Origin of the sequence: Novosphingobium rhizovicinum (assembly GCF_040813635.1) — a bacterium.
GTDB classification, from domain to species: Bacteria; Pseudomonadota; Alphaproteobacteria; order Sphingomonadales; family Sphingomonadaceae; genus Novosphingobium; species Novosphingobium rhizovicinum.
On sequence record NZ_JBFNXR010000021.1, the window covers coordinates 279948 to 625027 of the forward strand.

The following is a 345080-nucleotide window of genomic DNA, read 5'->3' on the forward strand; positions in this document are numbered from 1 at the left end:
GCTGCAACATAGAGGATGACCGCGAGGCCGAACCAGGCAATCCAGCGGTAACGCTCAATGTAACGCGCGATGACATTCGCCGCCAAGCCCATCAGAAGCACAGCGAATACGAGTCCGACAATGAGAATGCCCGGATGATCACGTGCGGCACCCGCGACGCCGAGCACGTTGTCGAGGCTCATCGAGACGTCGGCCAGCGCAACGGAGAACGCCGCCCCGGCAAAGGTCTTTGCAGGATTAACGCCGGAGTCCTCGTCACCAACGATCTCGGGTGAGCCGGGCGAATGGCCGCCAGCATGCAATTCGCGGTACATTTTCCACGCCACCCAGAGCAACAGCAGTCCGCCTGCGAAAACCAGCCCGACGATACCGAGTAACCACGTCACGATAAGTGCGAAGGCGACTCGCATCACGAGCGCGGCGAGCACCCCGATCAGGATCACCTTCTTGCGTTGTTCCGCAGGGAGGCCGGCCGCCAGCGCCCCTACGACAATGGCGTTGTCACCCGCCAGCACAAGGTCAATCATCAAGACCTGAATGAACGCCGACATCGCCGCAGGCGTGCCGATATTCGAGAAGTCATTGACGATGTGCTGCCAGATCTCGCCGGGGCCCTGAAGGGAGGGCGCCGCAGCGGCTAGCGTCATCAGCAGATCCAAGATGTTGCCCCTCTTACTGGTTCATGTTCGCGAAGAAGTCTTCGTTGGTCTTCGAATCCTTCATCTTGTCCAGCAAGAACTCCATCGCGTCGACGGTTCCCATCTGCATGAGAATGCGGCGCAGGACCCACATCTTCGAGAGCTGATCCTTCGGCACGAGAAGCTCTTCCTTGCGCGTACCCGACTTGCCCACATCGAGCGCGGGGAAGATGCGCTTGTCGGAAACCTTGCGATCCAGCACGATCTCGGAGTTGCCGGTACCCTTGAACTCTTCGAAGATGACCTCATCCATACGGCTGCCCGTGTCGATAAGAGCCGTAGCGATGATCGAGAGCGAACCGCCCTCCTCGATGTTGCGCGCAGCACCGAAGAAGCGCTTGGGACGCTGCAGGGCGTTTGCATCGACACCACCGGTCAGAACTTTGCCCGAACTCGGCACCACGGTGTTGTAGGCGCGGCCCAGACGCGTGATCGAGTCGAGCAGAATAACGACGTCGCGCTTGTGCTCGACCAGTCGCTTGGCCTTCTCAATCACCATCTCGGCCACCTGAACGTGGCGCTGAGCCGGTTCGTCGAAGGTGGAGGAGATCACTTCCCCCTTCACCGAACGCTGCATGTCGGTGACCTCCTCCGGACGCTCGTCCACCAGAAGGACGAGGAGGAAAACCTCAGGATGATTATCGGTGATGGCCTTGGCGATGTTCTGCAACAGCACGGTCTTGCCGGTCCGCGGCGGTGCAACGATCAGGGCGCGCTGGCCCTTGCCCTGGGGGCTGATGAGATCAATGACCCGAGCCGACTTGTCCTTGACCGTTGGATCCAGGCTATCGAGGTTCAGGCGCTCATCAGGATAGAGCGGCGTCAGGTTGTCGAAGTTGACGCGGTGGCGCACAACGTCCGGATCGTCGAAATTGACCTTGGTCAGCTTGGTGATGGCGAAGTACCGCTCGCCGTCGCGCGGAGCGCGGATCTCACCCTCGACAGTGTCACCGGTACGCAAACCCCATTTGCGAACCTGGTTCGGCGAGACATAGATATCGTCCGGCCCCGCGAGGTAGTTCGCCTCCGGGCTACGAAGGAATCCAAAACCATCGGTCAGCACTTCGATCGTGCCCAGACCCATGATCTCTTCACCGTCCTCGGCAACTTCCTTGAGGATGCCGAACATCAGATCCTGGCGACGCATGGTCGATGCGCCTTCGACGCCGAGTTCCTCGGCCATTTCCACCAGCTGAGCGGGAGTTTTCTGCTTGAGTTCTTTGAGGTGCATATAGGCTACTTTGCGATTTTCCGGAGAGGAATTGCGGAACGGCCGGCGGATCGATGGGCTTGGAGAAAGCAGATCCAGGTAGAGGCGCGTGATGCGGCCCTGCGCCGGGACGCGCTGTCAGATAAGCCTAGAGCCGTTCAGCGTCAACGCAATCCAACGCGCTACGCGGCAGAGCGAGGCACCGTCGAGGCTGACCTTGTTTTGTGGTGTTTTGCCCAGACCCGTTGGGAGGCGATAGCTCAGAACGGCTTTACGATTGCAAGCACCACGATAACCGCCGCGGCAAGACCGGGTACTTCGTTCAAGAGGCGCAGCGCCTTGCCGGACAGCCGCCGAGTGCCGCTTGCCAGCTTCTTGGAGTAGCTCACCATCCAGCCGTGATAGCCGGTCAGCAGGATGACGAAGAGCAGCTTCGCGTGCAGCCATCCGCCACTCCACCATTGCCCCGTCGTCGCAATGGCGATTCCGAACAGCCAGACGGCGATCAGCGATGGCGTCAGGATGATCTTGCGCAGGCGGGCTTCACGCTCGATCCAGCGCACTTCTTCTGCCGAGCCCGTTTCGCTTTCCTGATGGTAGACGAAGAAGCGAGGGAGCATGAAAAGCCCCGCCATCCAGAAGATCACGAAGATCACGTGGCCGGCTTTGAGCCACAGATAAATCATCGAGAGTTGCTCCATGCCTGCATCTTAGCCTCAGGTAGCGCCTCTTGTCAGCCCGTCCAGCCGCGAACAGTGGACAACAATTGCTCTACATGCGCGATCGGTGTGTGCTGACCAATGCCATGGCCGAGGTTGAAGACGTGCGGGCGATCGGCGAACGCATCGAGAATGCGGAGCGCCTGATGTTCCAACTGGGCGCCTCCGGCAAGCAACAGAAGCGGATCCAGGTTGCCCTGAACAGGCATTCCGGCAGGAAGTTCGCGTGCGGCCCAGAGCGGATCTATGGTCTCGTCGAGACCTACGGCATCGACTCCCGTCTCGCGGGCATAGGCGGGGAGTTTCTCGCCAGAGCCCTTTGGAAAGCCGATGACGGGGACCTCCGGATAGCGTGCTTTCAGGGCCGCCACGATGGCAGCGTTGGGCGCAACAACCCAGCGCTCGAATTCTGAAGGCGCGAGACTCCCGGCCCATGAGTCGAAAAGCTGTACTGCCTCTGCGCCAGCGGCGATCTGTCCGCAAAGGTACTCGATTGTTACAGTCACAATGGCATCGATGATGGCCTGGAAGCCTTGCGGATCGGCATAGGCCATCGCTCGCGCTTCGTGCTGATCGCGACTTCCCTCACCCGCAACCATGTACGTGGCAACAGTCCAGGGACTGCCGGCAAAGCCCAGCAGCGTCCTGTCCTCAGAAAGCCCTGCCCGTACCTTGGCGACCGTCTCGTAGATCGGCGAGAGGCGTTGAGACACAGCTTCGAGGCTGGCCAGGGTTGTCTCTGCAAGCCGCGGCGTCAGCTTCGGACCCTCTCCTGCCAGGAAGGTAAGATCTTGTCCCATGGCGTAGGGGACGATCAGGATGTCCGAGAAGAGGATCGCCCCGTCAAAGCCAAACCGCCGGATCGGTTGCAGCGTGATCTCTGCAGCCGCGTCGGTATCGTACACAAGTGCAAGGAATCCGCCCTTCTCGGCTCTGAGCTCGCGATATTCGGGCAAGTAGCGGCCGGCTTGACGCATGAGCCAGATAGGCCGTGGTCTGGCGTTCTCGCCTTTGAGTACGTTTAGGAGAAGTCCGGGCATCGCGTCGAGGGTCCCATAAGAATCATTATTATTAGAATAGAGTTGATGAAGGTTGTTGGCCCTGTGGATAGCGGGGAAGGCGGCGTCTTGCCTGAATTGTCCGGATATGAACAGCCCTGAGCCCCGATGCGACTCCGGTTCGCCATGCGGTCAAGGAAAGGTTCTTCGCCTTATCCCCAGGCTGTGCAGGACTGCTTCGACCTGTCCACAAGATGACGATCCAAGAGCAGTTAGCGGGGGCTGAATCGCTCAAGCGAGTTGTCACCGGTTCTGTCCCGTGGTTTATGCGCGCGCTATCCACAGACCTCTCCAGTAGGGATCCGTCAGACGCTCCATGGCGCGCTTTCACCTTCATTTGCTGTCGGACTCCACCGGCGAGACGTTGGAGATGATCGCCAAAGCCGCGTTGGCTCAATTCGACGATACTGACGTGGTCCGGCACTTCTGGCCCATGGTTCGTTCGCAGCAGCACCTGGACCGGATCATGGGAGAGATCGCCGCCAACCCCGGGCTCGTCTTCTTCACGTTGGTCAACGACGAGACCCGTGGGAAGCTGGAGGCCCGGTGCCAGGCGCTGGGGCTGCCTGCGATTGCAGTGTTGGACGGCGTCACCGACGCGCTCGAGGGGTTACTAGGCCAGGAGGCGAAAGGCCGGCCGGGACGTCAGCACCGGCTGGACGAGGCCTACTTTGCGCGTGTGGACGCAATCCAGTTCACGATTGCGCATGATGATGGCGTCGGTTGGGAAGACTGGGAGGACGCCGAATTGGTGCTGGCGGGGGTGTCACGCTCCTCCAAGACTCCGACCAGCATCTATCTCGCCAATCGCGGTTACAAGGTCGCCAATATCCCCATCGTGATCGAGAGCCCTCCGCCCTCCGCGCTATTCGGCCTCAAACGGCCTCTGGTCGTGGGACTGACAACTGCGCCGGAGCGCTTAATCCAGATCCGGCGTAACCGGCTCCTCTCGCTCAGCCAGTCGCCGGACACGGACTACGTGGACCAGGAAAAGGTCGAACGAGAGCTGAAGTTCGCCCGGCGCATGTTTGCGGATAACAACTGGCCGGTCATCGACGTGACCCGTCGCTCGATCGAGGAAACCGCCGCTGCCGTGATAAACCTCTACAATGAAAGAATGGCTGCCGGTGCACAGGCCACTGCCGGCCCGAAGCCGATCTGATGGCCAGTCAGAGTGAGACAGGAGGCCTGGTTCTTGCCTCCAAGAGTGCGTCACGGCGGGCGATGCTCGATGCTGCAGGTGTGGCGTACCGTAGTATTCCGGCTGATCTGGACGAGAGAGCGCTTGAAGCGCAGCTAGGGCCTGCCGCAAGGCCACAGACTGTCGCTCTCGAACTGGCTCGCGCCAAGGCGTTGTCGGTATGCTTACAAGCTCCCGAGGAGCTGGTCTTGGGTAGCGACTCTCTTGTCGAGTGCGGAGGTAGACGGTTCGACAAACCGGCCTGCCGTTCCGACGCTGTGGAGCATCTTCGGTTCTTTTCCGGAAAAGTCATGCATCTGCACAGCGCCGCCGTCATCGCTCGTGGCGGCGAGGTTTTGCGCTCGCAGGTAAGCGTCGCTTCGCTCCAAGTCGCGCAGTTGTCCGACCGCTTCATCGAAGACTATCTCGATCATGAGTGGCCTGCGGTCTCCGGATGTGTCGGCGTGTTCCGGATAGAGGGGAGAGGCGTGCAACTCTTCCGGGCCATCGAAGGCGATCATTTCACCGTACTCGGCATGCCGCTGCTAGCGGTGTTGCAGTTCCTGCGCGAACTCGGAGCGTTGTCCCCGTGACAAGCCCCTACGCCGAGGTGATCGGGGATCCCATCGCCCAGTCCAAGTCACCCGCGATCCACTCCTTCTGGCTTGAGCGATTGGGACTGAGTGGCCGCTATGGCCGGTGTCACGTCACCCAAGGCGACCTCTCACGCTATCTTCACGAGCGTCGTTCAGATGCTGCTTGGCGCGGATGCAATGTGACAATGCCGCACAAGCAGGAGGTCATGCCGCTGCTCGACAGTGTCGATTCCGTTGCGAAGCGAATTGGCGCGGTGAACACTGTCGTACGCACGAGCGACGGTGCTCTCACGGGGTACAATACGGATGCGCCTGGCTTCCTCGAGCCTCTTGGAGGGCGACGGTTTGAAACCGTCACTCTCATCGGTGCAGGTGGTGCCGCGCGAGCTGTTCTTGCCGCACTTGCGGACGCAGGGACTGCATGGGTATCGATCCAGAACCGCAGCTTGGACAAAGCCGAAGCGCTCCTTTCCGAATTCGGGTTAAAGGGGAGCGCGGTTCCCCTTGGTGCAAGTGTCCCTCAGGCAGATCTGCTCGTGAATACGTCTGCCTTGGGGATGACCGGTCAGCCTGCGCTGCCTCCCCTCCTCAATCATGTCGCGGCAGACGGCGTGGTGTACGACATCGTTACAAGCCCATTGCACACCGTTCTGCTGCAGGACGCCGCTGAACGCGGCCTCACGGTAGTGGATGGCCTGGCAATGCTGATAGGTCAGGCGGATCACGCTTTCGCTCGGTTTTTCGGCATGCGGCCGCCTCGCCATGAAGATGCGGAATTGAGACGCCGCATTCTGGGAGGATCTGGCGTGTGACTGATCGCAGTGCAGATTCAAGACCCAAGACTTCGGCACGACCTCAGATTCTGGGCCTGACCGGATCGATTGGCATGGGCAAGTCAACCGTCGCCGCGATGTTCCAGGACCTTGGCGTCCCGGTCTTCGACGCGGATGCTGCGGTTCACGTCTTGCAGGGGCCTGGCGGCACTCTGCTGCCGGCGATCGAAGTTGCTTTTCCGGGTACAACGACTCCGGCCGGCGTGGATCGCACCAAGTTGGGAGCCCAGGTGTTCGGGAATCGTGAGGAGCTCAGACGTCTCGAAGCGATCGTTCATCCCGCCGTGGCCGAGATGCGGCGTACGTTCCTCAAGGAAAACGCAGACAAGGCGCTGGTCGTGTTCGATATACCCCTCCTGTACGAGAAGGGAGGAGCGCAGGACCTGGACGCTGTGGCGGTCGTATCGGCGCCCCCAGGCGTGCAGCGCGCTCGCGTTCTTGCCAGACCGGGTATGACCGAAGAGAAGTTCGAACAGATCCTGGCTCTTCAGGTTCCGGATGCCAGGAAACGCGAACTGGCCGACTTCATCATCGACACCGGCGTGGACCTTGCGAGTACCCGCAAAGCGGTGGAACGTCTCGTCCATCAGCTTTCTTCAACGGCCTAAAGCCGCTGGAGGCCTTGCGTCCCGACGATTGCGGGCAGATATGGAGCATGATGCGCGAGATTATCTTCGACACCGAAACCACCGGTCTGGATCCCCGAACCGGAGACAGAATGGTAGAGATCGGTTGCGTCGAGATGATCAACCGCATCGCTACGGGGCGTACGTTTCACGCCTACTTCAATCCGGGCCGGTCCATGCCTGCCGAGGCTGAGGCTGTTCATGGGTTGTCCGAAGCATTCCTCGCTGACAAGCCGCCCTTCGCCGAGCGTGTTGCAGAGCTGCTCGAGTTCCTCGCGGACAGCCCTTTGGTGGCGCACAACGCCAGCTTCGACTTTGGCTTTCTGGACGCGGAGCTTGGCATATGCGGCCACCCGCCTGTCTGTCGCTCACGCATGATCGACACGGTGGCGCTTGCCAGAGTCCGGCACCCCGGTTCGAAGCTCTCTCTGGACGCACTTTGTTCGCGCTATGGCATCGATCGCAGCCATCGTACCCTGCACGGCGCCCTTCTCGATGCGGAGCTTCTGGCGCAGGTTTATGTAGAGCTGTGCGGTGGGCGCCAGATCGGTCTGGAACTCGTTTCCGAGACAGTCGCCGTCTTCGAAGGGCCTCGAGAGCTGCTCCCACGTGAGCGGCCCTTCAGGGCACCTCGCCCACATTCCGCAAGCGCTGAGGAACTGGCTGCTCACCTGGCGTTTCTGAATAGCGTGGACACGCCGATCTGGTCCAACTGATTACCACAAGAGGAGAAGTCGCTCATGGATATTCGCGTTTCCGGTCATCAGGTAGATACGGGCGAAGCGCTGCAGACCCATGCCAGCGATCGCCTCAACGCGATGGCGGAGAAGTACTTCAGTCGCGCGCTCTCCAGCCACGTCACGTTCGGGCGAGGCCCGGCTAACGGCTTCCGGTGCGACATCATCATGCACGTGATGCAGAACCTGGTGCTGAAGGGCAGCGGAATGGCACAGGATGCGCACGTCGCGTTCGACCAGGCCGCAGAGAAGATCGACAAGCAGCTGCGCCGTTACAAGCGCCGGTTGAACGATCGCAGCGAGCAGAGCGCCCACGCGATGGCCGCAGAGGAAGCTGGCTATACGATCTTCGAGGAACAGGGTGAGGGAGATGAAGTCGAGGCCGACGCACCGGTCGTGATTGCCGAAACAAGGGTCGACGTACCGGAAGCAACGGTCTCCGATGCCGTGATGATGCTCGACTTGCGCAATACGGTGGCTTTGCTTTTCAAAAACGCTGGCACCGGCCGTCACAATATGGTTTACCGCCGCGGCGACGGCTCAATCGGGTGGGTTGAGCCTTCCTGACGCCCTAAACGCGACGCGTTTCACATCGCAGGATTGAGGTCGGCGCCCGGTTTCCGGGCCCGGCCTCGTTTGATGATGATACTGGAGCCGATCGGATACGAAGCTGAAAGTCGGATGAGCGCCCTTTTCAATCTTTTGCCAGAGGCCGTGATCGTTGCGGATGGCGACGATAAGCACTCGGTCCTGACACGGCTCGCGGACTTGTTCGCCCACGTCTACGATCTGGATCGGGATCTCGTGCTGAGTCGCATCGCGGAGCGCGAGCAGCTCGGAAGCACGGGTTTCGGTCGAAACGTCGCAATTCCACACGCTCGGATAAAAGGGCTGGCGCGCCCTGTCGCTGCCGTGATCCGCCTGGGCAAGCCGATTGACTTCGATGCGGCCGATGGAATGCCCGTGGATCTTGTGTTCGGCCTGCTCTCTCCCGATGGCGCGGGTGCTACGCACCTGCATGCGCTGGCGGCGATCTCACGAATGATGCGAGACGAGCGGATGCATGCAGCGCTCATCTCCGCACCCGGTCCGGAAGCGCTTTACAGCCTGCTCTCCAATGTCATCGAGCGCGACGCTGCCTGACTCCTCCCCGTCGCAGGGCGCCGAGTTACATTGGCGAGCGCTGGAGGGTCTCTATGCCTCTGCGCCCATCAATCAGCTGTTTCGTTCCGCTCTGACGATCCCCGCCGAGGGTCGGTCGCGAATCGTCTTCTCGGTTGAGCAGGACGTTTTCCATGCGGCCGGTGCCGCTCATGGCACCATTTATTTCAAGATGCTGGATGATGCAGCGTTCTATGCCGCTAACACCCTGGTCACCGACCGCTTTCTCCTGACCACAGCGTTCAACCTGCACCTGACAAAGCCTATCCGCGGCGGCAGCATCGTTGCGGAAGGCCATTGGGTGAGCGGGCGTCGGCGGGTTCTGGTGGCAGAGTCTCGTCTGATCGACGAAGAAGGCGAAGAGGTTGGGCGCGGCACCGGCACCTTCATGCGCTCGCGCATCCCGCTCTCCAGCCTTCCCGGGTACTCCGGCGTGCGCGTGAGGGGCTGACAAGAAGCACGATGCGACTCCCCACTCGCCTAGAAGCGACCGCTCTCATACGCCGAGTCGAATCGGAGGGGGGCTTCGCCACCGTACTTGCCAAAGGCGAGCCCGACGCCGGCTCCTTGCTCATCGTTGTCGCCGAAAGAGGTGCGCAGGCCAGAGCATATGAGCGGATGCCTCAGCTCGACGGCACTCGTAAATGGGTCCTTTCGAAGACCGAAGATTCGCAGGATCCACAAGCCTTTGCTGCTTACTTGAATCGGCGCAGTGAGCAGGACGGTGATTTGTGGATCATCGAACTGGACGTCCACCAGGGCGAACGCTTCATCGACGATCTCACATATTGAAGATTGACTTAACCTTGTTCAGGACTATTTGCCGCATCGCTCAAACGCGAAAGCGGCTCGGGAGGCAGTTCGGCATCCCAGCTAGCACGCAGACGGGGGGCCATCGGCAGGCGCGCACGGAATACCAACGTGCATCAGGGACAATTGGTTCCCCGCTTGTGACGGATGCTCACCGCTAGTTGATCGTTTTAAATGCGAAGCAAGTATCGTTTGGCGAGCGCAGCTGCGTTTGCCGGAACGTTGATGGCCGCGGTCTTCGGTGCTCAGGGCGCAGGAGCGGCGGCAGAGGTGATGGTCCCGAGGCAGGCTCTCCCGGACGCATCGACCAGCTTCATTTCCCAGCCGGTTGTCCAGGCGCTACCGAAGGTCGGCACTGGAACGACACAGACGGCTGAGCAGGAATCCACCTCCTTCGCAGAAGCGCGCACAGCGCCGACGCTGGGGGCGCTTGTTGCGGCACAGGCTGACGTGGACAATTTGAGCCCTGAGATGCGCTGCCTGGCAGGCGCCATCTACTTCGAGGCGCGTGGCGAAACTCTGGAAGGGCAGCTCGCTGTCGGTCAGGTTGTCGTAAATCGCGCCGAATCCGCGCGCTTCCCCCAGAGCTATTGCGGTGTGGTGTACCAGCCTTCGCAGTTCTCCTTCGTACGCGGCAAGAGCATGCCCAAGGTGCGCGCTGGATCGCGCGCCTGGCGCGAGGCGGTAGCCGTAGCGCAGATCGCGCATGAGGGGAGCTGGGATAGCGAGGTCAAGGACGCCCTCTATTTCCACGCGACGCGCGTCTCTCCGAGCTGGCGGCTTACCCGCCTCGCCCGCGTCGACAATCACATCTTCTATCGCTGAGGAGCGGAGCGCTCGAAGGAGCGCTCTGTTCGCCTGTGTAGCGTCTTCCTTGCGGGATCAGTCCCGCAGGGTGACCCACACGGGCGCGTGATCGCTGGCCTTCTCACGGCCTCTGTGAGCCTTGTCGACGCCACAGGCGACCAGACGGTCGGCAAGTTCGGGCGACAGCAGAGCATGATCGATCCGGAAACCGTGGTCGCGCTGCCATGCGCCAGCCTGGTAATCCCAGAAAGTCCACACGCCGCCTTGGGGATTGTGTGTGCCGAGCGCATCAGTCCAGCCATCATGCAGAAGCCGAGTGTATGCGTCGCGTGACGCAGGCTGCATGAGCGCGTCCGATGCCATGGCGGGCGGTGACCACACGTCACAATCGTTCGGAATGACATTGTAGTCGCCGATCACGATCGCCGGGACTTCCTCGCGGGCGATCTCGCGCATGCGACCGCGCAATCGTTCCATCCAGCGCAGTTTATAGTCGAACTTTGGTCCCGGCTGCGGATTGCCATTCGGCAGGTAGATGCAGGCGACGCGAACACCGAAAACATCGGCCTCGATGTATCGTGAGTGCTCGTCCTCCGGTTCCCCAGCCAGTCCGCGTTGGACCTCCACCGGCTCAGCGCCGTCAGCGAGAATGGCAACACCGTTGAAGCCTTTCTGGCCGTGCCAGATGGCCTTGTACCCAATCTTCTCGAACTCGGCGGCAGGAAACCCTTCGTCCTGAGTCTTGATTTCCTGCAGGCAGGCGACGGACGGGCGGGTCTCCTCCAGCCACTCCAGCAGGCGGGGGAGACGAGCCTTGATTCCGTTGATATTGAAAGAGGCGATCCGGATCACACCGCGAAGCTCGATCCGCAGCCGCATCCGGCGCTCGCGTTAGGGTTCTCTACGCGGAAAGCCGCACCGCCAAGCGACTCAACGTAGTCGACGACGCAGCCGTCCACGAGGCCGAGGCTCACGTCGTCGACCACAAGCTTCACGCCATCGGTCTCCACCACCAGATCGGTCGGATCGGCGGCATCGGCCAGGCCGAACTTGTACTGGAAACCGGAACAGCCTCCGCCCTCGACGGAGAGCCGCAGGATTGCCGGCTTGTCCTGCTTGCTGGCAATCGCCGCTACGCGTGCAGCGGCGGACGGGCTGAGAGTAAGCGAGGCTGTTTCCATGGGTCCGATGTAGGCGGCGCACGCCCGCGCGGCAAGCGGCGCCGCTACGGGCTCAAGCGGTCTGGATGTATGTTCGCATCGCTTCCGCTTCGGCTTCGATCTGGTCGATCCGGTGTTTCACGAGATCGCCAATCGAAACGAAGCCGATCATCGTACCATTTTCTACCACCGGAAGATGGCGGATGCGCCGCCTTGTCATCAGCGAAAGTGCGGCAAGGACGGATGTTTGCGGTTCGACTGTGACGGCAGGAGCCGTCATGACCTCAGCCACCCGCATGGAGAGCGCCGCGGCCCCCGTTTCACGCAGCTCGTAGATGACGTCCCGTTCGGAGAATATTCCGGCAATGGAGTCGCCGTCCATGACAGGCATGGCGCCGATGCGACGCTCGGCGAGAAGAGCGGCCGCTTGGCTCACGAGCGTGTCGGTTCTGCAGGTCACGATCGCCGCATTGCGGCCTTCGATAAGATGCCCGATCGTCATCGTCGTGCTCTCCCGCTTTTATCCTGTCTCGGAAGGATACCACAGCTCTTGCGCGGAGGCCAATTGGGCGGGCTGGTGACTTTAAAAAGGACCGCAGTTGCCGCACTGCCCTTGCAGTGCGCGCGCTATGAACGCACATAGCACGGCATGTTTCCGCGTTCTCCCTTGGACGATCCTGAGAAGGCCGCCTACGCATGGGCACGATACCGACGCATCATGCGTTGGATGATGCTGCTCACGGTTACGCTCGTGGCCGGTTCGCTGTGGGTACTCTATCGCAGCAACGGTCTGGTCTCGATCCATATGTACATCGCGGCCGCGTTGGGCATCGGGTTCACGATGCTGCTGACGTCAGCTTTGATGGGCCTGCTTTTCCTGTCCAGCGGCACTGGACATGACGAGTCGATCGTCGACAAGCTGGAGGAAGAGCGAAACCGCTGAACGCTGCGCTCAGTCTTCCGGTGCGGGGCCAGCGATGATGTCGTCCTGCGTCGGTCGCAAGCGAAACTCCTCCACTGGCTGACCACCGATCAGGTGCTGCTGAATGATGCGCTCGAGCGTATCCTCGGTGCAGGAGTGATACCAGACACCGTCGGGCCAGACGACTGCAACTGGCCCTGCCGCGCAGATCCGCAGGCAGTCCGCTTTAGTTCTCGCCACGCCGCCACGCCCGTCGAGCCCCAACTGCTTCAAGCGCCTTTTCAGGTATTTCCACGAGGCCGCTCCCACCTCGGGCCGGCAGCACTCGCCCTTTTGCGGCTCGGCGCAGAGAAAAATCTGGCGATGAATTCCGTGGCCACCGGCCTTGGCCAAAGCTTCGCGGGCTTTGCGCAGTTCTTTGTCGCTCGCCGTCACGTGCGGATCTTCCATGGCTCGAATGCGATACGCACCTCGTCCGGCAGCGGGACTGGACCTTCCGGGCCGACCGTCACCATCACGGTCCTTGCAAAAGCTAGCACGCGGCCCGCTTGGGTCGCCAGCTTCACGACTCGGTGACTGCTGCGGCCGGTTCCTTCCAGACCCACATGAACATCCACGGGATCGGGGTAGGCGCCTTCGCCGAGGTACTCGATCCCCACACTCGCCACCATCGGCGAAAGTCCTGAGGCTGCCTTGCGATAGCCCACCGCACGATGAAATCGCGCGCGTGCCTCTTCGAACAGGTTCGCCATCGAGACGTTATTGATGTGCATGTTGAAATCGAGGTCGCTGAAACGCGACTCAATTCGGCAGGTAAAGGGGTAGCATTCAGGAGCGAGCAGAACTGGATCGGGCTTTGGCATGCCCGACGAGTTAGGATCTGCGCGAAGCTACGTCCAGAGCGGACCCGATCCGCCTGCTAACCCTTCTTACCGACGATGCGGGCGATCTCGGCTGCGACGAGCCGCTCGACGAGTGCCGGCAGGTGTTTGTCGAGCCATTCGGTCAACGCTGGTCGCAACATGTCGCGCACCAGTCCTTCAAGCGAGGTCTCGCCCGAGCGGACGATCTGCGGTGCGGCGCCGGGGCCGGAGAGGGCCGCCAGCGCCGCCAGCGAATCCCGCATCGCGGCTCTCGCGTCCTCGGTGAGAAGCGGCGAGTCGGCAGCGACTTCGCACGCGTCCAGCCGAATGGTCTCCGACAAGTCGAGAACGTCCTCTTCGGCGCTCATTTTCGTCTCGGCGGACTGTTGAGAATCACCCTCCGGCGGTTGACCTCGCGCGGTTTCAGTTGACGCTATGCCCGCGCGGCTGTCGCGTGCGATGACCTGCTTGATCGAAGCGAGGATCTCTTCGACGCTGGGTTCGCCGTTCTGCCTCATGGCGCCATTTCCCCTGGTAGTAGCTTTGAGCGATCTATCAGCGACGGCGGTGCGTCAGCGGGTGAGATATCGCCGCTCTGCACCGGTGTTTCCACTGTCCGGGTGGAGGTTGCAACGGGCTCTGGATCATCGTCAAAGTCGAAGAACTTGCCCCGCACCCGTCGGTAATTGACCTCTGGATCGTAAAGTACGCCGCCGTCGAGATTGAGATCCCGTGCTTCTGCCCGGCCCATGGCGGCGAGCAGCGTAAAGCCTGCCACATAGGCGTTGCGACGGGCGATCACGAGTTGCACCTGCGCTTGCAGGAACTCCTGCTCGGCATCCAGAATATCGAGGATGGTGCGGTTGCCGACCGTGTTCTCCGCACGGACGCCTTCCAGGCTGAGGGCGGCCGCATCGACTGCCGTCTGGTTGAGGGCGATCAGTTCATTCGCGGCGATATACGATGTGTAGGCCGAGCGGACCTGCGCGATGACGTTGCGCTCGATTGCGATCTCGGTCTCAAGTGCAGCGGCGGCCTGTGCTTGTGCTTGCCTGCGCTGGGCTGCGGGACGGCCGCCCTGGAATATTGGCAGGGAAAGCTGTGCCCCGACTTGTGCGGACCGATCTGTCTGAGCCAGAGTATTGGAGATCGGGCCACCCAGAGTGTCGAGATAATTGTTGTAGCTTCCAGAGCCAAACAGACTGACCGTTGGGAGGCGCTCGGCCCCCGCAACGTCAATGTCGCGCTCAGCGGCCTTGGCCCGCTCATGTGCGGCGATGATGTCCGGATTATTCTCGATCGCCAGCGCTACGGCTTCCTGCGGAGTTGCCGGCAGATTGGGGAGCGGTGGGGGCGGCTGTAAATCCTCCGGTGCCGTGCCCACAAGCTCGATGTAACGTTCCCGCGCGGCGGCGAGATTTGCCTCTGCAGTTCGCAAGTCGCCCCGGGCCAGCGCCAGACGCGATTCGCTCTGTGCGACATCCGTGCGCGTCAGGTCGCCAAACTGGAACCGGTCGCTGGTCGCCTCCAGGTTGGTACCCAGTGCGCTGACGTTGCTACGGTTGAGGCCCACGATCGCCTGGTTCTGGATCACGTCCATGTAGGCAGCGACGATCTGACTGAATAGCTCCGACTCGGTGCTACGCAACTCCGCCTGCCCTGCCTCGACGCGCAACTTCGCGGCCTTGATCTGATTTTTGACCGCGCCGCCCGAATAGATCGGCACACCCAGGTTGGCGCGCGCGGCGATCGCTCGACGTGGTGCCGTGAACTGGTTGACGCTGCGCTCGACGAACTCGGTGTAGCTCGCTTCCGAAGTGACGCTCGGCAGGCCGGCGGCGCGCGCAATCGGCACATTCTCGTCAAGTGCACGCTGCTGCGCGCGCGCTGATTCCAGCGTTGGGTTGGTGCGATAGGCGCGCATGAGCGCTTCCGCGAGAGTGTCTGCATGACTCGCGCTGGCCAACGCCGTCAACGAAAGCCCCAAGGCGATCCGGAGCCCGGTGGACCCCGCCAACCGGGTCACCCTCAGAAGCTCCAGCGCTTGGGAGCGGCAAATTCGGGAAGAACGGGAATGCCCATTTCGGCCAGCGGCAGAAGCGCCACCGTTCCGGCTGCCTTGCGGCCCACCGCGAGACGCGTGACTCCCCGCAACACCTGGCCCGTCGCAATACGCCCATCTTCGCGCAGGCGATCTGTCAGTGCCTCGGGAAGAACCTCCACCGCGCCATCGATCACGATCAGGCTGTACCCGCCTTCTCCCGGCGCGTTGGCCTGCGATGGCTCCACGGCTTCGAGCGAACCCACAAGCGGGCGCAATAGCGCCGCCAGATAGCCCGAACCGTCACCGACGAGCAGTGCTTTGTCGTCACGCGTGGGACGCGCTTCGCCGAGAAGCCGGCCCTGAACCAGCGGTGCGGCCAACATCCGGCCATTACCCAGCGGGATGGCGCGATCAATGTAAGCCGCAGAGCGCATCTCCGCCGGCACGTAATCCTCACGCGGGGTCGAAAGCATCGCCTCCAGCACCCACGGTTCGCTTACGCCGCTGGGCCGAAGCTGGCTATCGATCATGGCCCGGCGCGCCGCCAGCGAGGTGTCCTGGCGTTCCTCGGTAACCGTCATCTGCTTACAAATTCCCTCAATGCCCGTGGCCTCGCGGGCAGTATCCTGGTTGCGCCTTCTAAGTCATGCCGATCCAGAGGCCAAGCGCTTTGACGGAAAGGGGGGCTCGCGACTATGGAACCGCGCAAGACCGTATCAGGAGTGCAACGCCCGTGCCCGAATCCGTGCCTGCGTCCATGGCTAACATGGTGACCATCCGCGAAGAAGACCTAATCGAGAGCGTCGCCGATGCTCTGCAGTACATCAGCTACTTCCATCCCATGGACTACATCCGTGCGCTGGGCGCCGCCTATGAGCGTGAGGAGAATCCCGCCGCGAAGGACGCGATGGCGCAGGTTCTCGCCAACTCAAAGATGTGCGCGCAGGGTCATCGGCCGATCTGTCAGGACACGGGAATCGTGAACGTTTTCCTGAAGTGGGGCCAGAACTGCCGGTTGGAGTCGGACAAGTCGCTTCAGGAGGTCGTCGATGAAGGCGTCCGGCGCGCATACAACCACTCCGAGAACAAGTTGCGTGCCTCGATCGTCGCCGATCCCGCCTTTACCCGCCGTAACACCAAGGACAACACGCCTTGCACGATGGCGGTCGAGATGGTGCCGGGCAGCACGGTGCATGTGGACGTCGCAGCCAAGGGGGGCGGCAGCGAGAACAAGACCAAGTTCAAGATGATGAACCCCAGCGACTCGATCGTTGACTGGGTTCTCGAGATGATCCCGCAGATGGGCGCGGGCTGGTGTCCGCCCGGTCAGATCGGCATCGGCATCGGCGGCACGGCGGAGAAGGCGGTGCTGCTCGCCAAGCAGTCGCTGATGGAAGAGATCGACATCCACGACGTGAAGGCTCGTGGGCCGCAGAACGATATCGAGGCTCTGAGAGTCGAACTCTACGACAAGGTCAACGCGCTCGGCATCGGCGCTCAGGGCCTGGGCGGCCTCACCACTGTTCTTGACGTCAAGATCAAGGACTGGCCCTGCCATGCGGCAGGCAAGCCGGTGGCGATGATCCCGAACTGCTCGGCAACGCGCCACGCGCACTTTGTGCTCGACGGTTCCGGTCCGAGCTTCCTTGAGACGCCCAACCTTGACGAATGGCCCGACGTCTCGTGGGCGCCGGATGCGCAGGCAAAGCGGGTGAATCTCGACACCCTGACGCATGAAGAGGTGCAGAGCTGGAAGCATGGCGATCGCCTGCTGCTGAACGGCAAGATGCTCACCGGTCGCGACGCCGCGCACAAGCGCATTCAGGACATGCTCTCACGCGGTGAAGAGCTGCCGGTCGAATTCCGAGGACGCGCGATCTATTACGTCGGTCCTGTCGATCCGGTTGTCGGTGAAGTTGTCGGACCGGCAGGCCCGACGACAGCGACTCGCATGGACAAGTTCACCGACATGATGCTCGACCTCGGTCTTCTCGCCATGATTGGCAAGGCGGAGCGGGGGCAGGGCGCCACGCAGGTGATCGCCAAGCACAAGGTCGCTTACCTCATGGCCGTGGGGGGCGCGGCCTACCTCGTGGCGCGTGCCATCCGCGAGGCGAAGGTACTCGCGTTCGAGGATCTGGGAATGGAGGCTATCTACGAGTTCAGCGTGCAGGACATGCCGGTGACGGTGGCCGTCGATTCGGAGGGCAATAACGTGCACCAGCTGGCGCCGCTTGTCTGGAAAGAGCGGATCGCGCGCGAGAGCGAGACTGTCTAAACCCAGTCAGGAGGGGTGAGGCCATGAACGGCTCGACGAAGAGCAGAGTCGAGCCGACCGGCGCATTGGCGTTGGATACCGATGACGGGCTAATCCGGTCGGTTATGACAGACCTCACCCAGCCGCGGGTTCCGGCACGTCTGGTGCTGGCCTCGCTTGGCGCTCTTTGGGCTTGCTACTTCCTGGTGGCGACCCTGCGCGGCATCTTTCTCGGCCTCGATTTCGTCTGGCCTATCGTATCCAGGCGTCTCACGATCTGCATCATTTCGATGCTGGTCATGGCCTCCTTGTGGCCTCTCCTGCAGGTGTTCGACCGCAAGCCGTTCATGACGCGGCTGGCGGTAGTCGTCGTCGGAGCCTTGCCGGTCAGCCTTGCGCTTAGTCTCATCAATGAGGCAATCTTTGCCGACATTCAGGTCCTGATTGACCAACAGGAGAGCGGCGCAAGCGTTCGCATTTCAGGGGATGGCGCGGGCGGCCTCCTGCTGGACTTGCCACCGCCGGCACCGCCTCCCCCTCCGCCGCCCGGGGCAGAAGACGGATCGGAAGCGCCGCCCACACCTGCTCCGCCTCCGGTCATAACGCATGATCCTGAGCGGAGGACCATTGCCATCAGTGCAGGCAAAGTGCGGAGCGCCAAGGAGCGCTGGGGGATGATCGCCGATACGGCGTTCGGCCGTTACTTCCTCGTACTTGCCTGGGGCGCTTTCTATTTTGCGCTGGCGAAGGCTGAAGAGGCCAGGGCGGCAGAAAGAAGGGAAGGGGAGTATCGCCGCGCTGCCGAAGCGGCGGAGCTGCGATCTCTGCGCTATCAGATCAATCCGCACTTCCTGTTCAACACACTCAACTCGCTTTCTGCGCTGGTGATGACCGGGCGGCATGATGATGCCGAAATGATGATCCAGACGCTCTCTACCTTCTATCGCCATACGCTGTCCGGCGATCCGACGAGCGACCTCTCGCTTGTCGATGAAATAGAGTTGCAGAAGCTTTATCTCGCAATTGAGGCAGTGCGTTTTCCCGAGCGGCTGAATACGCGAATCCTGGTTGACGATGACGTTGCGAACGCCATGGTGCCGGGCATGATCCTGCAGCCTCTCGTGGAGAACTCGGTGAAATACGCCGTCGCCGCCACGCAGGCGAAAGTCACGATTACAATCGCCGCCGGTCGTGAGGGGGACGACCTGGTGCTTTCGGTTAGCGATGATGGTCCGGGGACGCGGAAAGCAGGCACGCCCGGCTGTGGTATCGGTCTCAACAACGTGCGTCACCGGCTAAGCGCGCGCTTTGGTCGCGGCGCTCGGCTGGAGTTCGGAGCGCAACCCGGCGGAGGCTTCCGCACGGTGGTTCGCATGCCTCTGGAGCAGGGGAATGGCTGAACCCCTTCGCACGCTGATCGTTGATGATGAACCGTTGGCAGTGGAGCGGTTGCAGGTCATTTGCGCCCGGCTGGATGGAGTGTCGGTGGTGGGCACGGCAGGCGATGGGCAGGCCGGCTTGCGTCTGATCGATGCTTTGGCGCCGGACCTGGTACTGCTCGACATGACCATGCCGGAGACCGACGGCCTCTCCGTCGCACGTCAGTTGGTGAAGCAGGACAACTCGCCAGCGGTGATATTTGTCACGGCGCATGATGAATTTGCCGTCGAGGCCTTCGATCTTGAGGCAGTCGACTACGTTCTCAAGCCGGTGTCGCCGGACCGGCTGCAGCGGGCTATAGACCGCGTAGGCACCCGGCGAGGTTCAGGTGAACGTGCCGCATCATCGGACAATCATTGGCTCAGCGAGTTCTGGGTGCCGCATCGGTCCGAACTCGTGCGTATCGCCGCGACCGATGTCGAGCGGATCGACGCTGAACGCGACTATGTCCGCCTGCATGTGGGGGAGCAGAGTTTTCTGCTGCTGCAGACGATCACCAGTCTGGAGGAGCGCCTTGATCCAGAGCAGTTCATCCGCATCCACCGCAGCTGCATTCTGCGCAGGGACTGGATCGCGGGCCTGCGTCACGAAGGTCTGGGCGTGTGGTCGGCTGAAACGCAGGACGGTGCTGCACTCCGGATCGGACGCACTTACCTGGCCAACGTCAAAAAAATGGCGGGCCGCTGAGGGCCCGCCAGGCTGTTTTCCGGGTTTTTCTTTTAGGGACATCGTTAGCTGGCTTGAGCGGAGGCGGATCGCATCGGATCCGCCTTGTCGTTGAACTCAGCCGCCCAGACGGGCATCGTCGATTACCGAAGCCATCTGAGTACGGCCGGCGGTGTGCGCTTCTTGATAGCAGTTCATCACGTCAGCGCTGGGCAGGCGGCCATACTGTACATCGCAGGCCTTGCGCGCGGCGCGGTCGATGCGGCGGGCGAGAGTCTTCTGATCCTTGGCGCTGGTGAGGTCGAGGTCGCCGTGGCGGACCGGGACATCCTTTGCCATCGCGGGAGCGGCGGTGGCGACAGTTGCGAGAGCGGCAGCAGCAGCGAAAAGAGCGGTCTTCATCATCGTTCTTACTCCTATGAGTGAGCCCGCTGAGAAGAGTTTCGAGCGGCTCGATGACCCTCTTTTGCCGTGCCGATGCGAGTCCCGCATCCCGAGGTCGACTGCCGCGCTGTCTGCGTCGACGAGCAACGAGTTCACCCGACAAGCGGCGCTCTCGCACCGACGAACTGCATGGAGCAAGACCGGCCCTCGGCAGGCGCCCGCTATAACTCGCCGAGATGGGTCTCCAGGATCGTTTTCCTCAGCAGTGCTGGCTTCGCTTGGCCGAGCGTACTATCGTGACCTCAATGGCGCTCGTGATCGTCTTTCTGCTGGGTATCGGCAACTTTGCGGCACATCGCGCTGTCCTGGAGAGCGGGCACCCCCTCGTGGAGGCCATGCCTCGTGCGTTCAGAGCGCTGGGAGGACGCGGCAGCCTGGTCGTCGAGTTCGCAATGCTCCTGGGAGCGTTGTGGATGGTCTCGGCAGGTTCGACCGGATGGGCATTTGCATATCTGTGCTATAGCGCTCTCAACGGGCTCGCCGCCTGGCTCATTCTGTCCGGGCGCGCATGACGGGAACTTATGCCAGCCCCACCCTGTTTGCAGCGGCATGAACAAGGCGCGCAGGGTCTGGCTCGTTTTCAATGAGGCGAGCGGCAGTAATAACGACGTTGCTCTGACGGAGCTTCGCGAAGCACTGGAAGTGGCGGGACTCGAGGTTGTGAGGGAGACCTGCTTTCCCACCACAACCTCACCGACGCGCAGCGAGCTTGAGGGCGCGCAGACCGATACGCTTGCCGTGTTCGCCGGAGACGGAACGATCAGTTCGGTCGTGAGCAAAGTGGCAGGCTGGGGCGGAGCCGTGCTCCCGCTGCCGGGCGGAACCATGAATATGCTCTCTCGCCGCTTACATGGCGATGCATCGGGGCCGGAGATCATTGCGCGCTTCAGTTATGGTATCGTCGATCGTGTCAGGCCGACGGTGCTGATCTCACGGCATGCCGTCGGTCTCACCGGTGCGCTTGCGGGACCTGGCACAGTCTGGAACGACGTTCGCGAGGCCATGCGCGAGCTGAACCTGAAGGAGCTCGTCACGTCCGCGACCGAGGCGATTGCCTGGTCTGCCAACGGACCAAGGGTCATATGCCCGGGCGTCGAGAGCGGCCGGGAAGAAGGTTATGCTGCCATTACGCTGACGCCGCAGGATGACGGAATCGAAGGGAGCGGTTACTACGCGGCGACCATCGGCGATTACGCCCGGCATGGAGTCGCGCTTTTGCAACACGATTTTCGCAATGGGCCGCACGATCCTCTGGGCCGTCATGCGCAGATCCGACTCGCTTGTCCCAACGGTGAGCCGATGGGGCTGCTGATTGACGGAGAGCCTTTCGACGGAGGGGCCGTGGAGGACTTCCGGCTCGGCAAGAGTGAGATTGATTTCTGGATGACGGCCGATGCACGGTAGGGTGAGTGATATGCAGCGCGGGCCGATCAAGCTGTTTCATATCAGCGATATCCACTTCGGCCTTGAAGACACGCAGGCTTTGGCTTGGGTGGAGGACTGCATCGCCGCCGAGCGCCCCGATGCCGTTGCAGTGACCGGTGATCTGACCATGCGCGCGCGGCATCGCGAGTTCATAGCGGCTTGCAGCTGGATACGCTCACTGGATGTGCCGGTCACGGTAGAGATCGGCAACCACGACATGCCGTACTTCAATCCGATCGAGCGCTTCTTCACGCCCTACAAGCGCTTCCGCGGCATTGAAGCGGTCCTGGAACGTGAGCTGGATCTCGGGAACGTGGCGATCGTGCCTCTGAAGACGACCGCGCGCGCCCAGTGGCGAACGAATTGGTCACGTGGCTGGATAACAAAGCCGGCGCTCCGCAAGACCCTGGCCATGATCGATGCGCTGCCGAAGGGCACGCGAGTGCTGGTCACGGCGCATCATCCTCTGGTGGAGGTGAATGCACGTGGCAATGTGCTCACACGGCGAGGCTCGGAGGCCCTTCGTGAACTCGCGAAGCGCAAGGTGCTGGGCGTGCTGACCGGCCACGTCCATGATCCGTTCGACCTCATTGAACAGACCTCGGAAGGTCCTGTCCGCATGATCGGTGCCGGTACGTTGTCGAAGCGGGTCCGCTCAACACCTCCCAGCTTCAACCAGATCATCATCGACGGTGACCGCGTGTCGGTAGAGGCGCGAAATCTGCAACACGTCGCCACGCCTGACATGCAGATCGACGACGTTCCCGAAGATGCCCTGCCACCACGCCAGCCGGACGAGCCGGTTTCGCCGGTGGCTACGATCCCTCCAGAAGATCCGCCGGTTCACTGAAGACCAACGAGAAGGGCGCGACCTAAGCCGCGCCCTCTTCCGTCTTCTTCCTATAGTCGCTCGGGGACAGCCATTCCTTTCGGTGTACGGCTCTCCCAGAGAAACTCCTTTTGTCAGCTCGCCCTGCGGACACTGCTCTTGTGAGCGCCCACGGTCTTGGGGCCGCGAGGACGGAACTTGCGCTGCTGCGACTGACCGTCGGCTGCAACACCCTCACGGCGGTCCGAGCGCGCACGCTCACCCTCCGGCCGCTCACCACGCGGGCGGTCCCGCCGTGGCGCATCGTTGCGTGGCCCCTCGCGCCGGCCACCCTGCGGGCGGGCCTGCTGTTCGCCACCAGGCTTACGGGCAGGGGCAGGCAGGCGGGCAGCCTGTCGCTGGAAATCCTCCGGCAGCGGAAGAGGTGTGCATTTGACGCGGGTCAGCTTTTCGATGTCCCGCAGATAGTTCTTCTCGTCGGGCGCGACATAGCTCACCGCGATGCCGTCCGCACCATTGCGAGCGGTACGGCCGATGCGGTGAACATATTGCTCCGGCACGTTGGGAAGCTCGAAGTTGAAGACGTGGCTGACGCCCGAAACGTCAATCCCGCGTGCAGCAATGTCGGTTGCAACCAGAACGCGCACCGTGCCCTGTCGAAAACCACCAAGCGCGGCTGTGCGCTGCGCCTGGCTTTTATTGCCGTGGATGGCAGCGGCGGGAATGCCCGCGGTCGCAAGGTGGCGCACGACGCGGTCTGCGCCGTGTTTGGTCCGGCTGAACACCAGGGCCCGGTCAATCGACTCATCGGCGAGACCCGCACGCAGACTCAACGTGAGCAGCGCCTGCTTTTCAGCTTGATTCACGAAGGTGACGAACTGCTCGACACGCTCAGCCGTCGTAGACTGGGGGGCAACTTCGACTTTCACGGGATTGTTGATGAACTGGCGGCCAAGGTCGGCGATGGCCTGTGGCATGGTCGCCGAAAAGAAGAGGCTCTGCCGCTCCTTGGGCAGCATTGCCGCCACGCGCTTGAGCGCGTGAATGAACCCCAGGTCCATCATCTGGTCGGCTTCGTCGAGCACAAAGACCTCGACGTGGCGCAGCGTCAGTGCCCGCTGGTCGATGAGATCGAGCAGCCGGCCCGGTGTGGCCACAAGGACGTCAGTTCCACGTTCCAACGCGCGCGCCTGCTTACCGACGGGGACGCCGCCGAAAACGCACTGAATGTTGAGCGCAAGATACTTGGCGTACCCGCGCATGTTCTCCGCAATCTGCGCTGCCAGTTCGCGCGTGGGGCTGAGAACCAGCATCCGGCAACCGGCATTGCTGCGCGGCTTCGGGTCGGCTGCCAGCCTGTGAAGCGACGGCAGAGAGAAGGCTGCGGTCTTGCCGGTACCGGTCTGGGCGATCCCCAGTAGGTCGCGGCCCTCCATCAGGGCCGGAATGGCCTGGCGCTGAATGGGGGTGGCATCGGAATAGCCCTTAGTGCCAAGCGCACGAAGGATGGGCTCGGCAAGGCCAAGTTCAGAAAAATAGGCCATGAAAGTCTTTCGGGAATACAGCGGGGCGCGGCCGTTCGCCACGCATCGCAAGGGTTCGTTCAATGCGACCCTGCGTGAGAAGGAAGCTGGTCGGTGACAACCGCACATCCGGGCCGGTCTTCGGCATATTACCGGGACCTCACGCTGCTCGCGGATTGCGCCAAGTCATCCTGTGGCGCCGATTGCTAGCCTTCAGATAATGGACATTGCGGCGAAACGCAAGAATATTACGAACGGTCTCGCCGCGGGGTCGCTGTGGATCTTTAAGCCGGGACCGGATCTGCGGACGAACTGCTCTTGCGTCCTCCGCTCTTTCCTTTCTGCTCCTTGGGTTCCGACTCCTCGACGAGGGCCTGGACTGCCTTGGACGTTGCAACGGTGCCTAGCTCCGTCAGGCCGAAGTGGTTGGCTTCGATTTCCGCCAGATCATAAACGTAGTTCACCATGACTCCATGGGCCTGCCGCTGACCGTTTTCCGACAGATCAGCGTTCGCATGCACCGCTTCCAACCGGGCACCATTACCGAGGTGGAAACGGGCCACCGGGTCGAGAGGCTGTCCACCCTTGCCCTTGGCCGTCACCAGGTATTTGGCGGCGAGAACCCGCAACTCCTTGGCACCGGGCACGGCTGCATCCGCGCCCTGCTCCTTCGTCAGCCACTTGGCGAACCCGGGGACCGGCGACAGAGTCGCAAAAGTGTGCAGCTGCGGCAGCTCTCTCTGCAGAAGCCCCACCACCCGCTTGATAAGATAATTGCCAAAGGGAATGCCCTTGAGGCCCGTGCGGCAGTTGTTGATGGAGTAAAAGATCGCGCATGATGCGTCACGCGGTTCGATCACTTCGCGCTCCTCGGCGATGATTTGGTGGATCCCGCCCGGAAGCTGGTGAGTCAGCGCCACTTCGACGAAGATCAGAGGATCATCCATCATCTGCGGATGAAAGAAGCCGTAGCAGCGGCGATCGATCGGTTCGACGCGCCGGCGCAGATCCTCCCAGCCGTGAATTTCGTGGACCGCCTCGTAGCGGATGATACGCTCCAGCAGAGCGGCCGGCGAGTCCCAGGCAATCCGCCGCAGTTCAAGGAAGCCCGCATTGAACCAGTGGGTAAATGCGTCCTCAAGATCCCTGTCGAACGCAGCGAGGCTGGAGCCTTTGGGCGCGGCAAGGAGATCCTCGCGCATATTGATCAATCGCTCTGTGCCCTGGGGCGCCATGTTGAGCATGCGGATGAGCTTCTGGCTAGGCGACTCGGTTGCCTCGTGCAGTGCTCGAGCGGTCTTTTCGTCCTGCTTTTCCTGCCACTTCATGATCGCTCGTTCGATCGCGGCGGAATCTGCTGGATGGGCGTCATGAATCTTGGCCAGGAACTCTTGGCGAGCCTGTGTATCGCTGCTTTCGTACAGGTCGAAAAACGCCGACGCGAGCGCTGGACCCGAAGCGCGACCGCGAAGAGACAGCAGCGCGTCAGCAAGATCTAGCAGGCTTTCGCTGCTTGCCGGGCGCGGGGCCACTCCGATGCCACGCAACAGCTTGCCTAGTCCCGAATTCATGAGCAGGTCCAGCGCATTGCGCCGCCGCGCCGGAGTGTCGGTCTGTACGCGCGGGCGGGGCGTGTTCATCTCGCTAAGCACCTTCATCTGGCGTTGGTAGGCGGCTGTAGGCCGTCCGAGTCGGAAGAGCTTATCATGCTGGTTCCGACAGGCTCATGACAAGGGGCCCCTCGCCAGCTTCGCCACGGCGAAGCGGCGCAACGCAAAATGGCAGGTTGACGCGCACCGCACGACCGTGGCAATTGCCCCGGACGGCATCGTGCCTCGAGCGCGGGTATAGCTTAGTGGTAAAGCTCCAGCCTTCCAAGCTGGCTATGCGGGTTCGATTCCCGCTACCCGCTCCACTTCCCTCCTGAAACCGCAGAAACCGCCATTTGGATCGACCTGTAGGTGTCCGGATCGGCCGCCCCGGTCGAGATCGGGTGAAGGGAAATGATTCCATCGTCAATTCGCGCCACATGACCGGTAGAGGCGAGCAGGCGGTCCATCGCTTGCGACGGCGTCATTATCCCACTGAGCCTTTGCGTCGAAAGCCCCGGACCTGCTCGCTTTGACGCTCGCCTGCAGGCCCGATTGCCGCAACTCAGTCAGCGCTTTGATGACTGGTTGCGGTGCGATGTCAAATGACCGCCCTTATTCTGAAGCAGCGGACGGCGCCTGCGCCTATGCGACCATCGGAACACCCCGCACGCCGATCGCCGTCGAGGCGAGCAACGCCCTAACCCCCACCGCCGCTTTGTAGATTGCTCGAAGGTCGCGTTGAAGTCCCGTATCCCCCTCCCCGTGCCGAGGTCCGTGGCTCTCCCGTGCTAATAAGAATTAGTTGCATGACTTCAGTGAGCCGGCGACGGCGAATTCTAAGGAGAAATGCATTAGGCTGAAGAAAACTGGTGCGAACTAACCACCTATCTAAAGCATCTGCGGGCACTCAAAGGTGAGAGCGCCAAGTTGGAGCGGCTGCTGGCCTTGAGGCTTCGCTTGCGCGATGGTAACGGCCGCTATGACCAGTTGTGACCTGTGTGTCGTGCGTAATCGTGCGATTTGTTCTGCGCTTGATGGGCGGGAATTGGCGGCTCTCAATGCCATCGGACGCACGCGGAACATTGTCGCCGGGGAATCGCTGATCTGGGAAGGGGAGGAGTCGGTTCTCGTCGCCAACGTGATCGAGGGCGTCCTCAAACTTTCGACCAATACCGAGGATGGGCGCGAGCAGATTGTCGGAGTGGTCTACCCTTCGGACTTTATCGGTCGGCCTTTCGGGGGAACGGCGGGGCAGGGCGTTACGGCGCTGACGGACGCGAAAGTGTGCGTTTTTGCTCGCCGAGACTTCGACGCGTTTGCTCGCGAGCATCCCGGCCTTGAGCACAAGCTGTTGGAGCGCACGCTCGGCGAACTCGATCGAACGCGGCGATGGATGCTATTGCTGGGGCGCAAGTCGGCTTCGGAGAAGGTCGCGAGTTTTCTTGTCGAGATGGCGGAGCGTCTCAGTGGCGCCGGCTGCAGGATCGATGCTGAAGACCCAAACCGTCGCTGGTTGGTACTGCCGTTCTCGCGCCAGCAGATCGCCGACGTGCTGGGGCTGACAATTGAGACGGTCAGCAGGCAGTTTACGCGGCTCAAGACGCAGGGAATCGTCGAGCTTCCCTCCCGCCGGGATGTCGTCGTCCTCGACTTCCAGGGGCTGGTTGCCGAAGCGGGGTAAGATTTCCGCGGGGCCCTGCTTGATCACGATCAAGGCAGCCCATCATGATCTTGAGCAAGAAGGTCGCGTCAGTCGGGGCAGACGCTCATTGCTGTCTTCCTGATTGCCGCTTCTCCCGACTTACGGGCGGCTGCTTCAAGCAGCCGCCCTTTCTTTCCCGCCATCGCCGGATGGAGGCCGTTCAAGCGCGCGAATCAGAATCAGAAAAGGCGGCCCGAGAGCCGCCTTCTCCTCCTCTCCAACCGCTGCAAGCAGGCGCCAGGCCTGACAGGCTGCGCGTTACTTGCCGCTGGAGGCCAGGGCGACGCGATCAGACTGCATGTAAGGAATGGGATTCACTGCCTGACCGTCCACGCGAACTTCGTAGTGGAGGTGAGGGCCTGTGGAACGGCCCGTGCTGCCCACGTAGCCGATAACGTCACCCTTGCGGACCTGCTGTCCTTCAGCGACGTTGAGACGGGACATGTGTCCGTAACGGGTTTCCAAATCGTTGCCGTGCTCGATCTGGACGTAAAGGCCGTAGCCTCCAAACCACGAGGCTTTGCCGACCAGCCCGTCCGCAGTGGCATAGATCGGCGTGCCTACCGGTGCGGCGAGATCGATGCCCTTGTGAGCGCGCATGCCGCCGACAACCGGATGGTTGCGCATGCCGAAGCTGCTGGTGAGCTTCACGCCGTCAAGCGGAGTGCGCGAGGGAATGGACAGCGGGCCCGTGATGCCAGCGGCGGCACGAGCAGCAGCCGAGAGAGGCGACCTGCCCGTCGACGCGGCCAATGCTGCGTGCCCGGTTTCCTCAAAGTTCTGCCACGAGCTGAAAAGCTTGCGGAACTGATCATCCTCACCGCCGCTGGCGCTCTTCTCAGCGCCCTGAGCCGCACGCAGAGGGGCGGCAATGTCAGTGTTAGCGGCGTTCGCCAACGCAGGCTGCGCTGAAACGAACAGGGAAGCGCCAGCCACAATGCCTGCGACCAGGCGAGAACCGGCGAAAAGTTGCGTTACGACCACTCGCAATACCTTGTTATCCGCCGAGACGACCCCGCACGGCGTGCTTCAGGTCCGCTCGGCACGCTGACCGGCGGTTACGTTTTTGGAGATGGTCGGAACCCCCCGCCGTCTCACGAATTAGGTTTTAGGACGCTCGGAGTTGCAGCGACAACCCCGAGGTACCATTCGCGCGATAAACCGGCTGTTCGTCGCGCTGAGTCGTTGAACGGTGGTTTCAGGCTGCCTCTGAAGTGACGCAAAACCAAGATTTTCCAGAGCGCCGACGGCGCCTGCCGAGTCCGTTCGGCGCATGCGATGAAATGCTTTACGCCCGTTCCAACATGCCTGATCTCGTCGTCAAGGATTCGCTGGAGTATGCGCGCGCCCCGATCGTCTCCGGAATCTTGGACGCGTGTAAGCGTCGGCGGCGTCACGTCGAGTCCGCGAGCTTCCAGCACCATGGGGACGATAGCGAGGCGTGCTGCCACGTCGTGCCGCGTCTCGTGCGCGGCATGCCATAGGCCGCTATGGGCAGCCAGAGCGCCGTAGTAGCTACCCATCGACCGCAGGTGACGATCGATCATCGTGAAGTGCAGGGCTTCCTCTGCAGCGATGTGGAGGAAGTCGCCCACAAACTCCTCACCCATGTCCTTGCCGAAGCGGCCGGCCATATCGAGCGCGAGATCGATTGCGACGAACTCAATATGGGCGAGCGCATGCCATAGAGCGACACGGCCCCGCTCCGACTGTGCCTTCCCACGCTTGGGCATGCGGTTGGGTGGCAGCAACTCGGGACGTTCGGGCCGCCCGGGCAGGTCCGGCATCGCGACATCGTTCCGGCACGAGAGGCGCCCAAGCTTCCACTCTCTGGCGACCCGACGCGCACCCATGACCTTTGCGCGTGGCTCGTTAGTGAGCAGAACCTCGCGTATGGCGGTCGATACTGAGGACATGGTCAGAGGCTCTGCACCGCCTCCAGCACGGCTTGGGCGTGGCCTTTCACTCTCACTTTGTCCCACATCTTCACGATCCGACCGTCGGGACCGATCAGATAGGTGGTTCGGACCATGCCCATGTAGGTCCGGCCATAGTTCTTCTTCTCGGTCCAGATCCCAAGCGCATCCGACAAGCCGTTCTCCGCAGCGTCGGTGGCAAGAGGAACGGTCAGTTCGTGTTTCGCGATGAACCGCGCATGTTTGGCGGGCGGATCCTTGCTGACCCCAAGCACCGCGGTGCCGGCTTCGTCGAACCGAGGCTTCAACGCAGTAAAGTCAATATTTTCAGTGGTGCAGCCGGGGGTGTCATCCTTGGGATAGAAGAAGACGACGAGCGGTCGGCCCGCAAAATCGGACGGTTTCACGCTGCCGCCGTCCGGGGTTTCAAGCGCAATGTCCGGGAACATGTCGCCGATGCCGGGCTTATCGCTCATTCCGCAATCTCCAACTCGATACCGAAGGCAGCTTTCCACGCGTCGCTAACGATCGCGCGCGCACGTTTCAGGCCGGCTATGACCTGGCTCCATTCCGTGCAAGTGCATGCTCGTGCAAGAGCCTCTCGCGATGCCTCGGAAGGGACCTGCGAGTCCGGCGCGAGCAGCCGTGCCGCGACGAGAAACCGGGTCAGTGCGATCTGCGCTTCGGCGAGCTCGGACGAGACCAGGCCCGCTTCGGCGAGCGCTGAGACAGCCTGCCCCAGATCGGCATGCAGGCCAACGCCATGGCGCAGCTGCAGATAATGCACGATGAACTCCAGATCGACCAGGCCACCGCGGGCGAGCTTGACGTCCAAAGGGCCCTGCGCCGGCTTGTGCGTCGCCATCGTCGCGCGCATTTCCAGCACGTCTGCGCGCAGCTTCTGAGGATCGCGCGGGCTGCCGAGGATAGCCTGAATGGTCTCCTCAATCCTCGCGCGAGCTGCCTGCGTTCCGTAAACCGCGCGAGAACGAGCAAGCGCCATGTGCTCCCACGTCCATGCACTTTCTCGCTGATAGCGTTCGAAGCTGTCCAGGCTTGCCGCTGGCGGGCCCTGAGTGCCGGAGGGGCGCAGCCGGGTATCCACTTCGAACAAGGCGCCCTCGGCAGTTGGCGCAGAGAGGGCGGCGGTCACTCGCTGGCCGAGACGGTTATAGTAGAGAGTTGCACCAACCGGCCGCCGACCATCCGATTCGGCGGCGAAATCGCCGGTAAACAGGTAAACGACGTCCAGATCGGAAGCGTGCGTGAGAACGCCGCCGCCAAACCGGCCAAGAGCGAGGATCACGAACTCTGAGTCGGGAATCCGGCCGTGGGTCTTCCGGAAATCCGCCAGCGTTGCGTCCGTGAGCACGCAAGTCGCTGCCTCAGCGATGCGCGCCAGGGCCGCTCCGATGGCGATGGGATCACTGGTGCCCTCGATCAGCTGCACACCAAGGGCGAAACGCCATTCGCCCACTTTCCTGCGGACCGTGTCGAGAATGCGTTCGTAGTCGTCGTCGGTCTCGAATCGGGAGAGTTGCCTGACGAGCGTGTTCACGTCGCCCGGTAGTTCGAGAGCACTGGCGTCGATCAACGGATCGAGCAGGTCGGCCCGTCGGGCGAGCACGTCGGCAAGTGGTGCGGCCAGGCTCAGGATTCGGGCCAGACGTACCGTGAGCCCAGGCCGCGCCTCCAGGAGATGAAACAGATTGATCGCACTCGGCAGATTGCCCAGCAGCTGTTCCCAGCGGGACAGCGCACGCTCAGGCTCCGGTGAGTTGGCTACAGCGACCAAGAGGTCCGTGCGGATCGCTTCGAAGGCTGTTTGCGCGGCATCCGAGCGCAGCGCTCGCATTCGTCCGGAGGTCCAGCTCTCGATCCGTTCTACCATCGCTTCGGCATTCGGGAGGCCCAGTCGGGCGATCGTTTCCGACAGCGCCTCCGAGTTTGCCTCCGACTCGGAGGTTGTATCCGTCGGAATCAGCGAATCGTATAGAGCACCTACCCGCGCTGTGATGGCTGCGACCTCTTTCACGAGCGTCGCGCCGTCGGGCAGGCCATCGAGTTGCGCAACATTGTCGAGCGCCTCAACCGTTGGGGGCAGGGCGTGTGTCTGCTGGTCGCTCACCATCTGCAGGCGGTGTTCGATAACGCGCAGCCGATCATAGCTCTCGCCAAGAACGTGGGCTTCCTCAGCCGGGATCAGGCCTGCGTCCGCTAGCGCGTCGAGTGTTGCGCGCGTCCCGCGCAAACGGAGGGCAGGATTGCGCCCCCCATGAATAAGCTGGTGGACTTGCGCGTAGAATTCGATCTCTCGAATGCCTCCACGCCCTTTCTTGAGATCAAATCCAGGCCCCGCTTCGGGTTTGCGACGGGTGCTTGCGCGAATCTGCGCGGTGAGCCGGCCGATCTCGGCAACGGCTCCGAAGTCCAAGCTTCGGCGCCAAACGAACGGGCGGATCGCCGTCAGAAAGTTGCACCCCGCGTCGATGTCGCCGGCGCAAGCCCGTGCGCGAATGAACGCGGCGCGTTCCCATGAGAGAGCGGACGTCTCATAATGGGTGAGTGCCGCATCGATTGAGATCGCAAGTGGGCTGACTTCCGAGGCTGGGCGCAGTCTCAAGTCGACGCGGAACACGTAGCCCTCGGCATTGACGGTTGAGAGCGTCTCCACGACTGCTCGTGCCACGCGTTCCGCAGCTTCTCCGGGCTCGTCCCGTTCACGTCTTGGCAGCAGCATGGGGTCGTAAAGAAGGATCGGATCGATGTCCGAGCTGTAGTTCAGCTCTCGCGCACCGTGCTTGCCAAGCGTGAGGGCAAGAAAGCCGGCTGGCTGGGACGCCGGGTCGAAGTCTGGGGCCCGTCGCCGGATACCTGCTATGATCGCTTCATGAAGTGCCCGATCCGCGAAGTCTGACAATGCGCCGGTCACTTGCAGAAGCGGGAAGGCACCGGCCAGGTCGCCGATCCCGAGTGCGAGTGCGAGAGCCTGCTTTTCTCGCCTTAGGGCTGAGCCCACGTCAGGCGCACCCGTTCCCGCCGCACGCGCCCATGCCAGCGCACCTGCCGCGTCACCGGCAGCAAGAAGCTCCCCAAGCTCGGGAAGGCGGTCGAGCGCGCGCGAGAGATAGGGAGAGTGAGCACGGGCCCGGGACAGCGCGCCCGTCCAGTCCGGGCTCGAAAGTGTCGATGAACGCATCTGTCGTTCATGGCCGCTGACGTTCCTTCGAACAAGACCATGTGCTTGCGCCCTCACGCAGCAGGCTGGCGGGCTTGTGCGTGATGCGCGGGTCTGGCAGGTTTTCGCGATGACCAACATCTTGTTCAAAAAGCCATCTCTTCCCTCATGGGTCTTGATGGCGCTCACCATCCCAGCGCTCGCTGCATGTTCGACGGCACAGCCGATCGGTGGCGTTGGCACGGCGCTGCCACCGCCGAGCGAAAGCCTCGGTGAGCCGGATGAGGGTCAACCGGACATTTCGCTCGATCTGATGAAGCGGATGACGCAACGCCTGGCCGCGGACGACTTCGAGGGCCGGGCTCCGAGTACCGCCACAGAGCCCAAGGTGCTCGATTACATCGTCAGTGAGTTCAAGGCTGCTGGATTGCAGCCAGGCGCCAACGGCAAGTGGCTGCAGCCCGTACCCACGGTGGAGATAACGAACAGCAACCAGAGCGCCCTTCGGGTGACAGGAATCGGTTCGCCGATGAGCTTCTCGTTTGGCGATCAGTGGGTGGGCGCCAGCTACCGCGTCACGCCGAGCACGAAGCTTGAGGACAGCCAGCTGGTCTTCGTCGGGTATGGTATCGTCGCGCCGGAATTGGGCTGGAATGACTATGCCGGCATCGACATGAAGGGAAAGACGGCGATCATCCTGGTCAACGATCCGGACTACGCGATGGAGGGAGAGGACGGTCTCTTCAAAGGTCGCCGAATGACCTATTACGGTCGCTGGACCTACAAGTTCGAGGAGGCGGCACGGCAGGGCGCAGCCGGTGCGCTCATCGTGCATGACACGTTTCCGGCAGCCTATGGCTGGAACGTCGTGAATTCCAGCTGGACCGGCTCTCAGTATTACGTCCAGACGCCAAACAACGCGATGGACCAGACCCGGGTGAACGGCTGGGTTCAGAAGGATGTGGCCGAAAAGATCCTGCGTGCTGCGGGCAAGGACCTGGCGTCTCTGACCAAGGCTGCACAGACAAAGAACTTCACGCCGGTGCCGCTGGACCTCAAGGCAAGCCTTTCGTTCGACAACGCCATTCGCAAGTCGAACTCTCATAACGTCGTCGGCATACTGCCAGGCAAGACCCGGCCCGACGAGTATGTCCTCTACACGGCCCATTGGGACCACCTGGGCCGCTGCACTCCCGACGCTAGTGGGGACGATATCTGCAACGGCGCTGTCGACAACGCGACCGGGGTGGCAGCTCTGGCGGCTCTCGCGAAAGCCAATGTTGAGGCAGGCGCGCCGGCGCGCAGCCAGGTCTTCCTCGCCGTGACTCTGGAGGAGTCCGGCCTGCTCGGTTCGGAGTACTATGCTCAGAACCCGCTCTATCCGCTTGATCAGACGGTGGGCGGCGTCAACATCGACGCACTCGCACCGGGCGGACGTGCTCGCGACTACGCGATGATTGGCGGTGACAAATCCGATCTCAACGACCTGTTCAGCGAGGCGTTGAACACCAGAGGCCTCATTGCAGCGCCCGAGGCCAGCCCCGAGAAAGGCGGTTACTATCGCTCAGACCATTTCAGCCTCGCCAAGCGCGGCGTGCCGATGTTCAACTTCGGCCGCGGCATCGACCTTGCCGCGGGTGGAAAGGCGGCCGGGAAAGCGGCTTCGGCAGACTATACGGCGAACCGCTATCACCAGCCCGGCGATGAGTTCTCAACCAGCTGGGACTGGAGCGGGATCATGCAGGACATGGAGCTGTTCTACGCGCTCGGGCGTGAATTGGCGGATAGCGACGGCTGGCCCAACTGGCGGCAAAGTGACGAATTCCGAGCCATTCGCGACAGGAGTTGCGCCGCGCCAGATGGCTGCTGAGTAGAGGGCACAGAGAAACCGAGCGACCCGCGCAGAGGTGGCACAAAGAGGCTGCAGGCGTGTTGATGCGCCATGACAGCCAAGATCGACACGAACGCAGTTGGCGAAGCCGCGCTCGACCTCGACCATCGGATCCATGAGCTGGCCGAGCCAGCGCGTGAGAAGCCCTTGGTCAAAGTGCTGGGCTTTCTGAGCGAAGTAGGGGATCAGCCCCAATTGCGCCTGCTGTGCGGCGCCACGATCGCGGTCGGCATCTGGCGTGCCGACGTGCGCCTGGTCGGCACCGGCATGCGGATGCTGCTCGCTCACGAATGCGCCACTCTTGTCAAAGACATGGTCAAGCGCCGCGTCAATCGTCGACGGCCGCGCAGCGCTTGGGGCAAAGACCAGGAGAAGCCGCGATCCGGCTCCAGCCTCGACAAGGAGGAGAATAGCTTCCCATCCGGCCACAGTGCCGGAGCATTGGCGGTCGCGTGCGCGTTCTCCGCCGCGTACCCGCCCTACCGGGGCACCGCTTTGCTGGCTGCAGGGAGCGTTGCTGCGGCTCAGGTCCCGCGTTGCGCTCACTACCCATCGGATGTCGGGGCTGGTCTCGCCATAGGTGCGGCGTCTGGCACGATCGTCACAGCGGCTTGGCATCTGGGACGCCGTAGCCTTGCGACAATGCTCCGGCTGTTATCCCGGCAGTGACGGCCAAGCTGCCGTACCATACGAAAGAACCCGGCCGTTACCAGCCGGGTTCTTCAAGCTTCAGATCTGCAGTTCCCCGTCAGAGCTTGTTGGTCAGCTCCGGTACGACGGTGAACAGGTCGCCCACCAGGCCGATGTCGGCCACCTGGAAGATCGGCGCGTCCTCGTCCTTGTTGATGGCGATGATGGTCTTGGAGTCCTTCATGCCGGCAAGGTGCTGGATCGCGCCGGAGATCCCGACCGCGATGTAGATTTCCGGCGCGACGATCTTGCCCGTCTGACCGACCTGGTAGTCGTTGGGCACATATCCGGCGTCGACCGCGGCGCGGCTGGCCCCGACTGCAGCGTGCAGCTTGTCGGCGAGCGGGAAGATCACCTCCTGGAAGGTGTCTGCATCCTTGAGCGCGCGGCCGCCGGAGACGATGATCTTGGCGCTGGTGAGTTCCGGACGCTCGGACTTGGCGAGCTCTGCGCTGACGAAGCTGGAGAGGCCTGCGTCACCGGGGCCGGAGACCGCCTCGACGCTGCCGGAGCCGCCGCTTGTCGCTGCCTTCTCGAACGCGGTGCCGCGAACGGTGATGACGAGCTTGGCGTCGGAGCTTTCGACCGTAGCGATTGCGTTGCCGGCGTAGATGGGACGCGTGAACGTCTTCTCGCCCTCGACCGAGAGGATGTCGGAGATCTGCATCACGTCGAGCAACGCTGCGACGCGCGGTGCGATGTTCTTGCCAGTGGTGGTTGCCGGGGCAACGAATGCATCGTGTTCAGCCATGAGCTGGACGACCAGCGGAGCGACGTTTTCTGCCAGAGGATTGGCATATGCGGCGTCGTCCGCGAGGTAGACCTTGCTTGCGCCGGCGATCTGTGCGGCGGCATCGGCAACGCCCTGCGCGCCCGAACCGGCCACCAGCAGGTTCACCTCACCCAGCTTGGAAGCTGCGGTCACGGCGGCAAGGGTGGCGTCCTTGACGGAAGCGTTGTCGTGTTCGACCCAGACGAGAGTCTTCATGTCAGAATTCCTTTCGCGGACCGGGGCTTAGTTGGCCCCAGTCCTTAATTGGCAACACCCATGTCCTTGAGCTTGTTCACCAGCGTGTCGACGTCGGGCACCTTGATGCCGGCCTGACGCACCGGCGGCTCCTTGACCGTGACGGTCTTGAGGCGCGGAGCAATGTCGACTCCGTAGTCGGCGGGGCTCTTGGTATCGAGCGGCTTCTTCTTTGCCTTCATGATGTTAGGCAGCGAAGCGTAGCGCGGTTCGTTGAGGCGCAGGTCCGTGGTGACGATCGCGGGCATCGACAGCTTCACCGTCTCCAGGCCGCCGTCGACTTCGCGAGTGACACTCACGCTGTCGCCTTCGATCTCGACCTTGCTGGCGAATGTGCCCTGCGGACGGCCAAGCAAGGCTGCGAGCATCTGGCCCGTCTGGTTCGAATCGTCGTCGATCGCCTGCTTGCCCAGAACCACGAGGCCTGGATTTTCCTCAGCAACGATAGCCTTGAGGATCTTGGCCACGGCCAGTGGTTCAACCTCTGCGTCGGTCTCAACCAGGATTGCGCGGTCGGCGCCCATGGCGAGCGCAGTGCGCAGGGTTTCCTGAGCCTTGGCCGGACCGACGGAGACCGCGACGATCTCCTCCGCCTTGCCTGCTTCCTTGAGGCGAATGGCTTCTTCGACGGCGATCTCGTCGAAGGGGTTCATGCTCATCTTGACGTTGGACAAGTCCACGCCAGTGCCGTCGGCTTTTACCCGCGGCTTTACGTTATAGTCGATCACCCGCTTGACGGGCACGAGGATCTTCATGTGGTTCGGTCCTCTCTGCGGCGGCGCGGCACGAGTTTAGCCGCGCGATTAAACAGGTACGCGGCGCATGCCATTGCGTTCCTTGTGCGCCGCGTCAACCCCTGCCAGCGGGAAGGCCGGCAGCTCTACCGGTCACTGCGGATCATAAAGTGCAACAAAAAAGGCCCGCCGTTTCACACGGCGAGCCCTCTTTGATGCAAAAGGTTGTCCGCCGATCAGGCGGCCGACTTGACCTCCGCGACGATCTTGCGGGCTGCGTCGCCCAGATCGTTTGCCGGCACGATCGCAAGGCCGGAATTCGCCAGGATTTCCTTGCCCTTGTCCACATTGGTGCCTTCCAGGCGCACCACGAGAGGAACCGAAAGGTTCACATCCTTGGCGGCGGCGACGATGCCTTCGGCGATCGTGTCGCACTTCATGATGCCGCCGAAGATGTTGACCAGAATGCCCTTCACGTTCGGATCAGCAAGGATGATCTTGAACGCTGCGGTCACCTTTTCCTTGTTGGCGCCGCCGCCCACGTCGAGGAAGTTCGCGGGGAAGCTGCCGTTGAGCTTGATGATGTCCATCGTGGCCATCGCAAGGCCGGCACCGTTGACCATACAGCCAATGTCACCGTCGAGCTTGATGTAGGCGAGGTCGTACTTCGAGGCTTCGAGCTCCGCCGGATCCTCCTCGGTCTCGTCGCGCAGGGCGAGCACGTCGGGATGGCGGAACAGAGCGTTCGAATCGAAGCTCATCTTGGTGTCGAGGACGAGCAGGTTGCCGTCCTTGGTCTCGACCAGCGGGTTGATCTCGAGCATGTCACAGTCGAGGTCCACGAAGGCGGTATAGAGCTGCTTGGCGAGCTTCTGCGCCTGCTTGTTGAGATCGCCCTCAAGCTTCAGGCCATAGGCGACGGCACGGCCGTGGTGCGGCTGGAAGCCCTCGGCCGGGTCGATGGTGATGGTGACGATCTTCTCAGGCGTGGAGTGGGCGACTTCCTCGATGTCCATGCCGCCTTCGGTGGACACGATCATCGCAAGGCGACCGGTCGCGCGGTCGACCAGCATCGAGAGGTAGTATTCCTTCTCGATGTCCACGCCGTCCGTCACGTAAAGGCGGTTCACCTGCTTGCCGGCGTCGCCCGTCTGAATCGTGACGAGAGTATTGCCAAGCATCTCCTTGGCATTCGCCTCGACTTCCTCAATCGACTTGGAGAGGCGCACGCCGCCCTTGGCGTCTTGGCCCAGTTCCTTGAACTTGCCCTTGCCGCGACCACCAGCGTGGATCTGCGCCTTCACCACGTAAAGCGGTCCGGGCAGCTTCTTGGCGCCCTCTACAGCTTCTTCGACGGTCAGTGCTGCGTGGCCGGCGGGAATCCCGACGCCATACTTCGCGAGCAGTTCCTTGGCCTGGTATTCGTGGATGTTCATCGAAGTCGCCTTCTGCTGAATTTTGCGCGTCTGGCAGGCGCGAATCTGCACGCGCAAGGGGGAGGAGCCTTGTGCAATGCCGCATAAGCACATCGGCAGCGCTTGAAAAGGGCTCGTAGCTTACCGATTAGGGATGAGTGCTTCACAGAATTGCATCTGCATGATCGACCGCGTCCGCCTGGAGGCCATCGTACGGGAGGCCGGCCGCATAGCGCTCGACGCCTGGCCGGGCGACGGCAATGCGTGCGAGGTCTGGAACAAGACGGACTCGAGCGGAGCTAACAGTCCGGTCTCTGCCGCCGACCTGGCTGTCGACACGTTCCTGAAGCGCGAACTGGGAGTCTTGCTGCCATCCGCAGCCTGGCTGTCCGAGGAAACGGCAGATGCACCCGCGCGCGTCGGGCACTCGCTGATCTGGCTCGTCGATCCGATCGACGGCACGCGTGACTTCGTGCGCGGGCGGACGGGTTGGGCGGTCTCGGTCGCGCTGGTCAGTGCGGGGCGGCCGCTGCTCGGATGCCTTTTCGCCCCCGTACGCCGTCGCGAGAACGGTGGGGAGCTATGGCATGCCGAGGCGGGGCAGGGCGCCTGGCGCAACGGCACGCGGCTCGCCGCCACGACACGCAGAGAGCTGTCTGGCGCTCGGGTGCCGGCCAAGGCGCTGATGAAGGAGGACGCGGATCTGGTCAGCGTCGAGCAACCCAACTCGATTGCCTTGCGCATCGCCATGGTAGCCGCGGATGAAGCGGATCTCGTGGCGACTTTGCGATGGGGGTACGAATGGGACATCGCTGCGGCCGGGCTCATCGCGCGCGAGGCCGGCGCCGCAGTTACGGATGCCTTCGGGCGGCCGCTTAATTACAACAAGCGCGATCCTCGTGCTTTCGGTGTCCTCGTATCATCTGCAGCCATGCACTCTGCCGCGGTCAACCGTCTGGCTGAGCGGGCACAACGCCTCTCCGCCTAGCCGGTTGTGCATCAGCGGGCCTGACGTGCCGAAAGCATCGCGTTGGCTGCGCTCTTCGCGGCGGACGTGGCGTTGCGCACGCAATCGGCATCCGGGTTGAGCGGGAACATGCGGTCGAGCTGCCTGCAGGCATCCTGTGCCACCCGGTCAATGCGTGTCATCAGCCGCTCCCGGTCGCGTTCCGTGCCAAGATCCAGGTCTTCGTAGAGCACAGGTATCGCCACCGAGGCCGTCGCGATCGGCGCCCCGGTGTAAGGCGAGCGCTCGGCTGGCAAGGGGAGGGCGCGCGGTGCGGTGACGACGATCTCATCTTCCTGCTGGTCTGGTGCAGCCATGGCAGCGCCACCGCAGGCGAGTGAGGCAAAGGCCATCAAGCCAAGTCCCGTGATCGTGCGCAGCATGGTGTCGTATCCCTCTGTTATCGGTGGCGGCATATGTGCAGTCTGCGCGCCCGGTGCGCGTTGACACTACGCAAATCGGGTGCACAGAAAAAGGGGCGGCACACCGGTGCCGCCCCTCGATAGTCCTGCCGCTGCCGCTTAGCGGGCGGCTTGAACGTCCTGAGTGGTCACAGGAGTGATCTTGATCTCGACGCGGCGGTTGAGCGAGCGCCCTTCGGCAGTCGTGTTGTCCGCGACCGGATAGCTCTCACCCATGCCCTGCGTCTGGATCCGCGCCGAGGAAACCCCGCGCGAGATCAGATAGCGCGCAACGGCGTCGGCGCGGCGCTTGGAAAGATCCAGGTTGTAGGCATCCGATCCCGTCGAGTCGGTGTGGCCGTAAACGTCGATGAGGCTGTTGGGGTACTGCACCATGCTCTGGGCAACCCGGTCGAGCGAGGCTTGGAATGATGGGCTGATCTGAGTGGAGTCAACGGCGAACGTCACATCCGGAAGGTTCAAGAGAATGCCGTCGCCCTGCTGGCTAACGTCGATGCCAGAGCCAGCGGTAGATTCGCGCAGTTCCTTGATCTGCTGATCGAGCTGATAGCCCACCGCCGCACCGGCAACGCCTCCGATGCCAGCGCCGACGATTCGCGCCGTCTTGCCTCCGATCACGCTGCCAAGAAGATACCCCAGCCCCGCGCCCCCGGTCCCGCCAATAGCCGTTCGAGAGATTTTCCTTTCGCCGGTGTTCGGGTCGGTGACGCAGCCCGAAACCATGACCAGCGAGAGCGCTGCGGCGGCGGAAGTAAGAAGGCGGGTGGTTTTCATATCGAGCCCTTTCCTCATAATCAGCATCGCGCCTTACGTGCGTTTGTGCACATGAACGGCATCTGGATGACAGGCGGGCAACGGATTGTCAGCCTTTCGGTTCCGATGGCAAGCAGCATGGAGACCCTATCAGCTGCACAAGCGGGCCCCTTCGCGTTGACCATTTTGTCTGCTAGCGCAGGCGCATTGTGACGCCATTCCCTTGGACCGACCTCGTTGTCATCGCCGCGCTGATCCTCCTGAACGGCCTGTTTTCCATGTCCGAGCTGGCGATTGTTTCGGCTCGACCCGCGCGGCTCAGGGTCTCTGCGGAAAAGGGCAGCAAGGCGGCAAGCACCGCCATCGCCCTTGCGGAAGATCCAGGTAAGTTCCTTTCGACGGTTCAGATCGGCATCACTCTGATCGGCATCATTGCGGGTGCCTATTCGGGTGCGAGCTTGGGTGGCCCCGTCGGTGAGCGGCTTGCGGCCCTGGGAGTCCCCGTACGCTTCGCTGGCGAGGCCGGTTTTACACTCGTCATCATCGCGACGACATACGCTAGCGTGGTCGTCGGTGAACTGGTGCCGAAGCAGATTGCTCTGCGTGCGGCTGAGCCCATCGCCCTCATCATGGCTTTGCCCATGGCCCTACTCGCGCGCGCCATGGGGCCCTTTGTCTGGCTTCTCGACCGCTCATCGGCTTTGTTGCTGCGGCTACTGGCGGTGCGGCGCGGCGGCGAGGGGCGCCTCACGGCCGAAGAGCTGCACATGATCTTTGCCGAGGCAACACGCTCGGGTGTGATCGAGGAGGGAGAGCGTGCGATGATGGCTGGCGTGATGCGCCTGGCTGATCGCCCCATTCGGGAGCTGATGACGCCGCGGCCGGAAATCCGCTGGATCGACGCTGAGTCCACGCAGGAGCAGTTGAGTGCGCGCGTGCTCGATTCGCCACATGCGATGCTTCCCGTGGCGGAGGGCTCACCCGACAACGTCGTCGGTGTTCTGCGTGTGCGTGACGCTCTGGCGGTCTTGGTGGAGGGAAAGCCGGTCGACATCGCCTCCCTGATGCGCAGGGTCGAAGTCATTCCCGACCAGGTCGACGCGATGGACGCGCTCAAGGTGCTGCAGCGCGCCGAAGTGCCGATGGTCATGGTGCGGGACGAGTACGGCCACCTGGAAGGGCTTGTTACGCCCAGCGATGTGCTCACCGCTATTGCCGGTAACTTCGCGAGCCACCAGGATGAAGGCGATGAGCCCCTGCTGGTGGAGCGTGAGGACGGATCTCTTCTCGTCTCGGGCGCCATGCCGGCCGATGTGTTGGCCGATCGCCTGAGCATCGAACTGCCCGAAGACCGTGAATTTGCTACGGCTGCGGGCTACGTGCTCGCTGTCCTGAAGCAGCTGCCCCAGGAAGGCCAGTTCTTTGAAACACAGGGGTGGCGTTTCGAAGTGGTCGACATGGACGGGCTGAGGATCGACAAGCTGCTGATCGCGCGCGAGCGCCTGGAGCCCGCCGATAACGTGTCCGGCGACGGCTGAAGAGAGGCACGGCCTCTCCAGCCGTCTTGCAATTACATCAACGAAACCGTGCGTCCCGTCGGGGATGGCGCATAGGCTTGCGAGCTGGCGCCAATCGCGACCTGCGCGTCACGGCCATCACCTTCGGGTGCTGCGAGGATCTGGCGGGTGATCGGCCCCTTGGCGACGTTGTGCGTCGCCAGATCACCGACGGTGGAACGGATCGAAGGGGCTGCGGTGCCAGCGAGGCTGAGTGTGTTGGATTCGATATCGCTGCGGGCGGAAGGGCCGCCGAACAGGGCGTCCAACGTCTGTCCCTGCAGCGTCGCTTCTGCGGGACGAGGTTCGCCTTGCTGCGGCGGCGTCAATGAAAAGTCAGGCGGGACGACCAGCGGCGTCTGACGCTGGACGGCAAACTCATCGGGACGGCCGCGATTGAAGAGGCCGCCGCTGCTGCAACCCGACAGCACAATCGCTGCCGTGCCAGCCACGACACTCATCTTCACGAGCTTGGACATGCGCATCGATTCAACTCTCCGGAGCGGCCTGCGGCGCTGCTTCGGGCTTTTCGCGCGAAAGCAGGGAGCGGGCAAGAATAATCAGGACGCCGATCGTGATCGCCGCGTCCGCGAAATTGAAGATCAGGAAGGGACGGAACTCACCGAAATGCAGGTCCGCATAATCGACCACGAAACCGTGGTTCCAGCGGTCGACGATGTTGCCCAGCGCTCCGCCCAGTACCAGCCCGAGCGGGAGTATGTCTCCCAGTGTGCGCTCACGCAGCATCCAGATCGCGACGAACAGCGCGATCGCAGCCGTCGCGGCGACCAGCAGGAAACGCATCTCGATCGAACCGGCTGTGAGCAGGCCCAACGAAATCCCGTAGTTCTCCGTCCAGCGGAAATCGAAGAAGGGCAGCACCTCAACGACACGCACTTCCTGCAGCTTCAGTGTGCGTGCAACGAAGAGGACCTTGATCGCCTGGTCGATGGCGAAAACCGTCAGGGCCAGCAGTACGCCGAGACCGCGCCGACGCCAGATGGATTTCATACCGGCGTCTCCAGAGCGCTGACGACGTTATCGCAGCGGGCGCAGAGGGCGCCATCATCCTCGACTTCGGGGAGATGGCGCCAGCAACGGCCGCATTTGTGCTTCTCGGTGGGCGCGACCGCCACACCGTCGTCCTGCCCGCGCGATACTGTCGCGGTGATGAACAACTCCGCGAGATCAGCATCGGGAGCAGTCTCCGGCACCGTGACTTCGGCTGCGAGGCTGGATCCGACGATCTTCTCGCGCCGCAAGGGTTCGATCGCTTCGGTGACCTTCTCGCGCAAGGAGCGCAGCTCGGCCCAGCGCGCGAGGTCGGCCTCAGCCGCAGGCACTTGCGGCCATTCGAGCAGGTGGACGCTATCGCTGCCAGGGTAGCGGCTCTGCCACACTTCCTCGGCGGTGAAGACCAGCACTGGCGAAGCGTAGCGGATCAGCGCCTGGAACAGCGTATCGAGAACGGTGCGGTAGGCGCGACGCTTCGGGTCCGTAGGCGCGTCGCAGTAGAGGCTATCCTTGCGGATATCGAAGAAGAATGCCGACAAGTCCTCGTTGCAGAAGTCGATCAGCGCACGGACGTAAGTGTTGAAGTCGAAGTCCGCGACCGCTTGCTTCAGTGTCGCGTCCAGTCGGCCGAGCAGCGCTAGCACATAGCGCTCCAGCTCCGGCATCTGCTCCACCGGCAGAGCTTCCACTTCGTCGTAGTCGGCCAGCGCGCCCAGCATGTAGCGGAAGGTGTTGCGCAGCTTGCGGTACTGGTCTGCGACACCCTTGAGGATCTCGTCGCCGATGCGGTGATCCTCGGTGTAGTCGACCGAGAGCGCCCAAAGGCGGATGATGTCGGCGCCGTTGGTCTCCATGACCTTCAGGGGGCTGACCGTGTTGCCGAGCGACTTCGACATCTTGAGGCCCTTGGCGTCCATGGTGAAGCCGTGGGTCAGGACCGCGTTGTACGGCGCGCAGCCGCGCGTGGCGCAGCTTTCCAGCAGCGAGGACTGGAACCAGCCGCGATGCTGGTCCGAGCCTTCGAGGTAGAGGTCGGCCGGCCACGACAGCTCGGGCCAGCGGCCGCTTTCCAGCACAAAAGCGTGAGTGGAGCCGGAATCGAACCAGACATCCAGAATGTCGGTGACGCGCTCATAGTCTTCGGCGCGATACTGGTCGCCCAGATACTCCTGTGCGCGTTCGTCGGACCACGCGTCGACGCCGCCTTGCGTGACGGCGGCGACGATGCGGGCGTTGACCTCGGGATCGGCGAGGTACTGGCCGGTTTCGCGGTTCACGAACAGCGTGATCGGCACGCCCCAGGCGCGCTGGCGGCTGAGCACCCAATCAGGGCGCCCCTCCACCATGGCGCCGATGCGGTTGCGGCCCTTCTCGGGGACAAAGCGCGTGGCGGCGATGGCCTGTACGGCGGTCTGGCGCAGAGTCTCGCCGGCGCCTTGTTCGTCACGGATCTCTGCCTCGGTGGCGCAGAGAGGCGCCTGGCGATCGATCGGGCGATCCATCGGCACGAACCACTGCGGGGTGCAGCGGTAGATCACCTTGGCCTTCGAGCGCCACGAATGCGGATAGGAGTGCTTGTAATCGGCCGAAGCCGCCAGCAGCCCGCCAGCTTCACGAAGGTCGGAACAGATCGGCCCGTCGGGCGCGTTGAACTTGGGGTTGATGACCGATCCCAGGCCGCCCAGCCAAGGCCAGTCGGCGCGGTACTTGCCGTCACCCTCGACTGCGAACTTGGGGCCGATGCCGTGGGCCTTGCACAGATCGAAGTCGTCCTCACCGTGGTCCGGCGACATGTGGACGAGCCCGGTGCCGCTGTCGGTGGTGACGAAGTCGCCCGGCAACAGCGGACGCGGCTCGGCAAAGAAACCGCCGAGATGGTGCATCGGATGGCGGGCGAGGGTGCCGGCGAGGTCGGAGCCTTTGATCAGTAGAGGTTCGCCCGCTTCGCCGAGATTATTCCAAATGGGGAGGCGACAACGATCCTCGAAACTTTTTACTAGCTGGGAGGCGATAAGTAGACGCATCCCATGTTGCAGCTGTGGGATAGGCTCAGTCGGTCGAACTAGATTGTCTTGGGCGTCAACGACTTCGACAAGTGTGTACTCAACATCAGGCCCATACGCGAGCGCCTGGTTCACCGGGATCGTCCACGGCGTCGTCGTCCAGATCACCGCATGCGCGCCGACCAGTTCCTTGATCGGTGAGTCAGTGATCTCGAATGCCACGTCGATCTGGGTCGAGACGATGTCCTCGTACTCGACCTCGGCCTCGGCCAGCGCGGTCTTCTCGACAGGCGACCACATCACCGGCTTGGCGCCGCGGTAGAGCTGGCCGCTCTCGGCAAACTTCAGCAGTTCGGCGACGATCGTGCCTTCCGCTTGCGGGTCCATCGTCAGGTAGGGCTTGTCCCAGTCGCCGTTGATGCCAAGGCGCTTGAGCTGCTCGCGCTGCACGTCCACCCACTTGGCGGCATAGGCGCGGCACTCGGCGCGGAACTCGACCGGGTCGACCTCGTCCTTGTTCTTCTTTTTCTTGCGGTATTCTTCCTCGACCTTCCACTCGATGGGGAGGCCGTGGCAGTCCCAGCCGGGCACGTACGGCGCGTCCTTGCCCAGAAGTGTCTGGGTGCGCACCACCATGTCCTTGAGGATGTGGTTCAGCGCATGGCCGATGTGCATATCGCCATTGGCATAGGGCGGACCGTCGTGAAGGATGAACTTCTCACGCCCTGCACGCGCTTCGCGCGTTCTGGCGTAGAGGTCCTGTTCCTGCCAGCGCGCGAGGATCGCCGGCTCCTTCTGCGGCAGGCCGGCTTTCATCGGGAAGTCCGTCTTCGGCAGGAAGACGGTGGATCGGAAATCGCGCTCTTCGGTCATGACGCACGCGCCTTAGCGGCGCGCGCGCGCAACTGCAATTTATGCTTGGGCCCGTTGCGCCCGGCGTCGCTCGTTTCGAGGGGCAAAACGCTGTGGCCCACCACCCCCAAGGCCATTACCGGCGAGCCCTCGCCTCAGTTCGCAGCCGGTCCAGCGGTAGATTTGTTCGCGGACAGCCCGCCAAGCTGCGATATTCAGTGCACGAAAACCCGGTGGCGCTCAGGGCGAGACTGCCATGTTGTCGATGAGCCGGGCCTTCCCGATCCGTGCCGCAACAAGCAGCCGCATCGGCCGGTTGGAGCGGGCCTCCAGAAGCCGCAGGTTCTCGGCATCGCGAAGTTCGGCGTAGTCGACGCTCAGAAACCCTTCGGAAAGCAGCGTGCGCGCAAGCTGGGAAAGTGCCTCGCCGGGAGCGATGCCGCTCTCGATGGCGCTGACCGCGGCATGCATTGCCTCAGGCAGGATGGCCGCCCGGCCTCGTTCCGCCTCGGTCAGGTACGCATTGCGGGAACTCATCGCCAGCCCGTCCGCCTCGCGCACAGTGGGCACACCCAGGATCGCGTCGGCACGCGGGCGGACCAGATCGAGGTCGCGCGCCATGCGGCGAATGACTGCGAGCTGCTGCCAGTCCTTCTCACCGAACAACGCCATGTCGGGGCGGACCTGGTTGAACAGCTTGCACACGACCGTCGCCACGCCATCGAAGTGTCCGGGACGACTTGCGCCGCACAGCCCTTCGCTGACGCCGCTGATCGAGATGTTGGTGGCGAACCCCTCAGGATACATGACGTCGACACCGGGCGCCCAGACCAACTCGACGCCTTCCGCCTCCAGCAGCGCGCAGTCACGCTCCAGTTGGCGGGGATAGGCGTCGAGATCCTCGTTTGCTCCAAACTGGAGCGGGTTGACGAAGATCGAGACAGCCACATGCGTTGCTCTGCGCTTCGCCTCGCGTACCAGCGTAAGATGGCCGTCATGCAGCGCGCCCATGGTGGGCACCAGAGCGAGCGAACCGGCGGCACCCAACGAGTCGACAGTGTTTCGTAGTGGATCAAGAGTGTGGATCAATTGCATTGACGTGGCGCGCTCCGGTATGAAGTCCTCGACCGGACTCAATTGCGCGGATTAGCCGCGACGGCCGGGATCGGGCAATGATCTTAGGGAATTATCGTGACAGCGCATCGTATCGTCTTCGCCAATGAGAAGGGCGGCACCGGCAAGTCCACCACGGCGGTCCACGTCGCCATCGCGCTTGCCTATCAGGGAGCGCGGGTTGCGTGCGTCGATCTCGACCACCGGCAGCGCACGCTGTTCCGCTACATGGAAAACCGGCTGGATACCGAAAAGCGACGTGAGATCAGCCTTCCGGGTACCCGTTTCGCGGTTTACGACGGCACCGAGGTCGAGGAACTGGAGGACCTTGCCGGGGCGATCGCGGAGGAACAGGACTTCCTGGTGTTCGACACGCCGGGCCGCGACGATCCTCTCGCCCGGCATGTGGCGACGACCGCCGATACGCTGGTGACGCCGCTGAACGACAGCTTCGTCGACTTTGACCTCATCGGACAGGTCGAGGGTGAGACTTTCAAGGTGAAGAGACTGTCGTTCTACGCCGAACTCATGTGGGAGGCCCGCAAGAAGCGGGCGCACTCGACGATCAACGAGCAGCGGCGGGAGATGGACTGGGTCGTGGTGCGTAACCGTACCCAGCACGTCGAGGCTCGCAACATGCGCAGGCTCGATTCCGCCCTCCAGGAACTGTCGAAGCGCGTGGGTTTTCGCATCGCTGGCGGCCTGTCCGAGCGCGTCATTTTCCGTGAGCTGTTTCCCTCGGGGCTGACCTTGCTGGACAAAGGACACCTGGGTGACCTGGGCACGAGTCATCTCGTCGCGCGGCAGGAACTGCGCAGTCTGGTGGCTGGCCTGAATCTGCCGATGCCGCAACGCTCGGGCGGTCAAAGCGATCAGGACATGGCGATTGCCGCGGAGTGATGAAGTTTATTGTCCTTCTGGCGCTCGCGCTGGTCGCATGGAGGCTGGTCACGGGCCGCTGGCCGTGGCAACCAAAGCTGGCTCCGAGGCGTTCGGCCGTGCGGCAGCGGGCCCGCACTCTTCTGGGCGTGCAGCCCGGGGCGGGACGGCGAGAAATCGTTGAGGCGCATCGCCGTCTTCTCGCGACGGTCCATCCGGACCGGGGCGGCAGCAATGAATTGGTTCACGAGGCGAACGCGGCCAGGGATGTTCTCCTTGCCGAGCTGCCTCCCCATGCGAACGAGTAATTGGCAGGAGTGACGATGAGCTACACTTTCGATCCTACGGTCCTCCGCGAATACGACATCCGCGGCATCATCGGCGAGACGCTGGGAACCGACGATGCGCGGGCCATCGGGCGCGGCTTCGGCACGCTGCTCGCCCGGGAAGGGGGAAAGAAGGTGGCCGTCGGCTACGACGGGCGCGTCAGTTCACCGGTGCTGGAGAAGGCACTGATCGAGGGGCTGAACGCCAGCGGCATCGACGTGGTCAGCGTCGGTATGGGGCCAACCCCGATGCTCTACTACGCCGAAGCCTCAATGAATGATGTGCAGGGCGGCATTCAGATAACTGGCAGCCACAATCCCGCCAATTACAATGGCTTCAAGATGGTATTTATGGGGCGTCCGTTCTTCGGAGCGGACATCCAGAAGATCGGGAGGATGGCCGCCGAGGGAGACTGGGACGACGGGACCGGGACCAGCGAAACCCGCGACATCCTCGACGAGTACGTCGAGCGGTTGTTGAAGGGGCTCGACGGGCTGCCCGCCGACAAGCTCCAGAGCCTGCGAATCGGCTGGGACGCCGGGAACGGCGCTGCCGGTCCCGCACTCGAAATGCTCACCAACCGGATGCCCGGCGAGCATTTCCTTCTCTACACCGAAGTCGACGGAAATTTTCCCAACCATCATCCTGATCCTACCGAAGAGAAGAATCTGGCAGACCTCAAGGCGCTGGTCGCGGAGAAGAAGCTCGACTTCGGAGTCGCTTTCGACGGCGACGCTGACCGTATCGGCGCTGTCGATGGCGAGGGCCGCGTGATCTGGGGCGATCAGTTGCTGATGATTTACGCACAGGATCTGCTCAAGATGGTGCCCGGTGCCACAATCATCGCCGACGTGAAGGCCTCTCGCGCACTGTTCGACACGGTCGCTCAGTACGGCGGTGAACCGCTGATGTGGAAGACCGGTCACTCGCTGATCAAGTCGAAGATGAAGGAGACAGGCTCACCGCTGGCTGGCGAAATGAGCGGGCACGTCTTCTTCAAGCACGAGTACTACGGGTACGACGACGCGCTCTATGCGGGTATCCGGCTGATCGCGGCATCGATGCGCCTGGGCAAGTCGGTTACGCAGATGCGCGGTGACATGCCCCAGATGCTCAACACCCCAGAGATGCGCTTCCAGGTGGACGAGAGCCGCAAGTTCGCCGCCATCGAAGAGGTGAAGGCACGCCTTGCCGCCACGGACGCCGAAGTGAACGGCATCGATGGCGTGCGTGTGAACACGTCCGATGGCTGGTGGCTGTTACGCGCGTCAAACACGCAGGACGTGCTTGTCGCTCGCGCTGAAAGCGACACGGAGGAGGGGCTCGATCGGCTCATGGCCCAGATCGACGAGCAGCTTGCACTCTCCGGGCTGCAGCGCGGCCCTCAAGCCGGACATTGAGCGAGGCCGAAACGCAATGAAAAGGGGAGCTGTGAGGCTCCCCTTTTTTCATTCTCAAGCGGTTCGAATGCGGGCGTCAGGTGGTTCTGCCGCTGCTCCGAGGGCTGCTGGCATTGCTCACGCCGGCACTGGCTGCAGACCCAATGCCCTCGGTCGTATGCGCTCCCGTTGTCTGGTTAGAGGACGAGCTTGAGCTTCCAGTCTGTCCTGAACCCGTCGCACCCGAGCGGTTGTTGTCGCTCCAGTCGCCGGAAAACGCCGAGCCATGGGTGCCCGTATTTCGCTCTTCCACGCGCAGGTTATTCTGCACATGCTTGACGCCTGACACACAGTCGACGCAATCCTCCGCGCGCCGCTTCGCGCTGCGGCTATCGACGGTTCCGTCTAGCGTCACTTCGCCATCCTTGACGCTGACTCGGATGTTGCTGGCGTCTACGCCCCAGTCGTGCGTCAGATGATCGTTCGCATCCTCGCGGATTCGCTCATCCGACCGCGTGTAACCGGAGGGGCCGCGACCGCGGTGGTCAGTGCGCCGGTCATCCGCCCTGTGGTCCATTTCGCGCCGGCGGGAGGCATCTTCATCGCCAAACCAGCTCGCGATCTCGTCTCCGGCGCGCTCCAGGAAGCCACGGTTCTCTCCATAGCGCCGCCAATCGTCGAATTCGCTGCGGCTACGGTTGCCGTTATCATCGTCTCCGCGCCACCAGCTGGAGATACCGTAGCTCGGCCGGTAAGACTCGCTGGAGCGCATTCCGCCCGACACGCCGCCTCGATTGTAGAAGTCGCGACCACCGTAGTCTTCGCTGGTGAAATCAGCGAAGTCGTTGCCGCCGCTCGCATCGAAGTCGCGCGAGTAGTAGGCCTGATCGCGACCACGCCCGTATCCAGCGGATGGGCCGCGTTGCGCCCAGTCACCCTGTCGCTCGCGACCGCCGCGGTAGCCTCTTTCACTCCGGTCCCGGCCGTAGCCATAGCCTCTGCCTTGCGACTCGCTGCGCCAGTCGCCTTGGCCGCCGCGCCAGCTCGAGCGGTTCCCGTAGTCCGGATCGCCTTGCCCCGAAAAACGGTAATCACGGGGATGATCTTCACCACTGCGGCCCGGCGCAGCGGACTGCCAATCACCGCCGGCCTGCGCAGAGCTGTCTGACTGCCACTGATGGGGCTGCCGTGGCGTGTCATACGACTCTCCGCCACGGAAGTTTCCGCCTCCATACTGCTGGCCACGTCCCTGCATGTTTTGACGTTCACGATCGCGATCGTTCATGAATTGCTCCTTTGATCAATGAGGAGCCGTGTTCCGCTGCTAGGCAGCCGCCCGGCACCTCGTTTGCTTTCCTATGTGTTGACAACGCGCGAGCGTGCGAGGTGGTCCACCGGTCAGCGCGACCGCTGCCCAACCGGACGCAGTTCGGCAAAAAGGGCCTTTCGGAAACCCGAGAATGAGGCTCATTTACTCGGCGGCTTGCCGCCAAGCCTCTGCATCGCCACTTGCTGCACGATGTTGCAGGGATCCGTACCAACTGAGATCGAGGCTTGGTTCAGCAACCGTGGCTGGCGTCCGCGCCGCCATCAATTGGAGATGCTCGGGGCTTCCGATGCGGGGCTGCATGCGCTGCTTGTAGCTGATACCGGTGCTGGCAAGACGCTCGCTGGATTCTTGCCCACGTTAGCAGCGTTCTGTCCGTCAAGGATGGGTACGCTGAAGCCTCCTGAGGGGCTGCACACGTTGTACGTCTCGCCCCTCAAAGCGCTCGCTCACGATGTCCAGCGCAACCTGCTGGCTCCGATCAGCGACATGGGTCTGCAAGTGCGAGTGGAAACCCGTAGCGGTGACACCCCCTCGGATCGAAAGGCCCGGCAGCGAGCACGTCCTCCCCATGTGCTTCTCACCACACCGGAATCGCTGTCGCTCTTGCTGAGCTATCCCGAAGCGCAGACACTTTTCGGAAGTCTCAAGCGGATCGTCATCGATGAGGTACACGCGTTTGCCACCGGCAAGCGAGGCGACCTGCTTGCCTTGGCGCTGTCACGGCTTCAGGCGATCGCGCCCGGTATGCAGCGAGTCGGGCTCTCGGCGACTGTGGCTTCATCCGAGGCTTATCGTAGCTGGCTGGCGCCCTGGGGCGATATCGACAGTGTTGCCTTGGTGAAGGGAGAGGAGGGTGCGCCGCCGCAGGTCTCGATCATGCTGCCCGAGGAGGAGCGCATTCCCTGGAGTGGCCACGCTGCCACGTGGGCTATCCCGCAGCTGTACGAGCAGATCCGCGATCACCGGATAACGCTTGTCTTCACCAACACCCGCTTCCTCGCCGAGTACATCTTCCAGTGGCTCTGGGATGCCAACGAGGACAATCTCCCGATCGGGATTCACCATGGATCTCTCTCGAAGGAAGCACGGCGCAAAGTTGAAGGTGCGATGGCGCGCGGTGAGCTGCGGGCCCTGGTATGTACAGCCAGCCTCGACCTGGGCGTGGACTGGGGCGACATCGATCTGGTCGTTCAGATGGGCGCACCAAAAGGTTCTTCCCGTCTGCTTCAGCGCATCGGGCGCGCCAATCACCGCTTGGACCAGCCCAGCAAAGCGATTCTTGTACCCGGCAATCGATTTGAGTTCATCGAGGCGGCAGCGGCGGTGGAGGCCGTTGCCCAAGGCACACGCGACGGAGAGGATTTCAGGCCGGGCGGGCTCGACGTCCTGGCGCAGCACGTAATGGGCTGCGCGTGCGCCGGTCCATTTCGGGAGGAGGATCTGCTCGCCGAGATCCGCAGCTCGCTGGCCTACGCATGGCTTGATGAGGACGTGTTTCGCCGCGTGCTCGATTTTGTCGCGACTGGTGGCTACGCCTTGCGGTCCTATGACCGTTTCAAGCGGATCGTCAGGGAACGCGACGGGACGTGGCGCCTTGCGCATCCGCAGCATGCGGCGCGCCACCGGATCAATGCAGGCATTATCGTCGACAGCGAAATGCTCGATGTGCGGTTTCGCAACGGGCGCTCACTGGGGAAGGTGGAGGAGATGTTCGGTGCAGGCCTGCGCCCGGGAGACACCTTTCGTTTTGCGGGACTCGACCTTGAGGTTGAGGGCTTGAAGGACATGGAAGTGCTGGTCCGGGCGGCGCGCCGGTCTGCTTCGATCCCGAGCTACAGCGGCCTGCGTCTTCCGATCAGCGGGCATCTTGCAAATCGGGTCCGCGAGATGCTGGCCGACCGGGCCGGGTGGGCTCGCTTTCCGGATGACGTGCGAGAGTGGCTTGAAGTTCAGGACTGGCGCTCTCACTTGCCGGCGCCGGGGCGGCTGTTGGTGGAGAGCTTTCCGCATCAGGGGCTGGCCTACACCACCTACTATACCTTTGAGGGGTGGAACGCGAACCAGTCACTCGGGATGCTCCTGACGCGGCGCATGGAGGATCGGGGCCTCGGGCCGCTAGGCTTTGTCGCCACGGACTATACGCTCGCCGTATGGGGGCTGAAGGCGGTCGATAATCCAGTGGAACTGCTCTCACCCGATATCCTGACGCAGGAGTTTGTCGATTGGGTGCAGCAATCACATCTTCTGAGACGCGCGTTTAGGGAAGTGGCGGTGATCTCGGGGTTGGTTGAGCGCCAGCAGCCCGGCAAACGGAAGTCAGGTCGGCAGGTCACGTTCTCGACAGACCTTATTTATGACGTTTTGCGCAAGTACGAGCCTGACCATTTACTGATTGAGGCAGCGTGGGCGGACGCACGTGCGCGCATGACGGACGTGGGACGGGTCGGGGATGTGCTGGATCGAGCCGGGCGTGAAATCGATCACGTGAAACTGGATCGTATCAGCCCTCTCTCAGTGCCTGTGCTCTCGATGATCGGGCGCGAGAACCTCCCATCGGGCCAGGCTGATGATGATCTGTTGCTTGAGGCTGAGAGCCTGGGCGCGCTGGCGATGCGTACCGACCCCGTTGAGGAGGATAGCGAGTTGCCTGACGTCGACTGACGGGTGGGAAATTTCGATAAAAAAAGGGGCGGATTGCTCCGCCCCCCTTCGCCCTTGCGGGTGTGTTCAATTCTGACCTTACTTGTCGAATTCCGAGTACTGCTCGTTACCGACAAAGCCGAACTTCGTGACCTGGGAGCTCTTGATGATGTTGAGCACCTTGGCCGACAGATCGTAGCTGGCCTGTGCTTCCGGCTGGAACTGCAGTTCCGGCTCCACAGCGTAAGTCAGCGACTCCTGAAGATTGCCGAGCAGCATGGCCCCGTCGATCGGGGTGCCGTTCCACAGGATCTTGTCGTCCGGCGTGATCACGACCTTGTTCTTGATCGGGTCGACCGGCGGCGGCGTGTCCGTGGGAGGAGACGCTACCGGCAGGTCGATGTCGATCGAGTGGGTCGCAACCGGGATGGTGATGATGAACATGATGAGCAAAACGAGCATGACGTCGATAAGCGGCGTCGTGTTCATCTCCATCATCGGGGAGCCGTCGTCGCTGCCACCTGACATTGCCATGGGGATGTCCTCCTGATTTCTGTCTTAGGCTGGCGTTACGCGCCGGGATCGACGGGGTTCGAGATGAAGCCCACCGTAGGATAGCCCGAGACCTGCACATTGTAGATCGCGCCGGCTACGCAGCGCCAGGGTGCCGACACGTCGCCGCGGATGTGCACCTGCGGGATTGCGTCGGGATTGTTCTTGAGCGCTTCGGGTCCGCCTTCGCGCTTCACGATGTTATCGAGACGCTCGAACGCACGATCGCGCAACTCCTCGGAGCTGACGGGCGTGATGTTGTTGAAGTACACGCGGCATTCGCCGTTGCGCGAAGCGCCTGCAAAGCCGGGCTCGCCCGCACTGCGTCCTGCTTCGTCAGTCGTCGAAACGGTGAGCAGCAGGTTTTCGACCTTGTCCTTCGATTCGGCCGATTCGATGATGGGGATACGCAGCTTTTCGATCGTCTGGATCGCGACCGGAACCGCGATAAGGAAGATGATCAGCAGCACCAGCATCACGTCGACGAGCGGCGTGGTGTTGATGTCGGACATCGGTGTTTCTGCACCGCCTCCGCCCGTAGAAATCGCCATAGTCTTGTCCTAGTTCCTAGCTTCGCCTCGGGAGGAAGCGGTGACGCGCATGCCCGCCCGCCGCTTCCTGATCCCGTCCGCATGATGGACGGGCAAACCGTCCATCGTCGGCTTAGTCTTACGACTTGACCGGAGCTGCGGCAGGCTTGGCGGGGGCTGCAGCCGGCTTGGAACCAGCCGAAGCGACCTGCGGCCGCACGGCGCCACGCGAGCTGATGTAAGCCAGCACGTCGCTCGAGAAGCCGGTCAGGAGCTCGGCGATGCGCTTGTTGCGGCTCTGGAGATAGTTGTAGGCAAGCACGGCGGGAACGGCGACGAGCAGACCGAGAGCGGTCATGATCAGAGCCTCACCAACCGGGCCGGCAACCTTGTCGATCGATGCCGAACCGGCAAGACCGATGTTGATCAGCGCGCGGTAGATGCCGACGACGGTACCGAACAGACCGATGAACGGAGCGGTTGCGCCGACGGTGGCGAGGAACGGAAGGCCCGAAGCCAGACGAGCGTTGATGGTCGCTTCCGAGCGGGCCAGCGAACCGTGCATCCAGTCGTGGGCTTCCAGCGCGTCGGTCATCTTTGCGTGCTGGTCTTCAGCAGCAATGCCGTCGTCGACGATCTGGCGCCATGCGCTGTTCTTCTCCAGCTTGGTTGCGCCTTCGCGAAGAGTGGGAGCGCGCCAGAACGTGGTGCGGACCGAGTTGTACTGGCGAAGGATCTTCGACTGCTCAAACCACTTGGTGAACAGGATGTAGAACGACCCGAACGACATGATCGCGAGGATCACGACAGTGGCGTAGGCGATGAAGCCGCCCTGTTCCAGCGCTTCGGCGAAACCGAATTTGTTCTGCGGCGCGCCCTGGGCGCCAGCGGCGAGAAGGTCAAGGATAAGCATGCGGATAGATCCTCTTAAAAGCAGTCAAAGCGAAGGGTTCGGTCGCGCAGTTTTGCGCTGACCGGGCAAATCACCGCGGGATTTCCCAGCGAATACGGTTGCTGTAGGTGCCCTGCACGGGCTCGCCATTCTGCAGTGCAGGCTTGAAGCGCGCACGGCGGGTGACGTTCTTGCAGGTGGCCTCGTCCAGATCGGGTGAGCCGCTGGAACTGGTAATCTGGCAGTCAACCACCCGACCGTCGGTTCCAACAGTAACCCGAAAACCGGTCGTACCCGTGCGCTCTTCGCGAAGCGCGCGCTGGGGATAGTCGTCCGGAGTAGCCCAGGTGCCAGGATTACCCCGCGGCTGAGCCGCAGTGGTGGGACCCTTTGGCGCAGGCGGCGGCGGGGGCGGCGCTGGAACAGGAGCCGGGGGCGCCAGAATGATCGCGGGAGGCGCGGGAGGTGCGACGGTAACCGTCTCAATCGCCGGCGGCTTGGTTGCGACGTTAATCTTCACCGGCGGAGCCACCGGAGGCGGCGGAGCCACATCTGGCTGCTTCTCCGGCGGAGGTGGCGGCGGTTCCTCCTTCTTCGGTTCTTCTTCCTTGATGTCCACGGTGGTCACCTTCTGAATGACCTGTTTCGCCGCTTCATAGGCGAGGCCGGTGACGAGCGCGTAACCAATGAAGATATGTACCAGCGCAACAATGACGATCGCGGTAATCTTGTTACCGCTCATCGATTGGTCAGCGTAAGCCATTCAGATACATCACTCCATCTAACAGCCCGGACGAAGCCCGGGGTACCCATGCGCACCGCCGCAACGGCACTCATGAAGAAACTGTTTATATCCACCCTGACGGCTGACGGCCAACCCAATACGAACATGTTCGTTGATTGAGCGAACCGTGGGGCGCTTTTAGGCTCTTAGCCCCGCTTTTGCGCATTTCCTTAGCGGTGAAGCCCCCCCCGTGCAACGACCTTCTGGGCTCCGGCGCGGTTAACCGGCAATTCAGCGCAAAACAGCCGATAACAAGGGGTGAATTGTCGAACTGGGCGCACCATGTCATGCGGTTCAGCCTGCGCATAAACGGAGATCATGTGTACATGTGGACCTTGCGACGCCTCGCACCCGCGCTTCTTGTAGCCACCACTTTGGGCGGATGCGTGACATCAGTGCAGGCGCAGGGCCCCCTGCCCGCAAACGGTCGCGCAGAGGCGGGTTCCCCATATGCACCCACATATGCAGATCTCGCCGACCTCGCCGATTCGGCCCCCTTGGTCGTACACGCCCGAGTCCGCAAGTTCGCGCGGGTAGACGATTCTCGGGCGCCGGGATTGCGGCCGGGGCATTCCCGCTTCTACGTTGAGGCGGACACTCGCTCGCTGATTACCGGGCGCACGCCCATCGGTGAGCGATTTGCTTACCTCGTTGATGTGCCAGTGAATGCACAAGGCAAGCCGCCCTTCAGGAAGAAGGATGGCGTGCTGATCTTCGCGCGGACGGTTCCGGGCCGGCCTGGGGAGTTGCAACTGGTGCGGCCCGGAGCTCAGATCCCCTGGACGCAAGCTTCCGAAAGTCAGGTGAGGGAGATCGTGAGAGCGCTTCTCGAACCGGATGCACCAGGTAAGGTTACCGGCGTGCGGGAGATCATCCATGTTCCCGGGACGCTGGCCGGGGAAGGCGAGACACAGATTTTTCTTACCACTGCCGATTCTTCCGCCGCCTCGGTAACTGTACGGCACACTCCCGGCGCTCCGCCGCAATGGGGCGCGTCTTTCTCGGAACTGGTCGCCGAAGTCGGGCGTCCGCCGAAGCCGCAGAGCCTGGAGTGGTATCGACTGGCCTGTTTTCTTCCCCAGAATCCTCCTCCCGGCGTCAATCTCTCCGAGAGCCTGGAGGCACGCCGCAGGGCTGACGCGGACTATCGTCTGGTGATGAGCGAACTTGGGCCATGCGACCGCTCGATGTGAGCGTCCGGACGGGCAAGGTGCTGGCAATCGCCGCGCTGCTGGCTTAGGGCGCCCTCCCGAAAGGGAGCTCCATGTCTGAACCGCTGAACATCGCCCTGGCCGGGCTCGGTACCGTCGGATCCGGTGTCGTTCGCCTCATTGAGACCAATGCGGATCTCATTGCGCGCCGGGCTCGCAGGCCTATTCGCATCGCCGCCGTGAGCGCGCGAGACCGCACGAAGGACCGTGGCGTCGACCTCTCACGTTATCAGTGGCTCGACGATCCTGCGGAGATGGCGCTTCGGCCCGACATCGACGTGGTGGTTGAGATGGTCGGCGGATCGGATGGTCCGGCACTGGCCTTGGCTCGCAACGCGATCGCTGGCGGCAAAGCCCTGGTCACCGCAAACAAGGCGATGATTGCGCATCACGGTCTCGAACTTGCGGCGGCGGCGGAGAACGCAGGTGTGGCGCTCAAGTTCGAGGCGGCTGTCGCCGGTGGCATCCCCGTCATCAAGGGATTGAGCGAAGGAGCTGCGGCGAACGCGATTGAGCGCGTCTACGGCATCCTGAACGGTACGTGTAATTACATCCTCACCACCATGGAAGCGAGTGGCCGCGACTTTGCAGACGTGCTGGCAGATGCCCAGCGCCTGGGGTACGCCGAGGCAGATCCGACGTTCGATGTCGAGGGCGTGGACGCGGCTCACAAGCTGTCGATTCTGGCGGCCATCGCCTTTGGCGCGCGCCTGCGCTTTGATGCGGTCGAGACGACAGGCATCACCGGAGTGCTTGCTGCAGACATCGCGCAGGCGCGTGCGCTGGGTTACGTAATCCGGCTGATCGGGACGGCGGAGATCGACCACACCGACAATGCAGCGCTATTTCAGCGAGTTCGCCCTCACCTGGTGCCCTGCGACCATCCTCTGGCGAGCGTCGACGGCGCCACCAACGCAGTAGTGGCAGAGGGCAACTTCATGGGGCGCCTGCTTTTCCAGGGTGCAGGCGCGGGTGACGGGCCGACCGCGAGTGCGGTCGTCGCGGACCTCATCGACATTGCGCGCGGCGAGAAGGGGGCAGCGTTTTCCATGCCGTCCCACGAGCTTGAGGCGCTGCCGCCGGCCCAGTCCGGACACCGCACAGGGCGCGCTTACATCCGCTTCATCGTTCCGGACCGCCCCGGCGTTCTGGCCGAAATCACCGCGGCCATGCGCGACGCGGGCGTCTCGATCGAGAGTTTCATCCAGAAGGGTCGGGGCGAAGCTGATGGCGAAGTCATCGTCGCCCTGGTGACGCACGAGGGTCCCGAATCGGCTGTGAGCGAGGCGCTGCGCATTCTGGAAGGTTCCGACAGCCTGGCCTCTCCGCCGCTGGTCATGCAGATCATCGCCTGATCCGCCTCAGCGGGCGCGAACCTCTCCTTTGGATATGCGATCTGCATCCGATCCCGCGGGTGCTTCGGGGATGCTGGAGAGGTCGATCATGTAGGCCGGCGGCGGAGGGCAGGGTGGCACGACGCACAGCCCACCCAGGGACGGTTTGCCCTTGAAGATGCCTCCTCCTGAGACGTCGGGTGCGCTGAGGCGCCCGTCGTTGGTCGCTTGCCTGGACGTAGGATCGATGTCGCTGCTCGACTGTGTGCGGAATTGTTCCTCATTTTGCGCGCAGACCACGATGTCCTCGCCTGTCGCGGTTTCGCAGCGGGGCCTTAGCGGCGGCGCAAGCTGGCCTTGGCTGGACATGAGACTGCGGGCGACCGCCCGATCTTGTTCAGAGACGTCCTGCGCAAGGCAAGGAGCAGCAGTAACCGCCGTTATAAACAAAGCGATCAGACCGGCGCATCGTCTCGACAATCCCGAAGTCCCTGTCTAAGCGCGTCAAGTCTTACAAGCACGCCGCCATCGCTTAATTTGGAGTGAATATGCCGCAAGAATCGACTCCCGCAAGCCAAGTTCTTGATCGTGTATTGGTACTCGAGATGGTCCGTGTGACCGAAGCGGCTGCAATCGCCGCCTCGGAACTGATCGGCCGGGGTGACGAGAAGGCGGCGGACCACGCTGCCGTGGAAGCCATGCGCAAGGCTTTTGACGGCCTGTACATGGATGGCACTGTCGTCATCGGCGAGGGCGAACGCGACGAAGCTCCGATGCTCTACATCGGCGAGAAAGTGGGCGGAGCCCCCGGTGTCGGCCCGAAGATCGACATCGCACTCGATCCGCTCGAAGGAACCACGATCACTGCCAAGGCGGGGCCGAACGCGCTCGCAGTGCTCGCCGCCGCTGAAGAAGGCTGCCTCCTGAACGCGCCCGACGTTTACATGGACAAGCTTGCGGTCGGGCCGGGCTATCCCGAGGACATCATCTCGCTCGACAAGACACCGACCGAGAACGTCAAGGCTGTCGCTGCCGCCAAGGGCGTGCGGCCGGACGAGATCATCGTGTGTGTCCTTGATCGTCCGCGTCACGCAGACCTCATCGCGGAGCTCCGCGGCCTCGGCTGCGGCGTGGTGCTGATCGGCGACGGTGACGTGGCCGGCGTGATCGCGGTCACGGACGAGGATACGACGATCGACATGTACATGGGCTCCGGCGGTGCACCCGAGGGTGTGCTCGCCGCAGCTGCCTTGCGTTGCGTGGGGGGGCAATTCAATGGCCGCCTGCTGTTCCGCAACGACGACGAGCGTGCGCGTGCCCGCAAGTGGGGCATCGAGGACCTCGACCGGATCTACAAGCTGCATGATCTGGCCAAGGGCGACTGCATTTTTGCGGCGACGGGCGTGACCAGTGGTTCGTTGCTCGATGGCGTGAAGCGGCTCAAGGGTGGCAAGATGACCACCGAGAGCGTCGTTATGCGCGCCAGCTCAGGAACGGTGCGTTGGGTACGGGGTGAGCACCGCCGGTGAGCTTATGCGCCGGGGCGCGTGCTCCGGCGCGTATTGCATTCGCGTGACGCATGACTAGAGGCAGGAGCGTTTCGACGCGCTGGTCGCGCGCGCCTGCTCAAGGAATCCTACGATGAAGATCATGTCCGGCAACAGCAACCTGCCACTCGCGCGTGCGGTTGCTGCGTACCTGGAACTGCCGTTGACCGACGCCAGCGTCCGGCGCTTTGCCGATGAAGAGGTCTTCGTCGAGATCCACGAGAACGTGCGCGGCGAGGACGTCTTCGTTGTGCAGCCCACCAGCTTCCCGGCGAACGACAACCTGATGGAGCTGCTGATCTGCATCGATGCGCTCCGCCGCGCTTCGGCCAAGCGCATCACCGCCGTCGTCCCTTATTTCGGCTACGCCCGGCAGGACCGCAAGCCAGGTCCTCGCACGCCAATCTCGGCCAAGCTGGTTGCGAACCTGATCACGCAGGCGGGCGCCGACCGCGTACTCTCGGTCGACCTGCATGCAGGCCAGATTCAAGGCTTCTTCGACATTCCGACCGACAACCTTTTTGCCGCGCCGGTCATGGCTGCCGATATTCAGGCTCGGCTGGGGGGGCGGGAACTGACGGTCGTCTCGCCCGACGTCGGCGGCGTGGTGCGGGCTCGTTCACTGGCCAAGCGGCTCGACAATGCGCCGCTGGCAATCGTGGACAAGCGTCGTGATCGCCCCGGCCAGTCTGAGGTCATGAACATCATCGGTGACGTGAAGGGGCGCAGCTGCATACTCATCGATGACATCATCGATTCGGGCGGAACCTTGTGCAACGCCGCCCAGGCCCTTCTCGACGAGGGCGCCGACAGCGTCACGGCCTACATCACCCACGGCGTGCTGTCCGGCGGCGCGGTGGCGCGTGTGAACAACTCGGCGTTGAAGGAACTGGTAATCACCGATTCGATCCTGGCGACTGACGCAGCCCGGCAGTCCGATCGTATTCGCAGCCTGACGATTGCTCCGCTTCTGGGCGAGGCGATCCGCCGCATTGCGGACGAAAGCTCGGTTTCCAGCCTTTTCGACTGAGCGCTTCGCCGCATTCGTTACTGCCAGGGGCGTTGTGCCCCTGGTTCGATGCGGCCCAGAATTTCGAGCCGGCGTGCCTGTCTTGCTTCAAGTGTGATCGTGAGCAGAGGCTGCTCAAGCGCCTTGAAGCGGCGCGGCGACATGCCGAACAATTCGGTGAATTCGCGGATCAGGTGACTTTCGTCGTAGTAGCGCAGAGCAAAGGCCTGGGCTTCCTCCTCATCGGCGACGCCCTGCAAAGATGCGGCCATGTCGAGTGCGCGAGCGCGTCTGAATACCTGCTTGGGCGGCAGGCCGAAATCACGGTGCACCACTCGCTCAAGCCGTCTTCGATCCACGCCAATCTCCCGCGCGGCTTGTGCTATCGACATTGTCGGGTCGCGAAACGCAATCTCCTCAAAATCAGCGGCGATCGGGTCCGGTTCCGGCTTGCTGAGGCTCGTGATGTGGGCGCGGAAAAGCTGCTCCAGCGCCTGTAGCCGATCCTCCGGATCGCCTTTCGAAGCAAGAGCCGGGACGGCGCAGTCTCGCCAATCGTCCGGAAGGGGAATCACCTTGTCGACAAGGTCCCCGCCACGCATGGTCATCAGCGCCCTGCAGGCACCAGGCCGCAAAGCTACGCTGATGCCGATCAGGGAACCGGTGAGGCAAAGCGGCTGCAGCTTCGACTGCGGGCCGAAGAACAAGGCGCTTGGTGCGGTATAGCGCGCATGATTGTTCGCCGGCACTTCCAGTTCGCCACTGAGCTGCAGGCGAATTGCGGCTGTTTCGCCGAACAGGCCGCAATCGAGTGTCTGATCGGCTGGTTGATCGATCCTGGTTACAGCCAGTCGCGCGATCCAGCTTGAGAGATCGGCGGCAGGCGCCCGATTGTACGAAAGCGGCTGCCCTGTCCTGGTGGTCCTCAACTTTGTTGGGCCGATATCGACCGCGAATCGTGCAGTACGGCTCATGCCCCCTCAAAATGTAGCGTTCCCCGAAGTCAGGAATAGGGGAAATGGTCGATCAAATACAATTGTTTCACCGCTAGTTGTCTCAACTCCGGAGTAGATTTTCTTACATGGCTGGGGAACCCTGTGCCTTGCCGGCCTAGCTGGGGAGTGTCACAGCTTGGAGATGAATCTCGACGCTGAACTCGCCCTCGCCGCTCGCCTTGCTGATGCCGCAGGAGCGGCCATCCGCCCTCATTTCCGCTCGGGCCTGGAATCCGAGAGCAAATCGGATGCCTCCCCGGTCACCGTCGCCGATCGCGCGGCCGAGGAGGCAGTGCGTCGGATACTCAAGGCGGAAGTCCCACGCGATGGCGTAATCGGCGAGGAATTCGGTGCCGAGGAGGGCGCCAGCGGCCGCACCTGGGTGCTGGACCCGATCGACGGAACCGTCTCTTTTCTCGCGGGCCGTCCCATTTTCGGGACACTGATCGCGCTGTTGGTCGATGGCTGGCCGGTGCTTGGCATCATTGATCAGCCGATTCTGCAGGAACGGTGGGTGGGCGCCAGCGGGCGACCGACACGCTTCAACGGGAAAGAGGCGCGGACCCGCACTTGTGCGAAACTGGCTGGCGCGACGCTTGCAACGACTGGCCCGCAGTACTTCGACGACCATCAGGGCGAGCACTTCATGGCCCTTGCGGCACGGACCGATCACAAGCGGATGATGATGGGCGGCGACTGCTACAACTACGGTCTCCTCGCCAGTGGCCATCTCGATCTCGTTTGCGAGGCTGGGCTCAAGCTGCACGACTGGGCGGCGCTGGTCCCGGTGGTTGAAGGGGCGGGCGGTACGATGTGTGACTGGAACGGAGAGCCCCTGCATGCTGGTTCCGATGGTCACGTGCTGGCCATCGGCGACCCCGCGCGGCTTGAGGATGTGATCGAGGCCATGACCTGCCATCACTGAGGCCGCGGTCATGCGTGTGCGCCTGTTCGTTTACGGTACGCTCCAGCCAAACGCCGGTACACGTATGAGCCGCTGGCTCGAGCGCCATCTGAGCAGTTGGCAGAGCGCAAGCGTCCCTGGGAGGCTTTTCGCGGTTCGGGCGCCGCAAGGATGGTATCCGGCCCTGCTACCGGATACTGGCTCCGCGCCTTGCAAAGGAGTGGTCTGTCATGCGGAACTGGGCTTCGGCGACCTTGCGCGTCTCGACCGCTATGAAGGTGCCGAGTACAGGTTGCGTCATACGTGCGCGCACCCAGGCCGGCGTCTGGATACCGGCATTCGCCTATCTTTGGCGGGGTGCTACTCCTGCGGATGGCGCGCGAGTCGTGGACGGTGACTTCCTGAGTTGGATGCGCCGCAGCAGTCGGGCAGCCTATGACTTGCCTGTACCGCGCACGCGACGGCATTGACCATGCGCCCCTCGCCTGCCATCGCGCCGCCGCATGACTGCTAACAAGCCCGGCGATCCCACCACACTCAATCGGCTTTATGGCCGTGCCAAAGGCAAGGCTTTACGGGCCGGGCAGCAGGGGCTGGTCGATGATCTGCTTCCGCGGATAGCGGTGCCGGACGAAGGACCGGTTACGGCCGAGCGCCTGTTTGGCCGCCCTTGCTCATTACACTTCGAAATCGGTTTTGGAGGTGGTGAGCACATGGCCGGGCGTGCGGATATGTTGCCCGACCACGGATTCATCGGCTGCGAACCCTTCGTGAACGGGGTAGCCCAAGCCCTCACGCATGTTGCAGGGGACAACGGCTCCCAAGCGCCGCTGGGGAATGTGCGAATTCATCACGGCGACGCGCTTGAGGTGCTGTCACGCGTCCCGGACGGCGCGCTTTCCTTTCTTTACCTACTCCATCCCGATCCGTGGCCCAAGGCTCGCCATGCCAAGCGGCGGATGATGAACGATGGACCGGTGCGGATGTTTGCCGCGAAGCTTAAACCCGGCGGCGAGTTTCGCTTCGGGACAGATCACCCGGTCTATCTGCGTCATGCGCTCATGGTGATGCAGCGCCACCGGGCCGACTTTGAATGGCTGTGCCAGACACCTTCGGATTTCCTGACGCGCCCCGGCGGCTGGCCCGAGACCCGCTACGAAGCCAAGGCTCGTAAGCAGGGTCACGAGGTCTGGTATTTTCGATATCGTCGTAGGTGAAGCTGGAGTTCGGGCGCGTTAGAAGCCAGCCCGAACTCCCAAAACGACGTTCCGTCCTCGTAGCGGTGACGCATTCTTGATGAAAGATGCGTGATTGAAGGCGAGCTCGTTAGTCAGGTTTGTACCCCTCAGGAATACTTCTGCCCGCTTCTCGGCGCCAAGATCGAGATGATAGGCCATGGTCGCGTTCACCATATTGTAACTGGGCGTCCGCGTCTCGAAGTCCGCGACTTTGTCCTGGTTGAAGACGTGGAAGTACTCGATGTCGGCAGAGAGCGGCCCGAAGTCTCCATCAAGCCTTCCGCCCAGTCGCCCCGCCGGGATGCGCGGGAGGTTGCCTCCGTCATCCTTGATCTTGGCGCGCACATAGTCTCCGAAGACTGCGGCCGCGAAATAAGGAGCGAATTGGTGCCGCACCTCTCCCTCCACGCCTGAGAACGTCGCGTCGACCCCGCTGTAACGGATCAGCCGGAAGTCCTCGAACCGGTCGAGAGTGCTTGCATAGATGTAGTTGTCGAAGTCCTGGTGGTAAGCGCCGATGGTGAAGGTGGTGGCGCCATCGGTCTTGCGAAAGGTCAGATCCACCGAGCGCGATGTTTCCTTGCCGAGCGTTGCTGAGCCCAGCTCAAAAGTGTTGGTCGCCAGGTGAACGCCGCGCGCGTAGAGTTCCTGAGCGTTCGGAGCGCGCTGGGACCGCGCCAGCGAGAGCGCCAGTGAATAGTCGTCCTTGATCGACCACACTGCCGCACCCGAGAAGGAGAAGGGATTGTGTTCCGCACGGCGGTTCAGGGTAGTTTCGATGCTTTGCCACTCCTGGCGGCCCGCAAGCTCGAAGCGGACCGGCCCGGCTTGTAGCGTTTCCATCAGATAGAGCGCAGTGTTCCGGGTTTCACTCCGGGGCAGGAATGCCTCTTCGCCAAGTGCGCTGAAGTCACTTTCGGAGTGCTGGACACCCAGAACGCCACGTAGTCCTGCAACAGGCTTGTGTGTCAGCTCGAAGCGGATGTCGTGCGCCTTGTTCTTGAAGGTGGTGGAGACTTCGCCCTCTTCGATCTCGTCGTGCTCGTAGTCGGTGAAGGACATCCGGAACCGCACCTTCTCGAAACCAGGAAGCGGGTCGCGGTACTCGCTGCGGATATCGAACCTGTTGCTGCGAAGTTTTACGATCGGGACTTCATCGTGTTCGTGGCCATGCTCATGGTCATGACCATCTTCCTCTTCCTCGCCATGTGAGCCGCAGTGCAGGCTGGTGCCGTGCGGATGGCAGCTCTCGTAATCATGCTCGTGTCCGGGCAATCCGTACTCGCTGCGCTGACGTGTGTAGGCTACGCCCAGATAGCCGCCGTCGCCCACCCATGACGCGCCCAGGCTGACGGTGTTCGTGTCATTGAATGAGCCGTCCACACGATCTTCGCCAAAGGCGCTGGGAACGCGGTAGTCACTCGTGTTGCGGTAGACGCCCTCTGCTCTGAGTGCGATGGGGCCGACTGCAACGGTAACGCCTCCCACGGCGGTACGCTCGTCGTCCGCGGTGCCCAGCCGCCCCTCGACAGCTGCGGTGATCCCTCCGTTCGGAAGGCTGGTAGGCACCTTCTCATCCAGGAGGTTGATCGCGCCTCCGATGGCACCACCACCGTAGATCAGCGCTGCCGGTCCTCGCAGGACTTCGATGCCACGCAGCAGTAGAGGTTCGGTTGTGACCGCATGATCCGGCGAGATCGTGGAGGCATCCTGAAGGTTAGAGCTGTCCGCAAGCGTCTGCACGCGCGGTGCCGTCTGGCCGCGTATGACCGGCCGCCCTGCGCCGCCGCCGAAGTTGTCGAAGTTGATGCCGGGCTGACCGGCGAGGGTTTCACCCAAGGTGGCCTGGCGACGGTGCACAAGTTCATCATCGGTGATCGTCAGAACCGGGGTCGCGGTCTCGTCTGCACGCTGCCCAAGAGGCGAGGCCGTTACGATGATATCGCCGGCGCCGGCATTGCCGCCCTGATCGGCCTTTGCGACCTGGGGCAGGAGCGCGGACAACGACACGGCTGAAAACAGGATGCTGCGAATGTTCACTGAGACGACCTTCTACCGATGGGTGCGGCCCCTCTATGTGATGATATATCGTTGTGCAAGTGAGAATGAGACGATGGCTATTCGGGGGTAAGCCGGACCCGACGGCCTATCCCTTCCAGACACGGGGGCGCTGATAGCGGCGGTTGTGGAGGTACAACATAAATGCATTGGAGCTCAGTGCAGATATTCTACTATATAGGTGGACAATTAGAGGGAGCACCTGTGTATGGACTTTGCCAGTCTCGATGCGTCAGCAATTCTGCCGTTCGTTGCGGTCGGATTTGCTGCCCAGGTGGTGGACGGCGCTTTGGGAATGGCTTTCGGCGTCATCTCGAACACGCTGCTTGTGGGTGTGCTTGGCGTGCCGCCTGCTCTGGCCTCGCAGCGCGTACACCTCGTGGAATGCTTCACCACAGGTGTCTCGGGCATCAGTCACCTGTTGCACGGGAACATCGACAAGCGGCTGTTCCTGTGCCTGCTCGTTCCCGGGATCATCGGCGGGGTGCTGGGCGCCTATGTCTTGTCTTCGCTCGACGCCAGTTTGGTAGAGCCCTTCGTGCTGCTCTATCTTACCGGGATCGGCATTTGGCTGCTCATACGGGGGCTGCTCTATCCCCCCAAGCTGAAGGAGGCGAAGCTCATCGCGCCCTTGGGCCTCGTCGGAGGGTTCCTGGATGCCGCTGGCGGCGGAGGCTGGGGGCCAGTCGTCACATCCAACCTGCTGATCCAGGGTGCTGATCCCCGCAAGGTGGTAGGGACCGTTAACTCGGTCGAGTTCTTCCTGACCCTGACGGTATCACTGGCATTTATCCTGCACCTGGGCATCGCCGACGTGGCTGGTGCAACTTTGGGATTGCTGGTGGGTGGCGTGCTGGCGGCTCCGATTGGAGCGTGGGCTGCGAAGCACATTCCTGCCAAGCCGATGCTGATCATGGTGGGCGTTGTGCTCACACTGACCAGCGCATTCGGGATCTACAAGGCCTGGTTCTGAAAGAAGGCCTGGTTCTGAAAGGCCTGGTCCGAGCGGGCTCGCGTCAAGCAGCAGGGCTGGAGCGTCTCCACGTTGAGCGGAGACGCTCCAGATTTCCTCGCCTCATGTATCGAACCGTCGACCGGCAACGGTCATCTTGAAGAAGATGCCCTAGCCGACGACGCCGGCAGCAGCGAGGACGGCGCTGGTCAGCACGTCAGGGGCGATCGCGGTCATCGGCACCACTTGCACCGGTTTTTCCATACCGATCAACATGGGGCCGATCGTTGTCGCCCCGGCGAGTTCCCGCAGCAGCTTTGCCGAGATATTCGCAGACTGCAGGCCGGGCATCACCAGCACGTTCGCTGGGGCCGAGAGGCGCGAGAACGGATAGAGCTTCATGATGTTCGGGTTGAGCGCAGCGTCAGGCGCCACCTCGCCCTCGTACTCAAAGTTCTGCTCTTCCGCATCGAGGATCTGCACGGCACCCCGAATGTTGTCGAGCCATCGTCCCGAGGGATTGCCGAAGGTCGAGTAGGAGAGGAAAGCTACGCGCGGTTCATGGCCCAGACGCTGGGCCACGCTAGCGGTTTCGCGGGCGATAAGCGCCAGATCTTCCGAACTCGGGCGTTCGTTGATCGTCGTGTCGGCAAGAAACACAGTGTAGTTCTTGCCCACGATCATGTGGATGCCGAAGGGCAGCGCGCCGGGCTTCGGGTCGAGTACGCGCCGCACTTCCTTCATGGACTGTGCGAACGGTCGAGTCATGCCCGTGATCATCGCATCGCCCACGCCCAGCTTCAGGAGACCCGATGCAAAGACGTTGCGATCCTGATTGACCATGCGGCGCACGTCGCGTTCCAGATAGCCGCGGCGCTTCAGGCGCTCGTAGAGCATCTCCACCATGGGTTCGACATGTTCGGATCCCAGCGAGTTCTCGATTTGGTAGGTCTCCGGATCGGAGACGCCCAGCTCTGCCATCTTGTCGAGGACGGCCTGTGTGCGGCCGACGAGCACCGGCTCACCATAGCCGAAATCGCGATATTGGATGGCCGCGCGCAGAACGACCTCATGCTCGGCCTCGGCAAAGATCACCCGCTTCGGTTCCTGCTTGACCTGGGCATAGACGTTGGTGAGGACGGACGTGGTGGGATTGAGCCTGCTCTTGAGCGCGTGACGGTAGGCGTCGAAGTCTTCGATCCGCGTCTGCGCTACGCCGCTTTCCATCGCGGCCTTAGCAACGGCGGAGGGCACGCGCTCCATCAGCCGCGGATCGAAGGGGGCGGGGATGATGTAGTCGCGCCCGAACTGGTGATTCTTCCCGTAGGCCGCCGCAACTTCCTCCGGCACCTGTTCGCGGGCAAGCTCCGCAATGGCGCGGGCCGCCGCAATCTTCATCTCTTCATTGATCGCCGTGGCCCGCACGTCGAGCGCCCCACGGAAGATGAAGGGGAATCCGAGTACGTTATTGACCTGGTTCGGATAGTCCGAACGGCCGGTTGCGACGATCGCGTCCGGGCGGACCCCCATGACTTCGGGCGGGGTGATCTCGGGATCGGGATTGGCCATGGCGAAGATGATCGGTTGATCCGCCATCTCCTTGACCATCTCAGGCGTGACCGCGCCCTTGACGGACAGTCCCAGGAAAATGTCCGCGCCCTTCATCGCGTCCGCCAGCGTGCGCGCGTCCGTTTCGATGGCGTGGGCCGATTTGAACTGATCGACGCCGGCGCGGCCCTTATAGATCACGCCCTTGCTGTCGCACATGGTGACGTTTTCCTGCCGCACGCCCATCGACTTGATGAGTGCCGTGCAGGCAAGCGCAGAAGCGCCCGCGCCGTTCACCGCGACCTTCACGTCCTCCAGCTTACGGCCGGTGATGAAGCAGGCATTGAGGACGCCCGCCGCCGCGATGATCGCGGTGCCGTGCTGGTCGTCATGCATGACCGGAATATTCATCCGTTCGCGCAAGGCCTGCTCGATGATGAAGCACTCTGGCGCCTTGATATCCTCAAGGTTGATGCCGCCGAAGCTCGGCTCCATCAGCGCGACCGCTTCGATGAAGGCCTCCGGGTCTTCGGTGGCGAGCTCGATGTCGATCGAGTCGACATCGGCGAAGCGCTTGAACAGCACCGCCTTGCCCTCCATCACCGGCTTCGAGGCAAGTGCGCCCAGGTTGCCCATGCCCAGAATGGCGGTGCCGTTGGAAATGACGGCGACAAGGTTGCCCTTGGCGGTATACTCGTAAGCATCGCCGGGATTATCGGCGATCGCCTGCACGGGAACTGCGACGCCAGGAGAGTAGGCGAGTGACAGGTCGCGCTGGGTCGCCATCGGCTTGGAAGCGATGATCTCAATCTTACCAGGACGGATGGTCCGGTGATAGAAGAGCGCCTCGCGCTCGGTAAACTGGACCCGGTTCTCGTCGGACACGCGCAATCTCCCGCAAACGCGCCTGCCCCTAACCAATGTTAGCCACTCTTGGTAGGGGAAAGCTGGCCTGCCATGCTTTCCGAATCGCCGCAGAGGACGCTAACCGTGCGGGCGATGGCAGATGCTGCAGCTCCGACTCCCATGATGGCTCAATATCTCGCGCTGCGGGAGGAGGCGGGCGACTGCCTGCTCTTCTATCGCATGGGGGACTTTTTCGAGCTGTTCTTCGACGACGCGAAGAAGGCTGCTGCGATCCTCGACATCTCGCTGACCAGCCGCGGCGAACATGCAGGGGCGCCTATTCCGATGTGCGGCGTTCCGGTTCACTCGGCAGAGAGCTACCTTGCCCGGCTGATCCGGGCAGGCTGCCGCGTCGCGATTGCTGAGCAGACGGAGAGTCCTGCCAAAGCCAAGAAGCGGGGCGGCTCCAAGGCGCTTGTCGCCCGTGACATTGTCCGTTTCGTCACTGCGGGCACTCTGACCGAGGAGGCTCTGCTGGAGCCGCGCCGGGCCAACATACTCGCGGCTGCGTGCGAGTTGCGCGGGCAGGTGGGCATCGCGGCGTGCGACATTTCGACAGGCCGGATGGAACTGGAGGAATGCGCGCCGGATCGGCTGGCCGCGGCCCTTGCGCGCCTGGGGGCGAGTGAGCTGGTGGCGCCAGAAGGTTGGGAGCATTTGCCGGATGACGCTATTGAGCGCCCAGCACGAGAGTTCGCCAGCGATGCCGGCGAGGCCCGGCTGAAGGCGATCCACTCTGTTGCCACGCTTGACGGCTTCGGGGTGTTTTCGCGCACCATGCTGGCTGCCGCGGGTGGGCTGATCGCTTATCTTGACCACGTCGGGCGCGGGAAACTGCCGCTGCTGCTTCCGCCCGAAGTGCGGGCAAGCGGCGCTGCCCTGGCAATGGATGAGGCTACCCGAGCCAGTCTGGAGATCCTGCAGTCTGCGCAGGGCGGCCGCAAGGGGAGCCTGATCGATGCCGTCGACCGTTGCGTGACAGGCGCCGGGGCGCGTCAGCTGGCGGAGGATCTGTCAGCGCCGCTGTTGGACCGACAGCAGATCGCGGAACGGCTGGAACTCGTCGGATGGCTTCACGAGGATGCACTGCTGCGTGAGGACTTGCGAGCATCCCTGCGTTCCATGCCCGACATTGGACGTGCTCTTGGCCGGGTGGTCGCAGGTCGGGGTTCCCCGCGTGATCTCGGGCAGCTGCGTGACGGCCTTGGCGGCGCGCGCACGCTGCATGAGCGGCTTGTACGAAAGGATGAGTTGCCCGTCCTCCTGACGCGCCTTTTGCCCGCCCTTGCCGGTCATGGCGCTCTGGTGGACCTGCTCTCGCGCGCACTCGTGCCGGCGCCTCCGACCGAGCGGAATCAAGGTGGATATATAGCGGAAGGCTATGACGGCGCGCTGGACGAACTGCGCAGGACCGCAGGCAACGCGCGCCGGGCGATCGCCGCACTGGAGGCGAAATACCGGGAAGAAACCGGCGTCGCGGCGCTGAAGATCAAGCACAACAACGTTCTTGGCTACTTCGTCGAGGTTCCCCAGCGCCACTCCGACAAGCTGCTCCTGCCGGACAGCGGCTTCACGCATCGTCAGACGATGGCCGGTGCGATGCGCTTCAATGCATTGGCGCTGCACGAGGAAGCGAGCCGGATCACGGAAGCGGGCGCTCACTCGCTCGCCGCCGAGGAAGCGCATTTCGAGGAACTCGTTACGGCGGTCGTCGAGGCGCGCAATGCGATAGCGGCGACGGCAGCCGCTCTTGCTCGGATAGACGTGGCCGCGGGGCAGGCGGAGCGGGCTGCCGAAGGCGGCTGGTCGCGGCCCGAAATTGTGGAGGAACCCTGCCTTTCCATCGAGGGGGGGCGACACCCCGTGGTGGAGGCTGCGCTTGCCGTTCAGAGCGATCGCTTCGTGGCGAACGACTGCCGTCTTTCGCCACAGGACCGGCTATGGCTCATCGGTGGCCCCAACATGGGCGGTAAGTCGACCTTCCTGCGGCAGAACGCCCTTATCGTGCTGCTTGCCCAGGCCGGAAGCTTTGTCCCTGCCCAGTCTGCACGCATCGGCCTGGTCGATCGCCTGTTCAGCCGCGTGGGAGCTTCGGACAATCTGGCGCGGGGGCGTTCGACCTTCATGGTGGAAATGGTGGAGACAGCCGCGATCCTCTCGCAGGCGACCGAGCGCAGCTTCGTTATTCTGGACGAAGTGGGACGTGGCACATCCACATACGATGGCCTCGCTCTGGCATGGGCCGTGGCCGAGGCGGTGCACGAGACAAATCGCTGCCGCTGCCTGTTCGCAACGCACTATCATGAACTGGCGCGTCTGGCGGAGACCTGCGATGCGCTTTCCCTGCACCATGTCCGTGCCCGCGAGTGGAAGGGCGAGCTTGTGCTGCTGCATGAACTGGCCGAGGGTCCGGCGGACCGCAGCTATGGGCTCGCTGTCGCACGGCTGGCGGGGGTACCGGCGAAAGTCGTGTCGCGCGCCAAGTCTGTACTCGACAAGCTGGAGAAAGGCCGCGCCGAAACAGGTGGCCTCGCGGCCGGGTTGGGTGATCTTCCTCTCTTCGCCGCGGCTGAAGCAGCGCGCGAGGAAGTCTGTGACATATTGCGCGAACGCCTGAAGGGTATCGACGTCGACGCGCTCAGTCCGCGCGAGGCACTGGACCTGCTTTACGAGTTGAAGCTGCAGGCAGTGGCCGAGTGACCTCTCTCGCCCGTCGGGGAACGGGCGAGAGGAGCTGTGACCAGCGGATCAGCGTGTGGGAACCGGCTTCTCACCCGAGTAGTCGTAGAAGCCCTTGCCGGTCTTGCGGCCGTACCATCCCGCTTCGACGTACTTCTGCAGCAGCGGCGCCGGGCGATACTTGGGGTCGCCTGTCGTGGCGTGGAAGACCTTCATGATCTCGTAAAGGGTGTCGAGCCCTACGAAGTCGCACAGGGTCAGCGGCCCCATCGGGTGGTTAAGGCCGATCCTGCAGCCAGCATCGATGTCCTCTACGGAGCCCAGCCCCTCTCCCAGCACGAAGATCGCTTCGTTCAGCATCGGGCACAGGATGCGGTTGACGACGAAGCCCGGGGCATCGCCGGCGAGCACGACGGTCTTGCCGAGCTTCTCACCGAAGGCCTTCATCCGATCGATGGTGTCCTGTGAGGTGGCGAGGCCGGGGATGACCTCTACCAGGCCCATGACGGGTACCGGGTTGAAGAAGTGCAGTCCGCAAAAGCGCGTCGGATCAGGCGAGTTGGCCGCCATCCGGGTGATCGGAATGGAACTGGTGTTCGAGGCCATGATCGCATTCGCGCCCAGAACCTTGCCGGCGGCTTCGAAGATCTTGGCCTTGATGTCCTCGCGCTCGGTCGCGGCCTCGATGATGAGGTCGGCCTTTTCCATCGGCGCGTAATCGCCCACGGCGGAGATGCGGCCCAGCAGCGCGTCAGCATCCGCCTGGCTCAGCTTTTCCTTTGCGACCAGCTTTGAAAGGCTTTTGCCGATGCCCGCTTTGCCCTTTTCCGCGAGTTCAACCGAGACATCGGACAAGATCACATTCATGCCCTTGGATGCGACGGTCTGGGCGATGCCCGCTCCCATGATACCCGCACCGATGATCGCGACTGTCTGCACGCCAAGCCTCCCTTGCTGAACTGTTCGCGGGCTGACTAGCGGCAATGCTCCGGCAAGGGAACCGGCAGTCAGATGCGCGCGTACACAAGCAAGGCAGGCTACCTGCTGGTGCTTGAGCGGTGCAGCCTAGCCTAGCCAGCCTAGCGGTTCTGGCCGGGTACCCAGAGCACGTCTCCGCCCGCGCCCGCATTGATGGCGCGCGCCAGGACGAAGAGATAGTCGCTCAGCCGGTTGATGTAGGCCAGGGCGGCAGGGTTCACCGGGTCGCTGGCGGCCAGGGCAGTTGCCGCACGTTCCGCCCTTCGGGCGGACGCGCGGGCGATATGCACGCGCGCAGCGGCCTCGCTTCCGCCCGGGAGGATGAAGCTGCGCAGCGGTTCCAACGTTTCGTTCAGCGCATCAATCGCGCCTTCCAGCCACTCCGCCTGAGAGGCAACGATGCGAAGCGTCATTTCACCGGGTGTGAAATCCTCGCCCGGCGTCGCGAGATCGGCGCCCAGATCGAACAGGTCGTTCTGGATCCGGGTGAGCGTGTCAGCATGGGAGCTGCCCTGCAGCGCACAGACTGCCAGACCGATCGCGCTGTTCGCTTCATCGACGGCGCCAATCGCTTCCATGCGCGCGGCATGCTTGGGCACACGAGAGCCATCGACAAGGCCGGTCGTGCCGTCGTCTCCGGTACGGGTGTAGATGCGGTTGAGGCGGACCAAGGCTTAGCGCGATGCCGCCAGCAGTACCGCGACGACAACCACTGCGGCCGCCTGGTACTTGATGCGCGCGAACATCATCTTGTTCTGCATAAGCTGCATCTCGGTTGCACTCGCGCCCGAGTCGCGTTCAAGATCCATCTTCGTGCTCTTGAGGAAGGCGACGATGCCTCGCACGAGGCTCACCACCACCATGATCACCAGCGCGATGATGATAGGGACAAGGATATAGGTCATGTCTCGTGATGTAAGGCGTTTGACACAGAAATGCCAGCCGGGAGCCGCCCGTCCCTGAGGGCAGCGGCCAGAGCCTTGCCGTCCTCTCCCGCTCGGCGACGATCTGCCACCGAAGCCGTTCCGCGCCGCTTCGCGAGCTTGCGCCCATCGGGCTCGACCAGCAGGTCATGGTGATGCCAGGTGGGGACCGGCAGATCGAGCAGCGCCTGGAGCAGGCGGTGAACGTGGCTTGCGGGAAACAGGTCTAGCCCGCGTGTCACGAGTGTCACGCCATCGGTCGCATCGTCCAGCGTCGCGGCGAGATGGTAGCTCGCCGGCAGATTCTTGCGCAGGAGAACCACGTCCCCGAATATCTGCGGCGTGGCGAGCTGCGGGCCTGCTCTTTCGTCGATCCAGTGCAGAGGGCCCACAAGCGTGATCGCCCGCTCCATATCGATCCGCCAGGCGGCGCCGGCAGGGTCGACGTCGCGCTGCTTACAGGTGCCGGGATAAATCGGACCGTCCGGCCCTCGTCCTGCTGCCGCTTCGGCGATTTCACTGCGCGTGCAGTGACAAGGGTAGAGCAGTCCCATGTCCTTGAGCCGCTCACCCGCGGCGGCGTAGCTGGCAAGGCGTTGCGACTGGAACACCGCCTTCTCGTCCCAGGCCAGGCCCAGCCACGCAAGGTCTTCCATGAACTCCGTGACGGCTTCAGCCCGGCTTCGCTCCCCGTCGATGTCTTCGATCCTGAGCAGGAAGGTGCCGCCGCGTGATCGCGCGATGTCGTGGGCCGTGACAGCTGCGTACGCGTGTCCCAGGTGCAAGGAGCCATTGGGGCTGGGGGCAAAGCGCGTGCGGACCATCTTGAACCGGTCTACCCGTGCAGGCGGGGGCCGCAAGGCGTGTCGTCTTGTGGATTGTGACTGCCGCTGCGAATCCATGGCTTGACGCGAATTCTCTTAGGTGCTGGAAAAGCCATCATGGTTTGCCATCAAACCGCAATGTCGGCCTGCAATAGGAGGCCATGCTCAAGTCGGAGCTGATTGAGCGCGCGGCTCGTTTCCGCAGCGCCGAGGAGGATCCCTCCCGAAGTCTTGCCGACTGTCCTGCTCTCGTTCTGAACGCAGACTACACGCCGCTCTCGTATTATCCGCTTAGTCTCTGGCCGTGGCAGACGGTGATCAAGGCTGTCGTGCTTGAGCGGGTCGATATCGTCAGCTCCTATGAGCGGGTTGTGCACTCGCCAAGCTGGTCGATGCAGATCCCCTCGGTCATCGCCTTGCGGCAATATGTGAAGCCTTCCGAGTTTCCGGCGTTCACGCGCTTCAATGTGTTCCTGCGGGACCGTTTCAGCTGCCAGTACTGCGGCAGCCAGCACCACCTGACGTTCGATCACGTCGTGCCTCGGCGCCTTGGGGGGCGCACGAGTTGGGAGAACATCCTCACGGCGTGCGCCCCGTGCAATATGAAGAAAGGCGGCCGTACGCCGAAGCAGGCCAAGATGCCGCCGATCGTCAATCCGATCCGCCCAACAAGCTGGCAACTCCAGGAGCGCGGCCGCGCCTTTCCGCCCAATTACCTGCACGAGACCTGGCGGGACTGGCTCTACTGGGACGTGGAGCTGGAGGCATAAAACGCAGAGGCTAGTGCACCGTTTCGGCTGCCGGCTCTTCTTCGTGTCTGTCCACAACGGTCGTGATCGCGACGTCCATGGTGACATTGCCGATCGTGCGCATCAGATCCGGGAGCATCTCAACGGCGACCAGCAGGGCGAGCGGCTCCACTGGAACACCCATGGCGATCGCGATCGGGCCTGCCGAAGTCACGAAGCTGATCGCGCCGGGAAGCGAGACGGCGCCGAAAGTCGTTGCAAATGCCGTGAGAGCCCCCACGGCAAGGGCCGTGGGCGTAAGCGTCACACCGGTCAGGTGCGCTGCATAGATCACCACCGCCATGTTCATGGCAGGGCCAGTCGAGCGGAACAGCGCGACCGCCAAGGGTAGTACGAACTCACTCGTGCTCTCCCGCAGTTCCAGCCTGCGGCAGGACACCAGCATCGCAGGGAGGCTGGCGAGCGACGACTGGGTGGAAAAAGCCACGGCCTGAGCCGGCAGCATCGCGCGCGCAAACGCAAGCGGTGAGCGGCCTCCCGCAAACACGGCGAGCGCGTATCCGCCCAGAAAGATGACGCTGCCAACGCAGGTGACGATTACGACGTAGTGCGCCAGCGCTCCGATGGCCGCACCGCCGCTGCTGACCGCGACGGCAAAGGCGAGGCCGAAAACGCCGACCGGAGCAACTGCGAGGACCCAGCCGATCACCACCATCATGGCTCCGGCTATGGCCTCGAACAAGACGGCGAGACTGCGCCGAGGAGCTTCCGCCAGTCGGGTGGAAGCCACGGCCAAGAGCGCAAAGAACACGATCACCGGCAGCATGGCGTTTTCGGCGGCCGCCGCCACGATGTTGCCCGGGATCAGCGATGCCAGGAAGTCGGCGGCGCCGGGCACTGGACCAGGATCGGCATTCTGCGCACCCATGGCGGCCGCTGCATTGGGCGGCACCGGAGAGAAACGGAGCAGCAGCGGCGTCAGGACTGCGCCCAGAGCTGCGCTGGCAACCAGGATCCCGAGAATCAGCCCGAGTGCACGCCTTGCCGTGGTGCCTCCTCTGGCGGCCGCGATCGTCTCCACCACACCGTTGAACAGCAGCGCCGCGACCAAGGGCAGGATGGTCATCGTAAGGGCCTGAAGCCACAGTCTGCCGATCGGTCCGGCCACTGCCTGAATGGGTGCTGCGCTGGGGCTGGTCCTCAAGACCCAGCCGAGAACGAGCCCCAGCCCGAGACCAAGGAAGGTAAGGCCGGCGGGGACGCGTATTTCCGGCATGCGGGTCGCACTGCTCTCAGCGGTCATACTGCTCCTGGAGGTCTCGAAAGAATGCTTCTAGCAGCCGTTCGCGACATAGCAATTTGTGAGCCATCAGTGTTAGGGAGCCGCAGGTAAGGAGCGCACATGGCCAAGCAATTCTTCGGTACCGACGGCATTCGCGGCCGCACCAATGCAGGCGTGATGACGGCAGTCACGGCGATGAAAGTGGGGCAGGCGGCAGGTACGCGGTTCCTGCGCGGGGATCACCGCCACCGCGTCGTCATCGGCAAGGACACGCGCCTGTCCGGCTATATGCTGGAAAACGCCATGGTCGCCGGGTTTACGTCAGTCGGGATGGACGTCGTGCTGCTGGGTCCGATGCCCACGCCTGCCGTCGCGCTGCTGACGCAGGAACTGCGGGCCGACGTGGGCGTCATGATTTCCGCAAGCCACAATCCCTATGAAGATAACGGCATCAAGCTGTTCGGGCCTGACGGGTTCAAGCTTTCCGACGCAGACGAACTGACGATCGAGGCCATGCTGGGTGAGGATCTCGGGCTTGCCCCCTCTGCGGAGATCGGCCGAGCGCGCCGGATCGAGGATGCACGCGGACGCTATATTCACGCTGTGAAGCAATCGCTGGCCAAGGCGATCCGGCTGGATGGTCTCAAGATCGCGCTCGATTGCGCGAACGGCGCTGCGTATCAGGTCGCCCCTTCCGCGTTCTGGGAGCTCGGCGCCGAAGTGGTGGCGCTGGGAGTCGAGCCGAACGGCAGGAACATCAACCTGAACTGCGGGTCGACCCACGTCGCCGCGCTGCAGGAGACTGTGGTCGCGTCTGGGGCGGATATCGGCATCGCGCTGGACGGTGACGCGGACCGCCTGATCGTGGTCGATGAAAAGGGCCAGATCGTCGATGGGGATCAGATCATGGCGCTGATCGGCAGTGAGTGGGCGGCACAAGGGAGGCTCGCAGGCGGTGGTGTCGTCGCCACGGTCATGTCCAACCTGGGGCTTGAGCGCTTCCTCCGCGGGCACGGTCTTGATCTCGTGCGTACTGCGGTGGGGGACCGTCACGTGCTCGAAGCCATGCGCAAGGGCGGATACAACGTGGGCGGCGAACAGTCGGGTCATATGATCCTGCTGGATCACGCAACCACGGGCGACGGCACGGTCGCGGCGCTGCAGGTGCTCGCCGCCTTGGTGCAGTCAGGTAAGCGTGCGAGCGAATTGCTGCACCTGTTCGATCCGGTTCCGCAACTGTTGCGAAACGTGCGTTTCGCCGGCGGAAAGCCGCTTGAGGCGGACAGTGTGAAGGCTGCGATCGCAGATGCGGAAGCCTCGCTGAACGGCAGCGGACGCCTGGTGATCCGCCCCTCGGGCACCGAGCCGGTCATCCGTGTCATGGCAGAAGGCGACGACGCCGATCACGTCGAAGCGGCTGTGGCCTCGATCTGCGCCGCTGTCGAGAAAGTAGCGGCGTGATGTCCTTTGCCAAAGCGCGGAAGGAGCGCTGAAGACGATGTTGGAGATGCGCCCCGATTGCGAACGGTGCGGTGTGGACCTTCCAGCCGAGCACCCCGGCGCGTTCATCTGCAGTTTCGAGTGCACATTCTGTGCCGAATGCGCGGATGCGCTTGACGATCTGTGCCCCAATTGCAGAGGCGAACTGGTGGACAGGCCGACAAGGGCCAAGCGGCACCACGCGGACAATCCACCTTCGTCACAACGCCGGTTCAAATCCGCATGACAGAGGCCCAACGGCCGCCGCGCATCCTCGCCATCGCCGGTTCCGACAGTTCGGGTGGAGCGGGCATCCAGGCGGATATCAAGACGATCACAATGATGGGCGGCTTCGCGATGACCGCAATCACTGCCATCACCGCTCAGAACACGCTGGGAGTCACGGGCGTGGATGTCATCTCGCCCGAAATGGTGGCAGCCCAGATTGACGCCTGCATCTCAGACATCGGCGTCGATGCCGTAAAGATCGGCATGCTCGGCTCGGCCGCCGTGGCACACGCAGTGGCAGATCGGCTGGAGGCGCTTTCCGTTCCGGTCGTCTTCGACCCGGTCATGATCGCCAGCAGCGGCTCGGTGCTCGCGGACAAGGAGACGATCGCCGCATTCGAACGGCTGATGACGCTTGCGGCGCTCACCACTCCTAATGTGCCCGAACTCGCGGCGCTGGGCGGCCCCGAAGCGATGGCCCTCAGAAACGTGACCTATCTTGCGAAAGGGGGCGATGCCCCTGGCGCTGTGGTTTTGGATCGCCTGTTAAACGCCGGTCAGTCGCCGATCGAGTGGCGGGCGCCACGGATCGTTACGCGCCATAGCCACGGCACTGGGTGCACGTTGTCGAGCGCGATTGCCACGAGCCTCGGCAGAGGCGTCGACCTTCGGTCGGCGGTCGAACAAGCGCGTGCATTCGTGCGCGCTGCTCTTGAGGCTGCTCCTGGATTTGGGGCCGGGCACGGGCCTATGGGCCACCAGGCCGTGCGCCTCTGATCAATCGCTTACGCCGTCTCGGGCACAAGGCGCAGCCGGTCCCAAGAGACGTCTGCACCACCCCGGCTACCCTCGATGAATCCGGACTTCGCGAGATAGCCTGGGTCTATCAGTCCGGTGCTCGACCAGTCCCGAACGCAAAGCCTTTCCTTGATCTTCCACCCGCCATCTTCGCGGGCCAGCGTATCAACGTATCGGCCGCCAAGTTGCGTCATACGCTCGCCTTCATCGCTGTCGCTGATGAGGGTCGCGACAAAATAGGTCTCCGCCGCTGCACCAGTGCCGAAGACGCGAATCAGCGACTGTCCCAGTTGATGGCTGACGACCCGCGTGGTTTGGCGCGCCTGCTCGAGAATGACTTTGGCGAACATGCGACCATCGCACTTGTTGGGGCCGTGATCGTCCCACGACTCTTCGCAGTACACGCTCGCCATTTCCGCTATGTCGGCGCGGTCGCAGCCGTGGCAGTACATGGCGAGCGTCTGGCGAATTTGGTGATGATCCCACAACTCCTGCAGCCGTCGGTTGTCGTCGAGGTCCACGCGCGCTCTCCCTTTTGGTTTTGCGTGCAGGCTATGCCTCGAGCGGATGCGTGCCAAGTCCTCGGTTGGGATCAACCGCGACCAAAGAGGCAGTCAATCACGTCCCATCGAGAGGGCTAAATCGCTGAGAGCTTTCGAGAGTCCCCGCGCGAGCTCTGGCGGTTCAGGTGACACGTCGGCAATTGCGCGCTGCATCGCCTCGGCCCACTGACCGGCGACGGCTCGGTTGATGGTGAAAGGTGCGTGCAGGCTCATCATGCAGCGGCCAGGATTGGCTTCGAACCAGTCCCGCGGTCCGCCCGCCCAGCCGGCAAGGAAAAGCGGCAGTCCCTTGCGCATGGGCGCAAGGTCCGCCGCGTGCATGGCTCGCAGTTCCGCATAGGCGGGGTCGCTATCCATAAGATCGTAGAAGCGGTTGCAGATCGCTTCCATGGTCGCATGGCCACCGAGTCGGTCGAAAGGCGTGGCCGGCTTTGTTGTGGTTTCGTTGGTCACGGGCGGGGGAGCTTCGGACTGCACATGCATCTTGTTGGCCGAAGTTGCGCGGCGCAACATTGATCGAGGTCAATCCGCTGGCTCAATCGCGGATAAGCGCCCTCAGGGCTTCAATCCGGTCCGCCTCATGGGCCGGTTTGTCCGCGCGGATGCGATTGATGCGCGGGAAGCGCATCGCAACGCCGGACTTGTGGCGCTTGCTGGCGTGGATCGAATCGAACGCCACCTCCAGAACAAGCGTTCGCTCCGTCTCGCGCACCGGACCGAACCGGTTGACCGTGTGGTTACGAACATACTTGTCGAGCCATTTCAGCTCCTCGTCCGTGATGCCGGAGTAAGCCTTGCCCACCGGGAGAAGTTCAGCGCCTTGGTCGGGGTCTCCGTCCCAGCAGCCGAAGGTATAATCTGAATAGAACGAGCTGCGCCGCCCGTTACCCCGCTGGGCGTACATCATCACGCAGTCGACCAGCAGCGGATCGCGCTTCCACTTGTACCACAGCCCTGTGCGCCGTCCGGCGATGTAGGGCGAATCGCGCCGCTTGAGCATGACACCTTCGATCGCATCGTCACGCGTCCGCCCACGGATCTTCGCAAGATCCTCGAGCGTCCCGGCGTCGATCACCTGGCTCAAGTCGAAATGGTCCGGATCGAGCCGCGGCATCAGGGCTTCGAGCCGCTGACGGCGCTGCCCCCAGGGCAGCTCGCGCAAGTCCTCTCCATCCAGGATCAGCACGTCGTAAAGCCTGACAAACGCGGGGTACTCGGCAAGCATCTTCTTGCTCACAGTCTTGCGGCCAAGCCGCTGCTGAAGCGCATTGAAGCTAGCCGCGCCGCCTTCCTCGCCCCCCTGGTGCGAGCCGCGCACCAGCAGTTCGCCATCCAGCACAGCCGGAAACGGCAGTGAGGCGGCAACTTCGGGAAAGGTCCCTGAGATGTCGTCGCCAGAGCGCGAGTAGACCCGGGTCTCTCCGTTGCCGTCCGCATCTTCCGCGCGCACCAGCTGGACGCGGATGCCGTCCCATTTCCACTCCGCCGCGTAGTCGGCCATATCGACGATCGTTTCGTCGAGCGGATGGGCAAGCATGAAGGGACGGAACAGCGGGATGCCCTCGGAGGAGGGCGCCTCCTCACCATGTGCGGCCCACGCGAACAGCGGCTGATAGGGTGGGGTTTGACCGTGCCAGTGCTCCTCGACCTCTTCGACGGGAACGCCAAATGCTTGGGCGAACGCCGTCTTGGCCAAGCGTGCCGAAATGCCGATCCGCATCGCCCCGGTGGCCATTTTGAGCAGCGCATAACGCCCGTCGGAATCCAGCCGGTCGAGCAGCTCGGGAAGCGCAGTCATGACTGAAGCGCGCGTCATCCGCGAAAGGGCGTCCACCGCTTCGGAGACGGTAGGGGGCGTGGGGGCGGTGCCGGGTTCTGGCCAAAGCAGGCTCGCCGTCTCGGCACTGTCCCCCACGAAATCGCGGCTGAGTGCATAGAGGATCGGATCGACGCGCTCGCTCAGCAGGTTTCGGATCGTGGAGGACTTCACCGCCGGGAAGTCGAGCCCGCCGGTCAGCGCGGCCAAGGCCCAGCCCCTGTCCGGATCGGGCGTCTCTCGCAAGTAATCTGCCAGCAGCTTGAGCTTGGCGTTGCGGCTGCGCGTGTAGACCAGCGCGTCGAGGAGTGCGGCGAACGCCTCCATCAGTCGTCCTCATCTTCGTAGCCCACCAGCGCCAGCGCTTTGGCGCGGCGCTGGTGAAGCTGGCACCAGCGCAGCATGGCCTCCTCGCGCCCATGGGTAATCCATGTTTCGTATGGGTTCACGTCTTCTACGGTCTTGGTCAATTCATCCCAGTCTGCATGATCGGAGATGACAAGCGGCAGCTCCACCATGCGCTGGCGTGCCCGCTGCCGCACACGCATCCAGCCAGATGCCATCGCGGTGATCGGCTCGGGCAAACGGCGGCTCCAACGATCGTTGAGCGCCGAGGGCGGACAGACGACGATGTGGCCGGCGATCTCCTCCTTTTTGGCGTCGCTGACCAGCCGGAGGTCGCCCAAATCGACGCCGAAGCTCTCATAGAGCCTGCACATCCGCTCCATGGCTCCGTGCAGATAAATAGGCGCGCAGTGGCCTACGCGGCGAACCTCCGCGATCAGCCTCTGCGCCTTTCCCAGCGCGTAGGCTCCGACGAGAATGCAGCGGTCAGGATTGTCGGCAAGAGCCTTGAGCAACTTGGCGATTTCGTGCTCGATCGGCGGATGGCGGAACACCGGCAGGCCGAACGTCGCCTCAGTAATCAGCACATCGCAGGCGGTGACTTCGAAAGGCGGGCACGTGGGATCGGGGCGGCGTTTGTAGTCACCGGTGACGACGATTCGTTCACCGGCGTGCTCCAGCAGGATCTGCGCAGAACCCAGAACGTGACCGGCCGGCAGCCAGGTCGCGGTGACGCCACCTCTCAGCGGGACAGGCTCGCCGTAAACTGTGGCACGCGCACCATCCTGCGTTTGGTAGCGCAGCTTCATGATCGCCAGCGTCTCGGGCGTGGCCAGCGTTTCCCCATGGCCGCCGCGTGCATGGTCCGCATGCCCGTGAGTCACCAGTGCGCGGGGGACGGGGCGGGAGGGATCGATCCAGCAATCTGCGGGTACGACGTGGATCCCCCAAGGCTCGGGTCGGATCCAGGAGAAGTCGTGAGTCATGGATAGAAGAATGGGGCGGAACCGCTGCGGTTCCACCCCATCCTTGAGGGCATCAGGAGCAGGACGGGCTTACTCGTCCGAGCTCGCCTCTGACTCAGGGTCCGTCTCCGGCCCGCTGGGTTTCACTGGCGCCTTCTTCTTCTTGGCCTTCGTCAGCTTCGGCGGGGCCGGGGTCAGCTCAAAGGACAGCGTCTTGTCCTTGACCGAGACATGCACTTCACCGCCAGAGGCCAGCTTGCCGAACAGCAGTTCCTCGGCAAGCGGTTGCTTCACCTTTTCCTGGATGAGACGGCCCATCGGGCGTGCACCGTAGAGCTTGTCGTAGCCACGCTCGCCCAGCCATTCGCGCGCATCCGAGTCGAACTGGATGTGGACGTTCTGATCCGCCAGCTGCAGTTCCAGCTGGAGGATGAACTTGTCGACGACCCGGCTGATGGTGTCCTTGCCCAGGTAGGCGAAGGGCACGATCGCATCGAGACGGTTGCGGAACTCAGGGGTGAACATCTGCTTCACCGCCTCTTCGCCCGCGTCGGCCTTCGAAACATCGCCGAAGCCGATGCCCGAACGCGCCATGTCCGAAGCGCCCGCGTTCGTGGTCATGATCAGCACCACATTACGGAAATCGACCGTCTTGCCGTGGTGATCGGTGAGCCGCCCGTTGTCCATCACCTGCAGCAGGATGTTGAACAGGTCCGGGTGCGCCTTCTCGATTTCGTCGAGCAAGAGGACGCAGTGCGGATTCTGGTCGATCGCGTCGGTCAGCAGACCGCCCTGGTCGAACCCGACATAGCCCGGAGGCGCACCGATGAGGCGGCTGACCGAGTGGCGTTCCATGTACTCCGACATGTCAAAGCGCTTCAGCTCGATGCCCATGATGTTGGCGAGCTGGCGGGCGACTTCGGTCTTGCCGACGCCGGTTGGGCCGGAGAACAGGAACGAGCCGATCGGCTTATCCGGATCGCGCAGGCCTGCCCGGCTGAGCTTCATCGCCGTCGAGAGCACGCCGATCGCCTTGTCCTGGCCGAAGACTACACGCTTCAGATCGCGTTCGAGCGACTCGAGCGCCTTCTTGTCGTCCGAACTGACCGACTTGGGAGGGATGCGTGCCATTGTCGCGATCACCGCCTCGATCTCGCGCGCGGTGATGGTCTTCTTGCGGCGGCTGGGGGGCACCAGCATCTGCATCGCGCCAACTTCGTCGATCACGTCGATCGCCTTGTCCGGCAGCTTGCGGTCATTGATGTAACGAGCCGAGAGTTCGACGGCGGTCTTGATCGCGTCGGGCGTGTACTTGACCTTGTGGTGCTCCTCGAACGCGGTGCGCAGACCTCTGAGGATCTTGACGGTGTCCTCAACCGAAGGCTCGTTCACGTCGATCTTCTGGAAGCGCCGCAGCAGCGCGCGGTCCTTCTCGAAGTGATTGCGGAACTCCTTGTAGGTGGTGGAGCCGATGCACCGGATCGTGCCACCCGACAGCGCAGGCTTGAGCAGGTTGGAGGCGTCCATCGCGCCACCACTGGTCGCACCGGCACCGATCACGGTGTGGATCTCGTCGATGAACAGCACCGCGTGCGGCATCTTTTCCAGCTCGGATACGACCTGCTTCAGCCGCTCTTCGAAATCGCCGCGATAGCGCGTGCCCGCCAGCAGCGAGCCCATGTCGAGCGAGTAGATCACCGCTTCCTCGAGCACCTCGGGCACTTCACCCTCGACGATCTTGCGCGCGAGACCTTCGGCAATGGCGGTCTTGCCCACGCCCGGATCGCCCACGTAGAGCGGGTTGTTCTTGGAGCGGCGGCACAGGATCTGGATCGTCCGGTCGACTTCGGGACCGCGACCGATCAGCGGGTCCACCTTGCCCGAAAGCGCCTTCTCGTTGAGATTGACGGTGAACTGGTCGAGCGCGGAATCCTTCTTGTTTCCGCCCTTGGCCTCCGACTTGTCCTCTGCCTGAGGCTGCTGTTCTTCCGATCCCTTCGAATTGCGGTCTTCGATGCGGCGGCCGCCCTTGCCAATGCCATGGCTGATGTAGCTGACAGCATCCAGGCGGCTCATGTCTTGCTGCTGCAGGAAATAAACGGCGTAGCTGTCCCGCTCGGAAAAGAGCGCGACCAGCACGTTGGCACCCGTGACAGTGTCCTTGCCCGAAGACTGGACGTGCAGGATGGCGCGCTGGATGACCCGCTGGAAACCCGCAGTGGGGGCCGGATCGCCCTTCTCCTCGGTCTTCAGTGATTGATATTCCTGATCCAGGTACTGGCGCACGACATCGCCAAGATCGCCGAGGTCCACACCGCAAGCCTGCATGACTTGGGCGGCGTCGCTATCGTCGATCAGCGCCAGCAGGAGATGCTCGAGCGTGGCGTATTCATGGCTGCGGTCCGACGCATGCGACAGCGCAGAGTGCAGTGTCTTCTCAAGGCTTTGCGCGAAACTGGGCATTAGCGTTCTTTCATTGGATAGTATCGCGCTCCGGATCGGGATGTGGCCCGAGGGTCAGCGCTTGTTGCGACCAATATAGGATGCGGCATCACCGTTTCGAGATAACGCGCCCAACTCAAAGCTGTTTCGGCCTGAATAGGGATTCGGCGGCCCGCATGTGCGCGGCTGTCTTTTCCCTATGACTTTTGATCCGGTCGATCTCGGCTTGGAGCAAAGAAATGCGTGCGTCGAGTTCATCCAGCGAATAGCTTTCTAGGCTCTCGCTGGCGAGGAGGCTGGCGGCACCGAAGCTGCCTTCGGTCGACCGTCGCCGCGGTCGCTCGTCGTCGTCCATTGCGTTGCAGCATCGGACGGCTCGCCGCGACTGTCAACGGTTGAAAACACTTACCCAGCGGCACTCCGTTGTGGCAACACATCGCCATGCAGGACACGATTCCAGAGATGATGACCGCGATCGCCATCGAAGCGCCCGGGGGGCCTGACGTGCTGGTCCCCTGCGAGGTTCCGGTGCCTCGCCCCGGTCCCGGTGAGGTGCTGGTGAAAGTGGCATTTGCGGGTGTCAACCGACCGGACGTGCTGCAGCGGCAGGGACAATATCCCGCTCCGCCCGATGCTTCGCCGCTGCCGGGTCTGGAGATTTCGGGAACTGTGGTCAGCGTGGGGGCTGGCGTTGGCACTCTGCAAGACGGCGCTCGTGTTTGTGCCCTCGTGGCGGGAGGCGGTTATGCCGAATACTGCATCGCCGATGCGGGGCAGTGTCTTCCCGTTCCCGATTCGTTGCCTCTCGACCAGGCGGCAGCGCTTCCGGAGACGCTTTTCACCGTCTGGCACAACGTTTTCGATCGCGGCTGGGCCATCGATGGCGAGACGATGCTCGTTCACGGCGGGACCAGCGGGATCGGAACGATGGCGATCATGCTGGGCAAGCTGTTCGGCATGACCGTGATCGTAACCTGCGGCAGCGCCGCCAAGTGCAAGCGGGCGCGTGAGATCGGCGCGGACCATGCTATCAACTACAAGGAAAGTGACTTCGTCGCTGAAGTGGCGCGAATTACCGACGGTAAAGGCGTGAACCTTGTGCTCGACATGATTTCTGGCGACTACGTTCCGCGCAATCTGAAGTGCCTTGCGGAAGATGGCAGGCACGTGACCATCGCAGTTTTGGGCGGAGCCAAGGCGCACGTTAACATGGCCGCCGTGATGAGTCGCCGATACGTGCTCACCGGATCGACTCTGCGGCCGCGCCCGGCATCGTTCAAGCGATTGCTGGCACGTGAAATCGCGACAGAGGTCTGGCCTTCGGTCGAAAACGGCGAACTTCGGCCGGTGATGGATGCGTCTTTCCCTCTGACCCGGGCGGCCGATGCGCACCGCCGCATGGAGGCGGGCGATCACGTCGGCAAGATCGTCCTAGAGGTTTGAATGCGCACGGGCTGTGCTTTTCGCAAGGGACGCTGGATAAATGACTGCCCAATTGGATAGCCTGACCCTCCACGAGGATCCGCGTAGCGGCAATTGCTACAAGATCCGGCTGACGGCCGCTCTGCTGGGGCTGCCATTGCGGCGGCAGCAGTACGACATCATGAAGGGCGATACGCGCAGGCCGGAGTTTCTGCAGAACGTGAACGCCGATGGGCGCATTCCGGTTCTGCAGATCGGCGACCGTTTCCTGCCGGAGAGCAATGCCGCCTGCTGGTATCTTGCGGAAGGGTCGCCTCTGGTGCCGGCTGAGCGGTTCGACCGGGCCGATATGCTGCGATGGATGTTCTTCGAGCAGTATAACCACGAGCCGAACGTGGCCACTTTGCGGTTCTGGCTCCTGTTCGTCGGTGAGGCGAACCTCAGCCGCTTCCAGCGCGATCAGATCATGGCGAAGCGGGCCGGGGGCGAGGCGGCTCTTTCGATGATGAACGATCACCTTTCCAGCCGCGCCTGGTTTGTGGGTAACCAGCCGAGCCTGGCCGACATTGCGCTCTACCCCTACACGCACGTCTGCGAGGCAGGTGGTTTTCGCCTGCGGGACTATCCGGCAGTCTGCGCCTGGCTCAATCGGGTTTCAGGCCTGAAGGGCTATGTGCCGATGGATTGAGCGCGAAACGGGCACGGCGAGCCGCCGTGGACGCGGGGATGAGGCGACAAATGTCGCACTCTTGCTTGCCGAATCCGCAAGATCGGCCTAGATTATCCCGGTTAGGCCGCTCCGTGAGGGGCGGCCCTTATCGTTTTTACGCCTTCGATTACAGTTGATCGATCTCATCGGGACCAAGAGACATGAGCCAGCCCACACCGCTGATGCCGCACGCGACCGCCTCATGGCTGGTCGACAGCACCGGCCTCACCTTCGAGCAGATCGCCGAGTTCTGCGGTCTCCATATCCTTGAGGTCCAGGCCATGGCCGACGATCTTGCTTCGAGCAAGTACACCGGCCGTGATCCGGTGCGCTCGGGTGAGTTGACGATGGAGGAGATCGAGAAGGGCCAGGCTGACCCCTCGTACAAGCTCAAGATGCACAAGGCGCCCGTCACCGTCAGCCGCACGAAGGGTCCGCGTTACACCCCTGTGTCCAAGCGCCAGGACAAGCCCGACGGTATCGCTTGGATCCTGCGCCACCACCCCGAGGTATCGGACGCGCAGATCGGCAAGCTGATCGGCACCACGCGCAACACCATCGCCGCGATCCGCGATCGCAGCCACTGGAACATCGCGAATATCACGCCAAAGGATCCAGTGACACTCGGCCTGTGCTCGCAGCGTGAGCTGGACGCCATCGTTGCCAAGGCGGCGAAGAAGGCCGGGATCGAAGACGATGGGCGCGACGACGAGCGCCTGGGTGACGATCGCGAGGCGTTGATCGAAGAACTGCGCAAGGAGCGCGAAGACGCGGTTCGGGCCGCCGGAGAGGCTGCTCAGGAAGCCGAGGCGGCTGCCTGGCTCGAGGCGAAGCGCGCTGCAGAAGCGGAAGAAAGAAACCGCTAAGGCAAACGTAAAAACGGACGATCCAGCGCCGCGCCGGATCGTCCGTCATAGGGTGGGATGGGAGCCGAGCGGTAAGTTCGGCCCGAGCCTTACTCTGGCGCGGCGAGTATCAGCCTCGCTTCGTTACCGTCACGCCCGCGTGCAACTGCCTGGCTCTGTGCGTTGCGGGGCGTGAGGCGACCATCCAGCTGCGCGCCCTGCTCTATGGTGAGCGCATCATAGGTGATGTCGCCCCGGATGCGGGCCGACTGCAGGATGACGACTTCGCGTGCGCTCACTGAGCCTTCAACACGCCCGGCGATGCGAGCGGTCTCTGCATTGATCGCGCCCACCAGTTCACTGCTTTCCGCTTGAACAAGCGCGGTGCAGGCGATGTCACCCTGCACGCGGCCTTCGATATGAAGATCTGCCGTGGCGGTAATGTTGCCGGAGATGGAGGTGTCGCCTCCCAGAAGGGAGAAGGTGCCGCCGTTGATCGGGCGGTGGGTACCGAGTGGTTTAGGCATGGGGCTGAACTTCTTGAGCATGACGGGCGGCTTCCAGGAAGGGCCGTGGGTTGACGGGCTTGTCGTTGAGGCGGACCTCGAAGTGGAGGTGCGGACCAGTTGAGCGTCCGGTACTTCCCATTGTCGCGATGCGCGCCCCGGTTGCGACTTTCTGGCCTGTGCGCGCGGCGAAACCGGACAAGTGAGCGTAGCGCGTCATCAGACCATTGCCGTGGCTGATCTCGATGCAGTTCCCATAGCCTTGCTTCTCACCCACGAAGGTGATCGTGCCTTGGGCTGCAGCATAGATCGGGGAACCCATCGGGCCTGGGAAGTCGAGCCCGGCATGGAAGGCTGCGCTTCCATTGAACGGATCGGCTCGATAGCCAAAGCTGGAAGACACATAGGCAACGTTGGCAGGACGCGCCTGAGGCACGCTGGCGAGGCTGGATACGAGTGCATCCATGCGAGCCAGGCTGGTGCCGAGACGGCGGAACCGTGGGTCCAGAGAGCCGTCGCGCGCCGTCGCCAGCGGCAGCAGCGGACCGCCCTTTGCGCTATGCGAGCGGGCCGAGGCCAGGACGCTGGTCGGGCTAAGCCCAAGCTTGCGCATGGCGTCTGCCGCACGCGCGGAGCGGCTGTCGGCGTAGCGCGTCAGGCGATCCACAAACGCGAGTTGATCCGCTTCAAGGCGGGCGAGCGCAGCGGCTTCGGGGATCGCGGCGCTGATCTTGACGACCTCGCTCGCCCCTTCTTCGCTCTCTTGTGCTTCGAACCCAGCCGCTTCAGCGGGCAGATCACCCAGATGGGCTTCCACCATCCGCTGAATGAAATCCTGACGTTGAGCGAGATCGGAAGCAACGGATGTCAGCTCCCCGCGGTACGCCTGCACTCGGTCCTGAGCGCTGGAGACTTGAGCCTCCCGCTCGAGCAGGCGGGCCCGCTCACGACTGGCAGACCAGTGCGACGCCGTCAGGCTGAGCATGGTTCCAAACCAGGCGGCCAGCAGGAGGAAAAGCGCCAATGCGCCAAGTGCCTGCACTTTCGTCGAGATTTTGATGAATCGGACCTGCCCTTGAGACCGCATGAAGAGCTCGCGATCAGGGAAAATGGTCCGCAAGCGCGCTATGAGCGCGCTGGCGGTTACAGTATTCAAAGCGACCCCGCGTAATAGCAATTCTTCTGTTGGCCGGCGCCGTACCAATGAGAGCTTACCAAGGCGAATCCGCCTGTCCTGCCTTGATGCGGAATCCCGCTGAGCTGAGCGTATAGCGGGTTAAGTCGCTAAAATCACGGGAACTCTCTGCAATCGTCGGCCGCTGCGGCGCTGAGGAGGGGCGGCTCGTCGCACGTGGCGCGGTGACACGCCGGCCGCGTGGTGTTACTCGATGCGCATGAATATGGAGAGCCCCGTTGCGGAGTCGCCCGAGGTCCTGGTTGAGCGCCTTGCGCAGGCAGGGCGTAGTGCTCAGCGTGCCCTTGCCCTCATGTCCGATGTGCAGAAAGCGAAGGCGCTGAAAGCTGCGGCCGCCGCTCTGCGGGATGACGAGCCATCGATCCTGGCGGCAAATGCGAAGGATCTCGCCGCAGGTGAAGCCAAAGGCCTGTCGGGCGCGATGCTGGATCGGCTGAAGCTGGATTCGCAGCGGATTGCCGCGATTGCTGACGCGATCGACCAGGTTGCAGGGCTCGCCGATCCCGTTGGCGAGGTGATCGACCGGCGTGAGCGACCCAACGGACTCGTGCTTTCGCGCGTGCGGATCCCCATCGGCGTGATCGGGATTATCTATGAAAGCCGCCCGAACGTGACCGCCGACGCTGCCGCTTTGTGCTTGCGGTCCGGCAATGCGGTTCTGCTGAGAGGTGGCAGCGAGGCGCTCCATTCCAACCGCGCGATCCATGCGGCCATGGTGCGTGGCCTGGAGAGCGCGGGCGTGCCCTCTGCGGCAGTGCAGCTTGTGCCGACCCAATCACGCGAAGTCGTGGGCGCCATGCTCACAGCCGCTGGGCTGATCGACATGATCGTGCCGCGCGGCGGGAAGAGTCTGGTCGCGCGTGTTCAGGCAGATGCCCGCGTGCCGGTGCTGGCCCATCTTGACGGCATCTGCCACACTTACGTTCACGGATCCGCCGATCCCGATATGGCTCGCGCGATCGCTCGCAACGCCAAGATGCGGCGCACGGGGATCTGCGGAGCCATGGAGACACTGCTGCTCGACGCCAAGTTTCCTGCCAGCGTTGCTCTTGTGCGCGATCTGCTCGACACTGGCTGTGAGCTGCGCGGCGACGCGCGTTCAAGAGCCTTGGATGCCCGCATTGTCCCGGCAAGCGAAGAGGATTGGGATACCGAATACCTCGACGCGATCCTCTCTGTGGCGGTTGTCGATGGTTTGGATGCCGCGCTGGAGCATATCGCTACCCATTCTTCCCATCACACCGATGCTATCGTCACCAGCGACGACGCCGTTGCTGAGCGCTTCCTTGCTGAAGTCGACAGCGCGATCGTGATGGTGAACGCCTCAAGCCAGTTCGCTGATGGCGGCGAATTCGGCCTTGGTGCGGAGATCGGGATTGCTACTGGTCGACTCCACGCGCGTGGGCCCGTCGCTCTGGAGGGGCTGACAACGTACAAGTGGCTGGTGCGCGGAACGGGACAGACCCGGCCCTGAGTGCCAGTTCTTGGCGGCAGAATCTGATCTCGGGACGCGCGGACCTGTTGCGACGGGGCTTTTGGGCGGCAGTTTCAATCCGGCTCATGGCGGGCACCGTCGAATCTCTCTGATGGTGGCGGAGTCGCTGGGGCTTACGGAAGTCTGGTGGCTGGTCTCGCCGGGAAACCCGCTCAAGCCGCGCGAAGGGATGGCTCCACTGGCGAGACGTTTTGCTTCCGCCGCTCTTCAGGCGCGGCGCGCGCCCATTCGTGTCTCAGCGATCGAGCGCGAGTTTGGCACAAATTACACCAGCCAGACTCTGCTTCGGCTGGTCCGACGCTACCCCAAACGCCGATTCGTGTGGATCATGGGGGCAGACAATCTCGCCCAGTTCCACCGCTGGCGCGACTGGCGGAGGATCGCGCGACTCATGCCGATTGCGGTTGTTGCCCGTCCGGGCTATGATCGGGCTGCCTTCGCGAGCCCCGCGATGGCCTGGCTGAGCCGCTACCGGAAGCGCCCCGCCAGCTTGCAACTCCGGGAAACGTGGAGCGCCCCGGCGCTGGTGACCTTGCGTTTCGATCCTGACCCGCGTTCGGCTACGGCGCTCCGCCTTGCTGATCCGGACTGGCCCGACCGTTTGTCGGACAGGAGCTTGCGTGACCAGATCACGCATCGCCCTATCCCCGGACACCTTGCGTGAGCGGGCAGGTTGCACCGAACGGACGCAACCCCCACTTCAAACCTTATGCGCACTGCAATTCCACACGGGAGCTGTCGAGATTCGCTCGGCTGCTGTTGCGTGACACCAAAGACAGGAGCTGACTGCCCTTAAAATGCCACAGGCACACGTACAGCCGGTCCACACCGGCACCACGAACCCGGTCATCGCCGGGACGGACGATCCGCTTCTAGCCATCGTCCTGCAATCGCTCGACGACGACCAGGCCCAGGATGTCGTTACCATCGACCTCGAGGGCAAATCGAGCATTGCCGATTACATGGTTATCGCTTCCGGCCGTTCCAGCCGGCAAGTTGCCGCAATCGCGCAGAAACTTGCCGAGCGGGTGAAGCATGCCGGTCACGGCAACTCGCGAATCGAGGGACTCCCCGCCGCCGACTGGGTTCTTGTGGACGCAGGCGGAGTGGTCGTTCATCTGTTTCGCCCGGAAGTGCGTACCTTCTACAATCTGGAACGCATGTGGGGCTTTGGCGAGGGTAGCGCCGGCGCGGCCTGACCGGGTTGAGTTGACGCCAGGCGTAGTGGGCGCCTGGCCGTGAAGGGGGATTTGCGCGGTCGCGAAAGCGCCGCGCTGCAGCCATGCTCTTGCACATCATCGCCAGGGGGAAAATCGCTCGCTCGCCCGAGGCAGAACTGCTGGACCGGTACGCCAAGCGGCTGACGTGGCCGTTCCGTCACACCGAGCTGCCTGACAGCGGGGGGCGCATGCCGCCGCCTGTGCAGACGCCTTGCCGGCAGGTTCTGCTGGACGAGCGCGGGCGCACGATGTCCTCAGAAGCGTTTGCAGAGCTGTTGGGCCGTTGGCGCGACGATGGGGTGAGGGAAACGCGTTTTCTCATTGGCGCTGCCGATGGCCACGGCGATGAAGCGCGCGCTGAGGCGGACCTTCTGCTTTGCTTCGGCACCATGACCTGGCCTCACCTGCTCGTCCGCGCGATGTTGGCCGAGCAGCTCTGGCGGGCGACCAGCATTCTTGCCGGCCATCCTTATCACCGCTCTGGATGATGATCCGCCGCATCGTTCCCTTGGTTATCGGCGCGAGTGGCGTGCTGATGGCTGTCTTTGGAGCTGCCGTCGCGCAGGACGCGCCGGTGCTGTTTGAGGCCGACGCGGCAACCACGCAGCGCGAGAGGGCGGTTGCTCTAGCAAACGGCGCGGCGGCGCGTCAGCGCGCCGAGAAGCTGGAGGCGCAAGCTCGCACGATCACGCAGCAGGCTGAGCGGACGGCGCGCGAAGCCGCGGCACTTGCCGCCCGGGTGCAGGAAACTGAAGCGGCGCTTGCTGCGCAAGAGGCGCAGTTGAAGCTGATCGCCTCGGCACGGGACGATCTGCGCGCTCGTATGGCCGAACGCGAAGCGCCTCTCGCGCGGTTAACGGCTTCCCTGCAGCGCCTTTCCCGCCGGCCGCCTGTGCTTGCGCTTCTGCGTCCCGGTTCGGTGCAGGATCTGGTTTACATGCGGGCCATGCTCGAAACACTGTTGCCGGAGGTGGAGCGCCAGACCGCCGATCTGCGGTCCGAGATCGCCAAGGCACAGGCTTTGGAGCAGTCTGCACGCGCTGCGACGTCTCAGCTTCGCACGATGGAACAGCAACTCAGTTACAAGCGGCGGCAGCTTGCCGCGGTTGAGGCACGCCAAAGGCTCGCCAGCCGCGAGGCGAGCGGCATTGCCAGTCGCGAAGCGGAGCGGGCGCTCGCACTGGCGGAACATGCGCGCGATCTGGGGGATCTGGTGCAGGAGATCGGGCGCCAAGGCGAGTTGCGCGATGCACTGGCACGTCTTCCCGGACCCCTCATGCGCCCTGCACGGCCTGAGGATTCACGTGTGGTCGAGGCGGAGAGCTTCACGGCCCCTCCTGAAGGGCTGCCTATCTGGATCATGCCTTTGAACGGGCGGTTGCTGACGGGATTCGGGGAAGTTGCTTCGGGCCAGGCCCGCTCTCGAGGGCTGGTGCTGGCGCCGTCTGCGAACGCGCAGGCGGTCGTGCCGGCGCCCGGCCGGATTGCCTATGCAGGGCGCTATCGCGGGTATGGCCAGATCGTGATCATTGAGCACCCAGGTGGCTGGGCGTCGCTGGTCACGGGACTGGCACGTCTGGATGTCAGCGTGGGCGAGCAGGTCGTTGCCGGCTCTCCTCTTGGTGTGGCAGGGCCTGGGTCACCGCAAATTGGCGTGGAACTTCGGCGGGATGGGGAACCTGTTAATCCCCTGCAATACTTGCGTACGCTATGATCTGTTCCGATCTTAACTCTGCCCGGTGAGCCACTGGCCATCGGGAGCGTTGGGGTTTAGACTTGGAATTGTTCATCGCGAGGGTTCCCCACGCCCTCCGGAAGAAGAGTAGGCTCTATCGCCTTGATGAAATTCGCACCTCTCGTCCGCGCCTCCCTGCTTGTCAGCGCTGTGGCGCTTTTGCCTGCAGCAACAGCGGGGCTTGCCGCTGTCGACGCGCGAAGCGGACCGCAGTTCGGCAAGCTTCTTGCCATCTACCAGCTCGTCAAGGACAACTACGTTGACGAGGTAGACGACAGCAAGCTGCTGAAGGGCGCGATCGACGGCATGCTGGCCAGCCTCGATCCGCACTCCACATATCTGGACGGTGCCTCGCTGCAGCGCATCGAGACGATGATCGACGGCAACTATACGGGGCTTGGCATCTCCGTCGTTCAGGAAGACGGCGCCGTAAAGGTCGTCTCTCCGTTCAAGGGCAGCCCTGCCGAGAAGGCGGGCATCAAGGCGGGCGACTTCATCACCCATCTGGATGGTGTGCTCTACTTCGAGCGTGACCTTGATGAGGCCGTGGCGAAGATGCGCGGACCCGAGGGAAGCTCTATCCGCCTCACTCTGTTCCGCCCCGGCCGCGACGAGCCTTTCGATGTCACTGTCACGCGCGGCGTCATCGAACTGGAACCTGTCACCCATGAACTCCGAGGCGATGTCGGGGTGGTGTCGGTCAACGAGTTCTCACGGAACGTGGGTCGCGACGTGAACAGCGCGATCGTGCAGTTGAAGCAGCAGGTAGCCAAGACTCCTGCGGGCAAGCTGGCCGGTGTCGTTCTGGATCTGCGGTCAAACCCGGGCGGGTCGCTGGATGAAGCGGTGGCACTGTCCGACTTGTTCCTGGAGAAGGGCGATATCGTGTCGCAGCGTGGCCGTGTCGCGGGCGAGAACCAGTTCTACCGTGCGGAATCGGTGTACCGGGGAGACGTGCTCAAGGGCTTGCCGATGATCGTTCTGATTGACGCCGGCAGCGCCTCGGCGTCCGAAATCGTCGCGGGCGCCCTGCAGGATCAACACCGCGCCGTGGTCATGGGTGAGCGCAGCTTCGGCAAGGGCAGCGTTCAGTCGCTGATCGGGCTTGACCGCAACAGCGCGGTGAAGCTCACCACCGCGCGCTACTTCACGCCTGCTGGCCATTCGGTGCAGGAGGGCGGGATCGATCCTGACATTCGCGTGCCGCAGCTTTCTGACCCCGATGCCAAGGCTCGGGCAGAGCGGGCGGTCCGAGAGTCCGATCTGCGCGGCCATCTGATCAACGAAGCGGCTCTCGATGATAAGGAACTGGAGACCGACAAGCAGGATGATCCCCGCTTCTCGCTCACGGCTGAGGAATTGAAGAAGCAAGGCATCAAGGACTTCCAGCTGCACTATGCGATCCAGACGTTGGACCGTGCAGCCGGGCGCCCCGCACTGGCGCGCAAGAACTAAGCGCTGTGCGGAGGACCGGTAGCGAGCCGCTGCGTGCTGCGCGACTGCTTGCACTGCTGGCGCCGGCGGTTCTGCTCGCCGGGGCCTATATCGGCCAGTATGCCTTTGGCCTGTTCCCTTGCGAGATGTGCTGGTGGCAGCGTTATCCGCACTTCGTGGCTCTCGCGCTGGCGGTGCTCTCCTTCGTGCTACCCTCACGAGTGTTGGTGGTGCTCGCGGGAGTCGCCATCGCTGCCTCGGGTGCGATTGGTGCCTTCCACGCCGGGGTTGAGTATGGCTGGTGGGAAGGCGTGACGGCCTGCACCGCAAGCCCGCTCAGCGCCGGGGGCGACCCGCTTGCGGCCATTCTCGCAGCTCCTGTGGTGCGCTGTGATGTTGCGCCCTGGTCGCTGTTCGGGATCTCTTTGGCCGGCTGGAACTTTCTCTTCTCGTGCGCTGCGGCGCTGGCAATCTTCATTCTTCTTGGGCGTGGCAGGAAAATCACATGACCGTAGCGGGCGGCGAGCAGAACAATCGGTCGGAACGCATGCTGCGCGTGGATCAGGCAGGCGAGTACGGCGCGACCCGGATCTACGCGGGTCAGATTGCTGTCATGGGCAACCGTGCGCCTGGCGCTGCCGAGATTGCCGGAATGGCCATGCAGGAGGCGGCGCATCGGGAGGTCTTCGATGCGATGCTGATCGAGCGTGGGGTGCGGCCGACGGCGCTCCAGCCGGTCTGGTCTGCGGCAGGCTTTGCGCTCGGCGCTGCGACGGCGCTGCTCGGTCCAGAGGCTGCCATGGCGTGCACGGCAGCCGTCGAGACAGAGATCGAACGGCATTACACCAAGCAGCTTGAAGAGCTCGGGGACGACGATCCAGAGCTTTCCGAGCACATCCGCACGTTCCGCGATGATGAGCGCGCGCACCACGCCGCCGCCATTGCAAGCGGTGCTGAGCGGGCTCCAGCTTACCCCCTGCTCTCGGGAGCGATACGCATGGGCTGTCGGCTGGCCATTCGCCTCTCCGAGCGCATCTGAGAGCCTGTGACGCCCGGGCTTCAGCTATCATTCAAGCCCCGTGCCCCCTATATGGCGAGCAAGGCACACCGCTCGGCCGACTGGAGCTAGAAACATGTTGCGCATTCTGACCGCCGCCGCTCTTCCAGCCGCCATTGTCGCGGCCGGATTGGCGTTCCCCGCAATCGCCCAGACAGATGCGGCAGCAACTGGCGGCGAACGGGTGAACCAGGTCATCGTCTATGGTGACGATGAGTGTCCCGTCTCGAGCGGTGACGAGATTACGGTTTGCGCGCGCAAGCCCGAGTCAGAGCGGTATCGCATTCCGGAGCCGCTTCGCGGTGTGGATCGTCCGCAGGCCGATGCTTGGACCAACCGGGTCATGGCCTATGAGACGGTTGGCCGCCAAGGCATCATGAGCTGTTCGCCCGTGGGGGCCGGAGGTTTCACCGGTTGTACGCAGCAGCTGATCCGCCAGGCCGCGGCAGAGCGGGCGAACGGCACCGATGTTCGCTTCAGTGAGCTGATCCAGGCCGAGAGGGAGCGGCGCCTGAGCACGATCGACGAAACTGCCGCGGATGAGCAGGTGCGCGTCGAGGCTGAGGAGCGCGCCTACGAAGCTCGCCAGCGAGCCAAGGAAGCGGCCGCTCAGACCAACTCGGCCGGACAGGAAGCGGTGCCGCAGGGAGAGTGACCCACCTGCGGCGCAACCGTCCGATCAGGCGCGACCGATCCTGAGGAAACGCTCCTCCCGTTGGGCGATCAACTGATCGGCCGGGCGTGAAGCCAGAAGGTCGAGTTCCTCGCTAATGGCGGTGCCAAGCGACTGCGCCGTGGTGGCCGCATCGCGATGGGCGCCGCCGAGGGGTTCTGGCACGATGCGATCGATAACCCCGAGTGTCAGCAGGTCCTGCGCCGTCACCTTCATGGCTTCCGCAGCCTCTGGCGCCTTTTCGGACGTCCGCCACAGGATCGAGGAAGCGCCTTCTGGAGAGATGACGGAATAGACGGCGTGTTCCAGCATCAGCACGCGTTCTGCGCTTGCCAGTGCCACCGCGCCGCCGGAACCGCCTTCGCCGACGATCGCTGCCACCATCGGGACGCGCAAGGAAAGGCATGCCTCGGTGCTGCGGGCAATCGCCTCCGACTGTCCGCGTTCCTCGGCTTCCACGCCTGGGAAAGCGCCGGCAGTGTCTACCAGCGTTACCACTGGGAGGCCGAACTTGCTCGCCATCTCCATAAGGCGCACGGCCTTGCGATAGCCTTCGGGCTTGCCCATGCCGAAGTTGTGCTTCAGCCGGCTGGCCGTGTCATGGCCCTTCTCATGCCCGATCAGCATGACCTTGCGCCCCTTCAGCCGGGCGGGTCCGCCAAGGATCGCGTGATCCTCGCCAAAACGCCGATCACCGCCAAGCGGCATGAAGTCGTCAAACATCAGCCGGACATAATCGACGAAGTGGGGGCGCTGCGGATGTCGTGCGACTTGTGTCTTCTGCCAAGGCGAGAGTTTGCCGTACGTGCTCCTGAGCAGCGCGGTGCTTTTCTTCTCGAGCTTGTCGATCTCGGGCGCGAGGTCCAGCTGGCCAGTCTCTGCCGTGGCCCGGAGCTCCGCAATGCGGGCCTCGAGTTCGGCGACAGGCTTCTCAAAGTCGAGGAACGAGATCACGCTGAACGCTCCGCCAGCCACTCTTCGAGCCACTTGATCGTATAGTCGCCCGAAGCGAAGTCCGGCTCCTCCATCAGCGCTTGATGAAGCGGAATCGAGGTTTTCACACCCTCGATCACCATCTCCTCCAGCGCGCGCTTCAGGCGCATGATGCACCCTTCGCGAGTGCGGCCAGACACGATCAGCTTGGCGATCATCGAGTCATAGTAAGGCGGCACGCGGTAGCCAGCGTAGAGGCCCGAATCGACGCGGACGTTCAGACCTCCGGCAGCGTGGTAGTGCTCGACCTTTCCCGGCGAGGGTGCGAAAGTCCACGCATCCTCGGCGTTGATGCGGCATTCGATGGCATGTCCGCGAAACTGCACTTCCTCCTGCCGGAAGGAGAGGGGATGTCCCTCGGCCACGCGGATCTGCTCGCGCACGAGGTCGATGCCGGTGATCGCTTCGGTGACAGGATGCTCGACCTGCAGGCGAGTGTTCATCTCGATGAAGTAGAACTCGCCCGCTTCCCACAGGAACTCGATGGTTCCGGCGCCGCGATAAGCCATGTCGGCCATGGCCTTGGCCACGATGCCGCCCATCCGGTCGCGCTCTTCGGCAGAGATGACCGGTGATGGCGCTTCCTCCAGCACCTTCTGGTGGCGGCGCTGGAGCGAGCAATCGCGCTCTCCCAAGTGGATGGCATGTCCGTTGCCGTCGCCGAAGATCTGGAACTCGATATGCCTCGGATTGCCGAGGTACTTCTCCATGTAGACCGTGGCATCGCCGAACGCGGCCTTCGCCTCGGAGCGAGCCTGCCCCATCTGACTCTCGAGCTCATCAGCGTTCTGCACGACCTTCATGCCGCGCCCCCCACCGCCCGAGGCAGCTTTGATCAGCACCGGATAGCCGATCTGCTCTGCCAGCACTTTGGCTTCAGCCACGTCCTCGATCGCGCCGTCCGAACCGGGCACGAGCGGCAAGCCCAAGGCGCCGGCAGTACGCTTGGCCGCCACCTTGTCGCCCATGGTGCGGATATGCTCGGGCTTGGGGCCGACCCAGGTCAGCCCATGCGCCTCGACGATCTCAGCAAACTGGGCGTTCTCCGAAAGGAAGCCGTAGCCGGGATGGATCGCATCGGCCTGGGTGATCTCGGCGGCAGCGATGATCGCCGCGACGTTGAGGTAGCTGTCCTTCGCGGCCGGCGGGCCGATGCAGACCGCGTGGTCCGCAAGGCGCACGTGCATCGCTTCGGCATCGGCGGTCGAGTGTACCGCAACCGTCTCGATGCCCATCTCGCGTGCGGCACGATGGATGCGCAGGGCGATCTCGCCACGATTGGCGATCAAGAGGCGCTTAATGGGTCCGGTATTCCTAGACATGCCTTACGCGATCACCATGAGAGGCTGGTCGTATTCAACGGGCTGTCCGTTCTCGACCAGCACCGACTGGACTGTGCCGGACTTCGGAGCGGTGATCTGGTTCATCACCTTCATGGCCTCAACGATCAGCAGGACGTCCCCTGCCTTGACCGTCTGCCCCACGCTGACGAAGGGCGCGGCGCTCGGCTCTGCGGCCAGGTAGGCGGTGCCCACCATTGGTGACTTCACGGCATCAATCGCCGCAGCAGCAGGAATCTCGGCGGGAGCGGCGGGAGGAGCAGCCGCCGGTGCCGTGGGGACGGCCTGTGGGGCGACGGTTGCGACCACGGGCGCGGCCTGCCGCACGACGCGGATCTTGCGCTCTCCGTCCTCTACTTCGATCTCGGTAAGGCCAGTCGCAGCCAGCAGTTCGGCCAGTTCGCGTACCAGCGCGCTATCGATTTTCACGCTACGTCCTTTCGGGTGAGATAATCGAGCAGTCGGGCGAGCGTTGCCCGTAGCTCATGACGCGACACGACCTGATCGACCATGCCGTGTTCGCTAAGGTATTCAGCCCGCTGAAAGCCCTCGGGCAGCTTTTCTCTGATGGTGTCGCGGATCACGCGCTGACCGGCGAAACCAATGAGCGCGCCGGGTTCTGCAAGATGCACGTCCCCCAGCATCGCGTAGCTGGCCGTGACGCCGCCCGTGGTGGGATCGGTGAGGACGACGATGTAGGGCAGTCCGGCGCGCGCGAGCCGACGCAGCGCAACGGTGGTCTTGGGCATCTGCATCAGCGAGAGAATGCCCTCCTGCATGCGCGCTCCGCCTGCGGCGGTGCACATGACGAGCCCGCACCCACGCTCAAGCGCACGTTCCGCGGCCTGCACGAATGCCTCGCCCACGGCCATGCCCATTGATCCACCCATGAAGGCGAAGTCCTGCACTCCCAGCACCAACGGTTGCCCAGCGATGGTGCCTTCGGCAGCGGTGAGCGCTTCCGGGTGGCGATTGGCGGTGCGAGCGGCCTTGAGGCGATCGGAGTATTTCTTGCTGTCGCGGAAGTTCAGCGGGTTCTCTGGAACGCTGACGCCTGGCAAGACCGCGAAACCGGGGTCAAGCAGTTGGTTGAAGCGGGCATCCGCGCCGATGCGACCATGATGTCCGCAGCGCGGGCATACGGAAAGATTATCCTCCCACGCGCGGGTGAAGACCATCTCCTGGCAGCCCGGACACTTGGTCCACAAATTGTCTGGCGTGTCGCGCTTACCCAGCGTCGCCAGAGAGTTGCGTACCTTGGTAATCCAGCTCATCAGTCTGCCATCGTAGGACCATGCAGCAGGATTGGCCCGGCTGCTTGCGGGCGGACCCCATAGGCCCATCGCCCCCGCGATGCAAACCCCCTCGGGCGATGGCGTCTCGATGAGTTCGCGCAGTACTGCCCAATCTATCCAGCGGGCGAGCCCGGAGCATTTTCAAGAAGGCCGTTCAGGGCCACGGGCGCGAAAATTCGGCGCCGACAATCTGGAGCATCGCCGCTCGAGGTGACATGCTCTCGACGTTCAGGCGGGCCGAGGTGAACTCACAACAGATGCGCTAGGCCGCTGAAAGGATGCCATCGCGCCCCTGCCGCTTGACCTCGTAAAGAGCTGTGTCAGCGGCATCATACAACTCCTCGCGGGTCATGCCCGGCTTCCGCTCCGCAATGCCGCAGCTGAGGGATGCAAAGATCCTGATGCCGTCTTCGTTAAAGACCGGTGAGCGCTTGAGAGAGGCCATCATCCGTTCGCAGATGATGCGGGCGGCCACGATGTCGCAATTGAAGAATACCGCGAACTCGTCACCGCCCAGGCGACCCACGGCGTCACTGCTCCGCACGTTCTCGTTCAGGCGTGTAGCGATGCCGGCAAGTACGCGGTCTCCAACGGAATGGCCGAACGTGTCGTTGATGGACTTGAAGCGGTCAACGTCGATCAGGGCGAGCGTCAGGTGCCTGGACGGATCGCTGAAGGCCCCGCTGGTATAATTCCTGAGACCTCTGCGATTCAGCAATCCTGTCAGGTCGTCTATTTCCGCTGCCCTCGCAATGGTATCCTCGCGGGTTTTGTGGGCCGAGATGTCTCTCAGTGTGACCACAACACCGCTACGATGGTCGTCGTTCGGGACGATATTGCAAAGGGCTTCGATTGTTCTTTCCGGCGCGTGCACGGCTCTGAACTCCACTCGATGGGGCACATTGCTCTGTTTTGCCGCGTTTTCGATGATGTACTGGAGTTCCGGGCTCGTATGCTCGGCCACCTGCTCGACGGTGAGGCCCACGAACTCACGAGGGCCGATTCCGGTACAGTCCATGAGGCGACCGTCCGCCCATTTGCACAAGCCCGAAGCGTCAAAGCTGAGAATTCCGTCGGGCGAGTGCTTGAGGATCTGCTGCAGCGCCTTCCTGTGCTCGGCAAGCTGGGCAAGCGCTTCCGCGCGGGACGCTACGGTGGCTGCAACGGGCAAGGTCACGCACAGGATCACGCCAAGATAGAGCTGGAAATAGAAGGCATCGACAACCGGGCCATGCCGCATCAGCATCAGCGGCCCCAGCTGGAGGTATCCGGCCGCAGCACCTACTACGGCGATGATGCAGATGCCGGCCATTGTTCCCAAGCGGCCCAGCCTGAAAGCGAGCAGCAGGAGAGAGGCAAGAGGAAGGAACTCGAGCGGCAGCAGCGACTGCCGGAACACCAGCCCCACTACGGCGGTGTGGGCGAGCAGGAGGAGGACGGCCTCCCAGCGATCCGAGCGAGGCTTGGCATGGAACCAGCGTACGTAGCTGCCATCCAGAACCGCCTGAAGCAAAGGAGTGCCAATCAGCAGACCCAACGCGTTGCTGCTGAACCAGAGCAGGAACGATCCGGCAAAAGGCTGACCGTAGTTCACCAAGGATACAGCGGACCCCAACGTCGCCCCCAAAGCAGGCGCAAGGTAGCCAGCAACAAGCAGGAACCGCGTGCTGGTCCCTGTGTCCTCAAGAAGGTTCCGTCCGCGGAGCGTCCGGTCGAGGAGGGCCCCAGCGAGCAGCGTCTGTGCCATGTTGATGGCGCCGTAGAGGACGATTCCCACGATCCAGCCGCGCGTGATGCCGTTTGCCGCCAGATTGCCCAACCATCCGGCCACCAGGATGACTGACCACAGCCGCCGAGGGCTGTTGAGGAGCAATGCCAGGATAAGCGCATCTGCCGGCCATACAGTCGCGTGACTTCTTCCGTCGCTTGTCCAGGCTATGACCGGGGTTGCCAGCAGCAGGTACCCTCCTGCCGCAGTGGCAGCCGTGCGAGTCACCCGCGCACGATCCTCAAACATGGCTTTTGTTAGGCTTCTTATCATAGGAGCCCACTGGTCGAAGATGGTTAACGACTCCTTAGGCTTGCACCAAAGGGCTATGCGCAGTCAGCAGGACGGCTACCACGCGAAAAGGGCCCGCGGTTGCCCGCGAGCCCTTCTGCGATCCAGAGATCGGTAAACGCTTAGCGCTTCGAGAACTGGAAGCTACGGCGAGCCTTGGCGCGGCCGTACTTCTTACGCTCGACGACGCGCGGGTCACGAGTGAGGAAGCCAGCAGCCTTGACCGTGCTGCGCAGTGCAGGCTCAAACTTGCTGAGCGCCTGGGCAATGCCGTGCTTCACGGCGCCAGCCTGACCGGAGAGACCACCACCCTTGACGGTGGCGACGATGTCGTACTGGTCGACACGATCGGTGATCTGGAAGGTCTGCGCGATCACCAGACGAAGCGTCGGACGTGCGAAGTACACTTCCTGATCGCGGCCGTTGACGGTGATCTTGCCGCTGCCAGGCTTGAGCCAAACGCGAGCCACGGCGTCCTTGCGGCGGCCGGTTGCATAGGCGCGGCCCTGAGCGTCGATTTCCTGCTCACGGATCGGCGCGGCAGGGCCGGTGCGGATCACAGGTGCTTCGACTTCGGCGCCCTCTGTGGCAAGCGGCGCGTCGGCGGTGAGGTCCTTGAGGTCGGACAGGCTCTGGACGGTATCGGTGTCGGACATTTACGCGCCCACCTTGTTCTTGCGGTTCATGGAAGCGACGTCGAGCGGCTGAGGCTGAGTGCCCGCGTGCGGGTGCTCGGTGCCGGCATAGACGTGCAGCGCGCGCATCTGGTCACGGCCAAGCGGGCCGCGTGGAACCATGCGCTCAACAGCCTTTTCCAGCACGCGCTCGGGGAAGCGGCCGGCGAGAACCTTGTCTGCGGTCACTTCCTTGATGCCACCGGCATAGCCGGTATGCTTGTAATAGGTCTGCTGCTTCAGCTTGTTGCCGGTGAAGCGAACCTTCTCCGCGTTGATGACGACGACATGGTCGCCGCAATCGACGTGCGGGGTGTAGCTCGGCTTGTGCTTGCCGCGCAGCAGGTCTGCGATGACGACGGCAAGGCGGCCAACCACCAGACCTTCGGCATCGATCAGATGCCAGTTCTTTTCTACCTCGGCCGGCTTGATCGACCGGGTGACCTTCGTGAGCGCCTTCATGGCTGGTCTTCCCTTGTTTCTGTTCGCGCCATGGGCTCGATGCAACGAGTCTCACCACAGCGCGGGAAGGTGGCCCATTCGTTCGAATCCGCCTGAAAGTCAAGCAGCGCGCCGCTTTGCGAAGAGGTAAAATAATACCGCTCGCTCTTTAGCGGCCAAGCTGAGCCAGCCACTCCAGTGTGCCGGGCGCCGCCGCGTCCGCCAGCCACCCGAGTACGGCAGGCTCTTCGTACGGATGCAGCTCTGCCACGCGTGCAACCACGCGCGAAAGGCAGTCGGCATTGGTCTTGAGCAGAACGCCTGCTTCGTTTGCGCTGCTTACCTCACCGTTCCAGATGAAGCGGCTGCGCATTCCCGGCAGCACGTTTCCGCACGCGATCAGGCCCTCCTGCAATAGCGCATCTATGACAGCCAGCGCCGCATCGGGATCGGGGAACGGGCACCAGACGAGCGCCGGGGCCGGCTGACCCGTCATACCCGCCGTCCAAGAGCATGAGCGCCCCAAATGGCGGCGCACAGGGTGAGAGCGCCAACGAGTTGATGCGCAACCGCTATCCAAAGGTTGACGCCCGACCAGACCGTGAAAATGCCAAGGATGATCTGCGTTCCGAAGGCGGCATGGATCGCGACAGAGATCCTGCGTTTACGGCGCCGGACCTTGCGAGCCATGACAACAAGAACGAGCACCACGGTCCAGGCCCACCAGCGGTGAAGGTAATGGACGAGATAGGGATCGCTCAGCAGCGCGTGCCGCACGCCGAGGGACCAGTCCACGCCCTCAGGATAGAAGCTGCCTTGCATCAGCGGCCAGGCATCCCAGTTCCACCAGCCAGCGCCCGCGACGTACCCTGCGCGCAAGCCGGCAAGGAGAGCGCCGTAAAAGAGCTGGATTACCAGCACGAGGAGCGTGCCTATGCCCAGGCCCGTAAACCGTGCGCGCGGGGCGCCGCGCTTCAGGGCCAAAAGGTCGAGCGCTGTCCACACGAGGCCTGCCAAGGTCGCAAACGCTGTCAGCAGGTGAGCCGCAAGACGGAAGTGACTGACCTTGACGTCGTTCACGATACCGGATGTGACCATCCACCAGCCGATCGTTCCCTGCAAACCACCGAGTGCGAGTAGAGCAAGAAGGCGCGGCTTATAGCCGAGGGGTATCGTTCCGCGCAGCCAGAACCAGGCCAGCGGCAATGCAAAGGCGAGGCCGATGACCCGCGCGATCAATCTGTGAATCCATTCCCAGAAGTAGATGAACTTGTACGTGGCCAGCGTCATGCCCGCTGGCCCGTTGATCTGCGTGTACTGGGGGGTTTGTTGGTACGCTGCGAACTCGGCCTGCCACTGCGCCTCGCTGAGCGGCGGGATCGCGCCAGTGACCGGCTTCCATTCGACGATGGAAACGCCGGACTCGGTGAGCCGTGTCACGCCGCCCACAACGATGATCGCCAGCACAAGCAGCGCCACGAAAAGCAGCCAGCGAACCATGGGAAGGATATCGTCGGTGGTGCCGATAATCGGCCGTCCGTCAGGAACTCTCATGGCGCACGTCACTGCTCTTTCGCCTTGCGTTGTGCAAGGGGCGGTGCGGCAATGAGGCACGGCGCGGAACCCTTTTCGCCGGAGTGGGTTGTAGAATGATACAACGTCACATATGTGAGGCTGCATGCGGCAGGCGCTAACATCGATTCGTGACCGGATGGACGGGGTGGGCGTCTTGCTCTCGGGCTTGTGCGCCGTCCATTGCATTCTGGGCCTCATGCTGGTGGGGATTCTCGGAGTAGGCGGCCAGTTTCTGCTGGCACCAGAGATCCATCGCTTTGGTCTGGCCTTGGCAGTAGTCATCGGCTTTGTTTCAATCGGCCTCGGTGTTCTGCGCCACGGCCGTCTGGAGCCACTTGTGCTCGGGGTCGTGGGCCTCTCCTTCATGGCTGCCGGTCTCGTGGTTGAGCACGGACTGCCGGAGGCGATCGTGACCATATTGGGCGTGGCGTTGGTTGCGCTCGCGCACATCCGGAACTTGCACAAGTCGGTCTGAGCGTTATCTCGCGCAGACATGACCGCACAACTTCAGCTCACCGTAAACGGCGAAGCCCGGCGTACCGCACCCGGTGCCAGCATTGCCGATCTTGTCGCCAGCCTGGAACTCGACCCCAAGAAGGTCGCAGTGGAGCGCAACGGCACGATCGTGCCGCGTTCCACGTTGGCCGATGTGCAACTCACCGATGGGGACACGCTGGAGATCGTGCACTTCGTGGGAGGCGGTGATGTTCCGCCGGCTGCCGAGGATACCTGGACAGTAGCGGGACGTACGTTCCGCTCTCGCCTGATTGTCGGCACGGGCAAGTACAAGGACTTTGCTCAGAACGCAGCCGCTGTCGAGGCGAGCGGGGCTGAGATCGTTACCGTGGCGGTGCGCCGGGTCAACGTGTCGGATCCCAAAGCGCCGATGCTGACCGACTTCATCGATCCGAAACGAATCACCTATCTGCCCAACACGGCTGGCTGCTTCAATGCAGAGGAGGCGATCCGCACGCTGCGCCTCGCGCGTGAAGCGGGCGGCTGGGACCTGGTCAAGCTTGAGGTCCTGGGCGAAGCGCGCACGCTCTACCCCGACATGCGTGAGACGCTGAAGGCCACAGAAGTTCTTGCTGCCGAAGGTTTCCTGCCGATGGTCTACTGCGTGGATGATCCCATCGCAGCCAAGCAGCTTGAAGACGCGGGCGCTGTGGCTGTAATGCCCCTTGGCGCCCCGATCGGCTCAGGTCTTGGGATCCAGAACCGTGTCACCATCCGGCTGATTGTCGAGGGTGCCAAGGTTCCGGTTCTGGTTGATGCGGGCGTCGGCACAGCGTCCGATGCCGCCGTGGCAATGGAACTGGGCTGTGATGGCGTGTTGATGAACACCGCGATCGCCGAGGCCCGGGATCCTCTGAGAATGGCGCGGGCGATGCGCTTGGCGGTCGAAGGCGGGCGGGAGGCCTACCGGGCAGGCCGTATGGCTACCCGCAAGTATGCCGATCCCTCCAGTCCGTTAGCGGGACTGATCTGAACCCCAGCGAGCCTCCGGCGTTTTCCGCCGGAAGTCAGCGGACAGGAGGTCAACGGGCCGGAAGTCAGCGCGGCTGACTGGCCCGCTCGTCCTCATGGCGTATGTCCTCACGCACTCTCTTTGCGCTCTCCTGCGAAGCGCGGTCGAGTTCACGCCCGCGATTCCGGTACTGAACCGTCGCGTAAATCAGCGCCAGGCCCAGGATGATGGGGCCGCCTATAATGACGAATGCCCAAAGCCAGTCCATTCTCCGTCTCCGTTTGCCGGGGGTTCACTTAAGAAAACGGCGGCGAGCGTAATCGTTCCGCCAATTCGCAGGCTCGGTTTCGCGGGGGGCGGGCGCATCAACGCGGATGCGCTGCACGCATTATCACGCGCGGGATGGTTAAGCGCTTCGTAAGGTCCTTATGATCAACTCAAGCTCACACGAGGGGGTGCTTGTCGGCCTCCTCGGCCATGAGCACGGGGCACGGGCATGAGCTACGTCGATACTGCAAGCCTGACGATCGGTGAACTGCGTGAGTTCGCCGGCTTCTCGTCCTGCGAGCAGCGCTACATCAAACGCAGCCTGGATGTCGGCCTCGGCCGTCAGGATGCGGTCAAGCTGTGGAGCAGGGATGCCGACGAAGCTGCCTCCATCCGCCGCCAGTATGTAGCCTATCAGGAGGTGAAGGGGCTGCGGACGTCACGCCCGGACATCAATGGTTTCGAAGGGCTGTCCGAGTATTTCGGCGGGCTCGTCGAGTTGACGGCGTTCGATTTGTCAGAAGGGCGGATCGCGTGCTTTTCGGCTTACCGGTTCTTATACGAACGATTGCTTGGCGCCGAAGCGCGACCTTGGCTGCCGCCAGCGTTCTGCGGCGCCGCCGCTTTACCTCAGATCGACCCTGAACGCCGCAAGGTGTTATTGCGCTCGATCAGTGAGGCCGCCGCCATGGCGCCGGGCTGGTCGGCTCGCGAACCGGTCTTCTTCCCGGAATGGGTAGAGAAAGAAGCGGCCTGATCATTCGCTCAGAGGTCGGCATCCGGAACGCGCGAGTCAGAGCATTTTCGAGTTGATCGTTTAGGGCCAATGGCTCGGAAAATGCGGCATCGAAGATCGAGAGCGTCTCCGCTCATAGTGGAAACGCTCTAGCCGCCGTACAGAGCGGCAAGGCGATCGCCATACCGCTCCTTGATCTTGTGGCGCCGTATCTTGAGGCTGGGGGTCATCTCCTCGTTTTCAATGGCAAAAGGTTCGTCAGCGAGAGCAAAGCGGCGAACCTTCTCGATGACGGACAGTTCGGCATTCACGCGGTCCACGGCAGCGCGAATGGCTGCGTGAAAGGCCGGATCGTCTTGCAGGCCTTCCAGCCCCCCCGGCATGCCGCGAGCCTGCGCCCAAGCGTCGGCCCACTCGCTGTCCGGCACGATCAAGCCGACGATGTACGGGCGCCGGTCGCCCGCAACCATCGCCTGCCCAATCTCCGGCTGCAGGGTCAGCATCGATTCGACCTTCTGCGGTGAGACGTTGTCGCCCTTGTCGTTGACGATCATGTCCTTCTTGCGATCCGTGATGCGGATGCGGCCCTTCGCGTCGAACTCTCCGATATCGCCGGTGTGGAGCCACCCTTGCTGGAGCACGGCCTCGCTGGCTGCCGGATTTTCCCAGTAGCCTTGCATCACGAGTTCGCCGCGGACCAGGATCTCGCCATCGTCTGCAATCCGCACCGTGACGCCCGGAAGCGGAGGGCCGACAGTTTCCATCGCAATGCCTGCGCCGGGCCGATTGCAGCTGATGACCGGTCCTGCCTCTGTCTGGCCGTAGCCCTGCAGCAGCGTAATGCCGATAGCCTGGAAGAAGCCGCCGATCTCCGGATTCAGCGGCGCCCCCCCGGAGACGAGCGCCTTCAGTCGACCGCCGAACTTGGCGCGGATCTTCGGGCGTAGTGTCGGTGCCAGGATCAGGTCCAAGGCTGGATCGGTGGCAGAGCGACGACCGGACGCGCGTCTGTTCGCAAGCCCTACCGCCCGGCCCATCAACCAGCTCGCGGCACCGCCCTGCTTCTGCGCCTGCTTGACGATACGCGTACGCAGCACTTCGAAAAGCCGAGGTACCACGACCATGATCGTAGGCCTTGTTTCCTCGATGTTCGCGGCCAGCTTCTCAAGACTCTCGGCGTAGTAGATCTGGCCCCCCAGGCCGATTGGCACATACTGCCCCGCCGTGTGCTCGTAGGCATGGCTGAGGGGGAGGAAAGAGAGAAACGCTTCGTCTTCGTCCCAGCCGAAGTCTTCGGCGATAACGGTGACAGTCCCTGCGATATTCGTCAGGATCATCCCGTGGTGCTGGCGCACGCCTCGCGGAGCGCCGCCCGTGCCACTCGTGTAGATGATGCAGGCCAGATCGGCACGCGTAATTCCCGCTATGCGCGCGTCCACGGCAGAGCGCGCGGCGGATGCATCCCCTTCCAGGAGTGGAGACCAATCGTGCACTTGAAAGCCGCCCTGGCCGGCACGCAGGGATTCCATCGTGATGATGTGTTCGCAACAGTCGCTCTTCACCACGGCTGGCAGCAGGGCGCTGGCAAGCTTCGGGTTAGAGACAATCGCGGCGCGCGCGCCCGAGTTCTGCAGCACGTGAAGGTGATCGCGCGCGGTGTTCGTGGTGTACGCCGGCACCGTTACGCATCCCGCCGCCATGATGGCGAGATCGGCGATGCACCACTCAGGCCGGTTTTCGGAGACGATGGCCACCCGGTCGCCCTGCTTCAAACCGATGGCGCGCAGGTGCTCGGCCAGAATGCAAACACGGCGCGCCGCTTCCTGCCAGCTGATCGCGACCCAATGGCCCTCCGGCTTGGTCCACAAGAAGGGCTTGCTGCCCAGCGCATCGGCGCGCCGTAGGAACAAGGAGACGAGGTTGGGAGCCTCGGCAAAGTCGCTTAGTTGCATCGTGACAACCCCTGCATCCTCTGTTCGCGTCATGCGGTCTTTCCCGCAAATTCGTTACTGCGCTATTGCGCGCCCTTCGCTGCGCGGATCGGCCGCCCCGACGAGGCGACTGCCGACTACCGCGATAGCGTTCGTCTTGAGAGGGAGTTCCGCTGCGCGCACGTCGTGCCCCAGCTTCTCCAGTGCCGGAATCATCCTTTCCAGCTGAGAGCCCTTTTCGACGATCACCGTGTCGCGGGGCGAGAACAGGAGGGGGAGCGCCAGAGCTTGGTCGATCGGAAGCTTCCAGTCGAGAAAACCGATGAGGGTGCGGGCAACCTGTACGGGAATGGTGGCCCCTCCCGCGGCACCAAGTGCGAGCAGGAGCTTGCCATCCGGACCAAACACCAAGGTTGGCGCCATGGAACTGCGGGGACGCTTGCCGCCTTCCACGCGGTTGGCGACGGGACGGCCGGCATCCTCAGGCATGAAGCTGAAGTCCGTCAGCTCGTTGTTGAGATAGAAGCCGCCGACGAACAGTCCCGATCCGAAAGCGCTCTCAATTGTGGAGGTGTAGCTGACGGCCCTGCCCTCCCTATCGATAACGACAAGGTGAGACGTTCCAAGCTCCGGGTAACTTCGGCCTGGTGCAAAGCTCAGCCTCTGCGAACCTTTCGGATCGCCCGGCTTCACGAAAGGCATCGTGCGTTCGGGCGAGATCGCCTTCCCGCGAGCCAGCAGGTAGGCGTGATCTGTCAGGCCCTTGGTTGGCACCGGCACGTAGTCGGGGTCGGCGAGATAGACTTCGCGATCCGCGTAGGCGAGGCGCTGGGCCTCGGCAAACAAGTGCCATGCCACGGGCGAATCCGGCCCAAGTGCAGCAAGGTCGAAGTTCTCCAGCGCGACCATGATGGCCAGCACCGTGGTCTCTCCGGAAGAGGGCGGGCCCATGCCGCAGATCTTGTATATCCGGTAGGTGCCGCAAGCCGCCGGGCGTTTCTTGGCTTCGTAGCCTTCCAGGTCCGCCACCGTCATCTTGCCGTCCTGCGGCGTTTCGCTGGCAACTTGTCGCGCAACAGCCTGTGCCATCGCACCAGTGTAGAAAGCTTGCGGCCCCCGGCTGGCGATCGTCTCCAGCGTCTTTGCCAGAGCGGGATTGCGGATCAGGGTTCCCACGGGGTGAGGCTGGCCATCGGCGCCGAAGTAAAGTGCGCGTGCCGCCGGATCGTGAGCCGCACTGTCCGGCGCGCGCACGAGCATGGCGCGACCGCGTTCGCTGAGCTGATATCCTTCGCTGGCCAGTCGGATCGCGGGCTGAAACAACTCGGCCCAAGGGAGCTTGCCATCCTGTTCGTGTGCTTGGGCGGCCAGCGCAATATTGCCCGGGACACCTACGGAGAGGCCGCTCACCACGGCCTTGCGATGGGGGAGTGGCTTGCCTTCCGCGTCGAGGAAACGCCGCGGTGTTGCGGCGGCCGGCGCTGTTTCCCGGCCATCGATGGTACCGACCTGTCCCTTGGGATCGGATCGAACGTAGAAGCCGCCACCTCCGATTCCGGAGCTCTGCGGCTCGACAACGGTCAGCGCCAGCATCGTCGCGATGGCCGCGTCGGTGGCCGTGCCGCCGTGGCGCAGCATCTCGGCGCCCGCCTCTGCTGCGCGCGGATCGGCGGCACTGACCATGCCGCTTTCATATTTCGGAGCAGTGGGCCTGCTGGTGGTTGGCGGAGCCACCGGCGATGTGGCGCAGGCCGTGAGCAGGAGCGCGCTGGAAACGGCGAGCAGTCGGGCAGGCAGGCAGGTCAGGTTCATGGGTGCGAGACGCTATTCGCTTCCTACCGCCTCCGCAACGCACGTGAAGCCGTCGCGCCGCATTAGCCTCTCCAGGCCCTGGCAAATGGAGCGAGCGATTCCCGGCCCCTCATAGACCATCGCCGAGTAGAGCTGGATGAGGGACGCGCCTGCACGAATGCGTTCCCAAGCGTCTTCTGCGGTTGCGATGCCGCCCACTCCGATCAACGGCAGCGCGCCCCCGGTAGCGCTCCGGAAGTCGCGCAGGCGTTGGAGTGCGGCGTCCTTGAGCGGGGCGCCGGAAAGGCCTCCAGCTTCGCCCGCATGGCGGGAGCGCAGCGGCGGGCGTGCGATGGTCGTGTTGGAAACGATCAGCCCATCAATGCCCCGAGCGATCGTAACTTCGGCGATGTCGTCAATGTCCGCCGGTTCCAGATCGGGAGCCACTTTGAGGAAGACCGGCACGCGCTTCCCAGAGGCATCGCGTTCTGTCAGCACGGCATCCAGCAGTTCGTCGAGCGCGCCCTTGTCCTGAAGCGCCCGCAAGCCGGGCGTGTTGGGCGACGAAATGTTGACCGTCACGTAATCTGCTAGCGGTGCGACCGCGCGCATTCCCGAGCGGTAATCTGCGACTCGGTCACTGCTGTCTTTGTTGGCGCCGATATTGACACCGACGATGCCGGACGCGCGATCCCTTGCGGCAAGGCGGGTCAAAGCATCAGCGACGCCGCCGTTGTTGAAACCCATGCGGTTGATCACTGCCCGGTCCTCGACCAAACGGAATAGCCGCGGCCTGGGGTTTCCCGCCTGCGGGCGCGGCGTGAGCGTCCCTACTTCGACAGAGCCGAAACCGAGGCCCAGCAACCCCTTCAGTGCCACCGCATCCTTGTCGAACCCGGCTGCCATGCCGACCGGGTTGGGGAACGAAAGGCCCGCCACGCGGGTGGCAAGGGCGCCGGAACCAGCCGTCTTCCCCGGACGTGTAGCGAGAGCCTTGAGAGCGAGGCCATGCGCACGTTCAGGGTCGATGCGGAACAAAAGCGGGCGGATCAACGGATACAACACACCGACCCTCTAGCCGCAAAGCGGACGCGGGCTCAATCTGCCGGAGCGATTGTTGCTGCTTTGCAACAGTTCCCGGTCGGCAGAGCCATAAAGGACCATCCGTCCCTATTTCTTTTCGAGTTGTCGCGATTCTACAATTCAACCACGGCAGCACGACATAGACGGACACCGCGACCCGAAGGGCTCGTAGCCATTTGCGCTCGAGTTCTTTCAGACTTAGCGGTTTCCTGCAGAGTGCAGGGAACCGCTTTTTTTTGCCCGTATGGACCGAACGGCGAAGGGCGCGTGTGACGGTGCGCCCCATTGAAACCTGAGCGCCAATGCACTAGGTCAAACTGGAGAAGATTGATCCGATTTACGGATCGGACTTACAATCGACCGGAGGTGCCTCTTTTCATGCGCTTGTCCAGCATGGCCGATTACGCTGTCGTCGTGATGGCTGCCGCTGCGCGGCACTGTGGCGGCGCGCGTGTTTCGGCGGTGCAACTGGCTGAAGAGACCGGCGTGCCTGGGCCCACCGTGCAAAAGCTGGTGAGTCGGCTTGCAAGCGCGGGGTTGCTGCGCTCTTCGCGAGGGGTGGGGGGCGGTCTCAAGCTGGCGCGACCTGCGGCGGCGATCACCGTTGCCGACATCGTGGAGGCTGTGGAAGGTCCGATTGCGCTGACTGCATGCTGCGATACGGGCCGCCATGATTGCACCTTGGAAAGCGCCTGCACCGTGCGGCCCCATTGGCCCCTGGTGAACGAAGCCGTTCGTGGAGCGCTTGCCGGCGTTCCGCTCACCCGATTGGTGGAGATGCCTACCGCCGCTCCGCTTGAACACTCTACTTCCGAGTATGCCGCATGACCGAACAGACCGCTCTCAAGGATCAGGCCGCCCACGATGCGGCTGCGCGCGTTGCCGACTACGAGCATGGCTGGTCGAGCGAGATCGAGCAGGAGTTCGCGCCCAAGGGCCTCTCGGAAGAGACCGTTCGCTTCATCTCGGCCAAGAAGAACGAGCCTGAGTGGATGCTGGAGTGGCGTCTGAAAGCCTATGCCAAGTGGCTGGAGATGACGCCGCCGGACTGGGCCAAGCTCAATGTACCGCCGATCGACTATCAGGACGCCTACTACTACGCCGCGCCGAAGAAGCGGGAAGCGCTCGGTTCGCTCGACGAGGTCGACCCTGAAATCCTGCGAGTTTACGAGAAGCTCGGGATCCCCATCGAAGAGCAGAAGGTGCTCGCCGGCGTTGAAGGCGCGCGCAAGGTCGCTGTGGACGCGGTGTTCGATTCGGTCTCGGTCGCCACCACTTTCCGTGCCGAGCTGGAAGCGGCAGGGGTGATCTTCCGCTCGATCTCCGAAGCGATTCGCGAATATCCCGAGATGGTGAAGAAGTGGCTCGGCCGCGTGGTGCCGGTGCACGACAACTACTTCGCGGCGCTGAACTGCGCGGTCTTTTCGGACGGAACCTTCGTCTACATCCCCGAGGGCGTGCGCTGCCCGATGGAGCTGTCCACCTACTTCCGCATCAATGCGGAGAACACCGGCCAGTTCGAGCGCACGCTGATCGTCGCCGACAAGGGCTCCTATGTCTCGTATCTGGAAGGCTGCACCGCCCCGATGCGCGACGAGAACCAGCTCCACGCCGCGGTGGTCGAACTGGTCGCGATGGAAGATGCCGAGATCAAGTACTCGACGGTGCAGAACTGGTACCCCGGCAACGCCGAGGGGAAGGGCGGCATTTACAACTTCGTAACCAAGCGTGGCCTCTGTCAGGGCGCGCGTAGCAAGATCAGCTGGACCCAGGTTGAGACCGGCAGCGCGATCACCTGGAAGTATCCCAGCTGCGTGCTGAACGGCGAGGATTCGGTGGGCGAATTCTACTCGGTCGCGGTCACCAACAATTATCAGCAGGCCGATACCGGCACCAAGATGATCCACAACGGCAAGGGCAGCCGCTCGACGATCATCTCCAAGGGCATCTCGGCCGGCAAGAGCAACAACACCTACCGCGGCCTCGTGCGCGTGGCGGCGAACGCGGACGGGGTGCGCAATTTCACCCAGTGCGATTCGCTGCTGCTCGGCAAGGAATGCGGCGCGCACACGGTGCCTTATATCGAAGTGCGTAACCCTTCCGCGCAGATCGAGCACGAGGCGACCACCAGCAAGATCAGCGACGACCAGCTGTTCTACGCCCAGCAGCGCGGGCTCGATACCGAGTCGGCGGTGGCTTTGATCGTCAACGGGTTCGCCAAGGAGGTCTTGCAGCAATTGCCGATGGAGTTTGCCGTGGAGGCGCAGAAGCTGCTCGGGATTTCGCTCGAAGGGAGCGTCGGCTGATGACTGAGCGCAAGACCCTGGGCATCAGCCAGGCTTCCACTCCGAAGGCCGATCCCAAGGCGAGCTTCGCCGCCACCGGCGCGCGGCTGGACAAGCTGAAGGTGCGTGCGCGTGAGGCGCGGCGCGCGCCCACGCTGGCGCAGCAAGCGCTCTGGGAGCAGTTGTCCGGATCGCGGCTGGGCGGAGTGAGATTCTTGCGTCAGTCGATCGTCGGCTCCGTGATCGTCGATTTCGCCTGCCCCTCCCGTTGGATCGCCGTTGTGCTTTCGCCCGAGGGTGCAAACCCGGAGGTCGATGCTCTGCAAGACAAGAAGCTGACCGATGTCGGCGTGCGCGTGCTGCGCTTCGCTGAAAGCGATGTGCTGGATGACGCGGATGCCGTCGTCAGAGCGATACTTACCGAAGTGAACAAGCCGTTCGACAAACGCGCCGCGCGCCGCAGTGCCGGTGCGCCGCAGTTCGCCCATGCTGATGAGGGCGCTGAAGGATGACCATGCTCCAGATTACCGATCTTCACGCAACCGTCGCTGACAAGCCGATTCTCAAGGGACTTTCGCTCCAGATCAACGCGGGCGAGGTGCACGCGATCATGGGCCCGAACGGCGCCGGCAAGTCGACCACGGGCTACGTGCTGGGCGGGCGTCCCGGCTACGAAGTGACCGGTGGATCGGTCACGTTCAACGGTCAGGATCTGCTCGAGCTCGAACCGCACGAGCGGGCCGCTGCCGGGCTGTTCCTGGGCTTCCAGTACCCGGTCGAGATCCCGGGCGTTTCCTTCGTGCAGTTCTTACGCGAAGCGGCCAATGCCCAGCGCAAGGGCCGTGGTGAGGAGCCGCTCTCGGGCGGCGAGTTCCTCAAGCTCGCACGGGAGAAGGCCGGGCTGCTCAAGATGGACATGGACATGCTCAAGCGGCCGGTGAACGTCGGCTTCTCGGGCGGTGAGAAGAAGCGCGCGGAGATGGTGCAGATGGGCATCCTCGATCCCAAGCTGGCGATCCTCGATGAGACCGATTCGGGTCTCGACATCGATGCGCTCCGGGTCGTGGGCGATGGCATCAACACGATCATGAGGAAGCCGGACAAGGCGGTGCTGCTGATCACGCACTACCAGCGCCTGCTCGACACCGTGACGCCGGACTTCGTGCATGTCCTCGCCGGTGGGCGGATCGTCCGTACCGGCGGCCCTGAATTGGCGCTGCAGCTGGAGGAAGAAGGCTACGAGGCGGTGGCTGCGTGACGACGCTCGCTCTTCCAACGAGGCGCGACGAAGCCTTCCGCTATTCGGATGTCGACGCCCTGGCCAGTGTATGGCCGGTTGCGCGGGAGGAGATTCTCGTCCCAGCCGGCCAGAGCGGGATGCTGGATGTCGTGGAGACCGGCAGTGCCACCGTCGCGCGGCATCTGGTGATCACGCTAGAGGCGGGCGCGACGTTCGACTTGCGCGTGCTGCTGGCCGGTCCCGCTTTCGGACGTATCGCCGTGGACGTGCGGCTTGGTGAAAAGGCCGATTTCACGCTCGGCGCGGCGCAACTGGCGACCGGGAGCGAAACGGTGGAGATCGTTACGGAAGTGACCCATGCGGGGCCCAGCGCCACGTCCGAGCAGATCGTGCGCACGGTGTTGTCGGGCCACGCGACGGGAACCTATCTCGGCCGTATCGGCGTGGAGCGGGGCGCAGACGGGACGGACGCCGAGCAATCGGTCAGGGCCATGCTGCTCGACCGCACGGCTACGGCGAATGCCCGGCCGGAGCTGGAGATCTATGCCGATGACGTGAAGGCTGCGCACGGCTGCGCGGTTGGTGAGCTCGATGCGCAAGGGCTGTTCTATCTCATGTCGCGCGGGCTGCCTCCGTCCGAGGCCAAGCGTTTGATGCTGCAGGCGTTCATCGCTGAAGCGTTCGCCGGTGCCTCCCACGAAGATACGCTGAGCGAGCAGGCGCTGACCCGATTGGAGGCGATCCTGTGAGTGGAACGCCTGACCAGAACGTGGGCGAAGCCATGCTCGACGAGGCCATCGCGCCAACGCACCTGAACGCGAACCTGCGCAAGCAGTTTCCGGGCATGTGGAATCTCGACGGCTCGCCCTGGCGCTATCTCGATACTGCGGCGACAGCGCAGAAGCCGCAGGCCGTGATCGATGCCACGGTTCGCGCAATGGGCGTCAACTACGCGACCGTCCACCGCGGCGTCTACGCACGCTCGGCCGAGATGACGCTCGGCTTCGAGGCGGCACGTCGCCGCGTCGCGACGTTTATCGGCGGGCGCGAGGATGAGGTTGTGTTCACGCGCGGTGCAACCGAGGCGATCAACCTTGTTGCCCAGACCTGGGGTGTCGAGAACCTTAAAGCGGGCGATCGCATTCTGCTTTCGACCCTGGAGCACCATTCGAACATCGTGCCGTGGCAACTCCTGCGTGAGCGCACGGGCGTTGCCATCGACGTGTGCCCGCTGACTGCGGATGGTTGCGTCGATCTTGAAGCCGCAGAAGCCATGCTGACGCCGGCACACAAGCTGGTGGCGCTTGCGCACGTCTCCAACGTGCTCGGCTCGGTGCTTGACGTGAAGCAAGCGGCGGAACTGGCGCATGCTGTAGGCGCCAAGCTGCTGGTGGACGGCTGTCAGGCCGCGCCGCGTATCAAGCTCGACATGGCGAAGCTTGGCTGCGACTTTTACGTCTTCTCCTCGCACAAGCTCTATGGGCCGACCGGGATTGGCGCATTGTGGGCGCGGGCCGAGATCTTGGACGCGATGCCGCCTTGGCACGGTGGCGGCGCGATGATCGACAAGGTGACCTTCGAAAGGACGACTTTTGCCTCGGCCCCGCAGCGCTTCGAGGCCGGCACTCCGATGATTGTCGAAGCGATTGGCCTTGCCGCCGCGGTCGAGTGGCTCGAAGCGATCGGACTGGACGTGGCGCACGAGCATGAGCGCGGCCTCGCGGCCAAGCTGCGCGAGGCCTTGGGGCAGCGCAACGACGTGACGCTGTTCGGCCCCGCCGATTCGCTCGGCATCACCAGTTTCGCGCTTGAAGGGGTGCATCCGCACGACTTGGGCACTATCTTGGACGAGGAAGGCGTGGCGATCCGCGCCGGGCACCATTGCGCCCAGCCGCTGATGGAGCATCTGGGCGTTCCCGCGACGGCGCGCGCCAGCTTCGGGCTCTATAACGACGAAACAGACATCGAGGCGCTCCTTAAGGGGATTGAGCGCACGCGGAGGATCTTCGCCCCATGATTGAGAATACCGGCAACGAGGACCGTACCTTTGCGGTCGAGGAAGTGGAGGCTGCAACGCCTCCGCGCCGCGCGCGCGTGGAAGATGCAGCCGTGGAGACGGCGCAGGAGAAGCTTGGGCGCAAACGCGACTACCTTGAAGGCTTCCTGGCTGCGAAGCCGCCTGCGGACGATCCGAACGGGCCCGGAGGCTCGATCTACGAGGGTGTAATCGACGCGCTCAAGGAGATCTTTGACCCCGAGATTCCGGTGAACATCTACGATCTTGGCCTGATCTATGGCGTGGATGTTTCGCCTGAGGGCGGTGTGGCGGTGACCATGACGCTAACCACGCCGCATTGCCCCGTCGCCGAATCGATGCCGGGTGAGGTCGAACTGCGTGTCGCGGCAGTGCCGGGCGTGCGCGACTGCGAGGTTAGTCTTGTCTGGGATCCGCCTTGGGACATGGCAAAAATGTCCGACGAAGCGAAGCTCGAACTGGGGATGTTGTGAGCCGGATCATTCTCGCATCTACAACGAGTCCGGGCTCTGGCGCGGGTTGCCGGGCAATTCCGAAAGCTTGAGTCACGGGTACAAGAGGCTGACATGACCACTGAAACCAAAGTTCGCCAACGCCCCGCCGCCGTTATCCTGACGCCCTCTGCCGAGGCGCGGATCGCGGCACTCATGGCCAAGGCACCTGACGACGCGATCGGCGTAAAGCTATCCACGCCGCGCCGGGGCTGCTCGGGGCTCGCCTATTCCGTCGACTATGTCAGCGAGGCCAGCCCGCTGGATGAGCGGATCGACACGCCGGGCGGCACTTTCTTCATCGATGGCGCTTCGGTGCTCTACCTCGTTGGCAGCACAATGGACTGGGTCGAGGATGATTTCACGGCCGGGTTCGTGTTCAACAATCCGAACGCGAAGGGCGCCTGTGGCTGTGGCGAGAGCTTCACCGTCTAGGCACGGACCTACCGCCGCTTGAGTGCTGCCACACAGGCGGCGCGATCAACATCCTGCCCATCGGACGCGCGGCGTGCGTCGACGAAAGATGCCACTGGCTCGCGCGACTGCCTGGTCGGATAGAGATAGACATCGAGCACGCATGCGGTGCCGGTAAACTGCAGTTTGCGTGCATCGCCTTCCCAGACATTGAGGCGCGGACTGCCGAACTGCCGCACGATCTGGCCCTCGGTTGCCCCGATCACGCCTTCAAGGCCGGGGATTGACTGAAATGAAGGCTCTCGCGGAGCGGCACGCACCGGAGCGCGCACTGGCTGGCCCGCGACTTTCCCCGGCCGCGGTGTAGAGGACGTTCCCCCGGTCGAGGCGCAGGCAGCAAGAAGCGGGACAAGCAGGGCGGCGGTGAAAACAGCGCGCAGCTGAGATGGCGCGGGGCGGGCATGCGTGATGTAAGACATGGTCGCTCAGTCGCATCGCGCGCCGCAGGTGGGCTGTCAACGCCGCGCAAGGTTGCTCCCGGTCGAGCCGCACGCTACTCGCGGTATGAAGCTGTCCTCCGGTGTCCAGGGAACCATCTATCACATGAACCAAGCCCCCCGTTACGATGTGATCGCGATCGGCAATGCCATCGTCGACGTGCTCGCGCACAGCCGGGACGAGGTGATCGATGAACTCGGCCTCACCCGCGGGGGAATGACCCTGGTCGATACCGCAAGGGCCGAAGAGCTCTACGCGCACATGGGACCGACGGCGCAGGTGTCGGGCGGTTCCGCCGCAAACACGCTCGCCGGTCTCGCTTCGCTGGGCGCGCGGTGCGCATTCATCGGACAGGTGGCCGACGATGCGCTCGGCGAAGTCTTTGCGCATGACATCCGCGCGGCTGGCATTGACTTTGCCACGCCTGCGCGCGCGGGCGATCCCCCCACAGGCCGCTGCCTCATCTTCGTGACGCCCGATGCGCAGCGGACGATGAACACGTTCCTCGGCTCATCGCAGTTCCTTCCAGCGGAGGTGCTGGATCTGGACGCGATCGCCAGTTCGGCAGTGCTTTATCTGGAAGGGTATCTCTGGGATCCGGAGGAGCCCCGGGCCGCCATGCGCAAGGCGATTGCGACTGCGCGAGAGGCGGGCCGGAAGGTCGCTTTCACGCTTTCCGATGCGTTCGTGATCGACCGGCACGGTGACGACTTCCGGGACATGATCGCGCAAGGGCAGATCGATATCCTTTTCGCCAATGCCGTCGAACTGGCAGCGCTGACCGGCATCGACGATTTCGATGACGCGCTTGCCTCTCTTGCGGCGAAGGTGCCGGTCGTGGTGGCAACCCGCAGCGAGCATGGCGCCGTCGCCATTGCTGCAGGAGAGCGGGCGCAGGTGCCTGCGGAGCCGGTTGCCCGGGTTGTCGACACGACCGGTGCGGGAGACCTCTTCGCTGCAGGCTTCCTGTTCGGTCATGTGCGAGGAATGCCGCTTGCAGAATGTCTGCGCCTTGGCGCGATATGTGCCGGCGAGATCATCTCTCACTTCGGCGCTCGGCCCGAAGTCGATCTTGCGACGCTGGTGACAGAGCGGGCCGGCTGATGCAGACGGGCCGGGAAGGGAGCAAACGATGACCTGCCCGGCACTAATCGACTTCGAAGCGAGCTGCCTGCCCGACTATGGGCAGTCCTACCCGATCGAGGTTGCCCTGGCGCGGGTAGACGGATCGAGCCGTACCTGGCTTATCCGTCCTGCCGAATCCTGGCGCTTCTGGGACTGGTCGCCGGAGGCTGAGGCGCTGCACGGGATCGCCCAGGATGTGATCGCACGGGACGGCTTGCCGCCAGCACAAGTGCTTGCCGAGATGCAGGCTTTCGCTGGCCACTGTCAGGTCTATGCCGATGCCGATCTGGACGCTTATTGGCTTGAGGTGTTGGCCCATGCGGCGGGAATGCATCCGCCGTTCCCGGTCCGCTATCTGGGTGAGTACTTTGCCGAACGCGGGTATACGCGGCCTCAGGTTGTCAGTGCCCTTGACGCCGCGCGCGAGCGGCTACCGGTGGAGCATGTCGCGCGAGACGATGCGAGCCGACTGGCGCTGGCAGTCCGGCTGCTGCTGGACGGCGAGACCGCAGCCTAGCTCAAAGCCCCTGGAGTTCGCCTAGGCACTGCGTCCGGGCCGAGTCCCGCGCCGCAGCGAGACGGCTGCTGATCAGCGCCGGCAGCGCACACCCTCGCTCTGGTTCGACAGGGAAGTCACGCCGGCAAGCGTCGCGGGTGCGAAACCAATCGTCAGCACAGTCTTCATAGGCGGCCCGCTGGCGGATATGCTGCGTCCGGCAACCCGACGTCCAACGCGACCGGTAAGCCGTCTCGGCGGCCGCAAGGCAGACCTCGTACCGCTGCTGCGCAGCTTCGCGACGCCGGGTCTCGAGCATGCGCGCACGCTCAAGCGCGGCTCGTTGATCGGCGGCTGCCGCCTGCCGTTCTTGCCCGGCTTCCAGTGTGCGGTGGATCGACTCCGCCGGCAGGAAGATCCCATAGTAATAGCCGACCCCCGCTCCGGCGAGCAGCGCGCCTGCGGCGATGCTCAGCTTCAGGACCGCATTGACGTTCATGGCCACGGACGTGGTTAGCTCTCTTCGCGAGCCACTTCGCGCCAGCCGATATCGCGGCGGCAGAAGCCGGAGGGGAAACTGACCTTGTCCACTGCGGCGTACGCACGTTCCTGCGCTTCGCGCACAGTCTCGCCCGAGGCGGTGACGTTCAGGACGCGACCGCCCGACGCCCGCAGCACGCCATCCGGCCCCAGTGTCGTACCGGCGTGGAAGATCTTTGCACCTTGCCGCTCGGCAACGGGAATACCGTCGATGCGGCCGTCCTTTTCGGGCGTGCCCGGATAGCCATTGGCAGCCATCACCACTGTGAGAGCAGTCTCGTTAGAGAACCGGGGCGGCTGGACCGAGCCCAGGCGGTTCTGTGCGCAGGCAAGCACCAGTTCGACCAGATCTGTTCCCAGCCGCATCATCAGCACCTGACACTCCGGGTCGCCGAAGCGGCAGTTGTACTCGATAAGCTTCGGCCCTTCGCGGGTGAGCATGAGCCCGGCGTAAAGGACACCCGAATAGGGGTAGCCCTCATCGGTCATGGCCTTGACTGTGGGGGCGATGATCCGGGTCATCGCCTGACCTTCAAGCTCTGGCGTAAGCACCGGTGCCGGGCTGTAGGCACCCATGCCGCCGGTGTTCGGGCCAGTGTCGCCTTCGCCCACGCGCTTGTGGTCCTGTGCGGACCCGAAAGGCACGATCGTGCTGCCGTCGGTCAGCGCGAAGAAGCTTGCCTCCTCGCCCTCCAGGAACTCCTCTATCACCGCCTCGGCGCCTGCCTCTCCGAAGCGGCCGGAGAAGATCTCCCGCACGGCTTCCTGCGCCTCGTCCATGGTCATGGCGACCGTCACGCCCTTGCCCGCGGCAAGCCCGTCCGCCTTGATGACTACGGGCGCGCCAAAGCCCTCCAGTGCCTCGAGCGCGTCCGCCTCGCGGGCGACGCGCACGTATTTGGCTGTGGGGATGCCCGCACGTTCGCACAGATCCTTGGTGAAGCCCTTGGACCCTTCAAGGCGCGCAGCGGCGCGGCTGGGGCCGAAGACGGCCAGCCCGGCACCGCGCAGCGAATCGGCCAAGCCGTCCACCAGCGGGGCTTCGGGGCCCACGACCACTAACCCGATCCCCTGCGTCTCGCAGAAGGAGATAACGGCAGCGTGATCGGTCGCGTCCAATGTGACGCAGCTTGCCTGTTCGGCTATGCCGGGATTGCCGGGGGCGGCATAGAGGCGGGTGCAGAGCGGGGATTGCGCCAGCTTCCAGGCGAGAGCATGCTCGCGGCCTCCCGACCCCAGAAGAAGGATATTCATGGCGCTGCCTTTCGATGACGACAATTATGCGGATGAGCGGAAAACGCCGCTCGTAGCGAAGGCAATGCCGGGCGACAACGCCGAGCCGCTATCCGTGAGCGCGATTTCAGCACTGTTGAAGCGGACTGTGGAAGACCGCTTCGGCTTTGTGCGCGTGCGCGGGGAGCTTTCCGGTGTGAAACGGGCCGCCTCCGGCCATCTTTATTGCTGCTTGAAAGACGACAAGGCAGTGATCGATGGCGTGATGTGGAAGGGCGGTGCGCAGCGCCTGGCCTTCCGTCCCGAAGATGGGGTGGAGGTCGTCGCGACCGGCAAGCTGACGACGTATCCCGGGCGCTCGAAGTACCAGATTGTCATCGAATCGATGGAGATTGCCGGCGAGGGTGCGCTTCTCGCCCTGCTCGAGAAGCTGCGGGCACGGCTGGCTGCCGAAGGTCTCTTCGCGAGTGAGCGCAAGCGATTGCTCCCCTTCCTGCCAAGGACGATCGGGGTTGTGACTTCGCCGACCGGAGCCGTCATCCGCGACATTCTCCACCGGCTGGCCGACCGCTTTCCCAGCCGCGTGCTGGTCTGGCCGGTGCTGGTGCAAGGGGAGGGTGCGGCTGGCCAGATTGCGGCCGCAGTGCGTGGGTTCTCGGCCATGCCGCCGGGAGGCGCGGTACCGCGTCCCGATCTTGTGATCGTCGCGCGCGGCGGCGGGTCCATAGAGGACTTGTGGGCCTTCAATGAAGAGATCGTGGTCCGCGCTGTGGCCGAGTGCACCATTCCCGTCATTTCTGCCGTCGGCCACGAAACCGATACCACACTGTGTGACTATGCTGCGGACCAGCGCGCTCCGACACCCACTGCTGCCGCCGAAATGGCAGTGCCTGTTCGCGTCGAGCTCGCGGCGAACCTTGCCGAGCTGGCTCTGAGGAAGAGGCGTTGTGCTTTGCGCCCCGTGACCTTGGGACGCGAGCGGCTGGAGGCGAGGGCACGGCACTTGCCGAGGCCCGAAGCGCTTCTCGCCGCGAAGGCGCAGAAGCTGGACGAGACGGGCGAGCGCTTGCGCCGCGCCCTGCGCGATCGGGCCTTGGGTGCGCGTGCGCGCCTCGACGCTCGCGGTGCGCAGCTTTCGTTGCCCCTGCTGCGCCACCGGCTTGAGCGTGCGGAAGAGCGGCTTGCACGCGCGGGACTGACGCCGGCGCTCCTTCAGCGACGTTTCGAAGCCGCTTGCAAGCACTTCGCGCCGGTGGCGCGCGTGTTGCCTCAGCTCGACCCCGACAAGCCCCTGGCCCGCGGCTTTGCGCGTGTCACCGACGCTGATGGGCACACGTTGACGCGCAAGGCGCAAGCCGAACGTGAGGTCTCGCTTGTCCTGAAGTTCCGCGACGGGGATCTGGCGGTGGTCCCGGGCGCCGCTCCGCGCCGTGCGCCGCGATCAAAGGGACCGAGCGCCCGGCAGGGTGATTTGTTTTGAACTCAACGCTCTGCTAGGTCGATGCCCATGCTGATGTCATCTGCCGATCGTCCCGCAACCCTGCGCTACGGGCCCAATGGCTTTCGTGTGCTGAGCCCGGGCAACCACGTTCTGTGTGCCGTTACAGGCGAACAGATTCCTCTTGAGGTTCTCCGTTACTGGAGCGTTGAGCGACAGGAGCCCTATGCCACGCCCGAGGTCGCCACTCGTCGCCTGTTGGGAGAGGCATGAGAGCGTCTTCACGTTGCGTAGCGCCCATCGCGGCCAGTCTGATGACCCTGGCGAGTTGCACTGCGGTTCCTACCACTCAGGTTTCGCAGCGCGCCACGTCTCAAGAGCGTGAGCGTGCGCCGGCCCCCAAGCCCGCGCCTGCGCCCGAACCCAGTCGTCCCGCCACCTTCGCGTTCGCCGGCGAACTTACCCAAGGTGGTTGGATCAAGGGGACAGCGCCCGGTGGGACGCAGAGTCTTTCACTCGATGGCGAATCCATCGATGTGGGGGAAAACGGCGGCTTCTTCGTCGCTTTTGACCGGGATGCAAAGCCTGTCGCCAGTCTGATCGCAACTCTGCGCTCCGGTGCAAAAGTGGTTCAGCGTCTCACCATCGCGCCACGGGACTGGCAGATCGAGAACGTGAACATTGCTCGCCGGCGATCCGGCCCGAGCGAGGCGTTCATGGCGCTGCGGCGCCCTGAACTGGCCCGCATTCAAGCTGCTCGTGCTCTCGATACGGGCGCAGCGGGCTGGCGTCAGGACTTTATATGGCCGGTTACGGGCCGGATCTCCGGCCGCTTCGGCTCGCAGCGGGTCTATCGGGGGGAGCCAGGATCCTACCATTCCGGCATCGACATCACGAGCGGCGTCAGCGGCACGCCCTTCGTGGCACCGGCTGACGGGGTCGTTGTGCTCGCAGCCAAGAAACCGTTCACGCTCGAGGGCAATCTGCTGATGATTGACCATGGCATGGGCCTTAACAGCGCGTTCCTGCATTGCTCGGAGATCCTTGTGGAAGAGGGTGAGCGGGTTCGCCAGGGCCAGACGATCGGGCGAATTGGCAGCACTGGGCGCGCCACGGGGCCACATCTGCACTGGTCGATGAAGTGGAACGAAGCGCGCCTGGATCCTATTCTGCTGACCGGACCGATGCGCTGACGGTTCTACAGGCGGTCGGGGGTGAAACCCGTCGGTAGGGTTGCGTCCCTCGTCGACTGCCCTATCAAGCCGTGGTGCGGCGCAGCATAGCTCTCCTGATTCTGGTAGCCGGTGCTATCAGCACCACTTGGTTGCGCTCCGAGCGGGTGACGCCGATCCGTAACAAGACGCTCACTTTCGTCACCGAGCCGCGCCCATCCGAAGAGACCCTGAAAGCGCATCTAGGCCCCTTCCACCTTGAAAAAGCGTGGCAGATGGAACTGGGGTCGTGGAAGTTTGGTGGGTACTCGGCGCTGGTGCCCCTGCCGGATGGCCGAATGCTGGCACTCTCCGACTTGGGCCATTTCCTCGTCTTCGCGCCGCCGGGAGGCGTTCGCGCAACGCCGCGCTTCGGCAACTTGCTCGACAACCCGCAGCACAACAAATCGGACGTCGATGTCGAATCGGCTACGCGCGACCCTGAGACGGGGCAGATCTGGTTAGGTCTGGAGTTGCGCAACGAAGTCGTGCGGCTGAACTCCGGTTGGGCGAGGACGGGAAGCGCGCGGCCAGAGATCATGCGCCATTGGGGCAAGAACTCCGGACCGGAGGCAATGGCCCGCCTGCACGATGGTCGTTTCGTGCTGTTGAGCGAGGGGCCGATCGAGTGGTGGCGGTCCCATCGTCATGAAGGCGTGGTTTTTTCGGGCGATCCGGTGGAGAACCCCGAAGCGGCCAAGCCTTTCGTCTTTGAAGGGCCGCAAGGCTTTGACCCCGTCGATATGGCGCAGTTGCCAGATGGCCGTCTGCTGGTGCTGATGCGTGCCCTCGTCTGGCCCTTTCCTCAGCGATTCGCCGGGAGGATCGTGATCGGTGATCCCGCGCAGATTCGCCCTGGCAAAGTCTGGAAGGTACGCGAGGTGGCGCGAATTGCGTCCTCGCTGCCCATCGACAATTTCGAAGGCATGGCAATTACACCCGCAGAAGACGGCATGCTCAACGTCTGGCTGATCGCGGACGACAACAACGCCGCCCTGCAACGCACGCTCCTGTGGAAGCTGAAGGTCAATCCAGCCGACCTACCTTAAGCGGCTCGCCCAGAGAGCGGAAACGCTCCCGGTTTGCGCCACCGCGTCGTCCGAGCCGCTGGATAGTCCGAGCCGCTGGCCGTGAGCGGTCAACCTGAAGCTGACCTCACCATGCAAAGCAACGCGAAAAGGCGCGCGGATCGCTCCGCACGCCTCAATGCTCTTCAACGCACCCCGCCGAAGCGGGGCGGAAGAATCAGGCTGCCTGCTTCTTCTTCAGATCGCGCTTCACCTTGAGGGCGCGCGAGCTGAGCTTGGCATCGGCCGTCTTGAGCAGCCAGTTGTCGAGGCCACCGTTGTGCTCGACCGAGCGCAGGCCATGCGTCGACACGCGGAACTTGAAGCTGCGCTCCAGTCCGTCCGAAAGCAGAGTCACGTTCTGCAGGTTGGGCAGGTAGACGCGCTTGGTCTTGTTGTTGGCGTGGCTGACGTTGCAGCCGACCTGGCGGCTCTTGCCGGTCAGTTCGCAGATGCGGGACATGGTCTCTCTCGCTCGAAAAAATGTCTGTGCCGTTTAAACGGGAAGGCGCGCCCTTAGCGATTCACCAGGAGCAGGTCAAGTTGCGCGGCGCCTTCGGGAGGTCTAGCGCGAACGAATGACACGCTGGCCGCTCCCTCCGCCGATGGCGCGCGCGCTTGAAGAGGCGCAGATTGCCGCCCTTGAGGGGGAGGTGCCCATCGGTGCCGTCGTCGTCAAGGACGGGCGGGTTGTGGCAACCGGGCGGAACGCTCCGCGCCAGACTTGCGACCCTACTGCTCACGCTGAGATCGTTGCGATTCGCGCTGCCGCTGCCGCGCTGGGCAACGATCGGCTGGACGGTTGCGAGCTTTGGGTCACGCTCGAACCATGTGCCATGTGCGCTGGTGCCATCGTGCACGCGCGGATCGCCCGGCTCTACTATGGTGCGGCCGACCCCAAAGGCGGTGCGGTGGAACATGGCGCACGCGTCTTTGAGCAGCCTCAGTGCCTGCACCGCCCCGAGGTCTATGCCGGCATAGGCGGAGCTGAAGGGGGCAACCTGCTAAGGGCATTCTTTCGCGAAAGACGCTGAGGAAAGCGCTACAGGCCGCGCCAGATCTTCAGCGGCGCACTGTCCGCGGGCCCGAACTGCCGGGCACCGCAGCGCATCGGCAGAAAACGGCGTGAATAGCAGAGCCGAACTTCGCGCAGCCAGCCGCTGCGGCTGACCAGGATACCCACCTGCTCGGTCTTCCACGCCGGGTTCGCCGCGACGAAGGCCTGGCGCAGGTCACCAGCGGTCAGCCCTTCCCGGCGCGAGAGGCGGTCGGCGTCCGGCCATCGGATTGAGCGCCAGAGGATCGCGCTCACCTTGAAGTACTGCGCAGGAGTCTTGGCCATGCAACTGCCGTGCTTCGCCCACTCATGCACCAGCAACCGCGCGGAGGGGGTCATGCACAAGTTCCGGCGCAGAAGTTGAGGCGAAGGCAGGGGCTTTGTTGCACACCACTGCGGGTAAGCGCCGTGGGCGGCTTCTGGCCAGAGGCCGTGCAGAATGAATCCGAATCGCCCATGCCGCCCGGAGCACTGCATCGAAGCGGGATCGCCGCGCGTCTTGCAGTGATCGGGAGACCAGCTTGCAGCAAGCGTATAGGCCCCGATTGCCGTGCGCCGCGTCGGGCCGTCAGGCTGCACGGACCCGATCGGCTCAACCCTCTGCGGCGGAGTGCACTGGTAGGCCTGCGCCATCGCCGCGGGGGGCGAGAAGGCCATCGTCACCGCGATGAGCCGCGTCAGCGGCGTCGCCCTGCTCACAGGGGTGTGAAGTCCAGTCCGATGTCGGCTGCTGGTGCGCTTTGCGTCAGCCGCCCGACTGACACGTACGTCACGCCTGTCGCTGCGATCGCTGCGATGGTGTTCAAGTTTACGCCGCCCGACGCCTCCGTGGGTACGCGGCCAGCGACCAGCGCTACGGCGTGCCGCAGGACGTCAGGCGCCATGTTGTCGAGCAGCAGGTGGTCCGCGCCCGCCGCCAGAGCGGGTTCGATCTGATCAAGGCTGTCCACCTCGCAGATGACCTGTGCCACGCCCGCGGCCTTCGCCTTTGCGACAGCCGGCCCCACACCGCCTGCCACCAGCACATGGTTGTCCTTTATCATCGCCGCGTCCCAGAGCCCCATCCGGTGATTCCTGGCACCGCCCATGCGAGTGGCGTACTTCTCCAGGTGCCGAAGGCCGGGGATGGTCTTGCGAGTGTCTAGCAGAGTGCCGTTGCCCTGCATCTCGGCCACGTAGGTGCGCGTCATCGTGGCAATACCTGAGAGGTGCTGCACCGTGTTCAAAGCCGAACGCTCGGCCGTGAGCATGGCGCGTGCTTGTCCGGTGAGACGCATCAACTTGGTGCCCGGCGGAACTTGGGCGCCTTCCTCGACGAGGATCTCGATATCCATCTCCGGGTCGAGCTTCTGAAAGAACGCGGCAGAGATCGGCAGGCCTGCGACCGTGATGGCATCGCGCGAGTCCATGACACCGGAGAAGCGCGCGTCTGCGTCGATCACGCTTTCCGAAGTCACGTCCCGGCCGCCGCCTGGAAGGCCCACGCCGAGATCCTCATTCAGAGTGCTGGTGACGAATGCGTCTAGGTCGAAGCCAGGGAGTGTGAACTGGGTCATGGCGCGGTTCTTTCGCGCTTCGGCTTGCGGTTGTCGAGCGCTGGTTCAGCGTTGAGACGCCTGATGCCCCCTCGCATGGAGGGGGCAGGCGAAGCGCTCAATGCACGAAGCGGGCGATCACATCGCGGTATGAGCGGCTGACTTTCACTTGCGCGCCCGAATCGAGGACAAGGAAGCACTCGCCATTGGTGTGCGGCTTGACCTGGCGGACCTGGTTCAGGTTGACGATGGTGGAGCGGTGAACGCGCTGGAACACGCGCGGGTCGAGCCGGCGCTCGAGGTCCTTCATCGTCTCACGCAGGATCAGCGAGTTATCTGCCGTGCGGATGCACATGTAGTCGCCCGCCGCCTCGATATGCTCGATCGAGTCGACGTCGATGCGGAAGATCTGTCCGCGGTCCTTGATGTTGATGAGCTTCTCGTAACGGTCTGCATTCGGATCACCGTCTTCGGGAAGCTGATCCATAGCGTCCGGCGCCACTTCTGCCAGGACGGTCTTCAGCTTCTCTGCCTCTTCCGCCGAGCGTTTCTCGGCCAGACGCGTGCGCACCCGTGCCAGTGTGTCGGCAAGCTTGTCCTCCTCCACCGGCTTCATCAGGTAGTTGACGGCGTTCGCTTCAAAGGCGCGAACGGCGTGCTCCTGATATGCTGTGACGAAGACGAACAACGGCGGTTCGATCTCCATCACGCCTTTGACGACGGAGAAGCCGTCGAAGCCGGGCATCTGGATATCCAGGAAAACGAGGTCGGGCTTCTCCGTCTTGATCTTGCGGATGGCCTCACGCCCGTTGGAACAGGTATCGATGATTTCGACATCGGGGTACTTTTCCAAGCGCAGCTGAAGGCCTTGGATGGCGAGCTTTTCGTCATCGACGAGTATGGTTCGGATGGTCATTCGGTGAAATCTCCGGCGCTGGAACGCGCAGTTCGCCCCAAGGTTTCAGACCTGATTTCAGGCCGGGGTCGGGGACGAAGCCGGCCAGCTAGTGCATGGATGCAATGTATCAGCGCGGCGCCGCTGCTGCCAGCGCTGCCGCGTCTGCCTGTTCAGCGGCCTCGCGGGATTCGAAGGGAATCTCGATCACGACGGCGAACCCGCCTTCGGGTGGTTCCACGATGTCGAAACGATGATCCTCGCCATAGGCCTGCTGCAGCCGATCGCGGATATTGGACAGACCCACGCCGGTTGAGACCGGCTCCCCTCCATCATATGTCATGCCTGACAGCCTGTTGTCGGTCGTTGTCGTTTGCAAGCCCGGGCCGGTGTCGGAGACGACGATGCGAAGCATCGGACCGATAAGTTGCGTCGATATGGTGATCTCCGCTCCGGTCTCTTGCGGAGTCACAGCGTACTTGATCGCGTTCTCGACCAAGGGCTGCAGCAACAGGGAGGGCAGCAAGCCTTGCTCTGTTTCGGGGGCGATCTCGAAGCGCGTGCGGAGCCGCTCTTCGAAGCGCATCCGCTCAATGTCGAGATAGAGCTTCAGCGTTTCCACTTCCAATGCGACGGTGACCCGCGCGGAAGGCTTGTTGACGAGCGTATACCGCAAAAACGAAGAGAGCCGACTGAGCATGGCATTGGCCGGCTCGGTCTGCTTGAGCAGCACCAGCGTCGAGATCGAGTTGAGCGTGTTGAACAGGAAGTGGGGATTGAGCTGGTAGCGCAACATTGCCAGCTGCGCCTGTGTCGCCTGGTTTTCCAGCCGGATCAGCTGATCGTTCTGGTCCTCGATCTGAAGGTAGAAGTTGATCGCATAGTACAAGGCGGACCAAGCGCCGAGCAGCGTGGCGTCGTAATAGAAATAGCCGATAAACAGCTGTGCGAAGCTGGTGCTCGCCTCCGCGCGATAAAGCCAGATCACCCACGCATCGACAAACGCGTAGAGGCCGACTGCGAATGGCAGAGTCAGGACGGTGATACCCCAGGTGAAGAAGGGGCGTTTCCCGATGAGCTGGCGGAAAATGACGGCCAGGAGCAACGAGATCGAAAAGCCGGTCGCGGTGCCGATCAGAACGATGACGAGAAAAGCCGGTGACTGGTCGTTGGCGATTGCCGACATGGCGCGCAGCAGCATGGCGCCCGCCCAGCCCGCGAACTGGAGACGCCAGAACGCCTGGTTCTTGTTGGCGAAAAAAGGGATCGGCTTTATCGGCAGCACGCGCATCATCGCAGTCCGTACCCTAAAACCGCGGGCGCGGGAATCCTTACGGACGCTGCGGTAAGTCGTGCGGTCAGCGCGACCGTGCCGCCTCCACTGCCTGCGCCAGACGATCGACGCCCACTGCGCCCGAAATCAGTTCGTCACCCGCCACCCAGCTCGGCGTTCCGGCGAAGCCCAGCTTTTGGGCGAAGGATAGATTGCGCTCCAGCTCGGCGGCGACCGGCGCACTTTCCGCAACTCTCCGGGCGCGGTCAATGTCCAGACCGGCAGCCCGCGCGGCAGCTTGGATGGAGCTCTCGTCAAGCTGTCCGGCTGCAAACATGGCATTGTGGAACTGCGCGTACTTGCCTTGCTCGGCAGCAGCGAGAGCCATCTTCGCAGCAGCGGCACTGTGTGGACTGATGATGGGAAGTTCCCGCACCACCACCTTAAGATCGGGATTGTCCCGCGTCAGCTGGGCAACATCCTCGACCGAGCGGCGGCAATAGCCGCATGCGAAGTCGGTAAACTCGACAAGCGTCACCGATCCACGCGGATTGCCCAGAACAGCACCCGGGAACGGCTGCTCCAAGGTGTCGCGAACCTGGGCGAGCTGGTCGCGACTCTGGTTGCGCTGCAGGTTCTCCATCGCCTCCGGCAGGATCTCAGGATGCTCCAGAATGTAGGAGTGCACGATCTTCTCGATCGCGGCACGATCCGCCGGCACGCTGAACTGGCGATTCGCAAACCAACCGAGCGCCGCCGCTGCCGCGACCAGCAGGATGACGAGCATGATGCGGACCGGGCCGCCTGCGGTTTTTCCGTCGTTCGCCATTCAGCCGCGCCTAACTGCGTTTCCGCTCGCGTTCAATCTCGGCTCGGGCCTGGAACTCTATGTCCTGCGCCCGCAGCCAATCGGCGCTGCCCTGGGGAAGACCCAATTGGGCGGCCCGCGCGCTTGCCAGCGCTTCCTTCATCCGACCGCTCAGAATCTGTTGCTCCGCGCTGGCGAGACGGGCCCGCGCCATGTCACCCTTCGCGGCATAGATCACACCGAGCTGATACCAGGCGAACGGATTCTCACGATCGCGCGTCACGGCTGCGCGAAGCACCTCCTGTGCCTCGTCGTAGTTCTGCCGATCTTCGGTCGCGATCAGCGCATGTCCGAAAAGAGTCGCAATCAGCGGTTGGTAGCTGGTCAACTCGGTAGCGCGGCGCAGCGATTCAAGCGCCTCTTCCGGGCGGCCCGATTCGAGGAGGATCTGCCCTTTCAGCTCAAGAAAATAGGGGTCGTTGGGCGCCGTCTGCAGGAGCGCGTCGACTTCGGCCCGAGCACGGTCCAGCTGCGAATCCTTGTGATACGCATAGGCCCGCGCGTAATGGGCGTTCACCGAATTATCCGTGAGGGGATAGACCCTCAGCGTGTCGCGCGGCTCGGCCAGATAGCCGAACAGCTTTGCCTTAACCCGACGAAAGCGCTCCTCGATCTGCGGATCGCTCGGCTTGTCCCAAGCGGGATCTGCCTGGTACGTATCCAGCAGCGTAGTGATGCGATCTGCCGTCATCGGGTGTGAGCTGTAGAACTCGTCCTCCGCCTTGGGGCGGTAGCCGTGACGGAACTCAAGGTTCTGCAGCTTCTTGAAAAACTCGATGGAGCCGCGCCCGGTGATGCCCGCCTGCGAAAGGTATTGCGCGCCAGCGGCGTCCGCGCTGGCTTCCTGTGAGCGATTGTAGGCCAGGAACTTGCCCATCGCCGCCTGTTGGCCCGCCATGAGCACGCCCATAGCGGCCTCGCCTCCACCGGCAGCAGCGGCAGCGGCGCCCAGCAAGAGCGAAAGCAGGCTGATGTTGGTGGCCGATTTTCCACCAAGGTTCAGCACCGCATGGCCCCCAACGACGTGGCCAAGTTCGTGCGCTATGACGCCTTGCACCTCGTTTGCCGAGTTGGCTTCGTTGACGAGTCCTGAGTTGATGTAGACCGCTTGGCCCCCGGCAACGAATGCGTTGACACTGGAATCGTTGACGAGAACGACGTCGACGTTCTTCGGGTCCAGGCCCGATGCGGTGATCAGGGGGCGCGACATGTCGCGAAAGAGCGCCTCCGTCTCCGCGTCGCGCAGGATCGACTGCGCCGCGGCTGGCACCGATGCGAGTAGCGCAAGGAACGCGAGCATAAAGGCGCAGAAACGGCTGGAACCCATGCCTGCCGCCATAGCCGACGACCGGGTTAACCGGCGCTGAAGGGCGCATCTTTCCACGCCCTCATCATGCCCGGACAAGACGGCCTCGTCGACTGTGAATTCGCGCCAGTGGTTTGCCAGATCAGCTTAATTGCCGTGCCGCACGTTCCAGCAGGCCGGCGTCATCGGCCACTTCGCCGAGCAAGACCACCTGACCCTCAGGCATGCGGCGAGCCACCAGGAGCGTGAACTCTTCACCTTCCGCCGATAGAGCCGACAGCGGTTGCGGCTGGATCATGCGCAAGCGCCGTACCAGCCGGGGGGAGGGCGATGTCCGCTGAGGTTGCGCAAGCTCGTTCCGTCGCAACCGACGTTCCTCGGCGACAATGGCCTTGAGGCCGCCAGGTGTGCTTGCAAGATGGTCGGCAAAGTCGCCCTCGGCTATTGCCATCCGCTGGCCGTGGGCGAGTGCGGCGGCGTATTCGGCCAGGCGGGTCTTGTCGTACCCGGCGCCGAATACGAGCTTGACCACAGGTGTGAGTGGCGCGCGAGCTTGCATGGTCAGCCCGGCGTCATTCAGCAGCTCGGTCAACTCCTCGGGATGCCGAGCGGCCGCGATCGCGAAGTCGTAGGCTCGACCCAGAGCCGCGTAGAGCGCGCTTCGCGACCGGTCGTCAGCTCCTGCGGCCGTCGCCGCCATTTCTCGAGCGGAGGCGAGCCGATCCGCGAGCCCCATCTCTCCCGGGCCCAACTCTGCGGTGCAAGGTGGTGAGATAAGCGCGGCTTCGTGCCTGGTCGGCTCGGGGTAAGGCATGTCACTGAAGCCGAAATCCGGCACCGGCAGGGCCGTGAGGCGCCCAACTTCACCGGTCCCGCGCACCGCCTCTGCCGGCCCGTCAGCCCAGCCGGTGAGCGGTTGGCGCTCATGCCGGCGTGGGCTGAGCGGCTCGAGTGACTGCTCCATCTGCAGTTGCAGTTCGTCCGACACCTGCGCCTCGGCGAGCTCCTTCCAGTTGATGACGCCGAAGATGTGGTCGATGCCCTCGTCCTTGCTCGAGAAGGGCAGCAGAATCCCGCGGTAGGCGATGGTCGCGCCACGCCAGTTCACGAACTCCGCTTCAAAGCCGATGGGGGCCTCGTTCGCCAGGATTTGCATGTAGTGGTCGGTGATGCGCGACAGGAGGGAAAGCCCGGGCACTTCGCTAAGCCTGCGAATGGCGCGACCGGTGCCGCACTCCTCCGCCAACGCGCTCCCAATGTAGCCGATGCTGGGGTCATCGAGCCCCGTACTGAAGTCCAGCAGTACGCCATGAGGTCCAAAGTCCGGCAGGGTTTCAGGGGCGAGCCCCGCAAGAGGAGGGAATCGCCTGTTACCCAGTCTGCTCGCCCAGAAATTATATGCGCGCACCTGCATCCGGCGCTCGTCCTGGCCAATCGGAGCGGGTGGCAGCTCTCCACCGGCATCGTCATCATCCGCCGGGCCTTCGCCGGAGCTCCCGCCGTCCTCGCCGGAAAAGTCAGCGCGCAGAATTTCCATTGCTTGCCGTAGCCCCCTTAGCAGAGTGGCTTCTGGCGCAACGTGGTAAAATAATCGTGAAGTGGCCAGTCCAGGATCAGTCCTGAACGATCCCTTCGCCAGGCTTTGGCAGCGGCGCCACGATACGAAGCAGAAGGAAGGACGCTATCAGGAAGACCGACCCGGCATGCAGCGCAAAAGGCAAGCCCCGCCAGTCGGCTATCGCTCCCCACGTCCATGAGCCTAGCGCCATTCCGCCGAACGTTACTGCCTGATAGATGGAGAGGCACCGACCGAGGATGGCGTCGGGCGAACGCAATTGCACGGCGGTGTTGATGCTGGTGAGGATCATCACCCAGGCCATGCCGCCAATGAACGCGGCGGGCAGCGCGTACCAGACGACATGCACCTCGGCCAGGAGTGAAAGCACGAAGACGAACATCAGCGATCCCAGCGCCAGTATGCCTTCCAGATGCAGCTTGCGCCGAATCGGTCCCACGAACGGTGCTGCAAGTATGGAGCCGACGCCGAACAGTCCCAGCATCAGGCCGAACTGGAATTCGTTGCCCGAAAGCTGGTCGCTGACGATGGTAGGCAGCAGTGCCTGATACGCGGCCAGGCTGAAGCCCAGCGAAAGTCCACGAACCAGGATGCGGCGCAGCGGCGATGAGCCTGCGCAGTAGCGAATGCCAACGCCGACGGCGGGCAGAATGGCGCGTCGCTCGATGGCGCGGGCCTCGGGCTTCCACCACAGCAGCACACCAATCAGGCCGATGTAGCTGACGGCGTTGATCAGGAAAGCAAAGGACACGCCCCACATGGAGATCAGCAGGCCTCCAAGGGCAGGTCCGATGCTGCGGGCGATGTTGAAAGAAACCGAGTTCAGCGCGATGGCTTGCGGAAGCTGCCGCTGATCGACTTGCTGGCGCACCGAGGCCTGCCACGCAGGAGAATTCAGCGCCGTCCCGATCCCTACGGTCAGCGTGAACGATAGCAGCAGGATCGGGTTGATGAGACCCGCGTACGTCATCGCGGCGAGCGCGCTGGATACGAGGAGCATGCCAATCTGTGCGGCGAGCATGACGCGGCGCCGGTCAAAGTTATCGGCAATCGCTCCAGCGAAGACACCGAACAGCATGATCGGCACTGTCGCCGAGGACTGCACCAGCCCGACCAGCTGATGCGATGTGGTGAGCTCGGTCATCATCCACGCCGCGGCGATGGACTGGATGGTGGCTCCGATGTTGGAGAACAGGTTGGCGATCCAGATCGCCCGGAACACCGGATAACGGAAAGGCGAGAATGTGCCGACCTCGGCGGGCGGGTGCCCGCTGGGATCGAGTACCTCACTCGTTAAAGAGGGTTCCGCTTCTGCCACTCACCTGGAGTAGGGAGAGCCGCCAAGCCTCGCAAGCGTAGAACCAACCAAGGTCAGAGCAGATAGCGCATCTTGATCGACAGGTGCTCGCCCGTACTTCCCACCGGGAAAGCAGCGCTCGAAAAGCGTGGAGGGCCCATGACGACGGGCGCATCCTGCGAAAAGCCGAAGCCCTCGCGCGGGATGACAAGGTGCTTGTCCAGCTTGCCGTTGCTGTTCTCGTCATGGATCAGCGCGATTGCGTAGCGTCCCTCGGGAACCGTGCCGAAGCGCAGGTGTGTCGTCGTGGCAGGGACTTTGAGCCGCCGCGCATCGGGATCGTTGTTGCAGCCTGGGAAAGCCTCTGGGCGGGCAGTCAGGCAGGCCAGGATCTGCCCCCGATCAGACCGCAGATTGGTCACCAAAGCGCTTACGTCGGTACTGGGCAGAGTCGCGCCGGACGTGAGCGGGAGCGCCGCAAGCAGCGTCAGGGAACTGAGAGCCCGCGGTCGGTCCCGCACACGTGATCCCAGAAGCGAAAGTAAAGGCCGTAATTGCATCGATAAAGCTCGTGGTGACGCTGGTGATGGCTCGCCGTTATGAGGTGGTGCCCCAACGGCGAGTGAATGAGCCATCGGGGGAACATCTCCCACCCCATGTGGTTGGTTATCCCCATCACCGTCATCGTCAGCAGCACCAGGCCGAGCACGGCGACGTGGATCGGTACCAGAAAGACGAGCGCAGGTATGACGATGGCGCCGGTCAGCGCCTCGATCGGGTGAAAGCTCATCGCCGCCCAAGCTGTCGGCGGGCGGCTGGCATGATGCACCGCGTGGGCCAGCTCGAACACCCGGCGGCGATGCATCCACCGATGGGTCCAGTAGAACCAGGTATCGTGCAGGAAGAGGTAGACGAGGAAGGAGGCGGGCAGCCACCACAGCGGATAGGCGTCCACCGCTGTATATATCCGTGTCCATTCGTGGGCCTGCCATCCCCATGCAACCACGCCGGCGGGAATGCCGTAGATCGCGGCAGAGAGCAGCGACCACTTCAGCTCGCTGCGGATCTGCGGCGCCAGTCCGTCATAAAGTCCGGGCCGGACACGAGAGGTGAGCCATGCGAAGAGCCCGCTTGTGATCAGGTAGCGCACGCCCACAATCGCCGTCATCGCGACGGCGGACAGGAGCAAGGCGGCAATGCTGTCGATCATGTCCGCCTTATGCTCCCGGGGCTCGGCCGCGCCTAGTGCTGTTCGCGCGCCGCCGCTGCCGCTCAGGCGAGCGCGATATCCGGCGCGTCTTCCTGCTTCATGCCCACCACGTGATATCCGGCATCGACGTGGTGCGTTTCACCGGTCACGCCCGAGGCAAGGTCCGACAGGAAGTAGAGGCCGCTGCCGCCCACGTCCTCGATCGTGACGTTGCGACGGAGGGGCGCGTTCAACTCGTTCCACTTAAGGATGTAGCGGAAGTCGCCAATGCCGCTGGCAGCCAGCGTCTTGATCGGCCCGGCCGAGATTGCGTTCACGCGGATGTTCTGCGGCCCAAGGTCGTTCGCCAGGTACTTCACCGAGGTCTCCAGCGCCGCTTTCGCCACGCCCATGACGTTGTAATGGGGCACGACCTTCTCGGCGCCGTAGTATGTCAGCGTCAGGATCGAGCCACCCTCCGGCATCATGGCCGCCGCGCGCTTCGTCACCGCAACGAGGCTGTAGGCAGAGATGTTCATCGTCATCAGGAAGTTATCGAGGCTGGTGTCCATGTACTTGCCGCGCAACTCGTTCTTGTCGGAAAAGCCGATCGCGTGGACGACGAAGTCGATCGTCTCCCAGCGCGACTTCAGCGTGTCGAACGCGGTGTCCAGCGCATCCATGTTGGACACGTCGCACTCGATCAGGAAATCGCTGCCCAGGCTCTCCGCGAGGGGACGCACCCGCTTGGCCAAGGCATCCCCCTGATAGGAGAAGGCCAGTTCGGCGCCGTGTTCAGCCAGTTTCTTCGCAATCCCCCAGGCCAACGACTTGTCATTCGCCAGCCCCATGATGAGGCCGCGCTTTCCCTGCATTAGACCTGTCATTCGCATTTCTTTCCGTTACTCGCCGGTAGCGTTCTTCACCTGTCCGCCGGGTTGGTTCAATGCCCGCTCCTCCGGCGATTCCGTCAGCGCCGCATTCAGTTCGGCGCCCACGACCATCCCTAGTCCGACAAGCCAGAAAAAGAAAAGCGCGATCATCACGCCTGCAAGGCTGCCATAGGTCAAATCGTAGCGGAAAAATGTGCGTAACATGCGCGGAAGGGCCACGGCGACCACGACCCACCACGTCGTGACGAGGAGCGCCCCGGGCCAGCGGGGATAGATTGACTTTTGGTAAGCCGAAGGCGTGAGGGTGTAAAACAGCACATAGATCGAGCCGTAGAGTGTGAGTGCCGTAATCGCGTGCGACAGCAGCAGTGCCGCTCGTGGTGCGTCGATTAAAGGGAACAGCGCAAACAGCACTTGCTGGATCGAGGCGATCAGAACCTGGCCCGAAAGCGACAGGAGCAAGGTGAGCACCGCCAGTACGATCATCCCGGTCGAGGCGAGCCGGTACCTCCAGAACGCGTGTGTGGGCTGAGAGCCGTAAGCGCGATGGAGAATATCGCGGATAGTCTCGATCAGGCTTGCGGCAGACCACAGACCGAACAGACCGCCGACCCACAGCAACCATCCTTGCCTTGCTTCCACGGCCGCATGCGCCACCGGCCCGAGCACTTCGGATACGCGGGGGGGCAGGGCGGTCAGCAGATTGTCGATAGAGGCGTCGAGCCGCGCCTGCTCTCCAATGACCGAGAAGATGGCCGCTACGACTATGAAAAAGGGGAACAGCGCCAGCATTGTCATGTAGGCGAGATTGCCAGCGTGGATGAAACCATCCTGCCAGGCGCCGGTGATCACGCGCTTGGCAACGTTGAAGAAGCGTGAGCCGGGGCCGGTTTTTTCGCGAATGTGCGCTTGCAGCCCCGATATGCGGCGCATGGCATCCATGCGCCGCGCTTCCGGTGTCAGGTTCGACTGCGGCGGCAGATCAGTCACCTTGCACGCCCCGCAGGTCAGGGTTTGCAGGCACTGCGGCGTTCGTGTGTCCGGTTCGCGTGGCGCTGGTGGACGTGATCAGCGCATCAGCATGACGATTATACGCCCAATCGCGCACGCACATCACGCGTATCCCGCCAACCTTCAAGCCGTTTGGCAAGATCCGCATCATCTTCCGGCAAGACGATCTCCAGCGTGACAAGCTGGTCGCCGCGGCTGCCATCCTTGCGGGTGAAGCCCCTGCCTTTCAGGCGCAGGACCTTGCCTGAGCTGCTTCCGGGCGGCACCGAGAGCATCACTGCTCCGCTGACGGTCGGTGCCCGCACCTTGGCGCCGCTTACGGCTTCGTCCAGCGTCACCGGCAGATCCAGTCGCACGTCGTCACCGTCCCGTTTGAAGCACGAGTGAGGCTGGATGTGGATCGTCACAATTGCGTCTCCGGCGCCGCCAGGGCTCGGCTCGCCCTTTCCGGCCAGCCGCATCTGCGTGCCGTCCTCGACACCGGCCGGAAGTTTCAGGTCGATGGTCTTGCCATCGCCCAGCGTAATCCGCTGCGGGCTCAGGTTGGCTGCGTCGGGAAGCGAGACGGACAAGCGGTAAGCAACGTTGGCCCCTCGTGGCGCCGCACGACGCTGGCGCCCGGCGAACGGGTCTGCGCCGCCGCGCCCCGCTCCCTGGCTCCTTCCTCCGAAGATGTCGCCGAACAGATCGCCCAGGTCGATCCCCTCGCTGGAGAAGCCTTCGAAGCCGCCTTGGCCGCCACCGCCGAAGCCACGTTGCCCCCCGTAGCCACCGCCGTAGCCGCTCATCGTCGGATTGCCATCCGCGTCGATTTCACCCCTGTCGAAGCGCGCCCGATTATCTTTGTCCGAAAGCAGGTCATACGCCGCGGTGACGCTGCTGAAGCGCTCCGCTGCCTTGGGGTTGTCCTTGTTGGCGTCCGGGTGAAGCTCCTTGGCGAGCTTGCGATAGGCGGACTTGATCTCCTTTTCGCTTGCACCGCGTGAGACGCCGAGAGTGGAATAAGGGTCTGCTGCCATATCGGGCACATAGCTAGGGTGGCGCAGCGCGTACGGCAAGCGTGGCGTTCAGACGTACTTTCCTACACGCCGGCGCGCCGCTACCTGTAGGGCGGTGAATGGCCGCCCGTTTGCCCGCGCACTCCTGGCGATATTGCTGCACGCCAAGAAGAAGTGGAGGGCGATTATCGCTTCTGGACACCGGCAACTGCGGCAACCGAAAAGGCACTGAAGGAAACCTATGAACACGGACCTGTCGGAAGACGTTATCCCGCAGAGCGACCCTCTGGGCCTTTTCGAGCGCTGGTACGGCGAAGCGCGTGAGTTCGAACTCAACGATTCAAACGCGATGGCGCTGGCCACGGCAACGCCCGACGGTCTGCCATCCGTCCGTATGGTGCTGCTGAAGGGGCACGGGCCAGACGGCTTCGTCTTCTATACGAATGCGCGAAGCCGGAAGGGCGGGGAACTGCTGGCCAATCCCAACGCAGCGCTTCTGTTTCACTGGAAGAGCCTGCGCCGCCAGATCCGGATCGAAGGCGCGGTCACTGAAGTCGACGCCGCAACGGCAGACCAGTATTTTCACTCGCGCGCCCGCGATTCTCAGCTGGGCGCGGTCGCCTCCGATCAATCGGCGCCTCTCGATTCGCGCGAAACTTTCGTGACGCGGTTCGAGGAGGCTCGGGCGCGGTTTGGTGATGGCGAAATCGAGCGGCCGGCACATTGGACCGGTTTTCGCCTCCTGCCTCGCGCCATAGAGTTCTGGACCGATCGCGCGCATCGCCTGCATGAGCGCCGTCGCTTCGAGCGTACCCCGGACGGATCGTGGACCAGCACGCTTCTCTATCCGTGAACGAATCGCGAAGGCTGAACCTGAGCGCGGCGGCCGCCAGCATCACGGCGGCCGTGCTGCTGCTCGGCCTCAAGGCATGGGCCGCGTGGTCGACGGGGTCGACAGCGATGCTCGGCAGCCTGGCCGACACCGCGCTCGACCTTGTGGCGAGCGTTGCCACGCTTACCGGCGTCTGGATCGCCGCCATGCCGGCGGACGACAAGCATCGCTTCGGCCACGGAAAGGCAGAGGCGATCGCCGCGCTGTTCCAGATCGTGCTCATTTCCATTTCCGCTCTGGGCATTGCAGCGCGCGCGGTGGAGCAGTTCTTCGAAGGGGCGCGAACGGAGGCGGCCGAATACGGCATCGGCGTGTCTGTGGGAGCAATCGTCATCACGCTCGCCTTGTTGGGGTGGCAGCGGCACGTCACGCGCCGCACCGGCAGCTTGGCCGTCCATACCGACAGCGTGCACTACCAGTCTGACCTCCTGCTCAACGCTGCGGTTATCTCGGCCTTGGCAATGGATCAGTACGCCGGGATCTCGGGCGCGGATCCGCTGTTCGGCCTCGCCATTGCGTGCTGGCTCGGATGGAATGCCTGGAAGGCGTCTCAGGACGCCATTGAGCAATTGATGGACCGGGAGTGGCCGAGCGTAAAAAAGGAACGGTTTCTGGCAGTCCTGGCTCGCAACCCTGACATCACGGGGGTCCACGATCTGCGCACCCGCACTTCCGGCAACCGGGACTTCGTGCAGTTTCACGTATGGGTCGATCCGGAGATGACCGTGCGCGAGGCTCATCGCGTCATGGATGATATCGAAACGCGGCTGCAGGCGGAATTCCCCGAAGTGGAGATACTGATCCACCCCGATCCCGAAGGTCTGGTGGACGAGGAAGGGCCTCGAGCCCGAGACGTGCTTCCACACACCTGCGATGTCGACCATGCTCTCGGAGCAATGTCCTCTACTGAAAAGGCGCGCTGATGCCCTCTGTTCCTTACTGGCACGTCGATGCCTTCGCCGATCGGCCCTTCGCCGGCAACCAGGCAGCAGTGATGGTGCTGGAGGACTGGCCCGATGATGCGGTGCTTCAGGCCATCGGCGAGGAGAACAACTTCGCCGAGACTGCTTTCCTCGTCCGGGACACAAGCGGGGCGGCCGATTGGGAGCTGCGCTGGTTCACTCCCACCTGCGAGATCCGGCTCTGTGGCCACGCGACACTTGCCTCCGGTCATGTCCTGCTTGGACTGGAACCGCACGCCAAGGCTGTCACCTTCCGCACACGCAAAGCCGGAATACTAACGGTTCGGCGTGGAGGTGCAGCGCTTGAGCTGGGGCTGCCTACCATCCCCACGTCGCGGAGAGATTTCCCGGAGGCCGTTGCGCTGCTTGGCGCAAATCCGCTGGAGACGTGGCGCTCGCCAGACGGATACAACATCTTCCTGTTTGCGGATGAACGCGAAGTGCGCGGGCTGGCGCCGGACCTGCGGGGACTGGCCGCTCTGGGAGATGACCAGTTCATCGTTACCGCGCAGGGCCGGGAGACGGACATGGTCAGCCGCGTCTTCGTTCCGGGCGGAGGGGTGGATGAGGACAGCGTGACGGGTTCCGCCCATGCCGCGCTGACGTGGTTCTGGAGCGAACGGCTGGGCAAAGAGGAACTGACAGCGTTTCAAGCGTCGCGACGGGGAGGCAGCCTGATTTGTCGGCGCGCGGGAGAGCGGGCTTGGCTTGGCGGGCCTTGTGTTACGGTCGTGGAAGGGCGCTTCGCGTTCTAGGGCCCCGCTAGCCGGGAAACAGATCCAGCAGCACGCCCATACGATCGTGCAGAGCGCCTTCCAGTTCGGGAGGCGTATGTCCGAGGCGCACGACGGTGAGCAATTGCCCCGGCGACCCCACTACGTATTGCCCATGCTCGCCCCGGCACGCGAACAGGCTCTTGCGCGCTTGGCCGGGCCAGAGCGGCGCCACGCCCTCAGGCGGTGTGCCGTTCAGCCATACGCCGGCACCGTAGGCCGGGTTGCGAGGCGATGCGCTACGCATGAAGTGGACCCAGCGATGGGGGAGTACCTGCGCTCCCTTCACCGACCCGTTATGGCGGAGGAACTCCCCCAACTGAGCCCAGTCTCGGGCGGGTGCCAGCATCATGCTCGACCCCACGAGTGTGCCCGCGCGGTCGAAGCTGACGCGCGTGTTCGACATCCCGACCGGCTCCAGGACGCGCGTGCGCAGATAGTCGCTTACGACGCGGCGGCGTATGTCCGGAGAACGGCTGTCGGTGAGCACGCGGGCGGCAAGGTCAGTCAGGATTACACCCGTTGCAGAAGATGGCTCGAACAGGCGGCCCGCAGGCGCCTCCAGGGGTTGGGCCTCCGCGTAGGCGGCCATGTCGTCTCGCCCGTCGAGAAACAGCATTCGCATGCGGTCCGACTTGCGATCAAGCTCCGCATTCTCCTGGTGACGCAGGCCCGAACGCATCTGCAGGAGCTGGCGCAAGGTAATTTCGCCGCGCGGATCTCCGGGGCGTTGCCAGTCCGGCACGGGTGCCGTCTCATCCATCCGCAGCCGCCCGTCGCTCACGAGCTGTCCGACCATCAAAGCCGTCACGCACTGGGCCATGGACCACCCGGGCAGCGCCGTCTTCGCGCTAATTTCGGGGGCATAGCGCTCGACGATGACGTTGCCACGCTTCATCACGAGCAGCGCCTGCGTCTGGCCGACTGCCTCCTCGTCAAACAGGGCGTCTATCGCGCGGGCGAGGGGCACGCGCGCCGCACCACCGTCGCCGCGAATCGCGGCTGTCGCCTCCGAGCTCGGCGGCGGCGGACCATCGGGCTGACTGGCGCAGGCCGACAGGGCTGGCAGCAGGGCGAGGGCGAAGATAAGGGGCAGGCGGCGCGGCAACATGCGCGCGGGTGATGTGCGAGGCGGGAGGCGATGGCAACAGCCAAGACGATGGAAGTGCGGCAACACCAGCCTTCGCGCTGGAGGCGTAATCTCGTGCTGCTGGCCTGTGCTCTGGCAGTGGCGATCGTCGCCTTCTTCTGGGGCAGGATGCGCGAAACGTCTCTGGCAAGCACGGCTTACAGTGCCCAGACGGCCTGCCTCTGTCGTTTTGCCGCAAGCCGCAGCCTTGAGGCTTGCGAGGCCGACCCCGGCGTCTCCCGGCCCTGGGTGACGCTCAGCGAGGATGTGGCATCGCGCAGCCTGACCGCTCGCGTCCCCGGAATCGCGGAGCAGACGGCCCGCTGGTCGCCCCGCGGTGGCTGCATGCTCGAGCCGTGGAGCGATTAGAGCGTTTCCACTTTTAGCGGAAGGCACTCCAGATATTCAAAACCCAAGTCTATCGAGACCCAAGTCTATCGAGACCCAGGTCCATCGAGACGTCGACTCTAAACGGTCATTCCGACCATGCTCTAGTGCCGGCTCACGACGCGGGTGCAGTCCCTGCAATCCAGCCGCCGCCGACGACACGTTCGCCAGCGTAGAGTACGGCAGCCTGCCCGGGAGCGACGCCGTATTCCGGCTCATGGAAGTGGATCGTCACTTCGGCGCCCTCGCCGAGCTGTCCCTCCAGAGTGACAGGTACGGGCTTGGCCAAAGATCGCACCTTGGCATGGAGCGGCTGGTCGGGAAGAGGGCCTATGCGGTTTGTCTCCACGATCGTTGCAGCTTGTACGCCGAGCATGCGTCGCGGTCCTACGAGCACCTGACGGTTCTCTGCCTCGATGCCCACGACGTACAGCGGTTCCGGCTGGCCGCCGATCTCGAGACCTCGCCGCTGTCCGACGGTGTAGTGGATCACGCCGCGGTGGTTGCCCAGCACGGCCCGGGTCTCGGCGTGGATGATCTCGCCGGCAGCATCCGCATCCGGCCGGAGCTGACGGACCACTTTGGCGTAGTCGCCGTCCGGTACGAAACAGATGTCCTGGCTGTCAGGCTTGCCGGCAACACGCAGGCCCGCGGCTTCGGCGAGCCGCCTCGTTTCGGCCTTCGGCAAGCCGCCAAGCGGGAACCGCAAGAAAGACAGCTGGGCCTCGGTGGTCGCATAAAGGAAGTAGCTCTGGTCACGAGCAGGATCGGCAGCGCGGTGCAATTCGGGACCAGCAGCCCCTTCTACACGGCGCACATAATGCCCGGTGGCGAGGCAATCGGCGCCAAGGTCTCGCGCCATGGCGAACAGATCGGTGAATTTCGGTCCCATGTTGCAGCGAATGCAAGGAATCGGTGTTCTGCCAGCAAGATAGTCGTCGGCAAAGCGCTCCACCACGTCTTCGCGAAACGCGCTCTCATGATCGAATACATAGTGCGCGATGCCAAGCCGATCTGCCACCGCGCGAGCGTCGCGGATGTCGTCGCCGGCACAGCATGCCCCTTTTCGTCCGGTCGCTGCCCCGTAGTCGTAAAGCTGTAGGGTGACGCCGATCGTCTCTGCACCGCTTGCCGCAGCGAGGGCGGCAACCACCGAACTGTCGACGCCGCCGGACATGGCGACAACAATACGACGCGCGCGCAGCGGAGCAGGCAATTGAAAAAGCGCCGCGGCCTCGGGGGCGGCCAAGTTATTCAAAAGACTCATTGCGACCCCATAGCGGCTCGCAACTCGCCTGACCACGGGCCCGCAGACCTGCCGAAAAGTTAACCAATCTGAACAACTTGTAAAAGAGCTCTTTACCTCATCTTGACCGCGCCGCGGCTAAGGTGGCGCCGATGGACATGTTGTTTGATCTTGATGACCCGGCGGCCGGTCGTCCCGTCCGCGGAAATCCGGGGGCCACGGGACACCCAAGTTGGCCGGAGCTGCTTGCGCGCATGGTCGCTGCGCGTGAGGCAAGCGTTTCCCTTGCAAGGGAAATGAGGACAACCTCGCACATCGGGCGCGGCAGTTTCGCCGAATCTGCAGTGCCGTTCGTCGCAACTCACACCACATGTAAACAGACTGTTAACTCAAACAATTCAGGCAATCGCAAGCCAGCCAACCCCAAATTGTCGCACGACGCCGGCGTCAAGAGAACCGGTGGACGAGGGTACACATGATCGAAAATCAGAAGATCCGACCGGCCGAGGTTATTGGTCCGCTCGGAGAGCCGCTCACTCTGGATTCTTTGCCCTCGCCGGATACCCGGCGTTGGGTGGTACGCCGCAAGGCGGAAGTCGTTGCTGCCGTGAACGGCGGGCTGTTGTCCATTGACGAAGTCTGCGAGCGTTATCAGCTGACGCTGGAGGAGTTCGCTTCATGGCAGCGCGCGGTTGATCGGTCCGGTATGCAAGGCTTGAGGGTGACGCGCATCCAACACTACCGCGATCTTTATGAGCGTCAGCAGAAATACTGACTCTCCTGTATCCGAACTGGCCGGAATCATGAAGCGGGGCTCGTTGCAAGGCGGGCCCCGTCTGATTCCGGCTCCATAAATCGGTGCAGGGCGTCAGCTCGTCATTGATGGTGACGAAAAAGATGCACTTCGTCTTGTAACGTGATCTGAAGTGCGCGCGGATGAGTTCGCGTTTGCCAGTGACAAGCCTGCGGTATATGGCTCGCCTAGGTTATTTTTCCGGTGAGCTAGGTGGCAGCAGCAGATGCGGTCCCTGTGGAGCGCCGGGTTTGCGGCGTCCGGCAGCGAGCCGGCGCCGTGCAGGTGGCAGCTGATGAACTACGACGCCAAGATCGAGACAGCGCGCGATACGTCCCAGGATCCGGCGCTGGAGGCGGAAAGCGTGAAGGATGCGCGCTCGCGGCGACGCGTTCTGCTGATTGTCGCCGCAGTGGTGCTGGCGATGATCGGGCTATGGTTCCTCCTGCATTCGCGTAGCGGCGAGCCAGCGACCGACGCGGGTGCCGCACAAGTGCCTGTGGTAACCGTGGCGAGCCCCGGCCGTGCCACCATTTCGGGCGAGATTACCGGTACCGGGTCGATCGCTGCACGGCGGGAGCTGCCAGTCGGCTCCGTCGGTGAGGGCGGGCAAGTCGTCAGCGTGCTCGTGGATGCCGGGGACTGGGTCAAGGAAGGGCAGACGCTTGCGGTTGTCGATCGATCGGTTCAGGCTCAGCAGGTTGCTAGCCTGGCCGCGCAGGTCGATGTCGCGGCCGCTGACGCACGTCTTGCCCAGGCCAACCTCGATCGTGCGCTCAAGCTGGTTGAGCGTGGCTTCATATCACGCGCCGACATCGATCGATTGACTGCCACGCGCGATGCCGCCCAGGCCCGCGTTGATGTTGCTCGCGCCCAGTTGGGCGAGGCCAGGGCTCGCAACAATCGCCTCAACATCGTTGCACCCGAGGGCGGGCTCGTTCTGTCGCGCGACGTGGAGCCGGGTCAGGTTGTGGGCGGAGGGAGCGGCGTGCTGTTCCGCATCGCCCAAGGTGGCCAGATGGAGTTACTGGCGCGTTTGAGCGAAAGCGATCTTGCCAAACTGTCCGTAGGTGTGCGCGCGGAAGTGACTCCGGTCGGTTCAGATCGCACGTATGAAGGCCAGGTCTGGCAGCTATCTCCGGTCGTGAACGAGCAGGACCGCCAGGGAGAGGCGCGCATCGCGCTGCCCTATGCACCCGGCCTGAGGCCTGGCGGTTTCGCAACCGCCCGGATTGCGTCCGGCACTCTGGTCGCTCCGCGCTTGCCGGAATCCGCCATTCTCAGCGATGAGAAAGGCTCTTTCGTGTACATCGTCAACAAGGATGGGCGCGTTGAACGCCGTCCGGTCAAGACCGGACTTGTCACCGCTGAGGGAATTGCAATTACCGAGGGCCTGACCGGCACCGAACGGGTCGTGCTGCGCGCCGGCGGGTTTTTGAACCCCGGCGATGCGGTCAAGACCCGCCGTGCCGAGCAGGGCGGCTGAGCGAAAGACGAACACCATGGGTCTTCGCAATATCTCGGCATGGTCGATCCGTAACCCGATCATCCCGATCGTATTCTTCTTCGGCTTGCTCGTCGCCGGACTGGTTTCGTTCAGCCGGATGGACGTGAACAACATGCCGGACATCGAGTTCCCCGGCGTGGTGGTACAGGTCTCGCAACCCGGCGCTGCGCCCAGCGAGATCGAAACGCAGATCACGCAGATCGTGGAAGGGGCCGTTCGCTCGATCCCGGGTATCGAGGAGATCCAGTCGACTGCCTCCGAGGGCAGTTCGCAAACTCTCGTTTTCTTCAATGTCGGGACGGACGCCGACGATGCCACCAACCAGGTCAAGAACGCGGTAGACCAGATCCGTTCCGACCTGCCGGAAGGCATCCTGGAGCCGCAGGTTCAGAAGATCGAGGCCGGTGGCGGCGGCTCCCTCGCCTACTTCGCGGTCAGCGCAGACGATATGACGATGGAGCAGCTCAGCTGGTTCATCGATGACACCGTCGCCAAGAGCCTGCTGTCCGTTGAGGGGCTGGCCAAGGTTGAGCGCGCCGGAGGCGTCGATCGCGAGATCCGCGTGGTTGTCGACCCTGCTCGCATGGCGGCCTTGGGGGTCACTGCGCGCGATATCAACAACGTGCTGCGCGCGGTCAACGTGGATGCGGCGGGCGGCCGGGCCGAGATCGCAGGATCACGCCAGTCGGTCCGTGTTCTTGGCAACGCGGACACGGCTTACGAGCTGTCTCAGACCCGCATCAATCTGGGCAATGGCCGCTCGGTCAAACTCGCCGACATCGCGAACGTGTACGATGGCTATTCCGAGCAGGTGCGGATCGCCAAGCTCAATGGGCGCGAGGTCGTAACCTTTGGGTTCGAGAGGGCACTCGGCGCGTCGGAAGTTACTGTCTACGACGACGCGATGGAGCGGCTTGAGGAGATCCGGAAGGAGAATCCGAACGTCCACTTCACAGAGCTTTTCAGCCAGGTGGACTATACCAAGGATCAGTACACCAGTTCGATGGAGGCGCTGGTCGAGGGTGCCGTACTCGCCATCGTGATCGTCTATCTCTTCCTGCGCGACTGGCGAGCCACGTTCATCTCGGCTATCGCGATCCCGCTTTCGGCGATCCCCACCTTTTGGTTCATGGATCTCCTGGGCTTCACGCTGAACTTCCTGTCGCTGTTGGCGCTGAGCTTGGTGGCAGGCGTCCTTGTCGACGACGCGATTGTCGAAATCGAGAACATCGTGAGGCACATGCGGATGGGCAAATCCGCGTACCAGGCGTCGATCGACGCCGCTGACGAGATCGGGCTTGCCGTCGTTGCCACCACCTTCTCGATTGTCGCGGTATTCCTGCCGGTTGGCCTGATGCCGGGTATTCCGGGGCAGTTCTTCAAGGCCTTTGGACTTACCGTCGTGGCGGCGGTGCTGATGAGTCTGGCCGTGGCGCGTGTCGTCACGCCAATGCTGGCCGCTTACTTCCTGAAAGCTCACGGCCATGCCGAACACGGCGGCGGCAAGGCTATGGACTTGTACCTGCGTGTACTCACTTGGACGCTCGACAGTCGGGAATCGCAGCGGCTGCGCGCTTTGGTGCAGCGCGCGCCGTCGAGCCCATGGTTCTATCCCTTGGCTTTCCTGCTGATGGCGACAATCCTTGGAGCCGGCATCGCGTTGGCAGTCGTTGTCTTTCAGATGATCGATGCAGCCCTGCGCGGCATGGGCTTCGATAGGACCGCCTTCGTCCTTTCAGCGGTGATCGCTCCCATTGTCGTGCCGTTCGTCGTTCTGATCCTGGGTCGGCTGTTCCGCCGCCTGTTCGGAGCGCTGGGGGCGTTTGGCCGCTGGTACCGCTACATCTCGGACCGCTTTGCGGCACGGATGCGCGATCACCGCTTTTACGCATTCTGCGTGGGCGTTTATGCTCTCGTGGTCACCTTTGCGCTGCTTGCCGGTGCGCCGCAGCAGTTCCAGCCCAACACGAACGAAGACACCAGCCGCGTTAATATCGAGATGGTGCCGGGCACCACGCTTGAGCAGACCTCCGCCGTCGCAGGCCGCGTTACCCGTCTCATCGAGGCGCAGCCTGAGGTGGAACAGGTGATGGAAGCGGCGCGCGAGGGCAACGGTACGCTGTACGTCTCGCTCAAACCCGCCGCTGAACGGGACGCGACCAGCGTCGAGTTTGAGCGCAGGCTGGCACCCGAGCTTCAGCAGATCCCGGATGCGCGAGTCAGCTTTGCCAGCCAGTCAGGCGGCTTCGGTTCGGGGCGCGACATTTCGGTTATGCTCTCCGGCAGCAATCCGGATCAGCTCATGGCGGCCGCCCAGACGCTGGTGGAGCAGATGCGCACGATCGATGGCGTCGTTGCGCCGCGGGTCGCGGCGGACCTCAAGCGGCCGGAACTCGTCGTCGTACCCCGCCTCGATCTGGCAGCTCAGCTTGGCGTCACGACTTCGGCTCTCAGTCAGGCGATCCGCATCGCCACCCTCGGGGAGATCGACCAGAACACAGCCAAGTTCTCGCTCACGGACCGTCAGGTTCCTATCCGCGTGATCCTCCCAACCGCATCGCGCCAGGATCTCTCCACGATAGAGAACCTGCCCGTTCCGACTGCCTCTGGCGGGTCGGTGCCGCTCAAGCGCGTCGCGGAGATCCGCTTCGGTTCCGGTCCGACGCAGATCCAGCGCTACAACCAGGCGCGTCGCATCTTCGTGGGTGCGGACCTTGGGCCCGGGAAGGTCAAGGGGCCGATCATGGAGCAGATCCAGAACCTGCCCATCATGAAGGACCTTCCGTCGGGCGTCTCGAACGCGCCGGTCGGTGAGGACAAGTGGCAGGCGGAGATGATCAACAACTTCATCATCGCCGTCATCAGCGGCATCTTCCTGGTCTTCGCGGTGCTGGTGCTGCTCTACAAGCGCTTTGTGTCGCCACTCGTGAACATGGCATCCCTGCTGCTCGCACCGCTTGGTGGGCTGCTGGCGCTCACCATCGTTGGACAGCCGGTCTCCATGCCGGTCTACATCGGGATTCTCATGTTGCTGGGGATCGTGGCCAAGAACTCGATCCTGCTGATCGACTTCGCGATCGAGGAGATGGACAAGGGCGTGAACAAGCTGCACGCGATCATCGACGCGGGCCGCAAGCGCGCCCAGCCTATCGTGATGACGACCGTGGCGATGACTGCGGGCATGGTGCCGACGGCGATCTCCCTTTCCGGCGATGCCGCTTTCCGGGCGCCCATGGGTCTGACGGTGATCGGCGGCCTGCTGCTCTCAACCTTGCTGACGCTCGTGATCGTTCCTGCAGCCTTTAGCCTGGCCGATGGTTTCGAGAAGCGGATCGGACCGAAGCTGCGCCGTACGTTCCTGACGTACGACCCCGCGCATGCGGACGCCGGTGCCAACCACCGGCCCACCGACAACGGCGGCCTGCCTGCAGAGTAGCGCCTGCGGCCTGACCAACGGAGCGTGTTCCTGCCGAAATCGCCGTCCAGACAGCCGTTCGCATCCGTTCCGCCGCCGGATCGTGCGCGGAGGATGCGCAGAACCGCGACGGGGCTGCTGCTGTTCATGGCGGTTGCCTTCATCGCCCTGCAGCGGCTCGCAGGTACCCATCCGGCATGGGGCTTCGCGATAGCCTTTACCGAGGCGGCCATGGTGGGGGGCTTGGCCGACTGGTTTGCCGTGACGGCGCTGTTCCGCCGTCCGTTGGGGCTTCCCATTCCTCACACCGCTATCATCCCGACCAACAAGGATCGCATCGCCGACACCATGGCGGCGTTTCTGCGCGACAACTTCCTAACACCTCAGGTGGTCGCTCGCCGGGTCAGCGGCTTCAATCTTGCCGCGAGTGCCGGCGCTTTCCTCGCCGGACCCGGGAACTCCGGGCAGTCTCGTTTGCGAGCCGGAGCGGCAAACCTGTTTGCCGATGTCCTGGAATCGCTGGATCCGGAGCGGATTGGGACGCAGGTGAGAGCAGGGTTGGCCCACCAGCTCGAGAAGGTGGAGCTCGCGCCGTTGCTGGGCCAGATGCTGTCCGCCTCGATCGCGGATCGGCGTCATCTCCCGCTTATCGAAGGCGCCATACGCTGGGCAGGGGAGGCTTTAGAGGCGAACGAGGGGCTGGTTCGCACGATGATCAGCGAGCGGGCCAACGGGCTGATGCGGTTCGCTGGTCTCGACACGCGCCTGGCGAATGCGGTGCTCGACGGCCTCTACAAGCTGATGGCCGAGATGATCGTGCAGCCCGATCACCCGCTCAAGCTCAAGATCGAGCTTATGCTCGAAGACTTATCCAACAAGCTCGAGAACGACCCCGCAACCCGGTTGAAGGTGGAACGTGCCAAGCTGGACCTGCTCTCCAATCCCGCAGTTGGCGAGTGGTGGCAGGGGGTCTGGGAAAGGCTGCGCCGCTCCCTGATCGACGCGGCCCGCAATCCCGATGCGACGCTGGGCACGCGGATCACAGGCATGATGGGCGAACTTGGGCAGGCGCTGCAGCACGATCCGGCATTGCAGCATCAGCTCAATCGCTTCGCGCGCCGCACCATGGTCGGGATCGCATCCCGTTATGGCGACGAGATCGTGCGCATCGTGTCTGAGACAGTGAAGCGCTGGGATGCACAGACGGTGACGGAACGTCTCGAGGGAGCGGTTGGACGTGACCTTCAGTTCATTCGCATCAACGGCACCTTGGTCGGCGGCCTTCTTGGCCTCGGCATCCACGCCGTTGAGCTCTGGTTGTGAGGCAAGAAAGCGCTGTGACAGGGATGCCTTTGCTCAGGACTGAGCGTTTCGACCTGTGGCGCCCTCGTGGACCCGAAGATCTCGACGGCCTGTGCCGCCTTGTCGCGGATGAGGAGACGCGGCGCTTTCTCGGGTCCATAGAGCCAACTCCACAGTCGCAATGGGAGCGCCTGCTTCGCAATGCGGGATCATGGAGCCTGTACGGATACGGTGCATTTCTCGTTCGGCCGCGAGACGGCGACGAGATCATCGGCAACTGTGGGGTGTTCCACTCGTGGCGGGGCATCGAGCCGAGCATGGACGATCAGCCCGAGGCAGGCTGGATCGTCCGGCGGGATCACTGGGGGCAGGGGCTGGCCCGCGAAGCGATGGAGGCCATTCTCGCCTGGTTCGATGCCACGCATGGACCCAGGCGTATCGTCGCGATGATCGAGAGAGGAAACGCGGGTTCGCAGCGGGTCGCTGCTGGCCTGGATTTCAGCCACTATGCCGAGAAGGTGCAAGAGGACGGCTCGACTCTCGAGTTTTACCAGCGTCTCCGCGACGCGGGCTGACTCGGCGGAGGATCAGCGCCACCCTCTGCCGGCGCCGATTATGCCGCGCCAGCTTCAGCCGCAATCGAGGCCGTAGAACTTGACGATGTGGCGCCATCCTTCCTCGGCCGTTTCGCACCAATGGAACAGATCGGTGTCGTTGGGGTTGATCACACCTTCTTCGGCCATGGCTTCGAAATTGATCACCCTGCTCCAGTAATCCTTGCCGAAGAGCAGGATCGGGATGGGCTTCATCTTGCCAGTCTGGACCAGCGTCAGCAGTTCCAGGAACTCGTCGAGCGTGCCGAACCCGCCAGGGAACACGGCAACCGCACGCGCGCGCAGCAGGAAGTGCATCTTGCGCAGCGCGAAGTAGTGGAACTGGAATGAGAGGCGAGGGGTGACGTAAGGATTAGGCGCCTGCTCGTGCGGAAGTACGATGTTGAGGCCCAGCGATTCGGCGCCGACATCCTGGGCGCCCCGATTGGCGGCCTCCATGATCGACGGGCCTCCTCCTGAGCAGACCACAAACTGACGCATGCCATTCTCGACAATTGCGCAGGAACTGGCGGTGCGGGCGAGCTTCCTCGCCTCTTCATAGTACTTGGACTTAGCCACGAGGCGCTCGGCCACCGCCTTGCGCTCCGGCGTGGTTGCCGTCGCCAGCACGGCCTCGCAATGTTCGGGCGCCGGGATGCGGGCGGACCCGTACATTACCAGCGTAGAGCCGATATTGGCTTCCTCCAGCAGCATCTCAGGCTTGAGGAGCTCAAGCTGAAAGCGCACCGGCCGCAACTCGTCCCGCAGAAGAAATTCGGAGTCGAGGAATGCCAGGCGGTAGGCGGGATGCTGCGTCTGCGGGGTGCCGTCCTGTGCTTCGGCAAAGCCCGCTTCCTGTTCGGCTTTATAGAAACGCCTGTCGGTCAGGTTCTTGTCTTCGGGTTCGGTCATGACGGATCACATGGCGTCTCGCGGACGCGGCGTCGAGTGCAAAGCGTCCGACACCATTGCCTCGCCTGAGGCTGGAGGAGACGCTAAGGATGCATGGTGCCCAACCGACGTTCTTTCATCACGGGAATGGCCGCCGCGGCGCTCGCCGCTGCAGGCCCACTATCAGCGCGCGCTCCATCCTCGCGGCAATTCGCCCGAAAGCCGGCGCGTCTCCGCGCCGGGGATACCCTGGGGCTGGTAGCACCGGCCGGCTTTGTGGGCGACAGGTTCGGTATTGAGGCGATAGAAACTGCGGTCAGAGCCATGGGCCTCGTGCCCAAGCTCGCCAGCAATCTTCTGACTCGGGAAGGCTACCTTGCCGGCGACGACCGCAGACGTGCTGCTGATTTCCAGGCGATGTTCGCCGATGACAGCGTTGCTGCGGTGATGAGCGTGCGCGGGGGCTGGGGCTGTGCGCGCATTCTCCCATACCTCGACTTCGAAGTGCTCGCGCGCAATCCGAAGCTCTTCGTCGGCTTTAGCGACAACACAGCACTCCACATGGCTATTGCTGTGCGCTGCGGCTTTCCGACCATTCACGGTCCGAATGCAGCGACGGCGTGGCAGCAATCGTCGTGGAATGCGTTTCATGCGCTCGCGTTCGAAGGCGAAACCCCTACGATCGAAGCATCGCCTTATCCCGGCAACCTGCTGACGCGCGGCGCCTCGCGGGTGCGTACCTTCCGCAGCGGAAAAGCGACGGGTCGCCTGCTCGGCGGCAATCTCACGGTCCTGAGCGCACTCGTCGGCACTCCGTACCTGCCGGATTTCAGCGGTGCTATCCTGTTTCTCGAGGATGTGAATGAATCCGAGTACAGGATAGACCGCATGCTGACGCAGCTCGCCTTGTCAGGCCTTCTGGGGAAGGTCGCGGGCATCGTCTTCGGGCGATGCACCAGCTGTGCCGAGCAGGCGGCGGGTTATGGCAATTTCACTATCTACGAAGTGCTGGATCGCGCGTTCGCCCCTTTAGGCGTGCCAGCCTTCCAAGGTGCCCCGTTCGGGCACGTTTCGGGGCAGATCAGTATTCCAGAAGGCGTGATGGCAGAGATCGATGCCGACGCTGGCACCATCCGCGTGCTGGAGCCTGCGGTGCGCTGACGACGATGACGGGGCGGCGTTCGCTCTCGCTCGGTTCAGCGGCCCTTGAACCCTTTGGCAATGACATACCATTCCGAAGAATCTTTGCGGCTCGCTGGCGGCTTGGCATGCTTTACCGTCGCAAAGTGCCTCTTCAACAGAGTCAGGAGAGCCGAATCCGTTCCACCGGCAAGCACTTTGGAAACAAATATGCCGCCCGGAGCCAGCGTGGCGATCGCAAAATCGGCTGCGGTCTCGACGAGCCCCATTGTGCGCAGATGGTCAGTCTGCTTGTGGCCCACCGTATTGGCCGCCATGTCCGACAGCACGAGGTCAGGAGCACCCTCAAGCGCTGCCTCTAGCGCGGCAGGCGCTTCGTCCGCCATGAAGTCCATCTGGAAGATGGTGACGCCCTCGATCGGATCAGTCGGAAGCAGATCGATGCCAACCACTTTCGCCTGCGGACGGCGCTGGCGTATGACCTGGCTCCAGCCTCCGGGCGCAATGCCGAGGTCGACGGCCCGCTCGGTGCCCTTCAAGAGGTCGAACTTCTCGTCCAGCTCGATCAGCTTGTAGGCTGCGCGACTGCGGTATCCATCTGCCTTCGCCTTCTTGACGTAAGGATCATTGAGCTGGCGGGTCAGCCACCGTGCGGAGCTCGTAGAGCGCTTCTTCCCGGTACGCAGGCGCTCGCCGGGATCGCGACCAGAGCGGCTCATGGGCGATCCGCGAGCCGGTAGCGCTCGCCCCCATACCCGTGCGCTGCAATCAAGCTGCGCAGAATTCCTTCGCGGATGCCACGGTCTGCCACGCCCAGACGGCCTGCAGGCCACAAGTCGAGAATGGACTCAAGGATTGCGCAGCCGGCGACAACCAGGTCGGCGCGCTCTCGTCCTATGCATGCCAGTTCGCGCCTTTGCTCGATCGGCATGGAAGAAAGACGGCTGCTGATTGCGCGCATGGCGCTGGCGGGCACGATCAGCCCGTCCACGGCGCTGCGGTCATATTGTGGCAACTCCAGATGAAGGCTTGCGAGCGTTGTGACGGTGCCGCTGGTGCCCAGCAGGCGCAAGGGTCCGGCGCTCCCCGCGGACTCGCGAGCTGGCTGAATACGTCGGGCAAATGAGGCAAAACTCTCCGATACGAGCCGGTGCATGTGTTGATAACGGGCAAGCCGCGCTTCGTGTGTGCTCCCCTCCTCACCGCAGCTTTCGCTGAGTGAGACCACGCCCCAAGGGACGCTTTGCCAGTCGAGGATGCGCGGCACCGTGTCCGTGCTTTCGATCAGAACCAGCTCGGTAGATCCTCCGCCGATATCGAAGATCATGGCAGGGCCCATACCCTCTTCCAGCAGCACATGGCAGCCAAGCACGGCGAGACGCGCTTCCTCACGGGCGCTGATGATGTCCAGCGCGATACCCGTCTCCTGACGCACCCGTTCGATGAACGCGGTACCATTTTCCGCCCGGCGGCAAGCTTCCGTGGCGACGGAACGAGCGAGATAGACATTGCGGCGCATGAGCTTGTCCGCACAGACGCGCAGCGCGCCCAGCGTACGCTCCATCGCCTCGGGGGAAAGCCGCCCCGTCTGCGCCAAGCCCTCGCCCAGCCGCACGACCCGGCTGAATGCATCGATTACGGTGAAGTTCTCGCCCGAAGGGCGGGCAATCAGCAGCCGGCAGTTGTTAGTGCCCAGGTCGATAGCGGCGTAGGCCTGCCTCTGCTGACGCGGCTGGGCGAAGCTGCGCACCGCTGTGTCGCGCGAATCGGGGGTGCTGCTGCCCCCGGACCGACGGGAACCGTTTGAGGCCCCGGCTCTGTCATTCTCGCGCGGCGCGGCGCTTGTCGCATGCGGCTTTCCGCCCGGGGAGCGGACTTCCGGCGTGTCGTTGGCGGCAGATGGGCGAACTTTGCCCTTACGCGCATTTCGCCGCCTTGCACGGCGGCCCGACACTTCGACCTTCGCTGCCGGCGGAAGGGGATCCGCCATGGGTAGCAAACTCTTCCAATATCATCCCGGCCAAGACGGACGGGCACCTGAAACAGATGCTAACGCCCGCATGCTCCCGGGGCAAGGGCGCAGCTGCGAACGGGCATCCGGTAAACTCCGTTGCGAAGGGCGCTTGACCCGAATCACACACGTGCCTAGAGGAGCGCCCTCGTTGCCCGATCGTCTAAAGGTAAGACTACGGACTCTGACTCCGTCAATCGAGGTTCGAATCCTCGTCGGGCATCCATCCTTCTCAAGTACAGCTATCGACAACGCAGCACGGCAGGCGCACCGTGCCGTTCCGTGGAACGTCTCGCCAAGCAATCAGAAGCTGTACTTGGTTGTGTTTCCCAGGGCGCGGATCCCCCGGTTCGTGTGCGACGAGCCCAGTGCTCCCTTGAACGACCGAAAGCAGTTCCAAGTGAAGCCAAATAGCCTCAGCACGACAGCGAAATCTGACTCGAGCGCGACTTCAGCTCGCCCGTCGAGATCGAGCGTAGGCTGAGCCGACGTGATATTGGCGATTCTTAGCTCTTGCCGAATGCTGTTCCTGCTTGATCACGAGAAGACTTCGGGTCCAACTTCAGCCCATTTCCGGCCGAAGAGTTGGTGCTAGCCTCTGCCTCTGCCTCTGCCTCTGCCTCTGCCTCTGCCTCAGAAGGCGTGCCAGTCGTTCGAGGGTACCTGTGCTGACATGGCATTGACGATTTGGGCCAAGCGGGGTGCGGGAGGAGCTTGGAGGTGTGGGGATGCGGTGCGGCGCGTACCGGTTGGCTCTGCCGCATCTGTCTTGAACCGGCTTGTCTCGGCGGCAAGCGCCTGAACTTCCTGTGCCAGATTGCGAGCGGCGGCCGAGGTCTCTTCAACCATGGCGGCGTTCTGTTGCGTGGCTTCATCCATGGCACTCGTCGCGACCGCGATCTGCGTGATCGCTGAGGCTTGCACCTGGTTGTCGGTTGCCATCTGCGCCAGCAATTCGTGCACATGACGGACGTCGGTGGAAATCTCCACGAGGGCTCCGTCCACTTTGCCCACCGCATCCACAGCCGTGCCGATTTCGGATTGCGTAACTGTAAGCTGATCGCGCGCCCGCTTGGCCTCTTCCTCCGCGCGCATGGCTAGAGCGGAAACCAGGTCGGCGACCACGGCGAAGCCGCGTCCGGCTTCACCGGCCCGACCCGCTTCGACCGCAGCGTTCATGGCCAGAACGCGCGTTTGGAAGGCGATCTTGTCTAGCCCCTCAATCACGCTGTCGATGCCCTTTGCGCTTTCGGATACGCGGCTCATGGACTCAACGACCTGATCCGCGATCTTGCGTCCGTTGGCGACAGTGGCGATGGCATCGTCAGCCTTTTCGACCGTACGGGACGCGGCCTCGACAGAGGCCTTCAACCGACCATCGATCTGAGTGACAGCGGCTGAAGTCTCCTGCAGCGACGCGGCATTGCTCTCGGTCCGGCGTGCTAAATCCTCGCTCGCCTGTGCGATCTCACCCGAGCCGGTGCGGATCACCGACGCGCTTTCAGTGATCGAGCTGACAAGCGCGGAGAGGTTGTGCAGGGCATCATTGAAGTTGGTTTTCAGACCAGAGTACGAGACCGGGAGGTCGTCGGCGACCGTGGCCGTCAGATCGCCTGCCGCCAAGCTACGCAGATGCTCGCTGAGCAGGTCGACTACCGCTTTCTGCTCTTTGGTATGGGCTTGTTGCTGCAAGGCAGTCTCGCGGAACGTAAACATCGCTGCGGTCATGCGTCCGACGCAGTCCTTGTAGTGGGTGAACTGGATCGGTGATTGCAGATCGCCAGCCGCCAATCCCTCCATGCGGACAACCGTAGTCACGTACGGGTCACAGATAGCACGCCGGAACTGCGAGCCCAGAAGTGCGGACAGTGCAGTCGCAATCAGTCCGACGCCTAATGTAACTAGAGTATTTCCGAATACGGAACTTATCGCTGTGACGCCGGTCAGCATGGTGAGGAATCCAAAGGCGACCAGAGTCTTTTGGCGGATCGGCGCGACTTCTTGAAACCAGTTCATAGCGAACTCCTGTATTCCAATCCGATCCGCGATCACGGACGGCTAGAACTGGCGGCAAAAAAGCGGCCCACGGAGTTCTCATAGGAAGACGACGTTGAACAGTGGTAAACCGGGATGGTTTCGTATTCATTGCAAAAGCAGGAATACTCGATCAAACGCTAACGCTCATCGCGCAAGGGACCGGCAATATCAAAATGAAATCAAAGGACTTTATGGCAATTCCATGCCTGAACTTATTCAGATCCTGCCTGGCGATATGTCCTTAAGGACATGCCCTTTGGTGCATAGCATCGTTGCAATGGGTTGATCGCGAGCTGCCGCATCTTTTGATCAGAACGAATGCGGCCGCTCAGCCATGTCCAGGCTGAGCGGCCGCAATGCGCGCCAGATTATCGGATTTAACCGCTTACTCTTCGTCAGCCTCGGCAGCGTTCACATCTACAGTGGGAACTTCCACAGTCTGCGTCTCGGTGCCGACATTGATGTCGGCGACATCGGCGTCAACCTCGGGGAGTGCGCCTCCCTGGACAGACATATCGACCTCGGGCGCCGCGAGCTCACCCTGAGTGTCCACATCGAAGAGCCCAGCCATCCAAGCGATGATCAGAAGTAAAACGACGACGAGAACCGCGATCAGAATGCCACGTTTGGAACGGCCTCCATCAGGGCGATGATCTACCATTATCAGTCCTCCTCCTACACAATCCTGAAGCGTGAACGACCTCGGGCAGCAATTGTTGCACGACGTTTCACTTGTAAGTTGCTTAATCGCCGCGTCGCAATTCGCGGCTAGCTGTAGAGCGTCAGGGCTGTTGGTATCATGGGCGGGGCTGCTCCGGCCGCTATGGAATGCGCTGCGACGACCGACTTGTGAAGTGCGGCAGTATGGAAGGGTTTGCTGACGCAGCCCAAAATGAGGCGATGGTCGGCGCGTCCGGGGCAATTGCCGCTCAGATAGATGACGGGGATGCCGAGCTCTGCCAGCTTCACGGCTGCGTCCACGCCGCTATCACCCTGGGCAAGGCGGACGTCGCACAAAGCCAGATCTACATCGCCCGCCTGCCCAAGCGCGATCGCCTCCTGCACATTATCCGCAGTGCCGACAATCGTATGCCCATGGAGCGTCAGTGCATCCTCGATCAGCATCGCGATCAGCGCTTCGTCTTCAACGATCAAAAGGTTCAAAGGCCGGTCTTCCGGCTCAGGATCTTCAAACATTCAAACCCTCGCAGGGAAACGGATGGTGAGAGTGCCGCCGCTCACCGAATGTGTTGCGCCGACCTGACGCAGGAATGCGCGTGACAGGCGCTGCTCAAACACGTTGTCTGGCAGATTCGCGTCTTTCACAGCAATTTCGGCGATGTCGCCCGTGCCGCCCGAAGCGATCTCAATGGAAAAGCCGCCCTCCGATTGCGAGGCATGATTCAGCGCGGTGTCTACCAAGAGCGCCAACGCGACAGCCTTCTCGATCGGCAGGCGTGTTGTGACCGTTCCCACCACCCGCACGGATTCGGCCGGCCGATCTCCGCCCAAGCCCTTGAGCAGATCGACGATCGAGACGCTGCTTAGATCTTTCGAGGCGTAGAGGGGGCGGTGCGCCGATGCGATCACCTCTATCCTGTCCCCCATGCGGCTCAGCGCAGCGGCACGACCCGGCTCGGCTTCGTCGGCCGTTTCCAGCCTCACCATGCTGACAACCAGTTGCAATGCGTTACGCACGCGATGATTCAGCTCGCTCAGCAGCCGTTCGCGAGCCGCGATGCCCGCGCGCAGTTCCTCTTCCGCCTGGAGGCGGACCTTGGCCAACGTGACGTAGTGACACAGCGTATGCAGGAAGCTGAGCTCGTCTTCGGTGAACTTGCTTGCCCACTTGCGACCGAAACCCAAGGTGCCGATCAGCTTCTCTCCGTGGACGAGCGGAGTACAGGCGTAGGCGTCCAGGCCAATGCCCTTGACGAAAGCGACAAGCGGATCGTCCGATCCCTGCACCTCTGTCACGTGAAGGCGCTCTCGATTGCGAGCGGCGCAACCGCAGACTGCCTGCCCCAGCTGAAGCTCGGCTCCAGCGGCAGCTTGTTCATCGGTGAGGCCGCCATGCGCTTCCAGCACGAGGCGGTCGTCAGCGAATCGATAGTTAAAGAAGACGTCGAGTTGCAGCTCTGACTGGATCAACTCAAAAAGATCATCGACCATGCGAGCGGGGTCAACAGCGGCAAGAAGCTGCTCCGCTGCCTGGGCGACGAGCGCGAGTCGGTGACGCGAAAGAGCCAGATCGACGCCGGACTCGCCAGAGGGGGTGATCGCGTGCTGCTGCGAGGTCATAGCGTAGTCTTGTACCAGCGTACCTACGCTCGCAAGTGCGTAGCGATACGCGGAGCGACGGGATCGCGCTTGGTTGTCCAGTCCAGCGGCGGGGGAACAATCGGAGGCGATTGAGTATTCCGGGAGGAGCAGCAGGAGGATAGCCATGGCTGAAAAGAAGCCGGATCATGACGGCGCGCACGGCGGCGGCCAGATGAGCGGAGGCGGCATGTACGGCAGGTTCATGGCCATGATCGGTACGTCTACCGTTGTCATGTTCTTCCTGATGTATCTGAACACTTTCAGCGCGGACCATGTTTTCTTCAGCGAAACTCGCTTCTGGATGGCCTTCGTCATGGGGGCGACGATGGCCGTCGTCATGCTGCTCTTCATGTGGTCGATGTACAAGAGCCGCACGAAGAACCTGATCATCCTTGGCGTTGCCGCTGTGACCTTCGCACTGGCGCTGTGGCTGGTGCGCAGCCAGACGACAGTAGACGATACAGAGTACATGAAGGCGATGATCCCGCATCATTCGATCGCCATCATGACCAGCGAGCGCGCCCATCTTCGCGACCCGCGGGTCCGGGAACTGGCGCATGACATCATCGTGGCGCAACGGCGCGAGATTGCCGAAATGAAGTACCTGATCGTCGACATAGAGAAGAACGGTGTGCGAACGGTAGAGCGCATGCCCCGTCCGGAAGAGCTTACAGCGCCGGGTACGTCCGCCACGGGTTCCACGGAGAAAAAGCGGGAGAACGACCAATGAACCGGAACGGTGGTCTACTCTGCTCCTTGACCATGCTGATGCTCTGCGCGTGCAATAGCAATACGGCACCCGGCAATGACCGCGAGGCACAGCTCGACAGTGCCCCCATGCCGGCGTCCGTTGTGCCGGCGTCACAAGCTCTGTCAGGCATTGCGACCGAAGCCGTGCAGGCCGAGACCATGACCGCTACGGAGATCGCCAGCCTCGGCGGCGCGGAGGGCAGATGCCTGATCCGGCTTACCAGGGTCGGCCTTCCCTCCTTCGTTCTGGACGAAAGGCACGGGACTGGAGCGATCAAGCTCAACAACAAGCTCATCCCGCTGCAGGCAGAGCCAGGAGGGCATTATTATTCCGATGGCGATCTTCGGGTGGTGATCCGTCCGGTCGATCAGCAGTTGGCCAAAGAAGTTTTCCGAGAAGTCGACATGATCGTGATGTTGCCGGGCGCAAAGGATGAACTCGGCTATCGCGGCTACGAGGACTGCTCACAGGCTCCTGAATGAGGGCATTGGAGCAACCGATGGAGTGCGAAGCATGATGAGCAAGGTGTCGTGGCGCAGCGTGCTGATCGGTGCGGCTGGCATGCTCTCGCTACTGCTCGCATTTGCGCTTATTGTCGTGCTCACAGGGGCTTACAACGTCGCTGCGGACGATAGGCACGAGACTCCTGTCGGATGGGCGCTGACTACGACGATGCGCAACTCCGTTCAGAACCGCGCCAGCGAAATTCGGGTGCCGGCAATGACGCCGGCTATGGTTGCTGCCGGAGCGGCGCCTTACAAGGCGATGTGCCAGCATTGCCACGGCGGTGTCGGTGCAAGCCGCGAGAAGTGGGCGCACGGCATGCGACCCATGCCTCCAGCGCTCGCATCCGCTGCGGCGGAATGGAAGCCCGAGGAGGTCTTCTGGATCGTCAAGCACGGCGTGAAGATGAGCGGGATGCCTTCTTTCGGTGGATCCCACGACGAACGTGCGCTCTGGAACATCGCAGCTTTCGTCAAAGCGTTACCGCAGATGACCCCTGAGCAGTACAAGGATTTTGCATCCGCTGAGTCGGAAGCGGCCGCCGGCCACTCTCATTGAGCTTGCGTCAGGCCTTTGCCGCCGGACTGAGGAAGGCGGCGGATAAGCCGTGATACAGCCGTTCCCGGCACACGAGGGCGCTGACGGCATCGGCAATGAGCGCGGCAGCGAAGAGCGGAATGACGAGGCCGCGGCTTGCGGTCGTCTCCATGATGATGATGACGGCGGTGAGTGGAGCACGCACAACACCCACAAAGTAGGACACCATCCCCAACACAACGATCACGCCAGCAGGTGCATCGAAGAGGGGGGACAGGAGATTGCCGATACCGGCGCCGACGGATAGCGATGGCGCAAAGATCCCTCCCGGTGTGCCGCTTAGCGTGGTCGCCAGAGTGGAGGCGAGCTTGGCAGGGCCGAACCAGAGTGGTGCCTGATCGCCCTCCACCATGGCGCGTGTGGCTTCGTAGCCGGTCCCCCAGGTGCTCTGAGTCGCCACACCCAGTGCCGCCACCACCATCCCGCATCCGAGTGCGAGCAGTACAGGGCGCTGGCGGGCGGCGACGATCCAGGGGTGCCGAACTTTGCCGAAGCGCAGTACGGCACGGGAAAAAAGCCCACCCGCGATTCCTCCGCAAACACCCACTACCGGGATGACGATTAGGGCGGCGCGCAGGTTCAACGTTTCGCGCATAAGGCCGAAGTAGACGTAATCGCCCGCTAGCCCCAGGCTGATGAAACCCGCGATCATCACTGCAGCCATCACGAGGACGGCGACTTGCTGCTCATAGGCAGAGGCAAGTTCCTCGATGGCGAAAGCCACTCCCGCGAGTGGCGTGTTGAAGGCTGCGGATACACCCGCGGCGCCCCCCGCGATGTACACGCCGGCCGTGATCGGTACCCGCAGCCATCTATGGACTGCGATCATGATCGCCGCGCTGATCTGAACAGTCGGACCTTCGCGGCCGACCGAGCCGCCAGCCAGGAGCATGACGAGAGTTAGCCCGAACTTACCAAGCGCCGTACGGAGCGAAACGAGCGGCCCGTCGCCGGAGGCGGCAGGCTCGCGCGCTGCCGCGATGACTTGCGGGATGCCCGATCCACGCGCCGCTGTGAACCAGCGATGGGTCACCCACGCCGCTGCGGCAAAGATGCAAGGCGTCAGCACCAGGGGCGCATAAGGCCACCGGTGCGCTATGGAGATGAGCACGGCCTGGGCGCGGTCGCCGAGCCAGGCGAAGGAGAGTGCGACGAGCCCGAGCAGCACTGCCCCCACGGCAGTGGCGATCCGGCGCTGGGCGACCGGCATCATCCCCTCAGGAACGCTCGGCAGAAATCCTGTCAGGAGCGCTTTAGGCCGCATCGTTGATGAGGTCGCGTGATCGCGCGAAGATGATCAGGATGTTCACCCGCAGTATTCCGAGCGGCCCCTGACTGGTGGAATGGCTTGTGCGACAGTCGCTTGCATTTCCCGATCGGACGCTGATTCGAAACTTAACGCCTGAGGGGTATGTGCCCCCCGCTCCTGCGCAGGGGGCGCAAAAACCATTAAGGTGAGACAGGGCTGGCTATGGTGCCGGCCTTGTCGCCGCCGCCTTCCAGCTTGGGGGCAGGCTGCGCCATCGCACCGGCTTCGGCCTGCTCGCCCGAAGGCGCGGGTTCCGCCCCGCCGCCCGGAGGATTGACGGATCCGTCTTCGGCTGCGCCTTCCTCGGCCGGTGCTTCCGCAGCCGGAGCTTCGGGCAGAGGCAGGTTCGAACCTTGCGTGTTCATCCATGCCATCAGGTTCGCACGGTCTTCAGCCTTCGAGAGGCCGGCGAACGTCATCTTCGTGCCGGGAGCGAAAGCCTTGGGGCTCTTCAGCCATTCGTTCATGGTCTCGAAGGTCCACGTTCCGCCTTTGCTCTTGAGCGCGTCGGAGAACGCGAAGCCCGCATGCTGGGCGAGCGGCTTGCCGAGTACACCATGAAGATTCGGGCCGATGCCGTTGGCTCCACCCGCGTTGATCGTGTGGCACGATGTGCACTTCGCGAACACGGATTCGCCTTTGGCGACGTCAGCGGTGGCAAGCAGAGTTGCGATGGGGACTTCGCCAGCCCCGCCGCCCTCGGCCTCTACGCCTTCGATCTCGTAGCCCATGGTCTCGGGGCGATGAGGCCTGTCGGCCCTGAAGTAGTGCGAGCTGACGCTCGAGAGTCCAAGGCCTACAACGCCCGCGAACAGGGCCCAGCCGGCGATGGTGTTGAAACGGTCGTCCATTTAAGAGTTGCCCCGCGGGTGTTTGCTCAGCCGATTGCGCTGCGCTCTAGTGTCGGGCGCAGGCGAGCGCAAGAGCCATTGCGGTTGCACGTCACCCAGCCTAAGCGCCCCGGCACGATGGACTCCTATCCGCAACCCGCCCGCACCCTCGTCACGCAGATGGAGGCTGATGCAGCCGCCGACCCGGCGCGCACGCTTGCGCTTCAGGGAGCACCTGGGTGCAACGGGCACCGTGCAGCGCTCGAGTACGATTCGGAGTGTCACCCGCTGCCGTGCTTCGCCTTCGAGGATGCGCTCGATGCCGTGAAGGAAGGGCGCGCCGCAAGAGCGATCATTCCGATCGAGAATTCGCAGAATGGCCGAGTTGCTGATATTCATTTCCTTCTTCCCGAGAGTGGCCTGGCCATCGTCGGCGAACACTTCATGGAGATCCATCACGCGATGATGGGCCTCGGTAAGGGGCCTTTCACAGCCGCTTACAGCCATCCGCAGGCACTGGGCCAATCGCGCCATTACCTGCGGGATCGCGGGATCGTACCGCTGTCCTATGCCGATACCGCGGGCGCCGCCGCTTATGTGAAGGAGCAGGGCGACCCTTCGGCATGCGCCATTGCGCCTGCGCTTGCGGCCGAACTCTATGGCCTTGAGATTATCGAGCGCAATGTGGAGGACGCGGCGGACAACATGACCCGCTTCGTTGTCCTCGCGCGTGAGCCGCTCGATCCGGCGTCGCTCGGCGGCGGTCCGGCGATGACGACCTTCATCTTCGAGGTGCGGAACGTCCCTGCCGCGCTCTACAAGGCGCTGGGAGCTTTCGCGACCAATGGCGTCAACATGACGAAGCTGGAAAGCTATCAGGTCGGCGCCAGCTTCGCGGCAACCACGTTCTATGCCGATATCGAGGGCGCGCCCGGCGATCCGCGCGTCGATCAGGCGATCGATGAGCTGTCCTTCCACTGCAAGTTCGTGCGTCTGCTTGGAAGCTATCCCCAGGCGCGGGCACGGGGCTGACCTCTTAATTCGGCGCCATCCTCCTGCTTGCGCCGGGGCCGGCATCATGCCACCAGTCGGCCAGTGACGGGGGGCGGCGCAATTCTCGCGATGGCGGCAGCGGCCAACTCAGTGGCGAACGAGGCTGCAAGCGACTGGGAAGCCGTCCGCCGCTCGAGCGAGATTCAGTTCGCACCTCTGCCGCCGGTCGAGGCGCCGGAATCCCCGCGATGGATTGAATGGCTCGGCCGGTTGCTCGACTCGATCTTCGGCCCTGCGGCCGAGGGGCTGATCGCGGCTTGGCCTGTCATTGACCAGGGCTTGCTGGCGCTGGCCCTGATGCTTGCGCTTTATCTTGCGTGGCGGCTCGTTGCCCCTTGGTTGTCGAAGCGGCGCACGCAGGGCTCGCCGGATGATACATGGACACTGGCACGCGAAGAGGCGCTGGCCCTCCTTGAGGACGCGGATCGGCTGGCTGCACGCGGCCTCTATGATGAAGCCGCGCACCTGCTGCTACAGCGCAGCGTCGGCCAAATCCGGTTGGTGCGTCCGGAGGCCCTCTCGCCTGCCAGCACGGCACGTGAAATTGCCGCGCTTCCGCAACTTCCAGCCGCAGCCCGTGCGGCTTTCGCGATCATTGCCGAGCGAGTGGAGCGAAGCCTCTTCGCCCTGCGCGGTCTGACGGAGCAGGACTGGACCGCCGCACGCGCTGCCTACGCCGACTTCGCTCTGGCGAACATCGCGCCATGATTGCCGAAACCAAGCCTGTCGCTGCCGGCACCGCTCCGTTCACCTGGCGCTCGACGCTTGCGCTGGTCCTGTTCGGATCGTTCCTGTTCATCGCGCTGCTTTGGATGATCGGCAATGGCCTGGCCGATGGCAGCTCGAACAATGGCGGTGCTCATGCCGAAGGGCGCGGCCTCAACGGCTATGCTGCGTTGGCAAGCTATCTCGAGGCAAGCGGATGCCCCGTGCGGCGGAGCCGCACCAAGGCCGCCTTTGCCGAACAGGGGCTTCTGGTGCTTACGCCGGAGCAACACGCCAAGGCCGCCGACATCGAAGCTGCAATTGCAAGACACAGACCCTATGGTCCCACGCTGCTGGTGCTGCCGAAGTGGATTGCCGTTCCCGTGCCTGCGCAGGTGCGCGCTGCGACGGAAGCCAGGCAAGGCTGGGTCGTTCTGGCAGATGCACAACGACCTGCCTGGACGGAAGAACTGAGGATCTTCGGGCCTTTGGACGTTCGGATAGAAGCTGAGCGTGCGCGATCGTCCTGGCAAGGCCTGGGGCTGAGAGGGGTGCTTCCGGACCGATCGCCCGTTCAGTCTTTTTCCTCCGGAGCGGTCACCAGCCTCGTTCGTGATCGCAGCGGACAGGCGCTTGCCGGTTATCTCGACGATGGAACTGCCCCGGCGCTGGGGGCGAGGGCCGAAGGGGAGGCCGACCTGGCCGGATACCCGCTGGTCATCGTGTCCGAGCCTGATCTTCTCAACAACTACGGCATGGCCGATCGGCAGCGTGCCGCTCTCGCGCTGGCGCTTGTGACCGCGAGCATGGACGGTGAAGCCACTCCGGTCATCTTCGATCTTACGCTGGCCGGGCTGGAGCGGGGCAGCAATCTGCTGACGCTTGCTTTCACGCCGCCTTTCCTCGCCGCCACGATCTGCCTCGTGCTGGCTGCTGCCGCCATCGCCTGGCGGGGATTCTTACGCTTCGGCCCTCCGCTGGCACCAGAGCGACCGATTGCATACGGCAAGCGTGCTCTGGTTTCGAATACGGCCGGTCTCGTAGTGCGCTCACGCAGAGTCCATCTGCTTGGTCAGCCCTACGCAGATGCCATTAGACAGCGTCTCGTGCGCTCGCTTGCGCTGCCTCGCCACAGCAACGTGACTTCGCAGATGACCGCTCTGGATGGCGCAGCGCGCGGGATGGGCCGAGGGGAGCATGCCTTCTCCGACGCCGCGGCCCGCGTGGCGAAGGTGCGCTCCGAGCGCGAGCTTCTCAGTGCAGCCCAGGATCTTCATGCCCTCGAAAGGACGCTTACCCGATGACCGACACGCAGCCCGTTGCGCTCTCTCAGGTGGCGGAGCTTGCCGCCGCCATCCGCAACGAAATCGCCAAGGCGGTCGTCGGCCAGTCCGAAGTGATCGATCATCTGCTGATCGCGCTCATGGCGCGGGGGCACGTGCTGCTCGAGGGCCCTCCGGGAACGGCAAAGACCTTTCTCGCGCAGTGTTTTGCGGCCAGCCTGGGGCTGGATTTCGGACGCATTCAGTTCACCCCCGATCTGATGCCCGGGGATATTCTCGGGTCGAACCTGTTCAACTTCCAGACCAGCACGTTCACTTTGACGCGCGGGCCGATTTTCCGCGATCTGCTGCTCGCCGACGAGATCAATCGCACGCCTCCCAAGACCCAGGCTGCGCTCCTGGAAGCAATGCAGGAGCGGCAGGTGACGCTTGATGGCGCGGCGCATGCGCTTCCGCCCCACTTCATGGTGGTGGCGACGCAGAATCCGATTGAAAGCCACGGCGTCTATACGCTGCCAGAGGCGCAGCTCGACCGCTTCCTTTTCAAACTCGTCGTCCCGTACCCCAGCCACGAGGAGGAGCGTGCAATCGTCACGCGCTACGCGGAAAACCGCGCACAGCCCCTCCCGCGTGATCTCGGCATCGTGTCTGTCGCTGCTCCTGACAGGCTGGCGGGCGCAACTGCCGCAGTGTCGCAGGTCACCCTCTCCGAGCCTGTAGTCGACTACATCGTCCGGGTGATCCGTGCGACCCGCGAGAGTACCGAACTCTCGCTCGGCGCCTCGCCTCGTGCCGCGGTGCTTCTGGCGGGCGCGGCGCGCGCTCGGGCGGCCATCAATGGTCGCGACTATGTGCTGCCGGATGATGTGAAGGCGCTTGCGCCCGGTGTGTTGCGTCACCGTCTGGCGCTCAGTCCTTCCGCTGAGATCGAGGGGCGCCAGATCGAAGATTTGGTCGCCGAGCTGGTCACAGCGACCGAAGCCCCCCGCTAGGCCAATGGCGCGTGGCATTGCTCCTGTCGTGCCTACTGTGCGGACCGTGGGGCTGCTGGCAGCCGCTGCGCCTTTTGGCGTTCTGATTGCAGCCATGATGCCTGGAGCATGGCTCCTGATTGTTGCCTATGCTTTCGGCGTCCTGTTGCTCGCGATCATCGATGGTGTCGTGGCTGGGCGGCTGGAGAGCTTTACGACGATCGTGCCCAACGATGCTGAGGTGGGCGCCGCCAGTTCCTTCGCATTCGAGGCTCGCTTTCGTGGCGGGCGGCAGTCTCGAGTGGAGGCGGCGCTTGCCTGCGACAGCCGCCTTGTGGCGGGAGGACGATGCTCGTCATCACTGATTGGTTCGGCCCCGCACTGGAGTAGCCGCGCCGAGTTTACCCCGCTGCGGCGTGGACCTGCTGAAGTCGCGGCTGCTTGGCTGCGCTGGACGGGACCGCTGGGCTTGGGCGCGCGCCAGCTGGCCCAGGGGATAGGCGAACAGGTACGCGTTTGGCCCAACCTGGCAGAGGTGCGCTCGCCGGCGTTGCAGGCATTTCTGCGAGATGCACAACTGGGGCTGATTGCCCGTCGTTTCCGGGGAGAGGGGACGGAGTTCGAAGCTCTGACCGAGTACGAGCCAGGCGTGGACCGGCGACGCATCGACTGGAAGGCCTCTGCCCGCCACGGTGAGCTCTACGTCAAGGAGATGGAGACCGAGCGCAACAACCAGATCGTTTTTGCTATCGATTGCGGCCAGTCGATGTGCGAACCGGTTGCTGGCATGTCACGGTTGGACCGAGCCATCAGCGCTGCTCTGACCACCGCGTATGTCGCCTTGAAGGGTGGCGATCGGGTGGCGCTCTACGGGTTCGCGGCGAGGCCGGAAGGGCTAACCCCATTTGTTGGGGGCTCAACACAGTTCCACCGGCTCCAGCGCGCCGCCGCCGCTTACGAATACAAGGCCGAGGAACCGAATTTCACGCTGGCTCTGGCTACCTTGTCAGCGCGGTTCACGCGCCGTTCCCTGATCGTGGTGTTTTCCGACTTCTCCGACCCGACCGGGGCCGAGCTGATGATCGAAAGCGTGTCGCGCCTGCTTGCGCGTCATGTGGTCATCTTCGTGACTTTGGCTGATACCGAGCTCGAGGCCCTTTCAACCGTCCGCCCGGCTACCGTCGGTGATCTTGCGGTTGCGGTATCGGCCAGCGGATTGCTCCGGCAACGCGAACTGGTCCTGCAGCGCCTGCGCCAGTTGGGCGTTGACGTGGTCGAGGCCCCGTATGAGCGTATCGGAACGCGGCTTCTCGATGCTTATCTGACGATCAAGCGGCAGGGAGCCATCGGCTGATGACGAGACCGGCCGACATCGACGAAGCAGTGAACGCTGCGCTGCTGAAGTCCGACCGCTTTCGTCTCGAACGCGAGAGTGACTGGCTGCGTTTGGAGGCCATTGTCACGGCCATGGAGAAAGGGCGCCTGCGTCGGGTTTCGGACGAGGATCTGCTCGCCCTTCCGCAGCTTTACCGCACCGTCGCCTCAAGCCTCTCGATCGCGCGTGCCATCTCACTCGATGCAGCGACGCTGGAGTACCTGGAGGCCCTGACGCAGCGCGCTTGGTTCGTTGTTTATGGCCCCCGATCATCGCTCGGCAGCTGGTTGAAGGGCTTTCTGGGCGGAGGCTGGAGCCAAGCCGTGCGTGGGCTCGGGATCGACCTTGCTCTCGCATTGGCGGTGATGGTGGCGGGAGTGATCGCCGGATGGTTCCTCGTAGCCGGCGATGTCGAGTGGTACCGGACACTGGTGCCGGGGCAGTTTGCGGATGCTCGTGTACCGGGCGCGAGCCCCGAGGTATTGCGCGCCACTCTGTTCGGGCAGTCGGAACAGGACGGGCTCGGCGCATTTGCTGCCTACCTGTTCAGCAACAACGCCGGAGTCGCGATCATGGCCTTTGCCCTGGGCTTCGCATTCGGCGTGCCGACGTTGATGCTGCTGGTACAGAACACCGCCGTGCTTGGGGCGATGCTATGGCTCTACGCCGGGGCAGGTCTGACACTCGACTTCGCTGCCTGGATCTCGGTACATGGCACGACCGAACTCTTCGCGATCCTTCTGGCAGGCGCCTCAGGACTTCACATCGGCCGCGCAATGGCGTTCCCAGGGGAGCGCAGCGTGCTCGCTGCCGCTGCGGACGCTGGACAACGCGCGGCCCAAGTGATGGCCGGGGTCGTGTTCATGCTGGTAATGGCGGCTCTGCTCGAGGGATTTGCGCGACAGTTGGTCGACAACACACCGGGCCGCATGGGGATCGGATTCTGCATGCTTATGGTCTGGACTGCCTATTTCTTCGCCTTCGCCCGCGGACGAAGGGGAGCGGGCGATGGCGCGTAGCGTCTTTCAGCCCGCCAGCTCGGGCGGGAACGAGCGCCACCGAGTGCTCCTCACTCCGGAAGGCGTGACACTCCCCCTCATGGTTGCCAGCCGCGGGTCACGGGCGGGGGCGCTGATGCTCGACTTCGTTTTTCTGACGACCGGGTATCTCGCGGTGACCGTCGCGCTCATTTCGCTTGCCGGAGGGGTTGCGGGGCTGCTCGATCCCTTGGGCGCTGACAATGGCCATGCCTCCGCGGCACTGCAGTTCCTGATCGTAGTCTGGATCATCGCAGGCTTCCTGCTGCGTCATTCCTGGTTCCTGTGGTTTGAGCTTGGGCCTCGCGGGGCTACGCCCGGCAAGCGGATCACCGGCATACGCGTCGCGGCGCGCGACGGGGGGCGCCTGACTGCGGAGATGGTGATTGCCCGCAATTTTCTGCGGGATATCGAACTGTTCCTGCCCATCGCGTTCATCGCCTCGGCAGGAGCGGACAGTACGCCCGCTTGGCTTGCGGCAACGGCCTGGTTCGCGACATTCCTGCTGCTGCCCTGCTTCAACCGAGACCGCCTGCGGGCGGGGGACATCGTTGCGGGCACCTGGGTAGTTGAGGCGCCCCGGCGCATGCTTGAGGCGCCCGTGCTGATGCCCGCTGCAGGGGAGCGCTATCGCTACCGCTTCAACGATGCCGAACTGGCCGTGTATGGCGAGTACGAGCTGCAAACGCTCGAGAGAATCCTGCGCGAGGATCGCGCGCGCGCGTTGGTGTCGGTGCAAGCGGCGATTGCCGGCAAGACCGGCCGGACAGACGGCAGCGAGGAGCCGCGCGCGTTCCTGGAAGACTACTACGCTCAGCTGCGCGCCCGGCTGGAAGCAAGTATGCGAATGGGCCGACGCAAGGCAGACAAAAACGCGCCGGAAACGTCGTGAACTCTGCTTCGCGCGTTGTCGTTGAGACTGACCGCTTCCATGGCTGAACAGGCGTCCAATTCTGGGGTTCACCTCACCACGAATTGAGCTAAGCGGGGGCCTGCTCACGCAAACTTCCAGGGAGGATCCTGCATGACCTATAAAGTTGCCCTTGTGACCGGCGCTGCGGCCGGCATCGGCGCCGCATGCGCGAAGCGGCTTGCGAAAGATGGCGTTGCCGTCGGCGTTCTCGACCTCGATGCCGAGCGCTGCGCCGAAACCGTCGAAGCCATCACGCAGGCGGGCGGCAAGGCCATCGCCCTGGGCGCGGATGTCTCCAACCGTGAGCAGTGCAAGGCCGCAATCGAAAAGTGCCGCGACGCACTTGGTCCGATCACCATCCTCGTGAATAATGCGGGTGTAACCGACTTCACCAAGTTCGAGGACATGACGGACGAGCGTTGGGACTTCGTCTACGCCGTCAACGTGCGTGGACCGATGATCCTGTCTCAGCTCGTGCTGGAAGACATGAAGGCCGCCAAATGGGGCCGCATCGTCAATATTTCGTCGTCGAGCGCGCAGACCGGCGCAGTGAACATGATCTGCTACTCGTCCTCAAAGGGCGCAGTGGTCACTATGACGCGCTCGATGGCCCAGGAGTTTGGTCCCTACGGCATCACCGTCAACAACATTCCTCCCGGCTCGGTCATGGGCACGATCATGTCCGAGGCGAACCGCGATCGCTTCCAGATCCCGACCGAAGTGCTGCTGCAGACGATTCCGGTCCGTCGCATGGGCGAACCCGACGACATCGCAAACGCCTGTGCCTGGCTGTGCAATGAAGCCAGCGGCTACGTCACGGGTCAGACGATCGGCGTCAACGGCGGCCGGGTGGTCAGCTGATCGCCGATTTCGGTACAAACAAGAAGGGCCGGCGGAGAGATCCGCCGGCCCTTTTCAATAGCGAGAAGTCGCCGGTCAGGTCGCGCTGACGGATTCCTCGGCTGCAACCTTGTTCTGGTTGTAGCGATCGATCGCCTCCACAACGATGCGGCGCGCGTCCTCGGCTCCGCCCCAGGTGCCAACGCGGACCCACTTCTTCTTCTCCAGGTCTTTGTAGTGCGTGAAGAAGTGCTCGATCTGCTCCATGACGATACCCGGCAAATCGTCCTTCTCCGAGACATTGGAGTAGTACGGGAAAACCGAGTCGCTGGGTACGCAGACGAGCTTCTCGTCCCCGCCAGCTTCGTCCTCGAGGTTCAGCACTGCGATCGGGCGGGCCGCCACGACTGCGCCGGGAACGAACGGCGAGCGGGCGATCACCAGCGCGTCCAGCGGATCGCCATCGGGCGAGAGCGTGTGGGGGACAAAGCCGTAGTTCGCCGGATAGCGCATCGGCGTATGCAGGATGCGGTCGACAAAGAGCGCACCTGAAGCCTTATCGAATTCGTACTTTACCGGCTCACCGCCGACAGGAACTTCGATAATGACATTCAGGTTCTCGGGCGGATTCTTCCCTACCGGGATCATGTCGATACGCATGGCCGTCCTTCTATCCCGCGCCTCTGGGCGCTTCTGTTGATTGAGACGGGCGCGACTTAGCCTCCACAATGCTGCGCCGCAACGTGAATTCAGCTAGGCAATCGCGCTATCGTCGGGGCGCAAGCAGGCGATCGAGCGGCGCTTCCTTGTCACCTGTCGTGCGCTCCAGCCACGGCCAGCGCGGTCCACCGTTCCAATCGACAGGAACTGTCATGTACCGCTCTCCACGCTTTATGAGCAACTCCAGGGGCTGATTGCCGCCTTTCGCAACGGAGATCGCGTCTTTGATCACCTGCTGCGAGTAGGCATTGCCGTTCACGGCGACGATCTTCACCCCTTTGACGAGACCGGCATCGAATGCGGGACTATCCCAAACTGTGGAGCTGACAGTGCCATCCTCGCTGATGCCGATCCCCAGCGAGTAGCTGAGGTCGATAGAGTTACGGTATTTGGCGATGCCTGCCTGATAGGGATTGGGCGTGTCTTTCCAGACCAGCCGATAGCCCGCCTTCTCCAGTCCGGCGATGGGCGCCGGCTGCCCCGGTTCGTACAGGCGCGTGCGCAGGAACGTGGCCCAGTCGTACGGGTAGACCTGGTTCAGCGTGGTTACGACATCCTCAAACGTGTAGGGTAGCTGGCCCCAGTCCCCATCACGCATGCCGAAGAAGGCGTGGGCGAAGTCATCCAGCCCCTTTGCGCGGCGCGTGCCCTGGCGGATGATCTGGTCGGCCTCCAGCCACACGAGCGCGCCCTCGTTGTAGTAGTCCTCCCCCCGAGTCAGCGTATCGAACGGCAGGGGGCGGCGCCCGTTGATGATGGGATCTTTGGTGGTATCCTCTACCGAGCGCCACGCCCGCCCAGGCGTTCCCTCGGCATAGCGGCCTGCGTTTGCGGCCAGGGCCCCCAGGATCACTTCCTTTGACTGAATGCCCGATCGGGCGGCCAGAACGAGGCCCCAGAACTGCGTCTGGCCTTCGTAGACCCACAGGAGCGAGTTGCGCATCGGATACTGGTAGTCCGGCGTCCACAACTCAGCCGGGCGACGGTACTTTCCGTTCCAGCTGTGCACCAGTTCGTGCGCGATGACATTGCGGTCCCAGTCGAATGCCTCCCAGTCGACCAAGGCCCTTGGCTCCATCTGGTTTTCGCTGGAGCGATGGTGCTCAAGGCCGATGCCGCCCATGCGGTCCGTCAGGGCAGTAAGGAAAGTGTAGCGGTCGAAGTGCCGCGCACCGAACAGCGCAATGGCCTCTGTTACCAACTTGCGATAGGTCTGGAGGTGCTCGGGCTTGACGTCGAGGTTCTGCGGCGCGTCCGCGATGGCGTCCATCCGCACGTTCTGCCCCAGATCCCAGGTCTTCGCATAGCGCCCCGCGAAAATCGGCGAGTCCACAAGGGTCTCGTAGCTGGTCTTCGCCCAGCGCACCGTGTCGCCACTGCGAGCCATCCCGTCGAGAGCGGTAAAGACACTCCAGCCCCCAGGCACCTTGACGCGCGGCTCCACGGCGATGTTTCGTGTATAGTAACCGGCGGGATAGAGCGTCATCTTCTCCCACTGCAGGTTGAGCATCTCCCGCGTCATGGTGATCCGGCCCTCATTGCTCTGCACGGGCGAGGTGTGGATCAGGCTCGCCGTCACGCTGCGAGTGCCCTCCGGCAGCACCAGGTGAAAGGCATTCACCGCAACCGGGTCGCGGGTCCAGGCGATTGGCTTCCCGTTGGCGGTGAAGCGGATGTTCGAGAACAGGGCCAGGCTGTTGCGCGGAGAGTGTCCGCCCGGAACCCAGAGCGGCTCCAGCAGCGTCAGCTCGTGCGTGCCGGGCGCAACCGGGATCGTCTGCGTCACCTTGTAAAGGCCGCGGATCACGTCCGTGGCGTCGATGTCGATACCGATGGTGCCGGGATACGCGATATCGCGTGCTTCGGGAATGGAATCGGGAAGCGCCACTGGATGCGGCGCGCTGTTGCCAGGCACTTGCTGCGCCAGAGAGATTGAGGATACGGTGAGCGAGGCGGCTGCGAGCGCGTATTTAATCTTCATGCCTCAGCTTGGTCAGAGCTGGCGCACCCTGCAAGTCCCAAAATGGCGGGACAGGTCATAGCTTTGCCTGCGCCCCCGAAACGGGCTAAGCGCGCGCGCATGAAAACTGCCACACCGCAAGCCGCCACCCCCAATCCGGTCCGCGGCACACAGGATATCTTTGGCGCAGAGGCCGAGGCTTTCGCGCGCGTTGTAGAGACGTTCGAGCGCGTACGCCGTCTCTACCGCTTCCGCCGCGTCGAAATGCCGGTGTTCGAGAAAACCGCTGTTTTCTCGCGCTCTCTGGGCGAGACAACCGATGTCGTTTCGAAAGAGATGTATTCCTTCGAGGACCGCGGCGGCGATTCTCTGACTTTGCGGCCGGAATTCACCGCAGGCATCGCACGAGCTTACCTGACCGACGGATGGCAGCAATTCGCGCCGCTGAAGGTGGCGACGCACGGGCCGCTGTTTAGGTACGAACGCCCTCAGAAGGGACGCTATCGGCAGTTCCACCAAATCGACGCCGAAGTGATCGGAGCGGCGGAACCGGCAGCGGACGTCGAACTGCTGGTCATGGCCGACCAACTCCTGCGCGAGCTTGGCATCGCGGAGGGCGTGACGCTGCAGCTCAACACGCTTGGCGATGCGGCCAGCCGGGAGGCCTGGCGCGCCGCGCTGGTCGAGTATTTCCGCGCGCATCGTACCGAGCTGTCGGAGGACTCCCAAGACCGCCTCGAGCGCAATCCGCTGCGTATCCTCGACTCCAAAGATCCGCGTGACCGCCCCTTCGCGGACGCTGCGCCCCGCATCGACGACTACCTCTCTGCCGAGGCGCAGGACTTCTTCGCGGCGGTGACACAAGGGCTGGAAGCAGCGGGGGTGGCTCATACCCGCGCCCCAGCCCTTGTGCGCGGTTTGGACTATTATCGACACACTGCTTTCGAATTCGTCACCGACCGGCTGGGCGCTCAGGGGACGGTGCTGGGCGGAGGCCGCTATGACGGGCTGATGGAGGCGCTTGGCGGTGCCGCTACCCCGGCTGTTGGATGGGCTGCGGGTATCGAGCGCCTCGCCATGCTGGTCGCCGATGCGGGAGAAGTGCCGGAGACGAAAGCCGATGTCGCCATCGTTCCCATGGGGGCGGCAGCGGAGAGCGCGTGTCTTGGCCTGGCGGCAACCCTGCGCCGCTCCGGTCTCGCCGTGGACATGGGCTATAAAGGCAACATGAAGAAGCGCATGAGCCGGGCTAATGAAAGCGGTGCACGGTTCGCGCTGATCGTGGGCGATGATGAACTGGCGGCCGGCGAGGCCACGGTGAAGGATCTCTCCTCGGGGGCGCAGGAACGGCTTCCCCTTCACGCCATCCCCGCAAGGATCGGCGTGTGAGCACGATTACCGACCAACGCCTTCAGCAAATCGGCGCGCGCTTTGCGGAACTGGAGGCACGCCTCGCATCGGGTACTCTGGAAGGCGAAGCCTTCGTCGCCGCAAGCCGGGATTATGCTGAGCTTGAGCCGGTAGCGCGGGTCGCTTCAGAGGTCATCGGCATGCGCGGCGAGCTGGCCAGTCTGCAGGTCTTGCAGGACCCCGACCCGGAGATGCGGGCTCTCGCCGAAGAGGAGATCGGGCGACTCAGAGAGGAACTGCCTGAGGCGGAGCGGCGCCTCGCGCTGGCCATGTTGCCGCGCGATGCGGCGGACCAGCGTCCAGCCATGCTTGAGATCCGGGCAGGAACCGGAGGCGATGAAGCGGCGCTGTTCGCGGCCGACCTTTATCGCATGTACGAACGCTACGCGGCCGAGCAGGGCTGGCGGGTCGAGATGATCAGCGCGAACGCCAGCGATATTGGCGGCTTCAAGGAAGTCGTGGCGAACGTTGCCGGTACGGGCGTATTCGCCAAACTCAAGTTCGAGAGCGGCGTCCACCGCGTCCAGCGCGTGCCCGTGACGGAGAGCGGCGGCCGGATCCACACCTCCGCCGCCACCGTGGCAGTGCTGCCCGAGCCCAGCGAAGTCGATGTGCAGATCGACGACAAGGATCTCAAGATCGACATCTATCGCGCGAGTGGTGCTGGCGGTCAGCACGTGAACACGACGGACTCCGCCGTCCGCATCACGCACCTGCCCAGCGGCATCGTCGTCACCCAGCAGGATGAGCGGAGCCAGCACAAGAACAAGGCGAAGGCCATGCAGGTGCTTCGCGCCCGCCTTTACGAGAAGATGCGGGAAGAGGCTCACGGCGCGGAAGCCGAGGCGCGGAAGGCGATGGTCGGTTCGGGCGACCGCTCCGAGCGCATTCGGACTTACAACTTCCCACAGGGGCGCGTCACGGATCACCGCATCAATCTGACTTTGCACAGGTTGCCCGAAATCCTTGAGGGTCCGGGCCTTGCCGAGCTTGTGGACGCTCTGATCGCAGAAGATGAGGCCAAGCGCCTCGCCGCGATGGATGGCTGACCTGTCGAGCCTGCATTTGCTCGCAACCCCCGCGGCGGCGCAGTGAGCGGAGTGCGAATGACGGTATCGCAGGCGATCCGCGAGGCTGCCGCCCGTCTTGCCATTACCAGCGATACCGCCCGGCTGGATGCCGAGGTGCTGATGGCTCATGCGCTTGGCACGTCCCGCTCCGACCTGCTGCTCAGGCGCCTGAACGATGCCGTACCGGCCGCTTTCGTTAATGCGGTGGAACGGCGGCTGCGGCATGAACCTGTTGCCTACATCACGGGGGGGCAGGAGTTTTTCGGACTGCCCTTCACTGTCACTCCGGATGTCCTGATCCCGCGCGGCGACAGCGAAGTTGTCGTGGAGCGGGCGCTTGCCGCCTCGCCGGGCGCGCGTCGCGTACTCGATTGCGGAACCGGATCGGGCGCGCTGCTGCTCGCGGTGCTGGCGAACCTGCCACAGGCGCAAGGCGTTGGCATCGACCGGAGTCACACTGCCTTGGCCGTGGCGCAACGCAATGCAGAGGCGCTGGACCTCGCGCCCCGCGCACGCTTCACCCCGGCGAACTGGACTCAGGCAGGCTGGGAGGAGCCGCTGGGAGGGCCCTTCGACCTGATCCTTGCCAACCCGCCATACGTGGAGGCGCATGCTGAACTTGCCGCTTCCGTTCGCGACTATGAGCCCGCCGGCGCTCTGTTTGCAGGCGATGACGGCCTGGACGCTTACCGTGCGCTGGTGCCGCAGCTTCCGCGACTGCTCTGCGCGGGTGGGATCGCGCTGGTGGAGATCGGTGCCCGGCAAGCCGTGGCGGTCGGTGCTCTCGCAGAGGCCGCTGGCTTCCATGCTCAGTTGCATCGCGATCTGGGTGGGCGGCCTAGAGTTCTGGAATTATGCATGGGCGGGTAAGATTTCGCTTGGATTTTGTCAGCGCAACTCCTAAGTCTGCAGTCGAACCGGCATATGGACGTGGATTTCCCATACCCGGTTCGACTCCAGCATTTGCAGTTGATCGCGGCGGGGGAGTTGCGACAGGGCAGATGTCGGGACCACGGTGCTCGAGATGACCCGTGGGGGAGCGACATTCGGCATCGTGAACTTGACATGGGTTCGAGACGGCCCCGGGGTTTTGAGGAAAGCTATCCTTGAATAATAATCGGAATAACAATAACCGCCGGCGTGGCCGCGGTAACAATCGTCCGCAGGGCGGCCAGCAGCTGAACCGGATCGACAGCAGGGCACGGGGCAATGCGCCGCAGCTGCTGGAGAAATACCGCAAGCTTGCCCATGACGCGCATCTGAACGGTGATCGTGTGACGGAGGAGTATTACCTCCAGTTCGCGGATCACTATTTTCGTGTCATTGCCGATCAGCGGCAACGTCAGGAAGAATCGCGCCAGCCGCGTCGTGATGAGCGTGGTCCTGAGTACTCCGACGAGTATGCGGAAGACGATATCTACGGCGACAGCGGCTCTCCCTACGATCGTTCTGGTGGCGGTCAGGGGGGCAATGGTGGAGCAGCAGGTTCTGGTTCCAGCCAGAGCGAGGGGCGCCCCGAGCGTGGCTCCGAACGTGGCCCTCGCCGGCATGAGCGGCCTGATCGTGCTGAGCGATCTGATCGTGGCGAACGCCCCGAGAGGGCCGAGCGTGGCGACCGTCCCGAGCGTGGCGACCGTCCCGAGCGGAGCGCCAGCAAGGAAGCAGACGAGGCACCTGGCAATCCGGAGCAGCAGCCCACTGCAGATGCGGAATCGTCTGCGTTCGAAGCTTCGGAGAACCCGTTCGTGCGTGAGGACCGTGCGCCCCGCACGCCACGCCAGCGTAAGCCGCGCCGCGAAAAGCAGGACGGCGAAGGCGCAGCTGTAGCATCTGATACGGGCGACGCGCCGGCCAATCTGGATCCTGCAAGCCTCCCTCCCGCCATTTCGACTCGCAAGGAGGGGGATGCGGAGGAAGCGCCAGCCAAACCCAAGCGGCGCACTCGCCGCGCAGCGCCGCCTTCGGATGACGGAGCCGGTACGCTTGAAACCGTGAACTGATTTGGAGAAGCGCGGCAAGGCACATTCGCTTGCGCCGCGCTTCTTCGGGCTGCAAGCCCATGACTATGGATTCGCCCACACAAGCGTCGCGTAAAACCCTGGCAGCAGTCTTGCGCCATCCCCATGCGGGCGCGCTTGCTGCGGGTGGTCTGGCGGCATGTGGCTTTCAGCCTCTTGCCTGGTGGCCGTTAACGATCCTGGCGACGGCTTGGCTGATCGAGCTGGTCGCCCGAGCACCGAGAGCGATGCAGGCATTCTTTGTCGGCTGGCTCTTCGGCCTCTCCCATTTCACTGTCGGCAACAACTGGATTGCAACGGCCTTCACCTATCAGGCGCAGATGCCCGCGTGGCTGGGCGCAGTCGCCGTTGTGCTGTTGGCTATCTACCTGGCGCTCTACCCTGCGCTGGCCGCGCTGGGGGCCTGGTTGATTGTCCACCGACTTCCCGGATCAAGGAGAAGGCGGGAAGCGGGCCTGGTCTCGCGCGTAACGGGAATAGGCCTGGCGCTAGCGGGGTGTTGGATCCTGACCGAGTGGATGCGCGCTTGGGTGTTTACAGGTTTTGCCTGGAATCCTCTGGGTGTCGCTGTGCTCGGGCCCTACTCGGGCCAGGGGCTCGCTCTCTTGACGCCGTGGATCGGGACCTACGGCCTCTCGGGTGTGCTGGTCCTCATCGGCGGAGCCGTGCGTTCGATGGCTCACGGGTTTATGGGGGCGGCCGGCAGTGCCCGTGCCGGATGGGGGCTGGCGCTTGTGCTGCTTGCCGCTGCGCTCGGAGCTCAGGTCGCCTTGCCGGCGAAGTACCTCAACGGCGCAGAAGGGCAGGTTCGGTTCACTCTCATCCAACCGGACATACGGCAGGAGACCCTCGACGACCCGCGCAATTATGAAGCTCACTTCATCAAGATGGCGCGTCTCACGGTTCCACAGGACCGGGGCGATCGGCGGGTGGTTTTCTGGCCGGAGTCGGGGCTCGTCGACTATCTGCGCGATGGCTATCCCGAACGTTACTACCGTCAGATGACCTATGCTGCCGACCCGGCGCTCGCCCGTGAGCGGATCGGCCAGGTCATCGGCCCCTACAGCCTGCTTCTGACTGGTGCGGTCGATCTCGTGATCGAGGATCAGACGGCGATCGGCGCGCGCAATTCCGTCACTGCAATAGATTGGCGCGGTAGTATTCTGGCAGGCTACTCAAAGGCCCATCTCGTTCCCTATGGCGAATACCTCGCCCTCCGCTGGCTTCTTGAACCGCTTGGGGCAAGACGCCTTGTCGCAGGTGCGCTCGACTTCTGGCCGGGTCCGGGGGCTCGCACGTATGACCTCGGCGCCTGGGGCAAGGCGGGGATGCAGATCTGCTACGAGATCATCTTCTCTGGCCAGGTAGTCGACCCGGCGGATCGACCGGACTACATCTTCAACCCATCCAATGACGGCTGGTTCGGCAGTTGGGGGCCGCCCCAGCATCTGGCTCAGGCACGCCTTCGTGCCATAGAAGAGGGCTTGCCGGTTCTGCGTTCCACAACCACCGGAATCAGCGCGGTGATCGATGCGAACGGCATCGTACGAGAGCACCTGCCTTCGCACGTTGCGGGGCGGATTGACGGGCGCATTCCGCCAGCGAGGGAGCCGACGCTGTTCGCGCGGTATGGGAACATGCTCCCGCTTGGGATGGCTGTTCTGCTTATCGCCGCATCGGTGGTTGCGCGGAGGCGGCACAGCGCTTATCCCCACGCATAAAGAAATCTTTATATGACGGGTGACCGATGCGTACCAATTATGTTTTCACGTCCGAAAGCGTCTCCGAGGGGCACCCGGACAAGGTGGCAGACCAGATCTCCGATGCGATCGTGGACCTGTTCCTTTCGAAAGACCCCGAAGCACGTATCGCCTGCGAGACGCTGACGACCACGCAGCGTGTGGTGCTGGCCGGCGAGATCCGGTGCAAGGGCGTGTACGAGAACGGCCAGTGGGCTCCGGGGGCGCTTGAGGAGATCGAGAAGACCGTCCGAGAAGTCGTGCGCGAGATCGGCTATGAGCAGGATGGCTTCCACTGGGAGACGTTCGAGTTCAGCAATTGCCTCCACGGCCAGTCCGCCCATATCGCACAGGGCGTGGATGCCAGCGGGAACAAGGACGAGGGCGCGGGCGACCAGGGAATCATGTTCGGTTTCGCCTGTGACGAAACTCCCGACCTGATGCCTGCGACGCTCGATTACAGCCACAAGATACTGCAGCGCATGTCGGCTGACCGCCATTCCGGCGCCGCGCCTTTCCTCGAGCCGGACGCCAAGAGCCAGGTTACCCTACGGTTCAAGGCAGGCCGCCCAGTGGCCGCCACCGCGGTCGTCGTCTCAACCCAGCACAAGGAGGGCTGGGACAGCGGTGAGAAGGAAGCGGAGCTCAAGAAGTACGTTAAGCAGGTGGTCGCCGATATCCTGCCGCAGGAACTTCTCTCCGAAGAGACCGTCTATCACATCAATCCGACCGGCAGCTTCGTGATCGGCGGACCTGATGGCGATGCGGGCCTCACCGGGCGCAAGATCATCGTCGATACGTACGGCGGCGCCTCGCCGCACGGCGGCGGAGCCTTCTCGGGCAAGGATCCCACGAAGGTGGACCGGTCTGCTGCCTACGTCACGCGTTATCTTGCTAAGAACGTTGTCGCTGCCGGGCTGGCGCGCCGCTGCACTATCCAGGTTTCCTACGCGATCGGCATTTCCTGTCCGCTCTCGCTCTATGTAGACACGCATGGGACTGGCACGGTGTCGGACCACGTGCTGGAGGCGGCGATCGTGAGCGTCGCGGCGGAGAAGCTCGGGGGGCTGACGCCGCGGGGGATTCGTGTTGGGCTGGGCCTGAACAAGCCCATCTATCGGCCGACCGCGGCCTACGGCCACTTCGGCCGCAAGCCTGAGGGCGAGTTGTTCCCTTGGGAGCGGACGGACTTGGGCGAAGCGCTGCAAGCGGCTGTGGCTCAGGAGAACGGTAAGCTCGAGCCGGCGGAGTAAGGTCCGCAGTCCATGGCCCGCTCGAAGGATTATGAGACGATCGTATCGGTCGAGGCGCTGCGCGACCTTGTAGTCGAAGGCTCCGCACTGCTGCTGATCGACTGTGGGTTCGACCTCACTGACCCGGAGCAGGGCCGGAAGAGTTATTTCGAAGGCCACCTTCCTGGGGCCCGGCATATTGACCTTGAGAAGGATATGTCGGGCGCCGCGAACGGGAAGAACGGGCGACACCCCTTGCCAGCGCGGACCGCCTTCGCCGCGACAATGCGCCACCTTGGCATGCGAGGCGACATGCAGGTGATCGCGTATGACAACAGCGGCGGGATCTACGCTGCCCGCTTCTGGTGGATGCTCCGCTGGCTTGGTCACAGCGCTGTTGCTGTGCTCGACGGAGGCAAGCAGGTCTGGATCGAAGCAGGGCTGCCGCTGGAAAGCGGCGAGCCCGTTCCCGCGCCGCAAGGGGACGTAATCCCAGGCGCTGTGCTGGTGGGAGAACCCGTTGGCGCAGACGAACTGATGGCCAATCTGGAGAGCGGCGAACTGCAGGTCATCGATGCGCGGGACGGACGGCGGTTTGCCGGTGAGCCGCACGCGCTCGATAGCGTGCCGGGACACATACCGGGGGCAACCAACCGCTTTTACCGCGACAATCTGGACGAAGTAGGGCGGTTCCGCTCTCCAGTGGAGCTTGCCGGTGAATTCCGGACAGCGCTTGCAGGCAAGTCGCCGGACCGCAGCATTCTGCAGTGCGGCTCAGGCGTCACGGCGTGCCATAATGCGCTGGCGATGGAACTGGCCGGCATGAAGGGAGCGAGGCTCTATCCCGGCTCCTGGAGCGAGTGGACGTCAGATCCCGCGCGGCCGGTGGCCAAAGAGGGCTGAGCGCCCCCTCTGGCATCCCGCACTCACTTCTTCAGTTCAGTCTCGATGGCGGAGACGAGGGTTGGATCATCGGGCGTCATGGCGGGGGCAAAGCGCCCCACCACCTTGCCATCGCGGCCGATCAGGAACTTCTCGAAGTTCCAGAGCACTTCCGGATCGTCGTTGGGCGTCATGCCGTAGCCCTTGAAGCGCTCTTTCATTCCGTCGACGTCGCCCTGTTTGTGGGGGACCGCTTCGGTTAGCGCCGCATAGAGCGGCTGCTTCTCGGGGCCGCTGACCGGCGCCTTGTTGAAGAGCGGAAACGAAACGCCGTAATTCACCTGACAGAACTCGACGATCTCCTCATGCGAGCCAGGCTCTTGCGCGCCAAAGTCGTTGGCGGGGAAGCCCAGCACTTCGAACCCTTGCTCCTTGTAGGTGTTGTACAGCTTCTCAAGTCCTTCGTACTGAGGGGTGAGGCCGCACTTCGAAGCGACGTTGACGACCAGCAGCACTTTGCCCGCGTGTTCGCCCAAGCTGTCAGGCGTGCCGTTGATGCGGGTCAGCGGAATTGCGGCGAGATCGGCCATGCTTGTCTTCTCCCAATGGTTCGGGAGAGGTTATGGGGGCGTCCCCTGACCGCCGCAAGACTCCGCTAAAACGGCGGTCAGCTCCCGTATTGCGCCGTCGTCCTGGCGGCGACGTCATCAGTCGTTACGCCCGGCGCCAGTTCGATGAGGCGAAATGGACTCGCATGGTCGGGTCGGGCAAAGACGCACATGTCGGTGACGATCATGTCCACCACGTTCTTGCCGGTGAGCGGGAGGGTGCAGGCCGGGATGAACTTGGGGTCACCGTTCTTGGAGGTGTGCTCCATCACCACGATGATCTTCTTGACGCCGGCAACCAGGTCCATGGCGCCGCCCATCCCCTTGATCATCTTGCCCGGGATCATCCAGTTCGCGATGTCACCGTTCTCAGCCACTTCCATCGCGCCGAGTACCGCAAGGTCAATGTGCCCGCCGCGAATCATCGCGAAGCTGGTCGCGCTGTCGAAGTACGCGGAATGGGGCAACTCGCTGACGGTCTGCTTCCCGGCGTTGATGAGGTCCGCGTCCACCTCGTCGGGGTAAGGAAAGGGGCCGATGCCGAGCATGCCGTTTTCCGACTGCAGCGTCACCGTCATTCCCTTGGGGACATGGTTCGCCACCAGCGTCGGGATGCCGATGCCCAGGTTCACATAGAACCCGTCCTGCAGCTCCTGCGCCGCACGGGCGGCCATTTGATCGCGGGTCCAACCTTTGCTGTCCTGTGGCATCAGACGGTCTCCCTCTCGCGCGTGGTCGTGAACTCGATCTTCTTGTCGTAAGGTGCGCCTACGATTATGCGCTGCACGAACACGCCGGGAAGGTGGATGCAGTCCGGGTCGAGCGATCCTGTCGGCACGATCTCTTCCACTTCAACAACGCACACCTTGCCGCACGTCGCGGCGGGTACGTTGAAGTTGCGGGCGGTCTTGCGGAAGACGATATTGCCGGTCTCGTCCGCCTTCCAGGCTTTTACAAGCGCAAGATCCGCGAAGATGCCACGCTCCAGCACGTACTCTTCCTCACCGTTCGGACCTTTGAAGACCTTCGTCTCCTTGCCGTCTGCGATGAGTGTGCCCACACCTGTCTTCGTGTAGAACCCGGGGATTCCAGCGCCGCCGGCCCGCATCCGTTCCGCCAGTGTGCCTTGCGGACAGAATTCAACTTCCAGTTCACCCGAGAGGTACTGCCGCTCGAACTCCTTGTTCTCCCCGACGTAGGAGGAGATCATCTTCTTGACCTGCTTCGTGCGCAGCAGCTTGCCGATGCCTTCATTGTCGATGCCGGCATTGTTGGATGCGAAGGTGAGGTCCTTCACGCCGCTATCCCGGATCGCGTCGAGCAGACGCTCGGGGATGCCGCAAAGGCCGAAACCACCGGCTGCAATTAGCAGGCCGTCCCGGAGCAAGCCGTCAAGAGCGGCTGAGGCATCGGGGTATAGCTTGTTCATCGGCGGGCCTCCCTGCTGGCTTCGCGTGTTGCGCTGCAGCGCTTCGGGCCTGCCGATAGCCGATGGCCTGCGTAAAGGTCCAGTTCTCGTTGAAGAGAGATCGCGCCTTTTGACTTGTATCATGGAGTTGCCGACAATCTCCGGGCGATCATCGCCACGGATTCGAAGGAGACAGTCGATGCGTTCAATACTCGTAAGCGGTGAATCTGGACCGGGAGCCGAGGTGCGGCTGCAAGCGGCGATTGATCTGGCCGGATTTTTTGGCGCTCATCTGACTGTTCTCTTCAGCCTGCCGGTATCGCGCTACGTTGGCTTCGATGGGATTGGGGGCAGCTATGTCGTGGCGGACGCGCTGGAGCAGGCAAGAGCCGACGAGGACAAAGCCGTCGCCACGCTTGAGCAGCGCTTGACCCGCGAAGGCGTGCCGTTCGATGTCGTCCGCAGCGAAGAAGAGCCCGGCGCGGCAATTGCGTCGGCTGCGCGGCTTGCGGACCTCATCGTGCTCTCCCGCTCGAATCCACTTGCCGGGGACGTTGTCCTGATGGGGCAGGTGCCAGTCCTTGCACTTCCTGACGAAGGGCGGCTGGTGATGCCGCCACGCAGCGCCTGCGTTGGCTGGAACGGCGGAGATGAGGCAGCGGCGGCTGTTCGTGCCGCCGTGCCGCTCCTTGCGAAATGCGAAAAGGTGCAGGTGGTTCGTATCGCAGAGAAAGCAGGCGGGTACCCCGGAACCGACGTGCTGCGCTACCTGTCACGACACGGAATCTGCGCGGAGTTGAACGAGGTCGAGCGGAACGGCTCGGTCGAGGAGACGCTCGCCGCGGCAGTCAGCCAATCGGGAGCGGATCTTCTGGTCATTGGTGCGTATGGCAAGAGCCGTTTGCGGGAGTACCTCTTTGGCGGCGTCACCGCGCATTTCCTTCAGGACCAGAGTGCGCCCGCGTTGCTGCTCGCCCACTAGCTGAGCCGAGAGCCTGGAAGATGCTCACCTAGCTAAGGGTGTGCCGCATTGCAGCAAGTGAGCAGTGGTGTGGGCCGTAACCCCAGGCCAGCCACAGGCGGAAACCGTTTGGAGGCAACGGTATCGGCTCATAACCAGAGTTCAAACATGCGGCATTTAAGCATTTTGTGAGCTGCCGGTGCGTGGAGGTGATCTGTGTTGCGTTTTATGCAACTTGAATCGAGCTTTTCGCATTTGCACAAAAATGGGATCACGCGCATATAGAGCATGCCTTTCAGGCATCCTCTCCCAAAACTTCCAAGGCCCGGTCGGCATCGATCGGGCCTTTTTTTCATTTGCCAGGTTGGCCCGTGACTTAGGCATGCGCACTGCAGCCAATTGGGTTGGCGGAACCCTCCCGCGGCGCGACCGTTGGTTTGAAATCGCTGGCTCGCGTTCCTAGTTCGGCTCCGGCCCGCGACGGGCAGAGTTGATGCGAAGGGATTTCATGCATGGCCGACGCGGCGATCCAGTCAGAGGACAGGACGATTAAGCTTCAGGTGGCCGCGGCGCGCCAGGAGGAGAGTGGACATGGCATAGCGCGCCTCTCCCGCGCCTCGCTCTCTGCGATTGGCGCGATGGAAGGCGATGTGCTGGAAATCACCGGGAAGAGTATGACAGTGGCGCGTGCCATGCTTGGCTATCCTGAGGACGAGGAGCTTCAAGTCATTCGCCTGGACGGGCTCCAGCGTGGCAACGCCGAGGTGGGTTCGGGTGAGCATGTGAAGGTGCGCAAAGCGGAAACGCGCCCGGCGCAGCGCGTGGTCTTTGCCCCTGCCCACAAGGAGATGCGGCTTCAGGGGCCAGCGCAGGCCTTGAAGCGCAACTTTTTCGGCCGTTCGATGGTGCAGGGCGATCTCGTCGCAACCACAGGCCAGCAGCAGGTCGCCGATTTGCCTCCTCAACTGCAGCGCATGTTCAACGCGCCCGCTTATTCGCTGACCCAGATCCGTCTCAATGTCGTCTCGACAGTGCCCAAGGGCATTGTTCAGATCGATGAGAATACCGAGGTCGAACTGCGCGAGGTCTATGAAGAGGCGCAGGGGCCGCGGGGCGACATCAACTACGATGACGTTGGTGGGATGGGCGACACGATCCGCCAGTTGCGCGAGATGGTCGAGCTGCCGTTGCGTTATCCTGAGCTCTTCACACGGCTTGGAGTCGATCCGCCAAAGGGCGTGTTGCTGCATGGCCCGCCAGGAACGGGCAAGACTCGCCTGGCGCAGGCCGTGGCCAATGAGAGCGATGCGAACTTTCTCTCGATCAATGGCCCCGAAATCATGGGCTCTGGCTACGGCGAGAGCGAGAAGGCGTTGCGCGAAGTGTTTGAAGAGGCGGCGAAATCGTCTCCGGCAATCATCTTCATCGACGAAATCGACTCGATCGCGCCCAAGCGCAGTCAGGTCCATGGCGAGGCGGAGAAGCGGCTGGTCGCTCAGTTGCTGACGTTGATGGACGGGCTCAACTCACGCGCGCATGTCGTCGTGATCGCGGCGACCAACCGCCCAGACGCGATCGACGAGGCGCTGCGTCGTCCCGGCCGCTTCGATCGAGAGATCGTGATCGGTGTTCCCGACGAGAGCGGGCGCCGTGAGATCCTGGCCATCCACACCCGAGGGATGCCGCTTGGTCCGGGCGTCGACCTTGGTGAACTCGCGCGCACGACGCATGGATTCGTTGGAGCCGACTTGGCCGCTTTGACGCGGGAAGCCGCGATCGAAGCGGTGCGGCGGATCATGCCCAAGCTGGATCTGGATGCCCGCACAGTCCCGCCGGAGGTGCTCGAAAGCCTCTCTGTTGAGCGCGACGATTTTCTTGCGGCGCTGAAGCGGGTGCAGCCGTCAGCGATGCGGGAGGTCATGGTGCAGGTCCCGAATATCGGCTGGGCCGATATCGGCGGCTTGGACAACGCGCAGCTCAGGCTGCGTGAAGGCGTCGAACTGCCTTTGAAAAATCCGGAAAGCTTCCACCGGCTTGGTATTCGCCCGGCGAAGGGCTTCCTCCTTTATGGGCCACCCGGCACGGGCAAGACCCTGCTGGCAAAGGCTGTGGCGAAGGAAGCGGAAGCCAACTTCATCTCGATCAAGTCATCCGACCTGCTTTCCAAGTGGTACGGCGAGAGCGAGCAGCAGATTGCGCGGCTGTTTGCCCGTGCGCGACAAGTGGCTCCGTGCGTGATCTTCATCGATGAGATCGACAGCCTGGTTCCCGCTCGTGGAATGGGTGGCGGTGGTGAACCGCAGGTGACGGCACGGGTGGTGAATACGATCCTGGCCGAAATGGACGGCATGGAGGAACTGCAATCCATAGTGCTGATCGGAGCTACCAACCGCCCGGCTCTGGTCGATCCGGCTCTGCTGAGACCCGGTCGATTCGATGAACTGGTCTATGTCGGCACGCCCGACGCCGCCGGTCGTGAGCACATCCTGCGCATCCACACGTCTCGTATGCCTCTGGCGGATGATGTGGACCTAAGCCGCGTCGCGCAGGAAACCGAGCGCTTCACCGGCGCGGATCTGGAGGACGTCGTACGGCGCGCCGGTCTGCTCGCGATCCGCAAGCAGGGTGCGACAGTCTCGACCGTGTCCCAGGCTGACTTCAACGAAGCGCTTGAAGACAGCCGTGCAACCGTCACGCCCGAGATGGAGGAAGAGTACGAGCGCATGAAGGGCGAGCTGAAGAAGCGCGCCATGGCCGTGGAGCCGGTCGGCTTCATCGCCCCCGGCATGCTTGAGCCACGCCGGGAGCGTAAGCACGGCGACTGAGCGCTTGGTCGGTGTACGGTTACTATAAGCTCGGCCTTGGGTGGCCGGGCTTATCACTTTGAGGGCAGGCGAGTCGCTGAAGCCTTGGCCAGAAGCGCTGTCAGTGCGCGGCGCCCCAGCTCTGCCCCGATCCGATCTCAACTCCGAGCGGGACATCCAAGCTGACTGCGGGCAACGCTGCTTCCGCCATCACCCGCTCTATGACCGGTGCGGCCGCAGCAACATCTCCTTCAGGCAACTCGAACACCAGTTCATCGTGCACCTGCAGCAGCATCCGTACCTCGTTCAATCCCGCTGCCGTGAGCGCTGGCCCCATGCGCGCCATGGCCCGCTTGATGATGTCGGCGCTTGTGCCTTGAATGGGCGCATTGATCGCCGCGCGTTCGGACCCTTGGCGCTCCGCCTGCGACTTCGCGTTGATGCGCGGAAACCAGGTCTTGCGACCGAAGAGCGTCTCTGAGTAACCCCGCTCCCGCACCAGTTCCAAGGTCGAAACGATGTAGCGCTGGATGCCGGGGAACCGGTCGAAATAGCGATCGATCATCGCTTGGGCTTCGTCCGCGCTCGTGCCGAGCCGTCCAGCGAGGCCCCAGCGGGAAATGCCATAGAGAATGGCAAAATTGATTGTCTTCGCTCGGCCGCGCGTGTCGCGATCGACCGTGCCGAACATCTCCATGGCGGTGCGTGCGTGGATGTCTTCTCCCTTGGCGAATGCCTGCTTCAGGGGAGGGACGTCGGCCATGTGAGCTGCCAGGCGCAACTCGATCTGCGAGTAGTCGGCGGAGAGCAGAACATTACCGGGCTCTGCCACGAAGCAATCGCGAATCTGGCGGCCGATCTCCGTGCGAATCGGAATGTTCTGCAGGTTCGGATCCGTGGACGATAGGCGCCCGGTCTGCGCCCCGACGAGCGAGTAGCTGGTGTGCACGCGCCCCGTGGTCGGGTTGATCGCTGCTTGCAGCGCTTCGGTGTAAGTGGAGCGCAGCTTTGTCAGCTGGCGCCACTCCAGCACCTTGTTCGCCACCTCGGCTCCTTGTGCGGCCAGGTTCTCCAGGATCGCCTGGTCAGTCGAATACTGGCCCGACTTGCCCTTGCGGCCGCCCTTGTACCCCATCTTGTCGAACAGGATGTCGCCCAACTGCTTGGGGCTGCCGATCGTGAATTCCTGACCGCACAGGCCGAAGATTTCGCATTCCAGGGCGGAGATCGTCTCGGCAAACTGTCTCGAGAGACCGGCGAGCTTCTCGCGGTCAACCTTGATCCCGTGCCGCTCCATCTGTGCGACGACCGGGATGAGCGGCCGGTCCACGCGTTCGTAGATCCGCGTACCGCTCTCTTGCGGTAACCGCGGGCGCAGCAGGCTGTGCAGGCGCCACGTCACGTCTGCATCCTCCGCAGCATAACGTGTGGCGCGGTCAAGCGGGACTTCGCCGAAAGGTATCGCTTTCTTCCCCGTCCCGCATATCTCCTTGAAAGTCAGAGTCTTATGATTGAGATGCCGTTCGGACAACTCGTCCATCCCGTGTCCGCCGCCGATCCCCTCGGCCTGGCGACCCGCATCGAGACAGAACGAGATGATCATCGTGTCGTCCACCGGCGCAACCGTTATGCCGTGGCGGGCCAACACGTTGATATCGTACTTGATATTTTGCCCGACTTTCAGAACAGCATCGCTCTCCAGCAGGGGCTTCAGGCGCTGCAGAGCCTCATTGAGCGGCACCTGCGTGGGCCGTTCAGCGAACATGTCACTGCCCCCGTGGCCGAGCGGGATATAACATGCGTCATTCGGGCCCAGAGCAAGGCTAATGCCCGCAAGATCGGCCCTCATGGCGTCGAGAGCGGACGTCTCGGTATCGATCGCTACAACCCGTGCATCAGAAGCTCGGGCAATCCATGCGTCCAGCTGGGCGACGGTTGTCAGGCAGGTATAGCTGTCCAGATCCGGCGCGGGCCAGTCAGGCAAAGACTGCCGAGCAGCCCCCTCGACCGGTGTGACGCCCATTGTCACGGGCTTGGATGGATTCAGCTGAGTCGCGCGCTCGGGGCTGCCGTGGCCTCCGTCCAGCCGCTTGAGGAGGCTGGTAAAACCGTGCCGAGACAGGAAGGCGGCAAGAGGTTCGGGTGGGATGGCGGTAAGCTTGAAATCATCAAGGGGCACAGGAAGAGCGCAGTCTTCCTTGAGCGTGACCAGCTCCTTGGAAAGCCGTGCGAGATCAGCATGCTCAATCAGCCGCTCCTGCAGCTTGCCCTTCTTCATTGAGGGTGCAGCAGCCAGGGCCGAATCCAGGTCGCCGTAATCCTGGATCAGCTTGCTCGCCGTCTTCGGCCCCACTCCGAACACGCCAGGCACGTTGTCCACCGAATCGCCCATGAGTGCGAGGACGTCGCCGACCTTCTCGGGCGGAACGCCGAACTTTTCGATGACTTCGGCGACATCGATGCGCTGGTTCTTCATCGTGTCGAGCATGTCTATGCAGCCGCCCTCAACGCCGTCGTGAGGCTCGGCGCACTTGCCGACAAGCTGCATGAGATCCTTGTCGGAGGAGACGATCGTCACGTCCCATCCTTGCCGGGTTGCCGCGCGCGCGTAGCTGGCGATGATATCGTCGGCCTCGACCCCCTCCTCCTCGATGCAGGCGAGGCTGAAGGCGCGCGTCGCATCGCGAATCAGGGGAAACTGGGGCACCAGGTCCTCTGGCGGCGGCGGCCTATGTGCCTTGTACTGGTCATACAGTTCGTTGCGGAACGAAGTGCTTGCCTTGTCGAGAATGACCGCAAGGTGGGTGGGGCCGTCAGCCTTGTTGAGATCTTCTGCCAGCTTCCACAGCATCGTCGTATAGCCGTAAACCGCACCCACAGGCGTGCCTTGCGGATCGGTCAGCGGCGGCAGCCGGTGATAAGCGCGAAAAATGTAGGCCGAACCGTCGACCAGGTAGAGATGCTGTTTGGACTCCATGGCGCGCTTGGTAGCAGCGCGCAGACTGGCCGTCAGTAACTAGGTGGGCAAGCGCAGGGTCTCTTGTCGGGGGACATGATCCGGCTGGATGCGACGAGCCGAGCCCAGCTTGATGACGGACGCTTGCATAGCGTGAGCAAGCGCACTAATTGACCGCGTGAAGTCTATCGCATTGGTAGGCTTTAGTGCGGAAACTATCCTCCGCACGTCCGGAAAATTGATCAAGGGTACAAGAAGATGCGCAAGATCGTTCTCGCCGCTGCGGCTGGCATTGGCCTGCTGTCGATGGCTGCTTGCTCTGAGCAGACGCAGGACTCCGCTGAGGTGACCGCGACTTCGGCTGCTGACGACCTGGCCGGCGCTGCCGACGAGGCCGCTGACACCGCTGGCGATGCTGCTGCCGAAGCTTCGGATGCTGCTGGCGATGCCGCCGCCGCCGCTGAAGACGCCGGTGCCGAAGCTGCTGACGCTGCCGGTGACGCAGCTGCTGCCGCTGAGAGCGCTGCTGCTGAAGCCGAAGCTGAGATGAAGCAGTAAGGCTCTTCTGCGAGCACCTGGTTTCGCAAGAAGGCGCGCCGGTAACCGGCGCGCCTTTTTTCGTAAGCAAGACCAGCAACCCGCAGGCCGCCTGTCGCTTATTTCTCCTGCGTCTCCAGCTTTGGCTGGATTGCCGGCGCGGTCGAGCTGTAGGTAGGCGATGATTCTTGGTGCAGTCCTAGCCGGTGGGCAATCGAGCCGTTTTGGCAGCGACAAGGCGCTTGCCGAGTTCGACGGACGTACGTTGCTCGCATGTGCAGTGGACGCGCTGGCGGGCTGGTGCGACCATGTCATCGTTGTCGGCAGAGTGACGGCTCCGGCTCCCACGATGCCTGACTGGCCGCGCGCCGGTATGGGGCCTCTAGGCGGCCTGGCTGCTGCGCTCCGCTTTGCGGTGGACGAAGGTTACTCTGCCGTTTTGAGCTGTGGCGTCGATTCACTGGGTTTGCCGGATAACCTGCTCCATTTACTCGAGCCTGCCCCTGCTTGCCTTCGGGCTCAGCCGGTGGTCGGGCTCTGGCCGGCAAGCGCCGCTTCGCAAATAGAGGCGCTGCTGCAGGGAGATCCGCCGCACTCCCTGTTTCGACTGGCTCAGGCATTAGGCGCGCGTCTGGTCGATACACCAACGCCGCCTGCCAATATCAATACCGTTGAAGATCTGCAGGCAATGCAGCGTTCGGGACCTTGCGGCTGACGCCAAGCTCCCGCCTATCCGTGTCGCGCCCGCGCGCTATCACCGTTGGCGCAACCTGTGAGTGGGTATGGTGAAGCTGCTCACCGGATGAGCCGAAAGGCTGAGGCAATAACCGCCGGGGACCGTAGTGAGGATGTGGGAGAGGCCAACCACAGCAAGCTTGCTGCGAAGACGAGAGACATGAACGGCGATGCTGTTCGTTTCCGGGACGAAGCCGAGACGCCAGACGTCCTGTGTGAGGGACTGCTTGCTAACCGGTTCGCCAGGCGTATCCGCAAGGCGCCAGAGCAGGCCGAACTCCCGGGGATTGAGGTCGAGAGCCTCGTCGGCGATGAATGCCTTTCGAGAAATCAGGTCGAGTCGCAGTTTCGCTCCGATTCGGCGCTCCCGAGGAACCCAGGAGGTTAGATCCAGCAACCGCCTGGCGCGTGCGTGATACTCCACCACGGAGATGCCATCGCCGATCGCATCTCCAAAGCCGGCTTCGAGAAGGTTCGCGCGCTCTGACGGTGCATTGGCGCCGCTCACCAGCATTAGCCTGCGCGCATCATGGCACGTTGCCGTCAGGAGGCGGGCCCAGCCAATGCCGTCCAGCCCTGATGCATCCACCACAGCAATGCAGTCGGGCGGGGCACCGGCTGATGCAAGCCTCCAGCCGTCGCGCCGCAAGTCTCGCGCTTCAGGCATGACTTCGTCCGAGATCCAACGGAAAGCACCCACTACGTCCTCCAATTTTCCTGGTGCGACCGCAGGATGCGCAAGCCTCGTTTGGCGGGCTCGCGTCGGGGACGTGGTGGTGCTCTCCTCCCTTTTGGGGTAGGTGTATATTCTTACAGGTAGGACTACTAAGGTCCTACGCGGCTGAGGAATTTACCCCTTTTGAGGTCAGGTAGCGGCGGATGTTGCGGGCCGCCTGACGGAGGCGCTGCTCGTTTTCGACCATTGCGATCCGCACGAACCCTTCGCCGTCCTCACCGTACCCGACGCCCGGTGCCACTGCCACGCCAGCGTGCGTCAGCAGTTCCTTCGAGAACTCAAGGCTGCCCATCTCACGCAGTGCAGGTGGAAGCGGTGCCCAGGCGAACATGGACGCTTTGGGCGGCGGGATGTCCCACCCGGAGCGGCCGAACGCCTCGACCATGACATCCCTGCGCTTCTGATAGAGCTGCCGGTTCCTCTCAACGATGTCCTGCGGTCCGTTCAATGCTGCGCAAGCCGCTGCCTGGATCGGCGTGAAGGCGCCATAGTCCAGATAGCTTTTCACGCGTGTCATCGCGGCGATGAGCTTCTGGTTGCCGACCGCAAAGCCCATGCGCCAGCCTGCCATGGAGTAAGTCTTGCTCATCGACGTGAACTCGACCGCGACGTCCTTCGCGCCGGGCACCTCCAGGATGGAGCGCGTGGGATTGCCGTCATAGTAGAGCTCGGAATAGGCAAGGTCGGACAGGATCCAGACCTTGTTCTCCTTCGCCCAGGCAACCAGCCGTTCGTAGAATGCGAGATCCACCGTCTCGGCCGTCGGATTGGAGGGGTAGTTCACCACCAGGATCGATGGGCGCGGCACAGTGAAGGCCATGGCCTTGTCCAGGCTGCGCCAATAGTTCTCATCGGGCGTCGTCGGCACCGACCGGATGGTGGCACCAGCGATGATGAAGCCGAAGGTGTGGATGGGATAGCTCGGGTTCGGTGCCAGCACCACGTCGCCCGGCGCGGTGATTGCGGTCGCCAGGCTGGCAAGCCCCTCTTTCGAGCCCATTGTGACGACCACCTCACGCTCGGGGTCGACCTCAGCTCCGAAGCGATTGGCATAGTAGTTGGCCTGAGCGCGGCGTAGCCCGGGAATGCCCTTGGACTGGGAATAGCCATGCGCGCTGGGCTTCTGGGCCACTTCGCACAGCTTGTCGATGACATGCTGTGGAGGCGGCAGATCGGGATTGCCCATACCCAGGTCGATGATGTCCTTACCCGCCTGGCGTGCTGCGTGCCGCATCGCGTTGACTTCGGCGATGACGTAAGGCGGCAGTCGCTTGATGCGGTAGAACTCGTCTTCCATGACCTCTGGTTTTCCTTGAAGCGGCACCGGCGCCGCCATGGCCCTGTAGGGGATTACGGCTGTCCAGCAAATGCCTGATCGCAGGCTCTGTGCATCAAGATTAGGACGGCTGCGCCCAAGGAGACTCGACACAGCCTGGATCGGGAAGCAGGTAACAAGGATTGCGAAGGAGAGCGAAGGCCGATGTCCAGTGAAGTGGGATCGAAAGACAAGGGCGCCGATCTCTTTGCCGAAATGATGATGGCGCAGGCACAAGGCGCTATGGCGCTGTTCGGGCAGTTCTTGCCCCACGCTGAGTCGTCCGGCGCATCCGGCGCGGAAGAGGCGGCTCACTGGGCGAGCCTTGCGGTGCGGCTGCAGACAATGTGGGCCGAGTTCCAGATGGAGCAGCTGGCAAAGGCGGCAGCGACACCGCCGCGCTTCATGGACCCGCATCAGTGGATCGCTTCGAGCGAATCGGTGCTGCGCCAGTTGCCGCTCGCGAGTCCCGAGGTGCAGCACAGGCTGTGGAGTGAAGGCCTTGCGCTTACCAATGCGGTGCTGGCGCAGTTCGGAATTGGATCTGCCGCTACGAGTGAGGCGGCCCCGGCCACGGCGCCTGAGCCCATTCTGCCGCGTCAGGATCGCCGCTTTGAGGATGCCGCCTGGCGAGAGCAGCCCTACTTCGCGCTGATCCACCAGATGTACCTGCTCATCTCCGAGCAGATGCTCGCCATGGCCGAGAGCGCCGAAGGGCTGGACCCTCCCAAGAAGCGCCAATTGGTTTTCGCCACCAAGGCACTGATCGATGCGATGAGCCCTGCCAACTTCCCTCTCACCAATCCTGTTGCGTTGGAAAAGGCCCGTGAAACTCGGGGTGAGAGCTTGGTGAAGGGTATGGAAAACCTGCTGGCGGACTTGCGTCGCGGCCAACTGACGCACAGCAGTCCCAGCGCCTTCACGCTCGGAGAGAACATCGCGGCGACGCCTGGCAAGGTGGTCTACGAGACGCCGCTCTTTCAGCTGATCCAGTACACGCCTACCACAGAGAAGGTGCTGGCCGTACCATTGCTCATCTTCCCGCCATGGATAAACCGCTTCTACATCCTCGATCTTGCACCGAAGAAGAGCTTCGTGCGCTGGGCTGTGGAGCAGGGCCTTACCGTCTTCATGGTGTCATGGAAGTCGGCCGATGCGACAATGGCCGAACTCGTCTGGGATGATTACATTCAGGCGCAGCTTGATGCGATCGAGCATGTCCGCGCCCGGCTCAAGGTGCCTGCGGTCCATACGGTCGGGTATTGTGTGGCCGGAACTACGCTCGCTGCGACTCTGGCGGTTCTTGCCGCGAAGGGTGAATCGGACAAGGTGAAGAGCGCGACCTTCTTCACCGCCCAAGTCGATTTCGAAGAGGCGGGCGAACTCAAGAACTTCATCGATGACCGACAGATCGAGGCGATCGGCCAGCTTGCAGCCGACGGCGTGGTCGATGGGCGGTACCTCGCGGCAGCATTCAACGCATTGCGAGGCAATGATCTGATCTGGAGTTACGTCGAGAGAAACTATCTCAAAGGCGAAGATCACCCGTCATTCGACCTGCTTCACTGGAATGGCGACGTTACAAATCTGCCGGCGCGCTGGCACTGCGACTACTTGCGCGACCTCTACCGTGATAATCGGCTGGTGACTGCGGGCTCGCTCAAGGCGTGCGACGTGCCGATCGATCTCAAGCGGATCACAACGCCCTGCTACATCCAGGCAGGGAGGGAGGATCATATCGCACCGCCGGAGAGTGTCTGGAAGCTCACGCGTCATCTTGCGGGCCCCTGGACATTCGTGCTCGCCGGTTCAGGTCACATCGCGGGCGTCGTCAACCCTCCGGCGGCGGGCAAGTATCAGTTCTGGACGAACTCCGGAGAACCTGATTCGCTCGCCGAGTTTATTGTGGGGGCACAGGAGCACGCAGGCAGCTGGTGGCCGCACTGGCGCAAGTGGCTTGAGACTGTCGACCCCGTGCTGGTTCCGGCGCGGGGCAAGCGCCGGCCGGGCGGTCGCGGTGACACGGTTATCGAGGATGCGCCCGGTCGGTACGTCGCGACCCGTTGAGGCGCGTTGCCGCTCCGAGCGATCAGCGCAAAAAAAGAGCCTCGGAGGTCACGTGCGCCATTTCCATGCTGCGCTGCAGCGTAAAAAAGTTGACGAGAGGCTGTGCAAGCCCTATTGTTGCAATGCAGCATACGGTTGTGGCGTGTTCATCGCATCGCGAACGGGTGCTCAGGGGCATGGTAAGTGACACGTTAAACGCGGGGCCTCTGTTTTTATGGCTGAGCAGAAGACTAAGATCGAAGATGCGGCGCTGGCTCCTGAGCTGGCGAAGCCCTCTGTCAGCCGCAAGGCTTCACTGTTGTCCGAAGGGTCAGGCACAGCAACATCCGCTTCTGCCGTGCAGGAGGGCATCGCCAGCCTGACGTCGAAGGGGGAGGCCAAGGCAGGCCCGTTGCCGGTTGAGAGCGATCCGGTCAGCTCCAGGCTCTTTGATGAGCCGTCTCAGAATGAAGCCGAACGCCCGTCGGACGTGCCTGCTCGATCGCCTCGTTCAAAATCGCGCCAAGCGAAGCCTGCGGCTGTAGGCGCAAGGCAGGATGCGAAGCCCCGGATGTCCGGGAGCCCCCGGGCCGCGGCCGCTACGCCGCAGAGTGCTTCCATGCAGAGCCCTGCCCCGAGCCGGGCGCCGCAGAATTCCGATAGCAGACCCGCCGTTTCAAAAACCAATTTCAGTTTCAAGGATCTAACCATGGATATGAGCGCTAACTTCAATGGCTTTCAGGGCATGATGAGTGAAGCTCAGGCGAAAGCCCAGGAAGCCTTCGAGAAGAGCACCAGCATGCTCGGCGAAGTCAGCGAGTTCACCAAGGGCAATGTCGAGGCCGTGATCGAGTCGGGCAGGATCTTTGCCGATGGATGCCAGGATATGAGCACCGCGCTGATCACGGAAGGACGGACCGCTTTCGAGACGATGACAGCCGATGTGAAGGAGCTGGCAGCGGCGAAGTCTCCGACCGACTTCTTCAAGATCCAGAGCGACATGGTTCGCAAGAGCTTCGATACCGCCGCCGCCTATGGTTCCAAGAACAGCGAAGCCATGCTCAAGCTTATGAGCGATGCGATGGCACCGATTTCCGGACGTATGAACGTGGCCGTTGAAAAGGCGCGTCAGACTGCGATGCCTTCGGGCGCGCTCTGATCTTTGACTTCGCCGAGGGGCCGGGTCGGCAACGACTCGGCCTTTTCGTGTTTCAGGTGCGACGATGCTGCGCTAGGCCATCTTGAAGATGGCCATTCGCTTACGATATTCTCAGTCGATGATTTCCTATCGCCCCCGCGCCGAATCTGTCCGATCCAGTCCGCTCTGCGGGGCGGACGACGGGGAGGATGGCGCAGGTGGAGGCCGCCCGCCTGACGATGATGGGCAGGTCGGCATCGCCACAAAGACCCGGGCCAAGCCAAAGAAACCTAGCCAGTTCAAAGTGCTGATGCTGAACGACGATTACACTCCGATGGAGTTCGTCGTGCTGGTCCTCAAGCGTATCTTCCACATGGACCTGGAGCAGGCCACCAGGGTTATGCTGCATGTGCATCAGAAGGGTGTCGGCATCTGCGGGATCTTTCCGTATGAAATCGCCGAGACCAAAGTGAATCAGGTGATGGATTTCGCGCGGCAAAACCAGCACCCTCTCCAGTGCACGCTCGAGAAGGCCTGATATCGGCCCACGCCGGCTGAGCGCAGCCGGTGCCGAGTCGGGGAACAGGTTCGGTTCGAAACGGCATTCAAGCGATCGACTCCGCGGATCGGGGAGCTTCATCGTCCTTGGTGCACGTGTGAGCGCTGATCACCGACCGAGATTGTCCTGTGGGCAATCGGGTCTTTCTCCGATGGCAGCTTGCGGTTAAGGCGGACAGCCAGCTTCCGGTGATCGCAATTTCGTGACATTCATCAGCGCCATAGACCGCTACATCTTTCGTTTGGTGCTGATGCCGATGATCGGCATCTTCCTGCTCGCGGCGTCGTTGCTCATGCTCGACAAGATGCTGCGGCTGTTCGACTTCGTGGCCACGGAAGGTGGCCCGGTCGGAGTGGTCTTCAAGATGCTGGCGAACCTGCTGCCGGAGTACGCCAGCCTCGCGATCCCGCTTGGCCTGATGCTCGGCATCCTGCTGGCTTTCCGGAAACTCGCGACCTCCAGTGAACTCGACGTCATGCGAGCCGTAGGGCTCAGCTATACAAGACTTCTTCGTGTCCCTTACCTTATCGCGATCGCCCTTGCGCTGTTGAACTTCGCGATCGTGGGATACCTGCAGCCCCTGGCGCGCTATTATTACGAGCAGCTGGAATACGAGCTCAAGTCAGGTGCGCTGGGCGCCGCGATCAAGGTGGGTGAATTCACGACTCTGAAGGATCGCGTAGCGCTCCGGATCGAGGAGAGTCGCGACGATGGCCGTCGGCTGATCGGCATTTTCGCCCGCGTGGCGAACGAGAAAGGGCAGGTCCTGTCGATCTCGGCCAAAGAGGGCACGTTCCTTGCCCTTAACGAGCAGCCCGATACGATTATCCTGCGCCTGTCCGAGGGGCAGATTATTCAGGATATGCCTGGGGCGCCGCCGCGAGTCCTGAGCTTTACCCGTCACGACCTGCCCATCGACCTGCCTGCGATCGAACGCTTCCGCACGCGCGGCTCCGAGGACGACAGGCGAGAGTATCTGCTGCCCGAGCTCCTGCGCATCGGGTGGAACAAGGAACTGCCAGAAGCTGAACGCGTCGCCAGCCAGGCCAACTTCAACTATCGCATGGTCGAAGTGGTCATGATGCTGCTGCTGCCCCTGCTGGCGGTGGCGCTGGCGATTCCGCCCAAGCGATCGAGCTCGTCGCTCGGCCTGTTTGTTTCCATCGTGATGGTGGTCGCTTACCACAAGGTCAACCAGTACGCCTCGGACGTCGCGGCTCTCGGCCGGATCAATCCGACGCTTGGGCTGTGGGGGCCGTTCGCAGTCGTCGGAGGCCTGATCCTCTGGATGTACTACCGCGTTGCTTACGTTCCCGGTGGTCAGGCGATCGGCTGGCTGGAGAAGGGTGCCGAGAACGTCATGAAGAAGCTCAAGTCGCTCATGCGCCGCCGCCGCCGCGGCCCGGTCCTGCCTGAGCCGGCGGATGATACGAGCGGGACTCTCTGACGTGCACTTCGAATTTTTCCCCTCGCGCACGTTGACGATCTATCTGGCGCGCCTGTTCTTCACCCGCATTCTGGCGGTGCTGTTGATGCTGACGCTCGTACTTCAAATGCTGGACCTTCTGGGCGAAAGCGGGAAGATCCTTGCCTATCCCGGCAACGGCCAGGGTCAGTTGCTGACGTACGTCTCGCTGCGAGTGCCACAGCTGATCGCACGCTTCCTGCCCTACTCGGTACTTCTGGCGACGATTATCACGCTGGCAACGTTGAACCAGAACAGCGAAGTGATCTCCATGAAAGCGGCAGGGCTTTCGGCGCACCAGATACTGGCGCCGTTGATCGCAACCGCACTGGCGATCGCAGCTGTGAGCTTCATGTTCAACGAGCGCGTTGTGACGCGAGCCACCGCAGCGCTAAACGCGTGGTCGGCGGTGGACTATGGCCCGGTCCCTCGAACCGCGGGTGCACGGACCAATGTTTACCTTGCAGAGGGTCGTGACATCTTGCTCGCAGGTGCCGTGAACGGCAGCGGAGAGGCGACGGTCATGGACCAAGTGACCTACTATCGCCGTGATGAAAACGGGATGATCGTCGAGCAGCTTCGCGCACCACGCGCGACTTATGCCGGCCCCGGTTGGCGGCTTGAGCAGCCGACGCGGTTCGACGCGCGTGCCGTGGCGACGAATACTCTGCCCTCCGCAGTTGTCGCCAAGGGCATCTCGCTTGCCAGGGTGGCGATCTCTGGGGTCGATGCCGATGCGCAGGACCTGCTTACCCTGTCGCGCTCCATCGACGCTTTGAAAGTGGCAGGACGGCGCACCAGCGAGCTTGAGGCAGCGTGGTGGCACAAGATATCTGGCCCGCTCTCCGCCGCGCTTATGCCGCTGCTGGGTGCCGTCGCTGCGTTCGGCCTCGCACGATCAGGCCAATTGCTCATCCGCGCCGTCATCGGGATGGCCTTGGGATTTGCCTACTTCGTGTTCGACAACGCGGCACTGGCGTTGGGCAACTTCGGCGGTTACCCGCCCTTCATCGCTGCGTGGGCGCCGTTCTTGTTGTTCGCCCTGATCGGCGAGACGGTGTTGGTCCGCACTGAGGAATAGCGGTGCCTCATGGAGACCGACGGGCAGGATCGCCTGACTTCTCCGGCTATCCTGCCTGCTGGAAAGACTACCTGGCGCGCATCGTGCTCCGTGCAATACGGCCGACCAGAGGCAGTAGCCCCGCGTGGTTGGCCTTAGCATAGGTTCCCTCGGCACCCAGGTTCGTGCTGAGCCGCCGGTGTGCCTCCGCCAGAGAATGATACGGCATGCTGGGCAGCAAGTGGTGGAGCGCATGATAGCGCAGGCCGACAGGGGCCCACAGGGCGGGAACAGGTCCCGGAGGGGGTACGTTCACGGAATCGAGGTACTGAGCGGTCACCGTCATCGCATCGCCCTCGTTCTCCCACAGGTGGGCGACAAGTGTGCGCAACTGGTTCAGCACCGCCGCCACGGAGACCACTGACAGGCCGATCAGCAGCGGACGCCATCCAAAGGCGAAGCTCGCACCCAGCAGGGCGATGGCCCAGATGCTGGCACCCACTTCCTGCCAGAACACCATGCGGGCGAAGGCTCCCTCTGGAGGGCGCCGCCGGAACGCGGGATTGATCGAGAGCGATGATAGCCGTTCCCAAACGAGCTTGCGCAGGGGCGGAATGATTGCGCCGAGCGGCACCAGCACCGCCGAGCGGATCAGCAGAGCGGGTGGGAGGAGGATGGCGGTGACCAGGAAGACCGGCAGAGACCAGGGCTTCATCAGCGCAAGCGGCAGGTACTCCGGATCTTCGGAGGTGCCGTAGCGGGTTCGTGCATGATGCAACTGATGCACCCCTTCGTACATGAACGAGGGGGTGAGCAAGGGAATGCCGACGAGCAGGTTCCATCCCAGGCGGAAGCCCGGCAAGGCGTCGCGATGGATATGGGTCAGTTCGTGAATGAACAGCATGGCACGGTAGAGCGCCAGCGCCGCGATCAGCCCGCATACGAACATGACGGCAGGATTGCTTGCAAGGATGGCTCCCGCCAGCGCTGCGTATCCCAGCGCGGCTGAGCCTAGCATGTCGGGCCAGTAGATCTCGGGCCGTGCTACGGCGATGTCGCGTGTCAGTTCCACCGCGGCTCGCAGCATCTCCTTGTCGTCTGCGATAACAATGCGCTCGGGCGCGCGCTCTTTGGCGAAGGTTGGGGAAACGCTCGACGCAGAGAGCGATTGATGCAGGCTCATGCTTGTATCCGTATGGGTTGCCCGGAAGCGCTCCGGTTTATCACGCGGGGTGCTGTGTGCCGCCAGCTCGTTCTTGACAAGCTGGCGGGGCGCGTCGCACTTCGCGCTTTCGCAGCTTAACTATACCAGAACAAAGGCAGCATCGTGGCGGACGCCCAGCATTCCAATAGTCAGCTAATCATCGAGCCCGTTTCCGACAAGGCCGGTCGTGCGGCCTTCGTCGACTACGCCTATCGGCGCAATGCCGAAGATCCGAACTGGGTCGCGAACCTCCGCTCGGAGGAAATCGAGAAGTTCACGCCGGGTAAGAATCCGTTCTTCGATCATGCGCGCTGCCAGCTGTTCCTCGCAAAGCGCGCGGGTACCGTCGTGGGAAGAATATCTGCTCACATCGACGAGCTGGCCCTGGCGCAGCCGCCCGAGCGGGGAATGGGGCCGGGCACAGGAAACTGGGGTGCTATCGAAGCCGATGACGAGGAGATCGCGGTTGCGCTTATTGCCCGCGCCGAGGAGTGGTTGCGAGCCGAAGGCATGACCCGCGTACTCGCGCCGATGAACCTTTCCTTGTGGGAGGAGCCGGGCCTTCTTGTTCAGGGCCATGACCACGCCCCGATGGTGATGATGGCGCATCACGATGCCGCCTATCAGTCATGGATCGAGGGGACAGGATACGTTCGCGCGAAAAGCCTCTACACTTATGAGCTTGACGTGCGGCAGGATTTCCCGCCCCTCGTGCAGCGGATCGTCTCCTCTGGCGAGAAAAACGCGAAGGTCCGGGTCCGAGAGGTCGTGCTCAAGGAGTTCGAGCGGGACGCGGCGATTATCTGCGATATCCTGAACGACGCCTGGTCGGATAACTGGGGCTTCGTTCCCTTTACAGAGCGTGAGATCGCCCACACCGGCAAGAAGATGAAGCCGCTGGTGCACCCTGACCTGATCCTGATCGCCGAATACGAGGGAGAGCCGGTCGCATTCATGATGACCTTGCCCGATCTCAATCAGGTGCAGCGCCGCGCAGTCCGGCGGAACGGCAAGCCCTCGCTGCTTGGCTGGCTGAAACTGGCATGGTGGCTGAGGAAGCCCAGACCAGCGGATATGCGGGTGCCGTTGATGGGCGTGCGCAAGCGCCTGCAATCCTCGCGTCTGGCCAGCCAGCTCGCCTTCATGATGATCGAATACATCCGTCGTGCGGCCGTGACGCGCTATGGAGCGGAGCGTGGCGAGATCGGCTGGATCCTGGAGGACAACCAGGGAATGGTGGCCATCGCCGACACTATCGAGAGTAAGATCAACCGTGAGTACCGCATCTACGAGAAGGCGCTTTAACGCTTACGGCTCAGGTAGGGTCTGGTTCGGGCTCAGGCTGCGGTTGGTCTTCGGGTGTTTCGGCAGGGCGCGCCGTGTTTGCGGGCCCAGTTGAGCCAGCCTTGTCTTTGCCAGCGGCTGAACTCGGCGAAGCGGCCTGCGGCGTCTCCAGGGGAGGTGCGGAACTGGCGGTGTCATAAGGCAGCATCGCGTCGCTGACCGAGCCCGGAAGGACTTCGCCGAAGGACGAGCCCTCCTCAGGGGCCGCGGTCTTCTGCCCTCCGCAGGCGCACAACGAGAGAAGCAGGGGCGACAGGCAAAGCACTCTCATGCTGTAGGCTCCTTGGGGCAGGCTCGGTCCAGCGCCGCCAGAAAAGCGGGGGCACGCGCGATGAGGGCGCGGTCCCATTGGGCGACGTCGATGGCATGGCCCAGCCGTTGCAGGCTGGTCACACCGAACTCATCGATGCCGCAGGGCACAATGCCGGTGAAGTGGGAGAGATCAGGGTTCAGGTTCACAGAAAACCCGTGCATCGTCACCCATTTGCGGATGCGCACTCCGATCGCGCCGATTTTCGCCTCGCGCCCGTCGATGTCGTGCGTCCAGATCCCGATGCGCCCTTCGCTGCGGAAGCTTTCGACGCCGAAGTCCGATAGCGTGTCGATCACCCAGCCCTCCAGCGCATGGACAAAGCCGCGTGCGTCGCGCGCGCGTTTGCGCAAATCGATCAGCACGTAGCCAATCCGCTGGCCCGGTCCATGATAGGTGTAGCGTCCCCCTCTGCCCGCTTCGACAACCTCGAAACGCGGATCCAGGAGTTCGGCAGATGCCGCGCTGGTTCCGGCCGTGTAGACGGGAGGATGCTCAAGCAGCCAGATCAGTTCGCGCGCCTCTTGCGCGGCGATTGCCGCGTTGCGCTCGGTCATCTCCGCAAGCGCTTCACGATAGGGGACCGGCTGAGCTGAAATGCGTAGCTCGATGTCGCCCGGAAGCGTTTCGGGGGCAGTCGTCATGACGCGTTGCGTGGCCGCAATCGCTACGCTTATCAAGGGGGACTTTCTTCCCGCCTCCGCCGCGCCTACGGATGCGGTCCGATCCACCCCCGGAGTCCCAGATGAAGCTCGACACCAACCGCGCCTGGAAGGAAGCCTCGCGTAACATCTCGCGCAATCGGGACGCCGTTCTGGCGGTGGCCGGCGTGTTCTTCCTGTTGCCGCAGCTGGTGCTGGCGCTGTTCTTCCCTCAGCCGGAGCCGGCAGCGGGCATGAGCGAACAGCAGATTATGGACCTGGCCAGTGCGTATTACCTCTCTACCTTGCCGGTAATGCTCCCGCTCATTCTGGCACAGGCGGTGGGCACGCTCGGCCTTCTCTCGCTGTTGAGCCATGCTGACCGACCCACGGTAGGCGAGGCGCTCCGCCGTGGCCTTGCCGGTTTGCCTACTTACCTCGGTGCGCAGCTGGTTGTGGGGGTAGGTGTGGGGCTTGCGGGCGGGCTTCTTCTGAGCATCCTGGCTCTGAGCGGAGCTGCCGCGCTGGCGGTCGCAGGGCTGGCCATGGTCGTCCTGGCTGCCATCGCGATTGCCGTTCGAGTCTCGCTCTCCGGCGCTGCCGTGGCCGTTGGAGGCGAGCGCAACCCGCTGCGGGCGCTGCGCCGCTCCTGGGCTTTGACGGCAGGGAATGGCTGGCGCCTCTTTGGCTTCTACGCCTTGTTCCTGATCGCCTTTCTGGTGATCCTGACGATGGTGAGCGTGGTGCTTGGCATTCCGCTGCAGATGCTCGGAGGCGGCACGCACGCGGCCACGGTCATGACCTCCGTCATCTCCTCCACGCTCAATGCGCTCATGGCGCTTTATCTGGTGGGGATAATCGGCGCTGTGCATAGCCAGCTGGCGGGCCGCTCCCCCGAAGAGGAGCGCCGGACGTTCGAGTAACGCTAAACGGTCGACGCCAAGGCGAGGATCTCAGGCCGCAGCCGCAGTTTCCTCGTCGTCTTTCCAGCCCCAGAACAGGTGGCAGGGCAGCACGTTGAGAGGCTCGAAATCTTTTTCGATCCGCGTGAAGTGCCGCGCCATATAGTCGCGCGCGCGGGTTGAGAACTGATAGACCAGGAATGCTCCGCCCGGCCGGATCACCCGCCACGTCGCGTCAGCAATGGCGGGCCCGACGCCGTCCGGCAGAGTGGAGAAGGGCAGGCCAGACAGAACGTAGTCTGCCTTCTCATGTCCGTGTGCCCGCACAATGTCTTCGACGTCGGCAGCGGAGCCCAGCACCGCGGTAAAGCGGCTGTCGGTAATCGTGCGACGCAGGTAGTCGATGTAGAGCGGATTGGTGTCGATGACGATAAGAGCGCCGTCGCGCGGCAGCCTCTCTAAGACTGGGCGGCAGAACGTGCCGACACCCGGCCCATACTCGACGAAAAGCTTGCACTCGTCCCATTTCACCCGGGACAGCATCTTGGCGATGGTGAAGCGGGATGATGGAATGATCGACCCGACCATCACAGGATGGCGCACGAAGCCTTCCAGGAAGACTCCCCAAGGTCCCAGCGCATGCTTGATCCGCCGTTTGATCTTTTGGGGAAGCGCCTCGCGGGCAAGCTCTGAACTGGTCATGCGGCGGCGGCTCTCGGGCTTGTCATGGCACTGAACTTTCGAACGGGGGCGGTGGCAGATTAGCCTTACCTTTGCAAGGCATGCGAGGTGCTGAAGTTCAGAGGATCTCGTGCACCTTGTCTTGCGGACGACACAGCCTGACGCCTTTTTCAGTCTCCACAAGCGGGCGTTCGATCAGGCGTGGTTCTGAGGCCATTGCGGTCAGGACGATGTCGTCGTCGGCACTGGGCAACCCGCGTTCCTCCGCATCCGTGCCTCTGGTGCGCAGGCCCTGCTGCGGTGTGATCCCGGCATCGCGATACAGCTGCTCAAGCTTCTCGCGTGTAGGCGGCGTCTTCAGATATTCGATCACTTCGACGTCCATGCCGGGGGTTTCCCGCAAGATCGCGAGCGTCTTGCGAGAGGTGCCGCAGTTCGGGTTGTGCCAGATGGTTGCCTTCATCGCATATCTCCTCAGGGTCTACGTGGATTCAGCGCGGGTACGGCGCGCGCTGCGTCCTGTGTGGTGATGCCTGGCGCTGGCGCAGCGCTCACCGTTTCCTCGCGGCGCATGATTCGTCCGGCTCTTTGCACCGCCCGGATCAGGCGCGGATAGACTCCGCAACGACAGAGATTCGGGATCGCGGCCTTGATTTCGGCTTCGCCTGGGTCGGAATTGCGAGCAAGCAAAGCGGCTGCGGCGATCACAATTCCCGGGGTGCAGAAACCGCACTGGATCGCCTGTTCGGCCACCATCGCCTGCTGCACGGGATGCGAGCGGTCCCGAGCCAACCCTTCAATCGTGGTCACGATGCGCCCCTCGCACTCGGCAAGGCTGACGAGGCACGAACGCAGGGCCTCACCATCGATGAGCACCATACAGGCCCCGCAGTCTCCCACTCCGCAGCCGTATTTCGTGCCAGTCAGGTTTGCGGCATCTCTCAATGCCCACAGGAGCGGCGTCATCGGGTCCATGTCGAACTCGACGGGATGGTCGTTGACGGTCAGCCGTGACATCGCCCTTGTCCTAGCGAGTGATGGCGTGATCCGCCAGACGCTCAGCGCAGCCCGACGCGCAGGCCTGCCCAGACGGTTCGCGGCGTACCAAGATCGATGGAGCCGGACTGGTTACGCGTCACGATCCGCTCGTCCAGCAGGTTCTCGCCGCGCAGGATGAAGCTCAGCCCCGTTGCGATCGGCACCTGGACGAAGCCGTCCAGAGTTGTCGCGGCGGGCAGCACGTCTGTCTCCTGATCATCCTCGAACTGTGCGCCCACGTGGCGCAGCGTGCCTGCGACGCGCCATCCTGCACGCGGCGTCCACGCCAGAGTGCCGCTTGCCATGAGTTTCGGAACTTGCGCTGGTCGCCGACCGTCGAGATTTGCAGAGACGCCGCTCGCCTCGACTTCGGAATCGGTCCAGGCCAAACTTCCGTCGAAGGCGATCGAACCGAGCTGCGCACTCGTACCGAATTCTAGGCCGCGCGCATGGATCGCATCCACGTTCTGTCGCTGCCGCAAGGTGGGGCTCAGCGTCACGTTGGCAATCGCATCCTTCAAACGGTTATCGAAGGCGGTCACGCTGAAGGAGAGGCCTTCGCGCGGCGTCAGTTCCATGCCGATCTCGTACCCCTCGAGGCGCTCGTTCTTGAGCTCTGCGTTGGCAAGGGTGGTCACGGGAAAGACCACGAAGGGCCGGTACAGCTCATTCAGGGTGGGCTGGCGGAAGCCGGTATAAGCCGCCGCGCGAAGAGCGACGGCTTCGCTCGCACGCCAGAGTGCTCCGCCTCGGAAATTGCCTTCCCAGCCGCTGCGTTCGGCGAAACTGTCGTCGATCGTCACCACGCCTGCCGCGTCGGCCTCGCGGTAGAAACCGTCAGCGACCCGCCAGCGGTCCGCCCGGGCTCCCGCCGTCAGCACGAGGTCGCCGATGGTCCAATCGTCCTCCAAGTAGAAGCCGATGTCGCTGTTGCGCCCACCGGCGCGGCGGATCGCGGTCCGCGCACCGGTGGCTGCGCTGAAGGGCTCCTCGTAGAGCTGACCCTCGGCGATCCTCAGATCGGCGCCCAGCCGCAGAACGTGTCTGCTGCCGACGGGCGGGCGCAGCTCAATCTTCCCGCCGTAGCCGCTCGAGGGGGTTTTTACCTGATCCAGCACCTTGCGAAAGCTGCTCGAACTGATGACCACGTTGGAGAAGTCCTGTGCCTGAACGTAGCCCAGCACGTCGAAGGCCCAATCTCCCCGCCCGACGAGGCGCAAACTGGCCTGCTGGCCGCTGGAGCTCGATTCTGCTCCTGCGAACCGTAATTGGCGATCGTCGTCGTAGAGCAGGACCGAAGCCTGCAACTCCGTAAGGCTGTCGAGGGGGGCGACAGCGCGGAGCGCGCCGGACAGGCTGTCGTAGCGGGCCCGTGCGCTGGCCGGAACGCGCTGGTCAGCGGGCGTAGTCCAGAAGCCCTTGCCCCTGTCCCAGGCGACGCTTGCGACTGCAAAGCCCTGCCCGAGGCGCGGCGCCAGGGTAAGCGAGCTTTGCGTCTCGCCGCGCTGGTCCACAAGAAGATTTCCGCGGACCGGGCCCAGCGTATCAGGGCCGCCCGTTTCCAGTTCGATCGTGCCCGACACCGCGCCAGACCCGAACGCACCGGCTCCTCCGCCACGGGTCACACGCACTGTCGCAAGCCGCTCCGGCGAAAGGGCGCTGAACGGGATGTAGCCGAAGAACGGATTGGCGACGGGCACACCATCGAGCAGCACCAGCGCCCGGCTTGAGGCATTGCCGCCCAGCGCTCTCAACGTCACTCCCTGTGCTGAGGGATTGGAAGACCGGCTGTCAGAGCGGCGGAACTGGGTGAATCCCGCAACCGAGGAGAGGACATCCTCAATGCGTCCCGAGGCGCTGGATGCGATCAGATTGCGTTCGATTTCGACAGTGTCGTATGCCGGGGTGGCGGGGGTCTCGGGCAGGCCGCGGCCTGTCACGACTATCGGGCTTGCAGGCGCTTGTTGGGCCCGAGCCATCTGAGGAGCGGCGGCCGAGGCGAAGAGTGCCAAAGCAAGCGCGCTCGGGATCGTCTGAAAAGTCATGCGTTTTCATACCGGCTCGCAATCTCGAAACAAGGCGCGTGCCGATAATTCCCTTCGCTGTCATTGGAGGGCGAGGCAGTTTTGCGATCAGGCTCCGAAACGAATAAGCGTCCGGGCTAATAGCCCGGACGCCTGCGACCCGAGAGGGCTTCGGAAGCGAGAAGTACCCGCCCCATCTATTGTCAGTAGTCGAAGCGCACCGTCACGCCATAGGTACGCGGCGCGGCACGAGCGGTTGTTGCACCAAGACCGGTCGAGATCTTCTGCTGGAAGTACTTGGTGTCGGTGATGTTGCGGCCCCAGAGTTCGACGCCCCAGTGCTCCGTGACCCAGTAGCCGATCGAGCCATTGAGCAGGGCATATTCCTTCTGGCTGAGTACGCCGTCGGATTCGAAGGGGAAGCCGCTGTTGTAGCTACCTAGGAGATTGAACCTGAGATTGGCTTCATCGCTGACGGGTACGGAATAGCTTACGCCAAGGCTGCCGGTGAAGTCGGGTGCGCCAGGTGTCTGGTTGCCCGACGCGTCGCCGAAGCACGTGGCAAACCCGCCGGTCCGCGGCCCGGGGGCAAGCACGCCGGGATCGGCCGTGCCGACAAGTCCGGGAGGGCAGGTCGCGGGGAGCGGATAGAGGATCGGCGCCTGGTACTCAGCGCCGGGACCGCCGAAGCTGTCGAAGCGTGAATTGAGCCAGGTGAAGCCGCCGAACACCCGCAGGCGGTCTATCGGAGCCGCCTCGAACTCGACGTCCAAACCGTCCACCTTCACTGTCGCCGCGTTGAGCAGAACGGCCGCGCCGACGTCGAGAGCCGCGGAGCGGATCTGGTAGTTGTCGACGTCGTAGTGGAAGGCTGCGACGTTCAGGCGCAGCTTGCGATCGAACAGTTCCGACTTCAGGCCGATTTCGAATGCGTCGATATATTGGGGCTGGACCGGTGCGTTGGTCGGGCTCTGAAGCGAGTAAGTGCCGGCTTTGAAGCCCCGGTTGTACGATGCGTAGGCGCTGATGGCTTCGGTCAGTTCCTGTCGTACCGCCAGCCGGTAGGTGAACTTGCCGTAATCAATCTCGTCTACAGTCGGCGTGAAGGCTCCTAGCGTGTTATTGCTGACGGCATAGACGCCACCACCCAGTTCGCGCTTGTCCTTCGTGTAGCGGATGCCGCCCGTCACGGTGGTGCTTGGCGTAATATTGTAGCTGACTTCGCCGAACAGCGCATAGGAGTCGGTGTCGAGCGTTGCGTCGATGAACTGCCCGCCTGTAAGGCCGCCCACCGCCAGACCGCGAAAACGCGATGCGTTGCTGACTTCGGAACGGAGGTAGAAAGCACCGATCTGCCAGCTCAGCGGATCAGTTGCACGGGAGGCAAGACGCAGCTCCTGCTGGTAGGCGCGCGATCCAGACTCGAAGGTGATCCGCAGCCACGGGATCTGAGTCGCGTCGACGTCGAAGTCGCTGTTGTTCTTGCTATCACGGACTGAAGTGATGCTGGTGAGGTCCGCGAAGCCGAGATCGGCCTCGACTGTCCCCGAGATCCCCCAGTTCTTCAGCTTGGTGAGCGAGTAATGATCGGCGGCTGTGTCCAGGCTGCCTACCGAGTACACTGGTCCCGTCAGGCCGCGCGCGGGGAAATCCTCATCCACAGACCAGCCGATCGCGGTGTTGTCGTCATTCTCATAGTAATCGCCGGCGAGCGTGACTTTCACCGCGTCCGAGGCGCGCCAGACCAGCTTGGAGCGCGCGCCCCAGTAGTCCATCTTCTTCGTGTCGCGGTTCAGGGTAATATTCCGGCCCCAGCCCTCACCCTGATCCTGACCGGTGAGCGCAAGATCCATGCTCACGGTGTCGCCAATGATCGGGCCGCCGACATAGAGCTTCCCCTGTGCCGTTCGGTAGTTCCCGTAAGTCGCCTCGCCTCTTGCGACGAGTTCGTCGCCCGGCTCTTCGGTGATGATATGGATCAGGCCGCCGAACGCATTGCGGCCAAAGAGAGTCCCTTGCGGACCTTTCAGAACCTCGATCCGCGCGATGTTGTTGAATTGTGTGACCGTGCCGGCAAGGTCGGGAATGTAAACGCCGTCAACGTAGAAGGCGTTGGAACCCTCGTCGCCAACCGAAGCGTTGGTGGTACCGACGCCGCGCACGAAGAACAGCCCACTGGCGCCTGAGCGCTGAAAGTTCACGGCAGGCACGATCTGGCTGATCGCGTTGGTCTCGTTGATGCCGGAAGCCGCCAGTGCCTGCGCGGTCACAGCGGCGACGGAGATCGGCACATCCTGCAGGCTTTCCTGCCTGCGCTGCGCCGTCACTACGATCGCTTCGAGACCTTGGTATCCAGGTGCCGTTTGCGCGCTGGCGGCAGGTTGTGCTGCCGGTGCAGGTTGCGCCAGCGTGCCATCTTGCGCGTAAGCCGAGCCTGCCGTTACGAGCAGGGCAGAGCTTGCCACTCCCCCTAATGCGCACGCGCGCAGCACTTTGCTTGCTTGTCCCATCGTCCTCTCCTCCCTCGCCGGCTGCCCGCGGCAGTCCGTCACTGTAAAGGCGTTGCCATTCTCCGGCAGAGCGAGGTCTGCGGGCGGCATTTTGACACCTTCTTAGTCGAGGGGCGGTAGCCGTCAAGTGCAAGGAAGTGCTGTGAGGATTGCCTCTTGTGGTACTTTAGGCTTCTCGAGTGTTGGGCGAACCTTCGATACGGGAGAGATAGCCCAGGATGGCGCTCCGCGTCTCATCATGCGCGGCTGTCATTCCGACCTGTCCTTCGATGACCATGCTTCTGGCGATGGCCGACAGGAGCAGCGCGAGTGTCTGTGCGCTGATTTCCGGACTGTTGATCTGCCGTTCCGAATAGACTTTCTCGATTGCTTCCACCTGCAAGGCGCGAAAGCGCTCGCCCGCCTTGCGCATCTCCTCGCGCAGAAGCGGGTACTGTTTACCCAGTGCTACGAATTCGAGGACGCGGCGCGCTTCCGGCTGACTTGCGTTAAGATTCCAGAGGGCCCGCAAAGGGTAAGCGGAACTTAGCGCCTCATCGTGCAGGTGGAAGTATATCGCGGTGGAACGCTGGAACACTGTTACCACCAGTTCCTCCATGGAACGGAAGTAATAGTGCACCAGCTGGGGCTTCAATCCAGCGTGCCCCGCGATCCTGCGCGCGGTGATTGCAGGATAGCCTTCTTCGGCGAGCAGGTCCGCGGCAGCTTCGATAAGCCGGTGCCGGGTCTTCGCTCCAGTCGATTGATAGCCGCGGTTTGCCACCATCGCGCTCTCCACCCTCGATTTCTGCCTACGGGGAGACGCCTCACCGCTGGGTTGCAAAAAAGTGCGATCCTATCGGCAGTTCGTCAGTTTGCAATCGCCGGGCGCAGGGATTCATCCGCTACCACAGGCCTGCTGCTGACGTCAGTTACCGGTCTTGACCTTGCGATAGGGGACAAAGTCCTGCAGCACGACAAAGCCGTCATAGAAGAACGTGCTCCTGTCCCGCAGTTCCACACTATCCGGACGGCAGAGCTGGCCGGTGTGCTGACGGGTCACGAGGATATCGTCACCGTCCAGAGCGTCAGCTTGGCTGGGCCGATTTACGTAAAGAGTGTTCCCCACGCGGTAGACCAGCGCTGTCTTGTCGATCACGTGTGTCTGGCGGATCTGTGTAGATGGGATGCACGAGACCGGTGTGCCGGCCTCACGCCCTTCGAGGAGCTTGGCCAGTTCAGCCTCGCCGCTCTCGTTCTGCTGAGCTGCGAGAGTGGGGCTGGCCGCCATCCCCATTGCAGCCGTAGCGAGTGTTGCCGCGGCCATGATGTTCCTGTTCATGGTAACCTCTTCATGCGTTGTGAGGATCGGTGTGCCATAACGACAGTGAACCCCTGCTGACCGGCAACGCAGCGGACGCGTATCCGTTTCCCGAAATCATCTTGCTTCAGGCGGTGCCGCCGACCGTAAGGCCCTCGATCAACAGAGTTGGCTGGCCCACGCCTGCAGGTACGCTCTGCCCGGCCTTGCCGCATACGCCCACACCTTCATCGAGCGCCATGTCGTTGCCGATCCCTGTCACTCGGGTGAGCACCGAGGGCCCGTCGCCGATCAGAGTCGCGCCCTTGATCGGTGCACCCAGCTTGCCGTTCTCGACTCTGTAGGCTTCGGTGCAGGAGAACACGAACTTGCCGGAGACGATGTCCACCTGGCCGCCGCCGAAGCTTTTTGCATAGATGCCGTTCTTGACGCGGCTAAGCAGCTCGGCCGGATCGTCGTTGCCGCCCTTCATGAAAGTGTTGGTCATGCGCGGCATCGGAACATGGGCATAGTCCTGGCGCCGTCCGTTGCCGGTGGGCTCCACGCCCATCAGGCGCGCATTGAGCCGGTCCTGCATATAGCCCTTGAGGACGCCGTCCTCGATCAGCACGGTCTCCTGCGTCGGCGTGCCTTCGTCGTCGATCGAGAGGGAGCCGCGGCGGTTCAGTATGGATCCGTCGTCCACCACAGTGACACCGGGCGCTGCGACGCGCTCACCAATGCGGCCGGAGAAGGCGCTGGTTCCTTTGCGGTTGAAGTCGCCTTCCAACCCATGGCCCACCGCTTCGTGCAGCAGGACGCCGGGCCAGCCGGGGCCGCACAGCACGGTCATTTCACCGGCGGGCGCATCCACGCTCTCCAGGTTCACCAGCGCCTGATTGAGTGCAATATCGATGCCGCGGTTCCAGTTTTCGGGGGCGAACAGATCGTCGTAGAGCCAGCGTCCGCCCATCCCGAACGTGCCGGTCTCGCGACGCCCGTTGCTCTCGGCGACGATGGAGATGGACAGGCGTACCAGCGGACGCACGTCCGTGGCGAGGAAGCCGTCGGGTCGTATGATCTCGACGACGGACCAACTTCCGGTCAGTGAACACGACACTTGGGCCACACGCGGATCACGGGCCCGAGCGGCGGCGTCCACGGTCTCCAGCAGCTTCACCTTCTCGGCGAAAGGCACGAGATCCAGCGGCGAGGCATCGGTGTAGAGGTGGCGGTTGCTGGCGCGCGGCGGCGCGGGGCGCTCTCCTATCGCTGCATCGAGCAGCTTGAGCGTCTCACCCGCCCGCCGGATGGCTGCGGCGCTGAGGTCGTTTGCGTGAGCAAAGGCAGTGGTTTCGCCCGAGACCCCGCGAAGACCGAATCCGGCGTCGCGGGAATAGTCACAGGTTTTCAGCCGCCCATCGTCGAAGCCGAAGGCTTCTGAGGCGATGAACTGGAGGTAGAGCTCACCATCGTCGCACGCCTTCAGGGTCTCGGCAGCAAGAGCCTGTGCGTCTTCGGGCGTGAGGTGGTCAGGGCGGTATAGGAGCGAGCGGGGATCGGGTGCGGATGCCATCCGGGGAATATAGGCCCGCTCCCGATTTCCGCCAGCACGATCAGATGGCGGTGTGCCCTGATCCGCTGGGATCGGCACTCGTGTTCGCGCCCGGCTCGTCAAGTTCGCCAGGGAAGAGCTCGTGCGTTTCGCGCTCGTGCGGATTGCCCTTGAGCTGGAAACGCCGGTCGCAATAGCCGCAATCGGCATAGCCCCGTTCGTCGATCTCCATCCAGACGCGCGGATGGCCGAGCGCAGAGCCGGCACGAATATCGGTCGCGCCGTCACAGAAGACGCGGCGCTTGTCGGTGTAGACGGTTTCAGGCGGCTCGATCATGGACGCCGATTATCAAGCATGGCGATTGCGCGCCAGATGAAAAGGCAATTCCGGGTCCGAGCGGACTGCCTGGAACCTGGGCGGCGCGGAACAGCAGAGCCTGCCTTGCTTTAAGAGGGGAGGCAGCAGGAGGAGCCCGTGCTCGAAGCCATAGCGATCGACGTCGCCGGAAGCGTTACTCGTATTGTCGAGATCACCGGGATCGCCATCATTGCCGCCGGCGCCTTCGGAACCTTGCTGCTGTTCCTTTACCGCGCGGCTCGGGACCGGAAGTTTACCGAGGAGTCGGTCGCCTGTCTGCGGTCCAGCCTCGGTCGGGCCATCCTCCTCGGGCTTGAGTTCCTGGTCGCCGCCGACATCATCAATACCGTGGCCGTGCAGCCCAGCCTGACGAGCGTGGCGGTACTCGCCGGTATCGTCGCCATTCGCACCTTCCTCAGCTTCAGCCTCGAGATGGAGATCGAGGGCCGCCTTCCGTGGAAGCGCAGGTCTCGCCGACACGAAGGGTGAACCGCCTCGGGGCGTCCGCCTTGTGCGGGGCCCTTTACCGGCGCTGCGCCTTGCTCCAAATGCAGGCCATGAGCAGTTCTCCGCAAAACGCCGCCATCTCGATCCGCGACGTCGTGAAGCGATACGCGCCTGCCGGTGGCGGGGAGGGCAAGCTGGCGCTCAAGGGCGTGAGCTTCGATGTGCCGGCAGGCGGGATCTTCGGTCTGCTTGGCCCCAACGGCGCGGGCAAGTCGACGTTGATCAACATCATGGCTGGGTTGGTCAACAAGACATCTGGCTCGATCTCGATCTGGGGCTTCGATATCGATCGCGACATGCGCAACGCCAAGCGGTCGATCGGCATCGTCCCGCAGGAGATCGTGTTCGATCCGTTCTTCACTCCTTTCGAGGTGCTGGAGAACCAGGGCGGTCTATACGGCATCACCAAGCATCTGCGCCGGTCCGAAGAACTGCTGCGCGCGGTTCACCTGGCCGACAAGCGAGACGCCTACGCCCGCACGCTTTCAGGAGGCATGAAGCGGCGTCTGCTCATCGCCAAGGCACTGGTCCATCAGCCACCGGTGCTGGTGCTGGACGAACCCACCGCAGGTGTGGACGTCGAACTGCGGCGCCAGCTGTGGGATCTGGTCACTGAAATGAACCGGGAGGGCGTCACCATCGTCCTCACCACGCACTACCTCGAAGAAGCCGAGCAACTGTGCGATCGTATCGCGATCATCAACCATGGTGAGTGCATCGCCAACAAGCCCACGCGCGAGCTGGTCGGCATGGCGCGCGAGAAGGTCGTGGAACTGACCCTGGACCGCGACCTCGGCCAGCTCCCGGTGGATGCCGCTTTCATCAAGAGCGAGAAGACGGGCGAGCGCACGATTGCGATCACTTACGACAAGGATCGCAGCACAGCGGGCCAGGTCCTCTCCGTGGTGCAGGCACAGGGCTTTTCCATCGTGGACGTGACGACGCGTGAAGCGGACCTGGAGGACGTCTTCGTCAGCTTGACGAGCGCAAGCGCCGGGGGCTGAGGCGGCCCTCTCGTGATTGCCCTCAGGGGCAGCCCGTCGGTCGCCGGGTGTTGCCGCGCGTCCAGGTTAGCGGCAAGGAAGCGCGATGGATGACCTGAAACAGGGCGAACGGCCCCAGTACGACGTAATCATCGTCGGTTCCGGCGCGGCGGGCCTGACGGCCGCACTGGCGCTTGCGCAGAAGCTGAAGGTGCTGGTCATTGCGAAGGGGGAGCTTGCAGGCGGCTCGACCGCTTGGGCGCAAGGCGGCATTGCTGCGGTGCTCGACGCGGGAGACACCTTCGAGAACCACATCCGTGATACGATGGTGGCAGGAGCCGGGCTGAACCGTCTCAAGACCGTCGAACTGGTGGTTGAGCGCGCGCCTCACACCATTCGCCGGCTGGTCGAGCTTGGTGTGCCTTTCAACACCGATGGGGATGCACTTCACCTTACACGGGAAGGCGGCCATTCACATCGGCGGATCGTCCATGTGAACGATGCCACCGGGCAGGCTGTGCAGGAGGCGCTGGTCCGTGCAGCGCATGCCAACCCGAACATCACGCTGTTGCCGGGACGCGCTTGCATCGACCTGATCACCGGGCGGCATGAGCAGCGCTATTCCGGATCGGGCCGGGTCTGGGGCGTCTATGCTCTGGACCAGGAGAGCGGGCGGGTTGAAGCGCATACCGGCCGCGCGACGATCCTGGCGACCGGCGGCGCGGGACGTGTCTACCAGTTCAGCACTGCACCGCGGGGCGCCACCGGTGACGGCATTGCGATGGCATGGCGCGCCGGCGCGCGCGTCTCCAACATGGAGATGATGCAGTTCCATCCGACGTGCCTCTACAACCTTGAGGTCAAGAACTTCCTCATCACCGAGGCGGTGCGTGGGGAGGGCGGTCATCTCAAGCATCCCGGTACGGGGCACCGCTTCATGCCGGACTACGACGCACGCGGTGAACTGGCGCCGCGCGACGTGGTGGCCCGGGCGATCGACGATCAGATCAAGCGCTTCGGGCTCGATTACGTCCACCTCGACATCAGCCATGAGTCACCCGAGTTCGTGCGGACCCATTTCCCGACGATCTACGAGAAGCTGCTGGGCCTCGGGATCGATATGACCCGCCAGCCGATCCCAGTCGTGCCGGCGCAGCACTACACGTGCGGTGGCATTCTGGTCGATTTGGACGGGCGAACGGACTTGCCCGGCCTTTATGCTGCCGGAGAGTGCACCGAGAGCGGCCTCCATGGCGCGAATCGCCTTGCCTCCAACTCGCTGCTCGAGTGCTTCGTCTTCGGGGAGGCCGCCGCCGCGCACATCCTGGACCACTGGGAGGCCTTCGATGCCCCCCCGCCGGTACGTCCCTGGGACGAAAGCCGCGTGACGGACTCTGACGAAGAAGTGGTCATCAAGCAGAACTGGACCGAGATCCGCCGCTTCATGTGGAACTATGTCGGGATCGTGCGCACGACGAAGCGGCTGGAGCGCGCGCAGCACCGGATCAAGCTGCTCAATCACGAGGTGGAGGAGTATTACCGCCACTTCCGGGTGTCGACGGACCTCATAGAACTGCGTAACCTGCTTCAAAGCGCGGACTTGATCGTGCAGTCCGCTCTCAGACGGCACGAGAGCCGGGGGCTGCACTACACACTCGATTATCCTGAAACGCTGCCGGAAGCAGTCGATACGGTGTTGGTGCCATAAGCAAACCGGCCCGAGAGAGGAGTCGTTGATGGTGGAAGGCAGAACGGCTTTCGTGACCGGTTCCTCGCAGGGAATCGGAGCGGCAACCGCCAAAGCGCTGGCGGCGGACGGCTATCGCGTGATCGTCCACTATGGCGGCAATCGCGACATGGCAGCGCAGCTTGTGCAGGCGATTCGCTCGAGCGGGGGCGTGGCGGACATGGTGGGCGGGGACCTCTCGGATCCGAACGCGCCTGCCGCTCTTGCGCAAGAGGTGGAGGCGCTTTGCCGCGCCGGCCTGGACGTACTGGTCCTGAATGCAGGTATCATGCCGCCCTCCGACCTGGCGACCTGCACGCCTGAGGTCTTCGATCAGCTCACCACCGTGAACCTGCGCGCGCCGTTCTTCCTGTTGCAGTATCTCTCGCCGGTGCTGGTGGATGGTGCGAGCGTGGTCTTCGTCTCCTCGCTCACTGCGCGGCGGGTGACCGGCGCGGTCGCTGCCTACGGATCGATGAAGGCAGCGCTGGAGAGCCTTGTGCGCCGTGCAGCCGTGGAGTTGGGGCCGCGCGGGATCCGCGTGAATGCCGTGGCACCCGGTACGACTGCAACCGGACCGGTCGCTGCCTGGGCGCAAACCGAGGAGGGCCGGGAAGCGACCACCTCGATGCAGGCGCTGAAGCGGGTGGCGCAACCGGAAGATGTCGGCGACGCCATCGCCATGCTCTGCTCCGAACGGGCCCGATGGATCACCGGTGCGATCATCCCCGTCGACGGTGGGGCAATGCTGTGAGGGTTCGGCGCTGAGTGCCGCTTGCGCGCAAGCGGCGTTGGCAGGCTACCGGATCCAGGAGCGCGCCCCTAGCCGATGCCCAGCATCCGTCCGACGAAGATCAGCACGATGGCACCGATCACAGAAGCGAGGCAGCCTGCTCGATTGAAGTCCGCGCTGCCGCGGCTGGTGACCAGCCCCGCAACGAGCGAGCCGCCGATGCCCAGCAGGATGGTTGCGATCCAGCTCATATCGACGGAGCCTGGATAAAAGAATCGGGCGAGCACGCCGATGATCAGTCCACTGATGATGGCGGTGATGACGTTGATCATGGCGAGAGTCTTTCCTGCTGGTGAGCTTACGGTGCACTCTCGGCGCACGAGTGGCAAGGCGCTGTCTCCGCTCGTCGTATTCCGGAGTCTTCTCGCCCAGCAAGGATGTGGAAAAAGAATCCGGTTCGGAGTGGTCGATTGCCTCTTGCGGACTTCACGAGCCAAGGACTTCCCGCGCGTCGCGAGCGGTTAAAACGGTAGAAACGCACTTTATCGGCACTCTGCGCGAACGCACCCCCCTCTTGCGTCTGATATCCAAAAGGTCACTATAGGTTGTGTGCGGTTGAACAGGGTGCATCAAGACTTAGCTTGAGCCAAACGACAGCGGGGCAGGCGTCGCTTGGATAAGCAGGTGCGCCCGGTGTGAGGATTGGCGGTTCGATACGGCGGGTATGGTCCCGTTTTGTTCTGAACTCTGCTAGGCTGATCACTTGCCGGCCGAATCGAGCCAAAGATATGCGGACAGGGGACGCTACGTGGATTTTAGGAACGGCAGCGAAGAACAGAACGGACGCGGAGACGTGGAGCAGTTCGATGCCAGCGGCCAGATGGAGCTCGAAGTTTCGGTCGCAGGCAAGAAGAAGGAGGCGGGGGAAAGCCCGGCTATCGCAATGGACAAGACCGACGCCATCAGTGCTGATCTGGCAGTAGGCCCGGCTGCTGCTCCGGCGAAGAGCGATTCCAAAACCATCAACGCACGCCGCTTCACGATCGTCACGGACGACGCGCGCGATGGGCTGCTGACGGACTTCGGCAAGGAGACGCTGGACGACCGTTATCTCCTGCCTGGCGAGAAGTACCAGGACCTCTTCGCACGCGTGGCCGATGCCTACGCTGACGATCAGGACCATGCGCAGCGGCTCTACGATTACATTTCGAAGCTGTGGTTCATGCCCGCAACGCCAGTGCTGTCGAACGGCGGCACGGGTCGTGGCCTGCCAATCTCCTGCTACCTGAACTCGGTCGATGACAGCCTTGAAGGCATCGTCGCCACCTGGAACGAGAACGTCTGGCTGGCTTCGCGCGGCGGCGGCATCGGCACCTACTGGGGCAGCGTTCGCGGCATTGGCGAGCCGGTGGGTCTCAACGGCAAGACCAGCGGCATCATCCCCTTCGTGCGCGTGATGGACTCGCTGACGCTGGCGATCAGCCAGGGCTCGCTGCGCCGGGGTTCGGCCGCGTGCTATCTCGACGTTTCGCACCCGGAGATCGAGGAGTTCCTCGAAATCCGCAAACCATCGGGTGACTTCAACCGCAAGGCGTTGAACCTGCACCACGGCGTACTGCTCACCGACGAGTTCATGGAAGCCGTGCGCGACGGCGCCGAGTTCGCGCTGCGCAGCCCGAAGGACGGTTCGGTGCGCGGCAAGGTCGATGCCCGTTCCCTGTTCCAGAAGCTGGTCGAGACGCGGCTTGCCACGGGCGAGCCCTACATCGTGTTCAACGACACGGTGAACCGGATGATGCCGCGCCACCATCGCGAGCTCGGCCTCAAGGTCTCGACGTCGAATCTGTGCTCGGAGATCACGCTGCCGACGGGGCGCGATCACCTGGGTAACGACCGCACGGCAGTCTGCTGCCTGTCCTCGCTCAACCTGGAAACCTGGGAAGAGTGGAAGGGTGACAAGCGTTTTGTGGAGGACGTGCTGCGCTTCCTCGACAACGTGCTGCAGGACTACATCGATCGCGCGCCGAACGAGATGGCGCGTGCCAAGTACTCGGCCGCGCGCGAGCGTTCAGTGGGCATGGGCGTTATGGGCTTCCACTCGTACCTGCAGAAGCGCGGCATCGCCTTCGAAAGCGCGATGGCCAAGGCGCTGAACATGCAGATGTTCCAGTACATCAACCAGAAGGCCAACGAAGCCTCGATGCTGCTGGCCAATGAGCGCGGACCCTGTCCGGACGCTGCCGATGTCGGTGTGATGGAGCGCTTCAGCTGCAAGATGGCAATCGCGCCCACCGCTTCGATCTCGATCATCTGCGGCGGCACGTCGGCTTGCATCGAGCCGATCCCTGCCAACATCTACACCCACAAGACGCTCTCGGGCAGCTTCGTGGTGAAAAACCCGTACCTGGAAAAGCTGCTGGCATCGAAGAGCAAGGATTCCACCAACGTGTGGAACTCCATCCTTGAGCATGGCGGCTCGGTGCAGCACCTCGACTTCCTCAGCCCTGAGGAAAAGGCAGTCTACAAGACCAGCTTCGAGATCGACCAGCGCTGGCTGCTCGAATTCGCGGCAGATCGCACGCCTTACATCGATCAGGCGCAGTCGCTGAACCTGTTCATCCCCGCCGATGTCGACAAGTGGGACCTGATGATGCTGCACTATCAGGCGTGGGAAAAGGGCATCAAGTCGCTCTACTATCTGCGCTCCAAGTCCGTGCAGCGCGCGGGCTTCGCAGGCGGCGTGGAAGCCGACAACACGCCCGAAGCACCCAAGTTCGAACTGGGCGAGACGACCGATTACGATGAGTGCCTGGCCTGCCAGTAAGCTTTACGCCGAGGCCGCCCGGTTGATGGCCGCCTCGGCAAAATGCTGACCTAAGGGCATCCCCATTGCGGGTGCCGCTTAATTCCGGGCCAAAATCCAAGGGAACCCGCAGCCCTTCCCATTCGTCCCTATCCTGAAATGCGCACGCAGCGTGACAGATGGGACGGACACACATGCTTCTCGAGAACACGCCTGGCGAAACCCTGACGCAGACACGCAAGCCTGTCGATGCGGCTGTCGATACGGCCGCAGGCGCGGCGGCGGGCGCATTGGCCGGTTTTGCCGGCGCAGCGGTGATGGAGGGGTTCCAGACTTACGCCGCCACTCTGTTCAGCCCTTCGGGATCGCAGCCCCCGGCTACTGAGCAGGCGGCCCAGGCTGCGGCGCGCCTTGTTGGCGGAGCGCGCTTGCGAAAGGCAGAACGGAAGACGGGTGGCGCGGCTGTGCACTACGTCGTGGGAACTCTGGCCGGCGCAGGGTACGGCGCGATGGCTGAGACGGTCCCGGGTGTCACGCGATGGCATGGCATCGCCTTTGGTCTGGTGTCAGCCACCTTGATCGATCAGATCGCAGTTCCACTCGCTGGCTTCTCGCGTCCTGCCTGGCACTATACGCTGCGTACGCACCTCTATGGCTATGCTTCGCACGCGGTATTTGGTGTCGTCACAGAAGCGGTGCGCAAAATGGTTCGCAGCCGCAAGGTCGCTGCCGCAGAAGAGCGAACCGGAATCACCATTGAGGATCTATCGGTCCCTCTGTTGCTGGGCATGGCAAACGGGCAGCGTACCTTCACGCCGCCGGCTGCCGTGACCGTAGCCGCGGCCGGAAGCGGGTTGGGGCTCAAGGGCACGCCGCTGTCGTTCCTGACTTCCAAGTGGACCGGCGCGATCATGAGCGCCGCTGCTATTGGCGAATACATGGCGGACAAACAGCCGGGCATTCCCGCCAGGATCGCGCCGGGCGGGCTCGTCGGTCGGACCATCGGCGGCGCTCTGTCTGCAGCGGCCGTCGCTCGGCCCGGCAAGGCGCTGCTGGCGGCGGGCCTCGGAGCCGCCGGCGCGCTCGCAGGCGCCTACATCAGCTATCGGGCGCGTGCGGTGCTTGCCAGGGCTTTGGGTCGTGACAAGCCGGTCGCCTTTGCGGAGGATGCGCTTTCCATTCTCGGTTCGGCAGCGCTCGCGGGGTATGCGGCCATGCGGGAGAACCAGCGCCAGAACCACGCGGAATTCGCACTTGCGGCATGAGTGGACCGGAATAAGCCCTTGATCTTCCATGCTCTAACCGCGATTTAACGGCGATGGGCACAGTCATGGCTATCCTCTCGCAACTGTTCTGGGGCGTCACGGTCGGTGCCTTGAGCGGAACTTTCGTCGCGATCGCCAAGCTTCTGAGCCTCGGCGGTGTGCTTGTGGGAGGCGGCTATGCCTTTCGCAACCGGAGCAAGCTGCGTGCGCTGATCCGTCTGCGCCGTTGAAGCGCTGACGCCGTTCGCCTCCACATGCACGACCGCCTCGTCAGGCGCTCATCCGGACGCTAGAGCATTTTCAAGTTGACCGCTTAGGGTCAATGGCTCGGAAAGTGCGTCATCGAAGATCGAGAGCGTCTCCGCTCATAGTGGAAACGCTCTAGCGCGTGCCGGTTACCGGGAACGTGCCGAAGGGGCCGTTCGAGTTCTCCCCGGTCAGCTGTCCGTCCTTTACCGTGATGTCGTAGCTGACTGTGATCGGCATCGGCATGTTTGCCTTACCCTCCAGCTTGGCGCGACCGTTGGCCACGCCACCTGCTACGTCTACGGTGCCTTGATCCGCTGTTACCTTGCCGGTGACGACGTCGCCTTGCACTTTCAGGTCCATCACCGCCTTTTGTGGGCCCATCGGCGACTGGATGACGATGTTCCATTTGCCCGCGAAGTCCTGCGGCTTGGCATTGCTGGCCTTGGCTACCTGCAGCCTCTCCATGTAGGCCTTGTGCTCCGCTGGAGCCTGCTGTGCGCGCGTCCGAAGGTAGAAGCGCAAGTCCTCAAGCTCGCTATCGGTGAACTGCGGGAAGGGGGGCATGCCGTTCATCTTGAGGCCGCCTTCCTTCACGATCGTGCGGAAGGTGGCAGCGTCCGTGATGGTGGGCGAGTAGCGCAAGTCGGGCGCCGCGCCTCCGGCAACCGCGTTCCAGCCGTGACACACCAGACATGAGCGGGTGGCGAACAGCATGAACCCAGCTTGTGCACGCGCCGCGTCGGGCGTGTAATTCGGGTCTTCGAGAGGTACGCGTTCAGGCATCTCGAACGGCGGAATCGTATCGGTGCCGCCCAATGCGAACGTCAGCACGCGGCGCGGCAGACGATAGTCGGTGCGGTAAGCCTGATTGCCCAGCGTCTGCATCCCTGCGCCTTGGCCGCCGGCGCCCGTGATCACGGTCACGTACTGCTTGCCATTCATGCGATAAGAGATCGGAGCGCCGACAATGGGACTTTCGGTCTTGAACGACCACAGTTCCTTGCCCGTACGAGCATCGCGCGCCACGAACTTGCCGTCGATCTGACCCTGGAAGACAAGGCCTCCGGCTGTCGTCATCACACCGCCCGGCCAGGTGCCGGGAAGTTCGACCCGCCACGCCTCGCTTTGGGTCACGGGGTTCCAGGCTTTGAGATAGCTCTTGTGCCCGCCTGGAAGCTCGACCTCTGGGATCAGCGTCACGCCCATACCAGCGGCCACTTCAGCTCCGCCTTCCTGCCCTTCGCCGATCAGCGCAGGCAGTTCCATAATGGGGACGTAGACCAGCCCGGTCTGCGGGCTATAGGCCTGCGGCACCCACGAGTGAGCGCCCGTTGGTCCCGGCCACATCTCAAACAGGCCCGGCTTGCCGTTGTAGCGAATACCGGGGTTCTCTACGGGGCGTCCTGTCTTCTGGTCGATCCGCTCCGCCCACGTGACTTTGGCGATTTTCTCGGCAGAGAGGAACTCGCCAGTGGCGCGATCCAGAACGTAGAAGAACCCGTTCTTGGGCGCCTGCATCAGCACCTTGCGGTCTTTGCCATCGATTTCCAGTGTGGCGAGGGTCATGTCCGCCGTGGCGGTGCAGTCCCACTGTTCGGCAGGGCAGACCTGGTAGTGCCACCGATAGGCGCCGGTATCCGCATCCACGGCGACGATGGACGCCAGGAACAGGTTGTCTCCGCCGCCAGGGCTGCGCAACTGCTGGTTGTAGGGGAACCCGTTTCCAATGCCCAGGTAGACGAGATTCAGTTCGGGGTCGTAGCTGAACGCATTCCAGGCCGAGCCGCCACCGCCCCTGCGGCTCCCATCGGGATTCTTCCATCCGGTGGGCCACGTCTTGCGCATGACGTCTTCGGCCTTGCGGTTGACGGGTGATACCTCGTCTCCGGGCGTGGTGTAGAAGCGCCACGCCTGCTTGCCAGTCGCAGCGTCATATGCCGTCACAAAGCCGCGTGCCGGGCTGATGTCAGCACCGCCGAAGCCGACGATGACCTTTCCAGCGAAGGCGCGCGGCGCTCCGTTGGCGTTGCGAGGGGCATCGTCTGGAAAGTCATAGGTCTTCCAGATTTCCTTGCCGCTAGTGGCGTCGAGCGCGATCACATAGCCGTCCGTGGTGACAAGAAAGACGCGCCCCGCGTCGTAGGCGATGCCCTTGTTGCCCCAGTTCATCTGCAGGACGGATTTGGCGCGTTCTCGCGTTCCACCGTCGTAGTCCCACAGTTCCTTGCCCGTCTCGGCATCGAAGGCGCGGATGTGCGAGTGGCCGGTGGTGATGAACACTTTTCCGTCCGCCATGAGCGGGGTCGAGGCGGAATACCCCGGCTCAAGGTCGTAATGCCAAGCGAGCTTCAACTCACTCACATTGTCCGCGTCGATTTCATCGAGCGGGCTGTAGTGAGTCTCATGCCCGGTGCGGCCCCAACTCGGCCACTCGTCGGGATTGGCCACCATAGCTTGCTCGACCGGGTGTGCAGGGCGATCGCACGAGCCCAGAGCCAGCGCTGACATCAGGCACGCCAGCGTCACCATGAACCTGCGCGCTAAACCGCCCATCTTACGTCCTCCCACATACCTGGACGTGGCGACTAACAGCCGTGCAGGTGAAAACAAGCACTTTGTGCGCCCATGTGTATCATATGTCTGCGTTGGACATACGAAACCCCGGCATCCAGGAGGATGCCGGGGCCGTAGCGCGGCGGCAGGGAGGGGGAGGAACCGCCGCGAAGAAGTGTGATCTTTATCCGATGCCGATCGGAATCGGCGTTCCGACCTTCAAGTAGATCCGGTTGTCTTCGATCCTGTCTACCTGGGCGATATCCAGAAAGTGGTGCGCACCGTCGCCGCTATCAGAGCGCGTCAGCTTGATGCGATCGCCCACAAGCTCGTCGACGGTGCCGACGTGGCGGCCGTTGTTGTCGGCGATTTCCATGTGTTCCTTGATGCGAAGCTTCTCGAACATATGGGGCCTCCAGTGCGTCTGCCTGATGCACGAGTACAACGTGCCAGCATTCGCGAGCGTTCCCAGTTCCTACCGCATAGGGCGAACGTTCTGCGGCATGGCCCAGCGGGCAACGAAGCCGACGCGCACAGTTCGGCGTTCAGAAGGAAATCAACCAACAGGAGAAGCTCATGGAAGACGAGCGCATCTGGGATTTCGAGCGCGAACTCTGGGTCGGCGGTGATGCCGTCTATCGTGAACGCGTCAGCGAGGATTGCCTGATGGCACTACCCGGGGAGCCATTCCTCTTTGGTGGGGATGAGGCTGCGAAAGCGGTGGAGCAGACGCCTCGCTGGCGGGACGTCAGGTTTTGTGAGCAAAGGGTCAGCAGGCCTCAGGAAGGGCTCATCGTCATTGCTTATAGGGTCGAGGCCCAGAAGGAGGAAGGCAGCTACCACGCACTGTGTACCACTACGTTACGCCGCCGCGCGCATGAGGAGTGGGACGTCGTGCAGCATCAGCAGACCCCGCTCGGCATGATGGTCGCCGATCCTCGGCAGACATAATGGCATGCCCCCTGTCACCTCGCCACCCGGGAGGAGCAGGGGGCATGGCATGCCCAATCAGTGTCCCTCAACGCCGAAGGACGAATCGCCGCGCCCGCCTAGAAGCACGCGGTCTTCTTCGATGCCGTCGATGAGGCTCACCGGCAGGAAGGCAACCCCGTCGTCGTGAGGATCGGTCGAGGCAAGACGCAGACGCTCTCCATCCACCCCGGAGACGATACCGATGGCGTGACCATAGCTGTCCAGCACTGTCATCCCGGCGCGAATCGTTCCTGCCGTTGTCTGAAACGCTGCATCAGGATCGGGTACCCTAGCTGAGTTGCCGTGCGGCTGTTCCGAGCGGGTTGGCGCTGCTGCCCGCGGTGTTTGAGGGTCTTCCGGTTCCGGGAATGGGTCTCCGGGGCGCTGGACAGGTGAAAACGCGCCCAAAGTCGACTGAGCTTCGGAAAAGTAGGGCTCGGCCATCTCGGCAGGACTGGTCTCGTGCGTGACATGCGCCGGCTTGTGCGATGGCTGCTCGTGATCCTCGGGGCCTTCGTACGGTGATGTTGCGTCGGGTGAGCGGGGCCGTGAGAGCGAAGCGTCCTGGGACGCCTCAGCCGATTGTGGCTCCTTGGACGGAACGCGGGAGAAGTGGGATTGCGTTTGATGCTGCGTCACGGGAATACTCCGCTCGTGAAAAGGGAGGCCACCAACGGCCACGGTGTTGCTCATGGAATGATCGGCGCCCGCGCGCGGTTCCCCTGGAGGGGCCAGGACGATCGACGAGACTCGTCGCTGGCTGATCCCGGGATCTGCGTGATGAACGTATCAGGAAAGAGGAGGGGGATATGACAGAAACCGCGAGCGGACCACGTCGCGTGGTCGCGGGCCTTGATGCGCAGGGCCAGAGTGCCGTGCTGGCCGATGCACCGGTGAGCGTGCTGGACCTAGGGGCCATGCGCATCGCGCAACTTTGGACCGGTGCGCTCAGCTCGAGGGCGGATAACGCCGCTCCCCTGCAAGCGGCGACGCAGAGCTTCCGCTTCGAGCAGATGGCAGAGCCGATCTATTCCATGATGGTCGCCGAGTATGCTCCAGGTCAGGGACGGGACGATCCCGGAATGCACTTCACCAATACGGCCGACCACTTCTATGTCATCGAAGGAGAGGTTGTGCTGGTTCTGGAAACCGGGGAAGTCTGCCTGCGGGCAGGTGATGTGGGTGTGATCAGGGGGGTAGTCCACGGGTGGCGCAACGACACTCAAAAGCCCGCGTGCCTCGTCACGTTCGTCCTTCCGGCAACTCCCGTCATGGAGAGCGCAGCGTGAGCGAGACCTTGATCCTGCACGGCATGGGCAGCCCTAACGTCATCAAGGTCGTTATCATGCTGGAGGAGTTGGGCCTGCCCTACGAACTGCGCCACGTGGCGGTGTTCAGCCAGGAGCAGTTCGACCCGGAATTCCTCAAGCTCAACCCGCTAGGCAAGGTTCCGGTGCTTGAGGACCCTCGCCTCGGTATCCCGCTCGCCGAATCGGGCGCCATTCTGTTCTGGCTGGCGGAGCGGGGGGAGCGGTTCCTGCCATCTCAGCAGCCCGCCCGGGCCGAAGTCATGCAGTGGTTGATGGTGCAGATGGCGAATATCGGCCCGATGTTCGGACAGCTCAACCACTTCAACCTCGTTCCTGCGGGAAGCGAGCCCTATGCTCACGCACGTTACCGGGCGATCTCTCAATCGCTTTACCGGCTACTGGATGAGCGTCTGCAGGCAAACGAGTGGCTGGCCGGGGCTGAATACTCGATCGCCGATATCGCTACCTATCCGTGGGCCGGTTATCTGGAGCGCCACGGGTTCGACGGCGGCGAACACCCGCGTCTTGTTGAGTGGCGCGACCGTATTGCTGCCCGTCCTGCCGTCCAGCGCGCACTCGTGCGGGCGAATGAGGCATTCACAGAGGCTGCCAATCGGACCCGGCGCGCGGCAAGCAGCGCAGACCTCGACCGATTCTTTAACCGCACGCCATCGGTACCGGAAAAAGACTATTCCGCCGTGAAGAACATGTAAGGAACGCGAGGGCGGCGCGACTCGTGCTGTCGCGCCGTTTACAAGGGGCCGAGCCTATCGAAGGCATGTCGCCTCAGCACAATGTCTAGGGCCGTCATTCGCCTCTAGGCGCAAGATATGCGATTTACTGGGCTGTGGACAAGCTCGCGAAGATCCGGCTGACCTCTCCCAATTCGTTCCAAAATGCTTATCTTCGTGCGGATGCCGGCGCCGTGTGCCGCCGGTCGCACAAGAGCGCTTCTGAGTGCCTGTGCCGCATGTTTCTGTCCGGAGTCGACCGCAATGCCCCTTCTCGAAGCTCGCAAGACCTACAAGCCCTTCGAGTATCCCTGGGCCTACGATATGTGGAAGCGCCAGCAGCAGATCCACTGGATGCCCGAGGAAGTGCCGCTGGGCGAGGATTGCCGCGATTGGGCGCAGAAGATCTCGGACCACGAACGCAACCTGCTTACGCAGATCTTCCGCTTCTTCACTCAGGCCGATGTCGAGGTGCAGGACTGCTATCACGAAAAGTACGCGCGCGTCTTCAAGCCGACCGAAATCAAGATGATGCTGGCCGCCTTCTCCAACATGGAGACGGTGCACATCGCCGCCTACTCCCACCTGCTCGATACGATCGGCATGCCCGAAAGCGAATACGGCATGTTCCTGGAATACGAGGAGCTGAAGGCGAAGCACGATTATCTGCACACCTTCGGCGTCGACACTGACGAGGACATCGCCCGCACTCTTGCGATGTTCGGCGGCTTCACGGAGGGGCTGCAGCTCTTTGCCAGTTTCGCGATGCTGATGAACTTCCCCCGCTTCAACAAGATGAAGGGCATGGGCCAGATCGTCTCCTGGTCGGTCCGTGACGAGAGCCTGCACTGCGAGGGCATCACGAAGCTGTTCCACACCTTCACCCAGGAGCGCGGCTGCCTGACCAAGGCGGTGAAGGAAGATATCATCGACTGCTGCCAGAAGACGGTGCGGCTGGAAGATGCCTTCATCGATCTCGCCTTCGAGCAAGGTCCGGTGCCGGGCATGAGCGCCAAGGAGATCAAGCGCTACATCCGCTACATCGCCGACTGGCGTCTGGGCCAGCTCGGCCTGCCCGAGATCTACATGATCGAGGATCACCCGCTCCCCTGGCTTCAGCCGCTGCTCAACGGCGTGGAGCATGCCAACTTCTTCGAGACACGCGCGACGGAATACTCGAAGGGCGCAACGCGCGGCAATTGGCAGGATGTCTGGACCAACTTCGACTCGCGTCGCAAGGCGCAGAAGGGCGATGAGGCCAACGACCCTATCGAGCTGGTGCCGGGTTTGTTCGGCGAGGGCGTGGCGGCGGAGTGAAGTGAAGCGGGCGTTGCTGAACTCCGCGGAGCAAAAGTCAGGAACTTGACCTGCCAGCCCGGCTTATAGGGCTTGGCAGCACAGCACAGGAGAACTCCCGATGGTCTTTTCGCGCCGCTATGGCACCACTGCATCTCTGCTCTTTGCCGCTGCTGCGGCATTGCCCCTTGCGGCATGCGGCGGCCAGCCGGAGGAGAAGACCTACGAAGCCGATGCGACCGACGTCAGCGGGGGCGAACTGATCGTTACCGATGCGAACTCGCCCGGCGTTCCCGTCGATGTGCCAGAGGTTCCGATGACCAATGTGTCGCCAGAGAGTCCCGAAGCGGGCGAGACCTCACCGGCTCCCTGAGCGGCGAAGACCGTCCGTCGCGTCTGTCGGGAGGTTGGTGCCTTCCCAACGGGCTCCACCTTCGCATATTCATCGTTGTGAAACGTCGTCTCGCCGAGACTTGGTGACCGAACGCGGCGCGCCTGCAACTTGCACGGCACGCGCTGCGTTTTGTCGATAAGAAATCTCGAGTGGAGACACGTATAATGAGTAGGATCATGCTCCTCGCCGCTGGCGTGGCGCTGGCGAGCAGCGCGCCTGCCATGGCTCAGGAAAATGGCGCCGAAGATGCTGCGCTGGAAGCAGCTATGGCCCAGCACGACGTCATGACGGTTCGCAACGTCACTCGCCGCGAAATGGAGCGGGGGCTGCCGATTTTCGATGCCAGCGGCAAGCCGGTGGGAACTGTCGCTGGGCTGTCCGGCAATGACGTCATCCTTACCGATGGGGCCCGCGAATTCGCTGTGCCGATCACGGAGTTCTTTGCCTACAACCAGCACGGCAAGGATTACTTCGCGACGCGCGCATCGAAAACAGCCCTTCAGGCGCAGGCTTCCAGTGCTGCCAAAAAGCCGCTGGCCGTTGTTGACTGAGGCGGGTGTGCGGCGAGGCACCGGAAGTCGAACGCTGACGGGATCTCATGCCATCCACCGCGATTCGTGAGTTCGCCTATGACGGGCAAGTCGGAACGCTCGAGGTCACGTTCGTGAGCGGTCGCAGGTACCGGTACTTCTTGGTCCCGGATCACGTTGCGCAAGACTTTGCCGCCGCGTCGTCGAAAGGCGGCTTCTTCAACGCCGAAATACGCGACCGCTATCCTTTCCAGGAACTATCCCGCGCCCGCTGACGGACTAGCAGGACGCTAACGGGGCACGTCATGGCTTGCCGCTGCGGCACGCCGCATGCATTCTCCTGCGAAACGGGGGAGAATGCATGCTCTACAATCAAACCTTGATCTTTCTGCCCGTGCTTGTGGTGGTTGCACTGACGCTGGTCGCCTTCGTTCGCATGGCGATGGGCCGGGCCGCTGCGGTAAAGGCAGGCCATGATCCGGCCTATTACCGGGCTCACCATGGTGCGCCGGAACCGGAGAGCGCCGCTGCGGGCGCGCGGCACTGGGACAACCTTTTTGAACTGCCGACTCTGTTCTACGCCGGCAGCCTGACTGCATTTGTGCTCGGCGCGGTCAGCGGATGGACGCTGGTCTTCGCGTGGGGCTATGCCGCCGCGCGAGTGGTGCAAAGCGCGGTGCACATGACCTACAACAATCCGGGCCATCGTGGGCTCGCGTTTGTCGTAGGTGTGCTCTTCGTCTTTGCCTTGTGGATCAACGTGGCTCTGGCCGTGTTCGCCGGGCTTTAGGCAAGCTCAGATGATCCCGGCGCGGGCTCCGGCTCGCTCGAACATGCCGATGATCTGCTGAACCTGCTCGGCCGAGTGTTCGGCACAGAGCGAGCAGCGCAGCAGGGTCATGTTCGCCGGGGTGGCCGGGGGGCGCGCCAGGTTCACGTAGAGGCCTTCGTGCAGCAAGGCCTCCCACATCGCGGCCCCGCGCTCCAGATCGGGCATAATGACCGATATGATCGCGCTCTGGGGTGTCTCGGTGCCGATCTGGAAGCCCGCGTCCTTGAGGCCCTTGTGCAGCGTGCGTGAGTTTTCCCAGAGGTGCGCCCGCTTGTCGGCGGCGTCCATGAGCTTGCGGATCGACGTGCAGGCCGTGGCGACGACGCTTGGCGGCAGGCTGGCTGTGAACACGTAGGGTCGGCAGACCAGCCGCATGATCTCAAACTTGGGATGATTGGAAACGCAGAAGCCGCCAACGGTGCCGACCGACTTCGAAAACGTACCGATGACGAAATCCACGTCGTCGAGGCAGTCCTGATCCTCGGCAACGCCGCGGCCGTTGGGGCCGATGAAGCCCATCGAATGCGCTTCGTCCACCAGCACCATGGCGCCGTACTTCTTGGCGACCGCGATCATCTCTTTGAGCGGCGCGATGTCGCCCATCATCGAGTAGACGCCTTCGAGCACCACCAGCTTGCCAGCACCTTCGGGGATGCGGCGCAGGCGCTTTTCCATCGCCTCGATGTCGTTGTGCTTGAAGGGGACGACTTCCGCGTCACCCATCTTGCAGCCATCCCAGATCGACGCGTGGCTGTCGATGTCGAGGACGATGTAATCGCCTTTGCCGGCGATGGTCGAAATGATGCCGAGGTTCGCCTGATACCCGGTTGAGAAGACCATCGCATGGTCCATGGCGTAGAAGTCGCACAGCGCCTGCTCAACAGCGCGGTGCCCCGCATATGTCCCGTTCAGGACGCGGCTGCCCGTGGTGCCCGATCCGAAGTCGTCCAGCGCCTGCTTGCCCGCCGCGATCACGTCCGGATCGAACGTCATGCCCATATAGTTGTAGGTGCCGAGCAGGATTGTCTCGCGCCCGTTGCAGATGGCGACGGTGGGCGAGAGCACTTTCTCCATGACCAGCCCGAACGGGTCTTCCACACCAGAGGACAGCAGATTCTCTCGCATCTGTATGAGCGGATCGAACTTGCTGAACAAGTCCGGTGCACCGCCCTGGATTGTCTCCGGCTGGTCGGGTTGGCTCACGGCTTCGGTCATCGCGTTCAGTCCTGCAGCTTCACGACGGCGTCGACGAGCTGACCGTAGGTCTCGATCTCGGCCTGCTGGTTCATGCTGATGATGATATCGAACTCGTCTTCGATGGCCGCCACGAAGTCCATGACAGTGAGGCTGTCGAACTCAAGGTCGTCGGTGAAGCGAGTTGCATCCGTGATGGGGATACCCTTCTTGTTGAAGGGCTCGATAAGGGCGTCAATGCGGGCCTTGGTGGCTTCGCGATCCATGAATCAGGTGCTCCGGTTAACGGCGTCGGCCTTGTGGCCGGAAAATAGGGCGCAAAAGCGGCGCCGGGCTTCAGTGTCAACCCCGCCTTAGACGAGCGCTCTCACCGCTTGCATGAACGGACCGATGGAGACCGGCTTGGCGAGGTATCCCTCTGCGCCCGCTTCGCGGATCCGTTCCTCGTCCCCTTTGCCAGCGTAAGCGGTCACGGCAAGTATAGGAGTTGAACGCAGCGTGGGGTCGTTCTTGACTGCCTCAATCAGGTCCAGACCTGACACATTGGGCAACTGGATGTCCATGATGATGAGGTTTGGCACGAACTCGCGCGCCTTTTCCAGGGCATCGCGACCGTCTGCCACCGGTTCGCACGTGAAGCCCTGGCTCTTGAGCACATCGCAGAAGAGCCTTCGATTGAGGTCGTTGTCCTCGACAACGAGGATTCGCTTTGCCATTCGATGCGCGACCCTATCTAACAGACTGGCATCCAGCAGGTTGCCCCTACCTCTATGGCACGCACGCGAGGCTGACAATTCTTAAGCAACCCGCATCCCCAGACATGAGCACGCCGGATCCGCAAGCGACCGCACTGAACGCCCTGGGCTGGATTCTCGGCGACGAGGATCGGGCTTCCCGCTTTCTGGCTCTGACCGGCCTTACTCCTGACGAGCTTCGCGCATCGCTGGGCGAACAAGGCACGCTTAGTGCCGTCCTGGACTTCCTCTGTTCGCACGAGCCGGATCTGATCGGCGCAGCGGAGGCCCTGGACATCTCTCCGCAAGAGTTGGCAGCCGTGCGCGGGAGGCTGGGATCATGAGCCGTCCCCTCGTGATTACCGACTGCGATGAAGTGCTGCTCTACATGGTGTCGCATTTTCGCGATTGGCTTGCCGAAGCCGAAGGCGTGACCTTCGCGATGGGCAGTAGCGATTTCGTCAGCGCCATGCGACGCACTGACAGCGGTGACCCCGTGCCGCAGGCGGAGATATGGGCGCTTCTCAACCGCTTCTTCGATGACCAGATGCATCGCCAGACCCCGGTCCGGGGAGCGGTCGAGGGCATCAAGACTCTGCGGGAGCACGCCGATGTGGTTGTGCTGACCAACCTGATGGACTTCCGCCAGGACGCGCGCACGCGTCAGCTGCTGGAGCATGGTCTGGACCTGCGCGTGTTCACTAATCAAGGACCCAAGGGGCCGGCGCTCAAGGCGATCCTTGAAGAATATGCGCCCAGCCGCGCAGCCTTCATCGACGATTTGGCGCAGCACCATGACTCGGTGTCGAGCATCACGCCGGATGTCACGCGGCTGCACTTGTGTGCCGAGCCGCTGCTGGCACCGCATATCGCCTGCGCACACCGGGCGGGCCATGCCCATGCCCGCATCGACGATTGGGAGGGAGCCGTACCGTGGCTGCTCGACCAGCTCCATGAGAACGAAGAAAGGGAACGCACATGAGTGACGGCGCAATCGAGGCGAGGCTTGCTGCTCTCGGGCTGACGCTGCCGGAACCTGCGGCCCCTGTCGCCGCCTATGTGCCGGTGGTCGTGGCAGGAGGGCTTGCGCATGTCTCGGGCCAGTTGCCGTTCGTGTCCGGTCAGCTCGTGACGGGGCGGCTGGGCGAAAACGTGAGCCTTGAAGAGGGGGTGCTTGCGGCCCAGGCGTGCGGCGTGATGATCCTTGCGCAGCTGAAGGCCGCATTGGGTTCGCTCACACGAGTGGAGCGGATCGTGAAGCTGGGCGTATTCGTCAATTCGACACCGCACTTCACCGATCAGCCGAAGGTTGCCAATGGCGCTTCGGAACTCATGGCGGCGGTTTTCGGCGACATGGGACAACATGCCCGCAGCGCAGTGGGCGTGCCGGTGCTGCCGCTTGGTGCGGCCGTGGAAGTCGATGCCATTGTTGCCGTTAGCGCCCCTTGATCGCTTGCTGGCTCCTGCTCCCGAACCAGGCAAAGTCGCCTGGATCGCCCGGCAGGAGTTCGCGCATCGGGGCTTCCACGCAGCTGGAACGCCCGAGAATTCCCTTGCCGCTTTCGAAGCTGCCATTGCGCAAGGCTGGGGCATTGAGTGCGACGTTCAGCGTTCGCGGGACGGCCAGCCGATGGTCTTTCATGACTGGAAGCTGGACCGGCTGACGGAGCACGCCGGGGGTGTCGCTCGTTTCATTGCCGAGCAGCTCTGCCGCATGGAACTGCGGGGAGGCAAGGGGACAATCCCGACGCTGGACGCGGCTCTGTCACAGATAGCCGGGCGGGTACCGCTGCTGATCGAGATCAAGACCCGCCGCGAGCGGCGGGTCGCGAACTTCTGCCTTGCCGTCCACGCGACGCTCAAGGGCTATGTCGGGCCACACGCGGTGATGAGCTTCGACCCTCGCGTGACGCGGTGGTTCTTCCGTCACGCGCCGGACACGGTGCGGGGGCTGGTCGTCACGGAGAACGAAAACCGCAGCTTGTCAGGGGCCATCCGCCGACGGTTGGCCTTGTGGCATGCTCGACCGGATTTTCTGGCCTACGACGTCCGGGACTTGCCTTCGCGTTTCGCAGCGGAGCAGCGGGCCAGAGGACTGCCGATCGCAACCTGGACGGTGCGAGCGCCGGAGCAGCGGAAGCGGGCGCAGGCAAGTGCCGACGCCGTGATCGCCGAGGCGGATGGTTTTAGCTGCACCGCGAAGGATGGGGAGTTGACCGCGTGAGCGAGCGGGAGTTCGTCGCCAAGATTGCGTCAAGCGTGTCGGCTCTTCCGGCCGAGCAGTGGGATGCCCTCACCGACAGCTGCAATCCCTTTGTCAGCCATGCCTTCCTGTCGGCACTGGAAGATTCCGGCAGCGTCGGCGGCCGCAGCGGCTGGGCACCGGCTCCGATCCTGATAGAAGATGCGGACGGCATGCTTGCAGGCGCCCTGCCGGCGTATCTGAAGGAGCACAGCCAGGGTGAGTACGTGTTCGATCACGCCTGGGCGGACGCCTGGCATCGTGCCGGAGGGCATTACTATCCCAAGTTGCAGATTGCAGCACCATTCACGCCCGCAACCGGCCCGCGGCTTCTGACGCGAAATCCCGAACTGGCGCAGCCGCTCCTGCGCGCAGCGGAAAGCCTTTGCGATCAGAACGGGCTCTCCTCAGCCCATGCGACTTTCATCGAGGCTGCGCAGATTGCTCAGTTTGAAAAGGCGGGGTGGCTTCTACGTGAGGACACGCAGTTCCATTGGACAAACCGGGGCTACGCCAGCTTCGAGGATTTCCTGGAGGTGCTTGCATCTCGCAAGCGCAAGGATCTGCGCAAGGAGCGGGCCAAGGCGCAGGAAGGGCTGACGATCCGTGGCTTCACCGGGCCTGACCTGGAGGAAGGTCATTGGGACGTATTCTGGGAATTCTACCAAGATACGGGACGGCGCAAATGGGGCCATCCTTACCTCACGCGCGAGGCGTTCACCCTTTTGGGCGAACGAATGGCCGACAAGATTCTGCTCATCCTTGCCTATGAGGATGGCGATCCGATCGCCGGCGCGCTGAACTTCATCGGCGGCGATGCGCTCTATGGCCGTTACTGGGGAACGCTCGTCGACCGGCCGTTCCTGCATTTTGAACTTTGCTACTATCAGGCCATCGACGCGGCGATATCGCTTGGCCTCTCGCGGGTCGAAGCGGGCGCACAGGGCGGGCACAAGCTGGCTCGGGGCTATGAGCCGGTCAGCACCGTCTCAGCGCACTACATTGCCAACAAGAGTTTCCGCGAGGCGGTGGCGGACTTCCTCGTGCGGGAGCGCCAGGGCGTGGCGCAGGACCAGTTCTGGCTGGCGCAGAGAACCCCGTTCCGGAAGGGCGACTGAGATCAGGCTGCGCGGCGGGTGGTTGTCGACAGCCACTCGCGCGCACGACGCTGCGCTTCGGCGATCTCACGCGCGGTCATCTCGTCCGCAATGTCTGCGCGGCACATCGCTGCTTCCTCATGTCCGGCCACGGCGGCGAGATTGAACCACTTGTGCGCCTCGATCAGGTCGCAGTTCGCGCCATGGCTGCCGGTGGAGAACGCCACGCCCAGATCGAAATAGGCCGTGTGGTCGCCCTGCGCCGCAGAAGCGAGGCAGCTTGCGACGAGCGCATCTTCCAGGCCGGCGTTGGTGTCCGACGCCTTGTCGGCTGCTTTATGGTTAAACCAAGCAATGCTCATAGGACTTACCCCCGAGCCTGGAGCGACCCTTTGCCCTCCGTGGCTCGCGGCAAATCTGCCCCCGCGTAGTCAACAAGTGGTTAATGTGCTCGCTTAATTCCCGCAGCCCTCGATGCCGTGCGACGAGGATGTGGCCGACCTTGTCCGCTTTTTCACCGGCGATTCTGCATCAAAGCTTGTGCAGGCGAATCCTCGCATTTATAGGCGCGGCATCCTGGGATAGCGGGGGCCACCGGGGTTAACTCGGGGCCAGCAGGGCATCGTCGTTTCCCAGGGGTGAAACGGTGCGGAGTTCATCTTGAAATGACGACGGCCCTTGCTGACGAAATTGACGTGCTGGCCAAGGCGAAGCGAGAAATCGGTGGCGCCTATGTTCCCGACGACGACGAATCTTATATGTCCGAGCCGCAGCAGGAATACTTCCGAAAGCTGCTGATGTCCTGGAAAAGGCTGATCCTCAATGCCTCGGCTGGAACACTCCAGCAGTTGCAGGACGGCCCCATTCGTGAGCCGGATCTCAATGATCGCGCTTCCAGCGAAACCGACTGGGGTATCGAACTGCGCACGCGCGATCGCCAGCGCAAGCTCATTGCCAAGATCGATTCGGCCCTGCGCCGCATCGAAGAGGGTGAGTATGGCTATTGCGAGGTGACAGGTGAGCCGATCGGTCTGGGGCGTTTGATCGCCCGCCCGATCGCGACGATGACGGTCGAGGCTCAGGAAGCTCACGAGCGGCGCGAGAAGGTCTCTCGGGACGATTGAGCCGAAAGGTTCGGGCGTCGGGAAATTACCTGTGCGTTAAGCGTTTTTTTGCGCTTTGCGTCTATAGGTTGCATCAGCGCCAGTCTCTTGTGGCCAGCGCCTGGAAACGACGACGCCCGAACCTTGCGGGATGGAGCCAATGGACGGTAACGAAAATAGGCAGATCGCGCGCGACAGCCTGTTTCTCATGGCGGATTTTCGTGCGGATAGCCTTCCCGGCGAACATCGCATCAAGGTCCGGAACCTGTCGGATGGCGGCATGATGGGCGAGGGGGACGTACGCGTTCCCCGCGGCTCGATCGTGGAAGTGAACATTCGCAATGTCGGCTGGACCAAGGGCTCTGTGGCCTGGGTCCAGGAGAATCGGTTCGGCGTGGCTTTCCTGGAACCGATCGATGCGCGCATCGCCCGGACGAAGATGCACGCCGAGGACGATTCTGCACCCAGGTTCACACGCAACCATCAGCCGTATACGAGCACGGGGCAGATCCGGAAGGTTTGATGAGGTCTGCAGGCACTGCGGATCGATGGCTTTGCCAACCTGCCAAAATCGACTAGTTCCCGATAGATGGCAGACCTGCAAACAGCGGCTGCGATACGCAAGTTCTGCTGGCTGATCGCTCTGTGTCTTTTCAGCGCAATGCTGACGGGTTGCGGCTCACCCGATACCTCTCGCTTTCCGCTGGTGGTCATCGGTGAGCCGGACGATCCGTTCGAGTCGGGAGTGCGCCTGCCGCTTGCAGCTCAGCTGACCCGTGCTTCCACGACTGGTGGGCTCGTCTCCTTCGATGAGCAGGGGCGCGTCGTTCCGGCTCTGGCAGACCGCTGGATCGTCACCGACGACGGCCGAAGCTATATCTTCCGCTTGCGCGACGGGGAGTGGCTGGACGGAGAGCCGCTGACCGCCAAGTCCGCAAAAAAGGGGCTCGATGCCGCGATACGCGCGGTGCGGAACACGCCTTTAGGGCTGGACCTTGCCGGCGTGGACGAGATCCGGGTGATGGCCGGTCGCGTCATCGAAGTGCGTCTCCTGCGACCAATGCCTTATTTCCTGCAACTGCTCGCGCAGCCGGAGCTGGGGCTCCTGCATGAAAAGCGGGGCGACGGGCCGATGGTGCTGGAGCGCGAGGGTGACACCGCCCTCTTTACGCCGATAGAGCCCGGTCGGCTGGGGCTGCCTGAAATTCCCGAATGGGAAGAGCGAGTGAGGCAGGTGGCGATGATGGCCCTTCCTGCCGAGCAGGCCGTGCAGCGCTTCAATGAGGGGCAGGCCGATCTCGTGCTGGGGGGGCGGATCCAGGATTTTCCGCTCACCAACTCGGTGGGGATCCTGCGCGGCACCATCCAGCTGGACCCGGTCATGGGCTTGTTTGGTCTGCAGATCGCCAATGATGAAGGCTTCCTTGCCGATCCTCAGAACCGCGAGGCGCTGGCGATGGCCATTGATCGCCCCAGTCTGATTGAGCCATTTGGCGTAAACGGGTGGACGCCTTCAACCCGTTTGCTCCCGACCGATCTGGATGGAGAGCTTGAGAACGATCCGGAGCGCTGGGCCGATCTGTCGCTGGCAGAGCGGCGTGCCGCTGCCGCGCAAAGAGTCCGCAATTGGGCGAACGCGGATCTGGATCCAGACGCTGACGATGAAGGGAAAGCGAGGTCTTCCCGAGATGGAAGTTCTGTGAACGGGGGCGCCACGCCGCAGCAGTCCAAGGCACCGGAACTGTCGATATGGCTTCCATCAGGACCCGGCTCAGACATTCTGTTCAACCGGCTCTCGGGCGACTTCCGAACGATTGGTGTCGCTAGCCAACGTGTGGAAGATCCGAAGGACGCCGATCTGCGCCTCGTGGATGAGGTAGCCCGATATCCGCGTGCGCATTGGTTCCTCAACCGGCTGTCCTGTGTCGCTCGGCAAGGTCTTTGCGAACCAGAAGTGGACGCGCTGGTCGCAGAGGCCATCAAGCTGGAGGATAGTGCGGAGCGCACGCTTCGCCTGAATGAGGCTGAAGCGCGCCTGACCCAGGCGAATGTCTTCATTCCGCTGGGGTCGCCGATCCGCTGGTCGCTCGTCCGCGGCAGCGTGCAGGGCTTCTCTCCCAATCCGTGGGCATGGCACCCCTTGATGCCGCTCGCGTGGCTGCACAGATAAGCTGAACAAAGCTACTTTTTGAAAGGTTTGCCGCAATGCCTCAGACAGGGTCGGCTCGACCCATGCGCCCGGAGCTGCCGCTGGGTAACGACGCAGCCTCGGTCCGTCGGCGCATAGAGGCGCTCGAGAAAGTTCTCGAACGGAGCTTCGAGATTCCTGGCATCGGCCGCAAGGTGGGCCTGGATGCGATCGTCGGCCTGGTTCCCGTGGCGGGGGACGTCGTATCGGCAGCCCTTGGCATGTATCTGGTCTGGGAAGCGCGCAAGCTGGGCATGTCCCGGTTCCAGATTGCCCGGATGGTTGCCAACGTGGGCGTCGATACCGCTCTGGGCGCTGTGCCGATCGCAGGAGATGCGTTCGACTTCCTGTTCCGGTCCAACACGCGCAATCTCAAGATCATCCAGCGGCATCTGGACAAGCATCACCCGCATACGCGCATCATTGAAGGCTAGGGGTTTGCTCCAGGCGTAGCTGCGCTATGATCGGGGCGTGAGACGATCATTCATCGGAATGGCCGCGCTGCTGCTGGTCGGCTGCGACAAGGCCGATAATGCGCCCGGGCCCGGAGGGGTGACGGTGGGCGAAGCGCGGGCGCTGGATGAGGCTGCCCAGATGCTTGAGGAGCGACGCACGCCGCCCGAAATCCTGAACCCCACCACCTCGCCGCCCGACGCCATGGTGGGGGAAGGGGGCAGTCCGGCTGAATGAAGCGGCCGGGGCCATAGCGATGGCTTCCCATTATCGCCTGCTCTTCGTTCAGGCTAATTGGCGGCAGGAGGCCGCCCACCGAGAGGTTTCATGCGAGGCAGGTCGTTCGTTCCAGGTATTGATCCCTTCCTGGTGTGCCTGATTGTTGTCGTTGTCGCCGCGTCCTTGCTGCCGGTGCGGGGTGTGGCGGCTTCCGCTTTCGACGGTCTCGCAGATGTGGCGATTGGCCTGCTTTTCTTCCTGCATGGTGCAAAACTGTCCCGAGCTGCGATCGGGCAGGGGATTGGCAACTGGCGGCTGCATGGGCTGACACTGGCCTCAACCTACCTGTGGTTTCCGGCCATAGGCCTGTTGACCGTGCAACTCGTGGAGGGTTGGCTTAACCCGCTCCTGGTCACCGGTGTGCTTTTTCTCACTCTGGTGCCTTCGACGGTCCAATCGTCCATCGCCTTTACAGCGATGGCGCGGGGCAATGTTGCGGCCGCGGTTTGCAGCGCGTCGCTCTCCAACTTGCTCGGCATCCTCGTTACGCCGTTGCTGGTGGGCTTCTTCATCCACTCGCGAGCCTCGGAACAAGGGGTCGACTGGCAGGGGGCGCAAGGGATCGTCTTGCAACTGCTGGTTCCGTTCCTGAGCGGGCACCTGCTTCGGCCCGTGATCGGCGGCTTCGTAGACCGGAACAAGAAGGTGCTCATGTTCGTCGACCGGGGCTCGATTCTGTTGGTCGTCTACACCGCGTTCAGCGCTGCTGTGGTCAACGGCATCTGGCAGATCCTCGACTTGCGGGATCTGCTGATGTTGCTGGTTTTGAGCGCGCTCGTTCTTGCTGCGGTTCTCCTGCTGTCGGGATTCACCGGAAAGCTTGCCAAGCTCCCGCGGGAGGACAGGATCGTGCTGCTTTTCTGCGGATCGAAGAAGAGCATGGTCTCGGGAGTGCCGATGGCCGGAGCGCTGTTCGCACCCGCCGAGGTCGGGCTGGTGGTGCTGCCGTTGATGATCTTCCACCAGCTGCAACTGTTTGTCTGCGCATGGCTGGCAGGCCGTTATGCCCGCGCAAGCGAGGCTCAAGAGCCAGCTAGCGTCACACGCATGGCCGAGCGCAGGGCCATGCAGGCCCGTGAGGGGGACGTCGTCTGAGGCGGCCGGAGTCTGGTCGCGCAGAATCTGGTCAGACGCAGTCTCGCCGGGCGTTGGCTGCGTCGGATGTGGCACGATCCGGCTCGATCTGCCATCGTGTGAAGATCCTGCTCACCGGAAGCACCGTATGACCGATATCGATCCCTTCATCACTGGCCTGCCGAAGGCGGAGCTCCATCTGCATATTGAGGGAAGCCTGGAGCCGGAACTGATGTTCGCGCTGGCAGAGCGCAACAAGGTGGCCATTCCCTTTGCTTCCGTGGATGAGGTGCGGGCCGCCTACGCCTTCTCGAACCTGCAGGACTTCCTCGACATCTATTACGCGGGCGCCGCCGTCCTGTGCACACGGCAGGACTTCCACGATCTGGCGTCCGCCTACTTCGCAAGGGCAGCCGCAGACGGCGTGCTTCATGCGGAGATTATGTTCGATCCGCAGACGCATACCGATCGCGGCATTTCGTTTGCCGAAGTGGTCGAAGGGCTGCTGTCGGCCATGGCCGAAGCCAAGGACAAGTACGGGATGACCTCCCAGCTTATCCTGTGTTTCCTGCGCCATCTGAGCGAGGAGGCGGCATTTGAAACCTTGAGGCAGGCCGAACCGTGGTTGGACCGCATCACGGCTGTCGGCCTGGATTCCTCGGAAGTGGGCCATCCTCCTGCCAAGTTTGCGCGCGTGTTCGCGGCTGCTCGCGCCAAGGGGCTGAAGATCACGGTTCATGCGGGTGAGGAAGGGCCACCCGCCTATGTCTATGAAGCGCTGGACCTGATCGGGACAGATCGGATCGACCACGGCAATCGGGCAATGGAGGACCCGGTGCTGGTGCGCCGCTTGCGGGAGGAGGGGAAGACGCTGACCGTCTGTCCGCTTTCGAATCTGAAGCTGTGCGTCGTCGGCGACCTTCAGCAGCACCCTATCGACCGGATGTTGCAGGCGGGCTTGGCAGCTACGGTCAATTCCGACGACCCGGCCTACTTCGGGGGCTATATCGCAGACAACTACAGGGCTGTCGCGGAGGCTCGAGGCCTCAGCCGTGAGCACCTCGCCACGTTGGCGCGCAACAGCTTCCTGGGGTCCTTCCTTCCCTCCGAGCAGATCGCGGCCCACATCGCCAGGCTCGATGAGTACTTGGCGACGCAGGCGCAATAAGGAGCGGCGTTACCCGAGCCGCTCCGGCACGGACTGTGCCTCTTCAACGATTGCGCTCGCCTGCCCCACTGATTCCCAGGGGAAGACGAACCACCGTTTGTCCTCGGCCCGGTCGATCGTATCCGTCCAATAGTCGACGGTCGCTTTCGAGCGCTGGTTGTTGATCAGCACTGCGAAGCGCAAGTTGTCGTCGACGCAGCCACTGCTGCCGAGCAGTTCGCGAATGTAGGCGATCGTTCCGCCGCTGTCGTTGATATCGTCGACGAACAGCAGCCGTGTGCCCGCTGCGCTCATGCCGGCGACCTTCGCAAGCAGCTCATCGGCGAAACCCGGCACGCGTGCCGAATGGTCGATCGAGAGCATCGGCAGGCCGAGCTGATGGGAGATATATACGGCCGGCACGAGCCCGCCCCGACCTACCCCGATGACGAACTCCGGCTTCCACTCGCTCTGCGCGATCCGGCGCGAGAGGAGCCGTACTTTCGCGAGAAATTCCTCATAGTACTCAAGGTAGTGGAGTTCGGGCTGCGCGGTGTCGCTCATGATATTCCTGCGGGTGATGTTGCAGCTCCCGGTTAGCCGCGCATCGACGCAACCGCAATTGACCTAGGGTAGGGGAGCTGCGGCCGGCTCGGAAGCCTTGGTTGCCACGGAGCACGACAAGCGCCAGAAGATGGACATGCGGCAAGCTAGCTCGACCCTCTCCTTCGATACACTCGGACGTGGACTGACCGAGATCACCAGCGACGTGTCGGATTGGGTTGAACAGGCCGGGATGACGGATGGCCTTCTCACGCTTCTATGCCGCCACACGTCCGCCTCGTTGCTGATCCAGGAAAATGCTGCGCGCGCGGTGCGCGCGGACCTGCTCGCCTGGTTCGAGCACATCGCGCCTGAGGGCGATCACTATCGCCACGATGACGAAGGCCCGGACGACATGCCCGCGCATCTGCGAGCTACGCTCACCGGCGTGAATCTACAGATACCCGTGGCGAACGGTCGCATGAGGCTGGGTACATGGCAGGGCATCTACCTTGCCGAGCATCGTCGCAGGCCGCATCGTCGCGAAGTGGCGGTTCATATGATCGGACAGTAGGGTCGGGCCAATAAGCCGGACAGATAAGGGAGAGAGCATGAAGGTGGACTGGGACATTGCCGAGCGTGAACGACACGTCATCGGTGACGCGCCACGGATAGAACCGGTTGCGCCGGACGCGCTGGACCCGGCTTCAGTAGACCTGATCAACGAAATCCGCGCCGCTGCCGGGGCCGGTCCCGCCACAATCGTCCCGGAGTACATGCGTACGATGATCCGTCATCCGCGCGTGTTTCGCTGCCAGATGGAGCTGGGCACGGTGCTGTTCCAGGGCGCTATTCCCGCGCGGGAACGGGAACTGGCTATCTTGCGCGTCGGCTGGCTTTGCGGCGCGCCCTACGAATGGGGCCAGCACGTCGCAATTGCCAAGCGGGTGGGGGTCAGCGCCGAAGAGATCGAACGCGCCCGACAGGGTTCCAAGGCGGCGGGCTGGAGCGAGCATGAGCGGGCCATTGTCGCCGGCGTCGAGGAACTGCTGGACAACAAGGCGCTATCGGACGCCACCTGGAACACTCTCGCACAGACATGGGACGAGGAGCAGCTTATCGAGTTCCCCATGATGGTCGGCCAGTATGTCGCGACCGCCTACGTACAGAACACGCTGCGGGTGCGCATGGAAGGCGGCAACGAGGGGCTTGCGCGCAAGTGACTCTGTCGGAGACCGGTGCCGGACCAGACGAGGGCGATCTTGTCCGCCGGCACCGCCTCTCCACGCGAATCTGGCATTGGGTAAACGCTGTCACTCTCCTGGTCCTGCTGATGAGCGGGCTGATGATCTTCAACGCACACCCGCGGCTCTATTGGGGCGAGTACGGCGCGAATTTCGACTACGCCTGGCTTGAGATCGGCCAACGTGGCGGAGAGGGTTTCCTGAGGGTCGGTTCGGTCCAGGTGCCGACGACCGGGGTGCTCGGAGTCTGGACCGATGCTGACGGGGTGGAGCGCTATCGTGCCTTCCCGGGATGGGCGACCATTCCGTCGCGCTACAGCCTTGCCGACGGACGGACATGGCATCTCGCTTTTGCTTGGATCCTGGCGATCGCGCTCCTGCTCTATCTGGCTTGGTCGCTGCTCAACGGGCATCTGCGCCGCGACCTTCACATTTCAGGCACAGAGTGGCGGCCGGGGCATGTCTGGCGCGACGTGAGCGATCACGCACGCCTGCGTTTTCCGACGGGCAAAGCGGCGTTGCGTTACAGCTTCTTGCAGAAGCTTTCTTACGCGCTGGTGCTCTTCGTGCTGCTCCCGCTGATGATCTTCACCGGATTGGGGATGTCACCTGCGACCGACTCTTGGGCTCCCGTTGTGACGCAGCTGTTCGGCGGGCGGCAATCGGCACGCTCGGTCCACTTCATCTGCGCCTTGGGCCTGACCGTATTCTTCCTCATCCACGTAACGATGGTGCTGCTTGCGGGGCCATGGAACGAGACGCGATCCATGGTGACCGGCAAGTACCGGCTGCCGGGTGCGAGGAGGGATCGATGACGCGGCTTATCCTGTCTCGGCGCGCGCTTATCCGCACCGGGGCGCTAGGGGGCGGGCTGTTGCTCACCGGCTGCGACAAGCTCTACGAGCAACCTCGATTTCGTAGCGTGCTCGAGAGTGCCGAGGATCTTCATCGCGTTACGCAGCGCGCGCTCGGCGGGCAGGCCTTGGCACGCGAATTTGCAGTATCGGATCTGTCGCCTGTGTTCCGCGCCAACGGCAGCAGGGAGGGCGCCGGAGAGGACTACAAGCGCCACCTTGCGCAAGGCTTCGAGGACTGGGCCTTGCGGGTAGACGGGCTGGTAGCCCGCCCCCTGGACCTGCCCCTTTCCGCGCTGAAGGCGATGCCGCAACGGGCGCAGATCACCCGGCACGACTGCGTCGAAGGCTGGAGCGCGATCGGGCAGTGGCAAGGGCCGCAGCTCTCGCAGGTGCTTGAACTTGCGCAAGTCAGCCCGGCCACGAAGTACATCGTGTTTCACTGCGCGGACGTGCTGGGCGGAGCGCCGTATTACGAGTCGATCGATATGATGGATGCCCACCATCCGCAGACGATCCTTGCCTGGCGAATGAATGGTCGGCCGCTGGACGAGGCGCACGGCGCCCCGCTGCGGCTCAGGGTCGAGCGACAGCTTGGCTACAAGCATGCCAAATTCGTGATGCGGATCGAGGCGCGGGATACGCTGGCGGGGCTCTACGGCGGCAAGGGCGGCTATTGGGAGGATAGCAGCGGCTACGCCTGGTACGCCGGGATCTGAGGGGCTGCCTCAGCTGGCCAAGCGTACTACCTGCGGCTCTTCAAACACGACGCGGGGCTGGTCCGGCCAGATGCCGCGCGTGTCATAGACGAGCTTATTCGCACGTTCCGCAAGCGGCACCACGCGGAACACGTCGTGGTCGACCAGCACGATGAGTATGTCGCAGGTCTCCAGCGCCTCATCCACGTCAATCTGGACGGCTCCGGTGTCTGTGAATTCGAGAGGCAGTTCGCTCGCATACGGCTCAACGATGTGGATGCGCTCGCCGTACTTGCGGGCGAGACGCGCGGTGACGAAGCGGGCAGGGCTTTCGCGAAAGTCATCGATGTTCGCTTTGAAGGCCAGCCCAAGACACGCGACTTTTGTGCCTGGATTTGCTGCGACGAGTTCGTCCGCCTTCTGGATGACGTGGTGCATCTTGCCGTCGTTCACTCCGCGTGCGGTGCGGATGAGCGGCGTTTCCTCGGGCGCGCCGTGGACGATGAACCATGGGTCGACTGCGATACAGTGGCCGCCCACTCCTGGTCCGGGCGAGAGGATGTTGACGCGGGGGTGGCGGTTGGCGAGCCGAATGACCTCCCAGACGTCGAGTCCCATGCGGTCGGACACGATCGACAGCTCATTGGCGAAGGCGATATTCACGTCGCGGTAGGCGTTTTCGACCAGCTTCGTCATCTCGGCTGAGCGCGCATCGGTAGTGACACACTCGCCCCGCACGAAGCGCTTGTAGAAGGCCAAGGCCTTGCGGGCACAGCGAGGGGTGATCCCGCCGATCGAACGGTCGTTATTCGTCAGCTCTTCAAGAATTCGGCCCGGCAGAACGCGTTCCGGGCAGTAGGCAATGGCGATGTCCGGCGTCTCGCGCGTGAGACCAGGTACTCTAAGGTCAGCCCGGCGCGCGGCAATCAGATCGCGGAGGTGTTCGGTGGTGCCCACGGGAGACGTGGACTCAAGGATCACGACGTCCCCGCTCTTGAGCACCGGGGCGATGGCCTCGCCGGCTGACAGGACATAGGAGATGTCCGGCGCGTGGTCCTTGTCGAAGGGCGTGGGCACCGCGATCACGAAAACGTCCGCAGGCGCAACTGTCGTGGAGGCGGAGAGCAGCCCGCGCGCGACGACGCCTTGCACCAGTCCGTCGAGGTCGACTTCCTCGATGTGGATCTCGCCACGGTTGATGGTGTCGACGACGCGCTGCGAAACGTCGAGGCCGCGCACCTTGCAACCTGAGCGGGCGATTACCGCCGCAGTGGGAAGTCCGATGTATCCAAGGCCGACAACACAGACGTCAGGCTTCGTGTCCGATTTCATTGGCGAGCAGCTCCACGATGCGGGCCGAGCTGCGTCCATCCCCGAACGGGTTGTGGGCGCGGGCCATGGCCTCGTAGGCCTCGGTATCGTCGAGCAGGGTTGAAATTTCGGTAACGATGGCGGCGGCATCGGTCCCGACCAGCTTTGCGGTGCCGGCTTCTACCCCTTCGGGCCGCTCGGTCGTCTCGCGCATCACGAGCACCGGCTTGCCCAAGGCGGGTGCTTCCTCCTGCACCCCTCCGCTGTCTGTCAGCATGATCTCAGCGATATTCAGCAGCCGTGCGAAGTGGGGATAATCGAGCGGTTCGATGAGGGCGACGTTTTCCAAGCCGCCAAGGCTTTCGTTCATGACCTTCCGCACGTTGGGATTGAGATGAACGGGGAAGATGACAGCGACATCGGGGCGCAGCGCGATTTCGCGAATCGCTTGGGCAATTCCCTCCATGCCGCCGCCGAAGTTCTCGCGCCTGTGACTGGTGACGCCGATGATCCGCTTCCCGACGAAGCGCTGCTCCAGTTCTGCCAGACCGCTCGCCAGCGACGGTTCGGCCTCGATGCGCGCTGTCACCCAGTGCAGCGCATCGATAACCGTGTTTCCAGTCACGTGTACCCGCGCGGGGGGCGCATTTTCCTTCAGCAGGGCAGCGGCCGCCGTCTGAGTGGGGGCGAAGTGCAGGCTGGCCATGGCGCCGATGATCTTGCGGTTCACCTCCTCTGGCCAGGGGTGATAGATGTTGTAGCTGCGCAGCCCCGCTTCCACATGATCCACGGGAACCTTGCGGTAGTAAGCTGCCAGAGCGCCTGCCATGGCCGTTGCCGTGTCGCCCTGAACGATGATCCGGTCGGGTTTTACCTCGTCCATCACTTTGCCCAGGCCGGTCAGCAGGTTCGCAGTCAGCGCGTCGAGCGTCTGGTCCGGTTGCATCACGTTGAGATCATGATCCGGCTTGATTCCGGTGATGGTAAGCACCTGATCGAGCATCTGTCGGTGCTGGGCCGAGACACACACGACGCATTCAAACCGGTCATCCGCTTGAAGAGCGTGGACCACGGGGAAGAGCTTGATGGCTTCAGGGCGAGTGCCGAAGATGACCAGGATGCGGGTGCGTGCCTTCATGCGATGGCGATAACAGCGCGGGGTTAAGCATGGAATAAGGGTACATGAACTCACGTCAGAGACTGAGCGGACGTGCCCCGAAGGAAATCTCCAGCCGCAAAAAACGCGGCCAAGACGTAATCTTAAAGCTTTGTGCAAGGAGACAGGGGCGAGCGCCATGCTCGTGACTGCTGGAGGCGCAGATGCGGGTCATCACTTGCCTTCCGCCTCGCAGGCCGAGACCCGCCACGCTGTCGCAGGTTAGCCGGGTTCAAAAGAGGCGCAGCCAGAGCGGTGGACAACAATCGCAACATGCTTGCCCCGAAGGATTTCATCGGGAATCCCGCCCGCCATGGCAATTCTGAGTGACAAGTGGATTCGCGAGCAGGCGCTCGGCACCCGCATGATCGAGCCGTTCGTCGAAGCGCAGCGGCGGGACGGCTGCATCTCCTACGGGCTCTCGTCCTACGGCTATGACGCTCGAGTGGCCGACGAGTTCAAGATATTCACCAACGTCGACTCGGCTGTGGTCGATCCGAAAGACTTTGCCTCGAACTCGTTCGTTGATCGCAAGACGGACGTCTGCGTCATTCCGCCGAACTCCTTCGCGCTGGCCCGCACGGTCGAGTACTTCCGCGTGCCGCGCGATGTCCTCGTGATCTGCCTGGGTAAGTCGACATATGCCCGCTGCGGCATCATTGTGAATGTCACGCCACTGGAACCCGGCTGGGAAGGGCACGTAACGCTGGAATTCTCCAACACAACGCCCTTGCCGGCCAAGATCTACGCCAACGAGGGCGCTTGCCAGTTCCTGTTCCTGCAAGGCAACGAGCCGTGCGAAGTCAGCTATGCTGATCGAGCCGGCAAGTACATGGGCCAGCAGGGGGTAACTCTACCCAGGCTGTAAACCGCTCCTGCACTGGCAGAAGCGGTTCAGGCGTGCCCTAGGCGGCGCGCTTTTCGTATTCTTCGCGTTCCGCGGCGATGAGGATGTCCGCGAGCATCCAGTATGCCTCACCCCAGGCGGCCAGCACTTCGTCCGTGGCGACCTCTTCGCCCAGGACTTCCCGCACGGCCGGTAGCAGTGCTTCGGCGACGAGCGGATAGTGTTCGGCCTTCACGCCGGTCTCTACGTGGCGCGCGACCATGCGGTTCACTGCAGGGCCCAGGTTCTGCAATTTGTCGATGTTCTTGGAGTACGCGAGTATCGCGGCGGCCAGGCGCTTGGGCTGTTCTCCGCTCTCCTGCGCGGCCTGATCGAACATCGCCTTTACCTCGGGATCCTGGAACAGGCGCCGGTACATGGCGGTGGTGATGGCAACGCCATGCTGCTCGATCGCGGGTGCCGTCGACTTGACGATGGCTATCGATTCGGGGCTGCAGGTGCGCATGGCTCATCTCCTTTATTGTGGTACTTAATATACCGGTATTATGTTTGCTTGTTTTATGCAAGGCGGGAATTCATATTGCCTGTATGCAGTTGACGCAGCACACCGACTACGGCTTGCGGCTCCTGATCGTGCTTGCGCGGGCAGGGGGCGAACCAGTGGCACTCACGCAGTTCGCGGCCGAGCAAGGGCTTTCCTATCATCACGTCGCCAAGGTCGCGCAGAAGCTTGGGCGTGAAGGCTTCATCGTCAGTCATCGTGGGCGCAGTGGCGGCGTTTCGCTCGCGCGGCCTGCCGAGGACGTGACAGTGGGGCAGGTCGTCCGCACGCTGGAGAGCGGAATGCGCATTGCCGATTGCAGCGGCTGTGCCCTTCGTGCGGACTGTGGCACCAGTTCGTTGCTGGCTCGTGCGCTGGCTGCGTTCATGGAGGTTCTGGACGGCGCGACGCTGGCAGAGGCCGCCAAGGCCGGCAACGCCCATATGCCCTGGGCCCTGGTTCCCGCCTGAGCCTTCGGGAACAATCCCTCCTGCTGATGCTTCTTTGGCTGGCTTTCCAAGGAAGGAAGAGGCGGGCATGTCTAAGATCGCCGCCATTATCGGCCGCGTGCTGATCGGTATCCTGTTCATTGCTAGCGGCATCAGCAAGCTCCTGGACATCAATGGGACCAATACGATGATCACCTCCGTCGGGTTGCCCGACGGACTTGCCGTACCAGTCGCGCTGTTGGAATTGATCGGTGGGCTGTGTCTTGCGGCCGGCTTTGCCGTTCGCCTCGTGGCGATAATCCTGGCCCTCTTCACGGCAGCCACGATCCTGTTTTTTCACAACAGGTTCACCGATCCCAACCAGGCTGTGGCCGCGCTCAAGAACCTCGCGATCATCGGCGGTCTCGCACTTGCCTTCGCGCACAGCCAGATGTGGTGGCACTATTACTCGATCCGCACTGCCCGGGAGGGCGAACTGGCGACGCGCGATGCGGAACGCCGCGTGCATGAGGCTGAACTGCGCGCCGCCAGGGCCGAGGCAGCGGCCGAAGCGGTCTCCGCTACAGTCGCGACAGCCGCCCCAGAGACACACCTTCATACCAACACGGCGGGCGAGCACAGCACCCACGTGGCGACGAACCGGCGCCGCTGGTTTGACTGGTAGGTCTGCCCCCAGACGGGAACTTGCCTCGCTGCGCACCTTGCGCTGAACTGCTGTTCAGGATGCAAAAAAGGTTGGGGGAACAATGCCCGAAGGCTCAGTTGAGGCGCGGCTTGCCGCTTTGGAGGCGCGCTGCCGCAAGGCGGAAGACCACTTGGAGATCCTCAATCTCCTGAACACCTACGGGCCGCTCGTCGACAGCGCCACGGCAGAGGCGGCGGGGGAGCTCTGGGTGGAAGGCGGCGGGTACAGCTTCACCCTTCCGGATGGAGGCACGAAGCGCCTTTCGGCTCCAGACGAGATCGCCGGAATGTATCACTGGGAAGGCCATCTTGAGCTGGTGAAGACCGGCTGTGCGCATCTCACGGGTACTCCGAAGATCAGCGTCAAGGGGGATGAAGCTGAGGCGGTGGGCTACTCCGTCGTCATTCTTAAAGAGGAAGATCGCTGGTTCCTCTGGCGTGCTGCGGTCAATCACTGGACCTTTCGGCGAACCGGCGAGGGCTGGCGAATTGTCGAGCGTTTCAATCGCGCTCTCGATGGCAGCCCTGAAAGTCATGCGACCATGCGAAAGGTGACGGGCATATGAGCATGGCAGGAAACAGGCGCTTCGAAGGCAAGGTGGTGATCATCACCGGCGCCAGTACCGGGCTCGGCCCAGTGATGGCGAAGATGATGGCACAGGAAGGCGCGCGGCTCGTACTGGCGGCACGACGACTGGAACTTGTCGAGCAGGCCGCCGCCGCAATCGGGCCAGATGCAGTCGCAGTGCGTGCGGACGTCACCAGTGAAGAAGACGTGGCAGCCATGGTAGATGCGGCAATGACCCGTTGGGGTCAGGTCGATATCATGATGAACAACGCTGCCGTGCCGGGCACCGACAAGTTCATCTGGGAGCAGACGGTCGACAACTTCCTCGATACCTACAAAGTCGATTGCATGGCAGCGATGCTGTGCACGCGCGAGGTGCTTAACCGCTCGATGATGGAGCGCCGCACAGGTTCGATCGTGAACTTCTCGTCCAGTGCCGGGTGGGACGGAATGGTCCGCAAAAGCCACTATTCTGCCGCCAAAGGAGCCCTGCGCATCCTCACCAAGACAATCGCCCGCGAGGTGGGGGAGTACGGCATCCGCTGCAATTGCGTTGTCCCCGGCGCGATCGGGACGGATCTGATGATCAACTACATGAAACGCGTGGCGGAAGAGCAGGGCAAGAGCGTGGAAGAAATAGAGGCGAGCATCGTCGCGCCCTTGCCGCTCAAGACCTTCTCCACGCCAGAGGACGTTGCCCGCATGGCGTTGTTCCTCGCGTCTGACGAGGCGCGCACGGTTACCGGTCAGTCGATCAATGTCGATGCCGGTTTGGTCATGTCATGACCGTAGAGGACCTGCTCGCGCGTGAAGCGATCCGCCACGTCATGGCGAAGTACACAACGTCCGGCGACCGCTTGCGGGTGGATGAGTTCGTGTCCTGCTTCACCGAAGATGCTGTAATCGAAAGCGAGCATGTACCGGCGGACCGGGCATTTCGCTATGAGGGCAAGGCCGCGATCCGACAGTGGCAGGAGCGCTGGCTGGCGGGCGAAGGCGCCACCCACGGAGCTACGTTCGTGCGGCACCACCTCTCGACCTGCCGGATCGACCTCAAGGACGCGGACAATGCCGAAGCGCGGACCTACTGGGTCGCCTGGACAGACATCGGCCCGGATCATTCCGGCTATTATCTCGACCGGTTCCGCAAGTCCGGCGAGGAGTGGCTGATTGCTCATCGGCGGGTGCGGATGGATTGGGAGGCGCCCGATAGCCTCTTCCGCAGTGCGATTCCCAACTCGCGCAGCGGCTGGACCTAGACTGCAGCGTTTAGGCGAAGGCGGCGAGCTCACTGGAGAAGGAGGTCGGCGGAACGGGTACAAGGTCGCGGTATTCGGGGGTAGATGGCTCGACTTGATCTAAACGCGCGTGCCAAGCGGATCGCACTTTGACAGTCTATCGGAGAAGGCGGTGCCGCACTGGCGCGTCATGGGAGTTCGGTATGACCACATTGAACCGTCGTCAGATCTTGGCTGGCACCGGAGCCACGCTCGCGGTGTCCATGGCATCGGTCCCCGCGACCGCGGCAGCCGTAACGGGTTCCTCTCCCGACCTTGCAGGCAAGAGCATCCTGATCACCGGCACGTCGTCTGGTTTCGGCCGCCTTGGCGCGCTGATGTATGCCCGTCGAGGCGCCAGGGTGTTCGCCACGATGCGCAATCTGCCTCGGCCTGAAGGAGCCGAGCTGGAGCAGATTGCGCGCGACGAGAAACTGGACCTCACCGTGCTGCCGCTGGATGTCCTGTCAGACGCGCAGGCTGCGGCGACGGTCGCGGAGGTAGAGCGCAGGCTCGGCGGTCCGCTGGACGTGCTGGTGAACAACGCCGGAATCGTCATCTCCGGACCAGTCGAAGTGCAGGACTTGCTGGCGGCGCAACTGGCGTTCGATACCAACGTCTTCGGTTACCAGCGCATGGCGCGGGCAGTTCTGCCCGGTATGCGCCGCAATAAGTCAGGCTTGATCGTCAATGTCTCGTCTCAGCAGGGCCGGATCATCATGCCCGGCATGGGGCTCTACTCGGCCACGAAATTCGCGGTGGAGTCGATGAGTGAGCAACTGGCTTACGAACTCGCCCCTCACGGTATCGAGGTGGTCATCATCCAGCCGGGTGGTTATCCAACGGACGTGGGGGAGAACCGCGCTCGCTACAACGCTGCGCTGCTCGCCCGTGCAGAAGAAAGGCATACGGCAGGCTATCCCGCGATGGTCGCCAGCATGACTCCTGCACCGGGTGCAGGCCGCGCCTCTGCTGCGGCGACGGCCAGACCCGATCCCGCCGACGTGCCGCGCGCCATTGCCGAGATCGTCGCGATGGCTCCGGGAACCCGGCCCCTGCGGCGGCCCGTGCACCCCGCTCCCAAGCCGCAGGAGGCGATCAATCGCGTGTCTGCCGAAACACAGCGCGCGCTGCTTGCCAACGGTCCTCATGCCGAGGCGGCGAGGGCGGTGCTGGACTAAGGAGGGCTCTTCCGGAGCGCGTTTGATGAACTGCGCGACACGGTGAGCGGCTTTCTGCCGCTGCTCGAGGCGGTCAGCGCATGGATTTCTTAGGCTACTGGAGTCTCAAGGCTTCTGTCGGGTGGCCTTAGGACGGGCAAGGAGGTGGCTTCGGCCGCTGCGGTCCGAAGCCACCGGGCACTTCAGGCGATCATCTTCAGAGGCGATTGCGCGGCCTTGCTCTGTCCGACGGCTGACAGGTGCGCGCGCTTGCTGTCCCTGACCTGGAATCGGGTCGCCTGTTGGGACAGAAGCTGTACCTCGTTGGTCAGATTGCGTGCCGCGGCAGAGGTTTCCTCGACCATTGCGGCATTTTGTTGCGTCGATTTGTCCATCGAGCTGATCGCTGCAGATATTTGGTTGATGGCCGACGACTGTGCCTGGTTGTCTGCCGCCATGGTGGCGAGCAGTTCGTGCACCTGACCCACTCCGCCCGAGATTTCAGCCAGTGCGCCGTCCACCTTCTGAACGGCTTCCACGGCGGTGACGATGTCGGTCTGGGTGACCGTCAACTGGCTGCGAGCCCGCTGGGCCTCTTCCTCTGCACGCATGGCCAGAGCAGAGACAAGGTCCGCCACGACGGCAAATCCGCGTCCGGCATCACCAGCCCGCCCGGCTTCGACGGCTGCATTCATGGCCAGAACGCGAGTCTGGAACGCGATTTTGTCGAGCCCTTCGATGACGCCGTCGATCCCCTTTGCGCTTTCCGATACGCGGCTCATCGCCTGAACGGCAAGGTCCGCGACCGAACGCCCCCCGGAGACCGTGGCAATCGCTCCGTCGGCCGTTTGCACCGTCTTTGCTGCGGCCTCGGCGGTCGCCATAAGACGCTGGTCCATCATGGTGATTGACGCTGCCGTTTCTTCCAGGCTGGCGGCGTTGCTCTCTGTGCGTCGCGCCAGATCCTCCGATGCAATCGCGATTTCGCCTGACCCGGCGCGTATCTGATCTGTGCTTTCGATCACCGATCCGATCAACTCCCGCAGGTTGGCCACTGCGCTGTTGTAGTTGTGCTCCAGCGCGGCAAATGCCTCGGGCAGTCCGGCAAGATCAGCCGACATGTCCCCTTTCGCGAGGCTCTCCAGCGCGCCCGTCAGCTTCTCGACAGCAAGGGTCCGATCCGCCTGCGCCTGCTCGAAGTAGATGGAGACCGACAGGTCCATGTCGAGCAAAGCCGCCTTCATGATCGCGATGCTGACTTCCTGCGCGTCTGAGCGCCCGAAAAACGCACGCACGCGTCCCATTAGCGTCTGCTTGCGCGCCAGACCTCTGAGCAGGTCTTCGAGCACGAGGGCGTAGGCGCCAATATACCAGCGGGGTTCAAGGCCAATCCGTGCGTGTACCGAGCCGATGCGGCGAACGCTCTGGTAGAATTCGTCGTCGAACTCTCCGTCGGCGATATGAAGCCAGTGCGCCTGCTGCGCAGCCTTGGCTTTCTGCATGTGGGCACCGTCGCGGAAGAAGGCGGCGGTCACGGGCGTAGCCCGGGCCTGACTGTAAAAGCGTTCGAGCGCACCGCCGATCAGGGCGCTGATCTGCGGCTTGAGAGCAGCCACGCGCCGTCGCTGCTCAGCTCCGAATGCCATGAAGGACAAACGCGAGCTGATCTCCGTGTTGGACATTTACCTGATTTCCTCTTGCCGGGTGGCTGATTGCTTCGCCACGCTTCGACGACCACGTCCTATTCTAGATGGATGTTTCCCGGCCGCGTGCGCCGGGCTAAATCATTGATTCCGAATTGGTGAGACAATGCACTCAGAATGCCATCCACTCTCCAGCTGACGAGGCCGCTGGTCGGGGGGCAAGAGCAGCGAGACGGTGCTTGCTGATGGCAACGGGAAGGCGAGACACCGCGCTACTCTCTCCTTCGACAACGAACTCCGCGGCGTGCGCAGCGAGATCCGCGACTTCAGAACTGAGGTTTCGCGCGGCGGCGGACGTTTGTTCGACCATCGCCGCGTTCTGCTGCGTGGCCTGATCCATGGCGACGATCGCGGTTCTGACCTCGCCAATGGTCGCCGCCTGTGCCTTGTGATCGGCGGCCATGTGACGAACCAGGCTGTTCACCTCGTCCACATCCGACACGATGGCTCCAAGAGCCCCGTCAACCTTGCGCACCATCTCGACAGCAATCGCGATGTCCGTCTGAGCCGTCGTTAGCTGCGTGCGGGCTCGTCCTGCCTCCTCTTCGGCGCGCATGGCCAAGGCCGAGACGAGGTCCGCGACCACGGCAAAGCCGCGTCCGGCCTCGCCTGCCCTGCCGGCCTCGACTGCGGCATTCATGGCCAGGACGCGGGTCTGGAAAGCGATCTTGTCCAGCCCCTCGATCACATCGTCGATACCCTTTGCGCTTTCGGAGACGCCTGCCATCGCCCGAACGGTGTCGTCCGCCGTTGATCGGCCGGCAGCAACAGTCTCCAAGGTCCGTTCCGCGCGCTCAAGCGTCTGTTCAGCCGCGGCGACACCGCTACGCAGCCTGTCATCCATTTGCGCGATGGCGGTCGATGTCTGTTCCAGTGTTGCGGCATTGGCTTCCGTGCGGCGAGCGAGGTCCTCGGAAGCCTGGGCAATCTCCCGCGAGCCGCCGTCGATTGCGGCGGCCTTGTCTCCCAGCCGGCGGATTAGCAGGCGCAACGATGAAAGCGCCGCGTTGAAGTTGCTCCGGAGACTGGCGTAGCGCGCGGGGAATACGTCCTGAACGTCGCGGGAGAGATCGCCCTTCGCGAGCTGCATGAGACTCGTCTCCAGGTTCTCGATAACCGTTGTGAGTTCCTGCGCCTGGCGCTCGCGTTCTGCGTCCAGTTCGGCCTGAGCCGCAGTCCGCTGCTGTTCGCCTTTTTCAAGCGCGGTGAGCAGAGCGACCACTTTTTGCGCAACCCAGATAAGGGTGGCAGCCTCGGCAAGCAGAATAACCGCGTGAAGCAGAATACGCGTGAAGGAACTGTCTCCTGGGAAGACCCAGCTTGGCACCGCCATCCCCAGGATCAGGTGATGAACTGCAATGATGGCGGTTCCGAGCGCAATCGCCCGCCAGTCGCATAGAATAACCACCATCGCCAGGACGGCGAAGAACACCATGTGCAGGTCCAACTGCCACGCCGTACCCTGAAATACGAAAAGCATCAGGGCCGGGAGCGTCGCCACGCTGGCAGCGGCCGAGAGGCGCGCCGCAGGATCGGTTCTTCCGCTTCCGGCGGCCAGGGCAGGGAATATTGCGAGACCTATCGCCAGCAGGGCGGCCAGGGTTGCGCCGCTCGGAGCGATGATGAAGGCGCCTGCGACGGTGATCGCGGCCAGGGCGACGCCCACGGTGGACAGCACGCGTATGGCCGTAAGCCGAAGAAAGTTCAGATCCACTGCACTCACCTCAATTGTTGTGTGGCTGCGCCGCAGCCTGCCCAGCTGGCGCGGATCAGGATGGCGCCATTCCTGATCGCCGGGAGCCAAGGGGCACCGTCTGCGGCATCGATCAGGAAAGACCCGGCAACGGGTCCCGGTCCAACCAGCTTGGCCCCGCTCTCACGCAGCCAGGCAGTCGACGCGCGAGCGCTGGAAGGAGCAAGCGGCAGGACGAGCATGCGGCTCTCGTCGGGTAGAAACACGATCGCAGGCGCCAGCGCGACGAGCGCAAAATGGATATGATTGCCCCATCGCTTCAGGGGGCGCGCCTGCCGCTTGCCGAGAGCCTCCATTGTGCGCGTCCGATACTCTCCAAGACCAATGACGGCGCACTGCACGCAGCACGCCCGTGATCATTATAGCTGCAGGGCAGACGGGTCGGCGTGTGTGCTGCCTCAGGAATAGTACGGAGTTGCTGTCACCAAACGAGACGCAGCGCGCGATGCAGAAGGACAGACGAAAACCGCCGACCGTCGCATGCGCGGTTGTCTATGGTATCGTGCATCTACTGGAGTGGTGCCGCTTACAGGACTCGAACCTGTGACCCCCGCATTACGAATGCGATGCTCTACCAACTGAGCTAAAGCGGCGCGCCTAGGTTAGACCATGGGCGAGCGGCGCGTTTACCGGCGGGCAACGGGTCGCGCAAGACCTTTATGGCGGTGACAGCGACGCTCTTGCCTTGGAGGCGAAGCTAGTTGCTGGAGTGCCTGGAGAATCGGGCGCTGCGAGCGGACGAATGGCAAACAAGAATAGGGCCGGACCGTCTTCGCTTGGGTGAAAACGGTCCGGGGGGCAGAGCTCAAGATAACCTGCGCACTTTCCTTATTGCGCGGCTTTGTGAACGAGGCCGCGGCGCATCACAAAGTTCACGTTCTGCAGCCGGGTAATGTCCTCCAGCGGTGAGCCGCTGAGTGCAATGATGTCTGCGTCCTTGCCCGGTGTGATCGTTCCGATCGAGGCCGAGCGGCCCAAGGCTGCCGCTGCATTGACGGTAGCGGTCTTGAGCGCTTCTGCGGCCGACATGCCCGCGGATGTCAGCAGGGCGAACTCCTTTGCATTTTCCGCGTGCCGCGACACACCGCTATCGGTGCCGAACGCGACCTTCACCCCGGCGGCGATCGCCTTTTGGTGGCTGGCGAAAGCGGCTGCTGCAGCTTCTTCAGCCTTGGGGATGACGGCGGGAGGAAGCATGCCGGCGCGTGCCTGCTCAACAGCCGCGCGCGGAGCCATCATCGTCGGCACCAGCCATGTGCCGTTTGCCTTGAACAGCTTGATCGCCTCGTCGTCGAGGAAGGAGCCGTGGTCGACAGTATCCACGCCTGCCGCGATGGCTGCTTTGGTGCCGGCTGCAGCGTGGCTATGCGTGGCGACCTTGCGGCCTAATCCATGGGCTGTGTCGATGATCGCGCTCATCTCCGCGTCGGTCATCGCGCGGCCAAGCCCTCCAGAGACGTTTGAAAGCACGCCACCGGTCGACATGTACTTGATCACCTGTGCTCCCAGCGCGACTTGCTGCCGCACTGCACGGCGGCATTCATCTGGACCGTCGCAGGTGTTGATCGTGTGCTGGTGGATCGCATCGGCGAACTGTTCGGCAATGCCGTTGGTGGGATCGCCATGACCGCCCGAGACGGAGATGGGGTTACCGGCGTTCACGATCGTCGGCCCGTCGATGTCACCACGCTCCACCGCCTCGCGCAGGGCGCGCATGCCCCGGGCGTTGCCGCCCAGATCGCGCACGGTGGTGAAGCCCGCGTCGAGCGTTGTGCGTGCGTTCGCCACAGCATGCATCATATCATCCGCCTCGTCGCGGTTCATGGCTGTCAGCCGGTCCTTGAGCGGGTCGCCTCCGATGCCCCAGAGGTGAACGTGCATGTCGATCAGGCCGGGCAGCACGAACTTGTCGCGGAGGCCTACGACCTGAGCGCCCGGCGGAGGCGTTGCGAACCCGTCGCGCACTTCAGCGATCTTCTCATTGCGGACGACAATGGTGCTGGGACCGCGCGGTGGCTTGCCCGGTTCGGTCAGCAGGGTCCCGGCGTGGACGTAAACGAGCGTGTCCGCCGCTTCTGCTGTCTGCGCCGAGGCGAGTGCACCAGGTTGTGCCAAGGCCGGTGTGGCGAGAGCGAGTGAAAGAGCAGCTGAAATGGCGTTGCGCATCTGGATCCCCTTTGTTGTTGAAGGGGATGCCTTCCAGCACCCGCACGATCAAGCACCGCCTTCGTTCCCATGCACATTCTGCGGAGGTTTTTGCCTTTTGACGGTTGAAAAGCACCGGCAACCCGCGCCATGGTCGGCGGCGCTCGCCCCTAGGGGCATTTCATGCGCCATGCTCCCTGCCGGACAATGGCCGAAGATGAGAGCCCGGCTTGGCGGTTCGCAGCAAGCAGGCGAACTGAGGTGATCCGATTCCAGGAGTTTTTCTTTGATGACACGTTCTGCATGTCGCTGGTGGGCGGCACTGCTGATGATCCTGCTGGCTCCGCCGGCGTTCGCCCAGCTGGTGCCAGCCTCTTCGGACGGAGCGGAGGAGACCGAGGAAGCGGTACCTGCGGATTCCTATGGGCGGGAAACTCCCAGAGGTACGGTTTCAGGGCTGCTCGCGGCCATGGCCGAGCGCGACTATGCAAGAGCTGCGAATTACTTCGAGGCAAAAGCGCGTGGCGAGCAGCTTGCGCGGCAATTGCAGGCGGTGCTGGACGCAGGCGGAGCGCTCCAACCCTTCGGTGCGCTGTCCAACGAGCCAACCGGTGTTCTCGAGGACGGTCTCGACCCTTCGCGTGAGCGCGTGGGCGAGCTGGGCAATGCCGAGCAGACTCCCATTCTGCTGACCCGCAGCATCAACGACGACGGAGCGGAAGTCTGGCGTATTTCGCGCAAGACGTCGGCCGCTGTACGCTCCATGCGCCCCGAGATCACGCCAGACGGGGAGAACGGTACGGAGATTGCCGGCGCATCCTTGCTCGACTGGATGAAGCTGCTGGGCATCGCGGTGCTGGTTTTCTTCGGCTTCCACCTGATCAACGCGGTCATTCTGGCGATCGTGGGACGGGTTATCCGGGAGCGGGAGCAGAGCCCGGTATACCGGTTCGCACAGGCTGCAATGCCGCCGCTCAGTCTTCTGTTCTCGACGATCGTATTCCAGCTCTGGGCGCGCACCTTCCCCGTCTCGATCGTGGCGCGCCAGCTTCTGCTGCGTTACGTCGGTATCTTCGCCTGGGTGGCACTGGCGTGGTTCCTTGCTCGACTCATCGATGCGGTGGCGAAGCTGATGATCAGCCGCATGGAGGGGCAGGAGCGACGGCAAGCGGTGTCTGTCCTGGACCTGTTGCGGCGTGCGGCGAAGATACTCCTGCTCTTCGTTGCTGCGGTGGCAATCCTGGATACTTTTGGCATCGACGTGACAACGGGTGTCGCGGCACTGGGTATCGGTGGTATCGCGCTGGCGCTCGGGGCGCAGAAGACTGTCGAGAACCTCGTCGGCAGTGTCACCCTGATCGCAGACAAGCCAGTTCAGGTGGGTGACTTCTGCAAGGTTGGGGATGTGGTCGGAACCGTTGAGGACATCGGCATACGCTCGACCCGTATCCGCACCCTTGAGCGCACGGTTGTGACGATACCCAACGGCGATTTCTCATCGCGCCAGATCGAGAACTACGCGAAACGTGATCAATTCCTCTTCAATCCCGTGATCGGTGTGGAATACGGGATCGGCTCGGCCCGGCTGCTGCAGGCGGTCGAGACCATCGAGAAGGTGCTGCACGATCATCCGCGAATCGTCGAGCCCGGTGCGCGTGCGCGGTTCACCACTTTCGGAGACAGCTCGCTGAACATCGAAGTCTTCTCCTACATGGAGGCGGCTGACTATGACGAGAGCCTGGTGATCCGGCAGGACCTGATGCTGACGATCTTTGCCAGATTGGAAGAGCTGGATGTGGGCATCGCATTCCCGACGCGGACCCTGCACATCGTGGCAGGCGACGCCGCCGCTGGAGAGGGCAAGCGCAGCGGTCAGGAAGCGCCGGCCCTGCCCATAGGCGGGGCCGATGAGTAACGGAGCGAGCAGGCCTGGAGCTTTTCCACTTGGTTGGAAAAGCTCCGGTTCCTTTGCCGCCGCGCGGGTTGATGTTGAGCCTCGTGTGTGGCTCGGTCCCGCTTCACCCCCGAGGGCTGGATGATCAGGCCTTGGTAAGGGCCTGACCCGCGGCCCACCCGCTCGCCCAGGCCCATTGGAAGTTGTAGCCCCCCAGCCAGCCGGTAACATCAACAGCCTCTCCGATGACGTAGAGGCCCGGTACGCGCGTTGCCATCATGGTCTGCGAGGACAGATCCCGCGTTGCAACGCCGCCGGCGGTAACCTCGGCCTTTGCGAAGCCTTCGGTCCCGTTAGGAGTGAATGTCCAGGCAGTGAGATGCGCCTGCGCTGCGCGCAGTGACTTGTCAGAAACGTTGCCCAACTCTGCACCAAGGGACCGCGCCTCTTCCGCCATCCGATCTGTCAGCACTTCGGCAAGCCGCACCGGTAGCGCGGAGGTCAGCGCACGGCGCAGAGTCGTGCGTGGCTGCAAACGCTTCTGGTTGAGCAGCCACTCCGCCTCGACGTCAGGCAGGAAGTTGACGGCTATCGCAGTCCGATGCTGCCAATAGGAAGAAATCTGCAGCATGGCTGGTCCTGACAGGCCCCGGTGCGTGAACAGCGCGGCCTCCCGGAAGCTTGTCTTGTTGCAGCTGACTTCGACCTGGGCCGACACTCCTGACAAGCTCTGGAACAGGGCGTCCTCGGCGCCGAGCGTCAAAGGGACGAGTGCAGGGCGCGGCTGTACCACGGAAAGCCCGAACTGACGCGCGACATCGTAGGCGAAACCCGTGGCGCCGAGCTTCGGAATCGACGGGCCGCCCGTTGCGAGGACCATGGAAGGGGCGGACCAGGTCCGCCCATCGACCGTCACGCGATAGAGGCCATCCGCATGATCGATGGCGCTGACCGGGCTGCCGAGCAGCATTGTCACGCTCGCGGCCGTGCACTCTTCGGAGAGCATGGCAACGATCTGTCGCGCCGAGCCGTCGCAGAACAATTGGCCGAGTGTCTTCTCGTGCCAGGCTATGCCGTACCGTTCGACCAGCGCGAGGAAGTCGTGCGGCGTATAGCGGCGCAGCGCCGACTTCGCAAAGTGCGCGTTGGCTGACAGGTAGCGATCCGGCGCAGTGTGCAGGTTGGTGAAGTTGCACCGTCCGCCGCCTGAAATGAGGATCTTGCGCCCCGGCTCCGGAGCATGGTCGATCAACAGCACGCGCAGTCCACGCGCTCCTGCTGTCGCTGCGCACATCATGCCCGCGGCGCCTGCGCCAAGTACGATCGCGTCGAAGGCGTCAGGCGCATTCATTTGGAGGAACTGTGATTTGGATTTGGCGGTGCATTCATCGGTGCCCTCTACCGAATGCATCGCCCTTAGACGAGCCTTGCCCGAACGGTGCCCGCGAAAGACGTTGCGCACCCGTTCTCCAGTGCCGCTATCGCCATCCGGGGCGGGAATGCCTACATGGGGCCTGCCGGACGACGACGTTCGCGAGGTGTTAATTGTGCTTCAGCCAATAGCGTAGCCGACTCGCTTGCGTGCGAAGTGTATGCAGGCGTGTCAGCTATACCGGATGAAGCGGCATGCCTTGCGTGCGCATAGCGGGAAATGCAGGTAGATCGGGAATGAAGACGCGCGAGGCCCTATTCCAGAAATGGTGGATCCGGCCCTTTGCGCATCTGCTTGGCCACCCCAGCCTCTGGCACCTCAATCGCAGGAGCTTGCCTCGGGGAGTCGCGCTGGGCCTCTTTGTCGGCTTCCTCATACCGTTCGGCCAGTTCGCGCTTGCGGCGCTGCTCGCGGTCCCGTTTCGCGCCAACGTGCCTACTGCCGCATCGGCCACGCTGGTGACCAATCCGCTGACGTTCGCGCCGATCTACTTCGCGGCCTTCAAGGTGGGAGGCATGCTGCCGATCGCCGCTTTCGGTTCGGGCGCTGCCGATGCGGATTGGCTGTCGGCTTTTCTCCATGCGTCCGGCGCAACTGCAGTGGGGCTGCTTATCTTCGCAGTTGTGTTCGCGACGCTCGGCTATGCGATCAGCGCCCTGTTCTGGCGCTTTCGTCTGGCGAAACGATGGAGCCGCAGGCCCGCCGCCGCAGAGCGGCTGACGCAGACTATTTAGAGCATTCTAGGATGACCGATTAAGCCACCTGCGCCTTACCTAGATCTGGGACCACTGCCGCAGGAGGTTGTGGTACACTTGCGTGAGCATGTCGACGGAGGGATGCTCCGGATGATCGCTGGCGAGTGACTGGATTGCGCCATCTAACTCGAAAACCAGGCGTCTCCTTTCGGGCGAGGCGATGAAGCTCTGAGTCCAGAAGAATGATGCAAAGCGCACGCCGCGCGTGACGGGTTCCACCCGGTGCAGACTGCTGCCGGGATAGACGATGAGGTGCCCTGCAGGCAGCTTCGCGCGATGCGTGCCGAACATGTCCTCGATGACCAACTCGCCCCCATCGTATTCGTCCGGATCGCTCAGGAACAGCGTGCTTGAGACGTCAGAGCGCAAGTGTTCGCCAGTGCTGCCGACGGGGAAGATCGCATTGTCCACGTGGTCGCCGTATTGTCCCTGTCCGTCATAGCGCGAGAAGCGCGGCTGCAGTACGCGATTGGGCAGGGCGGCTGCGATGAAGAGCGGAGTTTGAGACAGCCGGGCCAGGACGCAATCGGCCAGTTGCCTCGCCAGGGGATGCTCCAGTGCCAGCTGCTCGTTTTGCTTGACCCTTCCCGCGCGATGACCGGCGGTCGCGCGTCCGTCTGTCCAGTCGGCGTTCTCCAGGGCTGCGCGCATGTCCCGCACTTCCGAAGGTGCAAACAGCTCTGGAATCTCGATGACCATCGTTTCTTTCTCGGCGGTTGATGAGGCGCAGGCAAGACCGGCTCTATAAACGCGAAAGCCCGGCCGCTGCGCAACTGCAGCTGCCGGGCTCTTTTGGCGCGTCTTCTGGACTTACATCTTGGCAGTCAGCGTCAGGACCGCTGAGCGACCCTCGCCGGGCATGGCCCAGCCGTTGTTGCGGATGCGGGTGAAGTACAGCTCATCGCCGATGTTCTTGACGTTCAGCTGCGCCGAGAGGTTCGGAGTGAAGTCATACGCCAGGTATGCCTGGTGGGTCAGGAAATCGTCGGAGTAGACCACGCCCGTGTTGCTCTGCGTGAAGGGGAAGCTTCCCTGATACGTGAGCCCGTAACCGATCGTGAGGCCGAAGGGCAGGCGGTATGTGGTGAACAGGCTACCCGAATGCTTGGGCGTGTTGACGAGACGCGAACCGGCGTTGGGATCTGGGTTGGCAACAGTGTTGGTGCAGGTTCCCTCACCGGGATTGGCAAGACAGAAGTCGGACACCGACTGGAGCAACTCGCCGTCCAGGTACGTGTAGTTAGCGGTGATCGACCAATCCGGCGTGACTTTGCCGATGGCGCTCAGAGAGATACCGTCCACCCGCGACTGGCCATCGAGCTGCTCCTGGGGCACGATCGGATCGTTGGACGCAATCGCGTATTTGTCACGTTCGTTCCGGAAAGCAGCAGCGGCCAGCAGCAGGCCCCCGTCGAAGAGCTCCGCCTTTGCACCGATCTCATAGTTCTTTGCCGATTCCGGATCGATGTTGCAGGTCTCGTCCGAGCAAGAGCCATTGACCGAGTTCTTGGACGGCGTGCGCGAGTTGCCATAAGCGACGTACAAGCTGACGGTCTCCACCGGCTTGTAGACGAGCCCGACACGATACGAGAACAGCGTATCGGCATTGCGGAACTCGGTACCGGGCGTCAGGTCGCCCAAGGTCGCCGCGTCGGTCGAAATAGAGCTGGACTGGTAAGTGCCGACGTTGCGCTCCAGCCTTGCGCCTGCATTCAGCTCGAACTTGCCCACGCGCATCGTATCGAAAATGTAACCCGCGACGTTGGTCTGCTCGCCGACGCGATAGACGTTCGGGATGAAGTTGATCGGTCCCGTGTAGACGTTGTTGCCGTAGGTGAAGGCTCCGGGACCGACAATGACATCGTACGGATTGTCGATGTTGATCAGCGGGTAGGAGGAGAAAGGCGAGCTGCCATCGGCGTTCCGCTGCGAATTGCCCTGATAAAGTTCGTATTTCTCCCATGTGGCCGCGACGCCGACTGCGAGCGTGTGTTCGATTGCGCCTGTGTTGACGATCGCATTGAGGTCAAGCTGGTTGAAGGCGAGCTGATTGCGGCTGTCGCGCGTGGTGCCACGCGGACCGGTCGGCTGGTAGAAGCCCGCCGGAACCGGGATGTTAATCGGATTGTCTCTGGTGCCCACATTGGCCGTGCACGCGCCTCCGCTCGGCGTCACTCCGCTAGGGAGGCAGTATGTGCCCTGCGGGGGGTTCACGATCGTGAACTGGGTAACATCCTGCCACCGTGTGAGATTGCGGATGGAAAGCGTATCGCTGAATTCATGCGCGAAGATGACGGTGGCCTGATCGACATTCGACTTCTGGATATCCACGTTGCGGTAGCCGAAGTAGTCGCCGCGATCCACGCCGGGAATGAGCCCTTCGTAATAGGGCACGCCGTACTGCGGCGTGTTCTCGTCTTCCTGATGGAAGTACTGCAGCGTCAGGCTGGTCGGCCCGTCGATGCCGATCGTGGCGGACGGAGCGATGCCCCAGCGCTTGTACTTGTCGACGTCGCGTCCCGGCACGTCGTTGCGGTGCCACATGGCATTGAGGCGCACGGCAACGAGATCGTTGACGCGGCTGTTGAGGTCGGCGGTGGCGCGGTAGTAGTCATCGGTTCCCACGCCGCCGGTCACTTCGTACGCTTCCTCGGCCTGCGGGCGCTTCGTGACGAGGTTGATGTTCCCACCGACCGAACCTGCACCCGAAATGACCGAGTTCGCACCATTGGTGACTTCGATCTGCTCCAGGTTGAAGGGGTCGGTGCGCGTGTACTGGGCGCTGTCGCGCACGCCATCGACGGTGATGTCGTTGTTGGCGCTGTATCCGCGCAGGTTGATGTTGTCGCCGTAACCGCCGCCGCCTTCGCCAGCACCGAAGGTGATGCCTGGAACGGTGGAAAGGACGTCACGCAGAGTCAGCAGGTTCTGTTGCTCTATCACCTCGTTCGTGAGGACAGTGATGGTCTGGGGTGTGTCGCGAACGGGACGGGTCCGTTTCGGAGACTCAAGGGTGCGGCCGGGTTCTTCGACGATCGCCGTGTCAGTCACAGTGAAGGTGCCGAGCGAGCGCTCTTGCTGGCCGGCCTCCTGGGCCACGGCGGCGGGTGCGAGAGCAGGCGCAATGCAGGACAGTGCAAGGAAAGTGCGGCGTGCTGCTGACGGTGACGGCCTCTTGGACATGTTTCCCCCTGAGAGTTCGAGAATGCTCAGCGCCGATATTGCGAGTCACTCGCAGTATCAAGGGAAAATGTATGAGTGCCGCGACATTCCGCCGCCGTCGCTGTGCGTCAGGTGAAATGTACAATACGTTTCAGGTGCTTAGGCTAGTTGCTCGTCAGGCGTGACCAGCAGCGCGGTGAGCGCGGGGCTGATCCACTCATGCACTTCCTCTTCGCGACGGAGAAGGGCCCGCACGGCCAGTCCCTCCCGCGTAGCGAGCGCTTGCATCGTCGCAGGCCGCTCTGCCGACAAGGCCGTCGCCCAAGCATCTGCCCACATGGCCGAGGAGTGGAGGACGCTAACCGCAAGCGCATGCGCGACCGGACGTCCGCTCCGAGGGTCGATGGTGTGCTGGCCGCGCACATAGTCGCCCGAGGTGGCGACGGCGAGTTGGTGGAGCGCCACCCGGAGCGGAGCAGCTGCTTTTGCGGGGGTCTCGAGATCTACCCACCAGGGATCGCCATCCGGGCGCATTCCCATGCCGAGAAGTTCACCACCGATCTCGACCAGGGCGTGGCGGCAGCCTTGTGCACGCAGGACTTCGCCCAGTGCGTCTACCGCAAAGCCCTTGGCTACCCCTGAGAAGTCGAGGTGAAGCCCTCCCGGCTGCCGAAGTCTTCGGTGCCCAGCGTCGTAAGCGAGACGCGCGTGGCCTGCGCGCGAGCGCGCTGCGGCCAGCTTGATCTCGTCCGGTGCGGCGTCAACCGGCTCCGGGCCGAAGCCCCAAAGGTTGACCAGTTCGCCGATTGCCGGATCGTATGCACTGCCGCTGCGTTCAGCCACGGCAAGCGCGGCTTCCAGAACGGCGGCAAAGTCCGGAGGGAGCGTGAACCACGCACCGCCCGGTGCACGATTGAAGCGTCCCAGAAGCGAGTCCGGCCGCCAGTGGCTCATCTCCGCCAGGATCTGCTCGAGCCGCTCCGCGATGGCAGTTTCGAGCAGCGATTGCTGGAAGTCTCGTGGAGCTGCCAAGCGCACCCGCCAGTACGTTCCCATGGTCTCACCGCCCAGCTCGACGACTGGCGCGTCAGGGCGCCAGCCATCGAAAGCTGCGGGGTCGAGATCCGAAGGGACGGCGAGCCGCATGTGGGAGCTCAGCGCCTCTCGTTCAGGGCGCCACAACCTCAAGTGTGGTGGTGAAGCCCATCCGGCGCTCGGCGGCACGTGGATCGCTCGCGTTGGTGTCAGTGTGACTGGCGTTCAGCCAATAGACGCCCGGCACCGGCCATTGAACCGTCACCACGCCATCAGCGTTCGTGGTCAGCTCCTGGGCTTCTTCGGCTTCCCGGAATTTCTTGCCACCCGGCACGACAGTTACGTTCACGCCAGCCGCCGGCTTTCCATCAACAAGGAAGCGGAAGCGCGCGGGCTCATCCGAGACAAGCGACGCGGGGTGCGTAATGGGCTGGAACTCCAGCCCTTTGCCGGTCGGCGTCAGCACTTTCGTGGTGGGAGCATCGGCAGTCACATAGACCACGTTCTTCGCCATGCTCTCGGTCAGCTTGATGTCTGTCGCTCCGGCAGGGATATCCTTTGCGGTCGCGACGACGCGCCCCGGGCGGCCACGACCGCCCACGCGCCAGGTCTCGCCGTTGAGCTGGAAAGAGCCCATGAGGCCGCTGCGCTCCGTTCCGATGGCCCAGGTGCCGGGCTTGTCGATCTTGACGTCGAAAGTGGAGCGGTAGCGGCCTTTCGCAGCATTCTCGAGCTGGCCTTCGCTGCCGTCCGGCTGCCAGACCTTGATCTGGTCCGGGCTCATTGCGACGTGATCTGCATAGAAAAGGTCGTTCGACACGGCCGCGTCGACCGTGACCCACTCGCTGGTGCCGGCGAGCGTCGTTGTGGAGGGCAGGAGCCACTGGCGGTGCGCCGATGCAGGGCTGGACAGAGCGGCGGCGGTGGCCGCGGCGGCGATCAGAGCGTGACGAAAACGCATGGCAGATCCTTATGCTGAAACCCGCAAGGGGCGGGAAGGTGTTAGCGGACAGTGACAGCGCCCAATTCGGTATTCCCCGATGCCGAGCCGCCGCCCTTCGGGACGGTGATCGGTACCGACACCAGTTCACGCCCGCCGGTTTCGCGCGCGGCTTCGACCTTCAGGACGTACCGGCCGGCGGGCAGGTTGGCGGGGAGCGGAATCTTGTAGGTGCCGGGCGCACGCGTCGCGCCGCTCACGCCGTCTGCTGGCAGCTTGAGCGAGCGGCCCCCCTTGCGCCACCAGGTGCGCAAGTCGGCAAGCCACTTCGTGCCCGGTTCTTGCCCGCCCTTCTTGATATCATACCACACGAAGATCGTGCGGGCCGCGCCACCCGAGACGGGTTCGAGCCAGGCCGCGACATAGGGCCGGTGGTACTCCGCGACGTTGATCTTCGGGATCGTGACGCTGACCGTCGCGGCGGCGGCCGGCGTGGCGATGGTGCCAGCGACAAGCAACGGAACGGAAGGCAAGAGCTTCGATTTCATCAGGCGAGCCTTTTGGATCAGTGAAGAAAGAACAAGGCGAGGATAAGCGGAATGGCCAGGCTAAGCCCGACCAGCGGCCAGGTCGACGGACGATGCCGCGCATGGAGCTGAAGGAGCAGCAGCCCCGTTACGGTGAAGACGATGCAGGCCACTGCGAAAACGTCTATGAACCAGAACCACGCATCGCCGGTGTTGCGGCCCTTGTGCAGGTCGTTCAGGTACGAGATCCAGCCGCGCTCGGTCTTCTCGGCGCTGACTTCACCCGAGGTGCGATCGATGCTGACCCAGGCATCCCGGCCTGGCCCCGGCATCGCGACATAGACCTCGGCCTCGTCCGACCAGTCCGCCGCATAGCCTGCAGGGTCCAGAGGGGCGATCCGGGCGATCTCGTGTGCCACTTCGTCCGGTAGCGGCGCATCCCCATCGTTCGCGGCAGGCAGCTGAGCCAGCACGGCCGCAGGCAATAGCCCGCTGCTTTGGGTAACCTGGGGTTCGGCGCTGATCGATGCCGCGTGGTTGAGCGTGATGCCGGTGATCGAGAACAGCAGCATTGCCGCAAGCGAGACAGCGGCGCTGACCCAGTGCCACGTATGCAATTGCTTGAGCCACATAGAGCGCCCCTTGCGGCTCTTGCGTTCCCGGCTCTGCCGGCGCTGAGGCAAAGCGGACGTTGTCTGCCGCGGGGAGTTGTGGCTTTGTGCGGATGCGGCGCCCGTGTGGCTGGAGGACGGTGCGGCTTCAACGGCTTCCAAGTGCGGCAACTTTCTCAGGAGAAGAGCTTAAACCACCGCCTGCTCTTTCGATTGGCGGTGCCCTTTTAGTCTGGACGTGCTGAGCCTTAGCGCCTATGCGAATGACTCGCAATAGCTGGATCGTCAGGGGGGCTTTATGGCGACACTCGCATCGGCAGTACCCAATCACGAGACGCGGCCATCGCAGTGGCACTCGCCGCGCCCGCTCGTTCCGGTGAATGACGCAACGGACCCTGCGGCGGGCGTGCCGTATGAGCGGGGACACTACGCACCCTCGCGGCGCTCGGGACCTGTCGCCGTCATCGCATCCGCTGGCGTCATGCTGGCGGCGCTTGCCGCTTTGGCAACGATCAACGTTATCGCCAAGCACGAAGCCCCGGATCGCCTTACAGTGGTGGCGCTGAAGCAGCTCGACGTAACTCCACCACCCAGCCCGCCGGCCAAGAAGCTGGACACGCCTGTGGAGCAGCCGGCCCCTGTCTTCGTTCCCAAGCCCCGCATTGAGCTCCCTTCACCCGGCCCCAGGCAGGTCGCTCTCGATGCCCCGCCGCCTGTCGAGGCCATGTCGATCGCCATTGCAAAGCCACTCGTGCAGGAGGGGCCGGCAGGAGAGGCGAATTCGCACGAAGTGTCTGCGGCTCCCGCTGACGGTGGCGATCTCTCCAGCAAGGTGCTTTCAGCGCAGCCGCCCGCATATCCCCTCGAGTCCCGTCGCCGTCGCGAGCAGGGTACCGTGAAGCTGCTGGTGCTGGTCGGTCCCGACGGTCGCGTTTCGGACATCGAGATTGCCGGCAGCAGCGGAAGCCAGCGGCTCGACAAGGCGGCGTTAAGCGCCGTGCGCCGCTGGCGCTGGGCGCCGCTCGAACAGAACGGTCAGGGCGTGGCCGTTCGCGGGTACGTCACCATACCCTTCGTTCTGGTCTGATCGAAAAGGCGCTACAAGCGCGAGCGCTGCCCCTTTGCTCGCGTTTTATTTCATGCGTGTAAGACCTGGCTGCATCAAAAGTCCTGAGCAGGCATTTCTCGATGCCGAGTGTTAGTTACTTTTGCAGGTGCCAGCCTTGAGCTTATTGCCAGATCGCCTTGAAGGCGGAAGACCCTACCCGCTCGGTGCCACGTTCGATGGGCTGGGCGTCAACTTCGCCGTCTTCTCCGCACATGCCGAGAAGGTCGAGCTTTGTATCTTCGAGCCCAGCGGACGGCGCGAGATTGCGCGGTTTGCCTTGCCGGAGTGTACGGACGAAGTCTGGCACGGCTACTTGCCCAATGCCCGGCCGGGCCTGCTCTACGGCTTCCGCGCCCATGGCCCATACAGGCCCGAGGAAGGGCATCGCTTCAATCCCAATAAGCTGCTGCTCGACCCCTATGCTCACCGGTTGCAGGGGGCGCTGCGGTGGACGGATGCCCTGCATGCCTACCCCCTGCGAAGCCGGCGCGCTGATCTTGGGTTCGACAAGCGCGACAGTGCGCCCGCGATGCCCAAGAGTGTCGTGACGCACGACTGCTTCGACTGGTCGCAGGATCGCCGGCCGAACACGCCGTGGTCCAAGACCGTCATCTACGAGGCGCATGCCAAGGGCCTGACAAAGCTGCTTGAGGATGTGCCCCCGCAGGAGCGCGGGACATTCGCCGGGCTCGCGCACCCAAAGGTCATCGATCACCTTCAGCGGCTTGGCGTAACCGCTCTGGAGCTGTTGCCGATCCAGACCTTCACCCAGGATCGGTTCCTTCAGGAGAAGGGGCTGCGCAATTACTGGGGTTACAACACCCTCAACTTCTTCACGCCAGAGCCAAGCTACTTCGCCGACGAAGCGACGCAGGACGAGCTTCGGGTTGCCGTGCGGCGGCTGCACGCGGCGGGTATCGAGGTGATCCTGGACGTGGTGTATAACCACACTTGCGAGGGCAGCGAACTCGGCCCGACGCTGTGCTGGCGGGGGCTGGACAATGCAACGTATTACCGCCTGCTGCCCGATGATCGCCGGTACTGCCTGAACGATACAGGCACTGGAAACACCCTCAACCTCAGCCATGCCCGCGTCATTCAGATGGTGGCGGACTCCCTGCGTTACTGGGCAACCTCTTATGGCATCGACGGCTTCCGATTCGACCTGGGGTTGACCTTAGGGCGCACCGACCATGGCTTCGATCCGAACGCAGGCTTCTTCGATGTGTTGCGCCAGGATCCGATACTGGGTCAGCTGAAACTGATTACAGAGCCTTGGGACGTTGGCATGGGCGGCTATCAGCTCGGCAACTTCCCGCCGGGCTTTGCCGAGTGGAACGACAAGTTCCGCGATACCACGCGCCGCTACTGGCGTGGCGACCCCGGGCAGCGGGCAGACCTGGCGGCACGACTCTCCGGGTCGGGTGATCTCTTCGATCGACTTTCTCGGCGGCCGTGGGCCTCAGTCAACTTCCTGACCAGCCATGATGGCTATACCCTTGCAGACCTTGTCTCCTACGAGGAGCGGCACAATGAGGCCAATGGCGAGGATAACCGAGACGGGCACGACAACAATCTTTCGCGGAACTGGGGGGCTGAAGGGCCGACAGACGATGCGGAGATTCGGGAGACGCGCGCCCGTATCCAGCGCTCCATGCTGACGACGCTGCTCGCCTCCCTCGGCACACCGATGCTGGTCGCAGGCGACGAATTCGGGCGCACGCAGGGCGGTAACAACAACGCCTATTGCCAGGACAACGAGATCAGCTGGATCGACTGGTCCCTCCTGGAAAGTGAGGATGGCGCGAGCCTCAATGCCTTCACCGCCCGCTTGATCGCGCTCCGCAACCAGTACCCGGTGTTGCGTTCCAAGGTGTTCCTCTATGGCCAGGACTCTCCCGGAGAGGGCATCAACGATGTCGAGTGGTGGGACGAAACCGGCAATCGCCTGTCAGCGGAAGATTGGCACAATCCCGAAGGCCGTGCGCTTTCGATGCGCAGAGCGGTGCAATTGGAGGACGGCCGCATGGAAGCGATCAACCTCCTGCTTAATGCAAGTGACGACACCATTCGCTTCACTCTGACCACCGCGGTGGCTGACCGCATGCTGCTACTCGACAGCGCCCGGCCCGATGCATCGGACGAAGAGGTGGGCGGCGAATATGAGGTGGCGCCGCATAGCGCCGTGCTCATCCGCTCGGTCTCGGAGTTTGCGCAGTGACGAACCGGTGGGGTCCCATCCGTGTGGCTGGCGAGCGCTGGCGGTTCGCGCTCTGGGCTCCTGGACAGGAGGCGCCGAAGCTCGAGCTTGAGGGTGCGAAACCCATCGCGATGACGCGGCAGGAAGGCAGTTGCTTTCACGCGGACGCGACTGCGCAGCCGGGCAGGCGGTATCGCTTCCTGCTGGACGACGGACTCGCTGTTCCAGATCCCGCTTCGCGCGCGCAGAGCGGCGGCGTCCATGGCTGGAGCGTTATCGTCGATCCGGATGCCTTCGACTGGAAGGCGGCGGAGTGGCGAGGGCGGCCATGGGAGGAAACGATCGTGCAGGAGTTGCACGTCGGTGTGCTCGGTGGCTTCGAGGGTGTTGCAGAGGAACTCGAGCGAATTGCGGATCTTGGCGTCACGGCAATCGAACTGATGCCGGTCGGCGCCTTTTCTGGCACGCGCAACTGGGGATACGACGGTGTGCTCCCCTTCGCTCCCGCCGAGAGCTACGGAACGCCAGAGGATCTTCGCGCCCTGATCGACAAGGCTCACAGCCTTGGCCTGATGGTGTTCGTCGATGTGGTCTACAATCACTTCGGCCCGGACGGGAACTACATCGGCGCCTATGCGCCTGCCTTCTTCCATCCCGAAGTCGACACGCCCTGGGGCGGCGCCGTGGCCGTCGACGAGCCGCTGGTGGCCGCTTACTTCCGCGAAAACGCGCTGATGTGGGTTGAGGATTACCGCGTCGACGGACTGCGGTTTGACGCCGTGCATGCCATTGGCAACCCTGCCTTTCTGGATCAGCTGGCCCGCGACATTCGCCAACGAGCAGGTCCCGACCGCCGCGTTCATCTCGTGCTTGAAAACGAGCAGAACGACGCGCACCGCCTTCAGCCAGGCCTTTATGACGCGCAATGGAACGACGACTTCCACAACGTGCTTCATGTGCTGCTGACTAACGAGACAGATGCCTACTACAGCGATTTCGCCGACCGTCCCGCCGAGCGGCTTGCACGGTGTCTGGCAGAGGGTTTCATCTATCAGGGCGAGCCCTCGACTAATCACCAGGGGAAGACGCGGGGCAGCCCCAGCGGGCACTTGCCGACAAGTGCCTTCGTCTCATTCCTGCAAAACCATGACCAGATCGGCAATCGCGCCTTCGGCGAACGCCTGACCCTGCTGACAGACAAGGAACGTCTGCGCGCGGCAACCGCACTGCTCATGCTGGCGCCGCAGATCCCGCTCATCTTTATGGGCGACGAGACGGGATCTCACACCCCGTTCCTCTTCTTCACTGACTTTCATGACGAACTGGCCGACGCTGTACGCGAGGGGCGCCGCCGCGAATTCGCCAAGTTCGCGGCCTTCCAGGATGAGGCGTCGCGAGAGCAAATCCCCGATCCGAATGCAGAGACGACGTTCACAAGCTCACGTCCGCAGCCTGGGCCTGACGCGGCGGAATGGGAGGCGCTCTATCGCACGCTGATCGACCTTCGCATGCGACTTGTCGTGCCGCGTCTCAAGGGAGCGACTAGTTTGGACGCGCAGGTTTTGGGTGACAAGGCGGTGAGCGCATCGTGGCACATGGCTGATGGGGCCAGGCTCGGCATCGCAATCGATCTGGGCGACGCCCCCGGCGGCTTGCCCGATGGTCCCGGCGAAATCGTATTCCGTGAAGGCGAACGCTTCATCGCAAGGTTGGTGACGGCATGAGCCCGCTCCACGCTTTGGCGGAAGCCATCGGTCTCGAGCGGGTCTGGCGCGATGCCAAAGGGGATGAGCAAGTCGTCTCCGATGCGACTTTGGCGATCGTTGCCGAGGCGCTCGGCTATCCTGCGCACAACGACGACGCAGCCCGCGCAAGTCTCGAAACGCGCCTGGAGGAAGATCGGCAGCCGCCTGCTTTCCTCTCCGCCGACGTGAACCATGCCTGCCCCTTGCCGCCCGCACTCAGCAGCGCGGGATCAGCGCGGCTGCAGATGGAGGACGGCGAGACGCGAGACCTCGCTATTGTGAACGGGCATCTGCCGGGGATCGAAAAGTCGGGTTATCACACCCTGCATGTCGCAGGGCATGAGCTTGTCTTTGCCGTAGCGCCCAAGCGCTGCCTGCTTCCGGAAGACCGGGATGGAGCAAAGGCGGGGAGGCACTGGGGCACTGCAATCCAGATTCCCTCGCTTCATGAGAAGCCCGCCGCTTACGGAGATTTCGGGGACTTGCGCGCAGCGGTCCGCCTGTTCGCCCAGCGCGGCGCGGATGCGGTGGCGATCAGCCCCGTGCATGCACCCAATCCTGCGAACGAGCAGATCTTCAGCCCCTACTCGCCGTCCAGCCGCTTGTTCCTGAACCCTACGCTGGCCGAGCGCACCAGTGAGAGTGAGGATGGCGGCCCGCTGATCGACTGGGCTGCGGGCCTTCGGGAAAGCCATGCTGCGCTGCGGGCGGCATTTGTCAGTCTGAGCACGGCCGAGCGCGTCGAATTACAGGACTGGGCGGCTGCGCGGGGTCCGGGGCTACACCGGCACGCGCTGCACGATGCCCTTGCGCTTAACTTTGCCGATCAGGGCACGGGCTGGCGATCCTGGCCGCAGGAGTATCACGATCCTGACGGAGCCGCGGTAAGCCGTTTCGCCACCGAACATGCAGAGGAGGTCACATTCCACCTCTATGCGCAGTGGCTGTCAGAGCGGTCTTTGGAGGCTGTCCAGCAGGAAGCCCGCAGCGCGGGAATGGCCATAGGCCTGATCTCCGATCTCGCCGTCGGCATCGATACGGGGGGAAGCGATGCCTGGGCCATGCAAGACGTCCTGCTTGAAGGGTTGACGATCGGCGCACCCCCGGACCTTCTCGGGCCAGACGGCCAGAACTGGGCGTTGACGAGCTTCTCGCCACGCGGGCTGGCCCGTAGCGCCTTTGCGCCATGGCTCGCCATGCTGAGAACAGCGTTGCGGCACGCAGGGGGCGTGCGAATTGACCATGCTTTCGGCCTTGCCCGTCTCTGGGTGGTCCCCAACAACGCATCTGCTAGCCACGGGGTTTATCTCCGCTACCCCTACGATGACATGCTGCGCCTGCTCGTGCTGGAGTCTCACCGGGCCGGGGCGGTTATCGTCGGAGAGGATCTCGGTACGCGCCCACCCGGCTTCATGGGGCCGTTCGCGGACAGAGGCATCCTTGGCATGCGCGTGCTTTGGTTTGAGCGCGACTGGAACGGGTTCTGCAAGGCAGAGGACTATCCTGCGCACGCCATCGCGATGACCGGAACGCATGACCTTGCGACGATTGCTGGATGGTGGCGGGGCCGTGACCTTGAGTGGAACCGCCGCCTTGGCAGGGGCGGAAGCGCTGGCGATGGGTGGCAGGAGGAAGAGAGGCAACGCGCGGCAGATCGCGATGCACTCTGGTCCGCCATGGGGAACGGCGCGCCTCAGCCGGCAGTGGACGATCCCGGGCCGGTGATCGAAGCTGCGCTCGCCTTCCTTGGTCGCACGCCCTCGACCCTGGCGATCGTCCCGCTGGAAGATCTCCTGGGCCTGGAAGAGCAGCCCAACCTGCCCGGTACCATAGACGAGCATCCGAACTGGCGCCGCCGCTTGGCCGGACCGCTGGCTGAACTTCTTGAGCAGCCAGAAACCGCCAGGCACATTGCCGCTCTTGTACAGGCACGCTCGTCATGATGCCACGCGCTACATATCGTCTGCAGTTCCACGCAGGCTTCACGTTCGCCGACGCAGAGGCGATCGTCCCCTACCTTGCCGAACTGGGCGTCAGTCATCTCTACGCCTCTCCGATCACGACGGCGGCGAAGGGCTCGACGCACGGTTATGACGTGACCGATCCGACGCGGGTCAATCCAGAGCTTGGGGGAGAGGACGGACTGCTGCGCCTCACTGCGGCGCTGCGCGATCACGGCCTCGGCCTCATCATCGACATCGTCCCCAACCACATGGGCGTCGCAGGTGACGAGAATGCCTGGTGGATGGATGTGCTGGAACACGGCGAACAGAGTGCCTACGCGCGCGTGTTCGACATCGACTGGCACGAGCGGATTGTCCTTCCCGTCCTCGGAACTCCCCTGGCAGAGGCGATCGCCGATGGCGCGGTCAAGCTGGTCCGGCACTGCAAGAGCCTGTGCGTCCAGCTCTATGATGGTGCGCTTTATCCGATCCGCCCTGACGATCCGATCCACAGCGAGGATGTCGATGGCGCCATCCGGAACGCCTCTCCCGAATCGCTCACGGCTTTGCTGGACCGGCAGCACTATCGTCTGGTCTACTGGCGTTCGGCGAACGACAGCCTCAATTGGCGGCGCTTCTTCTCGATCAACGAACTGGCTGGCGTGCGGGTGGAGGACCCCGAAGTCTTCGAGCAGACGCACCGGCTCTACTTTGATCTCTTCGCGCGCGGGATGATCGACGGCGTACGGATCGACCATGTCGACGGTCTCGCCGATCCTGCGGGCTATTGCCGGCAACTGCGTTCGCGTTTCCAGCAGGTCGCGCCCGACCGGCACGCCTACATCGTCGTGGAAAAGATCCTCGCGGCAGATGAGCCGTTCGCGACCGATTGGCAGATCGAAGGAACAAGCGGCTACGACTTCATGCGCGAAGTCGCAGAGGTGCTGCACGACCCCACAGGTCAGGAGCGGCTCGTGGCGCTCTGGGAAGAGGTTAGCGGGCGCGAGGCTTCTTTCGACGAAGAGGCGCTTGCTGCCCGGCGCGACCTTCTGGCCTGGCAGTTCGAAGGGCAGCTTGTCGCCTGTGTCGCTGCCTTTCATCGACTGGCGCAGGCAGAGGCGCGGGACTGGATCACCAGGGGCATGTTGCGCCGGGCTATCGAACGGCTGCTCTGGGTCTTCCCGGTCTATCGCACATATGGCACCGGTTCCTCGGCTCCGGCATCCGACGAGCGTGTGCGCAAGGCTGCACGCGATGCGGCGGTTCCGCTCATGCCGCCGGGCGAGATGCCAGTCCTCGACATAGCGCTGGGCTGGCTGGCGGGTGAGGGTGCAGCGCAGGGTGAACTCGCAGCAGAGGCTGTGCAGCGGTTCCAACAACTCTCTGCGCCGATTGCGGCGAAAGGGGTCGAGGACACTGCCTTCTATCGGCATAGCGTCCTGCTTTCGGCCAATGATGTCGGTTTCGACCCGCAACGCTTCGCATCCAGTCCGGCGGATTTTCATGCTGCAATGCACGGGCGGGCCGAGCACTACCCGCATGCGATGCTTGCCACCGCAACGCACGATCACAAACGGGGCGAGGATGCCCGCGCGCGCCTTGCGGTGCTGAGTGCGGTTCCGGAAGCATGGGCGGTACGTGTTCGCGGATGGCTGGCTATCGCCGCTGCCAAGGCGGAGGCGGTCGCGCCGGCCGACGCATATGCGCTGCTCCAGACGCTCGTCGGCGCATGGGAGCAGGACGACGAGACCCTGCTGGAGCGCGTGCACGACTGGCAGCGTAAGGCCCTGCGCGAGGCAAAGCTGCGCTCGTCCTGGGAGGCGCCGGACGAAGGCTACGAGGCCCGCTGTCACGACCTGGCCACTCTTCTGCTGAGGGGCGAGGAGGGGCAATCCTTCCGCGATGAGTTTGCAGCCTTCATGAGCCAGATCGCCGCCGCCGCACTGGCGAACACCATGGCGCAAACCGCGCTGCACCTTCTCGCGCCGGGCGTGCCCGACATCTATCAGGGCTGCGAACTGATGGACTTTTCGATGGTCGATCCGGACAACCGGCGGCCGGTCGACTTCGTATTGCGCCGGGCTGTGCTGGAAGGTGGAGAGGGCGCCGCAGGGGCGGCGAAGCTGCGCCTGGTGGCCGATCTGCTCGCGAGGCGGCAGCGGAGCGCGGCACTGTGCAACGGTGACTATGTGCCGCTCCAGGTTACCGGCGCGCGCGCTGCACACGTGATCGCCTTTGCCCGCGAGTGTGGCGAGGAACGGCTGCAGTGTGCGGTGGCGATCCGGCTGGGACAGCCCCTCTTGGGGCAGGATCGGGTGGTGCCGGACGTTGACTGGTGGGGTGACACGCACGTCATTGCTGCAACGGGCGAGCGATGGGCAGCTTGCGACCTGTTTGCGTCCAGTCCCGTGGCGCTTCGTTGAAAGCGCGCAAGGGGCTGTCCTGCAAAGGCGCGCGCGCTAGAGATGAGCGCCATGACCTATTCCACCGAATCAGCTCGCCCCGTTCCCGCCTGTCTACCTCGTCCGATGTGCTTGATGATGCACGCGGCGGCAGCTGAGGAGTGCGGAAAATGAGCACTGCTGCAGAACTCGTGCTGACCGGCGGGCTGGTCCATACGCCTTCCGGTGCCATCCACGCCGACGTGGCGGTTCGCGATGGCAAGATCGTGGGCATCGGCAGCTATCCGGACGCCAGCCGCCGGGTCGATTGCACCGGCCTCGACGTGTTACCCGGCGTCATCGACAGCCAGGTCCATTTCCGCGAGCCGGGTCTTGAGCACAAGGAAGACCTGGAAAGTGGCAGCCGAGCGGCCGTGATGGGGGGCATCACCGCTGTGTTCGAAATGCCCAACACCAATCCGAACACCGACTCGATCATGCGCGTGCACGACAAGCTCTCGCGCGGGTTGCATCGCATGTATTGCGATCACGCCTTCTACGTCGGCGCCACGGCGGAGAATGCCGAAGAGCTTGCGGAGCTGGAGCGCATCCCCGGTACGGCGGGGGTCAAGATCTTCATGGGCGCGTCCACTGGCAGCCTGCTGGTTGCGGAAGACGAGCCGCTCGCGCGTGTGCTGGCCCATGGCCGCCGCCGCGTTGCCATCCACGCCGAGGACGAGGCGCGGATGAACGAGCGCAAGGGTGAGCGGATCGAAGGCGATCCCTCCAGCCACCCGGTGTGGCGCGACGACGAGAGCGCGATGCTCGCCACAAAGCGCATCCTGCGTCTGGCGCGCGAAGCGAAACGTCCGATCCATGTGCTGCATGTGACAACCCCGGCGGAGCTGGAACTGCTGTCTCATTATCGCGACATCGCCACGTGCGAGGTCACACCCCAGCACCTCACGCTCGCGGCCGAGGAAGCCTATCCGACCCTGGGCACTTATGCGCAGATGAACCCGCCGATTCGTTCGTCGGCGCATCGCGCTGGGCTGTGGCACTGGCTGAACCAGGGCGTTCCCGACGTGCTCGGGTCTGATCACGCGCCGCACACGATCGAGGAGAAGGCGAAGCCTTATCCGGCGAGCCCCAGCGGAATGCCGGGCGTTCAGACCCTGCTGCCGCTGATGCTGGATCACGTCGCCAAAGGACGGATGACGCTCGAGCGGCTGATCGACATGACCAGCGCCGGTGTCCAGCGCGTGTTCGGCCTTGTCGGCAAGGGCCGGATAGCGGCCGGTTATGATGCAGACTTCACCGTGGTGGACCGCAAAGGCCGCTTTGCGGTGACCGAGGACTGGCTGGAGAGCCGCTGCGGCTGGTCACCCTTCACTGGCATGGAACTGGAGGGCCGGGTGGTCGGCACCATCGTTCGCGGGCACTTCGCCATGTGGGAAGGCCAGCTTGGCAATTCCGCGCAGGGTGAGCCGCTGCGCTTCGCTGGGGCCCTCTAGGAGCGTCAGGCGGGTGCTTCGGCTTCGGCCTGGAGCGCCCGCTTGCGGGCTTGCAGCAGATCCCAGCAGAACACGGCGATCGCGCACCAGATCATCACGAAACTGGCGAGCTGAGCCGGCTTGAGCGGTTCTTGGAAGACGAACAGACCCAGCAGAAACACCATGGTCGGCGTCAGGAACTGCACGAAGCCCAGAGCGGAATAGCTCATCCTGCGTGCCGCAGTCGCAAACAGCAGCAACGGCACGCCGGTGATGACGCCAGCGAAAGCCAGAGTCACGTCTACCGTCGCCGAGTCGCCTAGCGACAGTCCGGCAGGCTGACCGGCCAACCAGAAAAGCACGCCCAGGGCAGGCACGATCAGCACGATGGTCTCGACCGTCAGGCCGGGAAGCGCACCGACCGGCGCGACCTTGCGCACCAAGCCATAACCGCAGAAGCTCAGCGCCAGCGTCATGCTGATCCAAAGTGTGTTCAGCGCGCCCCACGCCAGGATCACGACGCCGATCGCCGCGAGCGCAACGGCTACCCAGCGTCGTGGGGAAAGGCGCTCCTTGAGGAAGACCGTGCCTGCGAGCACGTTCATCAGTGGATTGATGTAGTACCCCAGACTTGCGGCGAAGACGTGATCTGTGGCGATGGCAATGACGTAGACGACCCAGTTGGTGCCGATCAGGAAGGCGCTCAGAGTCAGCGCGGCCAAAGTACGCGGGCTGACCAGCGCATGGGCGACCTGACCGAACTGACGCCGAAAGGCGACGATCACAAGGCAGACCGGCACCGTGAACAGGATACGCCAGCCTACCACTTCCAGTGCGGGCACATCGCGCAGCAGGTGGAAGTAGAGGGGGAGCAGTCCCCATGCCAGGTAAGCTGCGAACGCCTGGGGAAGTCCGCTGGACGATTGAGAGCCTGCTTTCATGGCCCGCCCTTAGGGGAGCGCGGCTGAGCCCAGCAAGCAACTCGTCGCGGCTGTCGGCTCATTTCGTCGAAATCTGCAATTCTGACGGGCGTGTTGCACTCCGTTCAGATTCACCGCCCTAAACATGAATGCGTAAGGCGGATGTCTCCCCGGTGCCGCCGACAAGGAGAAGCACGATGAACATCTTTCTCAAGGTTTCGGCCATTGCAGCCGCCAGCGTCACGATCGCGACCGCAGCTCCGGCTGTTGCCGCTCCCGCATTCTCGACCCAGCAGACGGCCTATGCGGCTCCCGGCAGCGAGTCGTTCAACCAGTACCGTGACTGGGACCGTCACCGGGTCTCGCGCGATGACTATCGCCGCGGCTATGGCAACAACTACCGCAACCGCGACGCCCGCTCGTGGCGGGGTGACAACCGCCGCTACAGCTGCCGCAAGAGCGGCGGCACCACTGGCCTTCTGATCGGCGGCGCTGCAGGCGCATTGCTGGGCCGTGAGATCGACGGCGGCCGCGACCGTACCCTTGGAACGGTTCTCGGTGCGGCGGGCGGTGCCCTGCTTGGACGTGAGGTCGAGCGCGGCGGGTCGCGCTGCCGCTAAGTTTCCCTCGGTTCTCCCCGCGCGGACGGCGACGCGCGGGGAGAGCAGTCCGGCTCCGCGGCCTCCTGCGTGAGCCGGCTGGGGAGGGCGCTTCCCGCTGAGCGGGGGCGCCCTTCTTTGCGTTTCGCAGCCACGCAAGTTTACAGTCCTGCACTGGTGGTGGCCCATATTGGCACGCGCGAGAAATTAACCATCCTTCTCAACGCCTCGTTAACGATTGCCGCACAAGGCTAACAGCCTGTTAAGCAAGCCGGTCTGCGGGCGTCCTCCGCATCAGGCCGGCGGGGAAGGACATGACGATGAAAGCTTCCACCCGCCTGGCGTTCGCCTGTGCTGCCGGCACGATGCTTCTTCTGGGCGGCTGCAAGTCCGAGAAGGACGAGCAGCCACAGGGCAGCGACGATCCGGCAATAACCGGGGCGCTCGGTGAAGAGATCATGGTCGATCCGGATATGGCGGGCGCGCAAGGCGCTGCCATTGCGCCGCACGGGGGCAATATCGAACTGCCTCCCGAACAACGGTCGCCCGAAGCTATCCAGGCCGCACGCGACGAAGCCATGGTGCAGGCTGGAGGCAGTCTCAAGGCCACGCCCCCGCCGCAGCAGGGTAACACCGCCTCCTTGGTGGAAAGCGCTGCGACAGCCGCTCAGGTGGCGCAGCAAGCCAAGGCGGCCAGCACCGACTGCACGGAGAAAGTTCAATATTCCGCCACATGGGCGGCGAAGCTGCCGAAGGCCGTACCGGTCTATCCACGCGGTGCGGTGCAGGAAGCTGCGGGTACCGACGCGGACGGGTGCAGCCTGCGGGTCGTGAACTTCGTCAGCCCGGTGTCTCCGGGCGATGTCATGGACTTCTACTATACGAAGGCCACGGCGGCCGGGTTTGGCGCCGAGCATCGCATGGACGGTTCGGATCACGTGCTTGGAGGACGCAAAGGCGGGCTTGCCTACCTGATCTACGCGCGCAAGCTCGACAACGGCCTGACCGAAGTGGACCTGATCGTCAGCGGGCGCTGAGGCGCTCGCGGGCGCGGCTTACCTGAGCCCGACGCCGATGGTCGCGCGCGGCTGCTCCATCTCGCCCGAGGCGACGGGATAAGCACAGTAGTCGGCTGCGTAATAGCCGCTGGGGCGGTGATTGCCGGAAAGGCCGACGCCGCCCACGGGGGCAGCATGGGACGGCCCCACCGTTGGCCGGTTCCAATTGACGATGCCCGCGCGGACGTTGGCCCAAAAGCGGTTGTACTCCGGCGGTGTGCCCCCGATCAGCCCGGCAACCAATCCGAAGCGACTGTTGTTGGCTTCCGCAATCGCCTCATCCAGATCGTCGATCCGCACGATCTGGAGGATCGGACCGAATAGCTCCACGTCGGGACGGTCGTTCATGGCAGTCACGTCGATGATCGATGGCGAGAGGAACGGCAGGTTCTCGTCAGGGCGGACGAGGTGCTTGATCGCCCGCCCGCCGTGGCTAAGCAGGTAGACAAAGCTGTCGCACAGCCCGTCGGCAGCGGCATTGTCGATGACGGGGCCCATGAACGGTGCCGGTGTGTCGAAAGGCGCACCGAAGATGACCCGGTCCGCGAGCGCCTTCACTTCGGCGATGACCGCATCGTACATGGAGGACTTCACAATCAGCCGCCGCGCGGCCGTGCAGCGCTGCCCTGCAGAGGTGAAGGCGGACTGCACGATGATCGCGGCAGCATCGCTGATCTTGGGCGTATCCCACACCACCAGCGGATTGTTGCCGCCCATCTCCAGCGCCACCAGCTTGTCGGGCCGGGCTGCGAGCTTGCGGTTGATGGCGATCCCGGTGCTGGCGGATCCGGTGAAGAGAATGCCGTCGACGCCTTCATGCACGACGAGCTTCTGCCCTTCGTCCGGGCCGCCAATGCACAGTTGTACAACTGCGGCCGCGATGCCGGCGCGGTGGAAGCAGCGGGTGAGCAGTTCGCCGGTGGCAGGGGTTCGCTCGCTCGCCTTGAAGATCACCGCGTTGCCGGCGATCAGCGCCGGGATGATGTGCGCGCAAGGCAGATGCGCCGGGAGGTTGAACGGACCGAGCACCGCCAGGACACCGTGCGGCTTGTGGCGGAGGGCCATCGTGCCCTGCATGGCGCTGTCGAGCCGTCGCTGGGCGGTGCGCTCCGCATAGGCGCGGATCGACGTCTCCACTTTCGCAAGGACGCTGTCGACTTCGGCCTGCGCCTCCCACATCGGCTTGCCGGTCTCCCGCGCGATGGTGGTGGCAAGCCGTTCGGCTTCCTTACGCACCTCGTTGGCGAATCGGCGCACCAGTTCCATGCGGGTGGAAAGCGGCTGCGCGGCCCAGTCCGACCATGCGCGGCGGGCCCTGCTCACCATCTCGTCCACGTCGCTGACCTGGCCACGCCAGATCTCGGAGCCCGTTGCCGGCTCATGGGACACGATCTCGCGCGCGGCGGAGGGACGGAGCAGGCCCCGTTCCTTGCCGACCTCTGAAGCGTGCGTCGATGCGCCGTCCATTAGGGTTTAAGTTCCGTTAGTTAGATCCGTTTGCGATCCCGGGCGCTATGCCAGATAGTTACTACCGGGTTGCTAACGACGCGTGCGTTAACTCTGGCGTGCGCCTTACGCGGCCTCGGCTGTACCTAGGCTGACCTTCCATCTCCGTTCCGGCACTCGCTTGCGGATCTTGCCGTGTCCGGCGATAGTGCAAGCGGGCGCCCGCCCATTCATCGGGCGAAAGGCAAACAAGGGCGCCAGTAAGGCATGATGCGATACGAGGACCGATTCTGGTCCAGCCGAGACGGACTGAAGCTCCATTACAGGGACTATGCCGGGTCGGATTCCCGGCCTCCGGTGGTGTGCCTGCACGGACTTACGCGCAATGCTCGGGACTTCGCTGAACTTGCCGAGCGCTTGTCGCCGCAATGGCGCGTGCTGGTTCCCGAGATGCGCGGACGCGGGGAGAGCGAGTATGCGCGCGACGCTGCCGCCTACAATCCGCTTCAGTATGTCGAGGATGTACTCGCGCTGCTGGAGGAATGTGCCATCGACCGTTTCGTCGCGGTGGGCACTTCGCTGGGCGGACTGATGACGATGCTGCTGGCGTTGCAGATGCCCGGCCGTATCGCCGGAGCCGTTCTCAACGACGTGGGGCCCAGGCTCGAGCCCGCCGGGATTGAGCGGATCAAGAATTACGTCGGGCAGGGGCGCAGCTTTCCCACCTGGGTGCACGCCGCGCGCGCACTGGAGGAGGTGCACGGCATTGCTTATCCCGGCAAGGACCTGCCCTTCTGGATCGCCGCCGCCAAGCGCGTGATGATGCTATCGAGCAATGCCCGTATCGTTTTCGACTACGACATGAAGATCGCCGAGGCTTTCACCACGCTCGACCCGGAGGCAGAGCAGGCGGACCTGTGGCCAGCTTGGGAAGCCCTGGCCGGTCGCCCGCTGCTTGTAATACGCGGCGCCGTCTCGGACCTGCTCAGTGCGGATACGCTCGATCGTATGCAGGAGCGCGTTCCGGAAGCCGAAGCGGTCACGGTGCTAGGCGTAGGGCATGCGCCCATGCTGACGGAACCGGAGGCCGTCGATGCCATCGATCGCCTTCTGGCGCGGGTCGCGTGAGATGAGCGAGCGCTTGCGGATCCTGCACCTTCACTCGAGCTTCGACCGGGGCGGCAAGGAGTTGCGGGCGGCGCGGCTGATGAACGCCTTCGGGCGTGGCATCCAGCATGATGTCGTCTCTGCCGTGCCGGGTGCCCTTGGCGCGGCCTCTGCCATAGAGCGCGGCATTCGCGTCGAATATCCGGATGCCTTTCCCAGCCTTTCCGGCAAGCCGACGCCTCGCCGCCTGCAGGGCCTCGCCGCGGCGATGAAGCCCTACGATCTCATTCTGACCTACAACTGGGGTGCGATGGACGCGGTGATGGCGCACACCGTGTTCCGGGACTTCGTCGGCTTACCTCCGCTTATTCACCATGAAGACGGCTTCAACGAGGACGAAGCCACGCGATTGAAGCCGACGCGCAACTGGTATCGCCGGATTGCGCTGGGGCGGGCCTCGGCACTTGTGGTTCCGTCACGCAAGCTGAAGGCTGTTGCGCTTGGCCCTTGGCAGCAGCCGCCTGGTCGCGTGCAGCTGATCCCGAACGGCATCAGCCTTTCGGCTTACGCCCGAAAGCCTGCGGCCAATGCGCTGCCGCGGATCGTGAAGCGCCCTGGCGAACTGTGGCTGGGTACTCTGGCCGGCCTCCGCACAGTCAAGAACCTGCCGCGCCTGGTTCGCGCGTTCGCAGCATTGCCCGAGCCGTGGCAGCTGGTCATCGTGGGCGAGGGGCCGGAGCGTGAGAACATCAAAGCCCAGGCTGTCGCAAGCGGCGTCGCGGATCGCGTTCACCTCCCCGGCTTCGCTCCGGATCCAGCGAAGGCGGTGGGGCTGTTCGACATCTTTGCCTTATCCTCCGACAGCGAGCAGTTTCCGATTTCGGTGGTGGAAGCCATGGCAGCCGGAGTACCCATTGCCTCGCCAGCGGTCGGTGACGTGACTGACATGGTCTCGGTCGAGAACCGGGATTTCATCTGCGCGCCGCACGACGACGAAGCTCTTGCCCAGGTCTTGGGCCATCTTGCTTCCGATGCGAAGACCAGAGCTTCCGTGGGTGCGGCAAATCGGGCCCATGCCCGTGCCCACTACGATGAGGAGCGGATGATCGCCGCTTATCGGCAGATCTACGCGCGCGCTCTTGGGCGCGAGCGGTTTCCCTGACCACCCCCCAGGTCGCGCACATGCCGGTGCCTCTTCATTCAGCGGGGCTTCACCCGCTCCGGTGCAGCGATCATCGTCGTTGAAAAGCAGCGCCTATCCGCTAAACACCGCGGCCAGCATTCTCAGGTTACCAGAAAGCCCGCCCTTGGCCGTTCCACCGCAGAATTCCGATGCCATTACCCGTCGTCAGGCCGCGGAGCAGGGCGTCTTCATGCGCGAGGTTGATGACGCCTTGCGTCAGGACCAGCTTGAGGTGTTCCTGCGGCGTTACGGCAAACCGCTTCTGGCGGTGATTGTGCTCGCCCTGCTCGCGTTCGCCGCGTTCCTCTATTGGGAGCACCGCCGGAGTGCGCAGGAAGAGGCGAATGCCGAGCAGCTGATTCTGGCGCTCGATGATCTGGATGCCGGCAACGCTGCCGAAGCGCAGAAGAAGCTCACGCCTCTTGCAGCCGGCGACAACGGAAATGCGGTACTCGCGCGCTTGACCCAGGCTGGCATCGCGCTGGAGCAGGACAAGACGGACGAGGCAGCGGGTATCTACGCCAAGATTGCAGCCGACGAAGGCGCACCCAAGCCGCTGCGCGATCTTGCCAGGGTTCGCGAAGTCGCGGCAACGTTCGACAAGCTGCCGCCGCAGCAAGTCGTCGATCGTCTTTCGAGTCTCGCCCAGCCGGGCAGCCCGTGGTTCGGCGTTGCCGGAGAGATGGTGGGCATGGCCTACCTCAAGCTTGGCAAAGACGAGCAGGCTGGCCCTCTTCTGGTCCAGATCGCCAAAGACAAGACACAGCCCGAGGGATTGCGCGCACGCGTGCGCCAGCTCGCCGGGCAGATCGGCTATGACGCGATCGACGATGTCGTGAGCGCCTCGGAAGCCGAAGCGCCCCAGGTGGGCGGAGAGGGAGAATAAGCATTTGTCCGGGAAGCTTACCGACATGAATTCAGTCAGCAGCCGGCGTTCGCGCCTCCTTCCCGTGCTCGCTATCGCGCTGGTACTCGGTACCTCAGGCTGTGGTATCTTCAAGGGCAACGGAGACGCGTCGAAGACGCCCACCGTCGGCGAGCGCATCCCGATCCTTTCTCGCATCGAGTCGGGCGCAAAAGTCGCGCCGGAGCTTGCGGACGTTGCGGTGATCCTTCCTCCACAGGAAGCCAACGCGGAATGGGCTCAGGCCGGCGGCACTGCCAACAAGGCCTACGGCCATCTCGCGCTCGGCCAATCCCCCACGCGCGTCTGGACGGCCAGCGTCGCGGGCGCGAGCAATAAGCGGCGTCTGGCCGCCGCTCCGGTGATCGGTGACGGGCGCCTGTTTGTCTATGACACGAGCGGTGTCGTCAGTGCCTTCAATGCGGAGACCGGCGCAAAGCTTTGGAGCCACCCGTTCAGCTCTGGCGAGAACGACAATGCGATCTTCGGCGGCGGTGCCAGCTATGATGCGGGCAACGTCTATGTGACGACGGGCCTTGGTGAAGTCGCGGCGCTTAACGCAGCCGATGGCTCGGAGAAGTGGCGCGTAAAGCCTGCCGGTCCTCTGCGCGGCTCACCGACGATCGGCTTCGAAGCGGTCTACGTGATGACGCAGGACAACCAGATCATTGCGCTCAACGCGGCGGACGGCAAGCAACTGTGGAGCGAGTCGGCTTCGGTCTCGCAGGCAGGTGTGTTCGGCGTGGCAGCACCGGCTGCCGGGCAGGGGACCATCGTTGCAGGCTATTCGTCCGGTGAACTGGTCGCTTACCGCTACGAGAACGGGCGCCAGCTCTGGTCGGACGCGCTGGCTCGCACCTCGATTTCCACCGAAGTGGGTAGCCTGACCGACGTCGATGCCGATCCCATTATCGATCGCGGCCGGGTCTTCGCGCTGGGGCAGGGTGGCCGCATGGCCGCTTACGAACTGGTGACCGGCCAGCGCATCTGGGAACTCAACCTGGCGGGCATCTCTACGCCGGCTGTCGCGGGAGACTGGGTCTTCACGTTGACGGACCGGGGGCAACTTCTCGCGATTCAACGGACCACCGGCAAAGTGCGCTGGATGAACGAGCTTCAGCGATATCGCAAACCGGAGAAGCGCAAGGACCCAGTGTTCTGGGTCGGTCCGGTGCTCGCCGGCAACCGCTTGTGGGTCGCCAATTCGCTGGGGCAGCTGTCGTACGCGAACCCTGCCGATGGCACACTGACGCCTTATGCAGAGTTGGATGCGTCGATCTCGCTGCCGCCTGTGGTAGCCAACCAGACGCTCTATCTGCTCGATGACAGCGGGACGATCACTGCATACAGGTGATGCGGCGCCGTCGTCGGCAGTCGTTTTTAGGGTTTTAACCTTTCCCTTCTAGCCAGTGGCGCCATGAGCAGCGCCACTCCGGCACCTTCGGCACGCCCTCGCAGCGATGTCTCCAACGCAGTCGGTCTGGTCGGCGTAGCTGGCCTCTTCGCCTGGGTCATGGTGTGCCGCAACTGGGCGGCCATTGCAGAGGCGCTGGCACTTCCGGGGCCTCGCGCGCCGATGTCTGGCCCCTATGCTGCCGTGGCCACGCTGCTGTTCACGTCCGTGCCGATGATCCTTTGGTCGCTGCTGGTCGACAAAGTGCATCGCCGCCCCTCGACTGGGATCGACTGGACCCGCCCGCGGCGTTGGCGAGACGTGCACAGCGTGTCCTTCACCAAGCTGGCGGGTCTTTGGGCGACGTGGGCCGCCATAGGCTTCTTTTATTGCGTGGCGCGCTGGTACTGGGATGGCCAGTATCTCTTCGCAATGAAGGTGATCGGCACCTTCGCGGCACCGCTCTTCCTCTTGTCCGTGCCCTACGTGCTGTGGCTGGATCGTTTCCTCCTCGAGCCGCGCGACAGCGCATGGCACTTCGGCGCGATGCTGATAGGGCGCGAAGCCTGGGATGGAGAGCAAGTGGCGAAGCACTGGCGCGCATGGGCCATCAAAGGCTTCTTTACTGCCTTCATGATCTCGATACTCCCGCCCGGTTTCGCCATTGTGGTCGAGGCCGATTATAGCGCCGCTGCGGGAGACCCGGTGCATCTTGCGCAGGTCCTGATCGAGACTCTGTTTCTGATAGACGTGCAGATCGGGACGGTTGGCTATCTGCTGACGCTACGCCCGCTCGATGCCCATATCCGCAGCGGCAATCCGTTGTTGGCCGGCTGGGTTGCTGCCCTCTTGTGCTATCCTCCGTTCGTCTGGGGCACGATGGGCCGGGCGGACGTGATGGGGTATGAGGCCGCTACCGGAGGTTGGGCGCACTGGCTTGCGGGAAGCGCGCCGCTGCTTTGGGCCTGGGCCGCGCTTCTGGTGTCTCTCACCGCGATCTATGCCTGGGCCACGTTCGCCTTTGGTATCCGCTTTTCAAACCTGACCTATCGTGGCGTTATCACGCATGGACCCTATCGGCTTACGCGCCATCCGGCTTACCTTTCCAAGAACCTGTTCTGGTGGTGCTCGACGCTGCCCTTCCTTGTGACGAATGGTTCGTTCACGGACATGGTGCGCAACACCGTCATGCTCACGCTTGTGAGCGGGATCTACTACTGGCGTGCGCGAACTGAGGAAGCGCATCTGCTGGCCGAAGATCCCAAGTACGCGGCTTATCACCGGTGGATGGCGCGCCATGCGCCGATTACTCGTGTCTTGAACGCTATGGCAGGATCGCTTCGCCCAAGGCAGCCGGTGCCGCAGCCGGCCGAGTAGGATGCGCTCTGCCCGGCGTTAGCCTTACGCGCCAGCGGGCAAGGGCGCTTGCCTACGCCCGACGCTTAGGCGCTTGCTTCGAGAGCGTGCATCTCTTCATCCGAAAGCCCGAAATGGTGGCCGACTTCATGGATGACGACGTAGGAGACGAGGTCTTCCAGCACAACGCCGGTTTCGCACCATTCCGCCAGAAGCGGCTGCCGGTATAGCGTGATCACCGGCGGCAGTTCGCCCGAGGTCCAGATGGAGTCCTGATCCAGCGGACGACCGTGATAGAGCCCGGTCAGCTCCCAGGCGTCTCCGATGCGGAGCGCCTTGAGCGTCTCGTCATCGGCGAACTCCTCCACCCGCACGCGTATCCCGTTCAGGTGCTGCGCAAACGGCTCCGGAAACCGGGCGAACGCCGCATGCGCCATCGTTTCGAGCGCGCCAGCGTCCGGTGCCGAACCGAAGCGATTCATGCCGCCCTCACACGTCGAGGTTGGCGACGTTGAGGGCGTTCTCCTGAATGAAATCGCGGCGTGGTTCCACGATGTCGCCCATCAGGCGGGTGAAGATCTCGTCTGTCACGTCAGCATCCTCGACCTTCACCTGCAGCAGGCTGCGGTTGTCGGGATCGAGCGTGGTTTCCCACAGCTGCTCCGCGTTCATCTCGCCCAAGCCCTTGTAGCGCGAGATCGAGAGGCCCTTGCGTCCGTTCGCGAGCACTGTGTCCAGCAGCTGCGTCGGGCGCGTGATCGCACCGTCGGTGACGCGCACCGGTGCTGCCTCGGCCTCACCATCGCCATCCGGCGCCTGCTCGGGCTCAGGGGCGTCAGCGCTGGCCCGTGTAAGGCGAGCGGGGGTGCTGTAGATGGGGGCGTGCTCGGCAGCCAACCGGGCCAGCTTGCGAGCCTCGGCGCTGTGGAGGAACGTCGCCTCGATCACGTGGTGATCGGTGACCCCGCGCCAGAGGCGCTCAACGATATAGGCACCTTCCTCACCCCGCCGGGCGGACCACTTGGCCTCGGGATCGCCGCGCTCCAGCCAGGCGGCGGCTTCGGTGAGCGCCGCGACTTTGCCTGCATCGCTGAGATCCGGCGCGAAAGCGCCTGCGAGGGCCAGCGCCTCGATGATACCGAGGTCGTACCTGCGCGGCACATAGCCGAGCAGATTGCGCATCGCCATGGCATGGTCGATCAGCCCGCGAAGCTCGGCACCGCCACGCGCCCCGCCGGCGGTCTCGAGCACCCGCCCCTGCGAGCCCGCCTCGACGAGGTAGCGGTCAAGCTGGCGATCATCCTTGAGGTAGACCTCCGAGCGGCCTTTGCTCACCTTGTAGAGCGGTGGCTGCGCGATGAAGAGATGTCCGGCCTTGATGATCTCAGGCATCTGGCGATGGAAGAACGTCAGCAGCAGCGTGCGGATGTGCGCGCCGTCCACGTCAGCGTCGGTCATGATGACAATCTTGTGGTAGCGCAGCTTGTCCAGGTTGAAGTCGTCGCGGATGCCAGTGCCCATCGCCTGAATCAGCGTGCCGACCTCCTTGGACGAGATGATCCGGTCGAAGCGCGCGCGCTCCACGTTGAGGATCTTGCCCTTCAGAGGAAGGATCGCCTGGATTTTGCGGTCGCGCCCGGACTTGGCCGAGCCGCCAGCCGAGTCGCCCTCGACCAGGAAGAGTTCGCACTTCGAAGGGTCGCGCTCCTGGCAGTCGGCGAGTTTGCCGGGCAGGGAGGCGATGTCCATCACGCCCTTGCGGCGCGTCAGTTCGCGCGCCTTGCGGGCGGCTTCGCGCGCGGCGGCGGCATCAATGACCTTCATGATGATCGCTTTGGCGGTGGCGGGGTTTTCCTCCAGCCATTCGCTCATCTTGTCACCCATCAGCGCTTCGAGCGGCTGACGCACTTCGGAGCTGACCAGCTTGTCCTTCGTCTGCGAGGAGAACTTGGGGTCGGGCAGCTTCACCGAGACAATCGCCGTCAGCCCTTCGCGCATATCGTCGCCCGACAGCGTGACCTTCTCCTTCTTGAGCAGGCCCGAGCGCTCGGCATAATTGTTGAGCGTGCGGGTCAGCGCGGCCCGGAAAGCCGCCAAGTGCGTGCCGCCATCGCGCTGGGGGATGTTGTTGGTGAAGGCGAGGACGTTCTCGTAGTATGAATCGTTCCACTCCAGCGCAACCTCGATGCCGATGCCGTCCTTGTCCGCCGAGATGGCGATCGGCTCGGGCATCAGCGCCTGCTTGTTGCGGTCGAGGTACTTCACGAAGGCGCCGATGCCACCCTCATAGTAGAGATCATGCTCCAGCACTTCCTCGTGCCGCTTGTCCCGCAACAGGATGTGCACACCCGAGTTGAGGAACGCCAGCTCGCGATAACGGTGCTCAAGCTTGTCGAAGTCGTACTCGGTGACGTTCTTGAACGTCTCGGTCGAGGCCTGGAACGTGACGCGCGTGCCCTTCTTGCCGTCAGGGGCGGGGCCCACGACCTTGAGCGGCGCGACAGTGTCGCCGTGTTCGAAGCGCATCCAGTGCTCCTGGCCGTCGCGCCAGATCGTCAGTTCCAGCCATTCCGATAGGGCGTTCACCACGGATACGCCCACACCATGGAGGCCGCCTGAAACCTTATAGGCATTATCGTCCGACGTGTTTTCGAACTTACCGCCAGCGTGAAGCTGAGTCATGATGACTTCAGCGGCTGAAACGCCTTCTTCGCGGTGAATGTCAGTTGGAATGCCGCGTCCGTTGTCCGTCACTGACACTGAATTATCGGGGTTAAGCTCGATCAGAACGAGATCGCAGTGTCCCGCAAGCGCCTCGTCGATTGCGTTGTCCGAAACCTCGAACACCATGTGATGCAGGCCCGAACCGTCGTCGGTGTCGCCGATGTACATGCCCGGCCGCTTGCGTACGGCATCGAGGCCTTTGAGGACCTTGATCGATTCCGCGCCATAGGTGTTGGTGTTCTTGCCGTTCTCAGGCCGGTCTTCAGGATTGCTTGCCATGTCGATTATATAGGGTCCGCATGGGCGAAACTAAAGCAAAACCGGCATCGGCCTAGCCCTTATCCACAAAGGCTTGCAAGCTGGGCTCCGCCTGCGTCACAGTGACGCACTCGTTACAGGCAAGGGGCTGCCGATGATCAGGAAATCGCTTGGGTTCATGCTTGCTGCGGGGCTCGTGCTGCCGCAGGCCGTAGCTGCGCAAAGCGCAGGGTTGCGGCCCGACCAACAGGAGTTCTTCGGCCTCTACAAGGAACTGATCGAAACCAATACCACGCTGAGCGAAGGCAGTTGCACCGAGGCTTCGGCCAAGATGGCCGCGCGCCTCAGGTCAGCCGGCATGACCGAGGATCAGTTGATCCGGTTCTCGACTCCCGAGCATCCCAAGGATGGCGGACTCGTCGCCATCTATCCCGGCACTTCGAACACGCTGGAGCCGATGCTGCTGCTGGCCCACATCGACGTTGTCGAAGCCAAGCGGGAGGACTGGGAGCGCGATCCCTTCAAGCTGGTCGAGGAGAACGGGTACTACTACGCCCGCGGCGCGGTGGACGACAAGGCGATGGCCTCGATCTGGGTCGACACGCTCGCGCGCTTCGCCAAGACCGGGTACAAGCCCAAGCGCACGATCAAGCTCGCACTGACTTGCGGTGAAGAAACCAGCGGTGCGTTCAACGGCGCTGAGTGGCTGGCGCAGAACAAGCGCGAGTTGATCGACGCCGGGTTCGCTCTGAACGAGGGCGGCGGTGGCCGGACGGACGGGAACGGCAAGCTCGTCGTCCAGACGTTGCAGGTGGGTGAGAAAGCCTATCAGGACTTTATGCTGACTGCGACGAACCCCGGCGGCCATAGCTCGCAGCCGGTGCCGGACAATGCGATCTACGATCTTTCCGCCGCGTTGCTGAAAGTGGGCGAGTACGAGTTTCCAGTCGAGTTCAACGACGTGACGCGAGCCTTCTTTGCCAAGTCCGGCAAGCAGCGCGGAGGCGAACTGGGGCAGGCCATGCAGGCGCTTGCGGCCAACCCGCAGGACAAGGCCGCGCTGGCGATCGTTGATAAGGACAAGGCGCTGCACTCGATGCTGCGCACCACCTGTGTGGCCACGCAAGTGGATGCGGGTCACGCGCTCAATGCGCTGCCGCAGCGGGCGACGGCCAACGTCAACTGCCGGATGTTCCCGGGGCACACCGCCGACGAGACGCAGGCAGTGCTGGCCAGCGTGATCGCCAATCCCGAGATCAAGATCGAGCAGCGCGTGAAGGGTAAGCCGATCGCGAAGTCGCCGCCTCTTGAGCCGGAGATCGTGAAGCCGGTGGAATCTCTCGCGGCAAAGTATTTTCCTGGAGTTCCGGTCATCCCCTCGATGGCAACCGGAGCGACCGACGGTCTTTACCTCTCTGCGGTAGGGATTCCCGTCTATGGTGTGCCCAGTGTCTGGACCGATCCGGACGGCAACGGGACACACGGCTTGAACGAGCGGGTGGAAGCCAAGGCTCTCTATACCGCTCGCGACTACCTTCATGATCTGGTGCGGACACTCGCCGGGTAAGCGAAGCTGTGCGGACAAAAAGAAAGGCGGCCCTCGTCGGGCCGCCTTTCTTTTGTTTCGGGTCGCCCCCTCAGACGAGGGTGATTGCGAACGCAAGGGCGCTGGCGCCCAGGGCCGCGGCGAGACCGAACGTCCGGTGGACGAGGGTCATGGCACTTTCCTTCTGTTTGTGCGGAACACGACTCTTATAGCGCCGTTTCCTTTCGCAGGTGCAACATAGGAGGGTTAGTAATTTCCGCAATGTCGAAAGCAACAATCGAACTTGCGTAATTTGCAACTGAGCGTGATCCGCAACTGACATTCTATGCGCGCATTGCGCAGCCGTGCCTCAGCACGCATCTGGACACTCGCCGCGCTGCGGACTAACCCGCCGCAATGACCATCCAGCCTTCGGACCCCATCCTGATCGTCGACTTCGGCAGCCAGGTTACGCAGCTGATCGCACGCCGCGTGCGCGAGGCTGGCGTCTATTCAGAGATTGCGCCGTTCTCTTCGGCGGCAGAGGCGTTTGCCCGTCTCGATCCCGCGGGCGTGATCCTGTCCGGGTCTCCGGCATCTGTGCTCGACAGCGATGGTCCGCAAATCCCCGATGTCATCTTGAACAGCGGGCGTCCCATGCTGGGCATCTGCTATGGGCAGCAGGCGCTGACTCATCAGCTGGGCGGGGAAGTGCTAGCTGGCGAATCAGGAGAGTTCGGTCGCGCCTTCATCGAGATCGAAGAGACTTGCGCGCTGTTCGACGGCTTGTGGCAAGTGGGCGAGCGGCATCAGGTCTGGATGAGCCATGGCGACAAAGTCACGCGTCTGGCCGAAGGGTTCCGGCCCGTAGCGGCAAGTGCCGGCGCACCGTTTGCGGTGATCGCGAACGATGCCAAGCGCATCTATGCCATGCAGTTCCACCCCGAGGTGGTGCACACGCCCGATGGCGCCAAGCTGCTGAAGAACTTCGTTCGCCACGTCTGCGGTTTGACCGGAGACTGGACGATGGCCGAGTTCCGCAAGACCAAGATTGAGGAAATCCGTCAGCAAGTCGGTAACGGCCGGGTGATCTGCGGGCTGTCAGGCGGCGTCGACAGCGCCGTGGCGGCGGTGCTGATCCACGAGGCCATCGGTGAGCAGCTGACTTGTGTATTCGTCGACCACGGTCTGATGCGCAGCGGCGAGGCCGAGCAGGTCGTCAGCCTGTTCCGCGGCGCGTACAACATTCCGCTGGTGCACGTCGACGCTTCGACACTGTTCCTGAAAGGCCTTGAGGGCGTCAGCGACCCCGAAGCCAAGCGCAAGTTCATCGGCAAGACCTTCATCGACGTCTTCGAGGATGAGGCGAAGAAGATCGGCGGTGCCGAGTTCCTGGCGCAGGGTACGCTCTACCCCGACGTCATCGAATCGGTGTCCTTCACCGGCGGCCCCTCTGTGACCATCAAGAGCCATCACAACGTCGGTGGCTTGCCCGAGCGGATGAACATGAAGCTCGTGGAGCCGCTGCGCGAGCTGTTCAAGGACGAAGTGCGCGAGCTTGGGCGCGAACTCGGTCTGCCCGAGGTCTTTGTTGGTCGCCATCCGTTCCCCGGGCCGGGTCTTGCCATACGCATTCCCGGCGAAGTCACGCGCGAGCGTTGCGACGTTCTGCGCAAGGCGGACGCGATTTACCTCGAGGAGATCCGCAATGCAGGTCTCTACGACGCGATCTGGCAGGCTTTCGCGGTGCTGTTGCCCGTCAAGACCGTGGGTGTGATGGGCGATGGTCGCACGTACGACAACGTCTGTGCCTTGCGAGCCGTTACCTCCACGGACGGCATGACGGCGGACATCTATCCCTTCGACGCGCACTTCCTCAGCAGCGTCGCGACCCGCATCATCAACGAGGTGAAGGGCATCAACCGCGTCGTCTACGACTACACGAGCAAGCCGCCCGGCACGATCGAGTGGGAATGATCCGCGCCCAGTAAGTGTCTGGAGCAGGGGGCATATGTTCTTCGCCGCTCCAGCACGTCGCTGAGGCATTCTTGCGGCTGCCGGAGCTGACCGATGGACGATTTCACGATTGCTCGCGCGCTCCATGTCCTCGCGATCGTCATGTGGATCGGCGGACTGGCGTTCGTGACGACCGTCGTGATGCCGTTCATCCGCCATTCTTCTGAGCCGCGGGAGCGGCTTGCGGCCTTTCATCGGGTCGAAGGCCGCTTTGCTCCGCAGGCGGCCTTCTGGGTCCTGTTGGCGGGCGCCAGCGGCTTCTGGATGACCTGGCGAGCGGGACTGTGGTGGCGATTTGCTGATTCACAGTACTGGTGGATGCACGCGATGGTCGGGATCTGGCTGATCTTCACCGTCATGCTGTTCGTGCTGGAGCCGCTCGTGCTGCACCGCCGCATGACCAACTCCCCGAACCCCTCAGGTGATTTCCGTGCTATGGAATGGCTGCACCGGATCCTGTCTGTGCTCTCGCTTGCGACGGGAGCGGCTGCGGTCGCTGGCAGTCACGGACTGTTCTGAAGCACAGCAGGCGGCGAAAGGAGCGAGGCACGTTCGCCCCGCTCCTAGTGACGACGATCAGAAGCGATAGCTGACCCCGGCGCTAAGCACCCAGGGGTTCAGGTTGTGCCGGGTCTCGAGCACCTTGGCGCCATCAGCGTAGAAGGATGCCGTCGGCTCGATGAAGTACTTCTTCGCGTCCAGCGACAGGCCATATCCGTTCTGCCCCAGCGCGATGTCGACGCCCGCCTGCAGCGCGACACCAAGCGCATTCGACATCTTGACGCGGTCCACTCCCAGCGCTGCGGCCGTGGCGCCCGGCTTCTCGTCGAACACAAAGAACACCGAGGGGCCCGCGCCGACGTAAGGTTTGATCGGGCCGCCATTGTCCAGGTGCGCCTTGAAGGTGACGGTCGCCGGCAAAATTAGCACATGGTTGACCAACCGAGTGCCCGCGAGGTCAGCCGCACCGTTCACGTGATGCTGGGTGAGGCAGCAGATCGTCTCGACGGAGATGGTCTTGCTGAAGAAGTACTCCAGCGCCAGCGTGGGCACTACGTTGTCGTTCGCCTTGGCATCGACGTCGGTCACGCCCATGCCGGTCAGGGTGCTGCCCAGAGCGGGATCGATCGACTTGACCTTGTCGATCTCGCCGTCCGGCAACACGGCGGTCCCCAGAACCTTCACTTGCAGCTTTCCATCGCGGCTACCCGCCAGCGCGGGGGGCGCAGTGAGCGCGGTTGCCGTTGCGAGAAGGGCGATCATCGTAGTCTTACGCATGTCTATCTGTTCCTGCCACCGGGACCACCCCTCGCGGCCCCACTCTGCGGTCGCTCATGCGTGTCGTGGGAACCGCCGGGCGAATAATTGATTCGGCGCAATCAGGAGCGACATTTTCGCCGCGCCGCACAAAGACCCTCCGTTTTGATCGTCATCAATGCGCGAGCGACCGTCACCGGCCATGGGCGCCGGACAGGTCAGCAATTTTCCTGAGAAGAGATAGAGATATGGAAACCGTGGTCGCGCGGGCGGGCTGGTGGCTTGCCGCGTTGTTTATTGCCGTCGCAGCGGCTGCCGCTGCGGCGGATACCGGCTTTGCGGTGCACATGGGCATCATCGCAGCGGCAGCGTCTGTTGGGTTGTGGGTCGCTGTAAGCGGCGCAGACTATGGAGCGATTGCGCGCGGCATCCTGAAGGTGCCGGCCGATCAGACCCGCTATGATGACGATCCGGTGCGCTGGGGCGTGATCGCCACGGTGTTCTGGGCCATGGCCGGTTTCGCGGCAGGCGTGTTCATCGCGCTTCAGCTGACCTGGCCTGCTCTGAACCTGGAGCCCTATCTCAACTTCGGGCGCGTTCGTCCGCTGCACACTTCGGCGGTGATCTTCGCGTTCGGCGGCAATGCTCTGATTGCGACGAGCTTCTACGTCGTGCAGCGTACCTGCCGCGCCCGCCTTGCTTTCCCCGGCCTCGCCCGGTTCGTCTTCTGGGGCTATCAGCTGTTCATCGTCCTTGCGGCGACGGGCTATCTGATGGGTGTTACCCAGTCGAAGGAATATGCCGAGCCGGAGTGGTACGTCGACTGGTGGCTGACCATCGTCTGGGTCGCGTATCTCATCGTGTTCGTCGGCACGATCGTAAAGCGTTCCGAACCGCACATCTACGTCGCGAACTGGTTCTATCTGGCCTTCATCCTGACCGTGGCGATGCTGCACGTCGTCAACAACCTGGACGTGCCGGTGAGCTTCCTGGGCTCGCGCAGCTATCCGCTTTTCGGGGGCGTACAGGGTGCGCTGGTGCAATGGTGGTACGGCCACAACGCCGTGGGCTTCTTCCTGACCGCCGGCTTCCTGGCGATGATGTACTACTTCGTGCCCAAGCAGGCGGAGCGGCCGATCTATTCGTATCGCCTGTCTATCATCCACTTCTGGTCGCTGATCTTCCTCTACATCTGGGCTGGTCCGCACCACCTGCACTACACCGCGCTGCCTGACTGGGCGCAGACGCTGGGCATGGTCTTCTCGGTCATGCTGTGGATGCCGAGCTGGGGCGGCATGATCAACGGCCTGATGACGCTCAATGGCGCCTGGGACAAAGTCCGCACCGATCCGATCATCCGCATGATGGTAATGGCGCTCGCCTTCTACGGCATGAGCACCTTTGAAGGACCGATGCTCTCGATCAAGAGCGTCAACTCGCTGTCGCACTACACCGACTGGACTATCGGCCACGTCCATTCCGGCGCTCTGGGCTGGAACGGCATGATCACCTTCGGCGCGATCTACTACCTCGTGCCGCGCCTCTGGGGGCGTGAGCGGCTCTACTCGCTGCGGATGGTCAACTGGCACTTCTGGCTCGCGACCATTGGCATCGTCTTCTACGCCGCGAGCATGTGGGTGGCGGGCGTCATGCAGGGCCTGATGTGGCGCGAATACGGCGCCGACGGTTACCTGGTGAACTCGTTCGCCGACACGGTCGCCGCGGTTCATCCGATGTTCGCCCTGCGTGCATTCGGTGGCCTGCTCTACCTCGCTGGCGGTGTGATCATGGTCGTCAACGTCTGGGCCACGATCCTTGGCAAGCTGCGCGCCGAAGCTCCCATGAGCGACGCCGCTTACGATCCCGCCACCGACCGTCCCGTCGTCGCTGCCGCGAACTGAAAGCCAAAGTCATGAATAACCTGTCGAACGAACCGGCTGACGTGCGCGCCACCGTCAAGGGACACGCGCGGCTTGAGCGCAACGTCACGCTGCTGGGTCTTGCCTCTCTCGTAGTCGTCGCGATCGGCGGCATCGTGGAGATCGCGCCGCTCTTCTGGATCCACAACACGATCGAGGAAGTGGAGGGCGTCCGCCCCTACACTCCGCTGGAGCAGGCGGGCCGCGACATCTATGTGCGCGAAGGCTGCTACAGCTGCCACAGCCAGATGATCCGCCCCTTCCGTGACGAGGTGGAGCGCTATGGCCACTACAGCCTGGCTGCGGAAAGCATGTACGATCACCCCTTCCAGTGGGGCTCGAAGCGAACCGGTCCGGACCTGGCCCGCGTGGGCGGCCGCTATTCGGACGAGTGGCACGTGCAGCACCTGGTCGATCCACAGTCGGTGGTGCCTGAAAGTGTCATGCCGCAGTACGGCTTTCTGGCCGACACCGACCTTCAAGTGCCGGACATGGCGGCCAACCTGAAGGCGCTGCGCGCGGTGGGCGTACCCTACAGCGACAAGGACATCGAACTCGCGATGACGGACCTGACCGCGCAGGCTGATCCCGAGGCGGACAGCGGCGATTTGGCCGAGCGTTATCCCAAGACGCAGATCCGCGACTTCGATGGCAACCCCTCCCGCCTGACCGAAATGGACGCGCTGGTTGCCTATCTGCAGGTGCTGGGCACCATGGTCGACGTGAATGCAGCGGCGGCGCAGGAAGATCTCGCGAAGGAGAAGGGGCGGTGACCCACTCCACTTATGAGACGCTGAGGCACCTCGCCGATAGCTGGGGCCTGGCAGCCATGCTCGTCATGTGGCTTGCGCTTGGCCTCTGGCCTTTCCGGCCGGGCGCCCGGCACCGCAACGAGAACGCGGCCAACATCATCTTCAAGGACGAGAACGATGGCGAATAAGCGCCCGAACGGAAAGCGGTGGGACGAAGCGACCCAAACCGAGACCGTTGGTCACGAGTGGGATGGGATCGAGGAACTCGACACCCCCATGCCGCGCTGGTGGCTCTACACCTTCTATGCGACCATCGTCTTCGCATTGGGCTATTGCATTGCCTATCCGGCCTGGCCCCTGGTGACCCAGGCCACCGAAGGGGTGCTGGGCTGGTCGAGCCGCGGCGAACTGGCAAAGGACCTGAAGGCGCAGGAAGCCGAGCGCTCCGAGGTGCTGCAGGCGATTGCCATTACCCCTGTCGAAAAGCTCGTCGGCCAGCCCGATCTGATGCCGGCAGCCATCGCCGGTGGTGCTGCGGCCTTCAAGGTCAACTGCGTCCAGTGTCATGGTGCCGGCGCAGCCGGGTCGAAGGGCTACCCCAATCTCAACGATGACGAGTGGCTCTGGGGCGGCGACATCCGCGCGATTGAGGCGACTCTGATCCACGGCATCCGCCAGCACGGCAGCGCCGAGACTCGCACCAGCCTTATGCCTGCATTCGGCAAGGACGGCCTGCTGCCGCCCGAGCAGATCGAAGATGTAGCGAGCTATGTTCTCTCGCTCAGCGGTAAGGAGAAGCCGAGTGCGGCCGCGCAGCGCGGTGCACAGGTCTTTGCCGACAACTGCGCGGTGTGCCACGGCGCGGATGCCAAAGGGCAGCGCCAATTCGGTGCCCCGAACCTGCGCGATGCGATCTGGCTCTACGGCAGCTCACGCGAAGAAGTGGTGCAGCAGATCAGTGCGCCTCGCCATGGGGTGATGCCCGCCTGGGGCGGCCGTCTGGACCCCGTCACCATCAAGATGCTTGCAGCCTACGTCCACTCGCTGGGCGGCGGCGAGGACTTTGCGGAGGTCGCCGAACAACCGGCGCAGTAGCCATGAACAGCCCGATCAAACCACCCAGCGCCGACCACTCGCCTTCGCTTTTTGCGAAGCGCGAGCCGGTCTTCAACAAAGCCGTCAACGGCAAGTTCCGGCGCTTGAAATGGGCGGTCATGGCCGTCTGTCTGGCGGTATATTGGATCACGCCTTGGCTGCGGTGGGATCGGGGACCTTACGCGCCGGACCAGGCGGTGCTGATCGACCTGGCCAGCCGGCGCTTCTACATGTTCAGCATCGAGATATGGCCGCACGAATTCTACTTCGTGGCCGGCCTGCTGATCATGGCCGGGATTGGTCTCTTTCTCGTGACCAGCGCCGTCGGTCGCGCGTGGTGCGGGTATGCCTGTCCGCAGACGGTCTGGACAGACTTGTTCCAGCACGTAGACCGGCTGGTGGATGGGGACCGCAACGCGCGCATGCGCTTGCAGAAGGCCCCCTGGGGTCCGGCGAAGATCGCGAGGCGCCTGCTCAAGTGGGCGATCTATCTGGTGATCAGTTTCGCTACCGGCGGCACCTGGATTTTCTATTTCGCCGATGCGCCAACGCTGCATCAGGCGTTCTGGAGCGGTAGTGCTGCCCCCGTCGCCTATGCGACGGTATTCGTGCTGACGATGACGACCTTCGTCCTGGGCGGCTTCATGCGCGAGCAAGTGTGCATCTACATGTGCCCCTGGCCCCGTATCCAGACCGCCATGCTGGACGAGAAGAGCCTGATCGTCACCTACAAGGACTGGCGTGGCGAGCGGCGCGGTAGCGTGAAGAAGAAGGAGCGCGACCCTCAGGCGTTCGGCGACTGCATCGACTGCAATCAGTGCGTCGCAGTGTGCCCCACGGGCATCGACATACGCGAAGGGCCACAGGTCGGCTGCATCACCTGCGCATTGTGCATCGACGCGTGCGACAAGGTCATGGACGAGATCGGGCGCCCGCGCGGACTTATCGACTACGCAACGCTGGAGGATTCGGAGCGGGAGAAGGCGGGGCAGCCGCCTACGCGTCACCTGAAGCTGATCTGGCGCCCCCGCACGCTTCTTTATTTTGCCGTCTGGTCCTCGATTGGGCTGGCCATGCTGTTTCTGCTCGGCACGCGGGTCCATACCGGCCTCACCGTCGCGAAGGATCGCAATCCGCCGTACATCGTCCTCAGCGACGGTTCGATCCGCAATGCCTACACGCTGCGCTTGCGCAACATGGAGAGCCGCCCGCGGACCATGGAATTGACGATCGAGGGGCTTCCCGGGGCACGCATGTGGGGTGACGACATGCCTCGGGAAAACGCAGCTCGGGTTCTGCGCCGCACAGTTGCGGCGGATTCGACCCAGCCGATGCGCGCCTACGTTGCGGTTCCTCCAGGAACGGAGCCGCAGGACTTCATCTTCACATTGCGTTCGCTCGACGAGCAGCGTGAGAGCGACAGCGTCGAAGCACGCTTCGACGGACCCGGAGAAGACCAATGACACGCACGTTCACGGGTAGGCACATGGCAGCCATCCTGGTTGCCGGTTTTGGCATCGTCATCACGGTGAACTTCACCATGGCGACTCTGGCCAGCACCACCTTCGGGGGGGTGGTCGTCGACAACTCCTACGTCGCCAGTCAGCGCTTTAACGGTTGGCTGGAACAGGCGCGTGCATCGCAGGCACTGGGGTGGAGTGTTACCGCGCAAAGGCGTGCCGATGGCCGCATCGAATTGCGGGGCGAGGGCGTGCCGGTGAGCGCGATCGTCACGGGCGATGCGCGCCATCCGTTGGGACGGGTGCCGGACACGCAAGTCAGCTTCGAGACGCTTGCCAGCGGCAGATATGTCAGCCGAGAGGCCTTGCCCGCGGGCCGCTGGAACCTGCGGCTCGAGATCAAGGCGGACGGGCAGGTCTGGCGCGGCGAACAGTCAGTCGGGTAGGACGATCATGAACCAGTCGACGATCCCCAGCGACGGCACCGTGTGCGTCGACAGCCGCTTCACCGTGCCAAGCATGCGTTGCGCCGGGTGCATCGGCAAGATCGAGCGCGGCTTGGTGAGCGTGCCCGGTGTTGCCGCAGCGCGCGTCAACTTCTCTGCCAAACGCGTCGCCGTCAGCCACGCGCCGGAGCTGAGCGAAGACGCGATTATCGAGGAACTGCGGGGACTGGGTTTCGAGGCAACGAGGGCGGTTGAAAATCCACTCGGCCGCGATGACGCAGAGGCCAAGCGTTTGTTGAGGGCCTTGGCGGTTGCGGGCTTTGGCATGATGAACATCATGCTCCTGTCAGTCAGCGTCTGGTCCGGCGCAGACGGGGAAACCCGCGCGATCTTCCACTGGCTTTCCGCCCTCATCGCGGTGCCGGTCATCGCCTATTCCGGACGCCCGTTCTTTGCCTCTGCCGCCATGGCCCTGCGCTACCGCCGGACCAACATGGACGTGCCGATCTCGATCGGCGTGATCCTGGCGACGGCGCTGAGCCTGTGGGAGACGGCGACCGGCGGTGAGCACGCCTACTTCGACGGGGCGGTGATGCTGCTGTTCTTCCTGCTCGCGGGCAGGGCTCTGGATGCGACCATGCGCGGGCGCGCCCGTTCCGGTATCGCCGCACTGCTGGGCCGCATGGGCCGGGGCGCGCAAGTCGTGCAGGACGACGGCTCCACGCGCTATGTAGAGGCGGAGCGTCTGGCCCCGGGCATGGTGATGCTTGTCGCCGCGGGCGAAGCGCTGGCCGCAGACGGAGAGATCGTCGAGGGCAGGACGACGATCGACGCATCGATGCTCACGGGTGAGAGCGCACCGCAGAGCGCATGTTCGGGCGACACGATCCACGCGGGCATGATCAACCTCGGCAACCCTGTGAGAGTGCGGGTCACGGCCGCCGCAGCCGACACAGCGCTGGCCGATATCGCCCGCCTGATGGACGAAGCGGGGCAATCGCGCTCACGCTATGTGCGGATCGCCGACCGCGCTTCGCGCCTTTATGCGCCGGCCGTGCACAGCCTCGCGTTCCTGAGCTTCTGTGGCTGGATGATCGCGGGGGCCGGGCTGCACCAGTCGCTGCTGATCGCGGTCGCCGTGCTCATCATCACCTGTCCGTGCGCGCTGGGCCTTGCAGTGCCAGCTGCGCAAGTGGTGGCGGCCAGCGCGTTGATGAAGCGCGGACTCCTCATCAAGGACGGCAGCGCGCTCGAACGGCTTGCCGAAGTGGATGAGGCGCTGCTCGACAAGACCGGCACGTTGACCCTAGGCGCACCGAGGCCTGTGTCTCTGGATGCACTTGGACCGGAGGAGCGATCGATCGCGCTCGCCCTGGCGCAGGAGAGCCGCCATCCCTTGAGTAGGGGGCTTGCCGAGGCGCTGCGCAATGCTGGTACCCAACCGGCGCGGCTCAACGCTATTTCTGAGACTGCCGGCTTGGGAATGTGCGCGCATTATGGAGAAGCCGAGGTGGCGCTGCTGCGTCCGGAGGCGGAAGTCAGCGGACTTGCGGTTGATCTGCTTGTCGGTGAATCCCGCAAGCGCATCACCTTCGATGACCCGGTGCGTGCGGACGCGCAGGAGACGCTCGCGTCCTTGCGCGATATGGGCGTCGGTGCGGCCATCGCCTCGGGTGATCGCCCGGCGAGTGTGGCCGTGGTCGCGCGCGAGCTCGGGCTCTTCGCAACTGCAGGCATGCGGCCCGCCGACAAGTTGGCCCTTCTGGAACGCCGTAAGGCGGTAGGCCACAATGTGTTGATGGTGGGCGATGGCCTCAACGACGGGCCGGCGCTGGCCGGCGCACACGTGTCCATCGCGCCGGGCACTGCGGCGGACGTGAGCCAGCAGGCCGCCGATGCAGTTTTTGTGGGCGAGCGGCTGATGCCGGTGGCCGTGGCTGTGCGAGTCGCCCGCCGTACAATGGCGGTCGTGCGTCAGAATTTCGCGCTCGCGATCGGCTACAATGTCCTCGCTCTCCCGCTCGCAATCCTCGGCTACGTCACGCCGCTCGTCGCTGCCGTCGCCATGTCGCTCAGCAGCTTGATCGTGGTTGGCAATTCTCTCCGTCTGGCAAGGTCCGCAAGATGACAATCCTCGGTTTCCTCATTCCCTTGGCTCTCACAATGGGGCTTTGCGGGCTTGCCGCCTTCTTCTGGGCGATGCGCGTGGGCCAGTTCGACGACTTGGACGGCGCTGCAAACCGCATCCTGATCGAGGATGAGGGACCGGCATGAGGCTGCTCCCACTTGTAGCCGCTCTGTCGCTCACGCCAGCGATCCTCGGTCCGTCCGCGGTGAGCGCACGCACGCTGGCCGTTCCGCTGTGCGCGGGTGGCACGTTGCATATCCGACTGTCCTCACCGGGCGATCAGGGGCCGCAGCAGGGGCCTTGCTGTGCAAAAGGATGCCATTCGGGATCGTCTCGCAAGCGCCTTGATCGAGCGCAATGACGGTCTGCGGACGGCATGAGAAAGACTGATGCATGTGGTCCTATCATCCCGAACTGCTTTCGATTCCGGTGCCCCGGTATACCAGCTATCCGACGGCAGCCGAGTTCACGGCGAACGTGGGCGCGTCAGACTTGTCCTCCACGCTGGAAGGCAGAACCGGCACCGTTTCGCTTTATGTGCACATCCCGTTTTGCCAGAAGATCTGCTGGTACTGTGGGTGCAACACGGGCGCCGCCAACCGCACTGGGCGGGTTTCCAGCTATCTGGACGCGCTTCATCGTGAGATCGCGCTGATCGCGGCGCGCCTTCCCAAAGTCGTGCGCGCAAGTCACATTGCATTTGGCGGCGGAAGCCCGAACAGCATTGCTCCTGTCGATTTCGTGCGCCTGATGGACGCCTTGACCCTGCACTTCGCGGTGCCGCAGCCTTCGGTCTCCATCGAGATCGATCCGCGCACGTTTGACCGCCATTGGGCGTCCGTGATCGCGGCAGTGGGCATCAGTCGTGCCAGCCTCGGGGTCCAGACGTTTGCGCCCGCGATCCAGCAGGCGATTGGCAGGGTGCAACCTGAGGAGGCAATTCGCGCCGTCACCGGTCTATTGCGCCAGGCGGGCGTTACGTCCCTCAACTACGATCTCATGTACGGCCTGCCGGGCCAGACGTTGAGAGATCTTGAAGAAAGCCTTAGGCGCACGATTGAACTCGGCGCTGACCGCATCGCCCTTTTCGGTTACGCGCACGTGCCCCACTTGATTGCCCGTCAGGCAAAGATCGATGGATCGGCGCTGCCTGATGCGCGAGCGCGCTTTGAAATGGCTGCGTTCGGGTATCAGTTCCTGTTGGAGGCCGGGTATGTCTCTGTCGGGTTCGACCACTTCGCCAGGCCCGGTGACCCGTTGGCACAGGCGGCGATCAGCGGACGGCTCCACCGAAACTTCCAGGGGTTCACGGAAGATCCTTCTGAAGCACTGATCGGACTTGGGGCATCGGCGATCAGCAGCTTTCCGGAGCTGATCGTCCAGAACGAAAAGAACACGGGTCGCTATGGCATGATGGTCTCGCAGGATCGTGTGCCGGCGACACGCGGCATTCGGCGCTCAGAAGACGACCAGCATAGAGGCAGGGTGATCAGCGACTTGCTCTGCCGCGGCCGAGCAGTTCTGGATGACACTTTACGTCGTGAGGCGATGCCGGGGCTTGAACGGCACCTCGCAGACGGCCTCTGCCGTTTTGAGGAAGAACAACTGGTCATCACAGCCGACGGCCTGCCGTACAGCCGCAGTATTGCCGCTCATTTCGATGTTTATCGCCGGGCTTCCCTTCGTCGCTTCAGTTCTGCGATCTAGGCATTTTCGCGCGCGGTGCGGCCTTCATCCGACAAAGGCGCGCTCTACGACGAAATCGCCTGGTTTGGCGTTTGAGCCTTCGTCGAACCCGAGTTGCTCGAGAGTGCCCACGAGGTCGCGAATCATGTCCATGCTGCCGCACAGCATGACCCGGTCTGTCTGCGGATCTAGCAGTGGCGGCCCGCCGAGCCCGCGGAACATGCGTCCACTCTCGATCAAGGCGCCAATGCGCCCGGTGGTGTGGAATGGTTCACGGGTTACTGTCGGCAGATAGGTAAGTTGCAGGAGAGCCTGCTCCTGAACCAGCGGATCTTCCGCCAGATGGCTTTCCAGTTCGTCCCGGTACGCGAGGTCCGAGACTGATCTGACGCAATGGACCACGACAACCTGCCCGAAGCGCTCGTAAATGTCTGGGTCTCGCACGAGCGAAAGAAACGGCGCCAGGCCGGTACCCGTGGCAAACAGGAAGAGCCGACGTCCCGGCAGTAGCGCGTCGGCAACAAGGGTGCCGGTCGGCTTGCGGCCCAGGAAGACCGGGTCGCCTGGGACGATGCGCTGTAAACGCGATGTGAGCGGCCCATCGGGCACCTTGATGGACAGGAATTCGAGCTCCTCGGCCCACGCCGGGCTGGCGATCGAATATGCGCGCAGGAGCGGCCGGCCTTCGCCCGCAAGCCCGATCATCACGAACTCGCCCGAGCGAAAGCGGAAGGAAGCCGGTCGCGTAATCGAAAAGCTGAACAGGTGGTCGTTCCAGTGGTGTACCCGCAACACCTCCTCGACAGTCAGCGTAGCCGACGGGGCAAGCGTCGCGGCGGCGGCCTTGCGATCGCTCACGGCAGGCTCTCCCGCAGAGGAAGCGGCTGTGAGAGGTCGAGCCCCGCAAGCTTCAGCTGTTCACTGCAGCCGGACATGGAACGTGCAATTGTCAGGATCGCCTCAGGCTTGACCAGAAGTTTGAGCGTCCCTGCAACCAGGTCGCTGTCTTCGAGGGCCACACCTCGCCAGAGCGCCAGCAACATCGCCTCATCTTCGCTTATGCTGCAGGATTTCATCGGCGCGATGGTAAATGGGGCGAGTGCATCGCCATGAAGGCTCGTAGAGGCGGTATGGAAGTCGTGCACCGCTCCGCCAGCCCCTACCCGTGAAAAGCCGCGATACAGCGCCAGCGGCGGACAGGACTTGCGCGCGGTCGACTCACTCCAGCCCCGCATCGCCCAGAGCACGAGGCGCCCGGAGTTCGAGAGGGAGGCGGGGTGGCGGTCGACAAATTCATACATGGCGAGGACCTCCTGTGGTTGATCGCCGGTGAGCGAGTTGCCTCGCCCGTCTACACGCGCATCATTCACGCTAGTGATAATCAGTCGCAATAAGGGTTTGGAGTTTTGTGAGCCCTGCGTCAACCCCTATCCGCTCAGCCGGACCCGTTGATGGCCGACAACGCAGGAGCACTAAGGCGAGCGGAGTAAAGGTTCCGTCTATGCATGCATCCGCGATTACCCCCCCCTCTAAGCGGGTGGGGAGCTGCGTCGAGTTGGATGATATGCCGCTATGTGCGCGGTTGCGGATCGGCCAGATCGGTCCGCAAAGGCGAGCACGCCTCGCGCAGTAACGCGGCTACTAGCAGGCGAAGCGTTCAGGCTTCGCGCCGGGGTGCCCGAAGGCGAAGATCAATGCTGTTCTGAAACTGCCTGGTGCGGTCGAGAAGACTCGAACTTCCACGGGCTTTCGCCCACAACGACCTCAACGTTGCGCGTCTACCAATTCCGCCACGACCGCTAAATCTCGGGGTGAGCTATGCGCTCTTCCCGGGGCAGGAGCGCGCCATTAGCAAAGGCTTTGCAGGGCTGCAAGCGGCGAAACGATGTTTTCGCCGCTTGCACCACCTTAGTTCGGCTTCCAGCCAATCTCAGCGGATTTCGCAGCCTTCGGCACATCCGTCACGGCCTCGTTGATTGTGACGGCTTCGCCCGGCGCAAGCTCGCGCTTGGGTGGCACGACTTCCCAGCTGTACACGATGCGGTCCCTGGCATCGCGCAACACGATAAGGATCGTCGGCACGTAGCGGCTCTCTCCGCCGATGTTGGTCACCGTGCCGCTGGCGCCGAAGTACTCGGTCCCATTTGGCAGCGTCCGCCGATCCTGACGCTTGGCCGGGAAGTCGAGCACGAGGTCCTGCTGGGCCTGTGCAAAGGTCGGGCGGGCGACCGGCACCCAATCGGGTAAGCCGGCCCAGGCCACCAGCGCTGCCAGCGAAAGGGTGATTACCGCGAAGACGACGGCACCCATCATGCCGATCTTCGCCCAATTGCGCCGAGGCCGAAACGGAGGCGCGAAATCGAATCGGGAAGGCCCCTCGTCCGAGAAGTGCCCGCCTGCGGTGTCGTCGTAGTACTTGCCCGGAGAAGGTGGCGGTGGATCGCGCTCCGGCGCCGGCGCTTCTGAAGCACTCGGCTTGTCGCGTCCGCGGGTACCTGTGCCTGCGGCAGGCTCAGCGATGTCCGCAGCACGGGGCGAGGGCGGCTCCTGGCGGGGTGCCATATCTGCCGTAGCAGGCGGGGCGGCAGTTGCAGAGGCCGCTTCATCGCTAGCCGCGCCTGCCTCTGCCAAAGCCGCTTCAGGTCCCTCCTGAAACCAGCTGTGGCGGCACTTCGCGCATCTTACGGTGCGACCGTCCACACCTATCGCACTGTCCGGGACCGCATAGCGGGTCGCACAAGCGGGGCAGGCGATGATCATGATTTCACCTTAAGCACGCCAATGGTTCATGCGACAAGCAGGCGACACGTGGCTTCATTGCTCCAATCTCTTTTTTCCACATTCATTGACCGCAATAGCCCGTTCGGCGTACCTCGCGCACTCGGTTTTCAAAGATCTTTTCATGAGCACCAGGGCTGAGGGCGAAATCGTCCACTTTGACAATGTGGGCTTGCGCTACAGCACCGATCGCGAGGTGCTGAGCGATCTTTCGTTCACGCTGTTTCCGGGCCGCTTCTACTTCCTGACGGGAGCCAGTGGCGCGGGCAAGACATCTTTGCTGCGATTGCTCTATCTGGCGCAGCGTCCGTCTCGCGGTGTCATCCGGATGTTCGGCAAGGACGCGATCACAACCCCGCGCAGCGGCTTGCCCGCCATGCGGCGGCGGATCGGAGTCGTGTTTCAGGATTTTCGGCTGGTGCCGCACCTTAGCGCGTTCGACAACATCGCACTGCCTTTGCGCGTCGCCGGCTTTTCCGAGGGGGAGATCGCAGGGCCGGTCAGCGACATCCTTGAATGGGTGGGGCTCGCAGACAGGCGCGACGCACGCCCTGCGACGCTGTCTGGCGGAGAGCAGCAGCGCATCGCCATCGCGCGTGCGGTGATCGGCAGGCCGGAGGTGTTGGTGGCAGATGAGCCCACCGGGAACGTGGATCCCGAGATGGCCGTAAAATTGCTGCGACTGTTCGAACTGCTCAACCGGCAGGGCACGACGGTCGTTGTGGCGACCCACGATGTTCACCTGCTGAAGAAGGTGTCCAGTCCGCTGATCATGCGCCTCGACCGGGGGCGGCTTTCCGATCCCACGGGAGCGTTGCGTTATCCGCCGCGGCGGCCTTCGTGAGAGGTCTGGACGTTTGAACCGCAATTCGCAGACTAAGGCACCGGGCCGCTTTGCGCGGGGGCGGAAGCTCTTGGCGGGATCGGATAGCGAGCTTGTGCCACAGGCGCGGCTCTCCGGACCCATGCCGTGGGTGATCGCGATCATGGTTGCGCTGACCGCGATTGCACTTGCCGCCGGACTTGCTCTGGGCAACGCGGTAGTGGCCGCCACTGCCGAGATCGAGGGCGGCGTTACCGTCCAGGTGATCGAACCCCGCCCGGAATTGCGTAAGCAGGAGGTTGCGCGCGCGCTCGACGCTCTCAAGCAGCTGCCCGGTATTCAGAGCATGCGCCTGGTTCCTCAGGAAGAACTAGACAGGTTGGTCGCGCCTTGGCTCGGTTCACGCGAGGAGAGCCAGGGGGACATGACAATCCCCGTGCCTGCTTTGATCGACGTGCGGCTGGACAAGCCTGCGACTCCGGCACGGGTCGCCACTGTGGAGAAGGCGCTGTTGCAGGCAGCACCCTCGGCACGGGTAGACGCGCAGGCGAATTGGCTGCGGCCGGTCTTCGACGCGATCGTCTCGCTGCAGTGGCTGGCGATCGCTCTTGTCGTGCTGTTTGCAGGTGCGCTGTCCGCCGCGGTGCTGCTGGCCGCGAGATCGGCATTAGGCGCGAATCGCGACACCATCGAGATCGTCCACCTGCTTGGCGGCACGGATGCGCAGATCGCCCGCGTGTTCCAGCGTTCGATCGCGTGGGATGCCGCAGGCGGCGGTGCGGTGGGGCTTGCCTTGGCGATTGTCGTCATTCTCTCGCTCGGGCGCCGTTTCGCAGAGTTGGGGGCGGGATTGGTGACCAGCGGCGCTCTCGGCTGGACGGACTGGCTTGTGCTGGCGCTCGTGCCCGGGTTCGCCACATTGCTCGCCATGCTGACTGCCCGTCTGACGGTGATGCACGCGCTGCGTAAGATGCTATAGCAGCGCCCATGTTCCGCCGCATCGCCGCGTTCTTTCTGCTGTTGTGGTTCTTCGGCTTTCTGTGGTTCGCCGTCACGCTGCCGCAGCCTGCTGGAGCCCAGCGAACGGACGCCGTAATCGTTCTTACCGGCGGACCCGGCCGCATACCGCACGCGATCGACGTCCTGCGGCGAGACCTTTCGCCTCGCCTGCTGGTTTCTGGCGTCGATCCCGAGGTCCGCCCGGTGGAGTTCGCCCGTGAGTACGACGTCCCTCCGCGCCTGATGGATTGCTGCATCACTCTTGGCTACCGGGCCTTCGACACGCGCTCCAACGCCGTCGAAGCGGCAAACTGGTTGGGCGCGAATCGGGCCCGCTCGGTGCGAGTGGTCACGGTCGATTGGCACATGCGCCGCGCCGCGTATGAGCTTGGTCGCGAGTTGCCGCGCGGTATCAAAGTCCTGCGCGATGCGGTGCGCAGCGAACCTTCATTGAGGACCTTGTTTCTGGAATATCATAAGCTGCTCGCGCGTTGGCTGATCGACACCTGGCAGGAGTGGCGACAGTGAGCCGCCTGGCCGAGGTGCTGCGGAGCCTGCTGTTCTATGTCGTGTTCTACATTGGAACGGCGGCATACGTCCTGGCGGCACTCGCAATGCTGCCGTTCGACCGAAGCCGCTTCGCACGCATCGTGATCGGCTGGAGCCGCTTTCACCGTACCTGCACGAGACTGCTATTGGGAATCCGCGTAGTTGTGGAGGGCGAACTCCCGCAGTCGCACGCGTTGGTTGCGATGAAGCACGAGAGCTTCTTCGAGGCGATCGACTTGCCGAACCTGCTCAATCACCCCGCGATCATCGCCAAGGCCGAACTGCTGCGAATACCGCTGTGGGGCAGTGCAGGGCGCCACTTCGGATTGATCGGAGTGGAGCGCGATCAAGGTGCCAAGGCTTTGCGTACAATGCTCACAGCGGCACGGGCCCTGATCGCGGAAGGCCGGGTTCTGGCCATTTTCCCCGAAGGGACTCGCGTTCCTCACGGCCGAGTGGCTCCGCTGGGGTCGGGTTTCGCCGGGCTTTACAAGCTACTCCGCCTGCCGGTCGTGCCAGTGGCCATCGACAGCGGGCCTCTTTACCATCGCAACTGGAAGCGATCAGGGACGATCACGATCCGCGTGGGCGAGCCGATCCCCGCTGGCCTTGCGCGTGAAGAGATCGAGGCACGGGTGATTTCTGCGATCAATGTACTCAGCACTCCAACGCAGTCCGAACTGGGTTCAGCTGTTCATGATGGCACACCTGCCAGGGAGCAGGTCGTCCAGTAAGCGCGTCGCCGAGAGGGGCGCGACGCGGCAAGCTCAGCTTGTCGCCGCGTCGTGATCGGCGCGGCCGAAGTCCGGCCTTGCGTCGTCCTGCCCCTCCTCGATGATGGAACGGCGGATTGCGCGCGTGCGGGCGAAGTGATTGAACAGCATGTCGCTGTCACCAATGCGGATTGCGCGCTGGAGGGCGGTGAGGTCCTCCGTGAAGCGTTGCAGCATGGTCAGTACCGCGTCGCGGTTCGACAGGAACACGTCGCGCCACATCGTCGGATCGGACGCCGCGATGCGCGTGAAGTCGCGAAAGCCGCCAGCGGAATACTTGATCACCTCTGACCGTGTGACTTCCTCAAGATCCGAGGCCGTGCCGACGATGGTATAGGCGATCAGGTGGGGCAAGTGGCTGGTCACGGCAAGCACCAGGTCATGATGCTCAGGATCCATGATCTCGACGTTGGCGCCTAAGGCCTCCCAGAACGTGACGAGACTGGAGAGCTTGACCAGATCGGTCTGTGCGGGCGGCGTAACGATGCACCAGCGATTGCGGAAAAGCTGTGCGAAACCCGCATCAGGTCCAGAGTTCTCAGTCCCTGCCACCGGGTGAGCAGGGATCACCAGGTGGCCCGGAAGCGCTTCGGACAGCGCCTTCGCCACCGCCTGCTTGCTGGAGCCGACGTCGCTGACGACGGCTCCCGGGGGCAGCGTTGCACGCACTTCTGACGCGGCGCCTCCCATCGCGCCGGGCGGCACGCAAAAGATGATCAGGTCCGCGTCAGCGGCTGCCTCGGCGGAGCTCTCACAGACTTTGTGAACCAGCCCTCGCTCAGCTGCCCGCGCTCTTGTGACGGGATCGATGTCGGTCCCTGTGGTGAAGACCTCCGGAAGATAGGACTGGACGGCGAGACCGATCGAGCCGCCTTGCAGGCCCAGTCCGATGATCGCCACGCGCCGGAAGGTCATGCCCTCTGATCCTTCACTCCGGTTCTCGCTCACTTGGAAGCCTCGGCCATCTGGCGCAGGGCTGCGGCGATAGCGTCCATGTCGTGCGTGTGGCCGACAGTGAAGCGCAGCGCATGGGGCAGGCCTTGCCCCGGAAGCCAGCGCACGATGTACCCGCGTTCGGCCAGGCCGTTGTAGGCTACCTCTGCCGTAAGCGCACCTTCGAAGGTGACGAGGACAAAGTTGGCTTCGCTAGGCAGAGGACGGATGCCATGATTGCCGAGCGCTTCGAGCGCTTGCACGAAGCGGGCGCGTGTCTGGAGATTGTGCAGCCGGCTATGCTCGACGAATCTGACGTCGCGCACCGCAGCCAGGGCAACCGCTTGGGCACTGTTGCTGAGGTTAAAAGGCCCGCGGATGCGGTTCAGCACTTCGATGAGTTCCGTCGCTCCCGTTGCCCAGCCCACGCGCTCTCCGGCGAGGCCATAGGCCTTCGAAAAGGTCCGGGTGACAAGGACGTTGCCGTGCGCCGCAGCGAGTGCAAGCGCGCCGTCATCGTCTTCAGGCGCGACATATTCGACGTAGGCTTGGTCCACCACCAGCAGGACTTCAGAGGGGAGGCCGGCATGGAGCCGCGCCAGCTCATCACGCGGCAGGAAGCTTCCTGTGGGGTTGTTCGGGTTTGCGATGAAGACGACGCGCGTGCGCTCGCTGACCAGGGAGAGCAGGGCATCCACATCGGTGCCATAGTCCGCATCGGGCGCGACCACCGGCGTTGCGCCGCATCGGCGCGCCGCGATCTCGTAAAGCGAGAAGCCGTAGCGCACGTAAAGGACTTCATCCCCCGGTCCGGCGTATGCGCTTGCCGCAAGAGTGAGCAGTTCGCCCGAGCCCGTTCCGCACAGGATCCGCGCGGGGTCGATGTCGTGCAACTCTCCCAGTGCCCGACGCAAGGCAGTGCTGTCCGGATCCGGGTAGAGCGAGGGTTCGACGGCCGCCGCCCGAGCCGCCAGTGCTGCCGGACTGGTGCCGAGAGGGTTCTCGTTGGCGGACAGCTTGATCAACGGCCGCCCGTCCGCACCGCTCGATTTGCCCGGAACATAGGCGTGGATCGCTTCTATCCACGGCTTGGGGGTCGGGGCGCGGTTTTTGGCGGGGGCAAGGCTCATGATCCGTTGCCTTTAGCGAAGCAGGGCACCGATTGCACCCCTCACGGGCGCTTACGATCCACTTGCCGCAATTGACAGTTGAGGGGGGCTGCCCCAATTCCTCCGATCATCATGGCAACGGCTCCGATCATCGATGCAAGTGAAGTACTTGCACTGCCTCAGCCTCTGCGCCTCGACGGTGGGCAGAGCCTTTCCGGCGTGCGCATCGCCTACGAAAGTTACGGCACGCTCTCGCCTGCACGGGACAACGCGATTTTCATCACCCATGCCCTGACTGGCGATCATCACGTCGCAAGCCCCCACCCGAAGACCGGAAAACCTGGCTGGTGGGTGCGCATGGTGGGACCGGGTAAGCCGATCGACACCGACCGCTTTTATGTCATCTGTGCCAATGTGCTGGGCAGTTGCATGGGTTCGACAGGACCGGCCTCGCCAGGACCTGACGGACAGCCATGGGGCATGCGCTTCCCGGTCATCACGATCCGCGACATGGTGCGGGGGCATATCGCCTTGCTCGACGCGCTTGGGATCGATCAACTGCATGCAGTCGTGGGCGGATCGATGGGTGGTATGCAGGCGCTCAGCCTTGCCGCCAACTTCCCGGAGCGTACCCGCGCTGCTCTTGTGATCGCATCGACTGCGCGGCACTCGGCACAGAACATCGCATTCCATGAAGTTGGCCGTCAGGCGATCATGGCCGATCCCGCCTGGCGAGAGGGTGACTACTACTCGCACGGAAAAGGGCCAGAGAAGGGCCTGTCCGTCGCACGGATGGCTGCGCATATCACGTACCTGTCCGAAGCGGGGCTGACAGAGAAGTTCGGACGGCGCCTTCAGGACCGCACCGAGAAGACCTTCGGCTTCGATGCTGACTTCCAGGTGGAAAGCTACCTGCGCTATCAAGGGCTGGCGTTCACGGACCGATTCGATGCGAACGCCTACCTCTATATCACGCGTGCCATGGACTACTTCGACCTGGCGGAGGAGCATGGTGGGATGTTGGCCAACGCCTTTGCGGGCAGCAAGGCGCGTTTCTGCCTCGTCAGCTTCGATACGGACTGGCTCTATCCCACCGCCGAGTCCCGCAACGTCGCACATGCACTTACCGCGGCAGGCCTGCCGGTGAGCTTCGTCGAGCTCTCCGCCCCGTTCGGACACGATTCCTTCCTGCTCGACGTCCCCGCTCTCGATCGGGTGGTCGCAGGCTTTCTCGGGTAAAATGATGGCAGCAAACTCCTATGCCCCGGCCGACACGAATGAGCGGCAGCGCTGATGGCTTTGCGGCCCGATCTTGCCGTCATCGCGGAGAGCGTCGTTAGCGGTTCACGCGTGCTCGACGTCGGCTGCGGGGACGGCGCTCTGCTGGCTGCGCTGCGCGACGGAAAGGGGTGCGATGCGCGAGGCATGGAGATCGACCCGGCCAACGTCGCCGAGTGCGTTGCGCGGGGGCTCTCGGTCATTCAGGGCGATGCCGATAAGGACCTCGCCTTCTATCCGGACGCTTCGGTGGATTACGCCATCCTGAGCCAGACCCTGCAGACAACGATGCGGCCTGACCGGGTGCTGGAGGAACTGCTGCGCATCGGACGCAGGGCCTTTGTCAGCTTCCCGAATTTCGGTCACTGGAAGGTGCGCACCTCGCTCTTGTGGAATGGCCGCATGCCCGTGACGCGACTGCTTCCGATCGCCTGGTATGCGACGCCGAACATCCATCATGCGACCGTGAACGACTTTCGCGACATGGTGCGGGAGCGCGGCATCAAGGTGGAGCAAGCCTGGTATCTGAGTGGTGACCGGCGCTGCAGCCCCGCCGCGGCGAGCTTCCGGGCGGAGCACGCGGTTTTCCTGCTGGCGCGCTGAAGGACTGGGCAGCGGCCAGTCAGTTCTCCAGCGCCGGCCCTGCCACGGCAAGAACACTATCATCGCGCGCCAGCGCCCACAGGCTGAGCCCCGCCGCCTGCGCGCGATGGACGGCCATGCTCGTGGGTAGCGAGACGGTGACCAGGGCTGTCGCTCCTGCTTGCACGGCTTTCTCTACGATCTCGTAGCTGCACCGTGCCGTCGAAAGGAGAAACCCTTGCGCCAGGGAACTGTTGGATCGGGCGCTGGCGCCAATGAGTTTGTCGAGGGCGTTGTGCCTTCCGACGTCCTCGCGAACCCTGTTCAGGGTGCCGTCGGGAGTGAAATGTGCGGCGGCGTGAGCCGCGCCTGTTGCCCGACCAAGAGGTTGATGCGCCCGCAGTTGGGAAAGTGCCCGGAAGATAGCCTCGCTCTCGAGACGCTCATGGTCTGGCACTTGCGGTAAAGGACGCGCGAGCGCTTCCAGGTTCTCAATCCCGCAAAGGCCGCAGCTCGATTCGGCCACGCGTGCCCGCACGCGCTCCTGAAGTCTCTCCGCGCCCAGTCCCTCGATCATGGTGCGCACGACCCAGCCGTTTTCGACCTCCGCAGGCGCGACTTCGATAATCTGCGCGCCATCCGCCGCGAGCCCTTCGCAGATGGCAAAGCCTGTGGCGAAGTCCTCCAGGTCTGCGGGCGTTGCCATCATCACCGCATACGAGACGCCGTTAAACTCCAGCGCGACGGGCACTTCAGGTACCCAGTCGCGCGCGATGTTCGAACGCCGTCCATCGGCGGTGATCTCAATCGCCTGCCCCACCTCAGCCCATGTTCAGCCCGAAGTAGGCCCCCAGCTTGTTGCCGTCCGGATCGCGCAGATAAGCGCCAAACGCCCCGCGTGCCTGGGGCTTTGGTTCAGGATCGCCTTCACTGGTGCCGCCGTTCGCAAGGCCGGCCGCGTGCCAGTTGCGCACGGCCTGCTCGTCAGGGGCTTCGAAGATTGCAGTGCCGCCGTTCGCATGCGTTGCCGGCTGGCCATCCCGAGCAGGGCCGCAAAGAAAACGGCAGCCGCCGGGCAAGTTGTACATGATAAGCGGATAATCGGCTGGCGTAGCGGACGGCGCAACGCCCAGGGCACCGAAAGTGGCGTCATAGAACGCGCGCGACTTGGCTACATCGTTCGATCCGAACCTCAGACTCTTCAGCATCGCTATCCTTCCTTGTTTTCTTTTGCGCTCTAGTCATGCTGCCTTGGTCCGGCGCGGTCAATCGGGGGAAGGGCCGGGAGGTATCGGCCTGCGGCTTGCCGGTGAACAGTTATCCACCAGCGCAGCCTTGCCAGCGCATCTGCATGCTGGACGCTTGCGGAAGCCTTTGGCATCGAGGTGGCATGTGGCACCTCTATCAGTTCCCGCTTTGTCCCTTCAGCCGCAAGGTGCGCCTGCTGATGAGCGAGAAGGGCATCGCTTATGAGTTGCAGACGGAGAAGCCATGGGAGGCGCGGGACGGATTTTTCGCGATGAACCCTGCAGGCAGAGTGCCAGTGCTGCATGAGGAAGAGCGCGGCATCACCCTCTCGGATAGCCGCGCCATCTGCGAGTATTTTGAAGAAACCGTCGACCGTAATCCGCTGATCAGCGGAACGGCACAGCAGCGCGCTGAGGTGCGCCGCCTCGTCGCCATGTTCGACGAGAACTTCTTCAACGATGTCGCAGGGCCCTTGCTGCACGAGCGGATGAAAAAGCGCCTGGTGCTTCGCCAGTCTCCCGATGCCAAGATGCTGCGGGAGGCGATGAAGCTCGCCCACGATTGGCTCGATTATATCGATTATCTGATCGACCATCGCCCATGGCTCGCTGGCGCGACGATGACTCTGGCAGATCTGGCCGCAGCGGCGCAGATCTCAGTGGCTGATTATCTCGGCGGCATAGACTGGTCCAGCCACGAACCCGCTCGCGGCTGGTACCTCGTGATCAAAAGTCGGCCCAGTTTCCGCCCGCTCCTGTCTGAACGGATGGAAGTGATTCAGCCTCCCAGCCACTACGCTGAAGTAGACGCGTAGAGCGCGTCGCCACGCTCCCGCTGTGGTCTACACCTGCTAGAGCTTGGCTCCCGGTGCCGATATCTCGTCTGAATCGCCAAAGCGTCCGTGCTTGCGGAAACGCACCATCCAGCGGTCAAGGAAAAGCGAAAGCGGCCGGGGTGAAACGCCAAGCTCGCTGATCCCCGGCATGGACGTGTCGGCTACGTTGCCGCGTTCTAGCAGCGCCAACTGATCGCGCGAGATGGGCGTTCCGGGCAGCGAGGCGATGGCGCGCGATACTCCATCGGGCAGTTCAATGAAGCTGCGGCGCCGTCTTTGCGCTGACGCTATGCGCTGATTGATTTCGAGCATGGTGATAACTTCCGGGCCGGCGATCTCGTATGTCCGCCCCTTTGCCTCGGGCAGGGTCAAGGCATTAGCGACCGCTTCCGCCGCATCGTCTACAAACAGCGGCTGCAGCTTTGCCTGGGGGACGAATACCGGCAGTGCCGGCAGCATGCTGATCAGCCGCCCGAACATCATCAGGAAATTATCGTCGTCGGCAAACAGGATGGATGGCCGCACGATTGTCGCTTCCGGGAACGCTGCATGGACTGCCGCTTCGCCCTCGGCCTTGGTCCGGGCGTAGCCAACCGTCGAATCAGCATCCGCACCGATGGCCGACACATGGACGAAGGTGCCGACTCCTGCCTCTTTCGCCGCAGCCGCGATCCGGCCCGCACCGTTCCCCTGAAGCGCTTCCAGATTGCCCGAGAACGCTCCTACAAGGTTCACCACGATGTCTGAGCCGGCAAGTGCCGGACCCAGGGACGCAGGGCGCGTGACATCGACGGGCATGAACTGCAATTGCCCCAGATTTCCAAGCGGACGTACACGCCAGGCTTTTTGCGGAGAGCGGCTTGCCAGTCGCAGGCGCGCACCGCGTGAGAGCAACTCCTGCGCAAGATGACAGCCAAAGAAGCCGGTGCCGCCCAGGATGGTCACCACTTTGCCGCTGAGGGAAACGTTCGCGTTGACGCTCATGCCTCGATAAGTCCTTCCGCCGGTCCGTAAGTTCCGCGCGCACCGCTACGCACGCGACCTGCCGCGCCTTGGCATAAGCCCCCGATCCGGGCAACCGGGGAGCGGCTTGACGAGAGAAACTTCGCAAGCCTGTGCGGTATCTAACCTTAGCCAGCACATGGGCGTTGACAAGCCCTCAGGCACTCCGTATCGGCACCCTCCTACCCGCACGGTGCTTCCGCATCGTGCCCGTGCCCAGATGGCGGAATTGGTAGACGCACCAGCTTCAGGTGCTGGCGCTCGCAAGGGCGTGGAGGTTCGAGTCCTCTTCTGGGCACCATTTGTTCTCCTGCCGGCGTCCACGGACGTCCGCAGAAGGGCTGAAATCCGCCACTTTTTGTGCTATGACCGTCCGGACAAATCCGGGCGAATTCGGCACCAATCGGGAACAATGCGGGTATATCCGAGGGTATCGAAAATCGTCCACTGACCGGGACGATACCTCATGGCCACCCTTTTTGCCACGACCGTCGCCAACGCCAAGCCACGCGACCGCGACTATAAGCTGTCCGACGGCGCAGGTCTCTATCTTCTCGTCCGGCCGAACGGCACCAAGCTGTGGCGGCTGAACTATCGCTTTCTGGAGAAGCATCGGACGCTGGCATTCGGTGCCTGGCCCGAGGTGACCCTGGCCGATGCTCGGGAGCGGCGCGAAGAGGCGCGGCGCTTGCTGGCCGCAGGCACCGATCCCTCTCACCAGCAGAAGGTCGACGCAGCGCGAGCGCGTGTCGAGGAAAATGACACCTTCAAGGTCGTCGCCCTCGAGTGGCTCGCCAAGAACGAGCGCGAGGGCATTGCCGAGATCACCTTGAGCAAGATGCGCTGGTTGCTCGACAAAGCCTATCCGCGGATCGGCAACCGTCCGGTCGCCAAGATCACCGCGCAGGAGGTGCTCGCCTGCCTGAGGGCGGTCGAAGCGACTGGCCGGCATGAAAGCGCCCGGCGCATGCGCAGCGTTCTGAGCCGTGTGTTCCGTTATGCAATCGCTACAACGCGCGCTGAGCGTGATCCGGCCAGTGACCTGCGTGGCGCATTGACCGTTCCCAAAGCTAAGCACCTGGCGGCGATCACGACTGAGGATCGTGCCGGTGATCTCATGCGGGCGATTGAAGGGTACTCGGGGCATACGATCACCCTGTACGCCCTGAAGCTTTCGGCGCATCTCTTCGTACGGCCAGGCGAGCTGCGGCAAGCCGAGTGGGCCGAGTTCGATTTCGACCGCTCGATCTGGAACATTCCGGCCGAAAAGATGAAGATGCGCAGGCCTCACCGGGTTCCGCTGTCGTCGCAAGCCGTCGGGCTGTTTGAGAGCCTGTGGGATCTCACGGGTGAAGGGCGGTACTGCTTCCCATCTTTTCGCACCGGCAAGCGACCTATGTCCGAAAACACGGTCAACGCCGCTCTGCGCGCGCTGGGTTTCGGTCAGGACGAAATGACGGCCCACGGGTTTCGCGCCATGGCAGCCACGCTACTGAATGAGTGTGGCCGCTTCAATCCGGACGCTATCGAGCGGCAGCTAGCTCACATGGAGAACAACGGTGTGCGACGGGCCTATACTCGAGGCGAGTACTGGAACGAGCGGATCAAGCTGATGCAGTTCTGGTCGGATGAACTCGACCGCCTGCGTGCCGGTGGAAAGGCACTGAAGCCGAATTTCCCTGGACGCCCCCGTTCAGCTGCTGCTTGAAATCTGCATCTCGTGGATGGAACAACCCACGATTTCTGCGCCGCTTCTCACGAGCGAGGGCGCCTCTATGTAAGCGGCTGCGCTTCGCGGTGCGAGCAAATGGTTGGCACTCCCTTCGAAGTCGGTGCAAACGTGTAAAGAAGATCGCATTTTCTTTGCACGTCGCACAAACGTGTAAAGTTTTTGCGGATTTTGGGAGCATGGTGTGAGAAGTCCTTGCTGGAACAAAGTTGAAGCCTGAACAGGAGGCGGAACCAGCGTTCACCGACTTTCAAGTGAACCGCAGTGCAGGCTTCAATCGACCGGTTCTGCTTTTTGACGCCCGCAAGTTTCAGAACGGCCAGGAGATTGCCTGAAGCCAAGCTGCTACGCCCGTTAAAAGGGTTCCGACCAAGGTGATCAAGCTCGCAAAGGCGAGCGCCTTACCGGCGTTCTCGCCGAGTGATTTGCCGAAAGCTTTGGCGAACTCTTCGGCGAATAAATCTCCCTTACCGCCCAGCCAATGCGCCGCGTTGCGAAGCGTTGTTCCGGCGCGGCCCACCTGAACCGGGTCGGGGTTCTCTTTGGCTAGCTCGGTGCCGAGATGATCCACAGTGTCCTCAACGATATCGATTACCGGTGAGGTCTGTGTACCCTCCTCTTCGTCGGGCGGCGGATTGTTATGCCCAAAGCCACCGTGTTGCGGACGCAACTCCGCCAGCTCCTCCTTTACCGCAGCAATTTGCCTGATCAGCTCCTTTCGGCGCCGCAGATCTGCGGGATTTCCAGTCAGGCAGGGACGGCCAGCCTCCAGCGCTTCGGTTAATCCGTCGAGATCCGGAGTGACAGGAGCTGTAAGGAAATTCCCGTCTGCGCCGGTCAGAAGGGCGCCGTCAGCGCCTGTGAGGAAAGCCTGCCCGACAGGAGCGATGGGTTCCTTGGCAACAAAAACCCGGCTCCCGACATTGCCAATGACAAGCTCATCACCAGTCTTGATCCATTGCACCAGACCCCGTCCGATCCGGGGTTCCGGTGATCGACCTGAACCCGACCGTTCGGCGTTGTAATAGCTGATCTGCATCGAACGCAGCGCGGGATCGAACAGGACGCCAATCGTGTAAACGGCTTTTCCTTCGCCATAGGAAGGTTCCAGACCGGCCGCTCTCATCGCATATCTCTGAGACGACGACGGAACGTATGCCCCCTTGTCCTTGTCGGTCTCGGAAACGACCTTAGTGCCGAAACTGTCAAACAGTTCCGCCCATTCCTCCGCCATTGCTAGCGCCCGCCCGCCGCTGATATCCGCATCACGGGATTCAGGTGACGGCAATTTCGGCCTGCGGCAAGCCCGATTCTAGCCTAAGTCGGATAGTACTGCTCCAGCCTGTCTGCGATTGCGACGGCAGCTACGCACTGCCTTTCGGTGGGGATGCGGTCAGGAAGCGACGTGCATGCCTGGAGGATGCCTGCTTCTTTAGGTGCAAGCTTCCCGATCGACTTGCCGAAAGCGAGAAGCTGGGACCAGTACCCGCCGCCCTGGTTTACGACCTCGCGCTGCGCCTCGATGCCGTTAATCTCCCGCTTTGCGACGCGCGTATCCCGATCCACGGCGCGCAGGGCATCGCGCTCGATCACGACCGTGTCGAAGCCTGCATCGTAGGCGACGTTGCGCTTTGCGAGCTCGGCCCAGCACGCCTGCTTCTTCGCCCACTCACTCATGTTCCGGACACCCGTCGGAGGGTTGGTAATCACTTGGTTGGCCGTCTCTGCCGCAGCGAGGAGGGCGCGCTCCAGGTCGGACTGAACCCGCTGCAAGCGCCATACCCCATCGAGATCGATCACCCGTTCGCGGCTGGCGGCATCATGTACGACCTTGGCGATTGCATAGGTTACGATGTTGGCGCGATAGCCGCCGGTGTACCAGGACTGGGCGGGAACAATGCGTTCGAGGTGTCGAAAGATGATCGCCTTGGCGATCAGCCGCTGGAACCAGACTTCGTCAAAGGGGGAGCCGTCGTTCTTGCCCCACTCGTCGCCTATTGCCTTGGCCAGTTCGGCGAAGTTCTTCTGGGCGCCGAAGCTGACAATATGCGGTTTGCAGCGGTACGAGTTCTCAAACTTCGCCAGATCCGTCTTGGTGAAGAACTGTGTCTTCGGAAACATCGCATCGAAGCTCTTGCGCTCGGCCGGAGTGCGACGGCCCCGCTCATCGGCAAACTGGCCGCGTGCGCGCTCGTAGAACCACTTGTGCTCGCGGTATCCTGTGTCGCCGATCGGCGCGAGAATGCGGCGCGAGTATTCCTCCATGCGGATATGGAATGGGTGGTTCGCAAAAAAGTCCGCTGCGTTGACCTTGTTCTGGCTGTTGGCAAACTGCGAGATATTCGGAACGACGGTTTCGGAATGCGCAGGTGGAACTACAGTCAGTTTCATCTGGACATAGACGTCCCTGAGCTGCTCCGCGGCGACCTTGCGCGCGGCGTGAATCGATGCGGTCGTCTGACCGCCATTAACGATCTGGAAGTTGGATGCAGACATCAGGAAAAGGCCTTCCCCGATGGTAGCGACCTCCACGCTTTCGGCGGTCGTGGTCAGGCCGTTGTTATACGAGAAGAACATCGCAGGGTCTTTGCGTATGGTATCCCGGATGCCTCCGTTCACCTTGCCCCGGGCCTGGAGGAAGCTCCGAACGTTAGCCTCGAGCAGGCGCGCGCCCCAACGATCGTAGATCTCGGCCAGCTGCGAGCCGGGGATCACTGCGATGTAGCTTTCGAGTGGAGCGCCATCGATTGATGCGCGCAGCACGGGTATCGCCTCGCCGAAGTCTTCGGCGAAGTCGATAACGAGATCCTCGCGCGTCTGGCCTGACTCAATGAATCGCTGGATTCGTCCAAGGTCCCAAACATTGGAAGTGACGGGAATTTCGCCGATCTTGCCGACGGGCTGCGCGTCGGTCTTTGACTTGTTGATCCGGTTGGTGACCAGGATCAGCTTGATCTTGCTGATCTTCTTCCAGCTGCGCCGGATCAGGTCGGCAAGCACGTAAGCCTGGCTGCTTTCCTCGAGACCATCGCGATATTCGCGGTCGATCGAAGCCATGACGAACTGCACCAGTCGCGACAGGAGGCGGCTTGCATCTGTCTTGCCGATGAAACCGGCTTCGGCATCGCGGTGGAAGTCCGAGATGACGAGACTGAGCACGCCTTCCTCATCGTCGACATCCCAGCCATAGCCATCGACCTGGAGAGGCTTCCGCTTGAAAACGCCCTCATGATAACACTGCGCAAAGGAGGAAAGCTCGCCGGACTCGTCGAGGATTTCTCCCATCTTCTCGAGAAAGGCTTCGGTCGTAATCAGCCCCTGTGCATCAGCCTCCCCCTGAACCTCAGCGAGGAACTCGCGATGAAAGTCATTCAGCTCGTCCATTCCCCATCCCCTGTGTAATCTGCATGTCGAGCGCTCCCGGCTCGATCTGAAAAGGTGCGCATGCGTCCAGCGCGATGCTGTACCGGACACCTGACACGCCCGGCTTCAGCGGGGTTGTGACACGTGGAAAATCGCCGATGACCTGGAATTCGGTCGTCTTGCCGATTGTCCATCGGCGGTCAGTGTAGTCGTCATCGAAGTCGAAGCCCGAGTCAATCAGCGCCTGCTCCCACAGCCGGTAGGCTTCAGGTTCCGCCGCTTCATAACGCTTCTCCAGCTCCAGGACGTGATCGGTCAGCGTCCTGCCATCCGGCTTTACCGCCGCGTCGACTGCGGAGACGACCAGATGCAGGCTGCAGCCGTCGATGTCGGACAGCTGGTCCTCGGAGGAAATCTGAACAAACGGCTTCGCCGCGCCACGGCGTGCCTTTACCTCCACGAGGCAGCGATCGAGCTCGAAGTCCTTGGAGCTGCCGGATGGTCCTTTCCAGGCTTCGATCGCAGGAAACGCTCCCACCAGATCAACCAGTCGCCGCAGGAACTGCAGTTCACCGAGCAGTCCACGCTGCTCCTCGATGCTCAGCAGGTTGTTCCGGCCTCCCCGAAGAAGGTGGTGCCAGCGCATTGCGCGCCGCACCGCCCGGTTCAGAGCATCCGCATTGTCATTCGCTGGCTCACCGGCACGGACGATGTCGAGGCACAGGTTGTGAAACAGCTCCCGCTGGTCCGCATCTTTCAGAAAGACGACGAGGGCACGGCCACCGGCTACGTCCTGAAACTTCAGCTCGAGATTGCGAAGTTTCGGCAAGGGTTTGGGCTCGACCACGCCGGGTGCGATCCGCAGCAACAGCCCGGGTTCAGCCTTGCCGGAGATAATCCAGAAGAAATCGTGCTTCCCATCCGGGTCGACGCGCCGCGCATCTACCGAGCCGGGAGACAGTGCGGCCCAAGGATCATTTCCTTCAGTCATCGAGGCTGTCCTCATCGGCGTCATCGTCCCCGAAGAGCTCGCGAAGTGCGACTGGATTAAGAATGTACTCGACCTTCCGGTCGGGCCGCGCCGAGATCGGGAAGCTCAGTGCCCAGGCCACCACCGGCTCTGTCGGAACCGAGGCGGCAAGCTCACCGGGCAGATCTCCGCTCTTGAGACTGATATTGTAGAGCACGAGCAGCGGGCGACTGCGCTTCGCACGATAGATGCGGTCAGGATAGTTCAGCCGTCCGCGATCCGCGGCGCCCTCCTTCTTTGCCAGCTCCTCGCGCTCATACGCCGTCTCGACCAGCTCTGCGACCTCCGGCGCGAGGCCGACCTTTTCGACGCCGCGGGAAGAGAGCCGGGCCTTTTTGCCGCTGATGGCGAGAACGCCGCGTTTCAGTTCCTGCTCACCCAGGCTGCGCTGCGGCGGGATGATTGACCATCCTTCAATATCATTTGCAGTCCTGTCCGCGCCCGGCTGCAGGCTGGCGATGAGGATATCCCATGCGCCGAGCTCGTCCTGAGCGCGTTCAGAGATGTACTTTCGAACGGGGCGGGTGTCGGTCAACACCGATTCCCGTTCATTTTCGAACGAGCGCAGGAACGCGTCAACATGCTGCCATGACACGTCCCGTAGCAGGTGCCCACCGGCCACCTTCTCGGCACTGTCCGGCGTGTGCCCGTCGGAGGCGAGATCCTTCAGAAGCTGGTCGCGCGCCCCACGGTTGAGTTGCAGCGTTCGCGGTGCCGCTGACAGCTTCACGGTTTCGATGAAGCTGTTCGAGAGGCCCACCATCACCTGCTTCTGACCCGCACCCATCTTGTTGCGCGCGGTGACCATGAGGGCGCTGGGGTGGCTTCGCACCGCGAGACCGAACTGCTCAGGCGTCGCGTTCGACTGCTGCATGCGCTTCAGCTCAAGCTGGAGCTCCTCGGTCGCCTCTCCGATATGGGCGTACCAGGAGGCGGCTTCCTGCGGCATCCAGATGCGGCACAGGTCTTCATAGTCGGGGCGATAGCCGAACCAGCGGCCCATCTGCATCAGCGTGTCGTACATGACCGAACTGCGCAGGAAGTAGGACACGGTCAGCCCTTCAAGCGTGAGCCCGCGCGACAGGGAGAATCCCCCGACGGCGATTACTGTTTGTCCTGCGCCGCCACCCTCGTAATCAAGCCCGGCAGAAGAGGCCGCGTTGACGGCGACCACCTGCGCCGAAGCGATGACCGGTAGCAGGCCTTCACAAACCTGCTCCCAGGTCGCGCCGGCACCGGCATATTCCTCTTCCCAGCACCGGCGAATTTCGCCGATCTCTGCATTGTACTCCGCTGCATCCGCCCTGCCGCCATCCACACGGACAGCGTCCTCGATCTCCTTGAGCTTCTCGTGCAGCCGGTTGCGGATCAGGCCCTGGACGCCGGTGAAGCGTGAGGCGTTGACGAGCATCGAGGCGTGCTGGCCTGCTTGCCCGCGCACATTGCGGATGACTCGCGCAATGAGGAACGAACGCAGCGCGTCGAGCATGCTGTCGGGAAGCGCGGTCAGCACATGATCGATCTTGTGCTTCACGGGAAGCACGTCGCCGTTGTCACCGATGTAGCGGATATGGTCGGGACGCACTTCCTCCTCATCAGGGATGCCGTCGATGAACACCTTGCGTGCGCCAAAGTAGTTGGTCGGCGCGTCGAGGCCGAAGATGAAGTGGCGCGGGAACAGATCCTGCCCCTTCACCTCGTCATCGGTGTCGGGATCAATGAAGATGTTCGCGAAGGGGGTCGCTGTGTACCCCACATAGCAGCTGCGCCGGAACAGCGCGAGCAGCTCGCGAATCTGTCCGTTGATGCGGGAGGTCTCGCCCTTGCCGTACTTGATGTCGATCGAGGCATTGTCCGCCTCGTCGTCGATCAGCAGCATCGGCTGGTCAACCATGTCGCTGCCATGAGCCGTGCTATGCTCCTTGAGCCAATCAACCAGATTGGCAAGCGTCGCGGAATTCTTCTTAATCACGAGCACGACCGGCACCGCGTACGAGGCGATCTGACTCGTGTTGGTCGTTGCGGTCGCCCGGTTAAAATCCTTGAGCGTCGTCGTGAGGCTTACCGGTGCCTTTCGGTCGTCAAACTTCCCGACCCCGATGGCGCGCGGCCTGTCCTTGGTTTCCTTCTTCTCAAGGCGGCCGGTGTCCCGGCCGACAAACCCCTCATCGATGCGCATCTGGGTCTGGTTGCGCAGGTTGTTGTGGATGCCCGCAATAACCACGATCAGGCGGTAGCCCGCATCGGCAGCCTTGCAGATCAGACCGGTGTAGTTCTGTGTCTTGCCGCTCTGGACGTGGCCGACCACCATGCCCTTGCGATCCCAGGGGCCTGGCTCTTCCGGATTGCCCATCCGGTCGAGGATGCTGTCCGTGATCGTGTCAGTGGACGTGATTACGTCGGCCGGGAGCCGCTTCGACTGGAGCAGCTTCTTGTAGCGGCTCCAGTAGTGCGGATCGATGTGCGCGCGCGCCTCGTGGAGCCAGGGCCTGAACTCGGGCGTGTCGACGATTGCTCCGACACCCATGTAGATCCCGTTACGCTCCTCGAGCAAGCGAGCGAGACGTTCAGCCTGCTCGTCCGACACCTCGCCGAACATCGGCAGGGCACGCATCTGATCAATCATCGCGCGAATGCTTGCGGCCGTACGATCCTTTTCGCGAAGCACCATCGGCGACACCGTCTCCTCAAGGAGCTCGAGGGCCTCACTCATTCACCTTCTCCCTGGTCTGCAATCTGGCGGATAATGGCGCTTGCCGCGCCCCAGTTGGTCCGGAACAGCTCGATCGGATGAAGCCGGTCGAGGATTTCGTCAGTCGTATGCCCCTGGTCCTTCAGCATCCGCACCATCGCTCCTGCGAGCTGGCTTAGGACGCCATCATCGGCATCATCAGCCTGCACCTCCTCTGCGGAGCCTGCGAAATCTGCGTGGAGCGACGCGATCGGCACTGTCGAGCCGAGTAGCCCGATGATGTTGGCGAACTCATCCTGCAGGCCGGCCGGCAGCCGGGCGGAGAAATCTGCCAGAACGGGGTGGCTTGCATCCGGACGGTAGATAATCGCGCCGTCGCGCTGGATGCGGTGCCAAAGGGGCAGGTAATCGTGATCGACGAGTTTCTGACCGCGGCGCTGGTAGGTTCGCTTCGAGGTCATCGATAGCCGTTCGACGAGATTGCGCATCCGCTCCCTGACCGCGGGAGGAAGCTGCGCGGAGGCCTTCTTGACGTCGATCTTCCACTCCGAATCCATCGTGTTCGGGATGTCGACGCGAATACGGCAGAGCTTGGTGAGTTCAGTCTGACGGGCAAGCCCAAGCCAGCTGCCGGTGATAATCAGCCGGCGGCCGCGATACACGTAGAAGCCCTGCGAGCGGAGATGCCCCTCCGGGCCGCCGAGGTCCTCCCACTCCCCCCTCGATACAGACTTGTGGTGGGGCAGGGTGAAGCACTGAAACTCCACCGAGCCGCAGGCCATGTCGAGGCAATCGACGCGGTCTGCCTGATGGCCGGCGAAGCTCCTCCCGAACGGATCGACCGGCTCGAGGCGGCGACCATTGAGCCAGAGCTCGAGAGGGGGGCGGTCGTCGGACATGAACCGGTGGAAGACGAGCCGCAGGTGACGCTCGGCCTGTGCGATCGCCCGATTGATGTGGGTAGCGCGACCGGCGTCATTGCCTTCTATCCCACCGGCGAGACGGTCCAGATCACGCCAGATCACGAGCGTGCCATTTCCCTCGAGGCGGTCAGCCCATGGCTGTCCGTCCAGACTCTCGTGGAGCTCGATCTCCCAGCGATTGGTGCGGGCAACGAGATCGAGGTCCCAGGTAGCGCCTGCGCTCACGCCGTTCTTGCGGGTCAGCACCGTCAGCCGCTTACACTGTGAGAAGCTGGCACTCTTGAGACCGAGCCCGAAACGGCCGAGGTCGTCCACCCCGCGCTCTTCCAGCGGGTTGCGGGATCCCGGACGCATGGCCTCTATGAGCTGTTCGAGCGTCATGCCGCTGCCGTTGTCAAGGATACCAATCGCCTGATCCGCACCAGACAGATCCGTGAGGATCTCGATCCGCTTCGCGCCGGCAGTGATCGAATTGTCGAGGATGTCGGCAAGCGCCGTCTCGCAGGAGTATCCGATATCACGCAGGCTCTGGATCAGGGATGCGGCATGTGGCGTCGCGTCGGCAATTTTCATCGGGGTAATTCTGTCCTCCGGCTCCACTTCGTCCCTCGCACTCTTAACCGCCGGTTTCCGACGGCGGGGCACCCACCCGCTTCACCCGGGCAACCCGCGTTTCCATACGACGATGCGACAGGTCCCGTGGTCCGCATCAGACGGACCCCGGCGCCACGAAGTGCGTCGCGCAGGCGCTTTGCAGTCCGCCGGCTCACACCGAACTCAGCTGCGATCTTGTCCAGCGTCAGCCGGTCACCAGATTCCTCAAGAAGATGCACCAGCCTCAGGGCGCGTCGAAGCTTGCCCATACCGGCCCTGACTACTTGCCCCGACATGTTGCCCCCATGCGAGCGAAACTGTCGCTGCAGGGGTCGGAAAACAACAGGAAAGAATTTCAAGTCGGTAAAGAAGACCAGGATTGAGGCACTTTCTTGATTTCGACGCCAATCGCGTGCGCAGGACGACCGCCAGAGGGGCCTGCTTGGCTTCGCCATCACAATGTTCTTCTTGCGGGACCGTCTGCTGTCCCTGCGGCAATGCCGGTGACAGATGTTCAGGGGGGCGGGTCGGCCGGTCCAGTCCGATCATGACGATGCAAACTGTGAACATCTATAGAACATACTTGCCCTTCGGGAGGTCAGATGCCATCCTGTCCGAAATCGACCCAGAGGTGGGTTTGATGCTCAAGGAGTATTGTATGAGCAATCCAGCCTGCGGCTTTGCAGGAGATTTCAGCCGCTCGGGACTGTCCATGTCCGAGGCCAAGGCAGAGCTCGGGCTGACGGAGCGCCAGATCCGGCGGTATCTTTCCGGCGAGTGCAAAGTGCCCAAACTGGTGGAGGATCGGGTGCGGCAGATGGCATCCGCAAGAATGGCGCAACGCCTCGCTGCACCGGCATTCCGGTTCATCGATCTGTTCGCCGGAATTGGCGGCCTGCGGCTGGGGTTCGAGGCGCTCGGCGGGAAGTGCGTTTTCACCAGCGAGTGGGACAAGTGGTCTCAGGAGACCTACCGGCGCAACTTCCCGGATGGTGACGACCACGTCATGGCCGGCGATATCCGGCCATACGGCGCAAAGCCCTCGCTCATTCCTGAATTTGATGTGCTACTCGCCGGTTTTCCGTGCCAGCCTTTCTCGCTGGCCGGCGTGTCAAAGAAGAATTCCCTGGGCCGCAAGCACGGCTTCGAGGACGAGAAGCAGGGTAACCTGTTCTTCGAGATCGAGCGCATCCTGAGTTATCATCGTCCTGCCGCCTTCTTGCTCGAAAATGTCAAACACCTCCAGCGGCACGACGGCGGACGAACGTTCGCGGTTATACGGCGGACGCTCGAGAAGGATCTCGGCTACACGATCGACTTCAAGGTTATCAGCTCGGCGCCTTGGGTTCCGCAGAAGCGGGAGCGCATCTTCATCGTGGGCTTCCGCGACGACGTAGGCTTCAGCTTTGATGATTTTGATCGCATGCTGCCGCCCGAGAGCGAATGGCCCAAGCTCGGCGCTATCCTTCAGTCACATAACGAGATCGATTCCAAGTATACGCTTACGCCCCGGCTCTGGCAGTATCTGCAGGACTATCGTCTCAAGCACGAGGGTAAGGGCAACGGCTTTGGTTACAGCATGTTCGGTCCTGACGACGTTACCCGGACGCTGTCGGCACGCTATCACAAGGACGGCTCCGAGATCCTGATCGAGCAGAAGGATACCCGGCCGCGGCGGCTCACCCCGACCGAGTGCGCGCGGCTCATGGGCTTCGAGCACAGCGCGCGAGAATGGTTCATCCCTGTGTCCGACACACAGGCCTATCGCCAGTTCGGCAATGCCGTTGCCGTTCCCAAGGTGGAGGCGATCGCACGTTATATGGAGCCGTGGCTCCGCAAGGCACTCGAGCTCGAGAGCGATCCGGTGCGGCAGCGCAAGGTTGCCTGACGTCGTCGCACCGGAAGTCCGAAGCCGGATGATGTCCGGCATCCGGGGCAGGGACACTCGTCCCGAGATGCTGTTGCGGAAGGGCATCTTTGCTATGGGGTGGCGGTACCGGCTGCATGCACGCCATCTCGCGGGAAAGCCCGATCTGGTATTCTCCGCCCGACGGGCGCTGATTTTCGCGAACGGCTGCTTCTGGCACGGCCATGACTGCCACCTGTTCAAATGGCCAAAGACGCGCGAGGTTTTCTGGCGCGAGAAGATCGGCGCGAACATCCGGCGCGATGCCCGGGTGCGCGAACAGCTGCGCGCTGAAGGCTGGCGCATCCTCGAGGTTTGGGAATGCACACTCAAGGGGCGGGAGCGCAGGCCGCTCGAGGATGTTCTGGCTTGCTGCGACGCTTTCCTGCGAGGCGACGATCCCTTCTGCAGTATCGGCCCGGACCGGCGCGTGCCGGCCGAAAGCGGGGGCGCCGCAGACGGGTGCTCAGAGTAGCGTGTCGCCCCCGGCCTCGCGGTCCGCGACTGATCTCGCGAGCTCCAGAAATTCGGCAATTTCGGTCAGCTCGGGCTGCTGCGCGGTTCGGTAGGAACTGTGGAGCGGGCGCGGCAGAACGAGTTGCAGCCTCTCCTTGCGCATCTCCTTGGTCTGGGTCTGTGATATGCCAGGTTCGAGCGTCAGCAGGTGCTTTCGCTCGATGCGATCTGCTTCCGCCAGTACCTGCCGCCAGCGATCTTTGCAGCTGGTCTTCACGCCCAGCATCAGCAGCCGGTCAGCCGGCCAGTTCGCATCATGATAGCGGTTCTCACCCGGGAAAAGGAAATCGGGGCCGTTGCGCTTCTCCGTGGTCGCCTCGCGCTTGTGCGGGATCCCGTGCGCTTCGAGCAGCGCTTCCACATGGTGACCCAAAGCGTAGCCCGCGCGCGACTTGCGCCGGTTCTGTACTTCAAGTGAGTAACGCACAAATCCGTCCACGTCCGCAACATCATCGACCACAAAGCCTTTCCGAAGACGTTCGCCTACGATGTGGCGCTCGTAGGTCATGAACAGCCGCTCCTCGACATCCATCCAGGTGAGCAGCGCCTGATCAGGGTCGGTTGTGGGATCAATCTCGCCAGCAAGGTTTCGCGCGAAAGCGGAGAACTTCCGTGTAGGCGGGAGGCCCGACGGGAACGCCTCGAGCAGCCGATCAAGCCATTCATCTGCGCTGGTGATGACTTCGACATCTGCAAGCTCGAGCACATACCGGGCGGCCATGTCCACGGCCCGCCCCTCTACCTCGCGCAGATCTCGCTGGACAAGATCCTTGCCGCGCAGATCGAGACCGAACAGCCAGAGAAGCTGCTGCTCGATCGAGCTGCCGCTGGCGCAGAGCAACGCGAGCAGCGAATCTTCCTTTCCCATGCACAGGAACAGGGTGTCGCCCTGCTTTGCACGGTAGACGACCTCCTCCGCATCCGCCGGATAGTAGAGGCGGTACTCCGGGCCCCGATGTCCCTTGCCGCGCCGGCTGTCGTACCAGGTGGCGGAACGGGAGAGTACAAGCGGCGGCTCGTCATCCGACAGCCAGACAAACTTGACGGGCACGCGAATTTTGTCCGTCGGGATCCCGAGAAATGCGCGAAAGCTGTCGACGCCCTGAAACTCGTGTCCACGAGAGACCTTCGGATCCACTTCGGTGCCGGTAACGCTCTTTACGCCGACTCCGACGAAATACTGGGAAAGTGATCCGGACTTCATCATACAGACACCTGGGAGCTGACCCTCAGCTATGCAGTGGTTCGAAGCAATCGGCCAGTCAAGGCCGCACGCTGGATCCAGCAGGGGACCTCGAACCGTTGCAACGCCCGTCCTATGATCGGTCATCAGGCCTCGGTCTAATCCAGGAGCGGGAGGGCAGGGGCGTCTCAGGCCTGACGGCCTGACCGCGCTCTACCTACGCTGACGCTCCGGCCGAGCCGCCTTGCGGCGTCTCGTCGGCAAAGCCGTCACGATCGCTGGCGCGGTTCCGTGCCGCCTTGAGCGGCCCGGTGGCGGGACGCAGGCGCGTCCCTTCGGTGGACGCCCGCGTGAAGCTCGGGCGGCGCTGAGCCTTTGGCTCCAAGGTGGCGGGGGGCGTCGCTGCCCTGTAGCCCCGCCTCGGCAAGCCGCAACCCGTCCGCTGCGCTCCGGGTCCTCCACTCCGTTTCTGCCCTTCGGGTGCGCCCCGCCTTCAACCGGCGGGGCTGTCGGTCCGCTCCTGCCGCCCCCCGCCACCCTGGCGCCGGTCAATGGCGGTTGAAGGAAGGAGTGAAGGAGCATGGCCAAGACCGAACGTGGCAGCCTCTATGGTGAGGTCACTGCCAGGATCATTGCCGAGCTGGAGCAAGGCCGCTTGCCTTGGGTGCAGCCGTGGGATGCGTCGAAGTGCCCGTGCACGATGCCGCACAATGCTGGGTCCGAGCGTAACTACTCCGGCATCAACGTGCTGATCCTGTGGGCCGCCGGTGTGGCACAAGGATACGGTTCGCAGCGCTGGCTGACCTACAAGCAGGCGGAGAAGGCGGGCGGTCACGTGCGCCGCGGTGAGCATGGAACCGTTATCTGCTATGCTGATCGCTTCACGCCGCGCGCCGAGGCCGAGAGGGCGGGGGACGAGGATCGCGAGGCGCGCACGGTTGCGTTCCTGAAGCGCTTCACCGTCTTCAACGTCGACCAGTGCGAGGGCTTGCCCGAAGATCTGACCTGCGCACCGGCACCGATTGATCCGGTGCTGGCAGTCGAACAAGCTGATGCCGTCATCCGCAATTCTGGTGCCGACTTGCGGGTCGGAGGCGGCGAAGCCTACTACGCTCCCGGGCAGGACTTCGTGGCGGTGCCACACCAGATTGCCTTTCATGCCGGCATCGACTGGTACCGCAGTGCGTTGCATGAACTGGGGCATTGGACCGGTCACGCCAGCCGTCTCAATCGCGACCAGACGGGCGCTTTCCGGTCCGCTGCCTACGCCCGCGAAGAGCTGGTGGCCGAGATGGCGAGTGCCTTTACTTGCGCGTCTCTCGGCATCCAGCCGACCGTACGCCATGCCGACTACATTGGTGCCTGGCTCGAGGTCCTGCGGGCCGACGAGAAGGCGATCTTTCGTGCAGCCAGCGCTGCCAGCAAGGCGGCCGACTACCTTCTCGGGCACAGGGAGGGCGCAGCATGATCCGGCACCTCGCCTTTTTTCACCAGCATCTGCGCGAGCTGTTCCTCAAGAACGCCTCACCCGACATTGCCGATCCCGATCTGCGACGGCTGGCGCGTGCCTTAGCCTCGCTGCCCGACCGCCAGCACGAGGTGTTTCGCCTCGCTCGCTTCGGGGGGCTACGGCCACAGGCGATCGCCGCCCACCTTGGTATTTCCGAGGATGCGGCGAGCCGGGAATTAGTGCTCGCATTGCAGATGATCGGTCGCTCGGTGCGGCGCCAAAAGCGCAAAGGATGGTGATCACGGCACGGCCGATCCCTTGCGGGATCGGCCGTGTCACTTTGCGCTTGGCAGCAGGCGTGCGAAGGGCGATTCTGACACCATGAAGACCAGCCTCGATCATCTGCCGCAGGGCAAGCGCGCCGAGCTCGCGCATGTGGTCGAGGTCGTCCGCGAGGGCTTCGCTTTTGCCACCGCGCGGCGCACGCAGCCGCACTTGCGCGAGGCCGGGCTGCTCAAGATCATCCTGTTCGGCAGCTACGCGCGCGGCGACTGGGTCGAGGACCCGGTAGGCCGCTACTTCTCCGACTACGACTTGCTCGTGGTCGTCAATAGCGACGATCTCACCGACGTCGCCGAGTTCTGGGAGAAGACCGAAGGACGACTGCTTGCGGAGCTCTCAGACGCCAGGCAGCTGCGAACGCCGGTAAGCCTGATCTATCACAGCCTCGACGATGTGAACGACAAGCTGCGGCTCGGGCGCTACTTCTTCATGGACATTCTCAAGGATGGCATTGTGCTGTTTGAGGAGGCTGGGCACCCCTTCGTAGAGCCGCAACCGCTCTCGCCAGAGCAAGCGCTGCAGGAGACGAAGGAGTACTTCGAAGAGTGGTTCGAAAGCGCAGAACAGTTCCTAATCCACGCCACGGATGCGGCACAGCGAGGGTGGTTGAACAAGTCTGCTTTCGAGATGCATCAGGCAGTAGAGAGGCTCTATCACTGCCTCTTTCTGGTCCGCACGCTGTACAGCCCCAAGACCCATAATCTCAACCGGCTGCGCGACATGGCCGAGGAGCTGGAACCACGCCTGAAGGCGGTCTGGCCGCGCGAAAACCGCTTCCAGAAGCGATGCTATGCGCTTCTGCGGGACGCCTATGTGAAGGCCCGCTACTCGCGATCCTACGTCATCACCGCCGAGCAGCTCGACTGGATCGCCAGCCGGGTCGCGGTGCTGCAGGAGGTGGTCCGGCAGGCCTGCGAGAGCCGGATCGAGACCCTCGCCAAGGCTGCCTGACGCTTCCTCAAGCGGCCTCATCCACCACGATGTCTAGCGTCAGCTGCAGCACGTTGTCATCGTCTGCAGCGGCGTGTGGCTGCACGGTCTCGGTGCCGCACGCAAGCGTGATCCAGTCGAAATTCCAGTCCAGTTCCAGCACGTCCCGCATGCCTTCACGGGTGATCCGGACCAGCGCGGCACCCTCAGTGGAAAGGGTGAAGCGGCATGTGGCTGCACTCTCTGGATAGTGCCCGTGGACCAGCGTTCCGTCGGAGAATGCGAGCGAAAAGCCGTCGATGATCGCACGCTCCGGCACATCAAGTAGGGTTACGATATCGCCCGTCAGGTGCAGCCTCTGGTCTGCTCCCGGCTCGATCCGCACTGCCATGGTCCTGTCCTCCTTCACGACTCACATCCACGCGCAGGCATAGAACAAAACAGGAACTATGAGAATGCGCAACGACGGTGCCAGCGATGGACCAGAAGTGCGGATAGCTGCGGAGTTGGGGAAGGGGTGCCGAAAAAGGCGGGTAGGGCAAGATAAAGGCCGGCACGCTTCGTCGCGTTTGCCGGGCCAAATGCCTGTCTGCACATCATTTTTGGGCGAGACGGTTTGTCTCGCAAGGACGGCACCAGGGAGACAATCCCGGCACCCTGGTGGGCAAAGGCCGCAGCGAAGCTGGGCTCGTGTGCGAGACACTTGAGCCGGGCCGGACCCGGTCCTCATATGCTCAATCATGCCACAGGACGACGACCGCTTCGAGCCTCGCGTGGGCCGCTCGCGCCGCGACAGCGTGCGGGCACCGAGCACGCGCGACATGCGCGGGCGCGTGCTCGAGCAGGTCGCCCGGCGCGGCGGCAATCCACGAGGCGGCGGGCCGAAGTTGGCGGGCACGCACGGGGCGTCTTCGGGGCGCTTCAACGCGCGTGGGCGCGGAGCCAAGATCGCCGCTGTCCTACCGCGCGGGAGCGGCTGGACGATCGACCGTGGCTCGGGCCTCAAGGTGCGCCCGCGCCGGGTCGCGGTGAAGGCGCGCGTGGTCAAGCTTGCCGGCAAGGCGACGGCGGTCGCGCGGCACGTCAATTATCTGGAGCGCGACGGTGTCACCCGCGATGGTGGGCCGACGCGCTTCTACTCGACCTTTGCCGACGAAGCGGATGCCAAGGCCTTTGCCGAGCGCGGTGCCGAGGATCGCCACCAGTTTCGCTTCATCGTCTCGCCCGAAGACGGACGTGAGTTTGGTGACCTCAAGAACTTTACGCGCGACCTCATGGCGAGGATGGAACAGGATCTTGCCACCAACCTCGACTGGGTGGCGGTCGATCACTTCGACACAGGGCACCCACATACCCATGTCCTGGTGCGCGGGGTGACCGAGGACGGCAAGACGCTCAACATCGCCGGCGACTACATCGCCCGTGGCATCCGCGCCCGCGCCAGCGAGATCATGACGCGTGAGTTGGGCCCGCAGAGCGAGATCGAGGTACGCCAGCAGCTGTCACGGGAAGTCGAGGCCGAGCGGCTCACCCGCCTCGACCGCGATCTGCTCAGCCAAGCGAAGGACAACGTCGTCGACCTCTCGCACATCGAAGGGCCGATGGCTGGCGACGCCGAGTACCAGCAGCTGCTCGTGGGACGCGCGCGTGTGCTTGAGCGTATGGAACTGGCAACCAAGAGCGGACCGCTGTCGTGGACGCTCGATCGTGCCACCGAGCAGACCCTGTCCGACATGGGCCGGCGCGGCGACATCGTTCGCACATTGCACCAGCGCGTCAAGCTCGACCTCGTGGGAGATCTGTTCGATCGTGTCAGAAGCGGGAAGCGGCCTGTCGGACCGTCCTCCGAGCGCCTTGTGGTGCATGAGCCGGCCAAGATCCGCGCGCCCGTCCCGGAGCTGCCGTCCGGACCTGTCATCGGGAAGGTCGTGGGGCGCGGGGCTGCCGACGAGGATCACGAACGGCGCTACCTGGTTGTGGATGGCGTAGATGGGCGCAGCCACTACCTCGACATCGGCACCACCGAGCAGACACTCCCCACTGGAGCCACAGTGCGGCTTGATCCCAAGCAGGTGGACGTTCGCGCGGTCGATCGCACGATCGTCGCGGTCGCGGCCGCCAGTGGCGGCAAGTACGATGTCGACTTTCACCTGAAGCACGATCGCAACGCGACGGAGGATTTCGCCGAAGCGCATGTCCGGCGCCTCGAAGCCATTCGCCGCGCCACCGGCAAGCCGGAGCGCCAGCCCAGTGGCACCTGGATCATTGCACCCGATCACCTCGACAGGGTGCTGACCTACGAGCAAGGCAAGCAGCGTGCCGAGCCTTACCGCATCCAGGTGCTCTCGCCGATGCCAATCGAAAAGCTGGTGCATGCTCACGCCGAGACCTGGCTCGACCGTGAGCTCACCGCACCCGCGAAGAGCGAGCTGGCGCCGACCGGGTATGGCGGCGAGGTGCGCAAGGTGCTGCGCCTGCGCCAGCAGTGGCTGATAGAGCAGGGTCTTGCCAGCCAGCAGGGTGAAGACGTAGTCTACCGCCGCAATCTGCTCCGCGTGCTCCGCGAACGGGAGGTGAGGGCGGTTGCGGGCCAGCTCTCGGGCGAGTTGGGCCTGCGCTTTGTCGAGGCCAAGCCGAACCAGCCAATCGAGGGTACCTTCAAGCGCAGCCTCGATCTCACCTCGGGCAAGTACGCGCTGATCGAGAAGAGCCGCGACTTCACGCTGGTGCCCTGGCGGCCTGAGCTCGAGAAGTACGTCGGGCGAAGCGTCTCGGGGCTGATGCGCGAGAGTGGCTCGATCAGTTGGTCGCTGGGGCGCAGCCGTGGCCCGAGCATCGGCATGTAGTGGCGCCCACGCACGAGCGGCATCGAACCGAGCCCATCTGACCCCATCTGGGCCATTCTCGAAATCGGTACGCGGCAGGATACTGGCGCGCGGTGGCGAACCGGTTTTCCCCTGGGCCGGTTCGTCACCACCTAACTTTTCGAGCAGGTGCCATGGCCCGAACCTACAAGACCCGTCACCAGCTGTTCTTGCCCGAGGACATGAGCAAGCGGCTCGCGCACATTGCGGAGAGTTC

General features: G+C 63.2%; 343 protein-coding genes and 5 tRNA genes (1 of these 348 only partly in view). 190 read left to right on the forward strand and 158 right to left on the reverse strand.

Features of this window, described 5'->3' with window-relative positions; translation table 11 throughout:
- The 4 genes from ABUH87_RS06065 to hemE form a co-directional block, all read right to left on the reverse strand.
- Positions 1–647 carry the 5' portion of a TerC family protein gene (locus ABUH87_RS06065; protein WP_367771188.1) on the reverse strand. The gene continues 58 nt to the left of window position 1, outside the view, so only the first 647 of its 705 coding nucleotides appear in the window; the start codon lies at positions 645–647; its stop codon lies off the left edge, out of view.
- A 25-nt stretch (positions 648–672) separates the two neighbouring features.
- Entirely contained in the window at positions 673–1929 is a 1257-nt protein-coding gene (rho, locus tag ABUH87_RS06070) for a transcription termination factor Rho (protein WP_367771191.1), read from the reverse strand.
- Positions 1930–2168: 239 nt separating this feature from the next.
- Positions 2169–2609 (reverse strand): CopD family protein, encoded by a 441-nt coding sequence (locus ABUH87_RS06075; protein ID WP_367771194.1) that lies wholly within the window; start codon positions 2607–2609, stop codon positions 2169–2171.
- 32 nt (positions 2610–2641) lie between these two features.
- Positions 2642–3667, reverse strand: a complete 1026-nt coding sequence (hemE, locus tag ABUH87_RS06080) for a uroporphyrinogen decarboxylase (RefSeq protein WP_367771197.1) — start codon at positions 3665–3667, stop codon at positions 2642–2644.
- A 334-nt stretch (positions 3668–4001) separates the two neighbouring features.
- On the opposite strand from hemE, the gene ABUH87_RS06085 reads away from it, so the two are divergent.
- From ABUH87_RS06085 to ABUH87_RS06130, 10 genes are all read left to right on the forward strand, one after another.
- On the forward strand, positions 4002–4847 hold the full coding sequence (locus ABUH87_RS06085; protein ID WP_367771203.1) for a pyruvate, water dikinase regulatory protein: 846 nt from the start codon (positions 4002–4004) through the stop codon (positions 4845–4847).
- Positions 4847–5458 (forward strand): Maf family protein, encoded by a 612-nt coding sequence (locus tag ABUH87_RS06090; RefSeq protein ID WP_367771206.1) that lies wholly within the window; start codon positions 4847–4849, stop codon positions 5456–5458. The genes ABUH87_RS06085 and ABUH87_RS06090 overlap by 1 nt, the downstream gene beginning before the upstream one ends.
- Positions 5455–6273, forward strand: coding sequence for a shikimate dehydrogenase (aroE, locus tag ABUH87_RS06095; RefSeq protein ID WP_367771209.1), 819 nt, complete (start codon positions 5455–5457; stop codon positions 6271–6273). Before ABUH87_RS06090 ends, aroE begins: the two co-directional genes overlap by 4 nt.
- The gene (gene coaE / locus ABUH87_RS06100; RefSeq protein WP_367771212.1) at positions 6270–6902 is read left to right on the forward strand and encodes a dephospho-CoA kinase; all 633 of its coding nucleotides are present in this window, start codon (positions 6270–6272) and stop codon (positions 6900–6902) included. The genes aroE and coaE overlap by 4 nt, the downstream gene beginning before the upstream one ends.
- Positions 6903–6952: 50 nt before the next feature.
- The gene (gene dnaQ, locus ABUH87_RS06105; protein WP_367772144.1) at positions 6953–7636 is read left to right on the forward strand and encodes a DNA polymerase III subunit epsilon; all 684 of its coding nucleotides are present in this window, start codon (positions 6953–6955) and stop codon (positions 7634–7636) included.
- 69 nt (positions 7637–7705) lie between these two features.
- Complete coding sequence (gene hpf / locus ABUH87_RS06110) at positions 7706–8224, forward strand: ribosome hibernation-promoting factor, HPF/YfiA family (RefSeq protein WP_419956676.1); 519 nt, start codon at positions 7706–7708, stop codon at positions 8222–8224.
- A 114-nt stretch (positions 8225–8338) separates the two neighbouring features.
- A complete protein-coding gene (locus ABUH87_RS06115) occupies positions 8339–8800 on the forward strand; it encodes a PTS sugar transporter subunit IIA (protein WP_367772146.1) in 462 nt (153 codons plus the stop codon).
- Entirely contained in the window at positions 8775–9269 is a 495-nt protein-coding gene (locus ABUH87_RS06120; RefSeq protein WP_367771218.1) for a PaaI family thioesterase, read from the forward strand. The genes ABUH87_RS06115 and ABUH87_RS06120 overlap by 26 nt, the downstream gene beginning before the upstream one ends.
- 11 nt (positions 9270–9280) lie before the next feature.
- Positions 9281–9610, forward strand: coding sequence for a DUF1491 family protein (locus tag ABUH87_RS06125; protein ID WP_367771221.1), 330 nt, complete (start codon positions 9281–9283; stop codon positions 9608–9610).
- A 243-nt stretch (positions 9611–9853) separates the two neighbouring features.
- Complete coding sequence (locus ABUH87_RS06130; RefSeq protein ID WP_367771224.1) at positions 9854–10453, forward strand: cell wall hydrolase; 600 nt, start codon at positions 9854–9856, stop codon at positions 10451–10453.
- A 57-nt stretch (positions 10454–10510) separates the two neighbouring features.
- Here the strand turns inward: ABUH87_RS06130 and xth are convergent, their stop codons facing one another.
- Genes xth through ABUH87_RS06145 form a run of 3 tightly spaced genes read right to left on the reverse strand, consistent with a single transcriptional unit; the run spans position 10511 to position 12097 of the window.
- A complete protein-coding gene (xth, locus tag ABUH87_RS06135) occupies positions 10511–11314 on the reverse strand; it encodes an exodeoxyribonuclease III (protein ID WP_367771227.1) in 804 nt (267 codons plus the stop codon).
- Positions 11284–11616 (reverse strand): HesB/IscA family protein, encoded by a 333-nt coding sequence (locus ABUH87_RS06140; protein ID WP_367771230.1) that lies wholly within the window; start codon positions 11614–11616, stop codon positions 11284–11286. Before ABUH87_RS06140 ends, xth begins: the two co-directional genes overlap by 31 nt.
- 52 nt (positions 11617–11668) lie before the next feature.
- Positions 11669–12097 (reverse strand): CBS domain-containing protein, encoded by a 429-nt coding sequence (locus ABUH87_RS06145; protein WP_367771233.1) that lies wholly within the window; start codon positions 12095–12097, stop codon positions 11669–11671.
- A gap of 147 nt (positions 12098–12244) precedes the next feature.
- On the opposite strand from ABUH87_RS06145, the gene ABUH87_RS06150 reads away from it, so the two are divergent.
- Entirely contained in the window at positions 12245–12538 is a 294-nt protein-coding gene (locus tag ABUH87_RS06150; RefSeq protein WP_367771236.1) for a hypothetical protein, read from the forward strand.
- A 9-nt stretch (positions 12539–12547) separates the two neighbouring features.
- On the opposite strand, the gene ABUH87_RS06155 is transcribed toward ABUH87_RS06150, so the two are convergent.
- The 5 genes from ABUH87_RS06155 to ABUH87_RS06175 are packed head-to-tail and all read right to left on the reverse strand — an operon-like array spanning position 12548 to position 16005.
- Complete coding sequence (locus ABUH87_RS06155) at positions 12548–12967, reverse strand: (2Fe-2S) ferredoxin domain-containing protein (protein WP_367771241.1); 420 nt, start codon at positions 12965–12967, stop codon at positions 12548–12550.
- Entirely contained in the window at positions 12949–13380 is a 432-nt protein-coding gene (locus tag ABUH87_RS06160; protein WP_367771244.1) for an acyl-CoA thioesterase, read from the reverse strand. The genes ABUH87_RS06155 and ABUH87_RS06160 overlap by 19 nt, the downstream gene beginning before the upstream one ends.
- Positions 13381–13436: 56 nt before the next feature.
- Positions 13437–13898: a DUF2497 domain-containing protein gene (locus ABUH87_RS06165; protein ID WP_367771247.1), complete on the reverse strand. Its 462-nt coding sequence runs from the start codon at positions 13896–13898 to the stop codon at positions 13437–13439.
- Positions 13895–15406, reverse strand: coding sequence for a TolC family outer membrane protein (locus tag ABUH87_RS06170; protein ID WP_367771250.1), 1512 nt, complete (start codon positions 15404–15406; stop codon positions 13895–13897). Before ABUH87_RS06170 ends, ABUH87_RS06165 begins: the two co-directional genes overlap by 4 nt.
- A 2-nt stretch (positions 15407–15408) precedes the next feature.
- Complete coding sequence (locus ABUH87_RS06175) at positions 15409–16005, reverse strand: protein-L-isoaspartate O-methyltransferase family protein (protein ID WP_367771253.1); 597 nt, start codon at positions 16003–16005, stop codon at positions 15409–15411.
- A 176-nt stretch (positions 16006–16181) separates the two neighbouring features.
- Here ABUH87_RS06175 and ABUH87_RS06180 point away from each other — a divergent pair, with 176 nt between their 5' ends.
- From ABUH87_RS06180 to ABUH87_RS06190, 3 genes are read left to right on the forward strand one after another with little or no spacing between them, the layout of a single operon-like run.
- On the forward strand, positions 16182–17702 hold the full coding sequence (locus ABUH87_RS06180; protein ID WP_367772148.1) for a fumarate hydratase: 1521 nt from the start codon (positions 16182–16184) through the stop codon (positions 17700–17702).
- 23 nt (positions 17703–17725) lie between these two features.
- Positions 17726–19081, forward strand: a complete 1356-nt coding sequence (locus ABUH87_RS06185) for a sensor histidine kinase (protein WP_367771256.1) — start codon at positions 17726–17728, stop codon at positions 19079–19081.
- Complete coding sequence (locus ABUH87_RS06190; protein WP_367771259.1) at positions 19074–19808, forward strand: LytR/AlgR family response regulator transcription factor; 735 nt, start codon at positions 19074–19076, stop codon at positions 19806–19808. Before ABUH87_RS06185 ends, ABUH87_RS06190 begins: the two co-directional genes overlap by 8 nt.
- Positions 19809–19904: 96 nt before the next feature.
- On the opposite strand, the gene ABUH87_RS06195 is transcribed toward ABUH87_RS06190, so the two are convergent.
- Entirely contained in the window at positions 19905–20192 is a 288-nt protein-coding gene (locus ABUH87_RS06195; protein ID WP_367771262.1) for a UrcA family protein, read from the reverse strand.
- Positions 20193–20449: 257 nt separating this feature from the next.
- Between ABUH87_RS06195 and ABUH87_RS06200 the strand changes: the two genes are divergently transcribed.
- The 3 genes from ABUH87_RS06200 to ABUH87_RS06210 are packed head-to-tail and all read left to right on the forward strand — an operon-like array spanning position 20450 to position 22506.
- Positions 20450–20743, forward strand: coding sequence for a hypothetical protein (locus tag ABUH87_RS06200; RefSeq protein ID WP_367771265.1), 294 nt, complete (start codon positions 20450–20452; stop codon positions 20741–20743).
- Positions 20744–20780: 37 nt separating this feature from the next.
- Positions 20781–21635: a diacylglycerol kinase family protein gene (locus ABUH87_RS06205; protein ID WP_367771268.1), complete on the forward strand. Its 855-nt coding sequence runs from the start codon at positions 20781–20783 to the stop codon at positions 21633–21635.
- A gap of 10 nt (positions 21636–21645) precedes the next feature.
- Positions 21646–22506, forward strand: coding sequence for a metallophosphoesterase family protein (locus ABUH87_RS06210; RefSeq protein WP_367771271.1), 861 nt, complete (start codon positions 21646–21648; stop codon positions 22504–22506).
- Positions 22507–22619: 113 nt separating this feature from the next.
- On the opposite strand, the gene ABUH87_RS06215 is transcribed toward ABUH87_RS06210, so the two are convergent.
- Together ABUH87_RS06215 and ABUH87_RS06220 are read right to left on the reverse strand one after the other, a co-directional pair.
- Complete coding sequence (locus tag ABUH87_RS06215; RefSeq protein WP_367771274.1) at positions 22620–24029, reverse strand: DEAD/DEAH box helicase; 1410 nt, start codon at positions 24027–24029, stop codon at positions 22620–22622.
- Positions 24030–24292: 263 nt separating this feature from the next.
- Positions 24293–25648, reverse strand: a complete 1356-nt coding sequence (locus ABUH87_RS06220; RefSeq protein ID WP_367771281.1) for a malonyl-CoA decarboxylase — start codon at positions 25646–25648, stop codon at positions 24293–24295.
- A gap of 201 nt (positions 25649–25849) precedes the next feature.
- Here ABUH87_RS06220 and ABUH87_RS06225 point away from each other — a divergent pair.
- Positions 25850–25923 (forward strand) — tRNA-Gly (locus tag ABUH87_RS06225).
- Here ABUH87_RS06225 and ABUH87_RS06230 read toward each other — a convergent pair.
- A complete protein-coding gene (locus tag ABUH87_RS06230) occupies positions 25912–26085 on the reverse strand; it encodes an STN domain-containing protein (RefSeq protein WP_367771284.1) in 174 nt (57 codons plus the stop codon). The two genes, ABUH87_RS06225 and ABUH87_RS06230, sit on opposite strands and share 12 nt — an antisense overlap.
- A gap of 494 nt (positions 26086–26579) precedes the next feature.
- Between ABUH87_RS06230 and ABUH87_RS06235 the strand changes: the two genes are divergently transcribed.
- Positions 26580–27281 (forward strand): Crp/Fnr family transcriptional regulator, encoded by a 702-nt coding sequence (locus tag ABUH87_RS06235; RefSeq protein WP_367772150.1) that lies wholly within the window; start codon positions 26580–26582, stop codon positions 27279–27281.
- A gap of 279 nt (positions 27282–27560) precedes the next feature.
- Here ABUH87_RS06235 and ABUH87_RS06240 read toward each other — a convergent pair whose 3' ends face one another.
- From ABUH87_RS06240 to glnE, 4 genes are all read right to left on the reverse strand, one after another.
- Positions 27561–28286 (reverse strand): M23 family metallopeptidase, encoded by a 726-nt coding sequence (locus tag ABUH87_RS06240; protein ID WP_367771287.1) that lies wholly within the window; start codon positions 28284–28286, stop codon positions 27561–27563.
- Between the two features lie 110 nt (positions 28287–28396).
- Positions 28397–29218, reverse strand: coding sequence for a ferritin-like domain-containing protein (locus ABUH87_RS06245; RefSeq protein ID WP_367771290.1), 822 nt, complete (start codon positions 29216–29218; stop codon positions 28397–28399).
- Positions 29219–29220: 2 nt separating this feature from the next.
- Positions 29221–29694 (reverse strand): peroxiredoxin, encoded by a 474-nt coding sequence (locus ABUH87_RS06250; protein WP_367771294.1) that lies wholly within the window; start codon positions 29692–29694, stop codon positions 29221–29223.
- The gene (gene glnE, locus ABUH87_RS06255; RefSeq protein WP_367771298.1) at positions 29691–32417 is read right to left on the reverse strand and encodes a bifunctional [glutamate--ammonia ligase]-adenylyl-L-tyrosine phosphorylase/[glutamate--ammonia-ligase] adenylyltransferase; all 2727 of its coding nucleotides are present in this window, start codon (positions 32415–32417) and stop codon (positions 29691–29693) included. Before glnE ends, ABUH87_RS06250 begins: the two co-directional genes overlap by 4 nt.
- A gap of 157 nt (positions 32418–32574) precedes the next feature.
- Here glnE and ABUH87_RS06260 point away from each other — a divergent pair, with 157 nt between their 5' ends.
- Both ABUH87_RS06260 and ABUH87_RS06265 read left to right on the forward strand, forming a co-directional pair.
- A complete protein-coding gene (locus tag ABUH87_RS06260) occupies positions 32575–34266 on the forward strand; it encodes a M28 family metallopeptidase (protein WP_419956677.1) in 1692 nt (563 codons plus the stop codon).
- Positions 34267–34338: 72 nt separating this feature from the next.
- Entirely contained in the window at positions 34339–34956 is a 618-nt protein-coding gene (locus ABUH87_RS06265; protein WP_367771304.1) for a phosphatase PAP2 family protein, read from the forward strand.
- Between the two features lie 79 nt (positions 34957–35035).
- Here ABUH87_RS06265 and ABUH87_RS06270 read toward each other — a convergent pair whose 3' ends face one another.
- The 3 genes from ABUH87_RS06270 to sucC form a co-directional block, all read right to left on the reverse strand.
- Entirely contained in the window at positions 35036–35965 is a 930-nt protein-coding gene (locus ABUH87_RS06270; RefSeq protein WP_367771307.1) for an electron transfer flavoprotein subunit alpha/FixB family protein, read from the reverse strand.
- 44 nt (positions 35966–36009) lie between these two features.
- Positions 36010–36759: an electron transfer flavoprotein subunit beta/FixA family protein gene (locus ABUH87_RS06275; RefSeq protein WP_367771310.1), complete on the reverse strand. Its 750-nt coding sequence runs from the start codon at positions 36757–36759 to the stop codon at positions 36010–36012.
- Between the two features lie 215 nt (positions 36760–36974).
- Positions 36975–38174 carry an ADP-forming succinate--CoA ligase subunit beta gene (sucC, locus tag ABUH87_RS06280; RefSeq protein ID WP_367771315.1) on the reverse strand — a complete coding sequence of 400 codons (1200 nt, stop codon included), beginning with the start codon at positions 38172–38174 and terminating at the stop codon, positions 36975–36977.
- Between the two features lie 160 nt (positions 38175–38334).
- On the opposite strand from sucC, the gene ABUH87_RS06285 reads away from it, so the two are divergent.
- Entirely contained in the window at positions 38335–39141 is an 807-nt protein-coding gene (locus ABUH87_RS06285) for a 3'(2'),5'-bisphosphate nucleotidase CysQ (protein ID WP_367771318.1), read from the forward strand.
- A gap of 11 nt (positions 39142–39152) precedes the next feature.
- On the opposite strand, the gene ABUH87_RS06290 is transcribed toward ABUH87_RS06285, so the two are convergent.
- Positions 39153–39542 (reverse strand): UrcA family protein, encoded by a 390-nt coding sequence (locus ABUH87_RS06290; RefSeq protein WP_367771321.1) that lies wholly within the window; start codon positions 39540–39542, stop codon positions 39153–39155.
- A 138-nt stretch (positions 39543–39680) separates the two neighbouring features.
- A complete protein-coding gene (locus ABUH87_RS06295; RefSeq protein WP_367771324.1) occupies positions 39681–40355 on the reverse strand; it encodes a YiaD family glycine zipper/OmpA-like lipoprotein in 675 nt (224 codons plus the stop codon).
- Between the two features lie 188 nt (positions 40356–40543).
- Between ABUH87_RS06295 and ABUH87_RS06300 the strand changes: the two genes are divergently transcribed.
- A complete protein-coding gene (locus tag ABUH87_RS06300) occupies positions 40544–41872 on the forward strand; it encodes a hemolysin family protein (protein WP_367771328.1) in 1329 nt (442 codons plus the stop codon).
- Between the two features lie 32 nt (positions 41873–41904).
- On the opposite strand, the gene ABUH87_RS06305 is transcribed toward ABUH87_RS06300, so the two are convergent.
- The 4 genes from ABUH87_RS06305 to panC form a co-directional block, all read right to left on the reverse strand.
- A complete protein-coding gene (locus ABUH87_RS06305; protein ID WP_419956678.1) occupies positions 41905–42369 on the reverse strand; it encodes a DUF3035 domain-containing protein in 465 nt (154 codons plus the stop codon).
- Positions 42370–42379: 10 nt separating this feature from the next.
- A complete protein-coding gene (gene lspA, locus ABUH87_RS06310; RefSeq protein ID WP_367771334.1) occupies positions 42380–42901 on the reverse strand; it encodes a signal peptidase II in 522 nt (173 codons plus the stop codon).
- A complete protein-coding gene (gene ileS, locus ABUH87_RS06315) occupies positions 42898–45780 on the reverse strand; it encodes an isoleucine--tRNA ligase (RefSeq protein ID WP_367771337.1) in 2883 nt (960 codons plus the stop codon). Before ileS ends, lspA begins: the two co-directional genes overlap by 4 nt.
- Positions 45781–45999: 219 nt before the next feature.
- Positions 46000–46854 carry a pantoate--beta-alanine ligase gene (panC, locus tag ABUH87_RS06320; protein ID WP_367771340.1) on the reverse strand — a complete coding sequence of 285 codons (855 nt, stop codon included), beginning with the start codon at positions 46852–46854 and terminating at the stop codon, positions 46000–46002.
- Positions 46855–46950: 96 nt separating this feature from the next.
- Here panC and ABUH87_RS06325 point away from each other — a divergent pair, with 96 nt between their 5' ends.
- Genes ABUH87_RS06325 through pgmG form a run of 3 tightly spaced genes read left to right on the forward strand, consistent with a single transcriptional unit; the run spans position 46951 to position 49478 of the window.
- Positions 46951–47772, forward strand: a complete 822-nt coding sequence (locus ABUH87_RS06325; RefSeq protein ID WP_367771343.1) for a division plane positioning ATPase MipZ — start codon at positions 46951–46953, stop codon at positions 47770–47772.
- Entirely contained in the window at positions 47772–48059 is a 288-nt protein-coding gene (locus tag ABUH87_RS06330; protein ID WP_367772153.1) for a molecular chaperone DnaJ, read from the forward strand. Before ABUH87_RS06325 ends, ABUH87_RS06330 begins: the two co-directional genes overlap by 1 nt.
- 15 nt (positions 48060–48074) lie before the next feature.
- A complete protein-coding gene (pgmG, locus tag ABUH87_RS06335; RefSeq protein WP_367771346.1) occupies positions 48075–49478 on the forward strand; it encodes a phosphoglucomutase/phosphomannomutase PgmG in 1404 nt (467 codons plus the stop codon).
- A 76-nt stretch (positions 49479–49554) separates the two neighbouring features.
- Here pgmG and ABUH87_RS06340 read toward each other — a convergent pair whose 3' ends face one another.
- A complete protein-coding gene (locus ABUH87_RS06340) occupies positions 49555–50742 on the reverse strand; it encodes a BON domain-containing protein (RefSeq protein ID WP_367771349.1) in 1188 nt (395 codons plus the stop codon).
- A gap of 234 nt (positions 50743–50976) precedes the next feature.
- On the opposite strand from ABUH87_RS06340, the gene ABUH87_RS06345 reads away from it, so the two are divergent.
- Positions 50977–53448: a ligase-associated DNA damage response DEXH box helicase gene (locus ABUH87_RS06345; RefSeq protein WP_367771352.1), complete on the forward strand. Its 2472-nt coding sequence runs from the start codon at positions 50977–50979 to the stop codon at positions 53446–53448.
- A 78-nt stretch (positions 53449–53526) separates the two neighbouring features.
- Here the strand turns inward: ABUH87_RS06345 and ABUH87_RS06350 are convergent, their stop codons facing one another.
- From ABUH87_RS06350 to ABUH87_RS06365, 4 genes are all read right to left on the reverse strand, one after another.
- The gene (locus ABUH87_RS06350; RefSeq protein ID WP_367771356.1) at positions 53527–53961 is read right to left on the reverse strand and encodes an ExbD/TolR family protein; all 435 of its coding nucleotides are present in this window, start codon (positions 53959–53961) and stop codon (positions 53527–53529) included.
- A gap of 35 nt (positions 53962–53996) precedes the next feature.
- Positions 53997–54530 (reverse strand): ExbD/TolR family protein, encoded by a 534-nt coding sequence (locus ABUH87_RS06355; RefSeq protein WP_367771359.1) that lies wholly within the window; start codon positions 54528–54530, stop codon positions 53997–53999.
- A gap of 118 nt (positions 54531–54648) precedes the next feature.
- Positions 54649–55422: a MotA/TolQ/ExbB proton channel family protein gene (locus tag ABUH87_RS06360; protein WP_367771362.1), complete on the reverse strand. Its 774-nt coding sequence runs from the start codon at positions 55420–55422 to the stop codon at positions 54649–54651.
- A gap of 70 nt (positions 55423–55492) precedes the next feature.
- Positions 55493–56164: an energy transducer TonB gene (locus ABUH87_RS06365; protein ID WP_367771365.1), complete on the reverse strand. Its 672-nt coding sequence runs from the start codon at positions 56162–56164 to the stop codon at positions 55493–55495.
- Between the two features lie 347 nt (positions 56165–56511).
- Here ABUH87_RS06365 and ABUH87_RS06370 point away from each other — a divergent pair, with 347 nt between their 5' ends.
- Both ABUH87_RS06370 and ABUH87_RS06375 read left to right on the forward strand, forming a co-directional pair.
- Positions 56512–57378, forward strand: coding sequence for a hypothetical protein (locus ABUH87_RS06370; RefSeq protein ID WP_367771368.1), 867 nt, complete (start codon positions 56512–56514; stop codon positions 57376–57378).
- 71 nt (positions 57379–57449) lie between these two features.
- Complete coding sequence (locus ABUH87_RS06375; protein ID WP_367771372.1) at positions 57450–58751, forward strand: homoserine dehydrogenase; 1302 nt, start codon at positions 57450–57452, stop codon at positions 58749–58751.
- Between the two features lie 6 nt (positions 58752–58757).
- Here the strand turns inward: ABUH87_RS06375 and ABUH87_RS06380 are convergent, their stop codons facing one another.
- A complete protein-coding gene (locus ABUH87_RS06380) occupies positions 58758–59099 on the reverse strand; it encodes a hypothetical protein (protein ID WP_367771376.1) in 342 nt (113 codons plus the stop codon).
- Between the two features lie 179 nt (positions 59100–59278).
- Between ABUH87_RS06380 and glpX the strand changes: the two genes are divergently transcribed.
- Both glpX and ABUH87_RS06390 read left to right on the forward strand, forming a co-directional pair.
- Entirely contained in the window at positions 59279–60259 is a 981-nt protein-coding gene (glpX, locus tag ABUH87_RS06385) for a class II fructose-bisphosphatase (RefSeq protein ID WP_367771379.1), read from the forward strand.
- Positions 60260–60371: 112 nt separating this feature from the next.
- Entirely contained in the window at positions 60372–61307 is a 936-nt protein-coding gene (locus ABUH87_RS06390; RefSeq protein WP_367771382.1) for a ribose-phosphate pyrophosphokinase, read from the forward strand.
- Positions 61308–61324: 17 nt separating this feature from the next.
- On the opposite strand, the gene ABUH87_RS06395 is transcribed toward ABUH87_RS06390, so the two are convergent.
- Positions 61325–62260, reverse strand: a complete 936-nt coding sequence (locus ABUH87_RS06395) for a helix-turn-helix domain-containing protein (protein ID WP_367771385.1) — start codon at positions 62258–62260, stop codon at positions 61325–61327.
- A gap of 163 nt (positions 62261–62423) precedes the next feature.
- On the opposite strand from ABUH87_RS06395, the gene hisN reads away from it, so the two are divergent.
- From hisN to trmB, 3 genes are all read left to right on the forward strand, one after another.
- Positions 62424–63206: a histidinol-phosphatase gene (hisN, locus tag ABUH87_RS06400; protein ID WP_367771388.1), complete on the forward strand. Its 783-nt coding sequence runs from the start codon at positions 62424–62426 to the stop codon at positions 63204–63206.
- 64 nt (positions 63207–63270) lie between these two features.
- A complete protein-coding gene (locus ABUH87_RS06405) occupies positions 63271–63582 on the forward strand; it encodes a gamma-glutamylcyclotransferase (RefSeq protein WP_367772155.1) in 312 nt (103 codons plus the stop codon).
- Between the two features lie 106 nt (positions 63583–63688).
- Positions 63689–64402: a tRNA (guanine(46)-N(7))-methyltransferase TrmB gene (gene trmB, locus ABUH87_RS06410; protein WP_367771395.1), complete on the forward strand. Its 714-nt coding sequence runs from the start codon at positions 63689–63691 to the stop codon at positions 64400–64402.
- An 18-nt stretch (positions 64403–64420) separates the two neighbouring features.
- Here trmB and ABUH87_RS06415 read toward each other — a convergent pair whose 3' ends face one another.
- The gene (locus tag ABUH87_RS06415) at positions 64421–66463 is read right to left on the reverse strand and encodes a TonB-dependent receptor domain-containing protein (protein WP_367771398.1); all 2043 of its coding nucleotides are present in this window, start codon (positions 66461–66463) and stop codon (positions 64421–64423) included.
- A gap of 226 nt (positions 66464–66689) precedes the next feature.
- Here ABUH87_RS06415 and ABUH87_RS06420 point away from each other — a divergent pair, with 226 nt between their 5' ends.
- Complete coding sequence (locus ABUH87_RS06420) at positions 66690–67454, forward strand: sulfite exporter TauE/SafE family protein (RefSeq protein WP_367771400.1); 765 nt, start codon at positions 66690–66692, stop codon at positions 67452–67454.
- Positions 67455–67604: 150 nt separating this feature from the next.
- On the opposite strand, the gene ABUH87_RS06425 is transcribed toward ABUH87_RS06420, so the two are convergent.
- The gene (locus tag ABUH87_RS06425; protein WP_367771402.1) at positions 67605–69866 is read right to left on the reverse strand and encodes an NADP-dependent malic enzyme; all 2262 of its coding nucleotides are present in this window, start codon (positions 69864–69866) and stop codon (positions 67605–67607) included.
- 141 nt (positions 69867–70007) lie between these two features.
- Between ABUH87_RS06425 and mutS the strand changes: the two genes are divergently transcribed.
- The gene (gene mutS / locus ABUH87_RS06430; protein WP_367772157.1) at positions 70008–72587 is read left to right on the forward strand and encodes a DNA mismatch repair protein MutS; all 2580 of its coding nucleotides are present in this window, start codon (positions 70008–70010) and stop codon (positions 72585–72587) included.
- Between the two features lie 48 nt (positions 72588–72635).
- Here mutS and ABUH87_RS06435 read toward each other — a convergent pair whose 3' ends face one another.
- The 4 genes from ABUH87_RS06435 to gluQRS all read right to left on the reverse strand — a co-directional run bounded on the left by ABUH87_RS06435 (position 72636) and on the right by gluQRS (position 75291).
- Positions 72636–73505 (reverse strand): 3-hydroxyacyl-CoA dehydrogenase family protein, encoded by an 870-nt coding sequence (locus tag ABUH87_RS06435; RefSeq protein ID WP_367771405.1) that lies wholly within the window; start codon positions 73503–73505, stop codon positions 72636–72638.
- 140 nt (positions 73506–73645) lie between these two features.
- Positions 73646–74215: a cob(I)yrinic acid a,c-diamide adenosyltransferase gene (locus tag ABUH87_RS06440; RefSeq protein WP_367771408.1), complete on the reverse strand. Its 570-nt coding sequence runs from the start codon at positions 74213–74215 to the stop codon at positions 73646–73648.
- Positions 74216–74218: 3 nt separating this feature from the next.
- Positions 74219–74449: a hypothetical protein gene (locus ABUH87_RS06445; protein WP_367771411.1), complete on the reverse strand. Its 231-nt coding sequence runs from the start codon at positions 74447–74449 to the stop codon at positions 74219–74221.
- The gene (gene gluQRS, locus ABUH87_RS06450; protein ID WP_367772160.1) at positions 74446–75291 is read right to left on the reverse strand and encodes a tRNA glutamyl-Q(34) synthetase GluQRS; all 846 of its coding nucleotides are present in this window, start codon (positions 75289–75291) and stop codon (positions 74446–74448) included. The genes ABUH87_RS06445 and gluQRS overlap by 4 nt, the downstream gene beginning before the upstream one ends.
- A gap of 161 nt (positions 75292–75452) precedes the next feature.
- Here gluQRS and ABUH87_RS06455 point away from each other — a divergent pair, with 161 nt between their 5' ends.
- Positions 75453–76061 carry an HNH endonuclease gene (locus ABUH87_RS06455; protein ID WP_367771414.1) on the forward strand — a complete coding sequence of 203 codons (609 nt, stop codon included), beginning with the start codon at positions 75453–75455 and terminating at the stop codon, positions 76059–76061.
- 10 nt (positions 76062–76071) lie between these two features.
- Here the strand turns inward: ABUH87_RS06455 and ABUH87_RS06460 are convergent, their stop codons facing one another.
- Positions 76072–77343 carry a dicarboxylate/amino acid:cation symporter gene (locus tag ABUH87_RS06460; RefSeq protein ID WP_367771417.1) on the reverse strand — a complete coding sequence of 424 codons (1272 nt, stop codon included), beginning with the start codon at positions 77341–77343 and terminating at the stop codon, positions 76072–76074.
- Positions 77344–77442: 99 nt separating this feature from the next.
- Here ABUH87_RS06460 and glmM point away from each other — a divergent pair, with 99 nt between their 5' ends.
- From glmM to thiD, 3 genes are read left to right on the forward strand one after another with little or no spacing between them, the layout of a single operon-like run.
- Positions 77443–78783: a phosphoglucosamine mutase gene (glmM, locus tag ABUH87_RS06465; RefSeq protein ID WP_367771420.1), complete on the forward strand. Its 1341-nt coding sequence runs from the start codon at positions 77443–77445 to the stop codon at positions 78781–78783.
- A gap of 37 nt (positions 78784–78820) precedes the next feature.
- A complete protein-coding gene (locus ABUH87_RS06470; RefSeq protein WP_367771423.1) occupies positions 78821–79048 on the forward strand; it encodes a DUF1272 domain-containing protein in 228 nt (75 codons plus the stop codon).
- Positions 79045–79806 carry a bifunctional hydroxymethylpyrimidine kinase/phosphomethylpyrimidine kinase gene (gene thiD / locus ABUH87_RS06475; protein ID WP_367771426.1) on the forward strand — a complete coding sequence of 254 codons (762 nt, stop codon included), beginning with the start codon at positions 79045–79047 and terminating at the stop codon, positions 79804–79806. Before ABUH87_RS06470 ends, thiD begins: the two co-directional genes overlap by 4 nt.
- An 8-nt stretch (positions 79807–79814) precedes the next feature.
- On the opposite strand, the gene ABUH87_RS06480 is transcribed toward thiD, so the two are convergent.
- The 6 genes from ABUH87_RS06480 to ABUH87_RS06505 form a co-directional block, all read right to left on the reverse strand.
- Positions 79815–80348 (reverse strand): nuclear transport factor 2 family protein, encoded by a 534-nt coding sequence (locus ABUH87_RS06480; protein ID WP_367771430.1) that lies wholly within the window; start codon positions 80346–80348, stop codon positions 79815–79817.
- 93 nt (positions 80349–80441) lie between these two features.
- On the reverse strand, positions 80442–80873 hold the full coding sequence (locus ABUH87_RS06485; RefSeq protein WP_367772162.1) for a group II truncated hemoglobin: 432 nt from the start codon (positions 80871–80873) through the stop codon (positions 80442–80444).
- Positions 80874–80925: 52 nt separating this feature from the next.
- Entirely contained in the window at positions 80926–82533 is a 1608-nt protein-coding gene (locus ABUH87_RS06490; protein ID WP_367771433.1) for a cisplatin damage response ATP-dependent DNA ligase, read from the reverse strand.
- Positions 82533–83537 (reverse strand): ligase-associated DNA damage response exonuclease, encoded by a 1005-nt coding sequence (locus ABUH87_RS06495; RefSeq protein WP_367772164.1) that lies wholly within the window; start codon positions 83535–83537, stop codon positions 82533–82535. Before ABUH87_RS06495 ends, ABUH87_RS06490 begins: the two co-directional genes overlap by 1 nt.
- 69 nt (positions 83538–83606) lie before the next feature.
- Positions 83607–85979 carry an ATP-dependent Clp protease ATP-binding subunit ClpA gene (clpA, locus tag ABUH87_RS06500; protein ID WP_367771436.1) on the reverse strand — a complete coding sequence of 791 codons (2373 nt, stop codon included), beginning with the start codon at positions 85977–85979 and terminating at the stop codon, positions 83607–83609.
- A gap of 115 nt (positions 85980–86094) precedes the next feature.
- Positions 86095–86313: a DUF1192 domain-containing protein gene (locus tag ABUH87_RS06505; RefSeq protein ID WP_367771443.1), complete on the reverse strand. Its 219-nt coding sequence runs from the start codon at positions 86311–86313 to the stop codon at positions 86095–86097.
- An 86-nt stretch (positions 86314–86399) separates the two neighbouring features.
- On the opposite strand from ABUH87_RS06505, the gene ABUH87_RS06510 reads away from it, so the two are divergent.
- From ABUH87_RS06510 to ABUH87_RS06520, 3 genes are all read left to right on the forward strand, one after another.
- Positions 86400–87401: an NAD(P)H-quinone oxidoreductase gene (locus ABUH87_RS06510; protein ID WP_367771446.1), complete on the forward strand. Its 1002-nt coding sequence runs from the start codon at positions 86400–86402 to the stop codon at positions 87399–87401.
- A 40-nt stretch (positions 87402–87441) separates the two neighbouring features.
- Positions 87442–88068 (forward strand): glutathione S-transferase family protein, encoded by a 627-nt coding sequence (locus ABUH87_RS06515; protein WP_367771449.1) that lies wholly within the window; start codon positions 87442–87444, stop codon positions 88066–88068.
- A 182-nt stretch (positions 88069–88250) separates the two neighbouring features.
- Positions 88251–88955: a DUF1013 domain-containing protein gene (locus ABUH87_RS06520; RefSeq protein WP_367771453.1), complete on the forward strand. Its 705-nt coding sequence runs from the start codon at positions 88251–88253 to the stop codon at positions 88953–88955.
- A gap of 89 nt (positions 88956–89044) precedes the next feature.
- Here the strand turns inward: ABUH87_RS06520 and ABUH87_RS06525 are convergent, their stop codons facing one another.
- On the reverse strand, positions 89045–89461 hold the full coding sequence (locus tag ABUH87_RS06525; protein WP_367771456.1) for a bactofilin family protein: 417 nt from the start codon (positions 89459–89461) through the stop codon (positions 89045–89047).
- A complete protein-coding gene (locus tag ABUH87_RS06530; RefSeq protein WP_367771458.1) occupies positions 89454–90527 on the reverse strand; it encodes a M23 family metallopeptidase in 1074 nt (357 codons plus the stop codon). Before ABUH87_RS06530 ends, ABUH87_RS06525 begins: the two co-directional genes overlap by 8 nt.
- 301 nt (positions 90528–90828) lie before the next feature.
- On the opposite strand from ABUH87_RS06530, the gene ABUH87_RS06535 reads away from it, so the two are divergent.
- From ABUH87_RS06535 to ABUH87_RS06575, 9 genes are all read left to right on the forward strand, one after another.
- Complete coding sequence (locus ABUH87_RS06535; protein WP_419956671.1) at positions 90829–92109, forward strand: glutamate-5-semialdehyde dehydrogenase; 1281 nt, start codon at positions 90829–90831, stop codon at positions 92107–92109.
- A 10-nt stretch (positions 92110–92119) separates the two neighbouring features.
- A complete protein-coding gene (locus tag ABUH87_RS06540) occupies positions 92120–92794 on the forward strand; it encodes a nicotinate-nucleotide adenylyltransferase (protein ID WP_367771461.1) in 675 nt (224 codons plus the stop codon).
- A gap of 133 nt (positions 92795–92927) precedes the next feature.
- Positions 92928–93329 carry a ribosome silencing factor gene (rsfS, locus tag ABUH87_RS06545; protein ID WP_367771464.1) on the forward strand — a complete coding sequence of 134 codons (402 nt, stop codon included), beginning with the start codon at positions 92928–92930 and terminating at the stop codon, positions 93327–93329.
- A gap of 83 nt (positions 93330–93412) precedes the next feature.
- A complete protein-coding gene (locus tag ABUH87_RS06550; RefSeq protein WP_367771468.1) occupies positions 93413–93838 on the forward strand; it encodes a 23S rRNA (pseudouridine(1915)-N(3))-methyltransferase RlmH in 426 nt (141 codons plus the stop codon).
- 47 nt (positions 93839–93885) lie between these two features.
- Positions 93886–95064, forward strand: a complete 1179-nt coding sequence (locus ABUH87_RS06555) for a murein hydrolase activator EnvC family protein (RefSeq protein ID WP_367771471.1) — start codon at positions 93886–93888, stop codon at positions 95062–95064.
- Positions 95065–95190: 126 nt separating this feature from the next.
- The gene (locus ABUH87_RS06560; protein WP_367771474.1) at positions 95191–96540 is read left to right on the forward strand and encodes a S41 family peptidase; all 1350 of its coding nucleotides are present in this window, start codon (positions 95191–95193) and stop codon (positions 96538–96540) included.
- A gap of 5 nt (positions 96541–96545) precedes the next feature.
- Complete coding sequence (locus ABUH87_RS06565; RefSeq protein ID WP_367771477.1) at positions 96546–97028, forward strand: disulfide bond formation protein B; 483 nt, start codon at positions 96546–96548, stop codon at positions 97026–97028.
- Positions 97025–97558: a demethoxyubiquinone hydroxylase family protein gene (locus ABUH87_RS06570; protein ID WP_367771480.1), complete on the forward strand. Its 534-nt coding sequence runs from the start codon at positions 97025–97027 to the stop codon at positions 97556–97558. The genes ABUH87_RS06565 and ABUH87_RS06570 overlap by 4 nt, the downstream gene beginning before the upstream one ends.
- A gap of 94 nt (positions 97559–97652) precedes the next feature.
- The gene (locus ABUH87_RS06575) at positions 97653–98231 is read left to right on the forward strand and encodes a hypothetical protein (RefSeq protein WP_367771483.1); all 579 of its coding nucleotides are present in this window, start codon (positions 97653–97655) and stop codon (positions 98229–98231) included.
- A 24-nt stretch (positions 98232–98255) separates the two neighbouring features.
- On the opposite strand, the gene ABUH87_RS06580 is transcribed toward ABUH87_RS06575, so the two are convergent.
- The 9 genes from ABUH87_RS06580 to ABUH87_RS06620 all read right to left on the reverse strand — a co-directional run bounded on the left by ABUH87_RS06580 (position 98256) and on the right by ABUH87_RS06620 (position 106605).
- Positions 98256–99203, reverse strand: coding sequence for an acetyl-CoA carboxylase carboxyltransferase subunit alpha (locus ABUH87_RS06580; RefSeq protein WP_367772168.1), 948 nt, complete (start codon positions 99201–99203; stop codon positions 98256–98258).
- Positions 99200–100564 (reverse strand): acetyl-CoA carboxylase biotin carboxylase subunit, encoded by a 1365-nt coding sequence (accC, locus tag ABUH87_RS06585; RefSeq protein WP_367771486.1) that lies wholly within the window; start codon positions 100562–100564, stop codon positions 99200–99202. The genes ABUH87_RS06580 and accC overlap by 4 nt, the downstream gene beginning before the upstream one ends.
- Before the next feature lie 3 nt (positions 100565–100567).
- Entirely contained in the window at positions 100568–101011 is a 444-nt protein-coding gene (gene accB, locus ABUH87_RS06590; RefSeq protein WP_367771489.1) for an acetyl-CoA carboxylase biotin carboxyl carrier protein, read from the reverse strand.
- On the reverse strand, positions 101008–101856 hold the full coding sequence (accD, locus tag ABUH87_RS06595) for an acetyl-CoA carboxylase, carboxyltransferase subunit beta (protein WP_367771494.1): 849 nt from the start codon (positions 101854–101856) through the stop codon (positions 101008–101010). Before accD ends, accB begins: the two co-directional genes overlap by 4 nt.
- Before the next feature lie 283 nt (positions 101857–102139).
- A complete protein-coding gene (locus ABUH87_RS06600) occupies positions 102140–103873 on the reverse strand; it encodes a sensor domain-containing diguanylate cyclase (RefSeq protein WP_367771497.1) in 1734 nt (577 codons plus the stop codon).
- Positions 103874–104058: 185 nt separating this feature from the next.
- The gene (rpsI, locus tag ABUH87_RS06605; protein ID WP_367771500.1) at positions 104059–104592 is read right to left on the reverse strand and encodes a 30S ribosomal protein S9; all 534 of its coding nucleotides are present in this window, start codon (positions 104590–104592) and stop codon (positions 104059–104061) included.
- Positions 104593–105072 (reverse strand): 50S ribosomal protein L13, encoded by a 480-nt coding sequence (gene rplM / locus ABUH87_RS06610; protein WP_367771503.1) that lies wholly within the window; start codon positions 105070–105072, stop codon positions 104593–104595.
- Between the two features lie 148 nt (positions 105073–105220).
- A complete protein-coding gene (gene cutA / locus ABUH87_RS06615) occupies positions 105221–105547 on the reverse strand; it encodes a divalent-cation tolerance protein CutA (RefSeq protein ID WP_367771506.1) in 327 nt (108 codons plus the stop codon).
- Entirely contained in the window at positions 105544–106605 is a 1062-nt protein-coding gene (locus tag ABUH87_RS06620) for a COX15/CtaA family protein (protein WP_367771509.1), read from the reverse strand. Before ABUH87_RS06620 ends, cutA begins: the two co-directional genes overlap by 4 nt.
- 124 nt (positions 106606–106729) lie before the next feature.
- Here ABUH87_RS06620 and ABUH87_RS06625 point away from each other — a divergent pair, with 124 nt between their 5' ends.
- Positions 106730–107101: a MerC domain-containing protein gene (locus ABUH87_RS06625; protein ID WP_367771512.1), complete on the forward strand. Its 372-nt coding sequence runs from the start codon at positions 106730–106732 to the stop codon at positions 107099–107101.
- An 18-nt stretch (positions 107102–107119) separates the two neighbouring features.
- The gene (gene thiS / locus ABUH87_RS06630) at positions 107120–108115 is read left to right on the forward strand and encodes a sulfur carrier protein ThiS (RefSeq protein ID WP_367771515.1); all 996 of its coding nucleotides are present in this window, start codon (positions 107120–107122) and stop codon (positions 108113–108115) included.
- A 64-nt stretch (positions 108116–108179) separates the two neighbouring features.
- Here thiS and ABUH87_RS06635 read toward each other — a convergent pair whose 3' ends face one another.
- On the reverse strand, positions 108180–108362 hold the full coding sequence (locus ABUH87_RS06635) for a hypothetical protein (RefSeq protein ID WP_367771518.1): 183 nt from the start codon (positions 108360–108362) through the stop codon (positions 108180–108182).
- Between the two features lie 228 nt (positions 108363–108590).
- Here ABUH87_RS06635 and ABUH87_RS06640 point away from each other — a divergent pair, with 228 nt between their 5' ends.
- On the forward strand, positions 108591–109118 hold the full coding sequence (locus tag ABUH87_RS06640; protein WP_367771521.1) for a hypothetical protein: 528 nt from the start codon (positions 108591–108593) through the stop codon (positions 109116–109118).
- Positions 109119–109246: 128 nt separating this feature from the next.
- Here the strand turns inward: ABUH87_RS06640 and ABUH87_RS06645 are convergent, their stop codons facing one another.
- Genes ABUH87_RS06645 through ABUH87_RS06655 form a run of 3 tightly spaced genes read right to left on the reverse strand, consistent with a single transcriptional unit; the run spans position 109247 to position 113884 of the window.
- Positions 109247–111049 (reverse strand): AMP-dependent synthetase/ligase, encoded by a 1803-nt coding sequence (locus ABUH87_RS06645; protein WP_367772170.1) that lies wholly within the window; start codon positions 111047–111049, stop codon positions 109247–109249.
- A 54-nt stretch (positions 111050–111103) separates the two neighbouring features.
- On the reverse strand, positions 111104–112840 hold the full coding sequence (gene ggt, locus ABUH87_RS06650; RefSeq protein WP_367771524.1) for a gamma-glutamyltransferase: 1737 nt from the start codon (positions 112838–112840) through the stop codon (positions 111104–111106).
- Positions 112841–112852: 12 nt separating this feature from the next.
- Positions 112853–113884 (reverse strand): quinone-dependent dihydroorotate dehydrogenase, encoded by a 1032-nt coding sequence (locus ABUH87_RS06655; RefSeq protein WP_367771527.1) that lies wholly within the window; start codon positions 113882–113884, stop codon positions 112853–112855.
- A 396-nt stretch (positions 113885–114280) separates the two neighbouring features.
- On the opposite strand from ABUH87_RS06655, the gene ABUH87_RS06660 reads away from it, so the two are divergent.
- The 8 genes from ABUH87_RS06660 to ABUH87_RS06695 all read left to right on the forward strand — a co-directional run bounded on the left by ABUH87_RS06660 (position 114281) and on the right by ABUH87_RS06695 (position 120388).
- Complete coding sequence (locus tag ABUH87_RS06660; protein ID WP_367771530.1) at positions 114281–114730, forward strand: SUF system Fe-S cluster assembly regulator; 450 nt, start codon at positions 114281–114283, stop codon at positions 114728–114730.
- The gene (gene sufB, locus ABUH87_RS06665) at positions 114727–116208 is read left to right on the forward strand and encodes a Fe-S cluster assembly protein SufB (protein ID WP_367771533.1); all 1482 of its coding nucleotides are present in this window, start codon (positions 114727–114729) and stop codon (positions 116206–116208) included. The genes ABUH87_RS06660 and sufB overlap by 4 nt, the downstream gene beginning before the upstream one ends.
- Positions 116208–116699, forward strand: coding sequence for an endonuclease domain-containing protein (locus ABUH87_RS06670; RefSeq protein ID WP_367771536.1), 492 nt, complete (start codon positions 116208–116210; stop codon positions 116697–116699). Before sufB ends, ABUH87_RS06670 begins: the two co-directional genes overlap by 1 nt.
- A 2-nt stretch (positions 116700–116701) precedes the next feature.
- Positions 116702–117445, forward strand: coding sequence for a Fe-S cluster assembly ATPase SufC (gene sufC, locus ABUH87_RS06675; RefSeq protein ID WP_367771538.1), 744 nt, complete (start codon positions 116702–116704; stop codon positions 117443–117445).
- Positions 117442–118176 (forward strand): SufD family Fe-S cluster assembly protein, encoded by a 735-nt coding sequence (locus ABUH87_RS06680; protein WP_367771541.1) that lies wholly within the window; start codon positions 117442–117444, stop codon positions 118174–118176. The genes sufC and ABUH87_RS06680 overlap by 4 nt, the downstream gene beginning before the upstream one ends.
- Before the next feature lie 32 nt (positions 118177–118208).
- Entirely contained in the window at positions 118209–119444 is a 1236-nt protein-coding gene (locus ABUH87_RS06685; RefSeq protein ID WP_367772172.1) for an aminotransferase class V-fold PLP-dependent enzyme, read from the forward strand.
- Positions 119441–119935 carry an SUF system Fe-S cluster assembly protein gene (locus ABUH87_RS06690; RefSeq protein WP_367771544.1) on the forward strand — a complete coding sequence of 165 codons (495 nt, stop codon included), beginning with the start codon at positions 119441–119443 and terminating at the stop codon, positions 119933–119935. Before ABUH87_RS06685 ends, ABUH87_RS06690 begins: the two co-directional genes overlap by 4 nt.
- Positions 119936–120028: 93 nt before the next feature.
- Complete coding sequence (locus ABUH87_RS06695; RefSeq protein ID WP_367771548.1) at positions 120029–120388, forward strand: HesB/IscA family protein; 360 nt, start codon at positions 120029–120031, stop codon at positions 120386–120388.
- 8 nt (positions 120389–120396) lie between these two features.
- Here the strand turns inward: ABUH87_RS06695 and ABUH87_RS06700 are convergent, their stop codons facing one another.
- Positions 120397–120846: a hypothetical protein gene (locus ABUH87_RS06700; RefSeq protein ID WP_367771555.1), complete on the reverse strand. Its 450-nt coding sequence runs from the start codon at positions 120844–120846 to the stop codon at positions 120397–120399.
- Between the two features lie 124 nt (positions 120847–120970).
- On the opposite strand from ABUH87_RS06700, the gene ABUH87_RS06705 reads away from it, so the two are divergent.
- Both ABUH87_RS06705 and ABUH87_RS06710 read left to right on the forward strand, forming a co-directional pair.
- Positions 120971–121969 carry an adenosine kinase gene (locus ABUH87_RS06705; RefSeq protein WP_367771558.1) on the forward strand — a complete coding sequence of 333 codons (999 nt, stop codon included), beginning with the start codon at positions 120971–120973 and terminating at the stop codon, positions 121967–121969.
- 28 nt (positions 121970–121997) lie between these two features.
- The gene (locus ABUH87_RS06710) at positions 121998–122507 is read left to right on the forward strand and encodes a 3'-5' exonuclease (protein WP_367771561.1); all 510 of its coding nucleotides are present in this window, start codon (positions 121998–122000) and stop codon (positions 122505–122507) included.
- 1 nt (position 122508) lies between these two features.
- Here ABUH87_RS06710 and ABUH87_RS06715 read toward each other — a convergent pair whose 3' ends face one another.
- Together ABUH87_RS06715 and purD are read right to left on the reverse strand one after the other, a co-directional pair.
- The gene (locus ABUH87_RS06715; protein ID WP_367771564.1) at positions 122509–122991 is read right to left on the reverse strand and encodes a hypothetical protein; all 483 of its coding nucleotides are present in this window, start codon (positions 122989–122991) and stop codon (positions 122509–122511) included.
- 8 nt (positions 122992–122999) lie between these two features.
- The gene (gene purD / locus ABUH87_RS06720; RefSeq protein WP_367771567.1) at positions 123000–124280 is read right to left on the reverse strand and encodes a phosphoribosylamine--glycine ligase; all 1281 of its coding nucleotides are present in this window, start codon (positions 124278–124280) and stop codon (positions 123000–123002) included.
- Here purD and xseA point away from each other — a divergent pair.
- From xseA to ABUH87_RS06740, 4 genes are all read left to right on the forward strand, one after another.
- Positions 124279–125739 carry an exodeoxyribonuclease VII large subunit gene (gene xseA, locus ABUH87_RS06725; protein ID WP_367771570.1) on the forward strand — a complete coding sequence of 487 codons (1461 nt, stop codon included), beginning with the start codon at positions 124279–124281 and terminating at the stop codon, positions 125737–125739. The genes purD and xseA overlap by 2 nt on opposite strands.
- Positions 125740–125766: 27 nt before the next feature.
- Positions 125767–125970 (forward strand): DUF2093 domain-containing protein, encoded by a 204-nt coding sequence (locus tag ABUH87_RS06730; RefSeq protein WP_367771574.1) that lies wholly within the window; start codon positions 125767–125769, stop codon positions 125968–125970.
- A gap of 41 nt (positions 125971–126011) precedes the next feature.
- On the forward strand, positions 126012–126890 hold the full coding sequence (locus ABUH87_RS06735; protein WP_367771577.1) for a M23 family metallopeptidase: 879 nt from the start codon (positions 126012–126014) through the stop codon (positions 126888–126890).
- Between the two features lie 74 nt (positions 126891–126964).
- A complete protein-coding gene (locus tag ABUH87_RS06740) occupies positions 126965–127957 on the forward strand; it encodes an esterase-like activity of phytase family protein (protein WP_367771580.1) in 993 nt (330 codons plus the stop codon).
- Positions 127958–128153: 196 nt separating this feature from the next.
- On the opposite strand, the gene rpmB is transcribed toward ABUH87_RS06740, so the two are convergent.
- Positions 128154–128438, reverse strand: coding sequence for a 50S ribosomal protein L28 (gene rpmB / locus ABUH87_RS06745; RefSeq protein WP_367771584.1), 285 nt, complete (start codon positions 128436–128438; stop codon positions 128154–128156).
- Between the two features lie 115 nt (positions 128439–128553).
- On the opposite strand from rpmB, the gene ABUH87_RS06750 reads away from it, so the two are divergent.
- Positions 128554–129009, forward strand: coding sequence for a nucleoside deaminase (locus ABUH87_RS06750; RefSeq protein WP_367771587.1), 456 nt, complete (start codon positions 128554–128556; stop codon positions 129007–129009).
- A gap of 8 nt (positions 129010–129017) precedes the next feature.
- On the opposite strand, the gene ABUH87_RS06755 is transcribed toward ABUH87_RS06750, so the two are convergent.
- The 13 genes from ABUH87_RS06755 to ABUH87_RS06815 all read right to left on the reverse strand — a co-directional run bounded on the left by ABUH87_RS06755 (position 129018) and on the right by ABUH87_RS06815 (position 141894).
- Complete coding sequence (locus ABUH87_RS06755) at positions 129018–129731, reverse strand: ribonuclease T2 family protein (protein ID WP_367771589.1); 714 nt, start codon at positions 129729–129731, stop codon at positions 129018–129020.
- A complete protein-coding gene (gene nadC / locus ABUH87_RS06760) occupies positions 129728–130588 on the reverse strand; it encodes a carboxylating nicotinate-nucleotide diphosphorylase (protein WP_367771591.1) in 861 nt (286 codons plus the stop codon). Before nadC ends, ABUH87_RS06755 begins: the two co-directional genes overlap by 4 nt.
- 97 nt (positions 130589–130685) lie before the next feature.
- Positions 130686–131483, reverse strand: coding sequence for a LytR/AlgR family response regulator transcription factor (locus tag ABUH87_RS06765; RefSeq protein WP_367771594.1), 798 nt, complete (start codon positions 131481–131483; stop codon positions 130686–130688).
- 109 nt (positions 131484–131592) lie between these two features.
- Positions 131593–132753: a sensor histidine kinase gene (locus ABUH87_RS06770; RefSeq protein ID WP_367772174.1), complete on the reverse strand. Its 1161-nt coding sequence runs from the start codon at positions 132751–132753 to the stop codon at positions 131593–131595.
- A gap of 67 nt (positions 132754–132820) precedes the next feature.
- Positions 132821–133564, reverse strand: a complete 744-nt coding sequence (locus tag ABUH87_RS06775; RefSeq protein ID WP_367771596.1) for a DsbA family protein — start codon at positions 133562–133564, stop codon at positions 132821–132823.
- 10 nt (positions 133565–133574) lie between these two features.
- The gene (locus tag ABUH87_RS06780) at positions 133575–134930 is read right to left on the reverse strand and encodes a M48 family metalloprotease (protein ID WP_367771599.1); all 1356 of its coding nucleotides are present in this window, start codon (positions 134928–134930) and stop codon (positions 133575–133577) included.
- A 121-nt stretch (positions 134931–135051) separates the two neighbouring features.
- Entirely contained in the window at positions 135052–136446 is a 1395-nt protein-coding gene (locus ABUH87_RS06785; protein WP_367771602.1) for a PAS domain-containing protein, read from the reverse strand.
- Between the two features lie 76 nt (positions 136447–136522).
- A complete protein-coding gene (locus tag ABUH87_RS06790) occupies positions 136523–137803 on the reverse strand; it encodes an MFS transporter (protein WP_367771605.1) in 1281 nt (426 codons plus the stop codon).
- A gap of 53 nt (positions 137804–137856) precedes the next feature.
- Complete coding sequence (locus ABUH87_RS06795; RefSeq protein WP_367771613.1) at positions 137857–138303, reverse strand: DUF2141 domain-containing protein; 447 nt, start codon at positions 138301–138303, stop codon at positions 137857–137859.
- Positions 138270–138992, reverse strand: coding sequence for a sterol desaturase family protein (locus tag ABUH87_RS06800; protein ID WP_367771616.1), 723 nt, complete (start codon positions 138990–138992; stop codon positions 138270–138272). Before ABUH87_RS06800 ends, ABUH87_RS06795 begins: the two co-directional genes overlap by 34 nt.
- Before the next feature lie 62 nt (positions 138993–139054).
- Positions 139055–139858, reverse strand: a complete 804-nt coding sequence (fabI, locus tag ABUH87_RS06805) for an enoyl-ACP reductase FabI (protein WP_367771619.1) — start codon at positions 139856–139858, stop codon at positions 139055–139057.
- Positions 139859–139873: 15 nt separating this feature from the next.
- A complete protein-coding gene (locus ABUH87_RS06810) occupies positions 139874–140854 on the reverse strand; it encodes a YihY/virulence factor BrkB family protein (protein ID WP_367771623.1) in 981 nt (326 codons plus the stop codon).
- Between the two features lie 98 nt (positions 140855–140952).
- The gene (locus ABUH87_RS06815; RefSeq protein ID WP_367771630.1) at positions 140953–141894 is read right to left on the reverse strand and encodes a DnaJ C-terminal domain-containing protein; all 942 of its coding nucleotides are present in this window, start codon (positions 141892–141894) and stop codon (positions 140953–140955) included.
- A 220-nt stretch (positions 141895–142114) separates the two neighbouring features.
- Here ABUH87_RS06815 and pdxH point away from each other — a divergent pair, with 220 nt between their 5' ends.
- The 3 genes from pdxH to ABUH87_RS06830 are packed head-to-tail and all read left to right on the forward strand — an operon-like array spanning position 142115 to position 144482.
- Complete coding sequence (gene pdxH, locus ABUH87_RS06820; protein ID WP_367771634.1) at positions 142115–142726, forward strand: pyridoxamine 5'-phosphate oxidase; 612 nt, start codon at positions 142115–142117, stop codon at positions 142724–142726.
- Positions 142723–143688 (forward strand): cation diffusion facilitator family transporter, encoded by a 966-nt coding sequence (locus ABUH87_RS06825; protein ID WP_367771638.1) that lies wholly within the window; start codon positions 142723–142725, stop codon positions 143686–143688. Before pdxH ends, ABUH87_RS06825 begins: the two co-directional genes overlap by 4 nt.
- A complete protein-coding gene (locus tag ABUH87_RS06830) occupies positions 143688–144482 on the forward strand; it encodes a PhzF family phenazine biosynthesis protein (RefSeq protein WP_367771641.1) in 795 nt (264 codons plus the stop codon). Before ABUH87_RS06825 ends, ABUH87_RS06830 begins: the two co-directional genes overlap by 1 nt.
- Before the next feature lie 7 nt (positions 144483–144489).
- On the opposite strand, the gene ABUH87_RS06835 is transcribed toward ABUH87_RS06830, so the two are convergent.
- Positions 144490–145611: a serine hydrolase domain-containing protein gene (locus ABUH87_RS06835; RefSeq protein WP_367771644.1), complete on the reverse strand. Its 1122-nt coding sequence runs from the start codon at positions 145609–145611 to the stop codon at positions 144490–144492.
- 30 nt (positions 145612–145641) lie between these two features.
- Here ABUH87_RS06835 and ABUH87_RS06840 point away from each other — a divergent pair, with 30 nt between their 5' ends.
- Positions 145642–145998: a hypothetical protein gene (locus ABUH87_RS06840; protein WP_367771647.1), complete on the forward strand. Its 357-nt coding sequence runs from the start codon at positions 145642–145644 to the stop codon at positions 145996–145998.
- A gap of 133 nt (positions 145999–146131) precedes the next feature.
- Here the strand turns inward: ABUH87_RS06840 and mnmA are convergent, their stop codons facing one another.
- Positions 146132–147283 (reverse strand): tRNA 2-thiouridine(34) synthase MnmA, encoded by a 1152-nt coding sequence (gene mnmA, locus ABUH87_RS06845; RefSeq protein WP_367771650.1) that lies wholly within the window; start codon positions 147281–147283, stop codon positions 146132–146134.
- 454 nt (positions 147284–147737) lie between these two features.
- Between mnmA and sciP the strand changes: the two genes are divergently transcribed.
- The 5 genes from sciP (at position 147738) to ABUH87_RS06870 (ending at position 154854) form a co-directional block, all read left to right on the forward strand.
- On the forward strand, positions 147738–148037 hold the full coding sequence (sciP, locus tag ABUH87_RS06850) for a CtrA inhibitor SciP (RefSeq protein ID WP_367771654.1): 300 nt from the start codon (positions 147738–147740) through the stop codon (positions 148035–148037).
- A gap of 313 nt (positions 148038–148350) precedes the next feature.
- Positions 148351–149541: an efflux RND transporter periplasmic adaptor subunit gene (locus ABUH87_RS06855; RefSeq protein WP_367771658.1), complete on the forward strand. Its 1191-nt coding sequence runs from the start codon at positions 148351–148353 to the stop codon at positions 149539–149541.
- A gap of 16 nt (positions 149542–149557) precedes the next feature.
- The gene (locus ABUH87_RS06860) at positions 149558–152998 is read left to right on the forward strand and encodes an efflux RND transporter permease subunit (protein WP_367771661.1); all 3441 of its coding nucleotides are present in this window, start codon (positions 149558–149560) and stop codon (positions 152996–152998) included.
- Positions 152999–153091: 93 nt separating this feature from the next.
- Positions 153092–154300 carry a DUF445 domain-containing protein gene (locus tag ABUH87_RS06865; protein ID WP_367771664.1) on the forward strand — a complete coding sequence of 403 codons (1209 nt, stop codon included), beginning with the start codon at positions 153092–153094 and terminating at the stop codon, positions 154298–154300.
- 23 nt (positions 154301–154323) lie between these two features.
- Positions 154324–154854 carry a GNAT family N-acetyltransferase gene (locus tag ABUH87_RS06870; RefSeq protein ID WP_367771668.1) on the forward strand — a complete coding sequence of 177 codons (531 nt, stop codon included), beginning with the start codon at positions 154324–154326 and terminating at the stop codon, positions 154852–154854.
- Positions 154855–154908: 54 nt separating this feature from the next.
- Here ABUH87_RS06870 and ABUH87_RS06875 read toward each other — a convergent pair whose 3' ends face one another.
- Positions 154909–155784 carry an LOG family protein gene (locus ABUH87_RS06875; RefSeq protein ID WP_367771676.1) on the reverse strand — a complete coding sequence of 292 codons (876 nt, stop codon included), beginning with the start codon at positions 155782–155784 and terminating at the stop codon, positions 154909–154911.
- A 93-nt stretch (positions 155785–155877) separates the two neighbouring features.
- On the opposite strand from ABUH87_RS06875, the gene ABUH87_RS06880 reads away from it, so the two are divergent.
- Positions 155878–156924: a S66 peptidase family protein gene (locus ABUH87_RS06880; protein WP_367771679.1), complete on the forward strand. Its 1047-nt coding sequence runs from the start codon at positions 155878–155880 to the stop codon at positions 156922–156924.
- 35 nt (positions 156925–156959) lie between these two features.
- On the opposite strand, the gene ABUH87_RS06885 is transcribed toward ABUH87_RS06880, so the two are convergent.
- Together ABUH87_RS06885 and ABUH87_RS06890 are read right to left on the reverse strand one after the other, a co-directional pair.
- Positions 156960–157622: an RlmE family RNA methyltransferase gene (locus tag ABUH87_RS06885; RefSeq protein ID WP_367771682.1), complete on the reverse strand. Its 663-nt coding sequence runs from the start codon at positions 157620–157622 to the stop codon at positions 156960–156962.
- Complete coding sequence (locus ABUH87_RS06890) at positions 157619–158893, reverse strand: Ppx/GppA phosphatase family protein (RefSeq protein WP_367771685.1); 1275 nt, start codon at positions 158891–158893, stop codon at positions 157619–157621. The genes ABUH87_RS06885 and ABUH87_RS06890 overlap by 4 nt, the downstream gene beginning before the upstream one ends.
- A gap of 173 nt (positions 158894–159066) precedes the next feature.
- Between ABUH87_RS06890 and ABUH87_RS06895 the strand changes: the two genes are divergently transcribed.
- Positions 159067–159140 (forward strand) — tRNA-Gln (locus ABUH87_RS06895).
- 407 nt (positions 159141–159547) lie between these two features.
- Here ABUH87_RS06895 and ABUH87_RS06900 read toward each other — a convergent pair.
- The 4 genes from ABUH87_RS06900 to ABUH87_RS06915 all read right to left on the reverse strand — a co-directional run bounded on the left by ABUH87_RS06900 (position 159548) and on the right by ABUH87_RS06915 (position 163252).
- A complete protein-coding gene (locus tag ABUH87_RS06900; protein ID WP_367771688.1) occupies positions 159548–160930 on the reverse strand; it encodes a methyl-accepting chemotaxis protein in 1383 nt (460 codons plus the stop codon).
- Positions 160931–161336: 406 nt separating this feature from the next.
- Positions 161337–161612: a hypothetical protein gene (locus ABUH87_RS06905; RefSeq protein ID WP_367771691.1), complete on the reverse strand. Its 276-nt coding sequence runs from the start codon at positions 161610–161612 to the stop codon at positions 161337–161339.
- 107 nt (positions 161613–161719) lie between these two features.
- Positions 161720–162148 carry a response regulator gene (locus tag ABUH87_RS06910; RefSeq protein ID WP_367771693.1) on the reverse strand — a complete coding sequence of 143 codons (429 nt, stop codon included), beginning with the start codon at positions 162146–162148 and terminating at the stop codon, positions 161720–161722.
- Positions 162149–163252: a histidine kinase dimerization/phosphoacceptor domain -containing protein gene (locus ABUH87_RS06915; RefSeq protein WP_367771696.1), complete on the reverse strand. Its 1104-nt coding sequence runs from the start codon at positions 163250–163252 to the stop codon at positions 162149–162151. It abuts the gene before it with no gap.
- A 229-nt stretch (positions 163253–163481) separates the two neighbouring features.
- On the opposite strand from ABUH87_RS06915, the gene ABUH87_RS06920 reads away from it, so the two are divergent.
- The 3 genes from ABUH87_RS06920 to ABUH87_RS06930 are packed head-to-tail and all read left to right on the forward strand — an operon-like array spanning position 163482 to position 165086.
- Positions 163482–164003, forward strand: coding sequence for a DUF305 domain-containing protein (locus ABUH87_RS06920; RefSeq protein ID WP_367772176.1), 522 nt, complete (start codon positions 163482–163484; stop codon positions 164001–164003).
- Positions 164000–164506 carry a DUF6692 family protein gene (locus ABUH87_RS06925; RefSeq protein WP_367771699.1) on the forward strand — a complete coding sequence of 169 codons (507 nt, stop codon included), beginning with the start codon at positions 164000–164002 and terminating at the stop codon, positions 164504–164506. Before ABUH87_RS06920 ends, ABUH87_RS06925 begins: the two co-directional genes overlap by 4 nt.
- Positions 164507–164537: 31 nt before the next feature.
- Positions 164538–165086, forward strand: a complete 549-nt coding sequence (locus tag ABUH87_RS06930; protein ID WP_367771702.1) for a c-type cytochrome — start codon at positions 164538–164540, stop codon at positions 165084–165086.
- A 7-nt stretch (positions 165087–165093) separates the two neighbouring features.
- On the opposite strand, the gene ABUH87_RS06935 is transcribed toward ABUH87_RS06930, so the two are convergent.
- On the reverse strand, positions 165094–166338 hold the full coding sequence (locus ABUH87_RS06935) for a chloride channel protein (protein ID WP_367772179.1): 1245 nt from the start codon (positions 166336–166338) through the stop codon (positions 165094–165096).
- Positions 166339–166574: 236 nt separating this feature from the next.
- Entirely contained in the window at positions 166575–167285 is a 711-nt protein-coding gene (locus ABUH87_RS06940) for a c-type cytochrome (protein ID WP_367771704.1), read from the reverse strand.
- Between the two features lie 117 nt (positions 167286–167402).
- Between ABUH87_RS06940 and ABUH87_RS06945 the strand changes: the two genes are divergently transcribed.
- The 8 genes from ABUH87_RS06945 (at position 167403) to ABUH87_RS06980 (ending at position 175462) form a co-directional block, all read left to right on the forward strand.
- The gene (locus ABUH87_RS06945; RefSeq protein ID WP_367771707.1) at positions 167403–168296 is read left to right on the forward strand and encodes a prephenate dehydratase; all 894 of its coding nucleotides are present in this window, start codon (positions 167403–167405) and stop codon (positions 168294–168296) included.
- Between the two features lie 90 nt (positions 168297–168386).
- Entirely contained in the window at positions 168387–169025 is a 639-nt protein-coding gene (locus ABUH87_RS06950; protein WP_367771710.1) for a hypothetical protein, read from the forward strand.
- Positions 169022–170326, forward strand: coding sequence for a DUF4350 domain-containing protein (locus ABUH87_RS06955; RefSeq protein WP_367771713.1), 1305 nt, complete (start codon positions 169022–169024; stop codon positions 170324–170326). The genes ABUH87_RS06950 and ABUH87_RS06955 overlap by 4 nt, the downstream gene beginning before the upstream one ends.
- Positions 170323–171297 carry an AAA family ATPase gene (locus ABUH87_RS06960; RefSeq protein WP_367771716.1) on the forward strand — a complete coding sequence of 325 codons (975 nt, stop codon included), beginning with the start codon at positions 170323–170325 and terminating at the stop codon, positions 171295–171297. Before ABUH87_RS06955 ends, ABUH87_RS06960 begins: the two co-directional genes overlap by 4 nt.
- Positions 171298–171301: 4 nt before the next feature.
- Complete coding sequence (locus ABUH87_RS06965; protein ID WP_367771719.1) at positions 171302–172630, forward strand: DUF58 domain-containing protein; 1329 nt, start codon at positions 171302–171304, stop codon at positions 172628–172630.
- Positions 172630–173670: a stage II sporulation protein M gene (locus ABUH87_RS06970; RefSeq protein ID WP_367771721.1), complete on the forward strand. Its 1041-nt coding sequence runs from the start codon at positions 172630–172632 to the stop codon at positions 173668–173670. Before ABUH87_RS06965 ends, ABUH87_RS06970 begins: the two co-directional genes overlap by 1 nt.
- A complete protein-coding gene (locus ABUH87_RS06975; protein ID WP_367771724.1) occupies positions 173660–174580 on the forward strand; it encodes an RDD family protein in 921 nt (306 codons plus the stop codon). Before ABUH87_RS06970 ends, ABUH87_RS06975 begins: the two co-directional genes overlap by 11 nt.
- A gap of 132 nt (positions 174581–174712) precedes the next feature.
- Complete coding sequence (locus ABUH87_RS06980) at positions 174713–175462, forward strand: SDR family NAD(P)-dependent oxidoreductase (protein ID WP_367771728.1); 750 nt, start codon at positions 174713–174715, stop codon at positions 175460–175462.
- Between the two features lie 75 nt (positions 175463–175537).
- Here the strand turns inward: ABUH87_RS06980 and ppa are convergent, their stop codons facing one another.
- Positions 175538–176101, reverse strand: a complete 564-nt coding sequence (gene ppa / locus ABUH87_RS06985) for an inorganic diphosphatase (RefSeq protein ID WP_367771736.1) — start codon at positions 176099–176101, stop codon at positions 175538–175540.
- 106 nt (positions 176102–176207) lie between these two features.
- Entirely contained in the window at positions 176208–178142 is a 1935-nt protein-coding gene (locus ABUH87_RS06990) for a M61 family metallopeptidase (RefSeq protein WP_367771739.1), read from the reverse strand.
- Between the two features lie 99 nt (positions 178143–178241).
- Here ABUH87_RS06990 and hisS point away from each other — a divergent pair, with 99 nt between their 5' ends.
- From hisS to ABUH87_RS07025, 7 genes are all read left to right on the forward strand, one after another.
- On the forward strand, positions 178242–179510 hold the full coding sequence (gene hisS / locus ABUH87_RS06995) for a histidine--tRNA ligase (protein WP_367771743.1): 1269 nt from the start codon (positions 178242–178244) through the stop codon (positions 179508–179510).
- The gene (gene prfA / locus ABUH87_RS07000) at positions 179507–180580 is read left to right on the forward strand and encodes a peptide chain release factor 1 (protein WP_367771746.1); all 1074 of its coding nucleotides are present in this window, start codon (positions 179507–179509) and stop codon (positions 180578–180580) included. Before hisS ends, prfA begins: the two co-directional genes overlap by 4 nt.
- 57 nt (positions 180581–180637) lie before the next feature.
- The gene (prmC, locus tag ABUH87_RS07005; RefSeq protein WP_367771749.1) at positions 180638–181471 is read left to right on the forward strand and encodes a peptide chain release factor N(5)-glutamine methyltransferase; all 834 of its coding nucleotides are present in this window, start codon (positions 180638–180640) and stop codon (positions 181469–181471) included.
- Positions 181472–181707: 236 nt separating this feature from the next.
- Positions 181708–182601, forward strand: coding sequence for a DUF4167 domain-containing protein (locus tag ABUH87_RS07010; RefSeq protein WP_367771752.1), 894 nt, complete (start codon positions 181708–181710; stop codon positions 182599–182601).
- 59 nt (positions 182602–182660) lie between these two features.
- On the forward strand, positions 182661–184340 hold the full coding sequence (lnt, locus tag ABUH87_RS07015; RefSeq protein ID WP_367771756.1) for an apolipoprotein N-acyltransferase: 1680 nt from the start codon (positions 182661–182663) through the stop codon (positions 184338–184340).
- Positions 184341–184366: 26 nt separating this feature from the next.
- On the forward strand, positions 184367–185611 hold the full coding sequence (gene metK / locus ABUH87_RS07020; RefSeq protein WP_367771759.1) for a methionine adenosyltransferase: 1245 nt from the start codon (positions 184367–184369) through the stop codon (positions 185609–185611).
- Positions 185612–185623: 12 nt separating this feature from the next.
- Positions 185624–186493, forward strand: coding sequence for a sulfurtransferase (locus tag ABUH87_RS07025; RefSeq protein ID WP_367771762.1), 870 nt, complete (start codon positions 185624–185626; stop codon positions 186491–186493).
- A gap of 23 nt (positions 186494–186516) precedes the next feature.
- Here the strand turns inward: ABUH87_RS07025 and ABUH87_RS07030 are convergent, their stop codons facing one another.
- From ABUH87_RS07030 to ABUH87_RS07040, 3 genes are all read right to left on the reverse strand, one after another.
- Positions 186517–187062: a glutathione peroxidase gene (locus ABUH87_RS07030; protein ID WP_367771765.1), complete on the reverse strand. Its 546-nt coding sequence runs from the start codon at positions 187060–187062 to the stop codon at positions 186517–186519.
- Between the two features lie 77 nt (positions 187063–187139).
- On the reverse strand, positions 187140–187790 hold the full coding sequence (locus tag ABUH87_RS07035; RefSeq protein ID WP_367771768.1) for a CoA transferase subunit B: 651 nt from the start codon (positions 187788–187790) through the stop codon (positions 187140–187142).
- Positions 187790–188509 carry a CoA transferase subunit A gene (locus ABUH87_RS07040; protein WP_367771771.1) on the reverse strand — a complete coding sequence of 240 codons (720 nt, stop codon included), beginning with the start codon at positions 188507–188509 and terminating at the stop codon, positions 187790–187792. The genes ABUH87_RS07035 and ABUH87_RS07040 overlap by 1 nt, the downstream gene beginning before the upstream one ends.
- A 178-nt stretch (positions 188510–188687) precedes the next feature.
- On the opposite strand from ABUH87_RS07040, the gene ABUH87_RS07045 reads away from it, so the two are divergent.
- Entirely contained in the window at positions 188688–189470 is a 783-nt protein-coding gene (locus ABUH87_RS07045; protein WP_367771775.1) for a universal stress protein, read from the forward strand.
- A 491-nt stretch (positions 189471–189961) separates the two neighbouring features.
- The gene (locus ABUH87_RS07050) at positions 189962–192274 is read left to right on the forward strand and encodes a CDC48 family AAA ATPase (RefSeq protein WP_367771779.1); all 2313 of its coding nucleotides are present in this window, start codon (positions 189962–189964) and stop codon (positions 192272–192274) included.
- A gap of 100 nt (positions 192275–192374) precedes the next feature.
- Here ABUH87_RS07050 and polA read toward each other — a convergent pair whose 3' ends face one another.
- Positions 192375–195230 (reverse strand): DNA polymerase I, encoded by a 2856-nt coding sequence (polA, locus tag ABUH87_RS07055; RefSeq protein ID WP_367771782.1) that lies wholly within the window; start codon positions 195228–195230, stop codon positions 192375–192377.
- A 237-nt stretch (positions 195231–195467) separates the two neighbouring features.
- On the opposite strand from polA, the gene ABUH87_RS07060 reads away from it, so the two are divergent.
- Both ABUH87_RS07060 and mobA read left to right on the forward strand, forming a co-directional pair.
- A complete protein-coding gene (locus ABUH87_RS07060) occupies positions 195468–195767 on the forward strand; it encodes a hypothetical protein (RefSeq protein ID WP_367771785.1) in 300 nt (99 codons plus the stop codon).
- Between the two features lie 160 nt (positions 195768–195927).
- Entirely contained in the window at positions 195928–196461 is a 534-nt protein-coding gene (gene mobA, locus ABUH87_RS07065; RefSeq protein WP_367771790.1) for a molybdenum cofactor guanylyltransferase, read from the forward strand.
- 39 nt (positions 196462–196500) lie between these two features.
- On the opposite strand, the gene ABUH87_RS07070 is transcribed toward mobA, so the two are convergent.
- Positions 196501–197181, reverse strand: coding sequence for a winged helix-turn-helix transcriptional regulator (locus ABUH87_RS07070; protein WP_367771793.1), 681 nt, complete (start codon positions 197179–197181; stop codon positions 196501–196503).
- Between the two features lie 133 nt (positions 197182–197314).
- Positions 197315–198514 (reverse strand): LL-diaminopimelate aminotransferase, encoded by a 1200-nt coding sequence (locus ABUH87_RS07075; RefSeq protein WP_367771796.1) that lies wholly within the window; start codon positions 198512–198514, stop codon positions 197315–197317.
- A gap of 183 nt (positions 198515–198697) precedes the next feature.
- Between ABUH87_RS07075 and ABUH87_RS07080 the strand changes: the two genes are divergently transcribed.
- The 5 genes from ABUH87_RS07080 (at position 198698) to lptG (ending at position 204821) form a co-directional block, all read left to right on the forward strand.
- On the forward strand, positions 198698–200599 hold the full coding sequence (locus tag ABUH87_RS07080) for a PHA/PHB synthase family protein (protein WP_367771799.1): 1902 nt from the start codon (positions 198698–198700) through the stop codon (positions 200597–200599).
- 688 nt (positions 200600–201287) lie between these two features.
- The gene (locus ABUH87_RS07085) at positions 201288–201737 is read left to right on the forward strand and encodes a phasin family protein (RefSeq protein WP_367771802.1); all 450 of its coding nucleotides are present in this window, start codon (positions 201288–201290) and stop codon (positions 201735–201737) included.
- Positions 201738–201855: 118 nt separating this feature from the next.
- A complete protein-coding gene (clpS, locus tag ABUH87_RS07090; RefSeq protein ID WP_419956679.1) occupies positions 201856–202254 on the forward strand; it encodes an ATP-dependent Clp protease adapter ClpS in 399 nt (132 codons plus the stop codon).
- A gap of 223 nt (positions 202255–202477) precedes the next feature.
- On the forward strand, positions 202478–203722 hold the full coding sequence (lptF, locus tag ABUH87_RS07095) for an LPS export ABC transporter permease LptF (protein WP_367771805.1): 1245 nt from the start codon (positions 202478–202480) through the stop codon (positions 203720–203722).
- Position 203723: 1 nt separating this feature from the next.
- Positions 203724–204821 (forward strand): LPS export ABC transporter permease LptG, encoded by a 1098-nt coding sequence (gene lptG, locus ABUH87_RS07100; protein WP_367771808.1) that lies wholly within the window; start codon positions 203724–203726, stop codon positions 204819–204821.
- Positions 204822–204888: 67 nt separating this feature from the next.
- Here lptG and ABUH87_RS07105 read toward each other — a convergent pair whose 3' ends face one another.
- Complete coding sequence (locus ABUH87_RS07105) at positions 204889–205983, reverse strand: fatty acid desaturase family protein (protein ID WP_367771811.1); 1095 nt, start codon at positions 205981–205983, stop codon at positions 204889–204891.
- Between the two features lie 144 nt (positions 205984–206127).
- Here ABUH87_RS07105 and ABUH87_RS07110 point away from each other — a divergent pair, with 144 nt between their 5' ends.
- Positions 206128–207309 carry an N-acetyltransferase gene (locus tag ABUH87_RS07110; RefSeq protein WP_367771814.1) on the forward strand — a complete coding sequence of 394 codons (1182 nt, stop codon included), beginning with the start codon at positions 206128–206130 and terminating at the stop codon, positions 207307–207309.
- A 10-nt stretch (positions 207310–207319) separates the two neighbouring features.
- Here ABUH87_RS07110 and ABUH87_RS07115 read toward each other — a convergent pair whose 3' ends face one another.
- Both ABUH87_RS07115 and lipB read right to left on the reverse strand, forming a co-directional pair.
- Entirely contained in the window at positions 207320–207619 is a 300-nt protein-coding gene (locus tag ABUH87_RS07115) for a hypothetical protein (RefSeq protein ID WP_367771817.1), read from the reverse strand.
- Entirely contained in the window at positions 207616–208302 is a 687-nt protein-coding gene (lipB, locus tag ABUH87_RS07120) for a lipoyl(octanoyl) transferase LipB (RefSeq protein WP_367771820.1), read from the reverse strand. Before lipB ends, ABUH87_RS07115 begins: the two co-directional genes overlap by 4 nt.
- Before the next feature lie 101 nt (positions 208303–208403).
- Here lipB and ABUH87_RS07125 point away from each other — a divergent pair, with 101 nt between their 5' ends.
- The gene (locus tag ABUH87_RS07125) at positions 208404–209222 is read left to right on the forward strand and encodes a DUF7847 domain-containing protein (protein ID WP_367771823.1); all 819 of its coding nucleotides are present in this window, start codon (positions 208404–208406) and stop codon (positions 209220–209222) included.
- 30 nt (positions 209223–209252) lie between these two features.
- Here the strand turns inward: ABUH87_RS07125 and ABUH87_RS07130 are convergent, their stop codons facing one another.
- The 9 genes from ABUH87_RS07130 to ABUH87_RS07170 all read right to left on the reverse strand — a co-directional run bounded on the left by ABUH87_RS07130 (position 209253) and on the right by ABUH87_RS07170 (position 218625).
- Positions 209253–209903 carry a class I SAM-dependent methyltransferase gene (locus ABUH87_RS07130; protein WP_367771825.1) on the reverse strand — a complete coding sequence of 217 codons (651 nt, stop codon included), beginning with the start codon at positions 209901–209903 and terminating at the stop codon, positions 209253–209255.
- A 97-nt stretch (positions 209904–210000) separates the two neighbouring features.
- Positions 210001–210345: an arsenate reductase family protein gene (locus tag ABUH87_RS07135; RefSeq protein WP_367771828.1), complete on the reverse strand. Its 345-nt coding sequence runs from the start codon at positions 210343–210345 to the stop codon at positions 210001–210003.
- A gap of 11 nt (positions 210346–210356) precedes the next feature.
- The gene (locus tag ABUH87_RS07140) at positions 210357–210899 is read right to left on the reverse strand and encodes a (2Fe-2S)-binding protein (RefSeq protein ID WP_367771831.1); all 543 of its coding nucleotides are present in this window, start codon (positions 210897–210899) and stop codon (positions 210357–210359) included.
- A gap of 41 nt (positions 210900–210940) precedes the next feature.
- Complete coding sequence (locus ABUH87_RS07145; RefSeq protein ID WP_419956672.1) at positions 210941–212965, reverse strand: TonB-dependent receptor; 2025 nt, start codon at positions 212963–212965, stop codon at positions 210941–210943.
- Positions 212966–213147: 182 nt separating this feature from the next.
- The gene (locus tag ABUH87_RS07150) at positions 213148–215454 is read right to left on the reverse strand and encodes a TonB-dependent receptor (RefSeq protein WP_367771834.1); all 2307 of its coding nucleotides are present in this window, start codon (positions 215452–215454) and stop codon (positions 213148–213150) included.
- A gap of 166 nt (positions 215455–215620) precedes the next feature.
- The gene (locus tag ABUH87_RS07155) at positions 215621–216220 is read right to left on the reverse strand and encodes a TetR/AcrR family transcriptional regulator (RefSeq protein WP_367771836.1); all 600 of its coding nucleotides are present in this window, start codon (positions 216218–216220) and stop codon (positions 215621–215623) included.
- Positions 216221–216361: 141 nt separating this feature from the next.
- A complete protein-coding gene (locus ABUH87_RS07160; RefSeq protein ID WP_367771838.1) occupies positions 216362–216775 on the reverse strand; it encodes a hypothetical protein in 414 nt (137 codons plus the stop codon).
- Positions 216776–216881: 106 nt separating this feature from the next.
- On the reverse strand, positions 216882–218309 hold the full coding sequence (tldD, locus tag ABUH87_RS07165; RefSeq protein WP_367772189.1) for a metalloprotease TldD: 1428 nt from the start codon (positions 218307–218309) through the stop codon (positions 216882–216884).
- A 40-nt stretch (positions 218310–218349) separates the two neighbouring features.
- Entirely contained in the window at positions 218350–218625 is a 276-nt protein-coding gene (locus ABUH87_RS07170; RefSeq protein ID WP_367771840.1) for a zinc-finger domain-containing protein, read from the reverse strand.
- 138 nt (positions 218626–218763) lie between these two features.
- Here ABUH87_RS07170 and ABUH87_RS07175 point away from each other — a divergent pair, with 138 nt between their 5' ends.
- The 4 genes from ABUH87_RS07175 to ABUH87_RS07190 all read left to right on the forward strand — a co-directional run bounded on the left by ABUH87_RS07175 (position 218764) and on the right by ABUH87_RS07190 (position 222616).
- The gene (locus tag ABUH87_RS07175; RefSeq protein WP_367771842.1) at positions 218764–219135 is read left to right on the forward strand and encodes a DUF1622 domain-containing protein; all 372 of its coding nucleotides are present in this window, start codon (positions 218764–218766) and stop codon (positions 219133–219135) included.
- Positions 219136–219203: 68 nt separating this feature from the next.
- Complete coding sequence (locus ABUH87_RS07180; protein WP_367771844.1) at positions 219204–220157, forward strand: ABC transporter ATP-binding protein; 954 nt, start codon at positions 219204–219206, stop codon at positions 220155–220157.
- 85 nt (positions 220158–220242) lie between these two features.
- Positions 220243–221844, forward strand: coding sequence for an L-aspartate oxidase (nadB, locus tag ABUH87_RS07185; protein WP_367771846.1), 1602 nt, complete (start codon positions 220243–220245; stop codon positions 221842–221844).
- A gap of 28 nt (positions 221845–221872) precedes the next feature.
- Entirely contained in the window at positions 221873–222616 is a 744-nt protein-coding gene (locus tag ABUH87_RS07190; protein ID WP_367771848.1) for an SDR family NAD(P)-dependent oxidoreductase, read from the forward strand.
- 68 nt (positions 222617–222684) lie between these two features.
- Here ABUH87_RS07190 and ABUH87_RS07195 read toward each other — a convergent pair whose 3' ends face one another.
- Positions 222685–222927 (reverse strand): GlsB/YeaQ/YmgE family stress response membrane protein, encoded by a 243-nt coding sequence (locus ABUH87_RS07195; protein ID WP_367771850.1) that lies wholly within the window; start codon positions 222925–222927, stop codon positions 222685–222687.
- A 548-nt stretch (positions 222928–223475) separates the two neighbouring features.
- On the opposite strand from ABUH87_RS07195, the gene ABUH87_RS07200 reads away from it, so the two are divergent.
- From ABUH87_RS07200 to ABUH87_RS07210, 3 genes are all read left to right on the forward strand, one after another.
- Positions 223476–225419, forward strand: a complete 1944-nt coding sequence (locus ABUH87_RS07200) for a ribonucleoside-diphosphate reductase subunit alpha (protein WP_367772191.1) — start codon at positions 223476–223478, stop codon at positions 225417–225419.
- 158 nt (positions 225420–225577) lie between these two features.
- Positions 225578–226663 carry a DUF1440 domain-containing protein gene (locus tag ABUH87_RS07205; protein ID WP_367771856.1) on the forward strand — a complete coding sequence of 362 codons (1086 nt, stop codon included), beginning with the start codon at positions 225578–225580 and terminating at the stop codon, positions 226661–226663.
- A 65-nt stretch (positions 226664–226728) separates the two neighbouring features.
- The gene (locus ABUH87_RS07210) at positions 226729–226893 is read left to right on the forward strand and encodes a hypothetical protein (RefSeq protein ID WP_367771858.1); all 165 of its coding nucleotides are present in this window, start codon (positions 226729–226731) and stop codon (positions 226891–226893) included.
- Between the two features lie 151 nt (positions 226894–227044).
- On the opposite strand, the gene ABUH87_RS07215 is transcribed toward ABUH87_RS07210, so the two are convergent.
- Both ABUH87_RS07215 and ABUH87_RS07220 read right to left on the reverse strand, forming a co-directional pair.
- The gene (locus tag ABUH87_RS07215; RefSeq protein WP_367771860.1) at positions 227045–229465 is read right to left on the reverse strand and encodes a PQQ-dependent dehydrogenase, methanol/ethanol family; all 2421 of its coding nucleotides are present in this window, start codon (positions 229463–229465) and stop codon (positions 227045–227047) included.
- Positions 229466–229649: 184 nt separating this feature from the next.
- Positions 229650–229871, reverse strand: coding sequence for a DUF2171 domain-containing protein (locus ABUH87_RS07220; protein WP_367771862.1), 222 nt, complete (start codon positions 229869–229871; stop codon positions 229650–229652).
- 170 nt (positions 229872–230041) lie between these two features.
- Between ABUH87_RS07220 and ABUH87_RS07225 the strand changes: the two genes are divergently transcribed.
- Positions 230042–230416: a DUF4440 domain-containing protein gene (locus ABUH87_RS07225; RefSeq protein WP_367771864.1), complete on the forward strand. Its 375-nt coding sequence runs from the start codon at positions 230042–230044 to the stop codon at positions 230414–230416.
- A 57-nt stretch (positions 230417–230473) separates the two neighbouring features.
- Here the strand turns inward: ABUH87_RS07225 and ABUH87_RS07230 are convergent, their stop codons facing one another.
- Positions 230474–231076, reverse strand: a complete 603-nt coding sequence (locus tag ABUH87_RS07230) for a DUF2171 domain-containing protein (RefSeq protein WP_367771866.1) — start codon at positions 231074–231076, stop codon at positions 230474–230476.
- Between the two features lie 170 nt (positions 231077–231246).
- Here ABUH87_RS07230 and ABUH87_RS07235 point away from each other — a divergent pair, with 170 nt between their 5' ends.
- From ABUH87_RS07235 to ABUH87_RS07265, 7 genes are all read left to right on the forward strand, one after another.
- Positions 231247–231726 (forward strand): cupin domain-containing protein, encoded by a 480-nt coding sequence (locus ABUH87_RS07235; protein ID WP_367771868.1) that lies wholly within the window; start codon positions 231247–231249, stop codon positions 231724–231726.
- Positions 231723–232460 (forward strand): glutathione S-transferase family protein, encoded by a 738-nt coding sequence (locus ABUH87_RS07240; protein WP_367771870.1) that lies wholly within the window; start codon positions 231723–231725, stop codon positions 232458–232460. Before ABUH87_RS07235 ends, ABUH87_RS07240 begins: the two co-directional genes overlap by 4 nt.
- Positions 232461–232742: 282 nt before the next feature.
- Positions 232743–233795, forward strand: coding sequence for a ribonucleotide-diphosphate reductase subunit beta (locus ABUH87_RS07245; protein WP_367771873.1), 1053 nt, complete (start codon positions 232743–232745; stop codon positions 233793–233795).
- A 100-nt stretch (positions 233796–233895) separates the two neighbouring features.
- The gene (locus ABUH87_RS07250; protein ID WP_367771875.1) at positions 233896–234147 is read left to right on the forward strand and encodes a hypothetical protein; all 252 of its coding nucleotides are present in this window, start codon (positions 233896–233898) and stop codon (positions 234145–234147) included.
- Positions 234148–234332: 185 nt separating this feature from the next.
- Positions 234333–234719 (forward strand): hypothetical protein, encoded by a 387-nt coding sequence (locus ABUH87_RS07255; RefSeq protein WP_367771877.1) that lies wholly within the window; start codon positions 234333–234335, stop codon positions 234717–234719.
- Positions 234720–234766: 47 nt separating this feature from the next.
- Positions 234767–234973: a KTSC domain-containing protein gene (locus tag ABUH87_RS07260; RefSeq protein ID WP_367771879.1), complete on the forward strand. Its 207-nt coding sequence runs from the start codon at positions 234767–234769 to the stop codon at positions 234971–234973.
- Between the two features lie 86 nt (positions 234974–235059).
- Positions 235060–235488, forward strand: a complete 429-nt coding sequence (locus ABUH87_RS07265) for an MAPEG family protein (protein ID WP_367771881.1) — start codon at positions 235060–235062, stop codon at positions 235486–235488.
- 6 nt (positions 235489–235494) lie between these two features.
- Here ABUH87_RS07265 and spt read toward each other — a convergent pair whose 3' ends face one another.
- From spt to ABUH87_RS07280, 3 genes are all read right to left on the reverse strand, one after another.
- Positions 235495–236745 carry a serine palmitoyltransferase gene (gene spt, locus ABUH87_RS07270; RefSeq protein ID WP_367771883.1) on the reverse strand — a complete coding sequence of 417 codons (1251 nt, stop codon included), beginning with the start codon at positions 236743–236745 and terminating at the stop codon, positions 235495–235497.
- Positions 236746–236750: 5 nt separating this feature from the next.
- Positions 236751–236990 (reverse strand): acyl carrier protein, encoded by a 240-nt coding sequence (locus ABUH87_RS07275; RefSeq protein WP_367771885.1) that lies wholly within the window; start codon positions 236988–236990, stop codon positions 236751–236753.
- Between the two features lie 87 nt (positions 236991–237077).
- Positions 237078–237440, reverse strand: a complete 363-nt coding sequence (locus tag ABUH87_RS07280; protein ID WP_367771887.1) for a response regulator — start codon at positions 237438–237440, stop codon at positions 237078–237080.
- A 104-nt stretch (positions 237441–237544) separates the two neighbouring features.
- Between ABUH87_RS07280 and ABUH87_RS07285 the strand changes: the two genes are divergently transcribed.
- From ABUH87_RS07285 to ABUH87_RS07305, 5 genes are read left to right on the forward strand one after another with little or no spacing between them, the layout of a single operon-like run.
- Positions 237545–237802, forward strand: a complete 258-nt coding sequence (locus tag ABUH87_RS07285; protein WP_367771889.1) for a DUF3572 domain-containing protein — start codon at positions 237545–237547, stop codon at positions 237800–237802.
- Positions 237799–238440 (forward strand): HAD family hydrolase, encoded by a 642-nt coding sequence (locus ABUH87_RS07290; protein ID WP_367771891.1) that lies wholly within the window; start codon positions 237799–237801, stop codon positions 238438–238440. Before ABUH87_RS07285 ends, ABUH87_RS07290 begins: the two co-directional genes overlap by 4 nt.
- The gene (locus ABUH87_RS07295) at positions 238437–238907 is read left to right on the forward strand and encodes a RidA family protein (RefSeq protein WP_367771893.1); all 471 of its coding nucleotides are present in this window, start codon (positions 238437–238439) and stop codon (positions 238905–238907) included. The genes ABUH87_RS07290 and ABUH87_RS07295 overlap by 4 nt, the downstream gene beginning before the upstream one ends.
- A complete protein-coding gene (locus ABUH87_RS07300) occupies positions 238879–239682 on the forward strand; it encodes a glycerophosphodiester phosphodiesterase family protein (protein ID WP_367771895.1) in 804 nt (267 codons plus the stop codon). The genes ABUH87_RS07295 and ABUH87_RS07300 overlap by 29 nt, the downstream gene beginning before the upstream one ends.
- Entirely contained in the window at positions 239679–240818 is a 1140-nt protein-coding gene (locus ABUH87_RS07305; RefSeq protein WP_367771897.1) for a GNAT family N-acetyltransferase, read from the forward strand. The genes ABUH87_RS07300 and ABUH87_RS07305 overlap by 4 nt, the downstream gene beginning before the upstream one ends.
- Before the next feature lie 2 nt (positions 240819–240820).
- Here ABUH87_RS07305 and ABUH87_RS07310 read toward each other — a convergent pair whose 3' ends face one another.
- On the reverse strand, positions 240821–241159 hold the full coding sequence (locus ABUH87_RS07310) for an SEL1-like repeat protein (RefSeq protein ID WP_367771899.1): 339 nt from the start codon (positions 241157–241159) through the stop codon (positions 240821–240823).
- A gap of 303 nt (positions 241160–241462) precedes the next feature.
- On the opposite strand from ABUH87_RS07310, the gene dksA reads away from it, so the two are divergent.
- The 7 genes from dksA (at position 241463) to ABUH87_RS07345 (ending at position 247062) form a co-directional block, all read left to right on the forward strand.
- Positions 241463–241921: an RNA polymerase-binding protein DksA gene (gene dksA / locus ABUH87_RS07315; RefSeq protein ID WP_367771901.1), complete on the forward strand. Its 459-nt coding sequence runs from the start codon at positions 241463–241465 to the stop codon at positions 241919–241921.
- A gap of 139 nt (positions 241922–242060) precedes the next feature.
- A complete protein-coding gene (locus ABUH87_RS07320; RefSeq protein ID WP_367771903.1) occupies positions 242061–242423 on the forward strand; it encodes a PilZ domain-containing protein in 363 nt (120 codons plus the stop codon).
- Between the two features lie 66 nt (positions 242424–242489).
- Positions 242490–244070, forward strand: coding sequence for an ABC transporter substrate-binding protein (locus ABUH87_RS07325; RefSeq protein WP_367771908.1), 1581 nt, complete (start codon positions 242490–242492; stop codon positions 244068–244070).
- A 35-nt stretch (positions 244071–244105) separates the two neighbouring features.
- Complete coding sequence (locus ABUH87_RS07330; RefSeq protein ID WP_367771912.1) at positions 244106–244522, forward strand: DUF4112 domain-containing protein; 417 nt, start codon at positions 244106–244108, stop codon at positions 244520–244522.
- A 37-nt stretch (positions 244523–244559) separates the two neighbouring features.
- Positions 244560–244778, forward strand: a complete 219-nt coding sequence (locus tag ABUH87_RS07335; RefSeq protein ID WP_367771915.1) for a hypothetical protein — start codon at positions 244560–244562, stop codon at positions 244776–244778.
- Between the two features lie 90 nt (positions 244779–244868).
- Entirely contained in the window at positions 244869–245915 is a 1047-nt protein-coding gene (locus ABUH87_RS07340) for a bile acid:sodium symporter family protein (protein WP_367771917.1), read from the forward strand.
- Between the two features lie 127 nt (positions 245916–246042).
- Positions 246043–247062 (forward strand): adenosine deaminase, encoded by a 1020-nt coding sequence (locus tag ABUH87_RS07345; protein WP_367771919.1) that lies wholly within the window; start codon positions 246043–246045, stop codon positions 247060–247062.
- Positions 247063–247071: 9 nt separating this feature from the next.
- On the opposite strand, the gene ABUH87_RS07350 is transcribed toward ABUH87_RS07345, so the two are convergent.
- A complete protein-coding gene (locus ABUH87_RS07350; protein ID WP_367771921.1) occupies positions 247072–247605 on the reverse strand; it encodes a phosphoribosyltransferase in 534 nt (177 codons plus the stop codon).
- A 136-nt stretch (positions 247606–247741) separates the two neighbouring features.
- On the opposite strand from ABUH87_RS07350, the gene ABUH87_RS07355 reads away from it, so the two are divergent.
- From ABUH87_RS07355 to ABUH87_RS07370, 4 genes are read left to right on the forward strand one after another with little or no spacing between them, the layout of a single operon-like run.
- Positions 247742–248158 (forward strand): secondary thiamine-phosphate synthase enzyme YjbQ, encoded by a 417-nt coding sequence (locus ABUH87_RS07355; RefSeq protein ID WP_367772193.1) that lies wholly within the window; start codon positions 247742–247744, stop codon positions 248156–248158.
- A 37-nt stretch (positions 248159–248195) separates the two neighbouring features.
- Positions 248196–248807 carry a carboxymuconolactone decarboxylase family protein gene (locus ABUH87_RS07360; protein ID WP_367771923.1) on the forward strand — a complete coding sequence of 204 codons (612 nt, stop codon included), beginning with the start codon at positions 248196–248198 and terminating at the stop codon, positions 248805–248807.
- Positions 248808–248809: 2 nt separating this feature from the next.
- Positions 248810–249643 carry a cytochrome b/b6 domain-containing protein gene (locus ABUH87_RS07365; RefSeq protein WP_367772195.1) on the forward strand — a complete coding sequence of 278 codons (834 nt, stop codon included), beginning with the start codon at positions 248810–248812 and terminating at the stop codon, positions 249641–249643.
- Complete coding sequence (locus ABUH87_RS07370) at positions 249640–250401, forward strand: molybdopterin-dependent oxidoreductase (protein WP_367771925.1); 762 nt, start codon at positions 249640–249642, stop codon at positions 250399–250401. Before ABUH87_RS07365 ends, ABUH87_RS07370 begins: the two co-directional genes overlap by 4 nt.
- Before the next feature lie 9 nt (positions 250402–250410).
- Here ABUH87_RS07370 and wecC read toward each other — a convergent pair whose 3' ends face one another.
- Positions 250411–251712, reverse strand: a complete 1302-nt coding sequence (gene wecC, locus ABUH87_RS07375; protein ID WP_367771927.1) for a UDP-N-acetyl-D-mannosamine dehydrogenase — start codon at positions 251710–251712, stop codon at positions 250411–250413.
- A complete protein-coding gene (wecB, locus tag ABUH87_RS07380) occupies positions 251690–252829 on the reverse strand; it encodes a non-hydrolyzing UDP-N-acetylglucosamine 2-epimerase (protein WP_367771929.1) in 1140 nt (379 codons plus the stop codon). The genes wecC and wecB overlap by 23 nt, the downstream gene beginning before the upstream one ends.
- Positions 252830–253160: 331 nt before the next feature.
- Between wecB and dcd the strand changes: the two genes are divergently transcribed.
- The gene (gene dcd / locus ABUH87_RS07385) at positions 253161–253715 is read left to right on the forward strand and encodes a dCTP deaminase (RefSeq protein ID WP_367771931.1); all 555 of its coding nucleotides are present in this window, start codon (positions 253161–253163) and stop codon (positions 253713–253715) included.
- A gap of 37 nt (positions 253716–253752) precedes the next feature.
- On the opposite strand, the gene ABUH87_RS07390 is transcribed toward dcd, so the two are convergent.
- Positions 253753–254199, reverse strand: coding sequence for a globin domain-containing protein (locus ABUH87_RS07390; RefSeq protein WP_367771933.1), 447 nt, complete (start codon positions 254197–254199; stop codon positions 253753–253755).
- A gap of 83 nt (positions 254200–254282) precedes the next feature.
- Here ABUH87_RS07390 and ABUH87_RS07395 point away from each other — a divergent pair, with 83 nt between their 5' ends.
- The 6 genes from ABUH87_RS07395 (at position 254283) to ABUH87_RS07420 (ending at position 258394) form a co-directional block, all read left to right on the forward strand.
- Positions 254283–254705, forward strand: coding sequence for an RrF2 family transcriptional regulator (locus ABUH87_RS07395; RefSeq protein ID WP_367771935.1), 423 nt, complete (start codon positions 254283–254285; stop codon positions 254703–254705).
- Positions 254706–254772: 67 nt separating this feature from the next.
- Positions 254773–255348: a DoxX family protein gene (locus ABUH87_RS07400; protein WP_367771937.1), complete on the forward strand. Its 576-nt coding sequence runs from the start codon at positions 254773–254775 to the stop codon at positions 255346–255348.
- 82 nt (positions 255349–255430) lie between these two features.
- Positions 255431–255934, forward strand: a complete 504-nt coding sequence (locus tag ABUH87_RS07405; RefSeq protein ID WP_367771939.1) for a nuclear transport factor 2 family protein — start codon at positions 255431–255433, stop codon at positions 255932–255934.
- A 2-nt stretch (positions 255935–255936) separates the two neighbouring features.
- Positions 255937–256722 (forward strand): SDR family NAD(P)-dependent oxidoreductase, encoded by a 786-nt coding sequence (locus ABUH87_RS07410; protein ID WP_367771941.1) that lies wholly within the window; start codon positions 255937–255939, stop codon positions 256720–256722.
- Positions 256719–257195 (forward strand): nuclear transport factor 2 family protein, encoded by a 477-nt coding sequence (locus ABUH87_RS07415; RefSeq protein WP_367771943.1) that lies wholly within the window; start codon positions 256719–256721, stop codon positions 257193–257195. Before ABUH87_RS07410 ends, ABUH87_RS07415 begins: the two co-directional genes overlap by 4 nt.
- A gap of 182 nt (positions 257196–257377) precedes the next feature.
- A complete protein-coding gene (locus ABUH87_RS07420) occupies positions 257378–258394 on the forward strand; it encodes an SDR family oxidoreductase (RefSeq protein WP_367771945.1) in 1017 nt (338 codons plus the stop codon).
- A gap of 182 nt (positions 258395–258576) precedes the next feature.
- Here the strand turns inward: ABUH87_RS07420 and ABUH87_RS07425 are convergent, their stop codons facing one another.
- The 5 genes from ABUH87_RS07425 to ABUH87_RS07445 form a co-directional block, all read right to left on the reverse strand.
- Positions 258577–260055 (reverse strand): methyl-accepting chemotaxis protein, encoded by a 1479-nt coding sequence (locus tag ABUH87_RS07425; protein ID WP_367771947.1) that lies wholly within the window; start codon positions 260053–260055, stop codon positions 258577–258579.
- 133 nt (positions 260056–260188) lie between these two features.
- The gene (locus ABUH87_RS07430; RefSeq protein ID WP_367771949.1) at positions 260189–261790 is read right to left on the reverse strand and encodes a methyl-accepting chemotaxis protein; all 1602 of its coding nucleotides are present in this window, start codon (positions 261788–261790) and stop codon (positions 260189–260191) included.
- A gap of 5 nt (positions 261791–261795) precedes the next feature.
- Positions 261796–262170: a hypothetical protein gene (locus tag ABUH87_RS07435; RefSeq protein ID WP_367771951.1), complete on the reverse strand. Its 375-nt coding sequence runs from the start codon at positions 262168–262170 to the stop codon at positions 261796–261798.
- A gap of 176 nt (positions 262171–262346) precedes the next feature.
- Positions 262347–262422 (reverse strand) — tRNA-Thr (locus ABUH87_RS07440).
- A gap of 235 nt (positions 262423–262657) precedes the next feature.
- Positions 262658–263995: an amidohydrolase family protein gene (locus ABUH87_RS07445; RefSeq protein WP_367771953.1), complete on the reverse strand. Its 1338-nt coding sequence runs from the start codon at positions 263993–263995 to the stop codon at positions 262658–262660.
- Positions 263996–264263: 268 nt separating this feature from the next.
- Between ABUH87_RS07445 and ABUH87_RS07450 the strand changes: the two genes are divergently transcribed.
- A complete protein-coding gene (locus ABUH87_RS07450; RefSeq protein WP_367771955.1) occupies positions 264264–265889 on the forward strand; it encodes a mechanosensitive ion channel family protein in 1626 nt (541 codons plus the stop codon).
- Between the two features lie 124 nt (positions 265890–266013).
- Here the strand turns inward: ABUH87_RS07450 and ABUH87_RS07455 are convergent, their stop codons facing one another.
- Positions 266014–267219, reverse strand: coding sequence for a BaiN/RdsA family NAD(P)/FAD-dependent oxidoreductase (locus tag ABUH87_RS07455; RefSeq protein ID WP_367772197.1), 1206 nt, complete (start codon positions 267217–267219; stop codon positions 266014–266016).
- A 317-nt stretch (positions 267220–267536) separates the two neighbouring features.
- Here ABUH87_RS07455 and ABUH87_RS07460 point away from each other — a divergent pair, with 317 nt between their 5' ends.
- Positions 267537–268034 carry a DUF2062 domain-containing protein gene (locus ABUH87_RS07460; protein ID WP_367771957.1) on the forward strand — a complete coding sequence of 166 codons (498 nt, stop codon included), beginning with the start codon at positions 267537–267539 and terminating at the stop codon, positions 268032–268034.
- A 39-nt stretch (positions 268035–268073) separates the two neighbouring features.
- Here the strand turns inward: ABUH87_RS07460 and ABUH87_RS07465 are convergent, their stop codons facing one another.
- The 6 genes from ABUH87_RS07465 to ABUH87_RS07490 form a co-directional block, all read right to left on the reverse strand.
- Complete coding sequence (locus ABUH87_RS07465) at positions 268074–268754, reverse strand: Fe2+-dependent dioxygenase (RefSeq protein WP_367771959.1); 681 nt, start codon at positions 268752–268754, stop codon at positions 268074–268076.
- 111 nt (positions 268755–268865) lie between these two features.
- Complete coding sequence (locus tag ABUH87_RS07470) at positions 268866–271238, reverse strand: TonB-dependent receptor (protein ID WP_367771961.1); 2373 nt, start codon at positions 271236–271238, stop codon at positions 268866–268868.
- Positions 271239–271376: 138 nt separating this feature from the next.
- Positions 271377–272363, reverse strand: coding sequence for an FAD:protein FMN transferase (locus ABUH87_RS07475; protein WP_367771963.1), 987 nt, complete (start codon positions 272361–272363; stop codon positions 271377–271379).
- Positions 272364–272385: 22 nt separating this feature from the next.
- Positions 272386–273213 carry a DUF4198 domain-containing protein gene (locus ABUH87_RS07480; protein ID WP_367771965.1) on the reverse strand — a complete coding sequence of 276 codons (828 nt, stop codon included), beginning with the start codon at positions 273211–273213 and terminating at the stop codon, positions 272386–272388.
- 41 nt (positions 273214–273254) lie between these two features.
- Entirely contained in the window at positions 273255–273740 is a 486-nt protein-coding gene (locus ABUH87_RS07485; protein ID WP_367771967.1) for a DUF2271 domain-containing protein, read from the reverse strand.
- Positions 273741–273757: 17 nt separating this feature from the next.
- On the reverse strand, positions 273758–274351 hold the full coding sequence (locus ABUH87_RS07490; RefSeq protein ID WP_367771969.1) for a PepSY-associated TM helix domain-containing protein: 594 nt from the start codon (positions 274349–274351) through the stop codon (positions 273758–273760).
- Between the two features lie 277 nt (positions 274352–274628).
- On the opposite strand from ABUH87_RS07490, the gene ABUH87_RS07495 reads away from it, so the two are divergent.
- The 6 genes from ABUH87_RS07495 to ABUH87_RS07520 all read left to right on the forward strand — a co-directional run bounded on the left by ABUH87_RS07495 (position 274629) and on the right by ABUH87_RS07520 (position 285221).
- On the forward strand, positions 274629–275417 hold the full coding sequence (locus tag ABUH87_RS07495; RefSeq protein ID WP_367771971.1) for an energy transducer TonB: 789 nt from the start codon (positions 274629–274631) through the stop codon (positions 275415–275417).
- 127 nt (positions 275418–275544) lie between these two features.
- Positions 275545–277659, forward strand: a complete 2115-nt coding sequence (glgX, locus tag ABUH87_RS07500; RefSeq protein ID WP_419956673.1) for a glycogen debranching protein GlgX — start codon at positions 275545–275547, stop codon at positions 277657–277659.
- Positions 277656–279362 (forward strand): malto-oligosyltrehalose trehalohydrolase, encoded by a 1707-nt coding sequence (treZ, locus tag ABUH87_RS07505; RefSeq protein WP_367771977.1) that lies wholly within the window; start codon positions 277656–277658, stop codon positions 279360–279362. Before glgX ends, treZ begins: the two co-directional genes overlap by 4 nt.
- On the forward strand, positions 279359–281326 hold the full coding sequence (gene malQ, locus ABUH87_RS07510; protein WP_367771979.1) for a 4-alpha-glucanotransferase: 1968 nt from the start codon (positions 279359–279361) through the stop codon (positions 281324–281326). The genes treZ and malQ overlap by 4 nt, the downstream gene beginning before the upstream one ends.
- Entirely contained in the window at positions 281323–283749 is a 2427-nt protein-coding gene (gene treY / locus ABUH87_RS07515; RefSeq protein ID WP_367771981.1) for a malto-oligosyltrehalose synthase, read from the forward strand. Before malQ ends, treY begins: the two co-directional genes overlap by 4 nt.
- Before the next feature lie 149 nt (positions 283750–283898).
- Positions 283899–285221: a dihydroorotase gene (locus ABUH87_RS07520; protein WP_367771983.1), complete on the forward strand. Its 1323-nt coding sequence runs from the start codon at positions 283899–283901 to the stop codon at positions 285219–285221.
- A gap of 5 nt (positions 285222–285226) precedes the next feature.
- Here the strand turns inward: ABUH87_RS07520 and rarD are convergent, their stop codons facing one another.
- Complete coding sequence (gene rarD, locus ABUH87_RS07525) at positions 285227–286141, reverse strand: EamA family transporter RarD (RefSeq protein WP_367771985.1); 915 nt, start codon at positions 286139–286141, stop codon at positions 285227–285229.
- Between the two features lie 176 nt (positions 286142–286317).
- Between rarD and ABUH87_RS07530 the strand changes: the two genes are divergently transcribed.
- Positions 286318–286740, forward strand: coding sequence for a glycine zipper 2TM domain-containing protein (locus ABUH87_RS07530; protein WP_367771987.1), 423 nt, complete (start codon positions 286318–286320; stop codon positions 286738–286740).
- A gap of 299 nt (positions 286741–287039) precedes the next feature.
- Complete coding sequence (locus ABUH87_RS07535; protein WP_367771989.1) at positions 287040–287756, forward strand: hypothetical protein; 717 nt, start codon at positions 287040–287042, stop codon at positions 287754–287756.
- 18 nt (positions 287757–287774) lie between these two features.
- Here the strand turns inward: ABUH87_RS07535 and ABUH87_RS07540 are convergent, their stop codons facing one another.
- The gene (locus ABUH87_RS07540; RefSeq protein WP_367771991.1) at positions 287775–289244 is read right to left on the reverse strand and encodes a succinylglutamate-semialdehyde dehydrogenase; all 1470 of its coding nucleotides are present in this window, start codon (positions 289242–289244) and stop codon (positions 287775–287777) included.
- 246 nt (positions 289245–289490) lie between these two features.
- On the opposite strand from ABUH87_RS07540, the gene ABUH87_RS07545 reads away from it, so the two are divergent.
- The 5 genes from ABUH87_RS07545 (at position 289491) to ABUH87_RS07565 (ending at position 295187) form a co-directional block, all read left to right on the forward strand.
- Positions 289491–290351, forward strand: coding sequence for an alpha/beta fold hydrolase (locus ABUH87_RS07545; RefSeq protein ID WP_367771993.1), 861 nt, complete (start codon positions 289491–289493; stop codon positions 290349–290351).
- Positions 290317–291492, forward strand: a complete 1176-nt coding sequence (locus tag ABUH87_RS07550; protein ID WP_367771995.1) for a glycosyltransferase — start codon at positions 290317–290319, stop codon at positions 291490–291492. The genes ABUH87_RS07545 and ABUH87_RS07550 overlap by 35 nt, the downstream gene beginning before the upstream one ends.
- Positions 291493–291703: 211 nt before the next feature.
- Positions 291704–292399: a tetratricopeptide repeat protein gene (locus ABUH87_RS07555; protein ID WP_367771997.1), complete on the forward strand. Its 696-nt coding sequence runs from the start codon at positions 291704–291706 to the stop codon at positions 292397–292399.
- Positions 292400–292424: 25 nt separating this feature from the next.
- Positions 292425–293771, forward strand: coding sequence for an outer membrane protein assembly factor BamB family protein (locus ABUH87_RS07560; RefSeq protein ID WP_367771999.1), 1347 nt, complete (start codon positions 292425–292427; stop codon positions 293769–293771).
- Positions 293772–293834: 63 nt separating this feature from the next.
- Positions 293835–295187, forward strand: coding sequence for a methyltransferase family protein (locus ABUH87_RS07565; RefSeq protein ID WP_367772001.1), 1353 nt, complete (start codon positions 293835–293837; stop codon positions 295185–295187).
- A gap of 65 nt (positions 295188–295252) precedes the next feature.
- Here the strand turns inward: ABUH87_RS07565 and ABUH87_RS07570 are convergent, their stop codons facing one another.
- Both ABUH87_RS07570 and gyrB read right to left on the reverse strand, forming a co-directional pair.
- The gene (locus tag ABUH87_RS07570) at positions 295253–295648 is read right to left on the reverse strand and encodes a metallopeptidase family protein (RefSeq protein ID WP_367772004.1); all 396 of its coding nucleotides are present in this window, start codon (positions 295646–295648) and stop codon (positions 295253–295255) included.
- 7 nt (positions 295649–295655) lie between these two features.
- Positions 295656–298169 (reverse strand): DNA topoisomerase (ATP-hydrolyzing) subunit B, encoded by a 2514-nt coding sequence (gene gyrB, locus ABUH87_RS07575; protein ID WP_367772007.1) that lies wholly within the window; start codon positions 298167–298169, stop codon positions 295656–295658.
- A gap of 133 nt (positions 298170–298302) precedes the next feature.
- Between gyrB and ABUH87_RS07580 the strand changes: the two genes are divergently transcribed.
- The 3 genes from ABUH87_RS07580 (at position 298303) to ABUH87_RS07590 (ending at position 302208) form a co-directional block, all read left to right on the forward strand.
- Positions 298303–299715 (forward strand): M20/M25/M40 family metallo-hydrolase, encoded by a 1413-nt coding sequence (locus ABUH87_RS07580; RefSeq protein WP_367772010.1) that lies wholly within the window; start codon positions 298303–298305, stop codon positions 299713–299715.
- A 375-nt stretch (positions 299716–300090) separates the two neighbouring features.
- Positions 300091–301650 (forward strand): glutamine-hydrolyzing GMP synthase, encoded by a 1560-nt coding sequence (gene guaA, locus ABUH87_RS07585; RefSeq protein ID WP_367772013.1) that lies wholly within the window; start codon positions 300091–300093, stop codon positions 301648–301650.
- 93 nt (positions 301651–301743) lie between these two features.
- Entirely contained in the window at positions 301744–302208 is a 465-nt protein-coding gene (locus ABUH87_RS07590) for a hypothetical protein (RefSeq protein WP_367772019.1), read from the forward strand.
- 57 nt (positions 302209–302265) lie between these two features.
- On the opposite strand, the gene ABUH87_RS07595 is transcribed toward ABUH87_RS07590, so the two are convergent.
- Positions 302266–302967 (reverse strand): OmpW/AlkL family protein, encoded by a 702-nt coding sequence (locus tag ABUH87_RS07595; RefSeq protein ID WP_367772021.1) that lies wholly within the window; start codon positions 302965–302967, stop codon positions 302266–302268.
- 227 nt (positions 302968–303194) lie between these two features.
- Here ABUH87_RS07595 and ccoN point away from each other — a divergent pair, with 227 nt between their 5' ends.
- From ccoN to hemN, 9 genes are all read left to right on the forward strand, one after another.
- Positions 303195–304847 carry a cytochrome-c oxidase, cbb3-type subunit I gene (gene ccoN / locus ABUH87_RS07600; protein ID WP_367772023.1) on the forward strand — a complete coding sequence of 551 codons (1653 nt, stop codon included), beginning with the start codon at positions 303195–303197 and terminating at the stop codon, positions 304845–304847.
- Positions 304848–304858: 11 nt separating this feature from the next.
- A complete protein-coding gene (gene ccoO, locus ABUH87_RS07605; protein ID WP_367772025.1) occupies positions 304859–305638 on the forward strand; it encodes a cytochrome-c oxidase, cbb3-type subunit II in 780 nt (259 codons plus the stop codon).
- Positions 305635–305805, forward strand: a complete 171-nt coding sequence (locus ABUH87_RS07610; RefSeq protein WP_367772027.1) for a cbb3-type cytochrome c oxidase subunit 3 — start codon at positions 305635–305637, stop codon at positions 305803–305805. Before ccoO ends, ABUH87_RS07610 begins: the two co-directional genes overlap by 4 nt.
- A complete protein-coding gene (ccoP, locus tag ABUH87_RS07615) occupies positions 305795–306712 on the forward strand; it encodes a cytochrome-c oxidase, cbb3-type subunit III (protein WP_367772029.1) in 918 nt (305 codons plus the stop codon). Before ABUH87_RS07610 ends, ccoP begins: the two co-directional genes overlap by 11 nt.
- Before the next feature lie 2 nt (positions 306713–306714).
- Positions 306715–308175, forward strand: a complete 1461-nt coding sequence (ccoG, locus tag ABUH87_RS07620) for a cytochrome c oxidase accessory protein CcoG (RefSeq protein WP_367772031.1) — start codon at positions 306715–306717, stop codon at positions 308173–308175.
- On the forward strand, positions 308172–308618 hold the full coding sequence (locus ABUH87_RS07625) for a FixH family protein (protein WP_367772033.1): 447 nt from the start codon (positions 308172–308174) through the stop codon (positions 308616–308618). The genes ccoG and ABUH87_RS07625 overlap by 4 nt, the downstream gene beginning before the upstream one ends.
- Positions 308619–308625: 7 nt before the next feature.
- A complete protein-coding gene (locus ABUH87_RS07630; protein ID WP_367772035.1) occupies positions 308626–310746 on the forward strand; it encodes a heavy metal translocating P-type ATPase in 2121 nt (706 codons plus the stop codon).
- On the forward strand, positions 310743–310892 hold the full coding sequence (ccoS, locus tag ABUH87_RS07635) for a cbb3-type cytochrome oxidase assembly protein CcoS (RefSeq protein ID WP_367772037.1): 150 nt from the start codon (positions 310743–310745) through the stop codon (positions 310890–310892). The genes ABUH87_RS07630 and ccoS overlap by 4 nt, the downstream gene beginning before the upstream one ends.
- A 247-nt stretch (positions 310893–311139) precedes the next feature.
- On the forward strand, positions 311140–312453 hold the full coding sequence (gene hemN / locus ABUH87_RS07640; RefSeq protein ID WP_367772039.1) for an oxygen-independent coproporphyrinogen III oxidase: 1314 nt from the start codon (positions 311140–311142) through the stop codon (positions 312451–312453).
- A 24-nt stretch (positions 312454–312477) separates the two neighbouring features.
- On the opposite strand, the gene ABUH87_RS07645 is transcribed toward hemN, so the two are convergent.
- The 4 genes from ABUH87_RS07645 to ABUH87_RS07660 form a co-directional block, all read right to left on the reverse strand.
- Positions 312478–313290: a ferredoxin--NADP reductase gene (locus tag ABUH87_RS07645; RefSeq protein ID WP_367772041.1), complete on the reverse strand. Its 813-nt coding sequence runs from the start codon at positions 313288–313290 to the stop codon at positions 312478–312480.
- Positions 313287–313733: a hypothetical protein gene (locus ABUH87_RS07650; RefSeq protein WP_367772043.1), complete on the reverse strand. Its 447-nt coding sequence runs from the start codon at positions 313731–313733 to the stop codon at positions 313287–313289. Before ABUH87_RS07650 ends, ABUH87_RS07645 begins: the two co-directional genes overlap by 4 nt.
- Positions 313734–314145: 412 nt before the next feature.
- Positions 314146–314232: transfer RNA gene (locus ABUH87_RS07655), tRNA-Leu, on the reverse strand.
- Positions 314233–314340: 108 nt separating this feature from the next.
- On the reverse strand, positions 314341–315192 hold the full coding sequence (locus tag ABUH87_RS07660) for a zinc-ribbon domain-containing protein (RefSeq protein WP_367772045.1): 852 nt from the start codon (positions 315190–315192) through the stop codon (positions 314341–314343).
- A 142-nt stretch (positions 315193–315334) separates the two neighbouring features.
- Between ABUH87_RS07660 and ftsE the strand changes: the two genes are divergently transcribed.
- The 4 genes from ftsE to ABUH87_RS07680 all read left to right on the forward strand — a co-directional run bounded on the left by ftsE (position 315335) and on the right by ABUH87_RS07680 (position 318315).
- The gene (gene ftsE, locus ABUH87_RS07665; RefSeq protein ID WP_367772047.1) at positions 315335–316054 is read left to right on the forward strand and encodes a cell division ATP-binding protein FtsE; all 720 of its coding nucleotides are present in this window, start codon (positions 315335–315337) and stop codon (positions 316052–316054) included.
- Positions 316055–316124: 70 nt separating this feature from the next.
- Complete coding sequence (locus ABUH87_RS07670; RefSeq protein ID WP_367772049.1) at positions 316125–317012, forward strand: cell division protein FtsX; 888 nt, start codon at positions 316125–316127, stop codon at positions 317010–317012.
- Positions 317013–317020: 8 nt separating this feature from the next.
- Positions 317021–317560, forward strand: a complete 540-nt coding sequence (locus ABUH87_RS07675) for a YdcF family protein (RefSeq protein ID WP_367772051.1) — start codon at positions 317021–317023, stop codon at positions 317558–317560.
- Positions 317557–318315, forward strand: a complete 759-nt coding sequence (locus tag ABUH87_RS07680) for a lysophospholipid acyltransferase family protein (RefSeq protein WP_367772053.1) — start codon at positions 317557–317559, stop codon at positions 318313–318315. Before ABUH87_RS07675 ends, ABUH87_RS07680 begins: the two co-directional genes overlap by 4 nt.
- A gap of 33 nt (positions 318316–318348) precedes the next feature.
- On the opposite strand, the gene ABUH87_RS07685 is transcribed toward ABUH87_RS07680, so the two are convergent.
- Positions 318349–319269, reverse strand: a complete 921-nt coding sequence (locus ABUH87_RS07685; RefSeq protein ID WP_367772055.1) for a prephenate/arogenate dehydrogenase family protein — start codon at positions 319267–319269, stop codon at positions 318349–318351.
- A gap of 29 nt (positions 319270–319298) precedes the next feature.
- Entirely contained in the window at positions 319299–320417 is a 1119-nt protein-coding gene (locus tag ABUH87_RS07690; protein WP_367772057.1) for a pyridoxal phosphate-dependent aminotransferase, read from the reverse strand.
- A gap of 111 nt (positions 320418–320528) precedes the next feature.
- On the opposite strand from ABUH87_RS07690, the gene metX reads away from it, so the two are divergent.
- Both metX and metW read left to right on the forward strand, forming a co-directional pair.
- The gene (metX, locus tag ABUH87_RS07695; protein ID WP_367772059.1) at positions 320529–321635 is read left to right on the forward strand and encodes a homoserine O-acetyltransferase MetX; all 1107 of its coding nucleotides are present in this window, start codon (positions 320529–320531) and stop codon (positions 321633–321635) included.
- 54 nt (positions 321636–321689) lie between these two features.
- Positions 321690–322277, forward strand: a complete 588-nt coding sequence (gene metW / locus ABUH87_RS07700; RefSeq protein ID WP_367772061.1) for a methionine biosynthesis protein MetW — start codon at positions 321690–321692, stop codon at positions 322275–322277.
- Between the two features lie 19 nt (positions 322278–322296).
- On the opposite strand, the gene fdhD is transcribed toward metW, so the two are convergent.
- Complete coding sequence (gene fdhD, locus ABUH87_RS07705; protein ID WP_367772063.1) at positions 322297–323076, reverse strand: formate dehydrogenase accessory sulfurtransferase FdhD; 780 nt, start codon at positions 323074–323076, stop codon at positions 322297–322299.
- 1 nt (position 323077) lies between these two features.
- Entirely contained in the window at positions 323078–323464 is a 387-nt protein-coding gene (locus tag ABUH87_RS07710; RefSeq protein ID WP_367772065.1) for a VOC family protein, read from the reverse strand.
- Positions 323465–323646: 182 nt separating this feature from the next.
- Here ABUH87_RS07710 and ABUH87_RS07715 point away from each other — a divergent pair, with 182 nt between their 5' ends.
- On the forward strand, positions 323647–324318 hold the full coding sequence (locus ABUH87_RS07715) for a glutathione S-transferase family protein (RefSeq protein ID WP_367772067.1): 672 nt from the start codon (positions 323647–323649) through the stop codon (positions 324316–324318).
- A gap of 36 nt (positions 324319–324354) precedes the next feature.
- Here ABUH87_RS07715 and ABUH87_RS07720 read toward each other — a convergent pair whose 3' ends face one another.
- Positions 324355–325323 (reverse strand): complex I NDUFA9 subunit family protein, encoded by a 969-nt coding sequence (locus ABUH87_RS07720; RefSeq protein WP_367772069.1) that lies wholly within the window; start codon positions 325321–325323, stop codon positions 324355–324357.
- A gap of 232 nt (positions 325324–325555) precedes the next feature.
- Here ABUH87_RS07720 and ABUH87_RS07725 point away from each other — a divergent pair.
- Positions 325556–325642: transfer RNA gene (locus ABUH87_RS07725), tRNA-Leu, on the forward strand.
- Between the two features lie 165 nt (positions 325643–325807).
- On the forward strand, positions 325808–327049 hold the full coding sequence (locus ABUH87_RS07730; protein ID WP_367772071.1) for a tyrosine-type recombinase/integrase: 1242 nt from the start codon (positions 325808–325810) through the stop codon (positions 327047–327049).
- A 331-nt stretch (positions 327050–327380) separates the two neighbouring features.
- On the opposite strand, the gene ABUH87_RS07735 is transcribed toward ABUH87_RS07730, so the two are convergent.
- From ABUH87_RS07735 to ABUH87_RS07760, 6 genes are all read right to left on the reverse strand, one after another.
- Positions 327381–328304, reverse strand: a complete 924-nt coding sequence (locus tag ABUH87_RS07735) for a hypothetical protein (protein ID WP_367772073.1) — start codon at positions 328302–328304, stop codon at positions 327381–327383.
- Positions 328305–328387: 83 nt separating this feature from the next.
- The gene (locus ABUH87_RS07740; RefSeq protein ID WP_367772075.1) at positions 328388–330454 is read right to left on the reverse strand and encodes an AIPR family protein; all 2067 of its coding nucleotides are present in this window, start codon (positions 330452–330454) and stop codon (positions 328388–328390) included.
- Entirely contained in the window at positions 330438–331424 is a 987-nt protein-coding gene (locus tag ABUH87_RS07745) for a PD-(D/E)XK motif protein (protein WP_367772077.1), read from the reverse strand. Before ABUH87_RS07745 ends, ABUH87_RS07740 begins: the two co-directional genes overlap by 17 nt.
- On the reverse strand, positions 331417–334176 hold the full coding sequence (locus ABUH87_RS07750) for a Z1 domain-containing protein (RefSeq protein WP_367772079.1): 2760 nt from the start codon (positions 334174–334176) through the stop codon (positions 331417–331419). The genes ABUH87_RS07745 and ABUH87_RS07750 overlap by 8 nt, the downstream gene beginning before the upstream one ends.
- On the reverse strand, positions 334173–335651 hold the full coding sequence (locus tag ABUH87_RS07755; protein WP_367772084.1) for an ATP-binding protein: 1479 nt from the start codon (positions 335649–335651) through the stop codon (positions 334173–334175). Before ABUH87_RS07755 ends, ABUH87_RS07750 begins: the two co-directional genes overlap by 4 nt.
- The gene (locus tag ABUH87_RS07760) at positions 335648–336127 is read right to left on the reverse strand and encodes an HTH domain-containing protein (RefSeq protein ID WP_367772086.1); all 480 of its coding nucleotides are present in this window, start codon (positions 336125–336127) and stop codon (positions 335648–335650) included. Before ABUH87_RS07760 ends, ABUH87_RS07755 begins: the two co-directional genes overlap by 4 nt.
- Before the next feature lie 203 nt (positions 336128–336330).
- On the opposite strand from ABUH87_RS07760, the gene dcm reads away from it, so the two are divergent.
- Together dcm and ABUH87_RS07770 are read left to right on the forward strand one after the other, a co-directional pair.
- A complete protein-coding gene (dcm, locus tag ABUH87_RS07765; RefSeq protein WP_367772088.1) occupies positions 336331–337560 on the forward strand; it encodes a DNA (cytosine-5-)-methyltransferase in 1230 nt (409 codons plus the stop codon).
- Entirely contained in the window at positions 337553–338053 is a 501-nt protein-coding gene (locus ABUH87_RS07770; RefSeq protein ID WP_367772090.1) for a very short patch repair endonuclease, read from the forward strand. The genes dcm and ABUH87_RS07770 overlap by 8 nt, the downstream gene beginning before the upstream one ends.
- Here ABUH87_RS07770 and ABUH87_RS07775 read toward each other — a convergent pair.
- On the reverse strand, positions 338045–339301 hold the full coding sequence (locus ABUH87_RS07775) for a type II restriction endonuclease (protein WP_367772092.1): 1257 nt from the start codon (positions 339299–339301) through the stop codon (positions 338045–338047). The genes ABUH87_RS07770 and ABUH87_RS07775 overlap by 9 nt on opposite strands.
- Positions 339302–339857: 556 nt before the next feature.
- Between ABUH87_RS07775 and ABUH87_RS07780 the strand changes: the two genes are divergently transcribed.
- From ABUH87_RS07780 to ABUH87_RS07790, 3 genes are all read left to right on the forward strand, one after another.
- The gene (locus ABUH87_RS07780; RefSeq protein ID WP_367772094.1) at positions 339858–340745 is read left to right on the forward strand and encodes an ArdC family protein; all 888 of its coding nucleotides are present in this window, start codon (positions 339858–339860) and stop codon (positions 340743–340745) included.
- The gene (locus ABUH87_RS07785; protein WP_367772096.1) at positions 340742–341026 is read left to right on the forward strand and encodes an RNA polymerase sigma factor; all 285 of its coding nucleotides are present in this window, start codon (positions 340742–340744) and stop codon (positions 341024–341026) included. Before ABUH87_RS07780 ends, ABUH87_RS07785 begins: the two co-directional genes overlap by 4 nt.
- An 82-nt stretch (positions 341027–341108) precedes the next feature.
- Positions 341109–342020 carry a HEPN domain-containing protein gene (locus ABUH87_RS07790; RefSeq protein WP_367772098.1) on the forward strand — a complete coding sequence of 304 codons (912 nt, stop codon included), beginning with the start codon at positions 341109–341111 and terminating at the stop codon, positions 342018–342020.
- Between the two features lie 7 nt (positions 342021–342027).
- On the opposite strand, the gene ABUH87_RS07795 is transcribed toward ABUH87_RS07790, so the two are convergent.
- Positions 342028–342390 carry a hypothetical protein gene (locus ABUH87_RS07795; protein WP_367772100.1) on the reverse strand — a complete coding sequence of 121 codons (363 nt, stop codon included), beginning with the start codon at positions 342388–342390 and terminating at the stop codon, positions 342028–342030.
- Between the two features lie 349 nt (positions 342391–342739).
- Here ABUH87_RS07795 and ABUH87_RS07800 point away from each other — a divergent pair, with 349 nt between their 5' ends.
- On the forward strand, positions 342740–344845 hold the full coding sequence (locus ABUH87_RS07800; RefSeq protein WP_367772102.1) for a DUF3363 domain-containing protein: 2106 nt from the start codon (positions 342740–342742) through the stop codon (positions 344843–344845).
- Positions 344846–345080: the final 235 nt, after the last annotated feature.

What these genes read in the sequence shown, in the direction of transcription:
- rho (WP_367771191.1), bottom strand. Translation starts at nt 1,929, where the DNA reads ATGCACCTCAAAGAACTCAAGCAGAAAACTCCCGCTCAGCTGGTGGAA.
- ABUH87_RS06075 (WP_367771194.1), bottom strand. Translation starts at nt 2,609, where the DNA reads ATGGAGCAACTCTCGATGATTTATCTGTGGCTCAAAGCCGGCCACGTG.
- hemE (WP_367771197.1), bottom strand. Translation starts at nt 3,667, where the DNA reads ATGCCCGGACTTCTCCTAAACGTACTCAAAGGCGAGAACGCCAGACCA.
- ABUH87_RS06085 (WP_367771203.1), top strand. Translation starts at nt 4,002, where the DNA reads ATGGCGCGCTTTCACCTTCATTTGCTGTCGGACTCCACCGGCGAGACG.
- ABUH87_RS06090 (WP_367771206.1), top strand. Translation starts at nt 4,847, where the DNA reads ATGGCCAGTCAGAGTGAGACAGGAGGCCTGGTTCTTGCCTCCAAGAGT.
- dnaQ (WP_367772144.1), top strand. Translation starts at nt 6,953, where the DNA reads ATGCGCGAGATTATCTTCGACACCGAAACCACCGGTCTGGATCCCCGA.
- ABUH87_RS06115 (WP_367772146.1), top strand. Translation starts at nt 8,339, where the DNA reads ATGAGCGCCCTTTTCAATCTTTTGCCAGAGGCCGTGATCGTTGCGGAT.
- ABUH87_RS06120 (WP_367771218.1), top strand. Translation starts at nt 8,775, where the DNA reads ATGTCATCGAGCGCGACGCTGCCTGACTCCTCCCCGTCGCAGGGCGCC.
- ABUH87_RS06125 (WP_367771221.1), top strand. Translation starts at nt 9,281, where the DNA reads ATGCGACTCCCCACTCGCCTAGAAGCGACCGCTCTCATACGCCGAGTC.
- ABUH87_RS06130 (WP_367771224.1), top strand. Translation starts at nt 9,854, where the DNA reads ATGGCCGCGGTCTTCGGTGCTCAGGGCGCAGGAGCGGCGGCAGAGGTG.
- xth (WP_367771227.1), bottom strand. Translation starts at nt 11,314, where the DNA reads ATGCGGCTGCGGATCGAGCTTCGCGGTGTGATCCGGATCGCCTCTTTC.
- ABUH87_RS06140 (WP_367771230.1), bottom strand. Translation starts at nt 11,616, where the DNA reads ATGGAAACAGCCTCGCTTACTCTCAGCCCGTCCGCCGCTGCACGCGTA.
- ABUH87_RS06145 (WP_367771233.1), bottom strand. Translation starts at nt 12,097, where the DNA reads ATGACGATCGGGCATCTTATCGAAGGCCGCAATGCGGCGATCGTGACC.
- ABUH87_RS06150 (WP_367771236.1), top strand. Translation starts at nt 12,245, where the DNA reads ATGTTTCCGCGTTCTCCCTTGGACGATCCTGAGAAGGCCGCCTACGCA.
- ABUH87_RS06155 (WP_367771241.1), bottom strand. Translation starts at nt 12,967, where the DNA reads ATGGAAGATCCGCACGTGACGGCGAGCGACAAAGAACTGCGCAAAGCC.
- ABUH87_RS06160 (WP_367771244.1), bottom strand. Translation starts at nt 13,380, where the DNA reads ATGCCAAAGCCCGATCCAGTTCTGCTCGCTCCTGAATGCTACCCCTTT.
- ABUH87_RS06165 (WP_367771247.1), bottom strand. Translation starts at nt 13,898, where the DNA reads ATGAGGCAGAACGGCGAACCCAGCGTCGAAGAGATCCTCGCTTCGATC.
- ABUH87_RS06175 (WP_367771253.1), bottom strand. Translation starts at nt 16,005, where the DNA reads ATGACGGTTACCGAGGAACGCCAGGACACCTCGCTGGCGGCGCGCCGG.
- ABUH87_RS06180 (WP_367772148.1), top strand. Translation starts at nt 16,182, where the DNA reads ATGGCTAACATGGTGACCATCCGCGAAGAAGACCTAATCGAGAGCGTC.
- ABUH87_RS06185 (WP_367771256.1), top strand. Translation starts at nt 17,726, where the DNA reads ATGAACGGCTCGACGAAGAGCAGAGTCGAGCCGACCGGCGCATTGGCG.
- ABUH87_RS06190 (WP_367771259.1), top strand. Translation starts at nt 19,074, where the DNA reads ATGGCTGAACCCCTTCGCACGCTGATCGTTGATGATGAACCGTTGGCA.
- ABUH87_RS06195 (WP_367771262.1), bottom strand. Translation starts at nt 20,192, where the DNA reads ATGATGAAGACCGCTCTTTTCGCTGCTGCTGCCGCTCTCGCAACTGTC.
- ABUH87_RS06205 (WP_367771268.1), top strand. Translation starts at nt 20,781, where the DNA reads ATGAACAAGGCGCGCAGGGTCTGGCTCGTTTTCAATGAGGCGAGCGGC.
- ABUH87_RS06210 (WP_367771271.1), top strand. Translation starts at nt 21,646, where the DNA reads ATGCAGCGCGGGCCGATCAAGCTGTTTCATATCAGCGATATCCACTTC.
- ABUH87_RS06215 (WP_367771274.1), bottom strand. Translation starts at nt 24,029, where the DNA reads ATGGCCTATTTTTCTGAACTTGGCCTTGCCGAGCCCATCCTTCGTGCG.
- ABUH87_RS06220 (WP_367771281.1), bottom strand. Translation starts at nt 25,648, where the DNA reads ATGAACACGCCCCGCCCGCGCGTACAGACCGACACTCCGGCGCGGCGG.
- ABUH87_RS06230 (WP_367771284.1), bottom strand. Translation starts at nt 26,085, where the DNA reads ATGACGCCGTCGCAAGCGATGGACCGCCTGCTCGCCTCTACCGGTCAT.
- ABUH87_RS06235 (WP_367772150.1), top strand. Translation starts at nt 26,580, where the DNA reads ATGACCAGTTGTGACCTGTGTGTCGTGCGTAATCGTGCGATTTGTTCT.
- ABUH87_RS06245 (WP_367771290.1), bottom strand. Translation starts at nt 29,218, where the DNA reads ATGTCCTCAGTATCGACCGCCATACGCGAGGTTCTGCTCACTAACGAG.
- ABUH87_RS06250 (WP_367771294.1), bottom strand. Translation starts at nt 29,694, where the DNA reads ATGAGCGATAAGCCCGGCATCGGCGACATGTTCCCGGACATTGCGCTT.
- glnE (WP_367771298.1), bottom strand. Translation starts at nt 32,417, where the DNA reads ATGCGTTCATCGACACTTTCGAGCCCGGACTGGACGGGCGCGCTGTCC.
- ABUH87_RS06260 (WP_419956677.1), top strand. Translation starts at nt 32,575, where the DNA reads ATGGCGCTCACCATCCCAGCGCTCGCTGCATGTTCGACGGCACAGCCG.
- ABUH87_RS06265 (WP_367771304.1), top strand. Translation starts at nt 34,339, where the DNA reads ATGACAGCCAAGATCGACACGAACGCAGTTGGCGAAGCCGCGCTCGAC.
- ABUH87_RS06270 (WP_367771307.1), bottom strand. Translation starts at nt 35,965, where the DNA reads ATGAAGACTCTCGTCTGGGTCGAACACGACAACGCTTCCGTCAAGGAC.
- ABUH87_RS06275 (WP_367771310.1), bottom strand. Translation starts at nt 36,759, where the DNA reads ATGAAGATCCTCGTGCCCGTCAAGCGGGTGATCGACTATAACGTAAAG.
- sucC (WP_367771315.1), bottom strand. Translation starts at nt 38,174, where the DNA reads ATGAACATCCACGAATACCAGGCCAAGGAACTGCTCGCGAAGTATGGC.
- ABUH87_RS06285 (WP_367771318.1), top strand. Translation starts at nt 38,335, where the DNA reads ATGATCGACCGCGTCCGCCTGGAGGCCATCGTACGGGAGGCCGGCCGC.
- ABUH87_RS06290 (WP_367771321.1), bottom strand. Translation starts at nt 39,542, where the DNA reads ATGCTGCGCACGATCACGGGACTTGGCTTGATGGCCTTTGCCTCACTC.
- ABUH87_RS06295 (WP_367771324.1), bottom strand. Translation starts at nt 40,355, where the DNA reads ATGAAAACCACCCGCCTTCTTACTTCCGCCGCCGCAGCGCTCTCGCTG.
- ABUH87_RS06305 (WP_419956678.1), bottom strand. Translation starts at nt 42,369, where the DNA reads ATGTCCAAGCTCGTGAAGATGAGTGTCGTGGCTGGCACGGCAGCGATT.
- lspA (WP_367771334.1), bottom strand. Translation starts at nt 42,901, where the DNA reads ATGAAATCCATCTGGCGTCGGCGCGGTCTCGGCGTACTGCTGGCCCTG.
- ileS (WP_367771337.1), bottom strand. Translation starts at nt 45,780, where the DNA reads ATGACCGAAGAGCGCGATTTCCGATCCACCGTCTTCCTGCCGAAGACG.
- panC (WP_367771340.1), bottom strand. Translation starts at nt 46,854, where the DNA reads ATGCAATTGATCCACACTCTTGATCCACTACGAAACACTGTCGACTCG.
- ABUH87_RS06330 (WP_367772153.1), top strand. Translation starts at nt 47,772, where the DNA reads ATGAAGTTTATTGTCCTTCTGGCGCTCGCGCTGGTCGCATGGAGGCTG.
- pgmG (WP_367771346.1), top strand. Translation starts at nt 48,075, where the DNA reads ATGAGCTACACTTTCGATCCTACGGTCCTCCGCGAATACGACATCCGC.
- ABUH87_RS06340 (WP_367771349.1), bottom strand. Translation starts at nt 50,742, where the DNA reads ATGAACGATCGCGATCGTGAACGTCAAAACATGCAGGGACGTGGCCAG.
- ABUH87_RS06345 (WP_367771352.1), top strand. Translation starts at nt 50,977, where the DNA reads ATGTTGCAGGGATCCGTACCAACTGAGATCGAGGCTTGGTTCAGCAAC.
- ABUH87_RS06350 (WP_367771356.1), bottom strand. Translation starts at nt 53,961, where the DNA reads ATGGCAATGTCAGGTGGCAGCGACGACGGCTCCCCGATGATGGAGATG.
- ABUH87_RS06355 (WP_367771359.1), bottom strand. Translation starts at nt 54,530, where the DNA reads ATGGCGATTTCTACGGGCGGAGGCGGTGCAGAAACACCGATGTCCGAC.
- ABUH87_RS06360 (WP_367771362.1), bottom strand. Translation starts at nt 55,422, where the DNA reads ATGCTTATCCTTGACCTTCTCGCCGCTGGCGCCCAGGGCGCGCCGCAG.
- ABUH87_RS06365 (WP_367771365.1), bottom strand. Translation starts at nt 56,164, where the DNA reads ATGGCTTACGCTGACCAATCGATGAGCGGTAACAAGATTACCGCGATC.
- ABUH87_RS06370 (WP_367771368.1), top strand. Translation starts at nt 56,512, where the DNA reads ATGTGGACCTTGCGACGCCTCGCACCCGCGCTTCTTGTAGCCACCACT.
- ABUH87_RS06375 (WP_367771372.1), top strand. Translation starts at nt 57,450, where the DNA reads ATGTCTGAACCGCTGAACATCGCCCTGGCCGGGCTCGGTACCGTCGGA.
- ABUH87_RS06380 (WP_367771376.1), bottom strand. Translation starts at nt 59,099, where the DNA reads ATGTCCAGCCAAGGCCAGCTTGCGCCGCCGCTAAGGCCCCGCTGCGAA.
- glpX (WP_367771379.1), top strand. Translation starts at nt 59,279, where the DNA reads ATGCCGCAAGAATCGACTCCCGCAAGCCAAGTTCTTGATCGTGTATTG.
- ABUH87_RS06390 (WP_367771382.1), top strand. Translation starts at nt 60,372, where the DNA reads ATGAAGATCATGTCCGGCAACAGCAACCTGCCACTCGCGCGTGCGGTT.
- ABUH87_RS06395 (WP_367771385.1), bottom strand. Translation starts at nt 62,260, where the DNA reads ATGAGCCGTACTGCACGATTCGCGGTCGATATCGGCCCAACAAAGTTG.
- hisN (WP_367771388.1), top strand. Translation starts at nt 62,424, where the DNA reads ATGAATCTCGACGCTGAACTCGCCCTCGCCGCTCGCCTTGCTGATGCC.
- ABUH87_RS06405 (WP_367772155.1), top strand. Translation starts at nt 63,271, where the DNA reads ATGAGCCGCTGGCTCGAGCGCCATCTGAGCAGTTGGCAGAGCGCAAGC.
- trmB (WP_367771395.1), top strand. Translation starts at nt 63,689, where the DNA reads ATGACTGCTAACAAGCCCGGCGATCCCACCACACTCAATCGGCTTTAT.
- ABUH87_RS06420 (WP_367771400.1), top strand. Translation starts at nt 66,690, where the DNA reads ATGGACTTTGCCAGTCTCGATGCGTCAGCAATTCTGCCGTTCGTTGCG.
- mutS (WP_367772157.1), top strand. Translation starts at nt 70,008, where the DNA reads ATGATGGCTCAATATCTCGCGCTGCGGGAGGAGGCGGGCGACTGCCTG.
- ABUH87_RS06445 (WP_367771411.1), bottom strand. Translation starts at nt 74,449, where the DNA reads ATGACCTATATCCTTGTCCCTATCATCATCGCGCTGGTGATCATGGTG.
- gluQRS (WP_367772160.1), bottom strand. Translation starts at nt 75,291, where the DNA reads ATGGTCCGCACGCGCTTTGCCCCCAGCCCCAATGGCTCCTTGCACCTG.
- ABUH87_RS06455 (WP_367771414.1), top strand. Translation starts at nt 75,453, where the DNA reads ATGCTCAAGTCGGAGCTGATTGAGCGCGCGGCTCGTTTCCGCAGCGCC.
- ABUH87_RS06460 (WP_367771417.1), bottom strand. Translation starts at nt 77,343, where the DNA reads ATGACCGCTGAGAGCAGTGCGACCCGCATGCCGGAAATACGCGTCCCC.
- glmM (WP_367771420.1), top strand. Translation starts at nt 77,443, where the DNA reads ATGGCCAAGCAATTCTTCGGTACCGACGGCATTCGCGGCCGCACCAAT.
- ABUH87_RS06470 (WP_367771423.1), top strand. Translation starts at nt 78,821, where the DNA reads ATGTTGGAGATGCGCCCCGATTGCGAACGGTGCGGTGTGGACCTTCCA.
- thiD (WP_367771426.1), top strand. Translation starts at nt 79,045, where the DNA reads ATGACAGAGGCCCAACGGCCGCCGCGCATCCTCGCCATCGCCGGTTCC.
- ABUH87_RS06485 (WP_367772162.1), bottom strand. Translation starts at nt 80,873, where the DNA reads ATGCATGTGCAGTCCGAAGCTCCCCCGCCCGTGACCAACGAAACCACA.
- ABUH87_RS06490 (WP_367771433.1), bottom strand. Translation starts at nt 82,533, where the DNA reads ATGGAGGCGTTCGCCGCACTCCTCGACGCGCTGGTCTACACGCGCAGC.
- ABUH87_RS06495 (WP_367772164.1), bottom strand. Translation starts at nt 83,537, where the DNA reads ATGACTCACGACTTCTCCTGGATCCGACCCGAGCCTTGGGGGATCCAC.
- clpA (WP_367771436.1), bottom strand. Translation starts at nt 85,979, where the DNA reads ATGCCCAGTTTCGCGCAAAGCCTTGAGAAGACACTGCACTCTGCGCTG.
- ABUH87_RS06505 (WP_367771443.1), bottom strand. Translation starts at nt 86,313, where the DNA reads ATGGACGACGACGAGCGACCGCGGCGACGGTCGACCGAAGGCAGCTTC.
- ABUH87_RS06510 (WP_367771446.1), top strand. Translation starts at nt 86,400, where the DNA reads ATGCAGGACACGATTCCAGAGATGATGACCGCGATCGCCATCGAAGCG.
- ABUH87_RS06515 (WP_367771449.1), top strand. Translation starts at nt 87,442, where the DNA reads ATGACTGCCCAATTGGATAGCCTGACCCTCCACGAGGATCCGCGTAGC.
- ABUH87_RS06520 (WP_367771453.1), top strand. Translation starts at nt 88,251, where the DNA reads ATGAGCCAGCCCACACCGCTGATGCCGCACGCGACCGCCTCATGGCTG.
- ABUH87_RS06525 (WP_367771456.1), bottom strand. Translation starts at nt 89,461, where the DNA reads ATGCCTAAACCACTCGGTACCCACCGCCCGATCAACGGCGGCACCTTC.
- ABUH87_RS06530 (WP_367771458.1), bottom strand. Translation starts at nt 90,527, where the DNA reads ATGCGGTCTCAAGGGCAGGTCCGATTCATCAAAATCTCGACGAAAGTG.
- ABUH87_RS06535 (WP_419956671.1), top strand. Translation starts at nt 90,829, where the DNA reads ATGCGCATGAATATGGAGAGCCCCGTTGCGGAGTCGCCCGAGGTCCTG.
- rsfS (WP_367771464.1), top strand. Translation starts at nt 92,928, where the DNA reads ATGCCACAGGCACACGTACAGCCGGTCCACACCGGCACCACGAACCCG.
- ABUH87_RS06550 (WP_367771468.1), top strand. Translation starts at nt 93,413, where the DNA reads ATGCTCTTGCACATCATCGCCAGGGGGAAAATCGCTCGCTCGCCCGAG.
- ABUH87_RS06555 (WP_367771471.1), top strand. Translation starts at nt 93,886, where the DNA reads ATGGCTGTCTTTGGAGCTGCCGTCGCGCAGGACGCGCCGGTGCTGTTT.
- ABUH87_RS06560 (WP_367771474.1), top strand. Translation starts at nt 95,191, where the DNA reads ATGAAATTCGCACCTCTCGTCCGCGCCTCCCTGCTTGTCAGCGCTGTG.
- ABUH87_RS06570 (WP_367771480.1), top strand. Translation starts at nt 97,025, where the DNA reads ATGACCGTAGCGGGCGGCGAGCAGAACAATCGGTCGGAACGCATGCTG.
- ABUH87_RS06575 (WP_367771483.1), top strand. Translation starts at nt 97,653, where the DNA reads ATGTTGCGCATTCTGACCGCCGCCGCTCTTCCAGCCGCCATTGTCGCG.
- accC (WP_367771486.1), bottom strand. Translation starts at nt 100,564, where the DNA reads ATGTCTAGGAATACCGGACCCATTAAGCGCCTCTTGATCGCCAATCGT.
- accD (WP_367771494.1), bottom strand. Translation starts at nt 101,856, where the DNA reads ATGAGCTGGATTACCAAGGTACGCAACTCTCTGGCGACGCTGGGTAAG.
- rpsI (WP_367771500.1), bottom strand. Translation starts at nt 104,592, where the DNA reads ATGTCCGACACCGATACCGTCCAGAGCCTGTCCGACCTCAAGGACCTC.
- rplM (WP_367771503.1), bottom strand. Translation starts at nt 105,072, where the DNA reads ATGAAGGCGCTCACGAAGGTCACCCGGTCGATCAAGCCGGCCGAGGTA.
- cutA (WP_367771506.1), bottom strand. Translation starts at nt 105,547, where the DNA reads ATGACGGGTCAGCCGGCCCCGGCGCTCGTCTGGTGCCCGTTCCCCGAT.
- ABUH87_RS06620 (WP_367771509.1), bottom strand. Translation starts at nt 106,605, where the DNA reads ATGAGAGTTCCTGACGGACGGCCGATTATCGGCACCACCGACGATATC.
- ABUH87_RS06625 (WP_367771512.1), top strand. Translation starts at nt 106,730, where the DNA reads ATGCGGCAGGCGCTAACATCGATTCGTGACCGGATGGACGGGGTGGGC.
- thiS (WP_367771515.1), top strand. Translation starts at nt 107,120, where the DNA reads ATGACCGCACAACTTCAGCTCACCGTAAACGGCGAAGCCCGGCGTACC.
- ABUH87_RS06635 (WP_367771518.1), bottom strand. Translation starts at nt 108,362, where the DNA reads ATGGACTGGCTTTGGGCATTCGTCATTATAGGCGGCCCCATCATCCTG.
- ABUH87_RS06640 (WP_367771521.1), top strand. Translation starts at nt 108,591, where the DNA reads ATGAGCTACGTCGATACTGCAAGCCTGACGATCGGTGAACTGCGTGAG.
- ABUH87_RS06645 (WP_367772170.1), bottom strand. Translation starts at nt 111,049, where the DNA reads ATGCAACTAAGCGACTTTGCCGAGGCTCCCAACCTCGTCTCCTTGTTC.
- ggt (WP_367771524.1), bottom strand. Translation starts at nt 112,840, where the DNA reads ATGAACCTGACCTGCCTGCCTGCCCGACTGCTCGCCGTTTCCAGCGCG.
- ABUH87_RS06660 (WP_367771530.1), top strand. Translation starts at nt 114,281, where the DNA reads ATGCGCTTGTCCAGCATGGCCGATTACGCTGTCGTCGTGATGGCTGCC.
- sufB (WP_367771533.1), top strand. Translation starts at nt 114,727, where the DNA reads ATGACCGAACAGACCGCTCTCAAGGATCAGGCCGCCCACGATGCGGCT.
- ABUH87_RS06670 (WP_367771536.1), top strand. Translation starts at nt 116,208, where the DNA reads ATGACTGAGCGCAAGACCCTGGGCATCAGCCAGGCTTCCACTCCGAAG.
- sufC (WP_367771538.1), top strand. Translation starts at nt 116,702, where the DNA reads ATGCTCCAGATTACCGATCTTCACGCAACCGTCGCTGACAAGCCGATT.
- ABUH87_RS06685 (WP_367772172.1), top strand. Translation starts at nt 118,209, where the DNA reads ATGCTCGACGAGGCCATCGCGCCAACGCACCTGAACGCGAACCTGCGC.
- ABUH87_RS06690 (WP_367771544.1), top strand. Translation starts at nt 119,441, where the DNA reads ATGATTGAGAATACCGGCAACGAGGACCGTACCTTTGCGGTCGAGGAA.
- ABUH87_RS06695 (WP_367771548.1), top strand. Translation starts at nt 120,029, where the DNA reads ATGACCACTGAAACCAAAGTTCGCCAACGCCCCGCCGCCGTTATCCTG.
- ABUH87_RS06700 (WP_367771555.1), bottom strand. Translation starts at nt 120,846, where the DNA reads ATGTCTTACATCACGCATGCCCGCCCCGCGCCATCTCAGCTGCGCGCT.
- ABUH87_RS06705 (WP_367771558.1), top strand. Translation starts at nt 120,971, where the DNA reads ATGAACCAAGCCCCCCGTTACGATGTGATCGCGATCGGCAATGCCATC.
- ABUH87_RS06710 (WP_367771561.1), top strand. Translation starts at nt 121,998, where the DNA reads ATGACCTGCCCGGCACTAATCGACTTCGAAGCGAGCTGCCTGCCCGAC.
- xseA (WP_367771570.1), top strand. Translation starts at nt 124,279, where the DNA reads ATGGCGCTGCCTTTCGATGACGACAATTATGCGGATGAGCGGAAAACG.
- purD (WP_367771567.1), bottom strand. Translation starts at nt 124,280, where the DNA reads ATGAATATCCTTCTTCTGGGGTCGGGAGGCCGCGAGCATGCTCTCGCC.
- ABUH87_RS06730 (WP_367771574.1), top strand. Translation starts at nt 125,767, where the DNA reads ATGCTGATGTCATCTGCCGATCGTCCCGCAACCCTGCGCTACGGGCCC.
- ABUH87_RS06735 (WP_367771577.1), top strand. Translation starts at nt 126,012, where the DNA reads ATGACCCTGGCGAGTTGCACTGCGGTTCCTACCACTCAGGTTTCGCAG.
- rpmB (WP_367771584.1), bottom strand. Translation starts at nt 128,438, where the DNA reads ATGTCCCGCATCTGCGAACTGACCGGCAAGAGCCGCCAGGTCGGCTGC.
- ABUH87_RS06750 (WP_367771587.1), top strand. Translation starts at nt 128,554, where the DNA reads ATGACACGCTGGCCGCTCCCTCCGCCGATGGCGCGCGCGCTTGAAGAG.
- nadC (WP_367771591.1), bottom strand. Translation starts at nt 130,588, where the DNA reads ATGACCCAGTTCACACTCCCTGGCTTCGACCTAGACGCATTCGTCACC.
- ABUH87_RS06765 (WP_367771594.1), bottom strand. Translation starts at nt 131,483, where the DNA reads ATGACCATCCGAACCATACTCGTCGATGACGAAAAGCTCGCCATCCAA.
- ABUH87_RS06770 (WP_367772174.1), bottom strand. Translation starts at nt 132,753, where the DNA reads ATGCGCGTGCTGCCGATAAAGCCGATCCCTTTTTTCGCCAACAAGAAC.
- ABUH87_RS06775 (WP_367771596.1), bottom strand. Translation starts at nt 133,564, where the DNA reads ATGGCGAACGACGGAAAAACCGCAGGCGGCCCGGTCCGCATCATGCTC.
- ABUH87_RS06780 (WP_367771599.1), bottom strand. Translation starts at nt 134,930, where the DNA reads ATGGGTTCCAGCCGTTTCTGCGCCTTTATGCTCGCGTTCCTTGCGCTA.
- ABUH87_RS06785 (WP_367771602.1), bottom strand. Translation starts at nt 136,446, where the DNA reads ATGGAAATTCTGCGCGCTGACTTTTCCGGCGAGGACGGCGGGAGCTCC.
- ABUH87_RS06800 (WP_367771616.1), bottom strand. Translation starts at nt 138,992, where the DNA reads ATGATCGACAGCATTGCCGCCTTGCTCCTGTCCGCCGTCGCGATGACG.
- fabI (WP_367771619.1), bottom strand. Translation starts at nt 139,858, where the DNA reads ATGACAGGTCTAATGCAGGGAAAGCGCGGCCTCATCATGGGGCTGGCG.
- ABUH87_RS06815 (WP_367771630.1), bottom strand. Translation starts at nt 141,894, where the DNA reads ATGGCAGCAGACCCTTATTCCACTCTCGGCGTCTCACGCGGTGCAAGC.
- pdxH (WP_367771634.1), top strand. Translation starts at nt 142,115, where the DNA reads ATGAACACGGACCTGTCGGAAGACGTTATCCCGCAGAGCGACCCTCTG.
- ABUH87_RS06830 (WP_367771641.1), top strand. Translation starts at nt 143,688, where the DNA reads ATGCCCTCTGTTCCTTACTGGCACGTCGATGCCTTCGCCGATCGGCCC.
- ABUH87_RS06835 (WP_367771644.1), bottom strand. Translation starts at nt 145,611, where the DNA reads ATGTTGCCGCGCCGCCTGCCCCTTATCTTCGCCCTCGCCCTGCTGCCA.
- ABUH87_RS06840 (WP_367771647.1), top strand. Translation starts at nt 145,642, where the DNA reads ATGGCAACAGCCAAGACGATGGAAGTGCGGCAACACCAGCCTTCGCGC.
- mnmA (WP_367771650.1), bottom strand. Translation starts at nt 147,283, where the DNA reads ATGAGTCTTTTGAATAACTTGGCCGCCCCCGAGGCCGCGGCGCTTTTT.
- sciP (WP_367771654.1), top strand. Translation starts at nt 147,738, where the DNA reads ATGATCGAAAATCAGAAGATCCGACCGGCCGAGGTTATTGGTCCGCTC.
- ABUH87_RS06855 (WP_367771658.1), top strand. Translation starts at nt 148,351, where the DNA reads ATGAACTACGACGCCAAGATCGAGACAGCGCGCGATACGTCCCAGGAT.
- ABUH87_RS06860 (WP_367771661.1), top strand. Translation starts at nt 149,558, where the DNA reads ATGGGTCTTCGCAATATCTCGGCATGGTCGATCCGTAACCCGATCATC.
- ABUH87_RS06865 (WP_367771664.1), top strand. Translation starts at nt 153,092, where the DNA reads ATGCGCAGAACCGCGACGGGGCTGCTGCTGTTCATGGCGGTTGCCTTC.
- ABUH87_RS06870 (WP_367771668.1), top strand. Translation starts at nt 154,324, where the DNA reads ATGCCTTTGCTCAGGACTGAGCGTTTCGACCTGTGGCGCCCTCGTGGA.
- ABUH87_RS06875 (WP_367771676.1), bottom strand. Translation starts at nt 155,784, where the DNA reads ATGACCGAACCCGAAGACAAGAACCTGACCGACAGGCGTTTCTATAAA.
- ABUH87_RS06880 (WP_367771679.1), top strand. Translation starts at nt 155,878, where the DNA reads ATGGTGCCCAACCGACGTTCTTTCATCACGGGAATGGCCGCCGCGGCG.
- ABUH87_RS06885 (WP_367771682.1), bottom strand. Translation starts at nt 157,622, where the DNA reads ATGAGCCGCTCTGGTCGCGATCCCGGCGAGCGCCTGCGTACCGGGAAG.
- ABUH87_RS06890 (WP_367771685.1), bottom strand. Translation starts at nt 158,893, where the DNA reads ATGGCGGATCCCCTTCCGCCGGCAGCGAAGGTCGAAGTGTCGGGCCGC.
- ABUH87_RS06900 (WP_367771688.1), bottom strand. Translation starts at nt 160,930, where the DNA reads ATGAACTGGTTTCAAGAAGTCGCGCCGATCCGCCAAAAGACTCTGGTC.
- ABUH87_RS06905 (WP_367771691.1), bottom strand. Translation starts at nt 161,612, where the DNA reads ATGGTAGATCATCGCCCTGATGGAGGCCGTTCCAAACGTGGCATTCTG.
- ABUH87_RS06910 (WP_367771693.1), bottom strand. Translation starts at nt 162,148, where the DNA reads ATGTTTGAAGATCCTGAGCCGGAAGACCGGCCTTTGAACCTTTTGATC.
- ABUH87_RS06915 (WP_367771696.1), bottom strand. Translation starts at nt 163,252, where the DNA reads ATGACCTCGCAGCAGCACGCGATCACCCCCTCTGGCGAGTCCGGCGTC.
- ABUH87_RS06920 (WP_367772176.1), top strand. Translation starts at nt 163,482, where the DNA reads ATGATCGGTACGTCTACCGTTGTCATGTTCTTCCTGATGTATCTGAAC.
- ABUH87_RS06925 (WP_367771699.1), top strand. Translation starts at nt 164,000, where the DNA reads ATGAACCGGAACGGTGGTCTACTCTGCTCCTTGACCATGCTGATGCTC.
- ABUH87_RS06930 (WP_367771702.1), top strand. Translation starts at nt 164,538, where the DNA reads ATGATGAGCAAGGTGTCGTGGCGCAGCGTGCTGATCGGTGCGGCTGGC.
- ABUH87_RS06935 (WP_367772179.1), bottom strand. Translation starts at nt 166,338, where the DNA reads ATGATGCCGGTCGCCCAGCGCCGGATCGCCACTGCCGTGGGGGCAGTG.
- ABUH87_RS06940 (WP_367771704.1), bottom strand. Translation starts at nt 167,285, where the DNA reads ATGGACGACCGTTTCAACACCATCGCCGGCTGGGCCCTGTTCGCGGGC.
- ABUH87_RS06945 (WP_367771707.1), top strand. Translation starts at nt 167,403, where the DNA reads ATGGACTCCTATCCGCAACCCGCCCGCACCCTCGTCACGCAGATGGAG.
- ABUH87_RS06950 (WP_367771710.1), top strand. Translation starts at nt 168,387, where the DNA reads ATGGCGGCAGCGGCCAACTCAGTGGCGAACGAGGCTGCAAGCGACTGG.
- ABUH87_RS06955 (WP_367771713.1), top strand. Translation starts at nt 169,022, where the DNA reads ATGATTGCCGAAACCAAGCCTGTCGCTGCCGGCACCGCTCCGTTCACC.
- ABUH87_RS06960 (WP_367771716.1), top strand. Translation starts at nt 170,323, where the DNA reads ATGACCGACACGCAGCCCGTTGCGCTCTCTCAGGTGGCGGAGCTTGCC.
- ABUH87_RS06965 (WP_367771719.1), top strand. Translation starts at nt 171,302, where the DNA reads ATGGCGCGTGGCATTGCTCCTGTCGTGCCTACTGTGCGGACCGTGGGG.
- ABUH87_RS06970 (WP_367771721.1), top strand. Translation starts at nt 172,630, where the DNA reads ATGACGAGACCGGCCGACATCGACGAAGCAGTGAACGCTGCGCTGCTG.
- ABUH87_RS06975 (WP_367771724.1), top strand. Translation starts at nt 173,660, where the DNA reads ATGGCGCGTAGCGTCTTTCAGCCCGCCAGCTCGGGCGGGAACGAGCGC.
- ABUH87_RS06980 (WP_367771728.1), top strand. Translation starts at nt 174,713, where the DNA reads ATGACCTATAAAGTTGCCCTTGTGACCGGCGCTGCGGCCGGCATCGGC.
- ppa (WP_367771736.1), bottom strand. Translation starts at nt 176,101, where the DNA reads ATGCGTATCGACATGATCCCGGTAGGGAAGAATCCGCCCGAGAACCTG.
- ABUH87_RS06990 (WP_367771739.1), bottom strand. Translation starts at nt 178,142, where the DNA reads ATGAAGATTAAATACGCGCTCGCAGCCGCCTCGCTCACCGTATCCTCA.
- hisS (WP_367771743.1), top strand. Translation starts at nt 178,242, where the DNA reads ATGAAAACTGCCACACCGCAAGCCGCCACCCCCAATCCGGTCCGCGGC.
- prmC (WP_367771749.1), top strand. Translation starts at nt 180,638, where the DNA reads ATGACGGTATCGCAGGCGATCCGCGAGGCTGCCGCCCGTCTTGCCATT.
- lnt (WP_367771756.1), top strand. Translation starts at nt 182,661, where the DNA reads ATGACTATGGATTCGCCCACACAAGCGTCGCGTAAAACCCTGGCAGCA.
- metK (WP_367771759.1), top strand. Translation starts at nt 184,367, where the DNA reads ATGCGTACCAATTATGTTTTCACGTCCGAAAGCGTCTCCGAGGGGCAC.
- ABUH87_RS07025 (WP_367771762.1), top strand. Translation starts at nt 185,624, where the DNA reads ATGGCCCGCTCGAAGGATTATGAGACGATCGTATCGGTCGAGGCGCTG.
- ABUH87_RS07030 (WP_367771765.1), bottom strand. Translation starts at nt 187,062, where the DNA reads ATGGCCGATCTCGCCGCAATTCCGCTGACCCGCATCAACGGCACGCCT.
- ABUH87_RS07035 (WP_367771768.1), bottom strand. Translation starts at nt 187,790, where the DNA reads ATGCCACAGGACAGCAAAGGTTGGACCCGCGATCAAATGGCCGCCCGT.
- ABUH87_RS07040 (WP_367771771.1), bottom strand. Translation starts at nt 188,509, where the DNA reads ATGAACAAGCTATACCCCGATGCCTCAGCCGCTCTTGACGGCTTGCTC.
- ABUH87_RS07045 (WP_367771775.1), top strand. Translation starts at nt 188,688, where the DNA reads ATGCGTTCAATACTCGTAAGCGGTGAATCTGGACCGGGAGCCGAGGTG.
- ABUH87_RS07050 (WP_367771779.1), top strand. Translation starts at nt 189,962, where the DNA reads ATGGCCGACGCGGCGATCCAGTCAGAGGACAGGACGATTAAGCTTCAG.
- polA (WP_367771782.1), bottom strand. Translation starts at nt 195,230, where the DNA reads ATGGAGTCCAAACAGCATCTCTACCTGGTCGACGGTTCGGCCTACATT.
- ABUH87_RS07060 (WP_367771785.1), top strand. Translation starts at nt 195,468, where the DNA reads ATGCGCAAGATCGTTCTCGCCGCTGCGGCTGGCATTGGCCTGCTGTCG.
- mobA (WP_367771790.1), top strand. Translation starts at nt 195,928, where the DNA reads ATGATTCTTGGTGCAGTCCTAGCCGGTGGGCAATCGAGCCGTTTTGGC.
- ABUH87_RS07075 (WP_367771796.1), bottom strand. Translation starts at nt 198,514, where the DNA reads ATGGAAGACGAGTTCTACCGCATCAAGCGACTGCCGCCTTACGTCATC.
- ABUH87_RS07080 (WP_367771799.1), top strand. Translation starts at nt 198,698, where the DNA reads ATGTCCAGTGAAGTGGGATCGAAAGACAAGGGCGCCGATCTCTTTGCC.
- ABUH87_RS07085 (WP_367771802.1), top strand. Translation starts at nt 201,288, where the DNA reads ATGGATATGAGCGCTAACTTCAATGGCTTTCAGGGCATGATGAGTGAA.
- clpS (WP_419956679.1), top strand. Translation starts at nt 201,856, where the DNA reads ATGATTTCCTATCGCCCCCGCGCCGAATCTGTCCGATCCAGTCCGCTC.
- ABUH87_RS07105 (WP_367771811.1), bottom strand. Translation starts at nt 205,983, where the DNA reads ATGAGCCTGCATCAATCGCTCTCTGCGTCGAGCGTTTCCCCAACCTTC.
- ABUH87_RS07115 (WP_367771817.1), bottom strand. Translation starts at nt 207,619, where the DNA reads ATGAGAGTGCTTTGCCTGTCGCCCCTGCTTCTCTCGTTGTGCGCCTGC.
- lipB (WP_367771820.1), bottom strand. Translation starts at nt 208,302, where the DNA reads ATGACGACTGCCCCCGAAACGCTTCCGGGCGACATCGAGCTACGCATT.
- ABUH87_RS07125 (WP_367771823.1), top strand. Translation starts at nt 208,404, where the DNA reads ATGAAGCTCGACACCAACCGCGCCTGGAAGGAAGCCTCGCGTAACATC.
- ABUH87_RS07130 (WP_367771825.1), bottom strand. Translation starts at nt 209,903, where the DNA reads ATGACCAGTTCAGAGCTTGCCCGCGAGGCGCTTCCCCAAAAGATCAAA.
- ABUH87_RS07135 (WP_367771828.1), bottom strand. Translation starts at nt 210,345, where the DNA reads ATGAAGGCAACCATCTGGCACAACCCGAACTGCGGCACCTCTCGCAAG.
- ABUH87_RS07140 (WP_367771831.1), bottom strand. Translation starts at nt 210,899, where the DNA reads ATGTCACGGCTGACCGTCAACGACCATCCCGTCGAGTTCGACATGGAC.
- ABUH87_RS07145 (WP_419956672.1), bottom strand. Translation starts at nt 212,965, where the DNA reads ATGACTTTTCAGACGATCCCGAGCGCGCTTGCTTTGGCACTCTTCGCC.
- ABUH87_RS07150 (WP_367771834.1), bottom strand. Translation starts at nt 215,454, where the DNA reads ATGGGACAAGCAAGCAAAGTGCTGCGCGCGTGCGCATTAGGGGGAGTG.
- ABUH87_RS07155 (WP_367771836.1), bottom strand. Translation starts at nt 216,220, where the DNA reads ATGGTGGCAAACCGCGGCTATCAATCGACTGGAGCGAAGACCCGGCAC.
- ABUH87_RS07160 (WP_367771838.1), bottom strand. Translation starts at nt 216,775, where the DNA reads ATGAACAGGAACATCATGGCCGCGGCAACACTCGCTACGGCTGCAATG.
- tldD (WP_367772189.1), bottom strand. Translation starts at nt 218,309, where the DNA reads ATGGCATCCGCACCCGATCCCCGCTCGCTCCTATACCGCCCTGACCAC.
- ABUH87_RS07170 (WP_367771840.1), bottom strand. Translation starts at nt 218,625, where the DNA reads ATGATCGAGCCGCCTGAAACCGTCTACACCGACAAGCGCCGCGTCTTC.
- ABUH87_RS07180 (WP_367771844.1), top strand. Translation starts at nt 219,204, where the DNA reads ATGAGCAGTTCTCCGCAAAACGCCGCCATCTCGATCCGCGACGTCGTG.
- nadB (WP_367771846.1), top strand. Translation starts at nt 220,243, where the DNA reads ATGGATGACCTGAAACAGGGCGAACGGCCCCAGTACGACGTAATCATC.
- ABUH87_RS07190 (WP_367771848.1), top strand. Translation starts at nt 221,873, where the DNA reads ATGGTGGAAGGCAGAACGGCTTTCGTGACCGGTTCCTCGCAGGGAATC.
- ABUH87_RS07195 (WP_367771850.1), bottom strand. Translation starts at nt 222,927, where the DNA reads ATGATCAACGTCATCACCGCCATCATCAGTGGACTGATCATCGGCGTG.
- ABUH87_RS07200 (WP_367772191.1), top strand. Translation starts at nt 223,476, where the DNA reads ATGGAGCTCGAAGTTTCGGTCGCAGGCAAGAAGAAGGAGGCGGGGGAA.
- ABUH87_RS07205 (WP_367771856.1), top strand. Translation starts at nt 225,578, where the DNA reads ATGGGACGGACACACATGCTTCTCGAGAACACGCCTGGCGAAACCCTG.
- ABUH87_RS07210 (WP_367771858.1), top strand. Translation starts at nt 226,729, where the DNA reads ATGGCTATCCTCTCGCAACTGTTCTGGGGCGTCACGGTCGGTGCCTTG.
- ABUH87_RS07215 (WP_367771860.1), bottom strand. Translation starts at nt 229,465, where the DNA reads ATGGGCGGTTTAGCGCGCAGGTTCATGGTGACGCTGGCGTGCCTGATG.
- ABUH87_RS07220 (WP_367771862.1), bottom strand. Translation starts at nt 229,871, where the DNA reads ATGTTCGAGAAGCTTCGCATCAAGGAACACATGGAAATCGCCGACAAC.
- ABUH87_RS07225 (WP_367771864.1), top strand. Translation starts at nt 230,042, where the DNA reads ATGGAAGACGAGCGCATCTGGGATTTCGAGCGCGAACTCTGGGTCGGC.
- ABUH87_RS07235 (WP_367771868.1), top strand. Translation starts at nt 231,247, where the DNA reads ATGACAGAAACCGCGAGCGGACCACGTCGCGTGGTCGCGGGCCTTGAT.
- ABUH87_RS07245 (WP_367771873.1), top strand. Translation starts at nt 232,743, where the DNA reads ATGCCCCTTCTCGAAGCTCGCAAGACCTACAAGCCCTTCGAGTATCCC.
- ABUH87_RS07250 (WP_367771875.1), top strand. Translation starts at nt 233,896, where the DNA reads ATGGTCTTTTCGCGCCGCTATGGCACCACTGCATCTCTGCTCTTTGCC.
- ABUH87_RS07255 (WP_367771877.1), top strand. Translation starts at nt 234,333, where the DNA reads ATGAGTAGGATCATGCTCCTCGCCGCTGGCGTGGCGCTGGCGAGCAGC.
- ABUH87_RS07260 (WP_367771879.1), top strand. Translation starts at nt 234,767, where the DNA reads ATGCCATCCACCGCGATTCGTGAGTTCGCCTATGACGGGCAAGTCGGA.
- ABUH87_RS07265 (WP_367771881.1), top strand. Translation starts at nt 235,060, where the DNA reads ATGCTCTACAATCAAACCTTGATCTTTCTGCCCGTGCTTGTGGTGGTT.
- spt (WP_367771883.1), bottom strand. Translation starts at nt 236,745, where the DNA reads ATGACCGAAGCCGTGAGCCAACCCGACCAGCCGGAGACAATCCAGGGC.
- ABUH87_RS07275 (WP_367771885.1), bottom strand. Translation starts at nt 236,990, where the DNA reads ATGGATCGCGAAGCCACCAAGGCCCGCATTGACGCCCTTATCGAGCCC.
- ABUH87_RS07280 (WP_367771887.1), bottom strand. Translation starts at nt 237,440, where the DNA reads ATGGCAAAGCGAATCCTCGTTGTCGAGGACAACGACCTCAATCGAAGG.
- ABUH87_RS07285 (WP_367771889.1), top strand. Translation starts at nt 237,545, where the DNA reads ATGAGCACGCCGGATCCGCAAGCGACCGCACTGAACGCCCTGGGCTGG.
- ABUH87_RS07290 (WP_367771891.1), top strand. Translation starts at nt 237,799, where the DNA reads ATGAGCCGTCCCCTCGTGATTACCGACTGCGATGAAGTGCTGCTCTAC.
- ABUH87_RS07295 (WP_367771893.1), top strand. Translation starts at nt 238,437, where the DNA reads ATGAGTGACGGCGCAATCGAGGCGAGGCTTGCTGCTCTCGGGCTGACG.
- ABUH87_RS07300 (WP_367771895.1), top strand. Translation starts at nt 238,879, where the DNA reads ATGCCATTGTTGCCGTTAGCGCCCCTTGATCGCTTGCTGGCTCCTGCT.
- ABUH87_RS07310 (WP_367771899.1), bottom strand. Translation starts at nt 241,159, where the DNA reads ATGAGCATTGCTTGGTTTAACCATAAAGCAGCCGACAAGGCGTCGGAC.
- dksA (WP_367771901.1), top strand. Translation starts at nt 241,463, where the DNA reads ATGACGACGGCCCTTGCTGACGAAATTGACGTGCTGGCCAAGGCGAAG.
- ABUH87_RS07320 (WP_367771903.1), top strand. Translation starts at nt 242,061, where the DNA reads ATGGACGGTAACGAAAATAGGCAGATCGCGCGCGACAGCCTGTTTCTC.
- ABUH87_RS07325 (WP_367771908.1), top strand. Translation starts at nt 242,490, where the DNA reads ATGGCAGACCTGCAAACAGCGGCTGCGATACGCAAGTTCTGCTGGCTG.
- ABUH87_RS07330 (WP_367771912.1), top strand. Translation starts at nt 244,106, where the DNA reads ATGCCTCAGACAGGGTCGGCTCGACCCATGCGCCCGGAGCTGCCGCTG.
- ABUH87_RS07340 (WP_367771917.1), top strand. Translation starts at nt 244,869, where the DNA reads ATGCGAGGCAGGTCGTTCGTTCCAGGTATTGATCCCTTCCTGGTGTGC.
- ABUH87_RS07345 (WP_367771919.1), top strand. Translation starts at nt 246,043, where the DNA reads ATGACCGATATCGATCCCTTCATCACTGGCCTGCCGAAGGCGGAGCTC.
- ABUH87_RS07350 (WP_367771921.1), bottom strand. Translation starts at nt 247,605, where the DNA reads ATGAGCGACACCGCGCAGCCCGAACTCCACTACCTTGAGTACTATGAG.
- ABUH87_RS07355 (WP_367772193.1), top strand. Translation starts at nt 247,742, where the DNA reads ATGCGGCAAGCTAGCTCGACCCTCTCCTTCGATACACTCGGACGTGGA.
- ABUH87_RS07360 (WP_367771923.1), top strand. Translation starts at nt 248,196, where the DNA reads ATGAAGGTGGACTGGGACATTGCCGAGCGTGAACGACACGTCATCGGT.
- ABUH87_RS07370 (WP_367771925.1), top strand. Translation starts at nt 249,640, where the DNA reads ATGACGCGGCTTATCCTGTCTCGGCGCGCGCTTATCCGCACCGGGGCG.
- wecC (WP_367771927.1), bottom strand. Translation starts at nt 251,712, where the DNA reads ATGAAATCGGACACGAAGCCTGACGTCTGTGTTGTCGGCCTTGGATAC.
- wecB (WP_367771929.1), bottom strand. Translation starts at nt 252,829, where the DNA reads ATGAAGGCACGCACCCGCATCCTGGTCATCTTCGGCACTCGCCCTGAA.
- dcd (WP_367771931.1), top strand. Translation starts at nt 253,161, where the DNA reads ATGGCAATTCTGAGTGACAAGTGGATTCGCGAGCAGGCGCTCGGCACC.
- ABUH87_RS07390 (WP_367771933.1), bottom strand. Translation starts at nt 254,199, where the DNA reads ATGCGCACCTGCAGCCCCGAATCGATAGCCATCGTCAAGTCGACGGCA.
- ABUH87_RS07395 (WP_367771935.1), top strand. Translation starts at nt 254,283, where the DNA reads ATGCAGTTGACGCAGCACACCGACTACGGCTTGCGGCTCCTGATCGTG.
- ABUH87_RS07400 (WP_367771937.1), top strand. Translation starts at nt 254,773, where the DNA reads ATGTCTAAGATCGCCGCCATTATCGGCCGCGTGCTGATCGGTATCCTG.
- ABUH87_RS07405 (WP_367771939.1), top strand. Translation starts at nt 255,431, where the DNA reads ATGCCCGAAGGCTCAGTTGAGGCGCGGCTTGCCGCTTTGGAGGCGCGC.
- ABUH87_RS07410 (WP_367771941.1), top strand. Translation starts at nt 255,937, where the DNA reads ATGGCAGGAAACAGGCGCTTCGAAGGCAAGGTGGTGATCATCACCGGC.
- ABUH87_RS07415 (WP_367771943.1), top strand. Translation starts at nt 256,719, where the DNA reads ATGACCGTAGAGGACCTGCTCGCGCGTGAAGCGATCCGCCACGTCATG.
- ABUH87_RS07420 (WP_367771945.1), top strand. Translation starts at nt 257,378, where the DNA reads ATGACCACATTGAACCGTCGTCAGATCTTGGCTGGCACCGGAGCCACG.
- ABUH87_RS07425 (WP_367771947.1), bottom strand. Translation starts at nt 260,055, where the DNA reads ATGTCCAACACGGAGATCAGCTCGCGTTTGTCCTTCATGGCATTCGGA.
- ABUH87_RS07445 (WP_367771953.1), bottom strand. Translation starts at nt 263,995, where the DNA reads ATGCGCAACGCCATTTCAGCTGCTCTTTCACTCGCTCTCGCCACACCG.
- ABUH87_RS07450 (WP_367771955.1), top strand. Translation starts at nt 264,264, where the DNA reads ATGACACGTTCTGCATGTCGCTGGTGGGCGGCACTGCTGATGATCCTG.
- ABUH87_RS07455 (WP_367772197.1), bottom strand. Translation starts at nt 267,219, where the DNA reads ATGAATGCGCCTGACGCCTTCGACGCGATCGTACTTGGCGCAGGCGCC.
- ABUH87_RS07460 (WP_367771957.1), top strand. Translation starts at nt 267,537, where the DNA reads ATGAAGACGCGCGAGGCCCTATTCCAGAAATGGTGGATCCGGCCCTTT.
- ABUH87_RS07465 (WP_367771959.1), bottom strand. Translation starts at nt 268,754, where the DNA reads ATGGTCATCGAGATTCCAGAGCTGTTTGCACCTTCGGAAGTGCGGGAC.
- ABUH87_RS07470 (WP_367771961.1), bottom strand. Translation starts at nt 271,238, where the DNA reads ATGTCCAAGAGGCCGTCACCGTCAGCAGCACGCCGCACTTTCCTTGCA.
- ABUH87_RS07475 (WP_367771963.1), bottom strand. Translation starts at nt 272,363, where the DNA reads ATGCGGCTCGCCGTCCCTTCGGATCTCGACCCCGCAGCTTTCGATGGC.
- ABUH87_RS07480 (WP_367771965.1), bottom strand. Translation starts at nt 273,213, where the DNA reads ATGCGTTTTCGTCACGCTCTGATCGCCGCCGCGGCCACCGCCGCCGCT.
- ABUH87_RS07485 (WP_367771967.1), bottom strand. Translation starts at nt 273,740, where the DNA reads ATGAAATCGAAGCTCTTGCCTTCCGTTCCGTTGCTTGTCGCTGGCACC.
- ABUH87_RS07490 (WP_367771969.1), bottom strand. Translation starts at nt 274,351, where the DNA reads ATGTGGCTCAAGCAATTGCATACGTGGCACTGGGTCAGCGCCGCTGTC.
- ABUH87_RS07495 (WP_367771971.1), top strand. Translation starts at nt 274,629, where the DNA reads ATGGCGACACTCGCATCGGCAGTACCCAATCACGAGACGCGGCCATCG.
- malQ (WP_367771979.1), top strand. Translation starts at nt 279,359, where the DNA reads ATGAGCCCGCTCCACGCTTTGGCGGAAGCCATCGGTCTCGAGCGGGTC.
- treY (WP_367771981.1), top strand. Translation starts at nt 281,323, where the DNA reads ATGATGCCACGCGCTACATATCGTCTGCAGTTCCACGCAGGCTTCACG.
- ABUH87_RS07520 (WP_367771983.1), top strand. Translation starts at nt 283,899, where the DNA reads ATGAGCACTGCTGCAGAACTCGTGCTGACCGGCGGGCTGGTCCATACG.
- rarD (WP_367771985.1), bottom strand. Translation starts at nt 286,141, where the DNA reads ATGAAAGCAGGCTCTCAATCGTCCAGCGGACTTCCCCAGGCGTTCGCA.
- ABUH87_RS07530 (WP_367771987.1), top strand. Translation starts at nt 286,318, where the DNA reads ATGAACATCTTTCTCAAGGTTTCGGCCATTGCAGCCGCCAGCGTCACG.
- ABUH87_RS07535 (WP_367771989.1), top strand. Translation starts at nt 287,040, where the DNA reads ATGAAAGCTTCCACCCGCCTGGCGTTCGCCTGTGCTGCCGGCACGATG.
- ABUH87_RS07540 (WP_367771991.1), bottom strand. Translation starts at nt 289,244, where the DNA reads ATGGACGGCGCATCGACGCACGCTTCAGAGGTCGGCAAGGAACGGGGC.
- ABUH87_RS07545 (WP_367771993.1), top strand. Translation starts at nt 289,491, where the DNA reads ATGATGCGATACGAGGACCGATTCTGGTCCAGCCGAGACGGACTGAAG.
- ABUH87_RS07550 (WP_367771995.1), top strand. Translation starts at nt 290,317, where the DNA reads ATGCCATCGATCGCCTTCTGGCGCGGGTCGCGTGAGATGAGCGAGCGC.
- ABUH87_RS07555 (WP_367771997.1), top strand. Translation starts at nt 291,704, where the DNA reads ATGCGCGAGGTTGATGACGCCTTGCGTCAGGACCAGCTTGAGGTGTTC.
- ABUH87_RS07560 (WP_367771999.1), top strand. Translation starts at nt 292,425, where the DNA reads ATGAATTCAGTCAGCAGCCGGCGTTCGCGCCTCCTTCCCGTGCTCGCT.
- ABUH87_RS07565 (WP_367772001.1), top strand. Translation starts at nt 293,835, where the DNA reads ATGAGCAGCGCCACTCCGGCACCTTCGGCACGCCCTCGCAGCGATGTC.
- ABUH87_RS07570 (WP_367772004.1), bottom strand. Translation starts at nt 295,648, where the DNA reads ATGAATCGCTTCGGTTCGGCACCGGACGCTGGCGCGCTCGAAACGATG.
- gyrB (WP_367772007.1), bottom strand. Translation starts at nt 298,169, where the DNA reads ATGGCAAGCAATCCTGAAGACCGGCCTGAGAACGGCAAGAACACCAAC.
- ABUH87_RS07580 (WP_367772010.1), top strand. Translation starts at nt 298,303, where the DNA reads ATGATCAGGAAATCGCTTGGGTTCATGCTTGCTGCGGGGCTCGTGCTG.
- guaA (WP_367772013.1), top strand. Translation starts at nt 300,091, where the DNA reads ATGACCATCCAGCCTTCGGACCCCATCCTGATCGTCGACTTCGGCAGC.
- ABUH87_RS07590 (WP_367772019.1), top strand. Translation starts at nt 301,744, where the DNA reads ATGGACGATTTCACGATTGCTCGCGCGCTCCATGTCCTCGCGATCGTC.
- ABUH87_RS07595 (WP_367772021.1), bottom strand. Translation starts at nt 302,967, where the DNA reads ATGCGTAAGACTACGATGATCGCCCTTCTCGCAACGGCAACCGCGCTC.
- ccoN (WP_367772023.1), top strand. Translation starts at nt 303,195, where the DNA reads ATGGAAACCGTGGTCGCGCGGGCGGGCTGGTGGCTTGCCGCGTTGTTT.
- ccoO (WP_367772025.1), top strand. Translation starts at nt 304,859, where the DNA reads ATGAATAACCTGTCGAACGAACCGGCTGACGTGCGCGCCACCGTCAAG.
- ccoP (WP_367772029.1), top strand. Translation starts at nt 305,795, where the DNA reads ATGGCGAATAAGCGCCCGAACGGAAAGCGGTGGGACGAAGCGACCCAA.
- ccoG (WP_367772031.1), top strand. Translation starts at nt 306,715, where the DNA reads ATGAACAGCCCGATCAAACCACCCAGCGCCGACCACTCGCCTTCGCTT.
- ABUH87_RS07625 (WP_367772033.1), top strand. Translation starts at nt 308,172, where the DNA reads ATGACACGCACGTTCACGGGTAGGCACATGGCAGCCATCCTGGTTGCC.
- ABUH87_RS07630 (WP_367772035.1), top strand. Translation starts at nt 308,626, where the DNA reads ATGAACCAGTCGACGATCCCCAGCGACGGCACCGTGTGCGTCGACAGC.
- ccoS (WP_367772037.1), top strand. Translation starts at nt 310,743, where the DNA reads ATGACAATCCTCGGTTTCCTCATTCCCTTGGCTCTCACAATGGGGCTT.
- hemN (WP_367772039.1), top strand. Translation starts at nt 311,140, where the DNA reads ATGTGGTCCTATCATCCCGAACTGCTTTCGATTCCGGTGCCCCGGTAT.
- ABUH87_RS07650 (WP_367772043.1), bottom strand. Translation starts at nt 313,733, where the DNA reads ATGTATGAATTTGTCGACCGCCACCCCGCCTCCCTCTCGAACTCCGGG.
- ABUH87_RS07660 (WP_367772045.1), bottom strand. Translation starts at nt 315,192, where the DNA reads ATGATCATCGCCTGCCCCGCTTGTGCGACCCGCTATGCGGTCCCGGAC.
- ftsE (WP_367772047.1), top strand. Translation starts at nt 315,335, where the DNA reads ATGAGCACCAGGGCTGAGGGCGAAATCGTCCACTTTGACAATGTGGGC.
- ABUH87_RS07675 (WP_367772051.1), top strand. Translation starts at nt 317,021, where the DNA reads ATGTTCCGCCGCATCGCCGCGTTCTTTCTGCTGTTGTGGTTCTTCGGC.
- ABUH87_RS07685 (WP_367772055.1), bottom strand. Translation starts at nt 319,269, where the DNA reads ATGACCTTCCGGCGCGTGGCGATCATCGGACTGGGCCTGCAAGGCGGC.
- ABUH87_RS07690 (WP_367772057.1), bottom strand. Translation starts at nt 320,417, where the DNA reads ATGAGCCTTGCCCCCGCCAAAAACCGCGCCCCGACCCCCAAGCCGTGG.
- metX (WP_367772059.1), top strand. Translation starts at nt 320,529, where the DNA reads ATGGCAACGGCTCCGATCATCGATGCAAGTGAAGTACTTGCACTGCCT.
- metW (WP_367772061.1), top strand. Translation starts at nt 321,690, where the DNA reads ATGGCTTTGCGGCCCGATCTTGCCGTCATCGCGGAGAGCGTCGTTAGC.
- ABUH87_RS07710 (WP_367772065.1), bottom strand. Translation starts at nt 323,464, where the DNA reads ATGCTGAAGAGTCTGAGGTTCGGATCGAACGATGTAGCCAAGTCGCGC.
- ABUH87_RS07715 (WP_367772067.1), top strand. Translation starts at nt 323,647, where the DNA reads ATGTGGCACCTCTATCAGTTCCCGCTTTGTCCCTTCAGCCGCAAGGTG.
- ABUH87_RS07720 (WP_367772069.1), bottom strand. Translation starts at nt 325,323, where the DNA reads ATGAGCGTCAACGCGAACGTTTCCCTCAGCGGCAAAGTGGTGACCATC.
- ABUH87_RS07730 (WP_367772071.1), top strand. Translation starts at nt 325,808, where the DNA reads ATGGCCACCCTTTTTGCCACGACCGTCGCCAACGCCAAGCCACGCGAC.
- ABUH87_RS07735 (WP_367772073.1), bottom strand. Translation starts at nt 328,304, where the DNA reads ATGGCGGAGGAATGGGCGGAACTGTTTGACAGTTTCGGCACTAAGGTC.
- ABUH87_RS07740 (WP_367772075.1), bottom strand. Translation starts at nt 330,454, where the DNA reads ATGGACGAGCTGAATGACTTTCATCGCGAGTTCCTCGCTGAGGTTCAG.
- ABUH87_RS07745 (WP_367772077.1), bottom strand. Translation starts at nt 331,424, where the DNA reads ATGACTGAAGGAAATGATCCTTGGGCCGCACTGTCTCCCGGCTCGGTA.
- ABUH87_RS07750 (WP_367772079.1), bottom strand. Translation starts at nt 334,176, where the DNA reads ATGAGTGAGGCCCTCGAGCTCCTTGAGGAGACGGTGTCGCCGATGGTG.
- ABUH87_RS07755 (WP_367772084.1), bottom strand. Translation starts at nt 335,651, where the DNA reads ATGAAAATTGCCGACGCGACGCCACATGCCGCATCCCTGATCCAGAGC.
- ABUH87_RS07760 (WP_367772086.1), bottom strand. Translation starts at nt 336,127, where the DNA reads ATGGCGAAGCCAAGCAGGCCCCTCTGGCGGTCGTCCTGCGCACGCGAT.
- dcm (WP_367772088.1), top strand. Translation starts at nt 336,331, where the DNA reads ATGAGCAATCCAGCCTGCGGCTTTGCAGGAGATTTCAGCCGCTCGGGA.
- ABUH87_RS07775 (WP_367772092.1), bottom strand. Translation starts at nt 339,301, where the DNA reads ATGATGAAGTCCGGATCACTTTCCCAGTATTTCGTCGGAGTCGGCGTA.
- ABUH87_RS07780 (WP_367772094.1), top strand. Translation starts at nt 339,858, where the DNA reads ATGGCCAAGACCGAACGTGGCAGCCTCTATGGTGAGGTCACTGCCAGG.
- ABUH87_RS07785 (WP_367772096.1), top strand. Translation starts at nt 340,742, where the DNA reads ATGATCCGGCACCTCGCCTTTTTTCACCAGCATCTGCGCGAGCTGTTC.
- ABUH87_RS07790 (WP_367772098.1), top strand. Translation starts at nt 341,109, where the DNA reads ATGAAGACCAGCCTCGATCATCTGCCGCAGGGCAAGCGCGCCGAGCTC.
- ABUH87_RS07795 (WP_367772100.1), bottom strand. Translation starts at nt 342,390, where the DNA reads ATGGCAGTGCGGATCGAGCCGGGAGCAGACCAGAGGCTGCACCTGACG.
- ABUH87_RS07800 (WP_367772102.1), top strand. Translation starts at nt 342,740, where the DNA reads ATGCCACAGGACGACGACCGCTTCGAGCCTCGCGTGGGCCGCTCGCGC.